This is a genomic window from Pseudomonadales bacterium (assembly GCA_041395945.1).
In the GTDB taxonomy this organism is placed as follows: Bacteria; Pseudomonadota; Gammaproteobacteria; order Pseudomonadales; family Azotimanducaceae; genus SZUA-309.
The window spans coordinates 2014706-2476078 of record JAWKZN010000001.1 but is presented as its reverse complement, the minus strand read 5'-3'; the positions used below and the strand labels follow the sequence as shown (position 1 = coordinate 2476078).

Sequence of the window (461373 nt, the reverse complement as noted above, 5' to 3'; positions counted from 1 at the left end):
CTGCGCCAGCCTATTGACGCCACACCGGCAGATCACTCCTCCTGCAGGCAGTCCCTGAAACGCTCTACCTCGCTTTCGGGCAGCGTTGGGTTGTCCATGATCCAGACGCCTCCGCCGCGGAGCTCGCAGCTGACCCCCATCAGACTCGAGAGCACCGCGTTTCCGGTGATGAACAATCCCCCGTTTGCTGTGTTGATGCGCACCGGCCCGATCGCAAGTTCAATCATGTTCGGATTATCAGTGATGAAAATTCCGCCGCTGTTAACCCAGCCAGTGAATACCTGCTCCAGTAGAGGGAAGCGCGCGGTGGTCATGCCGACATTGCCCTCGACGAACAGAGAATCACCCACATACTCGAGCATCGGGTAGTTTGCGTCGCTCAATCCGGTATTTTCGCTGACGGTGAGGCTGCCATCCACGCGCAGAAGTGCGGGAAAGGAGGGGTTCGCCGAACCGGTGATGCCCGCCAGTGTGAAATTGCCTCCTACTTCCGAAAGGCCGGATGCGCTGATTCCCGACACCGGACCATCGATGGTCAGATGACCACCCACCCTCAGCAGCCCTGCCAGAGAGACGTTCAGCGCGGTCTCGGTCACGGGCCCTTCTTCGTCCTCACGGCAGGACTCCCTGCGTTCGATCGAGAGATTTCCCACGACCGTGCTGATGCCACTCGCATTGAACGCCTGAATCATCGATTGCCGGCAGAGGGTCACGTTATCGCCGAATGTGATGCCGTTGACCCTCGCCGTCGCCGTGCGCTGCGCGAGTGGCTGGCTGCCTTGGTCGGCCCGAGCGGTAGCGGAAATCGAGATACTGCTGCAGCCTTCCACCGACCCGACCGATGTGGAGAACACGCCGGAAGCATCGGTGCGGCCGCTGGAGGCGGCGAGTGCGCCGCATGAGGAGACGAGATCGAGCAGCAGATCCGGGGCCGGAAGGAAGCCACCGCTACCGTCGGGTCTTTCGATCCTGATGTCGATCTGTGCACTACCGGAGATCGACGAAGGGAGTACGAGATCCATCCTCACGCCGGCACAATGCTCCGGTCCAAGCAGTTCGGTACGCACCGCTTCCTGCGCCGGAGTTGGACTGCCACCGGCGTAGACGGTCGAATAGGCGTAGTAGCACAGTATCTGGATATCGGAGACGGTGGCTTCGTTGAAAGTGATCGGATAACCCTCGATTTCCCGGTCTACCGAACTGATCCCACCCGCTCCCGGCGGACCGCTGCGATCGAGATCGAACGTTGCGGTGGGTATCCCTCCGGTACTCCCGTCACCGTTGAGATCGAATCGACTGTAGTCTCGGCTTTCCGGGATGGTCGGCGTGCCGGGATCGTCCAGCCCGTAGGCTTCGTTGAAGCGAAACAGATCCGCTTCGTCGAACGCACCATCACCATTGACGTCGAGCAATGCCTCCCGAACACCGGGCGCGGTTCCGTTCACTACAGCATCGAGGGCGAGTGTGGCCGCGTAGGCATCGATCAGCCGGTCCGCTACCGACGTGCTCCTGATCAGATCGACCGTCTCCAGCACCGGACCCTGTTCTTCGTAGTCCGAAACAGACCAGAGCCAGGCAGCAAGCGCGGCGACCTGCGGCGCGGCAAAGCTGGTTCCGTCGAGCAGTATGCCGCCGAGTCCCGGCACTTCCTCTCCCACGGCGTACAGAGTGGCGGGTTCGTTCGAGAACGCGCTGCGGGTCAGATCCGAGGGCAGTGCGCCGGTCGTCGTGGAACCCACCACCAACAGATTTCTGAATGTCGGAATACGGTTCAGACGCGCCGCAATCTCGGTCCCGAAACCCTCGACCGTCGCATCATCGAGCAGCAGTGAGGGGTGAGCCGTGTGCGTCCACATCCATCGTGCCTGAAGTGAGGTGGGCGAAAAGTACGTATCGAAAGCCGGAAGATCGAGCAGGCCGGCGAGTGCCACGGGCGAGGCTGCACGGGCATCGGAGATTCCCGGATAAATCAGGCCCAGCCCGCCATTACTGGGACGTTCGGCCGCCTCATTGCCGGCCGCCTGCACCAGCAGCATCCGCGCATCCAGCGAATCGCTGGTGATCGCCCTCCACTCGATCGCCGCCCAGATCCGCGATTCGATTTCACGTTGGAGCATCGCCCGCGGCGTTGCATCGAGATTTGCGGACGTGCACACACCATCGAGATTCGGGCCACAGAACTTCAGGCTGTAGCCAACCGACAGGTTGACGATCATCCTTGCAAACGCGAGCTGACCGTTTACCGCCCTGCGCAGGGTGTCGATGACATCGATGTAATCGAGACCGAGCAGGTCCACCAGCACCAGGTCTACGCACTGCGGCAGTGCCGTACCGCCAGTGGGCATCAGATCATCGAATGCGCTGCCAAGTACGGCAGCGACCTGCCAGCCGTGGTCCTCGGGACCCGCGGAGAATCGACCGAATCGTTGCGAATTCGCGAACGGCGCGAGCTGGTTCCCCGTGTTCGGAGGCGCGGACCCGAAAAGGTCGGCGATGAGTACCGTTGCCTCGGATGGAGTGCAATCCGCAGCGGCTGGCAGCAGCGTGCCGTCCGCGCGAAACGCCGCGTTCCATGCGGCCGGGAATCGCGTGGGCAACAGATGTGCCAGCTGATCCGGCGCCTGTACCCCGCCCTGTTCCGTACCGGGAAGGATACTGCCGGCGAACTGCCGGGCAGGCAGTGCGGCCGTGATACCCGGAAGGGTCTCGAGCTCATCCAGCAGCGCAGGCAGCGCGGCACCCCCCGCCATTCGTGGTATGGCGAGACTGACCGAACGCGCCCCGGGCGAGGCACTCGCGATCGCGATCGCGCGCGCAACCCGGGCAGCGGCGTTGAATTCAGCAACGGTTGCTCCCGGATCCAGTACGAGCCGAATGCGCGTGAGTAGCAGGTCGCCGGCCATGTCGGCGGTCGGCACGGCACTCGGCTCAACGTCGGGTAGCGCATGGACAGCAAGCGCCCCGGGGTCACCGGCGAGCAGATCGACCTGAGGCGGACCACCGCTCCCGGCCTGCGGCAAGGACGCATTCGTGCCCCCACCACCGCCGCAGCCGTACAGCACGAGAGGAATCAGTGCAGTGAGCAGCACCTTTCTGGACCAATAACTCGGATGTTCCATTGCATCTTCTCCGCGTGCCACGACGCACTCTCAGGGGCGCAGATTCAGCGCTTCTCTCCTGGCGTCTGGTGCGATTGAGTTTCTGGCGATGATCGAGCACGAACAAGGCAACCGCGGTTATCATTCGATAGTCGGCGTTTATGGTTTTTGGTACTGTTATCCCCCGTGTCTCCTGGGTCTGCGGTGGGGCATATTTGTGGAGATTCATCAGGTCAGATACTTTCTGAGCGTCTGCAGTCTTCGCAGCTTCACGAAGGCAGCCGACGCATGTGGTGTTACCCAGCCGGCGCTGACCGTGGCTATCAGGAAGCTGGAATCGGAACTCGGGGATCCGCTCTTTCACCGGGAAGGCCGCACCATCCACCTGAGCTCACTCGGCGAGCTGATGCAGCCACGGTTCGAGAGCATCATGAGCGAGATGGAATCGGCCCAGGAAACCGCCAAGGGTTATCGGTTGCTGGATCGCGCACCGCTGAAAGTCGGTGTCATGTCCACCATCGGGCCGAACCGTATCGGGAACTGCCTCGCCATGTACCAGCTCCGGTACCCGGGAGTCGATCTCGAAGTACATGTGGGTACGCTGGAACAACTCGACCGCAAACTGCAGGACGATGAACTGGATATCGCAGTTCTTTCATCACCTAAGGGATTCGACGAGAGTTACCGTACGCAGCTGATCTATACGGAACGCTACCTGGTGGTTTTCGCCCCCAATCATCGATTCAAGAATCAGACGACGATCAACCTGGCGGACGTCGCCAACGAACACTACGTCGATCGGCTGGCCTGCGAGCTGCGCGAAGTGGTCATGGGTATATGCGAGCAGCGCGATATCACGCTCTATGCAAACTTCCGCAGCGAGCGCGAGGACTGGATACAAGCCATGGTGGCGGCGGGGATGGGTTTTGCGTTCATGCCGGAATGCTCCATCACCCACCAGGGTGTCCTCAGCCGGCCCCTGGTCGATCCGGAGGTGGCTCGTGAAGTCCGCATGGTTCACATGCCGGGACGGAAGCTGACTCCAGCCGCAAAAGCCTTCATGCGGGAAATCACCGCATTCAACTGGCAGTAGCATCCTCTGTTTTACACTCCGGATCATCCGATGCGTTCAGATCAACAAAACCGCAAGCATTCCAACCCTGGACCGCTAAACTGCTGCCGCCTGATTCAGGTAAACCCGTGCGCAAGCAGAGCTGCCCGCCAAACCAGAACAACTGCCTGACTGTTCCGCATGAACTCAGACGCCAGGTACATAGTTGATCAGGCTGCCCTGGCCTGAGCGCGCCGTGCCTCCCGCGTTTCCAGCAGGCGCCGCAACTGAGCGTGCTTGTCCGAGGTCAGAGGCCAGGTCCAGCACAGGTAGAGGGCCAGGCTGAACAGCACTGTGGGCACGATGGCATAAAGAACACCGAGCCAGAGAAGCTCCTTCGCTCCGTTGCTGGCACCCACCGAAGTGTTGTAGCCGATAACGGCCAGGGCGATCAGCGATGTGCCGCCAATGGAGTGCGCCACCTTGGTCATGAAGCCGTAGATCGAATAATACCCGCCGGTGCGGGCGTCGCCGGACTTGAGCGTATCCACATCGATGACATCGGCAAGCATGGAGCGCGGAAGATAGGCAAAGGAACCGAAGCAGAAGCCTTTAATGGCAAAGAGCACATAGAACGGCCAGACCTGTCCGTAGTCGAGTGTGAAAATGGCCAGGCTCACCGCGCTGACGAGAATGATGGCGCCGGAGAGCGAGCGATGTTTGCCGTAACGTCTGGCCAGCCAGTTCCAGATCGGAATGGCAGCAAGGCCCATGGAGAAGTAGACCAGGTAGAGCATGCCCGCCCGTGGCGCGCCGATGTAGTCCTGCATGAAATACAGCGACAGCGCGTTGCGGAACGCCTCCCCGCCGCCCACCAGAAACTCGATGGTCAGCACGCGCAGAAAAATCTTGTTGCGGTACATGAGGGTCAGCGACTGCAGGAATCCCACCTGCCCCTCTCTTGCCCTTGGCGGCACTTCCGGCACGCGCAGGACCACCAGCACTGTGATCAGCAGCAGCAGCGGTACCGCGAGCCAGGTGTAGGCATTGAGTACCAGAACGGCCGTTGCATCGTCACCGTAGATCATCTCCACCAGCGCCGGCACGGCCGCCGCGCCGATCAATCCCAGCAGCACGAAGATCTCCCTGGCCGACTGGATGCGGGTTCGGGTGTTGTACTCGCCGGACAGCTCCATGCCCCAGGCAGTGTAAGGCACGCCCAGCATGGTGGTTCCGAGGCGCAGGAATATGAACCAGGCACCCAGATAGAGCACCGTGCTGCCCTTGTCGGGGTTGAGCAGGAAGTAGAGCGCCAGCGCCAGGAAGGGCGCGCCGACCAGCACCCAGGCTTTGCGTCTGCCCCAGCGGGTGCGAAACGAATCGGAAGCGTAGCCCATGAGCGGGTCGGTGATGGCATCGAATATCGCGGCAATACTGATCACAGCGCCCACGTAGGCCGTGTCGATGCCTATATAGGTGTCATAAGCACGCGGCAGCCAGATACCCAGCGGGTAGCCCAGCAGGGCCAGCGGAAAACCGAGAGAGCCATAGATCCAGATGCTGCTGCGGCTGACATCACCCTGAGCCAATTCGTCCCCCTTAGCTGTGCGGCAGTATTCCGGGCCGAGACAATCGCCAGGCTGTCTGCGGCAGATGGACCGCCAGCATATATATCATGAAGCGAATGCTGGTAGCGGATTTCGCATCAGAAACGACCCTGAGTCGGCTGAACATCCCTGCTAAAATTCCGATCTGACTTAAGTATCGGGCGGCCTTGATACGGTGTTTAACAGCAAGGGAGTACGTTCCTGATGGATGACGGACCCAAGGAGGACTGGGATCCGAGGGCACCCGCGGTTCTCGACGATGCGATCGCCGCCTACGACAGGATGCGACAGGAATGTCCGGTCGCATACAGCAAGTACCTCGGGTGGTCGCTGTTCCGCCACGCGGATGTGATGCGTGCAGTCGCAGATCATGAAACCTTCAGCAATGTCGTGTCCAGTCACCGCTCGGTACCCAACTCCATGGACCCGCCAGAGCACACGCGGTACCGGCGAATCATCGATGCATACTTCACCGTGCGGCAGATGAGTGAGTTCGAGCCAGTATGCCGCGACATCGCCGACTCCATGGTCGACTCGCTCCTCGCACAAGGCGAATTGGAACTGATGAGCGGTTTCTCCCGACCTTTTGCGCTACGTATACAGTGCGCCTTTATGGGTTGGCCCGATCATTTGCAGGAGCCGCTGAACCTGTGGGTGCGCCGAAATCACCAGGCGACCCTCGCCGGCGATCGCGAGGTCATGAGACAGCTCGCGGACGAGTTCGACGCCTACATCCGCGAGCAACTCGACATGCGTCGGAGGTGTGCAGCACAGGGCCCACCGGACGTGACCGGGCGGCTGCAACGGGAGAAGATAGATGGCCGGGTGCTAAGCGATGAGGAGATCTTCAGCATCGTGCGCAACTGGACCGTCGGCGAACTGGGCACCATCGCCGCGAGTGTAGGTATCCTCGTTCATTACCTGGCCGAACAGCCCTTGTTGCAGCAGGCCTTGCGCCAGCAGCCTGGTGACTTGCCAGAGGCCATTGACGAAATCCTGCGCATTCACGCGCCGCTCGTCTCCAACCGTCGGCAAACGACACGGGACGTGGAAATAGGCGGTCGCAGGATTAAAGCAGGAGAGCGGGTATCTCTGAACTGGGCGGCGGCCAACCGGGACCCGGAAGTATTCGGCAATCCGGACGATTTCCAGCCGCGGCGTAAACGCGAGCAGAACCTGCTCTATGGTGCTGGCCTGCACGTTTGTCCGGGAGCACCTTTGGCGCGGATGGAGTTGCGTCTGCTTATGGACACGCTGTTGCGTAAAACCCGGCGCATCGCACTGGTGCCGCACCAGGCGTGCGAGCGGGCACAGTTTCCAGCCGGAGGATTCTCCAGGCTGCCCGTAGTTGTCTCGTGAACGCCGGCGGGCCGCACAATCTTCCCATCCCCGACGCGCCGGTTCAGTCCGCCGAAGACTTCCGCCAGCGCTTCGCGGTTGTTCGTGCGCGGGTCGATGCAGCGTGCAGCGCCGCAGGCCGGGACCCGATGGAAGTCCGCATCCTGCCGGTGAGCAAGACTGTAGAAGAAGCGCGGATCCGGTTCGCCGTGGAGGCGGGTTGCCGCGAGTTCGGTGAGAACAAAGTGCAGGAGGCCCTCAGGAAGGCGCATGCACTTTCCGAGCTGGAGATCCGCTGGAGTGTGATCGGTCACCTGCAGAGCAACAAGGCAAAGTACGTGGCACGCTTCGCTCATGAGTTCCAGGCCCTCGACAGTCTGGATCTGGCTGAACAGCTCAATCGGCGGCTGCAGACGCAAGGCAGGAAGCTGGACGTGTACGTGCAGGTGAACAGTTCCGGCGAGACGAGTAAGTACGGTCTCGACCCGGACGAGGTTGGGGTATTTCTGCACCGGCTTGCACCCTATTCGTTTCTCCGGGTGCGTGGATTGATGACTCTTGCCGTGTTCTCCCCGGACCCGGAGCGCGTACGCGGTTGTTTCGCCCTGATGCGCAGGCTACGCGAGCGGCTGTGCCAGGAGTCAAGGCTGGCAGAACAGCTGCAGGAACTCTCCATGGGCATGTCCAGTGATTTTGAGATTGCGATCGGCGAAGGCGCGACGGTAGTTCGCATCGGTCAGGCTCTGTTCGGTCCGCGGCCCCTTCCCGACAGCCACTACTGGCCGGCCCGTTCAGGCTGAGTTGCTGTCCACACCGGATGGGAGATGTTGTCCTGTCTGCATGGCGCTGCGGATCTCGCGCAACGACATTCCCTGATTTACGAGTTCACTCACCAGGCGGTGGCGGAGCCTCAAAACATCGCGCGTGCAGCGCCACCAGCTTCGCAGCTTCATGCGTCGGAGGAACAGCTGTCGCAACCTGTCAGTCAGCATCATCTCTTCCCACAGATTCTCTGGCGATGGTTCCAGCTTGCGCATGGATTGGGCAACGACCAGCGCTTCCTCGTAAACCTGCTCTGCGGCAGCGCGATTTTTCAGCTCCCGCTGGTTATCTGCGCAGGCAGTCAGCGCCCGCCTCAATTCGCTGGGAGGTACCTGCCCGGCCTCAAGAAGTGGGCGCAGCAGCTCGACACATTCCCGAAAGTTGGCAGCAGCCGGGCCTGGGCCCTCCTGCTGATAGGTCAGAGTTGCCAGCAGGCTGAGTGAATGAGCCAGCAGCAGTCTGGAGCGGGCTGTGGATGCCAGTGCATCCAGTTCACGCAGTACCGCCACAGCCTCCCTGGCCAGATCACGGGCCTGACCCGTACGCTCTGAGTTCCTCAGCGACACTGCGTACGCCATCAGCAGCACAGCCAGCAGTCGCTGAGTGTCGTACGTGTTTATACGATTGGCCATGAGCCGGGCCTGAGCGAGGCTTTCGGCATAGAACGGGGCGGCTGCTTCCTCACCTGATTGCGGTTCAATGACATGAAGGCCGTAGAGCATGCCGAAGCAGGTTTTGAACATCACCAGATCGGGTGATGCATGATCGGCATCCAGGAGATCCAGCCGACGTTTTGCTTCCTCGAAGAGGCTTCGCGCCGTTTCGAACTGGTCGAGCCCGGCGTACTGACGTCCGACGTCCAGCAGGAAGGCGATGCAGGTTTCCTGCTTCCCTTCGACACCTTCTTCGAGGGCGCTTATCAGCGCGAGGGCTTCTTCGAACTGTTGCGCAGCCTCATCCTGGTCATCGCTGCGCAGCAGTACCTCCCCGAGACGCCTGAGGCTGTTGGCGAGCGCCAGTTGTCGACCGGGGCCGGGCAGTTCATCGAAGAGTGCTCGCTGAATACTGATCGAGGTCTCAAGGAAAGGCTTCGCTGCCAGCGGATCCCCTGCTTCCAGTTGATTTCTCGCCATGTCCATCAGCGAATATGCGAGGTCCGTCCGGTTGCCTGGTGATGCGTCGAGATCATAGAGCGACATTGCAGCGGTCAGTGCTTCGCCCCAGTAGGTCTGCGCCGCCGCCGGACCCTGTGTGGCTTCCATGGCGCTGGCGACGTTGGTCAGCTCAACTCTGAGGTCAGAAAGGTGCGCTGCGGTAGGTTCAGCGGAATGCAGAGCACGGATCTGCTCGAGCATCTGCAGCCGCAGCGCCACGGCATCGGCATCCTGTCCCCAGTGTTGCAGGCATTCGGCAACTGTATCCACCGTCTCGCAGTCGGCTGGATTGAGCTGGAATCGTGCTTCTTGCAGCGCCTCGAGCCAGATCCGTGCGAGTCCGATCGAGCCGCGGAAATCCAGCAGGTCCATACGCAGCTTGACCAGCGTTCCGAGGGCGTCGTATGCCTGCTTGCGGTCTGATGACAGGGGCGAATTGCAGAGCAGATTGAATTGTTCTGTCAGCAGTTCTTCACGGTCCGCGTCCGGCGTATGGGGTAGATCGAGTTCTCTGGCGGCCTGAGCCAGCGCCAGAGTGATCTGCTCGTTGTCGAAGAAATTCCCGGAGTCTTCGAGCGCCGCCTCGAGATAGGCTTTCTGTCGGAACTCACCTGTCTCCCGGGTCAGCGCGATAAAGCCCGGGTTCATTTCGGCGGCGGCCAGCCCGTCGGGAAAGTTCTCAAGCTCCAGCAGCGCGCCGGCTCTGGCGACCAGAGCAGTGGTGAATCGCTGACCCACACCCGCCGCCACAGAAAGGCACCGGCGAACGAGAGGTGCGGCCGCCTGCAGCCGCTGCCTCGACACATCGGCGAAAGACACATCCGCCAGCCGCGATTCCCCGTCTGAATTGAGCGCACGGTCCGTGCGCCGATCGACAAACCAGCGCGGGGACTGCCGCAGCAGGTGGATCATCGCATCGAGGTATTCGGGATTGCCCTCGGCCTTCTGAAGCATGGCTGCACGTTGCGCGCTGGTAAGGCCAGGCAGAGCCGTATCTACAATGGGTCCGAGATCGGCGGATCTGGAGAGCTGAACCCAACGCAGGGTAGGACCGAAGTGCATCTCCAGAGTGCGGCGCAGGTCACCCGGAGGATCGGCGCGCCAGCTGTGCTCCCAGCTGTTGGTTACCAGCAGCAGCGGCCAGGACTCTTTCAGGGCAATACGCAGCAGTGTGTCGAGAAACGCCAGGATGGAGGGGTCACGGCTGGCATGGTGGGCGTCATCAATGAATACGACAGCGGGCACGGGCTGCAGGTCTTGTGGGGGAGCAAGCACAACATGACGAAGGTCTTCGATCAGGGTTTCGATAAGGTCCGCCTGCTGTCTCTGACCTTCAAACAGCGGAGAGACGTTTTTCAGTTTTTCCTGCTGCTGTTCCACCTTCACGTCTCGGTACGTTCGGATCTGTTTGTAGAGAGTTCGAACAAGCCCGAACCCGGGCAAGGCGACATCGGCGATCGTCTGTGCCCCATGAGCCGCTACCTCCATGCCAACGTCTCCGCCGAAATCGATGCCTCCCGAGCGGAGGATTCGGCGGCGTTCTTCTTCTCGCAGTGCACGTTGCAGGGAACCGAGATGTGGACCGAGACTCTGGGCACCAGCAGACAGAGCGCTCACTGGCATCGCATTGCGCTCCTCGTTGCTGGCAAGGCGCAGCCCCCACCAGAGAAATGGCATTGCGGCGGCGTTTGCACCGCACTCCTCCGGGCGGGGATTGACTTCGAGATTTGCACCGGTGACACCCAGTGCCGGTGGCCAGTAGCCGGAATCCGGATCCTCATGCGCCGAAAGCCATCGATAAAACTCGTGAACGAGACGTGTCTTGCCGAAACCCGTGTCTGCAACGACAGCGACAGCCATCGGCGTTCTCGATTTTGCCGTCTGCCACGCCGTAGTCAGGACTCTCAGTTCGTCCTCTCTGCCTACAAACAGGTTTTTCCAATCGGGCAGGAGATCGGAGTCGGTACTCATGCATGTCTCCGGGATCGAATCAGCGGCTGGCGGTTGATCCGTGGTTGGCGTACGGTCTCCGTAGCCGGAAGAAGCAGACCACCGACCTTGAGCGGACCAGAAGAAAGACCGGAACGATCAGCAGAGCCTTTCGCGGTTGCGGAGCTACGCAGCGTGCCGCGGTGGCTGTCGGCCAGATTCAATGGTGCCTGTGATGCAAGCAGGGCGCTGGCGGGGCGGACGCAGCTCGGTGGTTCGTGGCAACGCTTACCCGGTGATGAAGCGCGGGTGATTCGCGAACTCATGGACCTGCAAGCCACCCGATCGGTGCCGGCGATGAATCTGTGCATGCGGAAGAAGCTGCCATTTTATCCCGGCTATCAGCTCTACAAGTTTCTCAGGCTTGGAATCTCGGCGGCAATGCGTAAAGACTACGTGGTCTCCGACACGGCGGAGGTCCATCGGCTCGATTTCGCCAGTCAGACGATTTCCAGGCTGAACGAAACTGTACCTGTTCTGCTCAGGGAGAACACCATCGCCGACTACCTGCACTTCTACTTCGCGTTCAGCCACGGGCGTCACGGAAGATTCTTTCTGGTGGAGTCCGTGGACGACCTGCGGTTTGCCGGGAGTATGGATCCAGCCGCGCGCGTCGATCTGGCATCGCTGATTCGGCCGATGCTGATTTCACGAAGTTCAGCATCCGCAGCAGCAGACTTCATTGGCGAATGTACGTTCTTCTTCAACAACGCGCTGTTCAGATGTGAGATATCCATCACTGGAACAGGCAGCGTGCGCCTGGGTGGCGAAACCGTGTTGCAGTCGGATCTGCGCGCGGAGCCGGTGGATCACGTCACCTGATCCTGTCGCGGGTTTCCTCCAGGGATAAATCTCCATCTGACGAATCGGGCCGGGTCGTCGCCCACTTCTGCAGCAGATCCTGAACCAGGGTGTCGTCGCCGGCGGTGAGTGACTTCAGGAGTTCTGCGCGCGGTCTCACATACAGACGCATCGGCAGTCTTGGACTGGGCGGGTCGGGCTGCAGAGCACCATGGAAGGGATTCGCTTCGTAGAGGCCTGTGAAGAGCGGGTCAGACAGATAATTCGGTCGGCGCGCGATAACGCTTTCATCACCTGCATTGGCGAGAAGCATCTCGTGAAAGTCCATCGCGAGCACCTCGGGCGCATCCCAGAAACCTGTGAGGTCACACATCTCCCTGGCTGCAACCAGATTTTTCGGTCCGAACGCCTGGATGACACTGCAGTTGTTGATCATGGTCTGCCAGTCATCCGGGTACAGGCGCTTGAGCTGGCTCACATCCTGCCAGAAGCTCCAGGTCTGCATACCGTAGCCACGCATCAGGGTGATTGCCTGGCGCAGCTGCGGCAGAGTGCCCAGTTGTGCGGCTTCATCGAGTATGAACAGCGTTGAATGTGGCGGACGGCCACGACGACGGCCGATTGCAATCATCATTACCGTGATCCACAACCGCAACAGGCGTCCGTGGGTTTCGAGCATGTGGGGTGGCATCACAATATAGACTGACAGAGGGTCGCCCTGCGTTATCGCCGCCAGATCGAAACTGGTGGCAGCGGTCGCATGTTGCACCAGTTGACCGCGGAAGAACGCAACTCCTTCCTGAGCAAAAGAGATGATCCCGCCCAGCGTTTCTTCTGCAGGAATACGCAGCATGGAAGCAATCTGCACGGCTTCCGGATGCCGTGACTTCTGCATCGCCTCCAGTACCGATCCAGGATCAGCAAGTGCGCGAGCGACGAGTCTGCGTGCCTCGGCGAAATTCCGGTTTTCAGGTTCGTGGTCATACAGCAGATGCAGAATCAGGCCGAGCAGCAGCTGGTTGCCGCGACTGCGCCAGAACTGGTCATTGGGCAGAACCTGATCGGGCCACAGCGCCCCTGCCAGGGAGGCAACCTCGTCGACGCTTGCAGGCGCGTCGAGATCGATGATGTCCAGTGGATTCAGCGTGTCTGTCTGCGAGCCTGTGATACCCATGGGATCCAGCAGTACCACCTGCTGACCCATATCCCGGCGCCGTTTTGCTGTGACTGCGAAGTTCTCGCCCTTGGGGTCGATGACGATGACGGGTCCCTCATATCGCAACAGGCTCGGGATGATGCAGCCGATTCCCTTGCCTGCTCCCGTTGGCGCGATGGTGATCAGATGGCCTTCGCCCTGGAACAGAATAGGGTCCAGATAGCCTTTGCTCGGAGACAGATCGGGATCACCATAGTTGAAGCCGATGGGCCGTGGCTTGTTCTCGTGCTCCAGCGACCAGCCAACGAGCAGGCCGGGCTCAGCGATTACCTCAGGGAGCCGGGGAGGGATCTGCGCTGCGCTCTGCTCGGACAACTTTTTCACTCTTCGACTCATGAGCAGGATCCCTCCCGGTCTGTCCCTGTCATCACTGAAAAATACGGAAAGGGCCGATCAGCCTTTCGACCTGAACTGCCAGGCGTTCATCAAGGGGGACATCGTCCACCATGGCGACGCTGCCGTCTGCAAGTAAGCTGAACTCGACCGCGAACAGCTGCTGATCGTGAATCAGTGAAGCACTTGCGGTGCAACGCGAGTCGTCGACCTGCTCGATCTGTATGGGATGGAGCCTCGCGGCGACGCTGGCCCTCTGTGTCTCGTCTGCCTCGCTGGTAAACCCGACGTCTGACTCAGATTCGACGATGCGGAAACGGCCGTCGGCTGTTCCGGCAACTCCCGAGAAAAAACGAAGATAGCTGGCACGGTCCTCATTGCCCGCGAAGCGCAGCGACAGTCTCCGATTGAGCGCCGTGATTTCTTCGGCCCGCCAGTTGAGGACAACACACCCTGTGCTGCTGAGCACGAAGCCGAATGACGCACCCTGCGCGGAGGGTCGTCCGGTGAGGTCCACCCATCCTTCCAGCAACAGGCATTCCTCATAAAAGGGCAGGGGCATCCCTCTCAGGCGCCGGACGCAATGGTGAAACGGGATCGGATCCTCCCCGCGCGCCGCCTGTTCCGCAGCGAGCCGGGCGAGCACGCGCAGAGATTCCGCGCGAGTCAGAGTAAGCCAGTTGCCGGCACAAAGCGGCAGGAACGGCCACGGAGAATCACCACTGTCGAGGCAACTGGCGAGCTGATCGACGAGTTCATCACGGGTCATTGCGCCACTATGCCTCAAAAGGCGATGCATGCAACCAGCCCGCTCGCCGGTCAGAAACTGGATCAGCAGCTATTCATCGTCGTCCATCCAATCAATCGTCGCGAGCGGGTCCTGCGTCAGCAGATCCGCGACCTGTTCATAGACCGCGGCATTGTCGTTCAACTGTTCCGACATATGCGGATTCTGTTCGGCTACATTGCGGAAAAAACCCGCCGCATCGCGCAGGAGGTGTACGGCGAGTTCTGCATGGGTGGTTCTGGACATAGAGTGATTACCAGGGCGGGAGGTCGATGCAGTGGGCTGCGCTAGCGGACCTGCGCGGCTCATTGCGGTGGATGTCAGGGTGTCGACTCTGCAATTGTACGCATGCAGAGCATCCTGACGCGGTGCCAGGTCACTAGAAGAACCGCCTGATCAGGCTAAAGAGCGCTGAAAGCACCACGGATACGAGAATCATGGACGTGATCGGAAAGTAGACCCGAAAACCACCCCGCTTGAACTGAATATCGCCTGGCAGGTTGCCAATCCACCCGAAGATGCCCAGTTTCACGAGCAGCCCGATGATCACAACCAGGATACCGACGAGAATGAGCCAGTTGCCGGGTGCTGTGTTCAATCAGTTCTCCAGTTGCAGGATCTCAGATGTCTGATGCTTTGCCTGCAGAATATTCTACACAGCGAGTGCCTGCAGGGAATGCAATAGACCCGGTTGTCGGTGTGGCCGTGGGGCGCAAGTCAGGGGCTGCCGCAAAAGGTCAGCAAGGCGCGCGGTACTCTGGCAGGGCAACGTGTTGAGTGCGGCGGTCACCGCAGCAGCGGCTGAATCTGCGACCAGGGCGTACGCTCGACGATGGCAATCGGCACGCGCTCCCGGACTGGCATTCGCGCCAGGGATTCGGCCGATCGTCCCGCATCCCTGACACTGCCAATGGGCAAGACCAGAATCTGCGGAACGTGCGGTGACAGGTTTCGATCGACGTACGCGGGGTTGTACTGCATCAGCGCGATGGCGCCGGGCTCGCCTTCCGTCGTCAGGTCTTCCTGCAGGTAGGCGTCGACATCCAGGCGCGTGTAGGCCGCCGCATGGCGCTCAGCCGCGCTCAATTTCTCAAGCCTGTGGGCCCACTGGTCGTGCGCCTGCCTGGCGGACGCGAAAGCGGGGTTCATCGACAGGGTGGCGTCGGCACCCTCGCGTAGCTGACGCTCCTGCTCGGCATCATCACGCTCGGCCTTGGCGCGCGCCGCCGCGGCTTTGACTGGATCGGCCTCGCCGGCGCCGGCCTGGTCGATCATCTGTCGGCGGAGTGCCTTCATCTCCGTGCTGTTGTACAGCGCCAGTCCTTCGGAAAAGCCTTCCTGTCCGGACCCCACCTGACTCATCTGCCGCTGTGCCTCGGCCATGAAAGCTTGCAGTGCGCGCTCCTGAGAGACCGGCAGGAACAAAGGCGGCTTGGCCTTGGCGGTGACCAGCAGCCAGCCACCGTGGACGGGAAAGCCGTCGATCGTGCGCTCGGGCTGGCGCAGCCTGAAGAACGGCCCCTGCTCGTCCGTGTACCAGTCCGCCGGCGTCAGCTCATCGCTCGCTCCATGGACGCGCAGCGGAAACAGGTTGACGTACAGATCGAATCCACCCGGCGTGGCGCCCCACGCCCCCGGCTTAAGCCGAAACCCATCGGGGTGGCCGGGATCCGGCTCGACCCAGTCAGCGCTCCACAGCATCATGGATACATTGGCCGTCGGCAGAGGAACGACGGTACTGTCCACGCCGTACGCGAGCCAGGGATAGTACTCGCGCAGGCTCGTCAACGCGGGGCTCTGGCGGAGAAAGCCGCTGATCTGCTCGAACAGCGGCACCCATGCCTCTTTGCCGCGAAGATTTTGTGGCAGCGGGTCGAGCCTGCTGCTCCAGTTGATCCAGGCGCCGTCGCGAGCGTTGGCATCGTCGACTCTGCCCCGGATGAAGGGAAAGACTGCGGAATCCAGATCATGGGGCACGCTCCCGGCGTCCCCGAACGCCGCCTGCGTCGGTACCGGAAACCAGCACTGGTACTGCACGTCGTACTGGACATTGGGCGCCGCGCCGAAGGTTCGGGCCTGCAGACGCTCGCCGCGCTCACACGCCGCCGGACACGGATTGATCTGCGGGTCGGCTTCGGTAACCCATCCGGTCCAGTGGGTACCGCAACTGCGCTGCTCGGCGCCGATCCTGCCCGCCGTCAGCAGGGCGGCTACAGCGAAGCAGAGGAGCATAGTGCACAGCGCCTTCTCCAGCCCGGAGCTCGGCGTGAATCGGGGCGATGCTTCGTCCATCGAAGGGTCCTGCAGGTGCGTACGGGAAGTACGATCGAGCTGTTCAACCGCGACGAAGGGTACGTCCTGGCGGGCAGGGCTGGCAATCCCGCGAAAGGCGCTGGGTGAGACAAGCGAGTCGATCTCGCAGCCTGACGGTGCGCAACGCGATGGAAGATGCCAGATCAGAACGTGCTAAACGAATCTGGGGTTTCTTACTGATATCAGGCTGTGCCAACCTCAGACCTTAGATCAGCCACCTGTGAGGTACTGCACGGCTGCTGCGATCTCCTCGTCTGAGCAATCAGCACAGGCACCGCGCGGAGGCATGTTGTTTATTCCCTGCAGCGTATTTTCGAGCAAAACAGACGGACCCTTACTCAGGCGCTCCCGCCAAGCGTATTCGTCACCTACGACCGGCGCGCCATTGAGTCCTGTACCATGACAGGAAAAGCAGGCCTGATTGAACACCCCTTCACCGGAACGTACCGTTGCAGAGTCTGATCCAGTCCCGGCGATCGCGCCGGTTGACTGAAGGAGCGTGGTGGACAGACACAGCCAGGTGGCGACCCGGAAAGCTCGACCGGGGATCCGGTCCAATGGCTGTGCTAGGGTCCGGGTGTACTGGCTGTGGGGATTGGTCTTGATTCGATTAATGATTCGACTGATGAATGTGCTGATCTGGGGTCTGCCTGTAATCGCCATGAGCGCCGCTGCCACCGAGCTGGACTGGCGATATTACGGGCAGGATGCAGGGGGCAGCAAATACTCACCGGCTGGTCTGATACATCCCGAAAACGTGAGCAATCTGCGGGTTGCCTGGACATGGACCAGCCCGGACGACACTCTGGGACCCCGGATCAACCTGCGACCGGGATTCTTCAAAGCCACGCCGCTCATGGTCCGCGGTGCACTCTATCTGAGTACCAGCTTCAGTCAGGTTGCCGCCGTGGATGCGGCATCCGGAACGACCCTGTGGGTCTACGATCCGAAGGCCTACGAGAAAGGCCGACCGGCTAACAGCGGCTGGCAACACCGGGGTGTGGCGTACTGGGAAGACGCGAAGGGCGACGACAGACGGATCCTGTTCGCCACGGGAACCGGTGACCTGATCGCGCTGCGCGCCGACAGCGGAGAAACCGTTGCCGGGTTTGGCGAAAATGGCCGGGTGGATCTGCAGGCCGGCATCATTCGAAGCGAGGACGACCGCCGACAGATCGGCTACAACGCGCCACCTATGGTGGTTCGCGATACCGTCATTCTGGGCTGCACGGTGATGGACAGGCCCACTACCGTCGACTTCGCCACCTGCCCGATCCGGGGATTCGATGTTCGCACCGGCGCCCTGAAATGGGCTTTCAATACGGTTCCGCAGGAAGACGACCCCGCCCGGGATACCTGGAAGGAAGACTCCTGGAAATACAGTGGGGCTGCCAATGCCTGGGCGACCTTCAGCGCGGATCCGGAACTGGGGTACGTCTACGTACCCACCGGCACGCCACACAATGACTACTACGGCGGCCATCGGCCGGGCGACAACCGCTATGCAGAAAGCCTGCTGTGTCTGGATGCGGCAACCGGCAAGCTGATCTGGCACTTCCAGGCAGTGCACCATGGGCTCTGGGACTATGACTTTCCGGCCGCACCTGCACTGGCGGACATCGAGGTGGACGGCAAGGCGATCCGCGCGGTGGCTCAGGTAAGCAAACAGGGGTTCACCTATGTATTCGACAGGGTCACGGGTGAGCCGGTGTGGCCGATCATCGAGAAGCCCGTGCCGCAATCGACAGTCCCGGGTGAGCAGACCTCGCCAACCCAGCCGTTCCCCAGTAAACCGCCCCCTTTCATTCAGCAGGGCATCACGGAGGACGATCTCATCGACTTCACGCCGGAGCTGAAGGCTGCAGCTCTGGAGATCGCCAGAAAATTCACCCTGGGGCCCATCTTCACACCACCAACGGTCGTGGGCGCCGAGGGTGATCGGGCGGTGATCCAGGTTCCCGGTGCGGCGGGTGGCGCCAACTGGGGCGGCTCTGCCGTGGATCCGACTACCGGATATCTGTACGTACAGGCGGCCAACCTGCCCTCACCGGCAGGCCTCGTGGCTGGAAAGGAAGGTCAGGCTGATTTTCTCGTCCATTTTCCCGCTTTGCCGGTAGGGCCGGAAGGGCTGCCGCTGGTAAAACCTCCCTATGGCACGGTCACCGCAATCGACCTCAACCAGGGCACCATCGCCTGGCAGGTACCCCACGGCAACGGCCCTGTAGATCATCCGGCGATCAGGCACCTGAACCTGGGACCACTCGGGGCTTCGAGTCATTCGTTTCTCTCCAGCGGTGGACCTCTGGTCACCGCCACGCTGCTCTTCATCAATCAGGCTCAGACCCAGATACCTGGATTCACTCTGTCTGCAACAGAGCGTTTTCTGCGCGCATTCGATAAGTCGACCGGTAAGGTCCTGTGGGAAGAGCGGATGACCCTCGCACCGCTGGGCACGCCAATGACATACGTTCACGCAGGCAGACAGTATGTGGTGCTGGCCGCTGGCGGTGCTGGTGAGCCCTCGCAGCTCATCGCCTATTCCCTGGCAGAATGAAGGCGGTTTTATCCTGAAGAAGCCCGGGGTCCTGTAGCCGGACACTCTCAACAGCTTACTGCGCAGGTGGCCTTCGGTAGATCTGATGACGGGAGTTCAGCGCAGCATCCGCCGGGTGAACTGCGGGCTGCCTGCAATTAACTCAGATCAATGAGTCCGGGATTCCCGGTGGGTACTCTCAGCCGGTGTGATGCATCGGGGAGTGCTGATTCCCAGCCACATCCTTTCGCTGGTCGTCCTGATTGTTCTCTGTTCCGGCGGTGACCTGTTGTGGTACCACAAACCCACATTCAGGTTACTGGCATCCACGGCGTGGTAGGCTGGGAGGGCGCCATCAAAAGCCATCCTTGCCGGCAACGGCCGTGTCTGGATCCAGAGCGGCTACGCCAGGCATGACCAGCAACCGGGAGCATCCTTTTGATGTGCAAACTGAGCGGGAGCGACGGTACGTGAAGAGAAAGACCGGCAGGATCATGATGGCTGTGTCCCTGCTCATCCTCGGACTTCAGACAGGGGCAGCAGAGACGAACAGGATCTACAACGCCGAGTCTGTCGAAGCGGGCAGGCGCCTGTACCAGATTCACTGCCCGGCCTGTCACGGCCAGGATGCCCGGGCCCGTATCGATTTCGTATCCGACGCGACGGACCTGACCACGCCAGCGCGCTACCGCAATGGGAGCACACCCGCCGATCTTTTCAGGAGCATTTCCGAGGGTGCCGGCACCGACATGCCACCGTTTCAGTACACGCTGACCAGAGTGGATGACCGCTGGCACCTGATTCATTTCATCATCAGTACCTGGACGCCCGAAGAACGGGCCGTCTTCCTGGGAGACTCCAATGAATGACAATACCAAGAATCCGTCCGAGCTCAATCGCCGCAAGTTCATCAGCAGTGGAACCCTGGGTGTCGCCGCCGCAGCGGCGATGGCCACAAATCCCGTCAGCTCGGCGGCAAGCACGCTGACGCTGGGTGCTGGCACCGCGAGCGCCTTCGACATTGCCTCCATCACCATACCGGCCGACCTGGAGGCCTCGAAAAAGACGGCGCCGGAACCGGGTTCTTTCGAAGCCGGAGGGATGAACGGCGCGCAGATCTTTGCCAGGCTCTGCAAGAGAGAAAATCTGGCCGGTTTGTTCTGCTGCGCCGGGAACTATACGATCATCAACGCCTTGGCGGCTGAAGGTGTTCCCAGCTACGGCGGGCGCACGGAAGGCGCCATGTGCTGTGCGGCAGACGGTTTCTCCAGAGCCACTGGAGAGGTGGTGGCGACCTCGGGCACCGAAGGCCCCGGCTTCACCAACATGATCGTCGGCATCGCGGCCGCTCATTCGGCGCGCACGCCGCTGCTGGTGCTGGCCAGTAACATGCAGATCGCCGGAGAAGATCGCGAGGCCATGATACAGACGGTCTATCAGCAGCCGACGACGGAGGGCATGAAGAAATACGGTAAACGTATCATCACACCCAACCGGATTCACGAGTACGGCGCTCACGCGTTCCGCCACCTGAAGTCCGGCGTGCCGGGACCCGTGCATCTCGATTTCCCTGCGGAAGTAAGTCGCGAGTTCTACAAGGACGCCGCCGATCTGGTGGACTTTCACGACAGCGATACCTATCGAACCGAGTCCCGCGCCTACCCGAATCCGGCAGACGTGAAACGTGCGGTAAACATGATCACCAGGGCCAAGCGACCGCTTCTGATTGCCGGGCAGGGTGTCTTTCAGCGCCAGGGTTGGGAGCCGCTGGCCGAGCTCATGAGCGCGCACGAAATGGGCTATGTAGCCTCCGGTCCCACCCAGGGCCACGTGCCGGACGACCACCGGTTGTCCATGGGCACGGCGAATCAGGCCCTGGCGAGCGTGGATCTGGTGATATTTGTGGGCCAGTACTGCATGCCAAGCCAGATGGACTGGGCACTGCCGCCGGGTGTCGCGACCATTCGCGTGCATCCGGAACAGGACGACATCGGGCGCAACTGGGCTATGGATCTCGGCATCGTCAGCGACGAGGCTTACTTTCTGGAGGCTCTGGCATCTGCGCTGCCGAGGAAGAAACGTCCCGAGTGGGTCAACGAAATCAGCTCTGCCAAAAAGGCGTTCCAGGAGCTCAATGAGACGCACGTCAGGCTTGGCAGGGAGCACAGCGCCAGGACGGGCACCCTGCACCCGACCGTGCTCTGCCACGAGCTTGCGGATTTTCTCTACCACGGCGAAATCGATCCCCGGCAGACGGTGCTGTCCGCCGGTGGTTTTACCATCGGCCGTTTCGCCTCGCGCTGGGTCGAGGCCAATCGTCCGGGTCAGGTCGTGATACCGCTATATCAGTATGGTGCCATCGGCACGGAGATCGCGATGACACTGGGTGCGGGAATCGCGGTGCAGCGCGGTGTCGGCCCACAGGCGGCCTACAAAGGCGCGCCGGTGGTGTGCGTGACCGGAGACGGCGGCGTGCCATACAGTTTCTTCGAGCTGGACACCGCCAATAAGTATGGCGTGCCCATGATCGTCATCATCTACAACAATGACTGCTGGGGGACTTACGGCGTAACGGAACGCACACCGCAGGCGACGCACATGTACCTGTTCCAGAAAGGCCTGCGTTACGATCGTATGGCCGAGGGCCTCGGAGTTCGAGGTGAGTACATCACCACGCCGGAGGAGTTCACCATGGCACTTACCCGCGCCTATGATCATGCCGCCAGGGAAGGCAAGTCGACGGTTCTGAACTGCCAGGGCATCAAGGAATTCGGTAACGGCCGAGCCTATCCGCCCGGTCCGGCCTGGCCGGTGGAGCCCGGCCGTGGCGCGATAACACACTGACAAAGGGAATCATCAGCAGTGACCGAAGCAGGCAGGGCATTCACCGACGGTGTGCGTGCCCGGCTCAATCACTACGCCAGCCGCGGTGCATTTCGTGCTTTCGCTCCGGTGCCGGTCACCGGCTCCGGTCCATGGCGCGGAACCTGGAGCGCCCGCTGGCACCATGACCGGACAGTGGAGTTCGTGGCGGATGGCAGAAAACGGACCATCACCCTCAAGCACATCCTCACTGATGTGCAGAGGCAGAGTCCGCTGGACGGTAACCTGCGGACATTCGTCGCCAATCTGACGGGCAGTAAGACACCTCGCCACCGCCGCCTCGGCGAGTCCCGGAAAGCGGTGAGAGTCACCAACCGCCGTGGTGATGTGAGCATCGCACTGAAGGCGGACGAGGGGATCGACGGCCAGACGCTCACCGACCGCGCCGTCAACCTCGGCCACCAGATCTACACAGTATTTCTGCGTGAAGGAGGCTATGACGCTTATCTGCTGGAGTCCCTCGACCTGGACCTGGATGCCTATCTGTAGGGCGACTGATCCAGCAGTCCAGACTAAAGGCGCAGCACTCTCGCGGCGTTATCATGCATCCATTTCCGTCGCACAGAATCCTTGAGCGGCAGTTGATCACACTCGGCAATCAGCTGCGCAAGCGGCACCATCATCGTTCCCCAACCCGATGCGAAGAGAATCTTGTCCTGGAGGATTCGATTGCCGTAGTAAATCAGTGATTCATAGCCGGCGCCCGGCGCGATCAGCTGCCTGACCCGTCGGCAGGCGATATCTATGTAGAGGTTGCTGTGCCTTGTGGCGATGGCGACCAGTTCTGTCACCCAGGGCCAGCCGGAAAGTCCGGCAACGATGGTCAACTCGGGGAAATCCCGGGCGACCTGATCCAGATGCTTCGGGTGCGCGTAGTCGTGTGCCCGATCTGACAGCAGATGGATGCCTGTCGTGATCCTGACCGGAATATCCAGTTCCACGCACTTTGCGTAGTAAGGATAAAAGGCGGGATCGTTGATATAGCGCTCTTCCCTGTATGAGGACACTTCAAAGCCTCGGCAACCGAGGTCTTTCACACCCGCCTCGAGCGCCTGGACACCATTGTCCCCCTCATCGCCCCAGATCCTGAACCAGGGAATCAGCCGGTCCGGGTATTGTCCTGCAAACGCGGCGACATCCTCATTGGAAGCTCTACGTCCGGCATTGCCTATACAGGCGACCGACACATTGGCCGCATCCAGCATGTGGATCACGTCTTCGTTGGACATGGCTTTTTCCATATCCACCTCACAGAGCTTCAGAGCCAGCCAGGTGAGACCCTTGGTCTTCTTGGCTTCATTGAACTCCTCGAGCGACATGCCGATCTGCGCCGCCCAGCCCGGCGCCATGTTCTGAGCGTAGCCCTCTTTATCGAATCCTCGCCCCTCCTGGATCAGCCGGATCGTGTCCCGTACCGCTTCGACGGTAGGGGTGTCGCATTCAAAGTCGATCACCTGCATCTGTAACTCCTGTCAGTGAATTCGGGTTGTCGGGAAGTATTGCTCACAGGCCCTCACTCTGGAACTTCACAGAGGCAGGCGTCAACCCTGCACCACTGTTGTCGCTTCTGTACTTACTATCCTCTGCCTGATCGCTGCGGTTCACGCTCCACGTGCCCACGCTGATGACGACGTGGCCACCATGGCGGCTATTGTTCTGTCCCTGGCTCACTTCCCGAGTGATGCTGACAAAGAAGCGCTGGCGACTATAAAAGCCGGCACCGGCAGTGCGTCGGTGAAGGCCGTGGCCAGCGCGATTGCCGGGATCAGTCATAAGGTCAGCGACTCGGACAAGGCGAAGCTCCTGGCGATCGCAGGAGATGACAACGAGCCGGCGGATCTGCGGGAGCTGGCGGGCATTGTTGCTGGCATCAATCACATGCCGGGGGACGACGCCAAAGCAGCATTGACCGCATTGACCGGAAAGTAGAACCGCGCGAAGAACACGGCCTCACGGTTCAACATGAGGCGCAACGATACGATATGAATCGATCTGCAGCCTGGTCTGCTGATGATGCGGCAGTGCGCGAGCGAACAGCGCGGCGGTGGCAGCGCAAGCGTGGTGCCGGGTTGTTGGCAGCGTACTGACCCTCAACGTTCGCGAGCGACCATCTCCCAGTAGGCGCGTGCCCGGCTGCGCGCCAAACTCAGGAACGTACCTGCAGGATACTGCTCGTTTTCATCGAAGATTCCCGGTGTCCAGCCCGTGAAGAGCTGCAGTGCCTGCTGCAGGGTATCTACTGCGTAAACGTGAAATTTTCCCGCCGCGCAGACTTCGAGCAGTTCCGGATTCAGCATCAGATCGCCTGCATTGGTGCGGGGAATCACCACCCCCTGGGTGCCAGTGAGCCCGACCTCCCTGCACACCTCGTAAAACCCTTCCACTTTTTCGGAGACGGCACCGATCGGCTGTATGTGGCCCATCTGATCGATCGCGCCTGTCATGGCGAGATCCTGGCGCAGCGGTACATTGGTCAGTGCACTGAGCAGACACACCATCTCCGCACCAGAGGCGGAATCACCGTCTATACCGCCATAGCTCTGTTCGAAGGCGATCGACGCAGAAAATGCCAGTGGATGGTCCGTTTTCAGCAGGTTTCGCAGCAGCCCTCCGAGGATATAGAAGCCCTTGGTGTGAATGGATCCGGAAAGCTCGGCTTCACGCTCGATGTCCACAGCGCCGGCGGTGCCAGGCCCGATGCTCGCGGTGATCCGGGTAGGAAAGCCATAAGTCAGCGGCCCGGCCTGAATCACGGCGAGGCCGTTGATCTGAGCGACCTGTTCCCCCTGTGTCTGGATCCGGATCGTGCCTTCGGTGATGAGCTTGCGGTAGCGGCGCGCTGGCAGATCCGCCCGACGCCGCCCGCGCGCAATTGCCTGGTAGACGTGAGAACGGCTCACCAGGCTTGCACCTTCCTTCACGGCGACGTAGTTCGCCTCACGCGCGATGTCAGCCAGGCGACCAAACCGGGTGGTGAGCCGGTTTTTCTGACCGGCAATGCGGGCGCCGTGTTCGGTCATCGCCATGACCCCCGGGCGGTCAAAGGACAGCAGGTTTTCTTCCTGCGCCAGCCTGGCCAGCACGCCGCCGTAGTAGTGGACACCTGTCTGGTCCCGCGGAATGGTGGTCTCGAAATCGGCCAGCACCTTGAACAGATACGAGAAATCAGGATCGTTCTGATCAAGCAGCTGATAGAGGCCCGAGTTGCCAATCAGAATGACCTTGACCCGCAATGGAATGGCTTCCGGCTTTACCAGAGGTCCGGACCAGAAGTCGCTGAGATCAGATGGTGCGATCTCCAGCTCTCCCGTCTTCAGCGCGCGCATCAGAAATTTCCAGGAACCGGGCTCGTTCAGGACTTCCAGAGCTTCCAGCACCAGATAGCCGCCATCAGCTCGCAGCAGGGCGCCAGCATGGATCATAAGATGGTCCGACCGAAACGAGCCGGTCGCCGACAACTCACGATCGATATTGCCGAGCAGATTCTGCAGTGTCGGGGAGCGTTCGCGGATCACCGGACAGGCAGCATCCGCAGGCCGCGCCAGAATCGGATTCACCAGATAGTTGCGGGTGAATTCCAGATCTTCGCCGAGCATCTGCAATCGATGAGTGACAAGATCATCCACGACATTGCGCAGAAATGTCTGCACCGCCTCTTCCGGAAAATCAGCTTCAATCAGATCGACGTGATACCTGAGAGCCCGACGCGCTTCGGCTTCATAGAGTGATCTGAGCGCATCGCTGTGGTGCTGCTGTACGTCGCGGATTTTCTGGCTCAGATCGTCGAAACGCCGCGCGAATTCGGATATCTTCTTATGTACAGCTTCCGCCTGCTGTGCATCGACAGTGCCCTGTGCAAGCAGTTCTTCGAACCTGTCCATCGGAACCGGCTCGCCGTTTACCAGCGGCACGATCGTCGGCTGCACGATCTGTCCGATCTGTACAGGCACGAGCGCCAGATCATTGGCACGCAGCTCTTCTTCGAACGGTTTACCCAGCTCGACGATGGATTTTTGCGTCGCGTCATCCAGTTCGCCTCGCCGTGCTCTGACGGTGTCCGAACCCAGTGCAGGTGCAAGCTGTGCCTTGACGAATTCAACGAATTTTTCCAGCCGCCTTGCGAGTAGTGTGCCTTTACCGCGGGGCACCGTGAGCAGCCTGGGTCTGTCCGGTTGCTCAAAGTTGTGCACGTAGCAGCGATCTTCGGTAACCGGGCAGGGCGGCCTGATGTCGGTCAGCAGATGCTCCAGAGTCGTCGTCCGGCCGGTGCCGGTCAGTCCACGGACGAATACATTCTGCCCCGGTGCATCGATCTCCAGGCCGAAACTCAATGCTTCAATCGCATCGTCCTGCCCCACGACGCCTTGAACCGGCTCGAGTTCCGCCGTGGTGGTAAAGGTCAGCCAGTCTTCCACACACTGCCAGCGAAGCTCGGATATCGGGATCTGCAGAGCGTCGGCTGCGATGGGCTGCGATTCTTCTTTCATTGCAGAATTTCTCTCCCTGCGATTACCGCGTGAGAACGCAGCATTGATTTGTCATTGTCGGTGTCGAACAGCGTGGGAATGCGCTATTTCAGGCAATGATACGACGCTTTCCGGGCGAACCGAGCTGATTGATGAATCAGATCAGCTAAATCGCTTTTAAACGATTTCATCAATTCCGGCAAACCGCCCAAGATCTCTGCTCGCCTCTCCCAGGAATCATGAGACGTTCAGGAATCAGGACCGCCGACAGCGTTCGAAAATCGTGCAATGATCAGACTGATCAATGGTCTATATCTCGTCGCCGAGAAATCACGGTTCGAATGAAGCAGGGGAGACAGTATATGCCGGGCAGATCTCCGCAGGATAAGCGGATACACATCAACATCTGGTATCTGGTGATGGCCCTGCTGTTCGCACAGCTCATCATTTCCGGCTGGCAGGAGTCCCGTAAAGTCGCAACAGTTCCCTACAGCGAATTTCAGCAGCAGTTGAACGGCGGCAAGCTTCAGTCGGTGAGCGTTTCGAGCACTCACGTTCGCGGCAAGCTCAGGCAAACAGACGACGACGGTCACGAGTACATTGAGGCTGTGCGAATCGAACCGGATCTGGCGCAGGATCTGGCTGCTCAGGATGTCGAATTTTCCGGCGTGATCGAAAATCCATGGATCGCAGCAGTGCTTTCCTGGGTGCTGCCCGCACTGATTTTCATGGGCATCTGGTTTTACTTCATCCGCCGCATGTCCGACCGCCAGGGCCTGGGCGGAAACCTGATGTCGATCGGTAAAAGCAAGGCCAAGGTCTATGTCGAAACGGACATTAAAGTGACCTTCGCAGATGTTGCCGGTGTCGATGAGGCCAGGTCGGAGCTGGAAGAGGTCGTTGCGTTTCTGCGTGAGCCTGCAGGCTATGGTCGGCTCGGTGCCCACGTGCCGAAAGGCATACTGCTGGTGGGTCCGCCAGGCACAGGAAAGACACTGCTGGCTCGCGCGGTGGCCGGAGAAGCCGGGGTGCCCTTCTATTCGATCAACGGATCCGAGTTCGTCGAGATGTTCGTTGGGGTAGGGGCCGCGCGTGTGCGGGATCTGTTCGAGCAGGCCCGGCGCAGTGCGCCGTGCATTATTTTCATCGATGAACTGGATGCTCTGGGCAGAGCTCGCGGTGCCGGCCCCATGCTGGGTGGTCACGATGAGAAGGAACAGACACTGAACCAGTTGCTCAGCGAACTGGACGGATTCGACCCGCGCCAGGGCATCGTCCTGCTGGCGGCGACCAATCGTCCGGAAATTCTTGATCCCGCCCTGCTTCGCGCCGGACGCTTCGACCGTCAGGTGCTGGTCGATCGACCCGACAAGCAAGGCCGTGTCGATATCCTGAAAGTGCACATCCGGAAAATTACCCTGGCTCCCGGGATCGATCTCGACGAAATCGCAGCGCTCACCCCGGGGTTCACCGGCGCCGATCTGGCAAATCTCGTCAATGAAGCGGCCATCCTCGCCACCCGCCGCCGAGCCGAAAACGTCACCATAGAAGACTTCACCCGGGCCATCGAGCGGATTGTTGCCGGCCTCGAGAAGAAGAACCGGCTGCTGAATCCCGATGAGCGCAGGATTGTCGCATACCATGAGACCGGCCACGCTCTGGTACGCCTGGCCCTGCCAGGGGTTGAGACGGTGCACAAGATCTCGATCATTCCGCGAGGAATCGGCGCGCTCGGCTACAACATCCAGCGGCCAACCGAAGATCGTTATCTGATGACCCGGCAGGAGCTGCTGGACAAGATGTCCGTGTTGATGGGCGGACGGGCGGCCGAGGTGCTGGTGTTTGAGCAGCTTTCAACCGGTGCTGCGGATGATCTCAATCAGGCAACCGCCATCGCCCGCTCCATGGTCACCCATTACGGCATGGACACGAAACTCGGTCAGGTCGCTTACGAGTCCCAGCCCCAGCCGTTTGCGCCGCTGCCGCAAGGGTATGGCAACACCACGCGCAGCTACAGTGAACAGACTGCCTCGCAGATCGATGAAGCCGTACGTGCACTGGTCGATCAGGCATTCACCAGGGCGCTGAACATCCTGAGATCCCACCGTCAGCAGCTCGACGAGACCGCCGGGCTGCTGTTGCACAGGGAAACACTCACCGCGGACGAATTGCCTGAGATCGAAGCCTTCGATCAGACCTCAGTGGAACGCGTCACAGTTCAGTGAGTGGGACAGGTCACCCGAACCTGAACGCACTTTGAGTATCTGCCAGCTGTCATCCGGCTGTCGACACGCGGTGGCGTAGACTCGCTGCGCTATTCCGCTGACGGGTTTACCCGCTTCGGGGCTGTGAGTCCGGGCGTGACAGATCGAGACGGACAAACATCAGAAAGCCGCGTCGATTCCGAAGAGGATGTAGTGCTCCTGATCCAGATGGCCGGTGAAATAGCTACCCGATTGATTCTCTTCGCTGAGCATATCCACGTTCACTTCGATCGTTCCCTTCACATTGCGCATGAAGTAGTAGCTGGCTGCGAAAGAGAGGGTGCGCATGTCTATGCCTTCGAAGACAGTGTCGGTGTCCTTCAGATCACCGGCATCGACGTAGTTGAGCAGCGCGGAAAATACCCATTTATCGCTGTGTACATAGTCCACACCGGCGAAGCCACCGGTCCAGTCGTAGTCTGTGCCGGGATCCAGGAAATCCGACCCGCGATTCCACATCCTTCACCTGAACACTCCGAAAGCAGCGCTTTAACAGCTATGAATTCAAAGTCGAAGACCTCCCTCACCAGTGCTGACAGTCCACTGATATCCGGGCTACTCGACATCGGGTGATACCAGCCCTGCGGTGCTCGAAAAACAGGCAGCAGGCTTTCGACCCGGTATCCGGGAAACCCGGGGCAGACCAATTACTTCCAGACATCTTAAAGAGTAGTATCGACAACCCAGTCGTTTGCTTATAGAGGAGGGTAGACACATGAGACTTTTTTCCGCATCCACCACTGTTTCCGCCGCTGTGCTTACCATGCTCTGGCTGATCGGTACGCTTCACGCACCACGTGTCTACGCAGATGACGGCGTGACCACCATGGCGGCTATTGTTCTGTCACTGGCCCACTTCCCGAGTGATGCTGACAAAGCAGTACTCGCGGCAATTGCTCAAGACGAGGGCAGTGCTTCGGTGAAGACCGTAGCCAGTGCGATCGCCGGGATCAGTCACAAGGTCAGCGACGCCGACAGGACAAGGCTCCTGCCGATTGCAGCAGATGAGAACGAACCAGCAGATTTGCGGGAGCTGGCCGGTATTGTCGCGGGCATTAATCATATGCCGGGGGCCGATGCCAGAGCCGCGTTGACTGCATTAGCCGGAAGATAGATCGGCTGAAAGAATGCGGGACTGTTCGCTGCGTACGGAACCATGAAAGGCGGGCTAAACAGCGCGGATCTGATCATTCGTGCGATACCGCTGGCAGACATCAACGATGGATTCGAGCTGATGCAAAGCAGGGAATCAATCCGCGCCCGGGTGGGTTACGGATGACGCTGGAGTACGCCAGTGAACAGCGCTGCCACGGCGGCATGCAGGGGTTCTATCGGCATCAGTCCACTGCATGCGGCCTGCCGATGCGCTTTGGCGTGTATCTGCCGCCACAGGCCAGCAACGGACCGGTGCCGGTACTGTACTGCCTCGCCGGCCTGACCTGCAGCGAGGAAACCTTTGCGATCAAAGCCGGGGCGCAGCGCATTGCCGCCGAGTTGGGCCTGGCGCTGGTCACGCCCGATACCAGCCCGCGTAACACCGGCATCGACGGCGCTGTCGACGACTGGGACTTTGGCGAAGGTGCGGGATTTTATCTAGATGCCACGCAGCAACCGTGGTCGGCGCACTTCCGGATGTACAGCTACATCCGCGATGAATTGCCGGTAGTGATTGCCGAACACTTTGCCATAGACGTGGCGCGCAGCGGCATTTTCGGTCACTCGATGGGAGGTCATGGAGCTTTGACCATTGCACTGCGCAATCCTCAACAGTTCCGCTCGGTGTCCGCGTTCGCACCCATCGTCGCACCGAGCCAGGTGCCGTGGGGCCTGAAGGCCCTGCCTCGTTATCTCGGTGAGGAGCGATCGGAATGGGCCAGTCACGATGCCTGTGCCCTGCTCGAACGCAGTACCCACCCCGGTACCATCCTGATTGATCAGGGTGATTCGGATCAGTTTCTGGCCGAGCAGTTGCGCCCGGAGATATTCGAAGCTGCGTGTGTCGCTGCCGGCCAGTCATTGCTACTGCGTCGGCATCCAGGCTACGACCACAGCTATTGGTTTATTCAGAGCTTCATGGAAGATCACCTGCGTCATCACGCGGCGGCACTCAGCGGCTGACGGGTTTACTGCCTCGGGAGCATGATTCGTTCAACACCGCGGCATCGGGAAGGACGCGCCTGTACACCTGGAAACATCGAATCGTGCGATTGAACGGTATCTGGCCTGCTGGCGCCTGGATCGGGATTTTCGCAGCCGGTTATCTTGCAGACCGCAGGCTGGCGTCAAGGAGCTGTCCCTGGAAAAGCCTGTCCTGGTTTCGGGACGTCGCGTGCTCTGGTAACAGGAGGGTGCATCCAGATGATCCCGGGGGTGCATCACTCAGGGTAAGACCAGCCGAAATGTGAGGAATTGAAATGGAAGGTTTGGGTGCAGGACTGGCGGCTCTCGGCTTCTGGCTCTTCATTGCCGCTGTCGTGATAGCCGGCCTCTGGGATGGAATCCGCAAGCGGGAAGCGCAGCACGAGACACTCCGCCGCCTGATGGAAAGCGGTCAACCGGTCGACCATGCGTTAATCGACAAAATACTTGGCGGAGAAAGGAAGCAAATCGGCCGCGAGTTGAAAATCGGTGCAATGATCACCCTGGCGTGTGCGCCGGGACTTGCGCTGCTCGGCTGGTTCCTCAGCCTGCTGTCCGAGGAGGCACTGATGCCGCTGCTCTGGTGACGGAAGATGCGAGTGGTGTGGCAATGGATCTGGACCGGGCGCTGGCGACTCCGTCCAGCCCGGTCCGTTTGTGTATCGTCCTGTCGTATCACGAAGGCATGACTCACGATGAAATCGCCGAGCTCAGCGGGTTACCACTGGGCACAGTCAAATCCTACATCCGTCGTGGCACGGAGCGTCTGCGTCAGCGCCTGGCGGCCTATGGAGATACACCCGGGGACGGGAAGTAACGTTGAAAGTAGACGATAGAGATCCGGGCATTCAACGTCTCTTCAGCATGGCGGATGAAGCTCTCGCCGGTGAGGCGTTTGTTGCCGATGTGCTGTCGAGGGCTGAGCGCCACCGCCGCCGGGTGATTGCCACCCGTATCGGGGTTGGTCTGGCCTGTGCGCTGGTCGCCCTGCCATTCCAGGACATCATGTTCGAGCTGGCTCAAATACCGTTGATCAGCATCGAAGACGGATGGCGCGCGCAGTTGCTTGCGCCGTTCAACAATGTTGGAGCGCCGTTGTCACTGGCCGTGATCGGCCTCAGGATTCTCTACAGAAAGGTCTTCTCATCGTGACCCGCTGCAGTACGTCGGTCAGGACACTGGCAGTATCAGATCCCGGTACCCCGAAGAGGAGATAACGTCACTTTCCTTCTCAAGCATCAGGGTGAGCGCATTCTGACCGGCATAGGATCCCATGGCGATGCGGTATCGGATAGACGCGCCCCCGGCCTCCAGCCGAGCTGGCAACTGTGGGTATTAGCTCTCGACAACGTGATGGAGCGGCGTGTTGTCGGGCGGTGGCATGCGTAACTACCTGTCCGTGGCGGTAACCTCGAAACCGATGTTCGGGAAGTGGATCATCACCGCTCCGACTTTGGGATCGTTACGTTGTATGACGATCTCATTGGCTGTCCAGCTGACAAGGCTGCCGGCGATGGGATTCCGGCCGTAGTCATTGGCTGCGACGGTGACAGGATCTCCCGCATGCAGATCCCCCGCGATGCGCGGGTCGACCCTGGCGTTCGCGGGTGCTACGGGTTCTGCGTTCATCCCGACGGTGAGTGCCTCTCGAGAGGACATTTCGGTAGGTTTTCCGTGACCGAATTCCGCGATACGCTGCATGTACGCCTGAATCTTTGGCCAGCCTTCCAGCAACGATGCATTGGCGGCGTTTCCGGCGACGAACCACAGACAGTGGTAAAGGCTGAAGTCGGCGATGCCTGGGGTGTCGCCGAACAGAAATTCTGCCGCCAACGAATTTTCCAGGCTCTGCAGTAAGCCTTTGAACTGTGCTTCGGCGGCAGCCGGGTCAACCGAGACGATCGGCGCGCCCGCCGACAGGTCTGCGCGATCTTTCTGGAATGCTTCGATATCGGCGGCGGACATCCGGCTCATCTGCGCCGCAATGGCCTGAGGCCGGAAGTTCAGCGCCACCACCGTGCGGAACAGTTCGGTATCCGCCCACCGCGCGACGCGTTCTGCATTGAAACCCTGCGCGTAGAGCGATTGATCCCCGGCAAGTTCGGCCAGCCGCCGGCAGATGATCTCCGAGTCGCAATATACATTCGCTCCGATCTGCATGATCGGCGTTTTGCGATAGCCGCCGGATAGCGGCATGAGATCCGGTCGCGGCATGATCGGCGGGATGATCACGGAGTGCCATTCGAGTTGGAGATAGCCGAGCAGGGCGCGCACTTTCTCGGAGAAGAGGCTGGGTGGATAGTGGTGCAGTGTCGGGATCATGGTCTACTCGATGGTGAATGTTTCGGTGAAACGAATGTTGTCGGCGGTCAACCCCGCCTGTACGACGTTGATCGCGCCGGCACGGATCATCCACTCGAGGCGGTGATCACGGTATTCGCGCTTGAAGCCGGCTGCCAGGGCCGCCGTCATGACCTCCGGGTCGAGCTCGGCAGCCTGTGCTTCGGCATGGGCAAGTGCAACAGAGGGGGTGTGTATTCACCCGCCGGAGCCATTCGCTCAGCTTTGATTGCGCGTCCGGAGAAATATCGAAGCGGGCCGCGCCGTTGACGAACGGTACGACCGCGATGTCGCCCCAGCCGAAGGTGTCTCCATTGAAGTAAGGCTGGTTGCCGAGCTCCCGGTTCAGCCAGGCGAGCCATGCCGTAACCTGCTCTTCGCCGAAGCGGATGATCGCATCGGCCTGTTCGCCTGCGGCCTGTCGAAAAAACCGCACCTCGGCAAGCCCCCACGTATTGGCTTCGAAGTGCGTATCCATCACGTCTTCTATGGTTCGCACCCGGGCGCGCCCGGCGGGAGTAGCGGGGAGTAATGGTGGATCGGGCCAGCGATCCTCAATGTATTCCAGGATGATGGTGGAATCGTAGAGGGCGAGCTCGCCATCCAGCAGCACCGGCACTTCGCCGCGCGGGTTGGCGCTGTGCAGCCTGGTCTGCGCCTCTTCGGAGGCACCCATCGGCGCCAGCGTCGAGTACGGCACGTTCTTCTCCAGCAGCGCGATCTTTACCTTCTGAGCGTAGGGCGAAAGGGGGTGCTCGACGAGCGTCACCTGTGTCATCCGTGTCTCCTCTCAAGCGGCACATGTCGGCAGCCGGATTCTGGTCTCCCAGGGGGGCCGGCTGCGCCGAGCACGCCGAACCCACCCGCTTTGCTGACCTCGGCCACGACATCGCGGCAATGACTGAACGCAAACAGTGGAAATTCACGCCCGGTGAGGTCGCAGATCTCGGTTCTCATAGTTCAAACACTCCTTCCAATCGCCGGGCACAACAGCCGGGTGTTCTCTGGGCGAGCAGGGCGCGACCGTTCATTGTCGTTGTCATGGTTCCTGCCTCACCGTTGCGGTTGAATGATGACCTTGATCTCTTCGAGTTTGCGCTGCAACAGGTCTACTCCCGGATCTGTGCGGGCAGGTTCTGGTAGTAGGGCACGACTATCTGGTTCTCGTTGTCGAGCTCACCCAGCAGAGCATGCGTAATCGGGTGCACCACTTCGGCCGATATACGGATGTTGATCACCGCAGGGCTGCCCGAGGCCAGAGCGCGTTCGATAGCGGGCCCGATCTCTTCAATCGTCTCGACCAGTTCTCCATGAGTACCGAAACCGGTACCGACGATTTCGTACGCGGTCGGTGCCAGGCGGGTTGCCACGTCGCGGCCGCCGTACACGGCGTGCTGTCCATGAATCGACATCCCCCAGCAGGCATTGTTGAAGATGATCGTGACCACCGGCAGGCCATGACGGACCATGGTGTCCCATTCCTGGATCTGGAAGGCGATGGCGCCATCGCCGGCGATCTGGATCACACGCTTGTCCGGGTGCGCAATCTGCGCACCCATAGCATAGCCCTGGCCGGAGCCGAGATGACCCTGGTAGCCGAGGTTCAGCTGAGTATGGAAACGGGTCTTCCCCAGGGCACCGAGCACCCATAACGGCGCTTCCCCGCCATCAAACACCAGAATTGCATCTTCGGGCAGGGCGCTGGCGATTTCTCTGGCGGCGCTGTGCGGGTGAATGCCATCCGCCTCCATCCCGGTGTCAGGAAAGAGGATGGGACCCATGTCAGGCAGAGAGGTTGCTGCACTGATCCAGTCTGCCCGCTGTGGCCAGTTGCCCGCGACGGCGAGCATATCCAGGGAGGGCCCCAGCGCACCGACCAGGGCCTGGTCCACGGGATAGAGCCTGCCGATCTCGACGGCATCCGGATCGAGCTGGATGACTTTCGCGCCGGGGGGAATCGCACCGCCCGCACGGCCGCCGGTGAACATGCCCTGCCTGGCGCCCGCGAGCACGACAAGATCCGGCGGCGGTTGCAGGAATCCCAGCGACAGGGTATTGCCGCCGCTCAGGTCATGGTCGCGCGGCAGGCCGTAGGGCGCGATGAGGTTGCTGAAGACGGGTACGCCGGTGGCTTCGGCAAAGTTTGCCAGCGATTCCCTGATGTTCTCGGTCAGGGCACCTTCACCGACAATGACCACAGGACGCTCGGCAGCTTCGAGCAGCCTGGCGGCACTGTCAATATGATCAGCGCGCGCCACGGCGGCCGAGCTGACACGGGGCTCCCCGTGGGGTGGCATGGAGGCTTCCTCGACAGGGGTGAAAGCGACGTCGATCGGCATATCGATCACCACGGGGCCGCGTTGGGCCAGTGCATGACGGATACCGAGCGAAACCATGTCAGCGGTGCGTTCGGCTGCGAGTATTTTCCTGGCCCAGCGTGTGACCGGGCCAACCATGGCGATGAGGTCGAGACCGCCCTGCAGTTCCCGCGTTTCGATCTCACGGATGGGGGAGGAACTGGTGATCACCAGCACGGGAACGTCATCTGCTGCAGCGTTGGTGATGCCTGCAAGACCATTGGTCAGTCCCGGTCCCGAGGTGACAAACGCCACACCCAGCCCGGCCGTGGCGCGGGCGTAGCCATCTGCGGCGTTGACCGCGGCGGCCTCATGGCGGCAGTCGATGACCCGGATGTCCTGCTCCGCGCAACCCATCAGGAAGCTGTCCAGGTGTCCACCATGAACGCCGAACACCACCTCCACACCGGCTTCTTTCAGGGTTCGTGCGGCCAGCTGCCCGCCGTTAAGTGCTGCCATTGTGATTCCTCTTTTCTTTGGTGCGGCTATCGGGCAGGCCGGCCAGCGGTGCGATGTTTGCGGTCAGTTCCAGACCGAGCAGACGGCGCATCTCCGGCGCCAGCCCGGCCTTTGTCCGGTCAGACAGCCCGACGTTGAAGTTCCACTGAGGGCGTATAAACGAGCGGCTGTAATATCCGAACAGCAGGGCTCTTTCCTCGTCGCGCGTGCGGTTTTCCCCTGATGTGTGCCAGAGGCGTCCTTCCATGGCGACGATGCTGCCGGCCTTTGCGGTAAACGGGATCATCTTCGCGGCAATGTCGTCTGGCAGTTCAGCGAGTCGTTCAAAGTGGTGGCTGCCCGGCATGAACAGGGTGCCGCCGTTTTCACCACGCACATCGTCCAGGCACCAGATCACGTTCAGGCTCCAGGGTGCATGCCAGGGCTCCGGCAGCACAACGGCCAGGTCGGAGTGAATCACCATGGAACGGCTGCCCGGCCTGGCGATGTTCGCGGTGAAATTCGAGACGATGAAGTCATCGTCCAGCAGGTGGCCGGCGATCTCCAGTGCAAGAGGATGACGGATCAGCTCGATGAATACGGGGTCGAGGTCGAGCAGATTAAAAACCCTGACGTTTCGATCATCCGGGTCCAGGCCTTTGATATGAGTGGGAATACCGCGACGCTCACTTTCCTGCGCTGCTGCAACCAGCCGTGCACGGACATCGGCAGCCTCTGCCCGGTCGAGCACATCCTCGATGACACAGTAGCCCGATTCCGCGAGCTGTTCCCTGTGTTTAGCTGTGAACATTGACGGCTGCCCTTGCTGTTGCCTGAACATTTGAGACTGTTGTATCAGATCAGGGTAAATGATACTTTAGTCTCAAATCAAGAGTAACCTGCTTACCCCGGTCTCCGCAGCAGGATCGTCGTTACGGACAAAGAATCAATTGAGGCTGCCAGGGCCCGACTATCAACGAAACGAGACAGAACCAGGAGAAAAACCATGTCTGTTAACCCTGATTTATTCGATCTGACCATGTCTGAGGAAGCGCGGCCTTTGCTGGACGCGGTAAAAAAACACATCCAGGAGAACGTTGTTCCGATCATGGATGAGTATGCCCGGCTCGGTGCAGAGCGCGAACATGAATGGGAGCATGCGCCCGGTCAGCTGGAACTGCTGGAGGGTGCAAAGCAAAAGGCCAAGAAGTCCGGTCTCTGGAACTTCTTTCTGCCGGACGCTGAAACCGGGGAGGGTTTGAGCAACCTTGACTATGCCTATATCGCCAGCGAATTGGGCAGGTACCCGCTGGCCTCAGAAACGCTCAACTGTTCGGCACCGGACACCGGCAACATGGAGGTGCTTGAGCGAGTGGGGACAGCGGCACAGAAAGAGCAGTGGCTCGAGCCGCTGCTGCGTGGCGAGATTCGGTCCGCCTACGCGATGACAGAACCTGGATATGCTTCATCGGATGCCAAGAACATTTCAACCGAAGCGGTACTCGACGGCGATGAGTGGGTAATCAACGGGGAGAAGTACTTCACTTCAGGTGCTGGAGATCCCCGCTGCAAGGTGATGATTGCCATGGTGAAGACCAGCCCGGATGCACCGCCGCACAAACAGCAGTCGATGATCCTGGTGCCCCTCGACGCACCCGGAGTGAAGATTCTGGGCGCCATGAGAGTGTTTGGCGAAACACAGGCACCGCACGGGCACATGCACGTACGGTTCCGTAACTGCCGTGTACCCAAGGACAATATCCTGCTGGGAGAAGGACGCGGGTTCGAGATTTCTCAGGTACGCCTGGGACCGGGTCGGATCCACCATTGCATGCGTTCCATTGGTGCAGGTGAGCGGGCTCTGGAACTGATGATTCGGCGAGCATCGTCGCGTACAGCGTTTGGTAAACCAATCATCCAGCTTGGCAAGAACATCGAGGTCGTGGCGAAAGCCCGTTACGAAATTGATGCCTGCCGACTGATGGTCCTGCAGGCGGCCAAGGCCATGGATGTACTGGGGAACAAGGAAGCACGGATCTATGTCAGCGCAATCAAAGCCAACGTGCCGAAAAAGATTGGCCACATCATAGATGAAGCGATCCAGATGCATGGTGCCACCGGCGTAACCCAGTGGACGCCGCTCGCGAACATGTGGGTATCCCAGCGGTCCCTGCGGATTGCCGACGGTCCGGACGAGGTCCATCACATGGTGGTTGGTCGCGCCGAGGTACGTAAATACGAGGGGGAAGCGTACCGAGCGCTGGATGACAGACTGGGGAATGAGCACGAAGGGTTTGATCTTGGGCGGTAGCGTTTACGCGGAGGAAGATGGAACAGGGACACGTCAGTGCATCAGCAACCACCTGAGATCGATGGCAGGACAAAACGCCGTGTCGAGAATGGTGCGCGCCTGTTCGATGCAGCGATGGAGTTGTTAGCCACGCGGAGCTACGACGATATCGCGATCGAAGAAATCTGTGCCGCAGCCGGGGTAGGACGGGCGACTTTCTTCCGTATCTACCAGACCAAGGCGGAACTGTTGCTGGAATTCAACCGGCGACTGGCAACCCGTGTCCAGCAGCGACTCGATGTCGCGGAACCGATGGATGTTGAGGCTGCACTCAGGATCGTCGGGGAAGAGATTGCCGAGACCTGGACACAGGCGGCGCCGGGTGCCACAGCACTGGCGGTGGACTTTTCCCAGATGGCCGGCAGTCGCGGGCTTCACGCGGGACACCCGGAACTGCTGCAGATTGTCGTCACCATCGTTGAGAAAAGCCTCGACGGCGGGCAACTGACGTCCACGCTACCTGTTCGCCTCATGGCCTCACTGGCGCTGCTGCAGATTACTGCCCCGGTGTCCTACTGGTTCCGCCATCCGGAACGGGACCTCCATGTGTTGATCAACGAATCCATTGTGCAGTGGTTGCATGGCGTGGTTGCTCACTGATGAAGCACACCCGAGGGAGGTGAGTATGGGGATACTGTCCAGGCTTTTATTTGCCGTGCTGGCAATCCAGTCGTTACCGTCAATGGCTGACGATTACATAGAGGGGAGGGTCGTCTCACCTGAAGGACATGCGGAGGCCGGTGTCTGGGTCATTGCGGAAACCGCGTCGCTGCCCACGGGCTACCGCAAGATCGTTGTCACTGATGACGACGGTCGCTTTGTCGTCCCCGATCTGCCAGCCGGTGACCATCAGGTGTGGGCGCGGGGCTACGGCATCCGGGATTCCGGCAGGGTATCGGCAACGCCCGGTACACCGGTTGAATTGCGCGTCAGCAGGGCGACAGGGACCGATGCAGCGGCGATCTATCCGGCCAGCTACTGGCTGTCCATGGTGAAGCCTCCGGTGGATCACCCGGGCTGGATTAACTACTTCAAGCTGGGTTGCCAGTTGTGCCACCAGGTGGGGTCAGCGTTTACGCGCACACGAACCCGTGAGATGTTCGATCATGGCCTCAGGAAGGCCACCTACATGCATGTGACGGCGGACGGACTGGGCCGCGACCTGCTGCTGGACAGTCTGGAAGACTGGTCGAAGCGGATCATGGCCGGAGAAACACCGCCAATGCCGCCACGACCTGCCGGTGTCGAACGGAACCTGGTGATCACCCAGTGGGAATGGGGCGATGCCTACACCTATGCCCACGATGAGATTGCCACGGACAAGCGCAACCCGATGCTCTACGCGAATGGTCCCATCTATGGTGTCGATCTTGCCAACGACCGCCTGCTGGTCGTTGACCCGGTCAGGCACACGGCGGCAATGCACAAGGTGCCAACCCTGGATGGTTTTTCGACACCCTGGTGTGAACAGACCTACCAGGGAGAGATGCTCGGAACAGGCGATGCCGTCATCCCCATGGGATTCGGCTCCCTGGGTTGCCCGGTTGAACCCGGGATCACCCCTTTCGAGGGCAGGTACGACAACCCGGCCAACCCCCACAACCCGATGCTCGATGATCAGGGCCGTGTCTGGATGACAACGCAGGTGCGAAGGCAGTGGGACGCTGACCTGCCGGCATTCTGCCGGGATGCCCCCGGGATCAAAGGTCGTTACCACCATCGCCAGCTGGGCTACTTCGACACGGCGGACAACAGCATCCAGTTGATCGACACCTGCTACGGGACCCATCACCTGCAGTTCGATGAAAACGGTGTGCTCTGGACCAGCGGTGACTCGTTCGTGATCGGCTGGTTTGATCCGGCGAAGTATGACCCTGCGAAGCCGGGGACCCTCGAGACGGCGCAGGGCTGGGTGGAGACCATCGTTGACAGTGACGGTGATGCGAAACCGGATATGACCCTGGTCGGCTTCAACTACGGCATCATTCCCAATCCCGCTGATGGCAGTATCTGGACAGCTCAGCCAGGCGGCAATCCAGGCGAGGACCTGAATTATCGTGGCAGGCTGATCCGCTATGACCCGGCGACCGGCCGCGTGGAAACCTACACACCACCGGCACCCGGCGCCGGCCCCAGGGGTGTGGATGTAGACGGCAACGGCATCATCTGGGCGTCCATGGGCGGCAGCGGTCACCTCGCCCGGTTCGATCGATCAAAGTGCAAACAATACTGGGGCGCAGGAGATCAGTGCCCGGAGGGCTGGACGCTGTATCGCAGTCCCGGCCCGATGATGAAAACGCCCGATGGCAAAGATACGGAACTGGGAGCGGACTTCCATTACTACCTGTTCGTGGATCGCTTCAACACGCTGGGCCTGGGTGAGAATACCGTTGTCCTGAACGGGACAGGTTCCGATTCCCTGCTGGCGTTTGATCAGCAGGCCGAGGCATTCACGGTGATCAGAATTCCCTTTCCGCTGAACACCTTTACACGCGGCCTGGACGGCAGGATTGACGACGTCGAAGCCGGCTGGAAAGGCCGGGGACTGTGGTTCACCAACGGTGGTGACCCGATCCATCATTCGGAGGTACCGAAATCCTATGTCGGTAAGGTTCAGCTGCGGCCGCACCCATTGGCGCACTAGGCATCGTTGATACTTGATCAGAGGCTCCCGAGGAGAATCCGGTGATGACAGATCGATTTGAAGGCAAGGTCGCCGTCGTGACGGGTGGTGCGTCGGGTATCGGCCTGGCGATAGTCAGTCGACTCGTGGCAGAAGGTGGTCGCGCGGTCGTTGCCGATCTCAACTCCCAGTCCCTGGCTTCAACAGCAGAGGCGCTCGGTGATCGTATTGCAACGATCGCAGTCGATGTGAGAAACGAAGGCCCGGTAGAAGCTATGGTCGCTCTCGCGATGGAAAAGTTCGGTGGCCTCGATCTGGGTTTCAACTGCGCAGGGCTCAGTGTGCCTGGCGAGATCATGGACCTGTCCGAAGAGGACTGGGACACCACCGTGGATATCTGCCTGAAGGGCGTGTTCCTGTCAGTCAAACATGAGGCCAGGGTGATGGCAGAGTCAGGAGGGGGCGCCATCGTGAACATCGCTTCACTGAACAGCCATGTGCCGATGATCGGCGGTGCCGCCTACGCCTGTGCCAAGGCGGGTGTTGAAATGCTGTCACGCAATGCGGCACTGGAACTGGCTGTAAAAAGGATTCGTGTCAACACGGTGTCCCCGGGCCTGACGGATACTCCTCTGACCGCCGCCTTCAGGGAATTCCAGGGCATGGATTCCCTTTTCATGGAAAGGATCCCGATGAACCGCTGGGGTACGCCTGAGGATGTGGCCGCTGCCGCACTGTTCCTGGCAAGCGATGACGCCGGTTACATCTCCGGTTCGAACCTGTTTGTGGATGGCGCCTGGGAGACCACGGGATACCCTAATCTCCGACCTTTTCTTGCTGGATTCGCAGATTCCTGAGGGAAAGACACGTGCTTCAGTTCCGATCCACCGAAAGGTCTGGTGTCCACCAACCCGATTCCCTATGACGGGTACTGCCAGGCAGTCTGCAAGTTATGCCTGAAAATCGTGGCCATCACTGACAGATCTAGACGGACAAACATCAGAAAGCCGCGTCGATTCCGAAGAGGATGTAGTGCTCCTGATCCAGATGGCCGGTGAAATAGCTACCCGATTGATTCTCTTCGCTGAGCATATCCACGTTCACTTCGATCGTTCCCTTCACATTGCGCATGAAGTAGTAGCTGGCTGCGAAAGAGAGGGTGCGCATGTCTATGCCTTCGAAGACAGTGTCGGTGTCCTTCAGATCACCGGCATCGACGTAGTTGAGCAGCGCGGAAAATACCCATTTATCGCTGTGTACATAGTCCACACCGGCGAAGCCACCGGTCCAGTCGTAGTCTGTGCCGGGATCCAGGAAATCCGACCAGCGATTCCACATCACCTGTCCGAACCAGTGCCAGCGGTTGGCCACGGTGCCTGAAAGATCCAGGCCCACGGAGTATTTGTCCGTATCGCGATCGCCGCTGTCCGTACCTGCCGGTCCAGTGGCGTTGCGCTGCTCTCCAACCAGTCCGAAGATACCAACTGATGCCGAGGCGATCTCGGTGCCAATTCTGCCGAACACGGTTTTCTCGGTATCATTGTCGAACATCTTGTCCGATCGCCGGTAACCCGGGCTGTTGATACCGAAATTCTGTTCTATACCATTGCCGTTAGAAAAACCAAGAGAAAGATCCAGCGGCCCTGCGCCACGATCAAACAACACACCCCGGTCGTAGGTTACGCCGGCGAATCGATAGACCATGAAATCCTGGAACGTCATGCGGGTTTCTCTGGGAAACATGAGGTCCGACAACTGGAATTGACCGAGCTGGGCGCGGACCCCGCTGCCGAGGATGTCGTCATAGCTGAACCAGGCATCCTCGACAATGACCTCAAGATTGCCGCCTTTCTCCGCGGCGATTGCGTATACGTAGTAACTGATGTGATCGGACAGCGGAGCGCTTGACAGCAGCTTGACCAGATAGGGTGCCTGGATGTCGACGTCCGAATCCGCCTCGGTTTCCCCGCTGATCGGATCGATGGACTTGCCATCCCGGCCCTGCACGAATGCCTGTGCACGAATCGCCAACGGGATCTGTTTCGGAAGGGCGAGCATCTGGTCGCCTGTTTCAAGTGTGGTATCCCGCCAGTTAGGCAGTCGAAAATTCATGTCCTTGGCGAACTGATCGCCGAATTCGTTCAGCCTGGGAAAGGCGACGTGACAGACATTGCAGCTGATCCCGTACTGTCGTGCGAAGGACGGATGTGCATTCGCCGTCGACGGAAGCCACGCAGCCACCGTGATCAGCATCATGTATCTGATGAACTGCGCGGTGCGATCTGCTTTTCTGTGCATGCCATGCTCCTTCGGTGTGCGAATCCGAGGGATTCAACCTGACAGCTGAGATCCGCTCCATAAGGAATTCCACCGATGATCAGCACCCTCGATCATCTGCAGGCCTGCGCCGGTAAGCCACTCAGCCATGCGACCTACGATTTCAGCGAAGCTCCCCGTATGATGGCCAGGCGAATCAAACGCCAGTTGACAGACAGGACAACAACAGCATGCGCGAAGCCCTGAAATCCCATATCTCCTTTGCCCACACGACTTGGCAGCGGCCGCAGTATTTCGAGTCATCGATTGCAGCCGTGCGTCGCTGGTCCGTCCGCTTCGGATTCCTCGGTTTCGTCTTCTGCTGGTGCGGGTGGGTGGATTCGGCTCAGGCGGATGTTCTCGACCGCTGGTATGCCGGATTGGGCGTGGGCTGGAGCTACGTGGATAACCTGGCGGTGGGCGACGCCACCATGGATCTCGACCGGGGCACCAATCAGCTGTCCTTTGCACTTGGCCGTCGCCTGGGCGATGCCTGGCGGGTGGAGCTGGACTACGCGGAATTCGACCGCTCTCCGGAACTGCTCTACTCATCCTCCGCTGGCATCGAGATCGACACGGACGAGCGGGACGCGGTCGACACGTCGAGTCTGATGCTGAATCTGGTCCGCGACTTCCAGGCAGGACGCGCGTGGCGGCCTTACGTCGGCGTGGGAGCCGGCAGGGGTAAGCTGGATATTCACTACTCCGAGCCGGAGATCAACGGTCTGTTTTTACAGCGCCCGCGCCGGGACATCGTCAACGACGGGGGCAGCGGATTCGCGTGGCAGATCATGGCCGGATTGACAGTTCCTCTGACCCGCCGGCTGGAACTCGCCGCCGACTTCCGTTACTGGCACATGACCGACGTCAATCTCGAGGATGCCTCCGGCGCCGACTTCGATACGGACCACACGATCCAATCCGCCTGGCTGCACCTGCGCTATCACGGCGCGAACGCGGGTGTTTTCGACGCACCTGCACCCCGCCAGCCGATCGAGCGGGGATGGTACCTGACCGGCAATCTGGGTGGCGGCTTCGCTCAGGATGAGGATATCGAGGATCAGACACTGGTGATCGACGCTTTCGATCTGGGCACGACGGTCACGGTCGGCGCCGGCTATCACCTGCATCCGCGCTGGCGCGTCGAGCTGGAAGTCAGCTACTGGGAAAACGACGTGGAGGTCATGGAGTTTGACAAGGACACAGGTGAGGACTCCGCATCCGGCAGCGTCGAAAGCTACAGCCTGATGCTCAATCTCATCCACCAGTTCGCGCCGGGTTCGGCCATACGGCCCTTCATCGGTCTCGGCGGTGGCTGGGCCTGGTCTTCCTACGACATCAGGACCGCCGGGTTCTGCCGGAATTTCGTCTGTGACCCGGTGGAGCAGAGAGCTCGGTTGATCGACGATGACGGCGGGGCCATCGCGGCCCAGGCGATGCTCGGGGTGGACGTCGCGATCAGCGATCGCTTGAGTTTCTCCGCCGCCTACCGTCAGCTCATTACCGGCACCACGGACATGCAGCGGCTGGATGGCATAGATTTCAACTCAGAAAGACGCTACATCACCTCAGTCACCGCCGGCTTTCGCTACAGCCTGGGCCGGTGATGGCCAGGCACAGGAAACTGTCTGGGTGAAGGATCGCTCACTCAGCGGCTTCGGGCAGCCCGCCGAACCACAGAGGCACGAGCAAGGCGCCCGGGTTCGGCCGCGCGACCGTCCGACACTGAGACCTCAGGAAGCATCGCCAGCCGCGCCAGAAACGGTGCCCAATCCGCCGCCTTCAGATAGCCGAGCACACTGACCTTCCTCCTGGCGGTGTCGAGTCGCAGAAATATCACCGCACCGTAGGTGTCCGGATCCATGTAGTCGAGATCCTGCTGGAGCTCGCCCGCCGGACTGTCGAATTGCTCCATGCAGCTGCTGTGGGTCAATAGAATCAGATTCACTCCTGGTACCTTGTTTTCGAACAGATTCGGCCTGATTCCGGATCTGCACTCGCGCAGCCAGTCCCGGACTTCGACACCGGTCCCGAATGCTGCCTCAGCGGTCTGGGTGGCGCGCCTTTCGGGACTGCTGTAGACGATCGCTGCGTCGAGAGACAGGGTACGGAACCCTGCGCCCAGATCCCGGGCTGCGGCCTGTCCGGCTTCGGTAATGCCGCTGTCGCCTTCCACACAGGTACTTGGGGAGCGGTCGCAGCGCTCGGTGTGCCGAATCAGCGCGACGGCCTCTCCGCCGTGCCAGACGGACGCCAGGCTGCTCAGCGTGTCGATATCGGCACGGGACAGATCCTGGTTGCCCGATGCCTGGCCCTGGGGTTGACAGGCGCTGAACAGCAGCAGAAACGCGCTCAACAGCAGAAATCCCAGGCACTGAAGGCTGTGGGAAAGGACAGGCGGAAGCTGGTACAAATATCTCCCCGGTTCCGGCTCATGGAACCTGGGCCGGTCGGGGGAAGTCACATCCGCGGCAATGGCACCCACCGACTCAGGCGAGGGCGGGTTAAACGCTACTTCTGTCAGAGGTGGCTGGAGAAGACGGGACGCCTGCAGATTCACTGGTAAAAACCCCGTTAAAATCTGTCCACCGGTGCACACTGTAGTCATACAGTTTACAGCGACGAATGCAGTTACTGAGAAGCGCCCAGGTAAACGCCTGACTGGGAGCACCGTTCGGTTGGCTGTTAAGGGTTTTCTGCGCTGCACTGACTTCATAGAGCGGTATCCGCACATCGAGATGATGAACCGGATGTTCCATGATGTTGTTCAGGATTCGCCCCAGACCATAAGGGAAGGTGATCAACATCGTGCTAGAGAGACCTTCTCTGCTCGCCTCCCACTCCGCAGTGTTGTCGTACCACGCTATGCCGGGATGGGTGTGCTGAAAGTAGATGACGGCTCCCATCAGCAGCTGCCAGACAAACAGCGGCAGAAGAAAACCACAGCAGACCAGCAGCCACGGTGGCTGGGCGGTCGCCGCAGCCAGCAGCCATAAGCCGATAATCCAGCTCAGCGCAAAGATGCTCACCAGAAGACAATCGCGAAAAAACACAGGCCGTCGCAGCGGCATTTCAGCCTCGTTTGGAAACATCATTTTCCGCCACCAGATCTCAATGCCGTAATAGGCCCAGAAGCCCCACCCGGAGCGATAGAACCGCTCCAGCGCTCTGCGCCACGACGGCATCGCCAGATATTCCGCCATGCTCAGCGGCGTCCAGACAAAATCGCGGGTTTTCAGATTGGTGTAGACATGGTGACTGACATTGTGACCAGCCTCCCAGAGGCTGAATGCTGTTAAAGACGGCAGAAACACTGCTCTGCCGATCCAGCGGTTAAACTTGCGGTTGCTGAAAAATGCCTGATGACAGGCGTCATGTCCGATTATGAACAGCCGGGCAATGGCCAGGCCCATAATCACTGCCGCCAGGACTTTGACGGCGACGCTTGCGCTCAGCACGACAACCGTAAAGCTGCCGGAGAGCAACACCAGGTCAAAGCAGCAGATCAGCGACGCGCGCAGGTCAGAACTGGTGCGAAACGAATTCACGGAGCGGCGTAGCGATACTCTATTCGATGCCAACGTGGGGATCCGGAAAGACGAGGGTGGTCATCTTAACAGGCATTTTTTGCCCTTGGAGCAGGATAGTTGCAGGATCGAATCGTCCGACCACAATTTCATCCGCTGAAACTCCGGTGTTGTTTGCTTTGGGGCGCTATGATCGCCAGGTCGACTCGCGACTGGCCGCTGGTTTTCTGGAAACACTGGATGCGCCTGCCAGAAAACTGATCTGGTTCGAGACCACTGCGCACAACATACCCTTTGAAGAACCGGAACGATTCAACGAGGAAGTCAGGATATTTCTGCAGGCTGCAGGGAGGTGACCCCTGCCTGACTGTCGCGATATGATCCGCTAAAACCTGAGAGGGGTCGCGAAATTGAACTGGCAGCAATACGAGCTCGAACATCAGCAGCGCCTGGAGAATGCCCGGTCCCATGCGGCGAATCTGCCGCTGGAAGATATCGACCTTGCCCACTGGGACCTGATGCGTTTCGACACCATATGGCCCTATTACGAGCGCCTGCGGCAGGAATCCCCGGTCTACTATCATGAGAAAAGCATTGTCGGGCCCTACTGGTCGGTCACCAACTATGACCTGGTGAAGGCAGTGGATACGGATCCTGTCCGATTTTCATCGGAACCCTCCATCGGGTTTTTCACACCCGAGCAGTTCGAGCCGGGGCAGGCCAATGACACATCCAGCTTCATCTCGATGGATGATCCGAAACACGCCGAGCATCGGAAGGCCGTAGCCCCCGTCGCCGGACCGCGCAACCTGGCTGCACTGGCGCCGACCATCCGGGAGCGGGTAAGAGGCATCCTGGACGACCTGCCAGTGGGCGAGACGTTCAACTGGGTTGAACATGTTTCAATTGAGCTGACCACCCAGATGCTCGCAACCCTGTTCGATTTCCCTTTCGAGGAGCGATACAAACTCACCCGCTGGTCGGACATCGCGACATCGCCGCGGAAAGCCGGACTCTGGGACACGCTGGAAGAACGGCAGCGGGAACTCGACGAGTGCCTCGAAACCATGACGAGGCTGAGAAATGAGCGGGTCACCAACCCGGGTGGCCACGACCTCCTCACCATGCTCGCCCACAGCGACAGTACCCGGGACATGTCTCCCCAGCAGTTCCTCGGCACGCTGCTGCTGCTCATCATCGGTGGCAACGACACGACCCGGAACTCGATCTCCGGTGGCGTGCTGGCGATGAACTACTGGCCGGAGGAGTTCCAGAAGATCAAGTCAGATCGGTCGAAGATCTCGAACGCCGTGGCTGAAATCATTCGCTGGCAGACCCCGCTGGCCTTCATGCGCCGCACCACGACAGAAGACGTTGAGATTGGCGGCAAACTGATTCCAAAAGGTGAGCGGGTGCTGATGTGGTACGCCTCAGGCAATCGGGATGAGGCAGTCTTCGAAAATGCCGAGCGTCTGGACGTCGAAAGAAAAAACGCCAGGCAACACCTTTCTTTCGGTTACGGAGTGCATCGCTGCATGGGCAACAGGGTCGCGGAACTGCAGCTCAATATACTCTGGGAAGAAATGCTCGACCGGTACAGCCGGATCGAGGTGGTGGGCGCTCCGATCCGGGCCATCTCCAACTTTGTGCGCGGCTATACCCACTTGCCGGTGAAACTGCACGCCTGACAACTGCCACGCTGGCTGATGTCCACACCACTGGTGGCGCGGGGTGTTCATCGCCCGCACTTCCAGAGCGTCTGCTTCTCCGCATAACCGAATTCCACTAGGATGTAGCCAACTGCAGTCGCCAGAGGCGTACACCATGGCTAAAAACTTTATGGCTTATCCGGAGCTTCGGCACCCGTTCGCCGAAACACCCATCCACTCCGAGAGGCAGGTGACTGTGTTGTATCAGGGCAACACGATCCAGCTTGATGAAGCAGTCGCTGGAGATGAATTGCTGATCAGACCGGAAGATCTCAAACGGGTAAATGGATTCGAGCTGAAGCCGGAAGGAGCCTGTTATCAGGACATGTGCATTCCGATGAACGATCGCCTGCTCACCGAGCTGGACGGTAAGCGATGGTTCAATCTGACCGCCTTCGCCGATCTTCTTGAGCAGCCCTATGTGGCTGACGTGGAAAGCCGGGTCTGGAGTTTTGCAGAGATTCCTGCGAAGCGTGAAAGCATGATGGTCGATGCGATGGCACCGGACTTCGAGGTGGTGGATCGTGAAGGAAAGGTCGTCCGGATGGCCGACTATAAGGGTAAGAAAGCCCTGATCGTGACCTGGTCCTCGTGGTGAGGATGCCAGTTTGACGTGCCCGTGTGGCAGCGTATCTACGAGGAAATCAACGATCCGGATTTTGTCATCATCTGCGTGGCGGAAGACACCGGCGGAGAAGCCGTCGCTGGTCCCATATTTGATGCGGCGAACCCGACCTATGTACAGGTGGTCGACGAAAACCATGTCATCAGCAGCGCCTTCAGCTTTGTGAACGTACCCTCAGCAGCCTGGATAGACGAGGACGGTAGAATCGTTCGAATTGATGAAGGGACCTATGCGAAGAGCTATGAGCTTGGTGATGGCGCTCAGAAGGTCAGCTTCGGCACAGACATCTACGCTCCCGCTGTGAAGGACTGGGCGGCCAGGGGCGCTGCGAGTGAATTCGTGCAGCCACCTTCGAAGGTGACCGGCAGCATTCGCCGGCTGAGCCGTGATCAACAGAAGGCCGATGCAGCATTTCGGCTGGCCAACCTGTTCCGAAGCCACGGTCGCAAAGAGCAGGCGGAACGTTACTGGAATATGGCTCAGGAACTGAATCCGGACAGTATCAATTTCTTCCGACAGAATCTCACCTTGTCTGAAGAAGGATCGGCCGGTGACACCTTCAGGAAACTGCGGGGTGAGTATGTGTCGCAGGGCAGGGATTACTACCGACCGTTGGATCTGGAATAGTCCTTGGCTCCGTCGAGCAGGCGCATGGCAGTCCCTGACACCCTGCACCACTGGACGGCAGAACAGCTGGCCGAGCTGCCAGTAAAAGGCGACTTCCGGCTGCGTGGACTGGAGATGACGCGGCTGGAAACCTTTACCGATGCTGCCTTCGCCTTCGCGGTGACTCTGCTCGTGATTTCAGTGGATGACGTGCCCGGCTCCTATGAGGAATTCATGGAGGCCCTGAAGCAGATTCCTGCTTTCGTCGGCTGCTTTCTGCAGCTCATGCTGTTCTGGTGGGGTCACCACAGCTGGAGCCGGCGCTATGGACTGGAAGACGGGCTCAGTATGGTTGTCAGTCTCACGCTGGTAGCGGCGGTGCTGGTCTACATCTACCCATTGCGAGTCATCTTCGGAGCCTTCTTCGCGAATGCCAGCGGTGGCCTGTTGTCTCCCCCTTTCGATCTCGTCGTCGAGGAAATCGGAGTCCTTTTCGTGGTTTTCGGTGCCGGTTTCAGCGCCCTCGCCGCACTGCTGGCGATTCTGTACCTGATTGCCTACACAAGGCGCGAACCGCTCGGTCTGAACAGGCTGGAGATCTTCCATACACGCAGCGATGTACTGGTCTGGAGCGTCGTCGCGGCAACCGGCCTGGTGTCCATGAGTGCCGCGCTGCTGCTGCCGGATGAACTCAGCGCGGCTGCCGGTTTCGTCTATTGGTCGCTGGCGATCAGCATGCCGGCATTCGGGTTCTGGGTCAGGCGAATGCGCGATCGGATCGAATGAGAGGCTTTCAGGCCTGACAACACGATCGAACAGCGCGATCGATCCGGCCAGAAGACGCGCTTCGTCAAGGCCCGCGTCCCAGGCCAGATAGCAGGTCAGTGCGAAGCGCTACCGACCACCGTCAGCGTCGCCATGGCCATCATGCGCAGATCGGTTCCTGCAGCATGGCACGCAGCATCCAGGCAGTCTTTTCGTGAATGCGCATGCGATCTGAAATCAATGCCGCAGAAGACTCGTCGTCAGCTGCCTGGGTCTTTTTCAGCACCGCGCGACAGGTGCGCACAACCTGCTCGTGAGAAGCCGTAAGAATCTCAGTCATCTCTCGTGCAGAAGGCACGCCATCGACCTCCTCGATACTGCTCAGCTGCGCGAATTGCCTGTAGGTGCCAGGAGCTTCGACACCAAGGGTACGAATTCGCTCGGCAATATCGTCGACGGCTACCGCCAGTTCGGTGTAGTGCTCTTCAAACAGCAGGTGCAACTCCCGGAACCGGGGGCCTGTCACATTCCAGTGAAAATTGTGCGTCTGCAGATACAGTGTGTAGCTGTCTGCCAGCAGGTGTTTGAGACCCTGAGCGATTTCCGCGCGATTTTCAGGGTTGATGCCAATGTTCATAGTTGTCATTGCAGGCCTCCTTGGAACGATTCGAGGTCCAGACTAGCGCGGGCGGACATATAACAAAAATCAAATGATTCTATTATTCCAATAGGCAGTGCCTATTGACCTGCTGCGCACGGGCGGTCGACGTTCACACCTGTGGTCCGATAAAGCTCTACAGCTTCGATCGAGGTCCGTCACCGGGACTGGGAACGGTGTGTCATCATCGTCCGCTGATAACGTCAGGCCAGCCGCTGGCGAAAATACGGGCAGACATGATATCTATCAAGCAACTCACCTATGCGCTCGCAGTAGAGCAGACGCTCCATTTCAAGAAAGCGGCGGAGCTGAGCAATATCAGCCAGTCGGCGCTGAGCACCGCGCTCACAGAACTTGAAAAGCAACTGGGACTGCAGATCTTCGAGCGGGATAATAAAAAGGTTCTGGTCACACCCGTTGGCGCCCAGGTGCTCGAAAAGGCGCGCAACATACTGCTGCAGGTGCAGGAGTTGCAGCATCTGGCGGACAGTCAGAGAGAGCCATTGAGCTTTCCGATGACCGTCGGGGTGATTCCGACGATCTGTCCCTTCCTTCTGCCCAAAGTCCTGCCAATGCTGCAGGAACGGTATCCGCAGGCCCGGTTGAACATCATCGAAGACCAGTCCCAGGAACTTGTCGACCGGGTCAATCGTGGTGAGCTGGATGCGGCGATTCTGGCGCTGCCTTATCCCTGTGATGGTCTGCTGACCATGGAGTTCTGGCAGGAGGACTTCTACTGGGTGGCGCTGCGCGGCGCCGCAAACACACAACGGGACGAGATCGCCAGCAATGAGCTGGACCATCGTGACCTGATGCTGCTGAAGGAGGGACACTGCCTGAAGGAGCACATCCTGGAGGCCTGCACCCTGTCCGAGAAATTCGTCAATACCTCTCTGGGTGCGACCAGTCTGACTACCCTGATCCAGATGGTGCTCGGTAAGCTGGGTACCACCCTGATCCCCCATATGGCGCTGGATCAGCTGATTTCCCAGCACGGTGAACTGGCGGCGGTGCACCTGAAAGAAAAAGGCCCCCATCGGCGGATCGCCTTTGCGGTACGGCCCAACTATACCCGCACATCCAGTATCGACGCCTTGATGGAGCTGTGCCGGCAAGCATTGTCAACTTAAAGTCTTAATTCTGTAAAATCGAACGTAAACTTCTAATTAACCAAATTTACCGATCGAAATTCGCGGCTTATGCTCCGGCCTTACCTGTTATCAAGGAAGCTCAGGAGAGTAATTGCAATGCGAAAGCTATCCCTATCCACACTCGCCGCGGTTGCGGTAAGCATCGCGGCACTGGTGCCTCCGGGTGCATCAGCCGCTGATGTCATGGCCAGGACCAGTCAGTTCTGGTGGCCACAGACTCTCAACCTGGAGCCTCTTCGGGCTCACGATGCCAGGTCCAATCCGTACGGTGAAGATTTCGACTACACCGCAGCGTTCAACAGCATCGATCTGCAAGCGTTGAAGAACGACATTGAGACGACACTGACGAATTCCCAGGACTGGTGGCCCGCAGACTGGGGTCATTACGGCGGACTGATGATCCGGATGGCATGGCACAGTGCGGGCACCTACCGGGTGCATGATGGCCGTGGCGGCGCCGATGGCGGTCAGCAGCGTTTCGAACCGCTCAACAGCTGGCCGGACAATGTCAGCCTCGACAAAGCACGTCGTCTGCTCTGGCCGGTCAAGCAGAAATACGGCCGCAGTATCTCCTGGGCCGATCTCATGATTCTGGCGGGTAATGTGTCCCTGGAATCCATGGGTTTTGAAACCCTCGGCTTCGCGGGTGGCCGGGTCGATGACTGGGAAGCGGACCTCGTTTACTGGGGACCCGAAACGGAGATGCTGGCCAACGACAAACGCTACGATGAAGCGGGCAATCTGGAAAAACCCCTGGCTGCTGTGCAGATGGGCCTGATCTATGTGAATCCTGAGGGTCCGAACGGTAACAGCGACCCGCTCTCTGCAGCAGCGGACATGCGCGAATCCTTTGGTCGCATGGCCATGAATGACGAAGAGATCGTCGCGCTGGTTGCCGGTGGCCACACGCTGGGCAAGGCACACGGCGCGCGACCCGCGGACTGTGTGGGTCCTGCACCGGCTGCAGCAGCTGTGGAGGAGCAGGGCTTCGGCTGGAAAAACAAGTGCGGCACCGGCAAGGGTGCGGATGCGATGACCAGTGGACTCGAAGGGGCCTGGACTTCCACCCCCACCGCCTGGTCCATTCTCTACCTCGACAACCTGTTCAGATTCGAATGGAAACAGGTGAAGAGCCCGGCGGGCGCTACCCAGTGGATTCCGACGGACGAAACAGCATCGACTCTGGTGCCGGATGCGCACGATCCGACGAAGCGGCATGCACCCATCATGTTCACCACAGACATGGCGTTGAAGCTGGATCCGGGTTTTCGAATGATCTCCGAGCGCTTCCTGAAGAATCCGAAAGCATTCGACATGGCATTTGCAAAGGCCTGGTTCAAACTGACCCATCGCGACCTGGGCCCCCGCAGCCGCTACCTGGGCAGCGATGTACCAGCGGACGTTTTCGTCTGGCAGGATCCGGTGCCTGCGGTTGATCACAAGCTGATCAGTGACAAAGGTGCAGACACCCTCAAAAAAGAAATCCTGAAATCAGGATTGACGCTGCCTGAACTGGTGAAGACCGCCTGGGCGTCCGCATCCACCTATCGGGGATCCGATATGCGTGGTGGTGCAAACGGTGCGCGCATCCGCCTGTCACCCCAGGCCAGCTGGGCCGTCAATGATCCTCAGGAGCTGCCCCGGGTACTGAAGACGCTGACCGATATTCAGAATCGCTTCAACAGCTCCGCTGCACGGGGCGAAAGGGTGTCGCTGGCTGATGTGATCGTACTGGGTGGCGTTGCCGCAATCGAACAGGCAGCCAGGGAAGCCGGACACAAAGTCAAAGTGCCTTTCGCACCGGGTCGCACCGATGCAACCCAGGAGATGACGGATGCAGGTTCGTTTGCGGTTCTGGAGCCGACGGCAGATGCGTTCCGGAACTATTTCAGCGCCGACAGCTACGCCCCGCCGGCAGAGATGATGGTGGAAAAGGCGGATCTGTTGACCCTGACGGTGCCGGAGATGACGGTGCTGATCGGTGGTATGCGTGTCCTGAACGCGAATGCCGGCCAGGCGCGTCACGGTGTGCTCACTGAAAAACCCGGCACGTTGAGTAATGATTTCTTCGTGAACCTTCTCGACATGTCCACGGTCTGGGCGAAATCGCCTCAGGCTGAAGGGATCTATGAAGGAAGAGACCGGGTGACTAACGAAGTGAAATGGACTGCGACGACCGTAGACCTCGTGTTTGGATCAAACTCAGAGTTGCGTGCTGTGGCGGAAGCCTACGCGTCTGCAGACGGCGAAGCACAGTTCGTGAAAGATTTCGTCGCAGCCTGGACCAAGGTGATGAATCTCGATCGGTTCGATCTGAACTGATTCGTAATTCCACACGATTAAAGCGGCGATGTCTCCGACATCGCCGTTTTGTTTCCGCCAGGCTGGTTAAATCCGTTCGCTTGTGTTGAAGCGACACCTGGGAGATAAAGCTATTTCGGCCGCATCAGTGGCTGCCAGCAAGGATCTCCAATCGGCATGAAACCTTCCGCACTCATTGTAGACGACGATGACAGACACGCTGCAGATCTCGCTGCGATCCTGGAGCGACATGGATTCCGTGTCGCGCGTTTCAAACATCCAAAGGATCTGCGCAATGCGGATGATGGCGGGGTATACGCAATTGCCTTCATTACTCTGGAGTGCGGAGGCGCGAGCGGCCTCGACCTGCTTGGGGAAACCTGCCTGCAGGAAGCATCAGAGCTGATTCTGATGAATGCGATCGATCAGCCCGCGCTGGTTAACAGGGGCATCGCGCTGGGGGCAACCTATTTTTTCATAAAGCCATTCGATGAAGGGTTCGTGGATACCTTGCTTAAAGACCTGGCCGCGGAAGAACGTCCTGCGGCAGAGCCGGAGACCGTCGATGTGGCTCTGGATCAGTTCGGTCTGCTCCGAGGCAGCTCGAAGCCGATGCGCCGGCTCTACCGAACCATGCGCAAGGTCGCCCCGTCGGATGCCAGTGTGCTTCTGGTAGGTGAAAGTGGAACCGGCAAGGAACTGGTCGCCCGCTCTCTGCACATGATGAGTGGGCGTGCAGATCAGGATTTCGTGGCGATGAACTGTGCAGCGATTCCGAAGGACCTGTTCGAAAGCGAACTGTTCGGTCATGAGAAAGGCAGTTTCAGTGGTGCAGTGCGTCAACATCGAGGTTTTTTCGAACGTGCACATGGCGGTACGCTGTTTCTGGATGAAATCACCGAAATGCCCATCGAGTTGCAGGCAAAACTGCTCAGAGTGCTGGAACTCGGTGAGTTCCGCAGGGTCGGCGCGGAAAATGACACTTCCAGCGATGTACGCATCATTGCTTCAACCAATCGCGTTCCCGAAGAGGCGATTGATCAGGGTCTGCTTCGGGAAGATCTCTATTATCGGGTAGCCCGTTTTCCTCTGTATATGCCGCCGCTCAACCAGCGCGGGTCAGACGTCATTGGCCTGGCGCAGTTTTTTCTCAATGAACTCAATGGCGAATACGAAACAGCAGTCAGTTTCGGGGATTCAGCCATCGAGCAGATCAGGGCCTATCAGTGGCCGGGCAACGTAAGAGAACTGCGCAGCGTCATTGAAAGGGCCTATATCCTCGCCAACGATCAGATCGAACTCGATCACATGAAGGATCTCGATCTGAGCGATGGCCAGGAAGAAGATTTCATCCGGGTCGCCGCAACCGACTCTGTCGAGGATGCGGAACGTAAACTGATTTACGCGGCGCTCGAGGCGCACGATTCGGACAAACGTGCGGCGGCGCGATCCCTGGGAATATCGCTGAAAACTCTCTATAACCGGTTGAACCAGTACTCTGAGGATGAAACATCTTCTGGCGCCGATATCGAGCGGCCTTCCGAGTAGATCTTCGGACTCTTATCGTCCCAGCGCTTTCTGCAGATCCCGCATATGATCCTGGGTCTGGTGCAGTACAGGTGCAAGCGCCTCGGCAACATCGGGCAGGCCGAGCTCGGCTGCCTGGTCCACACGCTTGCGATAACGCCTGAGCTGCGTGGATTCCAGGGCAAGATCATCTTCCAGTGCGCGTTGCGCATCTTTGCTCCGATGCACCGGCGCAACCTCCGTGGTTGGCTCTCCACCAAGGAAGTCGATCTGTTTCGACAGTATGAGCGCATGCTCCAGCTCCTGGTTCAGATGGTCGCCAAGCTCGTTCAGTGTCTGCTGATACTTCGCGCCTTTAATCGTTGCGAGCTGATGCACGTACTGAAGTACCGAACGGTACTCCAGTGACAGATCTTCGTTAAGCAGTTCGATGAGTCGGGTCTTGTCCACGGTAGCTGTTGTATTCATTGTCCAGGTCCTTTTACTGATTGGGTAAGGTATTAATCGTGTAAGGATTTGATTGAGTCAGGGACTGAGTAGTCTGTTCAGCGTCAGATTGAGTTACGATCTGGATCAGAGCGCAGATCCGACCAGCAGCCTCTCCGCCTTTTTCACAGATCTGAGTGTCGCGACTTTGACGCGATCTTCGGTATCCGAAACCAGCTCGCCTTCATAGGCGCTTTCCTGCAGTCCGGTCCGATCCAGTTCCCAGGATTCGAGAATCCGCCGTTTATCTTCCGGTGAGATATCCGGCCTTCGATTTACGAACATAGGATCTTTGAACACGGCTGCCGGATCTTTCATGGCCTGCTCCAGATCGACATCGACAGGATCGAGCATCCTGCCCGCTGCCCCGGGCGTCCTGCGCCGGATCAGAGGCACCTTCAGATCGTCGAGAGAGACTGAGTGATCGGCGGGTTTGACGAAAAGCACATCGCAGGGTGCGTCGGCAAGGACCGGTTCTGCATTGACACTCAATAGCGCTCTTTCCAGGCGACCACGCTCGAGTGCGCCCATGACGATCATGCCCGCACCGTGCTCTTTCGCGACCTGGCAGATGACCTGGGCCGGATTACCCTGGCGGATAATGATGTCTTCCAGTGGATAGTCGAAGTGATCGGCGAAGGACTGCAGCGCGCTGCCATGGCGGGCTGCATGGTCTTCGTGCAGGAACGCCACATCTGCCGGGATGGCAGCGCCGGTCAGGGATGGCAGGGTAGGTGCGTAGGATACGAACTGCTGCCGCAGTGATGCCGGAATTTCGAAGGCGTTCACCACGTCGATCGGAGAGGAGAAGATACCGGCGACCTGCTGCGCGGCTTCATAGACCGCGTAGTCGAGGGTACCCGTCTGCTGATCGTCTCCGATATCCCGGGTTGGGTCGATACAGGCGAGCACACTGTGTGTGCCACCCTCAACGTCTGTTTTTCGGGTGAACAGACAGGGAGTGGGGCAGGTACGAATGAGATCCCAGTCGGTGTTGCTGAATATGCCGGCAACGTAACTGTGGTCATCGGGCTGTTTGATCACGAGGTCGGATCCATCAGCCAATGCCTTTGCCGCGATCGCCTCTGCCGGGGGATAACTCCAGTTGACTTCGCAACTCACAGCATATCCGCGGGCTCTCAGACTTTTTGCGACATCGCATAGTGCGTCGTATCGCTCATCGACCTTCTTCTGACGTTCGTTGTCGATCAGCTCAGGCGCGATAAACATGGAAGGGGTAAGAGAAGCGTCGTAGCACGTGCTGAAGAGTTGAATTTCACAACCGGCGCGGTCAGCAATCTCCCTGGCGCGGACGAGCGCCTCTCCGTGCTGGTCCCCGTCCGCCAGGGCGCCCGGGTTCATGACAACGAGAAGTCTTTCGAGTGGTTTCATTGAGTCTGCTCCTAGTGTTCTGTTTGCTGAGTTGATGTTGCTGGGTTGATGGATATTTCCCTTACAGATACTGAAGCAGGTTGTGTGCCAGGCGTATGCACGGCAGATTCGTGTGTGTGCGCGTACGCAACGAATGTGGAGATCAGGGAAGTCGGTGTAAAGGTTGCAATCTGATTGTCAGAAGCACATCCGAAGCCGCTCTCGCTGGCGAGACGCCCTCGAGGGCGGGCGGGGCAGGGACAGTCGGGGGATGTGCAGGACGAAACGCACATACCTGGAATAGGAGTGCGGGTGGATTCGGAATCCGAACTCAATCAACGCCTGTCTGTTGGATCCACCCGCCATTCCGCGTCGGAGAACTCACCAATGACCCGGATATCGCAGAATTCGGCCTGTTCGCTGATGATCTGTCTGACCCGCCTCTGGGCATTTGCCTCCATGGCATCGCGTGAGGATTTTGATTCCCATGTGGCTATGGCCAGCAGTACCCGGGAGTCATCCAGCTTGCGGTGCAGCCGAGTGCCTCGAGCGCCAGGTGCCTGCTGGATGATCTGACTGGCGCGTATCCAGGCATCAGCGTATTGCTCCGCCGTGTACCCATCGCGGATGTGAACTTCGAAGACAAAGATCATGAGTTCGCCACTCGTACAGGTGGTTTCACAGGTGGATCCCCGATTGGCGCGTCGCCAGGTCGGCCCGGCTCGTCGGGCGGCAGTTTTACCGGAGGTTGTGGCCGTCGATCCGGTGGAACCGGCGGGCGCTCAGGTGTCTCAGGTGGATCTGGCGTTTTTTCTCCCGGCCTCGACGCCAGTTGCATGTATCTCATGTCCTGCCTCTCACTCCCTGCTTTCCATCACTTCGTTCACTTCGTCTCTTTCTCATCCAGAGTGAAGCCGATTTTCACAGTGACCTGCCAGTGATCAATTTCACCCTTCTCCAGATGTCCACGGATGTCGGCGACTTCAAACCATCGCAGACTGTGCAGACTTTCTCCTGTGCGTTTTATTGCCTGCTGCACGGCATCTTCGATGGAGGATCGGGATGAGCCGGTTATTTCGATTGTCTTGTATACGTTGTCCATAGCTGTTTCCTTTGTCGATCAGGTCTGATAGTGCATCATTCGTGCCACTGCGTGTGCCACAACGGGATTCGTACCGCCGTAAGCGAGGCGCCCGTGGCATGTTGTAGATCTTTCACTTATTTACACCCGAAGACGCACTTCTTACCAGCAGACGGGTGCCGCTCACCAGCGCGTCCCCCAAACATCCCCGGAGGAATGCGGCTTTCAGAGCCCTGGTCTGGTTCTTGAATGCTTTCTGGGTAACGTCACAACTTGAGGTACCAAAATGCAGGACAACACCAAAGAAGCACTCGTAAGTAAAATGGAATCCCGCATCGAGCAGTCAAGGCTCGAAATCGACAAGCTGAAGGCGAAAGCCAGGGAAGCCAAGGCGGATGCGCGGTTGAAGTTGAATCATGAAATCGAAGCGCTTGAGAAAAAGAAAATCGAAGTCGAGACAAAAGTGAAGGATCTCAAAGCTGCCAGTGATACGGCGTGGGAAGATCTGAAGGCGGGTGCCGAGAGCGCCTGGAAAGCACTTTCCAGCTCTGTCAGTCAGGCATCTTCCCGGTTCTGATTGCAGAAGCTGCTATAAGCCCGCGAACAATCCATCATTGCATCCTCCTGGTGCTACTCAGCCGGGAAAAAGCAGTTAACTCAAAAAGCAGATAACTCAAAAGGCCAACGCAAAGGAGCACCATGTCGTTCAAACTCAAACCCTTACCTTTCAAGAAAAGCGCGCTTGAACCGCATATCAGTGAACGTACGCTGTCTTATCACTACGACAAACACCATGCCGGTTACGTCAGTAAGCTGAACAATGCTGTGGACGATTCAGCGCTCGCAGGCAAGACCCTCGAAGAGATCATCACCAGCGATCCAGAGCAGTCGGTTTACAATGTTGCCGCTCAAGTCTGGAACCACGACTTCTACTGGCAGTCTCTGAGTCCGGAAAAATCCGGGCCGGATTCTGTGTTGTCCGACCTGATCAAAGAGTGTTTCAGATCCCGGGCCTCGCTCGAAGAGCAGTTCAAAAAAGCCGCGCTGGATGAGTTCGGTTCCGGATGGGCCTGGCTGTATTTTGATCAGGAAACCAGCCGGCTCGCTGTGAGCAGCACCAGTGGCGCCGCCTGTCCGTTAGGGAGCAATCGAGTGCCACTGCTGACGATCGACGTCTGGGAGCACGCCTACTACCTGGACTATCAGAACGACCGGGCCGAATATCTGGAGCACACTCTGATGCATCTGCTGAACTGGGAGCACGCAAACCGACAGCTCGCGCAAGCGCTGGAAACCGTTTGAAGACGCCGCGCAGGTCCAGTGGCACGGAATCTCTGCCGCTCCCGCCGGAGCCGCTTACCGAATCCGGAGCCCCGAGACGGATGGGTGTCGAGCTCGAGTTCGCCGGCCTCGATATCGACACGGCGGCAGATGTCGTTGCTGAGTATTTCGGCGCCAGCATCCAACACGATACCGACTACGAGAAGATAATCGCAGCCGGTGACTCTGGTGAGTGGGTTGTGGAAGTAGACTTCGAACTGCTCAAGGCTTTCGGGCGCAAGGTCCAGGGTGATGATGAGCCGACATTGGGGCTTGAGCTACTCGATGAGATCGCCGAAGACCTGCTCGCGCGCACGAGCCTGCCGCTTGTGCCGCTCGAGGTGGTCAGCCCGCCCATTCCCATGGATCGACTGCAGGAGGTCAACGCACTCATTGGCGCTCTGCGGAAGGCGGGGGCGCTCGGAACCGGGGAGAGCTGGGCCTATGCCTTCGGCATGCACCTCAATCCGGAACTGCCCGGGCTAGATTCCGACACCATCACCCGGTATCTGAAGGCGTTTTTCTGTCTCTACGACTGGCTGGTTGAGCACTCAGACCTGGATCTGACCCGCAGGCTCACCCCCTATATCGACCCGTTTCCTGCAGAGTACGTACGCACTGTGGTGAGCACCGGGTATCGACCCGATATCGATCAGCTGATCGATGACTACCTTGATGCCAACCCGACCCGCAATCGCATACTCGACATGCTGCCGCTGTTCAGCCACCTCGATGCACCCCGTGTGGCAGCCCGCGTGGACGATCCCCGTATCAAGTCCCGGCCCACGCTCCACTACCGTCTGCCGAACTGCGAAATCGACCGCGAGGGGTGGGATCTGGGCGGTGACTGGGCCCGCTGGCTGCAGGTCGAACATCTTGCCGCCGACCCCACGCGGCTGGACAGCCTTTGTCAGCGCTTCAGCAGCCATCTGGACACTGGTGAGAAGCTGTTCTCAGACAATCGCTTTACGATCGATCCGAGTCGCGACCTGACCCGCTTGTGAAGCCGTTGATTGCAGTGTCGGGTCCCCGCCGCGGCGCGGCCGCGCCGCGTCTGCTGGTTGCGCTCACCCTGCGCCTGAGTGGTGCACGAGTTGTACAGGTGGGTCCTGGCCGGGTGGATCTGCCTGCGGGCTCCTACCATGGCGTCGTGGTTACCGGCGGGCACGATGTTGAACCGGTGCTGTATGCCAGGGAATCTGAGGTGCTTCCACGCTATGACCGGGAGCGGGACGAATTCGAGTCCGCCCTCATCGACGAGGCACTTTCGAACGGAATACCTATGCTGGGTATCTGCCGTGGGGCACAGCTTCTCAACGTCCGGCTCGGTGGCGACCTGCATCAGGATCTGCGCAGCCACCGACACCACACATCCCACCGGAGAACCCTGTTGCCTCTGAAAGCGATCAGCATCTGCGAAAGCAGCCAATTGGCTGCTCTGATAGGTGCCACGGACATCCGGGTCAACAGTCTGCATCAGCAGGCAATAGACAGACTGGGTGAGGGTCTGAGTGTTTCCGCGAGGGACAGGGACCAGATCGTGCAGGGCGTGGAGCACAAGGATTTCGATTTTCTGATCGGTACGCAATGGCATCCCGAGTTTCTGGTGTTCAGGCGAGCTGACCGGAACCTGTTTGCCGGGCTTGTCGATGCGGCCAGACGGCGTTGCCAGGCTGAGTCAGAATCCTGAATCAGCGAACTCTTCGGGCGACGACCTGAGCCATTTCTCCAGACTGCGACCTGAGCGACGCTCATCCCCTGCCCCGATAGTGCTGTCAGGACCTGGGTGTCAGTATGCGCAGGATCAGCGGCGCTAATACTGTTGTTGTAATCGCCATGATGACCACGGCTGAAAAAAGATACTCAACGATCACCGGCGGAGGTTCTGGGACGTCGAACAGTCCTGCGCGCAGAGCGATATCTGCGATCACCAGCTCCACCGCACCTCTTGAACTCATTGCGACGCCGACCGACAGGGAATCCCGGCTGTTCATGCCACACATCCGCGCGGCGACACCCGCTCCGATGAGCTTGCTCAGGATCGCGGCAGTGATGAGCACCAGTACAAAACCCGGCACTGCCAGCAACGCGGCGCCGGACAGATGCATGCCGATTCCTGCGAAAAAGACGGGGGCAAAGAAACCGGCGGTGATGCCTTTCACCTGATCTTCCACTGCCCCATGATCCTCCTGCAGCACGCGTCGCCGGCCGAAGAACAGGCCGGCTAGAAAAGCGCCCAGAATGAAATGCACCCCCAGGGCTTCCGCGAGCATCGCGTAAGCCAGGGCGGCAATGAGCAGCATGCTGAATCCGGACTCTTCGATGTGTAACCTCTGCAGCAGACCGCCAAGCCGCGGAAAAACATACTGACCGATAATTACGGCGATGATGAAGAAAGCGATGGTCTGGCCGATGATCGTCAGTATCTCTCCGACGTCTGGTAGCGCGCCTGACGCGAGGATTGCAGTGAGAATCCCGAGCAGTACCAGGCTCAATGCATCGTCGATTACTGCAGCCGAGACGACCGTGCGGCCCATTTCCGTATCCAGCTGATCGAGGTCCATGAGCACCCGTACCGCGACGGGTACTGCGGTGATAGCCAGCGCTACCGCGAGAAAGATCGACTGTGCGAACCAGTATTCGGACTGGGGGATGTACAGCCAGGCGAGACCAACACCGGCAGCCACAGGGATCAGCATGCCGCCGATGGCAATGCTGCTGGCACGGCCGCCAGCTGAAGCCATGTCCTTGGGTCTCAGCTCCATCCCGGCCAGCATCATCAGAAAAAAGATAGCGAGATCGCTGATACCGGTGAAAATCTCGTTCTCACTGAGCCCGGAGAGTATTGGCAGTGAGTCCGCCTGCTGATGGGCGAGTATGCCCAGTCCGACACCGGCGATCAGTTCTCCCACCAGGGGCGCCTGTCCCAGTCGTTCCGCAATTTCTGCGGCGACCCGGCTCAGGGTCAGCAGGATGAGGAGGATGTAGATGAGTTCCATAGATTGCGTCTGAAATCCTGTTGCATGCACAGCGCGGCGGAATGCCGCGGTTATATAGTGAATGCAGGATTCGTGCCTGGATGGGCGGACGTTTTGTGAACCCGCAGAGCGCGGGTATCAGCGCGATGTCAGGCGATGGTGTGAAAAACCCGCTGGACGTCCTCGTCCTGTTCGAGCTTGTCGATCAGTTCCAGTGCTTCGGTCGCCTGTTCCTCAGGTAACACAGTCGGTGTGAGGCACACGTATTCCTGTTCCGCGGAGATCGGCTCGATGCCGCGCTCCTCCAGCGCCCGCTGCAGATTGCCGAATTCCTCGAAAGCGCAACGTATGACGATTTGCGGTTCTCCCTGCTCGCCTGTGCTCTCTCCCATTTCTTCGAGACCGTGGTCGATCAGGTCGAGTTCGAGCTCGTCCTGGTCGATGCCCTCCGGATTGAGTCGGAACACACCCATGTGCCGGAACAGGAACTCCACGCAGCCGGTGGTGCCGAGATTGCCGCCGTATTTACTGAACACAGCACGCACGCTCGCCACGGTGCGGTTGGTATTGTCGGTTGCGGTTTCCACGAGTACGGCTGCGCCATGCGGCGCATAGCCTTCATAGAGGACGATTTCGTAGTCCTTGGCGTCTGCCCCGGAAGCGCGGCGGATGGCGGCTTCCACCTTGTCTTTGGGCATGTTGACCGCGCGCGCATTCTGGATCACCCGCCGCAGCGCCGGATTGCTCTGGGGGTCCGGGCCGCCGGCACGGACTGCTATGGTGATGTCCTTGCCGATCTTGGCGAACTGTTTCGCCATCCGGTTCCAGCGCGCGAACATGGTTGCCTTACGGACTTCGAAGATTCGACCCACGATTGCCTCTTAAGAATTGCTCAGGATCCGCCGCCCGGTGTGTTTCCCCTGGATTCCCACGGGCAGCGCGCGGCGGAAATCTATGCGAGATTGCCCGCTGACGCCAGTACCGGATGGCAAATTCGACTGAATCGACACGCAGACACGGGTGTGCGGGCGCGCGGGGTCACGGCGTCGCCGGGATGACCCGCCGCGCCTGCAGGTCGGCAAGCCAGTGGCAGAAGCTCTCCTCCGTATTGCAGGTCTCGGTGAAGCCTGCCTGCCTGATCTTCACAGTGCTCACGAACACGGGCGCCGGCGCGTGGGTGGCTCCCACGGAAAACGCCATGTCCGCGTAGTGGTGGGATTCGCCGAGAATCTGCTCCAGTGTCAGGGGCTGGAGGTTGTGCTGGCGTACGATATCGTTCCAGAGTGTTGCGCGTGCCTGGATGTAGGCCGCGATGCTGCGTGGCTCGTCGGGGCCCGTTACCATGCCCAGTGTCCGGGCGATCGCGGGCCACATGTCCCGCCACAGGAACACTTCACCGTTGGTCAGGTTGTAGGTTTCACCTGCCGCTGCAGGTTCGCAGGCGGCCCACAAACAGGCGTTGCCCACGAGACGGACATCCACCATCTCCCAGACCCAGTCCGGTCCGCCCGGATAGCTCAACGGCCGGCCTTCCTGCTTGAGCAGGGCGGCGAATACACCGATCACCGGCGGCAGATTCATGACCACACCGTGGTTGGGTCCGACGACGAGCTGTGGACGCAGGATGGTGAAGGCGAATCCGGCTGTCTCAGACTTCGCCCGGATATAGTCCTCGTGCAGCCAGTAGAAATTGTCGTGCTCCACCCGGGGCTGATCTTCGCGCGCAGGCACCCGCATCGGTGCGACCAGCGGCCCATAGGCCTTGGTGCCCTGGAGGATGGTTACCTGTTCGAGCCGGGCGTGCTCGCACAGCGGATCGAGGAGATTGGTGAGCATCCGCCCGTTGGTGACGATCTGCCCGGGATCCTGCCAGCCCTGGATGAGACCAGGCAGTTCGTAGACGGCGGTATAGACAACGTGGGTGACCGCGGCCAGTTGCGGCGCCATCTGCGCACACGACTCGGCATCCTGGAGATCGAGGCTGATGTGCTGGTACCTGCGCGGGCCGATGAGTTCGGGGGAGCGGCGGGAGAGGGCGATGACCTCCCAGCCCGCATCGCAGAATGATATGGCGGCCGCGGTCCCGACCAGTCCGCTGGCACCAACGATCAGGACAGTCCCCTTAGTCATGGCGCTTCCGGCTAGTGACTGGCGGTGCGTGCCAGATCACCTGGCAGATGGAAACCGGCGCGCCAGTAGTGGAAGGCCGCCCAGATATTCACGAAGCCCCAGGTGAAGAGACTGTAGCGCAGGGCGTCCTGCTCGAACGTCGCAACCAGCAGGTCGGAAAGTATGCCGACCGCCGGGGGACCGAACACGAAACCGATGAAGTTGAGGATGAAAAGCAGAACGGCGGCTGCGACGGCGCGCATGCGTACAGGGGCAAGTCCCTGGGTCTGGGCGAAGGTTGTGCCCTGATAGAAGTTACCGAGCATCACCGGGATACAGAGGAGTATCAACGACAGCCACCAGGCATCGACAAGAAATGCCGCGGCACCGAAAGGAACCACCACGATCAGCGCCAGTGCGACGACCCAGAGATACCAGCGGGTGTCTCTTGCACCGAAGCGGTCGGAGAGCCAGCCCCCGGCAACTATGCCCAGCCCACCGGGAATGCCGAGCACCAGTCCCAGCCAGAACCCTGCCTCGGTGAGGCTCATATCGTGGCTGCGGACAAAGAAAGTAGGCGCCCAGGTGATGAGACCATAGCCCACGAAAGCCGTCAGGCCGCCACCCGTCGCCAGGTGCAGAAAAGAACGCCGGTCTGCCAGATGCCGGAATACCTCGATGATCGTGGGATTCTTCTGCACTGCGCTGAGAACTGAGTGGCCATCCGCGTGCCCCCGGGGTGGTTCTTTCACCGTGAGGAAGACAACGACCGACAGCAGCAGACCGGGGATGCCGACGATAAAAAAGGCCGTGCGCCAGCCGAAGGTGTCGGCGATGGCACCACCTGCAAAGAGGCCGAACATGATGCCGATCGGGATACCCAGCGAGTAGACGCCCAGTGCTGTGGCGCGATCTTTTGCGGGATAAAGATCCGCCAGCATTGAGTGTGCCGAAGGACTGCAGCCCGCTTCGCCGATCCCAACACCGATGCGGGCCGCCGCCAGTTGCCAGAAGTTCATGGCGAGCCCCGACAGTGCGGTCATGCCGCTCCAGATGGCGAGAGACAGACCGATCAGGTTGCGGCGATTCCAGCGGTCGGCGATGAGTGCAAGCGGCATCCCCAGAGTGGCGTAGAAGACGGCGAATGCGGTACCAGACAACAGACCCATGCCGAAATCCGAGATGCCGAGGTCTGCTTTGATGGGTTCGATGAGGATCGACAGGATCTGCCGATCGATGAAATTGAAGGTATACACGACGACGAGCACGCCGAGTGTGTAGCGCTTTACGGCATCGCTGATCAGGGGTTGGGTGACTTCAGACAAGCGCTTGCACCTCGATTGGAGAAGGTTCAGTGACAGGCGCTTTGTCGCGCAGATCTGTTATACACGCTCCGCTTGAAGAACGGCAACATGCAATCTGCTCTGACGCTACACGCTGATCGTGGATCTATCTTCCGCGGATCCATCTTCCGTGGATCCTTTCGGCCTGGCTGTACCCCAGCGACGGTCGAACATGATCAGCAGCGGCGGCAGGAACAGCAGATCGAGCAGCAGCGCTGCCAAAATGATGGGTGTGAGCAGCAGCGCGACGTTCTGGAAGTAGAAGGTGTTGGAGAAAACCAGGATGAAAGTACCGACCGCGAGAGAGAGTGTCGTGATGGTGATGGCTGACCCTGCTTTGTCCAGTGAATAGCGCACGGCGCGTTCCGGACTAAGACCCTGTCGAAGTCCGGTGATGTACTTGCTCAGGATATGCACCGAATCGTCCACAACAAGGCCGATACTGATTGAGAAGAGCATCAGCACATACGGACCGATCTCTCCCACCAACAGGCCCCAGAAGCCGAACACGATGGTGGCGGGGAACAGGTTCGGTATGACGCTGAGCAGACCGTAACGCAGGCTCTTCAGCCCGATGATCAGTGTCAGCGTAATCAGCAGGATACTCACCGTGAAGCCTTCCATCAGTTCCCGGGTGATGGCCTGGTTCAGGCGGGCGCCCAGAATGCTGTTGTCACCGTGCAGTACCCGATACTTCGGATCCACGTTGGCGGCAACCCATTGTTCGATCCGGTCGTTGAACGCCACCAGTTGTGCGTTCGACAGATCCGAGGTGCCTACCACCAGACGTATCGCAGAAAAGTCGGTGCTGAAAATCGGTTCCAGACTGGGCTCGATCTCCTGGATGAGCTGATAGCTCACCAGGTAGTCGATGATCTGCAGCTTGTCCTCGGGCAGCCTGTCGAATGTCGGATCGTCGTTATGTTCCGAGAGGTTCATCGAGCGCAGCAGGTCCGTGTAGCTGGCGACAAAGCTGGCTTCCGGCTGGGTTTCCAGCCAGCGGGAGAGTTCGTCAACCTGGCGGAGGAAATCCGGCTCGGTGATGCCGTAGTACGCATCGCTGAAGATGCCGTAGACGAGGCTCTGATCGTTGCCGATCTTTTCCGCCAGAGCGGTCATCACATGATGCAGGTCAGACTCCTCGTCCACGAAGCTCAGCCGGTCGAAGTCCATCCTGTTGAGCGGCAGCATCAGCAGCGTCGCGACGATCAGAACGGTGCATCCCCAGAACAGCGGAGGACCGCGTTTTTCCACCAGTTCGGTGACCTGCTCGATGAAGATGCGGATACCAAGCGGTTTCGGGGTTTTTGCAACCGGCATGAGCAGAATGACAGCCGGCAGCAGGGTGATGCTGAGGATGTAGGCCCAGACCACACCGATGGCGACGATATTGCCGAAGCCGTAGATGCCGGGTGACGTGCAGTAGTTGAGACTCAGAAAACCCATGGCGGTGGTGATTGTCGCCAGGGTGACGGGTTGCAGGTTTATGAGAAGGCTCTCGCGCATGGCGGCAAGTTTCTCGAGCCCCTGGTGCAGACCCTGAGCGTAGATGGACACCAGGTGAATGCCGTGGGCGATGGCGACGACGAAGACCACGAGCGGTCCCAGGTTGGAAATCTGGTTCAAAGGGATGCGCAGCCATCCGTAAGTGCCGACAGTGAGGCCGACGGTCGCAAATGCGACCAGGAACAGGCCGAAGGAGAACGACAGGGATTTCAGGCACATCCACAACAGTGCAATCGCGACACCGATCACCAGCGGCATGAGCAGATGGCTGTCCTTGATCTGCGCCTGATAGCCGTCCCACTCGAAGAGAACACCACCCAGGGTATAGATCTGCACATCGGGAAATTCTTCCCGCAGGCTGTCTCTGAAGGCCAGAATCGATCTGGCGATCTCCAGTCTGACCGCCTGCTCGTCGGTACCCGGGCTGTATTTCAACTGGGCGAGCGCCATGTCTCCGGACGGGGACAGTAGACTCCTGGTCAGGTCCTCGTCAGCCAGTGCAATTGCTCGAATCTCGGCAAGGTCGGCATCGGTGAGCCTGTTCAGCTCGGGGATCAGGAAATCCCGATCGTAACGTTCTGCATCGGTATCGCTCAGGCGTCGATTGATGAGAGAACCCACCGCGATTGCGGAGTCGATCTCGGTGAACCGCTGGTCCAGTGCTTCCATGGCACGCAGTGCCTCGAAGCTGAAGACATCCGGCTCGGCCTCGAACACGAAGAGCACGCTGCTCGTGGCCGGGAAGCTCTCCCTGACCTCATCCACTTCGGCCTTATAGGGATCACCGTCAATCAGGATGGCACTGCTGCTGCTGTCGAGACTCGTGTGCTGGATACCGGCGATCACCGCGGCGCCGAGGAGCAGAGTGAGCAACGCCAGTGCATGACGCCGGTCCAGCAGTTGTTCGATGAGTGCTGACATGAAAGGTGAGTGCCTGCTTGAGTGGACGCACATTGGGGTTTATCCAGACGGCTGGCAGGGTGGCATATTCCGGAGTACGAGTGTAGTGGCCACGCCAGCCCGGAGGGCGAGTGTGCAATGAGCCCGCGGTGGGAACCTGCTCAGTGTCCGGGATTTTCCGGGGCAGGGATGTGCTAGAGTCGAGCGGTTTTTCCGGGGTGAGAGCAACCATGCGTATGAAGGTATCCAATTCAGCAGCCGGCTCCCCGGTCGGAAAAGTGCGCCGGGTGGGGGTTGCCCTGTTTCTGGGCCTGGCGGTGTTTGAAACGGCGATTGCAGATCCGGTCCGGGTGAGTGACTTCTCGCTGCTCGACCACGAGGGAAAGTTTCATCAGCTCAGCTACTACGGCGATCAGAAAGCGGTGGTGCTGGTGGTTCAGGCCAGCGCCAGCCAGTGGCTCAGAGACCGGCTCCCTTCATTGAAGCTCGTCCAGAATGCCTGGCAGTCGCGGGGTGTGCAGTTCTTCATGATCAACCCGACGCCTGACGCCAGCCGGGAAGTTGTGCAGCGTGAAGCCGAGGTGCACGCCTTCGGAATGCCCGTGCTGCTGGACGAAGCTCAGCTGGTGGCAGAGGCTCTGCAACTCGAGCAGGTGGGGGATGTCCTGGTCATCGACCCGCACCGGCTGACGCTCCTTTACCGGGGAACCCTCGGTACAACGACTGCTGCAGATCTCGAAAACATCCTCAGTGCGCAGACATCCGGGCAGCCGGTTGAGACGGTGGTAGAGGTGGCGGCTGACGACGCCACGGCGGCCAGTCTGACCTTCCCGGGCCGGGAACTCGGGCAGATTTCCTATACCCGGGATATCGTGCCGATCCTCGAAAACAACTGCGTGTCCTGTCACCACGACGGCGGTATCGGTCCCTGGTCCATGAACAGCCATGCGATGGTGCGCGGCTTCGGACCCATGATCAAAGAGGTGATAACAACCCGGCGCATGCCGCCAGGACAGATCGACACCCGTGTCGGCCGGCCGATCTCGAATGCTGCAGGTTTGAGTATCGTCGAACAGCAGAAGCTGATTCGCTGGATCGATGCGGGATCCCCGATCGACGGTGAGACGGATCCGCTGACCGCGCTGTCCTTCGACAATCGAAAATTCACTCTGGGTGAACCGGACCTGGTCTACAAAGTACCGGCGCAGCAGCTGCCGGCCTCGGGTACCGTAGATTACCGATACGTACCTGTGCAACTCAACCTGGATCGCGATGTGTGGATCCGGGGCATGGAATTCGTGCCCGGTGACCATAAAGCACTGCATCACGTCATTGCCTATCTGCAGAGCCCTGCGGATCGGCGTAAACGCAGTCAGCAGAGCGTCGCCGCGCGCGGTGAAAGTGTGGGTGGCTTTGCGCCGGGGCGCCAGGCGGACTCCTTTGGAGAAGAAGGCGGGAGACTGATTCCAAAAGGTTCCAGTCTGCTGCTGCAGATGCATTACACGACCTACGGCAAAGCCACGGTCGATGAAACGGAATTCGGCATCTATCTGCACGATGCGCCGCCGCGCTGGGTCATGAATGAGGCGATTGCCGGTCAGCGCCGGTTTCTGGTTCCGCCGTATGCTAAAGAGCACAAACTCGAAGGTGAATTTCAGGTGGAGCGCGACGCCTATCTGCACGCAATGATGCCGCACATGCACTATCGCGGGAAATACATGAACTACAGTGCCATTTACCCGGATGGCAGCGAAGAGCTGCTGATGTCAGTGCCGAAGTACGACTTCAACTGGCAGTTCAACTACCAGCTCGAAGAGCCGGTCCTGCTGCCTGCCGGAACACGACTGGTGGCGCGCGGGGCGATGGACAATTCGGATCGCAATCCGGGCAATCCGGATCCGAGCAGACCGGTGCACTTCGGACTGCAGACCATGCATGAGATGTTCTTCGGGTTTACGACACTGAGATATGTGGAGAAAAAATCCGAAGACCCTGCGCAGGTCGCAATGCCGGCAGCGGAGCGTCAATCCGCCCAGGGTATCGCCTCGAAGTGAAGTCGCGCGGGCTCGGCCGCCGGTCAGGCTTTCTGGCGCAATTTGCCTGGTATGCTCTCGCCTGAAGAAACGGGGGGCTTCGATCATGGGGGGTCAGGATCTGGACGCGGCGGAGGACGCGAAGTCCCCTGCGCCTGAGTCAAAGGCGCCTGAGGCGGATGTGCCGGGGTCGCGCATTCAACAGGTCAGTCCGGAGTACCGCCGCTATGCGATCGGTCTGCTGTTCTTTGTCTACGTGTTCAATTTCATCGACCGGCAGATCGTCACGATTCTGGCGGAGCCGATCAAACAGGACCTGCAGATAGCAGACTGGCAGCTGGGCCTGATGACGGGTACGGCTTTTGCGATCTTTTACTGCACCCTCGGAATACCCATCGCGCGACTGGCGGAGCGGCGCAACCGGCCCTGGATTATCGGACTGTCGCTGGCAGCCTGGAGCGGGTTCACAGCGCTGTGTGGAATTGCGCAGAATTTCTGGCATCTGGTGCTCGCACGGATAGGCGTCGGGGTAGGGGAAGCCGGCTGTACGCCCCCTGCCCATTCTCTGATTGCCGACTACACGCCCAAGGAACAGCGGGCGTCCGCAATGGCGTTTTATTCCATGGGTAATCCAGTGGGTGCTCTGATTGGTGTGGTATCTGGAGGCCTCATCGCGGATGCGTTCGGCTGGCGCACCGCCTTCCTGGTGGTGGGTCTGCCCGGACTGCTCCTCGCGGTTCTGGTGATCCTGACGCTGGTGGAGCCGCGTCTGAAGGCAGCGGCAGCGGTGGCGCGCCAGGCAACACAGACAACCCAGTCTTCCTTCGGCGATGTGTTGCGGGTGCTGCGGGGCAAACGCACGTTCTGGTACATGGCGATCGGTGTCTCCATCGTCGCCTTCATCGGCTACGGCCACGCGCCCTTCGGCGCATCGTTCTTTCTGCGTGTACACGGCGCGGAAATCGAACAGCTTGCTGCCCAGTTCGGTCTGGGTCCCATCGGCTTCGTCGGCCTGGCACTGGGTCTCATACTTGGCATCGCTGCGGGTGTCGGGGTTTTCCTCGGTGGAATCATCGCCGATCGCTACGGTGCACGTGATCTGCGCGCCTATATGGGCATCCCCGGTGTAGCGGTGCTGGCTTCAGTGCCGATTTACACGATGGCGCTGCTGATGCCGAGTTTTCTGCCGATCCTGCCCATTCTCGCCCTCAATTCTGTCCTGGTTTCCCTGTGGCAGGGCCCCGTCTATGCCACAGTGCAGAACATCGCGCCGGTGCACATGCGGGCCACAGCCGCTTCGATCTTTCTCTTCATCGCCAATCTCATCGGCCTGGGCCTCGGACCGCTTGCCGTGGGGCTTGCCAGCGATATCCTGGCGGGACCCTTCGGCCTCGGCTCAGCTGAAGGGGTGCGCTGGGCGCTGATCGGTTCTCAGTTTCTGGCCATCCCCGCCTTCATCTGTTTCTGGCTCGCGCGCCGGACGATTCGCGAAGAGATGGAAGAATAGGATTTTCGTACTATCGCTACCTGCTTAAGTTCCTCGGGAGGGATGCAACATGATGACAGCGGACGAGTACCGGGCGTCTCTGAACGATGGCCGTGAAACTTACTTCGAAGGTCAGCAGATCGATGATGTGGCGGCCGATCCGATCCTCGGTATCACGGTGGATTCTGCCGCCAGGGGTTACGAGAGATTCTATGATCCGGCACCCGGAGCGGTTGGCGCCTTCATGAAAGTACCGCGTTCGAAGGAGGAACTGCGGGAGCAGGTGGAACTTCACGAGACGGTGGATCTGCTCACCCATGTGACCTACGCCTCGATCATGACCCTGCTGACTGCTGCCGATCGAATAGAAGCCTCCCTGCCGGAGAATGCCGCGCGTATTCGAAACTGGGTAGCGGATGCACAGCGCCGGGATGTGCGGATCACCCAGTGCATCACCGACGCCAAAGGTGATCGGAGTCGGCGACCGGGCAACCAGGATGATCCGGACCAGTTTGTGCGCGTTGTGAAACGGCGTAAAGATGGCATCGTCATCCGCGGTGCGAAGCTGCATATCTCTGCCGCCTCGATGGGCCACGAACTGATGACCATTCCGACCAAATCCATGAAGCAGGGCGAGGACCAGTACTCGGTGGCCTGCATGGTCCCGGTAAACGCACCGGGAGTGAAGATCATCAACACCACCTACGCCCCCCGCCATGCGGATGTACGCGACTTTCCGATCTCGAGCAGACATCACACTCCGGAAGGCTTCGTGATCTTCGACGATGTGTTCGTGCCTGCTGAGCGGGTGTTTCTCGACGGCAACCCGGAACTGGCCGGGATCTTCGCCCACTCACTCGGTCTCTGGGAGCGACTCGGTGGTCTTTCCTCGATGGTTACCAAATACGAAGCACTGGTGGGATTTGCGCAACTTATATCCGAGGTCAACGGTCTGGATCGCACGAGTCACATCAAGGAGAAGATAGCCGAGATGCTGATCCATGCGACCCTGATACGGGCAACCCTGGAAGCCGCGATCGAGAATTGCCAGATCACCGCAGACGGCGTCGCTTTTCCGGATGAGCTGTTCACCAATGCCGGTAAATATCATGGCGCCGCTAACTGGTCCCTGATGGTTCGCCATCTGCACGACATTGGCGGCGGGGCGATTCTGACAGCGCCTGCCATGGCGGATCTGGACAACGAGGAGGTCGGTCATCTGGCCCGTAAATACATGTCGACGAGTCAGGCTGTGGACGGCATCTTCCGCACGCGACTCTTTCACGCGATCCGGGACCTTACAGCAGATGCGTATGGCGGCTGGAATGCGGTCACCAATATCCAGGCGGGTGGCGGGCTCTATGCACAGCGGATCGTTTCACGCATGCACTATGACATGGATCGGGCAAAGCGCACGGCGCTGGAGATGGCCCACCTGAACGAGTACATCGGTCAGGTCTGAAACCAGTTTTTTTCCTTTATTGCAGGTCAGGTTCTTCGCGCCAGTGACCCACCGCAATCGACCTTCTACCAGTCTGAGCGAGCTTCACCGTCAATATGTCCAGTCGAACCATAGAACTTACTGAGACGCTCTACGAATACCTGATTCAAACAGGTACCCGGGAATCTGCTGTCGCTCGGGCGCTTCGTGAGGCCACGCGCGATGCGACTCCTGCGCATGGCATGCAGATTTCCCCGGAGCAAGGCGCTTTCATGGCCCTGCTGGTTCGCCTGATCGGCGCTCGTCGCGCGATTGAAGTAGGAACGTTCACCGGCTACAGCGCCCTTGTGGTTGCCGAGGCGCTGCCTGCCGATGGTGTGCTCATCGCGTGCGACGTATCTGACGAATGGACTGCAATCGGAAAACCGTTCTGGAAACAATCCGGCGTCATCGGGAAGATCGATCTGCGTCTGCGACCGGCTGTCGAAACACTGGACGAGCTGATTGCCAGCGGTGAATCAGGCAGTTTTGATTTCGCCTTCATCGATGCGGATAAGAGCAACTATGAAAAATATTACGAACGCTGTCTCGAGCTGTTGCGCATCGGTGGTGTGGTAGCTATCGACAATGTGTTGTGGGGCGGTCGTGTGGTTGATGCCGGTAGCACAGACGACGACACGAGGGCAATTCGTGAGATCAACAAAAAGGTACATCGGGACAGCAGAGTGGACGCCTGCATTCTGCCCATTGGTGACGGGCTGACTCTTGCAGTGAAGCGAAATTAGGCTGCGTCAGATCAGGGCTTGTCGCCAGAAGCGCCCTATGAAGCTCGATGCTGCAGACTGTCCTGCCAGTGATTCAGAGCGCTTTCACCATTTTTATGACTACGCTGTCTGCGCCGTTTTTCGCGACCAGAGTTTCGCGACTGACCTCGCAATAGCCGCGTGCGAGGTAGAGTGGCTCACCCGGGATCGTCGATCCCAGTTCGATCGTCTTGAAACCGGCCGCACGGGCGGCGCTTTCACCGAGGTCGAGGAGCAGGGTGCCGATACCCCGCCGAGTCCAGTCCGGATGGGTATACATGGCGCGTATGCGGGCAGCGTCCCGATCCGGATCGCTCAGACTGTCATCCCGACCGGCGGTCTGATCGCCGCCATAGAGCGTTCTGCGCTTTCCCCATCCGCCGCAACCCACCATGATGGTCTGCCCGTCGCTGATGGTTTCGACGACGAAATAGGTACCGTCGGCAATCAGCGACCGGTCAACACCCATGGATTCCCGGGCGGCGGCGACCTCCTGCGGGGACAGGAACGATGCCATATTGCCTTCGATGGCTGCAGCCATGAGTTCGATGATGGCAGGAATGTCAGCAGCATCGGCTACCCGATGGGATAAAGGAACTGCCTCAGATCGATTCTGCGAACTCATGGCTTTTCCGGCACCGGTAGGGACAGGATAGCGGGCGAAAATCAGACAGCTTTGCGCCGCACGATGACGGGCAGATGCGTATATCCCTTCACGAATGAGGAGAATGTCCGGCTCGGTTCCGCCTGAATCTCGATTTTTTCGAAACGCTTCAATATCTCCTCCCACAGGATGCGCAACTGCAGCTCCGCGAGGCGGTTACCCATGCAGCGATGGATGCCGAATCCGAAAGACAGGTGGGCCCTGGCATTGTGGCGTTCGATATCCAGCACATTGGCATTCTCGAAGACTTCCTCGTCCCGATTGCCCGACACGTACCACATCAGTACCTGGTCACCTTCCCTGATCTGCTTGCCGCCGATTTCGCAGTTGCGATTCGCTGTTCTTCGCATGTAGGCGAGCGGTGTCTGCCAGCGGATCACTTCTGCTCCGAACTGTGGAATCAGGCCGGGGTTGGCGATGAGCTTGTCGTACTGTTCCGGAAATTTGTTCAGCGCATAGACACTGCCGGACATGGTGTTGCGGGTCGTATCATTGCCTCCGACGATCAGCAGCAGCAGGTTGCCGAGATGCTGGGCCGGCGCCATGTCTCTGGTGGCTTCACCATGCACCAGCATGGAGACCAGATCGTCCCCCGGCTTCACCCTGCGCTCCTCCCAGAGCCTTGAGAAGTAACTGAGGCATTCGAGCAGTTCCTCACGCTTCTGTGCCTGGGTCTCCACGACGCCACCGGGTTCCGGAATGGCGAAAACGATATCTGACCAGCGTGTCAGCTTGCGGCGGTCTTCGAAGGGAAAGTCGAACAGCGTGGCCAGCATCATGGTGGTGAGCTCAATCGACACCGTGTCTACCCAGTCGAAAGTCTCTCCTTCCGGCAGAGAGTCCAGCACCATGCAGGTCCGCTCGCGGATGAGGGGTTCCAGTTTTGCGAGGTTCCCTGGCGCGGCGACACCGGCGACCGTCTTCCGCTGCTGATCGTGGCTGGGTGGATCCTGGGAGATGAAGGCACTGCTGCCCTGGAAGAGACTTTGTGGGATCTCCGTTCCGACAGGAAACCCGAGAGTGATGCCCTTCGCCGAGGAGAACGTTTCCCAGTCCGCATCGACGCGCTTGATATCCGCATAACGGGACAGCGACCAGTACCTGCCCGCAGATTCGATCTGATTGAAGTGAACGGGGTCCTCCGCACGCAGGCGTTCAAAGACCTCCTGCCAGCGGTTTTCCTTGAAGAGATGGGCGTTGACCGGATTGATGTCCGCCAGAGGCATATCGTAAGCCCCGGGGGTATTGGCGCCTTTCGCGGCCTGTTCCTGTTCCGGTGTGCGGAAGGCATCTCCGGATCGCACACCCTGCTGTGTTGCGCTCTCACTCATTTCTGACTACCTCTTCAATCTGGGCAGGACCCTGCTGTCAATCGCTGATCCCGGGGCTGTACGTCGTCTCAGACCAGCGGAAGATTCTGGGGACAAAACCTGCACAATTCAAATATCCGCCTGGCCCGGAAGGCCAGGCCGGAAGTTCAGCGCAACAGGCCCCCGATTTGTTCTATCTGATCGCTTGCTTGGCTGTGGCGGCCGGCATTGCCCTGCCCGGCCTGGCTACTCGCGCAATTCCTGCTGCAGGAGTATTCTGCCCGATTGGGATAAAAGCTAATGGGAGAAAAGACAATGAACTTCAAACTCTTAGGCTGTGCGCTGCTCACAGCTGTCTTCGCACTACCGGCGATGGGAGGCGTCCTCACCGGAACCATCAAAACCGAGACCGGTGAGCTGATGGAAGGTGTCCTGGTCAGGGTTACGGACGATGTTCTGGGTGTGTCGGAGTCCGTGTACACCGATTCTCAGGGACAGTACACCCTGGTAACCCAGCTCAGCGGCACCCTGCAACTGCGCGCTCGCAGCCCCTACTTCAAGGATGCCAGGACCACCGTGGAAATCGCACCGACCGGTACCAGCCAGGAAAACCTGGTCATGACAGCGATGACCGATCCGGTCGAGATTTCCGAGAGTCTGCCGGCTGCCTACCATTTCGGCGGTCTGCCTTTCGAATCCGGGGATGACAAAGACTTCAACCGCTATCAGTTTCAGCGGGACTGTCTGTCCTGTCATCAGATGGGTAATCCTTTCACCCGCCAGGTGCGCACGGCGGAGTCCTGGTCGGTGACCATTCAGCGCATGCACCAGATGGTAGGTAATTTCGACGCAGTACTGCGCGATCGCCGCTCGGTAATACTGGCGGAAGGATTTGATGGAAAACCCATCACAGTGCGCCCGGTCTTCCCCCTGGACAAAACACTGGCAAACACCAAAGTCTATGAGTTCATGCTGGAGCGTGCGTTTGTACCCCACGACGCCATCATCCATCCCACCAGCGGACTGATCTACACGGTGGATCAGGGACTCGATCACATGGTGATCACCGATCCTGCAACCGGCCAGTCGGAATACGTGATGCAGGCTGGCGGGAAGGGAAATGAGTACCGCAAGGGGTATACGGCATCAACACAGGAAGTAGTGGGTGAATTCAATCCGGGCTCGCGCCATGGCCCCCACTCCCTCGATCTGGCCATAGACGGCAAATACTATGTGACCAACGCGGGCAGCCGGAGCATCGGTGTGTTCAACCCGCAGACCAATGAATGGGAACCGTCATACGCGATCGATCCAGCGACTGGCGCCAATTATCCCCATACCATCCGGGCGGACAAGAAAGGCTTTGTGTGGTTCACACTGGCGGGATCCGAGCACGTCGCGCGGCTGGACATCAGGACCGGTAAGTTCGATGTGATCTCACTGCCACAGGTGGCCTCCGGCGGGATATCCGGTGGCACTCAACCCTACGGCATCGACATCAATCCGATCGACGACACCATGTGGTACAGCCGCCTGTTCGGCGACAAGATAGGTCATGTGAATCCGGACACTCTGGAAGTTACGGAATTCGATTCCCCGGTACGTGGACCACGGCGTATGCGTTTTGATAAAGACGGCGTCCTGTGGGTGACCGGATATTCAGAAGGAGAGCTTGCTCGAATAGACGTCGCGAAAGGATTCGAAAGCAAAGTTTACGTGATGCCGGAATTTGCCGAGGGTTATCGGCCAGCGCCCTACGCGCTGGGTGTGCACCCGGGAACTCAGGATATCTGGTTGAATGAAAACATGACCGATCGTATTTTCCGTTTTATTCCGGAGGAAGAGCGATTCGTGGTCTATCCTGTCCCGCTAGCCGGCAGCTATTCCCGGGATATGACCTTCAGCGCGGATGGTCAGGTGTGTCTGTCCAATAATCCGATCCCGCCGCCCGCTCTGGAAGGAGGAGTGCTGGAAATTCTCTGCATCGATCCGAATTATGATCCGAAGGTCGAAGCGGGAGTGAAGCTGAGCCAGAACTGAAGCTGAGTTCATGCGTCGGCTCTCAACCCGGGGGCCGACGCGCTGACGGCCGTCGGTCGCCCTAGCGGGCGTTAGTAGAAAGAAACAGCAGCATCAGACGTTCGACCGTCTCTGCGAAGGCCGGCACGAAGAGCAGGCCCAGCACCCAGATCACCGCGACACCAGCGCAGAGTTTCAGATATAGACCATTATTCATTGACGCTTGCTCCTCGGGGTGCCAGTTCGAATATCCAGGTATCGCCATCCGCTACGCTTCGCGCGATCCCGGCAACAGCCTCAGGCGTGGCGCCACCGGCGTACTTCTGTGCAAGCTTGTTCGCGACACCTTCGATTACGGCGGGATCCATCACCCGCACCAGCTCACGTTCATAGCGCACGCCTTTGATGCGCGCGACTGCGAGCGTACTGCCTGCTTCGACATCAAACGCCCAGTCTTTCCAGAGCTTGCCGAGAAACGAGCGCATGTATCCGGAAGGTACGTATACCTTGCCGCCGCTTTCCATGATGAATATCTGCCGCGAACTGTCCGGATCCGTAGTCTGCAGTTCGATGGTGAAAACATCGTCTGTAAAAGACCAGTCCGGTTCCGAGCCACTGTACAGTTCGCCGGAAACCAGCGCTCCGCCCGGAAACAGCACCGAAGGACCGTCCGCGTTCTGGTTCTTAAGCTTCAGGGTGATCAGTGTCAGCCCGAGCAGCAGCACCAGCAGACCCAGGATCTGTAGAATAATTTTCAGCATTCAGCTCCCCTCTCTGCAGGGGATACTACCTCGAATCCCGTGCGAAAGCCCGCTACCGGTCGATCGGGTCGATCGGAGTCGGCCGTGTGACTCCGGCTTCAACGATCTCTGCAGCATCGAGACACAGATCCTCGCGCCACAAGTCGGCATAAATCTGAATGCCGGTGGGGAGCCCCGCGGAGGTTCCGGTGGGCAGGGCCACTGAAGGCAGTCCCAGGACATTGCCCGGTGTGATGAAACGTACGGTATCAATGAGCAGATCCAGACCGGAAGCCGGATCCAGATCCGCATCGGCCGGCCACGGTAACCGGGTCCAGGTAGGGCCTACCACCACCGGATAGTCCGCGAAGAATCCCGACCAGGTGCGCTGCAGCCGTGACCGTTCCGCGTGTATAGCACTGTTAGGGACGTTGCCGGTGTCGAAGCGTTGACACAGCTGCAGCAGAACGGTCTGCAGCGACTGGGTGATCATCGGGGCGATCATCGGCACCATGACCTGGAAGTCAATTGCCAGTACGTTTCCCCAGATTTCGGTGACTCTCTCCAGTTCAGGCGGTGTCGTCTCCTCCACCTCCCAGCCTGCTGCGGCCAGCAATGCACCCGCCTTCCGGATTGCGGCCACGGTTGCCTCGGGAATGCTGCCGCCAGGTATCCGTGTCACCAGCGCGGCCCGGCGCCGGAGTGGCGCCGCTGCGGTGAGCGGAGCATCCACAGAGACCGGATCACGGGTGTCTCTGCCCGCGAGAATCGACAGCCCCAGTCGCAGATCTGCCAGCGAGCGCGCCATGGGTCCTTCCACGAGCATTGCCTGGACGGCCATGCCGCCATCCTGAGGATCGATACAGGTGGCGTGGGGAATGCGTCCCTGGGTCGGCTTCAGGGCGGTAATACCGTTACAGTAGGCCGGATTGCGGAGCGAGCCACCAATGTCGTTGCCCAGACCAAAGGGGGTCATGCCGGTAGCCAGCGCAACCCCGTCACCGCCGCTGGAACCACCGGCAGTGAGCTTCGCATTCCAGGGATTCAGAGTACGGCCGCGCAGGGGATTATCGGTAGACAGACGCAGGCCCATTTCCGGCATGTTGGTGCGCGCAATCGGAATGGCGCCGGCGGCCTTCATCCGGGCAACCACCGGGGCATCGATTGCCGGCATGGCGTCTGCCAGTGCAGGTACGCCATTTGTCGTGGCACTCCCCACGCAGTCGATGTTTTCCTTGATGGTGAAGGGCACGCCGTGCAGAGGATGGGTCTTCCTGCTGCCGGCCGCATCGGCCGCATCGGCTGCATCAGCGGCAGCCAGCGCAGATTCCGCCAGCACCAGCGTGACCGCGTTGACCCTGCCGTTTACTGCCGCGATTCGATCGAGGTGGGCCTGGACCACCTCACGGCTCGATACCTCCCGCTTCCGGATCAGTTCCGACAGTTCACTGGCAGAGTGTTCGTACAGTTTTCGCATCTGAGTTATTCTCGCTGTTCGGCTACTGCCAGAGTTTTGATGAAGCCTTCATGAAGCGCAGCATCATGATCATGCTCAGAACTTCACTGCTGTTCGAAGGGTCGTTCAGAAACGCTTCGTAGTAGAGATACTCGGTCTTGGGTGTTTCGCCGACCGCCAGTATCCGGGCATGGGTTTCGTAGTCGTAGTCGACAAATACCGGCCCCTGCAGGAGCTGCAGCTCGATGGCACCGAACAGGCCGACACCGAAGTCGGAATTCCTGGGCAGGATCTTCGCCTCGCTGGGCCGCAATACCTGTACCTGAAGTGCAGGAGTTGCAATTCTGTGGCCGTACAGACTGGCATCTGAATAAGCCGGCAGGGGTTCGGTGATAACCGCCAGGCGTCGCTGCAGATCCGCTTCTGAGATCTTTGTGGGCATGGCTGCGCCCAGCGAACCGGGCTGCACGTTTGCGAGGATACGGAGATCTCTGGGTTCCGGCATGGCCGCGATACGCTGGCGAATGGCGGATTGCGGATCGGGTCCGCCCAGGGTGGCTGTACCATCACAGACCCGGTTGCCCCGGGTGTCATCCATCCAGACGTCGGTTCTGTCTGGGTCTGCAGCGGCTGGTCGCCTGGCACTGACGCGTACCGGTTCGCCATCTGTGGTGGCGTACTTGAAATAGAGCGACAGGCCACCTCGCGACAGCCAGTCTTCACCGAACACTTCCACCAGCAGGGGAGGGAACTGTTCCATATGCAGGGACCCCGCCACCGTACCACCTCGGAAACCCAGCTTCTGAGCGGTGGTGTCATCGTGGATGCTGCCTGCACCAAGGTGACTTGCGCTGTTGCGGGGAGAGCGCTCCGGTCCGGTGAGTATGCCGGCGGATTCGCTGAATGATCTGGACATTTTGATGCTCCGCGTCCGGTAATTGATCAGTCGGGCAGACCGAGTACCCGTTTGGCTATGATGTTGAGCTGTACCTCCGAAGATCCGCCGGCAATGGTGCCCGCTTTCCGGGCCAGCCAGAATCGTGTTTCAGCAAGTTCTTCCGGGCTGAAACCTTCGCCTTCCCAGCCGACACCCCGGCTGCCCATCAGGGTAAGAATCAGCTCGGTGCGTGTTTTTGTCAGTTCACTGCGTACAAGTTTGAAAATAGACGTAGCGAAGGTCTGTGTACCGCCATCCGCGTTTTCCTCGCGGGCACGCTTCTGAGTCAGCGCGAGCGCGAGCGACTGCAGCTCGTGATCGATTACCGCGCGGCGAAGACCAGGTTCCGCGATCGCTCCGTTTACGAAAGGAGCGTAGAGCCGTGCAACTTCCGGAATGGATCGGGTCTGCGGCTGCACGCCTGAAAGTGAAGAGCGTTCGTGTTGCAGCAGACGCTTGGCGATACTCCAGCCGCGATTGAGCTGACCAACCAGATCGGCTTTCTGAGCCAGCACATCGTCGAAAAAACACTCGCAGAACGGCGAGGCGCCACTGATCAGGCGAATCGGTTTCACAGTGACACCGGGCTGATCCATGGAAAACAGAATGAAGCTGATCCCGTCGTGTTTCGGCGCGTCGAAATCGGTTCGTACCAGGCAGAAGATCCAGTCAGCGAACTGGGCGCCGGAAGTCCAGATTTTCGATCCGTTGATGAGAAAATGGTCACCCTGATCGACAGCCCGGGTCTTCAGACTGGCCAGGTCCGAGCCCGCACCAGGTTCGGAGTAACCCTGGCACCAGCGGATCTCACCACTGGCGATACCCGGCAGATGCCGTGCTTTCTGCTCCGGAGTGCCATGTTCGAGGAGTGTGGGCCCGATCATGCTGGTCCCCATACCAGCCAGTGGAGGCGGCGCGCCGACATCGGCCATGGCGAGTCTGAGCATGTGGGTTTCGTCCGGACTCAAGGCTGCGCCACCGTATTCGCGAGGCCAGGCAGGCACCGTCCAGCCACGTTCAAACATGGCATCGAAGTAGCGCCGAGCATTTGAATCCTCTATGGGTACCTTGCGACCGCCGCCGGAAACCGCTTCCGCGCTGCCGCGCAGAGACTCCGGGCAGTGCTCATACAGCCACGCGGTGGCTTCTTTGCGGAATGTCTTCAGGCTCACCGGGATCCGTCCTCCCCAGGCATGATCGTGAGATCCACTTTGTGAGAGTAAACGCCAAATCCAGCTGGAAATCGAGGGTGCCGGACCCGGCTCAGTCGGGCAACTTCACCTCATCGGCATGGAGACTCTTCCACAACCCGGCCGTCATCAGGGCGACCACCAGCAGTAGAGGTACCGAGACCGCGACCACGGCTGACTGCAGAGGGCGTAAGCCGCCGATCTGGATCAGAGTGATCGGCAGCAGACCGAGCGCGAGAGCCCAGAAAACACGATTCCAGCGCGCAGGATGAGCGTCACGCGGCAGAGCGCGTGTGGTGGAAGAAGCCAGGGTGTAGGAGGCAGAGTCGTAGCTGGTGGTGGCGAAGATCACGCAGATCAGGCTGAATACCGGCAGCACGACTGCGGCAAGGGGCAGCGACGCCATCACCTGAACTACTGCGGACGCAGGACCATTGCTCCGAAGTTCATTGAGTACCGGCAGCCGTTCGCTGAGTTCCAGGTGCACGGCGTAGTTGCCGAGCACGAGGAAGAAGAGACTGGTTCCCAGAGTGCCGTAGCCGAGAGAACCGAGGATCACCTGACGGATCGTGCGGCCACCTGAGATCTTCGTGATGAAGATACCCATGAACGGCCCCAGGGCGAGCCACCAGGCCCAATAGAAAACGGTCCACGACTCCACGAAATCGGAATTCTCGACCGGGTCCGTCCAGGTACTCATCAGTACGAAGTTCTGCAACATGAAACCGAAAGTTGCCGTGCCGTACTCGAGAATAAAAACAGTAGGGCCGGTGATGAGAATGAATGCCAGAAGACAGAACGCAAGCCACACTGCAAGATTACTCAGGCGCTTGATACCGCGGTCCAGGCCGATCCATACACTCACCACGAAGACCAGAGTAACGATGGAGATCACCACAACTTTCAGAGCAAAGGTATCTGCGAAACCGAACATGTGGCCGAGACAGGCGGCAATAAGTGGTACCGCCAGTCCGATCCCCGTGCTGCAGGCACCGACCAGGCCGATCATGTAGGTGATATCGATCAGTCTGCCGGGAAAGCGATGGGCCCACTGACCGATGATGGGTTCGCAGGCAGCGGTCAAGGTCAATGAGGGCACACCACGAACATGGTAAGCGTAAGCCACAGCGACGGCCGGCAGGCAATACAGCGCCCATCCGGTGAATCCCCAGTGAAAAATCGGATAGGCGGTGGCCCATCGCAGTGCTTCGGGTGTCTCCGCGGTAATCCCCATTGGGGGCGTCTGATAGTAGTGGGCCCACTCGATGGTGCCCCAGTACAGCACACTGGTTCCAATGCCGCCGCAGAAGAGCATTGCAGCCCAGCTGAAGGTTGCGAAATCCGGCTCTCCTGTGCCCCCCAGGACGATCTTTCCGAAGCGGGAACAGGACAGGTACAGCAGCAGCCCGATCGCGGCAATGCTGAAGAGGATGTAACCTACGCCGAGTTTCTGAGTGACGAAAGTGAAGGCGTCGTTCAGTACCACCGCTCCTGCATCGGGGTAGAGGCCCAATGGAATACACACCGCGAAAATGGCGATTGCACTGGCAATGAAGATGAACCAGTCGATGTCAGTCGCGGGATCGGTGTCCTGTAGTCGGTGCATGGATTCTGAACTTGGCAGTCAGCGGGGGACCTTACAGCACCTGCCAGTGCTGTGCTAATGAAGCGACGCGATGCGCTCGAAGAGTATGACTATGTGATTGTCGGTGCCGGATCGGCGGGATGCGTCATGGCGAACCGGCTGAGCGCGGATCCTGATACTCGTGTGCTGTTGCTCGAAGCAGGAGGCCGCAACCGCAGTATCTTCATCGATATGCCTGCAGGATTCAGCATCGTGATGAATCGCCCCCGCTTCAACTGGGGCTACAAAGCGCAGGCGGATCCTGGTCTTGATGGGCGAAGCATCGATTGTCCCAGGGGTCGTGGTCTGGGCGGCTCCTCTGCAATCAACGGCATGGTTTATGTGCGGGGCCATCCGCTTGACTTTGAGCGCTGGAACAGTCTGCTCGGCCCCGGGGACCATGACTGGTCCTATGCCGGAGTGCTGCCCTATTTCAAACGCGCGGAACGCTGTCTGGATGCATCCGCTGATCCCGGGTACCGCGGCCATACCGGACCCCTGGCGACAATGAGTGGCGCACTTGCCAATCCTCTGTATGGCATGTTCCTGGAAGCCTGCGTTGAAGCGGGATATTCCCGCAGTGATGACCTCAATGGCTACCGGCAGGAAGGCTTCGGCCGTTTGCCCATGACGGTGGCCGGTGGTGTCCGGCAGAGTGCCGCAAAGGCCTATCTGTGGCCTGTGATGCGGCGTCCGAACCTGCGGGTGGAGACCGGTGCGATGGCGGACCGGGTGGAGATAACTGATCACCAGGCCCGATACCTTGTCTGGTGGAAGAAGGGTCAACGTCGGAAAACGGTGATTCGTCGTGAAATCGTCCTCTGTGCCGGTGCAATCGAATCACCCTGCATTCTGCAGCGTTCCGGAGTGGGTCCGGGTGAGCTGCTGACGCGTCACGGCATCCGGGTGCAGGAGAATCTGCCGGTTGGTGCCAATCTCATGGACCATCTCGAGGTTTACATCCAGCAGGCGTGTCCCGCCTCCCTGTCTCTGAATCGCTCGCTCAACCCGCTGCGGAAATCTCTGATCGGCCTGCGATGGCTGGCCAGTCGCAGCGGTCCCGGTGCGACCAGTCATTTCGAGGCCGGCGGTTTTATCCGCAGTGCGGCAGGGATCGAATGGCCGGATGTGCAGTTTCACTTTCTGCCGGCAGCCATGAATTACGATGGCTCGAAACTCTCGGCGATTCCCGGCTACCAGCTTCATGTCGGCCCCATGCTTCCGGAAAGCAGAGGTCGTGTGGCGATCACTTCAGCTGTCCCCGGGCCGCATCCGAACGTCAGCTTCAATTATCTGAGTGATGCAAGAGACGTAGCGGCCTTTCGACGCTGTATCCACCTGGCGCGTGAAATTCTTTCCCAGGCGAGCTTTGCGCGGTTCGGTGGCAGGGAACTGCAGCCGGGTGCGGAGGTTTCCAGCGTTTCGGAAATCGATGCCTGGATCCGCCGCACTGCCCAGAGCGCTTATCATCCCTGCGGTAGCTGTCGGATGGGAAGCGGCGCAGAGGCAGTGGTCGATCCGCAGGGTCGCATACACAACATTCGCAGCCTGCGCGTGGTTGATGCATCTGTCTTCCCGATGATTACCAACGGTAACCTCAATGCACCTGCCATCATGCTGGCCGAGAAGGTTGCCGCAGAAATCACTGGTGCAACGCTGCGGGCAGAAGTGCAGCCGTACTATCAGGCCCAGAGATGGGAAGTGACGCAGCGGTAGAATACGAACTCTGTAGTCTCTGCGGTCACTTCCCTGGTGCCCGGTCAGCCACGAGGGCCTGACGGTGCGTGTTTCGGCAGACGCGGCAGATTCCCGATCATGCCATCCGGTCGTGCGGCGTTCAGCATCCGCTGATAGGCGGGGCGCGCTTCGGCCCTTTTTTTCCACGCCGCGACGTTGGGAAATTGCGCCTCGTCGACAAGGTTCAGTCCAGTAGCAACATTGAGCGGGAACATCATCATGATGTCGGCGCCGGTGAATTCCGCGCCACCGAACCAGGGATGCCTGCCGAGGTAGTTTTCCGCGTACTGTACTGTGGCTTCCGAATCCACCATGCGTGAACGAACAGTGGGCGGCTCTTTCAGCCATGCCCGGTAGTCGGAAAACAGGCGTGCAGCCAGGCTGCCTTCCGCGTAGTGCATCCATATCAGATGATTCGCATAGTCGGCCGTGTCGACCGGCGGCTGAAGCTGACCCGGTGCATAGCGGTTGAGAATGACCTCTATGATCGCGCCGGATTCGACCAGGATCTGATCACCGATCACCACAGTGGGCGCCATCGGTACATCCGGACTGATCTCCCTGATCCTGGCCATGGAGGCGGCCAGATCGCCGCGTTCGTAGATGAGCTTGTAGGGGAGGTTCAATTCCTCCATCAGCCAGACGATCCGTTCGGAGCGACGGCCCTCGAGGTGGTAAATGGTGATGTCGGGTAAGTCGACAACGGCTTGTGCGGGTGTGGCAGATGCCTGGTCCGGCAGCTGCATCATCCAGGCAAGCGTGACGAGCAGCGGAAGCTTGAGGAAGCCTTTCATAAGTGTTTTCCGAATTGCTGGAAGCCCCGCTTTGCTGCAGGGCAGGAGGCTGCGCGGAGAATCAGCTCATTCTGTGCAGCGCGCAGAGTTTGTTACCCGAAGGATCTCTCAGGTATGCCAGGTAGAGTTTTGCGGCTCCGCCATCCCGTACCCCGGGCGGATCTTCACAGGTCGTGCCACCATTGGCGATGCCTGCCGCGTGCCAGGCGTCTGCCTGTGCCGGGTCCTGCGCAGTGAAACCGATGGTGCTGCCGTTGCCATGGGTGGCCGGCTTGCCGTCGATGGGCGGGGTGATCGCGAAAACACCCGCAGGTGTGCGGTAGAAACAGCGACCTTTCGGATCCATGACCCCCGGTTTGATACCGAGCGCGCCGAGCGTCGCATCGTAGAACTTCCTGGATTTCTCGACGTCATTGGCGCCGACCATGATATGACTGAACATCTGTATTCCTTGGTTTCGGGGTGAGGCAGATTACCTCAATCGAGGGTAAGAGCGGGGACAGATTGCGCATCAGCCCCGAAGCAGGCCTGTACAACGGGCAGGCCCCTGTGGATCACTGGCGTTCCCGGCCCGGTTGTTCTGCAGCGGGGGGTTGAGTAGGCTGCTCGCCGGTACGGAGAAAATCGGAAGGTGCGAAGTGGCTGAGGGTGAAGTGTTGCGCGTTGCGAACTGCAGCGGTTTCTATGGTGACAAACTGTCCGCCGCCCGGGAAATGGTGGAAGGCGGCCCGATCGATGTACTCACCGGCGACTACCTCGCCGAGTTGACCATGGCGATTCTCTACAATCAGAAACAGCAGCGTGGCGGCAGTGCCGGATACGTCGGCACCTTCCTCAAGCAGGTCCGGGAAGTCATCGGACCCTGTATGCAGAAGGGCATCAAGATCGTCTCCAACGCGGGAGGTTTGAACCCCGCGGGCATGGCAGAAGACGTGCAGGCGATCCTGGATGAACTGGGCATCACAGCAACCGTCGCTTATATCGACGGCGACGATCTCGTTGACCGGATACAGGACCTGCAGACCCAGGGCGAAGCTTTTCTGAATATGGATAAGGGTATCCCGCTGAGTGGATCCGGCAACTCAGTCCTCACCGCCAATGCCTATCTCGGTGCCTGGGGAATCAAAGAGGCCCTCGACCAGGGCGCCGACATCGTGATCTGTCCGCGGGTAACGGACGCGGCGGTAGTGATCGGTCCTGCAGCCTGGAAGTTCAACTGGGCCCGGGATGACTTCGATGCCCTGGCTGGTGCGCTTACCGCGGGCCACATTATCGAGTGCGGCTGTCAGGCCTGTGGCGGGAACTATTCCTTCTTCCAGGAAGTACCCAGCTTCCGCAACGTAGGCTATCCCATCGCAGAGATCGAAGCGGATGGCAGCTTCACCATTACCAAGCATCCTGGTACCGGCGGGCTCGTGTCGGTTGGCACGGTAACGGCACAACTGCTGTACGAGATTTCCACTCCCGCCTACCTGAACCCGGATGTGATTGCGCATTTCGACTCGCTGTCCGTTGAGCAGGTTGGAGAGGACCGGGTGCGTGTCAGTGGTGTGCGCGGTTCGAATCCACCGCCGACCCACAAAGTGTGTATCAACACGTCAGACGGCTTCAAAACGGGCATCGAGATCCTGCTTACCGGCCTGGATATTGAAGAGAAGGCAGAGGTATTCATGGATACCTTCTTCCATTCCCTGGGCGGGCGGGAACAGTTCGATAAAGTGGAAACCCAGCTGATCCGTACAGACAACCCGAACGCAGTGCAGAACGAGGAGGCCCAGGCCAGTCTGCGAATACACGTTCATTCAAAGGATCCGAACAAAGTAGGGCGTCTGTTTTCGGCCAGGCACATTGAACTCGCCCTTGCCAACTATCCCGGCTTCAGCGGGCGTGGTGGCACTGCGGGGGGTCCGGTGATCGCCTACTGGCCGGCGCTGGTAGACAGCAGACACATAGTCGAACGGGTGCACGTGGGTGGCAGGGTGGTGGACGTGGTGCCGACCAGTCAGCTGGGTCTTGATGAGATCTATTATCAGCAGACGCCGGTAACTCTGCCTGCGATTCCCAAAGGTGCGCTTAAGAAGATCCCGCTGGGGCGTCTGTACGGTACCCGCTCCGGAGACAAAGGCGGCTGCGCGAATGTCGGCATATGGGGTAAGACCGATACCGCCTACGCGTTTCTGGCGGAATTTCTGACTGTCGAAAAACTGAAAGCGCTGATGCCGGATGTCGCACAATACGAAATAGACCGTTATGAAATGCCGAACCTGAAGGCGCTGAACTTCTACATCCACGGAATACTCGGCGACGGTGTTTCCGCCAACAATCGCCTGGACGGGCAGGCGAAGTCGATGGGCGAGTATCTGCGCTCTCGAATCGTCGATGTGCCTGCTGAGCTGGCTGCGGAAGTGGGGCTATAGGGGGCTTCCGGGCAGGTATCAACGCCTCAGCACCAGCCGACCACCAGCCACAGGGGATCCGCGTGCGGCGGGGAGCGATCGTGGCAGGCGATCTCACTGAAACCGGCTGCCTCCAGGTAGTGGCTGACCAGACGCACGCGATCTTCCGCACTGATACTCTGAAACGCAGCAACAGCCTTGGTCGGAAACAGCCGGTGTGACATTGCGATGCACACTGCACCCGCATCGGAGAGGGTTTCATGGATTGAAGTCATGACCTCGATGGGTCGAATCAGATACTGCACCGATACGGCGATCAGCACGCGGTCGAACTCGCCGGGTGGGTAGGGCAGATCAGGATCCCGGTTCAGATTGTGCACACAGTAGTCATCCAGCCTCGGATTCGCAGCGAGCTCCTGAGCATTCATTCCGAGACCGCTGACTCTGCTGAACTGCTTTTCCGGGGGCAGATGTGAAATCCACGAAGACATCAGATCCAGGACACGCGCACCATCGGGAAGAAACTCCCTGTAGAAACGGGTGAGGGATGTGATCGTCGCCTCATCGATGTGTGTGACGAAGCGTGGCGCTGCGTAGAAATTCTCGTCAGGCGACTCGTCTGCGCGACTGAAGAAGTGCGCAGGGATCCCGGATTCCGAATGTGACCCGGTCACAGGCGATTGGTAACCCGGGATGCTGACTGGTTGGAGCCTGTCATCCCGCTGTGCAGCTCCGATACGATCTCGAAAGATCGCAGGCGCTTCTCATGGTCGAAGATCTGGCTTGCAACAATGAGCTCATCGCAGCCGGTCTGTGTGCAGAAGGCGGTCATTTCCGAGAGTACTTTTTCCGGCGTACCCACCGCAGAGGTGGATGAGTACTGAGACAGCAGCAGCTGATCTTCACTCGTCAATGATTCTTCGAAGTCCCGGACCGGTGGTGGCAGCTGACCCGGTGTACCCCGCCGCAAACGCAACACTGCCTGCAGGGAGGAGCTGCGCAGGAAGCGGGCCTCCTCGTCGGTTTCTGCAGCGCAGACATTGAAGCCCAGCATTACGTAGGGCTTCGTCAGATACTCCGAAGATTTGAAGCTCTCCCGGTAGATTTCGATAGCCTGCATCATGGCGGCGGGTGCGAAGTGGGAGGCGAATGCGTAGGGCAGGCCCAGGGCGGCGGCAAGTTGAGCCCCATACAGACTTGACCCGAGAATCCAGACAGGGACTTCCGATCCCTCGCCGGGTACGGCATGCACCCGCTGGCCCTGCTGGGGCTGGCCGAGAAAGGCCAGCAGTTCCATCACATCCCGCGGGAAGTCGTCGATGTTGCCCTGCAGATTTCTCCGCAGCGCGTGCGCGGTGACCTGATCTGTACCGGGCGCCCGGCCGATGCCGAGATCGATGCGCCCTGGATAGAGGGCCGCCAGGGTACCGAACTGTTCGGCGATGATCAGCGGTGCGTGATTCGGGAGCATGATGCCCCCGGCACCTACCCGGATGGAGGAGGTGCCCTCCGCGACGTAACCGATTGCGACCGCAGTGGCGGAACTGGCGATGCCAGGCATGTTGTGATGCTCGGCCAGCCAGAAGCGTTCGTACCCCCATGCTTCGCAGTGTTTTGCCAGATCGCGGCTGTTCTGCAGTGCGCGGGTGGCTGTGCTGCCCTGGGCGATGGGTGCAAGGTCCAGCACGCTGAACGGTGGCAGTCCGGGTGGAGACTGATGCGTGTCGACACTCATTTAAAGGATGGCCGGGCGGTTACCTCGGCGTGATGGCGGGCGAGGTGCCTGAGATCGAAAAAGTCCTGTCCGACGTTTTTTGCGAAACCCACCAGGATGGCGAGGGTCATGTCCGCGACACAGTAACGTGATCCAATCAGGTACTGATGTTCTGCCAGATGCGAATCAAAAACTCCCGCCGCATCCCGGGCCACTTCTGCTGAGACTTCTCCCCACTCTGGCACACACTTTTCCCGATCTTTGAAAAAACCGGTGATGTTGCGGAAGGCCTGTGCTACCGGTATCAGCAGGTTGAGTTCGACCCTGCGGGACCACATCTCGATCATCGCTTTTTCCCGGGGTGACTCGCCGAAGAGGTTGGGCGACGGGTGCAGGCCTTCGAGATAGAGGCAGATGGCCTGACTCTCCGAGAGATAGCTGCCGTCGTCGAGTTCCAGGACGGGCACACGAGCGAATGGATTTTTCGCACGGTACGCCTCGCTGAGGTTTTCCCCAGAGCGGAGATTGACCTCGGTCTTCGGGATATCGATGCCCTTCTCTTTCATGAAGACGTTGACCCGCTGGCCGTTCGGGGAAGAGCTCTGAGTATGGAGATGCATGGTATCGGTACCGGATTGGCTGTGCGGCCGCCATGATACTATGCCGCGAATTTTTAAGGACGAGGACTGAGCGAGATGAGTCAACTGATAAGCCGTGAGATTCACCTGGTTTCCCGCCCTGACGGGCTGCCAGCGGAAGCGAACTTCAAACTCGTCGAGCGGCCGCTGGCACCAGCAGATTCGGACATTGTGGTGAAGAATCTCCTCATGTCCGTGGATCCGGCGATGCGACCGGCACTGTCCAACGGGCAGACAAAGCTGGATGAAGCCATGCCGGGTGGGGCCATCGGCAGGGTGATCCAGAGTACTTCTCCCGACTATCCGCAGGGCGCCTATGTGCTGCACCGCTCCGGCTTCCGCGAATATCACCTCTCCGACGGCCGAGACCTGAGTGTCATCAGACCGCAGGGGGAAGCTCTCTCCACCCATCTGCACATCCTCGGCGGCACAGGACTGACCGCCTATGGCGGGCTGCTGGTGACCGGTGAGCTGAAAGAAGGGGAGAACGTCTTCGTTTCCGCAGCGGCGGGCGCCGTGGGCTCTGTGGTCTGCCAGATCGCGAAAATCTATGGCTGTCGGGTTGCCGGTAGCTGCGGATCGGATGAGAAGGTCAGGTATCTGCGCAACGAACTCGGTGTCGATCACGCCTTCAACTACAAAACCAGCAGCATCTCCCGGGAGCTGCACATCGGTCTGCCGGATGGTATCGACGTCTATTTCGAAAACGTCGGTGGTGCGCATCTGGATGCGGCCTGTGGTCAGATGCGGCCTCTGGGCCGCATACCCGTGTGCGGGATGATCTCTGCCTACAACAACAAAGGCGCAAGATCCGAAGGTGTCACTACCCTTTCCAACATGATCTACAACCGGGTCACGATGAAGGGATTTGTCGTCTACGAATTCAATCACATGCGCGAACAGTTTCTGGCGGATATGCGCAAGTGGATGAAGGAAGGGCGCATGAAGTATGAAGAAACCATCATGGAAGGTATCCAGAACGCGCCAGCCGCCCTCATCGGTCTGCTGCAGGGACAGAACACCGGAAAAATGCTGGTGAGACTGGCAGAGGATTGAGTAACCCTGTTGTCCGTTCGCAGGACCGGGGTCTCCCCGGTCCTGCCAGCGGGATTCCGATTACCGGCCGAACACCTGCTGCAGCAGCTCGGTCGTGCGCTTTGCGGGATCGGCGCGAATCGCCGCCTCCTCCCGGGCCAGATAGTGGAATATGCCGTCTGTCCCCCTGTCGATCACATAGTCGCTCAGATTGGCGTCAATCGCTGGTGCAAAGGGAATGTCTCTGTAGCGCGCCATGATCGTATCGAAGACCTGCACTGCTCCTGCGTCGGCGAGTGATTCATCCACCACCGGCTTCATCTCTGCAGCGAGCGGTTGCGACATCTTCTCTCGGAAGTACTGAGTTGCGGCATCGGGCGCGCCATCGTAGATGGATTTCACATCGTCCAGGGTCAGGTCGTTGATCGCATTCAGGAACAGAGCTTTGGCTTTTGGGGTTGCGATCTCGGCCGCGCGATTCAACCGCGCTTCCAGATCTGTCAGGCTGCCATCCATGCCGACCGTGGCCAGCAGGTTTCTGATCTGATCGAGCTGAGCCGGCAGCGGGATGTGAATCTCGGGGTCGAGATTGAATCCACCCGACTGGCCCAGCTGGGAAACAACGTTCCCGGTTCCCACCTTCAGCGCCTCCTTCAGACCGTTGGCGATATCTCCGGTAGTCAACGTCTCGACGGCGGGCTGTTTTTCTGAGAGTGCGTTCTTCAGTTTGTCCAGCCAGGAGGCAGCTGCGTGACCGCTGCTGGTGGTGATGGAAAGGGCCAGCACAAACAGTGCACGACCTGCGGCTGATGAAACAGTTGTTATCACGCGATCTCTCCCTGAATAAATTTTCTATTTGAGGAATGCACGTCGGACAGCCTCCATGGCCGCTTCCGTGATCCCGATTTCCCGCAGGTAGCCGAGTGGGCCACCCCATCTTTCCTCCAGCCCGTCGAGGAAGTCGCTCATCGCCTCGTCCGGCACACCTGAGTGATGCAGCATGAGCTGGCGGTCCACACCTTCGGGATAGCCGCTGGTGGCTTCGATGAAATCCGCCTGGCGATGGATGTCCCGATTGGTCAGCGCATAGTCCGCCTCGATCAGTGCACGTTCGACACCCAGCACAGCGAGCAGGAATGCCGTGGACACTCCAGTGCGGTCTTTCCCCGCAGTGCAGTGCAGCAGTACGGGCTGGTTGCGGGCTTCGGCAAAAATTTCGAACATGCGGATCCAGGGTTCCGGACCAAACTCCAGATAGCCCAGATAGCGCTTCCCGGAAATTCCACTGTCCCCTACCAGGCGGCTGAGCTGATCCGAGCCGCCTTCCGGAATCACCGGAAGGTTGTGATAGGCGGCACCCATGCTTTCCAGAGGACCTCGACTCTGGTCGCGGACCTCGTCCGGCCTGCGCAGATCGATCTGGGTGGCAATCCTCATTGCCTTCAGTTTTGCCAGGTCTGCGGCCGTCATCCGGTCCTGGCGGCCTGTGCGGTAGTACCTGCCCCAGGCCACGGTTCTACCGAATGAAGTGGGGTATCCGCCGATGTCCCGGAAGTTGAAGCAGCCTTCGAAAGGGTGATGTCGGTCAGCGTAGTCGGTGATCATTGAGTACCATTTTTTATCGGATGAATTTGTGCCTTGCGTCATGCGACCTGGGGCGTGCGGCGTCGACAGGCCGCGGTGAGCTGCCCTGCTGCAGACCCAATTGAACTATCCAGCCGTGGCTGCGTCGGGTCGGCTGTTCTGTGTTTCCTTCCGCAATGCTGCCAGTTCCGCGGCGAGCGCCCGCCGTCCTGCCTCGGCTTCAGGATCTTCCGGGTAACAGGCGAGTTCAGATGCCGGATCTCCAGCGATACGGGTGCCGATGAGCACGCGCGGCTGGGAGTAGTCGTAGGGTCTGGCCCGATGCAGCAGCGCGCGGTTGTCCCAGATCATGGTGTCGCCGGGTTGCCAGCGATGGCGGTACACGCGCGAGGGTTCCGACACCACGAAATCGACGAGGGATTTGAGCAGCTGCGCGCTCTCGCTGCGGGTGAAACCCGGAATACCGAAGGCGTGTCGGCCGATGAAGAGACTCCTGATGCCGGTTTCCGGGTGAATCTTCACCAGTGGACGCAGGTATGCTTCGCCGTGATAGATGGTGCCCTCTCTCTGTTCCGGAAAATTGCCGATGTCCCTGGCCTGGGAGTACTGGGTGGAGTGATAGGCGCTGAGATGTTCGATCCGCTTCCGGGTGATCTGGTCCAGAGCCGCATAACCCGCTCTCATGTCAGCGAGATCGGTTTCGCCCCCCTTCCCGGGAACGACCACGGCGGAGAGCATCGCGCATTTGCTGCTGATCGGCCAGTAGGTTGAATCGGTGTGCCAGGCTTCGTTGCCCAGATTCGTCTGCATCCGCTGGGATTGCAGCGACAGTATCTCTCCGTAACTACCCTGGGCGTCCCTGACCTGATTCGCCATCTGGTAGGCGCCGAATTCGAGTTCGCCGAAACGCCTGCCGAACTCAACATTCTCCTCATCTGAAAGGAACTGCTCCGGGAAAATCAGAAAGCCGTACTGCAGAAAAGCCTGTTTGATGGCCACGAACTCGGCGTCGCTGAGTTCGGCCAGCCGAACATGGGTGACGACGGCACCGAAGACTTTTTCCGGAATGGGATCAACGCGTATGCTGCTCATGTCTGCTGTGGCCGTGCGCCGGAAGGGTCACCGGATTACAGCAGGTAGCGGTGGGGCAGGTCAAAGGCCGGAAGTGCGCCAGAGTGTCATTGGGAAAATTCGGTTAGTTGCAAGAAAGCTTATGAATATCAGAAAGTTGAGAGAGGCAGAGGCGCTGTTTCTGCACCGCTACCCGGGCGGGTTCGACAGCGAGGAAATGCAGAAAATCGGGAAGAAACACAATGTCGGCAAGCTGGCGGAGTTTGCGTCCGTGGCCCTGGCGAAGAAGAATTTTATTAACCAGCAGGCAGTACTGGATGACATCGTCAAGGTTGTGACCCGATCCTCCATGGTGTCTCTGTTCGAGAAGCCTAAATTTCGCGATTACGTGAATGGCCTCAACAGAGCGGATCGTGCGTATCTGCGGGACGGTTTTCAGAAGCTCCTGCACGGCAGGCAGGCACAGGGGTTTCAGGAGGTTGTGGATGTGCTCGGCGAAGCGAAGCTGGCGAAATGGAGCCTCATGACCATCTGCCTGCTGTATCTGCGGCCGCAGAAGGAAGTCTTTGTAAAACCCACGACAACCAAGAATGTGATTCGGCAGTTCGAGCTGGAAGGGCTGGTCTATCACCCCCGGCCGACCTGGGATTTCTATGCGGCTTACCGGGATGAAATAGCGAAGATGAAAGCCCTGGTCGATCCCTCGCTGTCTCCGAACAACGCGGCGTTTACCGGATTTCTGATGATGTCGACCAGTGCCGGTAGAGACCCGGTAAGGTAACAGCAGCGCCAACTGAGGTTGCTTCGCGGGCTCCGAGTTGCCCGCGAACCAGCGCGACGGGTTGATATCCCGGCATTTCACAAGAATTTCAACCCCGTTGTGGTTCGATTGCGGTGCTGGCTTTAGGGCCATATCTTCTACAAGCGGATATCCGGGGTTGCCATGATTGCTGTGCAGATACTCATTATCCTGCTCGTCGGTGCAGGCCTGACCGTTGCTGGCAGTCAGGGCGGTGCGGTCTACGGAGCACTGCCGGTGTTCGCAATCTGTGCGGTTCTGGCTTTCGCGATCCAGTGGCTTGCTTTCATTCCTGCGGCCATTCTGAAAACCGAACGGTTTTACGATCTCACGGGCAGTCTGACTTACCTGACTGTTGCAGGCGTGGCCTATGCGCTTGGGAACGGTTCCGGCCGGGCGGTTCTGCTCGGTTTCCTGATAGCGATCTGGGCGATCAGGCTGGGGACTTTCCTGGCGTTGCGTGTCCATCGAGACGGATTCGACAGACGTTTTAACAGGATCAAGAACGCTCTGGGGATGTTTTTCATGACCTGGACGCTGCAGGGGCTGTGGGTGCTGTTCACCGTGTCCTGTGCGCTGGCGGCGATGACGTCGGAAACTGTCGAACCGCTTGGTGGCTGGGCGGTTGTCGGCACGCTGGTGTGGCTGGCCGGATTCGGAATCGAAGCCGCGGCAGACGAACAGAAGCGGCAGTTCCGCAAGGATCCGGCAAATCAGGGGCAGTTCATCAGTTCCGGATTGTGGGCCTGGTCCAGACACCCGAACTACTTCGGTGAGATTGCCCTGTGGATCGGCATTGCCTGTATCGCATTTCCGGTGCTGCAGGGATGGCAGCTGCTCACTCTGGCAAGCCCGCTCTTCGTCTACGTGCTGCTGACGCGGATCAGCGGAATCAACATGCTGGAACGGCGGGCAGATAAAGCCTGGGGCGAAGACGCAGGCTATGAGGCGTACAAGGCCCGGACCCCGGTGCTGGTCCCGCGTCCGCCCCTTTAGGGTCGTCAGATGGCCACCCTGCGCAGCCTCCTGTCCCTTGGCTTCATCACCCTAAATCTGACTTTCTGGTGCGTACCTCTGGTGGTTCTGTCACTGAGCAGGATTCTTTGGCCGGCCGGAAAAGGCCACTTTCGATCTGCATTGCGCTGGATCTATCTGACCGCTGTGCGGGCGGACGACTGGTGGTTCGAATCAGTTCTCGGTCATCGACTGGATCTGCCGAAGCCGCAGCTGGTTCCGGAAGCAGCGAGTATCGTGGTTGCCAATCATCGCAGCTGGGTTGACGTGCTGCTCATTCAGAGTCTGATGAGACGCTCCGGATCCATAGTGAATTTTCTCGCCAAGAAGGAACTAGCCTGGATTCCCATTCTCGGACTGATACTCTGGGCCTATGAATTTCCCCTGCTCACCCGCCGGGCATCAGATTCTCAGGACGATGCACAGCGCCGCCTGGATGATATGCGGCGGGTCCAAGATGCCTGCGACCGGGTGAAGGAGTCAACCAGCGCGATTCTGTCGTTTGCGGAAGGCACGAGGTTCACCAGGGACAAGCGGGCGATGCTGCAGAGCCCCTACCGGCACCTGCTGCCTCCCCGGCCAGGCGGATTCGAAGCGCTCTGTCGTGCGCTGGAGCCCCAGGCGGGGTGTGTGGTCGACGTCACAATCGTTCATCCGGAACCCTTTGATTTTTTCAGATTCCTGGGTGGCAGCGTACCGGTGCCGCAATTGCGGATTGAAACTTTCCCCATCGATGAGGTCTGCCGGGCGGGGCCCCGGCGCTGGCTGAACGATCGCTGGCAGCTGAAGGATGAAATGATTGCTGCGGCGCTGCCGAAACCGCAGGCAGGATGACAGCCTGTGCCGCACTTTCACGGTGGGCTCACAGCGGATGATCTACGCTGCCCGTTTGATAAGACTGCGGGTGGCCAATTGAAAGCCTCGAATATCGTAAATCTGGTGTTGTTCAACCTGACCTGGTTTGCCTGTGTGCTGGGTGGTTCGCTCATCGGACTGGTGGGTGTTGCGGCGCTCCTGTGTTTCTCGATCACTCAGGGTACCTGGCGCGCAGACGGTGCCCTTGCTGTATTTCTGATCGTTGTGGGCTGGTCGCTGGACAGTGTCTGGGTCGCCTTTGGCGTGCTCGATTTCGACAGCCGGTTTGCGCCGCTGTGGATCGGACTGCTCTGGGTTGCAGTTGGCTTCTCCATCAATCACAGTCTCGCGTTTTTCCGTGACCAGCCTGTGCTCGGGGCCCTGATTACAGGCCTGTGCGCGCCGTTGTCCTATCTCGGAGGCGAAAAGCTGGGTGCGGTCGTGGTTCCCGAAGTTGCCGCCCTCGGGGTGATCTCGATCAGCTGGGTGGTCCTTTTTTACGGGGTTTATACCTATGCGGGCACTTACGCCAGAGATCCGGCACGCATCACTGATTAAGCGGAGTTCTTCCTGTTGAAGACCGTGGGATTGCGGGCGAAGCTGGTACGGGTATTCGCCCTGCAGGTGATGATCATCAGCCTCGCGACAGTGCTGGGCATCTACGTCACCCAGGGGGTGATCGTAGAAGATCTGCTGACCCGGGCGGCGCTGGAAGCCGAGGCGGAACACTTCTGGAACCGATACTCGGAAGACTCCAGGCAACCACTGCCCGATACGGCGAACATGCGCGGCTACCTGAGCGGACCTGGCGGCGGGGGTGCTGTGCCCCCGGAACTGCTCGATGAGCCGGTAGGATTTGGTCGTATCGATCTCGGCGATCGCCAGCCCATTCTCCACGTCTCAGAACGGGATGGGAGGCGGCTGTACCTGGTCTTCGAACAGAAGCAGGTATCGGATCTGGCGCTGTACTTCGGCTTCATACCCTTAACGATCGTACTGCTGCTGATATACAGCATGCTGTTCGTCGCGTATCGCATGGCGCAGCGGGCCATCTCGCCCATAGTCCGGCTGGCCAACTATCTCGAACGCTTCGACTTCGAAAAGGACCAGAGCCTGGATCTGGATCTGGATCATCTCCGCGACAGCAGAGATACCGAAGTGCAGACGATGATCGACGCGGTGGACCACTTTACTTCCAGGCTGGACCGTTTCATCGAGCGGGAGCGGGTCTTCACCCGGGATGCCGGGCATGAGCTGCGCACACCGGTGGCTGTTCTTAAAGGTTCGCTCGACCTCATGGAGCGGAACACCGAGCGACCGAAGTCAGATCTCGATGCACTGCGGCGGATGCGGCGTACGGTCGAAGACATGGAGTCACTGCTGGAAACTCTTATGCTGCTTGCCAGGGAAGGGCAGCTGAGCGTGCCCGATGTCGATACGGTGGTGAATGAAGTGGTCGCTGCGGAAGTCGAGCAGCTGACGCCTCTGGCACATCGCCATGGCAACACCGTCAGTCTCAGTGAGACTGCCCGGCTGACCGTCCCGGTGCCGGCCAGGATCGTGCAGATGCTGATTGGCAATCTGTTGCGTAATGCCATCAACTACACCCGCAATGGGCGCGTGGATGTCTCCATCGCCGGAGGGGAAGTGGTCGTATCGGACACAGGTGTTGGCATGGCGGCCGAAGAGCTGGAACATGCGTTCGATGCTTTCTATCGTGCAGATTCGGGTCGGGAGGTCGGCAGGGGCCACGGTCTGGGACTGGCCATAGTAAAGCGTCTCGCGCTCCAGTTCGGCTGGACCATCACCGCAGAGAGCGAGCTGGGCAAGGGCACCACGATCAGAGTGCGATTTGTGCCGGATGCCCGGACATCCTGAAAGTTGAACCAGATACCGCGGTAGACAGCGTCGGAAGGCGGAGCGGACAGGGGAAAAAAGTGTCAGCAAGAGAAACGAAAGGAATCAGCCTGCTGCTGGTGGAAGATCATATGGAACTGGCCGAGACGGTGGGCGCCTACCTCGAGTCCAGCGGTTACACGCTCGACTACGCAGCCGATGGTGTCAACGCCATGCATCTTGCGGTGACCCAGAGCTTTGACGCCATCATCCTCGACATCATGCTGCCAGGAATCAACGGTCTGGAAGTGTGCCGCAGGCTGCGTACGGAAGCCCGGCTCACGACACCGATCATCATGCTGACCGCGCGGGACGAACTCGACGACAAGCTTGAAGGCTTCGATGTGGGCGCAGACGATTATCTGGTCAAACCTTTCGCACTCCCCGAGCTGGAAGCCCGGATAGAAGCCCTGGTCCGACGCCACCGGGGACTGGCAGCGGTCTACAGCGTGGGCGAACTGGAAATGAACGTGGAAACCCTGGAGGTAACCCGGGCCGGGGCCAGTGTGCAGCTGTCCAAGACGCTGTTTGGCATTCTCAGGATCCTGATGCGGGAATCGCCCAGGTTTGTGAGCCGGGAGACGATCGAACGGGAGATCTGGGGGGATGATCGACCCGACAGCGATACCCTGCGCAGCCATCTGTACAACCTGCGTCAGGCGGTGGATCAGCCCTTCGACTACCCGATGGTGGAAACGCGATCAGGTCAGGGCTATCGGGTCAACGCGCGGCAGGCCGACACATAGGGGTTGGTGTGCAGCGAGCGGTGCGCGCTGACTGAATACTCGATTCAGCGACGCTGATAGCCACCGTCCACGCCTTTGATGACGACCGCGATCGCATCATGGGCATGCAGACTCTCCTGATGCTCTATGTGGACCTTGTAGTCGGTGAAGGCAGCGTCAGATGCGTCCAGTACTTTCTTCACTTTCCGTGCTGCGTCTTCGCAGAACATCAGATTCTGTCCGTTGCGCAGGGCGAATTCCTGCTCATCCTCGCGTTTCACAGCGGTCTGCACCGGGGTGGCCAGTGCGTCTTCCAGTGTGTCGATGAGGTCGACGATGGGAAAAGTATCCACATCCCCCAGGCGTACCTTCACATTAGCGAGACTGCGCTGGCTGTGGGGGGTAGCAACAATAGCCTGCTGAGTGCCCAGCCATCTGCGGACATCGGAGAAGGACACCGGCTCGCTGGCTGAATTGCCGTTCGGCTCTCTGCTCTGGAAGGCATCATCGAACGCGGCCTGAATGAGCTGGCGCGACAAGGCTGCACTGCAGGGGCAAGTCGAGGAGTAGGTGACTTCCACGCCGAGTTCGAAGCTGTATTGGCCATCCTCCAGAACGGCATCGATGGTGACCGGATAGTTGTTCCAGCCGGAGTTATCGGATTTCAGTGCCGGGCGGCGCAGACAGAGATCGAACTCGAACTCGAGTCGGGCACTGCCACTGATGTCACGATGTGTGCTGAGCATCGAATTCAGCAGCAGTTTGAGGCTGGCCGGCGAGATCGTGTGATGGCGGGCGTATTCGTCCAGCTGCAGGTACAGCCGCGACATATGAATACCCTTGGCGAGGGGGTCGGTAAGGTCCACATAGACTCCGACCGATGCCAGCACCGGATCGTCGCCACCCGCATGCTGCAGGCGGATGGGCTGGTGCACACGGCTCATGCCGACCCAGCTCAGTTCCCCCTGTGGTGCGAGGTGCTGCTCCCTGGCGATATCCGGCATTCGGGCGAGCGCGGTCGACGTTGAACGATTCATGCAGTGTCCTCTTCCTTGCAGATGATCTCTTCAAGCAAGGAAGATAGAGACTGCGCCGTGAAGGTGACGTCAAAACCCGTCCGGCCAGGGCCGCTGTCTTATCAGGACTGCTTCTGCCTGGCGATGGCCTCTTCGATCATCTTCCGCTCCGTGCCATCGAGCCGGGCCTGCAGTCCTCGATCCATTTCATCGAGGATTTTCGCCGCGTATTCGTTTTCCTGAATTTTTGACCAGTAGGCGGCGACCCTGGTTGTCGCGAGTATCGGATTCTCCACATCGAGCCGGGGCACGGTTTTTTCACAGAGAAACAGTGCGGGTACCAGGGTGCAGTCCGCCCGGGTGAGGGAATCGCCGACTGCAAAGTTGCCTGTACCAATGTGCTTTTCCAGCGCACCCATCCCCCGGCGTACCTGTCCCATGAGCAGATCTCTGACGGCATCGATACGCGTCTTCCGACTGATCTGCGGCAGTGCCATGAAGATGTTGTTCATCAGATAGATGTCGGCGATTCGGGATATCAGGCGGACGTCGGCCTTCATTCGCGGCGTTGTTCCGGTCAGGGCGCGGTCCGGATAGAGATCATCCAGATACTCGGAGATGACCTCGGACTCGGGAATGATGCCGTCTTCGACCTCGAGCACGGGGATGCGGCCTATCGGTGAAATCTCGGACAGCTTGCCCATGTAGAAGGCGGCGGGGAGTTCGAATTTGATGTCCTTCAAACCCATCGCGTAGATCTGCATGCGGACCTTGGCGGAGTAGGGGCTCAGATCGCCTGTGTAGAGTTTCATTCCGTCTCCCGGGCTGGTGGTGTGAATTGGCTGGCACTTGTGAAATTCTTCGGTACAGGTTAGCCGGTTTCCTACCCGGGTTACTCTATTATCCGCACTCGAGGTGCCGGTCTGTCAGCGCGGCTGCCCGGGAGTCCCCGCTGCCGGAAAGTTGATGCGGGGAACTCGCGTCCCGGATTTCGGACAAACAGCCATCGTTGATCAGGGTGAGTGGATGCCAGTATGAGCAGTATGTTGAAGATCGGTCTCTGGCTGATCGGAGCCATCGTGGCTGCCGCTGTCGCGCTGGCCGTTGCCGTGGCCTTCCTCTTCGAGCCGGAAGACTATCGCCCTTACATCAAGGAGGCGGTCGAACAGTCCACGCAGCGCAGCTTCGATCTCGGTGGCGAACTGGGGTTGAAACTGTTTCCCTGCTGCAGCGTGTCGGTCGGGGCCGCTACCCTGGGGAATCCCCCCGACTTCCCGGCGGAACATTTTGCCCGGATTGCAGCGGGTGACTTCAGCCTGGAAATCTGGCCGCTGCTGAGTCGGCGGGAAATCCGTATCGGTCAGGTGACGCTGGATGGCCTCGAACTCGCGCTGGTACAGCTGGCAGACGGCCGGGACAACTGGACGTTTACAGACACGGCAGAACAACCCGGCGCCGCGGTACAAAGTGATGCCGCGACCGGGCAGCTGAGCGTCGCCGGGATCCGGATTCGGGATGCGAAGATCAGCTATCAGAATCGCAGCACAGGTGCAGCTTATCGTGCTGCGGACATTGAGCTGGAAACCGGGCCGATTGCTTCCCTGGAGGCGGCTGAACTGGCCGTGGATTTCGAACTGTCTCTGCGTGCCAGCGACGACTCAGATGGCACGACCGCGCACCTGAAACTGGCAAGCGCCCTGTCCCAGTCGGGAGAGCGCATTGTGCTTAAGGGGTTGCAGATGGAGGTGGATGCCAGTGGACCTCAGGTACCCGCCCGTCGCATCGCAGGTCTGCTCAGTGCAGACAGTCTGGAGCTGGCCACCACACCCGGCACGGGGGTCAAAGCCAGCGTCGTCAAAGCAGACATGCTGCTGGAATCACCGCAAGGTCTCACCGGCGATATCCAGATTGCCGCCGGTCTGGGCCTGGTGGAACTGGATCCGGATACGCTGGCTGGACGCCTCTCCGGACTGGCCGCAACCGCGACGGGATTCGACTCTGAAATCGTGCTCAACGCGGCAGGGGAATTCGGCATCCCCGACAGTCAACTGAGCGGCGATGTCGAGATCCGCAAGGTCGGATTGCGCAAGCTCATGAGCGCACTGGGCATCACAGACCGCCACCCGGCAGATGAAAAGGCACTTACCAGTCTCACTGGCTCCCTGCTCTGGAGCGCCGGTAGCGACCACCTGACGCTGGAGGATGTGAGACTGCGCCTGGATGATTCCGAGTTGACCGGTAACGCGGCGATTCAGGGGTTCGAGACACCGGCAACTCGATTCGACCTGGAGCTTGATCGCATCGACGTCGACCGCTACCTGTCAGCACCCGCGGCATCGACCGCTGGCGGCGGCAGTCCGGAACCCACCCTGGTCCCCTTCGACACGCTCAATGGTCTGAATGTGGACGGCCGCCTGCTGATCAGAAAACTCAAGGCCTCAACCCTGGAGCTTGCCGATGTGAAGCTCGGTGTCAGCGAGAAAGGGGGCGGGGTGGCGCTCACTGTGGGCGGCAAAGGCGCCGGCGGCACTTTCCTGCTGGAAGGCAGGGGGGATGTGGCCGCTGCTGAACCCGCGCTCGGCGGTACGCTCGACCTGCAGGCCCTTTCGCCCCGAAAGCTTCTCCAGGCGTTCGACGCGGACACCGCCACGGCAGATCCTGGGGCGCTGAGTGCTCTGTCCGGCACTACGCGCTGGCGTCTTGGCAGCCGCAACCTGTCCCTCGAACAGATGGACTGGCGGCTCGATCAGTCGAACATCACCGGCGCGGTCACTGTCGATGACTTCGACAAGCAGGCACTCCGATTCGATCTGAGCCTGGATCGAATGAATCTGGACAACTATCTCGCGCCGGATACCGCGAGCTCGGCAGACGCTGGTCTGTCGGAGGAAGCCGCTTTCGAGATCCCTGTGGAACTGATCCGCAACCTGCGGCTCGACGGAAAACTGACGGCGGGTCAGATCAGTGTTGCGAAGCTCATTCTGCAGAACCTGTCAGCCCGGGTGCAGGCGGCAGACGGTATATTGCGGCTGGATCCGCTGCAGGCGTCCCTGTATGGGGGCAGCTATCGGGGCACCATCCAAATCGACGCCACCGGGGCGAAAGCGCGCCTGACCCTGGATCAGCAGATCAGCGCGGTGCAGGTGGCAGAGGTGCTGAAAAATCTGTACGACTCGGATCGACTGGCCGGTGCACTGACATTGCAGCTCGCCGGAACGGGCACCGGCAATACCCAGGCGGAACTGCTGAAAGCGCTGACCGGCAACGTCTCCATGAGTCTGAGTGATGGCGTCTATCGGGGTATGGACCTGGTCTACGAAGTGCAACGGGCCCAGTCGCTGCTGCGCCAGACACCGCTACCGGCTGTACCCGAGCAGAAAGTCACTGCCATACGCGCCCTGTCTTTTGCGGGCAGGATGGTGGACGGCGTGCTGGGCACCGACCAGCTCAGCGCGGAAATCCCTTATCTGCGCCTTGCTGGAAAGGGGGGCGTAAACCTGGTGGATCTCGCCCTCGACTACCAGCTCAACGCACAGGTGCAGCGTGGTACCGACACCACAGCCGCAAGCAGTCTGAACGAACTCGTGAACACGACGATCCCGCTGACGATCAAAGGCCCGATGGCAAGCCCGCGGGTGGGTGTAGATCTGAAGAACCTGGTGAGCACGACGGTTCGCGACACCGTGCAGGAACGTGCGCGGGACGCTCTGTTGAAACGGCTGGGTGGGACAAAGGAGACCGCGGAACCCACTACGACGGTTGCAGGGGAGAGCGCGCAACAGGCTACGGCTTCCGATTCTGCGGGCGAGCCGGAAGAGGAACATGACGGGGATCAGGCCGGGACTTCGACACCGGAATCCGGGTCAGCGCCTGCGCCTGCACAACCGGTACCCGCCGAATCCAGACCAGCGTCCACAAAAGACCTGCTCAAGCGGGGTCTCAAAGATCTGCTGAAGCCACCCCCGACTGTACCGGCTCCCGCACCCGACTGAGCACCGGGGTGGGGCGCTGCAACCTGACTGTGCCGGTCAGGATGCAGGGATAAGGGAAGCGAGGCGTTCGAGCTGACGGGTGTATTCGCCCGCAGTGTCGTAACGGATGGCGCGGACAAGCCGCTCCACGCCAGTCAGCCCATACTGATTGAACAGCTCACGACAGCGACCGGAGTCAGCCAGGGGCAATCCCCGCAACAGGTTCAGCTGCGCATTGTCAGTTCGGCCAGTAGATGTACTCGTCACCTTCCACATAGGGTTGTCCGCCATGCTTGTCGATGAGCTGTGGAGACTGGGTGATGCTCGGCCACAGCGGATCAACCTGTTCGGCGTTGTGGGCGGCCAGCAGTGCTTCGAGTTCTGCAACCCGAGCGGGCAGGCGGGTGGCGAGGTTAACCTGTTCGGTCGGGTCTTCGGTGAGATGGAACAGCCACTTCGCATCGGCAGGCAGATCGGAGCGGATGAGCTTCCAGCCCTGGTGCTGCACGGACTGGTGATACCCCTCCCGCCAGAACAGGGTTTCGTGGGGTTCGCCCGGCGCTTCACTGCGCAGATAGGGCAGCAGATCCACACCGTCGAGCTTCGGTCCCACCGGCAGTTCGCCACCACCGGCAGCTGCAAAGGTATGGAAGAGATCGAGGTGATGGACTTTGTGGTTGTACTGCGTACCCGGATGGATGCGCGCCGGCCACTTGGCCATGAAGGGCACATGGGTACCCCCTTCGAAGTGAGTCAGTTTCCAGCCGCGATAGGGCCTGTTCACATCCGGCAGTCCAATGTACCCCGCGCCGCCGTTGTCGCTGGTGAAGACGATCAGTGTGTTTTCAGTCAGTCCATTCTGTTCGAGTGCGTCAACTACCCGTCCGACACCGCGGTCCAGCGCGCGGATCATGCCGGCGTAGACCCGCAGGGTGTGGTCTTCTATGTGGGAAAAAGCATCGTAATCTTCCCGGGTAGCCTGGAGCGGATTGTGGATGCCCCAGTGGGCGAGATAGAGAAAGAAGGGTCGATTGCGATTGTGCTCAATCACCTTCACCGCTTCGTCGGTGTAGTAGTCGGTGAGATAGCCATCGGGTTCGAAAGCTTCGCCCCCGTTGAATGAGGCAGCGTAGTGCGCATTGGCCCAGACCATGCGCTCGATGCCGTTATCTTCCCGTTTGGCGTTCACCACCCCGGGATCATTCTCTGGCAGATACAGCATTCCGTTCATGTACAGGCTGTCGTCAAACCCCTGATCTTCGGGCCGCATGCCGCTGGAACCGCCCAGATGCCACTTGCCGATGTGCGCGGTGTAGTAACCGGCCGCTTTCAGCACCTCCGCGATGGTGACTTCCCCGGGCGGCATACCCAGCTCCGCCATGGGTGGCAGGTCTGCGAGGGCTTCGTGATTGATGAAGGAGGGCAGCACAGGCTGCTCAATGTCCTGCATCCACTGAAAGATGGTGGCGCCGCTTCTGAAGAAGGGGGTGAACTCGAACCCGAAGCGGGTCGAGTAGCGCCCGGTCATGATACTGGCCCGGGAAGGGGCGCAGACTGCATTGGCGGCATAGCCGTTATTGAACGCGACCCCCTGGTGGGCAAGCGCGTCTATGTTCGGCGTCATCACCGTGCCATCCGCGGCGCCGCCATTGTAAAGAGAGATATCGTTGAAGCCCATGTCGTCCGCGAGGATCAGAATGATATTGGGTGGGCGCCCGGCGGCTGGTGCACTGGCGCTGAAGGGGCCCTGTGACCACTCTACCGGCACGTTCGGCGCGACCGGATTGAGCAGTGCGCGCACCTTGGGCGCACCCCATACCAGCAGGTCGATACGGCTCTGCCAGGCAGCGAACAGGACGACTGCAATCACGAGGAATAGGGCGCTGAGCTTCTTCACGAATCCTCCGGAATCCTGCAATGCGCCATCTTAGACCTTGAAATAATGCGGTTCATTACCAGACACGAGTTCGGCGCAACTATCTGAAAGCCGCCTGCAGTCGGCGGATCACATAGGCGCGGGGCGGTGACTGGCCGGTCGTCAGAAACTCGAGGGTGTAGACGTCTGCAAGACTGGCCAGGGCCCGGCGTTTGGCATCCGGGGTACTGCAGATCAGCAGTTCATCGCCAGCGACCACTTCGTAGTCATCCTCAGGCATCACCACCCGGCTTTCACCGCGCCGGAGCATCAGGGGCACACAGTCGAGGCATTGTTCGCGATTGCGCGGATCCCGGAACAGATCCTGCGCCCGGATGGCGCCATGCCGCGCCAGATATTCCGCTACTGCGGGCAGATCCGGGTCACCCATCCGCAGTGTCCACAGGGCAGGGTTTTTCTTACCCACGGTGCGCTGGAGTCTGGGATAGACATGCTCGCTCAGATACTGGGGATGTGTTTCCAGGTGCTCGAGCAGCTCCTGAATCAGGGGCGAGATGAGTCGCAGCAGAATGCGCCTGGCGATCACGAGACTCGGCTGCATGATCAGATCCGCGGAGGCGGCGTTGAAGGCGAGTTCGTTTTCGTGATTGTTCTGTCGCACGATCAGGTGGGCGTGGGGGTTTACGCTGCGCGCGGTGAGCAGGGCGGCGAGATTGTCCGCATCATTGTCTGTGGCTGTCACGATGCCTGCGGCATCGGCGACACCTGCCTCGATGAGGTTGGCCCGGGTCGCCAGTCCTGCGACCCTGTGTTCGACTTCTTCCGCGGTGTCGACGGCCGGATCGACCACCACCACCCGCACCCCCCACTCCCGCAGGGATTTGTACAGCCAGCGTCCCAACCTGCCATAGCCGACCAGCACCCAGGTACCGCGGCGATAAGAAATCATGCGTTCCAGCGTCACACCGTGCACGCCGACCAGCCACTCATCCAGGGTGTGCAGCGGGGGCTGGTGCAGCGCGAAACCCAGCTCCCGGGCAAAGGTCTCGAAGGGGTCCGCGAGAATTACCGATCCGAGGCTGCGCAACTCCTCATCGTGAATGCGGGACTTTGACCGGCAGATCACTTCCGCACGGGGATTGAGCAGGCGGGTCATGACTGCGATCTTGAGGTTGACGTCTTCATCTCCGGTGAGCAGCACCACACCGCGGCAGTTCTCCCGGGAAATACCGGCATCCTGAAGGTTCTTCGGCACACTGGCATCACCTTCGAGTCCCGGCATCGCGACTTCGTAGTCCCGGAGATTGAGTGCTTTGATCCGCTCCGGATCGGTGTCGATGACGACCCCGGTCATCCGGTTGTCGCTCAATCCCCGGGCGAGCAGGCTGCCGGTATCACCGAAACCACAGATGATGATGAAGGGTTCGCTGATCCGGGCCACGGCGCGCGCGAAGCGTGCCTGGGCGAGGGCGAGCACGAAGTGCGGATTCTGCACGAGGCGGATGATGCTGCCGATCGCATAGATCCAGGCAACCACGCTCATGTAGATGCACACCGTCGCCCACAGGCGCTGGCCATCACTGAAGGCGACCGGCAGTTCACCGAAGCCGGTGGTACTCGCGGTATAGGACATGAAATAGACGGCGTGGAAGATGCCCATGGGGGTGCCATCCGCACCGGGGATCATCACCATCACCGCCACACCCAGGCTGTTCACACCCAGCAGTGCCAGCACCGGCGGCCGCATCTGCCGCAGAACGATGGAGGTTACACGGTCGAGATCAGAGCCCTTAGCCATTTGCGGATCACCGACCCGACAGCAGTGTGTCGCTGACCACGATCGTCACCGAAACGATGTTCGCCACCAGCGCACCGGCAGCGAGACTCACTATATTCACCATGGTGCCGGGCAACATGCCTGCGCTGCTGTCGGCAAAAGTCCAGATGAGCGCCGACGCGAAGAGCTGGAGGTCTGCGACGAGGGCGGTGGCGAGCAGCAGAGCGCCGACCTGGGAACGGTCGCCGAGTTTCAGCGCGGTGGCGATCAGATTGACTACCACCGCGGCGAACAGCAGCCAGATGCTGTGGTATTCGGGATTATCGAACTGACCGAGCACGAAGGCGACGTTCAGCGTCAATGCCAGCACGATGAAGAAACCGAAAACCACTTTTTCGAGATTCATCAGACTCCCCCCTGAGTCCCCTTGAGAGACTATACGCCCTGAGGAGCGGAAATCGCACCAGGCGGTTATGCTCCCGGAATATATGATTTCGATGGAGTGCGGGAGATGACGAGGGTGAGGGATGAACTGATCGAAATGCGCGGGCTGCGCTTTCACTATCGGGACTGGCCGGGCAGACGCGCCGACGCACAGGACCTGGTGCTGCTGCATGGCTACACGGGTCATGCACGCAGCTGGGATGCTCTGGCAGAGGCCATGTCTGCCGATTATCGCGTCCTTGCGCTGGATCAGCGCGGCCATGGTGAGAGTGGCTGGGCGCCTCGGGACGCCTATGGAACGCCGGAAATGGTCGAGGACCTCGCTGCTTTCGCTGCAGCGCTGGGGCTTAAGCACTTCGCGCTGCTCGGATTGTCGATGGGGGGTATCGTGTCTTTCGCCTACGCAGGACGGCGACCAGCCGAACTCGCCCGGCTCGTGATCGTCGACATCGCCCCCGAGATCGGGGCACAGGGGCTGAAGAACATTCAGAGCAATGTCTCCCGAAGCGACGTCTTCGATTCGCGGGAAGCTGCCTTCGCAAGAGCGCGTGCGGACAATCCCATTCCACCCGAAGCCCACCATCGTCATCGGGTGGACAACAGTCTGATGCGCACCGATGACGGGCGCTGGACCTACAGATACGACCGGGCGCTGCGGGATCCGACCAATCGGCGGGAAGCAATACCGGTTGATGAGGGGTGGCGACTGGCTGGAAATATCACAGTCCCGACGCTGCTGATTCGGGGAGAGTTGAGCGACATCCTCTCGGTGGAGGTGGCACGGCGATTCATGGAAACCGTGCCGGATTGCCGGCTGATCGAGGTGGCAGGTTCAGGTCATCCTGTGCCGCTGGATAAACCCGATGAGTTCCTCGCAGCGGTGCAGACCTTTCTGTAGTCGTCCGATCAGTCCTCGGCCACCAGCACCAGCGTGCCGGTGGTGGAAAGACTGCCACCGGTGCCGTTGACGATGCAGGTACGCGCGCCGGTCTGTTTGCCCGGGATGCCGTGAATGCCGTCTTCGGCGGTTCCCGACAGCTGGCGATAAGCCTCGATCAGTAATGGCATACCGTACATGCCGCTGTGATTGAAGGACAGCCCGCCGCCATTGGTATTGATGGGAAAGCTTCCGCCGGGTGCGGCTCTGCCGTCTTTCCACAACAGGTGACCTTCACCGGGTGGGGCCAGCCCGAGCATCTCCACGGTGATTGCCGCGGTGATGGTGAAGGAATCATAGATCATCGCCATTTCCATATCGGCGGGCCCCATGCCCGCCATGGTGTAAGCGGCCTCGGCGGAATGGGCGGCAGAGGTGCGGGTAAAGTCACCCATTTCGAGCATGTTGCCGTGGCTCATGCTCTCTCCGGCGCCGGCGATCCACACGGGTCGGGTTTTCAGGCTGGCAGCCACCTTCGGGCTGCAGACGAATACCGCGCCGCCATGATCGGTCACCATGCAGCAGTGCAGGATGGTCAATGGCCAGGCGATGAGCCGCGACTCTTCGACCTGGGCAACGGTAATCGGACCGCCGAAAGGGTGTTTTTCTTTTGAATGCATGGCCGCGCGGGGATTCAGGGTGGCCCAGTCGCGGGTCACCTTCGCGATGTGTGCATAGTCTTCCCGGGTAGTGCCGTAGCGGTGCATGTGTCGCACCATGGCGTGTGCGTAGTTCGAAGGTGCACTGCCCAGCCCGTAGGCCATTGTCATCTCGGCTGCGGGAGACAGTGCACCGGCCCCGGCGCCGTAGTTGCCACTGCCACCACCGCCGATCGCACGACGGGAATGACCATTTTCTCCATGACTGATCAGCGCAACCTCGATGATGCCGGCATGTATGGCCGCCAGGGCATGATGCACGTGCATTTCGAACGAGCAGCCGCCCACGGCGGTTGTGTCGATGTATTTCGGCCGGATGCCCAGGTGTTCACAGAGTTCGGTAGACCATCCGGTGGAAAAAATGCCATCGATCTTCGAGATCGGGATGCCGGTCTGATCGCTCAGATTTTTAATCGCTTCGATGTGCAGCTGCAGCGCGGTGATGGGCGTTTTCAGGAAGCCGATTTCATTGGCTTCGGCAGCGCCGACGATGGCGGCGGCTTTGTAAAGTTGTCCAGGCATCGTCTAGTTCTCCACCACGCGCCAGAAAGGAATGTATGTGTCGTCGTCGGCCTTTTCGAATTCCACTGCGACTTCCGCGCCGATGCGGATCTCTTCGGGCTTCAGGGGATCCACACCGAGCAGCACCGTGAGCATGCGATCCCCTTCCTTGAGATCGATATAGGCGGTCACGTAGGGTGCTTCCTTGACCCAGGGACCGAAGGCCATGTGTTGCACGGCGAAGGTGTGTACATTGCCCCGGCCGCTGGCTTCGAACCATTCGAGATTCATTGAGTGACACATCGGGCAGATGTGACGCGGATACCAGTGCACGCGATTGCAGTCGCGACAGCGCGGCAGCATGAGTCTGCCCTGCTTCGCCCCCTCCCAGAACGGCACGGTATGTGTTCCCCGGTTGGGAATGGGTTTGCTGTAACTCACGGGCCTGCCTCCCTCATATCTTCATTGTTCTGAACGCGTCCGGATCCCGACATTGAACCCCAGAACGCCGACGAGCGACAACCACAGCGCCTGTGGACAACCACAGCGCCTGTGGCCAACCACAGGACCCGGGGGCGGCTGCAGCCTGCCTCCCACCTGCCGGTCGGAAACGCCGTTATCTGGTTGGATCCGGTGCCACCGCCACAAGCGTTTTACCGAAATTGCCGCCTTTGAGCATCGCTGCAAACGCACCGGGTGCCTGATCGAGTCCGTCCCAGATATCTTCCCGGTAGCTGATGAGTCCGTCGCGCAACCAGTCGGCCATCTCTGTGAGAAAGCGCTGCTGGTAGTCGGCGACGTAGTTTCCGACGAACAGACTGCTCGGCCTGACGCCCTGTCGGTCGAAAAAGGGGCGGCCTGTCTCCATCCACACCTCTGCTGCGTTGCGGCCATCGGTGTTGCCGTACTGGGAAATCATGCCGCAGATGGTGATTCTTGCAGCCCGATTGAGCAGCGGCAGCACAGCTTCGTAAACCCTGCCGCCGACGTTCTCGAAGTAGACGTCGATGCCCTCCGGACAGGCGGTTGCGAGCTGCCCGGGAAAGTCCTCTGCCAGATGGGAGACGGCGGCATCGAATTTCAGTTCATCACGAACATAGGCGCACTTTTCTGCCGTGCTCGTGACGCCCACCACCCGGCAGCCTTGCAGTCTGGCGAGCTGGCCGGCCACCTGGCCCACACCGCCGGAGGCCGCGGATACCACCACAGTCTCACCCGGCTTCGGTTCGCATTGCACAAGCAGACCGGCGTAGGCGGTGAGCCCGAGCATGCCGAGTACGCCCACTGCCGTTGAGATCGGTGCGATGGCCGGATCGATCCTGCGCGGAAACATGTAGCCGAAGTGATCGATACCGTCTCCCGTGAGGCCGAAGGTCTGCCAGCCCTGGGTGTTGAAGAGGAAGTCGCCTTCCGCGTAACCGGAGTGGCGACTTCTTACCACCTGGGAGACCGTCCTGCCGTGACAGATATCGCCAGGTTTTTCCGTACCGCTGCGGCGGCGCCCCCACTGGTAAGGATCCAGTGACAGATAGATTGTCCGGCTCAGCAGCTGCCCTGGGCCCGGCTCCGGCGCAGGTTCAGACTGCCATGCGAAGTCTTCCGGCACGGGCCATCCTGCGGTTGGTGTCCGGGCCAGGCGCCAGTGCGGGTTGTCCATCATCTGTCTGCTCCGATCCTGGATCTGTCAGTGTCCGACATGCGCCTGCATACGGACACACGAACGCCTGTACGGGTATTCATGCCGTCAGCTATGCACGCCAGAGAATACCCCGTTCGAACAGGGTGTCGATCGACTCTGCCGGAAAGCCGAGTTCGCCAAGCAGGGCGCGACCATCTGCACCCGCCTCGACAGCAGGTGCGGGAGATGCTGGCACCCCGGGAAGATCGATCATTGGTGCGTGCCGGAAGTAGTCGCCGAGAGACGGGTGCCGCACCTTGGCCATGAGAGTCGATCCCTGCTGGCAGTGGCCGAAGAAAAATTCCGCCAGATTGTGCGCATCGGCCTGCACGCAGCCGATACCGGTGTCGGCACACAGCACCGCCCACTGCTCTGCGCTGCGTGTGCTGAACAGCTCGGTCAGTTCTGCAGCCAGCAGCGCTTGCCCTGCACTGCCGACGGGCGCAAACGGATCTTCGCTGGCTGATCCTGCCCGACCGGTGAGTTCGCAGAACGCGCGCCATTCCCGCTTGTGTTTAAGACCGAGAAACACCCAGCCCTGCAGGCAGGGATACAGCCGGTAGAGGGGATGTGGCCCGCGCAGACCGTCGCCGAGTGGAGGGCGCCGGGGCTTTCCGGGATACACCACCAGGTCGTCGAAATTCGCATAGGCGTTGGCTATGAACATGTCGACGAAGATCTGCTGACCGAAGCCACAGGTGTCCCGCGCGACCAGACCGAGCAGACTGGCGGTGCAGATCACCACGGCGGTATTCGGATCCGGATTGACTTCGTTGGCGCGCATGAGTCTTCGTGCGGCTTCGCGCAGTTCCGGCACAGACAGCAGCCGTTCGATGGTGCCGCCTGCCTGGTATTCCGCACCTCCCATGGCGGCACCGGGGATGGGATGGGTAGACGGACGCCGGGCGCCGGGTCCGGAAGGCCCGTAACCGTTGGCGGAGACATACACCAGGCGCGGATTCAGAACCGCCAGATCCGCATAGCCGATGCCGAGCCTTTCGGGCACACCGGGTCGGTAATTGTGAATCAGGATGTCGGCCCGGGTGGCCAGCTGATGCACGATGTCCCTGCCTTCCGGGGTCTTCAGATCAACACTGATGCTTGCCTTGCCCTGGTTGCAGCGCACGGCACCCAGTCCGCCGAGCATGTTGCGGAATGGATCACCGCCAATGGCTTCGACCTTGATGACCCGGGCGCCGAGATCTGCCAGAAACGAAGCGCCGAGCGGGGCTGCGATGATAGTGGCGAGCTCGAGGACGGTGACACCGGACAGGGGCAGGGTGGTGTGCGCACCGGCGGGTGCCGGGTCTGCTGACGCGCGAGCCCCCGCAGGCCCGCCTGCGGGAGAAGCGGAAGCCACGACAGCGGACCGGCTTTTGGCGGCGGCGGTGATCCGGGCGGGAGTGCGTGTGAGTCGCGCGAGCGGGCCCAGCTGACGCACACCGTCCAGCTCCACTACATGACCGTTCATTGTCATGTCAGGATCGCTGAGCAGTTCTTCCGCCGTCAGATAGGGATGAGCGGCAATGCCTCCGTCTGCGACGAACCGGGACATCCATTCATCCCGGGTGCGGCTCTGCATGACCTCGAGGATTCGATCCCGTACCGCCTCGGTCTGCTCCGGAAGCAGGGCGAGGCAGTCCTCGAGGCCGATACAGCGCAGGAAACTCTCGAACAGATGCGGCAGCAGGTTGCCGAGCTGCAGCCACTTCCCATCCGCGCACTGCACCGGGTGGTAGTTGAGGGTCGGCATCATACGTGCAGGATCCACACGCCCGGTATCCGGACGGAGCTGCAGCGACAGGGACCCTGCCATGTCATAGGGCATCAGCCCCTGCAGCAGGCTGGTACGGAGGTGGCTGCCGCGGCCGTCGCGTCGTCTTCGATACAGGCCCGCCAGCACGGCGGAGGCGGTGTTCTGAGCAGTGGCGTGAGTGGCGACCGGCACAGCCGCGTAATGAGGTCCCGCTCCGGGAATGATGCCGCTCATGGATTGCATCCGTCCTGCGTGGGCGGCGATTACGCCTTCGTAGGGAGGTAGTGCAGAATCGACGCCTGCGGCAGTGATCTCACAGTAGATCAGCCGCGGGTTGATAGCCGCGCAGTACGCGTAGGTGAGTTCGGGAAAACTGCTGGGTCGGGAAATGACGAGAACGTCCGCCTCTGCGATTGCTTGCGTAGGCACGGACGTGTCCGGCTGCCCGCGTGTGGTCGGGAGGTCTGCAGCATCCACCCGGGCTTTCCCACGCAGCCACATGGGGGCAGAAGGCTCCTGGTTCAGATAGTCGTAAACCGGATCGACCTGATGTATCACCCTGGCGCCGAAATCCGCCAGGATCATGGTGGCCAGTCCGCCGGCAGGACCGGAGCTGAGATCCAGAACCTGTACACCATCAAGCGGACAACTATCGTTTGTATTCATCCGACACTGATCCTGACTGGGCGACGCAACTGCTGGTCGGCATGCACTCAATCGTTGGTGATGATCACCTTGCCGACCACCTTGCGGTCCACGATCAGCTGATAGCCTTCCTGAATGCGGCTCATCGGCAGGACATGGGAGATATAGGGGTTGATGCGCTTCGAACCCAGCCAGTCCAGCAAGACTGCATTGTTCTGTGCGCTGCGTTCCGGTGCGTGCTTCTGCAGTCCACCCACCGTGTAGCCGATCACCGAAGCATCCTTCACCAGCAGATGATTGGTCTTTGCGAGTGCCGGTCGACCGCTGGTGAAGCCGACGATCAGAATCCGCCCGAACGGCGCCACACAGCGCATCGACTCGTCGAATACGTCACCGCCGATCGGATCGTAGATCACATCAGCACCCCGGCCACCGGTAAGTTCCTTCACCCGATCCCGAAAGCCGCCGCTGTAGTTGATCACATGGTCGGCACCCATGGCGGTCACGATCTCGAGCTTGTCGTCGGCACTCGCGGTGCCGATCACCTGCGCTCCAAACAGCTTGCCGAGATCCACGGCAGCAAGGCCCACGCCGCCAGCCGAGCCGTGCACGAGCAGCGTCTCGCCCGCCCGCAGATTGGCCCGCTGCAGACCGTCCAGAGCGGTGGCATAGTTATTGCGGAAACTGGCGGCGATTTTCAGATCGGCCCCCGCCGGCAGGCGTGTGACTGCGCGGCTGCTGATATTGATTTCCTCGATGCAACCACCCGGGCAGATCACCTTGTCGCCGACCGAGAGTCCCGTCACACCTTCACCGACGGCGGTGATGGTGCCCGCAGCCTCGCCCCCGACCACGAAGGGCAGCGGTGATTTCACCTGATAATCCCCGGCGATGCGCACCAGATCGCTGAACTGGATGCCGCGACATGCCAGCGCCACCTTGACCTGGCCCTGTGCCGGAGCACCGGGACTGTCGATGTCCACCAGTTCCAGGTCGAGATGGGAACCGAGCCTGGTGCAATGAACCGCTTTCAAAATATCTCCACTTTCTGATCCGGATTGGTGATGGTTACCTCAGCGAAGCTCGCTGCCGCGCGCTGACGGGCAAACAGACTGTTGGCGATGAACCAGACGCCGACGATGCGGGTGGGGCGCTCTACCTTGATCGATGCATCATAGTCCTCGAGAACCTTGCGGGAGTGGGTGAACCAGTCTCCAAGGCCCGCTTCGCCACTCTGCAGTACAAAATGCGTTTCCCGACTGTCCCACCAGGGTAGTGGACAGCCGAAGTGCGTGCCTTCGGCGAGCCGGCTCGACCACATCCAGGTCAGATCCTGGCCGTTGTCGAACTCGAGGGCGATGCTCAGGTAGTCGTGAAAGGCGGCTTCGGTTTCCGGCCCCCGGGCAGGAAGTGCGTCATAGCGCCACTGAAAGCTGAGTACCGTATCCGGCGTCAGCGGGATATCCAGCGGCTTCTTCACGATTTCGACATCGTCGCTGGTCTCGGCGCTGATACCGGGACGGCCGTCGACAGTACCCTCCCCCCACACATTCGACCGGGACAGATAGCTCAGCGGTTCGAATCCCGGCGGCAGTACTTTGCGTGCGGCAATGGCTGAGAGTGCCGCCGCTGCGGCGGTGTCACCGGTCCCGGCCAGAGACTGCAGTCCGGCGGTTGCCGAGTCCTGGAAACGCACGATGTCGATACGGAAATCCACCGGAACGGCGGGTGCAGCGGCGAATCCCTGCGGATAGGTTCCGCGGCTGTCGGGCCAGTACACACCGAGGGGGCGCAAGGTGAGGAAAATCTCGCCATCCGCATCGGCAGTGAAGGTCTCCTGATTGGCGGAAAAATTCCTGGCTTCGGCGTCCGCGCCGATGCGGTACCAGAGCAGATGGCGTGGTTCCAGCTTCAGGCCTTCGGCATCCAGCACCCCGGATCCGAACAGGGTGAGTTCGTCGCCTCTGGCCACCTGGATGCCGGAAGCCAGCCAGCCCGACATGGCGTTGCTGATTTTCAGGCTGGCGCGCGCCTGCACCGGATCAATTGATGGTGAATCGGATGGCGGTGAATCCGTCGGTGGCGCATCTGAGGGCGGTATATCGGCCGTGCAACCCATGAGAAGTATCCCCAACAGTACACAGAATGCGCGGCTGCAACTGAATGCGTCGCCCATAAGTCTCTCTCTTCCGTCCCGGGACGGGGCAGGCAAGTGTAGCAGTCTGTCGAAAAAGAGATGCAGACGGACGCGACCGTTGGCGTGTGCTGCTGTGGGTGCATGGTGCAGAGTCTGCGGTCGAGGCTGTGTCAAGTCCGATCCGCCGTTTCCCATTTCCCGCCACTGCCGTACCCTGGGTTCGGTCCGGTAGAGATCTGTCAGGGGATCAGATGGGAGATGGGGTCAGATTCTGCGCGCTGGTGCTGATAGGTCTGCTGGCCGGCGCCTGCAGCCCCGCAACTGACCAGAGCGAAGACGCTGCGCAGGGACAGTCTGCGCAGGATACGCTGGCCGATACGCCGGAATCTCAACCGCCGAACATCGTGATCCTGTTTGCAGACGACCTCGGCTATGGTGATCTGAGCAGCTACGGCCATCCCTCGATCCAGACACCGAACCTGGACGCCATGGCGGCACAGGGCCAGCGCTGGACCGACTTCTATGTGGCGGATCCGGTCTGCTCGCCCAGTCGCGGTGCGCTGCTGACCGGCCGCCTGCCGGTCCGCACCGGCCTCTATGGGCGTCGCATCAATGTCCTGTTTCCGAACGACACGGTGGGCATTCCCGATCGCGAAGTCACCCTGGCCGAGGCGCTGCGCGAGCGCGGTTACCGTACGGCCATTATCGGCAAGTGGCACCTGGGCGATGCACCGGATACCTATCCGACCCGGCACGGTTTCGACTACTGGTATGGTCTGCCCTATTCGAATGACATGGACTGGGCGGACGGAGTGACCTTCGCAGAGACGCTGCGTCTGAGTGTTGCGGCTGCCAGTGGTGACACGGCAGCGCGGGACGCGCTTGCCGACCGCCAGTCGCAGCGGATGGCCCGGTACTTCTCGCCCCCCGCCGACGGCTGGAACGTACCGCTGATCCGCAGCAGTGTCGGGGTGGCGGGATACGAGGACGAAATTCTCGAACGACCCGCCGACCAGCGCACACTGACGCGGCGTTACACCAGGGAGGCGCAGCGCTTCATCGGCGACGCCGACGAGCGTCCCTTTCTGCTCTATCTGCCCTACAGCATGCCGCACACGCCCCTGTTCCGCAGCGACTCCTTTGTGGGCGTCAGCCGTGGCGGCTACTACGGCGACGTCATCGAAGAACTCGACTGGAGTGCGGGTGAAATCCGGCGGACGCTGGAAGCCGAGGGACTGGCGGAGAACACCCTGGTGGTCTTTACCAGTGACAACGGACCCTGGCTGCTGATGCAGCATCATGGTGGCAGCGCCGGACATCTGTCCAACGGTAAAGGTACGACTTACGAAGGTGGCGTGCGGGTGCCGGCCGTTTTCTGGTGGCCCGGACGACTGCATCCGGGCGTCGTGCGCGATCCGGCTTCGACCCTGGATCTGTTTGCGACAGTCATGAGCCTGACCGGCCCCTCAGATACGCCAGGTGCCGCCGGTGCTGGCACTGCGACCGACAGTCTCGATTTCAGCGGTACCCTGCTGCGCGGAGCAAAGAGCCCGCGCAATGAGCTGCCCTATTACCGCTCCGGAGAGCTGCAGGCATACCGGAAAGGGCCCTGGAAGCTGCGCCTGGTAAGCGAAGGTGCATACTCGATGCCGCCGCAGCGGGTGGTTCACGATACACCGCAACTGTTCCACCTCGGCGAAGACCCCGGCGAACGCTTCGATGTGGCTGCCGCGAATCCCGATGTGGTCGCCGACCTGCTGCAGGCCATCGAGGTGCATCGGGCGGGAATCGTTGAGCAGGCGCCGCTGTTTGACCGGCGCCTGGCGGCGGCGCCGGCTGAAAGTGCCGGTGATTAAGAGTACCGGCGCAGGTGCAAAGTGATTGAGCCGCGGTCGAGCATGCGGGTAGGATTTCGAACAGACAGACAAATACAACGGGGAGAAGTGAACCTATGAATTACCAAGCACCCGCGACCATGAAGGAAGCGGTCGGGCTGATGGCGAAAGCGAGGGGCAAGGCATTTGTGCTCGCCGGTGGCACGGACCTCCTGGTGCGCATGAAGAACGGTCTGGTGGAGCCGGATCTGATCGTCGACATCAAGCGTATCGCCGCAACCCAGGCAATCACGAAGACCGCGACCGGTTTCAGAATAGGCGCCGCAGTGTCCGGCGCTGCAGTCGGCGAGCATGCCGCATTGAAGAAAGCCTGGCCGGGTGTGGTGGAGGCCGCCAACCTTATCGGTTCCGATCAGATCCAGGGCCGCTGCACCATGGTGGGCAATCTCTGCAATGCCTCACCCGCCGCGGACAGTGTGCCTGCGCTGGTGGCAGCCGGTGCGAAGGCCATCGTGGTGGGACCGAAAGGACGCCGCACCGTTGCTGTCGAGCAGATCGTGACAGGTCCCGGCAGGACGTCGCTGAAGAAAGGCGAGATTGTCGAGGCCCTGACCCTGCCGAAGCGTCCGGCAAAATCCTCCGACGCCTACCTGCGCTTCATCCCCCGCACCGAGATGGACATTGCCGTGGTCAGCGCCGGAATTTCTCTGACCCTGGGTCCACGCGGGGTGATCAGTAAGGCCCGGGTCGCACTGGGCGCAGTGGCACCCACTGTGGTTCTGGTACCCGCAGCAGCCAAGGCCATCGTCGGTACCCGCCTCGAACCGGAAGCCCTGGCGAAACTTGCAGCGGCCTGTGAGGCGGCCTGCAGTCCAATCGACGACAAGCGGGGCACCGTGGAATTCAGAACCGAAGTGGCCGGGGTGCTCGCGCGCCGCGCGGCCGAAATCGCCTATAAGCGCGCAGGGGGTAAGTGATGTCTGGAGTTCATGTCACAACGACGGTAAATGGCGATGCCGCCGAGTTCGTCTGTCAGCCGGGAGAAAGCCTTCTCGATGTGCTGCGCAATCGACTGGGTCTTACCGGTGCCAAGGAAGGCTGCGGCACCGGTGACTGTGGTGCCTGCAGTGTCACGGTAGACGGACGTCTGGTCTGTTCCTGTCTGGTGCTCGGCGCGGAAGTCGAAGGGCGCACGGTCACCACCGTGGAGGGACTCGCGGAAGGCAACAGTCTGCATCCGCTGCAGGCCAAGTTCATCGAACACGCCGCGCTGCAGTGCGGTATCTGCACCCCCGGCTTTCTGGTTGCAGCCAAGGCGCTGCTGGATCGCAATCCGGATCCCAGCGAAGAGGAAATCCGCTATGCGCTCGCGGGGAATCTGTGTCGCTGTACCGGCTACGACAAAATCGTCCGGGCGGTGGACGCGGCAGGCAAGGAACTGCGCAGGAAGCGGCGCTGAAAGGGCGCTGGCAGCCCCTGCAGGCACGGTCGCAACGACAGTACAAATTAAGCTAATCGTCAGCGCGAACACGCTGCGAGGAGAATCAAGTGGCACTCGATACAAGTTTCACCAACCAGGAATTCAAGATTGTCGGCACCCGTCCGCCGCGGCCGGACGGGGTCGACAAAGTCACCGGCCGGGCCCGCTATGGCGCGGACACTTTCGCCCCGGGCCAGCTGGTCGGCGCGATCCTGCGCTCACCGCATGCACACGCCACCATCGTGAAAATCGACACATCGAAGGCGGAGAAGCTCAAGGGTGTGAAAGCAGTCCTCACCAGCGCGGATCTGCCGGATCTGACCGGCGGCAACCGCGGCATGCTCGACATTCTCGAAAACTGCATGGCCCGCGGCCGGGCGCTCTATGACGGCCACGCAGTCGCTGCGGTAGCCGCCATCGATGCGGAAACTGCGCGCAAGGCGCTCAAGCTGATCAAGGTGGAATACAAAAAACTGCCTCATGTCACCGATGTGGATGAGGCGATGAAGCCGGGTGCACCCATCGTGCAGCCTCACATTCGAACAACGGGGGTAAACCCGCCGCCGAAGAAGGCCTCGAACGTGGCTCAGCGTTCGGAGTTCGGACATGGGGATGTGGAGGCCGGTTTTTCCCAGGCTGACGTGATCGTCGAGAGGAGCTACAAGACCGAACAGACCCATCAGGGCTACATCGAACCCCACGCCTGTCTCGCCAGTGTCGGCCCGGATGGGCAGGGTGAACTCTGGGTGACCACCCAGGGACATTTCGTGTTCCGCAATGTCTGTGCGTCGCTGCTCGGCATGGACGTGGCCAAGCTGAAGGTCACGTCATCGGAGATCGGTGGCGGTTTCGGCGGAAAGACTCATGTGTGGATGGAGCCGGTGGCCCTGGCCCTCTCCCACAAGGCGAATCGACCGGTGAAACTGGTGATGTCGAGGGAGGATGTGTTCCGCGGCAGTGGCCCCACCAGCTCGACTTCCGTGGATGTGAAAATCGGTGCGAAGAAAGACGGCACCATCACTGGCGCCTCGGCGACCCTGCGTTACCAGGACGGCGCTTTTCCCGGTATCTGGGGCATGCTCGGGGCGATGACGGCCTACGCCTGCTACGACCTGGCCAATGTCAAAACCGTGGCCTTCGATGTGCTCGTCAACCGTCCGAAAGTCACCGCCTATAGAGCCCCGTCGGCGCCCATGGCGGCCTTCGCAGTGGAGAGCGCGATCGATGAGCTGGCTGCCGCCATCGGCATGGATCCGGTGGATTTCCGGATCAAAAACGCCGCCAGGGAAGGGACACGGGCATCCTACGGCCCGACTTACGGACCCATCGGTATCGGTGCGACTCTGGAGGCGGTGAAGAAGCATCCGCACATGAAAGCGAAACTCGGTAAGAACCAGGGCCGTGGCATGGCCTGCGGTTTCTGGTTCAACTTCGGCGGTCAGACCTGTACCGATCTCAATATCGGCGTGGACGGCACCGTGTCGCTTGCGGTCGGCACCATCGATGTGGGCGGTGCGCGTGCGGCGCTGTCGCTGATTGCCGCGGAAGAGCTGGGCATTCCCTACGAGCGGGTGAAATGCAACGTCGCCGATACCGGCTCCCTGGGACACAACGACATGACCGAAGGCAGCCGGGGTACCTTCTCCTCCGGTATGGCCACTATCTTCGCCGCCCGGGACGCCATCCGGGTGCTGCGCGAGCGGGCTGCCCAGACCTGGGAGATCGATGTTGAAGAAGTGGAGTGGAAAGGCGGTAAGGCCGTTGCCCGGGGTGCCCAGCACGGCAATCTGGCACCACTTACACTCGAGGAACTCGCTGCCGCATCCCCCCGCACCGGCGGACCCATCGCCGGCCACAACGAAGTGGTGGCAGATGGCGCCGGGGTGTCCTTCGCCAGCCACATCTGTGATGTGGAAGTCGATCCGGAAACCGGCAAGACCCGGGTCATCCGCTACACGGTGGTGCAGGATGCGGGCAAGGCCATCCATCCGGACTATGTCGAAGGACAGTTTCAGGGCGGTGCCGCCCAGGGGATCGGCTGGGCGTTGAATGAAGAGTATGTGTACGGCAAAGACGGTCGCCTGCAGAATCCTGGATTCCTCGACTACCGGATCCCGGTCTGTTCGGACCTGCCCTTTATCGACACCCAGATTCTGGAGATTCCCAACCCCAAGCACCCCTATGGCATCCGCGGTGTCGGCGAAACCTCGATCGTGCCGCCGCTCGCCGCCATCGGCAACGCGGTGTCGAATGCGGTGGGTGTGCGCATGTACCACGTGCCCATGTCACCGCCGCGGGTTCTCAAGGCGATCAAGGCCCAGAGAACGAAGAAGTCGGGCTGAGTCCGATGCTTGAAGTGAATCTCACCGGTTCGCTTCGCGACGCCGCCGACGGGGCGGCGTCGATCCGGCTCGAAGCCACCACCATCCGGGAACTGCTGCGCAAGCTGGTGGAGCGGTATCCGCGCATGGCTGCGCGGGTGGAGGAGGGTGTGGCCGTGTCGATCAACGGTGACATTTTTCGCGATCATTGGGCGGAGCCGATCCCCGCTGATGCGGAGATTTTTCTGCTGCCGAGGATTCAGGGCGGATAGGGGCTGTTTTCGGGGGGGATTTCTCTCCGAAGGGTCGGTAATTTGATCTGCTTGAGAGGCTGGGGTGGAGCAGGGCTTGCAGCAGACCTACGCTCGGGCCCTCCGGGCTGCCCTCGATTGACGGAGTTGCCTCGCGTGAAGCACGCGAGTCAATCCGTCGCACTCGGCCTCGCTCCACGGCCCGCTGCAACCCCTGCTCCACCCCAGGTTCCCGATCGATCCGAGACCGGCGGTCGGAGGAGCCAGCGCAACAACACCATCCGCGATTCGTGCGTGGCGCAGGATTTACCACCACCGGCGTTCGCGGTTGCCAGCCAGGCACACTGACAGGAAGCTCGGAAAGACCGAACAGGCACGGGAGTGCCCGTCCTCGCCCACGCACTGATCAACCTCTCTCCGAACTCCTTTCAAAGGCTCAAAGGCAAACCCGCGCAGCGACTAATCGCCCGAGAACATCTCCTCGATCTCTTCCCGGTCCAGCCCGCCATCGAAATTGGTGTCCACGAACCACCACTTCCACCAGCCCAGCCGCTTGCGCATCCGCTCCGGCAGTTCACTCTTTGCGAGCTTGCCGTCCATGTCCTTGTCAAGGAAGCCGATGAACTGGGCACTGTTCGAAGACAGATTGCTGTGGGTGGGCTTTGCCGAGCTTTCGTTGTTCCAGCTGTAGCTCACAGAGCCGTACAGCATCTCATCCCATGACTGCAGTCCCCAGGGCACCTCCCGGGCAGGATCCGGGTTGCTGGGGTTTTTTGTCGAGTTGTCATACACCGTGCGGTGCACGATGCGGGTACCTTTCGGCACCACCTTGGGCTCCTCGAAACTGTAGGTGCGCTGCCAGTTGAAATCGTAGTTGGGCACCGACAGGATCAGCTCTTTGCTGCCGTCCGGATACTGCAGTTCGAAGGTCGAACTCCTGCCCCGATAATGGGCATGGGGCACCAGCGAGAAGATGGTGGCGTCGTCTCAGAATTCGAAGTAGGCCACCTCTTCATGGTCGGCAACCTGGGGCGGAATCTTCAGTGCTGGATTCAACACGACCTGCTGGCGCAGGAAATTGGCAGGTGGCTCATCGGCGAAATACAGCGCGACCCGGGTGCTGTCGGTGGTGGCAATGCCGGTCGGGGTGTAGTGCAGCTGAAACTGGTACACACCACCCACCGGCACGAAAACACCGGTGCCTTCCGGCATGTGTGCGGATTCGTTGCCTGGCGCGTAACCCATGATGTAGTTCTGGAAGACACTTTCCCGATCGCCTTTTTCCGGCGCTTTTTCGGCGGAACCCATCAGCACGTGATGCACGACTTTGGAGTTACCGGGGATGATAGTGGCGGCAACGACCCAGACATCATGGTCCAGCGGATTGGCCACGACCGGGAACTGATAGTCGACCACGCCGGAAGCCGGGATGTCGTAGCTGGGAATCTCCAGTACAAGATCGGGTTCGCCGAGCGGCCAGGTGGCCGGAATGGGTCGTTCTGCGAGAAGCGGGTCGTCCCCTTCTCCGCGCGGCGCACCGGCTTCGATCCAGCTGACCAGGGTGCGGGTGTCTTCGTCTGAGAGACGGGCGCTGTTCTGCCAGTAGCCAACCTCGGGATCCGCATGCCAGGGTGGCATGCGCTTGACCCGGATTACTTCCCGGATCATGGGTGCAAAGCCCTGGATCATCCGGTAGTCGGTCATGGCCCAGGGACCGATGCCGCCTTCGATGTGACAGGCCATGCAGTTCTTCTTCAGAATCGGCGCGATGTCGGCGGCGTAGTCAGGCACAGCGTTCAGCGGGGTGTATTCGATGCCGCATCCGGCGCCCGCAGCAGCAGGGATACCGCTGTTCGCGGTGCCCGCAGCCACCACGGCGCTGCCGGACGCCAGCTCGGACACTGCCTGACTCAGTCCAGCATCCCCCAGAGCGCCCTGATAGACGATCTGCCAGTTGCGCGGATCCACAACGACGGCTTCTCCTGCACGGTCAAAGTGCAGTGCCTGGCCGATGATCTGGGCGCTGTCGTGCAGCACCGGGACAGTCAGAGAGTGTTCGCTGGCGTAGGTGCGGATGTCAGCGCGTGAATCCAGTGAGTTGATCATGAACACCCGCACCGAAGGACCGGTCGCGGTGATCCGGGTGACCGCATCCGTGTCCAGGGCGCACCGGTTGCGCTGGGCGATCAGCACTACGGCTGCTGCATCCCGATGGTAGTAGAGCTCCTCAGCCCTGCCCTGGTTATCCAGCAGCACGAAGTTGTCCGCACGGCCGAGGCCGAGCGCGGTGGTGGTCCAGGCGAGGGTAATGGCAAGGACCAGCAGGGCCGGAGATTTTATATGGGTCATTAGTCGGTCTACGGTGGTGGTGTTCGTGGGTCGCGCACTCTACACGATCGTGCGTCGATCCGCTTCTGAGGCTATGTAAACACTTGAATCTGACTGGCAACTCCAGCACTTTGTCCATCGGATTCCTGTCAGTCGGAGACAGCAATGACAATTCCTCTGCCTTTGCGTTTCAAGGGGGTTCCGGGTTCACCCTATACCCGTAAGATGCTGGCGCTGCTGCGATATCGTCACCTGCCCTACGAACTGCTGCTGGGCGATCAGGCCTCAGCATTGGGTATGCCAGAGCCGAAGGTGAGCCTGTTGCCCACTTTCTACTTGCCTGGAGCTTCCGGCAGGCTGGAGGCGGTTGTGGATTCCACCCCGCTGATCCGCCGGTTCGAAGCCGAATTCAAGGCGCGGGCTGCGATCCCGGCCAATCCTGTGCTGAGTTTCCTCAACTATCTGCTCGAAGATTACGCAGACGAGTGGCTGACCAAGGCCATGTTTCACTACCGCTGGTATTACGCGGCCGACATCGAACGGGCCGGAACCATCCTGCCCCTGTGGACCGGCATCTCGGCTTCCCCGGAGCAGATGGCGGCACGCAAGCAGTTCGTCGCCGAGCGGCAGATCTCCCGGCTGTATGTGGTGGGATCCAACGACACCACAGCACCCGTGATCGAAGCCAGCTATCGTCGCTTTCTGGCGGCGTTCGACCGCCTGTTGCAGCGTCAGCCTTTCGTGCTGGGAAGCCGGCCGGCCTCGGCGGATTTTGCCCTCTACGCTCAGCTCACCCAGCTTGCCAAATTCGACCCCACTCCCATGGCCATCTGCCTCGAGGAAGCGCCACGGGTGTTCGCCTGGGTCGATCTGGTGGACGATCTTTCCGGCAATCCCGCCGCTGACACGGACTGGATGGATGCGGCGAGGGTGGGGGAGACACTGGGCGAACTGCTCACCGAGGTGGGCAGGGTCTATGTGCCCGCGCTGCTGGCCAACGCCGCTGCGCTCGAAAAAGGTGAACAGCAGATGTCCACCACCATAGATGGCAGAGCCTGGACCCAGCCGGCCTTCCCTTATCAGGCGAAATGTCTGCACTGGATCCGGCAGGAATTCGCGGCACTGCGCGCGGCGGACGCCGATGTGGTCCGGCAGCTGCTCGAAGGGACCGGCTGCGAGCCGCTGTTGAGTGCCGGGAACTAGATGAATCTCCAGACCCGGGTGCGCTCGACGGCAATGCGGATCATGACGAGCGACCTGCTGCGCAGCGTGCGACGCGGGCTGCCTGCGTTAGGACGTCGTCTCAGTGGCGCCCCACCCCGGGTACACTACTTCCACCAGGTGGACGATCCCTACAGTCACCTGGCCGTGCAGAAACTGGGGGAACTCGAATCCCGTTATCGACTGGCATTCAGTCGCCATCTGGTGCGGGGGCCGGCTGCCGCCTACCAGGGCAGCCCTGACAAATTCGACGCCTGGGCGGTGCGGGATGCCCGGAGTGTCGCCGGCTATTACGGCGTCAGCCTGCCGGAAGGCACCCTGCGGCCCGAGCAGGATTGCGTGTTTGCAGTCTGTGCTCAGCTTGCCGGACTGCTGGATTCGGAGCGCTTTGTGCACCGTGCCCAGGAACTCGGGGAAGCACTGTGGCGCGGCGAAGTGATCGGCACTTCCACTTCGTCCGGTGCTGCCGCAGCAGCCGGACGGACGGCCCGGCAGGTTCTCGATGAGGGCGACGCCCTGCTGAAGCGCCGCGGCCACTATCTCGGCGCCATGTTCTATTTCGAAGGGGAGTGGTACTGGGGCCTGGATCGCCTCTACCACCTGGAGCGGCGCCTGCGCGAATCCGGCTTCGACACCCGACCTGCGGCAGGTCCCTGTGTGCCGCGGCCGACGGGTATCAGTGCCAGTGGTGTAGAAGCCGCGGGAGTGTCGCTGGAATATTTCCCTTCCCTGCGCAGTCCCTACACGGCCATCAGCTACGCGCGCACCATGGACCTGGTGGATCGCAGCGGTGTCACCCTGCGCCTGCGCCCGGTGATGCCGATGATGATGCGGGGTGTGCCGGCACCCCGGGCGAAACAGTTCTACATCATCATGGATACGAAACGGGAAGCGGAAGCGGCCGGAGTACCTTTCGGCAAAGTGGTCGATCCTTTCGGTGATCCGGTACGTCGTGCGTTTTCTCTCTATCCGACCCTGGAACGACTGGGTAAAGGACGCGAGTATCTGGGCAGCTATCTGTCAGCGGCGTTTGCCGAGGGTATCGATATCACCCTGGACGCCGGGCTCGCCCAGGTGGTGGAGCGGATCGGTGTACCCTGGTCGAACTGTGCGGCCGCACTGGGTTCCGCTGAATACATTGCCGTGGTCGAGGAAAATCTGCAGGCACTGAGCAGCGCCGGTCTCTGGGGGGTGCCCAGCTTCCGGGTGTCCGGCGGCGCGCGGGATGGTACCTTTCAGTGCTGGGGGCAGGATCGCCTGTGGCGGGTGGAGACGGAAATCGCACTGCGGTCAGGTCGCACCGAGACACCGGAAACGGCCAGTAATGAAACACCGAATGCCCACTGAAAACCGGAACTGCAAATATCAACACAAGGACCGATGATGATTGGATCAATGAACAGGCTGAATTCCGTCTCGCGCACCATCCTGCTGATGCTGCTTGCGAGCGTCACTGCGATGGTGAGTGCGACTGCCATGGCGGATGCTCATGAAAAGGAATGCAACGCTGCCGAAGTCGGCTACGTGGCGACTTTCAATGTAAAGCCGGGCAGCGAGGCGGCCTTTGAAGCGGCACTGTCGAATCTCGCCCGGACCGTGCGAAAAATGGAGCCGGGAGCGGTGCTCTATGCTCCCTTCAGAGGTGCCGAAGGCCGTTACTACATGATGGAGCGCTATGTGGATGAGGCGGCGCGCAAGGTGCACGGTACTTCCACGGAGGTGCAGGCGCTGTTCCCGGCACTCGGCCCCCACCTCGCCGGTGCGCCCGACGTGCAGCCTGTGAGCGCCATCTGTCCCTAGCCCGGATTGCACCGGCCAGCCTCTGATTCAGGTTCTCAGCGAGCTCGGATAAATCAGAGGCTTCCCGGCTTTTTGCGCGCGTTCACGTCTTCCAGTGCAGTCAGTCGTGCCGCTTCGAATTCATCACCGGGCAGCCACCGGGGCAGCTCCGGGTCGTTGCCAGGGAGCAGACCGAGGACGTTGGCACTTCCGGGTGCGGGAGAGTTCGTTGTCGAAGGCCAGGCTGGAAGTGATGCCCAGGGGCACAGGCTCGAACTCCCGATCCCTTGCAGACTCGACCAGCTCCGAGAGCCGTCTGCCGGAAAGTGCAACCAGTTCTTCGGCGGCGTTTTCCGTAAGCCAGCCTTTGATCGCGATGCGTGGCTCAATTCCGGCGGGCAGCTCGAACTGCGCACCGGACCAGGAAGTCTGTACCACCTGCCAGGGATACGCAGCGGAAGCCGTGGCGTGAATGATGATGGCACCCGCCGCGCCCTGCCGCGCAGCACTTTCGTATTTGTACACCCAGCGCCCGCAGTAGAGACGGGTATTACCCTCGAAAAGATCAGGATCCCAGTCGGGATCGTTGTTGAGCATCAGCAGAATCTTTCCCTGCAGATCCTGATGCTTGAAATCGTTCCAGCCGTATTCGGGTGCTTTGCTGCCGTAGCCCACGAAGACGATTTCGGCATCTTCCACACTGACCCGATCTTCCTGTAGACCGCTGCCGGCGATGTAGCCATCCCACCACGGGAACGACAGCGATTTGCCCTGAAAGTCGAATTGCCAGTGAGCCGGCATACGGGCGTGGATGCCGACCAGATCGAAGGGTTGCTGCCAGCTTCCCTGTGCGGCTCCCGGTTGATAGTCGAGGCGCTGCAGCATCAGTAGTGGCCGAATCAACGGCGTTGGATTGCGCCTGAGGGGATGGAGGTTCGGAGGATCCGCATCCCGTCAGCGACGCGAAAAGTGCGAGCAGCAGGAACGCAAACAAACTTTTTTCCCGTTCATCGGATACCCCCCCCAGCGCTCGAATTTCTTGATTACCGGGAGACTTTACCATCTGGAAATCCTCAGCCGTCTGCTTCACCCTGTTGTCTCGCCCTGTGACCGTCTGGAGAAAGCTGGTGATAGACCGTCTGCCGCGCGCTGTACTGGCGCTTACCCTCGTTTTTGCGGCTGTGCTCAGCCAGGCTCAGACCGGCGGTTTCGATCCGGCGCGATTGACCCGGTTGATCGAGACCGGTATGGCGCAATGGCATGTACCGGGTCTGGCGGTGATGGTGATCGAGGGTGGGGAACTGGTGTACCAGCGCGGTTTCGGCACCACGGCCATTGCCGATGGCAAGCCGGTGGACGTACACACGCTGTTCGCCAACGCTTCCACCACCAAGGCCATGGTCGTGGCCGGCATCCTCATGCTCGCGGACGAAGGCCGGCTGAGCCTCGACGATCCTGCCTCCCGACATCTGCCGGAACTGCACTTCCATCCGCTGATCGAGAACTCGCAGATCACCATTCGCGATCTGCTGGCGCATCGGACCGGGCTGCCTTCCACGGATTTCTGGACTTTTTCCCTGCAGATGCCGCTCGCTGAACAGATTCGACGCCTGCCGCTCGTGGTGCCGGAGGCGGCGCCGCGTACCCGACTCATCTATCAGAACACCATGTATGAACTCGCGGGCCTGATCATTGAGCGCGTGTCCGGAAAACCCTGGGAACGTTTCCTGCGCGAGCGCCTGTGGCGTCCGCTGGGGATGCGGGAAACCTATGGTGCCCGGGCGGATATTCCAGGCCGCAAAGTGCATGTGGTTCCCCATGATTATCTGCGCGGTGAACTGCGGGAACTGCCCTACGATCTGCCGGCACAGATGGCGGACGCGGCAGGTTCGGTGTGGTCTTCGATACACGATATGACGCTCTGGGCGGGGTTTCTGCTGCACGGCGGTGTTAACGACAAGGGCCAGCGACTGATCAGTGAGCAGGGCATGCATGAGATGTTTGAACCGCACCAGCTTGCGACACCGGGCGACTTCTATCCGACCGTTGAACTGACCAGACCGCACTGGCGTACTTACGGGCTCGGATGGTTTCAGCAGGACTTTCAGGGCCGCAGGATCGAGTTCCACACCGGCAGTCTGGATGGGCTGATTGCGATCATGGGTCTGGACCGCGCGGCGGATCGGGCAGTAGTGGTTATGGGTAATCGGGACCACGCTGAGCTGCGTCATGCGATTCTGTGGGAAGTGATGGATGAGTCTGCCCCTGCACAGAGGCGCGACTGGGGCAGCGAGGTCTTCGATCTGTATCAGCGGATCGACGAAGTCGCGGAGGCAAACTGGCAGACCCATGAAGACGCACGTCTGGCAGACACCCGGCCCAGTCTGCCGCTGACCGCCTATGCCGGCAGCTACTCCAACCCGGTCCTTGGCACGTTGCGTGTTGTGTTAACAGAAGTTACAGCAGAAAACCGTGGGGATACCCCTCAGATGCCCCAACTGATTCTGCAGGTAGGTGACCGGAACTATCCGCTTGCGCACTGGCATCTGGATACCTTCCAGGTGACTTACGAGTTCTGGCGGCACGGGGATTTCGCGGGGTTTATGATCGATACGAATGCGGAAGTTTCTGCAGTCGAAGTCTTCGGTGAACGCTTCGCTCGAGAGCGGCCCTAGTCAGCTGTGCATAGACGATGTACGTACGCTAGCGCGCTTCCAGCAGCAACTCCATGATGCCGTCCTTCAGCAGCGTGCCCCGGGATATACCGAAGCTGGTCAGGGACTCGGCGAGTACCGTGCGTGGATGCAGATAGCGCGGCTGCAGTCCGCCCTCCCGGGGCCGGAGTACCAGTTCACTGCGGGTGCGCACACCATAGGAGAGGGCAGGCAACCCGCCCGGATTCGCCGAAACCGAAACGCTGGCTTTGAACGCGCCGAATCCGTGGCCAATGGTGTCGCGATGCAGATAAGGTCGAATTGCGCGGCTGAAAGCGGTGATGGCAATTTCCGGGAGACAATTCAGGAAATCCCACAGCAGGCAGATGTCGAACTGAGTACCAGGCGGGAAACTGCACAACTCGGCGAAGATCGCGTCGTAGTAAGCGTCCGGTTCTTCTTCCGGTGCATTGGCGAGTTCCACGGCATCGTAGAAAGCGGCGAAGTGCAGTCGTGTGGGATAGTCTGCGAAGAATCTGATCGTCTCGGAAACTCCCGCGTTCACATCCAGAATGGTGAACGGCGGCTGGCCTTCGAGCCGCTCGAAGACCGTGGGCAGCAGCAGCGACTGACGCACGTCTGCGGAGCCGGGGAGCGCTGCACGTGCAGCGACACCCCCCGCCTTCGGGACGGAACGTCCGCCTGTCGCCTTCATCCCCCCGGACAGACTCAAACCTTGCGGGTGGCGTCTGCCGTCTTATTCTCCACAGGGGTGGGCTTGCTGGGGGCGGAGGTGGCCCGGTTGGCACCGCTGCCGATCTCGTTGCTGCCGGGATCCATATCGATGCTGCCCTTGAACTTGGCACCGTCTTCGAGGGTCACCCGGGGGCCGACGATATTGCCACGCACCTTGCCGGTCTTGGAGATCACAACCTTCTCGATACCGATGATGTCGCCTTTCACTTCGCCGTCGATGCGCACCACACTGGCGGTGATGTTGGCGTTTACCACGCCGGATTGGCCGACGGTGAGGTCATTGTTCTTCAGTGAGATGGTGCCGTCGACCTTGCCTTCGATGATCAGGCTTTCTTCGCCGGTGATATCGCCCTTGATGCTGATGGTCTTGCCGATCATTGCGACTCCTCTGGTAGTGGGTTCCGGTACCCGGCGCTCGACGGCTGGATTGCCTTGAGCAAAAGGTTCCTGAGCTGGTGGATCGTTATCTTTGCGCTTATCGAACATGGACATGATTCATTCTTCCCGAACTGCGAATGACGTTCGGGATGTTATCGGCTTTACCGGGTTAAGGACACTGCTGCCCGTCAGGGAACACCAGGCGGGTGAGGCCGATTCGCGCAAAGTCGGTGCAAATCCCGTGCAATTGTGTGAAGCGGCCGTATCAGCGGGGTCTCCCGGATTCCGAAGCTGCCGTGTTAGCCTCCGGCAGCCCCTTAAGAAAGAGCACAGGACATGGTAAGCCTCCGGTGAGCGATAACCGGCTGCAGCGCAAAATCGGGCTCGGTGGTGCGGTGTTCACCCTGATCGGTTACATCGTCGGGGCCTCAATTTTCATCCTGCCCGGACAACTCGCCGGACTCGCGGGTCCGGCGGTAGTCCTCGCTTACCTGTTGGCCTCGATTCCTGCGCTGGTCAGCTGTCTGATTGCCGCCCAGGTGGGCGCCATGCTGCCGGTGAGTGCGGCCGACTACGTGTTCTCCAGCGTGGTCCTGCATCCCTTTCTCGGCTTCCTGAAGGTCTGGACCAGCACCATCGCCCTGCTGGTCGGGGTACCGCTGCTCGCCTACGGCTTTGCCGACTACTTTGCCTTCTTCCTGCCCGAGGTGGATCGGATTGTGGTGGCGGTGACCGTGGTCGTGGCTCTGATGGTGATCAACCTGCTGGGCCTGCGCACGAGTGTGCGCACGCAGATGTTCATGGTCGCAGTATTCGTCACCGCGCTGCTGACCTTCGGGATCGGTGGGCTCTTCTATGTGGACTGGTCTCTGCTCACGCCCGTGGTGCCGAACGGCATCGACAGTGTGCTCAGCGCCGCGGTGCCGGCTTTCTACTCCTATTCCGGCTTCGCGGTTATCGTGGTGATCGGCGAAGAGATCCGCAATCCCGGTCGGACGGTGCCCCTGACTCTGGTCATTACCTTCGTCATTGTTGCGACCATTTACACGCTGGTGACGATCGTGCTGCCCGGTCTGGTGCCCTGGGAACAACTCGGCACCATGGTCGCGCCGATGAGTGCTGCTTCCCGGCTTTTTCTGCCGGAGTGGTTTGCCACCTTCATCACCCTGAGCGCACTCCTGGCAGCGGCAACCTCAATCAATGCGCTGATACTCACAACCTCCCGCAGTTTCTTCGCGCTGGCGCGCAACCGTATCTACCCGGCGGCACTCACCCATCTGAGTCGCAGCACCCGGGAGCCGAATCGCGCCATCGTGCTGGTAGTGGCCGTCACGCTGATCGGTATCGCACTGCAGGGGGAAATCATCCAGTATGCGTCTGTTTCCACCATCGGCGCGATGTTCTATGGCATCGTCTGGTCGATTGCACTGATCCGCATGCCGGTGAAGCTGCCCGATCACTATCGTGATGCGGCCTTCAGACTCAGCCTGCCGGTGATCTGGATCGTGGCGGGCATTCAGATCAGTGTGTCTGCACTGTTTCTGTATATCGGTGTGCGCAACAATCCGGAGCCGTCGTTCGTCTATCTGATCCTGGTGCTGATTGGCGCCACCTACTACTTCGCACGTCAACAGCATCTGGCGCGCCGGGGTGTTTCTCTGCATGATCTGCTGCGTCACGAATCCCGACAGACCGCAACCTGACACAGTCCACCAGTCGAGGTCACACAATGGCGAATCCCGACAATCAGCGCATTGCCTATTACAACGGTGCTTATCTCCCGGAAGGGGAGATCCGCATTCCCTTCCGGGATCGTGGCTTTCTGCATGGAGACGGCGTGTTCGATATGACCCGTACCTTCGGTGGTGAGATATTCCGCATCGAAGAACACGTGGATCGGCTCTATCGCTCCCTGCGCTCGCTGCAGATCGAAGTGCCGCTGCAGCGGGATGAAATGGTGGTGATCAGCCGCGAAGTTCTGCGCCGGAATGCACGCTTTCTCGATGCGAGTACCGACTACTGGGTGGCCCAGCGGGTTTCCCGCGGACTGGCGGCGGTGGGCGATGAAGGCTGGGAGCAGGATGGCGCGACCGTCATCGTGGAATGCATACCGCTGCCGCTCGCAAAGCGCGCTACCTGCTACCGGGATGGAATAGACCTGGTGGTCTCACCGGTTCGGCGTACGGCCCCCGACGCTCTCACTCCCCGGGCCAAGACCTTCAACTATCTCAATCTCATCACCGCCAATATGGCGGCGCCTGCGGCTGGCCCGAATACCATGACCGTGGTGCTGGATCACAACGGCAATCTGGCGGAAGGTCTGGGGGCAAACCTTTTTCTGGTGCAGGACGGGGTCTGCCGCACGCCGAAAGAGCAGTATGTGCTGCCTGGCGTCTCCCGGGCCTGTGTCATGGAACTTGCCCGGGACCTCGGGCTGGGCGTGGAAGAGGCCGACCTGGATTTTCACGACGCCTACAATGCGGATGAGATATTTCTGACCTCGACCAGCCTGTGCATCGTCCCGGTGCGCTCATTCTGTGGTGCAACAGTGGGTACCGGCGTGCTGCCCGGCCCGGTCACCGCCCGCATCACCCGTGCATATTCGGATCTGGTGGGCTTTGACTTCGTTGCCCAGTATCTCAGCCACCTGAGCTGAGCGGCACGGATGGACTCAAGCACTTTCTCCCTCAGAGTTCGTGTGGCCCGTGGCTGACTCTGCCGGCGATTCGCTGATCGTCGTGGGCGCGGGTATCGTCGGTGCCTCCACCGCCCTGGCGCTGCAGCGCGACGGACACCGGGTGCTGCTGATCGACCGTGAAGGACCGGCAGCAGGTGCGTCTTTCGGCAATGCAGGCGGGGTGGTGGATGGCTCTGCGGCCCCCACCGCGATGCCGGACATCGTCTTCGATGTGCTACGGATGGTAGGGCGCCCACTGTCACCGCTGACGATCCGACCCTCTTATCTGGCCACCGCGCTGCCCTGGCTGCTGCGTTTCATCCGGGAGAGCAGGCGCGCCCGGGTGCTGCAGAATGCGCTTGATCTCCATGCGTTGAGCCGCTTTGCCGCCTTCGGCTGGCGTTCGCTCACCGACAACACCCCGCAGAGCAGGCTGCTGCGGGATGTGGGCTGGCTGAAAGTCTATGAGACAGAGACAGCATTCAGGCGTACGGCCCACACCCGCTATCTGATGGATAAAGTGGGTGCGGACTACGAAGTGCTGAATCCCGACCAGATCCGGGATCTCGAGCCCGGTCTCGCACCGCTGTTTGCCCGCGCCATCTTCCAGCGTGGCAGCCTCCATGTGCGCAACCCCGGGCAGATGGTCAGGGGTATGGTGGAGCGCTTTGTCAGCAATGGCGGTCGGTTCGAGCGCTTTGATCTGCAGCGGATCGACTGCCAGTGCGGCGCCATTCGACTGCACGGACCCGCTGGGGTACTGCAGGGTGGCAAAGTGGTCATCGCCGCCGGTGCCTGGTCCGGGCAGCTGGCCAGGCAGGTTGGTGACCGGGTGCCGCTGGAATCGGAACGGGGCTATCACCTGATGTTGACCGGGCAGGCCTCGGATCGGCTGAGTCGTCCGGTCATGAACGGGGAACGTTCTTTCGTGCTTTCACCCATGGACATGGGGCTGCGGCTCACCAGTCAGGTTGAATTTGCCGGCCTGGATGCAGAGCCCGATTACCGGCGGGTGCGCAGTCTGGTCGATCAGGCCCGGCGCATGCTGCCCGGCCTGCCGGTGGCCGAGCACTCGGTGTGGATGGGACGTAGACCGTCGCTGCCCGATTCGCTGCCGGTGCTCGGATATTCCCGGTGCACGGACAGAGTCGTGTATGCGTTTGGTCACCAGCACCTGGGCATGACCCTGGGTCCGATCTCGGGTCTGGTGATCGCCGACCTGCTCGCGGGTCGGAAACCCGGCGTGGATCTGCACCCCTATCGGGTGACTCGCTTCTGACACACCGCAGCAGCGCGCCCCGGATCGCCGGAATTCCCGGATCAGCGGCTGCCTGCGGGCCCGGCGGGGATCGGTTAGAGTCGATCACCGGTCAGGGAGAAATCACATGCCGAAATACCAGATCGAAGTAAATGGAGAATCCCGAACGCTCGATGTCGAGGCGGACATGCCTCTGCTGTGGGCATTGCGTGACATCCTCGGACTGGTGGGCACCAAATTCGGCTGCGGTATCGCCCGGTGTGGTGCCTGCACGGTCCATGTCGACGGCCAGCCCGTGCGAGCCTGTGTGACAAGGGTGGCCGATACCGCCGGTCGGTCTGTCCGCACCATCGAGGGCCTGGCCAGTGGCGACCAGCTCCATCCGCTGCAGCGTACGTGGATTGAGCTGGATGTGGCTCAGTGCGGTTACTGCCAGGCTGGTCAGATCATGACGGCTGCCGCGCTGCTGGCCCGGAAGCCGGAACCCACAGACGAGGACATCAACGCAGCCATGGCAGGCAACTACTGCCGCTGCGGCACCTACAATCGAATCCGCTCCGCCATTCACAGCGCAGCCGCATTGCAGAACGCGCAGCTGGTGGACGCCACCCGGGAGATCAAAGCATGAACCATCGAATGCTTTTCGAGGCGGTACGGGATGCGGTGCAAAGAACCGGCGAGGGCAGGGCACGGCTGAGTCGCCGGAGGTTCCTCAAGCTCGCCGGAACGGGTGGCAGCGCCCTGGTTCTGGCTGCCGTCGTTCCGGTGGGCCGTCACAGCGGGCTGCAGGCGCAGGCGATTCAGGATGAGCGCGTGGATCTCGTTGCCTCTGCTGAACTGAACGCCTTCATCTCGGTATCGTCCGACGGCAAAATCACCATCTACTCAGCGAACGCGGAAATGGGGCAGGGCATAAAAACCGCGCTGCCGATGGTGATTGCCGAGGAGATGGGTGCGGCCTGGGAAGATGTCGAGGTGCTGCAGGCGCCTGTGGATGAAGAAACCTACGGGCGTCAGTTTGCGGGTGGCTCCACCACAGTGGCACGCACCTGGGACCAGATGCGCGAGCTCGGTGCCTCGGCGCGGGAGATGTTCATCAGTGCCGGTTCGCTGGTGATGGAAGTCCCCAGAGAAGAGCTGCACACGGAGCAGAGCAGGGTCATTCACGACACCGGCCGCTTCATGACCTTCGGTCAGCTTGCCACGCTGGCAGCAAAACAGGATGTGCCGGATCCCGAGGTGCTCATCTTCAAGGAACGTCAGGACTACACGCTCATCGGGACGTCGGTATCCGGTGTGGACAATCTGGTGATCACGACCGGACTGGCGCTGTTTGGTATCGATGTCCGTGTACCGGACATGCTCTATGCCGCTTACCAGAAGTGTCCCGCCATAGGCGGCAGGGTGCTGAGCGCCAACCTCGAAGTGATCAGGTCAATGCCCGGCGTGGTGGATGCCTTTCTGGTACGTGGAAACGGTGACGTGCGGGAACTCCTGGACGGGGTTGCCATCGTGGGGACCAATACCTGGGCGGTTTTCAACGCGAAGCAGAGGCTCGAGGTACGGTGGGATGAATCGTCCGCATCAAAAGACAGCTGGACGGGAATGGTGAAGAAGGCGGAAGAGCTGCGGGGTACGCGCGGACCGGACATCGTGCTCGATAAAGGCGATGTACAGGCAGTCTACGACAGTGCCGCCAACACAACCCTCGAAGCATTCTACGAGTATCCCTTTGTCGCCCACCTCTGCATGGAGCCGATGAACTGCAGCGCCCACTGGAAGCCGGGCAGTGGTGATGAAAAGGATCGTGTGGAACTGTGGATTCCAACCCAGGGCCCCGGCCGCGCCTATCCGGTCATGAAGTCCATGTTCGGGCTCGAGCAGGATCAGGTCACTGTGCACCAGATGCGCCTCGGCGGCAGCTTCGGACGTCGTGTTTATACCGAGTATGTCTGCGAGGCGACTGAGATTTCCCGGCGCATGAAGGCGCCGGTAAAACTCACCTGGAACCGTGAAGATGACATCCGCCATGACTTCTACCGCGTGGGCGGGTTCCAGTCGGTAAAGGGCTCCGTAGATGGCGAGGGCAGGCTGATCGCGTTCGAAGACCACTACATCGGCATGCAGACCGACGGGGAAGCTGTCTCCGGCTCACGATTTCCGCCCACGGAATTTCCATTGCTCAATGTCAGAAATGCCTTCGCCTCGAAGACCCTGTTCGATATCCGCACCCCCTGTGGTCCCTGGCGGGCACCCGGATCCAATACCACCGCTTTTGTGATTCAGAGCTTTCTCGATGAGCTGGCTCATGCCGGCGGGCGGGATTACCGGGACTTTCTGCTGGAAATCCTCGGTGAGCGGCGCTGGTTCGATGAGGGTAACATCCGCTCCCTGAACACCGGCAGGGCGGCAGACGTGGTTCGACTTGTTACTGAAAAGGCTGGCTGGGGCAGATCCATGCCGGCAGGCAGAGGTCTGGGACTGGCCTTCTACTTCAGTCATGCGGCTCATGTCGCCGAAGTCGCGGAAGTGAGTGTCAGCGCGGATAAGCGGTTGACAGTGCACAGGGTGACGGTCGCCGTGGACGTGGGGCCGATCATTAACATGAGTGGTGCAACCTCCCAGGTGGAAGGTGCCGTGATCGATGGTCTGTCCACCATGCTCGCTCAGAAAATCACCATGGAAGGCGGACGCACCCAGCAGTCCAATTTCCATGACTATCAGGTTCTGCGCATTCCTGAAGCACCGCCCGTGGACATCCACTTCATCCAGAGCGACAACCCACCGACCGGCCTCGGGGAGCCTGCTCTGCCACCCCTGGCTCCGGCGGTTGGCAACGCCATTTTTGCCGCATCGGGTGAGAGGGTTCGGAAGATGCCGCTCTCCGATGCGGGCTACAGGGTCTAGCAGCATGTCCCATCCGATAACTCTGAGTTTCAACCATGTCTGACACCCCCGCCTCGACCATCTCTCCCGCAAACTTCTTCGATCGCTTCGATGACGTTCCCTTTCACCAGTATCTGGGTCTGACACTGGTGGAATGGGGCTCTGACCGTGCTCGGCTGCGCCTCACACTCGGCGACCAGACGCCCACCGGCATCGGCGGCAGTGTGAATGGCGGGGTGATCGCCACGATCATTGATATGGCGGCCATTCCCGCAGTCTTCTCAGGATTGCGGGAAGGCAGCCAGCCGGCAGGTACCGCCGATCTGCAGGTGACCTATCTGCGCCAGGCCCATGGCGCATGGATAGACGCCGAGGCGCAGGTGATCAAACGCGGCAGGCAGTTGTGTGTGGTCGAGGTGAGTGTGAAAAACGACAGTGGCGAACTCTGCGCACGTGGACGGGTGCTCTATGCGCTGCGTGCCGTGTAGCCGCGACTACTGCAGTAGTCGCTTCAGCACCGGTGCAAAACGCTCACCCATGCGGATGTACCCTGCCGGGTTAGGGTGCAGGTCGTCGGGAAGGTCCCGGGCATCCTCTGCGCCGAACAGGCTCAGTCCATCCACATAGTGCAGTTGGTGATCTCCGTCCGAGCGCCGCTGTGCGACGATCCGGCTGAGCAGTTCACGCACCCGCACCAGAGTGAGACAACCCTGTCGCAGCAGGCTGTTGCCTGAAAAGGTGACGAATTTTCCAGACTCATCCGGCAGCGTAGGCCCGGGCTGGTGTTCGGCACTCGGGCAGAAGATGGGTGAAATCAGCAGAATCGGTGTCTTTGCAGCACGCTCCCGGATCGTGTCGAGGAAGCCGTGCACGGCGGGTGTGAATACCCGCTCCCGCATCGAATCCATGTTGATCACATTGATACCGGTTTTGATGCTGATCAGGTCCGCGCCGCTGTCACGGATGGTACGGGCCACGAACTGATCGAGATGGCACTGGCCGCCGAATCCAAGGTTCTGAAGCGAACAGCCGGCTGCCCGCGCGGCAACTGCGGGCCAGATCAGCCCGGGTTGATCTGCTTCCATGCAGTGGCTGATGGAACTGCCGTAGTGCAGCCAGCGCGGCCGGCTGTCGGATTCCGCGGCCCGGATTTTCGCGTCCGCGTCGATGCTCAAGGATCGCAGTTCGATGAACGCGTTGTGGGGCAGCCAGAGCTCGCAGCATTTCCAGTCTGCTGACAGGCCTTCAAACCAGACGGTATCCGGCTCGCCGCGCTGGAGCTGAAAGTCTCCGGGGTTCCGCGGATTGAGCACGATGGTATTGCCCCGATCCGAACCCGTACTGTGCAGTTCGCTATCGATTTCCAGGCTGAAGGGAATCGATCGACGCGCGGCCGGTGGCGTGACCAGATTGGTGGCGTGGAAGCTCAGACCGAGACGCCGGGCGCTGGTAGCGAAGCGCAGACGTACCCCGGAAGGCATGCGTACCATCACGTCCATGGGTTGTGGCAGTTGCGCGCGGGTCCAGTCGGGCAGCCGGCGTGGACTCATGCCCTGGGGTCGCTGGTCGAAGTCGAGCGCGCCGACCACCTCGATTGAGCCGGGCACGAGCGTCCGGATATCCAGTGTGCGTGGTGCGTCTGCTGACATGATCAGTCTTCCGTTCGGGAATCGGGTCGCTGATTTTATTCAGGTTCTCAACAGGCCGGTATCACCGTTCGAGCACCCGCAGCATTTCGGAAACATCGGTGAACTTCACTCGTGGCCGGTCGGCTTTGAGTCCTTTGCTGATTTCGATTTCATCGAGTTTGCGCCAGTTTTCGAAGGTAACCAGTTGCGGCTGTCTGGCCTCGATGAGTTTGGTAATCGCATCCGCGCTGGCAGCGACGGGGTTGAGGCAGCGCCCGGCCAGGGCGTCTTCGACCATACAGTTCACGGTCTCCTTCGCATCTGTCTTGTTGCTGCCGATGACACCGGACGGTCCGCGCTTTATCCATCCCACGGCATAGTAGCCGGGCAGGGGAGTTCCGTCCTCGCCGGTGACCCGGCCGTTGATGTTCGGTATCACACCCGATGACTCGTCGTAAGGCACCCCGGACAGTCTCACGCCGCGATAGCCGACGGAGCGGAACACCAGTTGCACAGGCAGTGTCTCGATTGCGCCAGTTGCCCGGGAGCGTACAGTGCCGTCCGGTCCGAGGACGGATTCGTTTTTCACAATGCGGATACCGGTTACCCGGTTCGTCTCATCGGTGAGAATCTCGGTCGGCGAAACCATGAAACGGATGATGAGCTGTTTCTCTCTGCCGGCCGCCTGCCACTGGGCGATGTTCTGGATGATTTCGGTGTTTCTGGTTGCATTGCGGTCACCAGAGGCTTCGAGCGCTGTGCGGCTCAGCGGATCTAGAACAGCCTCTTCTGGCCGCACTCGGACATCCGTGCCGGAGAGGTCGCCGATTTCTCTGATCTCTGCGGGTGTGAATGCCGCCTGTGCCGGACCGCGGCGGCCCAGTATGTAGACCATCTTCACTCGACTCTGCTTGAGAGCAGTCAGTGCATGGTCGGCGATATCTGTGGTTTTCAGTTCATCGATGGACTTGCAGAGGATGCGGGCAACATCTATGGCCACGTTGCCCAGACCGATGATGGCCACAGCCTCGGCGCTCAGATCGAACTGATGCCGGGCATACTCGGGGTGACCGTTGTACCAGGCCACAAAATCCGTGGCCGGATGGCTGCCGATGGCATCCTCACCGGGAATGCCCAGAGCGCGATCGCTCTGCGCACCGGTGGCAAAAACGACCTGGTGGTAGTGGCGATGCACGTCGTCGAGTGTCAGATGCCGGCCGAATTCGACATTGCCGAAAAAGCGGAACGCACCGTCAACGGCGCTCTTTTCATAGGTGCGGGTGACAGACTTGTCCTTCTGATGATCTGGTGCGACCCCTGCGCGCACGAGCCCGAAAGGCGTGGGCAGTTTCTCGAACATGTCCATCTCGACACCCAGGCCCTGCTGTTTGAGCAGATTACTCACTGTGTAGAAGCCCGCAGGTCCCGAACCGATGATGGCAACCCGGAGCGGGTTGCTGCTGGTGCCAATTGCCGACATGCGTCCGTGTAGTGGTGACTGCCTGAAGGAGTCTACCCCTTGAGGAACTCGGCGATGAAGCTGCCTGCAACACAAATCGTCTGCTGCATCATCCTGGCGGCACCCATGGATTAAGTGAAACAGTCAGCGGCCACCCGGAAGCGATCCTGAAAAACGCGCTCGTGGTGGGCACCGCGAACTACAACGACACGCCTTCCCTGACCCGGGCTTCCCGTGACCTGCGGGTGGTGGAGCGATCCCGGTGGGTCGATGAGCGGACCCTGATCTACAGCTTCGCCTTCTGTTCCGTCATCTATGGTAGATTCATAAAAAACTATTAAATGATCTATAAGATTCATATAAAACTTCTAGTTCTCTCTGGGTGTCTGAGCTGATACGCTCCTGTGTCTATATGGATGTATATAAATCTCTAATAGTTTTTATGTATGTTATATGAATCTAATCAGAGCGGATTTTCCTGGCAGCCGTCCCGACGGAGCCGGCGGCGTAACGGCTGGCAGTCCCGTTCGCGATGGGCAACCCGGTTCGTCTCCGCCGGATGGCCCGACGATACACTGCTCGGGGCTGGATCCGTGACCTGATTCATGGTTTATATATGACTGTTATATAAATTACGGGCTGTATATGCCTAGAGCCTCCAAATCCTATGCTGTGTTGAGTGATGCCGCCCTGGGCAGCCTGATGGCACTGGGGGAGCGCCTCAGAGAGTCCAGGCTGCGTCGGAACTGGACACAGCAGCAGACGGCGGCCAAGGCCGGGCTTTCGGAAAGTTCGGTAAAAAAGGTGGAAAGCGGTTCACCTCGAATCACGGTTGGCGCCTATCTTTCCCTGCTCGATGTGTTCGGCATGGCCACCGCGTTCGATTCGGTAGTGGCCGCGGGGGACGATACCCTCGGTGAAGCTTTGAGTCGCAGCCAGGCGCGTCAGCGCGCGCGCGCACCGGGCCGGCCCCGCGGTGCGGCCGCTGATGATGAGTGGGAGATCTGAATGGCGGAGAAACTTTTCGTCCACGCGGATCTCGGTGACGGCAGCAAGGTGCTCGCCGGTCAACTGCTGGTGGACGATGCGCGCGGACGATTCAAGTATGCCCGCGCCTACCTCGACAACCCTCTCGCCTTCGCCCTCGACCCGATTAATCTTCCGCTGGGCCCGGAAGTGCAGGAAAACCCGCGCACCCGGGAATCTCCCGGTGTGTTCGGTGTACTGATGGATGCAGGCCCGGATGAGTGGGGACGCCGCCAGCTGAGCAAAACCCGGCGGCCACCCCCTGTAACCCCGGTGGAATTTCTGCTCGCCGCGTCCGGGGAAGGGGTGGGTGCCCTGCATTTCACCGCCGAAATCCGGGATTCGCCGAAGCCGACACCCGAGCGCCCGTTCGAAAATCTCGTGCATCTGCAGCGGATCGCCGAGGACATTGAATCCGGGCGGGAAGTGGACCGCAGCCTCGAACCTTATTTCTTCCACGGCAGCGGACTCGGCGGTGCACGCCCGAAAACCCTGATCGAACATGAGGGGCGCAACTGGATTGCGAAATTCGGCCGGCCGTCTGATCTGGTGGACATGTGCCGGGTGGAATGGGCCTCGATGCGAATGGCGAGGGAGGCGGGTATCGAGGTGCCGGATGTCGCACTCACGGAAACGGCACGCGGTACTGTGGTGCTGGTAGAGCGCTTTGATCACACGGAGGGTCAGCAGCATCATCTGGTTTCCGTGGCGAGTCTGATCAACAAATTCGACATCACCCAGTTCGACGAAGCGGCCATGTCCTATCCCGGAATCTATCAGTTGGGTAACCGGCTGGCAGCACAGACCGCAAATCTGGCGGAAGCGGTGTTCCGGCGCATGCTGTTCAACATCGGTATCGGCAACACAGACGACCACCTGCGCAACCACGCTTTCTATAAAAAGGCCTCTGAGGCCCAGTATCGACTCACACCCGGCTACGACATAGTGCCTAACACAGGTCTGCAGGGATCTCACGCCATCGCCCTGGGTGCATTCGGAAATACGCCCAGTCGCGACAATATCGCTGCTGCCGCGCACCGCATGGGTCTCGAGCAGGGCGAAGCACGACGGGTGGCGACGGAGGTGCTGGCGGTGTGTGCCCGCTGGCAGGAATTCATGGAGGAAGGCGCGGTGATGGATTCCGATATCGCCATTCTCGAGCGCTGCTTTGCTTACCAGTCCGTTTTACAGTCTTATCTGGAGAGCAGACCGCGCAGGGTATCCTGATCGATGTCAGCATCAGAGCCTGGCCGGCCGGCTCTCTCAAGGGGAACAGGCATGACAGTTGCAGTAACGACACAGGGACGGGTCACCATCGTCACCCTCAATCGGCCCGAAGTCCGCAACGCGGTGGATCGTCCCACAGCGCAGGCGCTCGCCGAGGCCTTCACCCGCTTCGACGCGGATCCGGATACTGATGTGGCCGTGCTCACCGGTGCAGCCGGTGTGTTCTGCGCAGGTGCGGATCTCAAGTCGGTGGCGGATGGTCGCGGTCCCCGCCTGCGCGAAGACGGCGACGGACCCCTCGGTTGTACCCGCATGCTGCTGCGCAAGCCGGTGATTGCAGCAGTGGAGGGATTTGCTGTGGCCGGTGGCCTGGAGCTCGCACTCTGGTGTGATCTGCGGGTCGCCGCGGAGGATGCGGTATTTGGCGTGTACTGTCGGCGCTGGGGTGTACCGCTGGTCGACGGCGGTACCATCCGTCTTCCCCGGATGATCGGTCACAGCCATGCGCTGGATCTGATTCTCACCGGGCGCGGTGTTTCCGGTGCGGAGGCGCAATCCATGGGACTGGCGAACCGGCTGGTCGCGAAGGGTACGAGTCTGCAGGCGGCGGTGGAGCTTGCCGGTGGCCTGTCCGCGTTCCCCCAGTTGTGTCTGCGCAACGATCGTCAGTCTTCCTACCAGCAGTGGTCGATGGATCTGCCGGACGCCCTCAGGGCAGAGACCCGGCTGGGACTCGAAGTGCTGGCTTCGGGGGAAACCCGGGAAGGAGCCGCACGGTTTGCGGCGGGCAAGGGCCGCCATGGCAATTTTTCGGATATCTGAGCGGGAAGGAGACGATCGATGAGAAACTTCTGTGTTGCGCTGCTGCTGACGTACTGCATGGTGCACGCGTGCATGCTGTACGCGGCAGATTTCGATCTGGTGATCACGGGGGGACGGGTGATGGATCCCGAGACCGATCTGGATGCGATACGCAACGTCGGTATCCGTGATGGACAGATTCTGAGCATCAGCACGAAGCCTCTGACAGGCGCACGCACGATCGACGCATCCGGACTGGTGGTGGCGCCGGGCTTTATCGACCTCCACGCGCACGGCCAGGACGTACGCAGCAATCACTTTCAGGCAGCAGACGGTGTCACCACAGCACTCGAACTCGAGCAGGGTGTGCTGCCGGTAGGCGCCTGGCTGGAATCCCGACGCGGCCGATCGCCCATTCACTATGGTGCTGCCAGCGGACATCTGGCCGGACGTATCAACCTTCTGGGTGGCGTGGAAGTCGGCAATCCCGTGTATCTGGCTGCGGCGGATCGCAGCGCGGCTGAAGGGGGTAACTACGCGGACGCGCATCTGGCAGGCGCACAGCTCGACGCACTGGTTGGATCGATCGAGGCGGGTATCCGTGATGGCGGACTCGGTATCGGCTCCGGCATCACCTACATGCCGGGTGCCAGCCACGAGGAAATCTACGCCCTCTTTAAACTTGCCGCGCGCTATCAGGTGCCGCTGTTTACGCACATCCGCCAGGCCCGTTACATGGGTGGCGATCTGCTGGCACCGCTGCAGGAAGTGCTCGCCGATGCCGCGGCGACCGGAGCCCCACTGCATGTGGTGCACATCAATTCGAGCCTGGATGAGTCTGCTCGGCTCGCGATCGACATGATTCGCGGGATGCGGGCCAACGGTCTGGATATCACAACGGAAACCTATCCCTACACGGCAGGTTCGACCCGCCTGGAAAGTGCGCTCTTCGATGACTATCAGGGCGACTACGGCCAGTTGCAGTGGACGGAGACCGGTGAGCGACTCACCCGGGAAACCTTTGAGGAGTACCGCAAGCAGGGTGGCTGGGTGATCATTCACGGCCGAAACGAGGAGACCAGCCGCTGGCTGGTTGCCCAGCCGGATGTGATGATCGCCAGCGACGGGGTGCCCTACGTGGGTGATTTTTCCCATCCGCGCAGTGCGGGTACCTTCGCCCGGGTGCTGGGCCACTATGTGCGCGATGAAGGTGCGCTGCCGCTGATGCTGGCGCTGCGCAAGATGACACTGGATCCCGCCCAACGGCTCGAGAAATTTGCACCGGCCATGCGACGGAAAGGTCGGGTGCAGGAAGGCATGGATGCGGATCTCACCCTGTTCGCCCCCGCAACCGTGCTCGACCAGGCGACCTACTCGATACCTGCCCGGAATTCCGCCGGCATCCACCATGTACTGGTGAAAGGCGTAGCGGTCGTGACCGACGGTGCCATCGTTGAGAATGTCTTTCCGGGTGAGGCAATCCGATCGGTGTGGCAGTGACAGACTTCATCGTGATCACAGGTGACCGGGATTTGCTGTGAGTGAGATCCTCGAATCCGAGTACGCGGAGCGCAATAAAGTCCCGATTCTCGAGGTGCTGCGCGGCGCCCTGCCAGCTACCGGCAGGGTACTGGAAATCGCCAGCGGCACCGGTGCGCACATCGAATTCTTCGCCCAGTCCCTGCCGCAACTGCACTGGCTGCCCTCGGATCCGGACCCGAAGAGCCGGGCCTCAATTGCGGCGCGGATCACCAGGGCGGGTCTTCCCAATGTGGAGCCTCCCGCAGACATCGATGTGCTCGCCATCTGGCCGGGGATATTCGTCGATGCGGTGATCGTGGCGAATCTGCTGCATATCTCTCCACCCGAGACACTGGCCGCTCTTTGCGAAGGGGCCGCCCACTGCATGCCGCCAGGCGGTGTGCTGCACATCTATGGCCCCTTCAAGCGTTCCGGTGCCCACACCTCGCCGGGCAATACCGCCTTCGATGAATCCCTGCGGGCACGCAATCCGGCCTGGGGAATCCGGGATCTTGAAAGCGTGGTGTCGGTGGCAGCCGGCTGTGGTTTCCGCAATCAGGCTATCGTGAATATGCCGGCGAACAATTTTTCACTCGTTTTCGTGCTGGATGAACCGGCCTGAGCAGTGGACAGAGGCCGACAGGGAGAGAAGTCTGATGGGTGATTCCGGGATGTTGCTGCTTATCGGGGTGGGGCTGGTCGCCGGTGCAGGGATCTGGATCTACAACCGGCTGGTGAAGGATCGCAACCAGGTGCGCAATGCCTGGAGCGATATCGATGTGCAGCTGGTGCGTCGTCACGATCTCATTCCCCAGCTCGTCAACGCGGTCAGGGCCTACGCCGACTATGAGAAAGCCACGCTTACCGCAGTAACAGAACTGCGGGCGCGCAGCGAGGCGGCTGAGCGTCTGCCGGAGAAAGCTGCACTGGAAGACCATCTGGCGGAAGGTCTGCACCGGCTGATCGCTCTCGCGGAAGACTATCCGGACCTGAAAGCCGATCAGAATTTCCGCCAACTGCAGGCGAGTCTGACCGAGACAGAGGACTATCTGCAGTACGCGAGGCGCTTCTACAACGGATCAGTACGGATTCTCAACACCCGCATCGATTCATTTCCGCACCTGATCGTCGCTCGAAGTCTGAACTTCCAGCCCGCGGAATTTTTTGAAGCAGATGCGGCAGCGCAGAATGCGCCCATCGTGAAACTGGGGAAGCTCTGAGGCTCGATACTTAATCAGAGGTTCCCTGGGGTGAAAGCCGCACGTAACCACCGCGCAGTCGGGGTGCATTGGAGCATTTCGAATCCCGGGAGAACTGGAGGAACTGCCATGACGACCCGCTACTTCAGACGTCCGATCGCGATCCTTGCCTGCCTGGCCGGTCTCTGTTCGGGTGGTGCTGGAGCCATCGCCGCTGAGCGCATACTCGACTACCACAGTGAGATCACCGTGGCTGCGGACGGCACCATGGTGGTGGACGAACACATTCGGGTACGCGCGGAAGGTGAGCAGATCCGGCGGGGCATTTATCGCGACTTCCCGACCAGCTACCGGGATGCTTACGGCAATCACTACGAGGTGGATTTTCAGGTGCTCTCGGTGCAGCGCGACGGGCAACCGGAACCCTGGCACAGCGAGTCCCGCAGCAATGGCGTGCGCGTCTATGTCGGCGATGCGAACCACCTGCTCAGCCCCGGCAACTACAGCTACCGCATCCGCTATCACACAGACCGTCAGCTCGGCTTTTTCGAGGATCATGACGAACTCTACTGGAACGTGACGGGCAATGGCTGGGGTTTCCCCATCGATACGGTGAGTGCGGCCGTGCGCCTGCCTGTGACTCTGCCTGCAGATGAGCTGACCATCGAAGGCTATACGGGTCCGTTCGGCAGCCAGGGTCGCGACTACGTCACTGCCCGCGAAAATGGCGAGGCGGTCATCCGGACGACGCGGGGTCTGAGTGGAGGCGAGGGTCTGACCCTGGTGGTGGGCTGGCCGAAGGGTATCGTCGCCGAGCCCGACCTGCTCGATCGGCTGGGCTATCTCCTCAAAGACAACCTCGGTCTGCTGCTCGCCCTCATTACACTGGTGATGTCCGCCGTCTACCTGCTTCGTGAGTGGCGCCACTATGGTCGCGATCCGGAACCCGGGGTGATCTTCGCGCACTATGAACCGCCGGAAGGCTATTCACCCGCTTCCGCGCGCTACATCTCGAAGATGGGCTACGACAGCAAAGCGTTGAGCGCGGCGGTGATCAATCTGGCGGTGAAAGGTTATGTCACCATCATCAAAAGCGGAGGTGATTTCCAGCTCAAACGGGAGCACGAGTCGAGGGCGAACGCGTCATCTGAGCCGCTGGCGCCGGGGGAAGCGGTGCTGTACGACAGGCTGTTCGCCAGTGGCTCACTGCTCGAACTCGACGACAAAAATCACCGCACCATAGGTGCGGCGAAATCCGCCCACGAAAGAGCGCTCAAGCGGGACTATCTGAACCGGTATTTCAAACTCAACACGATGAAGGTGCTGCCGACGCTGCTGTTATCCATCGGTATCGCTGTGATGGTTGGTGTGCTGGGTGACTTTACTCCGCTGGCGGCAGTGGCCTTCCTGCTCACCGCCATACTGCACGGCGTGTTTTTCTGGCTGATGCGAGCACCGACTCCGCGTGGTCGTCTGCTCATGGACAAGCTCGAGGGATTCAAACTCTATCTGGAGGTCGCTGAGAAGGATGATCTGAACCTGCGTCATCCGCCGGATCTGACACCGGCGCTCTTCGAACGCTATCTGCCCTTCGCGATTGCTTTGGGTGTGGAGCAGGCCTGGGCAGAGCAGTTCGCCAGAGTATTTGCGCAACTCGCCCGGGAGCAGGGTCAGGCATACCGGCCGCTGTGGTACCACGGCAGTTTCGATTCTCATCGGCTGAGCAGCTTCACCCGGGACGTGGGCTCCAGTTTCTCCAGCGCGATCTCGTCAGCATCCACCCCACCGGGTTCATCGTCCGGCGGCGGTGGTGGGGGATCTTCCGGCGGCGGCGGCGGTGGTGGAGGCGGGGGTGGCTGGTAACAGCGCCTTACAATCGCGGCCGCTCACTCAGCCGAACAGCTTCTGATAGACGTCTTCGTTGTAGCCCACCAGCAGCGTCTTGCCAACCCGCAGTGTGGGCGCCCGCAGGTTGCCCGTGGGTCCGAGCATGGCGGCTGCAGCGTCATCCACAGAGGTGGCACTGAGCTTGAATTCATCGACCTTTTTTCCCTTTGCCACGATGAGCTTCGATGCACTGCCCAGCAGGGTCCTGGCATCATCCAGCTGCAGCTTCCTGCTGGCGGGAACCGTTTCCTTGATTTTGATCTTGCTTGCCTCCAAAAACTTGGATGCTCGAGTGCAGCTGGTTCAGCCGCCGCGGAAGTAATACCAGTCGACGCTCTTGGCCACGATGGGTGCTCCTGGAAGACAGTGAACGGGCATTCTAGGGTGGGTGTGGCATCGTCTCAACCCGGGATAGCTGCTGGAGCAGACCCATTGCAGCCTGGCCTGCGCGCTCACTCAGCAGCGAACCGGGTCTCACGCGGCCCGGGCAGCGTGGTCGGGAGACTCTCTGCGGACTCTGCCCAGCAGCCGGCGCAGCAGCACGGGCGACAGCTCGAGCAGCCACTCCACCTGCTCGCTTCTCGGCTGGCCGGTGATACACCAGTGGCAGAAGTGTTCACAGTTGTTGTTGAGCAGGTCGTAGGCATTTTCACCAACCCGGGAGCGCGCCCTGTTCACGACCTCCTGAGGCTGGAAGCGGGCCGCCTGCCCGGGTAACTGCGCCAGAGCCTGACCGCAGGTGAAAACTTCCAGGGAGACCTCCTCCACGGGCAGAGGACGCAGGGAGTGGCAGAGGCCGGCGTAATGCACCACCCGGCCGCTGCCGGCATAGATACCGTGGTGGACATAGCGGCGTCGGGGAGTGATCAGATGAGCGCCAGGAGTCAGGCGGCCAGAGTCGCTGGCTGGGAGCAGGCGTTCCTGATAGATATTCCAGGTACTTGTCATGTTGCCATCCGATGCGTTGCGCTTTCATCGGATGGGTGGCGGTGTCAGCGGAAAAGGTTCATTTGTGGAAGATTCTGTAGGATGGCGCGCAGGCCGGGACGTCAAGACGAGGGGACAGGAATATGCAGGCATTCGCAGGCAGATGTGTGATCGTGACCGGCGCAGCCTCCGGATTCGGGACGGCCATTGCCGAACGCTTTGCCCGGGAAGGGGCATCCGTTGTTGCCGCCGATCTGAACCTGCAGGGCGCGCGGGAAGTCGCCGCGCGATTGCCCTCGGCGATCGCCTTCGAAATCGATGTGGCAGACGAAGCCGGCAACAGAGCCATGGCGGCAGCAGCAGTGGAGGCCTTCGGCCGGATCGACGTGGTCTGTGCGAACGCCGGGGTACCCCATCGTGCAAAATCCATGATCAAAATGGAGACCGCCGATTTCGACCGGATGTTTGCGGTCAATGTGCGCAGCATCTTCCTTGCGGCCAAGTACTGTGTGCCACACATGCCGCCGGGCAGCAGCATCGTCAGCACCGCCTCGATCGGCGGCAAGCGACCGCGCCACGGACTCACCCCTTACAACGCCTCCAAAGGAGCGGTAATCACCCTCACCAAGGGCCTGGCAATCGAGCTTGCGCCAAAGATCCGGGTAAACGCGGTGTGCCCGGTCTCGGCACCAACCAATTTCGACCTGCAGGCGATGGGCACCCCTGAACTGAGTCCTGAACTCAATGCGTCGGTGATTGCCGGGATCCCCATGGGGCGGCGCGCGACACCGGAGGATGTGGCGAACGCCATCTACTATCTGGCCTCGGATGAGGCGGCCTTTCTCACCGGGGTCTGTCTCGATGTGGATGGTGGTCGATCGATTTCCTGAGGCTGCTAGTCTCTGTCGAGCGACTGCATGCCTGCAGCCGCGTAGCGTTCTCCTCCAGATACTTCACCCGCTTGCTGCCGGGAATGGGTGCGATACCGTCGCCCTGGGCGAGCAGCCAGGCAAGCGCGAGCTGGCCGGGCGTGCATCCTCTGGCAGTGGCGAGCCGGTTGAAGGCTTCGACGGTTTGCAGATTCCGGGTGAGATTGTCGCCCTGGAAGCGCGGCATGGTGGCGCGCATGTCACCCTTTTCGGAAATCGCGTCGGCGTCCGTGATGGTGCCGGTCAGAATCGCACGGCCCAGAGGGCTGAAAGGTACAAAGCCTACGCCGAGTTCCCGGCAGGCGGGCAGCACGTGTGACTCCGGGTCCCGCGTCCATAGAGAATATTCAGACTGTACGGCGGTTATGGGATGCACCGCGTGGGCGCGTCGCAGGGTTGCCGCGGAGACCTCCGAAAGTCCCAGGTAACGGACCTTGCCGGCCTGCACCAGTCTGGCCATCGCACCCACGGTGTCTTCGATCGGTACGTCGGGATCCAGGCGATGCAGGTAGTAGAGGTCGATTACCTGTGTCTGCAGACGTGAGAGGCTTTCGTCGCAGCGGGCGGCTACCTGATCCGGATGGCCGTTGATACTCCGTCGGCCGTCCTCATGAATCTGAATGCCGAACTTCGTGGCCAGCACCATCTCCTGACGCCGGGCTTTGCACCCTTGGGGCCGGTTTGCAATGATGCGGTCCTGGGTATGCAGGACACTGAGCCGGTGCCACCCACACCCTCCACAATCCGGAATCTGATTCAATCAGCACCCATCCATGCAAGGAAACCCGCAATGACCGATCAAGCGACCTACGTGCCACCGAAAGTCTGGACCTGGGACAAATCCAGTGGTGGCCGGTTCGCCAACATCAATCGGCCGATTGCGGGTCCCACCAGCGACAAGGCACTGCCCCGCGGCAAGCAGCCTCTGCAGCTGTATTCACTGGGTACCCCGAACGGTGTGAAGGTCACCGTGCTGCTCGAAGAGCTGCTGGCGCTGGGTAAGCAGGAAGCCGAATACGACGCCTGGCTGATCAACATCGGTGAAGGCGATCAGTTCGGCAGTGGCTTCGTGGCGGTGAATCCGAACTCGAAAATTCCGGCGCTGCTGGATGTGAGCGAAAACCCACCGGTCCGCGTCTTTGAATCCGGCGCCATTCTCGTTTACCTGGCCGAGAAGTTCGGCGCCTTCCTGCCGACTGAGCCCGCCCAGCGCGCCGAATGCATGTCCTGGCTGTTCTGGCAGATGGGCAGCGCACCTTACCTGGGTGGTGGCTTCGGCCACTTCTATGCCTACGCCCCTGAGAAGTGGGAATACCCGATCAACCGCTACGCGATGGAAGTGAAGCGACAGCTGGATGTATTGAACCGAAATCTCGCAGAGCGGAAATTTCTCTGCGGAGACGACTACACCATAGCCGATATGGCGAACTACCCCTGGTACGGTGCGCTGGTGATCGGCAATATCTACAGCGCTCAGGAATTTCTCGATGTGGCGTCCTACACCCACGTCGTCCGCTGGGCGAAAGAAATCGAGGCGCGTCCCGCCGTCAAGCGTGGCAGCCGGGTAAACAGAACCTGGGGTCCTGAAGAGGAGCGGGTGCCCGAGCGCCACCAGGCAAGCGATATCCGCTGAAGATAGGCGGTCCGGTCCGCATCCGTTGCGGCTCACTTGAAGGCATGGGTGATTGATCTCGCTGTAGTTCTGTTCAGCGGGACCCGTCCTCGGAGCGGATAGCGAGGCTGGGTTGCAGAGGGAGTAGCAGCGGACCTACGCCCGGGCCCTCCTGGCTCCCCTCGATTGGCGGAGTTGCCCCGAAGCGGGTCATTTTTTGTATCGCGACTCGCACCCCCCGCACTCGGCCTCGCTACACGGTCCGCTGCCACCCCCTCTCCACCCCGGCTGCGATATGGATCCAGGACAGGTTGCTGAGACCAAACTAGCACCGGCAGGCCATGCGCGATTCCGTGATCACGCAGGATTCAAATATGCGCGAGCGCACCTGCAAGACGTCTCCGGATGCCGACCAGACGCGCAGCCAGGAATCTCGGAAGGGTGTATCCAGTGTGGGCGAGGATCTGCTACCCCAGGCCGTGTAGCGAGGCCGAGTACGGCTGTTTGACTCGCGGGCTTCCCGCGAGGCAAATAGCTACGCGAGGGCACAGCGGAGCTGCCGAGCGAGGCCTGGGGTAGCAGATCCTCGACCACGCTCTGATCAACCTCTTTCCGAGATGCTTGGCTGAGCAGCCCGGCTGCGCACGGAATCAGGCCTCTCACGTGGCCGTAAGCCTGTCCCCGTCGAAGTGCTCAAAGCTTGCAAAGTCTTCAACCGCTATTCTGCGCAGCCGGGTGAGCTGCTTCACGGGCCTGCCCAGCGGGATCATCGCCGCAAACGCCATCTGTTCCGGCACCCCCAGCAGATCCCGCAGCTCGTATTCCTTGGGTGCTATAAAAGTCGTGGGGACCCCGCCATAGCCCTCGTTGCGCGCTGCCAGCAGGATGTTCCAGACAAAGGGATACACGGAGGCGCCGGAGATCACGCCGACCCGATCGAGATTCTGGTCGAAAGACGCCACCACAGACAGGTCTACGAACACGAACAGCACTACAGGCGCGTGGGTGAGCTTGCGCACAAACTCCGCAGGCACGGGAGTCGCTTCGATCTGCGCAGGAAGGAGGCGAGTAGGGTTGATGGTATTCCAGGGTGCCTCACCTGCACCCGCCTGGGCAAAGTAGCGCTGCATCGCGGGGCGGATCAGCGCGGGCAGGGCATCCTTGGTTTTCTTATCGCGCACCACGATGACCTGCCAGCCCTGGCGATTGCCGCCGCTGGGGGCGAAGCGGGCATTGTCGAGGATCCGGTAGAGGTCTGCATCCGGGACCGGTGCGCCGGTGAAGTCCCGGGCAGCGAAGGTTGTGCGCATGACGTCGTAGAGTTCCATGGAAAGTTCCTGCTGGTACGGACAGATGGACCTGAAACAGCGCGATCTTTGCGCCGTGCTAGAAAGAGGGCCTGGTCAGCCCGGGCAGGCCGTCAATACTTTTCATGTTGGAAGCAAGCTGTCCTTTGCGCATGCCTTCCTCACCGAGCTTTTCAGCATAGTTGTCGTAGTAGTCGCGCATACCACTGAATTCGTAGAGGGGCACATTCCAGCCACAGGAATCGGCAATGCGGAATGCCCTCAGCACAATGATGGAGCGGATACCCGGCAGCGCCGGAAATTTTCCAATGTGCGCATCGAATTCAGCACTGCCGCGCTCGAGCACTTCGCCCCGTCCGTGCAGACGCAGGATCAGCGGGCTGCCTTCGAAGGCGCAGAACATGATCACCAGCCGGCCGTTCTCGCGGATGTGCGAGATGGTCTCCACACCGCTGCCGGTGACATCCAGATAGGCGAGGGTGCGGTCGTCGAGGATCCGCAGCGAGTCCATGCCTTTTGGAGAAATATTGACATGGCCTTCGGCCGCAAGCGGTGAGGTGCCTACGAAGAACATCTTCTGCGCTTCGATGAAGGCCCTCAGATCCGGTGTCAGTGCGTCGTAAAGTTTGCCCATGCGGAAAGTCTCCCTCCATTTTTTCAGCCGTCGTAAAAAAAGTTCTGGTGCAGTCCCAGCAGCCGTCGCTCCCGTTCCGAGGCAATGCGGGCTGCCGCGGCAGCGGAAACATGGTTGACTTCCCGGGTTGGCAGCACCCGCTGGGCGATGTCGCGCCGCGCGTAATGAGCCTGCAGAAAGAATCGTCCGCTGTCACCGGGTCGGGTCGGCAGTCGGCGGTGCCACACGTCTGAGACAAACAGACAGACGTCGCCGGCTGCGGCGGTCAGAGGCCGCACGCCGACACCCTCATAGCGGAGGGTGACGTCGTCCGATCGGTCAGACGGTGGTGGCCGGCCGGATTTGTGACTGCCGGGAATCACCCCGGTTGGCCCGCATTCGATCGGGCAGTCCTGCAGATAGATGTGGGCACCGATGGCGAAGATCGGGTAGGGGATGCGTTCGTCCCAGGGAATGCCTTCCTCCCTGGGAATGTGCGGGCCGGCATCGATGTGCCAGAAGCCACCGCCGTGGGTATTGGCGTCCCGGGGTGGATTGCGCCAGCAGGTGTTGGCGATCACGTGGCAGTCTTCGCCGAGCAGCGGCTCGATCACCGCCAGAATTGCTGAGGTGCCGATGGCCTTCTGGGCCAGCGCGCTGCGGTTGTACATCTGGTAGCGGAAGTCTTCGTCTTCTGCCGGGTCCCGCACGGCGGCGGCCCGGCCGTCGGCGGGACAGGCGGCGTAGACAGCGTTGATTTCCGCGGCCAGGGCAGCAACTTCTGCCGCACTGAATACCCCTGTCAGCTGGGCATACCCCTCCTGCTCGAGCAGCCGCGAGGCCTCAGGCGCCGGGTCCCGGCGGGGCCGCAGGTAGCCCCTCACTCTGGTCAGCATGGTGCGCTTTCCTCATGCAGGTTCGTAGACAGTGATCGGTGCAAAGGTCAGATTGTAGATCGTCGCACACCGCCATCGAACTCGCCGAGCAGATCGAGAAATTTCTGCCCGTACTTTTCCAGTTTGGACTGGCCGATACCGGAGATCTCGAGCAGGTCGGCGGGGCTGGCAGGCCGTACCTGGATCATTTCGATCAGAGTCGCATCGTGGAACACCACGTATGGTGGCACGCCCTGTTCGTCCGCGATTTCCTTGCGCAGGGCGCGCAGGGCGTCCATCAGTTCCTCGTCCTCGATGTTCAGCTCAATGGGTTTTCTACCACCCGAAATGCGTGCGGCACGTCGCGCTCGGGTCGGCTCCGGATCCTCGCGCAAGCGCAGGGTCTCCTCGCCGCGCAGCAGAGCGCGGCTTTCTTCTGTTAGCCGCAGGGCGCCGTAGCGGGCGTGATCCACGCTCAGATAGCCGCGCACCACGAGCTGGCGGAGGATCGAGCGCCACTGCCTGTCTGAGAACTCAGTGCCGATGCCGAAGGTGCTCAGTCTGTCGTGACCGAAACCCAGCACCTTGTCCCGGTTCTGACCGCGCAACACGTCGATCACATGACCGGCGCCGAAGCGCTGGCCGGTGCGGTACACACAGGACAGCGCTTTCCGGGCGGCTTCGGTGCCGTCCCAGGTAGCTGGCGGTCGCAGGCAGATGTCGCAATTGCCACAGGCTGTGGCAGACGCTTCACCGAAATAGCGCAGCAGTTCATGGCGCCGGCAGGTGGTGATCTCACACCAGCCCAGCAGTGCGTCCAGTTTGGCGCGCTCGACCCGCTTGTGGAATTCATCGGACGGAGACTCGGCAACCATGCGCGACAGCCGCACCACATCCTGCAGGCCGTAGATCATCCAGGCTTCGGACGGCTGACCGTCGCGCCCGGCGCGCCCGGTTTCCTGATAATAGGATTCCACGCTCTTCGGCAGATCGATGTGGGCAACGAAGCGCACGTCCGGTTTGTCGATGCCCATGCCGAAGGCGATGGTCGCCACCATGATCACCCCGTCGTCACGCAGAAAACGTTCCTGATTGGCGTGACGGACTTCCCCATCGAGCCCGGCGTGGTAGGGCAGTGCCTGAAAGCCCTGACCATGCAGCCACTCGGCGGTCGCTTCCACACTTTTTCGCGACAGGCAGTAGATGATGCCCGCCTCACCCCGATGCTCGCCGAGAAACTGCAGCAGTTGCCGGCGGGCGTCGGTCTTGGGCTGCACGCTGTAGCAGATGTTGGGCCGATCGAAGCTGTCGACGAACTCGGCCGGGTGGTCGAGCTGCAGCCGGTCGACGATGTCGGCTCGGGTACGCGCATCGGCAGTCGCGGTCAGGGCGACCCTGGGTATACCGGGAAAGGCGCTGCGCAGCTGGTGCAGTTCCAGATAGTCCTGGCGGAAATCATGGCCCCAGGACGACACGCAGTGGGCTTCGTCGATGGCAATCAGGCAAAGGGCGCAGTCGCGCAATGCACCCAGTGTGCTTTCCTGCAGAATTCTTTCCGGAGCCACGTACAGAAGATCGAGCTCGCCACGTTGGGCGCGGTGGATGACTTCGGCCTGTGCAGACGGGGAGAGGGTGGAATTCAGGCACGCGGCCCGCACCCCGAGTTCGGCCAGTGCGCGAACCTGATCGTGCATCAGGGCGATCAGCGGCGAGACGACGATACACAGACCGGGCAGCACCAGGGCGGGAAGCTGGTAACACAGGGATTTCCCGCCGCCGGTCGGCATCAGCACCAGTGCGTCTGTCCCCGAGCAGAGTGTCGAGACGATGTCTGCCTGCTGGCCACGGAATTCGGCATAGCCGAAGACGTCTCTGAGCAGCTCCCGCGCACGTCGCTGGTGCGGAAGCTGTTCCGCCTCGCGGGGCTGGGTTGAAGAATCGATCACCGCGCGCTGCTCTCTTTCAGTCGGCGCTCATTCTTTGCTGACCTTGCGCTTGCTGCCGGTCTTCTTCAGACGCTTCTTGCCCTTGTCTTTGTTCGGTTTCTTATCTTTGTTTTTCTTGTTATTCAGTTTCTTCGGCTTACCGGAGACCGCGGTGGTTGAAGGTGACTTTCCGGTTTTTCCTGATTCGCCGGCTGTCGCTGGTGGTCGGCGGTCCGGTGCCTGATTTTTTCGGGGTTCGTAGCCTGGTGCGGCTGCGGCCGGTGTAGCGGGTGCATCGAGGCGGGAGAGATTGAGCTGCCTGCCGACCACCCAGGCCTTGCGCAGGTCGGCGAAGATATTGCGTGGCATGCCCGTCGGCAATTCCACCACACTGTGTTCGGCGAAAATTTCGATGTGACCGATATGGCTGGCATCGATGCCTGCTTCGTTGGCGATGGCGCCCACGATGTTGCCGGGCTGCACACCATGATCCTGGCCGACTTCGAGCCGGAAGCGCTCCATCGGTTCGTTTTTCTGGCGCGACCTGCGGGGCTTCCTGTCGCTGCGGGGTGGTCGGTCGGGGCGCTCCCCGCGCCCGCGTCCGGACGACGCTGAGAGGTCTCCCCGGGGTTCACGTACCGGTGGTTTTTCCCGGCCGGGCTTCATCAGCAGGGGTCGATCGCCCAGGGCCATCCGGGCCAGCGCCGCCGCAATCTGCAGCGGGGGGACTTCGGTTTCCTGCTGATAGGTCTCGATCACGCTCTGCATGAAGGAGAGATCGCCACCTTCCAGCGCATCGGTGATCTTCTGTTTGAAGTTGGCGACACGGCGTTCGTTCACCGCCTCCGTGCTCGGCAGTTCAAAGCGTTCGATGGTCTGTCGGGTGGCCCGCTCGATGGCTTTGAGCATGCGCTGCTCTCTGGGCGCCACAAAGAGAATGGCATCGCCCTGCCGGCCCGCGCGGCCGGTGCGACCGATACGGTGTATGTAGGCTTCGGTGTCGTAGGGGATGTCGTAGTTGATCACGTGGCTGATGCGGTCGACATCGAGCCCCCGGGCGGCAACATCGGTGGCCACCAGAATGTCGATGCTGCCGCTCTTGAAGCGGTTCACCATCTGTTCGCGATGGTTCTGGGCCATATCACCGTTCAATGCCGCCGCCGAGTAGCCGCGTGCTTCGAGTCTTTCGGCAAGTTCGATGGTGGCGATCTTGGTGCGTACGAACAGCAGGATGGCCTCAAAGGGCTCAACCTCGAGGATGCGGGTAAGGGCATCGAGCTTGTGAACTCCGCTTACCTGCCAGTAACGCTGCCGGATGGTCTCGGCGGTAGCGGTGCGGGCGCGGATGGAGATTTCGTGGGGCTGATTCAGGTGGCGCCGGGCGATACGCTCCACCTCCCGGGGCATGGTGGCAGAGAACAGCACCATCTGACGGTTCTTCGGCGCCTGCTCGAGGATCCACTCGACTTCCTCGATGAAGCCCATACGCAGCATCTCATCGGCTTCATCGAGCACCAGGGTCTGGAGTCCGTCCAGCTTGAGGGTGCCTTTACGCATATGGTCCATCACCCGGCCCGGTGTGCCGACAACCACCTGCACACCGCGCCTGAGCTGACGCAGCTGGGTGTCGTAGCCCTGGCCGCCATAGATGGGCAGTACATGGAAATCCGGAAGGTGGGCCGCATAGCGCTGAAAGGCTTCGGCAACCTGGATGGCGAGTTCCCGGGTCGGGGCAAGGGTCATCACCTGCACCTGGCGGTTGCCGGTATCTATCCGGGCGAGCAGGGGCAGGGCGAAGGCGGCCGTCTTGCCGGTGCCTGTGGGCGCATGGCCGAGCAGGTCAGCGCCGGTGAGCAGGTGAGGGATCGCTTCGGCCTGGATGGGTGTAGGGGTTTCATAGCCCACCGCCTCGAGCGCTTTGAGCAGGGGCCCCGGGAGGTTGAGTTCACGGAAACTGGCGATGGCGGGGGCCGGATCGGACATGGATTTATCCTGGTAGCGGGCCGACGATCTGACCCGATTCTCAGGTACAGGTTGAAGGTGCAGGTCGGCCGGGGTGCGGACCATACAGATCCCCAAGGGCTACCACAATAACAGTATCCCGGCTGATCGCCGATGCGCGCTTCTCCCCTCCACACCGGAGAAGATGGCGCTGCTGGCGCCAGGCGATGATTTCTGCTGTGGCATACTCGCCGGTTTTCGAGCCGAGGCCGGATTTTAAAGGAAGTGCCGATGAACGTAACCGATGCCGTGATGACCCGCCGCTCCATTCGGGCGTTCACCCCGGATCCTGTGGATGACGCGCTGCTCAGGACGCTGCTGGAGAAGTCAGCGCGGGCGCCAAGCGGGGGCAATGTGCAGCCCTGGCGGGTGTTTGTCGTGAACGGCCCCGCCATGCAGCGCTTCCGTGAATTCCAGACCACCCGCACGGCGCCCGAAACCAGCGCCTACCCGATCTATCCCGAAGGGCTCAAGGAGCCCTATCGCAGCTCGCGCTTCAAGGTGGGAGAAGACATGTACGCGCTGCTGGGCATTCCCCGGGAGGATCGGAGTGCCCGGCTCAAGCGTCTCATGGAGAACTACAATTTCTTCGGCGCCCCGGCGGCCATTTTCTGTTTCGTGGATCGGCAGATGGGTCCACCCCAGTGGTCGGATCTGGGTATGTTCCTGCAGACCTTCATGCTGCTGGCCCGGGAAGCCGGACTCGATACCTGCGCCCAGGAAGCCTGGTCGGCGCGTCCGGACACGGTGACCGAATTTGTGCAGGCCCCTGCAGAGCTGACCATTTTCTGTGGCATGGCCATCGGCTACAGAGATCCGGACGCCCCTGTGAACATGCTGGTCTCCGATCGGGAGCCGCTGGACGTCTGGGCAAAATTTGTGCGTTGATGCCATGACGGATGCTGGAAACGAAGGAGGATCGGGCCGATGACGATCGAATCCGAACAGGACGTCCAGTGCCTGCGTCGTGTGGGTGGCGCGGTTTCCCGGGTGCTGCAACGCATGCTGGAGGCGCTCGAGCCCGGCATGACCACCGCCGAGCTGGATAATCTCGGCTCGGAGTGGCTGGCGGAAGAAGGTGTCCGCTCGGCACCCCGGCTCGCCTATGATTTTCCCGGTGCCACCTGCATCAGCATTAACGAGGAAGCCGCCCACGGTATCCCCGGACCCCGGGTGATTCAGCCTGGAGACGTGGTCAATGTGGATGTATCGGCAGAGTTGGAGGGCTATTTTGCAGACACCGGAGGTACCCGGGTGGTGCCGCCGACCTCACCGCTGAAGCTGCGGCTCTGCCACGCCACCGGCCTGGCGCTGCAGGCCGCGGTGAAGGTGGCCCGGGCCGGAGCGAAGATCAACGGCATCGGTTCGGCCGTGGAGCAGGTCGCCCGGCGTCATCGATTCAGGATCATCGAGAATCTCGCCGGGCACGGCGTTGGTCGCTCCCTGCACGAATACCCGGAGAGCATTCTCGCCTTCCACGACGCCCGGGATCGACGGGTACTCAAGGAGGGCATGGTGATCGCCATCGAGCCCTTTCTGTCTACCCGCAGTACCGCGGTACGGGAAGCCGGAGACGGCTGGACGCTCATCGGTGCGCCGGGCAATCTATCCGCCCAGTATGAACACACGGTCATCATCACCCGAGGCGCGCCGATCATTGTGACTGCTGCCTGAGGCAGGCCGCGGGGTGAAGCAGGCAATTGCCAGATAGCGGGATCACTTTATGGATCAGCCAACCTTACCGATAGAAGCCATCGCTGCACTGAAGGCGGGCAGTAAGATCGAAGCCATCAAGATCGTGCGTGAGCAGCAGGCGATCGGCCTCAAAGAGGCGAAAGAGGTGGTGGAAGCCTACATCGAGGCGACGCCCGTGCTGCGCCAGCAGCTGGCGGCAGCCAGTGCCCGGGGGGCGCGTGGCCTGCTGCAGTGGATCGTGCTGCTCGGTGGTGTGGCGGCGATCGCCTGGTACGTCATCATCGATGGCTGAAACGCGCACCCCAACCGGCCGGAGCGGTCACCTGCCGGAAACATCGGGGAAGATGCCGCTGACGGACGTTTCCGTTCGCACACCTGGGGTATCCTCTGGCCATGAAAAATCGAAAACCCGGTGAACCTGACGCGGCGGGGGCGAAGCACCGCAACGACATCTACGCAGCTGATCCACAGGCCGCGGGGGAGGGCACTCCGGCAATCCCGGCAGCGACCGTGGTGCTGCTGCGGGATGCACCCGGGCCCCAGGTACTCATGGTCCACAAGACCTCGAAAATCGCGTTTGGCGGCATGTGGGTATTTCCCGGTGGCAGGATAGATCCCGAGGATCACCCCGCAGACGGCGATCTGGATGTGGCAGCGCGCAATGCGGCCGCCAGGGAGACCCTGGAAGAAGCCGGTATCGAGTCGAGTCCGGAGACGTTCGTCTGTTTTTCCCACTGGACACCGCCACCGAGCACACCGAAGCGCTTCGCCACCTGGTTCTTCGCCGCCGAAGCCGACAGCCACGATGTCACGATTGATGGGGGAGAGATTCAGGCTCACGAATGGTTGAGTCCTGCCCGTGCGCTGGCGCGTCATGCAGCGGGAGAAATCGATCTGGCGCCGCCGACCTGGATCACCCTCTATCAGCTGTCCCTCTACGATTCGACCGCGCGGATCCTGGCGCGCCTGCGGACAGCGGAACGCAAGATCTACGAGACCCGTATCGGGCAGCGCAAGGATGGCGTGCGGGTGGCCATGTGGCACGGCGATGCCGGCTATCCCGACTGGAATGCGGATGTCGAAGGTGCGCGACACCGGCTGGTGATGACACCGGGTGGTTTCGTATTCGAAAACTCGGTGGTCAGCTACTGAGCAGTACCGCGACCGTGCCGCTACTTACTCCCGGAGCACAGATGGTCGCCAACCGTCTGCGCAAGAATCTCAAACGCCTGCGCAACTGGCGACGCCGCAACGGGGTCACCTGTTTTCGTGCCTATGATGCAGACCTGCCCGAGTATTCGGCCGCCGTGGACTGCTATGAACCCGACGCTGACTCCCAATCCCTGTATCTGCACGTTCAGGAGTATCAGGCGCCCGCCAATATTCCGGAAGAAACTACCGAACGTCGCCTCGGTGAGCTGCTGTCTGCGGTCGCAGAAGTGTTCGAAGCAGGCGAGGATCGGATAGCGCTGAAAACCCGCGCCCGGGGTAGGGGGGGCAGCAAGTACGGGCGGCTTGATGCAAAAGAACAGTTCTTTGCCGTGCGTGAAGGCGGCGTGCTGCTCGAAGTGAACCTCTTTGATTATCTGGATACCGGCCTCTTCCTCGATCATCGACCGTTGCGACTGCGCATCGGTCGGGAGTCTGCACACAAGCGCATGCTCAATCTCTTCTGCTACACGGGAGCGGCCAGTGTGCACGCTGCGGCGGGCGGGGCGGTGTCTACCACCAGCGTGGATCTGTCGGCCACCTATCTGGCCTGGGCAGGTCGCAATTTTGCCCGCAACGGACTGGAATCCGGGTCAGGTGCCGGGGTACATGCACGGGTGCAGGCGGATGTGATGTCCTGGCTGATCGAATCGAAGGAGAGCTTCGATCTGATCTTCTGCGATCCGCCGACCTTCTCGAACTCCAAACGCGCGGATGACTTCGACGTGCAGCGCGAACACGTCCGCCTGCTGCAGCTGTGCATGGCCCGCCTGGCCACCGATGGCCTGCTGCTGTTTTCGAACAACTTCCGCCGTTTCGAACTGGATGCAGCGGCCGTGGCCGGCTTTGCGTCCTGTGAAGAAATCAGTGCCCGGACCATAGATCCCGATTTCGAGCGCAACCCCCGCATCCACCGCTGCTGGTCGCTCACCCACTGAGCCAGGGCAGCCTGCACCCCTCGGATCGGACGCTGGAGGCCTGTGGAGACGGACAGGCAGCACCCGGGTCAGGCAGTCCCCGAAATCGCTGCTAGGCTTCAGGAGAGAACTCACAGCCGGGACGGCGATGGAACGCCACGCATTACTGCTTGCAGGAGGGGGTGCCCGGGCGGCCTATCAGGTGGGCTGCCTGCGTTACATCGCCCGGGCGCTGCCCGATTACCGCCCGCAGATCCTCACCGGTGTCTCTGCAGGTGCGATCAATGCGGTGCATCTCGCCAGCTTCCGGGGCTCATTCGAGAATGCCATCGAGAAGCTGCGCGAACTCTGGCTGGGGCTCGATACGGAACGGGTCTATCACACCGAACTGCGTTACCTGCTGGCGCATATCCTCGGCGCCGCGCTGCCGCTGTTCAGCGCGGGTCGTCTTCGTGCAGGCTCCCAGTTCCGCGGCATGGTCAGCACAGAGCCGCTGCAGCAGTTTCTGCGTGAACATCTGAGCCTTGCCGGCGATCGCATTCTCGGAATCCGCGAGAACATCGACGAGGGTCTGCTGGAAGCCCTCGCCATCATGACCACCAACTACGACAGTGGCCGTTCCACCGCCTGGGTGGAGTCCGCCACCGACGACCTCTGGCAGCGTGGTCAGCAGCAGGCAGCCTATGTGGATATGACCCTGCAGCATGTGCTGGCCTCTTCCGCGCTGCCGCTGTTTTTTCCTGCGGTGGAGCTCGGCAACTGCTGGCACGGCGATGGGGGTGTGCGGCTTACTGCGCCGCTGTCACCGGCACTGCATCTGGGTGCCACGCGGATACTCGCGGTATCGCCCCGATCCCGGCCTTTTGCCGGTACCAGCATGAAGGCCGCGATGTCCATCGGCACCTATCCGTCTCCTGCCCAGGTCGCCGGGGTGATGCTCAACGCGGTGTTTCTCGACATGCTCGATTTCGATGCGCTGCAGATGAGCCGGATCAACAGGCTGCTGCACGCGCTGGAACCCGGCCAACGGAATGGTATGCGTCCGGTGGAGGTCATGGTGCTGCGACCGAGCCGGGACATCGGCCGTCTGGCAGCAGACAACGAGTTCAGGCTGCCCAAAGCCTTTCGTTTTTTCGAGCGGGGTGTGTCCGGAGGCGCAGCCCGCAACGCCGATGCCCTGAGCATGGTCAATTTCGAACCGGAGTATCTGGCACTGCTGATGGAACTCGGTGAAGAGGATGCAGCGAAGCGGGGAGAGGAAATAGAGGCTTTTCTGCTCGCCGATGCCTGTGCTGTCCCTGTCTGGTAAGGAAGATTTCCGCTGCGCCGCCGTTTTGCAGGGCTCGAATCCTTAAGCCTCCCTTTTCAGACAAGTTGAAGTTTTCCCTCCCCGGCCCTCTGGTCTGCGGTACAGTCCTCAAGGGGACTACTGTCTGGAAAAAGGGGAACAACTCATGATCACACGCCTGCTCGCAAGCTGTGCACTATTGATTCTGACCGGCTGTGGAGAGGCACCGCCGCCACCTGCAGCACCTGCTGAAAGCACCACAGCCTCCCAGGCGACCGCTGCGCCGATCGCCCAGACCATCCATGGCAAGGTTCGCGGCGCGGTACAGGATGGCGTGAACGTCTTCCTCGGCATCCGCTACGGCGCCGATACCGCAACTACCCGCTTCGCGGCACCTGCGCTGCCCGAACCCTGGAGTGGAGTGGTCGATGCGCTGGAATACGGCAACTCGGCACGGCAGATTCCCACCGGCAGTGGTGGTGGCCTTTTCGACTCCTGGGCGCGGGTTCCCACCCCTGCGCTGGATGAAGACTGCCTGTTCCTCAATGTCTGGAGCCCGGCGCTGCGCGATGGCGGCAAGCGCCCGGTGATGGTGTGGTTCCACGGCGGGGGTTTCTCATCGGGTTCGGGTTCCAGCACCGCCTACGAGGGTACCCGGCTCGCCAACCGGGGTGATGTGGTGGTGGTGACCGTGAATCATCGCCTCAACATGTTTGCCCACCTCTATCTGGCCGGCTATGGCGAGCGATTCGCCGATTCGGGCAACGCGGGCATCCTGGATCTGATCCAGTCACTCGAGTGGGTGCGGGACAACATCGCCGAATTCGGCGGAGATCCGGACAACGTGCTGATCTTCGGTGAGTCCGGCGGCGGTGCGAAAGTCAGCGTGCTGATGGCCATGGACGCGGCGCAAGGGCTGTTTCACCGTGCGGTGATTCAGAGTGGCCCCCGGCTCACCAATCCCGCACCGGATGTCGCCGCGGCGGGTGCCTGGACGCTGGTCGAAGAACTCGGTCTGACCGCAGACACCATCGACGAGATCACCACAATGGCGCCGGAACGCATCGAGGCTGCTGCTGCAGCAGTGGTCGCGGCCGGGGGTAATGCAAGCTGGAACGGCCCTGTCTACGACGGCCGCAATTTCACCCGGGAGCCTTTCGAGCCGGACGCGCCACCCCAGTCTGCGTCTGTGCCGCTGCTGATCGGCACGACCCGGACGGAAATGTCCCTGCTGGCGGGTGCACGCCGTCCCGAGCTGTTTGAACTCACCTGGGACACGCTGCCCGCAGCGATCGGCGCGCTCAAGCCCGGGGTGGATGCGAACGCGATTATCGCGGGATATCGTGCTCTGGATCCGGCGATCGATGCACCGGAACTCTATTTCACAGCGGCAACTGACAACGGTTTTCTGCGTGGTTCTGTCACGCTGGCCGACCGCAAGGCGATGCAGGCCGGTGCCCCCGTGTACGCCTATCTGTTCAACTGGAATACACCCGTGGACGGTGGCAAGTGGCGTTCACCCCATGCGCTGGAGATCGGGTTCGTGTTCGACAACGTGGCCAATTCCGCGTCCATGTCCGGGCTGGGTGACGAGCAGCAGCGGATTGCCGACATGATGAGTGAAGCCTGGATTGCGTTTGCGCGTTCGGGTGATCCGAACAACGCCAATCTGCCGAAGTGGGAACCCTACACGGCCGAACAGCGGGCGACGATGGTGATCGATACCGAGGCGAAGCTCATTGATCATCCCCGGGGGCCGTATCTGTCGCTGCTGGGTGATTGAACTGCGCGAAAAATTCAGACCCGTAAATAAGTGGGGCCGGTACTGTGACCGGCCCCTCCGTATGCCCTGTGAAGGCAGGTCTTACTGAACGCCCTCACGAGCGAAACGGTTAGACATTGATCACCTCCTTTATTATCAGCCTGACACGTGGCGCAATATAGACCCGCAGGCGCCCGGTCTCAACGGCTTTTTTCCCGGGTTCTGTGCAGTGGCGCACGCATCCTCCGGGACCCGCTCTTGAGCGGATGCGGAGCATACATCGCCTCCGCGTTATTCAGGCGGCCGAGGCTGCGCGCGGTGCTGTTGCAGGCTCCTGCGTGTGTACGTCGACAGCGCCGACAGGATTGCTGAAGACCAGTGCGCCATCTTCCAGTGGCGCGCTGCGGATAATTTTCTTTTCGAGCGCGTAGTTCTGGGTATTGCGCCACGGGTCGCGATCACCCTGCTTCGGAAACAGATGCATCATGCGCTGCATGTATCCGGCAGAGAAATCGTCGATCCAGGGCCGTGCCGGCATGTCTGCGTCTTCAGGCCGCAGCCGGGCGGTGACCTGCTGCATGCCGAGCTCCTTCATGCGATTGAGCAACCGGCAGGTGTATTCGGCGATGAGGTCCGCCCGCAGCGTCCAGGAGGCATTGATGTAGCCGAAGGTCTGAATCAGGTTAGGCACGCCGGAGAACATCATTCCTTTGTAGGCCCAGGTGTCCGGGAAGTTGACCCTGGCACCATCCACGCTGAACTTCACTCCGGAAAGCACCGAGAGCTCGAGTCCCGTGGCGGTCACGATGATGTCGGCTTCGATTTCCTCACCCGAGGTCAGCCTCAGCCCCTTCTCGGTGAAAGACTCGATCGTGTCCGTCACGACCTCGGCGTTGCCGGATTGAATCGCCTTATAGAGATCATCGTCAGGGATGAGACACAGACGCTGGTCCCAGGGGTTGTACTTCGGGGTGAAGTGCCTGGCGACATAGTCCTCACCGAGCTGCTTGCGCACCATATCCAGCAGCATCTTTTTGACCTTCTCCGGTCGGGTGCGGGTGCGGTTGTACATGAAGCGGCCGAGGGTCACGTTCTTGAAGCGGGTAATCGCATAGGCGACTTTCTCGGGCAGGAATTTGCGCAGGGAGTTGGCAATTGCATCCTGTGCGGGACGGGAAACCACGTAGGTGGGCGAACGCTGCACCATGGTGACCCTGGCGCCGCGCTCGGCCATTGCCGGTACCAGAGTCATCGCAGTTGCGCCGGAACCGATCACGGCCACGCGCTTGCCGGCGTAATCGAGATCTTCCGGCCAGAATTGCGGATGCACCACGGTGCCTTTGAAGCTGTCCGCGTTCGGAAACTCCGGTGTGAAGCCCTTTTCGTAGTTGTAGTAGCCGCCGCACATGAACAGGAAATTGCAGCTCACGTTCACTGAGGCTCCGGTATCTGCACGTTCGGCCTGCACCACCCAGCGCGCGTCTTCACTCGACCAGGCTGCCGCACGCACCAGATGCCTGAAGCGGATGTTATCCCTGATACGGTGCTCGGACGCTGTCTCGTTCACATACTTCCGGATCGCCGGACCGTCGGCAATCGCCTTGGCTTCCCGCCAGGGTTTGAAGTTGTAACCGAGGGTGTGCATGTCGCTGTCGGAGCGGATGCCGGGATAGCGGAACAGATCCCAGGTACCACCGATGGCTTCACGGCCTTCGAGGATGGTGTAGCTGCGGTCCGGACATTTGTCCTGCAGGTGATAGGCGGCACCTATACCGGACAGTCCCGCACCGACGATGACGACATCAAAATGATCCATAACCTGGCTCCGTACATTCTGCCCCTGACCGGATGCAGGGAATCTCCTTCAGCTATCGACTGATCGGAGCTTCCCGAATAAGCTCGGGGCGTCGAAAAGCAGCAATCTTACCAGAGACTCCCTTAAAGCTATGACACACCCCTACCTTCTGTACGGCGCCGAAATTTCCTACTTCACTGGCAAAGCGCGGGCCTATCTGCGGTTCAAAGGCATACCCTTCGAAGAGCGACCGGCGACCCGGGAAGTGTATAAGGAGATCATTGTGCCCCGGGTGGGCTGGCCGGTGATCCCGGTAGTGGTGACACCGGAAGGCGAGACCCTGCAGGATACGAGTGACATCATCGATGCTCTGGAACAGAGATTTCCGGAATGTCCGGTGTTTCCCGCAAGCCCCGGGCAACGCACGCTCGCTCTGCTCATGGAGGTCTATGGAGACGAGTGGCTGAAGCTGCCGGCCATGCACTACCGCTGGAATCACAATACCGACTGGATCATCCGGGAGTTCGGCCGTCTGTCCCGCCCGGATCTGGATGAGGCTGGACAGCGCGAGGTGGGTGAGCGTTCCTGCCGGCCGTTTCGGGGATCGCTGCCGATTCTGGGTGTGACGGAGCAGACAGCGCCGGCGATCGAGCACAGCTACCGGGGACTCCTCGCGGAGCTCGACGCGCACTTCGCAAAGCACGAATTCCTTTTCGGCTCCCGGCCATCGATCGGGGACTTCAGCCTTTACGGACCGCTGTACGCCCACCAGTTTCGGGATCCGGCCTCCGGAGCGCTGATGCGGGAACTGGCGCCTTCGGTTGTGGGCTGGGTAGAACGGATGACGGCGCCCAATCCGAACTCTGGGGAGTTCCTGGCGGATGACGGAATCCCGCCGACACTGATGCCCGTATTCGAACGCATGATTCGCGAGCAGGCCCCGGTAATCGATTCGACCCTCACTGCTCTGGCAGACTGGATCGACGGGCATCCCGGAGAGAAACCCCCCAGGGCGATCGGCACGCACGCTTTCACCCTGCAGGCCGAAGATGGAACCCCGGTGCGGGGTGAGCGGGGCATATTTCCCTTTGACCAGTGGATGTTTCAACGCCCGCTGGATTGTTTTCAGGCACTGGATGAAACAGATCGTGATGCGGTGCGAAGCCTGCTGGCACAGGCGGGCAGAAGGGATCTGCTGGACAGGAAGCTGAAGCACCGTGTTGCACGACAGAACTTCGAACTGGTTGTTGCTGCGTGACTGTCTGGCTCGATTTCAGCTGCACCTGTGGCTGGTCCGAGTACCTGGGAACGGGCGATAGGGGGTTCTGAGGATGCCCCCCGGGGCTCAGACCGGGATACCTGTCTCAATATGACCTATGTCCCTGAAGTTGAAACGAAAGCTTGAACAAGGTTGCTTTTCCACCCTCCCTCACGTACCGTGCTTGCGCGATCTGCGTTCGGCCTGCCTTAAACACTTCTCGCCCAGCTTGTGGGCAAACGTTCCAAGACACCCGCTACACTAAGATTGTTCGTTTGCCGCACCCGATTTGCGTGCGGAATTTTACTGGAGGCCTATATGGCAACTGGAACTGTTAAGTGGTTTAACGCTACCAAAGGATTTGGATTCATCCAGCCCGAAGACGGTAGCAAAGATGTATTCGTGCACATCAGTGCTGTCGAAAAATCTGGACTGGGAAGTCTCGCAGAAGGTCAGCGCATCAGCTTTGATGTCGTGACTGAAAAGGGCAAGACAGCGGCAGGTAACCTGAAAACCGCATAGCGGCAGGTGATTGTCGAACCGGGGAGACGCAAGTCTCTCCGGTTTCTCAGAATACGAAGCAGCAGCATGGATCTGCTCAATGGGGACGGATGGCTAAGAACAGACACACGTTTGCAAAGAGACAACGAGAAATAGACAAGAAGCGCAAAGCCGACGAAAAGCGGGCCAAGCGACAAGGCCTTGCACCCGAGGAGAGCGTTCAGAGCCCTCCTTCTGAAGACCCCTCAATCCTGCCGAACAATACTGACTGACCGATTATCGGCTCTGAGTTCCACGTCGAGCGTGCCTTCGATGTTCTCGAGCGGTACCCGGTTCCCGTCTGCCTGCACCAGCATCCACTGAGTCTTCGGATCGAGATTGGTCACCCGGACGCGTGTGCGTGTTTCCGCGACTCCCGTATTCTGCGGATGTGCGGCCAGATGCAGGCGCGAACCATCCCAGCGGGCTTCACTGAGTGCGATTCGAGGAAAATCCACGTCCTCTACCGTAGGTTCGTCGAATTTCCTGAGGTTGGGTTCGTTGAACAGCCGCGACCAGGCACCCGGTGTGCAGACCCAGCCGGCCATGCACCGCGCATTCCATTGGCCTCTCGGGTGGGGTTCATCGAGCCCGAAGCCCAGCGTGAACTCTCCTGACTGGCGATCCCAGGTCGGTTCGATGTGGGGTTCGGCTGCCGCCCAGAGTCTGCTCTTGATCTCCTCCCCGGCGAACTCCCCCGCAATCTGCAGCAGCATGGTCGCCCTCGCCGGGTCTTCGAGACCGGTAATCGGGCCGGTGCCTGCCGCGCCACTGACCGCCGCCGCCATCTGCCAGCCGGCCAGCGCGACCGCCGGTTTCTGAGGCGCGAAGTACCAGGCCGGTATCACCACACCCATGGGTCCGTGGCCCACATGTTCATCCACGACCGGGTCGTAGTAGAGGTCCAGTCCTGTGGGTGTGTCGCCTGACCAGGAGACATAGTTGCTGGAAGCGTACTGCCACCATTTCTCGAAGGCCTGGTGGTGATCGCTCCCGTAGAGCTGGTCGTGGAGCCTCAGACCGAGGCCCGCGCCGCTGAGTCAGTAGGGCCAGATTTTGGTGTTTTCACAGTGACAGCCAAGCTGACTGTTGTGCCACTGTCCGGCGAGATAGGCGGCAACTTTCGAGTGGCTCCAGGTGAAAGTGTTTGCTCCATCACGGATCATCCCGAATGGGCGATTCCATTTGTCATCACCCGAGACATAGCGGTGCAGGCTCATGAGCAGCGTGAAGAAACCTTTGAAGAACAGCATGCCGTCTGCAGCGATGGGGTCGGCCTGTATGCCGTAGGGCTCGATGCCGTTTGCCGTCCAGCCCGGCACATCGTAGTTGCCCCAGTGTGCGGGGGGCACCAGGGGCCGATACCGATCCGGATAGCGCGCCCGCGCCGGATCGTGACCGAACTGGGTCATCCAGTCCGACGCCGACCACCAGCTGGTATGCCGGCTCACCAGTTCATCGAGGATGCGGCCGTAAACCTCACGCCAGGCGGGAGTGCGATCGCTCATCAATGCCACCGCGTAACTCGAATCGATGAGATCGAAGCGATGCCAGGAGGTCATGGGTTCGCCGGTGGTGGCATCCCAGTGCGGGTGCGGTTGCCCGTCCTTGTCCCAGTTGTCCGGAGTCGTGGACTTGCGGTGGAGATAGCGCAACCAGCCCAGGGAACGGTCGTCGAGTGCGGGCATGCGGTTTCCTCCAGTGTCTGTGCAGGATCCTAGGGACTCTCTGCAGGAGTATCAATGCCTCCGAGCTTCCCGCAGCCGTTGCTGAAGGGTTTGCCGGGTTGACGCTGCCAGGAGACGGGAGTTACATGCAGAGAAATTCAACAGAGGGTCTCAGATGTTTAACTCGAGGATCTTTCCACTCTGGCTGGTCGTTGTGATCGCCGGTTGTGGTTCTGGCGAAACGGAGGTCACACCGGGTTCAAAGACAGACACATCAGCTCAGCCACTTCCCGTGTCCGCGCCACCAGCAGAGAAAACTGAGGGTGTTGGGGATGAACTGATCCCGGCTGCAGCCATCGTCAACTGCGCGGGATTCACCGGTGCAGATGCCGCGCGGATTCTTGGAGTCCCGGAGGCAGTACTGGTGGATGCCAGCGAGAATTATTCACCCAGTTCCAGCCTGTGTTCTTTCTCACCACCTGAATCCTCCGAAGGCGTTGGCTTTTATCTCACCGCCAGCGGTTCCATCGAGCGGGCGGCGGCAGAAATGGAACAGGGGCGGGGTATGGGTGAGGTTGCCCAGGTTGTCATTGATCGGGCCACGAACACGCAATCCGTTGAGGCGCCGATTCAGGCTGCGCAGTCGCTGGGTGAGGAGGCTTATTTCATGGATGTGAACGGGACGCTGATGATTCGTGTTGCGAATGTGCAGATTCAGGTGCTGCCGATGGAGGATCGTGAGCAGATGAAGGCTGTGGGTCTGCAGGTGGCGCAACGGCTGCAGGATTACTGATCACTGCTACAGGAGCCCGGGACGCGATGAGCGAATCTGTATTCGAAGACCTTCTCTACGAGAAGAAAGACCATGTGGTGACCATCACCATCAACCGACCTGCGGTCTACAACGCGTTCCGGGGGTTGACCTGTGAAGAACTGGTCAGGGCATTCGGCAAGGCCGGCTACGACAGAGACGTGGGTGCCATCGTGCTGACCGGTGCCGGTGACAGAGCATTCTGCACCGGGGGCGATCAGTCTGATCACGACGGTCAGTACGGGGGTGATCGCGGCGTGATCGGCATGCCGATCGACGAGGTACATTCGGTGATCCGCGATGTACCCAAACCCGTGGTTGCCAAGGTACGCGGTTATGCCATCGGTGGTGGCAATGTACTGGCGACCATCTGTGATCTGACCATTGCCGCAGAGACGGCCATCTTCGGTCAGGTGGGACCGAAGATGGGTTCGGTGGATCCCGGCTTCGGTACGGCCTATCTGGCCCGGGTTGTGGGTGAGAAGAAGGCCCGGGAGATCTGGTATCTGTGCAGACGCTACAGCGCGCAGCAGGCGCTCGAGATGGGACTGATCAACCATGTGGTGGCGGATGCCGATCTCGACTCGGAAGTTGCCCAGTGGTGCTCTGAACTGGTGGCTCGCAGTCCTACCGCAATTGCCCTGGCGAAACGCTCCTTCAATGCGGATACGGAAAGCATCCGCGGGATCGGTGGTCTGGGCATGCTGGGCCTGTCCCTCTACTACGAGACCGAAGAGTCGAAGGAGGGGGGTGCTGCGCTGCGGGAAAAACGCGATCCGGATTTCCGCAGCAAGCTCTGCTAGGGCGATTTCCGAACGGATATCCGCTGCAGCGACGGAAAGGGTTACGACCCTTCGACTCAATCCCCGAGACCGAACAGTTCCGTGTTGCCCCCTTTTGCGGCAAGGTTTTCGGTGCGGGTCCGCTCGCTGGCGAAGGCCCGCAGGTAACCGGGCCCTCCAGCCTTGGGCCCGGTACCGGACAGACCCATGCCACCAAATGGATGCACGCCGACTACCGCGCCGATCATGTTGCGGTTCACATAGGTATTGCCGATCCGGGTGTGCGCAAAAATTTCGTCCGCGAAACCATCGATGCGGCTGTGCACGCCGAGGGTGAGTCCGAAGCCGCTGCTGCGGATGTCTTCGAGCACCCTGTCCAGATTGCGGCTCGAGTAGCGGATCACATGAAGAATCGGGCCGAAAACCTCGCCCGGCAGTTCCGTAAGGGTTTCAATCTCGAACACACAGGGTGCGAGATAGCTGCCCCGGGCACAGGACGCGGGCAGTGTGCTTTCCGCCACCCGGGTTGCCGTGTTGCGCAGGTGCGCCACATGGCTGGCGAGATCGGCGCGGGCGTCCTCGTCGATAACCGGTCCGATATCTGTGGAGAGTTCGAGCGGATCGCCAATGACCAGTGTGTCCATCGCACCTTTGAGCATTGTCAGCACGCTGTCGGCGATTTCTTCCTGCAGATAGAGCACCCGCAGCGCTGAGCAACGCTGGCCGGCGCTCTGAAAAGCAGAAGCAATGACATCGTCTACTACCTGCTCCGGCAGTGCTGTGGAGTCCACCAGCATCACGTTCAGTCCACCCGTTTCCGCAATCAGCGGCACAATGGCGCCTGGTCGATCGGCAAGGGCACGCTGGATGATTCTGGCGGTGGCCAGAGAGCCGGTAAAAGCCACCCCGCTGATCCGGGGATCGGCCAGCAGCCGTGCACCGAGACGGGCGCCGTCGCCCGGCAGGAAGTGCACCACAGCAGGTGGAACACCCGCTTCGAGAAACAGGCGCACCATGTCGGCGGCAACCAGGGGTGTCTGCTCCGCAGGTTTGGCGATCGCGCAGTTGCCCGCGGCCAGGGCGGCGGCAATCTGCCCCGTGAAAATTGCCAGCGGGAAATTCCAGGGACTGATGCACACGAAGGTGCCGCGGCCGCACAGCGACAGTTCGCTGCATTCACCCGTCGGCCCGGGCAGGCGAACCGGATCTGAGAAAAGCTCACGCGCCTGGGCGGCGTAATAGCGGCAGAAATCGATCGCCTCTCGCACTTCGGAGAGTGCATCGTGCACAGTGCGGCCAGCTTCGCGGATGATCAGGGTCATGAAAGCCGCAGTGCGGGATTCGAGCAGCCGGGCAGCACGCTCGAGAATCCGGGCGCGCGCAATACCGCCTAGCGCATCCCAGGTCGGCTGACCCCGGCTGGCCCAGTCCAGGGCGGCGTCGACGTCGCTGCTGACTGCTTCTACCAGGGTGCCGACGCTGCGTGCGCGGTCGGCGGGACTGCAGAGTGTTGCCGACGTCCCGGGTTTGCCGGATGTCCCGGACAATTCGGTGCCGTTGACGATCGGTGCGGCGTGCGCCTGCTGGTTGGCGTGATCGGCAAGTGCCCGCATGAGCGCTTCGACAGCGCCAGGATCATCCAGATCGATGCCGGCTGCGTTGTCACGGCCATCGCCTCTGTGCCGATAAAGACGTGGCGGCGCGGGAATCAGCGGATGCCGCAAACCTCGACGTGGATCGATGCGGCTGGTCACATCCCGGGTCAGTTCATCGACGGGCACACCGGCATCCAGAAACCGGTTCACAAATGAGCTGTTCGCGCCGTTTTCCAGGAGCCGTCGCACCAGATAGGGCAGCAGGTCCCGATGCGAGCCGACGGGTGCGTAGACGCGCAATGCATGGGGCCTGGCCGGGTTGTTTGCCTGTTTTCCCGTATCGGGGCTCTGCTCACGGGACTCGAACAGTTTGCGATAGAGCAGCTGACCCATACCGTGGAGACGCTGGAACTCGAAACTACGTCGCGCACCGGCGAGTTCGATGATCGTGCTCACCGTATTGGCATTGTGGGTGGCGAACTGGGGGAAGATGCGATCCTGCTGCAGCAGGCGTGCTGCGCATACCTCGTAGCACAGATCCGTGTTGGCCTTGCGTGTATAGACCGGATAATCCGGGAAGCCCTGTTCCTGGGCGTGCTTGATCTCGGTATCCCAGTAGGCACCCTTGACCAGACGCACCATGATCCGGCGGTCTGCCCGCCCGGTCAGATCGATCAGCCAGTCGACCACACCGGGTGCGCGCTTCAGGTAAGCCTGCAGCACAAATCCCAGACCCTCCCAGCCACGCAGTGCCGGGTCGAGGGCCAGGCGTTCGAACAGATCGAGAGAAGGCTCGAGCCGGGCCGCCTCTTCTGCGTCTATGCTCAGGCCCAGGCCGTGTCGCCGCGCCCGGATCGCGAGCTGTTTGAGTCTGGGCAGCAGTTCGTCCAGAACCCGGGCCCACTGGGCGAACTCATAGCGCGGATGCAGAGCAGACAGTTTGATGGATACACCGTTGGCCAGGATCGGATCCTGCTCCGCTTCGTGTCTGCCGATGCTTTCAATCGCGTCCCGATAGGCGGCGAAGTAACGGTCGGCATCTACCTGGGTGCGTGCTCCTTCGCCGAGCATGTCGAAGGAAAATCTCGTGCCCGGATCATTGAGCTCTCGACCTCGCTCGAGGGCTTCCTCCACGCTGCGCCCGAGCACGTACTGACCGCCGAGGATGCGCATGGCCTGGAGCACCGCAGTACGTACCACGGGCTCGCCCAGACGGCTCACCAGCCGGCGTATCCAGGCGCCGGTATCCGCATAAGTGGCAGGATCCAGAGTGACCAGCCGACCGGTGAGCATCAGACCCCAGACCGAAGCGTTGACGAAGTTCGATCGGGATCGGCCGGCGTGGGCGTCCCAGTCCCCGGAGCGGATCTTCTCGGCGATAAGACGATCTGCGGTGTCATCATCGGGCACCCGCAGCAGGGCTTCGGCAAGACACATCAGCGCGACACCTTCCCGATTCGACAGGCCGAACTCCTGGAGGAAAGCATCGAGAGTGCCGGCATCGTCGCTTGCCTCACGACAGTGTTCGATCAGATCGCGGGAGCGCACCTGGATACGTTGTCTCGCGGCAGGATCGAGCTGCTCACGCGCGGACTGCAGCAGCCGGTTTACGCACTCCGATTCATCTGCGTGTGTGGCGGCGCGGATACGCTGGCGGAGAGAGTTGGAGGGGGTGGATGCAGGCACGCACGTACTCCTTCAGTCAGGTGGCGGCAGCAGTTCCGTAGCGGCGATCAGACGGCCGCGCCGCATGACAGAGTCGATCTGCTGCAGATTGGCGATATCCGTCGTGGGATCTGCGCGCAGTACCAGCAGATCCGCGCGTTTGCCCGGGCTGATCGATCCCAGCTCCGTCTCGCGACCGGCGAGTATTGCGGCGTTGAAGGTAGCCACTGTGATCAGACCCAGGGGGTCGACGCCCGCATTCTGCATGAGCTGCAACTCGTAGTGGAGCGACGCACCATGCAGCATTGCGAAGTTGCCTGCATCGGAGCCTGCCGCCAGCGGCACACCAGCGTCATACAGGATCCGGGTATTGCGGGCGGCCATCGCAATGCCTGTGCGGAAGAACTCTCCGACCTGGGGATCCACCGGTGGCAGTGGCTCGACTGTGTGCCATGCCTGGATGACGGCGGAATCGCCACAGCGTGATTCGATTTCAGTGAACTGCCAGTCTCTGGAATAGGGCTGCACGAAACTGCGTGGCCAGACCGCCAGTGTGGGCACGATGACCGTGCCTTTCGAACGAGCCAGGGACACGAAGGCAGCATCGACTTCGGCATCCAGGGGCAGATGCTGCAGACTGGTTGCGCCGAGCTCGATCAGGGTACGGGCGGCTTCGAGTTGTGTGACATGGGCAGTAACAGGCAGGTTCTGCGCACGTGCCCGGGCGATCACAGGTGCGAGCACTCCCGAGTAGTCGGCTTCGAACGCAGCCAGGGGGCCGCCCATCACGGCAATCTTGATGAGATCCGCACCACGCGCAGTGGCGAGGTTGATTTCGGCGGCTGCCCCGCTTGCATCCTGCAGCGTTCGCAGTGGCGTATCGCCGTCGAAGAGGGGGAACAGCAGTTCGGATGGCACCAGGGCAATCGGGCCGTGCGCTACGATTACTTCGGGTGCGAGTCGCGAACCCGCCGCCTGCTCCCGCACTTCGTACTCGAAAACAGGACCGCCGACGGAAAGCACGGTAGTCACCCCCGCGCACAGGTAGGCTTTCAGTGTGACCGGTACACGTGCCTTCATCCAGGCGACTTCCCGTTCATAGGGCACCAGATGGGTCAGATCAATCTGAGCCGGCTTGGTGTAGGGTCTGCCGGATTCCATGAAGTGCGCGTGGGCATCGATCAGGCCGGGTACGATCCAGCGGTTGTTCAGATCGATTGTTTCCGCACCGTCGGGCAGCTGCACATTGGCAGCGGTCCCCACGGCGGTGATCCTCTCCCCATTGATGACGACGACCGCGTTGCCGATCGGCGCCCCGCCCAGTCCGTCGATCAGAGTTGCGCCGGTCAGCACCAGGGGGTTGGAAATTTTTCCCGGGGAAGCGCCGGGGGGTGGTTCCCCACAAGCGGACAGGGATAATACCCCCGCAAGGAGCGCCAGTAACCGGAGCGACGCTGCTGACAGGCTATTCACCGCGGGCCAGGCTGCTCAGATCGGAGGTTTCAGATCAGGGTGCGAAACTCGACCGCGCTCTCACACCCCAGCGCCCATCGATCTGTTCAATGACATAGAGCGATTCGAAACTGGCGATCAGGCTGTTGTCAGCCCGGAATCGACTGAAGACCACCGCGATGTGGACTTTGCTGGGTGATACCTGGATCGCACGCATCTTGTCCCAGGTGCTGTGATCCCAGCCGCTGCTGGCCGCGAAGGAATCGAGATCCATCGCCGCCACGAACTCTGCTTTGTCTGCATAGACGGTGACCGTGCCGCTGGCCAGTCGCACGTGCGGGAACTGCAGGGTGTCCGCCCAGCGCTCTGCGTCCCGGGCGTTGAAGGCGTCCAGAAAGTCGACCATCACTGCGCGTGCGGCGTTTTCGGGGTCCGCAGGTGTCGCAGCAGAGGTGGTGAGCGCGCAGGTGAGCGCAAGTCCGACGGCGCAGGTTTTTGCCAGCCGGATCAGGTACCGCGGTCTGTTCAAAGTATTCAGCTGCATGGTGATCTCCCGTTGGGATGCGATTCAGGTAGCCCTCTAACGGGCCGGAACGGCGTTAGGTGGCTTCGGCGCCGGAATAGTAGTGTGCGCAGCACAGGATATACACTAAAGAACGGATCGCCAGGGGTGCCGGAGACCGGGTTATGGCGGATCAGCCCGCGCCACTCTTCGCGTAGTCCACGGTCAGCCAGCGGTCGGCACGTATCGTCACCCGCACCGAGTCATCCTCGGAATTCTGGGCCGCATAGGCATCCCCCATCTTGTCGCCGAGATAACGGCGGGCCATGGGTCGTGTGTCGGTGTCGACTTCGGCCGGTGTGATGGCGGTCACCGTGCCTTCTACCGAGACATAGGCGTAAGGCAGTGACTCCTTCTGGGCGACCAGCGTGACTCGAGTACCTTTCCTGAGCAGCCTGCCTTTCTGAGAAGTCCTGCCGGTCAGCAACCAGATGTCCCCGCCCGGGCGGTAGTCGTACCAGACGGGCGCGGAGAGCGGGGCGCTGTTTTCAGCGGGAACAGACAGTACGCCAACATGAAGGTCTGCCAGGAAGGCCTCGCGTTCGGAACGGGTCATACGGGTATCTGCCATCGCGCTCTCCGGTGTGTCTGGGGGGAGACGCATTGCTCCCGGGTGTTAATAAACGGCCGGCAACGATAGCATGGTTCCGCGCCGCTGCATGGGGTAGCGGATGCGTCGAAGGAGTCGGATTTGTTCCGCAAGAAACACACGCTCACCAGTCTGTCGCGCACCTGCGGCTGAGCCGCCAAGGTCAGCTCGGTCGAGCTGCAGGCGCTGCTGGGTTCGCTGCCGAAGGTCGCGGACCCCAATCTCATTGTCGGTTACGACACCTCCGACGATGCGGGCGTGTATCGCCTCACGGATGAGATCGCGATCGTGGTCACGGCGGATTTCATCACGCCGCCCTTCGATGATCCTGAACTGTTCGGTCAGATTGCCGCGGCGAATGCACTGAGTGACGTGTATGCCATGGGTGGGCGTCCGGTTACCTGTCTGAACCTGGTCTGTTTCCCGGCAGATGAGCTCGGGCCGGAAATTCTGGCAGGCATCGTTCGCGGCGCACGACAGAAAATCGATGAAGCCGGCGCCGTGCTGGCCGGTGGCCACACCGTGGAGGATCCGGAGCCGAAATTCGGACTGGCGGTCACCGGAGTGGTGCATCCCCAGCGCTGCTGGCGCAACTCAGGTGTGCGGCCGGGTGATGGCCTGGTGCTCACCAAACCAGTGGGGAGCGGTGTGCTGCTCAATGCAAATCTCAAGGGCTGGGTGAACGCGCAGGATCTCGAGGCCTGCCGGTCGACACTGGTCGCCCTCAACCGCACAGCCGCAGAAGTCGCAGCCCGCTACGAGGTGCATGCGGCAACCGATATCACCGGATTCGGGCTGGCCGGACACAGTCTGGAGATGGCGCGTGGCTCGAAGGTTCGCATCGAACTGCGCTACCGGGACATCCCCTTCATGAGCGGCGCGCGGGCCATGTATGAACGTGGCATGTCCACGGGCTCGAATGTCAGCAACCGCGCGTTGTCGGAGCCGGACATGGATATCCGAGCCTCGCTGCAACCTGCGCAGACGGAACTGCTGTTCGATCCGCAGACCAACGGCGGGCTGCTGCTGGCTGTCGATGCGTCTGTTGTCGAGGCGCTGGTGCGGGATCTGCGCGCAGCCGGAGTGGCGGACGCCGCCTGTATCGGCCACGCCGTTGCCAGCGGCGATGGCACTCATCTGGTGATCGATTGAGGCACCGGCGTTACCTTCGCTGCGGGTGAGGGCGTATAGTTCAGGGCGTATGTGAACTGGAGAGGGGAGACAGTATGAGAATTCTGGTGGGCATGCTGCTGTTGCTTACGGCGGTCGAGTCGTACGCCAAAGCAGTAGTGCTCTATGAAGGTCGGACAGTTGCGGTCGAACAGACCCTGGCGGATCCAACCGACCTGTGGATTCATCCGGAAGACCTGACCGAGGTCAACGGCTTCGAGCTGAAGCCGGAAGGCGCCTGCATCGACGACATCTGTGTGCCGGTGCGTCAGGAAGAAGACAGCGACATATTTGTGACCCGTGGTGGCGAGCGCTGGTTCAACGTCGCCGAACTCGCCGATCGGCTGCAGCAGCCCTACGTAGTGGATCACGATGCCGGAGTCTGGAGCTTCGGTGCCGTCCCGGTGCGGCGCGCGAGCTTCTTCGAGCGCGGAGTGGCGCCGGATTTCGAGCTGCCGGATGTCGAAGGGCGCCTGCATCGGCTCTCCGATTTCAAGGGGCAGAAGATCATGCTGCTGTCCTGGGCAAGCTGGTGAGGATGCCGCTTTGACCTGTCAGGTTGGCAGGCAGTATTCGAAACACTCAAAGACGACAATTTCATCATTATTGCAGCCGCCCAGGACTCCGCAGGTGTGGAAGCCGCCGCACCCTGGTACGAAAAGGCTGGCGCGAAGTACATCACGCTGGTCGACACTCAGCACAGGCTGAGTGCTCTGTACAACCTGGTGAACGTGCCCTCAGCGGTCTGGATCGATGAGGCCGGCAACGTGCGCCGGATCGATGAAGGCACCTATGCCACCATCCACAGGATGGGCGATTTCCAGTTCGGCCGGGAAGACTATGCGCCCATGGTCACCAGCTGGGTGAAGGAAGGGGAAGCCAGTGAATACCTGAAGCCGGTCGGATCGGTGGCTGTGGCGCCACCTTCGGACGAGGAAGCGATCGCAGAAGCCAATTTCAGGCTGGCGGTGTATTTCTTCGGCGCAGGCGATCAGGCACGCGCGGACAAGTACTGGGAGATCGCCCAGTCTCTGAATCCTGCGAGCTGGAATTACGCACGCCAGGACTGGTCGTTTACGCCGGAGGTTGCCGGAGAGAACTGGACGAAGAAGGTCCAGACACTGGAAGGCAAGCCCTACTATCGGCCGATCGAGGGGTTGGACAAGCCTTGAGCTGAAGGGCAGGGTGCCATCTGCATCGTGCCTGTTCAACCTAATTCAGCGAGAAGTCTGGCTCCGGCGGGTGAAATCAGCCAGGCAAGAACGCCGCAATTCACCATAACCGTGACCCAGAAAATTCGCTGAAAAGATGCTTTCCTCGATTTGTGTCTGAACACCTCCATGGCGATCAGCGAGCCCGGCCAACCGCCGAGCAGGTCGACGAAATGCAGGGTGTTTTCTGCGGTACGCCACCTCGACGTGCGTGCTGCGGATTTGTCGTACCAGTACATGATGAAGGCGAGAGTGCCGGTCACGAAATACAATCCAAGCAGTTCGGGAGGCAGCAGATCGGCGGTGACTGCGGTCAGAAGCAGCATCATGAACATGCTGGAGATACCGATTTTACGGAGGACGAGCCCCTGTCCCGGACGTGGTTCCGTGCGCCTGTTCAGGTACTCGACATCGATCGCCTTGGCCCTCCCCTTCGGGTCCCTGGCCAATCGATAGCTGACGGCATCGTTTTCTGCGGGACGCCTGTTCCTGTGGGTGAGTGCGCTGATGTGCAGGAAGACCTGACCGTTGCTGCCTGCGGGCCGGATGAACCCGAAGCCTCGAGCATCGTCCCACTTCTGAATCAGCCCTTTCTGGCGTGTCACGCTTCAAATCTCCGTCTGCACCAGGACATTGGTTGGGCGCGGTTTTATTTAAACCTCCCGCATTTTCAGGTGATTCAGAACCAGTAGTCCGCGACACACTTCCCGTCTCTGGGCAGATCCTCGAAACGCTTCAGGCCGTCGAAATGATCGATCGGGATCTGTGCAACGGGCTCCGGCTCGGTCAGGCGCAGATTCACCGCGATGCGCCGGCGTCCCTGTGGGTCTGCCTGCATTGATCGCCAGTAAGCGACGCAACCGCAGGTGGGGCAGAAATGAAACTCTATCGCCTCGCCGCGGATATAGGCCTGGGTTGGCCCGGAGACGCTGATGCGCTCGCCTTCGTAATCGTAGGCCCAGAGCACGCCGTAACGGCGGCAGAGGGTACAGTTGCATGCGGTAGCGGCTTCCGGGGTTCCCCGGAACTGCCAGTGCAGGGCGCCGCAGTGGCAGGATCCTTCGATCTTTTCAGTCACGGTTTCCCTCCTCCCGTACGGCGACAGACAAAGCTGATCTCAAAGCCAGCGCCTCACGCTTGCCTGATACGTTTTGTACTGCTCACCATGCAGATCGGCAAGATGGGTCTCCTCCAGGCGCACCTGGACCTGGATGAGGATCTCTCCGGCGATGAGCACGGCGAGGGTCGCTGCCGAAGGCGCGACCAGACACACACCGAGCAGCGTGACCCGCATCGAAAGGAAAATCGGATTGCGGGAGACACTGAACAGGCCTTTCTGCACCAGCTCCGTAGGGTTCTCCGAATCGATCCCGATCCGCCAGGACAAACCCATCTGCGCCTGGGCGATAAGCACCCAGACAAGCGAAGCCAGCAGCAGGCACCATCCCAGGATCTCGAGCCCGGGCACCCGAAGATCTGGAATCGGCGCCAGCCAACCGGCCAGATCAGGGTGTGCATTGAGCAGCACAATCAGCCCGCTCGCGGCGATCACAACTTTGAACGCCCGCCCCACGTACCCGTAGGCGTCATCCGCGGATGACAGGGTGAGAGGATTGATGCCCGTCTTCCGGTAGACGAGCAGCGTGCGCCAGACAAAGGCGAGCAGCAGATACAGCAGGAAGTAGATGAGCAGTGTCATGGGCGGCTAGGGCGCGACTGCAGCTGAAACCTCCGTTGAACTGGGAGTATCAGAATCATCGTAATACAATAAAAATATATTGTTAAACAATAAATGTGGAGTTACCTTATCCCTTCCCATCGCCAGCCAGGGAGACCGCAATGACAGAGGCCAATAGCACAAGGATCGTAACCTACAGCCGGGTGCTGCGGGGAGTCTGCGCGATCGGCTTCGCGCTGGTTCCCCTGTTGCTCGGTGGCATGTGGTTTCTGGGCAGCGAGGCGTTTCTACTGTCCGGCGAAGCCGCCTACTACCTGGTCCCGCACGGCGTCGGCTTTGAGGTGGGCCGGCTTACCCCGGCTCTGCGACTGGCTGGTTTCATGATCTCGATGATTCCCGGCGGACTGACCATGTGGGCACTGTGGCATCTGGCAAAACTGTTCGGCTGTTTCTCACGGCTGCAGTTCTTCACCTCCGACAGCGTCAGAAGCTTCCGGGTGTTTGCAACCGCGGTGCTGCTCACCGGTGTAGCGCGACCCCTGGCAGGGGGCCTGATGAGTATGGCGACAACGTTCGGCAACGCGCCCGGTAACCGCTATCTGTCCTTCACCGCGGGGAATTCGGAATTGACGGCCGTGTTCCTGGGGTTCGTGCTGCTGGTTGTTGCGCTGGTGATGGAACAGGGTCAGCGCATCTCCGAAGAAAATCAGGAAATCATTTAGCTCATGCCGATCAGGGTACAGCTCGACATCCTGCTCGCGGAGCGTAAAAAGACCTCGAGGGAGCTGGCTCAGTACGTGGGCATCACCGAGCAGAACATCTCGCTCATCCGCTCCGGTAGGGTCAAGGGTATGCGCTTTTCAACCCTCGAGAAGATCTGTGAGTTTCTGGAATGCCAGCCCGGTGATCTGCTGGTGCACGAGTCTGAAGAGTGAGCCGCGGGCAGCCATTTTGTGATGCCTTGAAGGCCGTTGCGCACGAGTGCGGAGCCGATGCCCCTGCCGTGATAGCGAGGCAACACGGCGACAGAGCCCAGCGCATACCAGTGTTGCGAACCATCCGCTGGCGATGAGCTTGCCGATGGGGTCGCGGTCGTGTTCGCGTTCGGCGCGGATCTGCAGATTCGGTGGCAGGTGTCTGCTCGTACGGGAAGTCCTGGCGCGCTCACCGCGCCTTACTCGTTTTCACTCACCAGATGGACGATGGCTGCGGTGGAACTTTCATGGCGACATTCCTGCCGCCTCTGATGCGCGTTGATCTGGTCATATCCCTGCCCTTGCGCTGTCTCTGCCCTCCACGTACTGGGGAAGATCGTCCGTGATTGAAGTCCAGTTCGCAGCGGAGCCCACGAATATGTGGGCATCCGGTACAACGGGAACGTCGGTGTCAAACACACTCAGTGCGATTTCGATAGTTTCGCTGCTCGCTCGCGGACTGTGGAACAGCAGGCTGGAACCACAGAGTCGGCAGAATGAACGGACCGTACCATTCGGCGCCCGGAACTCCGCGATGGCGTCCGTGCCTTTTGTCCATCGCAAAGACTGGCGCGGAACGCCGACAAAGGTCGCGTATTCCGCGCCATGAAATTTCCGGCACATCCGGCAGTGACAATGGGCGGCGCGCTGGTCGAGCTGATCTGTCTCGAAAGTGACAGCACCGCAGAGGCAGCTTCCTTTGTAGATATCGGACACGGCTTTAGAACTCCGAAGAAGTGGGTGGGTGCAGGCGCGGTGGACGCACTTCAGGAGTTAACTCAGGCGCGTAACCAGGCCATGGGAATGTCTGATTCGAAGCCGCCTCCGACACTGGCGATGCGTTTGTCCATCCTGCCTTCGATGGTGAAGCCCAGGGTCTCGTAGAACCGGATTGCCTTCGCGTTGCTTTCGCGAGCAATGAGTTCAACTCGAAGGACATGCGGATGCGTCTCCTCAACCTTCAGCATGAATGTTTCAAAGAGCCGTCGTCCGAGGCCTTTGCCCTGCGCCGAAGGGTCAACGGCGATCGTAAGATCGGAAAGTACATGTGAAAAGCATTTTGGAACCGGGGCATAGGCGTGTATTTCCGCCTGGAGATCGCCTGGACCTGCTGCTACGAGACAAATACCCCGGTTCATCGAGCTGGTCAGAAACGAGGTCACGTAAGCCTCATCGATCTCATCTGCCAGGCGTGCCAGCCCGCCGGGAACAGAAGCAACACGCTTGTAGAGTTCCAGGATGGCGCGATGGTCGCCCTGGCAGGCATTGCGGAGCTGCATCAGCTCAGCTTTCCCGCCCGGCAGATCGCATATCTTTTTCGTCCTGCTTGAGCCGTGAGAATTCTCGTGCCTTCCAGCGATTTTCCCAGGCCCGTTTGTGCGGTTTACACAGTGCGCAGGCGGTTTTTTTGCGCTTGAGTCGTTTTCGCATTTGATCAGAGCCTCCGTCGTCGCCTTGCAGCCGGGTTGCATTGTAACTCGGAGTTATCCACGAACCCGAGGAAGTATCCGATCCGCAGCATCTGCCCGGCTCTGGTCGCATCATGCCTCCCCATCTCTACACCGTCGCCCACAGAAGCCTCACAGCGGCATCCGGATCCTTCAACACTGTGCACGTTTCATCGAGCACCATCGTTGCCCGCTGTGTGCTGTCGTATTCGGGCCACTCGGGGAGCACCGGAGTATTGGGATCGCCATCCCGGGCGAAGGCAATCCAGGCGGAACTCATTTTCAGCGCCAGTGCCCGGGCTTTTGCGCTGGTGCCTGCCCAGGGCGACTGGTCGACGTTGTCGAAGGCGAAGGGAATTTCCAGTGCATGGTGTGAGCGCAGTTTAGGGTCGGTTTCGGATTCCCAGGTGAAGTAGTACATCCAGGTCGCCGGACCGAGTGCGGCTTTGCGCTGGGCGAGGGTGATGGAATCGAAGCGGTAGGTCCGATCCGAGAGCATCAGCAGCCAGCGCTCGGCGGGAGTGGTGCCCGGATACGCGCTGGCATAGGTCTGCAATACACGGGCGGCGGCACCACCGGCCATGCCCGCTACCCGATCGGCGAGTTCGGCTTCGGTCAGTTTGTCCTCATAGATGGCCGCATCACCGCGGGTGAACAGCGCCAGTTCGTGGCGGTTGCTGCCGATGAGCAGCGGCACTCTGGCGGAGAGCTCGCTTGCGACCGGATCGAAGGCATAGGCGGGCAGGGCGGGCACGCCAACGGTCGGCACGAAGCCGCGCTGCTCGAATCTGCCTCGGGCGCGCGCCTGGGGATCGAATCCTGCTTCCACCCGATCGTGGGCGACGAGCATTTGCTCGACCGGAACTTCCTTCAGGCTGGCGGCCGCGCCCGGTGCGATTTTCAGCTCATCGAGAAAGCTGCGGGCTACCTCGCTTGCCTTGTCCCGCGGCTGCAGATGCAGGCCGGGTCCGCTCTGGATGATGGCGCGGTGAAAGAGCCCTTTCGCTGCGGGCATACCCATCAGGGTGGAGACCTTCCGGCCGCCGCCCGACTCTCCGAAAATCGTGACGTTGTCCGGATTTCCGCCGAAACGGCGGATGTTGCGTCGTACCCAGCGCAGGGCGTGGACGATATCGAGCATGCCCTGGTTGCCTGCGCCGGCGAACTGGCCGCCCGCGATGTCTTCCAGATGCAGGAAGCCGAAGACGTTGAGGCGGTGATTGAGGGTGAGCACCACCACATCGCCGCGTCGGCACAGCGCGCCGCCGTCATACATGGGGCTCGATCCGGAAAGGGTGGAAAATCCGCCGCCGTGCAGCCACACCATCACCGGTCGCTTGCCGCCGTCATCCAGTGCCGGGGTCCAGACGTTGAGCACCAGGCAGTCTTCGCTCGTGGTCAGGTCCTGAGAGAGCGGGCTCTTCGGCTGCGGCGCGGCAGCACCGTAGTCGAAAGTGTCCAGGGGCTCCTTCCAGGGTGCGGGCTCCTGTGCCGGTCCGAACCTGTTGGCGCCTGCCGTGCTGCCACCGTAGGGAATACCCTTGAAGACTCGAATGCCGTTTTCGACAACACCGCGCACGGGTCCGCTGTGCGTGCGCGCCACGGGTGAGTCGCTGGACTGGCTGGCAGCTGCGGCGAAAGCGCTGCCACCCGCCATGGCCGCCAGGCCTATGGTGCTGCCTGCGCTGAAAGCCCTGCGGGTCAGTCGAATACTCATGCTGCGTTCTCCTGGTGTCGGTCACTGCCTGAACAGCCGGTTGCGTACGGCGTACTGATAGACGAGAAAGGCGAAGACGACGAATACCGCGCCGCACACCCACTCGAAAGAATCCCCGAGCAGCTCCCGGTAGCGTTTCGACCAGAACAGTGCGAAGAACGCATGGGCAGTGAAGAGGAAACCGCTCCAGAAGAGGATCTGCTTGGCCCAGATCCGATCCTGGAAGCCGTGCCAGGCGAGATTGCCGGTTACCACCGCAATCACCAGGATTACGCTCGGAATGATGTAGTGCTGACCGATGACAAAGGTCTGCAGCACCGCGATGACGGCCGCCAGGGTGATGAGCGCGAAAATCAGTTCGAAGGCGTACTGCAGCGACAGGCGTTGTTTCATGATTGCGATTTCCTTTGTCTCCACCCGGTGCCGTCAGAGTGCCACGAAGCGCACGGGGGAACCACTGCTCGCAGCTTGAGATGCCTGATACAGGCGGCACCTGCTTCGGTGCGCTACGGGTAGAAGTCCGGCATCTCAGGCAGGTCGCCTTCCGCAAATCGAGCGAGTCGGAATGCGTGCAGAGACGTGTCAGCCGCTCTGCCCTGCAGAAGCTGGCTTACACAGAGCCCCCCGGCGGGCCCCATCGCGAAACCATGGCCGCTGAAGCCCGTGGCGATCACCAGCCCGGGTACGGGTGTGCGGTTGTCGATCACGGGAGCCTGGTCCGGTGTCATGTCGATGTTGCCCGCCCAGATCTTTTCCACTGCCAGGTCCGCGAACCGGGGCAACAGGCGCGCGAAACCTTCGAGATTGGGTGCTGCGGCTTCCAGATCAGGCGGTGGTTCGTTGCTGCGCAGGGCGGCCCAGGGAGAAGCATGGGTGCGTGTGCCGGGAATCAGTCCGAGCAGATCGCGAATCAGCGGGCGTCCCATTGCCAGTTTCAGTTCCCGGCGGAATTGCCAGGCGGTCGCGCCGAACTGACGGATGTCGGTGAGCGCATCCAGGTTGATGTCGAAGGTGGAACGCGCCCCCGAGGCGAGCACAAAGCGACCGGCGGCATCCTGGCGGAAGGCCACCTCCGGCGCCCAGCCCGTTGCCTGGGTGTAGGGTGGGGCAGGGGTGGTACGGATCACCGTGGAGCGGATGGCGTTCTGGGGCAGGGCTATGCCTAAGGGTTTAAGCAGCCTGCGCGACCAGGCGCCTGCGGCCACCAGCACCTGGTCTGCGAGCAGGGAGCCGCGTTCTGTGACAACCCCCTGCACACCGGCGCTGCTGATGAGAATCGAATGAACGGCGCAACCCTGCAGGAGCGTGGCACCGGCAACGACTGCGGCGTCGACGAAGGCCCGGGTCACCCGATGCGGATTCGCCTGTCCATCCGAGGGGATGAACAGTCCGCCCAGCACTCCGCCGCGGATACCCGGAAGTCGGTCGGCGACCTGTGCGGCGCTCAGCAGTTCGACATCGAGACCCGTGTCCGCGGCCGCGCGCTGATAGCCTTCGTAGCCCGCCATGGCTTCCGGGCTGCCCGCAATGTTGAGATTGCCACCCTGGCGCCACTCGAGATCGGCACCCAGGTCCTGTTCGAGGGTTTCCCAGATGCGGCGCGACTGCATTGCCAGGGGGATGAGGTGGGGATAGCGCACCTGCTGATGCACCCATCCCCAGTTGCGGGTGGACTGCTCGAAGCCGATGGCACCTTTGTCGAGGAGGATCACCTTCAGTCCGGCCCGGGCGGCGTACAGCGCGGTCGATGCGCCGACGATGCCGGCACCGACGATGACCACATCGACCCGCTCTCTGGACAGCGGCTGCATCAGCCACCAGCCGGGTTCGAAGTGCCCGGTTTGATCGGCCGGAGCGTTTTCGATTTCAGCGTCGGGTACCCGCCGGGCTGGCAGGTGATGATGATGGCGCGGCGCGGTCGATCTGAGGTGTTCGGCGCTGAGCCGTGTACGGTGTGGGGATTAAAAAAGATCAGGGATCCCGCTGGCGCCTCCATGAGCGCCTGTCTGGATTCATCGAAGCAGTCGGTGCGGGTGAAGAACCCCTGGAGCTGGGTGCCGTCCTCGGTGCCGGGCAGGCAGCCCTTGCGGTGTGAGCCGGGAATCAGGCGCAGGCAGCCATTGTCTGCCGAGGCGTCATCGAAGGTGACCATCACATTGGGCAGCAGATCGACATGGCTGCAGTCGTGAATCCAGTAGGGCGAATCCTGGTGCCAGCGGAAGCCGGATCCCTCCCGCGGGCTTTTGATGTTCAGCTTTGCCGTCCACAGCGCAATGTCTTCCTGTCCGATGATGCCCCGCATGGGCTCGGCGATCCGGGCATCGTCGAGGAGGTGATCGAGACGGGCATCGAGTTCCTGCACCGGCTCGATGACCCGCACCAGTTCGCTGTCCGCGCCGTGTTCGAATTGAATGGTGACGTGACCGGCGTCCACAAAGCGGTTGCCGTCGAGCCGGTAGCTGTGGCCGCCACGGGCCAGTGCGCGCGCTGCACACGCGGCCTGATCCGCTGCCTGGCGCAGCAACTCACACTGGGTGGGCGAGAAAACGCCCGTGCGCAGGAAGAAGCCCTGCCGCGCGTACTGGTCGGCTTCAAGCGGGGTGAGGGCATGAGGTCTGCGCATGCTCTCCTCGCTCAACGCACCCAGACACCGGCGGCCATCACCCGGTCGATGGTGCGCGTATTGCGGATGTCCGCCAGGGGGTCGGCGTCGAGCAGTACCAGGTCGGCCAGCATGCCGGGTTCGATACGTCCCATTTCGGCCTGTCTGCCGAAGAAGCGGGCGGGTTCCATGGTTGCCGCATGCAGTGCTTCCTGGGGGGTGAGTCCGCCGCGCACCAGCAGTTCCAGCTCTTCGTGCAGGCTGTAGCCGGGTATGCCCAGCCCGATGGGTGTGTCGGTACCCGCTGCGATCGGTACTCCGCGTGCTTTCAGTCGGGAGATCAGAAACAGACTCCAGTCGGAGAAGGCTGGATCAACGGTTGCGGCTGCCAGAGCCATCTCGTCCGCGCGCGCCTGCCAGTCCTGCCGGGTATCCTCGGGCAGCTCGGCGAGCGCGGCGGGCCAGTCGGCTGCTTCAAAGGGACGTACCACAGCCACCGTGTTCAGACGCAGAGTTGGCACCTGCAGAGTCTGCTTGAGTGTGTCGAGTACCCCGTCACAACGTGTTTCATCGTAGGCGGCGATCGCCGGGAGCCGCTGAGCGGCGTGCAGGTCACGACGCAGTTCATAACCCCGGCCTTCAGAGAAGCCGCTGATTTCCGTCTGGCGCGCAGCGAGCAGTTCCTGCCAGTTCGCCGCGCAGGCGAGCTCGATATTGCGCAGATGTTCCATTGAATCCACAGCAGGGCCTGCGGTGTCTGCCGTCATCATCAGCGGCACGTGTGCGGCGATCGGCAATCCGAGCAGACTGGCTTCTGCGACCAGAGCATCGAATACGGCGGGATCCACCAGTTCATAGATCTTGATGAAATCGACACCGGCAGCGTTGAGCGCCTGAACCGTCTGACGGGCGGTGTCGACATCCGGCACGCCGGTGCCGAGCGGCGGCTGGCCCGGGTCCGAACCGTCGTACACAACAAAGCGGCCGTCGAGCAGCGGACCGGAGAGGAAAACTCTGGGCGCCGGGGTCTCCCGCACCTGCAGACCGCGACGCAGTGCGGTGATCAGTGCGAGGTCGCCGCCGGTATCGCGCACACTGGTGATGCCGTAGTGCAGAAAGAGATCCGCCATTTCCAGGGTCAGGGCTTCCTCGTAGAGAAAGTGCACGTGCATGTCCCACAGGCCCGGGATCAGAAATTTCCCCGTGGCGTCTATGGCGTCTGTGGCCGACGCCACATTGGCGGACATGGGCGTGATGGAGACGATCCGATCCCCCTGGATGATCACGCGCTGATCCACACGTGGCTCCTTCACCCCGTCGATCAGGGTGACATGTTCGATGGCGATACCGTCGATGGGTGGCAGTGTCACGGTGGTGCAGCCCACCACTACCGTGAGCAGTCCGGCGGTGAGCAGTGCGGCAGTGAGCAGTCCCCGGCGTTGCGCGATTCGATTCATCCGTGGTTCCTCTGCAGTGCAGCTTCCCGGTAGGGAGTCAGATCCCAGCCGGGATATCTTGCGGCGGCCCGGGCCAGTGTGGTTTCCGTCCAGAAGGGATCGCCGGGTGGCTTGACGCCGAAGCAGGCCAGTTGTTCCGGGGTGGCATGATCGAAGATCCGATACCAGGGTTTCAGATGGTGGAAGGGCCAGGCATGGTAACCCACGCTGTCGTCGCCCGCTCTCTTATAGCAGGCCATCACCGCATAACGGCTGCCACCGGGGGCGGTCATGTTGGTGCCGCGGTGATACACGTCGATGGAATAGGGAAAAATACTGCCCGCCGGTGCAGCACTGGAGCGTTCGAAGGGCTGCAGGCGCTTCTGCAGATCGGGATCATTGCTCAGGGTGGCTTCCGGGGGGGCGATCCGCGCGCTGTCGGTGCGGCGCACGTAGTGCATGGCCCCGTGGGCATCGGTGACATCTGAGAAGTAGCAGAGGATGGTGACCGAGTTCAGGCAGGCGTCTTCGGATGGCACCGTGAGGGTGTGATTGGAGAAATCGCAATGGAAGGGCTGATCGTAGTCCGCAGCGCCCGTGAACTTGGCCCACACCTGGCACTGATAGAGGTGCACGTCGGTTGTGTTGAGGGCCGCGCGGGCGAATGCCATCAGGGCGGGATGCACGCCGATCAGATTCAGCGCTGGTGAACAGTCGCATGGCACTGCTTCAAAGGTGGCGAACTGGGCGGCGCTGAAGCGGCCTGTCTCGCCAGCCTTCCTGCGGACCATGGGTGTATCGGCCCCCGCGCCGCGACCGAACACCTGCCGAAAGTCCGCCTGTACTGACCGGACTTCTTCAGGTGTAAAGAAGTTTTCGATCAGCACGCCGCCTTCGCGGCGCCAGGCCTCGACCTGACCGGGAGTGAACCGTTCGCTCATTTCTGTGCTTCCTGCTCTTCGTCCGTTCTCCACAGCCAGCGCAGTGAATCCGCAAACAGCGCGCCACCGTGGCGCAGGCTGTGCCCGCCGGTGCCGAATTCGAAACGATGATCGTAGCCGGCGTAGTTCAGCGCTTCCGCCATCGTCTGGTTCGCCAGCGCCCAGTCGCCGAACAGGGTCCTGGCATCGTTCACCCCGCTCTGCAGACAGACGCGCAGCGTTTTGCGCGGGGTGGTGCGCACCAGGTAGGGATAGTTGTGTCCGCCGAGTATGTTGGTAAAGGAGCCGCAGTGGCTGAGCACCCGCTGGTAGCTGCGGGTATGAAACCAGCCGACGGAAAAGGCACAGATGCCACCACTGCTGATACCGCAGATGGTGCGGCGGGTGGGGTCCTGGGTAATGCGGATGCGATGCTCCCGGGCGACGAAGGGCAGAACTTCTGTTTCGAGAAAGTCACCGTAGTCGGGCGTCAGTGCATCGTATTCGAGGCTGCGCTGACGCATGGCGGCGTTGTAGTCACTCGAGTAGCCCGGCTTCTGTGCATCCGGCGGGCGGCCGGGATTCACAAACACGCCCACGGTCTGCCGGATTTCACCCCTGGCGTGCAGGCTGTCGAGCACCCGGGTTGCGCGTACGGCGCCGTTGAGACTCGAATAGCCGGCACCATCATTGCACACCAGCAGATCTAAAGGATCACGGGGGTCGAGTCGGGCGGGCAGGTAGACGAACAGATCCCGCAGGGTGTCCGCATAAATGCGGGTCTGGTCCCAGTCGCGATAGCGGGTCAGGGTGCCGGCCGGTACCTCCTCATCGGGAAAAGCCTCCGGGCAGGGGTGATAGACGCGGTCGCCGGGGTGATCGAGGGAGGCGCGTATGTCGGCGTTGGAGCGGCCATTGACCTCGGCGGGGGTGGGCTGGTCGAGGCCGAGGCGGGCGTAGGTCTGCAGATCCATGGGCATTCAGAACTTCTCAATCCGGCGCGGGGTGGCGCTTTCAGTATGCCCATCGAATCGGTTCGGGCCAACGTGCCGGTTGAAGCACCGGCATTCGTGCCGGTGTACGGTCCGGCAGAGGACCCGGCACAGGTGCCGGCATACGGCCCGGCAACGTTGAATTCGAGGGATCCGAAACCTATCCTTGCCGGCTTTCTACCACTCGAAAGTGAGCCGCCATGGCAGACGACAGCGTTGATGTGCTCATCATCGGCGCCGGTGCATCGGGCGCGGCGCTGGCCTGGAGTCTCGCCGACACCCGCATGCGCATCCTGTGCCTCGAGCAGGGCGACTGGCCGAATCCTGCCGACTATCCGACCAACGGTCGGGACTGGGAAGCGCGTGCGCTCGACGAATTCAGCTTCAGCCCCAATCGTCGCAGAAATTTTGCCGACTACCCGATCAACGATGATGAATCGCCGATCAAGGTGGCTAACTTCAACGGGGTGGGCGGCGGTACCGTGCTCTACGCCGGGCACTTTCCGCGCTTCCACCCGAGTGATTTCCGGGTGCGGACCCTCGATGGTGTCGCCGACGACTGGCCTATCGACTACACAACACTCGCGCCCTACTACGATCTCAATGACCGGATGATGGGGGTCTCCGGACTCGCCGGAGATCCGGCCTATCCCCCGAAGCAGCCACAGATGCCACCGGTCCCCCTCGGCAAGGCGGGACAGCGGCTGGCGCAAGGCTTCAATACGCTCGGCTGGCACTGGTGGCCGTCGGACAGCACCGTGGCGACCGAGCCCTACGACGGCCGGGATCGCTGCATCAATCTCGGTGCCTGTATCACCGGCTGTACCCAGGGTGCCAAGGCCAGCACCGACATCACCTACTGGCCGCACGCCCTGCGCAGTGGCGTGGAGGTGCGCACCCGCTGCCGGGTTCGGGAAATCACCGTGAACAGCGCCGGTATGGCTGACGGCGTGATCTACTACGACGCCGCCGGTGTGGAGTGCAGACAGGCGGCCGAAGTCGTAGCGCTCGCCTGTAACGGCGTGGGCACACCGCGAATCCTGCTCAACTCCACATCCACCGCCTTCCCCGACGGCCTTGCCAACAGCAGCGGCCTGGTCGGCCGAAATCTGATGTTTCATCCCTATGCCGCCATCCTCGGCGTCTTTGACGAGCCCCTCGATGGCTATAAAGGGCCGACCAACTGTATCTGGAGTCAGGAGTTCTACGAGACCGACCCGGCGCGCGGCTATGTGCGCGGTTTCAGCTACGAGATCAACCGGGGTCGCGCACCGCTCGGTACGGCACTGATGGGCATGCTCAGGGGCCGCATACCCTGGGGTGAGGGGCACCACCGCGCCTACCGGACCATGCACAACCGGGTTACCGGCATGATGGGTATCTGCGAGGATCTTCCGGAGGCACACAATCGGGTGACGCTGGATGCCATTCTGAAGGATCCGAACGGCATCCCGGCGCCGCACATTCACTACGAACTCAGTGACAACAGCCGCCGCATGCTCGACTTTGCGGTGGCACGTGGCACAGAAGTACTCAAGGCTGCAGGTGCCACGGACGTGATGACGGAGATGCCACTGGCTGTAGGCGGCTGGCATCTGATGGGCACCGCGCGCATGGGTCGGGATCCGGCCACATCGGTAGTAAATGAGTGGGGCCGAAGCCACGATGTGAAAAACCTCTTTATCGTGGACGGCAGCCTGTTCGTGACCTCAGCCGGTGTGAATCCGACGCCGACCATTCAGGCACTCGCCCTCTACATCGCCGGGTCGATGAAGCAGCGCCTGGCCAATCTGTTTGCTTGAGGTGTGAGATGAGTGTCCAGGATTCACTGATCGCCGGGGAGAACGTGCTCGATTCCGCACAGCGTGAACTGCTGCGCTGGATCGCCGCCGCCATCATTCCATCCAGCAGCGAGTACGGGGTGCCTGGCGCAGACGATGCGCGGATCTTTGCGGACATCCTCGCTACTGCCCGACCGATGGCAGCAGCGGTCGTTGGCGCGCTGGGGGTGGTGGCGGACATTGTCAGCAAATACGGCGGCGGCAAGCTCCAGTCAATGGACGATGCCGCTGGTACAGAGGTGCTTAAGATCCTTCGCGCTACCCCCGCAGTGTTTGTGCTGGTCAGCCTGGTGCTGCGCTGCTACTACCGGGACGACCGGGTCATGCGGTCACTGGATATGGAACCCAGGGCCCCCTTTCCCGACGGCTTCGAAGTGGAGCAGGGCAACTGGAGTCTGCTCGACCCCGTGCGGCAGCGGGGCCGCCGGTATCGGGACGTACCCTAGGAGACTCTGATTAAGTATCAACGCCTCAGCGTGTCGTACCGGCGTTCTGGCAAGACGCACTTCGCCGGCAATGGTGGTTCCATTGCCAAGAAGTGCAACGCAGTCCAGAGCGCCTGTACGACGCGCCCTCCGGGAGCTTATCGCAGCCGCCCCTGCTGTGTTGCGACCCTCACCAATACAACCAGTATTGCTTTCGGGTCGCGCCTTGCAGGAGCGGCTGCGAGAAGCTCTGAGGCGTTGATACTTAATCAGAGGCTCCCTAGGCTGATTCCGCCATCCATCTGCCGCTGCGGGCCGGCCTGAGGAGCTCAGTAAAGAAACTCGGAAACTGATTGATCAGAGCATGGTCGAGGACCTGCTACCCCAGGCCTCGCTCGGCAGCTCCGCTGTGCCCTCGCGTGGCGTTTTGCCTCGCGCAGGAGCACGAGTCAAAACGCCGTACTCGGCCTCGCTACACGGCCCGGGGTAGCAGGTCCTCGCCCACGCCTGGTAAATCTTTTCAGGCTTCGTGGCTGTGAGGCTGGCCAGCATCCAGAGAAGTCTCACCGCATTTTTCGGATCCATCTTGAAGCTGGGATGGAGAGGGGGTTGCAGCGGACCGTGGAGCGAGGCCGAGAGAGGTGGATTGACCCGCTTCGGGGCAACTCCACCAATCGAGGGGAGCCCGGAGGGCCCGAGTGTAGGTCCGCTGCAACCCCCTCTCCAACACAGCCACGCGATCCGCATCGAAAACAAGCCCGGTGCCTTCAGCCCTGAGTAGGTGATGGACAAGAGGCGGTAGACCCGATGGCACACGGCCTATGACTGGAGTTGCCGTTACCGACCAGCTAACCTGCGCGGCGTCCGCCCTGCTCAGGAATCCCATGGATCACACGGTATTGCTCCTCCTCGCCGGTATCGGCGTCCTGTCGCTGGCTTCTCAGTGGCTGGCGTTTTTGACCAACCTGCCGGCGATTCTGTTTCTGCTGCTTTCCGGCATTCTGATAGGTCCCGGCCTCGGGCTGCTCAACCCGGATGCGCTGTTTGGTGATCTGCTGTTTCCCTTCGTTTCGCTCGCAGTGGCAGTCATTCTTTTCGAAGGCGCCCTGACACTGCGGCGCGAAGAAATCCGGGGTCATGGTTCCGTGGTCACCAACATGGTGCTCGTCGGTTTCTTCGTCACCTGGGTGATCAGCGCGGTGGCCGCACACTTTCTGGTGGGAATGAGCTGGCAGATCTCCATCCTGTTCGGCGCAGTCATGGTGGTGACCGGACCCACGGTAATCGTTCCAATGGTCCGGGCTGTGCGACCGAATCGACGTATCGCCAACATTCTGCGCTGGGAAGGTATTCTCATCGATCCGGTCGGCGCACTGCTGGCGGTGCTGACTTTTAACGTGATCATCGCCACCAGTTTTTCCGATGCGACCGGCGAGGCCGTGCTCGGGTTCGTGCAGGTCATCGTCTCGGGACTGGCGATTGGTGCGGTGTTCGGCTACCTGTGGGGGCTTGCTCTGAGGGCCAGCCGGGTACCGGATTTCCTGAGAAATGTGGCCACTCTGTTGCTGGTGTTTGCCTGTTATGTGCTTGCAGACACCCTGGAATCCGAGTCCGGCCTCCTGGCGGTGACGGTGATGGGCGTATGGCTGGCGAACATGCGGGGCGTGCACCTCGAGGAGATACTCGACTTCAAGGAAAGTCTGAGCATGCTGCTGATCTCGGGGTTGTTCATTCTGCTGGCCGCCCGGCTCGATTTCGCACAGGTGATGAGTCTGGGCTGGGCCAGCCTCGGGGTGCTGTTTGTGATTCAGTTCATCGCCCGGCCGCTGAAAATCCAGCTCTCTGCCCGGGGCTCGGATCTCACCCGGGAAGAGAAGTTCGCCCTCAGCTGGATCGCTCCGCGCGGTATTGTTGCCGCGGCGATCTCTGCCCTGTTTGCCATGCGCCTGGAAGCTGCGGGATTTGAAGGCGCAGAAATGCTGGTGCCGCTCACCTTCGTGATCATTATCGGTACTGTGGTGTTTCAGAGCCTCACAGCCGGGCCGCTGGTGCGAAAGCTTGGTGTGGCAGCGCCGCCTTCGGAAGGCGTTCTGATTGCGGGGAGCGGTCCTGTACCGCGGGCGATTGCGGAGGTGCTGCAGGCCAACGAGGTGCCGGTGCTGATCGCTGACTCAACCTGGGAAGGTGTGCGGGAAGCCCGCATGGCGGGTGTGAAAACCTACTACGGCAACCCGGCTTCTGACCACGCTGAGATGCGTCTCGACCTGACCGGTCTCGGCAAGCTGCTGGCGCTCACCCGGCGAGCGGATCAGAATGATCTGTTGTGCAGCCACTTTGCTTCGGAGTTCGGCCGGGACAGTGTGTACACCCTGCCCCAGACGCTGGAGGTGGACGAACAGCGCTCTGAAAAACATACGGTGGCCTCTGCCCGCAGAGGGCGTCGCGCTTTCGACAAAAACGTCAGTCTGTCGAAGTTCGCCAGCCTGCTCGCCCAGGGTGGGGAAATTCGTGTGACCCGATTGTCCAAGGAGTTCGACTTCTCCGCTTACCTGGAAAAACACCAGGGGCGCATCATTCCGCTGGTGTGCTGGAACGAGCGGGGCAAGGTGCGCATCCTGTCGCCGGACGATGAGTGGGTGCCTGGTGCGGACTGGCACGTGGCCAGTCTGTTCGCACCGGAACAGCAGAACGGGCAGGGCTGAAGTCCACCGAAGCAGCCGGTATCCTTGCCCGCAGCATCTGTATAGTGATCGCCACGACCATCCTTCATGAGGATTCATGGATATCGATTTTCAGGCACTGATTGATCGGCTGATCGGGCTCTCCATGAGTGCGTTCGAACTGATCGCCAATACCACGGTGCTGATTCAGCTGATTCTGATTGCAGCACTGTTCGGGCTGTCGTATCTGATATCGAATCGGGTCGAGCCGCGGCTGATTGAGCTGGCGCGAACCATCAAAGGCAGTCCCGGGATCCTGCGTTTTACCGTAGCCACCCTGCGCCGGCTGGAATGGGCCTTTTTCGTTCTGATGCTTGCCGCTGCGCTGACGGTACTGCGGACCTTCGGCTGGCTCGACAGTGACTATCTCACCTACATGGCGCTGATGCTGTCACTGGCCTGGCTGCTGATCTCCGTGGCATCCCACACCATCCGCAACCGGCTGCTCAGCAGGCTGGTGGCAGTGGCGGGCTGGACCTATGTCGCGCTGACCATCCTCGGCATCACCGAGACCGCAAAAGACTTTCTGGACGCGGCGGGTTTCTCCATCGGTGGGGTGCGACTGTCACTGCTGCTGGTGGTGAAGGCTTTCGTATTCCTCGGCGGCACTCTCTGGGTGGCGATTTCCGCCGGCAATTTTCTCGACAACCGGATTCAGAACAACGAAGAACTCACCCCCAGCCTGCGGGTACTGATCGGCAAGATCCTGAAGATCTCCCTGATCGTGGTGGCGGGCTTCATCGCCATCTCCGGCATCGGCATCGATCTCACCGTATTTACCGTGCTCTCAGGCGCCATTGGTGTCGGTATCGGTTTCGGCCTGCAGAAGGTGGTATCGAACTTCATTTCAGGCCTCATCATTCTTCTCGACCGCTCAATCAAACCGGGCGATACCATCTCCCTCGGTGAAACCTTCGGCTGGATCCGCGAGCTGCGCGCGCGTTTCGTGTCCGTGGTGACCAGAGACGGCCGCGAGTATCTGATTCCAAATGAGGACTTCATCACCCGGGAGGTCATCAACTGGTCGTTTTCCGACGAGTATGTGCGGCTCGATGTGCCCTTTGGAGTGTCATACGACTCCAATCCCCATCAGGTCACCGAGCTGACCATCGCGGCGGCAACCACGGTGTCGAGGGTTGTGCCGAACCCTCAACCGGTCTGCTGGATGACCGGTTTCGGAGATTCGTCTCTCGACTTCGTGCTGCGCTTCTGGATCAGGGATCCGCAGAAAGGGCTGACCAACATCCGCGGTCAGGTGCTGCTGGCGATCTGGGATACCTTCAAGGAAAACGGTGTCAGCATTCCCTATCCCCATCGGGAGGTGATCATGAAGACACCAGTCACGGTGTCAGAGTCCCCTCCCGGGAAGTGACTGTGTGCTGATCTGCGCATGACCTGCTACGGGGTTACGGAACCGGCCGGCGTCCTCACGCTCCTGCGTTTTACCAGGGGCAGCAGCATGGGCACGTCGCGCTGGTAGTGCCGATACTGATCGCCAAACACCGCGATCAGATCCCGCTCCTCCAGACGGATAGCAACCAGTATGTAGCCTGTCGTTGCCAGGGCGAACAGCAGATGCCCGACCGTCATATCCGGCGTTGCCCAGAAGGCGAAGACAAATCCCAGATACAGCGGATGGCGCACCATTCGATAGAGCAGCGGCGTGCTGAAGACCGGCCCGGCCAGAACCCGGCGGGATGCCCGCGCGAAAACCTGCTTGAGGCCGAACAGCTCGAAGTGATTGATCAGGAAGGTGCTGGCGAACACGGTCGCCCACCCGCTCCAGGAAAGCAGACTCAACACCAGCCGACCGGCTTCGTTGTCCACCGTCCAGACGGACATGGGCAGCGCGCGCCACTGCCAGAACAGCAGTACCAGCGCCAGGCTCGACAGAATGACGTAGGTGCTGCGTTCGACCGCCGCGGGCACGTACCGGGTCCACCAGCCTTTGAATGCGGGACGTGCCATGACGCTGTGCTGCACGGCAAACAAGGCCAGCAGGGCGATGTTCATAGTGAGGGCGGTCAGCAGCGGTGCCGATGGGCCCGAGTCGATGGACTTCGGCACCCAGAGATTACCGACGAAACCAATGGCATAAAGGATGGTGCCAAGAAACCCGAGATAGGCGAAGAGGCCGTAAGCGACCGCGGCGACCCCGCCGCGGACGCTCAGCCGGAGTGTGGAAACGGGGCATTCGGACATGTCAGTGACTCCTGAGACGGATAAAGGGGTAAGCTCGGTGTTCACGGTAAGATCCGGGCGTTGAACTGGTCGTGGTAGCAGGCGTGGAAACTGGCGTGGAAAAAGGCGAGGTTCGCGAATCCGCCCCTGAAACCACCGCGCCTGGACTGTCGGTTCGGCTGCTCGGCCGTACTGCCGTCTGCCGCGACGGAATCGAACTCCCGGTACCTGCGTCACGTAAATGCCGGGCACTGCTCGGCTACCTCGCGTTGGCGACGCGTCCTGTGTCTCGCCTGACCCTGTGCGATCTGCTCTGGGATGCGCCTAACGATCCACGCGGTGAGCTGCGCTGGGCACTCAGCAAGCTTCGTGTGCTCCTCGATGAACCCGGGCGGATCCGCCTGATGAGCGGCGCCGCCGGGGTGGAAGTCGATCTCAGCGACAGCCGGGTCGACGCCCTTCAGGTGCGCGACGCCCTGCAGGCTGGCATTGGCGGTATGGATCGTGCACAGCTGCGAAAACTGGCGGATTGTTTTACCGGAGAGTTTCTTGAAGATGCCGAGGTCGATCGTCAGCCCGGGTTTTCGGGCTGGCTGATCGCCCACCGGCGTCGCTTCCGCGCCAGCGAGATTGCCGTGCTCGAAGCACTCGTACGCACCGCCGACCAGACTGCTGCCGAGGTCTTCGATGATCTGGATCGCTGGCTGCTGCTCGCTCCGCTGGATATTGCCGCTCACGCCGCACTGTTCAGGGTCCTGGCGCGCCACGGCCGTATCCATGAGGGTGAGGAGCATCTCGAAGAGGCGGTGAAATCCTTTGAAGCAGAAGGTCTCGACAGCGTCACTCTGCGCAGACTGTGGCTTGCGGCACGGGAGACGGGAGCGGGTGCGGCTTCGAATCCGGCGGCGGTGTCAGCAGTGGCACCGATGGCTGCTGCTGCGCTTTCCCGGCAGCCGAACGGCGACATACAGACCGCGGTCTACGAAGAAACGGCCGTCTTCGGAAAGACGACTGCGGACGCAACATCCGGTCGCGCCTCGATCGCGGTGATGCCATTTACGGATCGATCTCCCGGGGCGGCAAGCGGTGGCCTTGCAGAAGGGCTTGCCCATGATGTGATCACCCGGCTGGCGAAACTGCGGATGATGTTTGTGATCGCCCACGGCAGTGTGTTTGCGCTCAACGCCCGCCGGGTCGGGCCGGAGGAAGCCGGTCGGATGCTCAATGTCGACTATGTGGCGAGCGGCACTCTCGCGCGCAGCGGTGACCGTATGCTGGTATCGAGCGAACTCGTCGAAACGCGCTCTGCGCGGATCATCTGGAATGATACTTTCGAGTACCACATCACGGATGCCCTGATCGCACTCGATGACATAGGCAACAGCCTGGTGGCATCCATAGCCCATGAAATCGAAGTGGCCGAGATCAATCGCGCGGTGCTGCGTGCGCCGGATTCAGTGGATGCCTGGGAGGCCTATCATCGGGCCCTGTGGCACATGTACCGATTCACGGCGAAGGATAACGAAGAGGCTCAGAACCTGCTGCGCAAGGCGACGCAGAGCGACCCGACATTCTCGCGTGCTTACTCGGCGCTTTCGTTTACGCACTTCCAGAACGCCTTCCTGCATCGGATCTCTTCTCGCGCGACAGAGATCGATCTTGCCTACGCCGCGGCAGGCCAAAGCATCATCGCCGATGAGCAGGATCCGTCGTCCCACTGGGCGATGGGTCGCGCCCTGTGGTTACGCGGTCAGCACGAAGATGCGATTGCGGCACTGCAGCGTTCGGTGGAGCTCTGTCCGAATTTCGCCCCTGGCCACTATGCGCTCGGTTTTGTGAACTGTCAGTCCGGCGATCCCGCGGCTGCGATTCATTCGGCGGATTTTTCGCGTGCTTTGAGCCCGTTCGATCCGCTGTTGTTTGCGATGTTCTCGACGCGCGCCCTCGGGCATCTCAGACTTGGGGAGCCGGAAGCTGCTGCCGCATGGGCGCTTAAGGGCAGCGCACGCCCCAACTCACACGCACACACCCAGACGATAGCCGCGCACTGCCTCGCCGTTGCGGGTCGAACCGCCGAAGCGCGCGCGCTGATGCAGCACATTCGCAGGCTGAATCCGCAGTACAGGCTCGATGACTTTCTGACATCGTTTCATTTCGCACCGGACGCTGCCGCCCTTCTGCGGCAGGGAGCGAAAATTCTGGAGTCCTGACTCTGAGCGGTCCTGAAACCCGTCTGCGCTCAGCGATCAATCCGGGTGATCGAAGCACTTGCCACACTCACTTCGTGCAGATCCGGCAGCGACCGGAATGCCTCGTTGATGCGCGCGCTCCAGTTCTCCCGCAGCGACACCAGATAGGCGTGGTTTTCTTCCAGAGGATGATGGACGCCCGCCGACAGGGTGTTCTTGCGGTACACGAGTGCCTCGATCGGTGGTCCCACGGTGGCGTTACTGCGGAGGGTGGAATCCATCGATACCAGCAGACACTTCGCCGTGTCCTTCAATGAGGTGGAATGGGTGATGATCCGATCCAGAATGGGTTTACCGTATTTCACCTCGCCAATCTGCAGGTAGGGCGCCACCGTGCTGGCGCGAACGAAATTACCCTCGGGGTAGATCATGAAAAGCCCCGGTTCCTGGTCCCGGATCTGCCCGCCGAAAATGAAGGTGGCCTCCGGTACGAAACCACCACTGGCGGTGCGGTACTTCTTCTGCTCTTCGATGCTGGCGAGCCCCACGCACTCGGCGGCCTCTTCGATATCGGCGGCACTCGACAGGTTCGGCTGCATGCCGCTTTTGACATGGCGCTCGAGAGACTTTATGACCGCCTGTGTGGTGGCGAGATTGCCGGCCGAGAGCATCATGAAGGTGCGCTCGCCGTCGCCGAAGAAGCGATGCATTTTGCTGTAGGTGCCGAGCTTGTCTACACCGGCATTGGTGCGCGAATCGGATACAAAAGCGAGACCTTCGTCCACGATGGCTGCGACGCAGTAAGTCATAGGCTTGCCCGTACTCCCGGGGATCGGCAACGCCGACCCGACTCTCGATTTAAGTATAGACAGGGCCTGGTGATTTCACCGGCACCCTGCGGCTGCCGGATTTTCAACTCGGAGGGCGTCGCAGGTCCAGTGTAAACGGGAAATCCGGATTACTTTCTTCGGCTGGCAGTTTCTGCGGACCTGGTGTATGTCCGTAAGGCCAGAACCTGGCATAGCGGCGGGCTTCGGCCTCATTGGCGTTGACCGGGAAGGTGTCGTAGTTGCGTCCCGCCGGGTGGCTTACATGGTAGGTGCAGCCGCCCAGGGATCGCTCCGCGTTGCGATCCAGCAGATCGAACACCAGCGGCGTGTGCACGCCGATCATCGGATGCAGTCCCGACGGTGGCTGCCAGGCCTTGTAACGCACACCGGCGACAAACTCGCCGCGCACACCGGTAGGGTGCAGCGGCACCTGGCGACCGTTGCAGGTCAGGAGGTGCCGCTCACGCAGCAGACCGCGCACGATGACCTGTACCCGTTCGATGGATGAATCGACATAACGGGACGTGCCGCTGCCCGACATCTCCTCACCCAGCACATGCCAGGGTTCGAGTGCCGAGCGGACTTCGATTTCCACGCCGTCGACGGTTACGGTGCCGAATACGGGGAAGCGGAACTCGATGAAGGGCGCAAACCAGGAAAGCTCGAAGGGATAGCCCGCGTCGCGCAGGTCTTCCACCACATGCTGCATATCCTGGGTCACGAAATGGGGCAGCATGAAGCGATCGTGCAGTTCGGTACCCCAGCGCACCAGGCGTTTGTGGATTGGTGACTTCCAGAAACGCGCGGTCAGCGCGCGGATCAGCAGCATCTGCAGGAGGCTCATGCGTGGATGGGGGGGCATTTCGAATGCGCGAAATTCGACCAGACCGCGGCGGCCATTAGGGCCGTCCGGGGAATAGAGCTTGTCGATGCAGAATTCAGCCCGATGGGTGTTGCCGGTGAGGTCAATCAGCAGGTGGCGCAGTGCCCGGTCCACCTTCCAGGGACTCGGGTTGTCATCATCGGGCAGCTGGGAAAGGGCGATCTCCAGTTCGTGGAGGTTGTCATCCCGGGCTTCGTCCACCCGTGGTGCCTGGCTGGTGGGGCCGATGAAGGCGCCGGAGAAGAGATAGGACAGGGCCGGGTGGTGCTGCCAGTAGGTGATCAGGCTGCCCAGCAGAGAGGGTCGGCGCAGAAAGGGGCTCTGTTCCGGTGTGCTGCTGCCAAGGGTGACGTGGTTGCCGCCGCCGGTCCCCGTATGACGGCCGTCCAGCATGAACTTCTCTGCGCCCAGACGGGAACTGCGGGCCAGGTCGTAGAGCTTCTCGGTGTTTTCCACCAGCTCCTTCCAGCTGCTGGCCGGGTGGATGTTCACTTCGATCACGCCCGGATCGGGCGTGACCTGCAGCACCTGCAGGCGCGGATCCCGGGGCGGCTCGTAGCCTTCGATCACCACCGGAATGGCCTCTGCTGCAGCAACGGACTCGATGGCGGCGATGAGCTCCAGATAATGTTCGAGGTGGGACATGGGCGGCATGAAGACGTGCGTGCGTCCATTGCGCGCCTGCACGCAGAGGGCGGTATGAATGACCTCCGGTGCTTCAGGATCCGGTCCGGCTGCAGACTTGCCTTTTTTCCCTTTGACTGCGGTGGTGCCGGCAGGCGCATAGCTGTCGGCGAGTGCATCGCGGGGTGCGAAGGTATCGCGCTCGAGTGTGGGCTCCCGCTTTTCCGGTGGCGTCCAGGGCAGCGAATCCAGCGGCAGGCGCAGGCCCATCGGTGAGTCGCCGGGCACCAGAAACATGTGCTCCCGGGTGAAGGTCCAGGTGCTCGTCTGCCAGGCGGGTTCGCTGCCTTCCACGGGATTGTGGCGGATCGGGAGTGCGTAGCCGACGATCTGATTCAGACCGGCTTCGAGTTGTGACCGGAGTCGCCGGCGTTCGAGCGGATCGGCGAGCTTGCTGTCCTGGGGGTTCACATTGCCGGGCAGCTTGCCCTCGCGCCACAGGGTGTAATACAGGTCTTCGAAGCCGGGGGTGGCGCGTTCGGCCGGCAGGCCGAGGGTTGTGGCGAGTGCCTGGACGAAGCGCTGAGCATGCTCGGGTCCGTGGCCGAGATCCTCGCCATCTGCGGCCAGCAGCTTGCGGTCGTTCCACACCGGCCTGCCGTCGTGACGCCAGAAACAGGACATGGCCCAGCGTGGCAGCGGCTCACCCGGATACCATTTGCCCTGGCCGTAGTGCTCGAGCCCGTTTGCTGCAAAGGTCTTTACCAGGCGCTGGAATAATTCTGCGGCCAGGTGCCGTTTGTCATCACCCAGCGCGGCCGTGTTCCATTGGGCGCCATCCATGTCGTCGATGGACACGAAGGTCGGTTCGCCGCCCATGGTGAGCTGGACCTTGCCGAGCGTCAGTTCCTCGTCCACCTTGCCGCCGAGCTGGTCGATGCTCTCCCACTGGCTGTCCGTAAAGGGACGTGTCACCCGGGGATCTTCGTGGATGCGGGTCACTTTGTTGTGAAAGTAAAACTTGGTCTCGGCCGGCTCCGAATAGCCGGTCACCGGCGCCGCACTCTGCGGATCCGGCGTGCAGCACAGGGGAATGTGTCCCTCACCGGCGAGCAGTCCTGAGGTGGCGTCCAGGCCGATCCAGCCCGCGCCCGGGATGAATACTTCGGCCCAGGCGTGCAGGTCGGTGAAGTCGACTTCGGTCCCTGAAGGGCCGTCGAGCGCTTTCTGGTCGGCGGCGAGCTGCACCAGATAACCGGAAACGAAACGGGCTGCGAAGCCAAGGTGGCGCATTACCTGCACCAGCAGCCAGGCCGAGTCCCGGCAGGAGCCTCTGGCCAGATCCAGGGTCTGTTCGCAGGTCTGCACCCCGGGTTCCATACGGATCACATAGCCGACTTCCTTTGCGATTCGGGCATTCATGCCGGTGAGAAAGGAAACCGTTTCCGTTTCCCGCCGATCGATGGCATTCACCCATTCGGTGAGTCTGGGTCCGCTTTCTTCGATGCTGAAATAGGGCGCGAGGTCCCGTGCGAGCTGTCTGTCGTAGGCAAAGGGGAAGGTGCGTGCGTCTTCTTCGATGAAAAAATCAAAGGGATTGATCACCGTCATCTCGGCTACCAGATCGACCTCGAAGCTGAAGTGATCGGTTTTCTCCGGGAACACGTAGCGAGCCACCCAGTTGCCGAAGGGGTCCTGCTGCCAGTTGATGAAGTGTTCCGCGGGCTCGACCTTGAGTGAGTAGGAAAGCACCGGCGTGCGGCAATGGGGTGCGGGACGCAGCCGGATCAGATGGGGCGAAAGATTGATCGGGCGATCGTAGCGGTATTCTGTTCGATGGTTGAGGCCGACTCGAATGGTCATAGGTGGCAATGCCTGTTGAGGCGCTCCTTCTAGTGAAACGCCGCTATTGTTTCTGGGACTGATCCGTCACAACGCCGCCGTCTGTGGCAGTCGTGGTGCTCAAAGGTTCCGACGCTGCCAGCCCGGAGGTGGGTGCAGGTCCCGGTTCGCGGTCGTGCCGGAACCAGGTCTGGTCGATGGCGGTATGTATGGCGGCCAGTTCGACCTGAAAATCATCGATGTGCTTGTGCAGGGCAGAGCTGGCAAGCTCACGGATGCTCACGCTGTCTATTTTTCTCTTCATGTTGGCCAGCGCCGTCTGCGCGGCCTGGGGGTTTGGCAGGGCGTCTACCGACTCTTTCACTTCGCCGAGACAGTAAGCCAGGGAACGGGGGAAGAGTTCGTCGTTCATCAGAAAATGCAGTACCCGCACCGGAACGATGCGGCTGCGTACGCTCTGACGATAAGCCTGATATGCACTCAGACTGCGCAGCACGTTCACCCACAAAATGGTCTCGTGTTCAATGAGCTGTGCGGAATCGCCATCCACCAGTAGCTCACCGGCAACGTCGATGATCCGGGTGGTCATGTCCGCCCGTTCCAGGTTCCGGCCCAGTTTCAGAAAACTGAATCCTTCGCCGTGGGACATGGTGCCGGCAAACAGGCCGTTGAGCTGCTGGCAGTGCTCGATCACCTCCTGCAGCACGGTGAAGCGCAGACGGCGGATAGCAGCCCGGGTCAGTTTACGATCGGCATTCAGATAGAGCTCGTTGGCGGACCTGAATCCTTCGGTGGGCACGATGTCCCGCAGGGTGCGCAGGTTTTCTCTGGCGCCTGCCAGAGAAGACAGGATGCAGCCGGGATTTTCCCTGTCCACGGTCATGAACCGCACCACGCTGGTTTCCAGCGGCCAGCGCCGCTTGGAGTCGAACAGTTCTTCGGCACCGGAAATGCGCACGAGGTGGCGCATCGTCACACCGGCCTCCGGCGGCAGGTCCAGCAGCAGCTGGGTGTAAACATTGAGCAGACGCGCCGTGTTTTCGACCCGTTCGAGATAGCGGCCGGTCCAGTAAAAGCGCTGAGCTACAGAAGACAGCATGTCAGTCGTTTGCCTCCACGATCCAGGTGTCCTTGCTGCCGCCGCCTTGTGAGGAATTCACCACGAGCGAACCTTTGCGCAATGCCACCCGGGTCAATCCCCCTTCGGTGACTGCCTGTTTAGCTCCCTGCAGGACGAAGGGGCGCAGATCGACGTGTCGTGGTTCAACTGCGTTGCCGCACAGTGTGGGTACCGTAGACAGAGCGAGTGTGGGCTGGCCGATATAATTTCGCGGATCCGCCTTCAGCAGTCCGCGGAACTTTTCGATCTCAGACTTGCTCGACGCGGGGCCGACCAGCATGCCGTAGCCGCCGGATTCGTTGGCCGGTTTCACCACCATCTCGGGCAGGTTCTCGAGGATGTGCGAGAGATGCTTGGGGTCGCTGGCGCGGAAGGTCGGCACGTTCGGCAGTATGGGGTCTTCGTCCAGAAAGTAGCGGATCACTTCGGGGACGTAGCTGTAGACGACCTTGTCATCAGCGACACCGGCACCCGGCGCATTGGCCAGGCCCACGTTCCCCTTCGCCCAGGCCCGGAACAGGCCCGGAGTGCCCAGCACGGAATCCCTGTTGAAGACCTCGGGATCCAGGAAGGCGTCGTTGACCCGCCGGTAGATGGTGTCTACCCGGGTGAGTCCGTCGATGGTCTTCATGTATACGCAGTCGTCGTCGCCCACGACCAGGTCGTTGCCGTCGAGGAGTTCCGCGCCCATGCGCTGGGCGAGAAAGGAGTGCTCGAAGTAGGCCGAGTTGAAGATCCCCGGGGTCATCACCACGATTTCCGGCTGATCCAGCGGGCGCGGTGAAAGCGAGGTAAGCATGTCGAACAAATTGTGAGTGTAGTCGTCTACCGGGCGGATACGGGTGCGGGAAAACAGCTCGGGAAACACTCTCTTGATGACGCTGCGGTTTTCCAGCATGTAGGAGACGCCGGAAGGCACGCGCAGGTTGTCCTCGAGTACGTAAACCGTGCCGTCCCTGTCCCGAACCAGGTCAGTTCCGCAGATGTGTGCCCACACACCGTGTGGCGGGTTTACACCGCGGCAGACTTCCAGATAATCCTTCGACGACAGAATCAGGTCCGCCGGGACGATGCCGTCCCTGATCGCACGCTGGTCGTGGTAGATGTCGTCGATGAAAAGGTTCAGGGCGGTGAGCCGCTGCTTCAGTCCAGCCTCTATCACGTCCCATTCGGAGCCTGGAATGACCCGGGGAATGATGTCGAGTGGCCAGGCACGGTCGATGTTCTGACCTTCCGAGTAGACGGTGAAGGTGATGCCCATCTCCATGATGGCGCGCTCTGCAGCCGCCTGGCGGGAGGTAAGCTGCCGGTCGCTGAGAGAGCCCAGGTAGCGCACGATTCTGGCGGACTCTGACCGCGGGGTGCCCGCAGATGCCATCAGCTCGTCCCAGAATGTGCCTGGGTCGTAGGTCTCCCAGTTGATTTTCATTGGATTTCCGTTGCTTTGCCCCGAACATTGACCGCATCAGCGACTGATAAGTCACGCAGGGGGATATGATTGCACGATTTCCGTTCTCCTGCCGCGCCGGACTCCCGGAGGCTCCCTCTCGCGGAGAGAGAGCGGAGTGAATTTCCGGACTGTGACCGCGGTCGGAGTCGCGCCGTGGATACTTGATCGGAGTCCCCTTAGAGTACCCGGACTTCCAAGAGATCTGGATTGACATGACCTGCTGGCTGATGAAATCGGAACCGGGCACCTTCAGTATCGATGATCTGGCCGCCGCCCCGAAGCAGACGACGTCCTGGGACGGGGTGCGCAACTACCAGGCGCGCAACTTCCTGCGCGAGATGAAGATCGGCGACGAGGTGTTGTTTTACCACTCGAGCTGCAGGGAAGTCGGGATTGTCGGCCTGGCGAGCGTGGTCCGGGAGGCCCACCCGGATGTCACCGCGTTTGATCCGGAAAGTGACCATTTCGACGCGAAAAGCCGGCAGGAAGACCCAACCTGGTTTGTCGTGGATGTGCGCTTCGAACGTAAGTTCGATCGGGTGCTCAGCCTGCAGGCGCTCAAGGACAACCCGAAGCTTGCCGACTTCGCCCTGACCCGGCGTGGGAACCGGCTCTCGGTGATGCCGGTCAGCGCCGCCCACAGACGTGAAATCCTTCGGATGATCGGCTGACCGGACCGCCGGTCTGCGGGTGCGGGCCCGTCAGCCGCTGAAGGGTTCGAAACTCACGCTTTTCACCAGGGCATAAACAGGCATACCGGGTGTCAGGGCGAGGGCTTCCACCGCCGCCAGCGTCAGGCGGGCGCGGATATGCACCCCGTTCACGTCGACATTCACTTCCGCCGAACCACTGCCGGGCTCCTCGGTGAGACTCACCAGCACGCCGGGAAGTACGTTGCGGATGCTGATGTGCTCGGGCTGCCGGGTGGCGATCGCGACGTCGCGCGCGCGGATGCGCAGGCGCAGAGGTTCTCCGGGGTGTATGCGCTCGAGCAGCGGCAGGGTGAGCACAATGCCGCAGGCGTCCACTTCGGTGATGTGCAGGCGGGTATCGTGGGCCCTGATTCGACCCTCCACCAGCACGCCGGCTTCGAAGCGCCCCATCACCGGTTCCAGATCCAGGCGTTCGAGGATGGCAGCCGTCGAGCCCCGCGCTCGGACCCGGCCTTCTGCAATGACCAGCACCTGATGTGCGAGATGGGCGACCTCGTCGATGTCGTGGCTGACATAGAGGGTGGGGATACCGAAACGTTTCGGCAGGTCGTCGAGATAAGGGAGGATTTCAGCCTTGCGCTTGCGGTCCAGGGCGGCCAGCGGTTCGTCGAGCAGCAGCAGCCCGGGTGCTGTGAGGAGCGTGCGGGCGAGCGCGACCCGCTGGCGCTCTCCGCCGGAAAGGGCGGTCACCCGGCGCGGCAGCAGGGTAATCAGATCGAGTGCGCTGACCACGTGGTCGAAGGAGAAGGCATCGAGTTCGCGCCGGCGGCGCCGCTGGGCATAGTGCAGATTGGCGCGCACATCGAGATGGGGAAACAGACGCGCATCCTGAAACAGCAGGCCGACCGGGCGTTTGTGGGCGGGCAGATGGAGACCGGTGGCGGCGTCGAACCAGACCTGTGAACCGTAAGCGATGGCGCCGCGCTCCGGCCGGTCGAACCCGGCAATGGTCCGCAGCAGGGTACTCTTGCCGCCCCCGCTGGGGCCGAATACGGCGGTTACCCCATCGAGGTGGATGTGCTCATCGATCTCCAGCGTAAAGGCGCCGCGCCGCAGTGTTACAGCCAGACGCAGCAGAGCGCCGGAAGCTTCAGCGGACATCGGCCGTGCTCCGACGATTCAGGGTGTAGATCAGCACCAGTGCAAGGAAGGAGAACACCACCAGCCCCAGCGACAGAATGTGTGCGTCCGGATAGCGCAGGGTTTCCACGTGTTCATAGATGGCAATAGAGATCACTTTTGTCTCGCCGGGAATGTTGCCGCCGACCATCAGAACCACACCGAATTCACCGATCGTGTGGGTAAAGGTCAGCACCATGGCGGTGAGGAATCCCCGGGCCGCCATCGGACAGACGACGCTGAAAAAGGCGTCCAGGGGTGTAGCACCCAGGCTGGCGGCGGCCTCGATGGGTCCTCTGCCGATACTCTCAAAAGTCGTGGCGAGCGGCTGCACCATGAATGGCAGAGAGTAGAGCACTGAGGCGACGACCAGGCCCAGGAAGGAAAAGGTCAGGGTAGTGCCGGTGATGTCCATCCAGAATCCTCCGATCGGCGAAGCGGGAGAAAGCAGGATGAGGAGGTAGAAGCCGAGCACGGTAGGGGGCAGCACCAGGGGCAGCGCGGTCACCGCCTCTACCACCGGTCGCAGCCGGGAGCGGGTGCGGGCCAGCCACCAGGCCAGTGGTGTGCCGGTCACGAGCAGAATGAGCGTGGTGAGCGCGGCGAGATGCAGACTCAGCCACAGGGGAGTCAGGTCCGGCAGGGTCATCGGGTCACGCTGAGGCGTTGATGCTTGATCAGAGGCTCCTTAGGTGTCATATCCAAACCGATCCATCAGAGTTCGCGCGGCGGGAGATTTCAGATACTCGATGAATTCCACAGCCGCGTCGTTGTGCTTCGCCCGCAGCAGCAGGACGCCCTGCTGTTGAATGGGACTGTGCAGGTCCGCGGGCACCAGCCAGTAACTGCCCTGACGGGTTCGCCCGGGCGCGCGGATCAGCGACAGCGCCACAAAGCCGAGTTCGGCGTTGCCGGTTGCAACCATGGCGTAGGCCTGAGCCACGTTCTCGCCCATCACCAGCCGCCCGCGGTAACGGTCAGCCAGATCAAGGGACTCGAGGGTCGCCAGCGCCGCAAGACCGTAAGGTGCGAGCTCCGGGTTGGCAATTGCCAGTTTTCCGGACGCGGTTCTGAGCGTGGCCACCGGATCTGTGGCGATCCGCTGCGGATCCGGGCTCCACAGGCACAGGCGGCCGCGTGCGTAGATCCAGAGGCTTTCCGCCACAGCCTGGCCTTTCTGCACGAGCAGACCGGGGTGCAGGTCGTCCGCGGCGAGCAGAATATCAAAGGGCGCACCATGAACGATCTGGGCGTAAAGCTTACCGGTCGCGCCGCTGACCAGAGTCAGCCGGTGCGGCCGGTCCTGTTCGAAGTTCCGGCGCAGCGCTTCCGCGGCATCGCTGAAATTTGCCGCCACCGCGACCATTGCAGTGTCAGCGTGGCTGGTGCCTGCCAGAGCAATCAGCAGCCCGGCGACAAAACCCGGTAACCCCTGAAAACGGCGAATCTTCCGGTCAGCTCGACGGTGACCGGGACACTCTGTGCGGCGGGTCAATACCTTTCGCAGGATCCATATTCCCGGGGCGCGCCGATCTATATACTCCGCGCCCATCCGAATCCTGGGGTGTGCTGGTATGGGTCTCGAATGGAATCTGCCGATGCTGGTTTCAGGTGTCATTCTTACCGCGACCTTTCTCGGTATTTTCACCGAACGCTTCCACAATCTCGACCGTACACGATTTGCGATGGCGGGAGCAGGGGCGATGATTGTTGCCGGACAGCTGCTTGGCTTCTACGGCCCCGACCAGGCACTGCATGCGATCGACTGGAACGTGGTGTTTCTGCTGGGCTGCATGATGACAATTGTGTCCATCATGCTGCCTACCGGCGGTTTCGATGCACTGGCCTATCGGCTCGCACGCTGGAGTAAGGGTCGACTCTACTTGTTGCTGGTCTTCCTCGGTAGCGCGGTCACCCTGTTGTCGCTGATCCTCGACAACGTCACCACGGTGGTCATCTTCGCGCCGCTGATCATCCTCATCACCCAGGCGCTGAAAGTCAGTCCGATACCCTATCTGCTGGCCGCTGCCCTGCTCTCAGACACCGGTGGTGTGGCGACGCTGGTTGGCGATCCGCCCAACCTCATGATCGGCTCTGCGGCGGACATCGATTTCAATACGTTCTTCCTGCACATGGGCGGGGTGGTTCTGCTGTGCTGGCTGTCGATCCTCCTGCTGCTGCGATTCAGCTTCCGCAGGGACCTGACTGGTGTGGGTGCCGCTGTCGATTTTCCGGAGAAGTATCATGTGGCCGATCCGAAAACCTGGCGGTCCGCGCTGATCGCGCTGGGTGTGACGTCGATACTGTTTCTCGTGCATGAGCCTCTGGGCTGGGAACCCTGGGTGGCCGCGGCGGTGGGGCTGACCCTCCTGGTCTTTCTGGCACCCGGTGTCACACTGGATGCTGCTTACGAGCGTGTCGAAATCGCGCTTCTGACTTTCTTCATTTCCCTGTTTGTACTCATTGGCGGCGTGGAGCAGAGCCAGTTTCTGCAGTATGTCGGTCAGTTCATTGAGCCCATCGTACAGAAGGATCTGCTGACTTCGACGATCGCCCTGTTGTGGGTGGCAGCCATTCTCTCTGCGTTGATCGACAACATCCCGTTTACTGCGGCGATGATACCGATCATCCAGAGTATTGAAGCGCAGGGAATCAATACCACGCCCCTGTGGTGGGCGCTTGCGGTCGGTGTGGGCATGGGTGGCAACGGCACCCATGTGGGCTCTACCGCCAATGTGTTCATCGTGACTGTGTCCGAGCGGCTGGCGAGAGAACGGGGAGATCCTTCACTCGCCATCACCCCCGGGCTGTGGTTCCGTAAAGGTACCCCCGCGATGCTGCTGACACTGGTGGTGGCCAGCCTCGTGTTCGTCCTGTTCTTTGATTTTTTCAGTGCGCCGCTGCATGGCTGATTATGAGGATCGTCACGGGTGACCGGTCTTAGCATCACACCCGTGAGGACTGTCTTCAGGAGATTGCGATGAACAGTCGAAGGATCTGGGGATCACTGATCCTGATCTATGGCCTGTTTTTTTTCTGGTATACATCCTTCGGGGGTCCACTCACCCCGGCCGAGATCGACGAGTATATCGGTCGCCTGGAAACCAGAGGAGCCGCTCCCGAGGAGCTTATGCGTCTCCGTGAATTTCTGGAATCGGATACCGGTGATGACTTCGTGATGATGAATGTGATTCAGCTCAAGGACACTCCGGTCGCGGTACCGGGCATCAGTCCCGGCGAGAGTTCCGCCGAGGTGCTCGAGCGTTACATGGCCTACATGTGGCCGGCGCTCCTCTCCCGCGCCTGCCATCCGGTGATCATGGGTCAGGCTGCTGCACAGGCCCTGGATGTATGGGGCATCGACGGGCATGGACGCTGGAGTCAGGCAGCCTTCATGCGCTACCGCAGCCGCCGGGATCTGCTCGAGATTGCCGGTAACCCGGATTTCCAGGACCCGCATGAGTTCAAGATCGCCGCTATGGCACGAACCATCGCCTTCCCCGCGGATCCCTGGTTTCATGCGGGCGATCCCAGATTGCTGCTCGCTCTGCTGTTGACTCTGCTCGGTCTGCTGCTCGATCGGTTGGTCGGACGCGCGCCACGCGGCCGATCGGGCGCATAATCCACCGCGCCAGAAATTTCCGGGAATGATGCAGTGTCGATACAGCTGACGACCAATGAAGTCCGTGTGCTCGGGTGCCTGATGGAAAAATCCGTGATCACTCCGGACCAGTACCCGCTGACCCTGAACGCGCTCACCAATGCCTGCAATCAGAAGTCGTCCCGGGAGCCGGTGATGTCGCTGGAACCGGGCACCGTGAAGGCGACGATCCGCTCGCTGCAGGACAAGCACCTGGTGCGGGTGGAGGAGAACTTTCGTACCCAGGTGGAGAAATACACCCAGCGTCTCTGCAATACCCCCTTCAGTGACTATCAGTTTGATCCGCCCCAGTTTGCCATCGTCTGTGTACTCCTCCTGCGCGGCCCACGCACCCCGGGAGAACTTCGCGCCAACAGCGGTCGTCTGCACACCTTTTCTGATAACAACGCAGTGCTGGCGGCCCTGGAAGAACTCGCGCAGCGGGAAGGGGGGCCGGTCGTGGCAGAACTGCCCGTCCAGCCCGGACGACGGGATGCCCAGTGGATTCAGCTGTTTTCCGGAGCAGTGCCCGCCATCGCCCGACCTGCCGCTGCAACTCGGGTACAAACCCGCGAGGCGCCACCGCCGACTGCGGAATCCGCAGCCCGGGTGACCGAACTGGAAGCGCGGATCGAAAAGCTTGAAGCGGAAATCACCCGACTGCGCGGGCTGTTGGAGAATGACACTTAGGCCCTGGACCGGCCAACCGATTACGCATGCGGGTAGTCGACTACTAGGTGCTGGCTGTTGCGAGGAATTCTTCCACCAGTCGAACCGAGCGCTCGAGTCGGGTGAGCAGAAACAGGTGCCCGCAGTCGAAGATCTCAAGCCGGGCATCGGGAATGAGAAACGCCATGATCCGGGCGTTGATCAGCGGAATGATCGGATCGTCTGCGCCTGCCATGATCAGAGTCGGAACTTTCAGGCGATGCAGTCTGTGCAGGCTCGACCAGCCCCAGAGTGCGGACGTCTGCTGGAAGTAGCCGAGCAGGCTGGGAGGTACCATGCGCCTGGCGTGTTCGCGCGCGATCGTATTACTCCGATCGCGGAAATCACCACCGTAGATCGAGCCCACGATCTGCTCGAAGTAAGCACTCGACAGGTAGCGCAGCGGTGTCGCCATCCGCAGCAGAGTGAGCGGACCGGGTGGCACCATGATCTGGCCCGGCGAGGTGGCTGCAAGAATCAGCCGATCCAGGCGATGGGGGAACTGCAGTGCGAACTGCTGAGCCAGCACGCCGCCCCAGGAGATGCCCATCACGGAACAGCGCTCGATATCCAGATCTTCCAGTACTCCAGCGGCCGTCGCCGCATAGTGGCGCAGGCGTCGCGGCAGCATCGGTGTGCTCGATCCGCCGACGCCGGGAACATCGAAGGTCAGGATGTGGTGGCTGTCGAGCGCTTTCAAAAACGGGGTGAGTACCTCGATGGCAGAACCTACCCCGTTGAAGATCAGCAGCGTGCCCGTGTGCCGGGCATGACGATTGCGTTCGGCCACGCGCAAACGGTGGCCGTCGATGTCCAGATACTGGAAGTGCAGAGGCATCCTAGCAGACTGAGTCGGGATGTTTGTTGCAGTCCACTAGTCTGGAATCCCCAGGATCAACCGGCTGATCCCTGTGCTCATTCGAAAACGTAAGTCCCGGGTGCGTCGCAGAGGGCTGCATGAACGGCGCTGCCGGGGGTGGTGTTGGCGGGCAGTTCGCCGTTGCCGCGTGCTCTGAGCCACTCCGACCAGCAGGTCCACCAGGACACATTGTGTTGGGTTGCGCCCATCTTCCATTCGTCCGGATTGCCCGGTGTGTTGTCATTCGTCCAGTATACGGCCTTCGGGTTGCCGGGAGGATTCAGCACACTCTGGATGTGTCCGGCGGAACTCAGCAGAAACTCAACTTTGCCACCGAACAGTGGCACAGATCGGTAGCAGGCCTTCCAGGGTGTGATGTGGTCCGTGGTGCCGCCGGTGATGAAGACATCGAAGCCTGTCTGTTTCAGATCGATGGGTGTACCGCCAACTACCACGCTCCCCGGCCGCGCCAGAGACTTGCCGTCGAAGAGGTCGAGAAAGTCAGCGTGCAGCTGGGCGGGGAGCCGTGTGCAGTCATTGTTCCAGTAAAGTACATCGAATGTGGGCGGGTCTTCGCCATGCAGATAGTTGGAGACCACATAATTCCAGATCAGATCGTTAGGGCGCATCCAGTTGAACACCTTGGCCGTGTCATAACCATCCAGCACACCGAGTCGCGCAGAGCGTTTGCGCGCTGCGTCGATGGTGGCCGGCGTGGTGAAGATACTCATCACCGAGTCCGCATCACCGAAGCGCAGTACGTTCACCATCAGCGTCAGGGAATGAGCCGGCTGCCAGCCGCGCGCAGCGAAGTGCCCGAGGGCCAGCGACAGGGTGATGCCACCGGCGCAGGCGCCGACGGCATTCACATCTTCCTGGCCGGTGATTTCCAGGGTGGCGCGCAGGGCTTCTTCGATGGCTGCGACGTAGGCATCGAGACCCATATGGCGCAGTTCTGCCTGGGGATTGCGCCAGGAAATCACGAATACCTGCAGTCCCTGGCCAACGAGATAGCGCACCATGCTCTTTTCCGGGCTCAGATCGTAGAGGTAATACTTGTTGATCTGGGGCGGGACGATAAAGACAGGACGCGCACAGACCAGTGCGGTTGTCGGCTGGTACTGAATGAGCTCTATCAGGTCATTGCGGAAAACGACCGAACCGGGCGTGTTGGCGAGGTTGCCGCCGACGGTGAATGCAGTCTTGTCCACCTGGGACGGCATCTGATGATTGTTCAGCATGTCGCCGATGAAATTCCGCAGCCCGTTGACCAGACTGCGACCACCCGTTTGCCGCGCCTTGCGCAGTGCGGATGGATTGCTGAAGAGGAAATTGGTGGGGGCCAGAGCGTCTGCGATCAGATTCACGATGAAACGGGCCCGGTCGCGGTCCACGCCCTCGAATTCATTGCCGTCCACCCACTCGTTGAGGCTCGCCCGCCAGGCCAGCCAGCTCTTCTTGCTGAAACCGAAGATCGGATTCTCCCGGAACGCTTTGTCGATGAAACGGCGATCTTTCGGGTCCGCGTCCAGCTCGGAGGTGCCGGTCAGGATACGCAGCAGTTCCTGGTTGTAGCGCGCCATCTGTTCGACGACGAGGTTGGGCTGCAGCAGCGCCTGGCGCAGTACCACCCGACCTGCGGCGAGCAGATCGGCGAAGCGCAGTCCGATGACCGGGTTCAGTGTTACGGGATCGTCGAAGTCTTCCGGGTTCAGGGTGGGATTGATCTTCGATCCGGATGTGTCTGCTTCCGACATGCGCGCTGCTCTCCTCCTGCGGGGTTGCCATTATGACACTACCGTCAACGCAGGACAGGTGACACTTCCGGTTGCGTCAGGAGCGGACGTGGCGGGTGCTGTCGAGGGTCAGGTGTGTGAGCAGGGCGCGCAGTTTTCCGGCCTGCACGGGCTTGTGGAGCAGCGCATAACCAGCTGCCTGGGCTTCGCGGATGCGCTCCGGTGCGGTGTCGCCAGTGATGACCACACCCGGTACCCGATGACCGATTTGAGCCTCTATTGCGCGGATGGCCTCGGCACCGGTCAGACTCTCACGCAGACGGTAGTCTGCCACGATTACATCCGGGATTGCGTCGGTCTGAGCGATCGCAGCCAGCGCGCCGGCAAGGTCCTCGGCGAGGAGTACCCGGCAATCCCAGCTTGAGAGCAGAGTGCGCATGGCTTCGCGAATGGCCGCTTCGTCTTCGATGACCAGGATCAGCCGTCCACCGAGGAGGTGCTGGCGATAGTTTTCCGTCGTGACTGATGCAGTTGGAGTTTCAGTGCCTGCCATATGCTGAGCTGTCGGCAGTGTGAAACTGAACGTGGATCCACTACCAGGGTTTGAATCAACCTGGACTTCTGTCTGCAGGAGCTCAGCCAGACGCCGGACGATCGCCAGGCCCAGGCCGAGCCCCTGTTCCCGGTCGCGCTCAGGATTGTGCAACTGAACGAACTCTTCGAAGATCTCCCGCTGCTGATCCGCGGGTATGCCGATACCGGAATCCGTGACTCGAATGCATACTGCTTGACCCCGGATTTCCGCGTTCAAGCGGATGAAACCACCCGGCGTATAGCGGATGGCATTGGAGAGCAGATTGCGCAGCATCCTTTCCACCAGGGCAGGATCCGAGTGCACCCTGGCGTCGCGACCATCCCAGTTCAGGGTCAGGCCTTTGGCGGAGGCCAGAGGGGCATGCTCCGCGATGAGCGGTTCGAACAATCTGCCCAGTTCAAAGTCCCGGGAATGGATGGTGATGACACCGGCGTCGAGTCGTGACACATCGAGCAGGCTCTGAAAGAGGCTCGACAGCGCGCCCAGTGAACGATTGATGTTCGCAAGCAACGATTCGTTGTCATTGCCGCGGGATTTTTCAGTCAGTACCGAGACAAACAGCTCCAGGGCGTGGAGCGGCTGCCGGAGGTCATGGCTGGCGGCGGCGAGGAACTTCGATTTGGCCAGGTTCGCCTGCTCGGCTGCTTCTTTCTGCAGCTTGAGCTGCTCGATCAGTTCCCGATTGGCGAACTGCAGTTCGATCGAACCGCGCGCGCTGCGGTGAGCCAGATGCAGTGTCGCGAACAGAATGGCAAGGAACAGCAGGAGGAGGATGGCGAGTGCGTGGGAGGCGGGTTCGCCTGCCAGTGCCATGCGCAGGGCGGCGAGGCCGACGGCGGGTACGGCGAAAGCGTAGAGGGCCGCCGGCCAGTAAGCCATGGCCATGATGGATCCTGCCGCCAGCCCGACGATGAGGGTGTACACAAGTACCTGTACGGAGATGCTGTCCGCGACGAAAAACAGAAATGCCGCGCTGCCCCACAGACAGCCGTCGATCGCATTGGCGACGAACAGCAGGTGAACGTGGGTACGGGACCGGGATTCCGATCGAGGCAGCCGCAGATGATGGCGGGACAGAAGATAGCGGCCGAGGTTGGACAGCAGCACCGCCGCCAGCCACAGCACGAGGGTCTGGTGATCCACGCTGGACCAGAGCATGACGGCAAGTACCGCCGGGATGGCGGCGACCAGGGGCAGTGCCATGCGCAGGGCGCGAAAAAGCTCCTCCACGGATCGGCAGAACAGATCGGCGGAGACTGGTGCCGAACCGGGAAGGTGATGGACTGTCATTGCGATCTCAGGCGCTGGCGTCAGGCAGGCTGGAAGTCATCAGGTGACCGGTAGTCGAGGAGCCGCAATTCAGAAGTCGAGCTCGCGCTCCAGGTCGTCCTGTTCCTGCTGAAAGCGTTCCCGTCGGTTCTCCTCCGCGGCTTTGTTCTCAGCCTCACCATGCTCCAACACCTCTGCTGCGAGATCCTCGAGACCGGCGATCTGATAATACTCGGACGCGGACTCGTAGTGCGCGCGAGCGTTTGCAGAATCTCCGAGTTTTTTCGCCCTGGCCTGTACCCGGGCCAGATGTGAGGCCGAATCCGCAAAGCGGTAATAGTCCTGGGCCAGTTCAAGACGATGGGGCGCATCGAGGGCGGCGAGACTGTCGCCCCGGTCGATGGCCCTCCGGGTCACCGCTGCCGTGCGTTCGCTGCGGGCCAGCTGCATCCAGGCCCTGGCACGCTCCAGCAGGGGGAGGGTGCCATCCGTGGCGCCCACTGGTCGAGCGGAGAAGGCGGTCTGCTCTTCATCCAGCAGTCGGTCGCCCTGGGTCTGGGCATTGGCTCGCAGTTCTTGCAGATAGCCGTCGACGACCTGCATTCGGGCAGCGTGCTCGGAGTCGGTGCCGTACTGGCTGAGCAGCGTGGATATGCCGGCTCCGGAGAATTCCGCTTCGACTCCGCTCTGTAGTTTGAAATCCGCGGGCTTTGCGCGGGCGCTCGCCATTCGAAGGCGACCGATTTCCGAAACCAGCTGGAACTGGCTGACATAGCGCTCGTACATGGCCTGGCGGATGTCGTAGAGCGCAGCGATGGCCGTATCGAAATTTCCGTTTGCTTCGGCGCGCGTGGCGACCGTGCGCGCTAACCGGATATAGGATTGATAGAACGTATCGGCTGACGGGCCCTGCCGGAAACAGGCACCTTCGTTGTTTTTGAGGATGCCGAACGCTTTCTCGGGATCACCCGCCTGCTCGGCAGCGATGGCACGGACATAGGCCTGCCTGGCGCCGTTTGCGGCTTCCCAGTTGGGGCACATCTCCCCCCCCGGATAGACCTCGATATCCGCGGCAGCGAGTGCAGAGACAGCCCACAGGATTGCGACGGTGTGCAGGATCATCGAAGACTCCAGACAATACGGATTTTTAGTTTTTCAGCAGATCCAGCGCGCTCTTCAGTCCGAAACGCTTCTTTTTTACCGGTTCTTCGGGGGCATCGTTGTCGCCTTCGTCGTTGTTGTCGCCGACGTCGTCTTCATCCTCGTCTCCGAGCGCGGCACCCAGCAGCATGCCCATACCACCCATCTTCGAGTAGCCGGCGGGCAGTTCGAACAGCGTCGGGTCCTGTGTACCCACGACAAGATCGCTGAGTTCGAGTTTTATGCGCGCCTTGCTGTCTTTTTCCACGGCCAGCGCATCCATCTTTATCAGAATGCCGTCGTCGGTGCGCCAGAAGAAACCGCCGAGTTTTTCGCCATTGGGATGACGCATCACCATTTTACTCCTGGTCGTGGCGACACCATTGATGGTTTCGCTGCCGACGTTGTCGGCCTGCTCGATCACGTAGTCGGCGAGATCGTCTCCGTCGTCCTGCTTCGGATCATCGAGAGACATCTCTACGTACATTTTCGTATCCGGAAACAGGTTCCACATCAGATTTCTGTCCCTGCGGATGATCATCACGACGCTGGCGCCGTCCATGATGAATTCCCGTCGCTCCCGATCGCGCGCCCAGGCTGCGGGGCCCTGCATGACGCCCTCCTGGGTCTCGAAGGAGAGATAGCCGCCGTATTCCACCTCGGGTGCCTGCATGGCCTGACTGGCGGCGCTGAGGAGCAGCGCGAAGGCCGACAAAATCACTCTCATTGGCAAACTCCGGATTGCATATCACACCTATGCTAGGTCTGACCCGGACCGCTGCCCATCAACCGAAAGTCTTAGTCCTCCTGTCCCATCGAGCTGTGCGCGGGACAGGGGCAACATGCCACATGGAGTTCCTCAGGGAGTAGTGCATTTGGACGGTCTGGACTCCGGTCCCGATTTCAGATCGAAGGCGCCTGACCGATCAGCGGGGGCGGTGTGGTGGCCAGGTCTGCTGGGCGCGCTGTTCGCGCTGGCGGGCGTGGCTGTATCTGCACAGGAAGCTGCGGCTCCGTTGACCTGGCTCGAGCTGCCGGCCACCTGGCTGCGCGGACAGGAAGCGGACGGCGTGGTTTCTGCAGTGCCCGGAGATCTCCTTGCCGGTACGTCCTTTCTGCTGCTGGTGGACCCGCCCCGGGAACTGCCGGGTGATCTCAATTCTGATTTAGCCGGTGCGATCGCCGATCTGGGTCCCTGGCGCGCCGTTGGACCGGAAAGCGTGCGGGAAACGTCGCAGGGCTGGGACTTCAGCCTCAGTGCGGGTGTGGCCACCCTCAATGGGGTGGATTACACGGCCCTGATTGCGCTCGCCCGACGGAACGAACGACGCGTGCGGTTCTGGGCCTTTGCGGACAGTGATGCAACCTACAACCGCCATCAGGCAGTGGTCATGGATGCCATCGCGAGCGTGCCGCGCCTGGATGCACAACACTCCGCGCGCGCTCCAGCGACAGCGACCTCCGAGCCGCTGTCGAACGCCCGGACCATAGATTCCGGTACCCGCGTTTTCCTCGGACTCGACCGAGGCTTGAGCGCCGGTGCTGGCGGAAACGCCATCGTCGATGCCGAGGAAGTCGATGTGCTGTTTGCCGATGGCACCTACCGCCGGCGACTGCCCGTGCGCGGGCTGGTTGCGGATATGAACTGGGATCGCAGCCAGCAGCCGGCAATGTGGGGGACCTGGCGCGCGCGGGACGACGAATTGATCTTTACCCGGGGTGACTATCGACAGGTGGTGCAACGGCATTCCGAGGGTTTTACCGATGACCGCGGCAGGTATCACAGACCGGTGGCGATGCCCGCTCCCCTGCGGCTCGATGGCAGCTACGCCCGTCTGGACTACCGGGATGCAGCGGCTCCCCGACTGATTCTTCACAGAGAGGGTCGCTACGAAGACCGCGGCGACTTCCTGCGCATGGTCGGTGCTGCCTGGCATCTGGTGGTACCCGATGGTGAGGCCATGCGCTCCCGCTGGAGTGACGCTGAAGCCCGGCGCGCCTTAGGTGGTGGTGCCGGAGTCTATCGATTCGAACTGTTCACCCTGGCCCTCGATGGCGATGATGGCAGACGCTGGCGCATTAACGCTCTGGTACCCCCCGGTCAGCACCCGGAGCAACCGCAGCAGCTGATCGTGAACGGACGGGTGCTGGCACGTGACTGATGCGCTCTGTCGACGGCTCGGGCAACTGCTGCTGTCGCTGCTGTGCACTTCCGCGCTCGGCGCGGAATACGGTGACTGGCACTACGAAGTGCCGCCCGGCTGGCGGGAAACCCTGCGTGGGACGGATCGGCTCGTCTACGAACCCGAACCCGGTTATCCGACCGCGGGTGCGGTGTTGACTCTCGAGCCGGGGCTCCCGCTGGCGGGATCCCCTGCGCAGGCGCTGGAAGCCCGCTGGCGTGAACTCATTGGTACCAGTCAGGTCGCGCGCATGATGGCCGACGAGCCGATGGAGTGGAATGAAGCGCTCCAGGGTCGGCGTCGCAGTGGCTATCTGGCCGGTCCGGAGGGTGAGGTGTTTGTTGCCCTCGACGCCTATCCCGTGGGGGAGCGGATGTACTTCGTCACCGCGCTCGGGAAGGATGAGATGGGTGAGATGCTGGTGAGTACCGCGGTCTTCACCCTCGGGCTGTCGATGGCGATTTCAGCAACCGCAGCGGATGGTGCGGCGGATCCCGGCGGGTCGCTGCCTCCGGATCCGGTGCCCGTGCAGGAAAGCCTGGTGGAGCAGATGGTGGCCCGGGCGCCTGCCGGCAGGCTCACCACCACTGCCGATTTCGATGAAATCGAGATGCCCGGCGCGCTGGCCGCCTTCCTGCAGCAGAACCGGCCCATCGTTGGCAGTGTGGATGCACGCACGACGACGGCGGCTGATGCACTGGCCGTTGCGCGGAGCCTGGTCGATGAGGTGATGTCGACCGCTCATCGGCAGCGGCTTGCCGGGCATCCTCCCTATGCGGATCGGACAGTGCTGATCAATGACTCGGCTGTGCTGCTGGTGCAGGGGCTGGTTGCGGAGTCTCTTGCGCGTCTGCTGCTGGCCGCGGAGCGCTGGCCGGAAGATCCTACGGTGCGCTTCAACCTGGCCAGCACGCTCGGCAACCTGGGCTATGCCAATGAATCTCTGGCGTTACTCGATGGACTGCAATCTGCGGGTCATTTCCCCGCCCAGGCTTTCGGCATCGGTGGCGCAGCCTTTCTCGACTATGCCAGGGCAGCATCGCTCATGGTTCTGGGTGACACTGTCGCGGCGGAGCGGTTGCTGGCGGGGGTATTCGCCGAGCACCCGGGATTCGGCGAGGCTGCCCTGGCGCTTGCCCTGGCCGAGAGCGCAAACGGCAAGGATGCACAGCGTGCCTTCGTTGCCGGTTACTTCCGGCGCCCGTCTGCCGCCACGATTGCGACACCGGCGTCCGGACAGGGTACAGGCGAATCCGGCGGCGCGGCTGCGCCGGGTAATGCGAACCCGGTTGCTGCAGCCCCCGAGTCAGGCAGGGTGGAAAATCAGCTTCTGCAACTCGACGCGGTGCATTTCGTGGATGTGGCCAAGGGCGAGCGCGGCGTTCTCCCGGCAATCCACCAGCCTGAGGGCATATCCAGCCAGATCGACTACCGCAGGACGGTGCTTGCCATGTGGCCGGGCGAGCAGGCCAGGCTGGTTGCGCTGACCCGGGTGCGCAATCGACTCGCCAGGGCCTGGCCGAAGGGAGATCTGACCGCGCAACAGCTGCGTCGCTACCGGGAGATCAGCAACCGGTGGTCCGAAAGTGGTGCGCCAGTGGAGGAGATCGCGCAACTGCTGCGGCTGCGTAATAAGGCTGTGAAGAGTGCGACCGAGACGGACGATCTGATCGAGAAATATTACGAGCGTCAGTTTCTCGAAATCTCCCGCAGATTCGTGAAGGACGACGCCAAGTTCTGTGCAGCACTCATCAATCTGGTGGATGAGGTGAGTGCCCGGCAACGCAAGGATGTGCAACTCGTCGATTTCCGGGAGCGTCGCCTGCACGCCGCCTGGCATCAGTACGCGACCGCTCTGGGCAGTCTGGTCACCGACCCGGGCTTCCGTGCCTATCTGAACGCGGAACTGCAGCTGGCCAATATGACCTGGTACAACAGTCTGCTCACCAACATGCTCGAAAGCACACATTATGCGGAAGCGGTCGTGGATTGTGCGCGGCCGCCTCCCTCGGACGCAGCCATCCAGCCGGGTGGTGACAGTGCTCAAGTCGCCCGCTGCGATGACGCCGACAGCCAGAGCGGTGTGTCTACGACAGTCGGTGCGGTGTCAGTGAGCGTTGGCTGCGATGGCATACAGGTGGTGTTGAATGCCGACCTCGGGCCGCTTGAACTGACTGCCGATGTGCAACTGGATGAGTCGGGAAAGCTGAAGAGTGTCACCAGCAGTGGTGAAGTGGATGTGGGTGTGGTGAAAGTCTCGGGAGGCAGCTCGACGGACAGCACCGGCACTGTGACACAGCGAACGGCCGGTGGTGGTGTCGATCTTGGCGTGGTGGCGGTCAGTGGTGAACGGACCGAGGATGGTCAGGGTAACTTCCGCAAGGCCAGCGGTGGTGTTTCCGGCGGCGTCGGTCCGGTGAAGCTCTCCGCCAGAGGCAGCGCCAACTCGAAAGGGGATGTGAGTCTCTATGCCGGATCGAAACTTGGGGGCAGTGGTTCCGGTGCGGGTGCCACGGTAGCGGCCGAGGTGAGCGGCGGGGTCACCCTCTCGGGCAACGTGTCGCGCGGCAGTGTCGACAGTGTCGCCTTTCAATCAGGCGCCAGTGCGTCGCTGTCTGCGGGTGGTGCCTCCGTCACGGCGCAGACATCGAGTACGTTTGTGGTGGTAACAGCGCCCACTCTGCAGCGCGGGTCGCAGTGACCGACCTGGCCGGTCAGTCCGCCGACTGCAGCAGTCCCAGACGCCCCGCCTTGACCATCGCCTGGGCCCGGCTGCTCACATCGAGCGTGCGGAAGATGGCACCCAGGTGCGCTTTCACGGTCGCCACCGAGAGATTCAGGTCCCGGGCGATTTCCTTGTTGTTGCTGCCGCCTACCATGAGTTTGAGCACGTCCATCTGGCGGGGTGTCAGCTGGTTGTGCTGTACGGCCGGCTCCTGCAGCGCGTGCAGAAGGGTGAGTGGAACATAGACCCCGCCACCCAGTACCAGCTGGATCGCATGGCGCATCAGATTTGCGGTTTCGCTTTTCGGAATGTAGCCCGACACCCCGGCCTGCAGGACCTGCTGCATTTCCTCCGGGTCTTCGACCGCGGAGATTACCAGGATCGGGATCCCCGGCGCCCGGCTGATCAGCTCACGCACGGATTGCATACCCTGCATGCCCGGCATACGCAGATCGAGCAGCAGCAGGCCGATGTCCGGATTGCTCTGTGCCTGCACCAGCGTCTCGGGAAAATCCCAGGTTTCAATGAGCTGTGCTGCCGCATCGAGACTGCTGAGGAGATGGGCGAGTCCGTCCCGGTACAACGCGTGGTCGTCGGCGATCAGGTACTTCAATGGTGTTGCAGATCTCCTCAGGTGAAGCAACGGCAGACTTAAGACGGGTCTTAAGCCTGCAGACGAATATACAAACCCGCTTGCTGCCAGACAATGCTGCGAAGTGGTTACGGAGCACGTACATGTCCCGATGGGTATCGATCCTCTGCCTGGTGACAGCGTGTCTTCTGCTCAGCCGGGCGTCGGCTGAGGAAGCCGCCCCGGAGCGTTCGACCGAGGGCCTGTCTCAGGATCAGTCGGAGCTCAAAGCCGAGACAGGGGACGACGACATCGATGACCTGATCGTGGAGCGCGTCCTGCCTCGAAGGCGCGTCGGGGAATCGATTCAATCAATCGAAGGGACCCCTCAGCGGCCGATTTCGGATGCAGCACCCGATCCCGGGGTGGGCCCGGAGCCTGCTGCGCGCTTCAAGCCCGGCAAAGAAATGAAGTACGGTGGCGGCGCTCTGACAGGAACCCCGACCAGAGGGGTCAACTGCGGAACCTTCTGGACCGGCTGGGTCAATACCCAGGAGCCGGACGTGAATCCCTGTCCAGCAGGCTGCAGCCGGGGTGAACGCCTGCAGCAGCGTGCGTACAAGCAGGAAGGTGAGACCCTCTATGATGTGCAGTATCAGTGTCTGGGTGTCGCAGGCTCGACCGGCACAGTACCCGACCAGCAGTCAATCGGCAGGGCTGCTGTCGACGCGGTGGTGGTGGGTTCCCTGACGCCAGCCGCGGGGCCCTGGGGCACGAAAGTCACCTTGAGCGTGCCTGGAGTGACTGCAGAAAGCTACGTCCGGGTCGAGTGGTATCCGGATGATGATGCCGGCCAGATGCTCGCCGGCATGCTCAGCGCCACCGTGCGGCGTCGCACCCCACCGGACCAGCTGGAAATCGAAATGCCCTTCGGAGCCGGTGGTGCCGAGGGTGCGGTGGTCCGGGTTTTTACCTTTCCTGCAGCCGGTGCCGAACCCGCCTTCGTCGGCCGTTTCACCATCGGTGCGGCACCGGCCAGGCTGAATGCCCCCTCCCGGTTCAGTCCAGCTGTCGGGACGCCGGTGCCTCCGGGAGCGCCGACCCCTGCCGGTACACCCTCTGCAGCGGATACCCCGGCCACTTCTTCAGCCAGTCCGTCCGGTGTGCGACCAGTCGGCACGGTGACGGCGCAGACCCTGGGTCAACCCGCAGTGCCGGCGGTAACAGCGCCCGCGGGACCGCCAGGCGGCGTGCCACCAGCGGCGGCGGTACGTGGGGCGGACAATGTCGAGCCGCTGCAGGTGCGAATTTCGGCCGCGGTACCTGCACTGATTGCAGTCAGTGCTACCCCCCACTCCGTCGAGGTCCGCTGGCGGCCGGTACCTGGTGCGGACACCTATCAGATACACGCGACTGAGGCGGGTGCGAATCAGCCGTCTGTCGGACCGCTCGTCGCAGCAGAAGCAGGGGCGGCGGAAATGTCCGGCAGTCTTTCCGGACTCACCCCCGGCTTCGGCTACAGTGTCTGGGTGCGGGCCAACTATCCGGACGGGCAGTTCGCTCCCAGTGAAATCCGCGAGGTCACGCTTGCCGATCCAGTGAATCCCGACAATCTGCAGGCAGTGCGGGAAGGTGAGCGGGGGGTGCGTCTGACCTGGAATCCGGTGCCCGGTGTGGCCGGCTATCGGGTGGAAGGACCGAACGTCCCCGCAGGGCAGGTCCAGACCGCATTTCTCGTAGTGCCCGATCTCGGTGACGGCGACCACCGGTGGCGGGTGATGAGCGTTTATGGCCGTGGCGTCTACAACGACGTCACCGCACGCAGCGTGGGGCTGCTGATCGAGTCCCGGGCAGCCATGGTGGAGCGGGCCTTCAATGCCGGTCAGGCCAGCTATCCGAATGCGGGTCCTGATCCCGCACGCTGGAAGCGCCTGGCACTGGAATCTGACCTTGCCTATGAGCGGCTCGTTGCATCCTTCGCCTCTATCTGGGTAGTCACCCAGGCGTATCAGTATCTGCTTGAACGGGATCCCGGCTACGCGGAGGTGCGCACGGCTATCGAACAACTCGATGGCGGGCGATCCTGGCGCGAGGTCTGGCGCACCGTTGCCCAGTCAAATGAGCGGGATCAGAAATTCGGTCACTGGGCGCCGGCGCCGCTGATTGATCTGGGTCAGGCTCGGGTTACCTTCGGGCAGTCTGGCCTGAACAATGGCCAGGCCTGTTTCGGGGGCTTAGGTGATGGCTGCGATTCGCCGGAGGTGGGCGAGCCCGAGTGGGATACCGGCTTCGCGCTACCGGATGGCACCCGGATGGGTTTCGTCACGGTGAACGTTGCGGTGGGGAGTATCCTCCACGACAACGCCTGCCTGCAGAACCGCAATGGGCTGCACTGTGACAATCAGGCCTGGCACTGGGTAGCCGAACATCTGCCGTCTCCGCTCGTGGCCAATGCCATCTCCCCGGCCGCGATTGAGTGGAACAAGGCGTCGTGGAATGTCTTCGATGGTCGCAAATGGCGGACACGCTTCGGACCCTATCCTATTGATAAAAACCTGCGCCGCGCCGACTGGTATGACGATCTGCGCGATGCGCCAGCGAGAACGGCCTATATGGCGCCCGTTTACGCGACCTTCACCATCCCGGTGCAGAATCAGCGCTATGCGGGCAGGGAAACCCGCAGGACTCTGGGCATTCGTGCGCCGGCGGGTACTTCCCTGGATTCGAAGGACGCGGAATTCTGCAGCGGTGGCGCTTTCTCCCGGACAGAGTCATTCATCGGCAAAGCGGACTGGGGCTATTGCCGTTAACCAGGCCTGGATCACCCGTCCTTCGCCGCGCAGATCGACGTAGCACAACCAGTGTTCAGTCCAGGTGCCAGTCCAGCTCGAATCCGCCGTGTCCGTCTTCTCCCAGCATCGCAGCGAGGCAGGGCAGCGCCGTCTCAAGTACGGGCGGTAAGGTGTAGGGCGGATTGATGATGAACATGCCGCTGCCCCACATGCCGGGGCCGGGCTGGCGTGTCCACAGTTCTGCGTGCAGCCAGGTGTTCATGTTGAGCCGACGCAACCGCTGCGGCAGTCGGCCCGCCGCGGCGGTCTCGAGCAGGGGATACCAGATCGCATAGGTACCGGTCGGAAAACGTTGCAGTGCGTCTTCGAGTGTCGTGATCACTGTTAGGTAGTCGGCTTTCACTTCGTAGGAGGGGTCGATGAGCACCAGTGCCCGACGCGGCTGCGGCGGCAGATGGCCGCGCAGACTCTGCAGACCGTCGGTCTGAGCGATGACGGCGCCGTCCTTGCCGAGGCTTTTCTCCAGCACCGCACAATCCGCCGGGTGCATCTCGTGGAGCCAGAGTTGGTCCTGGACTCTGAGGAGCCGCTGCGCGAACCAGGGAGACCCGGGGTAGCGGATTAATTTGCCATCCGGGTTCAGTTCACTGACCAGCTGCCGGTAGTGCTCAATGACTTCCGGCAGATCGGAGCGTTCCCATAAGCGACCGATACCACCGCGGTACTCACCTTTACGGGCTGCGAATCCGCTGGCGAGGGCATAGACCCCCGCCCCTGCATGGGTGTCGATGTACCAGCAGGCTTTTTCCTTCCGGGTCAGATACTCCAGCAGTTGCACGAGGATCAGGTGCTTGAGCACATCGGCCGGACTGCCGGCATGGAACGCGTGGCGGTAGCTGAGCATTCTGGCTCCGGGGCCTGATGGGTCGGTGCAGGATACCCTGTCATCCGGTGGAAAGGCTGAGCGCCGGTTGACGCGTCCTCCGGCCTCGTATATCCGTGTCGGATGCAATCGGAATGGAGAACCCATCGTGCAATCGACAATCCTGCAGAGCAGGCGCCAACTATTGGCGGTGTGTGTACTGCCGGTCCTCGCGCTTCTCGGGCCAGCCCCCATCCAGGCGGCCCGGTCCGTCAACGACACACCGACCACAGCGCAGGCGGGCGACGGCGCATTCATCTCCTGGGTTGAACACCGTATAGACGACGAAGGCGTGAACGGTGGCATCGCCATCCGCGGCGGCGATGGACTGGAGATGGCAGACATCGACCGGGACGGCTACCCGGACATCGTTTCGGTACACGAGGATTCCCACCACCTGCGCATTGCCTTCGGTTCTGCGGATCCTGATCGCTGGCAGCACATCACCGTGGCCCGGGGTTCGATAGTCGGCGCCATCGAAGATGTCGCGGTGGGTGATCTCAATGGCGATGGCTGGCTGGATCTGGTGGCAGCCTGCGAAGAAGCCCATCTCGCCTATTTTCAGAATCCCGGTGCAGCGGCCCGCACCGCGGACTGGCCGTGGCTCATTCCCGAGGCCGCCACCGGCAGGGGCTCCTGGCTGCAGGTGGCGGTCGCGGATCTCACCGGTGATGGCGCGGTCGAAGTCATCGCAGCCAACAAGGGATTTGCGGATGTGGTGCGTCTGCCCGAAGGCCAGCGGGTCGACAACCCGACATCGATGTTCCGGATTACAGGAGATCCTCTCAACGGCGCAGCCTGGCAGGAGCAGGTTCTGATGCGCGACGGTATCCCCAATCAGGCGATCGTCGTGGATGCCGACGGTGACGGGCGTGCGGACGTGCTCGCCGCCAGCCGGCTGGATAACCGCATGATGCTGCTGCTGAACCGGGGTATTGACCGGGAGGGTCGTGTGCAGATTGACCGCCAGCCGCTCGCGCTCAAGGCGGGTTTTCCGGTTGCCGCGGGCTGGCGTGGTGCTGCCAATGCCTTCAATGCGGAGTTTGCCGATCTGAACAGGGACACACGCCTGGACCTGCTGGTGAATGTCCTCGAGTTCGATGGCGCCGACCCGATGTGGCAACACACCGGTCTCGCCTGGCTTGAACAGCCGGAGGATCTGCAGGCGCCCTGGATCGTTCACCGCATCGGCACCCTGCTGCCGGATTGGGTGATCGGTATCGGCGTGGGTGACATCGATGGTGACGGGGATCTGGATGCCATCGCCGGCGGTTATTCCGGGCTCAACGTATTGCAGGGCGGTTATTCCGGCGCCTCCCGGGATGAGGATGATGCTTCGGTCACCGCCGCATCCTCGGTAGCGCGTATCGCCTGGTTCCAGAATCCCGGCGATCCTGCCGCCGAGTGGATGAGGCATGACATCTCCCGACGGGTTCGCGGCATGTACGATGCCTTCCTGGTTCGGGACATGGACGGTGATGGCGATGCGGATCTCGTCGCCACCCGCGGCAACAGTGGCGAATTCGACGGCGTGTTCTGGCTCGAGCAGCGGCGCAGTGTGGAGCCACCGCCGGCTTTCGCCGCTGCGCGCACGCAGGACAGCCGCGCACTGCCGCTGCCCCCCGTCGACTGGCGCGACCGTTACGACGCCGATGTGGAATACGTCGCGCCCAACAAAGCGGCACAGAAGGCCGCGCTGGAGGAGTGACGCTCGCGGTTCATCCGGTAACAGGAGAAGGGGGTCGGTTGCGGCATCGACCTCAGATCTGATAACCGTCGCCGTCCACCGCAAAATCCTCGAGAAACGTCTTATCGTCCACCACTCTGAGCGCCACGATGTCGCTCTTGGAGACGATGACGATGGAGGGATCCACCCGCACACAGGTTCCTGCATAGGTGCCGCCGGCCGTGAAGGTGCACAGCTGCACCCAGTTGTCTTCGATGTGCGGCAGCGGGAACAGTTCCTGATACATGAGGTTGCGGCTGTCGAAATTGCCATCCGTTTCCAGCATGAGGCTGTCGTTGGCATCGAACAGAGCGATGTTGGCGCCGCAGCGGCCGACGATGGGCTTGCGCACATAGCCGTTTGCACGGATCTCATCGGTCAGTTCATAGCTCGATTTGAGCAGGTAGGGCTGATCGTCGAACAGTTGCGAGAGGATGGGCAGTATGGCCTTGTTGCTGGGAATGAGTGTCCAGAGGGGCTCGAACACCATCACTTCGGGTCGCAGCAGTACGTCCACCAGTCGTGGCGCCTGGCTGCGCTTTTTGCCGGGCTCGTAGGAATTGAGCCGCTCTTCGTCGTCCTCGCATTCCTCGCGGATCTGATCCAGCGCGGTCTCCCAGGCCCAGGTCTTCCACACCCACCTGATGGCGACGCCGTCCGCGTCGACGATGTTGCCCGCTTCGGTCCAGCGCAACCCGCTCACACCGAGCTGCAGTTTGCTGGTGATGCCGGCCGCGGTCATGGCTTCCTGCATGAACAGAGCATGGAAGGTCTCTTCCATGTCGTCGTCGATCATGATGTGGAGCACATCGTCCACTTCGCTGTCCTTCCAGGCCTCCGCCAGATCGGCCAGCAGCCGGGCCCCGGGATCCCGGCCGACATCGCAGCCGAAGTGCTCGGCCCACTTCCCCTGCACCTTGCCGGTATCCATGTGACAGGAGGCGGAATCGCAGTTGTATTCGTAGACCTTCATGCCTTTGTCGGTGAGTGCGAAGTCGAAGCGGCCGGTGATGGTCTGATTGCGCCGGTTGGCCCAGGACTGGCGGATCTTCGGCCACAGTACCCGGGGAATGTTGAACTTCTCCAGGGCTGAGTCATCGTGCAGGGCGAACTCGGTGGCGTGCAGGAACATCGCATGCAGTTCATTGGTCGCCCGGCGCAGCTCGGCCAGGGTCGATTCGGAGATCACATAGTAGAGATGCTGGTTTTCGTCACGGGCGGCGAGGCGGTGTCCACCCATCATTGCCACGTAGGCCGCTTCGTCCGGGTTGGCGATATTCAGCCAGGATTCCCGGGTCTGACCGGTATCCGGCACGCGACGCGCGTGAATCTGGAACAGGCGAGGATCCGGCCTCTCCAGGGGTTCGGACTCGCTGGCGTCGTCGGTCTGGATCACCCAGCCGAGAATGGAGGCATCACCGAAGGAACAGCGCACCCAGTAGCCGCCGTCTTCAGTGATGCGCGCATCGATCTCCCGGGAGTAATTCTGACCCTCAGGCCACATCCGGTGTCCGACATTCTGTTCCGCGAGCCGGATGCGATCCGCATACACCTCGGTGACGATGGCCACGTGGCCGGTGCGTTCGAATTCGCCGCCTTCGCTCCAGATCATCATGCTGCCGGGTACGGGATGGCGGCGCGAACCATTGGGGAAGGCGTGCAGCGGCAGCACTCGATCGTTGCGGACATCGCGGATGCTGCGCAGGCGGAAGATCTCGTAGGCCATGGCCACGTCGTCGAAGATCCAGCCGTTGTTCAGATACATCCAGCGGCGGGCGAATTCCACACACTGCCACTTGTAGCCCATGTAGATGCCGTCGAGGTAGTTGCGGTAAGCGCTGCGGGAGGGCAGCAGGCGATCGTCGGCGGTGTCGTAGTCAGACGAATACACCTCGACACCGCCAGGGGCGATACCGAGTAGGGTTCCGAAAGGGGCGGGGCCTGCCTTCTGCTCTGGGGTCATGGTGGTCCTGATCTGTCCGTGTCGTGCATCCGGGATTGGCTGTAAGTGTTGACGCAGTGTAGCCGTCGATACTCGACGACTTTTCTACATCAACCTGCGGTCTCAGACCATGCCGGCATCCGGTTAGTCACCTCGAGCCTGATCAGACTGCTCTTCCTTCAGCCGCATGGGCGAGGCCAGATCCGGATACTTGCCATGGGCATCTTTATAGAAGTCCCGGATCTGATCCATATCGGCGCTCACATTTCCGGTCAGGTGCAGCGCCCGGCCGAATCCCCCAACCCGGGTTCTGTAGTTCAGATGGCCGAGTACGACAGGCACCCCCGCGGCCATGGCAATCCGATAGAAGCCGGACTTCCAGTGCGGCACATAACCTCGGGTGCCTTCGACCGGAACGGTCAGAATCAGCTTTTCCGATTCCGCGAAGCGTTGGGTCAGTCGTGCGACCAGATCGGTACTGGTGGAACGATCCACCGGGATACCACCGAAACGGCGGAAGATGGTGCCGAAAGGCGGGATGAACATGGCGTCTTTTGCGAACCATGAGATGCGCACACCGCAGCGCACGGCAATGGCCATGACCCAGACAAAATCCCAGTTGGAAGTATGGGGAGCAGCTACCAGTACATAGCGGGGCAGATCCGGTGGCTGACCGGAAATCTTCCAGCCGCCGAGCCAGAGCAGAAACCGTGCGACGGACTTGATGATGCAGGACCCCGGATGAAATCGTGGTGCAGTATACGGCACGCACTGCACAAACAGCCGATTGAGCCCTTGACATATCCCCGTCTGCGCCGCAATCTCCGCGCCGCGTGTCGAACGCGCAACCCGGGATAAACCCCGCGGTCACCTCGATACCCCTCTACTAACAAATCACAGCCTTCCTATTTTGCGCGTGGGTGGCCAGCTTCACGCGTCCGTGCTGCTCGTTGCAGACGGCGTTTTATTATCAGGAAGAAAACTTGAATCAGGACAATTTTGCCCCCCTGGGTCTCAGCGGGAAATTCTGCCGTGCAGTGGCGGAAGTCGGTTACGAAACCCCCACCCCCATCCAGGCCCTCTGTATCCCTTATCTGCTCGAAGGTCGCGATCTGCTCGGTATTGCCCAGACTGGTACCGGGAAGACGGCCGCCTTTGCATTACCGATTCTGCAGCGCCTCGACGAGGCCCGGCTGCCGGCCCGTTCGCGGAAACCGCGCGCGCTGATTCTGGCGCCAACCCGGGAACTCGCCTTGCAGATATCCGGGGAATTCGAACAGTTCGGTCGACACGCCAGACTGCGTCATGCCTGCATCTTCGGTGGTGTCGGTGCCCAGCCGCAGATCAAGGCCCTCAATCAGGGCGTGGACATCCTGGTGGCAACACCGGGTCGACTGCTCGATCTGGCATCCCAGCGTTTTCTGGATCTTTCGGAAGTCGAAGTTCTGGTGCTGGATGAAGCGGACCGCCTGCTCGACATGGGCTTCATTCGCGATGTGCGAAGGATCGTCAACCAGACACCGAAATCACGGCAGTCGCTGCTGTTCTCCGCCACTATGCCCAGGGAAGTGTCCCAGCTTGCCGAGGAGATTCTGAAAAATCCGCAGCGGGTGGATGTATCGCCGAAGGAAGTGACGGTCAAACAGATCGATCAGCGGGTGGTGATGGTCGACAACGGCCGCAAGCTGCGTGTGCTCGAACGGCTGCTGCGGGACGATGAGGTATCACGGGCCATCGTCTTCACCCGCACCAAGCATGGCGCCAACAAGGTGGCCAGACAGCTCGGGAATGTCGGCATCGGCGCCGAAGCCATCCATGGCAACAAGTCCCAGGGTGCCAGGCAGCGGGCCTTGAAAAGTTTCAAAGATGGCGAAGCCTGGGTACTGGTGGCCACGGACATCGCCGCACGCGGTATCGACATCGACGCAGTTTCCCACGTCTTCAACTACGAACTGCCCCATGAGCCGGAAAGCTATGTGCATCGCATCGGTCGTACCGGTCGTGCTGGCGCAGCCGGGGTAGCCTGGTCGCTCGTGGATCCGACCGAACGCCCCCGCCTCAAGGCGGTGGAGCGGCTGATCAAGCTTTCGCCCAGGCACGTCCAGGTGGACCTGCCACCTTCCGAGCGGGACGCCGTGGAAGTGGATGCACCGGGGTCCGGGAACAATGGTTACCGGCGCAGCAACACGGGGACAGGGCGCACGGACACCGCGCGTTCTGACGGAAGCCGCCGTGCGAATGCGGGCAGAAACACCGCCGGTGCAAATACAGCCGGCCCGGCCCGCGAGGGTGCAGGTGTTGCCGCGGGCGAAGGTTCACCGCGTCGCCGCTCGCGGCGCAGAAATCGCCGTCCGGCCGCCTGAGCGCGAATGGACAGAGATCATCACGAATCGGAATAGCGGGATCAGCAAGACAATACTTGCCCTGCTGAGAAGAAGAAACCGGGGAGGAGGATCGACGCACCCACTCGGTGAAGAGTGAGTGCGCTCGGCCAATTCAGCCGTAGAGGATTATCTCCGAAAGGCGCCGCTTGGTGCAGGCGCCTGTCGTGAAGAGTCTTCTACCAGCGACCGCCACCGCCGCCGCCGTCACGGCCGCCGTCACGACCACCACGACCGCCACCGCCGCCATCACGACGGGGCTGCTGCTCGTTGGCTTCGTTGACACGAAGTGCACGGGACTCGATCTGATGTCCGTTCAGTTCCGCAATGGCCTTCTGGCCATCTTCGCGGGACATCTCAACGAAGCCGAAACCCCGGGAACGCCCGGTGTCACGGTCGGTGATGACGCGGGCGGAGGTGACAGCACCCACACCGCTGAACAGTTGCTCGAGATCGGCGTCCGTGGTGCTCCACGGCAGATTGCCTACATATAGTTTCATTCAGTCAAACTCCGCACTCATATGAGTCAGTCGTTGTGCGAATCCCACCTTAGAATCCATTCGCACAGGTTTTTGCCCCGTCGGCACCATGCCTGGGGGATCTTGAGAAACGATTGCCGACGACTGATTAGAGAATGAAACTCAGATAGAAGTTCGGGGCAGGGGTCTCCAGAGGCTGGCGAGTATAAAGCACTATTTCCGTGCAGGCGAGCGCTTGTTTCAGGGGTGACATCACGGATTCTGCGGGCTCCAGAGGCGTTTTCCGGTACCCGGCGGTCAGCGCATCTGCGCGAAACAGGTCCGCAGTTCCTTCACGAACAGCTCCGGCTGTTCGAAGGCTGCGAAGTGACCGCCCCGATCGAGCTCATTCCAGTAGACGATGTTGGTATAGCGCTGCTCGGCCCAGCTGCGCGGGGTTGCCACGATTTCCTTCGGAAATATGCTGCAGCCGGTCTGCAGGGTCACGGTCCTTGCGGCATCACCGCTGAAAGCTTTGTTGAAGCTTTCCCAGTAGAGACGGGCGGAGGAGGCGCCGCTGGCGGTGAGCCAGTAGAACATCACGTTATCCAGCAGCTCCTCCCGGGTGAGGACGTTTTCCGGGTGACCCTGACAATCGGTCCATTCCAGGAATTTCTCGATGATCCAGGTCGCCTGGCCGATGGGCGAATCCACCAGCCCGTAACCGAGGGTCTGGGGTCTGGTGGCCTGCTGTTTGGAGTAGCCCGCACCCCACTCCTGGTAGTACTGGCCTCCCGCCAGAGCCAGCCTGTCCCGCTCTGTGGGATTGGCGAGGGCTTCCGGGGTGGGCCGGGCGCTCGGCATGTTCACGTGGATGCCGCGACAGTTGCCGAGATTCTGCAGGCCGATGGCGGTGGTCACCGCCGAACCCCAGTCTCCGCCCTGGGCGAGATAACTTTCATAGCCCAGTCGCAGCATGAGCTGGTCCCAGACCGCCGCGATTTTTTCCACACCCCAGCCTGTGGTGGTGGGCTTGCCGGAAAAACCGTAGCCCGGCAGCGAGGGGCAGACAACGTGGAAAGCGTCTTCTGCAGAGCCGCCATGGGCAACCGGGTCCGTCAGCGGACCGATCACCTTGTGGAACTCGACCACCGATCCCGGCCAGCCGTGGGTGATCAGCACCGGCACGGCATTCGGGTGTGGACTGCGGACATGGATGAAGTGAATGTCGAGCCCTTCGATGGCAGTGATGAACTGGGGAAATCGGTTGAAGTAGGTCTCCCGACTGCGCCAGTCGTAGTCATTGAGCCAGTAGTCGCGGATCTCCCGGGCATAGGCCAGCGGCACACCCTGGCTCCAGTCATCCGGCGTTTCCGCATCCGGCCAGCGGGTGTGCTGCAGGCGCCGGTGCAGGTCGTCGATTTCGGCGGCGGCAATGTTGATCTTGAATTCGCGGATGTCGGTCATCGTCTTGTTCCTCGGATCTTGATTTTCGGTTCCCTGCCCTCGAAGATCTAACCTTCTTTTTTTTTGTCCCCGCGCCCCCGCGCCCCCGCGCGCCGACCGGAGAAGCTCAGGCTTCGAAATACCAGTCGAAGTCCACCGGCGGAATCTGGGCAAGATAAGTGTTGTATTCCGCACGCTTGAGCACCGAATAGAGGTGCATGAACTGGGGGTCGAAGTATTTCGGCAGGATTTCCGCGGCCGACCAGACATCGATGGCGGTATCCCAGCCGGCGGGCAGGTAGTCGTGCTGCTGTTGCCGGTAGGTGTTGCCGGTGGCGGCAGGTGGCAGTTCCGCCTTAGTGTCGAGTCCGTGCAGCGCGCCCGCAAGCACCGCGGCGGCAACCATATAGGGATTGGTATCGGTGGAGGCAACCCGGTGTTCGAAACGGGCATCGCCGTCGTTGGGTATGCGGATGGCAACGGAGCGATTGTCACGACCCCAGGAGGCGGTGACCGGCGCGTAGGCGTTGGGCAGAAAGCGTCGATAGGAGTTGCCATGGGGGGCATTGGCCAGCATGGCTTCGGCGAGGGTGTCGAGCACACCGCCGATGGCGTTGGCGAGCAGCGGATTTGGCCCGTCGTCGTCCTTGAAGATTCCGGCGCCTTTTTCATCCACGAGACTCACATGCAGATGCAGCCCGTTGCCGGAAAGATCGGCAAAGGGCTTGGCCATGAAGGTGGTGAGCAGGCCGTGTGCGGGAGCCAGGTTACGCAGGGTGCGTTTCACCAGGCTGACATCGCGGCACAGCCGGGAGATGTCCCGGTGATGATGCAGGGTGATTTCGTACTGGCCGGGTGCTGCTTCGGAGGATACTGCTTCGGCTTCGATGCCCAGCGACTGCAGGGCCACCTCGGCGGCGTCAAAAAAGGGTGCGCTGTCGTCCAGCTCCTTCAGGCCGTAAACCTGGGAAGTGAGCTGCTGGCGGCCGGAGATGGCGCCCCGTGGGAAGGATCGGTCCTGGTCGAGCAGATAGAACTCGAGTTCGATGCCCGCATCGACCTGCAGTCCTTTTTTCTGAAACCGCTCCAGCATGATCTCGAGCTGGGTCATCGGGTCAGCAAAGGCGCTTTCACCCTGGGGGTTGAGCATGTCGAGCTGGGCCAGCGCCAGGGTGGGATCCCAGGGTGAAATGGCCAGGCTGTCGGCCAGCGGCCGGCAGGCATAGTCCATGTCGCCGGTGTCGAGTCCGAGCCCGGTTTCTTCCACTGTATTGCCGGTGATGTCACTGGCGAAGATGGACAGCGGCAGTCTCACACCGCTCGATGCCGCGCTGATGAGCTGCCTTGCGCTGATGCGTTTGCCTCTGAAGAAGCCGTTGAGGTCGATGATATAAACGTCCACCCGCTTGATTTCGGGATGGACCTCAAGGAATGATGCTGCGGCTTCGGGGGTTAAATACATGGGAGGCGATTGTATGCGAGGTGGGCTGGAAAGGGCAGGTATCGGAGCAATCGCGCTGGTCTGGATGATCGCCGGTTGCAGTGGCAGAGAAGCGGTCGATCAGATATTGAGTGGCGGGGTGATTTACACCATGAACGCCGCGACACCGCGTGCCGAAGCCATGGCCATACGCGACGGACGCATCGTTGCCCTGGGTTCAGACGATGACATTCTTGCTCGATTCAGTGGTCCGCAACGCGATCTCGGCGGCGCCATGGTGCTGCCCGGATTCCACGACGCTCACGTGCATCCGATTGGTGCAGGTATCGATCTGCTGCGCTGCGACCTCAGCGGCAGCAATACGGTGGAGGAAACTCTCGCCACCATCACCGAATGCGATCGGCGCGATCCGGGCGACCACTGGCTGCTCGGTGCGGGCTGGAGCCTGGGACTGTTCGCTGACGCGAACCCGCACAAGTCCCTGCTGGATGAAATTGCGCCGCATCGACCGATTCTGCTGCAGGGCGCTGATGGCCATTCTTCCTGGGCGAACAGCCGGGCCCTGGCCGAGGCGGGTGTGGAGACAGAAACCGTGAGTCCTCCGCTCGGTATCATCGAGCGAAATGCGGCCGGTGAACCCAGTGGTACGCTCCGTGAGACAGCCCAGCAGCTGGTGTGGGATGTGGCGCCGGAGCCATCTGATTCGGATCGGGAAGCAGCCCTGCTGCGGGCGGTGCAGGTGCTCAACAGTGTCGGGGTCACGTCAGCAATCGGCGCGGCTGTGGATACCCGGGGGCTGGCGCTGTATCGGCGCCTCGCCGATGCGGGACGGCTGAACCTGCGTTTCGTTGCCTCCATGGGCGGCTATGAAATGGCCGCAGTCGATAATGCCGATCCCGCGACCCGGGGCACGGGGTCGAGAGTGCGCAACGATGCGGTGAAAATATTTGCAGACGGGGTGCTCGAAGGGGAAACCGCTGCATTGCTCGAACCCTACCTCGGTGCCCGGGGTGGTCATACCGGGGCGCTGAATGTGCCGGTGGATGAACTGAATGAAAAAGTGATCGCGCTGGATGGGCGCGGTATCCAGGTGCATGTGCACGCCATTGGTGACCGGGCGGTGCGGGTAGCACTCGACGCCTTCGAAGCAGCGCACGCCGCAAACGGCACGACGGACAACCGGCATCACATCGCCCACCTGCAGCTGGTGCATCCGGATGACTATCCGAGATTTGCAGCACTCGGGGTGGCTGCAGACTTTCAGGCGGTGTGGGCCTACCCGGACGAATACATCACCGACATCAATACCGATCAGGTGGGAGAAGCGCGGGTGCAGCTGATGTACCCCATCGGTTCTCTGGAGCGTGCGGGTGCACGGATCGTCGCCGGCAGTGACTGGAATGTGTCCACACCCAGCCCGCTGCTGGCCACTGAAGTAGCAGTGACCCGCAGCGATCCGCGGGGGATCAGACCCGGGGTACTGAATGCCAGCGAAGCCGTCAGCCTGGACACCATGTTGCGGGCATACACGGTCAATGGCGCCTGGCTGATGCATCAGGAGCGGGACACCGGTCAGCTCAATCCCGGTATGTATGCTGACCTGGTTGTGCTCGAGCGGGACCTCTATCAGGTGCAGCCAGCAGAGATCGGCGAAGTGAAGGTGCTGGCCACCTTCCTCGAAGGCGTAGTGGTCTACGAGGCTGCCGCACAGTAGTCGCGCGCTTCAGAGTCTGTCCAGCAACGAGTACCAGCTCATACCGGCGACCAGTCCCGGCCAGCGCAGCCAGCGGCCGCCCGGAAAACGGGGTACCGGCACCCGGCTCATGAGCTCGAAGCGCTCGCTTTTGCCGGTCAATGCCTCCGCCAGCAGTTGACCGGCCAGATGACACATCGCTACACCCTGGCCTGAGAATCCCTGTGCGAAGACACAGGTTGGGGTGAGATGGCCGACATGGGGCATGCGATTGAAGGTAATGGCCAGTGTGCCGCCCCAGGTATGGTCCAGCCGGGCCTCTGCCAGTTGCGGATAGACGGCCACCAGTCGGGGTCTGACTCTGGCAGCTATGTCTTTTGGCAGATGCCGGGAATAGTTTTCGCCACCACCGAACAGCAGCCGGTTATCCCGGGTGAAACGGAAGTAATTCACCACGAAGCGGCTGTCAGCTACTGCCACACGGCGCGGACACAGATCTGCAATCGTCTGTTCCGAAAGTGATTCGGTGGTCACGATGAAATTGTTGATCGGCATGATGTAGGCGGCGAGCCCGGGCACCAGATTGCCAAGGTAGCCGTTGGTCGCGATGATCAGGCGGTCCGCGCGTACTTCACCCAGCGCGGTGCGGATGTGGTGTCTTTCCGCCCGATGTTCGATCGATTCGGCGCGTGAGTGCTCGAAAAGATCTGCACCAGCTCCGTGCGCCGCGCGCGCCATGCCGAGGGCCAGTTTGAGTGGATGCAGATGGCCGTTGTTCCAGTCCACGTAACCGCCGTGGTAGGCGTGGCTGCCAATGAGTGCGGCAAGGCCGTCCCTGTCCAGCTTCTCGATGCCCGGTTCCTGGTAGTTCCGGCTGAGCTTGTCCGCCAGTTCATGATAGTCATCAACATGGCGGGCGCGGTGTGCGGCGATGACGATACCCGGGGTGTAGTCGCAGTCGATGCTGTGGGTGTCGATGAGCGACTTCACCAGATCCCGTGCTTCGTTACCCAGCGCCCAGAGACGCCTGGCCGTGTCGTGATCGAACTGCCCTTCCAGCCAGTCCACGTCCTGGCGTTGACCGCCGTAGAGCTGGCCGCCATTGCGCCCGGAAGCGCCACTGCCAATCGCGCCGGCTTCAAGGAGCACCACGCGAAGGCCCCGGTTCGCCAGATGCAGAGCGCTGGACAGTCCGGTGTACCCGCCTCCGATGATGCACACATCAGTATCCATGGACCGGTCAAGGGCGGCGTACTGCGGTCGTGAAACCGTGGCTTCGTAATAGGAGTTGTTCTGCTCTGGCGCGGCCATTGGGGAAGCTTAGCGGATTCTGTAGACTAGCCGCACTTCCACAGCACCTGAGGCTTTATGAGTATCGAGCCCGCAACCTGGCTCAAAGAAAACCGAATTGATGAAGTGGAGCTGCTGATACCGGACATTGCCGGTGTTGCCTGTGGCAAGTTCATGCCGGCGAGTAAATTTCTCGATCTCGATCACCGACTCCCCGAATCCATATTCATTCAAGCCATCACCGGTGACTATGTCGACGATGTGTTCGAACTCGACCGGGACATGGTGCTGCAGCCGGATATGGCAACGATGCGCCGGGTGCCCTGGACGGACGAACCGACCTGCTGTGTCATCGCCGACTGCTACCGTCACGATGGCACCCCGATCGACATTTCTCCCCGGCAGGTTCTTAAAAACGTGCTGGCCCTTTATACGCAGCGCGGCTTGCGCCCTGTGGTCGCGCCAGAGGTCGAATTCTATCTGGTGAAGAAGAACATCGACCCGGACTATCCGCTGGAACCACCCATCGGCCGTTCCGGTCGCCCCGAAGTAGCCGGTAAGCCCTATTCAATTGATGCGGTGAACGAATTTGATCCGATCATTGAAGACATCTACGACTACTGCGAAGCAATGGATATCGATGCGGACTCCCTGTCTCACGAAGCCGGTGCCGGGCAGCTGGAAATTAATTTCAATCACGGCGATCCGCTGTCTCTCGCCGACCAGGTGTTTCTGTTCAAACGGGTGGTGCGGGAAGCGGCGCTGAAACACGGCATCTATGCGACTTTCATGGCAAAACCCATGGCCAAGGAGCCGGGCAGTGCGCTGCATCTGCATCAGAGTGTGATCGATATCGCGACAGGTAAGAACATCTTCTCCGATGAGCGTGGCGAAGACACCGCCGCGTTCTCGGCTTTCATTGGTGGACTGCAGCGCTATCTGCCGGAAGCGTTGCCGATGTTCGGACCCTATGTGAACTCCTACCGACGCTTTACCCGGTTTCTCATGGCGCCGATCAACGTCCACTGGGGTCGCGACAACCGCACCGTGGGCCTGCGAGTGCCGATATCCGATGCGAAGAACCGGCGCATAGAGAATCGGGTAGCGGGATCGGATACCAACCCCTACCTCGCGATCGCCAGTTCGCTCGCCTGCGGTTATCTGGGACTGACCGAAAACCTGAAGCGGGGTGAGATGGTCGAGGGGTCCGCCTACGATCTGCCGCCCTCGTTTACCCGGGATCCGGATCACGCACTGGATCTGTTTGTGAACTCCAAGGCGCTGACCCGCATCCTCGGTGAGGACTTCGTGAATGTGTATGCCGGGATCAAGCGGATAGAAGCTGAAACCTTTTTCCAGGTGATCAGTCCCTGGGAGCGTGAGTATCTGTTGCTGAACGTATGAAAACGATCAAGAAGCGAAGCCTCGACGCCTGGCAGGCAGCGGATGCTGCTCACTACCTGCATCCCTTCACCGATCATGGTGCTCTGCGGCAGAAAGGGTCGCGAATCATCACTCGCGGTGAAGGGATCTACATCTATGACATCACCGGCCACAAGATACTCGACGGCATGTCGGGTCTGTGGTGTGTGAATCTGGGCTATGGTCGCCAGGAGCTGATCGATGCGGCAACACAGCAGATGCAGGAGTTGCCTTTCTACAACAGTTTTTTCCAGTGTGCGCATCCGCCAGCCATACGGCTGGCCGAGCTGATAGCTGAGATCAGTCCCGCGCACATGAATCAGGTGTTCTTTACCGGCTCCGGATCGGAGGCCAATGACACCGTGCTGCGCATGGTGCGCTACTACTGGGCACTGCAGGGTCAGGCCGAGCGTCAGATTGTGATCAGCCGGGAAAACGCCTATCACGGCAGCACCATGGCCGGGGCGAGCCTGGGCGGCATGTCGGCCATCCAGTCCCAGGGCGGACTGCCGATTCCTGGAATCGAACACATCTGCCAGCCCTACCATTTTGAATACCAGGGCAACAAGTCGGCGGACGAATTCGGACTGGAGTGTGCCAGAGCGCTGAAGGAGCGCATCGAGACTCTCGGCCCGGAGAAGGTCGCCGCCTTCATAGGTGAACCGATTCAGGGTGCGGGGGGTGTAATCATCCCGCCGGCCTCTTACTGGCCGGCGATACAGAAGGTCTGTGATGAATACGGCATCCTGCTGGTGGCGGATGAAGTGATTACCGGTTTTGGCCGTACGGGTCACTGGTTCGCATCCGACTACTACGGCATCAAGCCTGACCTAATGCCAATCGCCAAGGGTATGACCTCGGGCTATCTGCCCATGGGCGGGGTGGTAGTTGCGGATCGGGTGGCCGAAGTCCTGCAGCGCGGTGGTGAGTTCTACCATGGCTTCACCTACTCGGGTCATCCGACCTGCGCGGCGGTTGCGATCAGAAATATCGAGATCATGCGGGATGAAAAGATTGTCGACCATGTCCGGGATGTCGCGGCCCCCCATCTTGCGAAAATTTTCCGGAAACTGGGTGAGCATCCGATTGTTGGTGAAGCGAGGAGCCTTGGTCTTCTGGGTGCCCTCGAGCTGGTCTCTGACAAAAAGACCCGAAAACGGTTCGAACCAAAGGGTCGGATCGGCGAACTCTGCCGGGATCTTGCCGTGGATAACGGTGTGGTGATGCGTCATGTCGGCGAATCCCTGATCGTCGCACCCCCGCTGATATCCACCGTCGCCCAGATCGATGAACTGGCCGAACGTGCCTGGAAGACACTGGACGACGCCGCTCGACTGATCGGCACGCTCTAGCCCGAAAATCTCACCGATGTAATGGAAATAGGCCTCTGTCTGGTGCATAAAGTGAGTGCTGGCAAGCACTTATCACACACCAAAACGAGAGGCCTATGGCGACAGAGTGTAATCCCGAGCAACTGAAATTTCACGCACTGGATCGCCGTCAGGTGATCGGTCGATTCGATGGTGGCCGGATCACGTCCGACGGTGGCGGACTGCTGCTGCGAGAGGTGGATCAGCGGCTGGGCATGCTCAGTCGACTCGCCGGCTGCTTCACCGATTACCGTAATCCGAACAGTATCGAACACAGTGTCCACGCGCTGGTGGCGCAACGCGTCTACGGTCTGGGGCTGGGTTATGCAGATCTCAACGATCACGATGGGCTGCGCTCGGACAGCGTGCTGGCGCTGTTGGTTGGTAAACGGGATCTCACGGGTGAAGACCGCGAGCGAGACCGTGACAGAGGGTATCCGCTGGCCGGATCGAGCACGCTGAATCGACTGGAGTTGACCACACCGGCCTCGGCGGCCAGTGATCGCTACAAGAAGATCGCTGCGGATCCGCAGGCGCTTGACCGGTTGCTGGTGGACCTGTTCATTGAGGCCCACGATGTGCCACCGCGGGAGATCTGGCTGGATCTGGATGCAACCGATGATCCGCTGCACGGCCATCAGGAAGGCCGCTTCTTCCACGGTTACTACCGCTGTTACTGTTATCTGCCGCTGTACATCTTCTGTGGCGAGCACCTGTTGTGTGCGCGGCTGCGGCCATCGAACGCAGACGGTGCGGCCGGGAGTGTGGAAGAGCTTGAGCGGATCGTTGGCCAGATCCGGGCGCACTGGCCGAAGACGCGCATCGTGATCCGTGGCGACTCGGGGTTCTGTCGGGATGCGATCATGCGCTGGTGCGAGGAAAATCGTGTCCGCTATGTGCTGGGCCTGGCCCGCAATAAGCGGCTGCATCGAGCGTTGGGCCGGGAGATGGCGGAGGCCCAGGTGGAGTACGAGCAAACCGGCAAAGCGGCCCGGCGGTTCCGTGACTTCCGCTATCGGACCCGCAAGTCCTGGTCGTGCGAGCGGCGCGTTATCGGCAAAGCCGAGTACCTGCCGGGTAAAGCCAACCCACGGTTCGTGGTGACCAACTTACCTGTCAGCCGTGCCGGTGCCAGGCGGCTTTACGAAAAACTCTACTGTGTGCGCGGCGAAATGGAGAACCGCATCAAGGAGCAGCAACTGGGGCTCTTTGCCGACCGCACCAGCACGGCGACGCTGCGCGCCAATCAGCTACGGCTGTACTTCTCCTCGTTCGCTTACGTGTTGATGCACGGGCTGCGTCGTCTTGGCCTCATGGGCACACAACACGCCAGAGCCCAGTGCACGACCATCCGCCTGAAGCTGTTGAAGATCGGTGCACGGATCCGTATCTCGGTACGCAAGGTCTGGTTGTCGTTCTCCGAGGCTTATCCCTACGCCAGTGACTTTGCACAGATCCTCGCCAACCTACGCCGCCATCCAGCCTGGGCACCACCCGGATAAAGTTCGAATACTGGTCAGGAATGTTCAACCGGCAGTCGCCGGAGGAGGCGTTCGCCTCAATCGCACAAAACACCCCCGCTGAAGAGAAAACAACACGGCAATCGGCCAATACGCTGCAGCCTGCCCAACCAATCGTTACCATCGCCGATCAGCAGCTGACTCGCAGCTCAAAATATCCCGTAAACTGCCTCAACTACCCAATCGGTGAGCGATGCGGGCTAGCCCGCGCCGAACTGCCTGGGTACCGGCCGGGACTTGTTTTCGGATTGATTTGCGAGGCTGGGGTGGCGAGGGGGGTTGCAGCGGACCTACGCTCGGGCCCTCCGGGCTGCCCTCGATTGGCAGAGTTGCCTCGCGTGCGGCACGCGAGTCAATCTGCCGCACTCGGCCTCGCTCCACGGTCCGCTGCAACCCCCCTCGCCACCCCAGCCTCGAGATGGATTCGAGACAGAGCAGCGCGATCTCCCCCGGCTGCAGGCCGCACGCAGTGCCACGAAGCTCGGAAGGATTCATCCAGCGTGGTCGAGGCACTGGGTAGCAGGTCCTCGACCACGCTCTGATCAACCTCATTCCGAACTTTGTGGCTGAGCGTCCGGTGCTGGTGAGCTCAGAGAATCGGCGACAGCAGCCTGGCGCCGCGAGCGGCGGCGCGAAACCACCAGCGACGGCCTTCCAGTGCCGCCGCGTCGATCTGGTGGGACCTCGCGAAATCATCTTCCAGCATCGTGCCGGTACGGGCGGCGAAGCCTTTGTCCGCGACAAGCACCAGAATCTCGAAATTCAGACGGAATGACCGATTGTCGAGATTGGCTGTGCCAATCGCGGCGAAGTCATCGTCTGCCAGCAGGACCTTCTGGTGCAGAAAACCCTCGTGATAGCGGTAGAGCTTCACCCCCTGGCGGACCAGTTCCGGCACGTAGGCATAACCGGCAAGCTGCACCAGCCGACTGTCGGCGCGTTGCGGCAACAGTATGCGCACATCCACACCCCGCAGCGCTGCAAGCTGCAGGGCGTCGATGATGGAACTGTTCGGAACGAAGTAGGGACTGACGATCCACAGGCGGTGGCGGGCGGCGTGAATGGCCTGCAGAAAAAACAGACCGCAGGTATCTCTCGAATCCGCCGGGCCCCCGGGAAGCACCAGCACCCGCTGATTGGACTGGCTGGCCGGCTGAGGCTCCCAGTGCACTGTGGGCAGTTCACCCGAGGCCCAGAACCAGTCCTCGAGGAAGGGAATCTGAGCGGCGATTGCAGCAGGTCCGCGGACCCGCACGTGGGTGTCGCGCCAGGGTGAGAGCGCGGGGTAGCGACCGAGGTAGTCGTCTCCGACATTGAAGCCGCCGATGAACAGTTCCTTCCCGTCCACCACAACAAGCTTGCGATGATTGCGGAAATTGATCTGCAGGTGTTTCACAGCCCAGCGCGTTCCGGCGAAGGCGTGCACCTGGGCTCCCGCGGCAATAAGGGCGTCTGTGTACCGGCGGGGCAGACTGCTGCTGCCGATGGCGTCGAAGAGTAGATAGACGCGCACCCCGCGTGTGAGCGCTGCTTCGAGATGTCTGCGCAGCTCCTGGCCGGTATCGTCATCCCGGATGATGTAGAACTGCACGAGCACATAGTCTTCGGCGCGCGAGATACCGGCGAACAGCGCCTTGAACATCGCTTCGCCGTCGATCAGCAGTTCTGCTTCGTTGCCTGAACTGAAGGGCAGCTGCGCCATCCGCTCGTAGACAGCGAAGCGTGCAGGGTCTTCCGGAAACTCGGCCCGGAAGCGTTGCCCCTGGCGCCGCGACTCTGCACCGGTAACATGCTCGACTGCCGCGTTGCCGGCCCGGTGCGCGTCGACATAGCCTACGAAGCGGTGGCGGCCGAAGGCGGCATAAAAAGGCAGGGCAACAACGGGAATAGCCAGCAGCGCGATCAGCCAGGCAACGGAACCCTGTGCGGTGCGTGCGTTCATCACCGCATGAATAGCGGCTAACGCGGCCAGTACCTGCAGGATCAGATAGCCGATGAGCAGTGCAAAATCCAGGTGCTGTGCCAGAAAAGCCATCATCGGGACGAGTTTACGGCACGCAACGCCAAGTGCGGTGCGCGATCATCGGGTTGTCGAATCAGTGCAGCAGCGATGAGCAGCACGACGATGACGCCTCCGCAGAGCCACTCGGCACCGTGGAAGCTGCCGCTCATATCGAAGCCGAGACTGAAGAGAAAGGGCCCGATCGCGCTGGCCATAACGGTCAATGCGGTGTTCAGGCCGCTGATTTCTCCCAGATGCAGGGTGCCGAACAGGCGCACGTACGCGAGATTGGAGATCACCCCCCAGAGTCCGCCTCCGGCACCGAAGCCGAACACCAGCAGGGCGTAACCCCAGGCGGTGTCGAGATTGAGCAGTCCCGTGGTGCCGAGCAGAAACGCGCTCAGCATGACCAGCAGAAAGGGCTTGAGCCGCGACCGATCAGCCAGCCAGCTTGCGAGCAGATTGACGGTGGTCGAAACGATGGCGGATGGCAGAAAGTAGCCAAAGGCTTCCCCGCGGTCGCGGCCGGCTTCTGCGAAGATTGCCACGATGTGAAAGGTCACCGCGGTTCCGAACAGGGCATGAATGGACAGCCCGGCGCTGTAGATCCAGAAGCTCGGGCTCAGTCGCGCCTGGTGCAGGGTTTTCGAGCTTTCCGCAGTAGCGGGCGCGGACGCCCGCACGGCGTCGCTCACACCGTCGGCATTCAAGCCGACACTGGCGGGAGAATCCCGCAGGAAGAACAGCGCCAGTGAGGCAAAGCCGAAGATCAGCACCGCGGCCATGAGCCAGAGGGCGCCGCGCCAGCCGAAATCATCGATCATCAGTGCCAGCAGCAGCGGGGCGATGGAAAATCCCAGTGAGACGAACACACCGCGGGCACCCGAGACGATGCCGCGGCGCCGCTCGAACCACACCAGCAGAACGTTTCGAGAGGCGCTGGTGAGTACACCCTGTCCTGCGAAGCGGACACCGAAGTAGCCGATCAGCATGGCGGGCAGGGTCACCGCTGCGAGGGGCAGTCCCAGCACCGCGGCCAGGGCAGTACCGATGTGGTCGACCAGGCTGATGAACACGACCAGCAGGCCCAGCAGCAGTGCAGAACCGGCCACCATGATCCGCGCGCCGAGCCGGTCATAGAGTCTGCCGGCTCGTGTCAGGAACAGGGCGCTGGTGACCGTGCCGCCGAGGTAGGCGAAGGACAGTTCCGTGCGGCTGAGATCGAAAGCGTCGATGAAGGGGTCGGTGAACACCGCCATCCCCATGGTCTGCCCCGGCACACTCATGAGAAATCCCAGCGTCGAGAACAGCCAGATCACCCAGCCATAAAAGAAGGGCGTGCGGCGGGGATTGAAAGGCCAGTCGCCGGGAATCCGGCGCCGGGTCGTCGGCTGGTTCAGGCGCTCGCGCTCGGCCGCCCGCCGACCTCCGCACGCCAGCGCGCGAGATTCAGCAGCGCCGGATCCGGCGGCAGCCCGACCAGTTTCTCGGCGAAATCGATCAGACACATGGCGGTGATGTCCGCCACGCTGTAGCGCTCCCCCGCCATCATCGCGCGTTCTGCCAGTTCACCATCCAGACGCTGATAGTAGGCGTTCACCCTGGCGTCGCTCTGTTCCTTGGCCTGGGGAATCTGTTTGAACCGGCCCGCCGCCATTCTGGCCACCACGGGACCGTTTACCCAGGAAGTGCTGATGCTGTGTCCGAGACCCAGCTCCAGCCGTCGATGGTGCATGTCGATCAGGCCGATTTCTTCCGGCGTGGTTCCGAACAGCGGCGGCTCCGGGTGCAGGGCCTCGAGGTATCTGCAGATGGAGACGGACTCCGAGATACAGGTGCCGTCGTCCAGTTCCAGCACCGGAATCTGTCCATTGGCGTTTTTCCGGAGGAACTCGGGTGTTTTATGCTCGCCCTTCATCATGTCCACCGGCACGCGCTCGATGTCGATCTGTTTTTCAGCGAGAAACACCCGTACCCGGCGCGGGTTGGGAGCCTGGACGTTGTCGTAGAGCTTCATTGGTGGAGCCGTTGTCCTGAATGCGCGGACACTCTACACCAGTGGCGATCCGGTGGTCAGCCTGGCGGGATACCAGCCATCATCGGGTTGTCCGATTTCCGGCGCACCACCCGGCACCTGCCGGGGTGGCGGTCTGCGCAATGCGGAAATCGTGATGATGAGGAACAACAGCCCACCGATGGCGGCGAGCAGTCCACCGGCACCCATGAGTCCCATGCCGAAGGTCTGCTGAAAGCCATCGAGCGCCTGCTCGGCACCCGCCACCTTACGCTGCACGCCATAACCACCGGAGATGGCCAGCCCGGTGATATGCATGAGCTGACCGCCTGCCAGCAGATAAGGCTGCCAGGCGAGCATTCGGATATGGCGAATGGGATGACCCAGATTCGGCAGCAGATGGTAGACCACACCCATGAACGCCAGAGTCACACCGACGATCGAACCATGGTAGTGGGCGGGAATCATTGTGTTCGAGCCTTTGATCATGAAACCAAGCAGCCCACCTGCCGCGAAGAGCGTCAGCGAGCAGAGCAGCACAGCGCGCAGAGGTTGTCTCGAAGGGTGTATCGGCTGGCGATTGAAGATGCCTGTCAGGATTACCAGACACAGGGGTGCCGCCGCCAGACCGCCGGTCCGCATGAGTTCTGTGAACGCGCGGATCGACTCGCCTGAGTCCACGGGCAGGCGATAGATCCAGGGCACGGTGAGCAGAGGCAGGGCGGTCAGAGCGAACAGCACCCTGCCCGAACGCGGTCCCAGCCACAGGCGGCTGCCGCCCGCCCGGGCCAGGATGACCCATGCCACCAGGGCCAGCAGCGTGTTGGTGAACTGCTGCACGTGACCACCGCCCCAGAACAGATATTCGTAGAATGCTTCCCCGCTCAGGCTGTCGGGAAGCTGCGACCAGGACCAGCCGATGCAGGCGACGGCGAGCAGGGCAGAACCTGCGGCGAGGGCCAGGGCGAATCTGATCATGTCCGTAAAGGATGGATTGCCTTCGCCGGGGCCTGTGCCTGACGGAGCCGCCCGGAACAGCCTCATCTGCAGGAGATAGGAAACCGCCTGCAGCACCAGGCCGAAGGCGAGTATGGCCAGCCCGGTGAGAAACCAGCCGTGCTGCAGTACAGGGACATAGTTGTTCATGAGCGGTCGGTCCGCGCCGATAAAAGGTGCTGCGGTGATCATTGCCATGGCGGTGACTGCCAGCCACAGTGCCATCCGGCCCAGGATCGTCTGGCGATGGCTGAAGACCGTCCAGACCATGCCTGCGCAGGCCATGAACCAGACCAGAACCGAGAGGTCCACGTGCACAACCAGTGCCACGTGGAAAAAGTCCTGCCCAGGGAAGAAGTCCTGGAGAAAAGGCGTGCGGGAGAAGGCCAGCAGCAGCGACAGCACACCAGCGGCCAGCAGGGAGAATACGCCCAGCCAGATCCAGCCAATGGTGCGTTGCCGGGTGAGATCGTCCAGCTGTGAATGGGCCCTGTTCATAGGATTGCCTTCATCCTTCCTCAGCGAGCAGCAGCCGCACACTGTCTATCATCCGAGGCACCGTGATCCCTTCACCAAAGGTGGCCCGTACACGGCCGCGGGTATCCAGCAGATAGATGTGGCTGCTGTGAGAGATACTGTAGTCGAGCTCCGACTCCAGGGTCTGTTTTTCGTAAAAAACCTTGTAAGCGGCACTGGCCTGGGCGATTTCCGCTTCGGTTCCGGTAAGTCCGAGAAAGTCGGCGCCGAAAAAGTTCATATAAGGCTGCAGGCGATCCAGTGTGTCCCGTTGCGGGTCCAGGGTGACGAACAGCGGCTGTATCGGAACGTCGGGATCCGGCAGGGATTGCAGCACGTCACGCATACGGGCGAGGGCCGCAGGGCAGACGTCGGGACAACTCGTGTAGCCGAAATTGAGCAGTACCAGATTGCCCTCCAGGTCCGACAGGCGGGTGACGCCACCGCCAGTGTTGCGAAGGGCAAAATCACCACCGAGTGTGTAGAGCACCGGCAGTTCACCGGCAGAGGCAAGCCGGGTGCTCTGCCAGAGTGCTGCGCTGATGAGCAGACCAGCGGCGAGCAACCAGGCGCTACCGCGGGTCATCGCGAAGCACTCCTCTGTGATGCCGGCACCCCCAGCAGGTACAGCCGCAGCATCACCAGCAGCAGCAGGGAGGCGAGGAAACTGTGCGCGAGAATGGCGATCAGAGGCAGTCCGGAGAACACGGCTGTCAGTCCGAGCAGCAGTTGTGCGGTCAGAATACCCAGCAGCAGCACTCCCCAGAAGAATTGCGGACCCTGCTGCCGTGCCGCGGTGATTCCGAGTGCACCCAGCAGAAGCGTGGCGACCACGGCGAACAGACGGTGTGCGAGGTGAATGTACTGCTGTGCCTGGGTCAGAATCACACGGCCTCCTTCATCGACACCGAGTTCGCGCAGATACCAGAAGCTGCCTGCGATACCCGCAGGCGCGCCGCCCTGACACTGCCACCAGCCGCTGCAGGCTGTTCCAGCGAAATTGGCACTGACCCAGCTGCCGAGAGCGATCTGCACGCTCAACGCAGCCAGTGCGACACGGACCAGTGTCGAAGAGAGCGGCACGGGTGGTGCGGCCGCCGGCTGGCCGGTGATCAGCCACAGTATCCAGGTGAGGGCCAGCAGCACCATGCCGCCGATCAGGTTTGCAGAGGCGACCGCGGGCAACGTCTTCAGGTAGCTGGCCGGTCCGATGACTGACAGAAAGAGCACGACGGCGATGAGCAGGTAGGGAAGCAGTGCGGCACTCCCTGCGGTCGGCAGACGACTGCGGGCATGAAAGGTGACAACCAGTACCAGCACAACAAGCGCGGTCGCGATTGCACGATGGGCCCGCTTGGCGGATTGAGCCGGCGTCAACGCCTGCTCGATCGCTGTCTCCGCGGACGCTGCTGCAGTGGGGACGCCAATCACGCCATAACAGGCTGGCCAGGGATCGCAATCCAGTCCGGCTTCGTGATGTCGGATATAGCTGCTGAGCAGATTGATCGACAGGATGGCTGCGAGCAGGAACACAGTACATAGACGAAAAAACCGGTCCTGAATCATCGTCCGATTGTCCTCGGGTCGATTTATGACTGTATCTAGGTAATTTCCGCAGCGCGGATCAGGGTCGCTGAATGCTCTGCTATTCTTGTGCTCCGCACCTGGAGAGCCCCTGCGATGTCCGAAGTCCTCCTGTTCACCATCGTTGCCGTGGGCCTTTACTTTACCACTGACTGGGTGATCAGACTGATCGAATCACACCGGGGTGAACCGCTGGCAAACCGCAGTGTGGTTTTCTTCGGAATCATCATGGTGCTGGCGGTGATAAGTTTCGAAGTCATACAGCGACTGTTGCAGGGCGGAAGTCTGTACTGATCAGGATACCGCCGGCGGTAGATCGGGAACCGGCCCGGTGAACGAGCAACTTTACAGCATCTCGAAGTGATTGTTCTGCTCGTCGAAATCGATCACCAGTACCTGCGCGGGCGCCAGCAATACCTCCCGTGAAGTCTCATACTGGAAGCCTTCCGCATTCACGTCATCTTTGAGACGCACGCTGAGCTGCATGGATCCGGCGGGCACACTCAGACGCCTGTACACGGACGCGCGACCGTCGCCATGAAGTCCTCGCGGTGGGAGCACTTCCGAGTAAACGGACTCACCGTCAAGGTCCAGTTCAAGAATCAGGGGTGAACGCTCCCTTTCGCAGATCTGCGGGGCACGCATGTTGGCCGGCAGGTTCGCCATCTCTTCCGGCGTTCGGTCCCGGCACTCGGTGATCAGCTTTCCGGCATGGCGCAGGCTGAGTTTGATGGTCGCCATGTCCTCTGGAAGGTGACGGTAAGCAGGGGCGGTTGAACATACCCCGAGCAGAACGGCGAACGCACCGTAGACGACTGCCTGGCCGCTGTATCGAAGCCACAGGGTCATGTCAGATCCCTTTCCGCAGGTTCAGCCGGGATCGCTGTTGGATCTGCGTCTGCAGGCGGTGCCGGGTCCGCAGCATCGTCTTCTGCAGTACTTGTGGCCCCCGCTATGCTCGACACCGCGCTTTGCCGGTCTGCGCGATAGGCGTCGAGTTCAGCACGGAAGCGGGCACCATCCCGGGGCCCGGCCCAGCTGATTCTGACCTTGTCCTTCCCGGCCTTGGTTCGCAGATGCGGCATGCGTTTCCCGTCGAAGCGCTGCTCGGTCCATTCACTCCCCAGCCGGTAATAGCAGTTCTGCGGATGGCAGCCGGTAATCATGACACCGGCAACCTCCGGTTTGCGCGCGATGAAGTCGGCAAACGATGGCGGCAGCATGCCGATACAGGGCAGGCTCAGTGCCTGCAGGTGATGGTCTGTCAGGTTGTCCACGGGTAAGCCGTGATCGCAGCCGAAGACGACAATGTTGGTTTGTGAAGGATCCAGCGCGGCGAGACGCTCCTCCGCCTCCTTCCGCAGTCGGTCGAGCGGATAGTCGGGGATCTCGATACCGGAAATCAGTTCCTCCACGTTGCGGAAAGGTGTTGCGGACGGGCAGGAACCTTCGCATATACCGCAGGCTGTGCACAGATCCGGATCCACCAGAGCCTGCCTGAGATTTGGTTTGTAGCTGTGCGGAATCATGGTGATGGCTTCGTAGGGGCAGTCCTGGTAGCACCAGCTGCAGCCGTTGCAGTTGTCCGGATTCACGACTGCCGGAACGGTCGTTATCTGAATGGCGGTCGCCTGAGTTTGCCGGCGCCGCGGCATCCAGGGCAGCAGTGCGAGCACACCGGTAACGCTGCCGAGGAGCAGCCATAGCGGACCCGCACCGATGCTGTCGAGCAGCGGATAGACGTTGAGGTAGAACCAGTCGAAATCCACCAGAGCAACCGTGGTGGACAGATCGGCCGGTCCCATGCTGACAGCGGGCTTTACGATGGAAAGCACGATCAGCATCGCCAGCACGCCGATCATCAGCGCACGGGGAGGATTGGAGCGGGCCTGCTTGATGCGCTTGATGTGGATGAACATACCCAGCAGCAGGAACAGTGGCAGCGCGATGTGCAGGAAGACCAGCAGCGAGAAAAATCGATCACTCAGCGTCTTATCGGACAGGAAGTTGCGGGACAGCGCATCACCGAAGATGGGCAGCCAGTCGATCCATTCGGTGGTGGCGATGGCAATGTACTGCGCGAGCCGGTCCCAGACCAGCCAGTAGCCACCGATGCCGGCTGCAAACATGAGCCATATCAGCGGTACGCCACTGAACCAGGAGAACCAGCGCACGCCGTGAAAGCGACCGAGCACGAATTCACGCAACAGGTGCAGGGTTACCACCACGACCATGGCATCCGATGCGTAGCGATGCAGGCTGCGCATGACACCGCCAATGTACCACTGTTCGTGGGTCAGACGATCGATGGATTCGAAGGCGCCGTTGATGCTGGTGTTGAAAAAAATGAAAAGATAGAGGCCCGATACGGTCACGATCCAGAAAAAATAGAAGGACAGCGCGCCGAGCTGATAAAACGGATTCAGCCGTTCTGTGAAAATTGCATCGAAGCCGGATTCGAGCCGGTGCAGCATCCCTTCCATGATCAGTTACTTTGTCCCTGTACGGTGCAACGGCCTGCTCTCAGATACGAGCGGATGGGCGTTCTGCAGCGTGCTTATTGTGAGCGTGGAGACGGCGCCACTCGCGTATGAGCAGGTAAACGAAGAAACCACCCATGACCAGACCGATGAGCAAACCGGCGAAAATCGAGTAGTCGAACTTGTAGCTGTCTGAAGCAGGGTCGTACACGGTGCAGAACAGCCGGATCCGGCTGCCCAGCTGGTCAAGGAGAGAGTCGTTGGGACTTCCGCCGAACACCAGCACCTTCAGGGGCTCGATCAGATGCGGTACTTCGAACTGAATCCCGTACACCTGGCGAAATACCACGCCGTCCCTGTCGAGAATCGTGCTCTGGATGAGATGATCGAAACCGTGTGGTGTGGGGTAGTAGAGGAAACCCAGATCCTCAGCGAGGACTTCAAGGTTCTGCGCATCGGTTGACAGGAAATCCCAGTCCGGGATCTCGACGTGCTGTTGGCGGGCAAAGATCTTCATGGCGTCCGGGGTGTCATTCGGTGTATCGAAACCCAGAGTAATCACGGAAAAACTGTCGGTACCGAGTACACTTCGAGCCTGCTGTACGACCTTGGCCAGGTGCTTGGTGGTGGCCGGGCAGATATGGAAACAGCTGGTGTAGATCAGGCTGATCACCAGCGGTTTGCCCGCGTAATCGGACAACCGGCGTACCTGTCCATCGCTGTCGTAAAAAGTGCTGTCACGGACCTGCCTGCCGATGGCGGCCTGGCTGGTAGCCAGTGCCTGATCCCGCTCGAACTGTGCCGTTTCAGCAGCGGCGGACTGGGCATTGGCCCAGCTGCCAGGCACCAGGAGCAGTGCGGTCAGCAGCATACTCAGCAGTGAGTATTGACCGCAGATCAGCGGCGGCCGCATTGTTCCCGACATCAGCCCGCCACCAGCACGTCGAGCATGGCCCCGGTCATCAGCAGGGTCAGTTGCAGCAGAGAGGCAAAGAACACCTGCATGGCACCTCGAGGCGAGGGGGGGTGTTCCAGTGTCAGGCGCCATGCGCTGAATATGAACAGCGCACCACCGGCCGCTGCCCCGGCGAGATAGATGTATCCCATGCCGAAGAAAACAGGCAACAGGGAAACGCCCGTCAGTAGAATCGTGTTGATCAGAATGACCCGGGCAGTGGTAGCAGTGCCTTTGACCACTGGCAGCATCGGGACTCCGGCGGCCGCGTAGTCATCACGCAGTGCGATCGCCAGGGCCCAGAAATGTGGTGGAGTCCAGAGGAACAGCACCACCGCCAGCAGTACCGGGGCTGCCCCCGGGATCGGATCCGCCGCCGCCGCACCTGCCAGTACGGCGAAGCTCCCGGAGGCTCCGCCGATCACAATGTTCAGCGGTGTACGCTGCTTCAGCCACAGTGTGTAGACCACGCCGTAGAAGAAGGCACCGAGAAACAGATGCAGGGCGACAGCCGGATTGAAGAGCCATGCGCTCATCGCCATGGAAGTCACAAGCAGCATGCCTATTGACCACAACCAGCCGCGGCCGTGCCCGACCGAACCGGTGACGAAGGGGCGGGTGCGGGTGCGGACCATGCGAGCGTCCAGATCCCGCTCCATGAACTGATTGAAGGCACCCGCGGCTCCGGAAGCAGCGAGCACCACCAGGGCCAGCAGGCAGAGCTGCAGGGGGTCGAGCCTGATTCCCGGAGTTACCGCATAGCCGGCCAGCGCGGTGAGCGCCATGAATACGCCGATGCGCAGTTTGAAGATGTCGACAAACTGCGCGATGGCACCGGGTGTCCTGTCGATATCACCCGGGTATCCGATGGCACCGCTCGAGCTGGCTTCGATTTCGCTCAACTCAAGCCCCAGGTTTCGGACAGATACTTCCAGTTGATGAAGTAGTAGAGCACGAATGCGGTAAAGAATACGGCTACCAGCACCAGAGTACCGGGGATGGAGGAACCGGCGACTCCGATACCTTCATAGGCAGCGTCGCTCGGCGTCGGAGCCAGCATCTGCTCCTTCATCTTTTCGTTCTCACCCAGCCGCTTGCCGAACAGCAGCGAACCGACCACGATGAGAATGAACAGCGCACCACCGGCGCAGGCGAGCACCACCGACATACCGTTCAGACTCATCATCGTCAGTGCTGCTGCCGAAAACTCGTAGCCGCCATCCGGTGTGCCGGAAAAGAGGATGTCCCAGTGCCGGCGCGGCACGCCGAGGGTGCCGGCACCCATCAGGAACAGCGCCACACCCGTCATACCCAGCATGAAGATGTAGGGCTGCCAGCTGGCCAGTTTTTTCCAGATCAGTTCGCGCCGGAAGAGGATCGGCACCAGCCAGTAGGTGATCGCCATGAATGCCAGTGTGGTGCCGACCACCACGGTGCCGTGGAAATGGCCGGGCACATAGACGGTGTTGTGAATGATCAGATTCACCTGCTCCGCGCCCATCACCACCCCGGTGATACCGCCGAGGATGCCGAAGCCAACCAGGGACATGAACATTCCGGAGAAGGTCGGATTGCTCCAGGGGGCTTTACGCAGCCACTCGAAGAGTCCCGCGTTGAGGCCTTTGGCACGCTGAGCAGCTTCGATCGATCCGGGCACCGTCAGCCCGTGCACCATGCTGGCCATCACCGCGAGGTACATGGCGTAGCTGGTGTTGAAGATCTTCCATTCGGAACTCAGTCCCGGGTCCACCAGCAGGTGGTGGGCGCTGGCGATCTGCAGTACCGCGATATAGAGCAGGAAGGCGAAGCGGCTGACTTTTTCGGACAGCGGTTTGGCGCCGAACACGACCGCTGCGATCAGATACCAGACCGATACATGAGCCGCCACGTTGATCTGCTGACTCGAGTGTCCGAAGGCCCACCAGATCAGCCGGTAGACGCCCGGGTCGATGTGGCTGACCATGCCGAGATTCCACAGCAGGGTGGGAATCAGGATCACCGCACCGGAAGCAATTGTGAATATGGCGATGATGCAGGCGGTGAGGGCACCGAATGTGACCAGAGGTATCGATCCTTCGTAAGTCCGGGCGTTCCGGGCGATCACCAGTGTGCCGAGGAAAATGAAACAGTTGATCAGCGCACCGACGGCGAACAGGATCAGACCGACATAGAAGGAGGTGTCTGCCGGCATCGGCACGTAGGACGTCATCATCACACTGGAGGTGCCTTTAACCAGCACCGCGTAGTTGTTGATGAGTGCACCCGCAATCATCATGCCCCAGGCTGCCCAGCCGAGTTTCGGCGTGGCGATACGGCAGCCGAGCAGAACGGATGAGCAGAAATGCAGCACGGCCATCTCGAAAAAGATCATCCAGTAGATCAGCACGTTGAGGCCGTGGGCGGTGAGCACCTGGTAGAAATCGTCGGCAGCCAGCAGATGCACCTCTGGCCACCGGGTCAGGCCGACCAGCAGGCCCATGAAACCACCGACCAGCAGAAACACGACCGCCGCAACGGCGTTGGCCTTGATCAGTCCTTCCGCAGGCCGATGGAACTTCAGCCCGGTGCTCGGGCAGATCCGGAATGCTTCACTGTTGTTCACTGCTGCCGCCCTCCACGACGTATATCTTGCCGAGCATGTTGTGATGTCCTATGCCACAGTATTCGTTACAGACGATGGTGTACTCACCCGTCTTGTTGGGTGTGAGTGTCATCACCATATCGTACCCGGGCAGTATCTGGGTGTTGATATTGGCTGGCTGCAGCGAAAAACCGTGCTGCCAGTCGGTGGAGCTGACGTGCAGTCGATAGCTCTGACCGTTCTCCAGCTCGAAAGCCGGCCACCAGTCCCAGAGTCGGGCGATCAGATAGATGTCTGCACCGACCGGCGGTTTAACGACGGGTTTGTTGAACTGACCCTCGGTACGCACGGTGTATTCCTCAACCATCGCCTGGGTCTTCTCGATGAATGCGGCTGCGGTGGTTTTATAGGCTTCGTCGGACAGGTTCTGTTTTCCGTATATGTGCCAGAAAGGCATCATGAGAGTCATTATGATGCCCCATATCACCACAATCGATATCCAGATCAGTTCGCTGCGTTCGATGGGCTCGTTCCACCAGATCTTTCTGGTAGGAGGTAATATGCTCGACATTCATTATCCCCTTATTGTTCGATCAATCCTCAAGGGCCGCCATTGCAGCCTCTCGACAGACAGTGCTTCCAGATGGGCGCGATTCACACGCCGGATGTTAGTCGGAGATCGGCAGTGATATCAGTTCCATGATTCCCCAGACTATATAGGTCAGTGTTGGAATCGTGATGCCGATAAAGAGCAGAAGAAAAGGGTTGTCGATGAGTTGCTGCATGAAAGGCACGCCGCCAGCGTCCTTGTTTTCGTCTTGCCGATCTGCCATTGCTTTGCTCCAGGAGGATTTCCAGATTGCGAGGACTGTTACCCCTCGCCCGTCCATATATTAGCGAAACCGGCGGCAGTCTATCAGCGGAACTGTCGGCCATGCCAATCATGGGGTGAACGTGCGTCAGGTACTGCTCAGCCTGCCTTCTTTCCAGATGGGAATTGTTCTCGTTTTCGCAGTGGCCGGTTATAGGGAGATTCACTTAGGACCGGTGCAACGGGTGCGGTGAAAGTGAAGTCGGAGCCGCGAAACAGGGATGAATAAAGTGGATGCGCGGTCCGGAACCCCGGGGTGTTGGGACGATGGCTGATCTGCGATATCGTGTCCGTTACTTATCCACCCACATTGATCCGGAGGTTTCTACAATGGGCTTCGCCATTTCGAACATGCAGTTGACCAGCGATGCCTTTCACGCCGGTGGACGAATTCCTGAACGCTATACCGGTGAGGGGGATGATGTCTCGCCCGCGCTCAGTTGGAATGATGCGCCAGATGGAACAAAGGCATTCGCTCTGGTCTGTCATGATCCGGATGCACCGCTGCTTGCTGACGGGCATTACGGATTCGTGCATTGGGTTCTCTACGATATCCCGGGTTCGGTCACGGAGATTCCCGAAGGGTGTGAGGATTACAGCCAGGGGCGAAACGATTTCGGACAGGCGGGTTATGGCGGTCCGATGCCGCCACCCGGACACGGGCCACACAACTATTATTTCTGGCTGCTGGCCCTCGATGAGGCGGTGGAACTGCCCGGGCGCCTGGGCATGTGGGAGCTGCTGGAGAAAATCGAAGCCAATGTCATAGGCATGAACCGCCTGGTCGGGACCTACGAGCGGGAGTGATCGGCGAGCGGAACCGCACAGAGTGACCCAGGCGACGCTGACGATCCGGGACGCGCAGACTGCCGATGTTGAGGATCTTCTGCGGATCGAACAGCGTGCCTTCAGCGGCGATCTGCTGACAAGACGCGCTCTGCGATATCTGATCAGCAGGGCGCATGGCATCGGTCTGGTCTGCACGGTCGGTGACCAGCCGGTCGGCTATGCCATCGTACTGCTGCGCAGGGGAAGCCGCTCGGGGCGAATCTATTCGCTGGCGGTGGATCCCGACTGGCGGGGTCGCCAGATCGGCAGACTCCTGCTTGAAGCCATCGAGACCCGTTTAGCAGCAAAGGGCATTTCCCGGGTGCAGCTGGAAGTGCGGGCAGACAATGAGCCTGCGCTGCGCCGCTATCATGGACTGGGTTATGAAGTGTATGCCAGCGAACCCGGCTACTACGAAGACGGTGAAGGTGCTCTTAAGATGCGCAAAGAACTGGCAGAGGTGCCCTAGTGCGACACATCATCATCGTCGAGAAAGCGGAAGACAGAACCTGGGCTGAGTCCGCGGGAATTGCGGTGACTGCCCGGGAATACGTGGTCCAGGCAGACCTCTATGGTGGCAGTCGTGCCCGGGTGGTGAATCTGTCAGACGACTACGGTTACATGGACATGGGCTACTACTGCTCCCTGCTCGCCGAGGCGCGGAGGCAGAAAGTGGTGCCCATGGTGGAGACCATCCTCGATCTGTCCCGCAAAACGCTGTATGGACTGCAGCTGCCGGAGCTGAACGAAGCACTGCGCCAGGAGATCGGCAAGCTGCCCCAGTCACCGCGGGCGGCATTCACCCTGACGATCTGTTTCGGCCAGCCCACCGAGTCATACTTCAAGGCCTTTGCGCGCCAGGTGTTCGATCGCTTCCGTTGCCCCCTGCTGAAGGTTCAGGTCGGTATGGAAGACGGCTGGCAGATCCGCTCGGTTGAACCGATTGCCCCCTCCGATCTTTCACCTGCTGAGTTCGAGCTGTTTCTCGGCGCGCTGGAGGGCTACACGCGCAGTGACTGGCGACGGCCCAGGTCGGCGCCCCAGGCGCGTTATTCCCTCGCCATCCTGCAGAATCCCCGGGAAACACTGCCGCCCTCGGATGAAGGGGCCTTGAAAAAATTCATTACCATCGGTGCCGGTCTCGGCATCGAGGTGGAACTGATCGAGCGCAAGGACTTCCTGCGCCTGGCCGAATACGATGCGCTCTTTATTCGTGAGACCACCAGCATCGACAATCACACTTTCCGTTTTGCCAGGAAGGCCATGCACGAAGGCATGCCCGTAATTGACGATCCCGTGTCCATCCTCCGGTGTACCAACAAGGTCTATCTGGCCGAGCTGCTGCAGGCCAACAAGCTTCCCGCGCCGAAAACGCTCATTGTCGATCGCAGTAACCTGCTGCGTGTCGAAGAAGAGCTCGGTTATCCGGCTGTGCTGAAAATTCCGGACGGGTCCTTCTCCCGTGGTGTGGTGAAGGTGGAGGATCGGGAGGCGCTGGTAGAGCAGTCGCGCAAGCTGTTCAAGCGCTCGGAGCTCATCCTCGCCCAGGAGTTCATGTACACCACGTTCGACTGGCGGGTGGGTGTGCTCGGGGGTAAACCACTGTTCGTCTCCAAGTACGAGATGTCACGCAAGCACTGGCAGATCGTCAATCATCGGGAAGATGGCAAGGTGATCGAAGGGGGCTTCAGCACCATGGCGGTAGAGGATGCACCTGCTGAGGTGGTCGAGACCGCTCTGAATGCCGCACGCCTGATGGGAGACAGCCTCTATGGAGTGGATCTCAAACAGAATGACAAAGGAGTGTTTGTCATAGAGATCAACGACAACCCGAGCCTCGAACGCCACGTCGAAGATCTGGTGCTCAAAGATGATCTCTACCGCACCATACTTCAGGATTTTGTACGGCGCATTGAATCGCGCTGAAACCCGGGTGCGGGTTCCCTGTCTCCCCGGGTGCCGGCGGGTGGCAATCACCCGGGTCACATGGCATTGTCGCGGCGGTGAGGGGCAGGCCGGCTGGGGATCGCGGTTGCCGCGCTCACTTCGTTTCAATCGATCTGCGGGAGCCACCTGAATTGCAAACCGATCCATGGTCCATCGAGAAAGCCATTGAAACCTATCGGGTGGATGTGTGGGGGGATCCTTTTTTCGGAATCAGCGAAGAGGGGCATGTGCTGGTGCGTCCCCATGGCGACGGCGGCGTGCCGATCGATCTGACCAGAGTCGTGGCCGCGCTGGAAAAACAGCATGTTCCCCTGCCGCTGCTCATCAGATTTCAGGACATACTGCGCGCCCGGGTCCGCCAGATCGCCGGGGCATTCGCGGGGGCGATAGAAAGTGCCGGTTACCAGGGCCAGTACTGTCCCGTTTATCCCATCAAGGTCAATCAGCTCCATGAGGTGGTGGAGGAAGTACTCGATGAAGGCCGCAAAGTGGGCCTGGGACTCGAGTGCGGCTCGAAGGCTGAGCTGGTCGCCGCGCTCCCGCACATCACGGACAGCGAGCGGCTGCTGGTCTGCAACGGGGTGAAAGACGCGATGATGCTGTCCCTCATCCTCGATGCCCAGCGTCTCGGTCAGCACACCGTGCCGGTAATGGAGAAGTTCACTGAATTTCAGGAGCTGCTGCGTATCGCTGACGAAAAAGGCGTAGTACCGCGTCATGGCGTGCGAATCCGCCTCTCAACCAGAGGCTCCGGTCGCTGGGGAGACTCGACGGGCACCCGGGCCAAATTCGGCCTGACCATTCCGGAAGTGATGCATCTCGCCACGGAACTGGAGCGGCGCGGTCTGCAGGACGCTCTGGAACTCGTCCATATCCACGCCGGCAGCCAGATCGCCGATGTGCAGGTACTCAAGCAGACGGTCAAGGAGATCGCGCAGATCTATGCCGCCCTGCGCAAACGCGGTCTCAACGTCCGCTATCTGGATGTGGGTGGCGGGCTCGGCGTGACCTACGATGCGAGCATTTCCCAGGACGAAGAACGCATCAACTATGGTCTCCAGGAGTATGCGAATGCCGTGGTCTTCGGTGTGCAGGACGTCTGCCGGCAGCAGTCTGTACCCGAACCGAATCTGGTAACCGAAAGCGGGCGGGCGCTTACCGCTCACCACTCGGTGCTCATCGTCCCCGTGCTCGGTGCGGTCCGGCGCGACAGGCTGCAGGGAGAGTTGAGCCCGGCGGTTCTGGAGCAGCCCCATGTCCGGGATCTGGCCGCCATTCATGCCGGCATCGGCCAGGATGCGCGCATTGGTGCACTGCTCGAAGCCTTCCATGACAGCAAGGCAATCCGTCAGGATCTGCAGACCCTGTTCACCCTGGGTTACCTCGATATCGAGTGTCTCTCGGCGAGCGAGGAACTGTACTGGACCATCGCCCGCGAAGTGCTGACGGGTTTGAAGAATCTGGAACTGCATCCACCGCCGGTTGAACTCATCGAACTGGAAGAGGGGCTCACAGATCAGTATCTGTGTAATTTTTCCGTGTTTCAGTCGATGCTCGACCACTGGGCCATCGGTCAGGTCTTCCCGATCATGCCTATCGATCGACTGGACGTAGCTCCGACCCGCCGGGCACGGCTGGTCGATCTCACCTGCGACTCGGATGGCAAGGTCAGTCATTACGTCTCCTCCCATCCGGACAAGAGTTTTCTGCCATTGCCGGAGGTCGAAGCGGAAGGCACTTTCTACCTGGGTCTTTTTCTGATGGGTGCTTATCAGGACATCATGGGTGATGCGCACAACCTGTTCGGACGCGTGGCGGAGGCACACGTCTACGCGGATGCGGAGGAAGAAGACAATTTCTGGATAGAGAAGGTGATCGGCGCCATACCCGTTCAGGACATGCTGGCCCAGGTTCAGTATTTCCCCAACGATCTCGATCGCAGAATGTCGGAATTCGTGCGTGCCAAGATAGAAGCCGGCGTGGTCCGGCCTTCACAGGGTGTGGAGATCCTCGAGCGCTACCGGGCGGTGTTTCCCCGCACTACGTACTGCGAACCCAATCCACCAGCGGCGGGCTGAGTTTTCACGCAGGGGATTGCCGGACCACAGGGATCCGGCGTGTGCTCAGTGCTTGACCTTGTGAGCCTTCATGTTGGAGACATAGCGCACGACTTCGTCGTAGGCGCGCACCAGATCCATCAGAGTGCGGGCGGGCCTGGGTTTGCGCCGCAGTCCGCTGTCCTCCCGGGACCATTGCGACACCACACTCGGCCGGGCGAGGTCATGCATGATCCGGAACAGCTCGGCCAGCACATCCAGCTTTGCGCGGAGCAGGCCGTCCTGCAGCGCTTTTTCATAGGTCTTGTCTGAGGGCCGCTTGTAGCGGGCCACAGCCAACCTGGCGTGGTCGGCGGCCCGGTCGATGACAATGGCTCTGATTTCCTTTTTGTAGCGGCTGATGGCTTCGGCCTTGGCGCTCGACAGCTGGATGAAACCGGACATCGGGTCGGATCCTCCTCGTGGGATGGTTTAAAAGAGTGTGGCGTGACGCCGGCCGCAGAAAAATTCAGCGGCATGAATCTGGCGGCATAAAGTAAGCCGCCTAAAATAAGCAAAAAGAGCGCCTAATACCACATCCAGTCACAGATGCCGGTGCCTGCCTCCCGAAGTCCGGATGCTCGGGCAGTCAGTCCGCCAGTCGAAAGGCCAGCAGCAGGTTTCCCGGAAGCTGACCGAAGAGACTGTAGCCGGACTGCACGTAGAGCATGTTTCCCGCGAGCTGTACCCCTGCCACATCCATGCTGCCGCCGTGGGCCTCCACGCCATTCACGGCGGGGAAGGATCGTGCGGTATCGAAAACCCAGGCGATGGTGCCGGTTCCGGCAGCAAAGGCCCGGAGCTTTCCGTCCAGAGCAGGGGCGAACACCAGATCGTTCACCGCAGTAGCGGCGGCAGACAGTCCGAAGTAAAAGCTGCATTGCGGATAGAGATCGGAGCGGCTGAAATAGTCCCTCAGACTGGTCTCGCAGCCGCGCTCGACACGCTGCTCCCAGAGCAGCTCCCCGTCCTCTATTGCGAGTGCGTAAAGTCCCGGTTTCGGGAAATAGCGGGGGATGGGGAACACCGGATCGGAGACCGGCGCGAAGAGACGACCGTCGGCGGCTGCCATTCCCCAGTGGACGCCGCCGAGAGCCGACCCCGCACCGACCCGCCGGTGCCAGATCTGCGCACCTTCGCGATCCGGATCCAGTGCATAGACATCGCCGGATTTCTGGCCTACCAGGAGCAGATCATTTCCCGCAGGGGTGCTGGTCAGTATGACCGAGGCGCCGATGTCAAAATCCGGACCGGCACGGGTCGGACAGTTGGGCCCGGTGGGGAATTCGCTGCAGCTGTCGTTGTAGGCGTCACCGGCCAGTGCCTGGAAGTGCCAGACGATCCCGCCATTTGCGATATCCAGGGCCAGCACGCTGTCACTGAGCCGGGTGGCCGGTGCGGAGGCATTCTGACCGGTGCCCACATAAATCACCCCGCGCTGCGCGTCCACGGTCGGGGTACTCCACACAGGGACTCCGGAAGGGCCGTAGCGCAGCGTGCCGTGAGCGGTTTTCCCGCGTGGGGTGGCCTCGGGAGTCGTATGTGTAGACCACAGGCGTGTGCCGTCTTTCGCAGCGAGGCTCAGCACCGCGCCGTGGGTGCGGCAGCATTCGTAGTCCGGGTTTCTGGCGAGGGCGACCTCATAAAGTGAGACGGGCACGATGAGTCGGCCCTCGTGAGCCACGATGGCTCCGGTCAGGAGGCTGTGTTCACCGACCCGGGCATCAACACGCCAGAGCAGACGGCCCGTGGCCGGATCCAGAGCGTTCACGTGGGCGTCCGCGTCGCCGAAGAACAATGCCCGCGCACTGCCACCGGAACCGATGAGCGCAAGGGTGAGTGCCGTTCGCAGTCCGACGGGCGCCCGGTAATGCCACTTGATGCACCCGGTAAAGCGATCCAGTGCGAACACATGCCCGCTCACCGCGGCGATGAACAGGGTATCGCTGGTGATTACCGGCTGGGAGCGTGCATCCGCACTCTGGGGCAGACCGAAGGCCCAGGCAACTTCGAGACGGGCGACGTTACCGCTGTGAATCCGGCTGACTGTATCCGCGATCCGGCCACTGTTGCGGGAGTCGAAACCCCAGCGGCTGATGCGTCCATCGAGGTCGATGTCGGTATTGCGGCACAGGGCGGCAGCGGGCGGTTCGTAGTCCTGCGCGTCGCTGCCGAGAAATCCAGCCAGGCGGATTTTTTCTTCAGTACTCAGGCTCTCCGCTTCGCCCTTCATCCTGCCGTTGGTCAGGGCGAACATGAGTGCAGCAGGATTCTGTTTGCTCATCGCCTGGATAGAGGGCGCTCTGCTGGTGCCCGGATTCAGATGGCAGGATGCACAGTGCAGATCGAAAAGCGCCTGACCATCCAGGGGTGTTGTCTGCTCTGTTGTCACTGCCGTGCCGGTGTTTCGGGTTACATCCGCGCCGCCTTCGACCTGGGCATCCGGACTGCAGCCTGCATTCATCAGGAGAAAACCTGTAAGCGCGAATACTGCCAGGGAGCGGGGAGGGGAAGCTGGCTTGATGGCACCTGCGCCGGAATCCGCCGATGCGCGCGGATCGGCCGGAATGCGGCAGATCATCAGAGGAAGTCCGTTTTGCGTGCCTGCAGGAAGTAGGTGCCGGCCAGCAGGGCGACGATCACTGCAGCCTGTATCGCCAGCACGCTGACTACGGTCGAATTCCAGACCGCTTCGTCGCTACCGATATAAGCTCGAATGCCCTGCAGTTCGGCAAGGATCCAGATATAGATCTGAGTACCGATGTTGGCTGCCACGGTGGCCACGATGGTGGGTCCCAGCGCTTCGAAGATGAGTCCCGTGGCGAGGATGATCGTGTAGGCGAGCAGAATTCCGAGCAGAATGATGACCAGCAGAGGGCGCGTGCCATCGGGAAGACCTTCATCCCCGAGGAAGACCACGAAACTGGCAGCCGAGAGCGTGAGCCAGACGATGCCGAAGCAGATCATGTTGGCTATCAGTTTGGCGGACGTGTACTCCCTGACACTGATCGGCAGACTCATGATGAAGGCGAGCACCTGCTCACGGCGTTCTTCCACGGTGGACAGCATGGCGGCATGCACACCGGCACCGGCCATACAGGTGACGAACAGGATAAAGCTTGCGGTTCCCAGGGCTGAGCCACCGAAGATGGCGACCAGCACGGATGCCATGCCGCCGAGCCACCAGCAGAAGGTTGGGATCCGGAGGATCTGCAGATCCTTGAGCACAAGTTGTTTCACGATCGAATTACTCATGCAGCCTCCTTCTTCTGCATACCATGCATCGGCACGTTCGTGAGAAAGATTTCTTCCAGCGTCAGCCGATCCACCCGGCTGACGGTTGCCCCTGCCTGGCTCAAGGCCTCGCAGAAGCCGTCCCGGAAGGCACTGACCGTCAGCGTGGCGATGTGACCGTTGCGCTGAATGCTTTCGATTCCGGGAATCACCGGCAGGGAATACCCATCGGGTACTTCGAGCCGGATGCGACGCCAGCGCTCCAGCAGCGTTTCCTTGTCTTCCGAAAACAGTATCTGACCGGCATCGATGAAGGTGATCTGATCTGAAATCTGCTCCACATCCAGCGTGTTGTGTGAGGAAAACAGAATCGAACGATCTGCATCAGCGAGCACCGCCGACATTTCATCGAGTATCTGGTGACGCGCCTGGGGATCGAGACCCGTGGTCGGCTCGTCGAAGACCAGCAGTCGGGGTTTACGCGCCAGTGCCATGAGGATGCTGGCTTTGACCCGCTGACCGTGGGACAGACCCTTGATCCTCTGGCTCGCGATCAGACCGAATCGGGAAAGCAGAACGTCTGCATAGGCAGCATCCCAGTTCGGGTAAATCGAGGCGAGAAATCGCAGATGGAAGTCGATGGTCTGGCCGGGGTGCAGTCTCATGTCTTCGGAGACGAAGCCGATGTCCCACTTCGCCGCAATCTGTGCCGCCGGCATGGAATGCCCGAGCACAGAGACTGTGCCACGGTCCTGGTGCACGAGCCCCATGATGATGCGCAGAGTGGTTGATTTACCCGCGCCATTGGGTCCCACGAAACCCATCACCGATCCGGTCGGAACCAGGAGGTCGATCGAATCCAGCGTGAAGTGCGGGTATTTTTTAAAGACACCACGGCATTCGATCGCGTTTTCCATTACAGCTGCTCCTTCGTTCGTTCGACTCGCTCACACAACAATTCGAGAAGTTCCTGCGCAGGTACACCGGCGCTCCGTGCCAGCGCCGCCGCCTGCTCCAGCACCTTGAGAAGTTCCTGCCTCTGCACCGCCCGCTGATCGACACGCTCGCTGATCCAGGAACCCTTGCCCTGCCGGGTCACGATGAAGCCTTCCCGCTCGAGTTCGAGGTAGGCGCGCTTCACGGTGATCACGCTGACACTCAGTGCCACAGCCAGCTCCCGGATCGACGGCAGCCGGGTGCCGGCTGGCCAGTCGGCCACCGCCACCCGCTGGCGGATCTGCTCCATGATCTGCAGATACATGGGGCGGCCGTCGGCCTGGGAAAGGATGAAATCCGTGTGTTCCGTGGTCAGAACGCCCGCCTTAGTGGTGGTGTCATTAGACGCATGCACAGTATACACAGTATATACACATGCACAACGACAGATCCGGCTTTTATTTTTACGGGCGGGCAGTTCCGGGGTTCAGACGCCGAGGTGAGCGGCGATGTTCTTCACCTGTTCTTCCCAGCCCTGGGTATTCATGCGGATGGCTTCGGCTCTGCGGGCATCGTCCGGCAGTGCGCTGAAACCGGATTCGGACACCGTGAGATGACAACCGGTAGCAGTTTCTTTTAATACGAAGTCCACCCGGGTGTGGGGTGTGCTGTCGGGCTCTGCATCGGGATCGTCCGAGTAAGGACACCAGGTGAAGGCGAACCTGTGCTCCGGTTCCAGCACTGCCACCTGCGCCCACCACTTCATATGTTCATAGCCCGGGTAGGTGATGGTGCCCCTGGTCACTCTGCCGACAGCGAAGGGCCCGTCCAGACGGGCGCGGAACCAGGTACCGAATTCTTCATGGTCTGTCAGTGCACGCCATACGCGCGACACCGGGGCGTTGAGCTCGACAGATTTTTCGATGCGATCCTGCATGGTTGAGATGGGGCACCCTCGCGGGCTTCGCGGAAGTCTCAGGATGCAGCAGGCAGAAGTTTCAGGCAACTGGTGCACTGAGGCTGCCTTGCGCACGGCTGGCCTCGTCCGGGCGCGCAAGTTGCTCCTCGAGTCGGATCTCTGGACAATCCGGGCTTTGGGCTTGCGAGCATCCGGTCCTGGCATCGGTTGCACCCTCCAGCTGAGGAGAAACTCTTGTCGCTCCGGATCGCCATGGTTGTCGATCCATGGTCTCTGCCGTTCAACGGGACCGTGGTATCCACCCGTCGCTTCATCTTCGCTCTCGCAGCCTCCGGATTCAGGATACGGGTACTGGCGATCGATGCGGACCCGGCAGTCGACAGTGCCGCCTTTCAGAGGCTGTCGATTCCCGGGTTTAATCGCATCATCAACACCATGCGGGCACCACTGGCGCGACCGGAGCGGTCGAAGCTGCGAGCAGCGTTGCAGGATTGCGATGTGGTGCATGTGCAGTTCCCTTTTTTTCTCGGCCATGCGGCCATTGGTGAAGCGAAACGCATGGGAATACCTGTGGTGTGTTCTTTTCATGTGCAGCCGGAAAACATCCTGCTGAATCTGGGTGTCACCAGCCGGTTCATGCGGAACCTGCTCTACCGGTTTTTTACAGCGCGTTTTTTCAACCGGGCCGACAGCGTGGTCGTTCCTTCGGAGTTCGGTGCCAGGATGCTGCGGGAACACGGGGTCGAGTCACCCGTTCATGTGATCTCCAACGGAGTCCCGGCAGAGTTTTTCGATGTGCCGGAAACAGCGGGTGAGGACGACCGCTTCCGGGTACTTTCCATTGGCCGGCTCGCCCCGGAGAAACAGCATGAAGTTCTGCTGCGGGCGGTTGCGCAGAGCAGATTCTCGGATCGGATAGAGCTGACGCTTGCCGGTGCCGGGCCCCGTGAGGAGCGTCTGAGGCGTCTGGCGGCAGCGCTGGGCATCGAGGTTCGAATCGGCTTCTTCGAGGAGGCAGACCTGCTCAGACTGCTCGGTTCTGCGGATCTGGTTGTGCACACGAGCACCATTGAACTCGAAGGCATGTCTGTCACCGAAGCCATGGCCGCGGGCAAGGTGGTCGTGGTATCGGATGCGCCGGACAGCGCCTGTGCGGATCTGGTGGTTGAACCGCGCGAGAGATTTCGAGTTGGTGATGTGGAAGATCTCAGTGAGCGGATTGACTACTGGCTGTCCCATCCCCGGGAAAAGCTCGAGCAGGGCACCGCCAACCGGCGCGCGGCGAAACAGCTTTCCCACCCGCAATCTGTGAAAAAGCTGGCTGATATCTACCGTGCACTCTGTGGAGTCAGTGAAAGCGTCCACATCGAGCGGCAACAGCACAGGGGTGTGTAGCAGCGTTGGAAGGCCACCTCGAAACGCGCATCGGTAACCTGCTCGCCCGCTGGGTGGCGTTGTGTGCACGCAATGCGCTGACCACCCTGAGCGTCGTCGCCGTTCTCACCGGTTCCGCTGCGGCGCTGGCGTGGCAGTTCCTGTCCATCGATTCGGATATGAGCAAGCTGATCCGACCGGCTGCGACGCTGGGCTGGTATGCGGACAACGAGGCCTTCAAGACAGCGTTTCCGGAGCAGCAGGGCACAGCGGTGGTCGTGGTGTCAGGACGGAACGTGTCTGCCGTCGATGCCAGCGCGCGACGGATCTTCGATCTGCTGCGTGACCAGCCTGCGTTCGAGTTCGTATACGCACCAGCCCTGGATGATTTTTTTCGAGTACAGCGCCTCTACTACCTGGATCTGGGGGATCTCGAAGACTGGCTGGAAGGTGTGCGCTACGACTACGGCGTGATGCTGCGGCTCGCCGAAGGGGCGGACCTGGTCAACGCAGCATTCACCCTGGCGGATCAGGTTGCCGCGACGCCCGGTTTGCCACTGCAGCATCCCCTGGCGTCGATTGCCCGCAGTTTTCAGTCCTCGCCGCCGGTCCTTGAATTCGAAGCCTACCCGCATCTGGATCCGGTGCCGGAGGAAGGCGCCGATTATCATCTGGTCATCGTGCTGAAAGGCACGCAGCACCTGGACAGAAGTCAGCCGGACGCGCAGCTCATCGCGCAGTTGCGGGAACTGCTGGCGAGGGAGCCGGCCGAGTCGGGTGTGCAGGTCCGGCTTACTGGAGAAGTCGTGCTGGCGGATGAGGAGATCGGTGCGGCGCTGGAAGGCATCGGGCTGGCGGGTACCCTGTCGCTGTTTCTGCTGGCACTGATTCTGGGCGTGGGTGTGCGTTCCCTGCGTACGATTCTGGTCATATTCCTGGTGCTGCTGGTCGGCGTAGTGCTCACCCTCGGCTTCGCGGTACTGGCGGTTGGCAGCTTCAATACCCTGGCACTGATCTTTGTGGTGATGTTTTTCGGTCTGGGTGTGGACTTCGCCGTGCACTACGCTCTGCGTTGCCGGGAGTTCGGTCACACCCCCGATGCAGTGGAGACGGCTGCCCGGGACATCAGTCCGGCCCTGCTGCTGTGTGCGCTCACGACCTCCGTCGCCTTTCTGTCTTTCGTACCCACCGATTATCGGGGTCTGGGAGAACTCGGCATCATCTCTGCCGGGGGCATGTTCATTGCATTCAGCCTGACCCTGACGCTGATACCCGCACTCTATGCTGTGTTCGGCACTCCCCGGACTTCAGGATCTTCCAGCGGACTGCCTGCGCCGGTCCTGGGTGCGCGGCCCGGGCTGATCCTCCTGATCACCCTGTGCCTGTCGCTGGTGGCGCTGTGGTTTGCCCGGGATCTGCGCTTCGACTACAGCGTGCTGGCGATGCGCGATGCGTCTACTGAGGCGATGAGCACTCTACTGGAACTGCAGCGCGACGGTGTCGCCACCGACTACTCGATCATGGTCATGGCGCCGGGTGCTGCAGCAGTGGGTGCCCTGAAAGCCCGGCTGGAGCAGATCCCCGAGGTGGGCACGGTGCAGACACCCGCAGACCTCGTGCCGGTGCAACAGGCGGAAAAGGCCGAAAGGCTTGCTGCTCTGGCGGCCCTGCTCGACACCATCGAACCGGTGCAGGCCGGTGACACGAGTCCGGACGCGCTCGCCGGTCTGGATGAAGCGGTGGCTTATCTCAGCGAAGTGGAGGACAGGGTGCGTCCGGCAGAGTTGCCGAACTACCGGGCGTTCATCGCCGGGCTGCGCGCGCTGCGCGGTGATCTGGAAGCATATCGGCGACTGTCGGAAGCCTTAGGCGTTCAGTTAGCCTCCGAATTGAAGATGCTGAGGCGCATGGCGTGTGCACCGGTTTTCGGGCTGGAAGATCTGCCAGAGGATCTGCTCGCCCGGCTCATTACCCCGGATGGGCGCCATCTGCTCAGCGTGCAGCCGCAACTGCCGCTGATCAGTCGGGAGCAGACCACCGCCTTCATTGAAGCGGTATCCGCAGTGGCGCCGAATATCGCGGGGAGGGCGGTGGTCGAGTGGGGTGTCGGCGGGGTAGCCGTGGAATCTTTCCTCGAGGCGGTCGTGCTGTCTGTGGTGCTGATTTTCGGTTTGCTGGTGGTCTATTTCAGAGCCCTCTGGCAACCCCTGCTGGTGTTTGTACCGCTGGGACTGGCTGCGCTGTTTTCCTTTGCCATCATGCAGGTGACCGGATTGAACCTGAACATGGCCAACATCCTGGTGGTGCCGCTGATCTTCGGCCTGGGTGTGGATGCGGGCATCCATGTGGTGCATCGCTATCAGGTGTCGGGGAGCATTCAGGCACTGTTTGAATCCAGCACCGCCCGGGCGGTACTGATCAGTGCACTGACCACCATCGGCACCTTCTTTTCTCTCTCCTTCAGTCCGCACAAGGGAGCAGCCTCAATCGGCCTGCTGCTGTTTGTTGCGATCTCGCTGATGCTGCTGGCGACCTTTGTGGTACTGCCGGCCCTGCTCAAGGTCATCAGGCTGCGCTGAAACGCTGACCGGCCTGGCCGCCCTGCAGGGGAATGTCCTCCAGCCGGCAGCGGCGTCGACTGCTGTTGCCGCAGGACCGGGGTGCGGAAACTTGCCAGTGCGTTCGGCCTGGTGAGTGGGATCTGCCTTTCATGTGTCGTTCATGTCTTCCTTAACGAGTGGCGGTTCTGCCGTTGATCGGCTGGTGCGGCATACCCGGCGGCTGGATGCGGGGCTGCAGGTCTGCGGGATCGGCCACCCGCTGCGCCGGAAGATCACAGCAAGGCTGCTGGCAGCGAAGGCGCCTCGGCTCCGCTCGGGAATGGCCGCTCTGTTCGCCGAGTTTCTGGGAGAACCTGCCGCCGATGCGCTGACGCTGGCCGCTGACTGGCTCTACTACCGGTCGATTGCCCGGGCCGGGTGGCTCGGAGAGTCTGCCCGGGCGGATTCCCGACCGGGTCAGCGGCAGGCGCGGGTGCTGGACGAAGCGGCGCTGGGTGCTTTTCTGTCCGGTTCCATGGGCACCTCGCGGGGCATCCTGATGGCGTCGATTCATATGGGCGACTACCTCCGGGGGCTCGCGGCGCTGGGGCAGTGTCTGCAGGGGCGGCGGGTGGTCATCCTCCGCAGGCGGCAAGCCAGTCCCGGGGAAGGTGCGGCTTTCGCGGCCTTCTCCCGGGCGGGTATCCGTTTCGACGTTCTGCGTCACGATCGCACGACCGCGTTCAGTGCGCTGCGGGCGCTGAAACGTGGTGCGGTGGTGGTAGTGCTCTATGACCTGACCCGGCGCTGGGGGCGCACTGCGCCCGTACGGTTGTTCGGCCGCGAGGTGCAGATGGTTTGCGGGCCCGCGGAGCTGGCGATGAAAGCGGGTGCAGACATGCTGCCCGTTGTTACCGGTTTCGATGAGGGGGGATGTCTGGAGATCAGGGCTGGCAGAGTGCTGGCGGGCACAGCAGGCAAGGGTCGGGACATCATCCTTCAGCAGCTGGCGGATTTTGCGGAACAGGCCATTCGCACCCGTCCGGCCCAGTGGCATCACTGGCCTCTGCTGCCTGAAATGCTGGCTCGGTTTCCGTCGGGCGATGCGTGCATCGATCCGCGCGCGGATGCAGGCAGCGATGCGCGGGAGCAGGCCGTTGTCTGAAAGTCTGTTCCGGGTCGAAGTCTACGCGGGCCGCCAGGACCAGGGCCTGGGTGACGCCTGGATTGGTCCGGGCAGTGCGCCCCTGCTGCTTTCACTGCTGCTGTTCAGCACTACGGCACTCGCCCTGATTTATCTCTGCACCGCAACTCACGCACGCAGCGTCAGTGCGTACGGTTTTCTGTTTGCCGAGCAGGCCACCGCCAGAGTCCGATTCGATGCCGGCAGCGGTGTGGTGGTTGCCCTGCATGTCACCCCGGGCAGTCGGGTCGCCCCGGGAGATCCTCTGCTGACGGTTGAGAATCTGGTCGCGCTGGACGGTGCCGGGCGGGATGGTGCTTCCCGCGTGCGCACGCTGACACAGCGTTTGAACGATGGCTTCGCGGCGCGCCTGGCCCATCTCGAAACCCAGCAGCGGGGCGTTGAGGATCAGCATGTACTGAGCCGGAACCGGCTCAGTCTGGAGCTGAAACAGCTGGACTCAGAACTGGGTCGTCTGCAGGTCGCGCGTGAGCTGCGCTCGCAGCGCCTGCGGCTCGCCCAGGAAAAGAGTGGCTCCCTCGAGAGGCTGCACGCGCGCAGAGTGATCTCCGATCTGGACTGGATGGACCACCAGTCCCTGGTGCTGGGATTGCAGGAAGAGCTGCTTGCGCTGGAAGGTCAGATCGCGACTGTACAGGTGCAGCGGACCTCCGGTGGGCTGCGGCTGGCGGAAGCAGACGCACTGCACGATGAGGCGCAATCTCAGCTGGCCGCACGGCGGGCGGAGCTGCAGCTGGAGCACGACACCGCCAGAGTAGGCGGTCAGCGGGTACTGCTGGCACCCAAAGCCGGCTCGGTGGAGGCGCTCGAAGCGCATCCGGGCATGGTGGTACAGGGTGGGATGGCTCTTCTCGACATCGTCTCTTCCGCCACTGAACTGCGGGCCAGGCTGCTTGTGCCCGACCGGGCGGCGGGCTTTGTCGAGCCCGGGCAGAGGCTGCATCTGCGCTTCGACGCCTTTCCCCATCAGCACTTCGGGACCCAGCCTGCCCGCCTTGTCGGACTGAACCGCACCGTCACCGAAGCCGGTGAAACCATCGGCGCATACCGGGTCGAAGAGGCCGTCTATATTGGCGAAGCCCGGCTCACCCGACAGGAAGTCGCATCGGCCCGGGGCAGCGGTCAGCTGCGCGCGGGCATGCGTTTCGTTGCGGAGCTGGAGCTCGAAACGCGCACGCTGATGCAATGGCTTCTGGAACCGCTGCTGGATCCTCTACTGACAGCGGAGCGCGGCTGAGCCATGGACCTGCGCCGCCCCAACCGGCTGCCTGTGATTCTGCAGTCCGAAGCTTCCGAGTGCGGTCTCGCCTGCATTGCCATGATTGCCGGATTCCATGGTCGGTCCTACTCCCTGCCTGAGCTGCGACAGCAGTACGCGATCTCTTTGCGCGGTGCCGGTCTCAAACTGCTGCTGAAAATTGCGGCCGGTGTGGGGCTGGCCGGGCGTCCGCTGCGCATCGATCTCCACGAACTGAAGCGGCTGCAGTGCCCCGCACTGCTGCACTGGGATCTCGACCACTATGTGGTGCTGCGCCGGATAGATCGGCGCGGGCGGGCCATCGTGCACAATCCCGCGCTCGGCGTACGCCGCTATGGTGCCGGAGAACTGTCGAGGCACTTCAGCGGCATCGCTGTGGAGCTTTCTCCCCGGGCCGGATTCAAGCCCCGTGTGCCGACTCCGGGCCTGAGCCTGAGATCCCTGACAGGCGGGCTGAGAAATCTGTGGCCGGCACTGCTGCAGATTCTGCTCCTGTCGGGGCTCATTCAGTGCTTTGCGCTCGCAGCGCCTTTTTATCTGCAGCTCGTGGTTGACGATGTCCTGGTCAAGCACAACCTGCACCTGCTCTGGGTGCTGGCTGCGGGATTCGGGCTGCTGCTGCTGATTCGGGTGGCCACCCGAAGTCTGCGCGACTGGATCGGTCAGCACGCGGCGGTGAGCCTCGGAATCGGCATGGCGGCTTCGCTGTTTCAGCACCTGCTGCGACTGCCGAGTGGCTATTTTGCCCATCGGCGTTCGGGCGATGTCGCATCGCGTTTCGAATCGGTGAAACCCGTACAGGCGTTCCTCACCGGTGGCGCAATCAGTGCCGGAGTCGATGGTGTGCTGGCGGTCACCACCCTGGTCATGATGCTGCTGTATTCGCCGTTGCTGAGTCTGATCGTGCTGGTGAGCTTTGCCGTCTATCTGCTGCTCAGGATGGCAACCTTTACCGGGTTGAAAGTACGCAGCCAAGAAGCCATCGGTGCCGGTGCGCTGGCGGACTCCCAGTTTCTCGAAACCCTGCATGCCATTCCCAGCATCAGGGCGGCGGGTCGGGAAGCCGAGGTTGGAGGCATCTGGCTCAATCGTCTGGCAGCTGCGCGAAGTGCGGATCTCAAAGTGGCAAGACTGCAGATCGGTTTCGATGCGGGTCATGGGCTGATCACCGGTCTGGAGAATGTTCTGGTGGTTTTTGCCGGGGCTCACGCGGTGCTCGAGGGAGAACTGACGATCGGAATGCTTTATGCATTTGTGGCCTTCAAGAACCATTTCGGTGCCGCACTCACTGCACTGATCGATGAATCCCTGCGCTATCGCATGCTCACCGTACACCTCGAACGGATAGCCGACATCACTCAGACGCCTGCGGAGCAGGGACTGCTGGCAGAGAGTGGCTTCAGTGTGCGTCGGCAGGGTGCTGTGGATTTGAGCGGTCTCTGGTATCGCTATGGCGAAGGTGAGCCGTACGTGTTGCAGGACTTCAATATGACGGTGCCGGAAGGTGAATGGCTCTGCCTGCAGGGTCCCTCGGGTTGTGGAAAGTCCACCGTGCTTAAACTCGCCGCCGGACTGCTCAACCCGGAGCAGGGCGAGGTGCGGATCGCGGGTCAGCTTTTCACCGGCGCCGGAATCCGGCAGATCCGGGAAGGGATCGCCACGATTACCGAAGCCGACGTGCTGCTGTCCGGCTCGATCATCCAGAACGTTACCTTCTTCGATCTGCAGCCGGATCTGGCTGCCGTGGAGAGCGTCTGCCAACTTGCTGAGATTCACGCGGACATACTTGCCATGCCGATGGGCTACGAAACCCGCCTCGGCCAGCTCGGCTCTGTGCTGTCGGCGGGCCAGCAGCAGCGATTGCTGCTGGCTCGAGCCCTCTATCGAAGGCCCTGGCTGCTCCTGCTGGATGAGGCGACCGCCCATCTGGATGGCCGGACGGAACGACGTGTGCTGGACAACCTGCGGGAGATGTCCCTGACCTGTCTGTTCACCAGCCACGCAGCCGGGCTGCCGAGCGAACTGGGGGTTGAGGTACGGCAGATGGGCTGACAGCCGGCCAGGGAGCTTGGAAAGAGGTTCTTCCAGGCTTTGTGGCCCCCTCACCACCCCAGCCTGGCGGCTGGTTCCGAATACAGGCAACGTCGAGCGCGTGCCTCAAGCCGTGAAGCGGCAGCGGCTGCTAGTATGTTGCGCTGGATCACTGCATAAGGGAGCCGCCATGTCGCTGCTGGAACTGTCAACTCGAATCATCGATGAGGGCCTGACAACCGAAGAGGTCGGACCGGTAAATCGGATCAATTTCCAGCTCTCTGAAGTGGCGGACAATGTCGCGGTGGTGGAGGCCTTCTCCCATTGCGTGCTGTTCGACACCGATGATGGTCTGGTTGCCTTCGATACCAGTGGACCTCAGGGTGGTACCCGGGTGGTGGATGCCATTCGTGGCTGGCGGGACAGGCGGTTCAATACGCTCGTCTATACTCACGGCCACCTCGATCACGTCGGTGGTTGCGGGGCCTTCATGGCTGATGCGCAGAACCGGAACCATCCGCGCCCCCGGGTGGCAGGACACGAAAACGTGCCACGCCGATTCGACCGCTATGAACTTACCAACGGTTATAACCTGGCAATCAACGAGCGCCAGTTCGGACAGTTTTCCCGGCGGGGCTATGGCCTCAGTGATGGCGACAGATTTCTGCCGGAGGCGGCTTCGAGACCTGATCTGACCTACCGTGACCATCTGACTCTGAACATCGGCGGGCTCGATTTCGAACTCAAGCATGCGAAGGGCGAGACTGATGACCACACCTGGACATGGATACCCGAGCACCGCGCCATCTGCTCGGGTGATTTTTTCATCTGGTGCTTTCCCAATGCAGGCAATCCGCAGAAGGTGCAGCGTTATCCTGCGGAGTGGGCGGCAGCCATGCGGGCGATGGCCGAACAGGGTGCGGAGCTGCTGCTGCCTGCCCACGGTCTGCCGATCAGTGGCCGCGAAAGAATCCACCGGGTGCTGACGGATGTGGCAGACGCGCTGGAATATCTGGTGAAGGAAACAGTGACACTCATGAACGAAGGCGCCCGTCTGGATGACATCGTACACGCGGTAAAAATCGACTCTGCGGTACTGGAAAAACCCTACCTGAGACCCATATACGATGAGCCGGAATTTATCGTGCGTAATCTGTGGCGGCTGTATGGTGGCTGGTACGACGGTAACCCGGCCCATCTGAAACCCGCACCTGATGCAGCGCTGGCAAAGGAACTCGCCGGGCTCGCGGGTGGTGCGCAGAAACTCGCTGAACGGGGACAGGCCATCGCCGCGAGTGATCCGAGGCTGGCCTGTCATCTGGTGGAAATGGCAGCCATGGCGGCACCGGATAACAGGGCCGTTCACGCCATCCGCGCCGAGGTCTATCAGCAGCGTCGGGGGGTGGAATCCTCGCTGATGGCGAAGGGCATCTTCGGGGCGGCGGCGAATGAATCCCGTGTGAAGTCGGAAGCAGCGCCTTGATCTGTCATTGCCGCCTGTGGCGGTCTGCAGGGAGCGATTGAGCCATGCGCTACGGGGTCGCGCTGGGCGGTGGTGGCGCAAAGGGACTCGCCCATATTCCGATGCTGGAAGTGCTGGAAAAGGCGGGTATCCGGCCCAGCGCGGTCGCCGGTACCAGCATCGGTGCGATCATCGGCGCGCTCTATGCTTCAGGTATGTCTCCCGGGGCGATGCGTGAAGCGGTGGACGAACTGACCCGTGTGCCTCGAACCTTACGTGATCTCATCAGAGCAGGTCAGAACGGCCAGCTCTTCGACTGGCTCGATTTCATCGATCTGGACATTGCCCGTGGCAGCCTGCTGAACATCGAGAAGTTTCTGTCGGATTTCGAAAAAGTGGCTGGTGTGAGCCGGTTCGAGGATCTGAAAATTCCGTTGAAGGTGGTTGCGACGGACTTCTGGAAACGTGAGGAGGTGATTTTTGCAAGCGGCGAGCTGGGCCCCGCCATTGCTGCGAGCTTCGCCCTGCCAGGTATATTCAAGCCGATGGTTGAAAATGGCCGGGTGCTCATTGATGGTGGCCTGGTGAATCCGGTGCCCTATGACACGCTGCAGGAGGAGTGCGATGTGGTCATCGCGATCGATGTTATCGGGCATCGCAGGCCGGGGGAGGACCTGTTGCCTTCGTATACCGAGAGTCTCTTCAACTCTTTTCAGATCGCCCAGAAAGCGGTGCTGAAATCGAAGTTCAGGATACGGCCCCCTGACATCTACGTGGACGTGGCGATTGAAGGGATCAAAGTGCTCGAATTCCACCGGGTCCAGGAAATCTATGAGCAGACAGCCTCTGCCTGTAGAGAGCTCGAGGAAAAACTCGCTGCGATCGGCCGATAAGCCGCACATCCATCGACTCCCCCGACTCGTGCTGGTGGCGGCTTATACAGAAGGACTGACGAAACAAAAAGAAGGCAGCGTCTCTCAGCTCTTGTCGAGACCGTAGGTGATGCGGTGCAGTACACCGCTCACCCGGGTAGGTGAGCCGTCGAGATTGCGAGGCTTGTATTTGAACCGCACCACAGCCTCGAGAGCGGAACGATCGAATACCCCCCGAGGTACCGACTCGACGATTTCCGGATCAATGACCCGGCCCAGTTCGTCTACCGTAAAGCGCAGCACAACAAAGCCCTCGATACCGCGTCGCTGCGCAGAATGCGGATAGTCGGGTCGGACCTTGAAGATCGGCAGGTAGTCTCCGCTGGCGACGAGGATGCCTCCGATCGTCGGTGGTGGTGCGCTGGAAGGCGGTGGATTGCCGATCTCCACGCCGCCCGTCGCCCCGGTTTCAGTGGGTCTGATGAGAACGACAGGTGGCGGATCGACCGGCAACGGTGGCTGAATCGGCTTTTTGTCAATTATCGGCGGAGGCTCCGGGATCCGCACAATCTCGGTGATGACTGTCACCGGCTTCATATCGGGCACTGCTCCGCGCATTCGAATGAGATCGTGCATGAGAATCAGCAGAGCCGCGGTGGTCAGCGCTGCCAGAAGCATGGCGCCAGAAATTCTGGGCAAAGAGGGGTTGAGGGTGTGCATGGCTGCCTCCCGGAGTTGATTGCGGGTTGAGTAAGAGAAACTGCTGAGCAGTTGTTTAGGGTGGGCCGGTCCCCGCCTCCAGTTCCGGGGCTGTCCAGGGTTGGGGTTGCAGGCTGACTGCCAGCATCTGGCTGTCAGATCCGGAACGGATGAGCGCGACTACGCGCATGTCGTCAGTCTTCCGTAGCGCGGGTTCTGTGAGATTCACCGTCCACAATCCTGTAGTCAGGGTCAGGGCACCAATACAGGACCAGAACAGACCGCGGGAATCCACCTGCTCATCACGTAAGCCGTTGAATCTCCGGAAGCGACGCAGGAGATCCGATCCGCCCGCGGAGACCGCACTGGGAGAACGGGCAGTGGCTGCGACTACGTACAGGGTTTCGAGATAGGCGGGAGTGTTGCAGACAATGCCTGTTGCAAGGTCGTCGCAACTTTCCTCGATCGCCGCTTCGAAGTGGCCCGGAAGCCTCCGCAGCCAGGGTAGCCACCAGAAAAAGTCACTCACCAGTCTTGTCTGATTCAGCCAGAGATCGTCCCGCCTGCGGATGTGTACGATTTCATGTGCGAGCACACTGCGCAGGGACTGCTCCGGCCAGTGCACCCACTCAGGAGGAAGGATGATGGTTGCTCTGCCGAGACTGGTTGAGCAGGGCGGCAGACCGCTCCTGATTTCAATGGATCGTCTGCAACCGATAGCGTGGCTGAGGGCCGAGGTCAGCTCGGTGAGGTGTTCCGATCGCTGCAGCGGGAGTCGGGAAATACCCAGGCGATCGTGAAAGATGCGCGCCAGTCGCAGAATCACGAGGATGATCCCCGGGCCGATTGTGAGGAAGACGGCTGTTGCAGGGAGCGTGCGGTCCGGCATCCACTGGCCGGCCCCGGTGATACCGATCGACCAGCTCGCAGACAGCAGCTTGAGTAGCACGGGAGCACAACAGAAGATCATTATGAGCTGGATGATCAGCCATCTGCGCGTTGCGGGGTTGCTGCTGAATGCCCTGGTGCAGATGAGCACGAGCGCGCCGCTGAGAAAGGCGAGCAGGATTATTTCACGGGTTGTCGGCATGCTTACCTCTTCCGCGCTTTCAGTGCATTCAGCTCGGCTTCGATCCGGGCAATGTCTGCGGGTGACAGTTTTTCTCCCTGCTGTCCCAGCAGACCCATGACTGCAGCTCCCGTTGAGCCGGCATAGAAAGTGTCGAGCAGGCGGCGCAGCGCATTTGCCGATGCCTGACTCTTTTTCAGTACCGGGTGGTACAGGTAGCGGGGCCCATCCTGTGCAAAATCGATGTGACCCTTGTCGAGCAGCTTTCTGAGCAGGGCGCGCACGGTGGAGTAACTCGGGGAGTCCGGCAGATCCGCGAGGATCTCTGCTGCTGTTGCCCGTTCGCGTGCATACAGAACGTCCATGATCTGCCGTTCCCGGCGGGTGAGATTGATGTGTTCGTTCGAAGCCATAGCCCTTTTTCGTTTACCAGCGCCTGTTCCGGACGGTGTGCTACTTTTGTAGCATCGTGCTAAAAAAGTAGCAGACGCTACGCTACAAAAGCAAGCGGCAGTCTGAGTGGGGTGAGACTGTTTGGTTCTATGAATGATCCGGGTGAGAACCGGAAACCCTGCCGGCCAGCAGGCGCGAGAGGCGTGTCACGGCGGGGAAGCCAGGCCTGTGGGGTTCGTCGGTCCGGTTGAGGGCGTAGCTGCCGCGGCAGATTCAGCTGCCGCGGTGGAGCCGGCGCTGGATCGTCAGTCCCACTCCCAGTTGAAGCGTACGCCGAAGAAGCGCGGTCGCAAGGGTCCGAAGAAATGTGACGGGACCACACCGCCGTTGTTGTTCAGACCATCCCAGGTGTTTTCGTCGAAAAGATTTTCCACATAGGCTTCGATACGCCAGTTCTGAGGTGCCTCGTAGCCGACTCGGACTGTCGCCTCGGCGAAGGAATCGATCCTGGTTTCGCTGAGATCTTCCCAGCCACCGCCACGCTCCGATTCCCAGAAAATTTCAAAGGCGCCGGTAATGGCTCCGCCGCGGCTGATCGGATAGCTGCCGTCGAGGGTCAGGGCCCCGGTCCATTCCGGCGCCCAGAACAGGGAGCTGTTCTCACAGCCCAGCGGATCCGAAAGCCCGCAGATGTCTTCCAGCCCTTTCGCTTCAGAGTCGAGGTAAGACAGCGCGAGGTAGATGTCGAAGTAGGGGCCCAGGGCGGCGGAGATACTGCCTTCCACACCCCAGCTGTCGACCTTGCCGACATTCTTCACAGTGGACGCGCCGCCATCAAACACCACGACCTGCAGATCTTCGTACTGGTAGTAGAAAGCAGTCAGACTGACCGAGGCTGCGCGATCCAGCAGGGAACCGTTGTAGCCGACCTCCCAGGCATCCGCTGTCTCCGGGTCGAAGGCGTTAGGCCGGAACCCGTCTGCCTGACTGGCATCCGTGAAACCGCCGCCGACTCCCACACCGTCTGCGTCTTCGAGCGCGAAACTGCCGAAGCCGCCGGACTTGAATCCTTCTGTGTAGCTGCCCCAGAAGGTGGCATTGTCTGTGGGGCGGAACCTCGCCACCACCCGGGTCTGCACATCGTCCCAGCTTTTGGTGTCGCTGACGTAGCCGGCGGTGCTGAACCCATAGGCCCAGTAGGGCCCCAGGTCGCTTTCGGGTGTGGGCACGTTGAGGCTGAAGTCTTTTTTGTCGTCGGTGTAACGCACGCCGACACCGACATCGAACTGGTCGGTGAAGGCGTAGTTCAGATCGACATAGGTGCTCCAGCCCGTATAGGTGCCTTTGATGCGACTGGTCTCGGAGAGATGGCCGTCTGCGGCAGAGGTAAAGGGTGAGCCATAGTAAGCGTAGAGATCCTGGCAGCCGGTGAACGTCATGCCGTTGTAGGCATAGCCGTAGTACTGACAGAAAGCGTCCTCGCTGCCGCGGAAGGCGAACATGGTGTCGATCTTTTCCCGGTAGTAGGACACACCGCCATACCAGCTCAGTGCGCTGTCGGTGTCCGAAGTGAGGCGCAGCTCCTGCTGGAAGTAGTCACCTTCCTGATCCTGCTGGTAGTTGCTCAGTGACAGCGGTGTGCCGTCGTAATCCTCGCTGTAGTAGTAGTCGTGATCCTTGTAGCCGGTGATCGAGGTGAAGGTTGCGAAATCGAAGTCGTATTCGATGCGTGCTTCCAGATTGGTGATTTCGGCGTCGTCGGCCTCTCCCCAGGTGAGGTCGGAGTCGGCGTCGTAGCTGCCGCCGCTCAGAGAGATGGGCCCGAGCGCGGCTTCCAGGGTGTCCCAGGTGTCGCCTTCATCGATAGCCCGATATACGGAGCCGGACTGCTCACGGTCCTCGTATTCGACCGTGGTATCAATGCTCAGGCGCTCCGTGTGAAATGCGGTGGACCAGCGCAGCGCCAGTTTCTCGTGTTCGATGAGGTCCTTGCCGCCGGAGGCGTTTTTCACGTAGCCGTCTTCGGTAGAGAAGTAACCGGCGAGTCGGGTGGCAAGCTGATCGGTGATCGGAATGTTGAGCGCGCCCTGGCCCACGCCCCGGCTGTTCTCACCCAGGTCCAGGTTGACGTAACCGCCGGTCTCTCCGACCCGGGCACGACGCGTGTGCAGGCTGAAGGCGCCGCCGATGGAATTGCGGCCGAACAGAAAGCCCTGGGGACCGCGCAGTACTTCGGAGCGCTCCATGTCGTAGAGACTGGTGACTGCGGAGCCATTGCGGCCTTCGTAAAGCTCGTTCTTGAAGAAGGCTGCGGAAGGGTCGCCACCGACACCGAAGTCCTGGGTGCGGATGCCGCGGATGCTGATCGCATCGATGAAGCTGTCCTTGCTGTTGCCTGACACGCCGGGCGAGTAGGACACCAGGTCTTTCACATCGTCGAGATTGCGCTTCTGGGTGAAATCACCGGTCAGCACGGTGATGGCGAGTGGCACATCCTTCACAGACTCGGAGCGTTTGGTCGCGGTGACCACTACCTCCTCGATCACATCCTGCCCGAACACCGGCGCCGTGGCGCCACCTGCCATCATCGAGGCAACGACCGCACGTGTCAGCGGTGACAGTAGAAAGGGATTCCGGGCTCGGGATTTGAGTGGCCGCCCCATGAAGCTGCTCCTGTGAAGTGTGCCGGGATTCTAACCAGTGAATGTGTCGCGCATCCACTCTTCATTCCAGCTGTCTTCGCCGGCCTCAGCCCGGGCCAATTCCCGCCGCGTCGAGTATCGCCCGCATCGGTGCCAGGTGCGTCTCATAGCGCCGCCAGCGGCCGACCGAACGGGTATGTGCCGGTTCCCGCACCTGGACCGCACTGGCAGTGGATACGGCGGTGGCCTGCTCGTGAAAATTCAGACAGGCCGCCTCCCAGGGGAGCCCGAGGAAATCGATGATGCGCCTGGCGTTGGGTTCCAGGTCCGCCACCGTGTCTTCGTAGGACACATCGAGAAATCGGTCACCGAATCGTTCACGCCAGGTTGCCATCAGGCGGTGGTAGCGGACATGGTGCCGGGCCATCTCCTCCTGATCGTAAGAGTGCAGATAGGCGTCGGCAAAGAGCTGTTTGAAACCTGCAAAACAGGCATCCATGGGGTCCCGGGTCAGATGCAGGATGCGGGCCTGGGGCAATGCCTTGAGGATCAGCGGCAGACACAGATAGTTCTGGGGCAGCTTGTCCACGAATCTCGAAGTCGTACCCCGTACTTTCCGTGTGGTGTCGAGGTAGGTCTGGCCCAGGCGTCGTGGCGGAATTCCGGATGCCGCCTCGAAGAGCCCGGCGGTGAAGCGCCGGGGATCGCGATGGTCGCTGAGTCTGCGGATGGCAAGGCTGAACTGCTGCAGTTCACCGGCAGCGTGCACCTCGCTGTGACTGGAAATGATCCTTTCTATCAGAGTGGTGCCGGTGCGGGGCTGGCCCAGAATGAAGATCGGGGAAGCATCCGGATGTCCCGCTGGCGCCTGGTTGAGCCACTCGGTTGTGAAGGTGGCCTCCAGATACTCGAACATCTCGACTTCAGTCGCCTCGTCGTACTCGACGGTCTGACGGCGGGCTGCGGCGCCGGCTGCAAATGCCTGGAAGGCCGGATCCCACTGCTGCAGGTCTTCCCGCTCTTTTCCCGAGGCGTAGTGAAGAAAAGCGGCAGATCGCGGGTGGATGTCCTTGCGCGAGAGCAGGGTGGCCATCTCCTCGAGATGTTTTTCGTCCCTGGCTCTACGTGCACCCGCCAGCGACCAGTGGGCCTGGGGATTGTCCGGCTGGATGGTCAGAATCTCCTGCAGGATGCGGATCGCGGCAGTCGTGTCGCCGTGATAGATGAAGTTGTTGGCCAGATTGATGAGGAACGGCGGATGGCCGGGCCGAGCCGCGACTGCGGATTCGTACCAGCGTCGCGCCTGATCGTATTCGCCCAGCAGTGAATACACGGTGCCGAGCAGGTCCTGTACCAGCGGATCCCGCACCGGCCGCGCGGTTGCCGCCTGCAGAGCTGCGTCTGCTCGATTGACCTGACCTTCACCCATGAACAGACGGGCGAGCTGAGCCCAGGCTGCGCTGTGCCCGGGGTCGAGTTTCGTTACCGAGCCGAAGGCCTGGAAAGCCGTCTTGCGGTCCTTTGCCTCCAGCGCGACGAGCCCCACCAGGAAATGTCCGGGCACCAGGTCGGGCTTCAGGGCCAGTACCTGTTTGCAGCACTCCGACGCTTCGATGATGCGACCCGCCATCAGATGTTCATAGCCTTCGCGGAGGCGGGCCTGCAGGGTTGATTGCAACTGGGCGGAGGGATCAGGCACTTGATGCAGGCTGTCGGGCTGATGAGGCGGGCTACACTAGCAAACCCCAATCATCATGGCATTATCCTTCCACCAGGGCCCAGACGAGCGACAGGCAATACCTTGAGTTCACCGAGTACCGGCATGCGGCCGCACTGATGTCCGCCAGCGTCGAAGTTCATCCATGGACCGCGTGGCACGAGCGCCTGAAGTTCACCGTTTATGCGCTGCTGGCATTCAACACCCTGCTGTTCTTTCTCGATGAATGGGAAGCCAGTGAATATCTGTTTTCCGGTGAAGTGCCGCTTGCGGAAGTCATCGTCACTTTCGCGGCAAGCATCGACACGCTGGCCTGGGTACTGCTGCTGGCGATGTTCGAACTCGAGACCTATCAGATACCCGACGACAGACTGACACCGCCTGTGTTTCATACCCTGCGGCTGATGCGCGGGCTCTGCTATTTCTTCGTCGTCTATGCGTTTTACGGCTATCTCAGCAAGGCCATCGGATTGTCGGCATATGATCTTGAGGCATTGCCGGATCTGTGTGCCGGGATTCCGGATGGGATGGCCGTACTCCTGGATCTGGATGAGTTCGAGACGCTGACCACAGGAAACTGTGCAGAGCTGGTGGCGAGCGGCGATCTGCGCGTGGCCGCCTCCGGACTGGTGGTTGCCGAGCCGGATACATGGAGAGCCACCGTTCGGCTGGCCTGGACCGATGTGATCAACTCCGGTACCTGGATACTGGTGGTCGCACTGCTGGAACTGGATGTGCGTCTGCAGTTCGAGCATCGCCTCATCGGCTACTGGCGGTCTTTCAGCCGCTGGTCTAAGTACGTTCTCTATCCGACACTGCTGGGCGCCGCGCTCTACTGGGGTCTGGTCGGTGTATTCCTCGACTTCTGGGACGCCTTTCTATGGCTGGTCGCCTTTGTGTTCATCGAACTCAACGTCTTTCAGTGGCGGGATGAACGGGAAAGCGCTGAACACAGCGAGTCTGAAGCCGGATCTTTCTAAGCGCGTCCGTTTCGGGAAGAGCATGGAAATGCCAGTCAACCCGGCGGGTGCTACGCTCCCGCCTCAGGTTCTCCCGGCCGGAGCGAAACGATGCGCCGCGTGATATCCAGAATACCCATTGGTGACAAAGCCTTTCAGGTATACGACAAAGGCCAGAAGGAAACCCCCATTGTCTTTCTGCATGGCAATTCGGGTTGCTGGCAGAACTGGCAGCCGCAGATTGATCATTTTCAGAAAGACCACCGTGTGATTGCTTTTGATCACCTGGGGTTCGGCGCTTCGTCCGCCATGCCTGAAGCGTACTCCATGATGCAGCAGGCCGAGGATACGAGAGCGCTGCTGAAACACCTGGGCGTTGACCGTTACCACCTGGTTGGACTGTCGATGGGAGGTGCCGCAGCGCAGATCCTTGGACAGCTGGACGGGTCTGTTTTAAGTCTTGTTCTGGCAGGCATATTTCGCTATGACAGGCTTCATCCGACAGTCATTAAACGCTATGAAGAAATAGCTGCCCGGGCGATCGAAGCAGAACTGCCGGGCCGGGACGAAATGGCGGGGATGTTGTTTGGATCCAGGTTTATCGCTGATTCTCCTGCGCAGGTGGATCAGATTCTTGCTGACATGCTCAAAACCGATCTGGCAGCAGCGAGTGTCCTTGCGACACCCCGGTCGATTGGCGAAATAGGAAAGTTGCCCGTTTCCGGAATTAAGGTGCCCTGTTTAGTCGTGGCCGGTGATGAAGACTTCATGGCACCGATGGCTGCGTCCCAAGATCTGCACGACGCACTGCCTGATTCCAGATGGTGCCTGATCAAAGATGCTGGTCACCTGATGAACATCGAGCAACCGGATGCCTTCAATGCCGCCCTGGAACGGTTCTACGGAGAAATATCCACTCAGGCATAAATCTCCGGAGTCCACCTCGGCTGCGGCATTGCTCATATGAAGGCGATTGGCTTCGATATGCCGCTTCCCTAGCGTCCCAGGTCGAAGCCGTCGTGCTCGCGGCCGAGCTTGTCATCCAGCATGCGATACGCTTCGCCTTCGTACTTGCGAACTTCTGCGCGGCCCACGACCATGTGATGGACTTCGTCTGGACCGTCAGCAATCCGTAGCGATCGCTGCGACACGTACATACGCGCAAGCGGTGTCCACTGGGTGACACCGGTGGCACCATGCATCTGGATTGCGTCATCTATGATCTGGCAGATCTTGGCCGGTACGTTCGCCTTGATGGCGCTGACGTACACCCGCGCCTCCTTGTTGCCGAGCACATCCATGGCCTTTGCCGCCTGCAGCACCATCAACCGGCAGGCATCGATTTCGTAGCGGGCTTTGGCGACCACTTCAATGTTCTTGCCGAGTTGAATGATGGGCTTGCCAAACGCGGTACGCGCCGAGGCGCGCCGAATCATCAGTTCCAGGGCGCGCTCGCCGGCACCGATGGAACGCATGCAGTGGTGGATCCGTCCCGGTCCCAGGCGCACCTGAGAAATCTCGAAGCCACGCCCTTCGCCTAAGAGGATGTTGTCTTTCGGCACACGACAGTCCCGGAATCGTACGTGCATGTGTCCATGGGGCGCCTGGGTTTCGCCGAAAACTCTCATGGCCCCCAGAATCTTCACGCCCGGTGCGTCAGTGGGTACCAGGATCTGCGACTGCTGCCGGTGCGGCGGCGCATTCGGGCTTGTCTTCACCATAGTAATCATGACCTTGCACCGGGGATCTCCGGCGCCGGAGGTGAAATATTTTTCCCCGTTGATCACCCACTCGTCGCCGTCCAGCACCGCTTCGGTGGAGATGTTCTTCGCATCTGAAGACGGGAATCCGGGCTCGGTCATCGCGTAGGCCGAACGGATCTCACCGCGCAGCAGTGGCTCTAACCATTGCTCTTTCTGTGCCGGTGTTCCGACCCGCTCGAGCACCTCCATGTTACCGGTGTCCGGTGCGGAACAGTTGAGCGTTTCCGAGGCAAGCGGATACTTGCCCAACTCGCTTGCGATGTAGGCGTAATCAAGATTGCTCAAACCCTCTCCGGTATCGGCATCGGGCAGAAAGAAGTTCCACAGGCCCGACTCCTTGGCTTTTTGCTTGGCACCCTCGAGCAGTTCCAACTGCCCAGGTGCCAATGCCCATTCGTGCTCGCGTTCTTCGCCCAGCCGCTCGTACTCCTCCATGATCGGTATGACGTTGTCGCGAATGTGCTTTTTTACCGCATCCAGCAGAGGCAGCGCCTCTTCGGACATGGTCAGATCGAATAGATCAGGATTAACAGCCATGGGTTTCCTCCTCAGGATTCTGGTCGATGGACTTGCGGAGATTGGCATGTACCGCAGCCAGGCACGCCAGGACCGTTTCGGCGTGCTCGATAGGTGCCTCCGCGGCGCACTTATCAAACACCCGATCGACCCGATCGGCGAGCTGACCGGCGTCGGCTCGACGAAGCGCGGTCCGGTAATCCTGCCGGCCGGGATGAGGATAGTCCTTTTAATGGAACTATTCAGAAGCTCGTCTGATTATCGAACCGTCGACTGAAGGGTGCTGGAGACCAACGCCGACATTCCGATCGAAATTCGCAGGGAGCCGTTCCCGGCAGATGGCTGTCCGGGTGATGTGGTGACATGGACGCTGGCGCTGGGGGGCCAGACCGGCGGCGTTCACTGAGAAACCTTCTCTGTCGAGTGTGAAGGTTTTTGGTTGGGCCTCCCTGCGCTGCAGGCGCTGTTGCCGTGTTTTACCGGGCAGGCTGGATGAGGCCTGAAGACCTGAGAAACTCTGTGAACGGCCCGGCCAGGCGCCGCGAACCGAGTGAGTTGAAGTGGTCCTTGTCCCGGTACAGGAAGCTGTGACCATCGTCCGGGTAACAGTATCCGTTGTTTGGCGGGCAGACCGAATCGAAGATGAAAAAAACACTGACATTGGCATTCTCCTGCTCCAGAGATTCCAGCTGCCGTTCGACCTCCCGGATGGAGGGCACGATGTTTTTCAATTCCAGTCTGCAGCTTGTGCGCTCCTCAAGGCTGCACTGACGGACGTCGTCGAATGGAAAAATCGGTGGCGGCCCGGTAACTACCAGGCTTACGCCGCGCTGGGCCAGACCATCGGCGAGTGCCGAGACCTGAGACAGCCATGGCCCCAGGTCCTCGGGAGTGTAGGGCGGCGTGCGAGCGAGATACAGCCGAGCGACGATCACGATGTCTCCCGGCTGAATCAGCGGGTAGATGCTGCTGAATACCTGCTGGCGCGGTGCGAACACATTGTCACCGTCGAACGGGAAGGGATAACCGGGCGTTTCGACGAGGTGCACACCGATGCCGATCCTGTCGCGAAGCTCGTAGAGCATGCCCTGCAGGTGACCGGAGTGGCTGTCTCCCATCACCCAGAGGGTAGGCATGCCGGAATCCGGTTCAGGCGGCATGGTGCAGAGCTCAATTGTGTCCTGTGCAAATTTCCGGCTGCCGCCATCGAGCGCGCAGGTCAGATTGTGCACTCGGCCGCTGGGTTCGAGTGGCAGGTATGCCGGTGGGTGAAGCTGGACTTCGGCCTGGTTCCCGGATGTGCTCATGAAGAACATCGTCAGTATGAGCGCAGCGCCCACGAACAGATTGCCGGCGATGCCTGCCCCGATATCACCGCCCCGGTGTCCGGTCCACTTGCGGTAACGCAGTGGCCGTTCCACCGCGTGAAACGATGCCACCGCGACGATTACAGTGGCAACCACGTACAGCGCAGAAGATCGCCACGCCGATGACAGCACGATGGGGGCGAGCGCGATGATGGGCCAGTGCCACAGATAAAGGGAATAGGAGATTCTGCCTGCGTAGACCACCGGAGGCAGCGTCAGCACCCGGCCGGCAGGCGACTGCTGATCTGATGCGAGCAGCAATCCGGTGAGAACCACCACCGCTATGGTTGCCGGCATGGCGTACGCCTCCGGAACGATAAAACAGCCGAACAGGGCAATCAGTACCAGCGGTGAGATGCGCCTGAGAATCGCTTTGAGGCGTGTTGATTGCAGGCGGCGTGAAGCCAGCAGAACGACAGCCCCGAGGCCCAGTTCCCAGATTCGCGTGGGCATCATGAAGAAAGCCAGGGGCTGATAATCCCTGTACAGCAGGACGAACAGTGACACCGAGAATGTGCCTCCACAGATCGTCGCTACCGCGAGGGGCTTGTAGGATTTGCGGCTGGTGCGGAAGAAGAACAGCCAGGCAAACGTGGGGAAAACCAGGTAAAACTGTTCTTCGACGCCGAGTGACCAGGTATGGGTGAAGGCGTTGAACACCGATGAAGGCGAAAAGTAATCGAGCTCGAAGAAATAAAGTGCCACGTTGGCTGATCCGAACAGCGCGGCGAGCCCGGTTTCCACCGAATGGCGTGGAAAGGGGTCCACGGCCAGCACGACGGACCCTGTAATCGCGACGCACAGGGCGAGAGCCGGCAGCAGGCGCCGAACGCGCTTGGCCAGGAAGCCGAGATAAAGCTGCCCGAATTCCGTTCGCCGCTGCCCGAGAATGGACCCCGTGACGACGAAACCGGAGATCGCGAAGAAGACATCGACGCCCAGGAATCCGCTTGGTAGAAACTTCTCCGGAAGGTGAGCGGCAATGACTGCGAGTACCGCTATCGCGCGCAGACCATCGATATCGTGACGATATGAGAGCGCGTTGGACAATGGACGGGCACGCTTCAGGTTACGGGAAGTCGCGCAGTGTAATCACCAGCTGTCTTGTGGAACAGGCGCAGGGAGCCGGTGATGCGCATAACTGTCTGCATTGTTGTTCTAAGACAAATTTCGCTGGATTGGGACATCCAACACCGCAAAGTGAGTTCTGCTGCGACCTGGTGGCCGTCACCGCTATGAACCGGGACGATCGCCGCCATGCGTCGGGTCGTGGTCCTGATGCCCTGCGCGGCGCCGGGACCAGGCGTTGCGGCTGAGCCGGGATTTTGCGTCAAATGATTTGACGCAAAATATGAAAGGAGCGTACCATGACCAGCCATCACGCCGGAGGGGAGAGGCAACGTGGTCGAATCCGCACAGCAACTGCTGGCACCCTACTATTTCCAGATCAAGTTCGTGCACCTGCTGTTCGTGACCGTCTGGTTCATGAGTACGTCGGTTGCCTACCGTTTCTACCTGCTGCCGATCTTCCGGTGGTGGATGAATGCCCCTGAGGATCTGGATGCGATCAGGTTGCGTAACTGGGCCATGGAGCGCTTCGACGACGGCGCCATACTCGAGCACATCGCGTTTCCCATGCTCTTGATCACCGGACTCATGCTCATGCTCGTCGGCGGATGGACACCGGCGGCCGGCTGGTTCGCCATGAAGCTGGTGATGGTCGTGCTGGTGTTCATCCCCGTGGAAATCATGGACTACCACCTGGCGCACTTCGGGGGTAACAAGGAGAAGATCCGGGCGTCCGGGACCGCCGCGGAATACGAGGCTGCCATTCACACACACTGGTGGTTTCTGATCGTCTCGTCACCCATCGTGATCGTGACCATCCCGTACGTTCTTTATCTCGCGATCGTCAAACCCTTCTGAAGGAGGCCGGTAATGAGCGATGACTTTCTGCCCCCCGCCGATGCCGAAGCAGCGCGACCGTTCAAAGTCAGCGACGCAAAGATCAACCTCACCTCGGCTCTGCTCGGCGGCTCGGTACTGTTTGTGATCTATCCGGCTTACGCGCTGCTGCGCTACTGGTGGGGTTACGATGCGGCATTTTCCTGGTCTTCCACGGCTATCGCGCTGGTCTGCGCGGTGCTGTTCGGTCTGAACGTCCGACGCCGGGTCCGATCCCTGGCGAGACCTGCTCTGAGCTTCGACAATCAATCCCGGGTTCCCTAGTATTGAGCGGCGGCTCAGTCAACGGGGGACAGTTTGAACACAAAGATCACCAGAGAGATCCTGCTCGACATCCATCGCAGAATGGTCCGTATCCGCCACTTCGAGGAGCGGGCCGGAAAACTCATGGAAGACGGCAAGATCCCCGGTGCACTGCACCTCTATGTCGGCCAGGAAGCCGTAGCGGCAGGCGTCATGACCCACCTGTCCAGCGAAGACTGGATCACCAGCACCCACAGAGGCCATGGCCACGTCATCGCCAAGGGCGGGGAGTTCGATCCGATGTTCGCCGAGCTCTATGGCCGTGCGACCGGCTACTGCAAGGGCAAAGGCGGCAGTATGCACATCTCCAACATGGATCTGGGCATTCTCGGTGCCAACGGTATCGTCGGCGCTGGTCCACCGATTGCGGTCGGTGCCGCCTTCTCCAACAAGTTCCGGAAAACCGATCGGGTCTCGGTAACTTTTTTCGGAGATGGGGCCAGTAACGAAGGCAGCTTCCACGAAGCGGCAAACATGGCGGCGCTGTATCGCCTGCCGGTGATCTTCGTCTGCGAGAACAATGGCTATGGAGAATTCACCGCACAGGCCAATCATCAGGCAGTGGTCGATGTCGCCGATCGCGCCAGCGGCTACGGCATGCCCGGTGTGGTTGTTGACGGAATGGACGCCATCGCGGTGTACGAAGCCGCGGGCATGGCGATCAAACGCGCACGCGAAGGCGGCGGCCCGACTCTGCTCGAGTGTAAGACCTACCGCTACTACGATCATGTCGGTGTGCGCGGCATGGGCCTGAAATACCGCAGCGATGAAGAGGTGGAGGAGTGGAAGCAGCGTGACCCGATCGAACTGCTCGAATCGCGGCTGGCCAGGCAGAATATTCTTTCAGCGGATCAGGCCCGGACGGTACACGCCGAAGTGGCGGCCCGGATTGACGCCGCTGTGACCTTCGCTGAGTCGAGTCCGTACCCCGATGCCAGCGCGTTACTCGAAGACGTTTACGCACAGCACTCACCGGTCACCTGAGCTGCAGTCTTACTGGCTGTATAAACCATGAGAAGTTTGAGGAATCCATGATGGCGCAGGCCCAGGCCAAGACCAGAGAACTCCCTTATGTCGCCGCGATTACTGAGGGGGTACGCGAGGTGCTGAGAGAGCAGGACAACGCCTTTGTCGCCGGCGAGGATGTCGCCGGTGCAGGCAGTGTGTTCGGCTACTACAAAGGGCTGCTGGAAGAGTTCGGTCCGGAGCGGATCTACGACACTCCGATTTCTGAAAAGGCCATCGTCGGTCTGGGTGTAGGTGCCGCCGCTACCGGTTGCCGGCCCATTATCGACCTGATGTTCATGGATTTTATTGGCGAATGCATGGACGAAGTCGCCAATCAACTCGCCAAGATGCGCTATATGTTTGGCGGCCGCGCTAACCTCCCGGTGACCATGCTGACCATGTCGGGAGCGGGTATGAGCATGGCCGCACAGCATTCTCAGTCGCTCGAAGCATGGCTGGTCCATCTGCCAGGACTGAAAGTGGTCATGCCGACCACATCCTACGACGCCAAAGGTCTGATCATCGCTGCTGCCCGCGACGATAACCCGGTGATCGTGGTGCTGAACAAGATGTCCCTCGGCCTGATGGGTGCAGTTCCGGAAGGTGCCTACGAAGTTCCCATCGGGGTGGCCAGTGTGGTTCGGGAAGGCAGCAATCTGACCATCATTGCCCTGGGCCGTATGGTTCATGAGGCGTTGAAAGCGGCCGAGACGCTCAAGGAAATCGGTATCGACGCCGAGATCATCGATCCACGCTCACTGCAGCCTTTCGATACGGCAACCGTGGTGAATTCTGTTGAGAAGACTCACCGGGCGCTGGTCGTGCACGAAGCCGTGCGCTTCGGTGGTTTTGGCGGTGAGATCGCAGCACAGATCCAGGAACTGGCATTCGACTATCTTGATGCGCCTGTGGCGCGCGTCGGTGCGCCTTTTTCACCGGTACCCTTCAGTCCGGCACTGGAAAAACTCTATATCCCCAATGCTGAACAGATCGTTGTCGAAGTCAAAAAGATGCTGGGTGTTTGACTGTCGCAGGCTGATCGCAGATGCCTACCTCCTTACTTCCGACGATCGGCATAGTTGCGAATCCCGCATCCGGCAAAGACATCCGTCGCCTCATCGCGCGGGCGTCGGTATTCGACAATCAGGAAAAGCAGGCCATCGTGCGTCGACTGCTGGCCGGTGCCCTCGCCCAGCAGCGGGGCATCACCTGTCGCATCGCCTATCTGAACGATGCCCACGGCATCGTGGCTGGCGCGCTCGAAGCATATGCGTGGGACACAAGGCTGTGCACGGCGATAGACCACATTTCCGAGGCGGTCGCCGTAACCCGCAGCGGCAAGGCGGATGACACCATTCGCGCAGCCAGAGCGCTGGCACAACTGCCGGCGGATATCGTTCTGACCCTCGGTGGCGACGGGACCAATCGTGCCTTTGCTCTGGGCTGGCAGAATGCGCCCATGATCCCGATCTCCACCGGTACCAACAACGTATTTCCGGGATTGATCGAAGCGACGATTGCCGGTGCAGCCGCCGGTCTGATCGCATCCGGCGCAGTCACCCTGGCGGAGGTGGCACAGATGCAGAAGATCATCCGCATCGAAATCGAGGGAGAACGCCCCGACCTTGCCCTGATCGATGCGGTGCTGGTGGACGAGCGTTTCATCGGCGCCCGTGCTCTGCTCGCACCGGAGCAGCTGCGACTGGCCCTGCTGACCCGGGCCGATCCCGCAGCTGTGGGTATCACCTCGATCGGCGGGCTGATTCACCCTGTCTCCGGGCAGGATGATCATGGTCTGCTGCTGCGCTTCGGAGATGGTCTGAGCGTGCATGCTCCGATCGCACCCGGTTACTATCGGCGTCTGTCGGTTGCACAGCACAGTACCGTAAATTTTTCCACACCCATCGAGATCCAGGGGCCCGGAGTGCTGGCCTTCGACGGCGAACGGGAGCGGGTACTCGAACCCGGCCAGCGGGCCACTTTCACCATCGAGCGCAACGGTCCGCAACTGGTCGACATTCAGGCCACGATGAACCTGGCCGCGCGGCGCGGTCTGTTTGTCCGGAAAGGGAGTTAGTTGTGCCCGCGGAAATTTTTCTGGTCAAGGTAGGCATGAGCATGACGGAGGGCGTCGTCGAGGAATGGTATGTCCCGGATGGCGGCTCCGTGCGCAAAGGCGAGCTTCTCTATCGTCTTGAAACTGAGAAGGTGAATCTGGATGTGGACGCCGAATACTCCGGCATCGTCAAACACCTGGTTGCCGAAGGCGTGACTATGGCCCCCGGTGATGTGATCGGCTATCTCTACGCAGAGGATGAAGCGATTCCCGAGCGCCTGCCGGATGTCGGTTCGGCCACCGCCCATCAGGCGCGACCTGCGCCAGCGGTTGAATCAGCCGCGTCTGCGGGGCCGGAAGGTTCGACACCGTCGCAGCTGCCCGGCGGACGCGTGAGAGTGTCGCCAGTCGCCCGTCGCCTTGCGCGGGAAGGCCGCATCGACCTGACCACGCTGACCGGCTCGGGACCGGCCGGCCGCATCGTGGAAGCCGATGTCCTGGCCGCGCACTCTGCCCGGCAGGAATCCGCCCGACCGGAAACGGACGATTCGCGTCGACGCTCCTCACCCATGGCCCGCAAACTGGCCCGCGAGCTCGGTGTGGATATGAGTCTGGTTGCTGGCACGGGTCCGGGTGGACGCATTACCAGACAGGATGTGGAACAGCAGCAGGCCGCGATTTCGACGCACGGCGCGGAGCACGCCACGGCACAGGCAGACATCCCGGTTCCCCTCACCAGCATGCGCAGGACGATCGCCCGACGCATGCACGACAGCCTGCAGTCGATGGCACAGCTCACCATGGACATGGATGTGGTGATGGACGATGCGATCAAGCTGCGCGCGCAACTCATTGATGAGTGGGCCGACGACAGTATTCGTCCGACCTACACCGATCTGGTAATCCGCGCTGCAGCAAAGGCGCTGGAGAAACATCAGCTCATGAACGCCAGCTTTGGCACGGCAGAGATCATCCTCCACGGCGCCATCAATGTGGGTATGGCAGTCGCACTCGATGACGGGCTCATCGTGCCGGTCATTCGCAGCGCAAACGGCCTGAGTATGCGGGCGCTGGTGCAGGAGTGTGCGAGGCTGGCTGCAGCTGCTCGAGAAGGCAATCTGCGCGTCGAGGAGCTGCAGAACGGGACATTCACCGTGACCGCCCTGGGCATGTACGACGTGGACTCCTTCACACCCATCATCAACGCGCCTCAGGCGGGCATCCTCGGCGTGAACCGCATTCGCGATGATATCGCCTGGGATGGCAACCGGCCCGTCCGGCAGCAAAGAATGAAGCTGTCGCTGACGTGGGATCATCGGGTCCTGGACGGAGCACCCGCAGCCCGCTTTCTCGCCTCGGTCAGAGACTTTCTGGAATCGCCCTATCGCCTCCTGGTCTGATCTTCGCCCGCCAGACGCTCATCAGCTTCTGTGCTGCGTGAGTACCGGTTTGCCATATACAGGCTACTTTTCGAGGGCGAAAACCTGTATGGACGCGCCGCTGCCTTCGATGGGGGCGGGACGATCCCACCCGTTCACGGCGGTGACCCGGTTGTAATAGTTCTTCCAGTCCCGGTGGTGATTATTCGACTGCCCGATCACCAGAGCGATGTATTGCTTGTTCCTGACTGCATAGGACACGATGCTGCTGCTGGGGTCGTCCGTCAGCGGGTGTTTCCAGACCACTTCACCGGAGGCACTGTCAAAGGCTTTCAGTGAAGGGTCGAGGTCACCGGCGAATACCAGTCCGCCCGCTGTTGCAAGCGTTGAACTGATGATTGGTGTCACCTGGCGGTGCAGCCACCGGGTTTCGCCCTTTTCCATATCGATGGCGTGCAGCCTGCCGATCCTGCCCTTGCTGCCGGGCCAGGTTCCGATGTTTACGGCAACCCCGGTACCCAGCAGGGGAAAACCGGTCCCATCGGCCGAAAAGCAGGCTTCAATGAAGGGCTGATACAGCAGTTTGCGACTCGGATCAAAGGCGGTGGGCGTCCAGCTGCGTGCTCCAAAGGCGGCAGGACAGATCAGATAAGGCTCTTCGCGTCCCGGTTCGGTATCCGGATTGTTGATTTTCATTCCGGTTACCGGGTCGATGGCGCTGATGGTGGTATGGATGCCCATTGCCACCGAAAACAGGTACTCGCCGGTCGCTGCATCCAGTGCGTCCAGTAATGCCCCCTTGCTTACGGTGGCGATGACGCGCCGTTTTCTGCCCTCGATGGTCAGGTCCATGATCTGGCGCTCAAAGGCCCAGTCGAGATCCCAGTGATCCAGGATGTGATGGGAATAACTCCAGCGCAGTGCACCGGTTTTCGCATCGAGCGCGACGGTGCCGTTAGTGTATTTCGCCTCACGAGTCTGGGAGGGATCATCCGAGGGCTTGTAAAAGGGCTGCACGTTGTAGGTAGGAGCGATGCCGAAATACACCAGGCCGAGGTCGGGCTCATAACTCGCTGCGCTCCAGACCGAACCACCCGAGCGTTGTTCAGCAGGCAGTCCATTCCAGCTGTTACCACCCGGTGTGCCCGGTTGCGCGATGGTACGAAAACGCCAGGACTCTTCGCCGCTATCCATATCGAGGGCAAAAATAAATCCGCCCGTGGGAACCACGCTGGATACCACGCCCATGATCACCTTGCCGGCGGCTACTGTCGGTGCGGCGCGCAAATCATAGCGGGATATGGAACTTGGAATGCCTTCGATCTCGGATTCGGTGGTACTGATTTGCGATGCGATTTTCGCTGCCCAGACCTTTTCACCGGTTTTCATATCGAGAGCGAGCATGTGCATGTCGGAAGTGGGAACAAACACTTTGTCGCCCCCCAGTGCGATACCCATCCTGCGGCTCGAGGCAATACCCACCGGTTCGTGCCGATAGCGCCACAGCAGACTGCCGCTGGTGGCGTCCAGCGCCATAACGGTATCCGGGAAGGTATAGAGGAACATGACGCCGTCGTGAACCAGGGGGGTGGGGTTGTTGGTTCCAGCGGCGAGCCTGAGGTCCCAGTCGGGGGCCAGGCGATGGATGGTTTTCCTGTTGATGTCCTGCAGCGGACTGAAACCGGCTTTATCGTTGCTGCGTCCAAAGCTCAACCAGTCTCCCGGCGGTGGATTGGCGAGCCGCTCTTCGGTCACGGGGGACAGGGCGGCGAGCAGCGGGTGTTTTGCATCCCCGGCAACGCTATGGGTATCGACCGAATTTTTTGCGGCGGGCAGGCTCATCGAAGCCAGAGCCTTCATGTCCGCAGGCAACGGGGTGTCGCCGGATGCGAAACCGTGCGTCTTCAGAAGATAAGCGGTGATGTTGACGTAGTCCTCGTCTCCCATACGGGTTCCCGGAGGCATTCGCTTGATGGCGGCAAAAAGATCGGACAGCGGTCGACCAGCCCAGCGGGTATTGAAGCTGTCGTCCACCAGCACCGGTATGACCCCCGCACCCCCGCCGGGCTGATGGCAGGGCAGGCAGGCCTGTTGGTAAACCGCATCACCTGCTTCTGCCTGGTGCCCGGTAAATGAAACCGAACCGGCAGTGGCGAAGGGACTCGTTGACAGGGTCAGGGCCATGAGGGTTGCAACGATTATCCCGGTATATTTCTTCTTCATCTCATGGCCTTTCTGCATTCGGGTCCTGGGGTCTTCCTGGAAGCCGCAGACGACCGGTTCGAGCCCTCCCGGCGCAGCCGGGGAGAGCTGAGACCAGATACCCTCATAAAAGCTCACACCAGATCACCGCCCGCGGCAGACGCCGTGGTGCCGTATTTTTCATAGGCCCTGATCAGATTGCGTCCAATACGCCAGCGGTGTACTTCGTCGGGCCCATCGCCGAGACGCTGCATGCGGATCGACGTATACCAGCGCGCAAGCGGCGTATCCTGGCTGTAGCCCAGTGCCCCGTGCAGTTGTATGGCGGTATCCACCACCTGGTGAACCATGTTGGCGAGATACACCTTGGCAATCGAGTTCTCCTGGCGCAGGTCGAAACCCTTCTCTGCCTTGTAGGCGATGTGCAGAAGTGTCAGGCGCGCCAGATACAACTGGCTCGCACAGTCCGCAAGCATCCACTGCACACCCTGTCGATCAGCGAGGCGTTTGCCGAACGTCTCACGCTCGATGACGTGCTTCGTCGCCATATCCAGTGCGCGCTGCGCAATGGAGATATTGTGCATTCCGTGTCGCAGCCGCCCGTAGGCGAGGCGATGCTGACCCATGTCGAAACCCTTGCCCCGACCTCCGAGCAGGCTCTCCCTGGGCACCACCAGATTCCTGATCTCGACTTCAGCGTGCGTGTGCCCGAGCGCTTCTTCGATTTCCGATGCCGGTGTCATGACCGGAATATTCCGCAGGATCCTGTATCCGGGGTCCGGCAGTTCGACGAGAAAGGCACTGTACTGCTCATGACGCGGGGCGTCAGGATCCGTTCGCGCGACTACGAGCGCCAGATCCGCAACACTTGCCGAAGAGGAAAACCATTTTTCGCCATTGAGAATCCAGTTGTCCCCCTCGAGCACTGCACTGGTGCGCAGGCCTGTGGCGTCGGCTCCGGCGGCGCGCTCCGTCATCGAGAAACAGATGCGTTTACTGCCTTCGATCAATGGTTGCAGATAACGTTCGCGCTGGGATTCGGTGGCGTGATGGAGAATCGTCATCATCGAAGCGTCATCGGGAGCCTGGCAGTTGAGCGCCAGCGCACCCAGTAAGCTTTCGTGGAGTTCCATCTGAACCAGTGCGTTGGCCAGCGGCCCCAATCCCATGCCGCCATACTCTTTCGGTATGAAAGGGCACCAGAGACCGTTCGCGCGGGCCTTTACACGCAGCGCTTTGACGACTTCCATGGGTTCGCGGTGCTCCAGCTCAGCTTCGGCCGGAATACATTCCTCGTGCACGAACTGCCGCACCTGCTCGCGCACGGCGCGGGCTTCGGGAGGAATCTCAAAATCAATCATGCTCGACCCCCTGTTTGAATAAATCAGTTCGACGACTCAGCCGGGATGGCGAGCGCCTGCTTGAGCCCACTGTACCGCGGCTGGTCGATCGCGACCTGATTGACCACCGTATTGCGCAGGTGGTACGTCAGTCTCTCATCATTCAACTGCTGCGAGCCGTCGCGCAGCGACTGGACCAGACGACCGCGTAAGCCCGGCAGATCGGCTTCGCCGTCGCTGCCGTAGAAACTGCGGAGGCTCGCGAGTTCCCGACGCCTGTGTTCAGAATGCAGGGACAATTCGCGCAGCACGATATCGAGTGCATTGGCCGATACCCGGGCCAGGAAACTGGTCCGGCCCTCGGTTTCCGCCATCACCTGCGTGCGCAGGAAATCGCTGACGGCCGCCACCAGCTCATCAGCGCCCGGCATATCCAGGTTGGGCTCACCGGGTCCCGGGCCAATCAGATCCACCGGGCCGGGAATGATCATATTGACGCAATCGATCAGTGCCTCCGAAGACCGCCGGCCAATGCTGGCGCGTTCCACAGAGCCATCGGGACCATCGCGAAACAGCGCCACCATGTCGAGGCAGGTTACCGCCCACCAGAAAGATCCGAACACCTGCCAGAAACGGACCTGTTCCACGTCTACTTTTCTGCCGGAGACCTCTTCGTAGCCGCGCAGGAGATCCTCATAGCTGCCGAAACCACCCACCGGGAGCTCACCTCCGTAGCGCCAGGAGTTAGTGCAGATCCATCCCAGATCACGCAGGGGGTCGCCAATGTGTGCGCCCTCCCAGTCGAGCACAGCTACCACGCGTTCAGGCGTAATCATGAAATTACCGGTGCGGAAATCGTTGTGCACCAGCACCAGATCCTCTGTCTCGACCAGATGTTCGCTAAGCCATCGTGCGGTGTAGTCGATCATCGGCTGGGGGGTGTTCAGAGCGATGTAGCGGTTCCAGGTCTGCCTGATGAACTGGCCTGCCGGTATGCGGGTCAGGTAGTTCTCGAGTCCGCTGGCAGGGATATCGATGCTGTGGATGCGGGCGAGGATTCGGCCGATCTCACAGGCGAGCCGTGGTCTGATGGCAGCGTATTCCGGTCCGCGGACGATGCGCGCGCCCAGAGCTTCGCCGTCGATCCACTCCATGATGAACCCGGCGCCCAGTCCGTCCTCCTCGGCGAGCACATAGTAGACTTCCGGTGCTGGTACCCCCGCAGCGCGGGCGCTGCGCATCAGCTGCGCCTCACCGGCAAGCCCCGGTCGATCGGCTTCAGACGATTCGTCAAAGCCGCCTCCCGGAGCCCGCCGCAGTGCCAGCGCTCGCCGGCCATCAGCACAGTCTATTTCAAGGCGATATGTTTCCTGACTCGCGCCACCGGACAGCCGATCGGCTGCAAGCAGTGATCTGCAGAAGGGGAGCTGTGCGACCAGGATCTCTTCCAGTCGTCTGGTGAATGCCGTCTCATCCAAACTGGCCACTATGACCCGTCCATTGCCGCAACCCAGTCTTCCGGATTCAGCTTCCTCATTCGCTCCTGCGTGGCTGGATCAGCGAGGATTGCAAGGACCTCTGCGTCGTTGTTGATCCGGCCGGTATAGGTGTCCGGTGTCTGGCATGCCAGCAGTACTGCGGCCTCGACGTAACTGTCCGGCGGCGGCAGCTTCGCAGCTGACGCCTGACTCTCTTCCCGGGGTAACTGGGCAAAGCGGAACCCGGGCGTTTCGATGGCACTGACGGGCTTCAGCGCATTCACTGCAATGCCTCTGTTGCGAAGCTCAGCGGCAAGCCCTTCCGTCATAGCCTCCAGCGCCCGCTTGGTTCCCCCATACGGCGAGCCACCCAGTGTGGCGGCGGATGAAATGTTGATGATGTTGCCGTGTTTCTGCTGCAGCATCGTCGGTAACACGGCGCGGATGCAGCGCAATGGACCGTTCACGTTGATGTTATACATCAGGTTCCAGTGTTTCTCCTGAATATCAGAGTGTTCACCGGGGGGTTGAATTGCCGCATTGTTCATCAGGATATCGATACGGCCCCATTCGCCCAGCACACTTTCGACCATTGCCTGGACCGACGCCGGATCTGCAACATTGCAGACTACGGCAAGGGCTTCTCCACCGGACCGGCGTATCAGGTCCGCGGTGTGGTGGATGGTGCCGGGTAATCGCTGGTCCTTCTCCTCCTCAGTGCGGGCCACCACGGCAACGCGCGCGCCTTCCTGGGCAAAACCAGCTGCGCAGTACTGCCCCAGTCCCCGGCTGGCACCCGTTATGATCGCGACCTGTCCCTTCAGTCGATCTGACATGGCATTGTCTCCTCAGGTGGTAAGCCAGCCGAACTGCTGGGGCTTGCGGCCTGCCCGCGGGCTGATGCGAACGTTGACCAGCGCGGGGCCGTCAAACGCCAGGGCTGAGTCCAGCGCTCCGCGCAGGTCCTGTGGATCTTCCACGTAGAATCCGCGCCCGCCGAAGGCCTCCATGATGCGTTCGTAGTGCGCACCCGGAGTGAGGGCGAACGGCGGAATGGGGCCGTTGGCTGGCAGTTCCGCAACTCCGCCAGCGATGCCGCCGTTGTTCAGCACGATGAGTTTGATCGGCAGTTTGTAGCGGCAAACGGTTTCCAGTTCCATGCCCGAAAAGCCGAACGCGCTGTCACCCTGTACGGCTACGATCGGTCGATCCGGGTGTACCACCGCGGCGGCAATGGTGAATCCCAGACCAATACCCATGGTGCCGTAGGTGCCGGCGTCCAGGCGGTTGCGGGCAGCACGGTTGGACATCTGGGTGCGGCCGATGTCCATGGTGTGGGCACCCTCACCGATGATGATGGCGTTTTCGGGCAGCCAGTCCTCGATATCGCGATAGGCGCGGTAGTAATTCATCGGCACTGACTCATCGTCCACCATCGGCGCGACTGCGGCCTGATTCTCTTCGGCCCTGGCTTTCAGTAAGCCGCGCCAGGGCGCATCCGCCGGATAGAACCACTGACGGTCTGCAAGTGCCGCATTGAGCTGCTGTGTAACCGCCCTGCCGTCACCGAGCAGTGCAATCTCGGCAGGCACGTTGGTGCCGATCTCCTCCGCGGAAATATCCAGCTGCACTATCCGCACGCCCGGCGCGAAACGCGGCGGCAGGCCGAAATGCATGATCCAGTTCAGGCGCGCGCCCATCAGGAAGACCAGATCGGCTTCCCGCAGCGCCGTGCTGCGCGCCGCACCCACCGACAGCGGATCGTCGTCGGGCAGAATGCCTTTGCCCATGGGCGAGGCGAGGAACGGCAGCTGGGTGCGCTGGATGAATTCGCGCACCTCCTGTTCGGCCCGTGACCAGGCCATACCCTTGCCCACCACCACGAGGGGCCGCTGGGCGGATTCCAGCGCCGCCAGCGCTGCTTCAATGTCGTCGGGTTGCGCCTGGGAGCGCGGCGCTGCGCCGATTGTCGCGGCTGCGACTACGTTGTCTTCGTCAATCTCGCCGCTGATCACATTGTCGGGCATGTCGAGATAGACCGGACCAGGCCGGCCGTAAAGTGAGGTGCGAACAGCCTGCTCCACGTAGTAGGGGATGCGCGCCACGCTGTCGACCCCCTGGGCGTATTTGCAGTAAGGCGCGGCGAGTTCCACCTGGCGCTCTTCCTGAAATGCCCCCATGCCGTTCTGATAGGTGGGCGAAGCCCCGCCGATGAGTATCATGGGCCAGCAGTTGTGCCGGGCGTTGGCGAGACCGGCAAAGGCATGGATCACGCCGGGTCCGGATACCACCAGACAGGCCTGCGGACGACCGGTCAGATAGCCCGCGGCCTGCGCTGCATAGCTGGCTGACTGCTCATTACGCATCCCGATGTAGGTGATGCCCTCTTTCTGTGCGGCCACGGCAATCCCGAATACCGGAAAGCCCACGATGCCGAACATGTAGTCAACGCCCTGTTGCCTGAGGCATCTCGCGATGATGGTAGCGCCGTCGATGGTAGCCATGATCCCTCCCGCTGGAACGCGAACCGGTGCTCTCCGGTATCCGAGTATACAAAGGATCGAAAGCAGTATGTCGTGCTCCGCCGTGATGTGATCGTCGTCCGTATGGGCCGGGCATTTGCGGGTCGAGATTTCGACAGCAGGTTGTGACGGCTGCTGATGAAGGCCGTTCCAGTCGGGTGAATCTGCTGGCCGCAGGCTCCAGATTAGGTAGTAATACCGATACTCGAAGCGGCTCTACGCAGCCACAGTTGAGCAGTTGGTGTAGGAATGGTGCTGCATGCAGATGTGCCTGCAGTTCCGCCGCCCTGGTCACACTGCACAGAAGGACCGAGCATCGATGAAAGGACTGGATCTCTCTGCCTGCGCGACACTGATCCTTGTACTGGCATGCACCGGGTGCGCGACTTCACCGGAAGTGCAGGAGCGCACGCGGGCAACCGAGGAAGAAATCGAATCCATTCTCAGCCAGCCCCTCGAGGCCGCGGAGTACGGTGAAACAAAACGATGTCTCGCCGGGAACGAGTATCGGAACTTCCGGGTGCTCGACGACCAGCGCATTCTGTTCGAAGGTCGAGGCGGGAAGTTCTGGCTCAACACGCTGCGCACACGTTGTCCCGACCTCCGATTCGCAACGGCACTTCGGGTGAAGTCGATGTACAGCTACGGTCGTATCTGTGACATGGACACTTTCCAGCCCACCGACTGGTTCGACTGGCCCTGGTACAGACGCTGGCCATGGGACTGGAGGAATCGCCCGGGTACGGGCATGACCTGCAGTCTCGGTAAGTTTCAGCCGGTTACCGGGGCCCAGGTGGAGTCCATCGAGGCGGCTCTGCGACGCTGACGGCCGGCTCAGACTTCAGTCCGTCCGGCGGCGCCCCCGACGTCTTCCGCGTTTGTCGTCACCTTCGTAGTACTGATTTGAAACCCAGTTGTCGATGCCGCGGCGATCTTCCTGGCGGCGATCGTCCCATTTCAGGTATCTGCACTCGCACTGATCGTAGCGACTGCAGCCCTGGAGTGGCAGAAGGGGTGAGTTACTCACCAGAAACCTCTGTCCGGCGATGCTGGCTGCCGCCGCACAGCACTCCGAGGACCCTGCATCAATGGATACTGCAGCGTATGGGTTTCTGATTTTCGGTTGAGCCATCGACGTTCCCTGTATTTGATGATCGGTTCGTTCACCACCCCGGTAAACGCGCTTGCAGTGCTGCTTTCATACATTCATGAAAAGACACGACAGGTGGTGCACTATGGCTGTCCCGACCTGGGTCACACCTGTATTCGAGTGTTGGCAGTTTAGGTAGTGGTCCCGTTCGGTGGTATTTCCGGAATGTAATCTCCGGAGTGGCTGGAACAGTGTTTTGATAGGAGTCAACGAATGAAAATTCTGAAAATTGTCGGGATTCTGTTTGGGATTTACGTCGGTATCGTGGTGATTTTCGAGTCGCTGCTGGGCTATTTCCAGCCGGCAGGCGACACGACGATCCTCATTGCAATCCTGGATGAAGACGGCAATCGCAGGGAGCGGGTGCTGTCCCGGCTGGACAGCGAGGAAAAACTCTACGTGGCCGCCAATCACTGGCCCCGTGCATGGTTCAACGAAGTGCTGGTACGTCCTGAGGTGCAGGTGACAGTGGGTGGGGAAACCGGTGACTATCTTGCCGTGCCTGTTTCACCAGAAGAGCACGATCGGCTGAACAGCGAACATCCACTGGGTCCGGTAATCAGGGTGCTCACCGGCTTCCCCCCTAGATACTTTGTCCGTCTGGATCCGCGCTGAGCCTAATCTGCCGGTACACCAAACAGATCGTAGTCGTCGGATTCCTCGATCCGGACAGACACGATGTTGCCCGGTTCGAGGTCTTGAGCATCGGCGATGTGCACATTGCCATCGATGTCCGGTGCGTCGCCCTTGGTGCGTCCGGTTGCATTCACGCCGTCGGCCTCGTCAATGATCACATCCAGTGACCGGCCCACGAGCCGTTCCAGTCGCTTGGCACTGATCCCGGCCTGCAGTTCCATGAAACGCTCGAAGCGCTCCTGCTGCAGGGCAGGGGGTACCGGGTCCGGCAGCGTGTTGGCTGCGGCACCGTCCACAGGGGAGTAGGTGAAGCAGCCGACCCGGTCGAGTTCGGCTGCTTCGAGAAAATTCAGCAGTTCTTCGAATTCCGCCTCGGTCTCGCCCGGAAAACCCACGATAAAGGTGCTGCGCAGGGTGAGATCCGGACACTGCTCGCGCCAGTTGCGGATCCGCATCAGCACCTTCTCGCTGGCTGCGGGTCGACGCATCAGTTTGAGAATTCGCGGACTGGCGTGCTGGAAGGGAATGTCCAGATACGGCAGTACCAGCCCATCCGCCATGAGCGGGATGACCTCATCCACATGGGGGTAGGGGTACACGTAGTGCAGCCGCACCCAGGCACCCAGTGAGCCGAGGGCGCGGGCCAGTTCCACCATGTTGGCCTTCACCGGGCGGCCGCCCCAGAAACCGGTGCGGTATCTGACATCGACCCCATAGGCGCTGGTGTCCTGGGAGATCACCAGCAGTTCCTTAACACCGGCGCTGGTCAGACGCTCCGCCTCTTCGAGCACACTGCCGACATCTCTGCTGACCAGTTTGCCGCGCATGCTCGGAATGATGCAGAAACTGCAGCTGTGATTGCAGCCTTCGGAAATTTTCAGGTAAGCGAAGTGTCGCGGGGTGAGCTTGACCCCCTGGGCGGGCACCAGGTCGATATAGGGATTGTGTGTGGGTTTGGGCACGTACTGGTGTACGGCGCCCATCACTTCCTCATAGGCCTGTGGGCCGGTCACAGCCAGTACCTGGGGGTGTGCCTTCTCGATGGTTTCTCTGCGCGCGCCCAGGCAGCCGGTCACGATCACTTTGCCGTTCTCAGCGAGGGCTTCGCCGATGGCGTCCAGGGATTCCTCCACGGCGCTGTCAATGAAGCCGCAGGTGTTCACAACCACCAGATCGGCGGAAGTGTAGTTGCCGACGATCTCATAGCCCTCGATACGCATCTGGGTAAGGATCCGCTCGGAATCAACGAGCGCTTTCGGGCAGCCGAGGCTGACGAAGCCGATTTTTGACAAGGTAAGGGTGCTCGGTGGGCTGGCCCGCGCAGTGTACCGCGACTGCGCCTGTCGCGCTCGCCGGAGCGCCAGCGCGCGGGCTCACCGGCGAACGCGCAGCCCGGTCCCGCCGATGGGCGCCTGCTGCGCCTGCAGCAACGGGACAGGGTGAGTCGGTTACTATGGAGGCCTGCGCATACGGCCCGATGGATCCGCATGGGCGCGCCTTCGGCAATCCGGGAGTGAGATTGAAAAAGCTGCCGTTCTTCTACGGCTGGGTGATCGTCGCTGTGTCAGCGATGCTGGGCTTTCTGGGCACCGGCTTCTACTCCTATTCCCGGGGGGTGTTTCTGCCTTCTCTGGCCGAGGATCTGGCCGGAGGCAGCCGCTTCGCCATTGCCATGGGCTTTTCGGTGGCGGGTGTGACCGGGGCGCTGATTTCCCCCTACCTGGGCGCACTGCTTGACCGCTTCTCTCCGAAGCGGGTGGTTCTCATCGGCATCCTGGTGGTGGCGGCGTCCTACTTTCTCCTCGCCCTTACCGACGCCCTCTGGCAGTACTACCTCATCGTCGGGGTGGGCATGGGTGTGGGCATGTCCTGCATGGGCGGGCTGGCCTGGCACCGCACGGTGATCAGCTGGTTCGACCACTGGCGCGGACGGGCGATTGCCTTCGCGGTGCTGGGTGCGTCCCTCGCCGGGGTGATGATGCCGCCCCTGGTTACCGCACTGGTCGAATCCGTCGGCTGGCGGGGCGGATTCACGGTGTTCGCTGCGGTCACGGCGGTGACCCTGCTGCCGCTGGTCTACTTCCTGATGGTGGATCGACCCCAGGATATCGGCGAAGTACGGGACGGTCGCCGCTATGTGGACAGCCATCCGGAAAAGATGGTGGTGGTTGCGGAAGACAGTCGCGTCTGGCACTGGAAAGAGATGCTGAAGACTCCGGCGATGTGGGCGATCGCCCTGATTTTCGGATCGATGGGCTGTGTCTATTCGGCCACCATGCTGCATCTGTTCGGCCATCTGATGGACATCGGTATCAGCGCTCAGAGCGCAGCCCTGATCCTTTCCGCCACCGCGCTTTTTTCGGCCATGGGCAAGCCGGTGGTCGGCTGGATGTCCGACTATCTCGGCGCCCGTATCACGATCTGGCTGGCACTGATCTGTCAGGGGCTGTCGCTGATTCTGTTTGCCTATGCGGATGATTTCATCCTCTCGATCGGTGCGGCCTGCCTGTACGGTTTCGGTTATTCGGGTATGTCGCCGCTGCGCACCTTTGCGGTCTCCGCGGCGATGGGCAGCGTGTCCTTCGGTGCTGCAATCGGTGTACTGAGGGTGGTGGAGTTGCCGCTGGTGATCTCCGCATCACCGCTGGCCGGGTTCATTTACGACGCAACCGGCAGTTACCGGATCGCCTTCCTGATTCTGGCGGGCCTCATGCTGTTCGCCTGCCTGGGCCCGTTCTTCATCAGGGCGGGGGGTGCGAAGGAGCGCGAACGGCTCAAAGCTGCGGCGGCGGGCCCGGGTGCTTGACGACACGGCCGCAACGTCTAATGCTCTGGGTCGGGGCAATCCTGGAGGGGGAGTTCAATGCCGTACATCACCGATCGAATCGTTCACGATGCTGACGCACACGTTTTTGAGGCGCCGGGCTGGCTGGAACCCTGGGTAGACGAAACACTGCGCCATTCGCTCCGTGAATTCACCCGGGTGGACGAAGGCGCTCAACGGCTGGTCGCGAAAGCGCGCGCCGGCTACGAAGATCCTGAGTTTCTGGCTCGAAATGAAGCTGAGATCACTTTGCGCAAGGGATTCACGGCGCTGGGTGCCTTTATAAAGGAAGAACGTCCGGCCGCCATCGATCATCTGGGTGTTGCCAGTCAACTCGTCTTCACCACCGGTGGTCTGCGGCCTCTGGCAATGGGTGAGCGCGGTGAGGATCCGGATATCGCCTACGGCGTGGCCACCGCGCATAACCGGGCCATGATGGACTTCTGCAGCGTGGATGCACGCCTGCTGCCGGTACTCTATGTGCCCATCCTCGACATCGAGCGTGCAGTCTCCGCCGCCAGAGAGGCCATCGATATGGGCGCCGCCGCCCTGATGCTGCCCTCGGCCTGTCCACGAGATCACTCCCCCAGCCACATCGGTTTCGAACCGCTGTGGGCCATGGTGGAAGCGGCGGGCATACCCGTCGTCTACCATGTCGGCGGCGGTACCGCGTTGAACCCCGTCTACAAGGTCAACGGTCTGCCGCCGGTGAAGGACTTCATCGGCGGGGACGACAACTTCACATCGGTTTCCTATATGGCGATTCCGGAAGCGCCGATGCAGACCCTGGCCACCCTGATCTTCGATGGCGTGCTCGAGCGCTACCCGCGCCTGAAATTCGGGGTCATTGAGATGGGTGCCTCCTGGTTACCCGGCTGGATGCGATCGATGGATTCCTGTGCCGTGGCGTTCACTAAAAATGAGACCCGACTTCAGGCGCTGGAGCTGACGCCTTCCGAGTATGTGCGCCGGCAGGTTCGGGTCACGCCCTATCCCCATGAACCGGCGGGCTGGATCATCCGCAACAGCGGCCCCGAGGTCTGTCTTTTCAGCTCGGACTATCCCCATGTGGAGGGTGGCAGAAATCCGCTGAAACGCTTCGAAGCGAGTCTGGATGCCGAGCAGTGCTCCGAAGCGGAACGTGATGCCTTCTACCGCTTCAATTACGAAGATCTGATGGGCTCGGCGATGCAGCGCCTGGCCGGTCGGGCGGTGCGCTGATGCAGAAAGTAAAGTTGAATGTGGTACTGCTCGGCGGCGGCTCCTGGGGTACCGCGGTTGCTGCTCTGGTCGCGCGCAATGCGCCGGTGACCCTCTGGGCACGCAGCGCGGCGACGGTAAAAGAGATTAACGACAGTCACAGCAACGAACGTTTTCTTCCGGGCACCACCCTGCCTAAGGAACTGCGCGCAACCACCGACATCGAAGAAGCGGTGAGCAGTGCAGATGTGGTGGTGATGGGCATACCGTCCCAGAATTTCCGTGGTGTTCTGCAACAGGTAGCCGGACACATCCGGCCCTGGGTGCCGGTGGTGAGTCTCACCAAAGGTCTTGAAGCAGGTACCGGCAATCGGATGACTGAAGTCGTGAAGGAAGTTCTGCCAGGCCATCCGGTGGGTGTGCTCACCGGCCCGAACCTGGCTCGGGAGATCATGGAGGGGCGGGCGGCGGCCAGTGTCATCGCCATGGAAGACGAGATCATCGTGGCTGCCCTGCAGGGTGTCTTTCAGAGCGGCCTGTTTCGCGTATACACCAACGATGATGTGATCGGCTGTGAACTCGGCGGCGTGCTGAAGAACATCATCGCCATCGCAGTTGGCATGGGAGATGGCCAGGGCGCCGGAGACAACACCCGGTCTGCCCTGATCACCCGGGGTCTGGCTGAAGTCACGCGGCTCGGTGTTGCTCTGGGCGGGCAGGCGGACACTTTTGCGGGCCTTGCCGGAATGGGCGACATGATTGCCACCTGTGTCAGCCCGCAGAGCCGCAACCGGCACGTGGGCCTGGAACTCGCCAAGGGTCACAGCATCGAGGAGGTGATTGCTTCAATGGTGATGGTGGCGGAAGGCGTGAAGACAGCGCCTGCGGTGATCGCGCTGGCCCGGAAACACGGGATCTCGATGCCGATCGCGGAAGAAGTGCACCGGGTACTCACCGGGGAGTCGACCGCGAAACGGGCCTTCCGGGGCCTGCTGCGGGTCGCCGCCGGGGCCGAATCCGATCCGGGTTGATTGTGGCCCGGCCCAAAGACAACGGAAACTAAGGAAACGCAACCGTGAGCGATGCCCCCTATCTCCTGATCACTGCGGACACCCATGCCGGTGGCAGTCACGCCCAGTACCGGGAGTATCTGGATCCCCAGTACCGGGAAGCCTTTGACGAGTGGCGCGGCGGCTACCGGAATCCTTCGGAAGAGCATTACGGCAGCAGGAAGCTGCGTAACTGGGATCTGGAAATCCGCACCCGGGAGCAGAACAGCCAGGGTGTAGTCGGAGAAGTGGTGTTTCCCAACACCGTGCCGCCCTTTTTCCGGAAAAGCATAGTCACTGCGCAACCACCCCGACCCGATCATTTCGAAAAGGCCCTAGCCGGGATCAGGGCCCACAATCGCTGGCTGAAGGATTTCTGTGCCGAAGACCCGGATCGTCGTGCTGGGATCGGTCTGATTCTGCCAAACGATCTCGATGAAGCGATCCGGGACATCGAGTTCATCGCCGAGGCCGGCCTGCGGGGCGGCGTGCTGCTGCCACTGATCCCGCCGGACTGCACCTGGCTCAAGCCTCTCTTCGATCCCGCCTGGGACAGGGTGCTGGCGGCGATCCAGGATCACGATCTGGTCATCAACCAGCACTCCGGCCAGGGATCTCCGGACTATGGCCAGGGAGCGGTACCCGAAGCCCTGTGGATCTCCGAGGTCACCTTCTATTGCCAGGCCGGCTTCCGCCACCTGCTGATGAGCGGCGCCTACGAAAAGTTTCCGCGCCTGAAATACATCATCACCGAATCCGGCTGTGCCTGGGCGGGTCCGCTGCTGAAGCAGCTCGACCGGATTCATATGGGCTTCAAGGCCGGCGCCATCGGCGAGATGAATTACGAAGGCATGGAGTGGGTGCTCAAGGATCTGCCCAGCGAATACGCGGCGCGTAACTGCTGGTATGGGGCCAGCTTTCCGAGCAACGAGGAACTCGCGGGCATCGAGTCGGTGGGTGAGGATCGGGTGTTGTGGGGGAACGACTACCCGCACTATGAAGGCACCTTCCCCTACAACCTCGAATCCCTGCGCCTCACCTTCGCGGGCATGTCAGAGGCGCGCCGGCGCAGGATTCTGGGGTTGAATGCCGCCGCACTCTATAACTTCGATGTGGAAAAACTGCTGCCGCTGGCCCGGGAGTTCGGCCCCACCGCGGATCAGATCGACGAACCGCTGCCGCGGGATGCCATTCCCCGGGACTCGTCCTGCTATCTGTTCCAGAACGCGCTCTACGGTCTTTAGCCGTGCGCAACCAGCAGACAGGTAAAGGTCGTTAGTTCCATGGGTATACCGGCAGGAATCGGGGTGGTCGACACCATGATCGGCTTCCCCGCCGATGATTTCAAAATGTACGACTTCATCCGCAAACAGTTGAAGGACGGCTCGGACGCTCTCGACTTTCCGGTTGAGTACATGTTCAAGAACGTCCCGAAAGAACTCTACGGCACCGCGGATCCTGTCGCGGTCACGCTGCACGAGATGGACCGTTTCGGTATAGAAATCGGCATGATCGGGGTCGGTGGTGATGTCAGCCGGAAAGCGCTGAAGGATCATCCGGACCGCTTCATCGCTCAGGGTTCGGTGGATCCGAACCGGGGTATGGAAGGAATCCGGGACATGGTGCGTCAACACGAAGAGTTCGGCGTGCGTTCTTTCGGTGCATTCAACGCCGGCTACAACCCGCAGGTGGGCATTGCCGATGCGCTGATGTATCCGATATACGCCAAGTGTGTGGAGCTGGATGTGCCGATCTTCTCCTGCGCCGGGGTTCCCGGCCCCCGCTTTCCGATGTGGCCCCAGGAAGTGAGGCTGATCGATCAGGTGATGTACGACTTTCCGGAGCTGGTGTTCGTCACGCGTCACGGCTGTGAACCCTGGGAAGATCTCGCGGTGAAGCTGATGCTGAAGTGGCCTAACCTCTACTACTCCACTTCCGCTTTCGCGCCGAAATACTATCCCGAGGCCATCGTGAAATACGCTAACAGTCGTGGCGCGGATCGCATTCTCTACGGCGGCTACTTTCCGATGGGACTCTCACTGGAACGCATCATGGGCGACATGCCCCGGGTGCCATTCAAGGACAGTGTGTGGCCGAAATTTCTGCGGGAGAACGCCCGCAAGGTGCTGAAACTCGACACCTGATGACAATCGATTCTGCAGGAGACCGGCACGTGACGACGATCACCCTCTACCACAACCCTGGCTGCAGCAAGTCCAGAGGCGCCAGGGAAATCCTTGAGCGTGCAGGCGTCCAGTTCGAGGTGGTGGAGTATCTTTCCCGGCCGCTGTCACGGACCCGGCTGCTGCAGCTGATCGAACTGCTGGGATTGCCACCCGCCGAGCTGGTCCGTAAGGATGCGAAATTTGACGCGCTCGGCTTGAAAGCTGAGCACTATCTGGAGGCGGAAGCGGTGGCCGATCTGCTGGTGCGGTATCCCCAACTGATGCAGCGACCGATCGCCGTACGGGGTAACCGGGCCGTGCTGGCCCGGCCGTCGGAGCGGATCGCAGAGATTCTGCATGAGGAGAGAACATGACCGGAGTACTGAGCGTGCTGCTTTTCGCGGCAGCGGGTGCGGCGGGCGCGCAGAACGCCGGAACCGCAGACGCGGCAGCATTCGTCGGGGATTCGGCTGGCGCGGCAGCCCTGCACTGCACCTCCCTGGTCGAACGACCCGATCTGTCTCTGCAGCGCGCGGAACTGCGCACCACCGCGGCCGGCACCGCCTTCTGCCACGTGCGCGGCAACGGACCCAGAGCCATCGCCTTTCACGTGGAACTGCCCCTTGCGGAAAACTGGAATGGCAGACTCGTCTATCTCGGTGATGGTGGTGCAGACGGAGATCTCGACACGGCACCCTTTCTGCTGGACGCAGGCTATGCCTATGTGAATTCCAACATGGGGCACGATGACGGCGTGGAAGGTCGTGCGTTCGGATTTAACGATCCGGACTCCGAAGTTGATTTCGCCTGGCGGGCGCAGCATCTGTCTCTGGCAGCCGCGAAGCGGCTGACGTCCGGTTACTATGGTCGAGCGCAGGACTACACCTATCACTTCGGCTGCTCGACCGGCGGGCGTCAGGGCCTGCTGGCGGCCCAGATTCTGCCGGATGACTATGACGGCATCATGGCGGGTGCACCGGGACATCTGTGGTTTTCCCGCATGGGGCACAGGGTTGCCGTGCTGCAGACGCTTTTTGCCAATAATTTTGCGGGGAATCCGGTTTTCGATTCCGACGGCGACGGTGTTCCGGAAAATCTGCAGATGATTGCCCGGCTGGAGGGGCTGGCCCTGGCACGCTGCGATGCGGCGGACGGCATTGCGGACGGACTCATCGAACCTCCGTTGTGCGAGTTCGATCCCCGACCGGCACTCACGACGTTCGCCTGTCCGGAAGGGGAGCGCGCGGCGGACTGTTTCACTCCGGAGCAGATCGAAGCGGTGGTACAGCTGTATGTCGGCAGCCGCAACAGCAATGGTCTGATCGTCTATCCCGGTGCGCCGATTGGATCGGAGGCTGCCTGGGCTGACGTGTTTCTGCCCCATGCGGGCAATGACAGGGTGCCTTATGCCCTGGTCTCGGCGGCTTATGTGATGGGTTATCAGTTCTATGCCAGGGATCCCGGCCGGATGCCGCCGGATCTGGCCAATACCACCCGGGTGCTGCGCAGAGATGGACTGATGCCCGAATGGGGATGGTGGGAATTCGATCTCGATGATCTGGCGACCGCCGTGCGTGCGCCGACCTTCGATCTCATGCAGGGCGATGATCCGGATCTGAGTGCATTTCTGCTGGGACGCGGCGGCAGGCTGCTGATGTTCCATGGCTGGGCGGATGCAGTGATCCCGCCGGAACCCACCATCGACTATTTCAATGCGGTGACTGTCGACACGTTCGCGGGTTCCGCCGAACGCGCGGCCGAGCGCATGCGCCTGTATATGGTTCCGGGAATGGGACATTGTGCCGGTGGCCCGGGTCCGCAACCGGAATATCTGACCTGGCTGACTGCACTGGTACAGTGGGTGGAGCAGGGGGAGGTTCCCGGCCCGATCATCGGCCGCAGTCGACCGGTCGAGGGACAGGACGCAGCGGTCATCGAGCGGCCGCTGTGCCCCTACCCGCAGCGCGCCGTCTATACAGGTATACCAGGCGCGCAGAACGATCCGAGCAGCTGGGTTGCCGCCAATTTCGCCTGCCAGTGAACGCCCAACTTCGGTGGACACCCGCTTCAGCGGACACCCGCTTCAGCGGACACCCGCTTCAGCGGACACCCGCTTCAGCGGACACCCGCCGGCGTGGTATCAAGTTAAAGGAGCCTGCTCATGACGACTGTGTTGATTACCGGTGCCAATAGGGGCATCGGTCTGGAAATGACCCGGGAGTACGCCGCCCGGGGAGATCGGGTGCTGGCCTGTTGCCGGGACAGCAGGGCGGCCCGCGACCTTGCGGCGATTGCAGCCGGGTCGGACGTGCGCGTATGTGAAGTGCAGGTCAGCGATGGTGCGTCGGTGGCGCGGCTGGCGGCGAGTCTTGATGGTGAAGTGATCGACCTGCTGATCAACAATGCTGGAACTATCGGTCCGGAACAGGCCGATCAGACGGCCACCCGGATGGATTTCGAAGGCTGGAGGGAAGCCTTCGAGGTAAACACCATGGCGCCGGTGCGGGTCATGCAGGCGCTGCTGCCGAACCTCAAAGCTTCGGGCAAGGGCAGGGTGGCGACCATCACCTCCCAGCTGGGTTCACTGGCCCTCGATATGCCGATGGGCTATGCCTACTGCTCGTCGAAGGCGGCGCTGAACAAGTTCATGAAACTCGCGGCTCAGGATCTGCGCACTGAGGGTATCGCGGTCTGTGTGATTCATCCCGGCTGGGTCAGGACCGACATGGGTGGCCCCAATGCCCAGCTCACCCCCCGGGAGAGCGCGACGGGGATTGTTGATGTGCTCGATCGATTTTCCCTGGCGAATACGGGCAGCTTCTGGAAGTGGGACGGAGAGCCACACCCCTGGTGATTGCCAATGAATCCTGATGCACCCGCGCCGGGCCTGAAGTCCCGGCACAACCAGGCGGCGGCTTTAGTCGCTCAGATGACGCTGGACGAAAAGGCCGCCTTCTGCTCCGGTCGCAGCTTCTGGTTCCTCGAATCCCTCGAGCGTCTCAATCTGCCTGCCGTCATGGTGACCGACGGTCCCCATGGCCTGCGAAAGCAGGAGCGCTCGGTGGATCATGTTGGACTCAATGTCAGTGTTCCGGCCACCTGCTTTCCCACCGCCTCTGCCCTGGCGAGTTCCTGGGATGTGGAGCTTCTGCACGAGATCGGTGTGGCACTCGGTGAGCAGTGTGTGGCGGAAAGGGTTGCCGTGCTCCTTGGCCCGGGCATGAACATCAAACGCCATCCGCTGTGCGGCCGAAACTTCGAGTACTTCTCCGAAGATCCGCTGCTCACCGGCAGGCTCGCTGCAGCCATGGTGCAGGGCGTGCAGTCCCAGGGCGTCGGCACGAGCATCAAACACTACGCGGTGAACAATCAGGAATCGAGCCGGATGTTCGTGGACGCGATCGTAGACGAACGCACCCTGCGCGAAATCTACCTCAGAGGCTTCGAGATCGCGGTGCGTGAAGCCCAGCCCTGGACAGTGATGTGTGCCTATAACCGGGTCAATGGCACCTATTGCGGGGAACACGACTGGCTGCTCAACCAGGTGCTCAGGCAGTCCTGGGGGTTCGAAGGCCTGGTGGTGTCGGACTGGGGGGCTGTGAACGATCGGGTGGCGGGCGTGCGGACGGGGCTCGATCTGGAGATGCCTGCCAGTGGTGGTGCCAATGACAGCAGGGTGGCCCAGGCGGTGCGCGATGGCGTACTGAAGGAAAGCGCCCTCGATGTCTGCGTCACCCGCAATGTCAGTCTCACCCTGCTCGGCGCGGAACTCGAGCAGCGGGATCCTGCGGTGGACCACGCGGCGCATCACCGGCTGGCGCGTCGGGCGGCGGGTGAGTGCGTAGTGCTGCTGAAGAACAGTGATGGGCTGCTGCCTGTCGAACCCGCAGGAAAGATTGCGGTGTTGGGTGCTTTTGCCGAACACCCCCGCTATCAGGGTGCGGGCAGCTCCCAGGTGCAGCCGACCCGGCTCGACAATGCCCTGGAAGAGATTCGCGCTCTGGTAGGCGAGCGGGGTGAGGTGCGCTATGCGCCGGGTTACGAGCCGAAAAAGAGCGGGGACGACGCGGCACTGATCCGTGAAGCTGCGGATGCCGCCCGGGGTGCGGATGTGGCCCTCGTCTTTGCCGGTCTGCCGGGCATCTATGAGTCGGAGGGTTTCGATCGCGCCCATCTGAATCTGCCCGGGCAGCACAACCGGCTCATCGAGGCGGTCTGCGCGGCCAACCCGAATACGGTGGTAGTGCTGTCTAACGGTGCCCCGGTGGCCATGCCCTGGGTCAACGCGCCGAAGGCCATTGTCGAGGGCTATCTCGGCGGCCAGGCCGGCGGTGGCGCCATCGCCGATGTGGTATTCGGTGTGGTCAATCCGAGCGGCAAGCTGGCAGAAACCTTTCCGCTGGCCTGTGCAGACGTACCGGCAGATGCCTGGTTTCCCGGCCAGGATCGCCAGGTGCAGTACCGGGAAGGTCTGTATGTGGGGTATCGCTACTTTAATTCTTTTGATGTGCCGGTGCTTTTTCCTTTCGGCCATGGCTTGAGTTACACCCGCTTTGATTATGCGGCGCTGGCCCTGTCGTCGAGCCGGGTGCAGGCCGATGACGGGCTGGCGGTGAGCGTCACGATCAGCAACCAGGGCACGTGCGCCGGGGCCGAGATCGTGCAGCTCTATGTCAGCGATCCGCAGAGCGCGGCATATCGACCAGAGCAGGAGCTGCGTGACTTTGTGAAAGTCCGACTCGAACCCGGCGAAGTGAAGACACTGAAGTTCCGCCTCGATCACCGCGCCTTTGCCGTCTTCGATCCGGGCTCCGGTGACTGGGTGGTCGAATCCGGAGAACTGGAAATACGCGTGGGCGCTTCGAGTCGGGACATCCGGCTTGCCGCCGGTGTCAGGGTGGAATCCGCTCAGACACCTTCAGCACGTCTCACCAGGGTGGGCGGTCCGACATTCGAATCCGGAAAACTGACGGTGTCGGACGCGGCGTTTGCCGGAATGCTCGGCAGGCCGCTGCCGGCACCCGAAAACGTCAGACCCTTTCATATGAATTCTTCAGTGAGCGAGTTGTCGACCACCTGGATCGGTCGCAGGATCCGGAGCCGGATCATCGAGGGTTTCCAGAAAAGCATGGGCGGTGGGTCCAGCGATGAGACCCTGGCAAAGATGTTCGAAGCCATGGCCAATGAGATGCCGTTGCGCGCACTGCCGCTGTTCAGTGGCGGCAAGGTCAGCGTCACTTCGGTGGAGCTGCTGCTGGCGATGCTCAATGGCCGCTGGCTGTCCGCGTTCGGAAAATGGCGGCAGGTTCAGCGGGAGAAGGCTGCGGGGGTGCGATGAAACTGGAAGGGCGGATTGCGCTGGTTACCGGTGCGGGACGCGGTGTGGGTGCCGCCACGGCGCGGATGCTTGCCGGAGAGGGTGCCTGGCTGGTGGTCAACGATCTCGATGCAGATGCCGCGCAGGAGACGGTGCAGGCGATCGCAAGCACAGGGGGCAGAGCCACTGCCTGCGTGGGCAGCGTGACCGATGCGGGATTTCCGGAGCATCTGATCCGGACATCGCTGGCGTATTTCGGCGGAATCGACATCATCGTGAACAACGCGGGTTACATCTGGAACAGCGCGATCCACAACCACAGTGACGAGCAGTGGCAGGCGATGCTCGATATGCATGTGACAGCACCCTTCCGGATACTGCGTGCCTTCGCGCCCTGGTTACGGGAACAGTCAGGCAGGGAAGTCGCGGCCGACGGTGTTGCCCGCTGTCGGAAGGTCGTGAACGTCTCATCGGTTTCCGGCACCACCGGTGCTGCGACCCAGGCCGGTTACTCCGCCGGAAAGGCGGCGGTAATCGGGTTGACCAGAACACTCGCCAAGGAGTGGGGGCGCTTCAATGTCTGCGTGAACTGCGTCGCCTTCGGCCACATCGATACCCGTCTCACCCAGACTTACACAGGCCCGGCACCAACCATCGCGGTGGGCGGTCGGGACTACCGTGTCGGTCTCACCCAGGCCCAGATCGAAGCGGTGCAGCGCAGCACGTCCCTGCAGCGCACGGGCACACCTGAGGATGCGGCAGGCGCCATCACCCTGTTCTGTCTCCCACAGTCGGACTTCATCACCGGGGAGGTACTGACCTGTTCCGGTGGCGCGGGGATGTGAGGGCATGACGATCCTTTACTTCGATGAGAATTACCCATAAAACACCTGCCCGGTTCCCGTGCCATCCCAGATCAGAGGGCGCCCGTCATGCGACTCGAAGCTGCCCCGGAGCTCCAGACTTTCGATGCAATCGGCCGGGGCCTTGAACTCGACGGTTACTGTGTGCTCGAAAATGCCCTGCCTGAAGGGCTGTGCGCTGCACTGCTCCAGCGGGCGCGGAAGACAGTTGCGGATTTCCGTCCTGCCCGGGTTGGTCGGGATCTGAGGCGCCGCCGGCGGCCGGCGATCCGATCGGACAGGATCCGCTGGCTGAGCCCCGATGATCCGGTGGAAGCCAGGTGGCTGGGCTGGATGCAGGATCTGCGTCTCCACCTGAACCGGCATCAGTTTCTGGGTCTGTTCCATTTCGAAAGTCATTTCGCCTGTTATCCGCCGGGTGCCCGCTATCTTCGCCACCGCGACAGCTTCAAAGGCGCGGCGAACCGGGTGCTCAGTTGTGTGGTCTATCTCAACGAAGACTGGACGCCCGAGCAGGGTGGAGAACTTGTGATCTATGCGGAGGACGATCGCACACTCGTACAGGTGCTGCCGTGTTTTGCAACCCTGGTGGTATTTCTGAGTGAGGATTTTCCTCATGAGGTGCTGCCGGCGAAACGCGAGCGATTCAGCGTCACCGGCTGGTTCCGGGTAAACGATCTGCTGCCGTCGGGAATCGAATGAAACGGCTGCCGGCATGAGTGGCGACGACGGTCGTGACGACGAACTCATCACTTCGAGCCTCGGTCGATTGTTCCGGCTGGGCAGCGTGGCCACACGGGTGGGTGTTTCGCTGGCCGCACAACAGGCCCGGGGTTTCTTCCTGTCCGATCCGATTGCCCAGGCACGAAAAACGGAAAAGCTCGTGCTCAATGCCATCCGTGTCACCGAGGCGCTCGGCGAACTCAAGGGCGCAGCGATGAAGGTCGGTCAGATGCTCAGTGTCCATGAGGGTCTGCTGCCGCGCGAGATTCTCTTGGTGCTTCGGAGTCTGCAGAAAGAGGCTCCCAGGGTGTCTTTTCAGGTGATGCAGAGAACGCTCGCCATGGAACTGCCGGACTACGATCTGCTGTTCGAGCACCTCGATCCCGAGGCCATAGCCGCTGCTTCCATCGGCCAGGTCTATCGCGGGCACCTGCGGGACGGGCGGGAGGTTGCGGTCAAGGTCCAGTATCCGGACATGGATCGTATCGTGCGCTCGGACCTGACCAACCTGAAGAAACTGTTCGGCGCACTGGTCGCGATGGTGGCGGATCTGGATTTCGATCCGATTTGGGAAGAGGTCCGGGATCGACTGCTCGAAGAACTGGATTATCACAAGGAAGCGGACAATCTGCGGCGGATGCGCCTGCTGCACGAGCCGGTGGCTGAGATTCTGATTCCGGGCGTGATCGAGGAGGCGAGTTCAAGGCGGGTGCTGACCATGGAGTACCTGCCAGGCATGGATGCGGATGCGGCCTGTTCCGATGTCCAGTCGCAGGAAAAGCGTAATCAATGGGCACGCACTCTGCTGGAATTCACCTTGAGAGGCCTGATCGAACACCGCTTTCTGCATGCGGATCCGAATCTGGCCAACTTCGGATTTCTCGACGATGGCCGGGTGATCGTGTATGACCATGGCTGCATGAAATCCCTGGAACCTGAGCTGGCCGGGGGCTACCGGGGCATGCTCCGGGCCCTGATCGACGATGACCGGGGTGCGTTACAACAGCGACTGCTGGAGATGGGCGTGTACGACAGGCGCAGACACACACCGGTCTCCCGGGCGCTGCTCGACCCCATAGCGGACATCGCCTGCGAGATGGTGGGTCCCGGCGTCTACCGCTTCTGCGAAGATACACCGATCTACGACCGGCTCTTCGAACTCAAGACCCATCATTTCGAAGAGATCGCCGACCTCAATGTGCCGGCCGATCTGGTGTTTCTCAATCGCACCCTATCCGGCCTGTTCGGTAATCTGTGTCGACTGCGCGCAGAGGATGACTGGCGTACTCTGGCAGGCCGCTATGCTGACATGCCCTGTCAGGAGCAGTTGGTTAGACTCTCCGGGAATCCATCACAGGGAGAGACTCCATGAGTGAATCAGGCCGGTGTCTGTGTGGCGCGGTGACTTTCACCGCGGAGGGCGTCGAGAAAGATCTGCACAGTTGCCACTGTTCCATGTGTCGCCGCTGGTCGGGTGGCTCTCTGCTGGCGGCAGAAGTGGCGAAGGTGGCATTCCAGGGGGCCGAAAACATTGCGCGATTCGATTCCTCCGAATGGGCGGAGCGTGGCTTCTGCAGCCGCTGCGGCAGCAGTATTTTCTATCACCTCAAAGCCCAGGACCGCTACATCCTGTGCATGGGCGTGTTCGACGACCAGTCTCAATTCCGCCTGGTGGGTGAAATCTTCGTGGATGAAAAGCCACCGGGATACGCATTCCAGGGCGATCATCCGCGTCAGACCGGGGCTGAGTTCTTCGCTTCGATGTCGGCAGAGTAGGCGGGCTCTGAATCCTTCCCGCCGGCATTTCCCGGGCAGCCGACGTTGTCGAGGCAGAGGGAGTCTGTGAAGCTGCTCGCCTGCCCGATCTGTCAGCAGCCACTGATCCTGCAGGCGCGCACGCTGGCTTGCGGTGCGAATCACTGTTTCGATCTGTCCCGGCATGGCTATGTGAATCTGCTGCCGGTGCAGAATCGCCGATCGAAGGCACCGGGAGACAATCAGGACATGGTGCGGGCACGCTCCCGGTTTCTCGATGCCGGCCACTACCAGCCGCTGTCACTCGCGCTGAGTACGGTGATCGGTTCGCGGGATAGGCGGGGCAGCCTGGTCGACCTCGGCTGCGGTGAGGGCTACTTCACTGCCGCAATTGCATCCTGTGCACGGGAAACCTATGGCGTCGACGTCTCGAAGATGGCCATCGGGGCTGCCAGCCGCCGACCCGAACCGGTCTGCTGGGTGGTTGCCAGCTCGACCCGCCTGCCGCTTGTCGATGCCGCGTTTGATATCGCGACCGCCATCATGGCGCCGATCGGTTCCGATGTGGGTGACAAACTCAAGCCTGGCGGGGCGCTGATACGGGTATCCGCGGGGCCGGATCATCTGCGGGAGTTCAAAACACGCGTCTACGCGGATATCCGTCCACACCGGCGGATGAGTACGCGACTGGCTGGTTTTCAGCACCTCGAAGCGGTGGATATCCGGTTTTCGATGTGTCTGAACCGGCAGGCCCGCAGTGATCTGCTCGGGATGACGCCGATGGCCTATCGGACCGCCAGAGCACGGATTGCCCGGGAACCTGAGATCGATGAACTGAGCGTATCAGGACAGTTCCTGATCGATCTGTTCGAGAAAGTATCCTGAGCGTCCTCCAGTGCCTGCAGGTATCCGTGGCTGGTGCAACTGACGATCAGGTTCTCGCTACCAGGTAACCGCGGGCCGACTCAGTAAAGGCATCGTCTTCCAGCAGTCGGGTGAGCCGGTCGGCACAGTAAGCGATTTTGATGTTGTGCTCGTCTTCACCGACGATGGCCAGCCAGTCGCCCTTTGTCATCTCAATCCGTGCAGCTGTGCGTGCAGGGCGGGGTGCGAAGGGTGGCGCACCGATCGCGCCGTAACCGGCCAGCAGGCCGAGTGTGAACAGCGCCTCCGCGCTGGCCCCGGCGAAGGGGTGGAGCACACGGAAGGCATAGCTGCCGGTCACCAGATGCAGTGCGAAAAAGTCATGGGTTGCTGCGAACACATCCAGCGCTGTGCGCGTCAGGCGGTCAATGCAGTCCGGTATCAGCGAGGCCGCAAAGGCGCGATTTTCAGCAACCTGCTGCAGGCCTGCGTCGAAAGTGGGCGCATCGCGTACGGCGACTTCCGCCATGGTGTAAAACAGCTCGGAGGCTGCAGCCGCGCTTACGGTCATGGTGGCAGCCCGGGCTTCCAGCGACGCATCCGCGCCGCAGTAACGCAGGTAGGCAAGTCCGGCGGCCATCTCTTCCCGTATACCGAACTCCCAGCCATAGGCCAGGCGGATGAGCGGGTGATAGGCGTCGCGCGCCCAGCCGGAGATGAAGCGGGGCAGTTCTTCACTGAGCACCGTGGCGGCATCTTCCCGGGAAAACCTGTGCAGATACTCAGCCAGCCAGTGACGGTATTCGGCGGGAGCGGTGTCTATGGAACGCAGGCGTACCCGGTACCGGTCGAGATAGCGGAGAACCTGTGCATCTCCGGCGCCGAGACCCAGCAGGGCGAGGGCCGCCATCGGTCCGTGATCGCTGAAGTCGAGATCACCGTAGTGAATGCTGTAGCGCCCATGATGGCGACCGATCTCGTCAAGTGCGGTAGTCATTGCGCTCACTGTGTCGTGTCGAGAGGAATTGCACGAACGCCCGGTCATGGCCCTGCGGGTCATGGAAGTATCGGTGCATGTGATCAGGTGTCAATGCCTCAGAGTTATTCCCGACCCTCCACGCAGGGCGCAATGGGGCGGGTGTCGTTGCGTGTAGCAGATCACATTGGTGTGATGGCCCGCCGCCCAGGCAGGCCTGCCCGGGTAGTCACATTCCCGGTTCCGTGACCTGGGTCACCGTTGTGTGGAAACCTCCCCCCTAGCATGCCGCTGTGATCCTGAATTTGCGTCACGAGCTGATCGTGGTGATCTATCGTGCCGGGAGGAATCCATGAAAATCCATCTGAGTGCCCTGATACTGGGGCTGGTCCTGCTGAGTGGCTGCGCAGGCAACAGGGTCAGTGAGCAGGTCTGCAGCACCCGGGACTGGGAGACCCTGGGCCATCGTGACGGTGCCAACGGTCTGCGCAGCAGCACCCTGCTGTCGCACCAGGAAGTTTGCGCAGAACATGGCGTGGTATCCGATCGATCGGCCTACATGGCAGGCTGGAGTGAAGGCAATCTCGATTACTGTCGAGCGGAGAATGGCTTCGCCGTGGGTCAGGAAGGTTATGCCTATCGAAACGTCTGCCCTTCATCTCTCGAGGCGGATTTCCTGACCCAGTACCGCAAAGGGCGTGAGCTCTATGTGGCCCGCACCGAAGTCGAAGATCTCGAGCATCGCATCGATGCAAGCGAGTACCGGCTCAGTCAGGTCAAATCCCAGATTCTCGCGAGTGCCTCTGCACAGTTCGATCCGACACTGACCCCCCAGGGTCGAGTCGATCTGCTGTCTGACACCCAGCGCCTGAACGACGAGCGCATGCTGATCGAAACAGCACTCCCCGGTCTGCGTCGGGATCTGGATGACAAGCGGCGGCGCCTGGATCTGCTGAGCAGAACCATCGCCGCAAATTGAACTGGCGCCTGCTGAGTATCAGCGCGCCTTCAGGTTGATCTGGATTTCCCGGTCATCCGGCGTGTGCACTTCCACCACGAAGGTGTCGTCAGCCGGTCGGCTGTAGGTCAGGCCCTTCAGACCTGAAGCTTCGGTTGCACGGAAGCTGACGCTCTGCTCGCCGATGGCCGACAGCACCATCTTCTGCGCGCGCTCGCTGCGGGGTGTCATACCCGGATCCCACTGCTGCAGATACAGGGTCAGGGTTTCTCCGGTCTGCTCGATCACGATCAGTTCGACCATGCCGGTCGAGCCGTCGCGGGTCATTCGCACCAGCGCACCAATGCTGCCGTTGCCGGGAGCGACCCAGTTCTCCTCCAGCACACCATCACCAATCGGGCCTGACCAGCTGCCCGTCATCCATGCCAGTTCGTCGATGCTGGCTGTGACGGTCCGGGTATCTGCGGCAGTACCTTCGGCCGCCTGCGCACCGGCGCAGAGCAGCAGACTCAGGAACAGAGATAGTGATAGTGTTCGAGACATAACAGACCCCGGGCAGATGAAGTGCAGCCAGCATAACCGATGGCTGGACGGGGTTCGACTCAGGGAGACAACGGCGCGGGATCAGCGCGGTGCTGAAAGCCTGGCGGCCTCCCTGTCAAGAACTACAGAGCAGGTTGCTGACATATGCAGGCGTGTTTTTACGGCAGTGTGAACCGCTGGGAGTGTGACGAAAACGATCACCTCAACGTTCGGTTTTTTGCCCACAAGATGAACCAGGCACTCCAGGTGTTTCTGCATGGTCACGGCTGGGAGATTGCCAGCGACATGACTCACCTGGGGCAGGTGATACGGGCGCAGCACATCCGCTTTCTGAAGGAGGCGCGCATAGCGACACCACTGAGGGTGGATTGCGGGCTCGTCGGCGGTGCCGCGGAAGATCTTCACGTGCTCTGTCTGATGAAAAACAACGCCGATGAGAGTGTGCTGGCAGCGTTCACCACCGAAGTCCACGTCGGCGCCTGGTTCGGTCGGCCGGATCTTGAGTGTTCGCCGGTGACTGACGCCACGGGGCCCAGAGGCATCGATCCGCTGGACCTTTTTCCCCGGCCCGGCTCTCTGGATCAGGCGCGTGCCGCGGGTTTTCGAAGCATGGGCAGGGGTGTGATCGAGGACGTGGAATGTGACAGTTCCGGACTGCTGCTGCCCCACGTCTATATTGGTCGGATCTCAGACGGCATGCCGAATCTCTGGGCACTGACCAGCACGATAGAAAGCGCTGACAGTCGTCGCACGGGTGAAATGGGGGGGGCGGCACTCGAGTATCGCCTGAATATTCTCGACCCTTTGCGACAGGGTGAAATCTTCCACCATGTTTCCGGCATCCGATCCTTAGGCGGTAAGACACAGCACATGGTGCACATGCTGTTCAGCGAATCCCGCGGCCGCCTGTCGGCGAGTGCCGAGGCAATAGGGGTTGTGATGGACCTCACCACGCGCAAGGCGATGCCGATTTCCGAGCAGCGACGGGAAAGGCTCACACCCATGCTGCTGCGCCGCGCGGGACCTGCTGCTGACACGGAAGGCTGAGCGGACCTGGAGGTCCGGTTGACCAGAGGGATCAGCCGGGCGGTTTCACCCGATCCGGATAGCCTGACCAGGTCCAGGCATAGGTGGTGCGGCTCACCCCGAGCATGATCGAACCGGTCGCTGCCGGATGTACAAACAGACCATTCGGGTCCTCGTCGCTGCCGGTCCAGGCTTTGGGCGCAAGTTTCTTCAAACGCTCGCGGATGGGGGCGAGATCGGCTGCTTCTCCGTAGCCCATATACAGAGAGGGTCCGAATTTGGTGTAAAAGCGCCCCATCGTTTTCTCTCGATCGTAAGGGTCGATGGTCTCGATCCGGTGCAGCCGTTTGCTGTCGAACAGAGTCAGCGATCCACGGTAGCCGTAGGTCTCGGATTCGATTGGCACGAAGTTCGAAGGTTTCAGGCCGAAAATCTGCGCGATGTCCGCGGCCGCCTGCTCCGCATTGTCGGTGAGATGGGTGCACTCGTAGAGTGTCTCCAGCAGGCCCACCCGTTCGTGAGGCCGGTGTGGAGAGAGGACCACCCGCAATCCGTGTATGCCCAGACTCACATCGTCGAAGTAGTGTTCTTCGCCGCCGAGGAAGACCCCTTCAATGTTCTGGTCCTGGAGGTGAATGATCAGATCGTTCAGGTGCTTGCTGGCAAGCCCCACCGCAAAAGGGCCAGCTCCTGCGCGGGCATGATCAGCGATCGGCCCCTCACCCAGAGGTTGGTGAATTTCGAGTTCCGACTCCCCGATCCGCACGACGACACGCTGGCTGTTCAACGCAGGTACTTTGTTCTCCCGTTCTATCTGGGCATCAAACAACGCACACCAGCGCTCGGCCACGGTTCTGGCATCTGCAACCGCGATGAGTAGCCGATCGACCCGATCGAGCATGAATTTCTCCATAGGGATACGTCAGGGCGTTATTCTAATCGCATCGAAGCATAATCGGGGAGAGTGAAAATGCTGACTATCGATCAGGTCGCACCAGCCTTTGTGGAGATGGCACACGGCATAGTCTGGTGCACGGCGGCCAGTGTGGACGAGAAAGGCCGGCCACGGTCACGCGTTCTGCACCCCTACTGGGAGTGGGATGGCAGGGAACTGGTTGGCTGGATCGCCACAGGCCCCACACCGACCAAGCGCGCGCACATCTCTGCTCATCCGTTTCTTTCCTGCAACTACTGGGCGCCAACCCAGGATACCTGTGTGGCCGAATGTGCGGCCGCATGGGCCTTCGATGATGCGACCAGAGAGCGGGTCTGGAATGGTTTTCTGCGGGCGCCGGCACCGGTGGGGTACGATCCGAAGATGATCCCGGGTTGGGATTCGCCGCTTTCCGAAAATTTTGCGGCTTTGAAGCTGGCGCCCTGGCGACTGCGGGTGATGCCGGGTTCCGTGCTGATGACCGGGCAGGGTGATGTCCTGGCCTGGACGTCGGCTGAAAATGCGTAGTATTGATACGCAAAAACCGATCTACTAGAGTCCGTCCCCGGTTCAGGGGCGGGGCCGGTTCAGTGGAGAAGCCGGTTCAGTGCAGCACGGAATCGCGTATCAGCGCCGTCCTGAGTTCAGTCAGGTATTTGTTCAGCCAGGTGTGAGTTCAGCCAGGCTATTGAGGGAGACACAGATGAGTGAAGCCATTCAGAGTCCGACGTTTGCATCCAAAGGTCAGGTCGGCACGGATCCGTACAGCATCCCGCTGGAGAGGATCGACGTCTCCGATTCGGAGCTTTTCGAGGCCAATGAGCAGGCCCGCTATTTCGAGCGCCTGCGCAGGGAAGATCCGGTGCACTACTGCGCGGAAAGTGACTTCGGCCCCTTCTGGTCGGTGACAAAATTCGAAGACATCAAGTCGGTGGATACCAACAACGAGGTCTACTCCTCAGTACCCACCATCGTAATCGGCGATCCACCGGCAGACTTCACCCTGCCCATGTTCATCGCCATGGATCCGCCGCGTCATGATGTGCAGCGCAAGGGTGTAACCGGTGCGGTCAGTCCGCGTAATCTCTCACTGCTTGAACCGACGATCCGTCAGCGGGTGGGCGACATTCTCGAGTCGCTGCCAGTCGGGGAATCGTTCAACTGGGTGGATAAAGTCTCCATCGAGCTCACCACCCAGATGCTGGCCACCCTGTTCGATTTTCCATTCGAAGATCGCCGGCTGCTCACCCACTGGTCCGATTGCGCAACTGCGTCTCCCGTGCAGACAGGCGGCACCAGCATGACCCAGGATGAGATACAGGCCGAACTGATGAAGTGCCTGGAGTACTTCAACCAGCTGTGGCAGGAACGCAAAGCCAATCCCGGCAACGACTTCGTGTCGATGATGACTCAGAGTGAAGCCTTCCAGGACATGGACCCCATGGAGTATCTGGGTAACCTGGTGCTGCTGATCGTTGGCGGCAACGACACCACCCGCAACTCCATCTCCGGCGGCGTCTATGCACTCAATCAGCATCCGGATGAATATGCCAGGCTTAAGCAGGACCATTCCCTCATCCCCAACATGATCTCCGAAGTCATCCGCTGGCAGACGCCACTGATGCACATGCGGCGCACCGCGCTGTCTGACGCCACCCTCGGCGGCAAGCAGATCAAAGCCGGTGACCGGGTGGTGATGTGGTACCTGTCCGGCAATCGGGATGAAGACGTATTCGAAGACGGTGAGCGTTTCATCATCGACCGTCCCAATGCGCGGCAGCATGTGTCATTCGGTTACGGGCTGCACCGCTGCATGGGCAACCGGCTCGCCGAGATGCAGTTGCGCATTCTCTGGGAAGAAATCCTGCAGCGCTTTTCCCATGTCGAAGTGGTCGGTGAACCGGTGCGCGCGCGCTCTAACTTCGTGCGCGGCTATCTCGACCTGCCCGTGAAGCTGCACGTCGCCTGAGCCCGATGCTGGCGCGCCGTCCGGGTCTCCAGTGAATCGTCCGATCAAGATGAAGGAACTGGAGACCCGCACAGGTGTGGGCCGCGAAGCTATCCGCTTCTATATTCGCGAAGGCATACTGCCCGAGCCCCACAAACCGAAACCAAACGTAGCCCACTACACCGAGGAGCACGTCCGTCGTCTGCTGGCGATCCGTCATCTGCAGGAAGAACGGGACATGCCGCTTGCGCGGATCCGCGCTGTGCTAGCGAGTGCCGAGCTGGAGCCGGTGATGGCCGCCCGCTCCCTGCACGGTATCGAACGACTCCTGCCGGCCCTGATGGAAGGAGTGCGGCCGGCACCGGACCAGCGGGCGGTGGACGTGCTGGCGCGTGAAGGGCTGACGACGGAAGAATTTGAGCGTGCGCTGTGCGCCGGGGTCATCTCTGCAACGGTGCGGAACGGTGAGCGCTGGTTGAGCTATCGGGATTGCGCGATTCTGCAGCGCTGGGGTGCTCTGCGACAGGCTGGATTCAGCCGCGAGCGCGGCTATGACCTGTCTCTGCTCGAGCGCTACCATGGCGTTGCACGGACACTGGCTTCTCAGGAGGTCGATCAGTTTTTCGATGCCTTCAGCGGCGATGTCGGCACTCAGCAGGCGGCGGAAATCGCTGCGCGGGGTATCACCCTTGTGAACGAGATGTTTTCCCTGCTGCACATCAGGGCACTGCTTGCAGCACTCGAAGCGCGGCTCGAGGTTCGCTCAGCGACTCCTTGATGACGCCGCTGCCCGGAAAGCCAGGCGTTCACTGGATGAGTTGCCCTTCAAGAACCGGCCAGACCTTCCCCCCGACAGACAGCTCCGCACCGATGTCCAGATAGATGCGCGAAGGCCGGTCGATTTCGAATCCCTGCTCGACGATTCTGCCGCCGGTGAAGCCTCGAGCGCGCAGGTAGTGTGCGAATGCCGCGTTAGCTGAACCCGTGGCTGGATCTTCCCGCAACAAACTGCCGTCGAAAAACTGCATCCTTGCCGCGAAATCCACTCCCGGCGAATAGCCGCCCCGGCAGAATGCGAATGGGAAACCCGCAACACCGAGACTGCGCTGAACGTCGAGATCCACTTTCACCCGCTTGAGTGCTGCCAGTGAGCGTACGCCGATCATGGGGAATACCGGACCGCAGTCGAGTACCTGGGTATCGAAGTCCGGGTCCAGGTCGGCTGTTGCAAGGCCGAGGAGCGCGGCAGCCTCTGTGACTTCGATGGCGGGGCCTTCCCGCACCGGTGGCGGCGTCAGCCAGGCGATACCCTTGTGGAAGCGGACGGGTACCGCGCCAGCGACAAGATTCAGAGTAATCGGGGCAGCACCCCGGGTAAGGACCCAGGCGGTGCCCAGGGTGGGGTGACCGGCAAAGGGTAGCTCCTCGCCTGGTGTGAAAATTCGAACGGCTGCGCGACCCTCGCTGCGGGCGGTCACGAAGGTCGTCTCGGAAAAGTTCATCTCCCGGGCAATGGTCTGCATCCGGGAAGTGCTCAAGCCGGCGGCATCTTCCACCACGGCGAGCTGATTTCCCTGGTAAACCGCCTCTGCAAAAACATCCACGATGCTCAGTTTCATCAGTTTCTCCTGCTGGTGATCAGAGCCAGACGGCCACGGCCGCGTAAAGTGTCAGCAACACCATCATCCCGCTGAACGGTCGCTGCCAGCGGGGGTCGTTCAATCTGGACCGGATGGCAGATCCCAGAACGGCCCAGCTGGTAATGCAGGGCAGGTTCACCGCACAGATCACCGCGCAGAAGATGGCCAGGGCGATCCAGTCATTGCCAATGCCCGGCAGAAACGCGCTGGCACCGGTCACGCCCATCAGCCAGGCCTTCGGATTCGCGAACTGGAAAACGACAGCGGCGGAAAAGGACATGGGCTGCCCTCCAGCACCACCGCTGCCGGAGCTGAAATTACCGCGCAGCATCCAGGCGAGGTAGAGCAGATAACCGGATCCCACCACTTTCAATGCAGTGGCGGCGGCTGGATTTCCGGTGATCAGTGCACCGACGCCCAGACCGCAGATCAGCACCAGCAGCGCGAACCCCACGCAGACGCCGACCATGTGCGGCAGCGTCCGCCGGAATCCGAAGCCCACTCCCGAAGCGGCCAGCATGAGGTTGTTCGGCCCGGGGGTGATCGATGCGACAAAGGTGAAGGCGGCGAGCGCCAGCAGGGCATCCATGTTGGTAACTCTCCCATGACGATGCGCATCCTAGTGCGGCTTGACGCAATCAGTACAGATTCAGTTAACTCGAAATTGGACCAGTACAGATTCCGGGAGAACCGCTTTGATGAACAAGCCGCTGCGCTACCAGCAGGTTGCCCACCTCATCGAGTCGCAGATCCGCACCGGCACTCTGCGCGCTGGCATGCGCGCGCCTTCGTTACGATCCCTGGCGGGCACTGCGGGTGTCAGCGTGAGCACGGTGAGCCAGGCCTATCAGCAGCTCGAACAGCGCGGGCTGCTCATGGCCAGACCGCGGTCGGGCTACTTTGTGGCGACACCCCTGCCGGCGACGGCAGCAGTGCCGCAGAGCGTGGTCGTGCGTGGCAGGAAGGCCAGAAGTGTCACCGGGGAAGCCATGGATGCCCTGCTCGAGTCGATGCACCGATCAGATGTGCTGGCACTGGGCAGCGCGGCGACGCGCTTTTCAGGCCGACTCAATGCGGTACTCAATCGCCTGACCCGGCAGATCCTGCGTGAAGAACCCCAGCTGCCGAACCGGCTCAGTCCGCCCCAGGGAGAGGAGAGGCTGCGACTGGCGGTGGCGCATCGCCTCAGCCGTTATGGATCACCTGTGGACCCGGACAGCGTGGTGGTGACTGCCGGCACCATGGAGGCGATTGCGCTGTCTCTTGGTGTCCTGTGCAGGGAGGGGGATACGGTGCTGGTGGAGTCGCCCACCTACTTCGGAGTGCTTCAGGTGATCGAGTATCTGCACCTGAAAGTACTGGAAGTGCCGAATCGACCCGGCGCAGGAATAGATATTCCTGCGGTTACCGACCTGCTGGCTGCGCAAACCATTCAGGCTGCAATTCTGATGCCGAATTTCAACAACCCCACCGGAGCACTCACCAGTGAACCGGACAAGGTGCGGCTGGTCGATCTGTTTGCGCAGGCAGGCGTGCCGGTCATCGAAGATGACATTTATGGCGATCTGCATCTTGGCGAAGATCGGCCCAGACCGCTGGCCAGCCTCAGAGCGCGTGAATCCGGCAGCGCCGGCATTGTCACCTGCGGTTCGGTTTCAAAGACGATTGCCATGGGGTATCGGATCGGCTGGGCAGTCTCCGCTGAGCTGTCCCCGGACATAGCGCGGGCGAAATTCTGCACGTCACTGGCCTGTCCGGCGCTGCTGCAGCGGGTACTTGCACGGTTCCTGGAAACCGGTGGCTACGACCGCTACCTGCGTCAGTTGCGCGAACAACTGATTGTGGATCGGGACCGCTATCGCGATGCCATCATCCGCCACTTTCCGGAAGGTACCCGTGTGTCCAATCCGGAAGGCGGGGTGGTGCTGTGGGTGCAGCTTCCGGAGACGGTGGACAGCATGGATCTGTTCCGGCACGCCCTCGCGGAGAAAATCGGCATTGCCCCGGGGCTGATCTTTTCCGCCAAAGGCGATTACCGAAACTATGTCCGTCTGACAATGGGTGCAGGCTGGGACGGGCACATCGAGGACGCGCTGCACCGGCTCGGAAAACTTCTGGTGTCCCGTAAGCCGGAACGATGACTCCCGTATGCAGAGATGTGCCCGGGAGCGTTGCTGGCCTGCGACTTCGGCGGCAGATCCTCAGGCGGATCAGGCTTCCCGATACTGTCTCGGCACCTTCAGATTGCTCACCAGCCCGAGTTTCTCCAGCAGTTTGAGCAGCAGCCAGGTGAGGTCGAGCTGCCCGGCTTCGAGTCCATGCCGTGCTGACGAGGGATACATATGGTGATTGTTGTGCCAGCCCTCCCCATAAGCGAGAACGCCGATATACGGATTGTTGGTGCTGGCATCACCAGTCTCGTGCGGCCGCTTGCCCCAGGTATGACACACTGAGTTGACTGAGAAGGTGATGTGCCAGGTGATAACGGTACTCACGAACAGACCCCACACCAGCATCTGCGCACCGGAAGTGCCCCAGCCCGGGAACCAGGCATTGAGGGTCGCGCCTAAGGCGTAGAGCGCCAGACCCTGACCGACGATCAGTGGTACGTAATAGCGCTGCAGCCATTTCAGTTCAGGAAACTTGTGGAGATCGCGGGTATTGGCGCCTTTTTCCTGGAACGCGCCGGCGCTCATCATCCAGCCCATGTGAGACTGCCAGAATCCTTTGGTCACCGGGGAATGGATGTCCAGCTCGGTATCCGTATCACGGTGGTGTGAACGGTGGTGGGCCACCCACCACAATGGTCCACCCTGAATCGCGAGGCTGCCTGCCAGTGCCATGATGAACTGCATGAATCGTGAGGTCTGAAAGGAACGGTGTGCGAGCAGACGGTGATACCCTGCGGTGATACCCAGGCCTCGAAACACGTACAGCAGGGCTGTGACGACAAGGGCCGCGACGCTGACACCGGTGCTGAATACCGCCAGGCAGCCGAGATGGAATCCCACCATCACAAGCGCCACCACATAAACGGCGAGCGGTTTTTTTTCCGATTGCCTTCCTTCCTGTTTCGTACCGATCTCGTTCAATGCATTCCCCCAAGGCATGATCGCGCTTCAATGGATCCCATCAGGCAGCCGCGTAATCGGGCCATGGGACGGCGGCGGTAGAACTGTTTCGTGGTAATTATACGCCGTGATTGCTGTGGGTGGGGAGCGTGTCCATCAGGTTCAGCAGTCGCCGATGCGCTTCCCGGTGGTTTTCGAATTGATCTTCAGTTCTCTGCCGGCAAGTTCTGTCGAAACGGTGCTCGCCAGTGAGTAGCCGTCAGCGGAGTAGATGCCCTGCGAATCCAGCTGCATGGCACCCATGGGTGTGATGCAACGGATGCTGATCCGTGCCTGGCCACTGGCCAGTTCGAAATTGACGGCTTCGCATTCCTGTCCTTCAGGAAGGGCTGCGAGCGTTTTCGACAGATCCTTCTCCAGGTTCTCCGACGACAGGCAGGTGGTCGTGGTGTAGGTGGTCGCCGGTAACGGCAGCTCGCTCGAGATCATCTCGGTGGAAATTTCGTAGAGTCCCGGGGTCAGGTCGTCGGCCGCCCAGAGCGGTACCAATGGCAGCGTGAGGAAGACGAGGGCAAAGCGCTTCATCGAATGACTCTGGAGAGGATGGCAGCGGGGCATGCTATGGAGACTCTCATCAGGAATCAACGTCTCCCTGGGAAACCACTGCGCGAGTATCGACGCCGTCTCGAAGCTGGCCGGACTGCGGGTACATCAGGCTGTAATCCCGCCATCGATAACCAGTTCGGTGCCGGTCATATAGGAAGATTCGTCACTTGCGAGGAACAGCACACCATTGGCGATGTCCTGCGCTTTCCCCGGCAGACCCATGGGAACCCCGAGTTCGGCCATGGCATCCACATCGACCGCATTCGCGCCTTCGCTGAAATACTCGGGATTGACCTTGGTCCAGATGGGTGTGTCGATCACGCCCGGATGCACAGAGTTCACCCTGACCGGCCAGCGCTGACCCGCACATTCCAGCGCCACGGCTTTGGTCAGCAGCCGCACACCACCCTTGGTTGCGCAATAGGCGGCCAGATTCGGGGAACCTTTCAGTCCCGCCACGGAAGACATGTTGATGATCGAGCCGCCACCGGAGTCGCGGATCAGAGGGATGCAGTGTTTCATGCCCAGGAACACACCATCGAGGTTGATGGCCTGCTGGCGGCGCCACTCGGCAAGACTCATCTCAAGGATGCTGCCGCCGACGCCGATGCCGGCGTTGTTGACCAGGATATGAAGGCAGTCCTGTTCCTCGCGTATCCAGGCAAGCAGCGTCTGCCAGCCGGCTTCGTCAGACACATCCTGACGCAGGAAGTGGGCTTCGCCGTCGGCGGCGTGAATGTGTGTCACGGTCTGTCTGCCGCCGGTCTCGTCGATATCCGTGGCGATTACGACTGCGCCTTCCGCAGCCAGTCGTTCGGCGCAGGCGCGCCCGATACCTGACCCGGCGCCGGTAACCAGCGCGACTTTTCCTGCTACCCGTCCTGTCATGGTGTCCTCTCATGCCTGAATCATTGTCTGCGGGCTATCCTAACCGACCCTTTACCCCTGCAGGGAGACCGATTCGGCGTCGGAGGGGCTGACCGGGGGACTGGCTGGAGGGAATTTGGCGAAATCCCCACCCGATAGGCATACTTCGCCCTCGATATTTTCTGGGGTTTTTAAGAAATGGCACTTAAAGGTACGGTTCATTACGAAGTGCGCGGTGATATTGCGCTCATGACGGTCGACAACCCGCCGGTGAATCCGCTGTCCAGCGGCGTGCGGCAGGGTCTCCACGATGGTGTGACCAGGGCGCTGGCAGACCAGGCGGTCAAGGCGATCGTGCTGACGGGTGCTGGACGCGCCTTCATAGCGGGTGCGGACATCTCCGAATTCGGTGCCGCGGCCACTGCCGGTCCCGGTCTGCACGAATGCCTTGCGCTGATGGAGAGCAGCAGCAAGCCCATTATCGCCGCAATCAACGGCACAGCCTTTGGCGGCGGTCTGGAAGTTGCCCTGTGCTGCGACTACCGCGTGGCCGCACCTGCTGCACCTGTAGGCCTGCCCGAAGTGAAGCTCGGTCTGCTGCCCGGCGCCGGTGGCACCCAGCGCCTGCCGCGACTGATCGGCGCGGAGAAGGCACTTGGTTTCATCATATCCGGTGATCCGATTCCCGCACCCGAGGCAAAAAAGCTGGGCATCGTGGACGAAGTGATTGACGGGGACATAGTCGCAGGCGGGATTGCCTTCGCTGAGAAGATCGTTGCTGCCGGAGGCAAGACCCGCAAGATCCGCAATGAGTCAGAGAAGGTGAAAGCGGATCGGGAAAACACCCAGATCTTCGCCGATGCCAGAGCAAACGCGGCGCGCCGTCTGCGTGGCCGGTTCGCGCCGGAAATGATCATTCAGTGTGTGGAAGCTGCAGTGAACCTGGGGGATTTCGATGCGGGCATGAAGGTCGAGCAGGAAAACTTCCGCAAGTGCCTCGAACATCCCCAGCGCGCAGCGCTCATCCATCTGTTCTTCAGCGAGCGCGAAGTCGCCAAGATCCCCGATGTGCCGAAAGACACGCCGGTGCGCAAGATCGGACAGGCGGCAGTCATCGGCTGCGGCACCATGGGTGGTGGTATCGCGATGTGTTTCGCCAACGCGGGCATTCCTGTGAAGGTTCTGGAAATGAACGGAGAAGCGCTGGACAAAGGCCTCGGGGTGATCCGGCGCAACTACGACATTCAGGCCAAGCGTGGCCGCATGAGTGAAGCCGATGTGGACAAGCGCATGGGACTGCTCTCCGGCACCACCAGCTACGCGGATCTGAAAGACGCGGATGTGATCGTGGAAGCCGTCTACGAAAACCTCGATGTGAAGATCAAGGTCTTCAAGGAACTCGATGCCATCGCCAAACCCGGTTGCATCCTGGCGAGCAACACCTCGGGACTGGATGTGGACAAGATGGCCGAAGCCACCAGCCGCCCGGCAGATCTGATCGGCATGCACTTCTTCTCACCCGCCAACATCATGCGCCTGCTCGAGGTGGTGCGTGGAAAGAAGACCAGCAGGGAAGTGATCGCCACGGTCATGCAGCTCGGCCGCAAGCTGGGCAAAATCGCCGTACTGTCCGGCAACGCGCCCGGGTTTATCGGTAATCGTATGCTCGGACGCTATTCCGGTCAGGCGGGCGAGATCATCCTCCAGGGTGCGACACCCTATCAGGTCGACTCGGTGATGAATGCTTTCGGCATGCCCATGGGTCCCTATCAGATGAATGATCTGGTGGGCCTGGACCTGGGCTGGCGGGCACGCAAGCTCGCGGGTGTGAAGCCCGAGGACGTGCCGATCACCGCCCGGGTGGCAGACAAGCTCTGCAATCTGGAGCGCTTCGGACAGAAGACTTCGCGCGGTTTCTATATCTACCCGGAAGGCAGTCGAGTGGGGCAGCCGGATCCGGAGGTCGTGAAGATCGTTGAAGAGACTTCGAAGGAGCTCGGCATCGAGCGACGCAAAATCGATGATGAAGAGGTGCTCAAGCGCTGCCTGTACGCGCTGGTGAACGAAGGGGCGAAAATTCTCGAAGAGGGGATCGCACTGCGTCCCTGCGACATCGACATCGTCTACATCAACGGCTACGGTTTCCCCGAAGTCACTGGTGGTCCGATGTTCTGGGCCGATCAGCAGGGGCTCGACAAGGTCCTCGCCGACATCAGATCATTCCAGAAGATCTATGGGGGAGCCACCTGGGAGCCAGCACCGCTGCTGGAGAAACTGGTGGCCGGGGGTAAGGGGTTCGCCAGCCTGCAGGGTTGAATCGATCAGGCGGAAGGCAGCCAGCTCAGGGGCAGGTTGTCTTCCACCAGCGCTTCGATGCTGAAGGCGTTGATGTCGTGCTCCAGACCGACTTCCAGCGCAAGTTCTGACACATCGTTGGTGCGCGCGAAAACCATTGTGTTGGGGAACTGGCGCTTGATCCACAGAGCGGTGCGCAGGTTGTCCTCGGTGCTGCCGGTACCGAGGATTACCGTGGGCTTGTTGCGCGACAGATCCACCGATTCTCGCAAGGAACGCCAGACTTCAGGGTGCGAGATGTCGCCCTGAAGGATGACGCGGGGATACTTGCCACCCATACGCTGCTGCTCCTCGGCCACCTGCACCCGGCGGTTGGCGTCGATGTCGATGAGCACCACCTTTTCCAGTTCCTGCTCCGCCTGGGCTTCCAGCTCTTCCATCACGGTCTGACCGAAACGCCCGAAGCCGGCGATCACCACCACATCTCTGGCCCGGGTGGTCTGGAAGTGGGTCAGCAGTGAGCTGTCCACCAGACTCTTCGCCGCCAGATGATACGCATTGAAGGTCGTGCAGTGCTGGGCCACCCGGGTGTCCTGCATGGAGCGCATGAAGCGCAGATTGTGGCTGTGCAGCACGATGCGGGATTGCAGATCCGGAAACTGGTGGAGGACCTTGCTCGCTGCCTCATAGGCCTGGAAGTCGTCGTCACCTAAGAAGATGATCTGGCTGGCTCTGCCGATCTGCAGTTCGCGCTGGAGAAATTCGTGGCTGATGTCGCCGGCCACCAGCGTGACATTGAAGCTCTGCTGCAGTTCCTGGGCCCGCAGGGCTGAGGTGGCGCTGCCCGGAGAATCGTCCACCACCACGACTGTGACCCGGCGCCTGTGTCGACGCAGTACGCGCAGATAGCTGACGGTGAGACTGCCCGCACCGACGATAACCACATGATTGCGAAGGCGTCGCAGCTGCCAGCGATGAGGTGCCATCGCCCGCAACAGGGCATCGATGACAGCGGAAGCCATCAGCAGCGGCGCGCCGAAGTAGGCGATCCAGAGCAGGGCGCGTCCGATGAGTGTGCCACCGACCGGTGTGCCGATGTCGAGTCCGCCGACCACAAACAGTCCCAGACTGTAGTAAGCCTTCGCCAGCCAGCTTTCCCCGGTCACATCCGGACGTTCACTGAGGGCGACGCCGGACAGCAGCGCGCCAAAGGCACACAGAAACAGCAGGGCGGCCGCCGGCCAGCGCCAGCTGAAGCGATAGTGGCTCAGATCTATACCGGGACGCGCGCTGGTATCCGTGTTGCGACTGCGGGATGGGTTCTGTGGGCGGGGCGATTTCACGGGTTGCAAGCCTCGGATGCCGGCGTGTGACTGTCAACCGGGGTGAACGGTCAGATTGTCCGGAGACGGCACCCCGCAGACAGCGTCCGGGAAGGTGGGGTCCAACCGGTCCGCATGGCGTGGCGAGCAGATGCGGTTGCACAAGGACCCGGCTTCAGCCATCTTTCACCGCGATTCAACGGAGTCAGGAACCATGGACAATTCCATCATCAGCGACGGTATCAGCCGCTATCCGGAAATTGTCGCCATCGCTGTTCTGGTGCTCGGGGTCACCGGTGGCCGGCTCGCCGGCAGTGCCATCGGGTGGGTGCTCGATACTCTCGGTCGACGGATGGCGCGGCATACCACCAGTTCCACCGTCGCAATCTCGCCGGCCTTCATCCGCTTCAGCCGCGCACTGGTGTTCTGGATCGTGGTGGTTTTCTCGGTGACTCTGGCGTTGCGTCTGCTCGGGGTCGGTGAGCTCAGTGTTGCCCTTGATGCGGTGATGGCCTTCATTCCGAAACTGCTGGTGGGGACTGCCATCATCGGAGCCGGTCATCTGCTCGGGCTGCTGTCCCGTAATCTCATGATCCGCATGAATCCCGTTGCTGCTCCAGGCGCGCTGGCGCCAAGACTGGCCCATGGCGCGATCTTCGTGGTTGCCATGGTCATGGGCCTTCAGCACATGGGAGTGGACATCACCTTCCTCACCCAGCTGGTGCTGGTGCTGGTCGCCTTCGTTACCGGCGGCATGGCGCTGGCTTTCGCGCTCGGTGCGCGTCAGCACGTGGCGAATCTGGTCGCCAGGTCCGAGCTGGACCGCTTCTCAGTCGGAGAGCGGATTCGAATAGGAGAGGATGAAGGAACCATCCTGGACATCCACCGCACGGGAATAGAACTCGCCACGCTGGAGGGAATTGCCTCCATTCCGGCGGCCCGATTTGCCACAGATCGGGTGTTGCGCCTTGCGGATGATCGTGACGATGAGTGAAGTCGATCCACTGCTCCTGGACTTCGCAGAAACCGATCCGGCGGCGTTTGCGCGGGTCATTGCGCAGAGTGATACGGCTGCGGTGGACGAACTGCTCTCGGCACTGCCGTCTGCCCAGGGTGCGGCGGTTGCCTGTCGCATGCCGGCGGGCCGTATTTCCACGCTGCTTGGCACGGATGCGTCGCGATCCAGAGGCTGGCTGGAGGCGGCGTCCTTCGAAGACGCGGTCGCGCTGCTCTCCCAGGTGCCCAAACTGCAGCGTCTTGAGCTGGTCAACGGCATGCAGCAGCGACAGCGCAAGCGCCGGCTGCTGCAGTATCTGAACTATCCGGCGCACAGCGTCGGCGCGCTGGTCGACGAACCCCTTGTGTTGCTCACGGAAGAAACTCCGATAAAGGATGTGCTTCCCGAGCTGCGTGGTGCAAGCGAAGGCGAAGAACAGCCGGCCATTGTCATCGACAGCCTCGGCCGCTATCACGGCGTGCTGGATCTCTGGCATCTGGCGCTCACTGAGCGACCGGAAGGCACCGTGAAGGACTTTCTGGTTTCACTGCCTTCCCTGCGCGCCGAATTGCCGATCAAAGATGCTGTCAGCCTGCCCGAGTGGGCTTCGCGAGGGTGGATGCCGGTGGTGGACCATGAAGACCATGTGGTGGGCTGGGTTTCCCGGTCCAGGCTTTTTGCCCGGGCCGAAGAAGGTGAGGCCAGCATGCATGCCGCGCGGGAGTCACTGCTCGACGTGGTATCCCAGATGATCCGCGTGATGAGCGACCTGCTGGGTCGTCTGCTGGCACCGCGAGGTTCACGATGACCGACACCGCCATGCTGACGACCACCCTGCGGGAAACTTACCTGCGCGAGCAGCCGGCTGCTGCCGCAGAATCCTTGCAGGTGCTGCCGGATCGACTGCTGTCCAGCACGCTGGAGAATCTCAGTCCGGCGGCGCTGCTCGGACCGCTGAACATGCTGTCTACCGGCCGTGCACTCACGGTGTTCCGCAATCTCAGCCCGGCCCAGCGCGGTGGTGTGCTGGAGCTGGCGCCACCCAGACTCGCCCTGCTGCTGCTCGGTGGGCTGGATGAAGAAGAACACGAAGCCCAGCTCGCAGCACTGCCTGCCGCCATTCGTGAAGATCTTGAACGCCTGGCGTCTTTTGGCGAAAACACGGCCGGGCGGCTGATGGACCGGCCCTTCGACGACATCCGCTCTGGTATGACCGTATCCCAGGCACTCGAAAGAATCCGCACGTCAAACGTGCGCAAGGCGCGCTCCGTTTATGTGGTAGACGACGAGAACAGACTGGTCGGCAAGGTCAACATGCAGGATCTGGCCCTCGCGCGACCGGAACAGCGGCTGCGTGAGCTCTCGAGCGAGCTGCAGGGCAGTGTACCCGCTTCGGCCGGGCGGGAAGAGATCGTCGAGCTGCTGGACCGGTACCGGGTGGACTCGCTGCCGGTGGTGGACGTGGAAGGGCGACTGATGGGTGTGGTGCGATATCAGCGCCTGTTCGAAGCCATCGAGAGTGTTGCCATGGCCGATCTGCAGAAGATGGTGGGTGCGAGTGCAGACGAACGGGTTCTGTCGAGTGCCATGTTCTCGGTGAAGCGCCGATTGCCCTGGCTGCACATCAACCTGCTCACCGCCTTTCTTGCGGCAGCCGTGGTTGGTCTCTTCGAGAATCTGATCGCCCAGTTCACAGCACTCGCGGTGCTGCTGCCCGTGGTTGCGGGACAGTCCGGCAATGCCGGATCCCAGGCACTGGCGGTCACCATCCGCGGGCTGGCCTTGAAGGAGATCGGCACCCGGGAGTGGCGCAGGGTACTCAGCAAGGAAGTCCAGGTCGGCATTGTGGATGGCATTGTGCTGGCGCTGACCTGTGGGCTGGGGGTGTTTGTCTGGAGTCAGTCTTTCGGGCTTGCGGTGGTCATCGGTGTGGCCATGGTGCTGTCGATGGTCGCAGCCGGTATCTCCGGTGCACTCGTACCCATCGTGCTCACCCGGGTTGGTCAGGATCCTGCAACCGCATCCTCGATCATTCTCACCACAGTCACCGACGTGGCCGGATTTTTTTCGTTCCTTGGCACGGCGACGCTGCTGTCGTTTATGCTCTGACCCGCACGGCAGGAGGACTCATATGGCAAAAACGACCGCAACTACACGATTTACGGCAATGTCCTTCGTCTGGCGGGCTCTGGCCGCGCTGGTGCTGGTGCTGCTGACTTTCAATCCGAGCGGTTATTCCTTCTATCACTGGCTGTGGGAGTCCTTCAGCGGTGAAGGTCTCGGCCCCGTGCACTACTTTCTGCTTGCGGTGATGGTGGCCGGCTGGTCGATTCTGCTGGTGGCAACCTGGAATGCCCTGGACACCTTCGGCATGGTGCTGGTGGCCGTGCTGCTCGGTACGCTGGTCTGGCTGCTGGTGGATGTAGGCGTGGTGTCGGCGGATTCCACCGGAGCCATCACCTGGATCGCGCTGGTGTGTATTGCCCTGCTGCTTGCGGTGGGTCTGTCCTGGTCTCACATCTGGCGACGGATGACGGGGCAGTACACGGTGGACGAATCCAACGATTGAGTCGTCTTCGTTACCGGGTGCAGGCATCAGCCAGGGATCTCGGAAGAGGTTGATCAGAGCGTGGTCGAGGACGGGCTGCCCCGGGCCTCGCTCGGCGGCTCCGCCGTGCCCTCGCGTAGCGATTTGCCTCGCGGGAAGCCCGCGAGTCAAAAAGCCGTACTCGGCCTCGCTACACGGCCCGGAGTCGCCCATCCTCGCCCACGCCTGGTAAATCTCTCCGAGATTCGTGGCAGAGCGTCTGGTGGGAGACTGTCTGTTGGTGCCTGAGTGTCCGGATAGCAGGGGGCAAATCTCACGCTTGAGTACGCGGATCTGTGAATTCTGCATTTCGCCGGAATGGTGTGTAGTGCTTCACCAGCAGCCTGGTCTCGGTGGTCTGTCTCGGATTCATATCGAAGCTGTGGGGGAGAGGGGGTGTGCCGGACCGTGGAGCGAGGCCGAGAGCGGGGGATTGACTCGTGTTCCTGCGCGAGGCAACTCCACCAATCGAGGGGAGCCCGGAGGGCCCGAGCGTAGGTCCGGCACACCCCCCTCTCCACCACAGCCCCGCTATCCAATACCAAAACAGACCCCACCGAGCCCCGACCGGATGGGGTCACCCACCCTCAATCCGCGACGGCGGCAGGGATCGCTGCGGTCAGGCTCACCTGCGGGTGCACGCCCGGTGCGATCAGCGCGTTCAGCACCTCGAATCTGAGGGTCAGTGCGTCCTCGGTGCGTGGCGTGCGGATGCGAAGTTCAGTTTCGCTGTGCGGGGCGACCTCGACTACATCGTGGTCCGAGGTAAAGGTGAGCCCGGACAGATTGCGCAGCTGGAAACGGGCGTCGGAATGGTTGGCGAGGGTGACTTCGAGTATGTCCCTTCCTTCGACGAAACCCTGACTGGCGATGCTCAGGCAGGCTTCCAGCAGGGGCAGCAGTTCGGCCGTTCTGCCGACCAGCAGATTCTCGAACCAGACAACGGTGTGTCCGGCCATCAGCGCATCGCGAATACCATCCGCTGATCGATCGCTGGTAAACACCAGGTTCACCGGGCGGTGGCCGCCCTTGTGGGGTTCGTAGTCCCAGTCGATCAGATTGTGTACGTCGGACACGCCGATCAGAGTCAGGTCGTGGTCCAGCGCGATCTGAAACGACTCTGCGCTGTAGGTATCGCCGTTGGCGATCTCGATGCCGTGCAGCCTGCCTGCAGCGGCGTTGGCTCTGTGAAACTCGGTCATCTCGGTTCTGGCGGTGGAAAAATCACTCCAGGAATGGTTCCAGAACACGAAGGCGCCCTGGGACTTTGCTTCATCCAGGGCGGCCTGCGCCGGCCATTCGCCCGCGCTGCGGAAGTACTGCACCGGGTCGAAGGGTTCGGTTGGAATGCCGGGTCTGTGGAGGCGGTTGGCGTCCTTCACGAATACCGCATTCATGTGACCGTAAGGTGCGGATCGGGTGATCTCGGTGCCGGGAATCACGATCAGTACCGAGTCTGCCGGGAGACTGGCGCTGGCGATCTCGTAGGAGCGGTTGCGATCCGGATGGGGAATATCCTCGAGGTGGGGCTGCCACTCGAGGTGCTCTGTGATGGCTATGGCGTCCAGGCCATCTTTCAGGGCTTCCTCGATGCGGATACCCGGCCAGACGTGACCGTCCGAAAAAGCGCTGTGGGTGTGCAGATCGACGACGAGGGTCTGGCGGGTCGCGGTGTCCGGAAACTGTATCGCTCGATCACCCGTAGACTGCACCCCGACGGTGCCATGGGCGCACGCCTGACTGGTGGTGATTGCACCTGTGAGCAGAAGGGTCGAAATGACCAGTCGCTGCATCGAGCCCATGAGAGTCTCCCTGGATATTCCCCGTGTCCGTACGCATAGACCACACCAGACCGCGCTGCGTCAACTGATACAGCCTTCAACCAGCTGCGCAGGCGGCGGCGCGCCTGCGCAGTGCGCCGGCGATGCCGATACCGCTGATGGCGAGCCAGCAGATTTCGATGATGAACGATGACAGATTGAATGCCTGGGTCAGCGAGACCAGGATGAGCAGCGCACCGGCGCCGTTGAGGATCGAGTAGCTGAGGCTTGTACTGCGCATGCGTTCGAGCTGCAGCAGCAGGTAGGTACCGATGATCAGAACCACTCCCAGGTTGCCGATCAGGTCGTGCCATTCATAGTTCATCGAGTATGCTCTGGGTTGAGTGATTGTCGCCTCATTATAGGAGATGAGTGATGAGCCGTATGTCCGGAGCACTCCCTGATCGCAATGAGATTCCCACCTGTCATGGCGGACTGGCAGATCTCAACGAAGAATACGACTACGCCATCGACTCGATCGAAGGGGAACTTCCTCGCGATCTGCGCGGGACCTTTCTGCGCAATGGCCCCGGACGTCAGACCATCGGCGGCACGCCATTCGGTCACTGGTTTGACGGGGATGGCATGCTTGCAGCTTTCAGTTTCGGAGAGCAGGGTGTGCGCTTCCGCAACCGCTATGTCCGCACACCGAAATATGTCGAAGAGACCGCGGCCGGCAGGATCCTTTACCGGGGTTTCGGAACCCAGATTCCTGGAGGATTGCTGAAAAACCTGCTCCGGGCGCCTGCGAATCCGGCCAATACCCATGTGATCTATCACGCCGGACACCTGCTTGCGCTTAACGAAGGCGGACGGCCCTGGGAAGTGGCGGCAGACACTCTGGAGACACTGGGGGAGTTTGATTACGACGGCGCACTTCAGGGAAAAACCTTCAGCGCCCATGGCAAGATCGATCCGGGCAGTGGTGACTACATCAATTTCGGCACCGGGATAAAGATGCGGGGACTGCGGCCGCCGCAACCCTGTCTGAACCTGTATCGCATCGATCCGGCAGGGCGGATGGCGACGACCAACCAGCTGCTGCTCGATACCTTTCCTTTCTGTCACGATTTTGCGCTCTCCGCGCGGCACGGCGTTTTCTTCATAAACTCCATTGTCATCGGCGACATGACCGGCTTTCTGCTGGGCAGACACAGTCTGTCAGACGGCATCCGTTTCGATTCCGGGCAATCGATGCGTGTGCTGGTGGTGGATCTGGAGACCCTGCAGCTGGTGCGGGAAATTGAGACAGATCCGGGTGCAATCATCCATTTTGGAAATGCATTCGAAGAGGGCGATGAGCTGGTGGTGGATGCGATGCATACAGCGGACTTCGATGCGAATACCACTCTGACCAATGTATTCAGCCCGGATGCCCACTTCGGAGGGGGCGAGTACCGGCGTTACCGGATCAATCTGAAAACGGGTGGGCTGGTTTTCGAACGCCGCAGCGAAAACGAATCTGAATTTCCGACATTCAACCCGGCTTTTTCCGGCCGCTCATCAGCCGCTGGTTACTCGGCCTGTTCGATACCCAATGGCGCGGACAGTTTCTTCAACGCGATCCAGAGGGTAGATGACTCGGGAACCAGACTGGTCACCCTCCCGCCGGGCTGTTACGGATCGGAGCCGGTGTTTGCTGCTGCAACCGGCGCCACCCGGGAAGACGATGGCTACCTGCTCGAGGTCGTGTATGACGGCTACCGTAATCTGAGCGAATTACAGATTTACCGTGCCGATGCGATCGATGAACGGGTCTGCACCCTGACCCTGCGACATCATCTGCCTCATCAGTTCCACGGCTACTTCACGAGTCAGATTCCGGCAGCGTAAGGTGCGCCTCCCAGTGCATTTCGGGAACGGGCTCACCGCGCAGAAAGGCGGACATCATCGCATTGACTTCGACAGGGGCATCCTGCTGGACCCAGTGTGAGATCCGTGGCAGGTAACGGATGGTGAGGTCCCGCACGAATTCTTCGGTGCCGTATGTCGTCTCTCTGGTCAGCGCCATGTCGTCTTCACCCCAGACCATCAGGGTCGGTGTCTCGATCTGCGGATAGCCAAGTGCTCTCTGCCGCTTCGCGCCACCACCCCGCACCAGCGCGCGGTAGTAGTTGATCATCGCCTTCAGTGCGCCGGGTTGTGCTGCGTTGTCGCTGTAGATCCGCACCAGGGCATCGGGAAACAGCTCCGGATTCGCGCTGCTGCGGCGGATCATTGCACCGATTCCGCTGGCTCCTTTGCGTCCGAGCAGCCACTCAGGCAGCGCGGGAATCTGAAAGAAGAAGATGTACCAGGATTTCTTAAGCTGCTCCCAGCCGTTGTCGAAGGTCTTCAGTGCGGGACCGGGATGGGGGACATTGCAGATGATCAGCTTGTCGAGTGGTCGCAGTTTCCGCATGGCGAAATACCAGGCGATCACCGCCCCCCAGTCATGCGCGATGAGCACCGTTTCGCGGGCGCCGGATGCGTCAATCAGTCCGGCCACATCCGCCATCAGACATTCGATGCTGTAGGCGGCCATGCCTTCGGGCCGGGAAGTCTTGCCATAGCCTCTGAGATTGGGTGCCCAGGCCCGGTAGCCGAGGTCGGCGAGCATGGGCAGCTGATGGCGCCAGGAGATGCTGTGTTCCGGAAATCCGTGCAGACACAACGCAAGCCGCTCCCCTTCTCCGCAGACGTCCACTTCGAAGGCCAGTCCGTTCGCTTCGACAGTTTCGGTGCGGATGCGCGAATCCTTGAGTGGTGTGTTCGTATCGATCATCGGTAATCCTCTACTGATAAAGCAGGGCGCTGCGTTTGCTGCCCGGGAGATGATCGCGATCTGGAGTGGATGCGTCTACCCTCACCACGAAGTCAGGGATTTCCGTCTCCTTGCACCCATGCACCGGAAATATTGCAGGGTCCGTAATGAAAGAACGATACTCGGGGACAAAGGGGGGGTGGCGATGATCACGGATGGGTTTCTCTCTGCTGACGACATTCGCCGGAATGTCATCAGTCTCTGCGACGATCTGCGCGACCGTGATCTGACCGCAGAGTTCGACAGCGAGCGCCGGCTGCCTGGCGACATCGTCGAACGCCTGCGCAGCGCCGGCGTGTTCCGCATGAACATGCCCCGCATCTGGGGTGGCCCGGAAATGACATCGCCGGAGCAGGTGGAAATCGTTGAAATGCTCTCTGCGGCAGATGCATCCGTTGGCTGGTGTGCCTTTATCTGGTGCGACTCCGGCATCTACTCCGGTTATCTCGAAGATGCCGTGGCCCGCGCGCTTTATCCCCGCCTCGACATGGCCCAGTCCGGCTGGGTGTATCCAGCCGGCCGTGCCGACCGGGTCGAGGGCGGTTACCGGGTCAATGCCCGCTGGATCTTCGGTTCCGGCTGCAACCATTGCGACATGCTGGCGGGGGGCTGCACGGTGTATGAGGGCGATGTGCCGAAGCACAATGATCGGGGCCGACCGGAGTGGCGCATCATGCTGGCACCCCGGGACAGTTACCGTATCGAGGATACCTGGTACACCACCGGCCTGCGGGGTACCGGCAGTCACGACTATGTCGCCGAAGATCTCTTCATCCCCGATGCCCACAGCTTCAGTTTCTTCGAGCCCGCGCACCGGGAAGGTCCGCTCTGGCGCAGACCGGATACGCTGCTGCGCAAGATGAGCGGTGTACCGCTGGGCGTGGCCCGGAATGCCATTGATCGTGCGGTCTCCCTGCTCGAAGGAAAAACGGATCGCGTCACCCGTCAGCCCTACCGTGAGCTGCGGGAAGTACAGCAGGCAGTGGCCCGGGCCGAGGCGCAACTGGGTGCAGCCCGTGCCTATGTGTACGGGTCACTGGAAACTCAGTGGCAGTGCCTCGAACAGAACCGGCCGCTCACTGTGAAGGAGCGTGCGGACACCTTCCTGGCGCGCCAGCATGCCTTCCAGACCGGTCGCGCCGTGGTACAGCTCATTTACGACACCATCGGCGGGGCGTCCGTGTATGCCGACAATCCCTTTGATCGGCCGCTGCGGGATATGATCACCGCCTGTCAGCATGTGGTGGCGCAGGAGAAAACCCTGGCCAGTGTCGGCAGTCTGCTGCTTGGTGCAGACGAAGACCGTGGGATGCTCTAACCGTCAACCGTCAACCGTCAACCGTCAACCGTCAACCGTCAACCGTCACCGATTCACGGATCCGGACTCGTGCAAGCGGTTGGATTGTCGCAAGCAGGATGGTGGCAGGGGTGTACTGAGACCTCGCGCAGCCCCTCCGGGAGGCTCTGGCGCGCGCGCTGACTACGTTGCACCTCTTGGCAAGGTAACCAACATTGCCTTCGAGGTGCGTCTTGCCAGCCCGCGCGCCAGAACCTCTGAGCTTTCGAGACTTTTTCAACAGGCCGCTAACCTCGTGAGGAACACGAGTCAATCCGCTGCCGCAGTGCTGCGCTCCACGGTATCAGTACACCCCTGCCACCCTCCTGCCGCCACAGCCTGCCGGTGCTCGAGGTCAATCCTCCTTCGGTATCTCTCCCGACCCAGCCTGAAGTCATACCTTTCTACCGGTGTCTTCCATCGCATGAGCGCGCGGATGCTGAGTGTTTCTAGCTCACCGATTACCGACTGGCAGCAGACCGATAGAAGTAAAAAATACACATTCGAATGCGGACTTGGAAGAGCGCTACGGATGCGGGGGTGGGCGGGGGTATGGCGGACCGTGTAGCGACGCCAACGATGCCGAACAGACCCGCCTCGGGGCTGGTCGGCTGAGGCGGGCAGCGCGGAGCGCCGGAGCGAGGTCCGCCATACCCCCGCCCACCACCGCAACTGGATCACCACTCTTCCCAACTCCTCCCTCTCAGCAGTTGGATCTCCAGTCCCGATCAGGATCTCTCAGACAAGCAGTCAAGGCTTCTCCCCATAATCCTGCCAGGGCGCATCCCGCTCCCTGATCACCTCCCGGAAGCCTTTTTCCTTGAAGGACTCGGCCCAGCGGTAGGCCTCTTCGGTATGGCGTGTCATGCCGTCGAAGAAGGTGCCCAGCAGCTGGGTGGTGCGCAATCCCATATTCTCGAAGGCCTGATTGATGAGCAGTTTGTTCAGCGCGAGCTGGTTCGCGGGGATGTTACGGAACAGGCGGGCTTCGTTTTCAATCAGTTCCGCCAGGTCCTGCGGTTCAGCCACCTGCGAGACCAGGCCGATCCGATAGGCGGTCTCGGCATTGATGGCGCGACCGGTGAGCAGAAACTGTTTCGCGTGTTCGAGACCCAGCCGGTAGACCCACAACATGGTGGTGGGTGTGCCATAGACTCTGCTGGGCGCATACCCTATGTGGGCGTCGCTCGCCATGTACAGGAGATCGCAGCACAGAATCAGATCTGTTGCACCGCCGATCGCCCAGCCTCTGATTTCACCAAGCACGGGCTTCGGACACTCCCAGATACTCATGAAGCGGCGCACGTTGTTGCCCATGAACTGTGCGTCGCGCACCGGGTCCCAGGCGCCGGGTCGATGATCGATGGGCGGTGCGCCATAGGGCGTATCCCAGTCGCGCCGATTGGCGGTGAGATCGTAGCCCGCAGTGAGCGTGTCCCCGACCCCGCGCAACACGATGGCGGCTACCTCGGGTGACCGGCTGGCCCGATCGATGCCATCGGCGATGCCCTGGATCACCGAATTGGTGAGGGTGTTTTTCTTGTGCGGACGATTGATGGCGATGATGGCGATGCCGTCCCGTTCTTCGTAGAGGGTCTCGGGTTGGCTGTCGTGGGATTTCGAATCGGTCATGGTGCCGGCTCCTGTCGTGTCGATCTGGTGCAACGCCCGGTGCGATTTGTATCTCAATCTGAGCGACGAGATTACACTGCCGTATCCTCCCACGAGACCTGCAGTGGCTCGACCTGCCCCCAAAGCCGGCCCCGGATTCACTGAAGGGTCGATGTCCGCCCACGTACTGCGTCTGTCGGGATTCATGGTGATGGGCTTTCTCGCCATGACGCTGGCCCAGCTGGTGGAGGCTTTTTATCTGGGCATGGTGGGTGGGGATGAGCTGGCCGCCGTTGCCTTCACCTTTCCCCTGGTCATGGCCTTCAATGCGATGACCCGGGGCATCGGTATCGGAACCGGCGCGGTGCTGGCACGGGTGATGGGCAGCGGGGACCGGGATCGCGCAGCGCGGCTCACTTCTCACGGACTGCTGCTGACCCTGGCCTTCACCCTGTTCTGCTCCACCCTGCTGATGTGGCAGGGCGGCAATCTGTTCGCACTGCTCGGTGCCCGGGGCCACATCCTGGAACTTGCCGTGGCCTACATGGTGATCTGGGTGATTGGATTTCCGGGCTTCGGCCTGTCCATGGTCGGGGCGGGACTGATGCGCTCCATCGGGGATCCGGCGTTCCCGGGCTATGTGATGACGGCGGGTTCCCTGCTCCAGGTGCTGGTGGCACCACCGCTGATTTTCGGCTGGTGGGGGATCCCAGCACTGGGAATTGAAGGGGCGGCCTGGGCCTTCGTCATCGCCCGCAGTGGTTCGCTGCTGATGACCCTCTGGTGGTTTCTGCTTAAGGAACGGATGTTGCGCTGGCAGTTAACCGGTCTGCTGCAGTCAACGCGCGACATCCTCCATGTGGGGATTCCGGCCAGCGCGACCAATCTGATTCAGCCACTGTCGGCGGCGATCACCACCCGGATCCTCGCCGGCCTCGGTGCTTCGGTCGTTGCCGGGTTCGGGGTTGCCTCCCGTATCGATGCGGTGGTGACCATGGTGGTCATCGGTATCTCGGCGAGTGCGGCGCCGCTGGTCGGCCAGAACTGGGGTGCCGGCCTCTACGACCGGGTCGATGAAGCGCTGCGCCTGGGGTATCGATACTGTCTGATCTGGGGGGTGATTGCGGCCACAATCATGTGGCTGGGGGGCAGTTTCTTCGTGGGACTGATCAGTGAGGATCCGGAGATCCTCAGCACGGCGCTCGCCTACCTCTATGTTGTGCCGATCAGCATCGGTTTCTTCGGAATGCTCAACGTCGCCAATGCGTCATTCAACGCCTTGAGTAAACCGCTGCCGCCGCTGCTGCTGTCGCTGTTCCGACTGCTGCTGGTTTATATCCCGCTGGCTCTCCTGGCAGCCCGCTACTACGGGGCGGTGGGTGTATTTGCCGCCACCGCCGTGGTCAATGTTCTGTTCGGAGTACTCGCATGGCGATGGAACCGCTTTGTGATCACAGCGATGCGTCCGCACGCTTCCTCTACCTGACGCGAATGCCGAGGGCTGAGGCGGCAGCTGGCACCGGGAAATCTTTCATTGCTCCCGGCGGCCAGGCTGATAGTCTGCGCCGGGTCCTGATCGGAGAAGCCTGAGCGTGGGTCTTTTTGAGCGTTATCTGTCGGTATGGGTCGGTCTGTGCATTGCCTGCGGAGTACTGCTCGGCAATCTGATGCCGGGTGCATTTCAGGTCATCGCAGGGCTGGAATACGCACACGTCAACCTCCCGGTGGCAGTGCTGATCTGGATCATGATCTATCCGATGATGGTGCAGATCGACTTCTCCGCGATTCGGGACGTGGGGAAAAAACCGAAAGGCCTGGTGCTCACTCTGGTCGTCAACTGGCTGATCAAACCCTTCACCATGGCGGCGCTGGGCTGGCTGTTTTTCAAGGTGATCTTCGCGGAGTGGGTCGATCCCCAGTCGGCGACAGAGTATATCGCCGGGATGATCCTGCTGGGCGTGGCGCCCTGCACCGCGATGGTTTTCGTCTGGAGCCAGCTCACCAGGGGTGACCCGAACTACACACTCGTCCAGGTATCCGTCAACGACATCATCATGGTGTTTGCGTTCGCACCCCTCGCGGCACTGCTCTTAGGCGTGAGCGATATCGCCGTCCCCTGGGAGACGCTGCTGCTCTCGGTGGTTCTCTACGTGGTCCTCCCCCTGCTCGCCGGGGCCTTTACCCGCAACCGTCTGGAAACCGACCACGAATCGGGTCGGGTCGAGGTGCTGGTACAGCGGCTGAAACCCTGGTCGATCGTGGGTCTGCTCGCGACCGTGGTGCTGCTGTTTGGATTTCAGGCCGGGAAGATCATCTCTCAGCCGCAGACGATCCTGCTCATCGCGATTCCGCTGCTGCTCCAGACCTACGGTATCTTTGCCATCGCTTATGGCGCGGCACGGGCGATGAGGCTGCCGCACAACATCGCGGCACCCGCCTGCCTGATCGGCACTTCCAATTTCTTTGAGCTGGCCGTCGCCGTTGCGATATCGCTTTTCGGACTGAATTCGGGTGCCGCACTGGCTACTGTCGTGGGCGTGCTGGTCGAGGTTCCGGTGATGCTCTCCCTGGTTGCGGTCGTGAACCGGACCGGCTACTGGTTTGATGACAACCCGACCTGAATCTGTCGATCAGCGAGCCAGCGGATCCGGCCGCATCTGCATGTGCACCACCAGCGGTCGCGAACCTTTACCGCCTTCCTTCAACCAGGGAGTGCGATCACCGCTCGGTACCCAGAGTCCTCGGCCCTTCCAGCCGGCATCCGGATCATCGATCCGTCCTTCGAAGCCTTTGGCATAGAAACCCAGCGGGTAGGGCACGCGCAGGGTGACAAACTCGCCCTTCACAAGCGCGTGCACGCCATCGATCAGATTCCCTGTCGCGATCGGTACGTCGGCGCCGAGGCCAAGGGTGTTGTGCTGGTCAACCCAGGTGTAATAACTGGACTCCACGCTGTACTCGGGGAGGTCTTTGAAGCCGGGTCCGGGCAGATTGTAGAAGCGCCAGCCTTCCGGACAATGGGCGCCGGTTGCGGTTGGACCGTTGAGCGGTCCTTTGCAGGCGGTGCGATCGAAGGCGCCAAGATGTCCGCTGCCCAGCGATACCCACACGACGCCATTGCGATCGATGTCGGCGCCACGGACTCCGAAGCCAGGTAATGGCACCTCATAGAGCTCAGAAAGTGTAGTGCGAGGCGGGTCATCGCCGGGCACCATGCGCACGATCGAACCGGGGTAGCCGAAAGCGTTGGAGCCCCAGACCGAGCCATCGACCGGGTTTGGCATCACCGCATAGAAGCCCTTGTCCACGCGCATGTCCCGGGTCGGGTCCATGGGCTCACCCGGTTCGGTCCAGGCATCGACCCGCCCGTTGCCGTTGGTATCGAGCACCACGGGTGCCCAGGTCTGGGCAGCGGCGGCGTCACCGGTGGCGAGGAATTTCCGGGTGTCGAGCCAGCCCACCACACTGCGATCACCGCTGGTCCAGAGGGTGTTGTTCTCATCCTCGGCGAACTGCAGGTGATGGGTGCCGAAACAGGTATCGATGAACTGATAGTCGCCGTTGGACGGATCATAGACGGCGAGCTGACGACCGTTACGCTCGGTCGGGAAGTGACGGGCGGCGGGATGATCCGATCCCGCCCGACAGAAGTCCGGCGCCTGCGCTCCGCGGATACGGGCGGTGAGCCACACGCGGCCATCCTGGTCGAGCATGGGATTGTGCACATTGGCCCGGCTGTCCCAGATGGGTTCCGCACCCCAGTACGCGGAGTGGCCGACTACCGGATCGTCCCGGGTGGTGGGTGTATCCGGATCCCTCACCGGCAGGTGAAAACTGGTGGCGCGGTTGGCAACCGGATCGAGGATGGGCATGGCGTCGGTGCTGAGCTCCGGCGCGCCATAGAGACGTCCATAGCCATTGACGGTCGGCTGACGACGATCGGTTCCGGAGAGATCGTGCATGTAGTGGCTCGGCTCGGACCAGTCCCGCACGGTGACGACCAGATTGCGCTCGAGACCGCGGGGTCGAGGCGGCGCCTCGGCGGGGACCTCACCGGCTGCGATGCGGTCTGTCCAGTCCGCCAGATAGCGGATGGGCAGTCCGTTGAGGGTGCCCGCCGCCAGCCGGAGCATGTTATTGCCAGCCTGGCCCGCTGAAATTCTCCGGGTCCAGGCGGCTTCGCTGTCGGACATGTCGGCGAAGGCGGGTGGCAGGGTGCGGGTCGCCGCATTGCCCATCTGATGGCAGCCCACACAACCCATATTTTTCATCCAGGTCAGGTAGTACTCGAGCCCGCCCGGGAGATCGGCGACTTCCGCGTGACCGGGCAGGCTCATCATCGCGTACCAGTACGCGGCCGGGTAAACGCGTGCGGCCTGTGCCGGGCTGGTCGCAGCGGTCACGGTCAACTGATGGGTCTGACCGACCCGGGTGTCGACAGGCGTGGAGTCGGTTAATCCATAACCCCGCACCCACAGCCGGTAGCCGGCCTCAGGCAGAGCCGGAATCAGGAAGCGTCCATCGTCCGCGGTGACCACGATGCGGATAAAGCGGGTATCGAAGTCGTCGGTTTCAGCGATGACCCAGACACCGGCCTCGGGTCCGCCAGGTCCGGACACCTGACCCTCGATGATGCCGGTTGCGTCGGGGACGTCTGCAGCCTGGGCTGTCCGGGGGACCCGGGCGCTGTCCGCCAGCTGTGCCGGTTCGGGATCCAGACCACAGCCGGCAGTTACCGCCAGTGCCAGGCAGGCTGGGAGAAGGCCGATCCGCCGCAAAATCTGTGTTCTGATCACGATTTCCATCCCGGCTGTTGCTGCATAGTGACGGTCCGGATTGTTGCATGAAGCCCGGAACCGGACACCTGCCCTGGCTGCGCCCGATGGGTCGGTGGCCGGCTGACCTGGAGGAGGAGCCAATGAAGACAGTCGCCGGAACGCTGTCCCCTGCGGTGCGCCCATCCCATGGAAAACCGCGGGGTCGGGGGCTCTGTCTGATCCTGGCATTGACGTTGAGCGGTTTCACCCTGGGTCATGAGCCGCGACCCGTACACGGGTGTGTGGCACCCCAGCGACCGCCGGATGACCAGAATGATGCGCGCTGGGAGAGCTATCTGCGTGCCGTGGATGGCTTCCGGGCCTGTATCAATGAATTCGCGGAAGTGAACCGCCAGGCATCGAGAAGCCACAACGAGGCTGCCAACGACGCGGTTGCGGCCTGGAATGGCTTTGTGAAGGACCAGCTCAACGTGCCGGAGGACTTCCCCTGGCCGCCGGAATGAGGCAGGTCTGTGTGAACCGCGGTCTGTGAAACCGTCGCTTGCGAAAGTTTCTGTGTCAGGCAGCTTCGCGTAACGCGTCCACCACCTGAGCTTCCGAGGCCGGCGCCGCGGACGCCGTCTGTGCCGGGTCATCGAACGGCGCCTGCCGGGTGCGCAGCGCGGTACCGAGCCGCAACAGGCCGAGTGCGTCTGCGAAGCTCAGCTGGGCGGCGACCATGAAGCTGAGATAAGGGCCGAATACCGGTATGCGCTCGATCTGCTGGATCTGCTCTTCGATAGGGGATGCCGTCACCTGAGCGTTCATTCGCCAGAACTCCTGATTCTTTAGATTTACCTGTCCCGTCGTAATCGGTCCGTTGGATGACCAGATTTTTGGGGGGCAAATTATGCCAGCCGTACCCTGGAATGGGAAGTCGCAAAGCCCGCCTGCTGCCAGCTGGTCGACAGGACCAGGCGCAGCGGATAGCCTTTCAGGCCCGAATTTCCAACCACCCACAACGGAGATCACGAAAAATGATCGGATACGTCACCATCGGCACCAAAGACATGGCGAAAGCCACGGCCTTCTACGACGCGCTGCTGGCCGAACTCGGTGCCAAACAGCTCATGGGCATGGATCGCATCAAGTTCTACGGCACCGCCCCGGGCAGCCCCATGCTGGCCATCTGCCTGCCCTATGACGAAAAACCTCAGAACCCCGGTAACGGCAACATGGTCGCCATCCCCGGCGGTTCGCGACCGAATGTGGATAAGCTCTATGCCAAAGCGATCTCGCTGGGTGCCACAGACGAAGGTGAGCCCGGCGAGCGCATGCCGGTGTTTTACGGTGCCTATGTGCGGGATCCCGATGGCAACAAGCTGTGCTTCTATGACATGAAGACCGGCTGATCGAGTTCCGGGCCCTGGCAAGCGCGTTCCCTGAACGCGCTTGCTTCTCCCTCAGCGCACCGGCCTCTCCGGCAGAGCCCTGCGGCTTGATTCACATCCGCCACCGGTCGATGATCGGCGCACCGCCGAATTGAGGAGAGCAACATGGCCGAGCGCGTCGTGATCGTGGACTCTGTGCGAACCGGGCTGGCCAAGGCTCACCGGGGGACCTTTAATCTCACCCGCTCGGATGATCTGGTGGCGCACTGCATGGATGCGCTGCTGGATCGGACACCGAAGCTCGACCCGGCTGAAATCGATGATGTGATTCTGGGATGTGGCCGGCAGGTGGGAGAGCAGTCGGCCAATGTCGCCCGTCACGCAGTGGTCCTGTCCCGGCTGCCGATCAGTGTCGCCGCCACCACGATTTCCCGGGCCTGTTCGTCCGGACTCAACTCAATCGCCTTTGCGGCCAATCAGATTGCCAGCGGCTGTGCGGATGTCATCCTTGCCGGCGGTGTCGAATCCATCACCGGACTCGATCGGGGAAAAGCGGCGGAGTTTGACGAAAACCCCCGTCTGCTCAAGGAAAAACCTGACATCTTCATGGCCATGGGCAACACTGCAGAAGTGGTGGCGCGGCGCTACCAGGTATCCCGGGAGATGCAGGATCAGTATGCACTGCAGAGCCAGCAGCGCTATGCGGATGCGGTGAACCGGGGCGTGATCGGCGAAGAGATCGTGCCGATGACAGTGCCCTGGCGCAAAGTCATCGACCGGGATTCCGGGGAAAGCGCCGTGGTGGAAGGCACGGTGGACCGCGATGAATGCAATCGACCCGCCACCACACTCGACGATCTCGCCCGGCTCAAGCCTGCCTTCGAAGAAGACGGTACGGTGACGGCCGGCAATGCGTCCCAGCTGTCCGACGGTGCTTCCATGGCGCTGGTGATGAGTGAGCGCAGAGCGGAGCAACTGGGTCTCGAACCGCTCGGCTATTTCAGAGGCTTTGCGGTTGCCGGGTGCGAGCCGGATGAGATGGGTATCGGTCCGGTGTTCGCGATTCCGCGGCTGCTGGAGCGCCTCGGCCTGGCACTCGACGACGTCGATCTGGTGGAGTTGAACGAAGCCTTCGCATCCCAGGTGCTTTACTGCCGTGATCGCCTCGGCATCGACAAAGACATCTACAACGTCAATGGCGGTTCTATCGCCATCGGCCATCCCTTCGGTATGACAGGTGCCCGCCTCACCGGTGCGCTGCTGCGCGAACTGCGGCGCCGGGGCGGCAAGCTGGGCCTGGTGTCCATGTGCATCGGCAAGGGCATGGGAGCCGCCGGACTCTTCGAAGCCTGTTGAAGGCACTGGATCCGACATTCCGCGCGCTCGACGACGCCCTGGTAGGTGCAGTATCCGGCATTCACCTGCTGCGGCATCTGTCCTGGCCGGTGGAGATTCAACAGGCCTTTCTGAGTGACTGGCGGCGCGGCAGGAAATCTCTGCCGGTGGTCGAATACGCCCGACTGGATCTCACCGACACCCGGCGCGAGCTGGACCGGATCGTCGTCGCCTGTACCGGTCTGTCGCACCCGCTCGGCGAATACCTGAGTGATACGGCGGCATCCTATGGCCAGATCTGTCAGCTCATGGAGCAGGCGGGTACCGCGGCGGCGGGGGATATCTCAGTGGCCGTCTACGGGCGACCGGGCAGTCTCCTGCCGGGCAGTCAGCAGACCAATCTCGAAGCAGCCACCTATTTCCTCGATGTGGGGCGGGAGTACTTCCTGGCCTCGAGACTTTCGGAGCCGAGTGCGGTGCTGCCCTCCGAAGAGGTGGCCCGACAACTGCGCGCCCGCATCGGCGCGGTGATCACGGATGATGTGATTCAGGTGCTGATCGACCCGCACCTGGCCTCCAAAGCCGCCGCGGGGGCAACCCGGATCCGTTTGCGGGCCGGTACAGGTTTCGCTGAAGACGATCTCGAGCAGCTGCTCCAGCACGAGGCGTTCATTCACAGTCTCACGGCCCTCAACGGTCGCCGTCAGCCGAATCTGCGCAGCCTCTCACTCGGCGCTCCGCGCACCACTCCGGCACAGGAGGGTCTGGCTACTTTTGCTGAACTGGTGACCGGGGCCATCGACATCGCGCGGATGGAGCGGATAGCGCTGCGGGTCAATGCGATTCATCTGGCCCGTTCGGGTGCCAGTTTTCTCGAACTGTTCGAGTTCTTTCTGAATGCGGGTCAGCCCGAGGTCGAAAGCTTTCACTCCACCATGCGGGTATTCCGGGGTGTACCTCCATCCGGTGGCAGCGCGTTTACGAAGGATGTGGTGTATCTGACAGGCATGCTCGAGGTGCACACTTTTTTCCGCTGGGCACTGGAGAATCAGCAGCTGGAAACCTGCAGGCTGCTGTTTGCCGGCAGGATGATGCTCAAGGATGTGTTCCGCCTGGGCCCCGCCTTTGCGGACGGCATCCTGGCAGCGCCCCGTTATCTGCCGCCCTGGATGACACGCACCAACGGCCTCACTGCCTATCTGGCGTTTTCCGTGTTTGCGAATCACATCGCGGTTGCGGATGTGCATTCTGATGCTTTCAATATCTGAACTTTTACCAGACTGAAACGGATGGATCGATTAATGGCAGCGAAGGTGAACATGAATTTAAACAGTCTCTTTTCTGTAAAGGGCAAGGTTGTGCTGGTGACCGGTGGTTCCCGTGGCATCGGCGAAATGATTGCTGCGGGCTACCTCGCCAATGGTGCGAAGGTCTACATCTCTTCGCGCAAGGCGGACGCATGTGCTGCCACCGCCGCGCGACTCATGGCGGATTTCGGAGGTGAGTGTGTGTCGCTGCCCGCGAACCTGGCTGAGATGACGGGTATTGAGGCGCTTTCAGCTGAGATCGGGAAGCGCGAAGAACGCCTCGATATCCTGGTCAACAACGCCGGTGTGTCCTGGGGTGCGCCGCTGGGCGAATTCCCCGAGCTCGGCTGGGACAAGGTGATGGACACCAATGTGAAAGGTGTCTTCTTCCTCACCCAGCGGCTGCTGCCGTTGCTCGAGAAGGGCGCAACCCGGGAAGATCCGTCACGGGTGATCAATATCGGTTCGATCGACGGGATTGTGACCCCGATCTTCGAGAATTTTTCCTACGGACCCTCAAAAGCGGCCGTGCATCACCTCACCCGGGTGCTGGCCGCCCATCTGGTCAAGCGCAACGTGATCGTCAACGCCATTGCGCCCGGGCCGTTCCCGACCTGGATGCTCAGTACGGGTGTGGGCGGACGCGGTGATGTGGAGAACACGGACTGGGATGCTGTGGGTCGCGGTAATCCGCGCGGACGGGTTGGTACGCCGGAAGACATCGCGGGTCTTGCGCTTTTTCTCAGTTCCCGCGCGGGTGCGTTCACTGTCGGTGAAGTGATCACCTGCGATGGCGGTTCCGCGATCTCCTGATCCGCGCATGCCGGGGATGGTGTCTGAATCTCAGGGCTTCCAGAGACCCTGGGATTCCACCCGCAAAGCGCGGTTGAATTTGCTCGATGCATTCTCCCAGGCGATGGCTGCAGTCAGTTCCACGATCGCCGCAACGTCGAAGTGTTCACTCAGTTCGGCAAACAGCGCGTCATCCACGTCCTGATCGGAATAGGTAATTGCGTCGGCATAGCGCAGTGCGACCTTTTCCCGGGTGTCGAACAGATCGGACTGCGCATGGTAGTCGAGCGCGAGGATTTTTTCGGTACTCACCCCTGCTGCGCTGCTCACGGCAGCGTTGATGTCCTGTCAGAAGGCGCAACCATTGATGCTCGCCACACGCCGATTGACGAGGGCCAGCAGGGCGGTGCCGATCAGCCCGTCCTTATCGATAGCGTTCCACATGCCGCGGACCGCCTTGAACAGATCGGGTCGATGGGCGTACAGCAGATGATTCTTCAGCGGAGCGCCCCAGGTTTCGGTCTGGGCGGCCAGTACCCGGGCGATGTAGCCGCCGGCCTGTTCGGGCTGAATATCTGGAATTCTGCTCATAGTGTGCTCCCTGAAAGCGATGCCGACAGCTGGCGGGACCCGGGCGTCGCATCTGAGGCTCCCGGGTGGATGGCATTTAGTCTATCCTCAGCGATCCGGTGGGGAAGCCGGGCGCGCGGAAAAAACATCTGTACGCGGAAAAAAGCGTCCGCGTGCAGAAAAATATCGGGAGGAATGCTATGGCAGCACCCCTGCAGGACATTACCGTCGTTGAAATCGACAATTACATGGCCGCACCGAGCACCGGCGCGATTCTCGCCGACCTGGGGGCACGGGTGATCAAGATCGAACCGCTCGGCGGCGATCCGATGCGTGGAATTGGTCGCCCCGCCAAGGTCACAGGCAAACAGAGCCGGCTGAAAGGCTACGATTTCGGCTTCGATGTGGACAATCGCGGCAAACAATCGATCAGTATCGCCCTTGATACCGAAGAAGGTGCGCGGATCGTGCATCGCCTTGTTGCAGATGCCCAGGTGTTTCTGTGCAACCTGCTGCCCCACCGACAGCAGCGCTTCGGGCTCGATCCGGAGGCTCTGATGAAGGTCAACCCGACCATCGTACATGCGACCCTCACCGGTTACGGGACCAATGGTCCCGATGCGCTGCGCCCCGGCTACGATGTCACTGCCTTTTTCGGCCGCTCCGGTCTGTACGACGCAATGCGCGACGGTGATGCGGGAGAAGTACCCATGGCACGCCCCGCACAGGGCGATCACACCGCCGGGCTGGCGTTACTCGGGGGCATTCTGGCAGCACTGCGGCTGGCAGAGAAAACAGGTGAGGGCCAGGTGGTGGAAACGTCCCTCTACGAGTCGGCTATCTGGACCCAGGCCAGCGACTTCGGTGTAACCGCAGTGGATCGCGCTCCGGTCCGGCGCCGCGCGCGCCACGAGATGCTGACCCCTGCCGCCAATCGCTATCCCTGTGGAGATGGCAAGTGGATCGTGCTCAACACCCTCGGTGGCGACAGCTTCGCAAAGCTCTGCGAAGCTCTGGATCGCCCCGAGTGGTTGAAAGACGAGCGATTCCTCGACGGCAGCAGCCGCTACCGCCACATGGCGGAACTGGTGACTGCCATAGACGACATCCTGGGCAGCCGGAGTCGGGACCAATGGGGTGAAATATTCGATAAGGCGGGGCTCGTGTGGGGACCGGTGCTGACCCTCGATGAGGTCTCCAGGGATGCCCAGGCAGAGGCCATCGGCATGTTCCCGGAAATCGAACACCCGGATCTGGGTCGCTACCGCACGGTGCGGATCCCGATGCGTTTTCGGGGAGCGGATGTCGGACCAAGAGGGCCGGCCCCGGAGCTTGGCGAACACACGGTCGAAATTCTCCATGCGGCGGGCTACGACGCCTGCGAATTGGACCGTCTGGTGGCGGACGGTGTGATAGGCGGCGCGGCTCAGAAGCGCTGATCCGACCTTCAGGGCGCAACCTTCAGGGCGCGACCTGGGAGGTATCAGAAAACTGGCGCTGGTGGGCCTCTTCCAGATGCCCCGGATGCCGCGGGGATTCGGCTGTATGGGCGGCCGGTTTTATCCAGATCTGTGTTGCGGTACTATCCACGGTTGACTTTTCACCGGGGAGCGATCTGCATGATCCGATTCACTTCATTTCTGTTGACCGTTCTGTTTGCCGTCAGCGCCCACGGATTGAAAACCTCGGAGCGGGTCGAAAACTTCCGGCTGCTCGATCAGAACGGCGATTCACATCAGCTCTACTACTACAACGATGCCACGGCGGTGGTGTTCATGGTCCAGGGCAATGGCTGCCCGATCGTGCGCAACGCCCTGCCGCGCTTCAAGGAACTGCGTGACGAGTACGCCGCGAAAGGCGTTCGGTTCTTCATGATCAACTCGAACCTGCAGGACAACCGGGCGACCATCGAGGCAGAGGCAAAAGAATTCGGTATTGATGTGCCGATCCTCATCGACGACACCCAGATCATCGGTGAATCTCTGGGTCTGGTGCGCACGGGCGAAGTGTTTGTACTGGATCCGAAGACCTGGTCGGTCACCTACACGGGTGCCCTCGATGATCGCCTGACCTACGAGAACCAGAAGCAGGCGGCGACCGAGAATTATCTCGAAGACGCGATCGACGACATGCTGGCCGGCAACAAAGTTCAGCTCGCCAGCACTGACCCCTTAGGTTGCCTGATCAACTTTCCTGAGCAGCAGAAGCGCGCTCAGCATGCATCGATCTCATATGCCAACGACATCGCGCCCATGCTCGAAGACAACTGTGTGGCCTGCCACCGGACGGGTGGAATCGGCCCCTGGGCGATGACGGACTACAACATGGTGCGCGGTTTTTCTCTGATGATCCGGGAAGTGGTGCGGACCAGGCGGATGCCGCCCTGGCATGCGGATCCGGCGGTCGGCCATTTCAGCAACGACCGGTCGCTCACACCCGAACAGACCCAGACCCTGGTGCACTGGATAGAGGCGGGCGCGCCGCGCGGTGAAGGTCCTGATCCCCTGGCCGAAATCGACCACGACTGGCCGACCTGGGCGTCCCAGGAGCCGGAACTCGGCGATCCTGATTATGTGATCGACATTCCCGCGGCAGAGGTCCCGGCCACCGGCGTGGTGGACTATCAGTACCACTTCGTGAAAAACACCATCGGCAAGGATGTCTGGGTCAAGGCTGCAGAAATACTGCCGGGCGATCGCGGCGTGCTGCACCACGTGATCACCTCTTTCGGCCAGATGGAAACGGAAGGCCCCCGCAAGGGCCGGCTGAAGCGGGAAGGCCAGGGTGGGCTGCGCGGTTACGTACCCGGCATGGTCGCCCAGTCGTTCCCGGAAAACACCGGCGTCTTCCTGCCGGCGGATTCCACCATCGAATTCCAGATGCACTACACCACCAACGGCAAAGCGGCGGTGGACGAATCGAAGCTCGGCATCTGGGTTTATGACGAGCCACCGAAGGACGAAGTGTTCTCGATGATTCTGCTCAACGGCAAGATCCGTATTCCGGCACACAGTAAGAACCACAAGGAAATGGCCGAGCGGGTGCTGCCGAAGGCGTCGCTCGTCTACAACCTGCTGCCCCACGCGCACTTCCGCGGTAAGGCTTCGGAATTCAGTGTGGTGTATCCCGACGGCACGGAAGAGGTGCTGCTGAAGGTGCCGAATTACGACTTCAACTGGCAGACCACCTATGAGCTCGCTGAGCCCAAGTATCTGCCTGCCGGCACCAGGCTGGTGCACACCACCTGGTGGGACAACTCGGCTCAGAATCCGGCCAACCCGGATCCGAATGTGGAGGTCACCTGGGGTGAGCAGTCCTGGGAAGAGATGCTGTTCGGTGCTGTCCTGATGCGCTTCTTAAGCGATGAAGAGGTCGCCGAATACGAAGCCCGCAGGAAGCCGACGGTCGCCAGCACCGACTGATATCCGGCTGACTGCAGCCACTGCCGATCGGGCTGGCGCGACGCCGGCCCGATCTGTTTCTGAATTCTGCAATTCTTAAGTTGGGTCGGAAATTCAGTCCGGCAGACCCAGCACCCGCTTGGCGATGATGTTGAGCTGCACTTCGTTGGTGCCGCCGTAGATGGTCACCGCGCGATCCCGCAGCCAGCCCCGGGTTGCTTCGAGTTCCGCATCGCTGAAACCTGCACCTTCCCAGCCGAGCCCCTGTGTACCACGCAACCTGGATTTGAGCTCAGAACCGGCGCGGGCAAGGCTCGAGCCCACATACTTGAAAATCGATGTAGCAGGTCCAGGCGCACCGCCGGAACGATGCTCTTCACCGACCCGCCTTGCGGTGAGCTGCAATGATTGTTCCTGCATCAGGTGTCTGAGCACCTCGTCCCGGGCAACCGGATCGCTGATGCGGCCGTCCTCGACGCCTGCATAGTCCAGCGCCAGCTGGGCCAGCGGATTGATCTGGGGCCTGGCTTTGCCATCACCCGAGTCCCCCGGCCCGGAACGCTCGTATTGCAGCAGGCGTTTGGCTACCGTCCAGCCTTTGTTGAGTTCGCCGATCAGGTCGGCTTTCTGGGCGATAGCATTGTCGAAGAAAGTCTCGCAGAAGGGCGACGAGCCGGAAATGAGTCTGATCGGTTTGATTGTCACACCGGGCTGCTTCATTTCCAGCAGCACGAAGCTGATACCTTCGTGTTTCGGCGCATCCGGGTCGGTGCGCACCAGGCAGAACATCCAGTCGGCATGATCCGCCCCCGAGGTCCAGATCTTCTGACCGTTGATCACAAAATGGTCACCATCGAGCACTGCGCGGGTTCGCAGGCTGGCCAGATCCGAGCCCGAGCCAGGCTCGGAATAGCCCTGACACCAGCGCACTTCGCCGCTGGTGATGCGCGGCAGGTGGCGCTGCTTCTGTTCTTCTGTGCCGAATTCGAGCAGGGTGGGGCCGATCATTGCGAGCCCCATGCCTACCGCCGGTGGCAGAGCGCGTATTGCGGCCATTTCCTGCGTCAGTATCCGGGCTTCTTCCCTGTTCAGTCCGCCGCCGCCGTACTGAGTCGGCCAGGTGGGTGCTGTCCAGCCGCGCTCGGCTGCCCGATTCAGCCAGAGCCTGGCATCGGGAGTGTCATAGATCTCGAAGGCATCTTCGAAGTGCACGGTACGCCCGCGCATGCTCTGTGGACAGTTGTCGGCCAGCCAGGCCCGGGTTTCGGTTCGAAAAGCTTCCAGACTCATTTCGTTTCCTGTGATTGAGATCCAGTGGATGAATGCTGACTCGTTACGAGTCGATTGAATTGGATGTGGGGTTTCGTTGTGGCGCGCGCGAAGACTACTTTTTCTGCCAGCCACCGTTCAGCAGAATCCAGTCGCCACTGCGGGTACGCTCGATGGTCTTCTTGCCTGCGAGTGCCTGAACCTGCTCCATGGTCAGATTGTTCTCCGCGGCTATTCGCCTGTATTCCTCTCGACGCTTGTCATTGATGTCTTTGACCAGCGCGGCGACGTCCGCGGCGGCGTTTTCCACCACGAGGCCGAGATAACCGTCTGCGCGTTCGCCGATGACCCCGTCCCGTTTGGACTGCTCCAGGTCAGCCGCGAGGGCGAGCCCGCCGCCGAACAGCGTCAGAAGAAGACAGATTCGGATGATGTGTTTCATGATTAAAAGAGCTCGCTGTCTTTACTGAACAGATCGTCGAGTTCCCGATCGACCTTCACCAGGATTTCATGCTTGATGTTTACATTGAGGTTGATGGTGATCGGCTCATCGGTCGCCACTTTGACTGTGGGAGTGCAGGCGGCTGCAGCCAGCAGCAGGCAGACGGCGGCACAAATCCTGAGGTCAGGCCGATAGCCGGAAGTTTTGGTTTCCACGAATTCGTGACCCGCAGCAGCACAGTTGGATCCGAAACATACATCGCCCCTGACGGATGGGCAATCGCCGGGTGAAAGGCGGCAAAGCAGAGGTATTCAGCGGATGACCCGATTCTGGATGGAGTCCGTGAAGGAGTCGGAAAGCCGCAGGGATTCGAGCAGGGTGGGGATGTTTTCCGAGATATTCAGGTTGTAGTGGATGGGCCGACCCTTTTCCACACCCGGATTATGCCCCTCGAGCCGCAGACTCAGGTTCAGATCCCCACTTTCTGCATAGTCCACACCTGCGCTCAAGGTGGTGAAGCGGAAATCCTGGAGGGCGCGCAGGGCCAGATCCAGTCCGGGCCGGGCGATGGCATTGGCCAGACTGGGCGCCAGATGAATGGTGCCGCCAGGTGCCCGGGCGTCGATCCGGCCGCCGGTCACGCTGACCTCACCGCCCCGGATGCGTACCGGCAGCTGGCCGTCCAGACGGCCATCTCCGGAGATATCCTCACCTTCGAGTGCGAGCACGGCGGTCAGATCCAGGTCGGTCAGGGTCAGACTGATGTCCGCTGCCGCGTTCTCGATCCGGTATTCGAAGGGCGCTGCCAGCGCCTGCCCGCCGAGCAGACGGGCCTGGAACCGCTCGACAAGCAGGCGTTCCAGACTCCCGCTGAACGTGGCTTCAATCCCGGTCACCGGGAAGCCCACATCCAGGGAGCCGATCCCGAGGGTAGATTCGCCCAGCCGTACACCGTCCGGTGTCAGCGCGACCTTCAGCACAGCGGAAGTGTTGTTGCCGACGTAGTCAGCGTAGTGGAGGGTGGATGTATGAATCAGGAAGCTGGCTGAGCCGGTCAGCGCTTTATCCAGCACCAGGTCCAGGCTCATATCCATCCTGCCCTGGTGCAGATCATAGTCCGTCGCCCAGGCGGGCAGCAGAGTGGCGATCAGCGGTTCACTCCAGCTGAGGCTGTGCGCGCTGCGGATTGTGGTGACGGCCCCGTCCAGCGTGTAAGCAAGATGAAGAGGCAGCCGCTGTACCGGACCGCTTGTCAGTAACAGTTCCGCCGCCAGCGTGCTGCTGTTCAGTCTGTAGGTGCCGGTCAGTCCGAGGGGCAGGGGCTCCTCCTCCAGTCGGAGTGTGCCATTGAAGGAAACATCGCCGCGATGAGATGGCAGGTTCCCGTCGGGTGCGCTCAGGTCTGCCTGCAGAATCCCTTCGGCCACCTGAGGTGACAGCAGGTTGATCCCGGCCCGCAGTCGGGCAGCGGGGATGTCACCGAGGGGAAGCTCGAAGCGCTGCAACTGCGCCTGCAGAATCAGATCACCGCTGCGTACGTCGATCTGCGCGCCCGCAGCGAGGTCCACCCGGCTGGGATTCGCAGTGAGTTGCAGCCCCGCCGGCACCCGCAGCCGCAACTGTGTGTCCGGCAGATTCGCGCTGATATCGGCGCCAAGCAGCGCAACGAGTTCGCCATTGCCGTAACGGGCGTCGGCTGCGAGCGAGTCGATGAGCAGGCTGCGATCCCTGCTGTGCCAGGTCAGTGTCAGCGGTCCCTGTGCCTGCAGGCTGGACCAGTCCGGCTGGCGGGCGCCATCGAGATCGAGCCGGCCGGCGACTGTGCCCTGCAGCCGACCCTGTCCCGGCGGCAATCCGGCAAGGCTCGATAATCGATCCAGCGCGAACCCCTGCAGCCGGTAACTTGCGGTGATCTCTATCACACCAGCGCGCTCGATTGCCTGGGCGGTCACCCAGGGGTCGCTGCCTGCTTCGAGGAGTGCAAGATCGAGCTGGACTTCATCGCCATCTGCCGGTGTCTGCAGGACCAGCTCGAAATGCAGTGGACCGGAAGCCAGCGGTGTGCGCGCAGTAGCGGAGACAGACAGCCGCGCCTGGGCGAACTCCAGTCGGCCTTCACCCTGCAGGTCGAGGTGCGGGGCGGTGAGTTCGATGCGGCCGACCCGGGCGCGCTCCAGCGGCAGTGCGGAGAGGGCGAAGGGCAGCCGCGGAATGCTGAATGAACCCGCAGCGGAACCTGCGGGGGGCGCCTCAGCCTGAATCTGCAACGCTTCGAGATCCAGAGACTGCAGCCGACCCTGCAGCAGTTCCCGCCAGCGGTAACTGAGTTCGGCGTTCCGCACGCGGAACTGCGCTCCACCCACCATGGCGTCGACTTCGGGGACTTTGAGGCCACGCCAGCCAGGTCGTTCCGCAACGATGCGCAGTCCATCCAGCGCCAGTTCCCGGGCGAGGTGCGGTTCCAGTGCGCTGACAATGGCAGGAAAAGCGAGCCAGGCGCCCGCCAGCAGAGCGGCGGGAATCACGAGCAGCGGGAGGATAAACTTTTTCACTCGGTTTCCAGACTAGCCGTCCCTCATCATAGGCATCATCCCGGGGGGATTTCGATGTTCGACTCCGAAGACCTGCAGATCAGGGTGGCAGAACCGGCACATGCTTATGCCCTGCTGGAGGTGTCGGCTGGAGCGGATTCGTGTAGCGTTCCGCCTTTGTCCAACCCGCGCTTATCTGCATCTGTCTATGAATATCAAGGAGAAAACCATGTCGAAAGGACTGCAATTACGTTCGCTGCTGAAAGCCGATGGCACCCTGGAGCTTTCGCTGGACCAGGTTGAGGTTCCTGCGCCGCGCAGTCAGGAGGTGGTCGTACGGGTTGAAGCCACACCGATCAACCCCTCGGATCTCGGGCTGCTGCTGGGCGGAGCGGATCTGAGCACCGCCAAGGCTTCGAAGTCGGTGCTGGGCCCGGTCATTACTGCCAAGGTCCCGCCGGCGATGATGCGGGCGATGGCAGCCCGGGTGGATCAGTCGTTGCCAGTAGGCAATGAGGGCGCAGGTGTTGTCATTGAAGCAGGCGACTCCCCGGAAGCCCAGGCCCTGCTCGGGAAAACCGTGGCTGTGCTCGGTGGCGCCATGTATGCGCAGTTCCGGGTCATGAAGGCGGTGGAGTGTCTGGTGCTGCACGAAGGCACGACTCCGGCGGAAGGCGCCTCCTGTTTTGTGAATCCGCTGACCGCCCTCGGGATGGTGGAAACCATGCGCAGTGAAGGGCACACCGCTCTTGCCCACACGGCTGCTGCTTCGAACCTCGGTCAGATGCTGCAGAAGGTCTGCCTGAAGGATGGTGTGCAGCTGGTGAACATCGTCCGCAAGCCTGAGCAGGCAGCCCTGTTGCGGGACATCGGTGCGACCCACGTCTGCGATTCGAGTCAGCCGGATTTCCTGGAGCAGCTTGCGGACGCTTTCACAGAGACCGGCGCCACCATCGGCTTTGATGCGGTCGGCGGCGGGAAGGGTGCCAGTCAGATTCTCACCGCGATGGAGATCGCCGCAGGTAGAAATGCCAAGGAATTCAGCCGGTATGGCTCTGCGGTGCACAAACAGGTGTATATCTACGGCGGATTGGATCGCGGCCCGACGGAACTGACCCGGGGCTATGGCATGGCCTGGGGCCTTGGCGGCTGGCTGCTCACCCCCTTTCTGCAGAAAATCGGCAGGGAGGCGGCCAACCGCCTGCGTCAGCGCGTCGCAGATGAAGTGAAGACCACTTTCGCGAGTCACTATGTCAAAGAGATCTCCCTGGCTGAAGCGCTGAGCCTTAAGGAAATTTCCGCCTACGGCAGAATGGCCACCGGGGAGAAGTATCTGATCAATCCGAACAAGGGGATCTGATCGAACACACGGGCTGAATGGCTGAGGGTGCCCCGGATGATGCCCGGGGTACCTGCATAACCGCGGAGCGCCCGCCGTCTGCTTTGCCATACGATTGAAAACCGTGCTTCCCGGACTCTAAAAACCCTACCCCGCTCACTTCAGGATAAAAACATGCTGCATGCATTCCTTCACAGAAAGGTCGCGCTTCCGGTTCTGGTGATCGGTATTTCGCTGACCGGTGTGCAGCATGCGGCGGCGGGTGTGGATGCGGGTAGTGTTTCACTGCGGTCTGAAAAATCTGCTGACACAACGGATACCATAACGGTATTCCAGCAGGCCGATCTCGTACGCACCGGCTATACGCGTCTCGGACCCGCGCTCGCTGCCTTGCTGCCGGCGCTGTCGCTGCGCCAGGCCGCGACGCTCAACGGTGAAGATCATGTTCCGCTCGCCTCGCTGCGAGGCTTTGCCCCGGATCAGATGGTGGTGCTCGTAAACGGCAAGCGACGGCATGCCGCGGCGATGTTCCATACCGAAGACGCACCCGGTCAGGGCTCGCCAGGTGTGGATCTGGATGCGGTACCGTTGAGTGCCCTGTCAAGAGTCGAGGTGGCGCTGGGTGCCGTCGGTGGCCGTTTCGGCGGAGATGCACTCGGTGGGGTGATCAATCTCGTGCTCGATGACAGTGCCTCTGGCGGGCATCTGCGCGCCCAGTACGGACAGCGGCGTACGACCATGGATGGCGTGCCCAAGCTCAACCAGACCACCGTCGACAACGGCTCCGGTTCGATTTCCCATGTCACTGGCGGTTCTCGAGTGATCGATGACGGTGACGGAGACAGCCTGAATCTCTCGGGCAGCTGGGGATTCGATCTCACTGAGCGGGGTTTCATGCGGGTGAGTGCCGGATACTGGGCGGATGACAGCAGCAATCGTTCCGGATTTGACGAACGGCAGCAGTATCCCCTGCAGGCGAATGGCGATTTCGATATTCGCGAAAGCACCGTGAGCCGGCTGACGACCTCTTACGGCCAGCCAGACAGGGACGAACTCAACATACAGTTCAACGCCGGTGTGCATCTCAATGATGAAGTCGAGCTGTACGGATTCACCGCGCTTTCGACCCGCAATTCAAAAAGCGCGGCGGGGTATTATCGGCCACTTGATGCGGAAGCCCTGCCGGAACTCTATCCGAATGGCCTGCTGCCACTGATCAAAACCGACATTGACGATCGCAGTTTCACAGTCGGTGCCCGGGGCAACGCCTGGGACTGGAACTGGGACTTCAGCTATGGGGTGATGAACAGTGAAATCGACTGGAAGGTCCGGGATTCGCTCAATCCCACCTACGGCGCTCTGAGTCCACTGACATTCAACACGGGTAACACCGAATCTGACCTGGAGGCGTTCAATTTCGATTTCGGCCGGAATCTGCTTCTCTTCGAGCGCGCGGCCAGAGTAAACGTCGGCATCGAGTACCGGCTGGACAAGTACGAAGTTGAGCGCGGGGAGGGCGCCAGTTATCTGGACGCCGGCGCGGCCGATCCTGCGCGGCTGCCACTGCCAGCGGGATCCGTTGGCTACGCAGGTTTCCCGGAAGAGGTGGGGGTCGATCGCTATGGCACCGGAATCTACGCCGATCTGCGCATGAACCTCAGCGAACGGTTGTCCGCCTACGGGGCGGCTCGGGTCGACGATTTCGACGGCTTCGACACAATGGCAAACGGCCAGCTGTCCCTCGCTTATCAGATCGACCCCGCGTGGCAGGTGCGACTGGGGATCAGCGGCGGAGACCGGGTGCCCGGCATCGCACAGCAGAGCTACGCACGCAGTACAACTACCCTGACCACGGGTGGTCCCGTCGAGTCTGGTGTCTATCTTCCGGACAGTACCGTGGCCGCAGCTTTTGGTGTCGACGGACTCGAGGCGGAGTCAACATTCAGCGTCAGCGCCGGGGTCGAGTATGCGCCGGGAGGTGCTTTCAGTTTCCGGATCGACGTCTACCAGACACAGGTGGATGACCGGGTAGTCCTTGCGGATGCGCAGGCCTTTGGCTCTCCGGCCGGTACGGCCCGCTTTGTGCTCAATGGCGCGGATGTGCAACATCGAGGTGTCGATGCGCAAGGTGCCTGGTCGACGACGCTGGGTTCAGGCGAACTGGACCTGACTCTGGGTATCAGCGTCACAGACATCGAAGCAGACAGCACTGGCGCCAGCGACGCGCTGTTCGGCGCCACCGCCCTGGACCAGCTTGCCACCGCCTGGCCGGAATCCAGGATCATCCTCAGTGGCAACTGGCGCAGGGGGCGTTTCGATCTGAACACCCGTGTGACCGGTTACGGGTCGACCGAGGATCAGACCACGAATGGCGGACAGGGGCAGAAAATCGATGCTGCCTGGATCCTGGATGCGGATGTTCTGTATCAGGCCACGCCGGTGGTGGCTTTCAGTATCGGAGTGAACAATCTGCTGGACAGCTATCCCGATACCCTGCCCCGGGAGGCGGGCGCGCCGGATGCCAACCACTTATACCCCTATTCGAACTTCTCCCCGTATGGATTCGAAGGCCGACTGCTCTATGCGAGAGTGCTTGCGCGCTTCGAATAACCCGTCCTGACCTTCGGACCCGCGCACCGTCCTGGTGCGCGCGCTGGTGTGCGCGCAGATGCCTGGCAATCCTGACTCATTGAGAATGTATAGTTTTCTGTCGGATAGCGGCCGACAGCATCCTGGCTCAGCCCTGAGCCGATTTGTTTCAGTTTGTTGCCGGACGTTGTTGCCGGACGATCAGATTGCCGACCCGAGCGGGTGGCGTACAGCGACGGAATACCCTGGGAAGCCCGTTATCCGGGCGACTCAATGGGATGATGGAAACATGATGAACACATAATGAAAAAAAAAGAGGCAAACTGTTTCTCAATAGTTACAATGCGCCGGTCGAAATTCGGCCGCCAGGCCGTTTTCAAAAAATGTATAGCCTGACCTTTAGGGGGTTTTCATGCTGAAAAAATCGATCTGTTATCCGGCATCCCTTTGCCTGCTGCTGTCGTCCCTGAGCTTCACCGCTCAGGTGGCGGTCGCCCAGGAAGAGGTGATGATCGAGGAGATCGTCGTAACCGGTTCGCGCATCGCCCGTGATTCACTGACGGCGCCGACACCGCTCCAGGTTCTGTCCCGCGAGGATCTCGAACTTGGTGCAGAGACCAACATTGCCGATTTCCTCAACCAGCTGCCTGCCCTCGGCACGCCGCTGTTCAATCGGACCAACTCCAACTTCGATATCAACAACTCCGGCGTGGTGAACGTCGATCTGCGTGACCTGGGTGTTGCCCGCACGCTGACCCTCGTGAACGGCCGTCGTTTTGTGGCCGGGGTTCCGGGCACCTCCGCTGTCGACATGAACGCGATTCCCGCGGGCATGATCGAGCGGGTCGAGGTGATCACAGGTGGCGCGTCCGCCGTCTACGGCTCTGACGCGGTTGCCGGTGTGATCAACCTGATCCTGCGCGATGATTTCGAAGGCGTGGAATTCACCAGCCGCTACGAAACCACGGATGAGAGCGACGGTGAAGAGACCGATATCGGGCTGATGATCGGCGGTAACTTCGCTGATGGCCGCGGTAACGCAACTCTCTTCATGGGCTACACCGATCAGAATGCGGTGTATTCACGGAATCGCAGCCGCACCAAGATTGACGCTGTTTCCCCCATCGCCATAGGTATCACCGATGATGCGGACGCCGATCGCGGTGGTGCGGTATTCGGTCAGGTCTTCCCCTTCTACTCGAGCTTCCCGCTGCAGGGCCGCTTCGATACGAATGGCACTGGTGGCAGTGGTGACGACTGGACCTACCTGCCCGATGGCACCCTGGTCGACAGCTTCACCACCAACGGTAACTCGACCCGGGGTCCGGATGGTTTCAACCGCATGCAGTACCGCACCATCGCCATTCCCACCGAGCGCTATCTGTTCTCGACGACGGCGCACTTCGACTTCAACGATAATCTGCGCCTGTTCTTTGAAGGCACCTATTCGGATGCCACCACGGATTCCGAGCTGGAGCCGTTCCCCATGGCGTCCGACGACCTCTTCCAGACCTCCGCTTCCGGCGGTATTCCGCTGATGGTTGAGGACAGCAACGGCATGATGATCCAGAACCAGATCATTCCCCAGGCCATCTACGATGATGCGCTGGCCAATGGTGTGGATGGTGTTTTCTTCACCCGTCGCCTTGCCGAGTTCGGCAATCGCGGCAGCGCCAACGACCGGCAGACCTTTCGCTTCGCCACCGGTTTTGAAGGCACGATTGAGCAGACCGGCTGGGACTGGGATCTGAGCTACGTGTATGGTCGTTCGACCCAGTCTCAGATCAGCGGCGGCCAGGAAGACGTCACTGCCTTCCGCAACGCCCTGCTCGTCGAGCCGGATCCGGACAATGCGGGTCAGCTGCGTTGCATCGATGCTGAAGCCCGGGCAGGCGGCTGCGCACCGGCAAACGTCTTCGGCTTCAACTCGCTGAGCCAGGAAGCGGTCGACTACATCACCGCCGATCAGTCGCGCAATTCGAAGATCGAGCAGTATGTGGTGTCCGGCAACCTGACCGGCGACCTCTTCGAACTGCCTGCCGGTGCGGTGCAGTTCGCGGTGGGCGCGGAGTATCGTGAAGAGAAATCCGAAGCGATCAACGATGCGCTGACCGTTCGTGGTCTCAACTCATCGAATGCCTCACCGAGCATTTCGGGCAGCTTCGACGTGACCGAAGGTTATGCTGAATTGAATGTGCCGTTGCTTGCCGACAACATCGTCGATTACTTCGGTATCGGCGGCGCAGTGCGCTTCTCCGACTACTCGACGGTCGGCAGCACCACGGCCTGGGAAGGTCGCTTCGAACTGGCTCCGATCGAGCAGGTGCTGGTGCGGGGATCGATCTCCCGTGCAGTACGCGCACCGAACATCGATGAGCTGTTCGACCCGGGCACCCAGACCTTCGCACAGGTCAATGACCCCTGCGCAGGCGTGACCGCAACCACCTCAGGTACGATCGCGGACAACTGCCGTTCGATCCCTGCGATCGCAACCCGTATCGCCAACACCGGCTCTTTCACCCTGACCCAGCCTGAACTGCAGGGCACCACCGGCTTCCTCGGTGGCAACCCGGATCTGACCGAAGAGAAATCCGATTCCTGGACCTTCGGTGCGGTCTGGACCCCGGACTTCCTGCCGGAAGGGCTGAATGTGTCCACCACCGTCGACTGGTGGGATATCGAGATTGACGATGCGATCTTCACAGTCACCCAGAACAACGTGCTCGATCTGTGCTACGCGGATCCGGGTTTCCCGAACAATCCGCTGTGCGCCAACATCGTTCGCTATGCTTCCGGCACCCCTCAGCAGGGCGCGCTGGATGAAGTGAACTCGGGTACCGCCAACGTGGGTACGATCGACGCCGCGGGTCTGGATGTGGAGATCAATCTCGACTTCGAACCCCAGGCTTTCGATATCGGCATGCCCGGCGTCTTCTCGATCGGATTCATCTACACCTACCTCGACCAGTACGAGATTGTGAACCTGCCGGGTACCGATCCGGACAACGAGCGCGGTGAAGTCGGCAACCCCAAGCATCGCTGGAACACCAATTTCCGTTATCAGTTGGACAACCTGATGCTGCAGTGGCAGGTCCGCTACATCGGTAAAGGCCGGATCGAAGATACCGACCTCAACGATCAGGACTGTTCCGATCTGGATCTCGACTGCACCACGGGTTCTGTCGTGTACTCCGATATCTCGGGTCGCTACACGATTCCGCAACAGGTCTACGGCACACAGATTGAAGTCTTTGGTGGCGTAGAGAATCTGTTCGATGCGAAAGCACCGCTGATTTCTGCCGGTCTGTCGGACAGCGACACCGGTACCGAAACGATGGCAGGCATGTACGATGCCATCGGCCGTGCGTTCTACCTCGGACTGCGCGCGAACTTCTGATTTTGGTTCGCTCGTTCTGATGAAGGGCCGGTGGGTGCAAGACCCACCGGCTTTTTTTTTGGTGTTTTAGATGTCAGATACCTGCAGAGTGCAATACCCGGGATTCAAATGTGCGATTGCGGCTTTACTCTGCCTCGCCGTGTTCCCTGCCGGTGCGGAAGTGCCGGATGTGCTGTTGCGGTGTCAGGCGATGGCGGAGGCCCAGTCACGACTGGCCTGCTATGACAGCGCGATGGACCGACTGACTGCGACCCCGTCGGCACCCGCTCAAGCGACGCCGACCCAATCAGCGACCGTTAATCAGCCCACAAGCGCGTCGACACCGACCCCGTCGACACCGACCCCGTCGGCACCGACCCCGTCGGCACCGACCGGGCCGACAACGTCTCTCACACCAACTGAAATGTTCGGCCGGGAAGAATCTGCCTCACGGGATCTCGTCAAGGAAGTCATCGGTTCAACCCAGCTCGACTTCATCGAAGCCGAAGTTGCAGTGGTGCAGCGCACCGCATATGGCGAGTTGATCATCGAACTCGACAACGGCCAGCTGTGGCGCCAGATCGACAGCCGGTCGCTGCGTCTGAAGCCTGGTGAGCGGGTGCGGATCTCCGCTGCGAGTATCGGATCTTTTCTTCTCGAGAAGGTCTCCGGGAGTACCAGCATCCGGGTGCGGCGCCAGAAGTAACGGCCTCCGTCTCCGCATCCCCTATCTTCAAGGCACCCTGATCACCGACCCCGAAACCGGCTGCAGGGGTGGCAGGCGCCGGGACATCAGGGTGGTCGGTAATCCGAAAATCGCAGCTGAAATTGATTCGGATTGTCTTTCCTTCCTTTAACATATTGACAAATAAAGCTTTTTTCTCTTTTCAATACTGAAGAAAAAGTGAAATTATCCTGCAGGAAGTGTTGCATTTTGTTTCAAGGCGATTAGGATGCCGGCCACGGGCCCTGGCCCTGACCAAATAACCTTATAACGGAAAGGATCAATTTATGGCTAAGAAACCTGGTTTCTCGTCGATGCTGATCACCTCCCTGAGTGCGCTGCTGGGTATCGGCTTTGCCGGCTCCCTCAGCGCCCAGGAAGGTGCGGTCATCGAGGAGGTTGTGGTAACCGGATCGCGTATCGCGCGCACCGGTTTTGAAGCCGCTTCCCCGGTCGATGTGGTCACCTCGGAAGAGATGGCTCAGACCGGCGTGATCAGTGTCGATGAATACCTTAAGCGTCTCCCGGCATTTTCGGGCTGGCAGGCAGGTGCAAACATCAATAACGGCGGTGACGGCGGCAAGTTCGTGGATCTTCGCGGTCTCGGCTTCAAGCGTACGCTGGTACTGATCAACGGCCGCAGAACGACTGGCAGTTTCATTGGCAGCTCATCCGATATCGGCGCAGTGGATATGAACACCATTCCGATGCCGATGATCGATCGGGTGGAAGTGCTCAAGGATGGTGCGTCGTCCGTGTACGGTTCCGATGCGCTGGCGGGTGTGGTGAACATCATTACCAAGGACCGCTTCGAAGGCATCGAACTGTCGGCAGACGGCAGCTGGGGTACCGAGGAGTGGGACGCCGACACCAAGAGCATCAATGCTCTGCTGGGAGTCTCCAACGATCGTGGTGGTGCTCAGTTGAGCCTGACCTACGCCAAGCAGGATGAGCTGCTGCAGGGCGATCGCAGCTGGGCGGAAGACGCGCTCTGGCCGACGCTGCAGCCGAACGGCAGTTTCGTGGCCAGTGGCCTCGGATCCGGGAACAGTCGCCGTATTCGCAGCCGTGAATTCGATCAGGCGAGTCTGGATTCTCTTGCGGCACAGGGCGTCGGAAGCCAGTTCATCATCGATGCATCCACCGGCCAGATTCGCGAGTTCACCGGGTCAGATACGTACAACTATGCACCGATCAACGCGCTGATCACACCGCATGAACGCTGGCAGATTGCCGCTCAGGGTGACTATGAGATCGCGTCCTCCAGCTCTGGTTCGGTAAGCATGTTCAGTGAGATGTCCTATACCCGCCGAACATCCCACCAGCGCCTGGCCCCGGATGCATCATTTTCTGTTGATCCCGATTTTGCAGGCACCGGCATGTGGAACTCGGTTGTACCCGCGTCCAACCCTTTCAATCCCTTTGGTGACACGCCCAGCAATCCGTGGGGTATCAGTGGACAGCCGGTCGAGACGAACCGGCGGTTCGAGGAATCCGGTGGCCGACTGTTCAGCCAGACCAACGACTCCTATCGGATGCTGGTTGGTCTGCGTGGTGATTTCAACGAAACCATCAACTGGGAACTGGCCTACGTTTTCTCCGAAGGTGAAAGCGTCAGCGAGACCAACTTCTACCATCGTTTCGACAAGTGGGCGACTATCGTGGATCCCACACTCTGCAGCGCAGATCCTTCATGTGTTGCGGCAACCGGTCCCCAGAATGCGCTGAACCCTTTCGGACCTTTCGGCACGATCAGCGCGGCTGAGATCGACTATCTGATGGCGAACTCGCTGAAAGATCAGTACAAGAACCGTCTCGAGAACATCCTGCTCAACGTCAATGGTGAATTCGGTGACCTCCAGGGCGGTGCCATCGGCTGGGCGGCTGGCTATGAATATCGCGAAGAGAAGGCCTCTTTCAGTCCCGATGAATTCATCGGCGGTGGCTTGACCACGGGCGGAGCAGCGGATCCGCTGGATGGCAAGTACTCGGTCGACGAAATCTATGGTGAACTGCTGTTCCCACTGCTGGCGGATCAGCCCTTTGCCAAGGCGCTGGATCTTGAAGCCTCGGTTCGTTACTCCGACTACGACACCGTGGGTGATACGACCAACTACAAACTGGGTGTGAACTGGGCGATCAACGAAGCGTTCCGGGTCCGCACGACCTACTCCACAGGATTCCGCGCACCCAATGTGGTGGAGCTTGTGGCAGGCCAGTCGACGACCTTCCCGATCGTCGAATTCCCCTGCGAGTTCTACGACACCCGTAGTGATGCAACGCCCAACATTCAGGCTAACTGTGCTGCCAACGGGGTTGATCCCGGTCCGGCATCTGAACTCGGATTCCAGGTTCAGTCCGCCTACACTCTCAACCCACAGGCGGACATGGAACCGGAAGAGTCCACGTCCTACACCTTCGGTGTGGTCTGGACGCCTGAGTTTGTAGAGGGCATCCGCGCAAGTGTCGACTACTGGAATATTGAGATCGATGAGTATATCGATGCACCAGACTACAATGGTCTGCTCCGCAACTGTCTGAATGCCGCTGATCAGTCCACGTCGATTGCCTGTAGTTTCTTCATCACCGGTACGGGTATCGATGATGCGTTCCCGGCCGATGCAGAAGCTGAATTCGGCAACCTCGGTAAGGTCGAAACTTCCGGTGTCGACTTCGCGATCGATTATTCCCGTCCGGTGGACTGGGGCATGATCAATCTGCTTGAAGTCTCATTCATGGGCACCTACCTGGACAAGTACAAGGAAACCTTCCCGGGATCCGGCACGATCGATCTGGTCGGCACGGCTGGTGATGATGATGGTTTCGGCGTCTATCCCGAGTGGCGCTGGAATTCCAGCGTGCGGCTGAGCGCGGAAGCCTGGTCGTTGGACTGGCGCATGCGCTGGTTCGACGAGTCCAAGGACCTGCTGCGCCCGTCTGACATCACCGATGATGCCAAGGCAGAGAGCATTCTCTATCACGACCTGATTGCCAACTACACCTGGAATCAGTTCACTGGCAGTATCGGCATTGAAAACCTTACTGACGAGGAGCCACCGCGCTTCCACAGTGCGTTCAATGCCAACACCGCACCTGGTGTCTATGACGTCGTCGGACGTCAGCTCTGGGTCCGTGCGAAGGTGGCGTTCTAGCATCGATTCCCGGTCCTGCAAGGGTCGGGTCACTCGACGCAAAGCCGGTGGGGTAACCCACCGGCTTTTTTTCTGGAGAATTTCCATGCGCAGAGCATTTTCGGGTACCAGACACTTCGGCGTGATGGTGGCCGTGGCGACGGTCTTTACTGGCACTCTACAGGCACAAGGCACACCACAGGCAGGGCAGGATCCGGTGGCGGAAGTGCTCGCCTGTGGTTCACAAGCCGATGATCTGACTCGGCTGGCCTGTTACGACAGGCTGCATGACGCTTATCTGAAGCAGACTTCACTGAAACCATCGTCGCCTGATCGACCGGTGCCGGATCCAGCCGCCGGTGACCCGGACCGGAATCGGCAAGAAGCCGATTTCGGTGTCGAACATCATCAGTCCAATAAAAGTACCAGTGAGATCACCAGTGCGGTGGTGCGGATCGAACGCAATGCCCTGGGTGGCCTGGTGCTGACCCTCGAGAACGACCAGGTCTGGCAGCAGTCGGACAGATCCCGGATCCAGGTCGAGGTCGGGGATCGGGTGACCATCAGCCGGGGTGCCCTGAGCGCCTTTCATCTCCGGGTAAATGACGGTCAGAAACGGGCACGCTTCAACCGGGCCCGCTGAGCAATACGGGGACGAAAAGCGCCCGTCGTCTCACCATGAGGGTCTACCAGGTCCGACTTCCACCCCGAAGAAAGATCATTCGGGCCAGCAGGATAGCCACGACACCTTACGGAAGTGTAAGCTTGCGCAGGTTCAACTCTTGAAAGGGAACTGCGGCACATTATCCCGCGGTGAGGACGATTAGAACGGGCGACGCAACCTATAATGCCGCAGCCCGGATGATTCCAGATACGGATGTATGGACTCTGCAGCACGTCTGATCGGTGTGGCTTGTGTGTCTCTGGTCATTGGCTTCCTGGTCAACGACGCCCGCAAGTACACGGCAAACGAAGCATTCGCAGCCACGCTGGTGGCGGCGGGCGAGCCCGTTTCCGAACAGCTGACCACACCGGATGTCGCAGTGGATTCGAGCGGGCCTGCCGCCGCGAGTGGGTCCGCAGCCGAAGTGGTGGCCGGGGTGGAAACCGAAGTGGTGGCTGCTCCGGAAGCTGCAGTGGAGGCCGTGCCTGTGCCTGTACTGACGCCCAGGGTGTCTTATCGGGTAAAGCCGTCCGGAACGGACCAGCCTGCGGATGAACTCCGCACAACCTCCCACGAGGTCGAACTGACGCTGCTGCAGCTGCGCAGGTCCCACGCTGCAGACTTCGAAGATCTTCCGGATCCGACCGACGATGGCGCACCCCTCGGAGAGAGCGGGCCGATGCCTGAACTCGAATATGTAGCTTCGCTGCGCCAGGACGGCACTTCCATCGATCAGGGTTTCGGCGATCTGGAGCCGGGCACCCTGTCGAGAATGACCTGGTGGGCGGGTGAGTCACTCTATGGTGCGTCCATTCCCACCCCGGTGCTCGTCGCCCAGGGGGCCGAACCGGGGCCGACGCTCTGTGTAACCGCTGCCGTGCATGGCGATGAACTCAATGGTATTGAGACCGTGCGTCAGCTCATGTACTCGGTAGACCCTGCAAAACTGAGCGGAAGGTTGATCGGCGTGCCGATCGTGAACCTGCAGGGATTTGAGCGGCACTCCCGCTATCTGCCCGATCGACGCGACCTGAACCGATTCTTCCCGGGCAACCCCCGAGGCAGTGCGGCATCGAGAATCGCCTACAGTTTTTTCGAGAAGGTACTGCGCCACTGCAACGCACTGGTGGACCTGCATACCGGCTCATTCCATCGCACCAACCTGCCCCAGTTGCGCGCCAACCTGGAAGTTGAAGGTGTGGTGAATCTCACCAAGGGATTCGGTTCCACGGTGATACTGCACAGCCGGGCTGGTTCGGGCACCTTACGGGGTGCTGCGGTGATTGCCGGGATCCCCACCGTGACCCTCGAAGCGGGAGAACCCCTGCGGGTGGATGCTGCTGCCGTGGAGCACTCCGTGAAGGCCCTGTTCGGTCTGCTCGACAACATGGGTATGTACGGCAGGCGCAGCTTCTGGGGCAATCCCGAACCGACATACTATCGATCACTGTGGGTGCGTTCCGACAACGGTGGCATTCTGCTGAGTCAGGTAAAACTTGGCCGCCGGGTGAAAGCCGGGGATCAGCTCGGCACGGTTACGGATCCCATCACCAACGCCGAGCAGGTCATTCGCTCGCCCAGTTCCGGACGCGTCATCGGCATGGCGCTCAATCAGTTCGTGATGCCGGGATACGCCGCTTACCATATCGGTGTCGAAGCCCCGACGCTGGAGGGGCTGCCCAGTGAACCGGACAACGGTCACACCGAGATGGACCATCCGGTAGCAGCCTATGAAGATCTCACAGACAGCCGGGACGACTCTGAAGAATAACCCTGCTGCTGTTGCCGGGTTTCGATTCCGTCTTCTGCTGCTGCTGATCGCGCCTCTTGCCGCTGCCGTCGGCTGCACCGGGGAACGGATCCGCCCACCGTCTGATCCAGCCTGTTCGCCGATGGTACCGGTCGTTGCAGAGACAGTATCCTCTGGCGCCCGGCGGAACACCTTTGTCTACCAGTGCGACGACCGCGGTGAATCATTGAGCGTGGTCACCCGTGTGGGCCCTGGTGAACTCGCCTTCTGGCTCCCGGCTGAGTGGGGCGGCGGTTATTTCGTGCTCGGCCAGGTTCGTGCGGCCAGCGGCAGCCGTTACGAAGGGGATGACCTGATGGTCTGGGTCAAGGGTGATGAGGCCATGATCGAAGTTGCAGGTGAGCTTCACACTAGTTGTCGCCTCGATGTGCACCAGTCGATCTGGGCGCACGCCCGGTTGTCCGGCGTGCTGTTTCGCGGCGTCGGCAACGAGCCGGGCTGGTCCATCGAGATCCGGGAGCGGCGGATGGATCTCGAACTCGACTATGGCGATCGGCTGCTGTCGATCGAGATGGATCCAGTGCCTGCATTGAGCCCATCAGTGACTGGTGGTCCACGGGTAATTCGTGGTCGAAGTGGGGATGAGACCGTCGTTGTGGAGATCACGGACAGAGCCTGTAACGACGCCATGAGTGGCGAGCCTTTTGCAGCTACCGTCGTTACACACATCGGAGCACGCATTCTGCACGGCTGTGGGCGCTGGCTGAGCCGGGCTGAACCCCACCCCTGACCCCGTCTTTCTGTTGAGCCTGAATTTCCTCGCGAAATCGAGCCGGATTCCTGTTGCGGGCAGGACATCGGGGAATCCCACGATGCTGGTTCACCAGCTGCTGGTGTAGAAGTTGGCTTTCCATGTCCCTCTGGTGCGCCTGGTCCGAATGGAAATCGAACTCACCCACGAAGCTCTGTTACGCAAGGTCGATCCAGCGACGCTGTCCTTTACCAGCACGGCCGATCTGACTCCCACGGCAGAGCCGCTGGCGCAGTTGCGGGCCCGCGATGCTGTGGAGTTCGGGGTGGGCATACGGTTTCCCGGCTACAATCTTTACGCACTGGGCGCGCCTGCAACGGACAAGCGGGCGCTGGTGACCCATCGTCTCGAAGCACTGGCGGCGCGCGGTGAAACCCCCGATGACTGGTGCTACCTGCAGAACTTCGAGGATCCGGCGCGACCTCACAGTGTGCGTCTGCCGGCAGGTCTCGGTCGACTGTTCCGTCAGCAGATGCAGGAGTTCGTTGCCGGTATCCGCACGGTGGTCCCCGCCGCTCTGACTTCGGATGAATTCCATCAGCAGGTTCAGGAGCTCAGCAGTGGACTTCAGGAGCGCCAGTCCAGAGATGCCGCAGCGCTTGAAGCAGAGGCCAAGTCTGCAGGTCTGACGATGCTGCCCACCCCGAACGGGTTTGTCTTCGCGCCGGTGCGCGATGGCAAAGTCATGGATCAGGAAGCCTTCATCGCACTCGATGATGAAGAGCGGCAGAAGATTCAGGCTGCGATCGACAAAATGACCAATCGCCTGCTCGAACGACTGCGTGATTATCCCCAGTTCCGCCAGCGACTGGTGGAGGATCAGCGCCAGCTGGTGCGCAGGACGGCGGAGCAGGTGGTTGTGCGATTGCTGGCCCGGATGCGCGGTCGTTATCAGGCCTACGAGCGGATCAGCCAGTATCTGAACGCAGTGCAGGAGGAGGTGCTCGACAACGTCGACAGACTGCTGCACACCGGCAATCACGGTTCCGGTATGCCATTCATGCCGGGAATGGATCTGGACCGTTTTCTGGAACGGTTCAACATCAATCTGCTCGTGGATGCAGGTGCCGGCTCCGGGTCCGACAGGGGTGCCGTGCCCGCAGGTGGCGACAGGGAGAGCGAAAACCCGGGTGTGCCCGTGCTCTATGAAAGTAACCCCAGTCTCGAAAACCTTGTGGGTAAACTGGAACACCGAATCGAGTTCGGCACACCGGTCACCGATTTCAATCTGATTCGACCAGGCGCGCTGCACCGCGCCAATGGCGGCTATCTGCTGCTCGATGCGGAGCGGCTGGTACAGAAGCCGTTTGCCTGGGAGGCGCTCAAACGGGCCCTTTTTGATGGCTGTGTGCGGATCGAGTCGGTCAGTCAGCTGCTCAACATGACTTACTCGGTTTCTCTCGAGCCGGAACCGATCCCGCTTGATGTGAAGGTCGTGCTTCTTGGGTCGAGGCGTCTGTATCATCTGTTGAGATATTACGATCCGGACTTCGATGAACTCTTCAAGATCGTGGCGGACTTCGACGACGATGTGGACTGGACACCGGACAATGTCGATGCCTACGCGAATCTGATTGCCGGGACCATCCGGGAAGCCGGGCTCAAACATCTGACTGTCGCTGCCGTGGCGCGGGTACTCGAGCACAGCAGTCGACTGGTTGAGGATCGGGAACGGTTGTCGACCCATGTCACTGATATTCGTGATCTGCTCCGGGAAGCCGATTTCATCGCCACCCAGGCGGGTGCTGAACAGATCGACCGGCAGCACGTGGCCCAGGCCATCGAGAAAAGGATTTTTCGACTCGACCGGTTTCGCGAACTGGTGCGGGAGAACGTGGCCCGGGGCCTGATCGTAGTTGATACCAGTGGTGCCAGAGTCGGGCAGATCAATGGTCTGTCGGTGATGGATATCGGCCAGATGAGGTTTGGCCAGCCCATGCGCATCACCGCCACTGCCCGTCTCGGCAGAGGTGAGCTCATCGATATCGAGCGGGAATCTCAGCTCGGTGGTCGAATTCACTCCAAAGCGGTGATGATCGTGTCTTCCTTTGTGGGCTCACGCTATGCCAAGGACAACCCGTTGTCACTGCACGGCACTCTGGTGTTTGAGCAGTCCTATGGCGGCGTGGAAGGTGACAGCGCTTCGATTGCCGAAGTCTGTGCCTTTCTCTCGGCGATCATCGAGCGGCCGATACTGCAGAATCTTGCCGTTACCGGGTCGATGGACCAGTACGGCACAGTGCAGGCGATCGGTGGTGTAAACGAGAAAATCGAAGGCTTTTATGACGTCTGCCTTGCGGAGGCGCTTACCGGGGATCAGGGTGTGATCATACCCGCCACGAACCGGGATCACCTGATGCTTCGCGAAGATGTTGTGGAGGCGGTTCGCAATGGCCGCTTCCACATCTACACGGTGGAAACCGTGGACGATGCGCTCGCCCTGCTGTTTGCGCAGTCACCCGGCAGCCGGGCGGACGTCGCTGCAATCGATGCGCAGGTAAAGGCGCAGTTGCAGTCCTGGCATGAAGTCTGGAGACATTCCGCTCGGGAGGTGGCCGAGCCTGCCCGGTCCGTACCGCCCCCCGTGCCTGAGGAGCAGCCCGGTGAGTGAGAGATTGACCCGCATACTGATCAGCTTCGATTGCGACTCCATCGCCCCGGATGTGCTGGAGATGCTTGCCGTGCTGGGTGACGGGCAGAACATGGAGCTCACCGGCCTGTTTGTCGAAGACGAAGACCTCCTGCGGGCAGCCCGTCTGCCCGGGTTGCGTGAGGTGTCTCTGACTGGCGAAGTGCGCAATCTGAGCGTCGATCAGATCAGTCGACAGGTGTCGCAACAGGCAACCCAGGCAAAAGCGCGATTCGAAGCGTCGGTACGGAAACTGAACTACACCGGAAATTTCCGGATCGTCAGAGGGCATGCGCTCGAACCGGTCGCAGCAGCGGCACGAGGCTCGGATCTGGTGGTCATCACTCGATCTCTGCGTTCGTCGGGACTGCGCGCGCGGCTCGGCCTGGCCTTTGAGACGATCGTGTCAGAACACTCCAATGTACTGTTCGTCAACGAACCCTGGGCATCGGGTTCCTCTGTGATCGCGCTGTGCGAATCGCCCGAGGGTGGCTGTGCACGTGCGCTGGCGACTGCGAGACGCTTTGCCGAGCGGGAGGATCTGGATCTTGTCATTGCGCTGCCAGCGGGAACCGGCGCAGAACCTCAGGTGAATTCCCGGGAGCGGGTTGTCAGGCTCAGTGACTGGGGAGAAACGGGGATTGTCGCGCTCTGTGAACGGGAAGACGCCCGACTGCTGGTACTGTCACCCTCAAAACAGCTCGACTGGCGGAATCTTCTGGTCAGGCTGATGGACCGGCTGTCCTGTTCTCTGCTGCGGCTGGAGGATTGAGTCGCTCAGGAGGCCGGTTTTGTAAGCCGCTCCGGATCGAGGAGTTCTTCCAGGCGTTCTCGGGAGAGTTCCGTCATTTCTTCAGCCACATCGATCACGTCGCGTCCTTGTGCATAGGCGCGCCTGGCGATGGCAGCAGCCTCAGCGTAGCCGATGATGGGATTGAGGGCGGTTACGAGAATCGGATTACGGCCGAGGGCCTCTGCGATTCTGTCTTCGCGCACCTGAAATCCTGCAATCGCCCGGTCGGCCAGCAGGCGACTGGCATTGCCGAGCAGCGCCATGCCCTCGAGCAGGTTGGAGGCGATCAGCGGCAGCATGACATTGAGCTGAAAGTTGCCCGACTGGCCGGCCACCGTGATCGCGGTGTCGTAGCCGATGATCTGGGCGCAGACCATCGCCACCGCTTCTGGAATGACCGGATTCACCTTCCCCGGCATGATACTGCTGCCTGGCTGCAGAGCGGGCAGTTCGATTTCCGCGAGACCGGCCAGGGGGCCGCTGTTCATCCAGCGCAGGTCGTTGGATATCTTCATCAGGGTTACAGCCAGTGCCTTCAGTTCACCGGACAGGGCCACGGCAGTGTCGGGGCTGGACAGTGCTGCGAAGTTGTTGCGGCAGGGTGTGCAGGGCAGGCCGGTCAGTTCGCGTAACCGGGCGCTCGCCGTCCGGGCAAATTCCACATGTGCATTTACCCCTGTGCCGACGGCCGTTGCACCGAGCGGGAGCTGCAGCAGAGCGGGAACCAGGTTGTCGATTCTGCCTGCGGCGGCGCTGAGCGCCGCTGACCAGCCGGACAGCTCCTGGCCGTAAGTCAGCGGCATGGCGTCCATCAGGTGAGTACGTCCCGTTTTCACCCTGGCGCTCAACTCGATCGCCCGGCGGTCGATCACGGCGATCAGATGGTTGACTGCTGGCAGCAGCTCCTCGCGCAGTCGCCGGGCGGCGCTCAAATGGATAGCGGCAGGGATGACATCGTTGCTGCTCTGGCCGAGATTCACCTGATCATTGGGATGCACCGCAGAGCCGGTGATCCTGCCTGCAAGCGTTGCCAGCACTTCGTTCATGTTCATATTGGTGCTGGTCCCCGAGCCGGTCTGATAGACGTCCACGGGAAACTGTTCGAGGTGGGCGCCATTTGCCACTTCAAGTGCGGCCTCGCTGATCGCTCTCGATACTGCGGGATCGAGCAGTCCCAGGGTCGCGTTGGCGCCGGCTGCTGCGGCTTTGATCTGGGCCAGTGCCTGCAGGAAGGCGGCAGGCATAGGTCGATGGCTGAGCGGGAAGTTGTCTATCGCACGCTGAGTCTGGGCACCGTAGAGCGCATCATCCGGCACTTCCACGGTACCGAGGCTGTCGGTCAGGACCTTCACGTTACTCTCCTTCTCCAGCGCGCGTTCGCGTGTCGGAGTGAAGATGTTCCGGCCTGGCTCGGGAAAAGACAACAGCACTGGCCCGAATGCGTTCCCGATTGTTAAATTGCGTCTCTTACGTTCATCCAGACGCTGGTGACTCTCCATGAAGATTCCGGAACTCTGCAACCGGCCGGCGCTGGAACAGCAGCGCCTGGTCGCCCGGGGACAGATCAGTTGTGTCGAGCTGCTGGAAGAGCATCTGGCGTGGATAGCAGCGGTCAATCCCAGGGTGAACGCCATCTGCACCCTGGTGCCGGAACCGGCACGGGAAGCAGCCCGTGCGGCAGATGCCCGGCTCGCCTCGGGTGAAGCCCCCCGCCCGCTGGAAGGTCTGCCCATCGCCATCAAGGACCTGGTTGAAACGGCCGGTATCCGCACCACCTTCGGCTCGCCCCTGTTCAGAGATCATGTCCCAGCGGTGGATGTCCTGCATGTGCAGCGTCTCAAGGCCGCCGGTGCGGTGGTGATCGGCAAAACCAACACACCCGAGTGGGGTGCCGGTTCCCAGACCTTCAATACGCTGTTCGGTGCTACCGCCACACCCTACGATCTCGCCTGCACCGCAGGGGGATCCAGTGGTGGTGCTGCGGCAGCGCTCGCCGCCCGGATGCTGCCCATCGCCGATGGCAGTGATCTCGGCGGCTCTCTGCGCAACCCGGCATCATTCTGCAATGTGGTGGGATTGCGTCCGACGCCGGGTCGGGTGCCAAACGTACCCGAACGCACTGCATGGAACCCGCTCTCCGTGCTGGGTCCCATGGCGCGCACTGTCGCAGACGCGGCTCTACTGCTGTCGGTGATGGCAGGTGCTGACCCCCGGGCACCCCTTTCCCTTGGGGATGATCCGCGCACCTTCGCCAGAGACCTCGAGCGTGATGCTGCCGGTATGCGAATCGCCTGGACGGCGGATCTGGGATTCCTGCCGGTGTCCGCAGAAGTGCGTACGGTCACTGCCACTGCACCTGAGGTGTTCGCCGGTCTCGGCTGCGAGGTGTCGGCAGCGGCACCCGATCTTCAGGATGCCCCGGAGGTATTTCAGACATTGCGCGCCTGCCTGTTCGCGGCGCGTTTCGGTGAGATCTACCGGGCGCATCCGGAAATGTTCAAGGACACGGTGCAGTGGAATGTCGAACGCGGCCTGGCGCTGAGTGGCGAGGCGGTCGGCAGGGCGGAACTGGCCCATACCCGGATATTTCTGCGCATGCTGAAATTTTTCGAGCGCCATGACTTTCTGATACTGCCCAGTACCCAGGTTGCACCCTTCGACAAACAGATCGAATGGATTCGGGAAATCGAGGGTGTGCAGTTCGACAATTATCTCCAATGGATGGAGATCTGCTCACTGATCACACTCACAGGCTGTCCGGCGATTTCTGTGCCCTGTGGATTTACCCCGCGCGGACTGCCGGTCGGTCTGCAGATCGTAGGCCGACCGGGAGCGGATTTCGAGCTGCTGCAGATCGCGCAGGCATTCGAAACGGCAACGGATCACGCAGTGGCGCTTCCCGAACTGGAATGACCGGTGCGAAGTGATCGGTATCTGGCGTCCGCCGTTGCGAGGCTGGTGATGACAGTTCTGTGCTGAGTGATCCGTGCGCAAACGCCTGGGGCTATACTCGGGTCCGGTTGGGGCTGGTTGAATGGGAGTGAGAGCATCATGTTGGGAAAACTGACCGCACTGGGTATGGCGCTCATCGTCGCTGGCGGGCTGGAAGCTGAGATCCGCCCGGATGTGGTTTATGGCCACAAAGACGGTATGGCGCTGGTTTACGACGTGTTTCTGCCGGAGCAGTCGAATGGCGCCGGGGTGATCTACATGGTCAGCGGCGGCTGGTTTTCGGTCTGGCAGAATCCTGCCGAGCGGGTGAAGGGTTTCAAGCCGCTGCTGGACGAAGGCTTTGCGGTGTTTGCAGTGACCCATGGCAGTGCACCCCGTTTCAAGGTCCCGGAGGCGGTATCCGACGTGCGGGCAGCGGTGCGTCATATCCGCGGTCATGCGGGCGATTACAAAGTAGAGGCGAATCGCCTGGGTGTCTGGGGTGGCAGTGCGGGCGGGCATCTGTCGCTGATGCTCGGGCTGGATGCTGAAGATGAGCCCACGGGCGCGGGCGGCGATGGCGGCCTGCGGACGCTCGGAGCCCGCTATGTGATGGCGGCAGATGCGAATGCGCAGCTTGCTGCGGTAGTCGCCTACTATCCGCCGGTGGATCTGCGACCGCGGGTGGGCCCGAGCGAGCGCTTCCCGGCGCTGGATTTCCCCAAAGGCATGGCCGCGGCCATCTCGCCCATCCTGTTCGTAAGCGAAGATGATCCGCCGACACTGCTGATCCACGGTGATGCCGATGATCTGGTGCCGCTCGAGGACAGTCGGATGCTCGAAGCCGAGCTGTCGAAGGTCGGAGTGACCCATGAACTGATCGTAATCCAGGGTGGCGATCATGGCTTCCGCAAACCTGCCCATCGTGCCCGGGCGAACGCGGCGATGGTGGCCTGGTTCAAGCGCTATCTCGTGCAGGAGCAGATGGCGGACTGAACGAAGTCCGATCACCGCCCGGCGTCAGTGCCCTGAGCGGTCACGGTCGGTCCGGACACGGCCAGCTTGTCCAGGCCCGGCTCGGCAACGGGTGGGGCGACATCTGCCGGGATCGGACACAGATCGAAAGGTACCTCGGCGCCGGACAGATAACCCTGCAGCGCGATCAGACAGGCCTCAAAGGGTTTCAGTTTCGCCGGTGCGCTGCCGATGTGGGCGAGTGCCGAATCGCCGCAGCCGATGCCAAGGCAGGCCCTGCCAGCCTGCCGCCTCGGCACGCCGGGCGAAGTCTGCAGAGCCCCTGGGCGATGTGACGCCGAGGGCCCAGAGCTGCATATGTGTATTCATCGTGCGCAGGTTTTCCTGCGAAAGTTCGGGCTGATCATCCCTGGCGGGACTGCTGTGCATGGTGGCACTGTTTGCGGCTTCGACAGTGACCGACATAGACTGCCCGACATCAGCGACGGATGTGAGTGAATTGTCATGGCGGGCAAACCAACAACCATTGCGCAGGTGCGCACACTGGGTGACCTCCTCAGTTTCCATGCCCGGGAGCGCGGTGACCGGGAAGTCTTCCTCTACGAAGGGCGGCGCACGACTTACGCCCAGTTCGATCGGCATGCGACCCAGGTCGCCAACGGCTTGAACGCGCTGGGTGTGGCCAATGGCGCCAGGGTCGGTTTCCTCGGTAAAAATTCCGACCTCTTCTATGAACTGGTGTTCGGCTGTGCGCGTGCGGGTGCTGTATCGGTCGGCGTCAACTGGCGGCTGGCACCGCCCGAAGTTGCCTACATCCTCAATGACTGCGCTGCGGAAGTGGTGTTTGTGGGTCCCGAGTTCTACGGACTGGTTGAGCAGATCGAGGCGCTGGTACCTTCGCTGCGTCGTGTCGTCACCATGGCCCCCGGACACAGCCGCTGGGAAGATTTCTGCGCATGGCGCGATGGTCAGAGTACCGGGCAGCTTGCGGTGAGCGTTAAGCCCGACGATGTGGCCATCCAGATGTACACCAGTGGTACCACCGGTCATCCGAAAGGCGTGCAGCTGATGCACAAGTGTTTCTTCGACCTGCAGTCCCTGCCGCCAGCAGATGACATGGAGTGGAATCACTGGACGCCGGATGATGTGAGCCTGGTGGCCATGCCGAGTTTTCACATCGGCGGTGTGGGATATGGCGTATGGGGCCTGTATGGCGGAGCGCGCCTGGTGATCGTGCCCGAATTCGATCCTGCCGAGGCCCTGGAAATCATCGAGCGGGAAGGGGTGACCAAAACCTTCATGGTCCCTGCGGCGATTCGCATGTGTGTGCAGCATCCCCGTGCGGCGGACACGGATTTTTCGAAGCTTGCCCATGTGATGTATGGCGCCTCACCCATCCCGCTGGATCTGTTGAGAGAAGCTCTGGCCACCTTTCAGTGCGGCTTCGTGCAGCTCTACGGCATGACGGAAACCACCGGTGCTGCTACTTATCTGCCGCCGCAGGATCATGATGTGAACGGCAATGATCGGATGCGCTCGGCGGGCAAGCCTTACCCGGGGGTGAAGATCAAGATTGTCGATGAGCAGAACAGGGAACTGGCGCCGCGGCAGGTGGGTGAGATCTGCATCTATTCGCCGGTGAACATGCTCGGTTACTGGAACCTGCCGGAAGAAACCGGGAAAACGCTGATTGACGGTTATGTATACACCGGAGATGCCGGTTATCTCGATGAGAATGGCTATGTGTATGTTCACGATCGGGTGAAAGACATGATCGTGAGCGGTGGTGAGAACATCTATCCGGCGGAAGTCGAGAGCGCCATCTTCGGACTGCCCGGCATCGCGGATGTTGCCGTGATCGGCGTGCCGGATGAGCGCTGGGGCGAAGCAGTAAAAGCCGTTGTGGTCCTGAAACCCGGCGCCCGGGTCTCGGCGGATGACATCATCGGTCATGCGCGCTCGCGCATTGCCGGTTACAAGTGCCCGAAAACAGTGGATTTCATTGACGAGCTGCCGCGCAACCCTTCCGGGAAAATCCTCAAACGCGAACTACGCAAACCCTATTGGGAAGGACGCGATCGACAGGTCAACTGAGCTTCAGTCGCTCGCCATGAGTGCAGCGGAACAGCTCACCATCAATGCTCTCAGCCACGAAGGGCGCGGCATCGCGCGGGTGGCAGGGAAAGTGGCTTTCGTCGCCGGTGCGTTGCCTGGTGAACGAATCGAGGCACGCTGCACGGTACGTCACAAGCGCTTCGATGAGTATCAGCTCATCCGGGTGCTGACACCTTCTCCGCAGAGGGTTGTTCCAGAGTGCCCGCTGGTGGGTCGTTGCGGCGGCTGTGATCTTCAGCACCTCGCCGGTGGAACTCAGCGGATGCACAAGCAGCAGACGGTGCTCGATCTGCTGCAGCGCCACGCGCACCTGGTCCCGGAACGGTTGGAAACATCCGTCTCCGGAGAGGATTACGGCTACCGGCGCAGAGCCCGGCTGGCCGTGCAGGTTTCGGGATCCGGGCAACCGGGCCGTTGCGTCGGCTTCCGCGCAGCAGGCAGCAACCAGGTCGTCGCAGTGGATGACTGTGTGGTCCTGGCACCGGAACTCGCCCGCCTGCCTGGAGCGCTGCAGACGGCAATCGATGGCATGCTCAGACCTGGCGCCATCGGACACGCAGAGCTCATGCTGTCCGAGTCCAGCCTGGATGGCCGGAGCGCGGTGATTTATCTGCGTTGTGTCGAAATACTGGAATCTGGTGATCGCGAGCATCTGAAAGCTTTTGCGCAAGGCGAGGCGGCCACCCTGGCGATCCGGGAAGGGGAGGCGGACATACGCTATCTGTATTCCGCACAGCCGGAAGGACCCGGCTATCTGCTGCCGGAATTTTCGCTGCGGATCGGATTCGAACCGGGCGACTTCCTGCAGGGCAATGCACAGGTAAATCGATTGCTCGTCAACCGGGTCATCGAGTGGCTTGATCCCCTGCCACGGGAGCGGCTCCTGGACGCTTTCAGCGGACTGGGTAATTTCAGCCTGCCCCTTGCCCGGCAGGGATTCGACGTACTCGGCATCGAAGGTGATGCGGCACTGGTGAAGCGTGCCGCGAGGAATGCACAGGCAAACCGGCTGGAAAACGTACGCTTTCTGACCGGCGATCTGTTCGAGATGAGCCGCCCGCTGCCGAAGCAGCCGCTGGTTGCGGCGTTACTCGACCCGCCCAGACAGGGGGCCGACACGCTCATCGCCGAACTGGCCAGGCGCCGCGTTTCTCCCATCGTCTATGTGTCCTGCCAGCCGGCCACCCTCGCGCGGGATGCGGCCCGGCTTGCGCAGGCTGGCTATCGCCTGAAGCGCCTGGCGCTGGTAGACATGTTTCCCCAGACAGGGCACATCGAGACGCTTGCTTATTTTGCGCGCTGAGGGTGCCTGTGGAAGACGATGGTGCCTGGGTGGAGCAATGGCGGCTAACGCATGCGCCTGGAAGAAGGGGTTTCTTGCTCGGGTTTGCATGTAACGTTAACGTTGGTTGAATTGAATGATCAACGACGGGGACAGAATGGATTACGAACAGATTCTCTATCGGGTTGATGACGGGGTTGCGCTGGTCACGTTGAACCGGCCGGAAAAACTCAATGCCATGACAGCGCTGATGGGTGCCGAAATGGGCGACGCGATGGCCGAGGCCGATGCCGATGACAGCGTGCGGGCCGTCGTCATCACTGGCGCGGGCCGCGGTTTCTGCGCCGGTGCCGATCTCGGTGGTGGCGATCAGTTTGCCGGTGGCTGGGGCGGTGTGGAGCGCGAGTACCGCCACATGATGCCGATGGAGGTACGCAAGCCGGTCATCGCGGCGATCAATGGCCCGGCAGTAGGCGCAGGGCTGACCTGGCCGCTCCAGGCCGATATCCGCTATGTGGCGGAAAATGCCAAGCTTGCGTTTGCCTTCGTGCGCCGGGGGGTGTTACCCGAACTTGCCTCCCATGTGATTCTGCCGCGCCTGGCGGGTCTGGCCAAAGCATCCGAACTGCTGCTGTCCGGTCGCACCATTCTCGGTACCGAGGCCGTCGAATATGGTGTTGCGACAAGAGCGTTTCCCGCGGATCAGGTGCTTGCCGAGGCGCTCAAGCTGGCGCGTGACATTGCGGACAATGCCGCCCCGGTGCCCGTGGCCATAGCCAAGCGGCTGATCTGGGAAGGCATCGGTGTGGATATCGCCGAGTGGCGCAGGCGGGAGGGCAAGCTGTTCCGCTACACCACGCAACACCCTGATTCGAAGGAAGGCACGGTGGCGTTCTTTGAGCGCCGGAAGCCCAACTGGTCCGGATCGGTGAACGAGCAGTTTCCCGACTGGCCGGAGTAGCGACTCTGCAACCGATCCCGTCCTGCCGCGGCATGAGCCGGGCTGCGGCTGTGAGCCGTTGTCCGGCCGGTCGTCAGCGCTGTACCAGCTGAGCGTGTATCCGGGCCAGCCACTCCGGTGAAGTTTTCCCGTCCGCACAATCGCAGGTGAGCAGCCCGTCGACCGCGCCTACGATGGATCCGTCGGACCGGGTGCCGTCTGGAATCGATTGAAAGACGCGGTGAGCGCATCTTTCACCTTTTCCCAGTTCTGGCCGATCAGGTCATCCACTTCTCGGGCCTCGCACGCAGTCATGAGGGCGCGCCCGGCGGGTTCGTCCAGCGTTACCTCGGTCCTGCCACCATTGGGATAAAGCAGGGTCACCTGCAGTTCGGCGCTGCCGTCGTGGGCGGCTGCAACTCGAACACGCACGATGTTTGCGCTATTCATCAGGACGGGACCTTCAGGATCCGACTCAGGTTCGGGAAGATTTCAGCGTTTCGAGGAGCATGACGTCGCCTGGCAGCATCGGTTTTTTCCTGAGTGATCGGCGGCCGGCCAGTATACCCCCGGCGGGGGCATCCTGAATTCGAGGGCTCGAAATCGAGGTATCAATACCGAGTTCTCAACGTCGGGGTCTCGAAAGCTGTGTCTCGAAATCGAGAAGTCGATTCCTGGACTCCCAGGTAGGCTCGAGGCTGTGGTAGCGTCATCGGTGAGGAATACGGGGAAACTGCTATGACCTACGAAACAATTCTCGAGGAGCGCCGGGACGGCGTTGCGCTGATCACGCTCAATCGCCCGGAACGGCTCAATGCCTGGACCTACCAGATGGGGGCGGAACTCAGTGAGGCGGTTATCCAGGCCAACGCCGATGAGGACGTGCTGGCCATTGTGGTGACCGGTGCAGGCAGGGGATTCTGTGCCGGTGCCGACATCGAGGCGGTCTTCAAAGCCCAGGCGGATGGCCTGGGCTCGGGTCCTGGATCCGAGCGCGCAGCGGGGACCAGTCCGCGGGACTGGGTTGGACTGGTGCGGGAATCCAAACCCATGGTTGCAGCCATCAATGGTGCCGCGATTGGTGTGGGTCTGACCCAGCTTCTGCCCATGGACTATCTGGTTGCCGCCAGCGGCGCGAAGCTGTCGGTGCGCTTCGTGAAGATGGGCCTGGTGCCGGAACTGGCGAGTTCTCACTTTCTTGCCATGAGGATGGGCTTCGGCCATGCCGGTGAGCTCATGCTTTCCGGTCGCACCCTGATTGCCGAGGAGGCCCTGGAGCTGGGGCTGGTGGACAGGGTGGTGGCGCCGGATGCATTGCTCGAAACAGCCCTGTCGGTCGCGCGCGGCATGGGCGAAAACCCCCAGGCGTCGCTGCGCATGATCAAGCAGCTGCTGACGGTGAATGCCAGTGAAGTGGATCTGGCGGCGGTGCAGAAACGGGAGCTGGAGGCGCTGGGTGTGTGCTACAGATCCCCGGAACACCGGGAAGCGATTGACGCCTTCCTGGAGAAACGGCCGGCAGATTTCAAGGCGGCGAGGCAGCGGACATGAGCTTCACGGAACTCACCTACGACTGCACGGACCACATCGGTGTGATTACCCTGAACCGTCCGGAAGCCATGAACGCACTCACCTATACCCTCTACATGGAACTGGAAGATGCGGTGCGTCAATCTGAGGCCAGGGTTCTGGTGATCACCGGCGCGGGGCGCGCTTTCTGTTCAGGCGATGATGTGAAGCAGATCCTCGGCGGTGGTGGTAAGCCGCCTGAGGAAAGTCTGGAGCGGGGTCGGCGAACCAGTGGGCTCACTCCCGCGGCAGACGCACTGCTGCATACCGACATTCCCGTGATTGCGGCGGTCAACGGCGCGGCTGTTGGCTGGGGTATGGAGCTTGCTCTGATGGCCGATATACGGGTGGCGAGCGAGGCTGCCCGCTTCGGCGAACTGTTCGTGGTGCGCGGTCTGTGCAGTGACGCACCCGGACTCGGCAGGCTGGCTCAACTGGTGGGCAGAGAGCGGGCGGCGGAGCTGCTGTTCACCGGAGAAGTCATCGATGCGCAACTGGCCCGGGAGATCGGCCTGGTGTCCCGGGTTACTTCCCGGGAAGAGCTGATGCCCCAGGCCATGGCGCTCGCGGCAAAAATAGCCGCAAACCCACCGCTGGCGGTTCGTGCGCTGAAAGCCGGATTGCGTCGCACCCTGGACCCGGACTGGCGGGATGTGGGTGCCTGGGCCATCAAGCAGATCCAGGCATTGCGTCAGACGGAAGACTCGAAGGAGAGTGTCCGGGCGTTTCTGGAGAAACGCCCACCGAAATTCAGCGGTCACTGAACCCGGTGGTCACGGGCGTCAACAGCGGCCGTCCTTGAGGGCATCGAGCTCAGCGCGCAGTTCGGCGATACAGGCTTTGAGCGACTCGATTTCCTGACGTGATCCAGCGCCGGTGCCGCAGATACGGTCATATTCTGCTTCCAGGCGCCGGGTGCTGTCCCGCTCCTCTGCAATGTAGCGGCCGAGTAATGCACCGGTCGCGGGGTCGATGGTGGTGTCGTTGAAGAATCCGGCAAAGGGATCCCGCTGCTTGCCCTGTGCATCCCGCTTCCGGCCATTGTCGTTTTCGCGGAGCCGGGCGATTTTCTCGGCGTCGCTGGCACCGGAGCGGACACAGGCCAGCAGTCCGTTGAAGTCCTTGAAGAACTGATAGGCGGTATCTTCATTTACCGCATGCCCGAGCTCGCACATGCGCTTGGTGAATGCCCAGGCATGCTCGCCTTCGCGGATGGCTACGAAGCGCAGGGCTGCCTTGAGTCGTTCATCAGAGGTGGTATCCGCCCAGGCGCCGAGCAGCTGTTCGCTCTTGCCCTCATTCACGGCGATGGCGTTCAGCAGGGGCAGATAGGTGGGTGCTTCCATGGTGATCGTCTCCCTGATCCGGTTATTGCGGACGCATTCCGTGATGAAATGTGCAGTCCATGTTAGCCCAATGGCCCGGGGGCGTCAGTGCGCCCGGCCTGGGGCGGACGCGTCCGGCTGGTGACGGATCGGGTACACTTCGATCTCCTTTGAGATCTGCCATGGCGATGACTTTTTATCTCGGCCCTTACCGTTTCGGCTTCAGTCACGACCTGATACGCAACGAGGGTAAAGCCTACCTCGAACGCTGGGTTGTCTGGTTTGGCGGATCCCTGCGAATACACCGGTTTCTTGCCAGCGATGCCGATCGGGCCATGCACGACCATCCCTGGTGGTTCCTTTCTCTGCCGCTGCACGGTTATCTCGAGTTTACGCCGGAGCACGGCGCAGGCAGGCAGGTGCGCGCCTGGCGTCTGCACTGGCGGGCTTCCCGTCTGCGTCATCGGGTCACCCTCCTGCGTGTGCCGACCTGGACCCTTGTGCTTACCGGCTCACCAACCCGGGAATGGGGTTTCTGGGAAAGAGAAGCCTTCACCCATCACGACGACTGGCTCGACCGCGATCATGGCGCAGGCTGAAGAGGAGTAATCAGTTGATGCAGGACGAGGATCTTCTGTTTGCCGGCCTCAAAGTGCTCGATGTCGGCACCTGGATTGCAGGACCCGTGGCGGCGACCATCCTCGCGGACTTCGGCGCCGAGGTGATCAAGGTTGAAATGCCGGGTGTCGGCGACGCCTACCGGATGCTGTCGGGATTGGCGGCAACGCCGGATGCGGAAGCCAATTACATGTGGCAGATGGATGCCCGCAACAAACGCTCCCTGACTCTCAATCTGAAGCGGCCTGAGGGCATGAAGATCCTGCATCAGCTGGTGCAGGATTGTGATGTCTACATCACCAACCAGCCGCTGCCGATGCGCCGGACCCTGAAGCTCAACTATGAAGATCTGAGCGGGCTCAACGAAAAGCTGATCTATGCTTCGCTCACCGCATACGGTGAGGAAGGCCCGGATCGGGATCGTGAAGGCTTCGATCTGGTGGCTTACTGGGCACGCGCCGGCCTGATGGATCTGGTTCGCACGGGTGACGTTCCACCGGCCCAGTCGCTACCGGGCATGGGAGATCATCCCAGTGCGGTTTCCCTGTATGCGTCTATTGTTACCGCGCTGCTGCGTCGCGAGCGCACCGGTCGAGGCTGTGAGGTGCACACATCGCTGCTGGCGAATGGACTCTGGGCAGCCTCCTGTATCGCCCAGGCTGGATTCGCCGGTGGCAGCTTCGAACGCTATCGCGAGACGAAGTCGCAACCGATGTTTGCCCGCCAGCTTTACGAGACCGCAGACAACCGCTGGCTGCAGTTCACAATGATCCGCACACCGGCAGAGTTCGAGCAGCTCCTGCATGCTGTGGGACTGGCAGGACTGCTCGAAGACGATCGCTTCGCGACGCCCGAAGGCCGCGCGGATCATGCCGGTCTGCTGGTGCAGCTGTTTTCCGATCTGCTGCGGGATCGGACCTCGGATGAATGGCTCACCCTGTTTGCCCGGGAGGGGGTGAACGCGAGCCGCATGGGCGTGATCGAAGAGCTCATGGTGGACCCACAGGTGCTGCAGAATGACTATGTGGTGCCGCCGGTGGATCACGAGATGAAGATGCCCTATGTGGTCAATCACCCGCTGCACCTGGAAGGTGTTGCCCGGGTCGGACCGAAACGTGCTCCGGAACTCGGGGAGCATTCGGATGAGATTCTGCGCAAGCTCGGTTACACCGAGTTGCAGATCGGAGCATTGCGGGAATCGGGGGTGATATGAAGTACCTGTCTGCTGCCTGCGGGGATAAGAAATTTTCGACATTTTGCTGCGGGTATCACCGTGTCCAGGAGGCGCTGCTTGTGCTGAGCCTGCTGGCACTGACCGCCTGCGGCGGTGGTGGTGGCAACGGTCCGGCTCTACGGGGCGTCGCGGTGGTGCCGTCACCGCCGGCTGTTGCCAGCCCGCACTCCCAGTGCACGATGACGGCAGCCAAGAGCGAAGTGCTGTCCCTGTTCCGCGAGTACTACCTTTTCAATGACGACATCAATTATCCCGGGCAGCGCGCGAAATATGACAGCATCGAAACCAGTCTCGGATCCTATCCGGACGTGGATGCGCTGCTCGATGCACTGCGCTACCAGTCCGGTCTGTTCGACCGCGGCTTCACTGGCTACGCCACCCGGGAAGAAGTCGAACAGTTCTACAGCGCGGGTGAATTTGTCGGCTTCGGTTTCAGTATGGGTGTGGACGCAACGGGCGCCTGGCGCCTGCTCGACGTGTACTCTGCAAGCCCCGCCGCCGATGCCCAGTGGCGGCGCGGTGACACCATTCTCGCGGTGGACGGCACTGCAACCAGCGCTCTGAATCCGAACGACCCGGCGAATTTCGGACCCGCCACGGTGGGGCTGTCGCGACAGTTCCGCATCCGCGCTCTGGGGGGTGGCGAATCGGTTGTCACGCTGACGAAGCGGACAGTCGCTCTGGATCCGGTTCCCGCGGATCGGGTCCGGGTATTCGACGTCGGCGGGCGCCAGGTGGGGTATCTGTTTTTCCGCACCTTCATCGAAGATTCTGATCCGGCACTGCGCGCGGCCGTTCGCGAGCTTGTCGGTGCTGGCGTTCAGGATCTGGTGATCGATGTGCGTTACAACGGCGGCGGCCTGGTGAGTACCGCCGAAGTGCTTGGCGGTCTGCTGGTCGGGCCGGCGCGGGCGGGGCAGCTTTACTACGAATACCAGCACAACCCGTCCCTGGCGGCCAGCTATGACGAGCCCCGGTTCTTCCCGCTGGAAGCCGAAGGTTTTGCTGGTCTGGAAAACATTTTTTATCTGACCGATTCCGGAACGGCTTCTGCCAGCGAGCTGACCCTGAGTGGCGTCCTGCCCTATGTGCCCACGGTCAGCGTGGGTGCACGCACTTTCGGTAAACCGGTCGGGCAGTGGGGGCTGCGCTACTGCAACGATTCCATGGTGCTGTTCCTGGTGACCTTCCGCACGGTGAATTCCGCCGGTGACAGCGATTACTTCGCGGGCATCCCGGCGGATTGCGCAGCACCCGACGACTGGAATCACCCGCTCGGAGATCCGGCGGAAGGTCGTCTTGCCGCGGCGCTGGACTACATCGCCAGCAACGGCAGTCTGTGTACGACCGCGGCTGTCTCGACTTCGGCGAGTCGCAGCGGAGGTGCAATTTCGAGGACGCCACCCCCGGAACAGGGGGCAACCCTGGCAGAACGACTGCTGCGCAGTTACTGACTGACGCGCGGTGCCTGGCAGCGACTGAAGGTGGCGGCGGTCCGGACCGGCTTTATCCTGCGGGGATTGACCCCGGAATTTGTGCCGATCCGACCGATCGGCTAGCCTGTCGCGTTTCCCTCTGGAGGATTGGCCATGCGTGAGTCACCCAAACTGGTGACCGGGTTCCTCGGTCTCGTGCTGGTAACTGTCACCTTCGCTGCTGCTGCGCGTCCGCTGCCGGAAACGAAGCCTGAACGGGTGGGTCTGTCCAGCGAGCGGCTGGAGCGGCTGTCTGCGCATATGGCTGATGCTGTGGCAGACGGCACGATGGTCGGCGGACTGGCGATGATCGCCCGCAACGGCAGGATTGCCTACGTGCAGTCCTGGGGAGACAGAGATCGGGAGGCTGGACTGCCCATGACGCGGGACACCATTTTCCGCATCTATTCCATGTCAAAACCGATCACCGCAGTGGCACTGATGATGCTCTATGAAGAAGGTCGCTTCTTCCTCAACGATCCGGTTGCCAAATACATCCCGGAGCTGGCAAATCTGCAGGTCGCCGTTTCCACGGCGGACGGCGATATCCGCATGACGTCGAACGGTACCCAGAGTAAGACTATCGGCGAGGGAGACGCCACCAAGGTGGGGCTGGTGCGCAAACCCCGCCGCCAGCCCACCATTCGTGATCTGCTCACCCACACCGCTGGCTTCACCTATGGTGTTTTTGGCAACACGGAAGTGGACAGGCAGTACCGCGACGCCGGCATTCTCAGTAACCCCAATCTCCAGGACTTTGTCGAGAAACTTGGCGCAATTCCCCTGCAGTACGAGCCGGGTACCCGCTGGCACTACAGCGTTGCCGTCGATGTGCAGGGCAGGCTGGTCGAAGTGATCTCCGGAATGCGTTTCGGTGAGTTTCTCCAGCAGCGCCTGTTTACCCCGCTCGGCATGACCGATACCAGTTTTGTGGTTCCCGCGGAAAAGCTTGGTCGCCTGGCTCAGCTGTACAGTCCGGCAGGCACGGCCTCAGGCACCGACGCCTGGCTCAAGCCGAGCACGTCTACCGAACTGGTGGTGGCGGATCCCCGTGCCAGTGAAGGCTTCATGGAAGGAGCCACCTTCGAAGGCGGTGGTGGTGGTCTGGTTTCTACAGCTGACGACTATCTTCGCTTCAATCAGATGATGCTCAACGGCGGCGAGCTGGACGGTGTGCGATTACTTTCGCCGAAAACGGTAGAGCTCATGACGAAGGATCACCTCGGACCGATCGCGATGGGCTTCGGTCGCTCCGGCGTTGGCTTCGGTCTCGGCTATGCGGTCGCCCTGAATCAGGGTGAGATCGGGGAGCTGGGTTCTGAAGGGGAATACAACTGGGGTGGTGCAGCCGGCACCAGCTTCTGGATTGATCCCGAGGAAAAGCTGACCGCCGTATTCATGGTGCAGAGCCTGCCCCACCGGACCCGCCTCGGGGCGGAGTTCAAGGTGCTCACTTACCAGGCGATAGTCGACTGAGGGAGCGACACTCGTGAGCGCGGTAATCTGTCGGCAGGTGCTGGCAGCAGGGCTGTTCGTCTGGGCGGTCGGTGTCCAGGCCGAACTGTCGAGTACTGCGGATCGTCTGTACCAGCTGGTCGATGCGCGCCTGGCGCTGATGGAAGCGGTGGCATCACACAAGTGGCAGGCCGGAGATCCCATCGAAGATCCCGCCAGGGAGGCCCGGGTGGTCCACGCCGGCGTTGCCGACGGCCTTCGCCAGGGATTCGTGCCGGCGACCAGCGCTGCACTGTTCGAAGCGCAGATCGCGGCCGCCAAATCGATTCAATCCTACTGGTTCGCGCGCTGGCAGTCGGGTGAGCGGCCGCGGCCGGCGGACGACCTCGCGACCATCATCCGTCCTGAACTGCTGCGTCTGGGAGAACAGATCATGGTTGCGGCCGCGCAGCCGGGCATCACCCATTCCCGGGAGCTGTTTGACGCTCAGGTTCGCAGCGAAGGTCTGAGCGAAAGGGATCGTGCCAGCCTGTTTGAGGCCCTCGCCTCCCTGCGACGTTTTGCCAGCCGTCTCGAGCAGGTTCTCGAAACCGGCGAACTACGGGTGGGCACAACGGGCGACTACGCGCCGTTCTCACTGAAGGAAGCGACAGGCGTCGACTACCGGGGCATCGATATGGACCTGGCCGCCGATCTCGCTGCCGCTCTGGGAGTGCGGATGCGAATTGTACCGACCAGCTGGCCGACCCTGAGCGGCGACCTGCAATCCGGTGCCTTCGACATTGCCATGAGCGGTGTTTCCCGGACCCTGGACCGCGCAAAGGTAGGATACCTTTCCATTGCCTACTTCACAGACGGCAAATCGCCCATCGTCCGTTGCGCAGATGTCGAGCGCTTTGATTCCCTTGAGAAGATCGATCAGCAGGGTGTCCGGGTGATCGTGAACCCGGGTGGTACCAATCAGGCCTACGTGGATGAACACATAAGGCATGCGGACGTCCGCCTGCATGATGACAATCGGACCATTTTTGACGGGATCGCCCGGGGTGAGGCGGACGTCATGATCACCGATCGGATCGAGGTAGAGTTGCGTTCACACCTGAATCCGGAACTCTGCCCGGCGCTGACAGGCACCCTCACACATCAGGAGAAGGGCTATTTCCTGCCGAAGGACATTGAGCTGAAAACTTTCGTGGACACCTGGCTGCAGATGCGCCTGCAGGACGGCACGGTTGCCGCGGCGTTCGACCGGCACATGCCATGAAAGCGCCGGCGACGCTGCCCATGGGTATCGACTGGATCGACTCCTTTGCCCATGCAGTCATTTACGGCTTCAGGTAGTCGCTTCCTGACCGCCGAACAGCTCTCGATTGGCCTGCCGGAGAAACAGCAGGCCGATCGCGGCGTTGAAGAGCAGGAAAAAGTTGTGCTGCACAAAGCCGAACACGGCCATCTCGGCGACGTGCTCGGGAAACAGGGTCGGCCACATCGTGACCGCAAAAGCCCGGAAAGGTCCGGGAATCAGCGTGCCGAAAAAGATCACCGGTAGAAAGCCGATCATGTCCTGCAGGGGAATATCCACGCCGAACAGACTCGCTGCGCTGGAATAGACCCACACCGCGGCGAGCAGGGCGGGAGAGCGGATCAACATGATGATCAGATAGTTCGAATGGCGCGCTTCCCGGAACGCTTTCAGCAGTGGCCGCTGGCGCAGACCTACCTGGGCAAAACGATCCGATCGGAAAAACCACACGAAGGTCAGCCAGAAAACAGCAGCCCCGAGTGCGATGTACGGAATCACGTGGAAAATTTCCGGAATGATCGCCCAGGAGATGGCCACGCCGATCAGGGCCCAGGACAGCAGATAAAAGAATTCGCAGAACATGATGAAGAGCATGCTCGATCCCACCTCCCAGCCGGGCACGCCCTCACGCCGGTTCAGGTAGACGGCCATGGCCCCCTTGCCGACCTGTTCGTTGAGAATCGAGATGATGTAGGTGCTCGCCCGTACCGGCAGCAGCTGGCGATACGGAATTCTGGCGTTGAACCAGCCGATCACCCGCCACAGCACTGCGGTGTCGATGAACAGATACAGCACGGAATACGGAATCATGATGCCGAGCCAGGCGAGCCAGTTGACCGAGGCGAAGATGTTGGCGAGGTAGGAGATCACCGTCTCGCCCTCGGGCGTCTGGCCGCTGATCCGGTTGTAGAGATAGGCGAAGCAGACAATGGTGATCAGCCAGGGCAGGGCGCGCTGCCACAGGGGCGCCGGTCGCCGGGCTTGGGCTTCGCCGGGTGTTGGATCGGCTGACGACATGTTTCTCTCCCTCAGAATCAGATTCTTGTGGCTCATGGATCATGAGCAGGGTCCGCGCATCCGAGCGCCCAGACCCCGGAAGCATACTGGTCAGGCTTGCATTAGAATAGGCGGCTTCGTGAACCTCGGGTGAGAACAAGATCGTGAGATATTTCCAGCGTCTGTTGATGTGGCCACTGGCCGTGCTGTTGAGTTGTGCTGTGTTCAGTGTCGTGCATGCGGCCGGGGCTGCGAAAAAGCTGGCGCAGCCGGTGAGCGGCAGGAGTATCGAGTGGGTCACGCTCGGCAGTGACCTTGCGCACACCCGTTATTCCCCCGCAGATCAGATCAACGCTGAAAACTTTGAGGAACTCGAAGAAGCCTGGGTCTGGGATGGTGCCAGCTTCAATGCCCAGAGCGGCCGCTCCACACCTTCCTATATCGATGGCGTGCTGTACACCGTGGCTGGCCCCCGTCGACACGTGGTCGCACTGGATCCTGCCAGCGGTGAACTGCTGTGGTCCTATCGGGAACCCAACACCTACCGCTGGGAGTATTCCATGCGGCAGGACTACGGCAAGGGCGTGGCCTACGGGAAGATCGACGGCCGCGGGGTGATCTATATCGTCTCACCCGCCTTCTTCCTCACTGCACTGGATGCCAAGACCGGAAGGCCCCTGGAAGGGTTCGGTAAGAAAGTCCCTGTCGACGGATTCCCGGATACCGGTGTGGTGGACATGCTCGCCGATCTCGGTCATCCCTATGACCCCTACCGTGGCGTCGATCTGAAGAAGGGCTATATCACCTCCTCGTCACCGCCGATCGTGGTGGGTGATGTGATCATTGTGGGTAACTCCGCCGAACAGGGCTACAACCAGTCCCGGATCGAGAATATCCCCGGCGACATCCTCGCTTATGATGCGCGTACCGGGAAATTTCTGTGGAAATTCAACGTATTGCCCGGGCCTGGTGAGTTTGGACATGAAACCTGGGAGAACGATGCCTGGAAGTGGACTGGTGACATTTCTTCCTGGGCGCCGCTTTCGGCGGACGCGCAACGGGGCATTGTCTACATCCCCACCAACGGCGCGACCCTCGATTTCTACGGCGGCTTTCGGCCCGGGGATAATCTGTTCAGCACCAGTCTCATCGCGCTGGATGTGAAGACCGGGAAGCGGGTCTGGCACTACCAGCTCGTGCATCACGACATCTGGAACTACGACACACCGACCGCCCCGGTACTGCTCGATGTGAAGATCAAAGGCAAGACCGTGCCGATCGTGGCCCAGGCCACCAAGCAGTCCTTTGTCTACACCTTCAACCGGGTAACCGGAGAGCCGATCTGGCCGATCGAAGAACGTCCGGTGCCGGTTTCGAAAATCCCGGGTGAGAAGCTCGCCAAGACTCAGCCCTTCCCGACCCGGCCCGCACCCTTCGATATCCAGGGTCTCACGGAAGACGATCTCATCGATTTCACGCCGGAGTTGCGTCAGCGCGCGCTGGATGCGCTTGCCGAATTTGAAATCGGCCCGCTGTTCAATCCGCCGCTGCACCGCGACAACGATAAGGGCAAAACGGCCGCACTCTGGTGTCCGGGTGACATCGGTGGGGTGAACATTGATGCGCCCGTGGCCGCGGATCCGGAAACGGGCATTCTCTATGTGCCGTCCCGCACCCATTGCAGCTCGCGGATCATAGCCCCGGGTGTGGAACGGGATGCCACCATTGCACTACCCACCGGTGAGACCATTGCCGACTACGCGGTGCTGCGTGCCACCGGCATTCAGGGGCCGGACGGACTGTCGATTTTCAAACCACCGTATTCACGGCTGACCGCGATCGACATGAACACCGGCGAACATCTGTGGATGATCCCCACCGGTGAGACCCCGGAAATCGTGCTCGAACATCCGGACCTGCAGGGCATGGACATCCCCAATACCGGGGTGATGATGCCTGCACCTGTGGTAGTGACCAAAACCCTGGTGCTGTATTCATCACTGTCCAGCGACGGTACACCGGCCCTGTTTGCGGTCGACAAGGCCAGCGGGGAACAGGTGGGCAAGGTGGAGGTCGAAGAGCCAACACGCTACGGCAACATGACCTATATGCACAACGGCAAACAGTATGTGGTGCTGCAGACCGGTGCCAGGCTGACCGTGCTGGCTCTGCCGGACTGACAGACGACGGGTAACGAGACGATGAATGCACATGCCATTTCCGCAGCGCTGCTGTGGGCTGCGCTGTTCGCGCCTGTCGCAGCAGCGCAGGAGGCCACGCCAGCCACCCTGGGGGAGGTACGCTCTACCCGGGATGGCGTTTATACCAAAGCCCAGGCAAAAGCCGGTGAGGCGCTTTACAAGCAGCACTGTCTGGTCTGCCACGACAAGAACTACTTCAAGCCGGTACTCAACCGCTGGAGCGGACAGCGGGCCGGGGTGTTCTTCGATGTGATGAGCGGATCCATGCCGGAGTCGAATCCCGGCGGCCTGCTGCCGAAGGAATATGTGGACATTCTGGCCTACATTTTTTCACGCAGCAGGTATCCGGCGGGTGAGGAACGGCTTTCCCATGCCCATGGCGCGCTGGCGAATCTCCTCATCGAGGATTCCTGAAGCAGGCAGAATTGAAACCGGCGGATTCGACCCCATTGCTGCAAAGTGACGGTGCGCCGCCTGCCGCTCTGGCTGAACAGTCAGCGGTCGGGTGCCGCGGGTGGCGTTTCCTGTCGCGGTACCGAGAGCAGTAAGTTCAGAGGAATTCCAGAGATGAAACGTGTCGCGCTTTTCCTGGCCACCAACCTGGCAGTGATCCTGCTGGCGAGCATGACGTTCCGCCTGCTCGGATTCGACAGCTTCCTCACCCAGAACGGTGTGGATCTCAACCTGCCCGCGCTGCTCGTGTTCTGCGCTCTGCTCGGCTTCGGCGGCTCCTTTGTCTCGCTGCTGCTCTCGAAGAAGATGGCCAAGTGGTCTACGGGAGCCAGGGTGATCGAACAACCCCGCACCGAGAGCGAGCGCTGGCTGGTGCAGACCGTCGCCCGGCAGGCCCAGCAGGCGGGTATCTCGATGCCGGAAGTGGCGATCTTCCCCTCCCCGGAACCCAATGCTTTCGCTACCGGTGCCAACCGCAACAAGGCGCTGGTGGCGGTGAGCGTCGGGCTGCTGGAACAGATGAATGCGGATGAAGTCGAGGCTGTGCTGGGCCATGAGATCGGTCACGTGGCCAACGGCGACATGGTTACCATGACCCTGATTCAGGGGGTGGTGAACACGTTTGTGCTCTTCCTCGCCCGGGTGATCGGGTTCGTGGTGGACCGTGTGGTGCTGAAAAACGAACGGGGACTCGGTATCGGCTACTGGGTTTCGACCATCGTCGCGGAGATCGTGCTGGGACTGCTCGCAAGTGCGATTGTCATGTGGTTCTCGCGCTATCGGGAGTTCCGTGCGGACGAGGCGGGCGCCAGGCTGGCCGGACGCCAGAAGATGATCGCCGCACTGGAGCGGCTCAAGCGCCATCAGGAGATCCCCAGCGCCATGCCCGAAACACTTCTGGCCTTCGGAATCTCCAGCGGCCGGCGTCAGGGTCTGAAGGCGCTGTTCGCCTCCCATCCACCGCTGGACGATCGCATCGCCGCACTGCGTAACAGCGGCCGATGACAACGCTGACAACACAGGCACACGACTCGCGTCGTCTGCTCGCCCTGTGGCTGCTGCTGTGTTGCACCACGGTGTTTGCGATGGTGGTCCTCGGCGGGGTGACGCGTCTCACGGGATCCGGCCTGTCCATGGTCGAGTGGGAGCCGATCATCGGCGTCCTGCCGCCGCTCTCGGAAGCCCAGTGGGAAGAGGCCTTCGCCCAGTATCGGGAGTATCCCGAATATCGACTCAAGAATGCGGGAATGGACCTGCAGGGATTTCAGTCTATCTTCTGGCTCGAGTACTGGCACCGGGTGCTGGGCAGGCTGATCGGTGTGATCTTCGCGGTGCCCTTCGTGATTTTTCTGCTGCGCGGGATGATCGATCGACCGCTCATTCCCAAGCTGGCCGGACTGTTTGTGCTGGGTGGCCTGCAGGGGCTGATGGGCTGGTATATGGTCAAGAGCGGACTGGTCGACGATCCCCATGTCAGCCAGTACCGGCTCACCGCACACCTGCTGCTGGCCTTTCTGATTTTTGCAGGCATGTTCTGGGTTGCGCTGGATCTGCTGCGGGGCGGCCCGGCTGAGCAGCACTCACGGCACTCTGGTACCGGCACCGTGCTGTGGCTGACTGGTTTCGTACTGCTGACGATCGCATCCGGTGGTTTCGTCGCCGGCCTCAAGGCGGGCTTCACCTTCAACACCTTCCCGCTCATGAACGGTCAGTGGATACCGGATGGCATCGCGCTGCTCGAGCCCGGCTGGCGCAATCTGTTCGAAAACATCACCACGGTGCAGTTCAATCACAGAGTGCTGGCTGTATCTCTGGGTCTGGCGCTCATCGGATACTCCGTCAAGCTGTTGCGCGGGCATCCGCTAACCCAGGTCCGCACGGCTGTCTGGCTGCTGCTGATCGCTGTGGTCGTCCAGCTGACACTCGGAATCTCAACGCTGCTGCTGGTGGTGCCGATACCACTGGCTGCCGCACACCAGGGTGGTGCGGTCCTGCTGTTTGCGGCGATTCTGAATCTGGCGCATCAGCTGCGGAGAGTCTGATCCGCGCACTGGCAGATCCCGGGCGAGGGGTTTGGCTGTGAGGCTGGAAACCCGGGCACAGGACATCCACTGTCCGTACTGCGGCGAACGCTTCGAGATCGTGATCGACCTCAGCGCGCTGGATCAGGAATACATCGAAGACTGCTACGTGTGCTGTCGGCCGATGGTCGTGAGCGTCTTCGAAGATGCCGGAGGTGAGGCGGTGGTGCAGGTGCGGGGGGAGAATGACGCCTGACGGTAGCCGGGCTGGAGTCCGCACTCGCTAGGACGGAATTGGGGCGAGTGGTGTTCCACATGCGGGGGTCGGCCGGGGTATGGCGGACCTCGCTCCGTCGCTCCGCGATTCCCTCCTCAACCGACCAGCCCCGAAGCGGGGCTGTTCGGCATCGTCGGCGTCGCTACACGGTCCGCCATACCCCGGCCCACCCCCGCATCCGTAACGCTCTTCCAAGTCCGGCTTAAGCGGTGTGGTCTTTCGTTTCGGGCACCACGCACACAGTCAGCCAATCGCGAGGTCTCAGTATTCCCCTGCCTCCCCCCTGCTTCCAACAATCCAACCGGCTGCACGAGTTCGGATCTGAAAGTCGCAGCCACTCGCGTGCCAGCAGCGCTATTCCGGAAGTCGCGTCAGCGGCACGAACTGTACGGGAAGAATCTCTTTCGTGGTGATGCCCGCGGCCGTTTTGTCGATCAGGGTGAGATTCTGACCGGCGTGGTGAGGACCGATCGGCATCACCATGCGGCCGCCGGTTTTCAGTTGTTCGAGCAGTCGCGGCGGAATCTCATCGCCTACTGCGGTGACGATGATGCGATCGAAGGGTGCGGCCTCCGCCCAGCCGTGCCAGCCATCGCCTGCCCGCACGCTGACATTGTCGTAGCCGAGGGATGCGAGTCGATCGCCGGCCTGTGCGGCGAGCTCCGGCACGATTTCGATGCTGTACACCTCGCTCACCAGCAGCGACAACACGGCTGCCTGATAGCCGGAGCCGGTACCGATCTCCAGCACCCTGTGTTGCGGCTGCAGTTCCAGAAGGTCTGTCATCAGTGCCACGATGAAAGGCTGGGAAATGGTCTGCCGGTAGCCGATCGGGAGTGGTCTATTTTCCCAGGCGTAGAGTTCCGAATCCGCTGGCACGAACCGATGCCGGGGTACCCGGCGCATGGCGTCCATGACGCGTTCATCGAGAGTGTCGCGACCGGTGTAGTGGCGAGTTTCCCTGGTATCGCGGCGGATTTCGGTCATCAGTGCATCTATGCGCGCAGTCATGTCCGGTTCACCTGCAGCCTGCAGATTGCTGGCGATCAGGGTCGACTCTAGCAGGCAGCAGAATGTCGCCACAATGAGGAAGCGGTGTCGCATGCTGATGGTTCCTCCTGGGGAGGCTTAATCAGAGGCTCCCTTGCGATCTTCGATGGGTGCAAAGTCGTAAGCATGTGCCCCCACCGTGGCTTCCAGCAACAGGCCGCCCCGGAGCTGGGTGAAGAGCGCGATCTCCGTGTCGAAGGAAGGGGTCGAGGCAATCCCGAGGGTAGCCAGGGCCAGATTGGCCTGACCGGCGAACTCCGAGGGCACACTGAGGAAGCGTGTATAGGCTTCCTGTGTCCGGAAAAAGAGTATCTGCCGGTAGACCTGGCCACCGAGCTGGGCGCCCACGCTGAGCTGCCACATGCGGGTATGCGCAATGACCGTACCGGCTTTGTCGAACACCAGACCGCGACCATAGGCACCGCCGAAGGCGGATCCGGCCCGTGCGCTGGAGGGATACAGGGCGATGACTTCGGCTTCAGCGAAGAAAGCGGCCAGACGCTCGTCTCTGCGCATCTCCGCGAGGGCTTCGCGCACGCCGGCCACCCGCTGTGCGGAGAGATCGGACCTCTCTATGGGTTTGAGGCTGCACGCCGGGATACTGAGCGTAATCAGCGCCACCAGCAGCACTCTCAGCAGGCGATCGAGCAACTGTGTTGATCGGGTGCCTGTGGCTGTGTGTATCAGCGTTTGCATTCGATGTGTCCTGTCACGATCTCAGATCCACCGTCGGTGTTACCGAGCATGTCCGACCCGCCGAAAATGCCGGAGCGATGCACCAGCGACAGACCGATGTAGCAGTCCCTTGGCGCGCGTTTGCCGAAGAGATTCTGCAGCGGAAAGTCGACCTGGGCTTCGAGATAGTTCAGCCAGTGACTGACTTCATCACCATGTCTGATCTGCTTGATGCGCTCTGCATAGGGTATTCGCTCGGCATAGGAGATGCCGAATCCGAATCCATAGCGGAACAGTTCCCTGTCTGACCAGGGTGCATAACCACTGCCCATTGCCATCACATAGGCGACGTATTCGAAGAAGTCTTTCTGATATCCGTCCTGAAAATGACGGTTGACAGAGATCCTGCCCCAGAGATCCGCGCGGCGGCCGTCGTTGAACAGCTTGCCGATGGTAAAGCCCGCCATGCTCGAATCCAGATCCTTGTATCGGCGCAGATCGCCGGTGTGGGTTTTTGCAAAGGTGGCCTCTCCGGTGTAGCCGGCATTGATCCGATAGCTCCAGGTACCCTTCTCTCCGGGTTTGGGCAACGCATTGCCCAGGGTGTAACTGCCGCCCACGAAGCTGGCGAAGAGGTTGTCACGATCGGTGAGGGGACTGTCCTGCACGGTCTCGTCGAGCGCCGTATAGGAAACGTTGGCAAACAACTGCAGATTTCTGCTGAGCTGATAGGACGTGTTGAGTCCTGCGCGCCAGAACAGGGCGCTGTCCGGTCTGTAGGCGGGACGATCGACACGGGCCTCGGAATCACTGACACCGAAATAGTAGTCAGTGAGATCGCGGCTCTGATACACCAGGCTTGCGCTTGGCGTGAAGGTCCAGCGACCATATTCGAGCGGCAGCAGGTAGGTGAGGTCGAGTTCCTCACCATTGTGTCTTGCCAGCAGATCGGAAACGGCGGTGAAGGCGACTGTACCCCAGGGCTGCTCCAGTGTGAGTGCCACTCCACCGTCCAGTGACTGCTTCCGGTCACTCATGCCTGCGTAGAATTCGCTGGCTTCGACTTCGAGCCGGTCGAGTCGATAGCGTGCGATCAGGTCCACTCGGACAGGCCGATCCGGGAGCATATGGATACCCGCTTCGGTCCCGTGGGCAAACAGCCGTTTGCCTTCGTAAAGGTAGAGGGGGACGAGGTCGCTCGAGTTATTGCCGTAGATACTGCCGATGTCATCGACATCCACGTAGGGGCTGTCACCCCAGCGCCAGGCGAATCCGACGGCAACCGAGCCGGGCTCGGATGATTCGAACGGAATGCGGGTGATCGGCGGTTGTGCCTGGACGCTCTCCATGCCACCGGCGAGCAGTGCCAGGTACAAACACCCTGTGCTGAATCGATTTTTCTGCGAAAGAGGCACTTCAGTCCTTCCAGCTATTCACGGAGCGTCCTTGTCATCCTTGCGGCACCGGCCACTGGCCGTTGCCTTCAATCAGGCGCGCGCATGATACCCATTGCTGCCGGTGACTGCAGCCAGGACTCGAGCAGATCGGCGATCCGCGCGTGACCGAGCGGGCTCAGGTGTCCTATGGAACCGTTCGGTCGGTGCACGTAATGAGTCGCCACGACCTCCTCACGGGTTGCGCCACGCAGAAAAGCTTCACCGAGATCGATCACTGGCAGTTCGAGTGCGGCGTAGATCGCCCGCAGGCGGGACTCGATATCCGCCTCCAGCGGATCGGGTGCCAGAAAAGCTTCGGCACGGGGTATATGCAGGATCACCAGCCGCTGATCCGGGTGCAGCGAATTCTGCAATGCGCTGAGCAGATAAGAGACCACCTGGTCCATCGAACGCAGATAAGTTTGCCTGTCGGTTTCCCCGACGCGGAGTTTCGCGAGTGCGTTCTTTGCCAGTTCGGTCAACCACCAGCGCCCCTCGAGCGCCGCGCCGATGCGTTGCAGTTCATCGGCAGGTGACGGTACGGGCTGATTGGTGAGTGTGACACTGCTGCCTTCCACCGCGAATCTGGGTTTGGCGAAGGTGGAGAAGCTCATACTGCTGCGTTCGTAGTCCGACGTGTAGATTCCGAACACGACCACATCCGGCTGGTAACGCGCACCGAAATGCTGGTACTTGAGGTAGGCCTGATCGATTCCGAAGCCGGGCACGCCCATATTGAGCACCTCAGCCGACGGCAAACGGGCCGCGAGCAGGGCGGGGAAATTTTCATCAGGTTCGACTTCATTTCCCCACACAAAGGAATCTCCTATACAGAGGATTCTCAGTTTGTGTGGAGCAGGTACCTCCGAGATCGTGGAATCTCCGGCGAATCGCCTGCCATCATTCTGGAAATCCCAGCCGAGCAGGGGATCGAAGGTGGCAAAGTCGATGTCTCCTGAATCCCGATACTTCTCCCAGAACTGCACTTCGTTACGCCATTGATTACGTACCGGCAGGGTATCGAAGCTGCTGTAGATCTGGCTGGGTTCCAGGGTCAATCGAAGCACGCCCTCCATGCACAGCAGACCAGCAATCCCGGACAGCAGCATCAGCAGTAGATTTTTCAAAGCGCGTCGTCCCGTCCAGCTGGCATCAGGATGTCTCGATTTCGGATCGTCGGCTGTACGGGTGAGCGGTCAGGGCTTCTTCCAGTACCTGTCTTTCAACAGGCGCTTGTACAGCTTGCCCGTGGGCAGCCTCGGCAGTTCGTGCTCGAAGTCCACGCTGCGCGGCACCTTGTAGGCGGCCAGATGCCGGCGGGTGAAGGCGCGCAGCTCTTCAGCCAGGGCGGCGTCGGCACACACGCCGTCGACCGTCTGCACTACAGCCTTCACTTCCTCTCCAAAGTCGGGATTCGGGACACCGAACACTGCAACGTCTGCCACCGCTTCGTGGAGAATGATCACGTCTTCGATTTCCCTGGGGTAGATGTTCACACCCCCTGAGATGATCAGATAGGCTTTGCGGTCAGTGAGATACAGGTAACCTTCGTCGTCCACGTAACCCACGTCACCCAGTGCGGTCCAGTTATCGTGAAACGGGTGTGCGGATTCCGCCGTTTTCTCCGGTGCATTGTGATACACGAAGGGTCTGGCTGGTTGTTCGAAGTAGACGAGACCTTCGGCACCTGCCGGTAGTTCGTTGCCTGCTTCATCACAGATGTGCAGCACACCGCTGCGCGCCCTGCCTACCGAACCCGGGTGCGCGAGCCACTCCTGCGGACCGATGACCGTGGAGCCATTGCGTTCGGTGCCTGCGTAGTACTCCCAGAGAATAGGGCCCCACCAGTCCATCATCTGCTTCTTCACCTCCACCGGGCAGGGTGCGGCGGCATGGATGGCGCAACGATGACTCGACAGATCGAATGCACCCCTTCGTTCCGGTTCCAGCTTCAACATCCGCACGAACATGGTGGGTACCCACTGACTGTGGGTGACTCGATAGCGTTCGATGTAAGCCAGGGCCAGATCCGGATCGAAGCGCTCCATCATCACCACGGTTCCTCCCATGGCCAGTGTGCGCATGCAGTAACCGAAAGGTGCTGCGTGGTAGAGCGGAGCCGGCGAGAGATAAATGCTGTGCTCGTCGAAGCCGAACGGACTGGTGCGATCGAGACCGGGTATGCCCTCCGAAACCGGCAGACCGGTCAGTGGGCGTTTGATCCCCTTGGGGCGGCCGGTCGTACCTGAGCTGTACAGCATCGAATCACCCATCGGCTCCTCATCGAGCGGCAGGGTGGACTGGGCAGTCCGAAGGCTGTCGTAATTCTCCCATCCCTGGACGTCGCCGTCTGCAATCAGGCGGGTCGGGCAGTCAGGGATCAGTTCCAGCAGTTCATCGACGATCGGCAGACCGGCTGCGACGATGAGCGCGCGCGCGCCGGAATCCTCGACGATATAAGCGGCCTCCTCGGCCGTGAGATAGCGGTTGATGCAGGTAAGATAGAGGCCCGATCGAAACGCACCCCAGGCGATCTCAAAGAAAGGCAGGCGGTTGTCCATGAGCAGGGCCACATGATCGCCCGTGTTCAGCCCGCGCGCCCTGAGCAGACGCGCCACCTGATTGGACCGTTCATCGAGCACCTTCCAGGTGAGAGCGGCGCCAGTGTCCGCATTGATCACCGCCGGGCGATCGCCCTGCACCCTGGCCCAGTGTCCTGGATACATGTTCTGTTCTCCTTGTCTCAGATTCGCCACTGACCGCCTTCGGCGATACAGGCCCGATAGGCGGGCAGGCAGTACCAGAACAGCAGTGCGGCTGCCGGATAAAACAGCGCATTGGCGGTTGCGATCGAATAGTGCAGCAGCCCATCGTCCTGGTACAGAAAATCGGTGAACGCAGCGAGCACGCTGGTACCCAGTGCCATCCCGAGGATGTTGGTCACAAAGATATACACCGCAGTGATCTGACCGCGCATCTGATTGGGTGTGATGACGACGAAGGAGACCGCCAGCACCCCCATATAGGAGGCGCCGAGCAGTACGGCGGGCCACAACACCAGCAATGTGACCTGCGCATCGCCACTCAAGGGAGCATAGACGGCCGGTATGAGGGTCAGCAGTGCGGTGATGGCGATCGTGCGGACATAGGCATCGCTGTAGCCGTGCCCCTCGAGGCGCCTGGCAAACCAGGCGCCGAGCATGATGCCGAGACTGCCGGCACTGAGAATGATGGTGCCGTATGCAGCACCGGCTTCGCTTTTCGAGAAGCCGTAATTGCGCACCAGGAATTCCGGATACCAGGCCGCGTTGCCGTAACCGGCCATCGCCATCAGTGACGAACCGAAAAACAGGGAAAGAAATACCCGCCTGCGCTGCCACATGAAGGCCGCGATCGTGCGCAGCGGAAGCTGCGGATCCTCAGTCGTAGTGCCTGTGACCAGACCTTTCCGGCTCGGTTCCCGCATCGTCAGCATCAGCAGACTCAGCAGCAGTCCGGGAGCGCCGACGCAGATCAGTGTTGCCTGCCAGGGTTTCAGCAGACCGAACAGCGGTACCTGCAGGCCGCCCAGTGCGTCGAAGTAGTCGTACAGTACGCCACCAACCACCAGCGCCAGGCCGGCGCCAACCTGTACCCCGAGCTTGTAGAACGACATGGCGTAGCCGACCTGTGCTGGCCGGAAACTGTCGAGAATGAGCGAATAGGCGGGCGGTGCCAGTCCTGCCTCACCGGCACCGACGCCCATGCGGGCGATGAACAGCTCGGTGTAGCTGCGGGTGACCCCGCAGTACATGGTCATCAGGCTCCAGAAGCAGACGGAGACCGATACGATCAGTTTGCGGGAGTAGCGATCGGCGAGCCGGCCGATGGGCAGTCCGGCCACCGTGTACAGCAGCGCGAAAGCGGCGCCCTGCAGCAGGCTGTACTGGAAGTCCGATATGCCGAATTCTGCCCGGATCGGTCCGACCAGGAGTGCGAGGATCTGACGATCGATAAACGAGAAGATGTAGGCGACGAAGAGCAGGCCGAGGGCATAATTGGCGGCCGACAGGGTGGGATAGGCATCCACGTCAGCCGGCTGGTGCACGGATTGTGCGCTCTGATGGTCAGGCAACTTCTGAATCCCTACGCTTCTGATTCGCCGGATACCTGGGACACAATACTGGCCCTGCCACTCCTGATTCGGGCAGTATGCGGGGAACGGCGTTGGCGAGTCCATGTGCAGGCAGGGTACGCGCCTGCTGCTGCCAGAGGTCAATTCGCAGGAGAATGGGGAACACGCTGATGAGCAATCGTACCGGTCCTCTGGCGGACGTCACCATTGTCGACTGCACCATGGCCCTGGCGGGCCCCTTCGGCACTGCCATTCTTGCGGATCTCGGCGCCGATGTGATCAAGGTGGAACCGCCCGCCGGTGACGGCTCCCGGAGTGTGCCACCGCTGCCACCTGACTATGCGAACTCCAGTTCGGAAAGCGCCGGCGGTGTGGATTTCGGCGGTTACTTTGCGAGCATCAATCGCAACAAGCGCAGCATCGTTCTGGATCTCAAGGACCCGGCCGATCGGGAGACGCTGCTGCAGTTGTGTGAAAGCGCTGACGCGATTGTTGAGAACATGCGCGTCGGTGTGATGGACAGACTCGGTATCGGCTACGACGTCGTCCGTGCGCGTAACCCTGCCATCGTCTATGGCTGTATCCGCGGGTTCGGTGACCCGCGCACCGGTGTCAGCCCCTACGCCGACTGGCCCGCCTACGACATCGTTGCCCAGAGCATGGGTGGACTGGCGCAGATCACCGGACCGGAAGGCAGTCAGGGTTTTCCAAGTGGTGTGAGTGTGGGCGACATCTATCCGGGGACGCTGCTGGCCCTGGGTGTGATCGCCGCGATCCACCATGCCCGGCGGACCGGTGAAGGCCAGTTCATGGATGTGGGCATGTACGATGCGATGGTGTTTCTCAGTGAAACTGTGATAGCCAACTACGGCTACGAACAGAAGTCCCTGGGCCCGCGCGGCCAGCATCATCCCAATCTGTGCCCCTTCGGTATCTTCCCCACCAGCGATGGTGCAGTTTCGATCGCAGCCCCCGGCCCCGGTCACTGGCAGGCGCTGTGTGTCGCGATGGCGAGGGAAGATCTGGTGGACGATGAACGGACCCGCAACACCTACCTGCGACGCCGTAATCAGGCATTCGTAGAGACTGTCATTGCAGACTGGACTTCCGCGCGCACCAAGGCTCAGGTCATGGCTGCCATTGGCGGCAAGGTACCCTGCGGGCCGGTCAACACCGCCGAAGATCTGTTCGCGGATCCCCATCTCAAGGCCCGGGGTATGATCACCGAGTTCGATCTCCCCGGAGACAACCCCCGGGTTGCCATTGCCGGCAGTCCGATAAAATACACGCACACACCCGCCGGCTTCTACCGGCGGGCACCGCTGCTGAACGAACATGAGCAGGAGATTCGTGACGCCTTGCAGAGCGGTGGTGTGAAAAGCTCAGGTGTAAAAATGCCGGAAGCGAAAAAGCCGGACGCTGAAAAATAGCGCGGATCGGGCACGCAACTGCAGCATCGATGCAGGTCAGACACAACAGGGAACAGGAACGCATGAAGATTGGATTGAACGGCACCGGGCTCGTACAGCAGGCGGATGTGGAAAAGGTCTGTGAACAGGTCGAGCAGGCAGCGCGACAGGGTTTCGCCAGCTACTGGCTTGCCGAGCATCCGACCGGTGGTTTCGACGCACTGACTGTACTCGCGAGTGTGGGGCAGCGGGTTCCCGGGATCGAGCTCGGCACGGCCATAGTGCCCACCTTTCCCCGCCATCCGATGGTACTGGCCGGCCAGACACTCACCATCGCCGGTATTCTTGGCCCGCGCCTGACCCTCGGCATCGGCCTCTCCCACGAGCCGATGATGGCGCAGCTGGGTATCGGTTTCGACAAACCCATCCGCCACCTGCGCGAGTATCTGAGCATCCTGATGCCCCTGCTGCATGAAGGCGAGGTGGCCTACTCGGGCAAAACACTGAGTTGTCAGGCGAAGCTGTTTCAGAAACCCCGGGTCGCGGTGCCGGTGGTGGTCGCTGCCCTCGGGCCTCAGGCACTCGCGGTTACCGGCCGCCACGCGGATGGCACCACACTGGCCTGGGTGGGGCCGAAGACCGTGGCGGAACACATCCGTCCGCGCCTGAGTGATGCGGCCGAGGCTGCCGGTCGTCGCGCACCGAGGATCATTGCCACGCTGCCGGTGTGTGTCACCGACGATCCGGCGCAGATTCGTGCGGCGATCGGCAAGGGACTGCGCATGTACGGCGAGCTGCCTTCCTACCGGGCAATGTTCGATCGGGAAGGGGTGGATGGTCCGGCGGATGTGGCTATCGTTGGGAGCGTGGCGGAGGTTCAGGACGGCGTAGCGCGTATGGCTCAGGCAGGGGTCACGGATTTCGCTGTATCCGAGTTCGGCCTGTCCCGGGCTGATTACGAACGCACCAGGGAAACCCTGGTCGGACTGCTCCCGCAGGCATAAGGAAACTCATGGCCCATTGGCAGGAGCAGGAAAGCGCGGATACTCAGATCAGCGAAGTTGCACCGAACGTGCTGCGCATGCAGCTGCCTATCCGCATGCCCGGTCTGGGTCATGTCAACATGTACGCCCTGCTCGATAAGAACGGCGCAGCGGTGATCGACCCGGGACTGCCGGGACCGTTCACCTGGCAGGCCATCCAGGACCGGCTGCAGCAGGCGGGGTTGAAGCCGAAAGACATTCACACGGTGCTCATTACCCACTCCCATCCGGATCACTTCGGCGGGGCTCAGCGCTTCGTGAAGGAACATGGTGCCTCGGTCATTGCGCATCGCAGCTTCCGCTTCGGTCTCGCAAAGTCGGCGCTCGAAAACCAGCCGGAAGTCTCCGTGGAAGATCTGGACGCCCAGCGCCACAGCGAGGAGGGTGGGGAGGAGGACGGGTCACCCTCACCCGATCATGCACCCGGCGCCGCTGGACCGGGACAGGATCACGACGGCCACGGCCACAGTCACGGCGCACAGTCAGCGATGGGCTGGTGGGGCGGTCCGACCCCCTGGGGCGGCGCCCGGCCGCGACCGCCGCTCACCCGGCGCCTGCTCTGGCGGGCGATGTCCGTTCTGGGTCGGGGCATGCCCGTGCCGAAAGTCACCCATCCGGTGGAGCAGGGCGATGTGATCACCCTGGCCGGCAGGGAAATGTTCGTGCTGCATACGCCCGGTCACACTCCGGACCATTTCTGTCTGCACGATCCCGAAGGGGGCGTTTTTTTTGCCGGCGATCACGTGCTGCCGACGATCACCCCGCACATTTCGGGTATCTCCACGTCGGCCGATCCGCTGCTGTCGTTCTTCTACTCACTGGACCGTGTCGGCGAATTGCCGGGTATCCGCCAGGTGCTGCCCGCCCACGGCCACCCGTTCAGCGACCTGCGCGAGCGCACCGAAGCAATCAAGCGTCACCACTTCGAGCGGCTCGAAAGGATCCACGAGATCTCGCGGAATTTCGGCCGACCCGCCACGGTGGAGGAATATTCACAGCATCTGTTCCGTCCGCGCAGCTGGGGATCGATGGCCCAGAGCGAGACCTACGCGCATCTCGAGCACCTGCGCCATGCCGGGCAGGCAGACGCCCACCGGGATAAACGCGGTGTGCTGTACTATGTCACCGGATGAATAACTCTGGAGAAAAAGGATGGCGTTCAAAGGCATCGATCATGTCGTGGTGCGTGTTAAAGATCTCGACAGTGCGATCGAGGGATATTCGAAACTTCTGGGTATGCAACCGGAGCGGCAGCATTCAGAGGCGCTGAAAGCCGACCAGGCTTTCTACCACTTCGGAAACCAGACCTTTCTCGAGCTGATTTCGCCGACCGATGACAGCTCCCCGATAACAGGCTCTCTGAACAAGCTCGGTGAAGGCATCCACACGGTCGCTTTCGCGGTGGACGATCAGAAAGCCACGGTCGCCGATCTCGACGCGAAGGGTATTCGAACCATTGGTGGTGCGTTTGTGCATCCCGCGGCGGCCAACGGGGTGCTGGTGCAGCTCTCGCAGAAGGCCTGAAGTCCTCAGCGGGTCGGCTGCAGTATCAGACGGCTGCCTCCCAGGGGTGCACCAGAATTTTCGAGTGTGCCTCGGGATTGCCCAGATCCTCGAAAGCCTGAGCCACCCCTGCGAGCCCGACGTGACCCGTGACGATGGGGTGCGCGAGGATTTCTCCTGCTGCGATTCCATGCAGGGTCTGGGCGAATTCTTCCGGGGTGTATCCCAGCACGAAGTGCAGCTCCAGCTGTTTGTTGATGGCCACAAAGGGCTCTATGCGATCGGGCTCCATACACACGCCCACCACCACGATCCGGGCGCCTGTGGGTGATCCCTCCATCAGGGTCTGCAGAATGCCCGGGACACCGACGCATTCAAACAGCACCGGTCTTCTGGCGCTGGTACCCATCATCTCCGCCATCATCTGCTGTGCAGCGGTACGTGGGACACCGAGATCCTCCCACTTCGCGTAGGGTGATTCCTGTGCCGGGTCCACCAGTACATCGGCGCCCAGTGTTTCTGCCAGGCGCCGTCTGGCCGGTGAAAAGTCTGCGGCCACCACCGGACCCAGCCCCCGGGACTTCAGTGCTGCGATGACCGCAAGACCGATAGGGCCGCAGCCGATCACCATGAAGACGTCATCTTTGCCGGGCTGGGCTTTGTTGACCGCATGAAGGCCCACAGCGAAAGGCTCGGTCAGTGCGGCCTGCTCTGTAGGCAGACCATTCGGAACCGGCAGCATGAGGCCTTCCTGCAGCAGCAGGTACTCGCCATAGCCGCCGTAGAAACTGTTTGAGTAACCGATAGCGCCGGTGGCGGCAGGCCCAAGGATCATCGGCACTGAACAGACCCTTGTGCCGACGGCAAGTGATCGGGTGGTGTCGGGACCGTAATCGACGATTTCAGCGCAGAATTCGTGGCCGAAGACGATGTCGCCGCCGGGATCCATGGTCATGGGCCCGGCTTCACCGAAGTTGGACTTCACGGTGGCTTCGACCATGCGGTCCATGTGCTTGAGGGCATGGAGATCGGATCCGCAGATGCCGCAGGCCAGTGACTTCACCAGGACCTGCCCGGATCCGGGTAGAGGGTCGGGAACCGTATCGAGTACCAGTTGGCGATTGCGGGTAACGACGGCTTTCATGGAGGATCCTCCTGCTGAGTATTCCGAACCTGCATGCTGTGTGCTCGGAGTTGAAAACTCAAGTGAAGGAGCGGCGGAATCGGGGGGGGGGGCCGCCCCGGCCAGGCTGTCCTCTGGTAGTCTGACGGCCGGAGAAGGAGTAGTGAGCCGACATGGTAGATATTGAAGAACTGAAGTCCCGTTTCCTGAATCTCGAATTCGACACCAAGGAGTTCGTGCTGGATCGGGATCGGGTGGTCACGGTGGCAAAGGTTTCCGGCGAGCGGCTGGCCCAGTTCATCGACCCTGACCACGAAGATTTCCAGGCCACCCCGGCCTTCATCGCCAGTCTTGCTGCAGGTCGCCACCTGCCGATCGAGTTTCCGAGCCTGGGAGGAATTCCGATGGATGGCGGCAAAGCGGTCACCTGTCTGAAACCGGTGCGGATTGGCGCGCCACTGACCGGACGCACCCACCTGCACGACATATACGATAAGTCCGGGCGCAGTGGACGCATGATTTTCCTCGTTTCGCGCATGGAGATCTTCGATGCCACCGGGGAGCAGGTGGCCATCAGTGACTCCCGTATGGTGATCCGGGAGAAAGCCCAATGAGCGTACGCAGCATTGCCGATGTGGAATTCGGTGCTGAACTCACACCCTTCGAACCGGATACCTCACTGGCGGCGACCAGCAGCTTCGCCGCTGCCGTCGGCTGGGGCGGTGGTGGTCGCTTCAGCGATCACGACAAAGCCCGCAAAGAGGGCCTGCCCGGCGCTCTGGTGCCGGGCATCATGGCCATGGGCTTTCTGACCAGCATGATCCATCGCTGGTCTGAGGTTGCACGGGTGGAATACATCGATACAGTGTTCCGCGCACCGCTCCTCGCGGACGAAGCCTGCACAATCGATGCGGTGGTCACCGATGTCGACGAAGAGGCGGGTCTGGTGCAGCTCGATCTCACGGTGAAGAACACCGCGGGGGAGACCAGGGTATTCGGTACCGCGAACGTGCGGCTGCCACTGGTGTGAAATTCAGCAGGCCTGAAAATTAAGGAGACGACATTGAGCAGTTACGAAACCCTGCTGATTGAGAAGGAAGGGGCGGTGGACTGGTTGACCCTGAATCGACCGGAATCGCTGAACGCAATATCGCTGCAGATGGTGACCGAGCTGCGTGATTACTTCGGCAGACTCCAGGAAGATGACAGCGTGCGCATTGTTGTCATGCGGGGCGCCGGACGCGCATTCTGCGCAGGACTCGACATCAAGGAGTCCGGCAGCCGTGCACCCGCAGACAATCCGTATGGGGCGGGTATGGGATTTCAGGGTTACCTGGCGGAGGTCTACATCCGCATGCGGCGCTGCCCGCAGCCCATCATCTCACTGGTGCAGGGCGCGGCCTGTGGTGGCGGATTTTCTTTTGTGCTCGCTTCAGATATCCGCATTGCCGGTGAGAGCGCGAGGATGAATGCCGCCTTCATCCGACTGGGTCTTTCTGCCTGCGACATGGGGTCAAGTTACTTTCTGCCCAGACTGGTTGGCACCTCGATCGCTTCCGAGCTGATGTTGACGGGTCGTTTCATTCACGCCCCGCGTGCGCTGGCGACCGGCCTTGTGTCTGAAGTCGTTCCGGATGCGCAGCTGGCGGATGCGGCACGCCCCTATCTCAAGGAGATGCTGACCACCTCCCCCATGGGGCTGCGCCTGACCAAGGAGGGGCTCAATCTCGCCATCGATGCACCCGGCCTGGAGGCGGCGATGGCGATTGAGAACCGCAATCAGCTGATGTGCTCGCGTACCGAGGACGTGAAGGAAGGTATGAAGGCCTTTCTGGAAAAGCGCGATCCGGTCTATACGGGCCGCTGACCGACAGGTGACCGCCCGGATTCCGGAGGAATCTCCGATAACCCATTCAAGTGCACGGATAACTCAAAGGAAATCAGACAGTGGACAACTATAAAGCCTTGCTGGAGGCCTATACGAAGATCGTTGCGAGTGTGGATGATCTCAATCGGCCGGGTGTGGCCAGCACACCGAAACGCGCGGCGGTGGCGATGCAGTTCCTCACCCGGGGGTACGAGCAGAGTCTCGAAGAGGTGGTCAACAACGCACTGTTCCCCACAGACAACCGGGAAATGATCATCGTGCAGAACATCGAGCTCTACTCGCTGTGCGAGCACCATCTGCTGCCCTTCATCGGTCGCGCCCATGTCGGTTACATACCGGACGGCAAGGTGCTGGGCCTTTCCAAAGTCGCGCGCATTGTCGACATGTTCGCCCGGCGCCTGCAGATCCAGGAGCAGCTCACTTTCCAGATCGCGGATGCGGTGCGCAAGGTGACGGGAGCCCAGGATGTGGGGGTGATCATCGAAGCCCAGCACCTGTGCATGATGATGCGCGGAGTGGAAAAGCAGAACTCCCAGATGAAGTCCTCTGCGATGCTCGGCGCCTTTCAGGAGAATCCTTCGACCCGGGCGGAGTTCCTTACGCTGCTGCAGCGCTGATACTCGCTGGGGCTGTTTTCGGAACGGATTTCGAGGCCGCGAGGGGGTGTGGCGGACCTACGCTCGGGCCCTCCGGGCTTCCCTCGATTGGCGGAGTTGCCTCGCGCAAAGCCGCGAGTCAATCCGCCTCACTCGGCCTCGCTCCACGGTCCGCCACACCCCCCTCGCCACCCCGGCTTCGAGATGGATCCGAGACAGCTCAGCGAGATCTGCTCGATTGCTCGCAAGATCCAGCCAAGAAACTCGGAAAGATTTGCCTGGCGTGGACGCGGATGGGCTATCGTGCCCGCTCCCGAAACCCCAGCGCGGCGAAAGCAGCCAGCACATAGAGCCCCAGAAAGATCATGAAGGCCGGATCGTAGCTGCCGGTGGTATCGAATATCCAGCCGGCCAGTGGCACACCGATGATCTGCAGCGGGAACATCGCCGGTCGCAGCCGACCCATCGCCTTGCCGAAGCGGTTGCGGCCGAACATCTGGCCCACCAGCGCACCCTGGAGGGGGACTACCCCACCCATGCCGTAGCCGAACAGCGCAGCGCCGAGGGTGAACAGCCACATTTTGTCGGTCTGGAACATCAGCAGCTGGCCGCTGATCTGGCAGGCGATGGTGAACCAGACTGCGTGACGGGCGCGCCAGTAGTCGGAGAGCCAGCCGAAGGACAGCTTGCCGAAGATGCCGAGTCCGGCGCACACCGACATCACCATAGAGGCCGCCTGCAGCGAAGTACCCGAGTCGGTGATACGCGGCACCATGTGGGTGAGGGTCGCGCTCTGGCAGCAGAACAGCAGTCCCACCACGGTCACCAGCACCCAGAAGTTCCGCTCTTTGAGGATCGGGTTTGTGGAACTTTCGGCGGCGGCGATGTGTGCGAAATCCTTGCCGCTCACTTCCGTGAGCTGGCCGTCAGGCAGCAGATCCACATCCTCAGGTCTGGAGATCACCAGCTTCAGCACCAGAGGCAGCACGATGAGCCCGGTGAAGGCGGCGTAGAGCATGAATCCTTCGCGCCACCCGTAGTTGTCGATGAGTGCGGCGCTGATGAAGGGCATGACCACTCCGGACGCGGAGATTCCCGTGGCGGCGATGCCCAGCGCCATACCCCGTTTGCGCACGAACCAGTTCGCCACCAGCTTTGCGGTTGCCAGGCCGCCCATCGCGCTTGCGCCAAAGCCGATGAACAGGCCGATCGCCAGATAGAATTCCAGCGGCGAACGCACGAAACTCAGCGCGATGAAGCCCATGGTCATGAAGCCCGCACCCAGCGCGATGATGCGTTTCAGCGGATAGCGATCCAGCGCATTGCCGAGCAGCGGAGCGGCGAGCGCGCCGACGGTGGCGGTTATCGTCAGTCCGAGTGAGACACCGAGGCGTGAGCCACCGAACTCTTCTGCGATGGCCTTGAAAAACACGCCGTAGGAGTAAAAAAAGAAGCCGACGGCGACGAAGTCGACAAAGAAGGCAACGGCGACCATGCGCCAGCCGAGAAAGCGGACGCGGGGATTCGAGGAAATCACTCCCTGGGGAGATGCGGGTTGCCGAAGATGGCCCGCATGGTGTCCGCAGTGCTGGTCGGGTGGCTGGCATCGGAGAAGTCGTTGATCTTCTCCCAGGCTGCCTGGACATCGTCCGGCGAGAAGCCGGTGGGTGGAAAATAGGCGCCCTGACTGCGCTCCCAGCGCACGCGCCCGATCCAGCCTGCACCGACTTCGAACAGTCCGCCGGTGGCATCACAGCTGTCGTGACACAGCCAGGCGACCAGGGGGCTGACCACCTCGGGGCGCAGCAGCGCCATGGCCTTCTCGTCCATCACCGTGCCCATCAGCCTCGAAGCGGCGATGGGGGCGATGGTGTTTGACGCGATGCCTTTCGAGCGGCCTTCGATGGCCAGGGTCTGGGAGAGCCCGTGCAGAGCCAGTTTGCAGGCGCTGTAATTTGCCTGTCCGAAATTACCGTAGATGCCTGCAGCCGAGGTCGTCATTACGAAGCGGCCACTGCCCTGCTCGCGCATGTGGGGAAATGCCGCGCGACTGACCTTGTAGGCGCCTTTCAGATGTACGTTGTAAACCAGGTCCCAGTCCTCGTCCGTCATCTTGTGAAAGGATTTGTCGCGCAGAATGCCGGCGTTGTTGACCACGATGTCGATGCGGCCGAAGGTGTCCAGCGCGCATTGCACGATCCGATCACCCTCGGTCACTGAATCTCCGTTGGCGACAGCCTCGCCACCAGCGGAGGTGATCTGCTCGACTACCGAGTCCGCAACGCTCGAATCGCGGCCTTCACCGGATCCGGAACCGCCGAGATCGTTGACCACCACCCGCGCCCCGAGGGAGCCGAGCAGGAGCGCGTGGGAACGGCCGAGCCCATTGCCGGCGCCGGTGATGACGGCGACCTTGTCTGAAAAATCGAGGGCCATGCCGTGCTCCTGGTGGTCGATATTTGGTCTGAGGCTGCCTGGCAGCCTGTTGTATAAGTCTCGTTTGCTCAGCGCGCCCTCCGGGAGGCTCTGGCGCGCGCGCTGACTACGTTGCACCTCTCGGCAAGGTCACCAACATTGCCTTCGAGGTGCGTCTTGCCAGCCCGCGCGCCAGAGCCTCTGAGCTTTCGAGACTTATCCAACAGGCTGCTAGTATGTGCAGCCAGAGAGGGAGTCACAACCCGCATGGCGGAACAACAGAAGGCGGACGACCAGGCGCACGGCGCACGCTCCCTCATCTGGCGCAGCGCCCCGTTCCGGGCTTATCTGGGATCCACCGCTTTTTCCGGTATGGCCTTTGCCATGCAGTATCTGCTGATCAGCTGGCTGCTCATCGGCGTGCTGCTGCTGCCGGCCGATCAGGTGGGTGTGCTCCAGGCGCTTATGGGCGCACCAGGCATTTTCATCATGCTCTGGGGTGGTGCGAGCGCGGATCGAACAGATCCCCGCGGGCTGCTCATCCGGGTCTATGCCCTGGCGCCCCTGCTGCCACTGCTGCTGCTCGTCGTGGACGGGGCGGGCCACCTCAACGTCTGGACCGTCGCGGTCTGGGGTCTCGGCATGAGCGTGGTGAGTTCATTTTCCGCACCCGCCCAGCAGGCGATTCTCAATCGGGTTTCCGGTGCCGCCGTGCAGCAGGGAGTCTCTGCTGCCACCGCGGTAGGATTCCTGGTACAGATAACCGGTCTCGCAGTGGCCGGGCAGATGGAGACGGTCGGACTCGGCACGGTGCTGATCGTGCAGGCCGCCTGTCTGGCGATCGGCGCTCTGGCGGTGCGACGCATTGCCGCGGTGGCGACACCACCTAATCCCAACCCCACTTCGGCTCTGCGCACCATCACTGCGGGCCTGAAGGCGACCCTGGTGCACAAGGTCATCTTTCACCTGCTCACCATCAATTTCATCTCCTCCATCTTCAATGCCGGCGCCTTCATGACCGTGTTTCCCTACATCATTGCGCGGGTCTACCAGGGCGACGCGATTCTCCTGGCGATCATGATGGCGGTGTTTTATGCAGGGGCAACCTTTGCCAACATCCTGATGTTCCGCTTCATGCCCTTTGCCCGTCCGGGTCGACTCTTTCTGATCATGCAGCTGTCGCGCATCGTTGTGCTCTATCTGCTCTGGATAGAGCCCGGCTGGTGGCTGCTGATCCTCGCCACCCTCGGCTGGGGAGTGAACATGGGCTACACCACCACCCTGGCACGCACCATCGTTCAGGAATCCGCAGCACCGGAGTATCGCGGACGGATTCTGTCGGTATTCACCCTGGGTATGATGGGCAGCGCGCCTATCGGCGCCATCGCCCTGGGTGTGGTGATCGAGATATTCGGCACCCTGAATGCGCTGCTGCCCGCGATGGTGGTTTCGCTGCTGCTGTTCTGCTACGGCGCCTTCACGCCAGTATGGGGTTACCGGTCGCCGGCACAAAGCTCGAGTCCCGGAGGCTGAGGTGCAGATTGCACAGCGCTGGTACGAAAGAAAGACGCTTGCGGACGGCCTGACCCTGCTCCTGGAACCCCACGTGCATCCCTTCCTGCGCTGCAATATCTGGCATCTGCGCGGCAGAGACCGGGACCTCCTCATCGATACCGGGCTGGGTGTGAGTTCGCTGCGCGCAGAGATCCATGATCTGATCGACAAACCGCTGACCGCCCTGGCCACCCACATCCACTATGACCATGTCGGCTGCCTGCACGAGTTCGATGAGCGTCTCATGCATCGCATCGAGAGCGACCGGATGGCCGATTATCGGGAATTCGCGACCCTCTCCGGCGCCGACTTCCCACCCGCCGAGCGCGCGCTTTTCGAACAGGCTGCCCCCATCGGGGAATGGCTGATTGATGCGCTGCCGGATGCGGAATTCGACCCGGCCGCCTATACAGTGGCTCCGACCACCGTCACCCGCGCCCTGGACGCGGGTGAGATCCTGGATCTGGGTGACCGACACTTCGAAGTGCTGCATCTGCCGGGTCATTCCCCCGGCAGCATGGGCCTGTGGGAAGCGGCCAGCGGCACCCTGTTCTCAGGCGATGCGATCTATGACGGGGTACTGCTGGACGAACTGCCGGACAGTCACATCGCTGACTACATCCAGACGATGAAGCGACTGCGGGAACTGCCCGTTGTCGCCGTACACGGCGGACACGAGCCCAGTTTCGGGCGCGCCCGCCTGATCGAGCTGGTGGACGACTATCTGGCCCTGCGGGATGGCTGAAGCCGTGACAGGCCCGGTTCACATCCGGATAATGGCGCGCTTTGCGAGCGGATCCCCTCCGGAACCGGTGCCGATCACCCAGGATCAGCGCCGCGTGCCAGGGATTTCGACGATCAACCGGTAGTTCCAATGTTCAGAAATCTGCGTCTTTACCGGGTTCACGGCGACTGGCCGGAATCCGAGGAAGCCCTTTCCGGCCGCCTGCTCGAAGTCCCTTTCAAACCCTGTGGTGCCTACACCGAGCGCAGCGCTGGATTCGAAGCCCCGGTGGCCGGTAATCCGGAGAACCTGGCCCGGCGTGTAGCGGGTGCAGATCTTTTCCGTCTGCGCGCCCAGACCCGCCTGCTGCCGAATGCGGCGGTCAACGAAGCCCTCGAGGATCGGGTGGAAGCCTTTGTGTCCCGATCCGGCCGGGAACCCGGACGTCGGGAGAAGCGCGACCTGAAGGATGAGGTCATCGCCGAGCTCATGCCCAGGGCGCTGCTCAAATCCGATCGGATCTGGGGACTGTATCTGCGTTCGGAAGGCCTGCTGGGCATCGACACATCCTCAGAGACCTACGCCGAGCGCTTTCTCGACAAACTTCGCTCGGCCTTCGGCAGTCTCGAGGTCATGCCGCTGGGATTCAAAGAGTCTGTCGGCCGTCTGATGAATCCGGTGTTTCTCGGCAAAGGACCGTCTTCCTTCGTGGTCGGACGTGAGTGCCGCATGAAGGATCCTTCGGTGGGCACCACCTCGGTGAGCTGGATGGACGTGGATCTGGGTGATCCGAGTGTGCAGAAACACGTGCGCGATGGTTTCAAACTCGACCGGCTTGGCATGACGTTTGATGAAGTGGTGAGCTTCGTGCTCGATGAAACACCCATGCTGCGCAAGATCAAGTTTGTCGGCATGGCAGCAACGGAAGAAGGCATCGAGCTCGACGAAGATCCGATTGCGCGGCTGGATGCTGAATTCGTGCTGCTCACCGGCATGCTGCAGCGGCTGATGCAGGCGATGAAGAAGCAGCTGGGTGGTTATGCGTGAGTAGCGCAGGAGACAGGACGACGCCGGGTGACAGACGCACCCGGAACCTGATGTTCGTCATTGCCGGACTGCTGGTCATCCTGGGTGTGCTGCTCGTCTGGCTGATGACGGTACCGGAACCGGCCTACGTGTCCGGTGTCGCGCATCCCGAACAGTCGGGAATGAGTGTGGGCGGAGAACGCGGCGAACGCCTCGGCAATGCCGGCCCCCTGCTGTTCTGGCTGCAGAGCTGCATTCTGCTGCTGATACATGCACTCATTGCCCTGGGTGTCGCACCGAGGCATCGAACCCCATCCTTCTGGGGCCTGCTCGCTGCCATTGCCGCGGTCTCACTCGCCGTCTGGTGGAGCATGTACGAAAGCTACATGGACTATCTGCACACCGGTGTTGCGCCTGCGGTATTCGGCTTTCCTCTGCCTACCTCACTTGCCCTGTTCGGTGTGCCCTGCGGCGGCGCTCTGCTGTGTGTGTTCTATGTCTGGGGGTTCCGGCGCTTCATCTACTCCGAGGCGGATGAGGCGGCCTACGAAAAGCTGCGGGCGGAAACGGGTCAACCCCGGATCCCGGAACACTGATGGAGGCATTTCGTACCGAAATCACCATCGGCTTCGTTGCCGTGTACATGCTCTTCTGTGTGGTGGTGGGTGTCTGGGCCATGCGTCGCACCCACAACAGCAGCGATTTCTTTGTGGCCGGCCGCCACCTCGGACCGCTGGTGGTGGCACTGGCTGTTTTTTCGAGCACGCTTTCCGGGTTCGGCTTTGTCGGCGGACCGGGCCTCGTCTATTCGAGTGGCTTGAGTTCGCTGTGGATGGTGATCGTCGCCGGTTTCGGCTACGCCCTGGCATTCTTCCTCGTCGCGAAACGGATCCGCATGATCGCTGGAGTGCGTAACGCGCTCTCTCTGCCGGACATCGTTGCCGCCCGCTACAACAGCGAGTGGGCGCGCGGACTCACTGCGGTCACCATTCTGCTCGGTGTGATGGGGTATCTGGCCACCCAGATTCTGGCGATGGCGCTGGTTCTGCAGTCGGTGCTCAGTGCGACCGAGATCTTCGCCGGGATCTCTCTGGTGACCTGTGTGGCGCTGTCGCTGGGTGTACTGATTTTCTACAGCGTAACCGGTGGGATCATTGCCTCGGTGTACACCGACGTACTGCAGGGCACCATCATGGCCGTAGCCGGTGTGCTGATCCTGGCTGCTGCGGCCAGCGTCTATGAGGGCGGCCTGCCCGAAGCAGTCGGAGTCATCGCCGCGGACGACGGTGAAGCCGCGATGCCTTTTGGCACCCTGGGACTGGTCACCGCGATCGGCTGGGGGTTCGTCTTCGGTCTCGGGCTGGCCGGTCAGCCTCATCTGGTGACCAAGATGATGATGAACCGGAAAATCTCCGACAACCGGGTGGTTTTTCCGGTGAGTCTGCTGGGCTACGGACTGGCCGCACTGCTGTGGTTTGCCATCGGCATCATCATGCGGGCGACGGTACTCGATGGCAGTACACCACCGCTGCTGGCGCCGGATGAAGCCGCCCCGGTATTCCTGGCCACGTTCGCCCACCCGCTCCTGGCCGGTATTGTGTTTGCGGCATTGTTTGCCGCGATCATGTCCACCTCGGATGCCTTCCTCAACATCGGCACAGCGGCGGTCATTCACGACATTCCCAATGCCATTCGCGGTCGCAGCATTGAAAACGAACTGTTCTGGGCACGGATCGTGACCGTGTTGATCACCCTGGTGGCTGCCGCATTCGCGCTGTATTCCTACTATGGCAACGACCGTCTGGTGGCCCTGCTGGGTGCTTTCGGCTGGGGAACCTTTGCTGCAGCGCTGGTGCCAGTGGTGGTGTTCGGACTCAACTGGAAACGCGCCACAGCCAGAGCCGCCATCGCCGCCATTGTGGCGAGCCTCCTCATCAATTTCGGGGTGGAGATTTTCTCGCTGCACCTTCCCTTCGGCATCAGCGGGCCCTTCCTCGCGATGACCACGTCGATGCTGCTGTTTGTGCTGATTTCACTGGTTGATACCAGGCCGAAGCTGGCGCCGGACATAGAGAGAATTCTCGATCTGTGAGAACTCAGTAGCGGATGATGTCGTTGCTGTGCGCCGGCAGATCGAAGGTCATGCCGTCTTCGGTCAGAATTACACCGGCTGGCAGATCCCGGGTGAATACCTTCTCGAGGAGAAAATTCATCGGTGGTGGCACCAGGTGATAGAGGGCCAGCTGCTGCACGCCCGTTGCCTTCAGTAACCGTTCCATGTCCGATGTGGGTGCATGGTAGTCGGGAATGTCGTGAAAGATCTTTGACACTCGATTACCGGCAGTGGCCTCTTCCAGCGAGGCGATGATGGGAACCGACAGGGCATCCTGAAGCAGCAGATCTGCATCGGTGGCGGCTTCGATGAGGCTGTCGTTGACCAGGGTGTCACCGCTGATGACCACCGAACGCCCGCGATAGTCGAAGCGATAGAGGAGGGCCGGTTCGACCGGAAAGTGGTCAGCGCTGTAGGCGGTGATTACCAGATCGTCTTCTTCAGTCACCAGGCCCGGTGCCACGATCCGGGATTGCATGAGGGCGAGTTCCGGGGGCAGCAGTTCAGCGCCGTGATGGGCCACCCGGTAACCGGTGTCCAGGGCATAGGCGGCGTTGAAGCCCTCGACAACCTGGCTTACCCCGACGGGACCGTAAACGGTCAGCGGGTCCGGTCGGCCGGCCACCCAGGAATTCAGATTGAAATCGGGCAGGCTGGCGATGTGGTCCGAGTGGAAATGGGTGAGCAGTACACCACGCAGTTGCGACAGGTCGATCCGCGCCAGGCTCAACGTGCGGGCGGACCCCGCACCCGCATCCACCAGATAGAGTCTGTTGCCTGCCCTGACCGCGACACAGGCCTGGGCCCGGTCGGGTGCCGGAAGCGGCGAGGAGGTGCCGCACATGAATACACGCAGGCCGTCGAAATCGGGGCCCGGTACGGTGGCAATCCCTGCGGCCATGAGTCTTTTGAGCAGAAGATCCTGCACCGCGGGCACATTCACCAGTGCGGCACCGAGGAGAATCAGAATGCCGAATGGAATCAAAAGGTACTTCAGCAGTCCAACCATCGCGTGAATTCCGATCGACGGGGTGAGGGCGAACGATACCCTAGTGGCCTGTAACAGGCATTTCCGGAGTTCCCGCAGCCCGCGCTGCGATTCGGAAATGCCTGTTGCAGGCTGCAGGATCCACTCGAGTTCTAACTGTCGACCGGAGGAGGTAAGATGCGCCCAGTTTTCAAGGAGGACACGATGTCCCTACGGATTACATTGACAGCCCTGCTCATGGTGCTTGCCGGCACCGTCCATGCAGATAAATTCACCGATGCTGCGGATCTGTTCCGCAATGCCGGGGCCAGTGCACCCTTCTTCGACGATGCATACGGGTATGCGATATTCCCGACCGTAGGCAAGGCGGGATTCATCATCGGCGGTGGCCGGGGTACCGGTCGGGTGTACGTGGCAGGAGACCCGGTGGGTGAGACCACGCTTACTCAGCTCACCGTTGGACTCCAGGCGGGTGCGCAGGCGCACAGCCAGATCATTTTCTTTCAGGATGACCGGGCCTTCAGAGAGTTCGCCCAGGGGAACTTCGAGTTCGGTGGTCAGGTGAACGCCACCATAGTCACTGCCAGCGCCCAGGCGACCGCGGCCACCACGGGTGCGGGTGCCGGTGCCAGCGGAGGACGCAAGGATGCGGAAGTTAAAGGCGGCTACTACAAGGGCATGGCCGTATTCATCATCGCGACCGGTGGGCTGATGTTCGAAGCGAGTGTGGGTGGACAGAAATTCAGCTACCGGCCAATCGACCACAGTCTTTCGACTCAGTAGGGAGCTCATCCGCTGCCGGTTTCCGGTAGCGGTGTACAAAGCGCGCGGTGTTCCCGCGCACTTCGGCCTGGAAGACCGGTATGTCGAGGGGATCCCGGGGGTTGCTGAGCAGTTGCGAGGCGCCTTCGAAGCGGAATCCCAGGCGCTGCATCTCGGTGCAGACAAATACCGGGTCCACCCTGTGTAGAACCTGTGCCGCCGCCGGGCCGGTACCGGCCCGGGCGACATGATCGACGATTCCGAATATGCCACCGGGTTTCAGCAGCCGGTAGAGTGTTTTCAGCGCCGGATCCGGTGCGATGCGCCAGCCATGATTGGCATAGTAGAAGTCGTGGAACACCTTCACGAGCAACACCAGGTCGAGACTCGACCCGGGAATCAGCAGCTGGTCCAGGTCCTGCACCAGAGGCTCGACGTTCGGCAGTCGTCCAGCCGCCAGACGCTGCTGCATCCGCGCCAGGGACCTGGCTGAACCCAGGCTGTTGTGAAGGTAGACGTGGCCATCGCGCCCGACGATGCCGGCCATCACCTCGCTGTAGTAGCCGTCTCCGGCAAAGACATCCAGTGCCCGCATACCGGGTTCGAGTCCGATGAAGTCCAATACCGCAAAGGGTTGACTGCTTCTGTCGCGCTCGAGGTCCGCCGCGCTGCGTGCCGGGGATGCCTCTGTCCCCGCGGTTGCGCCGAGCAGCAGGACGGCGGCAACGACAATCAGCGGTCTCATGATGGGTGACCGGAGGATTGCTAGAGCCTGGCGATGACCGCATCCGCAAACGCATCGGTACCCAGTTCGCCGCCGAGGTCCCGGGTTCGGGCGCCGTCCAGCAGGGCCTGGTCGTAGGCTTTCTTGATACGGGCGGCGGCCCTGGAGAATTCGGGTTGCTCATCCACCTCTGCCAGGTAGTTGAGCATCATCACCGCAGACATCAGCAGGGCCAGGGGATTCGCAACTCCTTTGCCGGCGATATCCGGCGCTGAGCCATGCACGGCTTCGAAGATGGCTGCGTGATCACCGAAGTTCGCACCCGGCACCACACCGAGCCCGCCGACCAGTCCGGCGCACAGGTCACTCACCACATCTCCGTAGAGGTTTTCCAGCAGCAGGATGTCGAACTGGCCGGGATTCTGCACAAGGCGCATGGAGCCTGCATCGATGATGGCCGTTTCGTACTCGATGTTCGGATACTCGTGTTTGTGCACCTGATCCGCACAGCGCAGAAACAGACCATCGGTCATTTTCATGATGTTGGCTTTGTGGAATACGGTGATTTTTTTACGCTGGCGCTGAGTGGCGAAGCGGAAGGCCCAGTGTGCGATGCGCAGACAGCCTGCTTCGGTTGCGACCTTCATGCTCATCACCACACCGGGGGTGATCTCGTTTTCCACACCGCTGTACAGGCCTTCGGTATTTTCCCGGATGATGATGATGTCCACGCCGTCGAAGCGGGTTTCCACGCCGGGCAGATTCCGCACGGGCCGCACGGCTGCGTAGAGTTCAAAACGTTTGCGCAACTGCACGTTCACCGAAGCGAACCCATCGCCGACCGGGGTCGTGCAGGGGCCCTTCAACGCCACCGAATGATGTTCGATCGCTTCGATGGTGCTTTCAGGCAGGACGTCTGTGCCTTCCTCCAGGGCAGCCAGTCCGGCGTTTCTTCGGACCCAGTCGATGGAAACTCCGGCTGCGTCGAGAACCTTGAGGACCGCATCGGTAATCTCGGGTCCTATTCCGTCGCCCGGTATCAGCACGACCTTGCGTTTTGGCATGAACTCTTTCCGCTGGAATGGCAAAGTGCAAGACTACCACGCAGGAGGTTGCGTATGAGCCGGGACATGAAGTGGCGGGAGCCGGAAGCAGGCTTTGAGTATGAGCCTGACGAGGTGCTGGTGACACCCGAATATCAGCACGAGAAGCTCCGCGCGTGCGGAATCTCTCCAGAGATTTTCGGCGGCTGCGTGGATCCTTCCTTCTATATCGGTCTTGGCATCCATGCCGGTATCCGCAGTGGTATCAGCGCAGAAGGCAACGTCAACATGCTGCAGTCGCTGGTTCAGTACCGACCGGTTGCGCTGGGTGAATCGCTCAGGGTATGCGGGGTGATTACCGCCGTCACGCCGGTACCCCGAGGCTGGACGATCGATACCGATGTCTGGTTCGAAGACGCCCAGGGTGGGCGAGTCATCGGCGCCCGGCGCCGCTCCCTCAAACCGGATCCGTCAAAGACGGGGACTTCCGGCGCAGGTGACCGCCCGCAACCGGTGATTGAGGCGGAAACGAAACTGCAGACCCTGGCCCGGCATCGGCTCACACCAGAGCAGGTGGTGGCTTACAGTTCCGAAGGCAACAGCATTCATTACGATATGGCGGCCGCCAACCGCGCCGGCTTCCGTGCGCCACTGATCGGCGGCGGGATGGGCGTGCATTATCTGATGGCCGCTCTCTGGTCTCAGGACGTACCCGGTCTGCTGGATCTGGATATCTTTTTCCGACGCCCGATTTTCTGGGATGAGACCTTCGAGGTAGCGATCAGCGCGGAGCAGGACGCGATCTGTCTGCGCCAGGCGGACAGTGGCAAGGTGCTCACCGAGGCACGGATCAATGCCCGGAGTAGCGCAGAGGCTGCCTAATCCTCCATCGCTCCGTAGAGGATGTTCTTCAGCTGACCGCGGAAGTTGAAGGTGGCCGAAGGCATGAGCTGAGTCATGAACACCGCCGCAAGGTCTTCCTCCGGGTCCACCCAGAAAATGGTCGAAGCAGCACCTCCCCAGTAGTAGTCGCCTTCACCGATCCCGCCCGCCGCAACAGCATCCAGGGTCATGGCGAACCCCAGACCGAAGCCCACGCCTTCGTAGGCGGTTTCCGAGAAGGCACCGATGGCCAGGTCTGACAGCTCACCCTCGCCGGGCAGGTGATTACGGGTCATCAGATCCAGGGTGCGGGAGCCGATGATGCGCTGGCCGTCCAGTTCGCCCTGACCACGCAGCATCTCGCAGAATCTCAGGTAGTCGGCCGTCGTACCGGTGAGTCCGCCGCCGCCGGAAAGGAAGCTCGGCGCCTGGGCGTAGCTGGACTGCAGAGGATCGTCGATCAGTTCCAGGCTCTTATCCGGGCGTCGCTGATAGTTGGCAGCGAAGCGCCGGGTTTTTGCAGCATCGATGTGGAAGGCGGTATCCCGCATGCCGAGTGGTTCAAACAGGTGTTCTGCGAAGTAGCGATCCAGTGTCTGCCCGGACAGCACTTCGACCAGTCGACCGCAGACGTCGGTTGCGTAGGAGTACATCCAGCGTGTCCCCGGTTCGAAAAACAGCGGCAGCCGGGCGAGCTTGTTGGTGAAGGTCTCGAGGGTTTCCCCGTCGTCCCGGCGTACGCCCGCTTTGCGGTACAACCTGTCGACCGGATGTCTTGTCGCACCATACGACAGTCCTGCTGTATGGCTGAGTACGTGGCGGAATGTCACCGGCCGGGTGGCCGGCTGCAACTCCATTTCCTCGCCCTCTCCCGACACATAAACCTGCTGATCCCGCCAGCCCGGCAAAACCCGATGAATCGGATCGTTCAGCTGAAACATGCCCCGTTCGTAGAGCTGCATGAGTGCGATCGAGGTAATGGGTTTCGTCATCGAGTAGATCCGGAAGATGGTGTCATCTGCCATGGGCAGCGCCCGCTCCCGATCCCGCAGTCCGAAATTCCGCCAGTAGGCGAGTTCACCATGTCGCGCCACCGCCACCTGGGCACCGACGATCCGCCCGGTGTCGATGTAGTTGCGCTCCAAATGCTCGGTAATCCGCTCCAGCCGCGACGCCGAAAACCCCGCTGCTTCCGCCCTTACTTCCCGCATGATTCTCGCCCTCGCAATGAGCCGCCGAGCCTATCAACCTGAATGAACACTGTCACGAACCGCCAACCAGAACCGAAGATCCAGCAGGCCGGTGGTGGACAGGGGTGTGCTCGGACCGTGTAGCGCAGCGCCGCGGCAGCGGATTGACCCGCTTCGGGGCAAGTCCGCAGAGCGGCGGCACCCGGGACGGGCTGCGCGAGGTCCGAGCACACCCCTGTCCACCACCGGCATCGATGATCTCCCGTGGGTTGGGTGGTGGGTCATGGAGTTTCAGTTCGGGTTAGTTATTGACTAGAGTAGTGATCGGGGAGGAGTTGAGCTTGAAACCGACATTTACGCTGGATGGAATTCGGGTACTCGATCTGGGGTCGAGGGTGTCGACGGCGTGGTGCAGCCGGTTGCTGGCGGATTTCGGGGCGGAGGTGGTGTGCGTCGAAGATGAGGACGGGCATCCGCTGCGGAGTCATCCGCCGTTCGACAGGGCGGGCGCGAGTATCGCGGCGCGGTATTTTCTGGCGAACAAGGCCAGTGTACCGGCGACCGCTCCAGCCAAGGCGATCGATGCACTGGTGGGTAGTGCGCACATCGTGGTGACCAATGCACTGCCGGGCGATGCGCTGGATGCGGCTGCGATCCTTGCGCTGAATCCGCGGGCGCTGGTGTGTGCGATCACCGCGCATGGGCAGGATGGCGAACGGTCGCGGCTGCCCGGTAATGATCTCACTGCGAATGCGCGCTCGGGGTGGGCGTCGGTGAACGGGCTCAAAGACCGTTCGCCGCTCAAGGCCAGTGGCTATCAGGCGTCCTGCCAGGCGGGCATGCTGGCCTTCGGGAGTGTGCTCTGCGCACTCACAGAACAGCTTGCGAATGATGCTCCCGGGCAGATCATCGATGTGGCTGAACTCGAAGTCCTGGTTTCGACCGCTGCACCCGCACCGCTGCGCTATCAGTATTCAGGATTTATCTGGCCCCGCAAGGAAGCCCGGGATGTCAACGATGGACCGGTGCCGGTCGCAGACGGCTTCTTCGCGTTGACGATCTCCCGTCCGGTGTTCTGGATCAAGGCGATGCGCATTCTGGGGCTGCCGGATCTGGCCGATGACAAGGAACTGCAGCAGGCCGGACTGCGGCCGAAGCTGAAAGAGCGATTCGCGGACAGACTCTCTGCGGCACTGTCAGGGTGGAAACGCATGGCGCTGTTCGAGGCGCTGGGAGCTGAGCGGGTGATTGCCGGTCCGGTTCTGCGTATGGATGAACTGGGCAGCAATCCCCAGTTTCTGGCCAGGTCTTTTTTCCGGGAAGCTCCTTCAGGGTTGCGCTATCCCGGACCCTTCGCCCGCATGGGACGCAGCGCCTGGCACGTCGAAAGGGAAGCGGTCCCGGCGGGCGGTTGTGCACCCCGCTTTGAAACCGACGATGTGATCGGCACCCGACCGGTTCGGCACGGAGCAGACAGCGGCGCAACAGGCGGCGGTCCCCTGAGTGGATTCCGGGGCCTGGTGCTGACCCAGGCCTGGGCGGGCACCTATGCCACCGAACTGCTGGCGCTGCTCGGGGCAGAAGTCATACAGCTCGAAGTGCGGGGGCGACTCGACAGCTGGCGTGGCACCTATCAGAACCCGATTCCAAAGCGACTGCAGGAAGCCCCGAACGCGAAACATGCCTGGAACCTGAGTCCACTCTACAACTCGGTCAACCTCAACAAAGAGTGCATCACCCTGGATCTGAGTACACACAGAGGGGTTGAAATCTTCCGCGGACTGGTTGCGCATGTGGATTTCGTTGCGGAGAATTTTTCCCCCCGGGTGATGGGTAACCTGGGGCTCGACTACGACTCGCTTGCGCAGATCCGGCCCGATCTGGTGATGGCGAGCCTGTCGGCCTATGGGGCGACAGGGCCCTGGTCCAGGGTGCCGGGAATCGGCGGTACCATCGAGCCTTCTTCCGGCATGTCCGCGCTGCTCGGCTATCCGGACGGCGATCCGCTCAATTCCGGACAGATGTACCCGGACCCGGTGGCCGGTCTTTGCGGTTTCGCTGCCATCGCGCTGGCACTGCTGCATCGGGACCGCACTGGAGAGGGGCAGTACATCGATCTTTCGATGCAGGAGGCGAATTTTACCTTCATCGGCGATGCCTGGCTTGAATATGCCCTGAACGGATCGGTGCGCGGCCCTCAGGGAAACCGTCATCCGCTGCATGCTCCCCAGGGGATATACCCTGCGCAGGGTGAAGATCAGTGGATCGCCATTGCGGTAGAGTCGGATACCCAGTGGGACGAACTCTGTGATCTGCTTGCGCTCGAAGGCTTCCGCTCCTGTCTGGCAGGCGAAAGAAAGATCCGGGAGGCCGAGCTGGAGCAGGCCATTGCAGCGGTGACGCGGGGGTTCGATAAACGGGTGCTGACTACCGAACTGCTCAATCGGGGAATCCCCGCAGCGCCGGTGCTGGATGCGCAGGAAGTGGCAGAAGACGTGCTGCTCCGGGCGCGCGGACACATGGTGCGGGTTGAACACGAGGAAGCAGGCAGTCACTGGCAATCGGGTGTACCCGTGCACTACTCCCGGACACCGGGTGTGGTACGTTCCGCGGCTCCGCTGCAGGGGCAGCACTCCTTCCGGGTGTTCGAGCGTCTGCTGGGCATGTCCGCGCAGGAGTACGAATCCCTGGTGGCCGCGGAGATCAGCGGCAGCGGACCGACCGCCGCCACCAGTGTTGAAAATCAGGCGTGAGCAGACAGCGGTAACATATCGCGCAGGGAAGGTAGACGAGTATGACAAGTGCAACATCACAAGCCAGCAATCCTGATGAGCGAATGGGCGAGATCGGCTTCTACACGCTGGCAGGGGCACCGAAATCGCCGCGGGATCTGATTGACGAGGTGCGGGAGGGTGAGCGGCTCGGGGTGGGCTCGGTATTCATCTCCGAGCGCTTCAATGTCAAGGAGGCTGCGACCCTGTCGGGCGCTGCGGGGGCTGTGTCTGAAGAAATCGGCATCGCCACCGCGGCCACCAATCACAATACCCGTCACCCGATGGTGACTGCCGCCTATGCCATGACCATGCACCGGCTTACCGCTGGCCGTTTCTCCCTCGGACTCGGACGCGGAATCGGCCCGGTCTTCGATGCCTACGGACTGCCGCGCATCACGACAGCCCAGATCGAAGACTTCGTGGCACTCATGCGGCGTATCTGGCGGGGTGAAACCGTGGTAGGCCACGACGGTCCGGCCGGGCGCTTTCCTTACCTGTCGTTGGGTCCGGAATATCACGAGCATATACCGATGACCTTCACCGCCTTCGGTCCGAATTCACTCGCCCTCGGTGGTCGCGCCTTCGACGCGGTGGTGCTGCATACCTTTTTCACCGATGAGACCACCGCCCGCTGTGTGCAGGCCGTGCGCCGGGCAGCGGAGGCCGCAGGTCGGGATCCCCGGTCCGTGCGTGTGTGGTCCTGTTTCGCCACCATAGGCGACCATCTGCCGTCTCCGCTGCGGCTGAAAAAGCTGGTCGGACGGATGGCAACCTACCTGCAGGCCTATGGTGATCTGATGGTTGAAACGAACCGCTGGGATCCAGCCGTGCTGGCGCGATTCCGGGCGGATGATTTCGTGCGTACCTTCCGGGGCGCCATCGACGGCCTCGCGACCACCGAACAGCTCGAACACGTGGCCACCCTGATTCCCGAAGGGTGGCTTGAAGCCGCGGCCACCGGCGATGCGGCGGCCTGTGTCAGAAAAATTCAGGCACAGTTCGATCTGGGCTGCGACGGCGTGATTCTGCATGGGGCCACACCTGGGGAACTCGCGCCCATCCTGTCCGAGTACCGGCTGCGCCGGGAAGCGGGTCGGTTCGAACGACTGCCCGCCAATCCAGGGGGAGCATTGCTCTGATGTCGGTGATTCCAACTGCTGACAGCATTGATGCGGATTTTCTCACTCGGGTGTTGCGGAGCGAAGGCTTCCCTGACGTTACGGTGGACATCACCGGTGTAACGCAGATCGGCACCGGCCAGATCGGTAAGTGTGTCCGCTATACACTGGATGTCCACCAGGATCCTCACGCACCGCAAACGCTGGTTGGCAAATTCCCCTCGGATGACCCCTTAAGCCGGGCTACCGGTGTCCAGCTGCGCAACTACATCAAGGAAGTGGCTTTCTATCGTGAGCTGAAACCCCGTCTGAGCATCCCGACACCCCGCTGCTTCTACGCGGACATCCAGGGCGAAGGCCCCGAGTTCGCGCTCCTGCTCGAGGATCTTGCCCCGGCGCAGCAGGGTGATCAGCTCAAAGGCTGTTCTCCAGCCGTCGCGCGTGCAGCGGTGCTGGGGCTCGTGGGTCTGCATGCTCCGAGCTGGTGTGATGCGTCGCTGCGCGGCATCGACTGGCTGGGTGAGCCGGATGAGGCGGGCAGGGAGATGCTGCTCGCCCTCTACCGTGCGCAGCTTCCCGGGTTCCTCGAGCGCTACGGTGCGCGATTGAGTGCGGATGAAGCCGCCCTGATTGCAGCGGTGGGCGATTCACCGAATGTGCTGGGGCGACCGCTGTGCGAGCCATTCTCACTGGTTCACATCGATTACCGGCTGGACAATCTGCTGATCGATGCGTCTACCGAGCCCGCGACGGTCTATACCGTTGACTGGCAGAGCGTCACTCTGGGCAATCCCATGACAGACGTTGCCTACTTCCTGGGCGCCGGGCTGCTGCCGGAAGTACGGCAACCCGTGGAGCAGCGCCTGGTTCATGACTACCATGCGGCACTCGCTGCAGCCGGTGTGTCCGATTACGGGTGGGACGACTGCTGGCGTGATTATCGGCGCGCCGCCTTTGCCGGATTTCCGGTCACGGTGGTTGCATCGATGCTCGTCCAGCGTACCGCTCGCGGAGACGAGATGTTCACTGCCATGGCCCGGCGCCATGCACGTCATGCGCTCGATCTGCAAGCCGACGAGTTTCTCTAGAGCGGATTCGATTTCAAGTTGCTCTCTAAGGATGGATTCATGCCTTCGCGGATATCTGCTTCGACGCTGCTCCTGACGACGATTTTTCTGCTGACTGCCTGTGGTTCGGAAACCGGCTCCGGACAGGCCCAGCCGGCTGCCCATACACCTGCTGCAGATCTGCTGCTGCACAACGGTCGTGTTTACACTTTTGCCTGGGCGGATCCGGACAGAGAAGGCCGCCCGGCTGCGGATGCACCGGTCGCTGCAGACGGCTGGGTGCCGGACGCCGAAGCGGTGGCCATCCGGGCAGGTCGCATCATGGCGGCAGGCAGCATGGAATCCCTCGGTACTCTGCAGGGCGCTGAGACTCTGGTCGTGAATCTCCAGGGCGCCACCGTCATCCCCGGTCTGGTGGAAAGTCACGGGCACTTTCATGAGCTGGGGGAGCAGGCCGAGCGGGTCGATGTGAGCACAGCGACCACTACCGCGGAGATGGCCGCACTGGTCGCTGCCCGGATTCCCGAAACGGCACCCGGTGAATGGATTTTTGGCGGTGGCTGGGATGAAGGCGCCTGGGCGGATGCCTTACCCACCCGTGCCGAGCTGGACGCTGCAGTCCCCGATCACCCCGTGCTGCTGAAAGGCAGACGCGGCTTCGGCGTCCTCGTCAACGCTGCGGCACTGGATATCGCCGGAGTCAGCGCAGAAATGCCTTCTCCTTCCGGCGGCGAGATTGTGAAGGACGAAGCCGGAGATCCCACCGGGGTATTTCTGAACCGTGCCCAGGCACTGATCAACGATGTGATTCCGGAACCCACCCTTGCGCAGAAAGAGCGGCGTCTGCTGGCCGGGCTCAATGCGATGGCCCGGGCCGGTTACGTGGACGTGCACCATGCCGGTGTCTATGGCGACTACATGCCGGCGTATGAGTCCCTCGCCAGCGCCGGGGCACTGCCGGTCCGGGTCGAGATCATGCTCGCCGCCCGTCCTGAGAACATGGCGCTGATGGAGAAATGGATCGCTCTGGGCCCCACCGCCGATCCGGAGGACTTTCTCCAGGTCCGGGCGGTGAAGGCCTACTACGATGGTTCTCTCGGTTCCCGGGGCGCCCAGCTGATCGAAGATTATTCTGACCAGCCCGGCCACCGCGGCGTGGCAGGGGAAGCTTACGGATTTCCCGAAGAGGTGGTGACCCGGGCCATGGCGGCTGGTTTTCAGGTCGGCGTGCATGCGATCGGTGATGCGGGCAACAGGGCCGTGCTCGACTTCTATGAGCGGGTGTTCGAGCAGCATCCCCGGGCGCGCGATCTGCGGCATCGGGTCGAACATGCCCAGATCATTCACCCGAACGACTTTGCGCGCTTCGGCGAACTGAATCTGGTGGCATCCATGGAGCCAGGTCACGCGGTGGAAGACAGCCCCTGGGCCGAAGCCCGTGTCGGCCCCCAGCGCATCCGCGGCGGCTATGCCTGGCGCACCCTGCGGCGGAACGGTGCCGGCCTCATATTCAACTCGGACCTCAGTGGTACGGACTACGACATCTTCTACGGACTGCACTCTGCGGTCACCCGCAAAACCCGGGACGGGGAGCCGCCGGCAGGCTGGTATCCGGAGGAAGCGGTGACTATGGAAGAAGCACTGCGTGCCTACACGGTCTGGCCGGCGCGTGCTTCGGGCCGCGAGTCGCTGACCGGCACAATCGTTCCCGGCAAATGGGCGGATATCACTGTGCTGTCGATCGATCCCTTCGCGGTTGCAGGCGCGGATCCGGCCGGGCTGCTGAACGGCGCGGTGCTGATGACGGTTGTTGATGGGCGGGTTGTCTACAACGCACTCGATGGGGAATCGAAGGGCGGTGTTTCGGAATAGGCCGTTGAGTGCGTGGGTGCGGGGGGTGTGCGTGCGGGGCTCGCTTGGCGGCTCCGCCGTACCCTCGGTTGATGGATTGCCTCGCGGGGAACGCGAGTCAATCCATCGCCCTCGGCCGCGCTACACGCCCCGCACGCACACCCCCCGCATCCTCGCCTGAACGGTCTTCCGAGACGCCGTTCGATCCCCGTCGGGCTGGGGTTCAGCATCGGCTTACACGACACCGTCGGATCCGTTTAAGGGTGGCCGGGTACCATCGATTTCGAATACCGTCGGATACTCGCGAGAACATCGAGAGTCGGGGGTGGCAGAGGGGATTGCGGATCGTGTAGCGACGCGGAGGGCGGCCGATTGACCCGCCTCGGGGCAAGCGGCCAACCGACGGCAGCCCGGAGGGCCGGAGCGAGATCTGTAATCCCCTCTGCCACCCCCGACCCTGGAAATCCTCTCCGAATATCCAGCCAGTGCTTAGAAATCAAAGATGTGCCAGACCCAACCCGAACGTTATTCTGAACCCCCGTCACAGGAGCGCACCCATGAAACTTGGAGTCTTTGCCACCTTCATGTCCCCCCACGCCACCCCGGCTATGATCGTCGACTTCGCGCAGCGCATCGAAGCGGTCGGTGTTGAATCGCTCTGGATGGGCGAGCACGTGGTGCTCTTCGACAAGATGGAGTTTCCTTATCCGGGCTCGAAAGATGGTCGCATACCCGTGCCCCGGGGAGGTGGCATGCTCGACACTGTTTCCACCTTCGGCTTTCTGGCCGGCGCCACAAAGACGCTGCGGCTGGGAACCGGCATCACGCTGGTACCACAGCGCAATCCGATCTATACCGCGAAGGAATTCGCCACACTCGACTGGCTCAGCGGCGGCCGGATGGATTTCGGAATCGGCGTGGGCTGGTGTAAGGAGGAAGTGCTTGCCTGCGGCTACGGCTGGGAAGACCGGGGTGAGCGCTGTGACGAGTTCCTGAAAACCATGATCGCGCTGTGGACCGAGCCGGTAGCCTCATTCAAAGGTAAGCATGTGCAGCTTGAAGCCTGCCGCATGGATCCGAAACCGGTACAGAAGCCCCATCTGCCGATCCTCGTGGGTGGACACGGAGCACGCTCCCTGCGTCGCGCGGCAGAGTTCGGCAGTGGCTGGTATGGCTTCGCCCTTACTCCGGATCAGACACGAGCCGCATTGCAGGGATTGGATAAAGCACTGAAAGCCGCTGGCCGTTCGCGGCGCGGGTTCGAGATCGTGATCACCCCGCAACAGGCTACAGCGGAGACGATCAGCGCCTATGCCGACCTCGGTGTCGACCGTCTGGTGGTGCAGCTGGGCTCCCAGAAGCCGGAGGCCATTGAACGGCGGTTGCCGGAACTCGAGTCATTGGTGAAACAGGCCGCACAGTGAGGTTGCTGATTTGAACAGGAGGTCGTTTTTATCTACTGCGGGCTGCGCCGGACTGATGGCGCCGTTCGCTGGTGCCGTTGTCGCTGAACCAGTGCGCTATCCCCATCCGGATCTGAAAACCCTGGATTCGAGCTTCAAAGGCTTTCTGGGTAACACGCCGATCCGGCGTCTGTACACCAGCCCGGAGATGTACTGGGCGGAAGGCCCTGCCTGGAACAGCGCTGGGAAATACCTGGTGTGGAGTGACATACCGGCCAACGTTCAGTACCGCTGGCTCGCCGAGGACGGTCATGTATCGGTGTTCCGCGGTGATTCGAACTACAGCAACGGCAACACCTTCGATCGCGAAGGGCGACAGATTTCCTTCGAACACCTGACCCGGCGTGTGGTTCGATACGAGGTGGATGGCAGTGTGACCGTGCTTGCGGAAAGTTTCGATGGCAAGTCGCTCAATGGTCCGAACGACGGCATCGTGCATCCCAATGGTGACTTGTGGTTTTCGGATCCGGGCTATGGCGCTCTGGGTGAGTACGAAGGAACAGATGCGCCGGGAGACTCGCCACAGCCCTTTCAGAAGGAAGCCGTCTACAGGCTCGATCTGAAGACCCGCAAGCTCCACAAGGTGAGCGATGAAATCTTCAAGCCCAACGGTGTGTGCTTTTCACCTGACTACACCAGGCTCTATGTAGCTGACACCGGCGCATCACACTATGGTGCCGCTGCTCCACCATTGATCAAATCGTGGGACGTTGTCGATGAGTCCAGGCTTGTCAATGGTCGGGTGTTTGCGTCGATGGCAATGGATCTCGACGGGAAAACGGTTGCGGGATTCGCGGACGGTATACGCTGCGACCGGGATGGCAACATCTGGTCCAGTGCTGGCTGGGTGGGTGCCGGCTACGACGGCGTCCATGTCTTCAACCCGGAAGGTCAGCGGGTCGGGCAGATTCTACTCCCTGAGCTCTGTGCCAATCTCTGTTTCGGTGGTGTGAAGCATAACCGACTTTTCATGACCGCCAGTCAGAGTCTGTATGCGGTTTACACGGGTACCCGGGGGGCGCACTTCTGTTAGGGAAACTGTGAGCGTTGATCCTTGATCACCGGTTTCCGGGTGGGTGATTTGCCTTCAATGCTTCAGAGGGCTCCCGCCTTATCCAGCGTACCGCGCCAGAATGCCAGCATGTCTTCCCGGAACAGGTCCGCTTCCCCAGGCGAGTTGCTGCCGATCTTCGCCCCCGTTTTTCCGTAGCCTGCCTTCAGGGCATAGACCATGAGATCCCTATCCACCAGATCGGGATCCGGATCGGAACCTAAGGGGTGAATGAAGGCCCCGTCGTTGGCGAGAAATGCGATTGGCGCGCCGGGAGATACTCTGGCCTCAGCCACATCGGCTACCGCAGTACCGCGATCGAAACTGTGCTGAGCGCCCCCCACCAGGCGCATGGTCGCGGCACCGCCTGCAATGCGGATCGCGTGCACGTGCGCCTGGGCCTGCATGGCAGAGCACCACTGGTCGGCATCACCCATGAGTACATGCACCCGCGTACCACCGACGCCGGCATCGAGGAACTGGTGGCCGCACCAGGGGTAGGCGGCCAGCACAGCGCAGAGTCCCCTGCCAGCGCCAGTCACCGCATCAGCGAAGCGCCGATTCGCTGCGGTCAACACCGCAGAACCCCCGCGACTGTGACCCTGGGCGCCGATTCGCCGCGCATCGATCTCAGGCATTGCGGCGAGATGCTGCCAGGCGGCGAGCACATCGTAGGCGGAAGCAGCGAAAGAAAACTGGGTCTGATCGGCCACGGTGGAAGTCACGCTGCGCTCACCGAAACTGTCGAGCACGAAAGCTGAGATTCCGGCGTTCAGCAGACTCTCCGCGTGGGCCAGATGGCTGTCAGCCACCCCGAGACTTCCGGGTGCGATGATGACAAGCGGTCCAGGCACCTTGCGCGAGGATCCGCTGGCGATGAACAGTTTGCCGTCGACGGACAGTCCCGGCATCGACGATGGCTCGCAGATCACCTGGTGATAGTTGCGAGGCGATGCAGAAGGGATTTCGATGTTGCGACCGGAGACACCATTGCTGAAACGGATGTCTCTGTCTCTGAAGCGCTGATCCGGCGCATCGGCTGTCATGTGTGTTCTCCCTTGGTGTCGGGTTCTGTGGAGGCGGTGGACGGTGGTGCAACACAGTATCCCGTGTTTCACTGGGGCGCTACTGCGCAGAGACTTGGAGGAGCACAGGATGCAGCTTGGTGCCTTTTCAGTGAGTTTGAGTGTGAAGAATCTGTCCGTTTCGAGGACCTTCTACGAAAAACTGGGATTCCAGCAGATTAGTGGCAACCCGGACGATAACTGGTCGATCATGAGAAACGGCGATCACGTGATCGGTCTGTTTCAGGGCATGTTCGAGCACAACGTACTGACCTTCAATCCCGGCTGGAATCAGCAGGGGGCTGAACTCGCGCAGTTCACGGACATCCGTGACATTCAGCGTGAGCTGAAGAAGCGGGGGATTGTACTGGCAGGAGAGACGGACGAATCGACCACCGGGCCGGGCAGCTGCATGATCATGGATCCGGATGGAAATCCGATACTCATCGATCAGCATCGCTGAGCGGTCATGGCGGCGCCAGGGCGAAACTGGCGGTCGACCCTTCTTCTGTTGAATCGCGATAGCGACGGGGCTCTATTTCGACGCAGCGTGTTTCACCTGGGCGGCCTGGGCGCGCCTGAATCCCTCTCGAGTCTTCAATCGCTGCAGATAGTCGAAGGTCGGTGGCTTGTAGTCTTCCGCTATGCCGAGATTCTCACCGAGCAGCAGGGCATAGCCGCAGGCGATGTCCGCAATCGTGAATCTGTTGCCACTTAAGAACTCCTGCTCGGCGACCCGGGCATTGAGCATACGCAGACGCGCCAGATACCACTTGCGATAGTCGGCGCCAACCTGGGCCTTGGTCTCGTCGGGCTCCAGGCGCGTGTAACGCAGGAAAATCGTCTGGGGGAAGGTCAGCGTGGCATCGCTGTGGTAAAGCCAGTTCAGGTAGTCGCCATATTCCGGGTCGCCGGGTCGGAATCCGAATTCATGCTTGTCGTACTTTTCCACCAGGTAGTGGCAGATGCCGGTGGACTCTGTCATGTGGGTATCCCCGTCGGTAAAGTAGGGCACGGTACCCAGCACATTGAGATCGAGATAACCCTCTCTCAGAAAACGCGGCGGAAACGGCATCACTTCGAGCTCGTAGTCGAGCTGCATTTCTTCCAGCGCCCACAGGGGCCTCAAGGATCGGGCGTCGTGACAGTGCCAGAGCTTCATGGGATTGGGTCCTCGTTCCGATTGGCTGGATGGTACCGCCAAAGGGCAGCGGATTGTGGCTGCAGCGCAGAAGATTTTGAGTTGGCCGTCGTGAGTGAGTAGGCTACGGCATCGACTGGCACCGAGGTTGGCTCAGCGTGGCTGATGACGCTCGGATTACCGGCAACCGCTGCCGGAAAGCGATTATTCAGACGGAGATGATTGCATGAAGGAACTCGAAGAGTTTCGCGCCGAGGTATCGGCCTGGCTGCAGGAAAACCGACCTGCGCAGCCGGATTTCCTGCTGCCGGAAACCTTCATGGAAGTGGGAACCGATGCCCAGTTCCACTTTCTGAGGGACTGGCAGCAGAAGGTATACGAAGCCGGCTACCTGGGGATGAGCTGGCCGAAGGCGTATGGCGGCGGTGGACACCCGCAGGTCATGCAGGACATCGCCACGGCGGAGATGGCACGGCTGAAAGTTCCGTTCATGACCAACACCATCGGCTTGAACTGGGCGGGTCCGCTGATCCTGGCTATCGGCACCGAGGCAGAAAAGCAGAAATACATCCGCGGCATCCTCAGCGCCGAAGACATCTGGTGTCAGGGATTCTCGGAGCCGGATAACGGCTCTGACCTGGCGGCGGCCCAGACCAAAGCGGTGCGTGACGGTGACGAATACGTGCTCAACGGCAGCAAGATCTGGACCAGTCTCGGTACCTATGCCAAGTACATGATTCTGCTCGCCCGCACCAATCCGGATGCGGAAAGCCGCTATGCGGGCCTGAGTTACTTCCTGACGCCCATGCAGGTGCCGGGCGTGGAAGTCCGGCCGATACGCAAGCTCACCGGTGAATTCGGCTTTACCCAGACTTTTTTCATCGATGCCCGGATTCCCGCATCCTGCCTGATGGGCAAAGAAGGTGAAGGCTGGCAGATCGCCATGAAGACACTGACCTTCGAGCGCGGCGCCGCTGGTGGTCAGGCAGGTGGCCTGTCGATGAATGCGGTGAGTGTCGGTGATGTGGTGGAACTCGCCCGCACGGTAAAGCGGGACGGGCGTCCGGCCATTGAAGACCCCCTCGTGCGCGATCAGCTGGTACGTTTTCTCATCGAAGAGCAGGGCGATCGCCTCTGCGGTGCACGAGCACAGATTCCCGCTCTGGTGGGCGAACGTCCGGCTTCCATTGCCATGTCGGGCAAGCTGCGTAGTAGCGAACACAAACGCCGCCTGTTCCAGTTCGCGATTTCCTTACAGGGGGCTAACGCGGCGAGATGGGTCGGGGATCCGGAAGCACAGGACCGCGGACTCTGGCAACGTTCCTATTTCAATGCCTTCTCTGCCACCATCGGCGGTGGTACCAGTCAGGTGCAGGCAAACATCGTGGGCGAGCGTGTGCTCGGCCTGCCGAAGGATTGATTCTATGACGGCGATACTCAGGAACACGCTTACCTTCAGCGAAGAGCAGGGCATGCTGCTCGATACAGCGGCGGAATTCTTCCGCCAGAAATCTCCCATTGCGGAAGTCCGCAGGCAGCTGCTCACCGAGGAGGGCTTCGATGCGGCCGTCTGGCGGGAGATGGCCGCGCTGGGCTGGACGGGTCTGGCTGTTCCGGAAGCCCATGGCGGCAGTGGCTTCGGGCTCGCAGCGGCAGTGGTCCTGGCCGAACCCATGGGGCGGTATCTGTCGGCGACGCCACTGCTGTCCACTCAACTGTTTGTGCAGGGCGTACTCGCGGGTACCGAGGAGGTTCGTGACCGGTTTCTCGGACGAATCGCGGCCGGCGCCGCAGCCACCGTTGCGCTCCTCGAGGCAGACGGCAACTGGGATCTGTCCAGTGCACGCGCAGCCTTCACGGTATCAGGTGGAGATGTTCGTCTCAGCGGCAGGAAAACCTTTGTCAGTGATGCCGCTGTTGCAGAACTGCTGCTGATATCGGGTCGATGTGAAGATGCGCCTGCTCTGGTTGTGGTTGAAGCATCCGAACTTCCGCAGGGCGCACTGCGGCGCGAAACCATCCTCGATGAAACCCGCCGCAGTTATCAGGTGGTGCTTGACGGTATCTCTGTACCTTCCAGCCGCCTCATTGCCGGAGCCTCGGCCCGGACAGCGCTTGCTGCCATCCGTGATGCGGCCCTGCTGCTCTTCTCCGCCGAAGCGGCGGGTGGCATTGCAGGTACACTCGATCTGATCGTGGACTATCTGAATACCCGCACGGCCTTCGGCCGCAAGATCGGCAGCTTCCAGGCGCTGAAACATCCGAGCGTGGACATCCTCATCGGGCTGGAGCGTTCCCGGTCACACGTCTACCACGCCGCATCACTCATCGCTGCCGGGGAAGAGCCTGAAGCCGCGCTGCGCATGGCCAAGGCTGAAGCCAGTGAGTCTTTCGCTTTCGCCGGCGACCGGGCGGTGCAGTTTCATGGGGGTTTCGGTTTCACCTACGAGTGTGACGCGCAACTGTTTCTGCGTCGCGCGCTGTGGCTGCAGTACGCGTTCGGTGACGCGGCCCATCATCGGAAACATCTCGCGCAACTGCTGCTCGGCTGAGTACAGATTACAGATTCACCCACTCGATCCTGACAGGAACCTGATATGTCCGACTTTCCGCTGCCCTATGTGTCCAACGATCTCAAAGGCCAGGTGGCCCTGGTAACCGGAACCACATCCGGTCTCGGTCGCCGTTTCGCCCAGGTGCTCGCATCCTGTGGTGCGCGTGTAGTCCTCACAGGCCGCAGAACAGACCGGCTCGATGCGCTGGCTAAGGAAATCCGCGATGCGGGCGGTGAGTGTCTGCCGCTGGCCCTCGATATGACCCAGCGCGAAAGCATCCGCAACGTGGTAGATGAAACGGAGAAGCAGTTCGGCACCATCACTATCCTGGTGAACAACGCCGGCATCCCGGATGCTCAGCATGCGGTGAAGATGTCCGATGAGCTGGTGGATGCGGTGTTCGATACCAATCTCCGGGGTCCCTGGGTGCTGTCCTGTGAGGTTGCGAAGCGCCTGATCGCGAAGAAGCAGCCGGGCCGGATCGTGAACATTTCCTCCATCGGCGGCTTCAACTATTCGGGTAACGGCGCGGCCCTGTATTCGGTGACAAAGTCCGCCGTGGTGCGTATGACCGAAGCCCTGGCGGTGGAATGGTCACGCTTCCACATCAATGTGAATGCCATAGCCCCCGGTGCGTTCTCCTCTGAGATGATGGATGGCATGCTCGAGCGCATGGGAGATTTCTCCCAGGCGTTTCCCCGTAAGCGGATCTGTGCACCGGCGCAGATGGACAGCACGCTGCTCTATCTGGTGTCACCCGCCTCGGAATGTGTTACCGGCACCTGTATCAAAATTGACGATGGCCAGGGCTCCAGATAGACGCGTCTACAGCACTGACCGTGGACGACTCTGCCCGGGTTGTCTGCGCGCCTTGGCTGACTGTGTCTGCCGGGACCGTTCCCGGCCCCGGGATGGGGGCGATGGCATCGTCCGGCTCGAACGCCAGACCAGGGGCCGCAAGGGCGCCGGAGTCACCCTGGTACGCGGGCTGCCATTGGGCGACGCGGATCTGAAAAAGCTGGCACGTAGGCTGAAGGCCCATTGCGGTGTGGGGGGCACGCTGAAAGACGGGTTGATCGAACTGCAGGGAGACCAGCGGGAACGGCTGCGGCCGCTGCTCGAAAAGGAAGGCTATGTGGTCCGGATCTCCGGTGGTTGATCACAGATTTCTGCCGCAGCGCCCCATGCGAAGTGTCGGCTATCGCTGTAGACTCGCTGGCTTCGGCAACAGGACGTAACCCAGGAAACCAAACCAGGAAACAAACAATGATGAATTTTCGACTGTCCTCGGCGCTGCGTGGCTTCTGCGTGAAGTACCTGATCACCAGCCTGCTGTTGTCGCTGACCTTTTCCACGGCTCAGGGCGCGGTGATTGGCACCCAGGATGCTCTGCAGATCGAGCGGGGTGCAGCGGCGCTGGAACGGGTGCAGGCAATACTGACCCGGGAGGATGCCAGAGCGGCCCTGGAGCGATTCGGTGTGGACCCGGCGCTGGCCCTCGCACGGGTGGAAATGCTGACTCCAGCGGAGGCTGCACAACTCGCTGATGGCCTCGAAGCGCTGCCTGCTGGATCGATCGGGGTAATCGAAGTGCTTGGAATTACGGCACTGGTGCTGCTCATCCTCGAACTGGTCGGTGTCACCGATATCTTCAAGAGCTTCTGAGTCCGTCTCAGTCGTATTGAAGACTTGGACGCGCGGAGCCGGCGGTGCGCCCGTGGAGGGCTCACAGCCGGCGCGGCACGCCGTCCTGCGGCGCTTCCTGCCGGTCCTGCGGCGCTTCCTGCCGGTCCTGCGGCGCCTCCTGCCGGTCCTGCTCCTCTGCACGGCGAGCTGCGCGGGTCTTCAACCCGGGCGGCCCCTTACCGACCACCCGGTCGAGATACTGACCGTTCCCTTTCATCCCCAGACCACCGATCAGTGCGGCCCCGCGGCACTCACCAGTGTCCTGCAGTTCAGCGGTGTGGAGGTGACCTTCGAGCAGATTCGTGAGCGGGTCTACGTGCCCGATCGCCAGGGCAGTCTGCAACTCGAACTTCTGGCAGCAAGCCGCGGCGAAGATCGGCTGCCGGTGCGAGTACCGACGACGGCCCTCGAGATCATCACGCTGCTGGAGAGTGGCCGTCCCGTGCTGGTGATGCAGAATCTCGGGGTCGCCTTCCTCCCCCTGTGGCATTTCGCCGTTGTCGTGGGCTATCTGCCGGAATCTGATCGATTTGTTCTGCGTTCCGGCACCGATTCGCGTCGGCTCATGTCGCGCCGGGCTTTTGAGGCGAGCTGGAGTCGGGCGGAGCGCTGGGGTATTGCGCTGTTTGCGGCGAATGAACCGGTCCAGGGGGTGGATCTGCTGGCCTATCTTGATGAGGCGGCGGCGCTGGAGAGTCTCGGTAAACACACGCTGGCGCAGCAGGCCTTTCTGCGTGCGACCGAAACGTGGCCCCGCGCAGCTCTCCCACAGATCGGGCTGGGTAACAGCTATTACGGTGGCGGTCAGCTTGAAAGCGCGAGGCTCGCCTACACACAAGCCCTGGCGCTGGATCCAGGCAGCCTCATTGCACGCAACAACCTGGCCCACGTTCTCGGAGAAAGTGGCTGTCCTGGGCGGGCGCTGGCCCTGCTGGATGCGGCACCCGGTACAGGTACCGGGGTAGTTCCGGAGCAACGACTGGCTGAGACACGATCCGAGATTGAGTCAGCACTCGCTGAATCCGGTGATCGTTGTCATCTCCCCGTTGAGTAGACGTGGGTTGTCCGAAGTTGGCGCCAGTCCTTGGCAGAAATCCCGGGGCGAACCTGCGCAAGACCGGCTTCCAGCCTGGAGACTGAGGGCGTGCAGCAGAACAGAGACTCAGGAGCAGGGGCGAGACAGCATGCGGCATATGCACTGCAGCATCTGGTGAGCCGGGCATTGATCCTCATCGTCCTGGCTGTTGTTTCGGGCATGGTGCCCGGCCAGGTCAGCCCGGCACCCACCGACACAGCGTCGGGTCGTGAGCCGGATGTTGTGCTCGAAGGTGTGCTGCAGCACGCCGATCACCAGACCTATCGGGAACTCGCCTTCGAACTGCCCCCGGATATCAGCGGGTTGCGGGTGGTCTTTTCCCATGATCGCAGTGCAGGCACGGTGATCGACCTTGGACTGCGCGATCCTGAGCGATTCAGAGGCTGGAGCGGGGGAAACAAGCAGACCTTTACGGTGGCGGAAAATCAGGCGACACTCTCCTATCTGTCCGGCCCCCTGCCGGCCGGTATCTGGCACCTGCTGCTGGGCATTCCCAACATCCGTGTCGGTGTCTCGACCCCCTATCGTGCAGAGATATTCTTTGCCACAGGTGCTGGGGATAGAGAGGAATCCGCTGGCGCATATGAGTCTGCTGCCGCCCCGGAAGAAGCTGCCGCGATCATCGAGGGGGCACGCTGGTATCGGGGCGACTTCCACGCCCACAGCGGCCACAGTGATGGCGTCTGTGCAGGTCCTGCAGATACACGCGGGCCCTGCCCGATAGCCCGCACTCTGGAAGCTGCAGCAACCCGGGGTCTCGACTTCGTCTCGCTCACCGAGCACAACACCCGATCACACACACAGGAACTTGCCGCTCTGCAGACAGGCAGTCAGCGGATGCTGGTGATGTCCGGTGTGGAACTCACGACCTTTTCCGGACATGCCAATCTGCTCGGTGACTCAGGGCCGTTCGATTTCCCCGCCGCCGCCCGGAACCTCAATCGAACCTTTGCCGACTGGCGGGCAGCGCGGGGGCTGGTATCTGTCAACCACCCGGGCCTGCCTTCGGACGAACGCTGCCTGGGGTGTGGCTGGACGGCGAGTATCGACGTCCGCCTGATCGATGCGGTTGAAATCGTCAACGGCGGAGTGCTGCGGGCCACCGCGAGCGCGGGCGAACCTGCGCGCGCCGACGTCAGGTTCTGGGAAAGCCTTCTGAACGCGGGCCACCGGGTGACCGGTATCGGTGGCAGCGACAATCACGATGCGCTGCTGGCGGGCAGCGAGCCTTCGGCGATCGGTCGGCCCACCACGGTGGTGTTTGCGCGCTCGCTGTCTGCACAGGACGTGTTCGACGGGGTACGCGACGGACGGGTGTTCATCGATGTGGAAGGAACCCGGGATCGGCTGATCGATCTGACGGCCGTGGTGACTGCATCCGTCGATGGCAGTCGGCGTGTTCGGGCGGAGATGGGTGACAGTCTGTGTGTGGAAAAAGGCGCAGCGATTGATCTGAGGGTCCGGGCGATCACGGCAACTGACGATGAGGTCCTGATCATTCAGGATGGAGAAGTGCTCGGGTCCGTGGCGCTGACGGAGTCTGTCGATGGCGCTACCGCACGGTACCGGATCCACCATGGCGAGCGGGACGGCTGGGTGCGGGTCGAGTCCCGCTCCAGTACGGGCGCAGCCCGCCTGCTCTCCAATCCGATTTATCTGCGCTGTGATCGCGCATATTCTCCGGAGACATGAAGCAGACACCTTACGACGCGATCATCGCCAGTCTGTACCCCGGCGCTGAACTCCAGACATTGATGCCGCTGACCGGTGGTGTATCCGCCGACGTCCATCGGATGGATCTGCGCCTGGCCGACGGCAGCGCGTTGAGCCTGGTGCTGCGTGCACATGGCGCATCCCACTCGGGACATTCTGCCGAGCTGGAGTATCAGCTCCTGCAGACGCTGCATCGGGGTGGTCTGGCGGTCCCGGAGACGCTGCATTTTGACGCGAGCGGTGGAGTGTTTGCGGATCCGTTCCTGATCATGGCGTTCAGCGAAGGCAGTAGCGCCGTGCCCGCCGGGGAAGAAGACGCGCACATCGATACCATGGCGGACGTACTCGCCCGGATCCACGGGTTCCCCACCGCCGGCCTGCCGGCACTGCCGGCACGCAATGACCCGCTGCCTGAGGTGTTCGACTACCTGCCCGCAGGTGCCGAATGGGCCGCGCTCGGCGCACACCTGCGCACGCTCTCGGATACGGCCTGCCAGGGATCACCGAAACTGCTGCACGGTGATTTCTGGCCCGGCAATCTGCTCTGGCAGCAGGGCGCGGTGACCGCCATCCTCGATTGGGAAGATGCGGCGCTGGGGGATCCTCTGTCGGATGTGGCCTGTTGCCGGGTCGAGCTGCGTTACCGGTTCGGCAAAGCGCGCATGCAGCGTTTCACACAGGCCTACGCCAGACACCGGCCGGTGGACGCCCGGCGGCTGGCGCTCTGGCAGGTCTATGTGGCCGCTGCTGCACAACACTTCATGGGTCAATGGGGCCTCGAGGCAGCACGGGAAGCACATATGCGACACGAGGCGCTGGCGAGTATCCGGGAGGCGGGTGCGGTGCTGATGGGACGCACACTTCGGTAGGGACATTCACAGTTCCCTTCTCAGCCGCTGAGGGTGCAGGATAGGACGCAGCGAACTACGGAAATGAAAAGGAATGCCCCTATGGAGCTGTTGCTTGCGAATGTGCACGAACATGTCGGCCGGGAAGTGGC

Annotated in this window: 408 protein-coding genes and 2 pseudogenes (2 of these 410 only partly in view); 224 read left to right on the top strand and 186 right to left on the bottom strand. The window is 61.1% G+C overall.

Annotation, left to right across the window (positions count from 1 at the left end; translation table 11 throughout):
• Nucleotides 1-17, top strand: partial view of a glutathione S-transferase family protein gene (locus R3E82_11440; protein ID MEZ5551496.1) — the final stretch only. Its footprint begins 676 nt before the window's first position; the window shows 17 of its 693 coding nt (coding positions 677-693); its start codon lies off the left edge, out of view; it ends in the stop codon at nt 15-17.
• 15 nt (nt 18-32) lie between these two features.
• Here R3E82_11440 and R3E82_11435 read toward each other — a convergent pair whose 3' ends face one another.
• Nucleotides 33-3119, bottom strand: a complete 3087-nt coding sequence (locus tag R3E82_11435) for a hypothetical protein (GenBank protein ID MEZ5551495.1) — start codon at nt 3117-3119, stop codon at nt 33-35.
• Nucleotides 3120-3207: 88 nt separating this feature from the next.
• Between R3E82_11435 and R3E82_11430 the strand changes: the two genes are divergently transcribed.
• A complete protein-coding gene (locus R3E82_11430; protein MEZ5551494.1) occupies nt 3208-4191 on the top strand; it encodes a LysR family transcriptional regulator in 984 nt (327 codons plus the stop codon).
• Between the two features lie 188 nt (nt 4192-4379).
• Here the strand turns inward: R3E82_11430 and R3E82_11425 are convergent, their stop codons facing one another.
• Nucleotides 4380-5738 carry an MFS transporter gene (locus tag R3E82_11425; GenBank protein MEZ5551493.1) on the bottom strand — a complete coding sequence of 453 codons (1359 nt, stop codon included), beginning with the start codon at nt 5736-5738 and terminating at the stop codon, nt 4380-4382.
• Nucleotides 5739-5960: 222 nt separating this feature from the next.
• On the opposite strand from R3E82_11425, the gene R3E82_11420 reads away from it, so the two are divergent.
• A complete protein-coding gene (locus R3E82_11420; GenBank protein MEZ5551492.1) occupies nt 5961-7115 on the top strand; it encodes a cytochrome P450 in 1155 nt (384 codons plus the stop codon).
• Nucleotides 7112-7894, top strand: coding sequence for a YggS family pyridoxal phosphate-dependent enzyme (locus R3E82_11415; GenBank protein ID MEZ5551491.1), 783 nt, complete (start codon nt 7112-7114; stop codon nt 7892-7894). Before R3E82_11420 ends, R3E82_11415 begins: the two co-directional genes overlap by 4 nt.
• Here the strand turns inward: R3E82_11415 and R3E82_11410 are convergent.
• Nucleotides 7886-11041, bottom strand: a complete 3156-nt coding sequence (locus R3E82_11410) for a tetratricopeptide repeat protein (protein ID MEZ5551490.1) — start codon at nt 11039-11041, stop codon at nt 7886-7888. The genes R3E82_11415 and R3E82_11410 overlap by 9 nt on opposite strands.
• A gap of 153 nt (nt 11042-11194) precedes the next feature.
• Between R3E82_11410 and R3E82_11405 the strand changes: the two genes are divergently transcribed.
• Complete coding sequence (locus R3E82_11405) at nt 11195-11881, top strand: hypothetical protein (protein MEZ5551489.1); 687 nt, start codon at nt 11195-11197, stop codon at nt 11879-11881.
• Here the strand turns inward: R3E82_11405 and R3E82_11400 are convergent.
• From R3E82_11400 to R3E82_11380, 5 genes are all read right to left on the bottom strand, one after another.
• Nucleotides 11874-13400: a type IV secretory system conjugative DNA transfer family protein gene (locus R3E82_11400; GenBank protein MEZ5551488.1), complete on the bottom strand. Its 1527-nt coding sequence runs from the start codon at nt 13398-13400 to the stop codon at nt 11874-11876. The two genes, R3E82_11405 and R3E82_11400, sit on opposite strands and share 8 nt — an antisense overlap.
• 43 nt (nt 13401-13443) lie before the next feature.
• Complete coding sequence (locus R3E82_11395) at nt 13444-14178, bottom strand: hypothetical protein (GenBank protein MEZ5551487.1); 735 nt, start codon at nt 14176-14178, stop codon at nt 13444-13446.
• A gap of 69 nt (nt 14179-14247) precedes the next feature.
• A complete protein-coding gene (locus R3E82_11390; GenBank protein MEZ5551486.1) occupies nt 14248-14442 on the bottom strand; it encodes a hypothetical protein in 195 nt (64 codons plus the stop codon).
• A 133-nt stretch (nt 14443-14575) separates the two neighbouring features.
• Nucleotides 14576-14794 carry a DUF2905 domain-containing protein gene (locus tag R3E82_11385; protein MEZ5551485.1) on the bottom strand — a complete coding sequence of 73 codons (219 nt, stop codon included), beginning with the start codon at nt 14792-14794 and terminating at the stop codon, nt 14576-14578.
• 188 nt (nt 14795-14982) lie between these two features.
• The gene (locus tag R3E82_11380; GenBank protein ID MEZ5551484.1) at nt 14983-16488 is read right to left on the bottom strand and encodes a hypothetical protein; all 1506 of its coding nucleotides are present in this window, start codon (nt 16486-16488) and stop codon (nt 14983-14985) included.
• Nucleotides 16489-17134: 646 nt separating this feature from the next.
• On the opposite strand from R3E82_11380, the gene R3E82_11375 reads away from it, so the two are divergent.
• The 4 genes from R3E82_11375 (at nt 17135) to R3E82_11360 (ending at nt 22414) form a co-directional block, all read left to right on the top strand.
• Nucleotides 17135-19063, top strand: a complete 1929-nt coding sequence (locus R3E82_11375; GenBank protein MEZ5551483.1) for a pyrroloquinoline quinone-dependent dehydrogenase — start codon at nt 17135-17137, stop codon at nt 19061-19063.
• Nucleotides 19064-19512: 449 nt separating this feature from the next.
• On the top strand, nt 19513-19911 hold the full coding sequence (locus tag R3E82_11370; GenBank protein MEZ5551482.1) for a cytochrome c: 399 nt from the start codon (nt 19513-19515) through the stop codon (nt 19909-19911).
• Entirely contained in the window at nt 19904-21886 is a 1983-nt protein-coding gene (locus tag R3E82_11365) for a thiamine pyrophosphate-binding protein (protein ID MEZ5551481.1), read from the top strand. The genes R3E82_11370 and R3E82_11365 overlap by 8 nt, the downstream gene beginning before the upstream one ends.
• Nucleotides 21887-21904: 18 nt before the next feature.
• Nucleotides 21905-22414, top strand: coding sequence for a hypothetical protein (locus tag R3E82_11360; GenBank protein ID MEZ5551480.1), 510 nt, complete (start codon nt 21905-21907; stop codon nt 22412-22414).
• A gap of 23 nt (nt 22415-22437) precedes the next feature.
• Here the strand turns inward: R3E82_11360 and R3E82_11355 are convergent, their stop codons facing one another.
• Nucleotides 22438-23385 (bottom strand): amidohydrolase family protein, encoded by a 948-nt coding sequence (locus R3E82_11355; GenBank protein MEZ5551479.1) that lies wholly within the window; start codon nt 23383-23385, stop codon nt 22438-22440.
• Nucleotides 23386-23557: 172 nt separating this feature from the next.
• Between R3E82_11355 and R3E82_11350 the strand changes: the two genes are divergently transcribed.
• Nucleotides 23558-23854: a hypothetical protein gene (locus R3E82_11350; protein MEZ5551478.1), complete on the top strand. Its 297-nt coding sequence runs from the start codon at nt 23558-23560 to the stop codon at nt 23852-23854.
• 161 nt (nt 23855-24015) lie between these two features.
• Here the strand turns inward: R3E82_11350 and R3E82_11345 are convergent, their stop codons facing one another.
• On the bottom strand, nt 24016-26412 hold the full coding sequence (locus R3E82_11345) for an ATP-binding protein (protein MEZ5551477.1): 2397 nt from the start codon (nt 26410-26412) through the stop codon (nt 24016-24018).
• 341 nt (nt 26413-26753) lie between these two features.
• Between R3E82_11345 and ftsH the strand changes: the two genes are divergently transcribed.
• Nucleotides 26754-28616 (top strand): ATP-dependent zinc metalloprotease FtsH, encoded by a 1863-nt coding sequence (ftsH, locus tag R3E82_11340; protein ID MEZ5551476.1) that lies wholly within the window; start codon nt 26754-26756, stop codon nt 28614-28616.
• 159 nt (nt 28617-28775) lie between these two features.
• Here the strand turns inward: ftsH and R3E82_11335 are convergent, their stop codons facing one another.
• Nucleotides 28776-29114 carry a hypothetical protein gene (locus tag R3E82_11335; GenBank protein ID MEZ5551475.1) on the bottom strand — a complete coding sequence of 113 codons (339 nt, stop codon included), beginning with the start codon at nt 29112-29114 and terminating at the stop codon, nt 28776-28778.
• 256 nt (nt 29115-29370) lie between these two features.
• Between R3E82_11335 and R3E82_11330 the strand changes: the two genes are divergently transcribed.
• From R3E82_11330 to R3E82_11305, 6 genes are all read left to right on the top strand, one after another.
• The gene (locus R3E82_11330; protein ID MEZ5551474.1) at nt 29371-29769 is read left to right on the top strand and encodes a hypothetical protein; all 399 of its coding nucleotides are present in this window, start codon (nt 29371-29373) and stop codon (nt 29767-29769) included.
• Between the two features lie 42 nt (nt 29770-29811).
• The gene (locus R3E82_11325; GenBank protein MEZ5551473.1) at nt 29812-29934 is read left to right on the top strand and encodes a hypothetical protein; all 123 of its coding nucleotides are present in this window, start codon (nt 29812-29814) and stop codon (nt 29932-29934) included.
• Nucleotides 29931-30773 (top strand): S-formylglutathione hydrolase, encoded by an 843-nt coding sequence (gene fghA / locus R3E82_11320; protein MEZ5551472.1) that lies wholly within the window; start codon nt 29931-29933, stop codon nt 30771-30773. Before R3E82_11325 ends, fghA begins: the two co-directional genes overlap by 4 nt.
• A 296-nt stretch (nt 30774-31069) precedes the next feature.
• Nucleotides 31070-31381 (top strand): hypothetical protein, encoded by a 312-nt coding sequence (locus R3E82_11315; protein MEZ5551471.1) that lies wholly within the window; start codon nt 31070-31072, stop codon nt 31379-31381.
• On the top strand, nt 31378-31611 hold the full coding sequence (locus R3E82_11310) for a sigma factor-like helix-turn-helix DNA-binding protein (protein MEZ5551470.1): 234 nt from the start codon (nt 31378-31380) through the stop codon (nt 31609-31611). Before R3E82_11315 ends, R3E82_11310 begins: the two co-directional genes overlap by 4 nt.
• A gap of 2 nt (nt 31612-31613) precedes the next feature.
• Nucleotides 31614-31946: a hypothetical protein gene (locus tag R3E82_11305; protein MEZ5551469.1), complete on the top strand. Its 333-nt coding sequence runs from the start codon at nt 31614-31616 to the stop codon at nt 31944-31946.
• 237 nt (nt 31947-32183) lie between these two features.
• On the opposite strand, the gene R3E82_11300 is transcribed toward R3E82_11305, so the two are convergent.
• From R3E82_11300 to R3E82_11280, 5 genes are all read right to left on the bottom strand, one after another.
• Nucleotides 32184-33116 (bottom strand): glutathione S-transferase family protein, encoded by a 933-nt coding sequence (locus R3E82_11300; protein ID MEZ5551468.1) that lies wholly within the window; start codon nt 33114-33116, stop codon nt 32184-32186.
• Between the two features lie 3 nt (nt 33117-33119).
• Nucleotides 33120-33266 carry a hypothetical protein gene (locus R3E82_11295; protein MEZ5551467.1) on the bottom strand — a complete coding sequence of 49 codons (147 nt, stop codon included), beginning with the start codon at nt 33264-33266 and terminating at the stop codon, nt 33120-33122.
• A complete protein-coding gene (locus R3E82_11290) occupies nt 33223-33912 on the bottom strand; it encodes a glutathione S-transferase family protein (GenBank protein ID MEZ5551466.1) in 690 nt (229 codons plus the stop codon). The genes R3E82_11295 and R3E82_11290 overlap by 44 nt, the downstream gene beginning before the upstream one ends.
• Nucleotides 33913-34243: 331 nt before the next feature.
• Nucleotides 34244-35950 (bottom strand): thiamine pyrophosphate-binding protein, encoded by a 1707-nt coding sequence (locus tag R3E82_11285; GenBank protein MEZ5551465.1) that lies wholly within the window; start codon nt 35948-35950, stop codon nt 34244-34246.
• On the bottom strand, nt 35937-36740 hold the full coding sequence (locus R3E82_11280) for a phytanoyl-CoA dioxygenase family protein (protein MEZ5551464.1): 804 nt from the start codon (nt 36738-36740) through the stop codon (nt 35937-35939). Before R3E82_11280 ends, R3E82_11285 begins: the two co-directional genes overlap by 14 nt.
• Nucleotides 36741-36935: 195 nt before the next feature.
• Between R3E82_11280 and R3E82_11275 the strand changes: the two genes are divergently transcribed.
• From R3E82_11275 to R3E82_11260, 4 genes are all read left to right on the top strand, one after another.
• The gene (locus R3E82_11275) at nt 36936-38240 is read left to right on the top strand and encodes an acyl-CoA dehydrogenase family protein (GenBank protein MEZ5551463.1); all 1305 of its coding nucleotides are present in this window, start codon (nt 36936-36938) and stop codon (nt 38238-38240) included.
• Nucleotides 38241-38276: 36 nt separating this feature from the next.
• Nucleotides 38277-38879: a TetR/AcrR family transcriptional regulator gene (locus tag R3E82_11270; GenBank protein ID MEZ5551462.1), complete on the top strand. Its 603-nt coding sequence runs from the start codon at nt 38277-38279 to the stop codon at nt 38877-38879.
• An 82-nt stretch (nt 38880-38961) separates the two neighbouring features.
• On the top strand, nt 38962-40923 hold the full coding sequence (locus R3E82_11265; protein MEZ5551461.1) for a carboxypeptidase regulatory-like domain-containing protein: 1962 nt from the start codon (nt 38962-38964) through the stop codon (nt 40921-40923).
• Nucleotides 40924-40967: 44 nt separating this feature from the next.
• Nucleotides 40968-41759, top strand: a complete 792-nt coding sequence (locus tag R3E82_11260; protein ID MEZ5551460.1) for an SDR family NAD(P)-dependent oxidoreductase — start codon at nt 40968-40970, stop codon at nt 41757-41759.
• Between the two features lie 142 nt (nt 41760-41901).
• On the opposite strand, the gene R3E82_11255 is transcribed toward R3E82_11260, so the two are convergent.
• A complete protein-coding gene (locus R3E82_11255; GenBank protein ID MEZ5551459.1) occupies nt 41902-43200 on the bottom strand; it encodes a hypothetical protein in 1299 nt (432 codons plus the stop codon).
• Between the two features lie 209 nt (nt 43201-43409).
• On the opposite strand from R3E82_11255, the gene R3E82_11250 reads away from it, so the two are divergent.
• Nucleotides 43410-44825 (top strand): porin family protein, encoded by a 1416-nt coding sequence (locus R3E82_11250; GenBank protein MEZ5551458.1) that lies wholly within the window; start codon nt 43410-43412, stop codon nt 44823-44825.
• A 41-nt stretch (nt 44826-44866) separates the two neighbouring features.
• Here the strand turns inward: R3E82_11250 and R3E82_11245 are convergent, their stop codons facing one another.
• Nucleotides 44867-45574: a histidine phosphatase family protein gene (locus tag R3E82_11245; GenBank protein ID MEZ5551457.1), complete on the bottom strand. Its 708-nt coding sequence runs from the start codon at nt 45572-45574 to the stop codon at nt 44867-44869.
• A gap of 148 nt (nt 45575-45722) precedes the next feature.
• Complete coding sequence (locus R3E82_11240) at nt 45723-46799, bottom strand: fatty acid desaturase (GenBank protein ID MEZ5551456.1); 1077 nt, start codon at nt 46797-46799, stop codon at nt 45723-45725.
• 113 nt (nt 46800-46912) lie between these two features.
• On the opposite strand from R3E82_11240, the gene R3E82_11235 reads away from it, so the two are divergent.
• From R3E82_11235 to R3E82_11220, 4 genes are all read left to right on the top strand, one after another.
• Nucleotides 46913-47101 (top strand): hypothetical protein, encoded by a 189-nt coding sequence (locus R3E82_11235; protein ID MEZ5551455.1) that lies wholly within the window; start codon nt 46913-46915, stop codon nt 47099-47101.
• A 54-nt stretch (nt 47102-47155) separates the two neighbouring features.
• On the top strand, nt 47156-48433 hold the full coding sequence (locus R3E82_11230; protein MEZ5551454.1) for a cytochrome P450: 1278 nt from the start codon (nt 47156-47158) through the stop codon (nt 48431-48433).
• 136 nt (nt 48434-48569) lie between these two features.
• Nucleotides 48570-49706 carry a redoxin family protein gene (locus tag R3E82_11225; protein ID MEZ5551453.1) on the top strand — a complete coding sequence of 379 codons (1137 nt, stop codon included), beginning with the start codon at nt 48570-48572 and terminating at the stop codon, nt 49704-49706.
• A 24-nt stretch (nt 49707-49730) separates the two neighbouring features.
• On the top strand, nt 49731-50471 hold the full coding sequence (locus tag R3E82_11220) for a TMEM175 family protein (protein MEZ5551452.1): 741 nt from the start codon (nt 49731-49733) through the stop codon (nt 50469-50471).
• Between the two features lie 139 nt (nt 50472-50610).
• Here R3E82_11220 and R3E82_11215 read toward each other — a convergent pair whose 3' ends face one another.
• Nucleotides 50611-51096: a Dps family protein gene (locus tag R3E82_11215; protein ID MEZ5551451.1), complete on the bottom strand. Its 486-nt coding sequence runs from the start codon at nt 51094-51096 to the stop codon at nt 50611-50613.
• A 248-nt stretch (nt 51097-51344) separates the two neighbouring features.
• Between R3E82_11215 and R3E82_11210 the strand changes: the two genes are divergently transcribed.
• The 3 genes from R3E82_11210 (at nt 51345) to R3E82_11200 (ending at nt 56108) form a co-directional block, all read left to right on the top strand.
• Complete coding sequence (locus tag R3E82_11210) at nt 51345-52238, top strand: LysR substrate-binding domain-containing protein (protein ID MEZ5551450.1); 894 nt, start codon at nt 51345-51347, stop codon at nt 52236-52238.
• Nucleotides 52239-52442: 204 nt separating this feature from the next.
• Nucleotides 52443-54581, top strand: coding sequence for a catalase/peroxidase HPI (katG, locus tag R3E82_11205; protein ID MEZ5551449.1), 2139 nt, complete (start codon nt 52443-52445; stop codon nt 54579-54581).
• 156 nt (nt 54582-54737) lie between these two features.
• The gene (locus tag R3E82_11200; protein MEZ5551448.1) at nt 54738-56108 is read left to right on the top strand and encodes a sigma-54 dependent transcriptional regulator; all 1371 of its coding nucleotides are present in this window, start codon (nt 54738-54740) and stop codon (nt 56106-56108) included.
• A 12-nt stretch (nt 56109-56120) separates the two neighbouring features.
• On the opposite strand, the gene R3E82_11195 is transcribed toward R3E82_11200, so the two are convergent.
• From R3E82_11195 to R3E82_11180, 4 genes are all read right to left on the bottom strand, one after another.
• Nucleotides 56121-56555, bottom strand: coding sequence for a ferritin-like domain-containing protein (locus R3E82_11195; protein MEZ5551447.1), 435 nt, complete (start codon nt 56553-56555; stop codon nt 56121-56123).
• Between the two features lie 105 nt (nt 56556-56660).
• Nucleotides 56661-57965, bottom strand: a complete 1305-nt coding sequence (locus R3E82_11190) for a universal stress protein (GenBank protein ID MEZ5551446.1) — start codon at nt 57963-57965, stop codon at nt 56661-56663.
• Nucleotides 57966-58279: 314 nt separating this feature from the next.
• Nucleotides 58280-58597, bottom strand: a complete 318-nt coding sequence (locus tag R3E82_11185; protein ID MEZ5551445.1) for an antibiotic biosynthesis monooxygenase — start codon at nt 58595-58597, stop codon at nt 58280-58282.
• Nucleotides 58598-58827: 230 nt separating this feature from the next.
• Entirely contained in the window at nt 58828-59046 is a 219-nt protein-coding gene (locus tag R3E82_11180; GenBank protein ID MEZ5551444.1) for a dodecin family protein, read from the bottom strand.
• Between the two features lie 265 nt (nt 59047-59311).
• Here R3E82_11180 and R3E82_11175 point away from each other — a divergent pair, with 265 nt between their 5' ends.
• From R3E82_11175 to R3E82_11160, 4 genes are all read left to right on the top strand, one after another.
• The gene (locus tag R3E82_11175) at nt 59312-59602 is read left to right on the top strand and encodes a hypothetical protein (protein ID MEZ5551443.1); all 291 of its coding nucleotides are present in this window, start codon (nt 59312-59314) and stop codon (nt 59600-59602) included.
• A gap of 122 nt (nt 59603-59724) precedes the next feature.
• Nucleotides 59725-60327 carry a superoxide dismutase gene (locus tag R3E82_11170; GenBank protein MEZ5551442.1) on the top strand — a complete coding sequence of 201 codons (603 nt, stop codon included), beginning with the start codon at nt 59725-59727 and terminating at the stop codon, nt 60325-60327.
• An 80-nt stretch (nt 60328-60407) separates the two neighbouring features.
• Nucleotides 60408-61349, top strand: coding sequence for an amidoligase family protein (locus R3E82_11165; protein ID MEZ5551441.1), 942 nt, complete (start codon nt 60408-60410; stop codon nt 61347-61349).
• A 14-nt stretch (nt 61350-61363) separates the two neighbouring features.
• Complete coding sequence (locus R3E82_11160) at nt 61364-62035, top strand: gamma-glutamyl-gamma-aminobutyrate hydrolase family protein (GenBank protein ID MEZ5551440.1); 672 nt, start codon at nt 61364-61366, stop codon at nt 62033-62035.
• 85 nt (nt 62036-62120) lie between these two features.
• Here R3E82_11160 and R3E82_11155 read toward each other — a convergent pair whose 3' ends face one another.
• The 5 genes from R3E82_11155 to R3E82_11135 all read right to left on the bottom strand — a co-directional run bounded on the left by R3E82_11155 (nt 62121) and on the right by R3E82_11135 (nt 69202).
• Entirely contained in the window at nt 62121-63344 is a 1224-nt protein-coding gene (locus R3E82_11155; GenBank protein MEZ5551439.1) for a cation:proton antiporter, read from the bottom strand.
• A gap of 128 nt (nt 63345-63472) precedes the next feature.
• Nucleotides 63473-64195, bottom strand: a complete 723-nt coding sequence (locus tag R3E82_11150; GenBank protein ID MEZ5551438.1) for a YebC/PmpR family DNA-binding transcriptional regulator — start codon at nt 64193-64195, stop codon at nt 63473-63475.
• 166 nt (nt 64196-64361) lie between these two features.
• Nucleotides 64362-65453: an NAD-dependent epimerase/dehydratase family protein gene (locus R3E82_11145; protein MEZ5551437.1), complete on the bottom strand. Its 1092-nt coding sequence runs from the start codon at nt 65451-65453 to the stop codon at nt 64362-64364.
• A gap of 11 nt (nt 65454-65464) precedes the next feature.
• A complete protein-coding gene (locus tag R3E82_11140; protein ID MEZ5551436.1) occupies nt 65465-66757 on the bottom strand; it encodes an MFS transporter in 1293 nt (430 codons plus the stop codon).
• A 105-nt stretch (nt 66758-66862) separates the two neighbouring features.
• Nucleotides 66863-69202 carry an MMPL family transporter gene (locus R3E82_11135; protein MEZ5551435.1) on the bottom strand — a complete coding sequence of 780 codons (2340 nt, stop codon included), beginning with the start codon at nt 69200-69202 and terminating at the stop codon, nt 66863-66865.
• A gap of 209 nt (nt 69203-69411) precedes the next feature.
• Between R3E82_11135 and R3E82_11130 the strand changes: the two genes are divergently transcribed.
• The 4 genes from R3E82_11130 to R3E82_11115 all read left to right on the top strand — a co-directional run bounded on the left by R3E82_11130 (nt 69412) and on the right by R3E82_11115 (nt 74926).
• Nucleotides 69412-71235 (top strand): redoxin domain-containing protein, encoded by a 1824-nt coding sequence (locus R3E82_11130; GenBank protein MEZ5551434.1) that lies wholly within the window; start codon nt 69412-69414, stop codon nt 71233-71235.
• Between the two features lie 85 nt (nt 71236-71320).
• A complete protein-coding gene (locus tag R3E82_11125) occupies nt 71321-72721 on the top strand; it encodes an MFS transporter (protein MEZ5551433.1) in 1401 nt (466 codons plus the stop codon).
• Between the two features lie 49 nt (nt 72722-72770).
• Nucleotides 72771-74162 (top strand): 4-hydroxyphenylacetate 3-hydroxylase N-terminal domain-containing protein, encoded by a 1392-nt coding sequence (locus tag R3E82_11120; GenBank protein ID MEZ5551432.1) that lies wholly within the window; start codon nt 72771-72773, stop codon nt 74160-74162.
• Between the two features lie 95 nt (nt 74163-74257).
• Nucleotides 74258-74926, top strand: a complete 669-nt coding sequence (locus R3E82_11115) for a class I SAM-dependent methyltransferase (GenBank protein MEZ5551431.1) — start codon at nt 74258-74260, stop codon at nt 74924-74926.
• 73 nt (nt 74927-74999) lie between these two features.
• Here the strand turns inward: R3E82_11115 and R3E82_11110 are convergent, their stop codons facing one another.
• Nucleotides 75000-75569 carry a GNAT family N-acetyltransferase gene (locus R3E82_11110; protein MEZ5551430.1) on the bottom strand — a complete coding sequence of 190 codons (570 nt, stop codon included), beginning with the start codon at nt 75567-75569 and terminating at the stop codon, nt 75000-75002.
• 41 nt (nt 75570-75610) lie between these two features.
• The gene (locus R3E82_11105) at nt 75611-76939 is read right to left on the bottom strand and encodes a cytochrome P450 (protein ID MEZ5551429.1); all 1329 of its coding nucleotides are present in this window, start codon (nt 76937-76939) and stop codon (nt 75611-75613) included.
• Between the two features lie 294 nt (nt 76940-77233).
• On the opposite strand from R3E82_11105, the gene R3E82_11100 reads away from it, so the two are divergent.
• Nucleotides 77234-78958 (top strand): carboxypeptidase regulatory-like domain-containing protein, encoded by a 1725-nt coding sequence (locus R3E82_11100; GenBank protein MEZ5551428.1) that lies wholly within the window; start codon nt 77234-77236, stop codon nt 78956-78958.
• 61 nt (nt 78959-79019) lie between these two features.
• Here the strand turns inward: R3E82_11100 and R3E82_11095 are convergent, their stop codons facing one another.
• The 6 genes from R3E82_11095 to R3E82_11070 form a co-directional block, all read right to left on the bottom strand.
• On the bottom strand, nt 79020-79154 hold the full coding sequence (locus R3E82_11095) for a hypothetical protein (GenBank protein MEZ5551427.1): 135 nt from the start codon (nt 79152-79154) through the stop codon (nt 79020-79022).
• Nucleotides 79147-79698, bottom strand: coding sequence for a hypothetical protein (locus R3E82_11090; GenBank protein ID MEZ5551426.1), 552 nt, complete (start codon nt 79696-79698; stop codon nt 79147-79149). The genes R3E82_11095 and R3E82_11090 overlap by 8 nt, the downstream gene beginning before the upstream one ends.
• 52 nt (nt 79699-79750) lie before the next feature.
• Nucleotides 79751-81154 carry an amidase gene (locus R3E82_11085; protein ID MEZ5551425.1) on the bottom strand — a complete coding sequence of 468 codons (1404 nt, stop codon included), beginning with the start codon at nt 81152-81154 and terminating at the stop codon, nt 79751-79753.
• A 22-nt stretch (nt 81155-81176) separates the two neighbouring features.
• Nucleotides 81177-82049, bottom strand: a complete 873-nt coding sequence (locus R3E82_11080) for a hypothetical protein (GenBank protein MEZ5551424.1) — start codon at nt 82047-82049, stop codon at nt 81177-81179.
• A gap of 26 nt (nt 82050-82075) precedes the next feature.
• On the bottom strand, nt 82076-83242 hold the full coding sequence (locus R3E82_11075; GenBank protein MEZ5551423.1) for an acyl-CoA dehydrogenase family protein: 1167 nt from the start codon (nt 83240-83242) through the stop codon (nt 82076-82078).
• A 91-nt stretch (nt 83243-83333) separates the two neighbouring features.
• Nucleotides 83334-84866, bottom strand: coding sequence for a BCCT family transporter (locus R3E82_11070; GenBank protein MEZ5551422.1), 1533 nt, complete (start codon nt 84864-84866; stop codon nt 83334-83336).
• A gap of 57 nt (nt 84867-84923) precedes the next feature.
• Between R3E82_11070 and R3E82_11065 the strand changes: the two genes are divergently transcribed.
• Nucleotides 84924-86600: a choline dehydrogenase gene (locus tag R3E82_11065; GenBank protein MEZ5551421.1), complete on the top strand. Its 1677-nt coding sequence runs from the start codon at nt 84924-84926 to the stop codon at nt 86598-86600.
• A gap of 44 nt (nt 86601-86644) precedes the next feature.
• Here the strand turns inward: R3E82_11065 and R3E82_11060 are convergent, their stop codons facing one another.
• Together R3E82_11060 and R3E82_11055 are read right to left on the bottom strand one after the other, a co-directional pair.
• Nucleotides 86645-87415 (bottom strand): glutathione binding-like protein, encoded by a 771-nt coding sequence (locus tag R3E82_11060; GenBank protein MEZ5551420.1) that lies wholly within the window; start codon nt 87413-87415, stop codon nt 86645-86647.
• Between the two features lie 61 nt (nt 87416-87476).
• Nucleotides 87477-87857, bottom strand: a complete 381-nt coding sequence (locus R3E82_11055) for a VOC family protein (GenBank protein ID MEZ5551419.1) — start codon at nt 87855-87857, stop codon at nt 87477-87479.
• 196 nt (nt 87858-88053) lie between these two features.
• On the opposite strand from R3E82_11055, the gene R3E82_11050 reads away from it, so the two are divergent.
• The gene (locus R3E82_11050; GenBank protein MEZ5551418.1) at nt 88054-89832 is read left to right on the top strand and encodes an acyclic terpene utilization AtuA family protein; all 1779 of its coding nucleotides are present in this window, start codon (nt 88054-88056) and stop codon (nt 89830-89832) included.
• A 26-nt stretch (nt 89833-89858) separates the two neighbouring features.
• Here R3E82_11050 and R3E82_11045 read toward each other — a convergent pair whose 3' ends face one another.
• The 3 genes from R3E82_11045 to R3E82_11035 are packed head-to-tail and all read right to left on the bottom strand — an operon-like array spanning nt 89859 to nt 92145.
• Entirely contained in the window at nt 89859-90485 is a 627-nt protein-coding gene (locus R3E82_11045; GenBank protein ID MEZ5551417.1) for a hypothetical protein, read from the bottom strand.
• The gene (locus R3E82_11040) at nt 90482-91546 is read right to left on the bottom strand and encodes an LLM class flavin-dependent oxidoreductase (protein ID MEZ5551416.1); all 1065 of its coding nucleotides are present in this window, start codon (nt 91544-91546) and stop codon (nt 90482-90484) included. The genes R3E82_11045 and R3E82_11040 overlap by 4 nt, the downstream gene beginning before the upstream one ends.
• A complete protein-coding gene (locus tag R3E82_11035; GenBank protein ID MEZ5551415.1) occupies nt 91543-92145 on the bottom strand; it encodes a glutathione S-transferase family protein in 603 nt (200 codons plus the stop codon). The genes R3E82_11040 and R3E82_11035 overlap by 4 nt, the downstream gene beginning before the upstream one ends.
• A gap of 75 nt (nt 92146-92220) precedes the next feature.
• On the opposite strand from R3E82_11035, the gene R3E82_11030 reads away from it, so the two are divergent.
• The gene (locus tag R3E82_11030) at nt 92221-93219 is read left to right on the top strand and encodes an NADP-dependent oxidoreductase (GenBank protein ID MEZ5551414.1); all 999 of its coding nucleotides are present in this window, start codon (nt 92221-92223) and stop codon (nt 93217-93219) included.
• 60 nt (nt 93220-93279) lie between these two features.
• On the opposite strand, the gene R3E82_11025 is transcribed toward R3E82_11030, so the two are convergent.
• From R3E82_11025 to R3E82_11015, 3 genes are all read right to left on the bottom strand, one after another.
• Complete coding sequence (locus tag R3E82_11025; protein MEZ5551413.1) at nt 93280-94026, bottom strand: DUF4197 domain-containing protein; 747 nt, start codon at nt 94024-94026, stop codon at nt 93280-93282.
• A gap of 24 nt (nt 94027-94050) precedes the next feature.
• Nucleotides 94051-94803 carry a tyrosine-protein phosphatase gene (locus R3E82_11020; protein MEZ5551412.1) on the bottom strand — a complete coding sequence of 251 codons (753 nt, stop codon included), beginning with the start codon at nt 94801-94803 and terminating at the stop codon, nt 94051-94053.
• Nucleotides 94804-94908: 105 nt separating this feature from the next.
• Entirely contained in the window at nt 94909-95874 is a 966-nt protein-coding gene (locus tag R3E82_11015; GenBank protein MEZ5551411.1) for a TauD/TfdA family dioxygenase, read from the bottom strand.
• Between the two features lie 121 nt (nt 95875-95995).
• Here R3E82_11015 and R3E82_11010 point away from each other — a divergent pair, with 121 nt between their 5' ends.
• The 6 genes from R3E82_11010 to R3E82_10985 all read left to right on the top strand — a co-directional run bounded on the left by R3E82_11010 (nt 95996) and on the right by R3E82_10985 (nt 101163).
• Nucleotides 95996-96634, top strand: coding sequence for a hypothetical protein (locus R3E82_11010; protein MEZ5551410.1), 639 nt, complete (start codon nt 95996-95998; stop codon nt 96632-96634).
• 162 nt (nt 96635-96796) lie between these two features.
• Complete coding sequence (locus tag R3E82_11005; protein ID MEZ5551409.1) at nt 96797-97648, top strand: DUF1295 domain-containing protein; 852 nt, start codon at nt 96797-96799, stop codon at nt 97646-97648.
• 9 nt (nt 97649-97657) lie between these two features.
• On the top strand, nt 97658-98500 hold the full coding sequence (locus tag R3E82_11000) for a 1-acyl-sn-glycerol-3-phosphate acyltransferase (GenBank protein MEZ5551408.1): 843 nt from the start codon (nt 97658-97660) through the stop codon (nt 98498-98500).
• 78 nt (nt 98501-98578) lie between these two features.
• Nucleotides 98579-99079 (top strand): DUF2878 domain-containing protein, encoded by a 501-nt coding sequence (locus R3E82_10995; GenBank protein ID MEZ5551407.1) that lies wholly within the window; start codon nt 98579-98581, stop codon nt 99077-99079.
• Nucleotides 99080-99103: 24 nt separating this feature from the next.
• Nucleotides 99104-100399, top strand: a complete 1296-nt coding sequence (locus R3E82_10990; GenBank protein MEZ5551406.1) for a HAMP domain-containing sensor histidine kinase — start codon at nt 99104-99106, stop codon at nt 100397-100399.
• An 83-nt stretch (nt 100400-100482) separates the two neighbouring features.
• Nucleotides 100483-101163 (top strand): response regulator transcription factor, encoded by a 681-nt coding sequence (locus R3E82_10985; GenBank protein MEZ5551405.1) that lies wholly within the window; start codon nt 100483-100485, stop codon nt 101161-101163.
• 44 nt (nt 101164-101207) lie between these two features.
• On the opposite strand, the gene folE2 is transcribed toward R3E82_10985, so the two are convergent.
• Both folE2 and R3E82_10975 read right to left on the bottom strand, forming a co-directional pair.
• A complete protein-coding gene (gene folE2, locus R3E82_10980) occupies nt 101208-102146 on the bottom strand; it encodes a GTP cyclohydrolase FolE2 (GenBank protein MEZ5551404.1) in 939 nt (312 codons plus the stop codon).
• A 134-nt stretch (nt 102147-102280) separates the two neighbouring features.
• Nucleotides 102281-102970: a glutathione S-transferase family protein gene (locus tag R3E82_10975; GenBank protein MEZ5551403.1), complete on the bottom strand. Its 690-nt coding sequence runs from the start codon at nt 102968-102970 to the stop codon at nt 102281-102283.
• Nucleotides 102971-103192: 222 nt separating this feature from the next.
• On the opposite strand from R3E82_10975, the gene R3E82_10970 reads away from it, so the two are divergent.
• On the top strand, nt 103193-106150 hold the full coding sequence (locus R3E82_10970; GenBank protein MEZ5551402.1) for an AsmA family protein: 2958 nt from the start codon (nt 103193-103195) through the stop codon (nt 106148-106150).
• Nucleotides 106151-106186: 36 nt separating this feature from the next.
• Here R3E82_10970 and R3E82_10965 read toward each other — a convergent pair whose 3' ends face one another.
• The 4 genes from R3E82_10965 to R3E82_10950 all read right to left on the bottom strand — a co-directional run bounded on the left by R3E82_10965 (nt 106187) and on the right by R3E82_10950 (nt 110188).
• Nucleotides 106187-106348, bottom strand: a complete 162-nt coding sequence (locus tag R3E82_10965; GenBank protein ID MEZ5551401.1) for a hypothetical protein — start codon at nt 106346-106348, stop codon at nt 106187-106189.
• Nucleotides 106349-106367: 19 nt separating this feature from the next.
• On the bottom strand, nt 106368-108026 hold the full coding sequence (locus R3E82_10960) for a sulfatase-like hydrolase/transferase (protein ID MEZ5551400.1): 1659 nt from the start codon (nt 108024-108026) through the stop codon (nt 106368-106370).
• A gap of 79 nt (nt 108027-108105) precedes the next feature.
• Complete coding sequence (locus R3E82_10955; protein MEZ5551399.1) at nt 108106-109803, bottom strand: NAD-binding protein; 1698 nt, start codon at nt 109801-109803, stop codon at nt 108106-108108.
• A 7-nt stretch (nt 109804-109810) separates the two neighbouring features.
• A complete protein-coding gene (locus R3E82_10950; GenBank protein ID MEZ5551398.1) occupies nt 109811-110188 on the bottom strand; it encodes a DUF6394 family protein in 378 nt (125 codons plus the stop codon).
• Nucleotides 110189-110293: 105 nt separating this feature from the next.
• Here R3E82_10950 and R3E82_10945 point away from each other — a divergent pair, with 105 nt between their 5' ends.
• Nucleotides 110294-111124, top strand: coding sequence for an alpha/beta hydrolase (locus tag R3E82_10945; protein ID MEZ5551397.1), 831 nt, complete (start codon nt 110294-110296; stop codon nt 111122-111124).
• 8 nt (nt 111125-111132) lie between these two features.
• Here R3E82_10945 and R3E82_10940 read toward each other — a convergent pair whose 3' ends face one another.
• The 6 genes from R3E82_10940 to R3E82_10915 form a co-directional block, all read right to left on the bottom strand.
• Nucleotides 111133-112344, bottom strand: a complete 1212-nt coding sequence (locus tag R3E82_10940; GenBank protein MEZ5551396.1) for a hypothetical protein — start codon at nt 112342-112344, stop codon at nt 111133-111135.
• A gap of 3 nt (nt 112345-112347) precedes the next feature.
• Nucleotides 112348-112764 (bottom strand): Zn-ribbon domain-containing OB-fold protein, encoded by a 417-nt coding sequence (locus tag R3E82_10935; protein MEZ5551395.1) that lies wholly within the window; start codon nt 112762-112764, stop codon nt 112348-112350.
• Between the two features lie 175 nt (nt 112765-112939).
• The gene (locus R3E82_10930) at nt 112940-113983 is read right to left on the bottom strand and encodes an NADP-dependent oxidoreductase (protein MEZ5551394.1); all 1044 of its coding nucleotides are present in this window, start codon (nt 113981-113983) and stop codon (nt 112940-112942) included.
• 88 nt (nt 113984-114071) lie between these two features.
• The gene (locus R3E82_10925; protein ID MEZ5551393.1) at nt 114072-116423 is read right to left on the bottom strand and encodes a CoA transferase; all 2352 of its coding nucleotides are present in this window, start codon (nt 116421-116423) and stop codon (nt 114072-114074) included.
• A gap of 47 nt (nt 116424-116470) precedes the next feature.
• Nucleotides 116471-117436, bottom strand: coding sequence for an NADPH:quinone oxidoreductase family protein (locus tag R3E82_10920; protein ID MEZ5551392.1), 966 nt, complete (start codon nt 117434-117436; stop codon nt 116471-116473).
• A complete protein-coding gene (locus tag R3E82_10915; GenBank protein ID MEZ5551391.1) occupies nt 117433-118521 on the bottom strand; it encodes a DUF3047 domain-containing protein in 1089 nt (362 codons plus the stop codon). Before R3E82_10915 ends, R3E82_10920 begins: the two co-directional genes overlap by 4 nt.
• 269 nt (nt 118522-118790) lie before the next feature.
• Between R3E82_10915 and R3E82_10910 the strand changes: the two genes are divergently transcribed.
• The 5 genes from R3E82_10910 to R3E82_10890 all read left to right on the top strand — a co-directional run bounded on the left by R3E82_10910 (nt 118791) and on the right by R3E82_10890 (nt 124447).
• Nucleotides 118791-120395 carry a sulfatase gene (locus R3E82_10910; GenBank protein MEZ5551390.1) on the top strand — a complete coding sequence of 535 codons (1605 nt, stop codon included), beginning with the start codon at nt 118791-118793 and terminating at the stop codon, nt 120393-120395.
• A gap of 95 nt (nt 120396-120490) precedes the next feature.
• The gene (locus tag R3E82_10905) at nt 120491-121351 is read left to right on the top strand and encodes a xanthine dehydrogenase family protein subunit M (protein ID MEZ5551389.1); all 861 of its coding nucleotides are present in this window, start codon (nt 120491-120493) and stop codon (nt 121349-121351) included.
• On the top strand, nt 121351-121833 hold the full coding sequence (locus R3E82_10900; protein MEZ5551388.1) for a (2Fe-2S)-binding protein: 483 nt from the start codon (nt 121351-121353) through the stop codon (nt 121831-121833). The genes R3E82_10905 and R3E82_10900 overlap by 1 nt, the downstream gene beginning before the upstream one ends.
• 89 nt (nt 121834-121922) lie before the next feature.
• Complete coding sequence (locus tag R3E82_10895) at nt 121923-124196, top strand: xanthine dehydrogenase family protein molybdopterin-binding subunit (protein MEZ5551387.1); 2274 nt, start codon at nt 121923-121925, stop codon at nt 124194-124196.
• A gap of 5 nt (nt 124197-124201) precedes the next feature.
• The gene (locus R3E82_10890) at nt 124202-124447 is read left to right on the top strand and encodes a MoaD/ThiS family protein (GenBank protein MEZ5551386.1); all 246 of its coding nucleotides are present in this window, start codon (nt 124202-124204) and stop codon (nt 124445-124447) included.
• 438 nt (nt 124448-124885) lie between these two features.
• On the opposite strand, the gene R3E82_10885 is transcribed toward R3E82_10890, so the two are convergent.
• Both R3E82_10885 and R3E82_10880 read right to left on the bottom strand, forming a co-directional pair.
• A complete protein-coding gene (locus R3E82_10885; protein MEZ5551385.1) occupies nt 124886-125389 on the bottom strand; it encodes a hypothetical protein in 504 nt (167 codons plus the stop codon).
• Between the two features lie 24 nt (nt 125390-125413).
• Nucleotides 125414-126775, bottom strand: coding sequence for a hypothetical protein (locus R3E82_10880; GenBank protein MEZ5551384.1), 1362 nt, complete (start codon nt 126773-126775; stop codon nt 125414-125416).
• A 144-nt stretch (nt 126776-126919) separates the two neighbouring features.
• On the opposite strand from R3E82_10880, the gene R3E82_10875 reads away from it, so the two are divergent.
• From R3E82_10875 to R3E82_10865, 3 genes are read left to right on the top strand one after another with little or no spacing between them, the layout of a single operon-like run.
• Nucleotides 126920-127957 carry a glutathione S-transferase C-terminal domain-containing protein gene (locus R3E82_10875; protein MEZ5551383.1) on the top strand — a complete coding sequence of 346 codons (1038 nt, stop codon included), beginning with the start codon at nt 126920-126922 and terminating at the stop codon, nt 127955-127957.
• A complete protein-coding gene (locus tag R3E82_10870; protein ID MEZ5551382.1) occupies nt 127958-129322 on the top strand; it encodes a DsbA family protein in 1365 nt (454 codons plus the stop codon).
• Between the two features lie 48 nt (nt 129323-129370).
• Nucleotides 129371-129775 carry a putative quinol monooxygenase gene (locus tag R3E82_10865; protein MEZ5551381.1) on the top strand — a complete coding sequence of 135 codons (405 nt, stop codon included), beginning with the start codon at nt 129371-129373 and terminating at the stop codon, nt 129773-129775.
• Nucleotides 129776-129898: 123 nt separating this feature from the next.
• Here R3E82_10865 and R3E82_10860 read toward each other — a convergent pair whose 3' ends face one another.
• Entirely contained in the window at nt 129899-130657 is a 759-nt protein-coding gene (locus R3E82_10860) for a PA domain-containing protein (GenBank protein MEZ5551380.1), read from the bottom strand.
• Nucleotides 130658-130881: 224 nt separating this feature from the next.
• Here R3E82_10860 and R3E82_10855 point away from each other — a divergent pair, with 224 nt between their 5' ends.
• Nucleotides 130882-132429: a serine hydrolase gene (locus tag R3E82_10855; GenBank protein MEZ5551379.1), complete on the top strand. Its 1548-nt coding sequence runs from the start codon at nt 130882-130884 to the stop codon at nt 132427-132429.
• A gap of 28 nt (nt 132430-132457) precedes the next feature.
• On the opposite strand, the gene R3E82_10850 is transcribed toward R3E82_10855, so the two are convergent.
• Together R3E82_10850 and R3E82_10845 are read right to left on the bottom strand one after the other, a co-directional pair.
• A complete protein-coding gene (locus R3E82_10850) occupies nt 132458-133123 on the bottom strand; it encodes a hypothetical protein (GenBank protein MEZ5551378.1) in 666 nt (221 codons plus the stop codon).
• Between the two features lie 14 nt (nt 133124-133137).
• Nucleotides 133138-133656 carry a polymer-forming cytoskeletal protein gene (locus R3E82_10845; GenBank protein MEZ5551377.1) on the bottom strand — a complete coding sequence of 173 codons (519 nt, stop codon included), beginning with the start codon at nt 133654-133656 and terminating at the stop codon, nt 133138-133140.
• A gap of 236 nt (nt 133657-133892) precedes the next feature.
• Between R3E82_10845 and R3E82_10840 the strand changes: the two genes are divergently transcribed.
• The 6 genes from R3E82_10840 (at nt 133893) to R3E82_10815 (ending at nt 140851) form a co-directional block, all read left to right on the top strand.
• Entirely contained in the window at nt 133893-135245 is a 1353-nt protein-coding gene (locus R3E82_10840) for an APC family permease (GenBank protein ID MEZ5551376.1), read from the top strand.
• 26 nt (nt 135246-135271) lie between these two features.
• Nucleotides 135272-136198, top strand: a complete 927-nt coding sequence (locus R3E82_10835) for an aminotransferase class IV (protein MEZ5551375.1) — start codon at nt 135272-135274, stop codon at nt 136196-136198.
• A gap of 49 nt (nt 136199-136247) precedes the next feature.
• Complete coding sequence (locus R3E82_10830; protein MEZ5551374.1) at nt 136248-137498, top strand: FAD-binding oxidoreductase; 1251 nt, start codon at nt 136248-136250, stop codon at nt 137496-137498.
• Between the two features lie 106 nt (nt 137499-137604).
• Nucleotides 137605-138105 (top strand): (2Fe-2S)-binding protein, encoded by a 501-nt coding sequence (locus R3E82_10825; protein MEZ5551373.1) that lies wholly within the window; start codon nt 137605-137607, stop codon nt 138103-138105.
• On the top strand, nt 138102-140384 hold the full coding sequence (locus tag R3E82_10820) for a molybdopterin cofactor-binding domain-containing protein (protein ID MEZ5551372.1): 2283 nt from the start codon (nt 138102-138104) through the stop codon (nt 140382-140384). Before R3E82_10825 ends, R3E82_10820 begins: the two co-directional genes overlap by 4 nt.
• A gap of 35 nt (nt 140385-140419) precedes the next feature.
• Nucleotides 140420-140851, top strand: a complete 432-nt coding sequence (locus tag R3E82_10815) for a PaaI family thioesterase (GenBank protein ID MEZ5551371.1) — start codon at nt 140420-140422, stop codon at nt 140849-140851.
• Nucleotides 140852-140857: 6 nt separating this feature from the next.
• On the opposite strand, the gene R3E82_10810 is transcribed toward R3E82_10815, so the two are convergent.
• Together R3E82_10810 and R3E82_10805 are read right to left on the bottom strand one after the other, a co-directional pair.
• Complete coding sequence (locus tag R3E82_10810; protein ID MEZ5551370.1) at nt 140858-142012, bottom strand: SGNH/GDSL hydrolase family protein; 1155 nt, start codon at nt 142010-142012, stop codon at nt 140858-140860.
• Between the two features lie 61 nt (nt 142013-142073).
• Complete coding sequence (locus R3E82_10805; protein ID MEZ5551369.1) at nt 142074-143471, bottom strand: FAD-dependent oxidoreductase; 1398 nt, start codon at nt 143469-143471, stop codon at nt 142074-142076.
• 161 nt (nt 143472-143632) lie between these two features.
• On the opposite strand from R3E82_10805, the gene R3E82_10800 reads away from it, so the two are divergent.
• The 8 genes from R3E82_10800 (at nt 143633) to R3E82_10765 (ending at nt 151087) form a co-directional block, all read left to right on the top strand.
• Nucleotides 143633-143791, top strand: coding sequence for a hypothetical protein (locus R3E82_10800; GenBank protein MEZ5551368.1), 159 nt, complete (start codon nt 143633-143635; stop codon nt 143789-143791).
• Between the two features lie 304 nt (nt 143792-144095).
• Complete coding sequence (locus R3E82_10795; GenBank protein ID MEZ5551367.1) at nt 144096-144458, top strand: helix-turn-helix transcriptional regulator; 363 nt, start codon at nt 144096-144098, stop codon at nt 144456-144458.
• Complete coding sequence (locus tag R3E82_10790; protein MEZ5551366.1) at nt 144459-145703, top strand: type II toxin-antitoxin system HipA family toxin; 1245 nt, start codon at nt 144459-144461, stop codon at nt 145701-145703.
• Nucleotides 145704-145754: 51 nt separating this feature from the next.
• The gene (locus tag R3E82_10785; GenBank protein ID MEZ5551365.1) at nt 145755-146525 is read left to right on the top strand and encodes a crotonase/enoyl-CoA hydratase family protein; all 771 of its coding nucleotides are present in this window, start codon (nt 145755-145757) and stop codon (nt 146523-146525) included.
• A gap of 18 nt (nt 146526-146543) precedes the next feature.
• A complete protein-coding gene (locus R3E82_10780) occupies nt 146544-148004 on the top strand; it encodes an amidohydrolase family protein (GenBank protein MEZ5551364.1) in 1461 nt (486 codons plus the stop codon).
• Nucleotides 148005-148041: 37 nt separating this feature from the next.
• The gene (locus tag R3E82_10775; GenBank protein MEZ5551363.1) at nt 148042-148647 is read left to right on the top strand and encodes a DUF938 domain-containing protein; all 606 of its coding nucleotides are present in this window, start codon (nt 148042-148044) and stop codon (nt 148645-148647) included.
• Nucleotides 148648-148681: 34 nt separating this feature from the next.
• Nucleotides 148682-149245, top strand: coding sequence for a LemA family protein (locus tag R3E82_10770; protein MEZ5551362.1), 564 nt, complete (start codon nt 148682-148684; stop codon nt 149243-149245).
• A 108-nt stretch (nt 149246-149353) separates the two neighbouring features.
• Nucleotides 149354-151087, top strand: coding sequence for a DUF2207 domain-containing protein (locus tag R3E82_10765; protein MEZ5551361.1), 1734 nt, complete (start codon nt 149354-149356; stop codon nt 151085-151087).
• A 27-nt stretch (nt 151088-151114) separates the two neighbouring features.
• Here R3E82_10765 and R3E82_10760 read toward each other — a convergent pair.
• Nucleotides 151115-151402: pseudogene (locus tag R3E82_10760) on the bottom strand (hypothetical protein).
• Nucleotides 151403-151585: 183 nt separating this feature from the next.
• A complete protein-coding gene (locus R3E82_10755; protein ID MEZ5551360.1) occupies nt 151586-152059 on the bottom strand; it encodes a lecithin retinol acyltransferase family protein in 474 nt (157 codons plus the stop codon).
• 122 nt (nt 152060-152181) lie between these two features.
• Between R3E82_10755 and R3E82_10750 the strand changes: the two genes are divergently transcribed.
• Entirely contained in the window at nt 152182-152928 is a 747-nt protein-coding gene (locus R3E82_10750) for a glucose 1-dehydrogenase (protein MEZ5551359.1), read from the top strand.
• On the opposite strand, the gene R3E82_10745 is transcribed toward R3E82_10750, so the two are convergent.
• Entirely contained in the window at nt 152882-153727 is an 846-nt protein-coding gene (locus R3E82_10745; GenBank protein ID MEZ5551358.1) for an aldo/keto reductase, read from the bottom strand. The genes R3E82_10750 and R3E82_10745 overlap by 47 nt on opposite strands.
• Nucleotides 153728-153757: 30 nt before the next feature.
• On the opposite strand from R3E82_10745, the gene yghU reads away from it, so the two are divergent.
• On the top strand, nt 153758-154600 hold the full coding sequence (gene yghU, locus R3E82_10740) for a glutathione-dependent disulfide-bond oxidoreductase (GenBank protein MEZ5551357.1): 843 nt from the start codon (nt 153758-153760) through the stop codon (nt 154598-154600).
• Nucleotides 154601-155238: 638 nt separating this feature from the next.
• Here yghU and R3E82_10735 read toward each other — a convergent pair.
• From R3E82_10735 to R3E82_10715, 5 genes are read right to left on the bottom strand one after another with little or no spacing between them, the layout of a single operon-like run.
• Nucleotides 155239-155907: a nitroreductase family protein gene (locus R3E82_10735; GenBank protein MEZ5551356.1), complete on the bottom strand. Its 669-nt coding sequence runs from the start codon at nt 155905-155907 to the stop codon at nt 155239-155241.
• Nucleotides 155908-155965: 58 nt separating this feature from the next.
• Nucleotides 155966-156520 carry a pyridoxamine 5'-phosphate oxidase family protein gene (locus R3E82_10730; GenBank protein MEZ5551355.1) on the bottom strand — a complete coding sequence of 185 codons (555 nt, stop codon included), beginning with the start codon at nt 156518-156520 and terminating at the stop codon, nt 155966-155968.
• Nucleotides 156521-156543: 23 nt separating this feature from the next.
• A complete protein-coding gene (locus R3E82_10725) occupies nt 156544-157395 on the bottom strand; it encodes a phytanoyl-CoA dioxygenase family protein (protein MEZ5551354.1) in 852 nt (283 codons plus the stop codon).
• 47 nt (nt 157396-157442) lie between these two features.
• On the bottom strand, nt 157443-159320 hold the full coding sequence (gene recQ / locus R3E82_10720; GenBank protein MEZ5551353.1) for a DNA helicase RecQ: 1878 nt from the start codon (nt 159318-159320) through the stop codon (nt 157443-157445).
• 27 nt (nt 159321-159347) lie between these two features.
• Nucleotides 159348-161282: a DEAD/DEAH box helicase gene (locus R3E82_10715; GenBank protein MEZ5551352.1), complete on the bottom strand. Its 1935-nt coding sequence runs from the start codon at nt 161280-161282 to the stop codon at nt 159348-159350.
• Between the two features lie 249 nt (nt 161283-161531).
• Here R3E82_10715 and R3E82_10710 point away from each other — a divergent pair, with 249 nt between their 5' ends.
• The 7 genes from R3E82_10710 to R3E82_10680 all read left to right on the top strand — a co-directional run bounded on the left by R3E82_10710 (nt 161532) and on the right by R3E82_10680 (nt 168192).
• Complete coding sequence (locus R3E82_10710; protein MEZ5551351.1) at nt 161532-162188, top strand: nitroreductase; 657 nt, start codon at nt 161532-161534, stop codon at nt 162186-162188.
• A gap of 39 nt (nt 162189-162227) precedes the next feature.
• The gene (gene map / locus R3E82_10705; GenBank protein MEZ5551350.1) at nt 162228-162974 is read left to right on the top strand and encodes a type I methionyl aminopeptidase; all 747 of its coding nucleotides are present in this window, start codon (nt 162228-162230) and stop codon (nt 162972-162974) included.
• Nucleotides 162975-163023: 49 nt separating this feature from the next.
• Nucleotides 163024-163287, top strand: coding sequence for a ribosomal protein L7/L12 (locus R3E82_10700; GenBank protein ID MEZ5551349.1), 264 nt, complete (start codon nt 163024-163026; stop codon nt 163285-163287).
• 101 nt (nt 163288-163388) lie between these two features.
• Complete coding sequence (locus R3E82_10695; protein ID MEZ5551348.1) at nt 163389-164147, top strand: NUDIX hydrolase; 759 nt, start codon at nt 163389-163391, stop codon at nt 164145-164147.
• Complete coding sequence (rlmKL, locus tag R3E82_10690) at nt 164033-165142, top strand: bifunctional 23S rRNA (guanine(2069)-N(7))-methyltransferase RlmK/23S rRNA (guanine(2445)-N(2))-methyltransferase RlmL (GenBank protein MEZ5551347.1); 1110 nt, start codon at nt 164033-164035, stop codon at nt 165140-165142. The genes R3E82_10695 and rlmKL overlap by 115 nt, the downstream gene beginning before the upstream one ends.
• Before the next feature lie 127 nt (nt 165143-165269).
• Nucleotides 165270-166430, top strand: a complete 1161-nt coding sequence (locus R3E82_10685) for a patatin-like phospholipase family protein (protein ID MEZ5551346.1) — start codon at nt 165270-165272, stop codon at nt 166428-166430.
• A 145-nt stretch (nt 166431-166575) separates the two neighbouring features.
• Nucleotides 166576-168192, top strand: coding sequence for a carboxylesterase family protein (locus tag R3E82_10680; GenBank protein ID MEZ5551345.1), 1617 nt, complete (start codon nt 166576-166578; stop codon nt 168190-168192).
• Nucleotides 168193-168466: 274 nt separating this feature from the next.
• On the opposite strand, the gene R3E82_10675 is transcribed toward R3E82_10680, so the two are convergent.
• Nucleotides 168467-169987 (bottom strand): NAD(P)/FAD-dependent oxidoreductase, encoded by a 1521-nt coding sequence (locus R3E82_10675; protein MEZ5551344.1) that lies wholly within the window; start codon nt 169985-169987, stop codon nt 168467-168469.
• 130 nt (nt 169988-170117) lie between these two features.
• On the opposite strand from R3E82_10675, the gene R3E82_10670 reads away from it, so the two are divergent.
• Complete coding sequence (locus R3E82_10670; GenBank protein MEZ5551343.1) at nt 170118-171224, top strand: glutathione S-transferase; 1107 nt, start codon at nt 170118-170120, stop codon at nt 171222-171224.
• Nucleotides 171225-171542: 318 nt separating this feature from the next.
• Nucleotides 171543-171746 carry a cold-shock protein gene (locus R3E82_10665; protein MEZ5551342.1) on the top strand — a complete coding sequence of 68 codons (204 nt, stop codon included), beginning with the start codon at nt 171543-171545 and terminating at the stop codon, nt 171744-171746.
• Nucleotides 171747-171970: 224 nt separating this feature from the next.
• Here R3E82_10665 and R3E82_10660 read toward each other — a convergent pair whose 3' ends face one another.
• Both R3E82_10660 and R3E82_10655 read right to left on the bottom strand, forming a co-directional pair.
• Nucleotides 171971-172648, bottom strand: coding sequence for a hypothetical protein (locus R3E82_10660; GenBank protein MEZ5551341.1), 678 nt, complete (start codon nt 172646-172648; stop codon nt 171971-171973).
• 156 nt (nt 172649-172804) lie between these two features.
• On the bottom strand, nt 172805-173452 hold the full coding sequence (locus R3E82_10655) for a hypothetical protein (protein MEZ5551340.1): 648 nt from the start codon (nt 173450-173452) through the stop codon (nt 172805-172807).
• A 271-nt stretch (nt 173453-173723) separates the two neighbouring features.
• On the opposite strand from R3E82_10655, the gene R3E82_10650 reads away from it, so the two are divergent.
• Both R3E82_10650 and R3E82_10645 read left to right on the top strand, forming a co-directional pair.
• A complete protein-coding gene (locus R3E82_10650; protein MEZ5551339.1) occupies nt 173724-174224 on the top strand; it encodes a hypothetical protein in 501 nt (166 codons plus the stop codon).
• A 26-nt stretch (nt 174225-174250) separates the two neighbouring features.
• Complete coding sequence (locus R3E82_10645; protein MEZ5551338.1) at nt 174251-175045, top strand: enoyl-CoA hydratase-related protein; 795 nt, start codon at nt 174251-174253, stop codon at nt 175043-175045.
• A 56-nt stretch (nt 175046-175101) separates the two neighbouring features.
• On the opposite strand, the gene putA is transcribed toward R3E82_10645, so the two are convergent.
• The 4 genes from putA to R3E82_10625 form a co-directional block, all read right to left on the bottom strand.
• Entirely contained in the window at nt 175102-178305 is a 3204-nt protein-coding gene (gene putA, locus R3E82_10640) for a bifunctional proline dehydrogenase/L-glutamate gamma-semialdehyde dehydrogenase PutA (protein MEZ5551337.1), read from the bottom strand.
• A gap of 12 nt (nt 178306-178317) precedes the next feature.
• The gene (locus R3E82_10635; GenBank protein ID MEZ5551336.1) at nt 178318-179637 is read right to left on the bottom strand and encodes an amidohydrolase family protein; all 1320 of its coding nucleotides are present in this window, start codon (nt 179635-179637) and stop codon (nt 178318-178320) included.
• Between the two features lie 154 nt (nt 179638-179791).
• A complete protein-coding gene (locus tag R3E82_10630) occupies nt 179792-180280 on the bottom strand; it encodes a hypothetical protein (protein MEZ5551335.1) in 489 nt (162 codons plus the stop codon).
• A gap of 151 nt (nt 180281-180431) precedes the next feature.
• Nucleotides 180432-180869: a pyridoxamine 5'-phosphate oxidase family protein gene (locus R3E82_10625; GenBank protein MEZ5551334.1), complete on the bottom strand. Its 438-nt coding sequence runs from the start codon at nt 180867-180869 to the stop codon at nt 180432-180434.
• Between the two features lie 183 nt (nt 180870-181052).
• On the opposite strand from R3E82_10625, the pseudogene selD reads away from it, so the two are divergent.
• A pseudogene (gene selD / locus R3E82_10620) lies at nt 181053-182039 on the top strand (selenide, water dikinase SelD).
• A 74-nt stretch (nt 182040-182113) separates the two neighbouring features.
• The gene (locus R3E82_10615) at nt 182114-183229 is read left to right on the top strand and encodes a TlpA disulfide reductase family protein (GenBank protein MEZ5551333.1); all 1116 of its coding nucleotides are present in this window, start codon (nt 182114-182116) and stop codon (nt 183227-183229) included.
• Nucleotides 183230-183264: 35 nt separating this feature from the next.
• Here R3E82_10615 and R3E82_10610 read toward each other — a convergent pair whose 3' ends face one another.
• The 3 genes from R3E82_10610 to R3E82_10600 all read right to left on the bottom strand — a co-directional run bounded on the left by R3E82_10610 (nt 183265) and on the right by R3E82_10600 (nt 184967).
• Nucleotides 183265-183873 (bottom strand): cold shock and DUF1294 domain-containing protein, encoded by a 609-nt coding sequence (locus tag R3E82_10610; GenBank protein MEZ5551332.1) that lies wholly within the window; start codon nt 183871-183873, stop codon nt 183265-183267.
• A gap of 74 nt (nt 183874-183947) precedes the next feature.
• A complete protein-coding gene (locus tag R3E82_10605) occupies nt 183948-184346 on the bottom strand; it encodes a GFA family protein (protein MEZ5551331.1) in 399 nt (132 codons plus the stop codon).
• Between the two features lie 39 nt (nt 184347-184385).
• On the bottom strand, nt 184386-184967 hold the full coding sequence (locus R3E82_10600; GenBank protein MEZ5551330.1) for an isoprenylcysteine carboxylmethyltransferase family protein: 582 nt from the start codon (nt 184965-184967) through the stop codon (nt 184386-184388).
• Nucleotides 184968-185107: 140 nt separating this feature from the next.
• Here R3E82_10600 and R3E82_10595 point away from each other — a divergent pair, with 140 nt between their 5' ends.
• Nucleotides 185108-185668 carry a DUF2975 domain-containing protein gene (locus tag R3E82_10595; GenBank protein MEZ5551329.1) on the top strand — a complete coding sequence of 187 codons (561 nt, stop codon included), beginning with the start codon at nt 185108-185110 and terminating at the stop codon, nt 185666-185668.
• A 3-nt stretch (nt 185669-185671) separates the two neighbouring features.
• The gene (locus R3E82_10590; GenBank protein ID MEZ5551328.1) at nt 185672-185881 is read left to right on the top strand and encodes a helix-turn-helix transcriptional regulator; all 210 of its coding nucleotides are present in this window, start codon (nt 185672-185674) and stop codon (nt 185879-185881) included.
• A 327-nt stretch (nt 185882-186208) separates the two neighbouring features.
• Here R3E82_10590 and R3E82_10585 read toward each other — a convergent pair whose 3' ends face one another.
• The 9 genes from R3E82_10585 to R3E82_10545 form a co-directional block, all read right to left on the bottom strand.
• A complete protein-coding gene (locus R3E82_10585) occupies nt 186209-186637 on the bottom strand; it encodes a GFA family protein (protein ID MEZ5551327.1) in 429 nt (142 codons plus the stop codon).
• 62 nt (nt 186638-186699) lie between these two features.
• Entirely contained in the window at nt 186700-187200 is a 501-nt protein-coding gene (locus R3E82_10580; GenBank protein ID MEZ5551326.1) for an N-acetyltransferase, read from the bottom strand.
• A gap of 277 nt (nt 187201-187477) precedes the next feature.
• Complete coding sequence (locus R3E82_10575) at nt 187478-189085, bottom strand: carboxylesterase/lipase family protein (protein ID MEZ5551325.1); 1608 nt, start codon at nt 189083-189085, stop codon at nt 187478-187480.
• 21 nt (nt 189086-189106) lie between these two features.
• The gene (locus R3E82_10570; GenBank protein ID MEZ5551324.1) at nt 189107-189478 is read right to left on the bottom strand and encodes a hypothetical protein; all 372 of its coding nucleotides are present in this window, start codon (nt 189476-189478) and stop codon (nt 189107-189109) included.
• Between the two features lie 113 nt (nt 189479-189591).
• A complete protein-coding gene (locus R3E82_10565; protein MEZ5551323.1) occupies nt 189592-190896 on the bottom strand; it encodes an FAD-binding oxidoreductase in 1305 nt (434 codons plus the stop codon).
• Nucleotides 190896-191708: a phytanoyl-CoA dioxygenase family protein gene (locus R3E82_10560; protein ID MEZ5551322.1), complete on the bottom strand. Its 813-nt coding sequence runs from the start codon at nt 191706-191708 to the stop codon at nt 190896-190898. The genes R3E82_10565 and R3E82_10560 overlap by 1 nt, the downstream gene beginning before the upstream one ends.
• Nucleotides 191709-191719: 11 nt before the next feature.
• Nucleotides 191720-193144 (bottom strand): amidohydrolase family protein, encoded by a 1425-nt coding sequence (locus tag R3E82_10555; protein ID MEZ5551321.1) that lies wholly within the window; start codon nt 193142-193144, stop codon nt 191720-191722.
• Nucleotides 193141-194064: a phytanoyl-CoA dioxygenase family protein gene (locus tag R3E82_10550; protein ID MEZ5551320.1), complete on the bottom strand. Its 924-nt coding sequence runs from the start codon at nt 194062-194064 to the stop codon at nt 193141-193143. The genes R3E82_10555 and R3E82_10550 overlap by 4 nt, the downstream gene beginning before the upstream one ends.
• Nucleotides 194061-195023 carry an alpha/beta hydrolase-fold protein gene (locus R3E82_10545; protein ID MEZ5551319.1) on the bottom strand — a complete coding sequence of 321 codons (963 nt, stop codon included), beginning with the start codon at nt 195021-195023 and terminating at the stop codon, nt 194061-194063. Before R3E82_10545 ends, R3E82_10550 begins: the two co-directional genes overlap by 4 nt.
• 212 nt (nt 195024-195235) lie before the next feature.
• Between R3E82_10545 and R3E82_10540 the strand changes: the two genes are divergently transcribed.
• The 4 genes from R3E82_10540 to R3E82_10525 all read left to right on the top strand — a co-directional run bounded on the left by R3E82_10540 (nt 195236) and on the right by R3E82_10525 (nt 201393).
• Nucleotides 195236-196837, top strand: coding sequence for a GMC family oxidoreductase (locus R3E82_10540; protein ID MEZ5551318.1), 1602 nt, complete (start codon nt 195236-195238; stop codon nt 196835-196837).
• An 8-nt stretch (nt 196838-196845) separates the two neighbouring features.
• Nucleotides 196846-197322, top strand: a complete 477-nt coding sequence (locus R3E82_10535; GenBank protein MEZ5551317.1) for a hypothetical protein — start codon at nt 196846-196848, stop codon at nt 197320-197322.
• Between the two features lie 863 nt (nt 197323-198185).
• A complete protein-coding gene (locus R3E82_10530; protein ID MEZ5551316.1) occupies nt 198186-200003 on the top strand; it encodes a sodium:proton antiporter in 1818 nt (605 codons plus the stop codon).
• Nucleotides 200004-200079: 76 nt separating this feature from the next.
• A complete protein-coding gene (locus R3E82_10525) occupies nt 200080-201393 on the top strand; it encodes a mechanosensitive ion channel (protein ID MEZ5551315.1) in 1314 nt (437 codons plus the stop codon).
• A 26-nt stretch (nt 201394-201419) separates the two neighbouring features.
• Here the strand turns inward: R3E82_10525 and R3E82_10520 are convergent, their stop codons facing one another.
• The gene (locus tag R3E82_10520; protein ID MEZ5551314.1) at nt 201420-202223 is read right to left on the bottom strand and encodes an isoprenylcysteine carboxylmethyltransferase family protein; all 804 of its coding nucleotides are present in this window, start codon (nt 202221-202223) and stop codon (nt 201420-201422) included.
• A 95-nt stretch (nt 202224-202318) separates the two neighbouring features.
• Here R3E82_10520 and R3E82_10515 point away from each other — a divergent pair, with 95 nt between their 5' ends.
• Nucleotides 202319-204412: a tetratricopeptide repeat protein gene (locus R3E82_10515; GenBank protein MEZ5551313.1), complete on the top strand. Its 2094-nt coding sequence runs from the start codon at nt 202319-202321 to the stop codon at nt 204410-204412.
• A 29-nt stretch (nt 204413-204441) separates the two neighbouring features.
• On the opposite strand, the gene R3E82_10510 is transcribed toward R3E82_10515, so the two are convergent.
• The 4 genes from R3E82_10510 to R3E82_10495 form a co-directional block, all read right to left on the bottom strand.
• Nucleotides 204442-205200 carry a peptidase gene (locus R3E82_10510; protein MEZ5551312.1) on the bottom strand — a complete coding sequence of 253 codons (759 nt, stop codon included), beginning with the start codon at nt 205198-205200 and terminating at the stop codon, nt 204442-204444.
• Nucleotides 205201-205303: 103 nt separating this feature from the next.
• Nucleotides 205304-208591, bottom strand: a complete 3288-nt coding sequence (locus R3E82_10505; protein ID MEZ5551311.1) for a transglutaminase family protein — start codon at nt 208589-208591, stop codon at nt 205304-205306.
• 43 nt (nt 208592-208634) lie between these two features.
• Nucleotides 208635-209669: an alpha-E domain-containing protein gene (locus tag R3E82_10500; protein MEZ5551310.1), complete on the bottom strand. Its 1035-nt coding sequence runs from the start codon at nt 209667-209669 to the stop codon at nt 208635-208637.
• Nucleotide 209670: 1 nt separating this feature from the next.
• On the bottom strand, nt 209671-211119 hold the full coding sequence (locus R3E82_10495; protein MEZ5551309.1) for a circularly permuted type 2 ATP-grasp protein: 1449 nt from the start codon (nt 211117-211119) through the stop codon (nt 209671-209673).
• 233 nt (nt 211120-211352) lie between these two features.
• On the opposite strand from R3E82_10495, the gene R3E82_10490 reads away from it, so the two are divergent.
• A complete protein-coding gene (locus R3E82_10490; protein ID MEZ5551308.1) occupies nt 211353-211811 on the top strand; it encodes an EVE domain-containing protein in 459 nt (152 codons plus the stop codon).
• Nucleotides 211812-211841: 30 nt separating this feature from the next.
• Here R3E82_10490 and modC read toward each other — a convergent pair whose 3' ends face one another.
• The 3 genes from modC to modA are packed head-to-tail and all read right to left on the bottom strand — an operon-like array spanning nt 211842 to nt 214467.
• Nucleotides 211842-212954 carry a molybdenum ABC transporter ATP-binding protein gene (gene modC / locus R3E82_10485; GenBank protein MEZ5551307.1) on the bottom strand — a complete coding sequence of 371 codons (1113 nt, stop codon included), beginning with the start codon at nt 212952-212954 and terminating at the stop codon, nt 211842-211844.
• The gene (modB, locus tag R3E82_10480; GenBank protein MEZ5551306.1) at nt 212944-213621 is read right to left on the bottom strand and encodes a molybdate ABC transporter permease subunit; all 678 of its coding nucleotides are present in this window, start codon (nt 213619-213621) and stop codon (nt 212944-212946) included. Before modB ends, modC begins: the two co-directional genes overlap by 11 nt.
• 39 nt (nt 213622-213660) lie before the next feature.
• The gene (modA, locus tag R3E82_10475; GenBank protein MEZ5551305.1) at nt 213661-214467 is read right to left on the bottom strand and encodes a molybdate ABC transporter substrate-binding protein; all 807 of its coding nucleotides are present in this window, start codon (nt 214465-214467) and stop codon (nt 213661-213663) included.
• Nucleotides 214468-214546: 79 nt separating this feature from the next.
• On the opposite strand from modA, the gene R3E82_10470 reads away from it, so the two are divergent.
• The 3 genes from R3E82_10470 (at nt 214547) to R3E82_10460 (ending at nt 217302) form a co-directional block, all read left to right on the top strand.
• The gene (locus R3E82_10470) at nt 214547-215884 is read left to right on the top strand and encodes an SLC13 family permease (protein MEZ5551304.1); all 1338 of its coding nucleotides are present in this window, start codon (nt 214547-214549) and stop codon (nt 215882-215884) included.
• 68 nt (nt 215885-215952) lie between these two features.
• Nucleotides 215953-216594: a hypothetical protein gene (locus tag R3E82_10465; protein ID MEZ5551303.1), complete on the top strand. Its 642-nt coding sequence runs from the start codon at nt 215953-215955 to the stop codon at nt 216592-216594.
• Nucleotides 216595-216627: 33 nt separating this feature from the next.
• The gene (locus tag R3E82_10460) at nt 216628-217302 is read left to right on the top strand and encodes a DUF480 domain-containing protein (GenBank protein ID MEZ5551302.1); all 675 of its coding nucleotides are present in this window, start codon (nt 216628-216630) and stop codon (nt 217300-217302) included.
• Nucleotides 217303-217345: 43 nt separating this feature from the next.
• Here the strand turns inward: R3E82_10460 and phaZ are convergent, their stop codons facing one another.
• From phaZ to R3E82_10435, 5 genes are all read right to left on the bottom strand, one after another.
• On the bottom strand, nt 217346-218158 hold the full coding sequence (phaZ, locus tag R3E82_10455; protein MEZ5551301.1) for a poly(3-hydroxyalkanoate) depolymerase: 813 nt from the start codon (nt 218156-218158) through the stop codon (nt 217346-217348).
• 77 nt (nt 218159-218235) lie between these two features.
• Nucleotides 218236-219936 carry an alpha/beta fold hydrolase gene (locus R3E82_10450; protein ID MEZ5551300.1) on the bottom strand — a complete coding sequence of 567 codons (1701 nt, stop codon included), beginning with the start codon at nt 219934-219936 and terminating at the stop codon, nt 218236-218238.
• Nucleotides 219937-220012: 76 nt separating this feature from the next.
• On the bottom strand, nt 220013-221800 hold the full coding sequence (locus R3E82_10445; GenBank protein MEZ5551299.1) for a hybrid sensor histidine kinase/response regulator: 1788 nt from the start codon (nt 221798-221800) through the stop codon (nt 220013-220015).
• 69 nt (nt 221801-221869) lie between these two features.
• Nucleotides 221870-222901, bottom strand: coding sequence for a hypothetical protein (locus R3E82_10440; protein MEZ5551298.1), 1032 nt, complete (start codon nt 222899-222901; stop codon nt 221870-221872).
• Nucleotides 222902-222926: 25 nt separating this feature from the next.
• On the bottom strand, nt 222927-223646 hold the full coding sequence (locus tag R3E82_10435; GenBank protein MEZ5551297.1) for a hypothetical protein: 720 nt from the start codon (nt 223644-223646) through the stop codon (nt 222927-222929).
• A gap of 148 nt (nt 223647-223794) precedes the next feature.
• Here R3E82_10435 and R3E82_10430 point away from each other — a divergent pair, with 148 nt between their 5' ends.
• Both R3E82_10430 and R3E82_10425 read left to right on the top strand, forming a co-directional pair.
• A complete protein-coding gene (locus R3E82_10430; protein MEZ5551296.1) occupies nt 223795-225081 on the top strand; it encodes a hypothetical protein in 1287 nt (428 codons plus the stop codon).
• Nucleotides 225074-227803 (top strand): hypothetical protein, encoded by a 2730-nt coding sequence (locus R3E82_10425; protein MEZ5551295.1) that lies wholly within the window; start codon nt 225074-225076, stop codon nt 227801-227803. Before R3E82_10430 ends, R3E82_10425 begins: the two co-directional genes overlap by 8 nt.
• Nucleotides 227804-227816: 13 nt before the next feature.
• On the opposite strand, the gene R3E82_10420 is transcribed toward R3E82_10425, so the two are convergent.
• Nucleotides 227817-228440: a response regulator transcription factor gene (locus R3E82_10420; GenBank protein ID MEZ5551294.1), complete on the bottom strand. Its 624-nt coding sequence runs from the start codon at nt 228438-228440 to the stop codon at nt 227817-227819.
• A gap of 122 nt (nt 228441-228562) precedes the next feature.
• Between R3E82_10420 and R3E82_10415 the strand changes: the two genes are divergently transcribed.
• Nucleotides 228563-231208, top strand: coding sequence for a hypothetical protein (locus R3E82_10415; protein ID MEZ5551293.1), 2646 nt, complete (start codon nt 228563-228565; stop codon nt 231206-231208).
• A gap of 55 nt (nt 231209-231263) precedes the next feature.
• On the opposite strand, the gene rlmJ is transcribed toward R3E82_10415, so the two are convergent.
• Nucleotides 231264-232094 carry a 23S rRNA (adenine(2030)-N(6))-methyltransferase RlmJ gene (gene rlmJ / locus R3E82_10410; protein MEZ5551292.1) on the bottom strand — a complete coding sequence of 277 codons (831 nt, stop codon included), beginning with the start codon at nt 232092-232094 and terminating at the stop codon, nt 231264-231266.
• Between the two features lie 127 nt (nt 232095-232221).
• Here rlmJ and R3E82_10405 point away from each other — a divergent pair, with 127 nt between their 5' ends.
• Nucleotides 232222-233820 carry a VCBS repeat-containing protein gene (locus R3E82_10405; protein ID MEZ5551291.1) on the top strand — a complete coding sequence of 533 codons (1599 nt, stop codon included), beginning with the start codon at nt 232222-232224 and terminating at the stop codon, nt 233818-233820.
• A 52-nt stretch (nt 233821-233872) separates the two neighbouring features.
• Here the strand turns inward: R3E82_10405 and gss are convergent, their stop codons facing one another.
• Nucleotides 233873-235801 carry a bifunctional glutathionylspermidine amidase/synthase gene (gene gss / locus R3E82_10400; GenBank protein ID MEZ5551290.1) on the bottom strand — a complete coding sequence of 643 codons (1929 nt, stop codon included), beginning with the start codon at nt 235799-235801 and terminating at the stop codon, nt 233873-233875.
• A 123-nt stretch (nt 235802-235924) separates the two neighbouring features.
• Complete coding sequence (locus R3E82_10395; GenBank protein MEZ5551289.1) at nt 235925-236548, bottom strand: 1-acyl-sn-glycerol-3-phosphate acyltransferase; 624 nt, start codon at nt 236546-236548, stop codon at nt 235925-235927.
• 215 nt (nt 236549-236763) lie between these two features.
• Between R3E82_10395 and R3E82_10390 the strand changes: the two genes are divergently transcribed.
• On the top strand, nt 236764-238143 hold the full coding sequence (locus tag R3E82_10390; GenBank protein ID MEZ5551288.1) for a DEAD/DEAH box helicase: 1380 nt from the start codon (nt 236764-236766) through the stop codon (nt 238141-238143).
• Between the two features lie 197 nt (nt 238144-238340).
• On the opposite strand, the gene R3E82_10385 is transcribed toward R3E82_10390, so the two are convergent.
• From R3E82_10385 to R3E82_10375, 3 genes are all read right to left on the bottom strand, one after another.
• A complete protein-coding gene (locus R3E82_10385) occupies nt 238341-238661 on the bottom strand; it encodes an RNA-binding protein (protein MEZ5551287.1) in 321 nt (106 codons plus the stop codon).
• Between the two features lie 276 nt (nt 238662-238937).
• The gene (locus R3E82_10380) at nt 238938-240086 is read right to left on the bottom strand and encodes an epoxide hydrolase (protein ID MEZ5551286.1); all 1149 of its coding nucleotides are present in this window, start codon (nt 240084-240086) and stop codon (nt 238938-238940) included.
• A gap of 106 nt (nt 240087-240192) precedes the next feature.
• Nucleotides 240193-241527, bottom strand: coding sequence for a glutamine synthetase family protein (locus R3E82_10375; GenBank protein ID MEZ5551285.1), 1335 nt, complete (start codon nt 241525-241527; stop codon nt 240193-240195).
• 13 nt (nt 241528-241540) lie between these two features.
• On the opposite strand from R3E82_10375, the gene R3E82_10370 reads away from it, so the two are divergent.
• Nucleotides 241541-243220, top strand: a complete 1680-nt coding sequence (locus R3E82_10370) for an amidohydrolase (GenBank protein ID MEZ5551284.1) — start codon at nt 241541-241543, stop codon at nt 243218-243220.
• A gap of 9 nt (nt 243221-243229) precedes the next feature.
• Here the strand turns inward: R3E82_10370 and R3E82_10365 are convergent, their stop codons facing one another.
• Nucleotides 243230-244510, bottom strand: a complete 1281-nt coding sequence (locus R3E82_10365; protein MEZ5551283.1) for an FAD-binding oxidoreductase — start codon at nt 244508-244510, stop codon at nt 243230-243232.
• Between the two features lie 57 nt (nt 244511-244567).
• On the opposite strand from R3E82_10365, the gene R3E82_10360 reads away from it, so the two are divergent.
• From R3E82_10360 to R3E82_10350, 3 genes are all read left to right on the top strand, one after another.
• Nucleotides 244568-245893, top strand: a complete 1326-nt coding sequence (locus tag R3E82_10360) for a glutamine synthetase family protein (GenBank protein ID MEZ5551282.1) — start codon at nt 244568-244570, stop codon at nt 245891-245893.
• Nucleotides 245890-247263 carry an aspartate aminotransferase family protein gene (locus R3E82_10355; protein ID MEZ5551281.1) on the top strand — a complete coding sequence of 458 codons (1374 nt, stop codon included), beginning with the start codon at nt 245890-245892 and terminating at the stop codon, nt 247261-247263. Before R3E82_10360 ends, R3E82_10355 begins: the two co-directional genes overlap by 4 nt.
• A 95-nt stretch (nt 247264-247358) precedes the next feature.
• A complete protein-coding gene (locus tag R3E82_10350) occupies nt 247359-248783 on the top strand; it encodes an IS1380 family transposase (GenBank protein MEZ5551280.1) in 1425 nt (474 codons plus the stop codon).
• Nucleotides 248784-249390: 607 nt separating this feature from the next.
• On the opposite strand, the gene cls is transcribed toward R3E82_10350, so the two are convergent.
• Genes cls through R3E82_10320 form a run of 6 tightly spaced genes read right to left on the bottom strand, consistent with a single transcriptional unit; the run spans nt 249391 to nt 255895 of the window.
• A complete protein-coding gene (cls, locus tag R3E82_10345; protein ID MEZ5551279.1) occupies nt 249391-250839 on the bottom strand; it encodes a cardiolipin synthase in 1449 nt (482 codons plus the stop codon).
• Nucleotides 250836-252311, bottom strand: a complete 1476-nt coding sequence (locus R3E82_10340) for an MFS transporter (GenBank protein ID MEZ5551278.1) — start codon at nt 252309-252311, stop codon at nt 250836-250838. The genes cls and R3E82_10340 overlap by 4 nt, the downstream gene beginning before the upstream one ends.
• A complete protein-coding gene (locus R3E82_10335) occupies nt 252200-252820 on the bottom strand; it encodes a glutathione S-transferase family protein (protein MEZ5551277.1) in 621 nt (206 codons plus the stop codon). The genes R3E82_10340 and R3E82_10335 overlap by 112 nt, the downstream gene beginning before the upstream one ends.
• Nucleotides 252821-252853: 33 nt before the next feature.
• Nucleotides 252854-254311, bottom strand: a complete 1458-nt coding sequence (locus tag R3E82_10330) for a cbb3-type cytochrome c oxidase subunit I (GenBank protein MEZ5551276.1) — start codon at nt 254309-254311, stop codon at nt 252854-252856.
• Nucleotides 254312-254321: 10 nt separating this feature from the next.
• Nucleotides 254322-254915, bottom strand: coding sequence for an SCO family protein (locus tag R3E82_10325; protein ID MEZ5551275.1), 594 nt, complete (start codon nt 254913-254915; stop codon nt 254322-254324).
• A complete protein-coding gene (locus tag R3E82_10320) occupies nt 254912-255895 on the bottom strand; it encodes a COX15/CtaA family protein (GenBank protein ID MEZ5551274.1) in 984 nt (327 codons plus the stop codon). The genes R3E82_10325 and R3E82_10320 overlap by 4 nt, the downstream gene beginning before the upstream one ends.
• Nucleotides 255896-256009: 114 nt before the next feature.
• On the opposite strand from R3E82_10320, the gene R3E82_10315 reads away from it, so the two are divergent.
• On the top strand, nt 256010-256207 hold the full coding sequence (locus tag R3E82_10315; GenBank protein ID MEZ5551273.1) for a hypothetical protein: 198 nt from the start codon (nt 256010-256012) through the stop codon (nt 256205-256207).
• 51 nt (nt 256208-256258) lie between these two features.
• Here the strand turns inward: R3E82_10315 and R3E82_10310 are convergent, their stop codons facing one another.
• The 7 genes from R3E82_10310 to R3E82_10280 all read right to left on the bottom strand — a co-directional run bounded on the left by R3E82_10310 (nt 256259) and on the right by R3E82_10280 (nt 262762).
• Nucleotides 256259-256762 (bottom strand): hypothetical protein, encoded by a 504-nt coding sequence (locus R3E82_10310; protein MEZ5551272.1) that lies wholly within the window; start codon nt 256760-256762, stop codon nt 256259-256261.
• Nucleotides 256759-258396, bottom strand: coding sequence for a cytochrome b N-terminal domain-containing protein (locus tag R3E82_10305; protein ID MEZ5551271.1), 1638 nt, complete (start codon nt 258394-258396; stop codon nt 256759-256761). Before R3E82_10305 ends, R3E82_10310 begins: the two co-directional genes overlap by 4 nt.
• A gap of 40 nt (nt 258397-258436) precedes the next feature.
• Nucleotides 258437-259318 carry an SCO family protein gene (locus R3E82_10300; GenBank protein ID MEZ5551270.1) on the bottom strand — a complete coding sequence of 294 codons (882 nt, stop codon included), beginning with the start codon at nt 259316-259318 and terminating at the stop codon, nt 258437-258439.
• Nucleotides 259318-260250 (bottom strand): heme o synthase, encoded by a 933-nt coding sequence (gene cyoE, locus R3E82_10295; protein ID MEZ5551269.1) that lies wholly within the window; start codon nt 260248-260250, stop codon nt 259318-259320. The genes R3E82_10300 and cyoE overlap by 1 nt, the downstream gene beginning before the upstream one ends.
• Entirely contained in the window at nt 260247-261950 is a 1704-nt protein-coding gene (locus tag R3E82_10290) for a cbb3-type cytochrome c oxidase subunit I (protein MEZ5551268.1), read from the bottom strand. The genes cyoE and R3E82_10290 overlap by 4 nt, the downstream gene beginning before the upstream one ends.
• Nucleotides 261937-262500, bottom strand: coding sequence for a hypothetical protein (locus tag R3E82_10285; protein MEZ5551267.1), 564 nt, complete (start codon nt 262498-262500; stop codon nt 261937-261939). The genes R3E82_10290 and R3E82_10285 overlap by 14 nt, the downstream gene beginning before the upstream one ends.
• A gap of 97 nt (nt 262501-262597) precedes the next feature.
• Nucleotides 262598-262762 carry a hypothetical protein gene (locus R3E82_10280; protein MEZ5551266.1) on the bottom strand — a complete coding sequence of 55 codons (165 nt, stop codon included), beginning with the start codon at nt 262760-262762 and terminating at the stop codon, nt 262598-262600.
• A gap of 305 nt (nt 262763-263067) precedes the next feature.
• Between R3E82_10280 and R3E82_10275 the strand changes: the two genes are divergently transcribed.
• The 4 genes from R3E82_10275 to speA all read left to right on the top strand — a co-directional run bounded on the left by R3E82_10275 (nt 263068) and on the right by speA (nt 267653).
• Nucleotides 263068-263607 (top strand): YbhB/YbcL family Raf kinase inhibitor-like protein, encoded by a 540-nt coding sequence (locus R3E82_10275; GenBank protein ID MEZ5551265.1) that lies wholly within the window; start codon nt 263068-263070, stop codon nt 263605-263607.
• A gap of 22 nt (nt 263608-263629) precedes the next feature.
• On the top strand, nt 263630-264097 hold the full coding sequence (locus tag R3E82_10270) for an N-acetyltransferase (GenBank protein MEZ5551264.1): 468 nt from the start codon (nt 263630-263632) through the stop codon (nt 264095-264097).
• Nucleotides 264098-264105: 8 nt separating this feature from the next.
• Entirely contained in the window at nt 264106-265554 is a 1449-nt protein-coding gene (locus R3E82_10265; protein MEZ5551263.1) for a RimK family protein, read from the top strand.
• Between the two features lie 152 nt (nt 265555-265706).
• Nucleotides 265707-267653, top strand: a complete 1947-nt coding sequence (gene speA, locus R3E82_10260) for a biosynthetic arginine decarboxylase (protein ID MEZ5551262.1) — start codon at nt 265707-265709, stop codon at nt 267651-267653.
• Nucleotides 267654-267698: 45 nt separating this feature from the next.
• Here speA and R3E82_10255 read toward each other — a convergent pair whose 3' ends face one another.
• From R3E82_10255 to R3E82_10230, 6 genes are all read right to left on the bottom strand, one after another.
• Entirely contained in the window at nt 267699-268076 is a 378-nt protein-coding gene (locus R3E82_10255) for a hypothetical protein (protein MEZ5551261.1), read from the bottom strand.
• A 184-nt stretch (nt 268077-268260) separates the two neighbouring features.
• Nucleotides 268261-270135: a PQQ-binding-like beta-propeller repeat protein gene (locus R3E82_10250; GenBank protein ID MEZ5551260.1), complete on the bottom strand. Its 1875-nt coding sequence runs from the start codon at nt 270133-270135 to the stop codon at nt 268261-268263.
• 116 nt (nt 270136-270251) lie between these two features.
• Nucleotides 270252-270926: an ABC-2 transporter permease gene (locus tag R3E82_10245; GenBank protein MEZ5551259.1), complete on the bottom strand. Its 675-nt coding sequence runs from the start codon at nt 270924-270926 to the stop codon at nt 270252-270254.
• Complete coding sequence (locus R3E82_10240) at nt 270923-271822, bottom strand: ABC transporter ATP-binding protein (protein MEZ5551258.1); 900 nt, start codon at nt 271820-271822, stop codon at nt 270923-270925. The genes R3E82_10245 and R3E82_10240 overlap by 4 nt, the downstream gene beginning before the upstream one ends.
• Nucleotides 271822-272256 carry a GntR family transcriptional regulator gene (locus R3E82_10235; protein ID MEZ5551257.1) on the bottom strand — a complete coding sequence of 145 codons (435 nt, stop codon included), beginning with the start codon at nt 272254-272256 and terminating at the stop codon, nt 271822-271824. Before R3E82_10235 ends, R3E82_10240 begins: the two co-directional genes overlap by 1 nt.
• Nucleotides 272257-272328: 72 nt before the next feature.
• The gene (locus tag R3E82_10230; protein MEZ5551256.1) at nt 272329-272778 is read right to left on the bottom strand and encodes an SRPBCC family protein; all 450 of its coding nucleotides are present in this window, start codon (nt 272776-272778) and stop codon (nt 272329-272331) included.
• Between the two features lie 216 nt (nt 272779-272994).
• Here R3E82_10230 and R3E82_10225 point away from each other — a divergent pair, with 216 nt between their 5' ends.
• The 7 genes from R3E82_10225 to R3E82_10195 all read left to right on the top strand — a co-directional run bounded on the left by R3E82_10225 (nt 272995) and on the right by R3E82_10195 (nt 283522).
• Nucleotides 272995-274155, top strand: coding sequence for a glycosyltransferase (locus tag R3E82_10225; GenBank protein MEZ5551255.1), 1161 nt, complete (start codon nt 272995-272997; stop codon nt 274153-274155).
• A 5-nt stretch (nt 274156-274160) separates the two neighbouring features.
• Nucleotides 274161-276713, top strand: coding sequence for an MMPL family transporter (locus R3E82_10220; protein ID MEZ5551254.1), 2553 nt, complete (start codon nt 274161-274163; stop codon nt 276711-276713).
• Nucleotides 276714-276855: 142 nt separating this feature from the next.
• A complete protein-coding gene (locus tag R3E82_10215; protein ID MEZ5551253.1) occupies nt 276856-277839 on the top strand; it encodes a hypothetical protein in 984 nt (327 codons plus the stop codon).
• Nucleotides 277832-279115 (top strand): HlyD family efflux transporter periplasmic adaptor subunit, encoded by a 1284-nt coding sequence (locus tag R3E82_10210; protein MEZ5551252.1) that lies wholly within the window; start codon nt 277832-277834, stop codon nt 279113-279115. Before R3E82_10215 ends, R3E82_10210 begins: the two co-directional genes overlap by 8 nt.
• Before the next feature lie 3 nt (nt 279116-279118).
• Nucleotides 279119-281188 carry a peptidase domain-containing ABC transporter gene (locus R3E82_10205; protein ID MEZ5551251.1) on the top strand — a complete coding sequence of 690 codons (2070 nt, stop codon included), beginning with the start codon at nt 279119-279121 and terminating at the stop codon, nt 281186-281188.
• Nucleotides 281189-281357: 169 nt separating this feature from the next.
• Nucleotides 281358-282650 carry an alkyl sulfatase dimerization domain-containing protein gene (locus tag R3E82_10200; GenBank protein ID MEZ5551250.1) on the top strand — a complete coding sequence of 431 codons (1293 nt, stop codon included), beginning with the start codon at nt 281358-281360 and terminating at the stop codon, nt 282648-282650.
• A gap of 44 nt (nt 282651-282694) precedes the next feature.
• Nucleotides 282695-283522 (top strand): patatin-like phospholipase family protein, encoded by an 828-nt coding sequence (locus tag R3E82_10195; protein ID MEZ5551249.1) that lies wholly within the window; start codon nt 282695-282697, stop codon nt 283520-283522.
• Nucleotides 283523-283606: 84 nt separating this feature from the next.
• On the opposite strand, the gene R3E82_10190 is transcribed toward R3E82_10195, so the two are convergent.
• From R3E82_10190 to R3E82_10170, 5 genes are all read right to left on the bottom strand, one after another.
• Nucleotides 283607-284221 carry an energy transducer TonB gene (locus R3E82_10190; GenBank protein ID MEZ5551248.1) on the bottom strand — a complete coding sequence of 205 codons (615 nt, stop codon included), beginning with the start codon at nt 284219-284221 and terminating at the stop codon, nt 283607-283609.
• Between the two features lie 55 nt (nt 284222-284276).
• Complete coding sequence (locus R3E82_10185; protein MEZ5551247.1) at nt 284277-285290, bottom strand: M56 family metallopeptidase; 1014 nt, start codon at nt 285288-285290, stop codon at nt 284277-284279.
• A 2-nt stretch (nt 285291-285292) separates the two neighbouring features.
• A complete protein-coding gene (locus R3E82_10180; GenBank protein MEZ5551246.1) occupies nt 285293-285682 on the bottom strand; it encodes a BlaI/MecI/CopY family transcriptional regulator in 390 nt (129 codons plus the stop codon).
• 285 nt (nt 285683-285967) lie between these two features.
• On the bottom strand, nt 285968-288325 hold the full coding sequence (locus R3E82_10175) for a TonB-dependent receptor (protein ID MEZ5551245.1): 2358 nt from the start codon (nt 288323-288325) through the stop codon (nt 285968-285970).
• Nucleotides 288326-288410: 85 nt separating this feature from the next.
• A complete protein-coding gene (locus R3E82_10170; GenBank protein MEZ5551244.1) occupies nt 288411-290003 on the bottom strand; it encodes a sulfotransferase in 1593 nt (530 codons plus the stop codon).
• A gap of 137 nt (nt 290004-290140) precedes the next feature.
• On the opposite strand from R3E82_10170, the gene R3E82_10165 reads away from it, so the two are divergent.
• Both R3E82_10165 and R3E82_10160 read left to right on the top strand, forming a co-directional pair.
• Nucleotides 290141-291001 carry a hypothetical protein gene (locus R3E82_10165; GenBank protein ID MEZ5551243.1) on the top strand — a complete coding sequence of 287 codons (861 nt, stop codon included), beginning with the start codon at nt 290141-290143 and terminating at the stop codon, nt 290999-291001.
• Between the two features lie 90 nt (nt 291002-291091).
• Nucleotides 291092-291907: an alpha/beta fold hydrolase gene (locus R3E82_10160; GenBank protein ID MEZ5551242.1), complete on the top strand. Its 816-nt coding sequence runs from the start codon at nt 291092-291094 to the stop codon at nt 291905-291907.
• Nucleotides 291908-291975: 68 nt separating this feature from the next.
• Here R3E82_10160 and R3E82_10155 read toward each other — a convergent pair whose 3' ends face one another.
• On the bottom strand, nt 291976-293280 hold the full coding sequence (locus tag R3E82_10155; GenBank protein MEZ5551241.1) for an acyl-CoA dehydrogenase family protein: 1305 nt from the start codon (nt 293278-293280) through the stop codon (nt 291976-291978).
• Here R3E82_10155 and R3E82_10150 point away from each other — a divergent pair.
• Complete coding sequence (locus R3E82_10150) at nt 293279-293536, top strand: hypothetical protein (GenBank protein ID MEZ5551240.1); 258 nt, start codon at nt 293279-293281, stop codon at nt 293534-293536. The genes R3E82_10155 and R3E82_10150 overlap by 2 nt on opposite strands.
• A 199-nt stretch (nt 293537-293735) precedes the next feature.
• On the opposite strand, the gene R3E82_10145 is transcribed toward R3E82_10150, so the two are convergent.
• Nucleotides 293736-295676, bottom strand: coding sequence for an acyltransferase family protein (locus tag R3E82_10145; protein ID MEZ5551239.1), 1941 nt, complete (start codon nt 295674-295676; stop codon nt 293736-293738).
• Nucleotides 295677-296027: 351 nt separating this feature from the next.
• Here R3E82_10145 and R3E82_10140 point away from each other — a divergent pair, with 351 nt between their 5' ends.
• The 6 genes from R3E82_10140 to R3E82_10115 are packed head-to-tail and all read left to right on the top strand — an operon-like array spanning nt 296028 to nt 301358.
• Complete coding sequence (locus R3E82_10140) at nt 296028-296552, top strand: hypothetical protein (protein MEZ5551238.1); 525 nt, start codon at nt 296028-296030, stop codon at nt 296550-296552.
• Between the two features lie 12 nt (nt 296553-296564).
• On the top strand, nt 296565-296855 hold the full coding sequence (locus R3E82_10135; protein ID MEZ5551237.1) for a hypothetical protein: 291 nt from the start codon (nt 296565-296567) through the stop codon (nt 296853-296855).
• Between the two features lie 33 nt (nt 296856-296888).
• The gene (locus tag R3E82_10130; GenBank protein MEZ5551236.1) at nt 296889-297878 is read left to right on the top strand and encodes a thiamine pyrophosphate-dependent dehydrogenase E1 component subunit alpha; all 990 of its coding nucleotides are present in this window, start codon (nt 296889-296891) and stop codon (nt 297876-297878) included.
• A gap of 47 nt (nt 297879-297925) precedes the next feature.
• The gene (locus R3E82_10125; GenBank protein MEZ5551235.1) at nt 297926-298927 is read left to right on the top strand and encodes an alpha-ketoacid dehydrogenase subunit beta; all 1002 of its coding nucleotides are present in this window, start codon (nt 297926-297928) and stop codon (nt 298925-298927) included.
• A 20-nt stretch (nt 298928-298947) separates the two neighbouring features.
• Nucleotides 298948-299979 (top strand): NAD(+)/NADH kinase, encoded by a 1032-nt coding sequence (locus R3E82_10120; protein MEZ5551234.1) that lies wholly within the window; start codon nt 298948-298950, stop codon nt 299977-299979.
• Between the two features lie 2 nt (nt 299980-299981).
• Nucleotides 299982-301358 (top strand): 2-oxo acid dehydrogenase subunit E2, encoded by a 1377-nt coding sequence (locus tag R3E82_10115; GenBank protein ID MEZ5551233.1) that lies wholly within the window; start codon nt 299982-299984, stop codon nt 301356-301358.
• Nucleotides 301359-301421: 63 nt separating this feature from the next.
• Here the strand turns inward: R3E82_10115 and R3E82_10110 are convergent, their stop codons facing one another.
• From R3E82_10110 to oxc, 5 genes are read right to left on the bottom strand one after another with little or no spacing between them, the layout of a single operon-like run.
• On the bottom strand, nt 301422-303677 hold the full coding sequence (locus R3E82_10110; GenBank protein MEZ5551232.1) for a PQQ-binding-like beta-propeller repeat protein: 2256 nt from the start codon (nt 303675-303677) through the stop codon (nt 301422-301424).
• Nucleotides 303674-304900, bottom strand: coding sequence for an acyl-CoA dehydrogenase family protein (locus R3E82_10105; GenBank protein ID MEZ5551231.1), 1227 nt, complete (start codon nt 304898-304900; stop codon nt 303674-303676). Before R3E82_10105 ends, R3E82_10110 begins: the two co-directional genes overlap by 4 nt.
• Before the next feature lie 23 nt (nt 304901-304923).
• A complete protein-coding gene (locus R3E82_10100; GenBank protein MEZ5551230.1) occupies nt 304924-306366 on the bottom strand; it encodes a phosphotransferase family protein in 1443 nt (480 codons plus the stop codon).
• Nucleotides 306366-307193: an SDR family oxidoreductase gene (locus R3E82_10095; protein ID MEZ5551229.1), complete on the bottom strand. Its 828-nt coding sequence runs from the start codon at nt 307191-307193 to the stop codon at nt 306366-306368. The genes R3E82_10100 and R3E82_10095 overlap by 1 nt, the downstream gene beginning before the upstream one ends.
• Nucleotides 307194-307205: 12 nt before the next feature.
• Nucleotides 307206-308861, bottom strand: a complete 1656-nt coding sequence (oxc, locus tag R3E82_10090) for an oxalyl-CoA decarboxylase (GenBank protein ID MEZ5551228.1) — start codon at nt 308859-308861, stop codon at nt 307206-307208.
• 337 nt (nt 308862-309198) lie between these two features.
• Between oxc and R3E82_10085 the strand changes: the two genes are divergently transcribed.
• A complete protein-coding gene (locus tag R3E82_10085; protein MEZ5551227.1) occupies nt 309199-309705 on the top strand; it encodes a DUF6491 family protein in 507 nt (168 codons plus the stop codon).
• Nucleotides 309706-309720: 15 nt separating this feature from the next.
• Here R3E82_10085 and R3E82_10080 read toward each other — a convergent pair whose 3' ends face one another.
• Nucleotides 309721-310011: a hypothetical protein gene (locus R3E82_10080; GenBank protein MEZ5551226.1), complete on the bottom strand. Its 291-nt coding sequence runs from the start codon at nt 310009-310011 to the stop codon at nt 309721-309723.
• A gap of 231 nt (nt 310012-310242) precedes the next feature.
• On the opposite strand from R3E82_10080, the gene R3E82_10075 reads away from it, so the two are divergent.
• On the top strand, nt 310243-310644 hold the full coding sequence (locus R3E82_10075; GenBank protein MEZ5551225.1) for a nitroreductase/quinone reductase family protein: 402 nt from the start codon (nt 310243-310245) through the stop codon (nt 310642-310644).
• A gap of 2 nt (nt 310645-310646) precedes the next feature.
• On the opposite strand, the gene rimO is transcribed toward R3E82_10075, so the two are convergent.
• On the bottom strand, nt 310647-311957 hold the full coding sequence (gene rimO, locus R3E82_10070; GenBank protein MEZ5551224.1) for a 30S ribosomal protein S12 methylthiotransferase RimO: 1311 nt from the start codon (nt 311955-311957) through the stop codon (nt 310647-310649).
• 161 nt (nt 311958-312118) lie between these two features.
• Between rimO and R3E82_10065 the strand changes: the two genes are divergently transcribed.
• The 14 genes from R3E82_10065 to R3E82_10000 all read left to right on the top strand — a co-directional run bounded on the left by R3E82_10065 (nt 312119) and on the right by R3E82_10000 (nt 327446).
• Nucleotides 312119-313471 carry an MFS transporter gene (locus R3E82_10065; GenBank protein ID MEZ5551223.1) on the top strand — a complete coding sequence of 451 codons (1353 nt, stop codon included), beginning with the start codon at nt 312119-312121 and terminating at the stop codon, nt 313469-313471.
• A gap of 57 nt (nt 313472-313528) precedes the next feature.
• Entirely contained in the window at nt 313529-314710 is a 1182-nt protein-coding gene (locus R3E82_10060; protein ID MEZ5551222.1) for an amidohydrolase family protein, read from the top strand.
• Nucleotides 314710-315720, top strand: a complete 1011-nt coding sequence (locus R3E82_10055) for an NAD(P)H-dependent glycerol-3-phosphate dehydrogenase (protein MEZ5551221.1) — start codon at nt 314710-314712, stop codon at nt 315718-315720. Before R3E82_10060 ends, R3E82_10055 begins: the two co-directional genes overlap by 1 nt.
• A 44-nt stretch (nt 315721-315764) precedes the next feature.
• The gene (locus R3E82_10050) at nt 315765-316982 is read left to right on the top strand and encodes an amidohydrolase family protein (GenBank protein MEZ5551220.1); all 1218 of its coding nucleotides are present in this window, start codon (nt 315765-315767) and stop codon (nt 316980-316982) included.
• A gap of 39 nt (nt 316983-317021) precedes the next feature.
• Entirely contained in the window at nt 317022-317882 is an 861-nt protein-coding gene (locus R3E82_10045) for an amidohydrolase family protein (GenBank protein MEZ5551219.1), read from the top strand.
• A gap of 29 nt (nt 317883-317911) precedes the next feature.
• Nucleotides 317912-318277, top strand: coding sequence for an ArsC/Spx/MgsR family protein (locus tag R3E82_10040; protein MEZ5551218.1), 366 nt, complete (start codon nt 317912-317914; stop codon nt 318275-318277).
• Nucleotides 318274-319944 (top strand): tannase/feruloyl esterase family alpha/beta hydrolase, encoded by a 1671-nt coding sequence (locus R3E82_10035; protein MEZ5551217.1) that lies wholly within the window; start codon nt 318274-318276, stop codon nt 319942-319944. The genes R3E82_10040 and R3E82_10035 overlap by 4 nt, the downstream gene beginning before the upstream one ends.
• 120 nt (nt 319945-320064) lie before the next feature.
• Nucleotides 320065-320757: an SDR family oxidoreductase gene (locus R3E82_10030; GenBank protein MEZ5551216.1), complete on the top strand. Its 693-nt coding sequence runs from the start codon at nt 320065-320067 to the stop codon at nt 320755-320757.
• A 6-nt stretch (nt 320758-320763) separates the two neighbouring features.
• The gene (locus R3E82_10025; protein ID MEZ5551215.1) at nt 320764-323241 is read left to right on the top strand and encodes a glycoside hydrolase family 3 C-terminal domain-containing protein; all 2478 of its coding nucleotides are present in this window, start codon (nt 320764-320766) and stop codon (nt 323239-323241) included.
• Complete coding sequence (locus R3E82_10020) at nt 323238-324065, top strand: SDR family oxidoreductase (GenBank protein ID MEZ5551214.1); 828 nt, start codon at nt 323238-323240, stop codon at nt 324063-324065. The genes R3E82_10025 and R3E82_10020 overlap by 4 nt, the downstream gene beginning before the upstream one ends.
• An 87-nt stretch (nt 324066-324152) precedes the next feature.
• Entirely contained in the window at nt 324153-324785 is a 633-nt protein-coding gene (locus R3E82_10015; protein MEZ5551213.1) for a 2OG-Fe(II) oxygenase, read from the top strand.
• 13 nt (nt 324786-324798) lie between these two features.
• On the top strand, nt 324799-326178 hold the full coding sequence (locus R3E82_10010; protein ID MEZ5551212.1) for an AarF/ABC1/UbiB kinase family protein: 1380 nt from the start codon (nt 324799-324801) through the stop codon (nt 326176-326178).
• On the top strand, nt 326175-326582 hold the full coding sequence (locus tag R3E82_10005; GenBank protein MEZ5551211.1) for a GFA family protein: 408 nt from the start codon (nt 326175-326177) through the stop codon (nt 326580-326582). Before R3E82_10010 ends, R3E82_10005 begins: the two co-directional genes overlap by 4 nt.
• A 66-nt stretch (nt 326583-326648) precedes the next feature.
• A complete protein-coding gene (locus R3E82_10000) occupies nt 326649-327446 on the top strand; it encodes a methyltransferase domain-containing protein (protein MEZ5551210.1) in 798 nt (265 codons plus the stop codon).
• 46 nt (nt 327447-327492) lie between these two features.
• On the opposite strand, the gene R3E82_09995 is transcribed toward R3E82_10000, so the two are convergent.
• Entirely contained in the window at nt 327493-328422 is a 930-nt protein-coding gene (locus R3E82_09995) for a questin oxidase family protein (GenBank protein MEZ5551209.1), read from the bottom strand.
• A gap of 331 nt (nt 328423-328753) precedes the next feature.
• On the opposite strand from R3E82_09995, the gene R3E82_09990 reads away from it, so the two are divergent.
• Nucleotides 328754-329380, top strand: coding sequence for a DUF2799 domain-containing protein (locus tag R3E82_09990; GenBank protein ID MEZ5551208.1), 627 nt, complete (start codon nt 328754-328756; stop codon nt 329378-329380).
• Nucleotides 329381-329398: 18 nt separating this feature from the next.
• On the opposite strand, the gene R3E82_09985 is transcribed toward R3E82_09990, so the two are convergent.
• A complete protein-coding gene (locus R3E82_09985; protein ID MEZ5551207.1) occupies nt 329399-329902 on the bottom strand; it encodes a DUF6265 family protein in 504 nt (167 codons plus the stop codon).
• 144 nt (nt 329903-330046) lie between these two features.
• Between R3E82_09985 and R3E82_09980 the strand changes: the two genes are divergently transcribed.
• Nucleotides 330047-330949: a thioesterase family protein gene (locus R3E82_09980; protein MEZ5551206.1), complete on the top strand. Its 903-nt coding sequence runs from the start codon at nt 330047-330049 to the stop codon at nt 330947-330949.
• Nucleotides 330950-330980: 31 nt separating this feature from the next.
• Here the strand turns inward: R3E82_09980 and R3E82_09975 are convergent, their stop codons facing one another.
• Entirely contained in the window at nt 330981-331829 is an 849-nt protein-coding gene (locus R3E82_09975) for a hypothetical protein (protein ID MEZ5551205.1), read from the bottom strand.
• A gap of 69 nt (nt 331830-331898) precedes the next feature.
• On the opposite strand from R3E82_09975, the gene R3E82_09970 reads away from it, so the two are divergent.
• The 3 genes from R3E82_09970 to R3E82_09960 all read left to right on the top strand — a co-directional run bounded on the left by R3E82_09970 (nt 331899) and on the right by R3E82_09960 (nt 334588).
• On the top strand, nt 331899-332390 hold the full coding sequence (locus tag R3E82_09970; GenBank protein MEZ5551204.1) for a hypothetical protein: 492 nt from the start codon (nt 331899-331901) through the stop codon (nt 332388-332390).
• Nucleotides 332391-332565: 175 nt separating this feature from the next.
• Nucleotides 332566-333831 carry a cytochrome P450 gene (locus tag R3E82_09965; GenBank protein ID MEZ5551203.1) on the top strand — a complete coding sequence of 422 codons (1266 nt, stop codon included), beginning with the start codon at nt 332566-332568 and terminating at the stop codon, nt 333829-333831.
• A 31-nt stretch (nt 333832-333862) separates the two neighbouring features.
• Nucleotides 333863-334588, top strand: a complete 726-nt coding sequence (locus tag R3E82_09960) for a MerR family transcriptional regulator (GenBank protein MEZ5551202.1) — start codon at nt 333863-333865, stop codon at nt 334586-334588.
• Between the two features lie 28 nt (nt 334589-334616).
• On the opposite strand, the gene R3E82_09955 is transcribed toward R3E82_09960, so the two are convergent.
• Nucleotides 334617-335429: a PhzF family phenazine biosynthesis protein gene (locus R3E82_09955; protein ID MEZ5551201.1), complete on the bottom strand. Its 813-nt coding sequence runs from the start codon at nt 335427-335429 to the stop codon at nt 334617-334619.
• Between the two features lie 19 nt (nt 335430-335448).
• Nucleotides 335449-336039 carry a LysE family translocator gene (locus R3E82_09950; GenBank protein ID MEZ5551200.1) on the bottom strand — a complete coding sequence of 197 codons (591 nt, stop codon included), beginning with the start codon at nt 336037-336039 and terminating at the stop codon, nt 335449-335451.
• Nucleotides 336040-336148: 109 nt separating this feature from the next.
• Here R3E82_09950 and R3E82_09945 point away from each other — a divergent pair, with 109 nt between their 5' ends.
• Nucleotides 336149-337591, top strand: a complete 1443-nt coding sequence (locus tag R3E82_09945) for a PLP-dependent aminotransferase family protein (GenBank protein MEZ5551199.1) — start codon at nt 336149-336151, stop codon at nt 337589-337591.
• A 69-nt stretch (nt 337592-337660) separates the two neighbouring features.
• On the opposite strand, the gene R3E82_09940 is transcribed toward R3E82_09945, so the two are convergent.
• The 3 genes from R3E82_09940 to R3E82_09930 form a co-directional block, all read right to left on the bottom strand.
• On the bottom strand, nt 337661-338542 hold the full coding sequence (locus tag R3E82_09940) for a fatty acid desaturase (protein ID MEZ5551198.1): 882 nt from the start codon (nt 338540-338542) through the stop codon (nt 337661-337663).
• 141 nt (nt 338543-338683) lie between these two features.
• Nucleotides 338684-339106, bottom strand: coding sequence for a DUF3617 family protein (locus tag R3E82_09935; protein ID MEZ5551197.1), 423 nt, complete (start codon nt 339104-339106; stop codon nt 338684-338686).
• Between the two features lie 126 nt (nt 339107-339232).
• Nucleotides 339233-340015 carry a glucose 1-dehydrogenase gene (locus R3E82_09930; GenBank protein ID MEZ5551196.1) on the bottom strand — a complete coding sequence of 261 codons (783 nt, stop codon included), beginning with the start codon at nt 340013-340015 and terminating at the stop codon, nt 339233-339235.
• 177 nt (nt 340016-340192) lie between these two features.
• On the opposite strand from R3E82_09930, the gene R3E82_09925 reads away from it, so the two are divergent.
• Nucleotides 340193-342310: a 3-hydroxyacyl-CoA dehydrogenase NAD-binding domain-containing protein gene (locus tag R3E82_09925; protein MEZ5551195.1), complete on the top strand. Its 2118-nt coding sequence runs from the start codon at nt 340193-340195 to the stop codon at nt 342308-342310.
• 5 nt (nt 342311-342315) lie between these two features.
• Here R3E82_09925 and R3E82_09920 read toward each other — a convergent pair whose 3' ends face one another.
• The gene (locus R3E82_09920; GenBank protein MEZ5551194.1) at nt 342316-343632 is read right to left on the bottom strand and encodes an NAD-binding protein; all 1317 of its coding nucleotides are present in this window, start codon (nt 343630-343632) and stop codon (nt 342316-342318) included.
• A gap of 193 nt (nt 343633-343825) precedes the next feature.
• Here R3E82_09920 and R3E82_09915 point away from each other — a divergent pair, with 193 nt between their 5' ends.
• The 4 genes from R3E82_09915 to R3E82_09900 are packed head-to-tail and all read left to right on the top strand — an operon-like array spanning nt 343826 to nt 347177.
• Nucleotides 343826-344605 (top strand): hypothetical protein, encoded by a 780-nt coding sequence (locus R3E82_09915; protein ID MEZ5551193.1) that lies wholly within the window; start codon nt 343826-343828, stop codon nt 344603-344605.
• Nucleotides 344598-345416, top strand: coding sequence for a hypothetical protein (locus R3E82_09910; GenBank protein MEZ5551192.1), 819 nt, complete (start codon nt 344598-344600; stop codon nt 345414-345416). The genes R3E82_09915 and R3E82_09910 overlap by 8 nt, the downstream gene beginning before the upstream one ends.
• Nucleotides 345413-346717 carry a magnesium transporter gene (gene mgtE, locus R3E82_09905; protein MEZ5551191.1) on the top strand — a complete coding sequence of 435 codons (1305 nt, stop codon included), beginning with the start codon at nt 345413-345415 and terminating at the stop codon, nt 346715-346717. The genes R3E82_09910 and mgtE overlap by 4 nt, the downstream gene beginning before the upstream one ends.
• A gap of 22 nt (nt 346718-346739) precedes the next feature.
• On the top strand, nt 346740-347177 hold the full coding sequence (locus R3E82_09900; protein ID MEZ5551190.1) for a DUF6524 family protein: 438 nt from the start codon (nt 346740-346742) through the stop codon (nt 347175-347177).
• Nucleotides 347178-347782: 605 nt separating this feature from the next.
• On the opposite strand, the gene R3E82_09895 is transcribed toward R3E82_09900, so the two are convergent.
• The gene (locus R3E82_09895) at nt 347783-348997 is read right to left on the bottom strand and encodes an Sb-PDE family phosphodiesterase (GenBank protein ID MEZ5551189.1); all 1215 of its coding nucleotides are present in this window, start codon (nt 348995-348997) and stop codon (nt 347783-347785) included.
• A gap of 76 nt (nt 348998-349073) precedes the next feature.
• Nucleotides 349074-349340 carry a hypothetical protein gene (locus R3E82_09890; protein ID MEZ5551188.1) on the bottom strand — a complete coding sequence of 89 codons (267 nt, stop codon included), beginning with the start codon at nt 349338-349340 and terminating at the stop codon, nt 349074-349076.
• Between the two features lie 50 nt (nt 349341-349390).
• On the opposite strand from R3E82_09890, the gene R3E82_09885 reads away from it, so the two are divergent.
• Entirely contained in the window at nt 349391-350848 is a 1458-nt protein-coding gene (locus tag R3E82_09885) for a carotenoid oxygenase family protein (GenBank protein ID MEZ5551187.1), read from the top strand.
• On the opposite strand, the gene R3E82_09880 is transcribed toward R3E82_09885, so the two are convergent.
• Complete coding sequence (locus R3E82_09880; GenBank protein ID MEZ5551186.1) at nt 350823-351779, bottom strand: alpha/beta hydrolase; 957 nt, start codon at nt 351777-351779, stop codon at nt 350823-350825. The genes R3E82_09885 and R3E82_09880 overlap by 26 nt on opposite strands.
• Between R3E82_09880 and R3E82_09875 the strand changes: the two genes are divergently transcribed.
• On the top strand, nt 351742-353136 hold the full coding sequence (locus tag R3E82_09875) for a hypothetical protein (protein MEZ5551185.1): 1395 nt from the start codon (nt 351742-351744) through the stop codon (nt 353134-353136). The genes R3E82_09880 and R3E82_09875 overlap by 38 nt on opposite strands.
• A gap of 768 nt (nt 353137-353904) precedes the next feature.
• Here the strand turns inward: R3E82_09875 and R3E82_09870 are convergent.
• Entirely contained in the window at nt 353905-354786 is an 882-nt protein-coding gene (locus tag R3E82_09870; GenBank protein ID MEZ5551184.1) for a crotonase/enoyl-CoA hydratase family protein, read from the bottom strand.
• A gap of 151 nt (nt 354787-354937) precedes the next feature.
• Between R3E82_09870 and R3E82_09865 the strand changes: the two genes are divergently transcribed.
• Together R3E82_09865 and arsB are read left to right on the top strand one after the other, a co-directional pair.
• Nucleotides 354938-356251: an MATE family efflux transporter gene (locus R3E82_09865; protein MEZ5551183.1), complete on the top strand. Its 1314-nt coding sequence runs from the start codon at nt 354938-354940 to the stop codon at nt 356249-356251.
• Between the two features lie 106 nt (nt 356252-356357).
• Complete coding sequence (gene arsB / locus R3E82_09860; protein ID MEZ5551182.1) at nt 356358-357386, top strand: ACR3 family arsenite efflux transporter; 1029 nt, start codon at nt 356358-356360, stop codon at nt 357384-357386.
• Nucleotides 357387-357395: 9 nt separating this feature from the next.
• Here arsB and R3E82_09855 read toward each other — a convergent pair whose 3' ends face one another.
• Nucleotides 357396-359561 (bottom strand): carboxypeptidase-like regulatory domain-containing protein, encoded by a 2166-nt coding sequence (locus R3E82_09855; GenBank protein ID MEZ5551181.1) that lies wholly within the window; start codon nt 359559-359561, stop codon nt 357396-357398.
• Between the two features lie 122 nt (nt 359562-359683).
• On the opposite strand from R3E82_09855, the gene R3E82_09850 reads away from it, so the two are divergent.
• Nucleotides 359684-360046 carry a hypothetical protein gene (locus R3E82_09850; GenBank protein ID MEZ5551180.1) on the top strand — a complete coding sequence of 121 codons (363 nt, stop codon included), beginning with the start codon at nt 359684-359686 and terminating at the stop codon, nt 360044-360046.
• 55 nt (nt 360047-360101) lie between these two features.
• Here R3E82_09850 and R3E82_09845 read toward each other — a convergent pair whose 3' ends face one another.
• Entirely contained in the window at nt 360102-360350 is a 249-nt protein-coding gene (locus R3E82_09845) for a hypothetical protein (GenBank protein MEZ5551179.1), read from the bottom strand.
• A gap of 209 nt (nt 360351-360559) precedes the next feature.
• Between R3E82_09845 and R3E82_09840 the strand changes: the two genes are divergently transcribed.
• The 4 genes from R3E82_09840 (at nt 360560) to R3E82_09825 (ending at nt 364368) form a co-directional block, all read left to right on the top strand.
• Nucleotides 360560-360934 (top strand): VOC family protein, encoded by a 375-nt coding sequence (locus R3E82_09840; protein ID MEZ5551178.1) that lies wholly within the window; start codon nt 360560-360562, stop codon nt 360932-360934.
• A 144-nt stretch (nt 360935-361078) separates the two neighbouring features.
• A complete protein-coding gene (locus R3E82_09835; GenBank protein MEZ5551177.1) occupies nt 361079-362269 on the top strand; it encodes a thiolase family protein in 1191 nt (396 codons plus the stop codon).
• On the top strand, nt 362266-363516 hold the full coding sequence (locus tag R3E82_09830) for a flavohemoglobin expression-modulating QEGLA motif protein (GenBank protein ID MEZ5551176.1): 1251 nt from the start codon (nt 362266-362268) through the stop codon (nt 363514-363516). The genes R3E82_09835 and R3E82_09830 overlap by 4 nt, the downstream gene beginning before the upstream one ends.
• Before the next feature lie 51 nt (nt 363517-363567).
• Complete coding sequence (locus tag R3E82_09825; protein MEZ5551175.1) at nt 363568-364368, top strand: SDR family oxidoreductase; 801 nt, start codon at nt 363568-363570, stop codon at nt 364366-364368.
• A 30-nt stretch (nt 364369-364398) separates the two neighbouring features.
• Here the strand turns inward: R3E82_09825 and R3E82_09820 are convergent, their stop codons facing one another.
• Together R3E82_09820 and R3E82_09815 are read right to left on the bottom strand one after the other, a co-directional pair.
• The gene (locus R3E82_09820) at nt 364399-364677 is read right to left on the bottom strand and encodes a hypothetical protein (GenBank protein MEZ5551174.1); all 279 of its coding nucleotides are present in this window, start codon (nt 364675-364677) and stop codon (nt 364399-364401) included.
• Between the two features lie 18 nt (nt 364678-364695).
• The gene (locus tag R3E82_09815) at nt 364696-364938 is read right to left on the bottom strand and encodes a hypothetical protein (protein ID MEZ5551173.1); all 243 of its coding nucleotides are present in this window, start codon (nt 364936-364938) and stop codon (nt 364696-364698) included.
• Nucleotides 364939-365117: 179 nt separating this feature from the next.
• Here R3E82_09815 and R3E82_09810 point away from each other — a divergent pair, with 179 nt between their 5' ends.
• Both R3E82_09810 and R3E82_09805 read left to right on the top strand, forming a co-directional pair.
• Nucleotides 365118-366356, top strand: coding sequence for a CoA transferase (locus R3E82_09810; protein MEZ5551172.1), 1239 nt, complete (start codon nt 365118-365120; stop codon nt 366354-366356).
• A 180-nt stretch (nt 366357-366536) separates the two neighbouring features.
• Nucleotides 366537-368339, top strand: a complete 1803-nt coding sequence (locus tag R3E82_09805; GenBank protein ID MEZ5551171.1) for a redoxin family protein — start codon at nt 366537-366539, stop codon at nt 368337-368339.
• A 93-nt stretch (nt 368340-368432) separates the two neighbouring features.
• Here R3E82_09805 and R3E82_09800 read toward each other — a convergent pair whose 3' ends face one another.
• From R3E82_09800 to R3E82_09785, 4 genes are all read right to left on the bottom strand, one after another.
• Nucleotides 368433-369608: an acyl-CoA dehydrogenase family protein gene (locus R3E82_09800; protein ID MEZ5551170.1), complete on the bottom strand. Its 1176-nt coding sequence runs from the start codon at nt 369606-369608 to the stop codon at nt 368433-368435.
• Between the two features lie 94 nt (nt 369609-369702).
• Nucleotides 369703-370029, bottom strand: coding sequence for a YdbL family protein (locus tag R3E82_09795; protein ID MEZ5551169.1), 327 nt, complete (start codon nt 370027-370029; stop codon nt 369703-369705).
• 2 nt (nt 370030-370031) lie between these two features.
• Entirely contained in the window at nt 370032-370205 is a 174-nt protein-coding gene (locus tag R3E82_09790; protein ID MEZ5551168.1) for a YnbE family lipoprotein, read from the bottom strand.
• Between the two features lie 135 nt (nt 370206-370340).
• Nucleotides 370341-372581, bottom strand: coding sequence for a YdbH domain-containing protein (locus R3E82_09785; protein MEZ5551167.1), 2241 nt, complete (start codon nt 372579-372581; stop codon nt 370341-370343).
• Between the two features lie 208 nt (nt 372582-372789).
• Here R3E82_09785 and R3E82_09780 point away from each other — a divergent pair, with 208 nt between their 5' ends.
• The 10 genes from R3E82_09780 to R3E82_09735 all read left to right on the top strand — a co-directional run bounded on the left by R3E82_09780 (nt 372790) and on the right by R3E82_09735 (nt 390345).
• Entirely contained in the window at nt 372790-373920 is a 1131-nt protein-coding gene (locus R3E82_09780; GenBank protein MEZ5551166.1) for a zinc-binding dehydrogenase, read from the top strand.
• Nucleotides 373921-374073: 153 nt separating this feature from the next.
• Nucleotides 374074-376509, top strand: coding sequence for a TonB-dependent receptor (locus R3E82_09775; GenBank protein MEZ5551165.1), 2436 nt, complete (start codon nt 374074-374076; stop codon nt 376507-376509).
• Between the two features lie 391 nt (nt 376510-376900).
• Nucleotides 376901-379885: a TonB-dependent receptor gene (locus R3E82_09770; GenBank protein ID MEZ5551164.1), complete on the top strand. Its 2985-nt coding sequence runs from the start codon at nt 376901-376903 to the stop codon at nt 379883-379885.
• Nucleotides 379886-379955: 70 nt separating this feature from the next.
• The gene (locus R3E82_09765; GenBank protein MEZ5551163.1) at nt 379956-380570 is read left to right on the top strand and encodes a hypothetical protein; all 615 of its coding nucleotides are present in this window, start codon (nt 379956-379958) and stop codon (nt 380568-380570) included.
• A gap of 305 nt (nt 380571-380875) precedes the next feature.
• Nucleotides 380876-383740 (top strand): TonB-dependent receptor, encoded by a 2865-nt coding sequence (locus R3E82_09760; GenBank protein ID MEZ5551162.1) that lies wholly within the window; start codon nt 380876-380878, stop codon nt 383738-383740.
• Between the two features lie 85 nt (nt 383741-383825).
• Nucleotides 383826-384362, top strand: coding sequence for a hypothetical protein (locus tag R3E82_09755; protein ID MEZ5551161.1), 537 nt, complete (start codon nt 383826-383828; stop codon nt 384360-384362).
• A gap of 238 nt (nt 384363-384600) precedes the next feature.
• Nucleotides 384601-386154, top strand: coding sequence for a succinylglutamate desuccinylase/aspartoacylase family protein (locus R3E82_09750; protein ID MEZ5551160.1), 1554 nt, complete (start codon nt 384601-384603; stop codon nt 386152-386154).
• The gene (locus R3E82_09745; protein MEZ5551159.1) at nt 386114-386923 is read left to right on the top strand and encodes an MliC family protein; all 810 of its coding nucleotides are present in this window, start codon (nt 386114-386116) and stop codon (nt 386921-386923) included. Before R3E82_09750 ends, R3E82_09745 begins: the two co-directional genes overlap by 41 nt.
• Before the next feature lie 112 nt (nt 386924-387035).
• Nucleotides 387036-389555, top strand: a complete 2520-nt coding sequence (locus tag R3E82_09740; protein ID MEZ5551158.1) for an AAA family ATPase — start codon at nt 387036-387038, stop codon at nt 389553-389555.
• On the top strand, nt 389548-390345 hold the full coding sequence (locus R3E82_09735; GenBank protein MEZ5551157.1) for a hypothetical protein: 798 nt from the start codon (nt 389548-389550) through the stop codon (nt 390343-390345). Before R3E82_09740 ends, R3E82_09735 begins: the two co-directional genes overlap by 8 nt.
• A 5-nt stretch (nt 390346-390350) precedes the next feature.
• On the opposite strand, the gene R3E82_09730 is transcribed toward R3E82_09735, so the two are convergent.
• The gene (locus R3E82_09730) at nt 390351-391736 is read right to left on the bottom strand and encodes a class II fumarate hydratase (GenBank protein MEZ5551156.1); all 1386 of its coding nucleotides are present in this window, start codon (nt 391734-391736) and stop codon (nt 390351-390353) included.
• 127 nt (nt 391737-391863) lie between these two features.
• On the opposite strand from R3E82_09730, the gene R3E82_09725 reads away from it, so the two are divergent.
• Both R3E82_09725 and R3E82_09720 read left to right on the top strand, forming a co-directional pair.
• Nucleotides 391864-393279: an amidase gene (locus R3E82_09725; protein MEZ5551155.1), complete on the top strand. Its 1416-nt coding sequence runs from the start codon at nt 391864-391866 to the stop codon at nt 393277-393279.
• 138 nt (nt 393280-393417) lie between these two features.
• A complete protein-coding gene (locus tag R3E82_09720) occupies nt 393418-394293 on the top strand; it encodes an alpha/beta hydrolase (GenBank protein ID MEZ5551154.1) in 876 nt (291 codons plus the stop codon).
• 11 nt (nt 394294-394304) lie between these two features.
• Here R3E82_09720 and R3E82_09715 read toward each other — a convergent pair whose 3' ends face one another.
• Nucleotides 394305-394571 (bottom strand): hypothetical protein, encoded by a 267-nt coding sequence (locus tag R3E82_09715; GenBank protein MEZ5551153.1) that lies wholly within the window; start codon nt 394569-394571, stop codon nt 394305-394307.
• A 205-nt stretch (nt 394572-394776) separates the two neighbouring features.
• On the opposite strand from R3E82_09715, the gene R3E82_09710 reads away from it, so the two are divergent.
• The 3 genes from R3E82_09710 (at nt 394777) to R3E82_09700 (ending at nt 398630) form a co-directional block, all read left to right on the top strand.
• The gene (locus R3E82_09710) at nt 394777-396366 is read left to right on the top strand and encodes a fatty acid--CoA ligase (protein MEZ5551152.1); all 1590 of its coding nucleotides are present in this window, start codon (nt 394777-394779) and stop codon (nt 396364-396366) included.
• Between the two features lie 16 nt (nt 396367-396382).
• Nucleotides 396383-397690 (top strand): methyltransferase domain-containing protein, encoded by a 1308-nt coding sequence (locus R3E82_09705; GenBank protein MEZ5551151.1) that lies wholly within the window; start codon nt 396383-396385, stop codon nt 397688-397690.
• 136 nt (nt 397691-397826) lie between these two features.
• Nucleotides 397827-398630, top strand: coding sequence for an enoyl-CoA hydratase-related protein (locus tag R3E82_09700; protein MEZ5551150.1), 804 nt, complete (start codon nt 397827-397829; stop codon nt 398628-398630).
• Between the two features lie 168 nt (nt 398631-398798).
• On the opposite strand, the gene R3E82_09695 is transcribed toward R3E82_09700, so the two are convergent.
• Complete coding sequence (locus R3E82_09695; GenBank protein ID MEZ5551149.1) at nt 398799-399059, bottom strand: hypothetical protein; 261 nt, start codon at nt 399057-399059, stop codon at nt 398799-398801.
• A gap of 288 nt (nt 399060-399347) precedes the next feature.
• Between R3E82_09695 and R3E82_09690 the strand changes: the two genes are divergently transcribed.
• Entirely contained in the window at nt 399348-400160 is an 813-nt protein-coding gene (locus R3E82_09690; protein ID MEZ5551148.1) for an enoyl-CoA hydratase-related protein, read from the top strand.
• Nucleotides 400157-400942 (top strand): enoyl-CoA hydratase-related protein, encoded by a 786-nt coding sequence (locus R3E82_09685; protein ID MEZ5551147.1) that lies wholly within the window; start codon nt 400157-400159, stop codon nt 400940-400942. Before R3E82_09690 ends, R3E82_09685 begins: the two co-directional genes overlap by 4 nt.
• Before the next feature lie 18 nt (nt 400943-400960).
• Here the strand turns inward: R3E82_09685 and R3E82_09680 are convergent, their stop codons facing one another.
• Nucleotides 400961-401524, bottom strand: a complete 564-nt coding sequence (locus R3E82_09680; protein ID MEZ5551146.1) for a hypothetical protein — start codon at nt 401522-401524, stop codon at nt 400961-400963.
• A 161-nt stretch (nt 401525-401685) separates the two neighbouring features.
• On the opposite strand from R3E82_09680, the gene R3E82_09675 reads away from it, so the two are divergent.
• The 5 genes from R3E82_09675 to R3E82_09655 all read left to right on the top strand — a co-directional run bounded on the left by R3E82_09675 (nt 401686) and on the right by R3E82_09655 (nt 407549).
• Complete coding sequence (locus R3E82_09675) at nt 401686-402102, top strand: hypothetical protein (protein MEZ5551145.1); 417 nt, start codon at nt 401686-401688, stop codon at nt 402100-402102.
• 17 nt (nt 402103-402119) lie between these two features.
• The gene (locus R3E82_09670) at nt 402120-403334 is read left to right on the top strand and encodes a CoA transferase (GenBank protein MEZ5551144.1); all 1215 of its coding nucleotides are present in this window, start codon (nt 402120-402122) and stop codon (nt 403332-403334) included.
• Nucleotides 403335-403414: 80 nt separating this feature from the next.
• A complete protein-coding gene (locus R3E82_09665; protein ID MEZ5551143.1) occupies nt 403415-404809 on the top strand; it encodes a S41 family peptidase in 1395 nt (464 codons plus the stop codon).
• 135 nt (nt 404810-404944) lie between these two features.
• The gene (locus R3E82_09660) at nt 404945-406306 is read left to right on the top strand and encodes a serine hydrolase domain-containing protein (GenBank protein ID MEZ5551142.1); all 1362 of its coding nucleotides are present in this window, start codon (nt 404945-404947) and stop codon (nt 406304-406306) included.
• A gap of 13 nt (nt 406307-406319) precedes the next feature.
• Nucleotides 406320-407549, top strand: coding sequence for a transporter substrate-binding domain-containing protein (locus R3E82_09655; GenBank protein ID MEZ5551141.1), 1230 nt, complete (start codon nt 406320-406322; stop codon nt 407547-407549).
• A 69-nt stretch (nt 407550-407618) separates the two neighbouring features.
• Here the strand turns inward: R3E82_09655 and R3E82_09650 are convergent, their stop codons facing one another.
• Entirely contained in the window at nt 407619-408605 is a 987-nt protein-coding gene (locus R3E82_09650) for a hypothetical protein (GenBank protein MEZ5551140.1), read from the bottom strand.
• 143 nt (nt 408606-408748) lie between these two features.
• Between R3E82_09650 and R3E82_09645 the strand changes: the two genes are divergently transcribed.
• From R3E82_09645 to R3E82_09625, 5 genes are all read left to right on the top strand, one after another.
• Nucleotides 408749-410764: a PQQ-binding-like beta-propeller repeat protein gene (locus tag R3E82_09645; GenBank protein MEZ5551139.1), complete on the top strand. Its 2016-nt coding sequence runs from the start codon at nt 408749-408751 to the stop codon at nt 410762-410764.
• A gap of 21 nt (nt 410765-410785) precedes the next feature.
• Nucleotides 410786-411199 carry a cytochrome c gene (locus tag R3E82_09640; GenBank protein ID MEZ5551138.1) on the top strand — a complete coding sequence of 138 codons (414 nt, stop codon included), beginning with the start codon at nt 410786-410788 and terminating at the stop codon, nt 411197-411199.
• Between the two features lie 153 nt (nt 411200-411352).
• Nucleotides 411353-412243 (top strand): protease HtpX, encoded by an 891-nt coding sequence (gene htpX / locus R3E82_09635; protein MEZ5551137.1) that lies wholly within the window; start codon nt 411353-411355, stop codon nt 412241-412243.
• Nucleotides 412240-413280: a COX15/CtaA family protein gene (locus tag R3E82_09630; protein MEZ5551136.1), complete on the top strand. Its 1041-nt coding sequence runs from the start codon at nt 412240-412242 to the stop codon at nt 413278-413280. Before htpX ends, R3E82_09630 begins: the two co-directional genes overlap by 4 nt.
• A 31-nt stretch (nt 413281-413311) precedes the next feature.
• Nucleotides 413312-413515, top strand: coding sequence for a CPXCG motif-containing cysteine-rich protein (locus R3E82_09625; GenBank protein ID MEZ5551135.1), 204 nt, complete (start codon nt 413312-413314; stop codon nt 413513-413515).
• Nucleotides 413516-413890: 375 nt separating this feature from the next.
• Here the strand turns inward: R3E82_09625 and R3E82_09620 are convergent, their stop codons facing one another.
• From R3E82_09620 to R3E82_09595, 6 genes are all read right to left on the bottom strand, one after another.
• Nucleotides 413891-414640 (bottom strand): protein-L-isoaspartate(D-aspartate) O-methyltransferase, encoded by a 750-nt coding sequence (locus R3E82_09620; protein ID MEZ5551134.1) that lies wholly within the window; start codon nt 414638-414640, stop codon nt 413891-413893.
• A gap of 24 nt (nt 414641-414664) precedes the next feature.
• On the bottom strand, nt 414665-415282 hold the full coding sequence (locus tag R3E82_09615; GenBank protein ID MEZ5551133.1) for a hypothetical protein: 618 nt from the start codon (nt 415280-415282) through the stop codon (nt 414665-414667).
• On the bottom strand, nt 415270-416637 hold the full coding sequence (locus tag R3E82_09610; protein ID MEZ5551132.1) for a MipA/OmpV family protein: 1368 nt from the start codon (nt 416635-416637) through the stop codon (nt 415270-415272). The genes R3E82_09615 and R3E82_09610 overlap by 13 nt, the downstream gene beginning before the upstream one ends.
• Before the next feature lie 107 nt (nt 416638-416744).
• The gene (locus R3E82_09605; GenBank protein MEZ5551131.1) at nt 416745-417824 is read right to left on the bottom strand and encodes an SGNH/GDSL hydrolase family protein; all 1080 of its coding nucleotides are present in this window, start codon (nt 417822-417824) and stop codon (nt 416745-416747) included.
• Nucleotides 417825-417893: 69 nt separating this feature from the next.
• Nucleotides 417894-419423: an acyl-CoA synthetase gene (locus R3E82_09600; protein ID MEZ5551130.1), complete on the bottom strand. Its 1530-nt coding sequence runs from the start codon at nt 419421-419423 to the stop codon at nt 417894-417896.
• Between the two features lie 17 nt (nt 419424-419440).
• A complete protein-coding gene (locus R3E82_09595) occupies nt 419441-420811 on the bottom strand; it encodes an MFS transporter (protein ID MEZ5551129.1) in 1371 nt (456 codons plus the stop codon).
• Between the two features lie 170 nt (nt 420812-420981).
• On the opposite strand from R3E82_09595, the gene R3E82_09590 reads away from it, so the two are divergent.
• The 4 genes from R3E82_09590 to R3E82_09575 all read left to right on the top strand — a co-directional run bounded on the left by R3E82_09590 (nt 420982) and on the right by R3E82_09575 (nt 424787).
• Nucleotides 420982-422241 (top strand): CoA transferase, encoded by a 1260-nt coding sequence (locus tag R3E82_09590; protein ID MEZ5551128.1) that lies wholly within the window; start codon nt 420982-420984, stop codon nt 422239-422241.
• Nucleotides 422242-422303: 62 nt separating this feature from the next.
• The gene (locus R3E82_09585) at nt 422304-423224 is read left to right on the top strand and encodes a TIGR03564 family F420-dependent LLM class oxidoreductase (GenBank protein ID MEZ5551127.1); all 921 of its coding nucleotides are present in this window, start codon (nt 422304-422306) and stop codon (nt 423222-423224) included.
• A gap of 8 nt (nt 423225-423232) precedes the next feature.
• Nucleotides 423233-424396 carry an MBL fold metallo-hydrolase gene (locus tag R3E82_09580; GenBank protein MEZ5551126.1) on the top strand — a complete coding sequence of 388 codons (1164 nt, stop codon included), beginning with the start codon at nt 423233-423235 and terminating at the stop codon, nt 424394-424396.
• A 19-nt stretch (nt 424397-424415) separates the two neighbouring features.
• Entirely contained in the window at nt 424416-424787 is a 372-nt protein-coding gene (locus R3E82_09575; protein MEZ5551125.1) for a VOC family protein, read from the top strand.
• Between the two features lie 25 nt (nt 424788-424812).
• On the opposite strand, the gene R3E82_09570 is transcribed toward R3E82_09575, so the two are convergent.
• Nucleotides 424813-425910, bottom strand: a complete 1098-nt coding sequence (locus R3E82_09570) for a zinc-binding dehydrogenase (protein MEZ5551124.1) — start codon at nt 425908-425910, stop codon at nt 424813-424815.
• A 152-nt stretch (nt 425911-426062) separates the two neighbouring features.
• Between R3E82_09570 and R3E82_09565 the strand changes: the two genes are divergently transcribed.
• The 4 genes from R3E82_09565 to folE all read left to right on the top strand — a co-directional run bounded on the left by R3E82_09565 (nt 426063) and on the right by folE (nt 428394).
• Complete coding sequence (locus R3E82_09565) at nt 426063-426503, top strand: MaoC family dehydratase N-terminal domain-containing protein (protein ID MEZ5551123.1); 441 nt, start codon at nt 426063-426065, stop codon at nt 426501-426503.
• On the top strand, nt 426500-426919 hold the full coding sequence (locus R3E82_09560; protein MEZ5551122.1) for a hypothetical protein: 420 nt from the start codon (nt 426500-426502) through the stop codon (nt 426917-426919). Before R3E82_09565 ends, R3E82_09560 begins: the two co-directional genes overlap by 4 nt.
• A 33-nt stretch (nt 426920-426952) precedes the next feature.
• On the top strand, nt 426953-427756 hold the full coding sequence (locus R3E82_09555; GenBank protein ID MEZ5551121.1) for an enoyl-CoA hydratase-related protein: 804 nt from the start codon (nt 426953-426955) through the stop codon (nt 427754-427756).
• Between the two features lie 80 nt (nt 427757-427836).
• On the top strand, nt 427837-428394 hold the full coding sequence (folE, locus tag R3E82_09550) for a GTP cyclohydrolase I FolE (GenBank protein MEZ5551120.1): 558 nt from the start codon (nt 427837-427839) through the stop codon (nt 428392-428394).
• A 277-nt stretch (nt 428395-428671) separates the two neighbouring features.
• Here folE and R3E82_09545 read toward each other — a convergent pair whose 3' ends face one another.
• Nucleotides 428672-429910 (bottom strand): MFS transporter, encoded by a 1239-nt coding sequence (locus R3E82_09545; GenBank protein ID MEZ5551119.1) that lies wholly within the window; start codon nt 429908-429910, stop codon nt 428672-428674.
• The gene (locus tag R3E82_09540) at nt 429907-430809 is read right to left on the bottom strand and encodes an SDR family oxidoreductase (protein MEZ5551118.1); all 903 of its coding nucleotides are present in this window, start codon (nt 430807-430809) and stop codon (nt 429907-429909) included. Before R3E82_09540 ends, R3E82_09545 begins: the two co-directional genes overlap by 4 nt.
• Nucleotides 430810-431055: 246 nt before the next feature.
• Between R3E82_09540 and R3E82_09535 the strand changes: the two genes are divergently transcribed.
• From R3E82_09535 to R3E82_09515, 5 genes are all read left to right on the top strand, one after another.
• Complete coding sequence (locus tag R3E82_09535) at nt 431056-432321, top strand: MFS transporter (protein ID MEZ5551117.1); 1266 nt, start codon at nt 431056-431058, stop codon at nt 432319-432321.
• Nucleotide 432322: 1 nt separating this feature from the next.
• On the top strand, nt 432323-433087 hold the full coding sequence (locus R3E82_09530) for an MBL fold metallo-hydrolase (protein ID MEZ5551116.1): 765 nt from the start codon (nt 432323-432325) through the stop codon (nt 433085-433087).
• Between the two features lie 129 nt (nt 433088-433216).
• The gene (gene rdgC, locus R3E82_09525) at nt 433217-434113 is read left to right on the top strand and encodes a recombination-associated protein RdgC (GenBank protein MEZ5551115.1); all 897 of its coding nucleotides are present in this window, start codon (nt 433217-433219) and stop codon (nt 434111-434113) included.
• Nucleotides 434110-434688: a hypothetical protein gene (locus tag R3E82_09520; protein ID MEZ5551114.1), complete on the top strand. Its 579-nt coding sequence runs from the start codon at nt 434110-434112 to the stop codon at nt 434686-434688. The genes rdgC and R3E82_09520 overlap by 4 nt, the downstream gene beginning before the upstream one ends.
• Nucleotides 434688-436184 carry a hypothetical protein gene (locus R3E82_09515; protein MEZ5551113.1) on the top strand — a complete coding sequence of 499 codons (1497 nt, stop codon included), beginning with the start codon at nt 434688-434690 and terminating at the stop codon, nt 436182-436184. Before R3E82_09520 ends, R3E82_09515 begins: the two co-directional genes overlap by 1 nt.
• 4 nt (nt 436185-436188) lie before the next feature.
• Here R3E82_09515 and R3E82_09510 read toward each other — a convergent pair whose 3' ends face one another.
• The gene (locus tag R3E82_09510) at nt 436189-437214 is read right to left on the bottom strand and encodes an MBL fold metallo-hydrolase (GenBank protein MEZ5551112.1); all 1026 of its coding nucleotides are present in this window, start codon (nt 437212-437214) and stop codon (nt 436189-436191) included.
• A gap of 183 nt (nt 437215-437397) precedes the next feature.
• On the opposite strand from R3E82_09510, the gene R3E82_09505 reads away from it, so the two are divergent.
• Nucleotides 437398-437976, top strand: coding sequence for a YSC84-related protein (locus tag R3E82_09505; protein MEZ5551111.1), 579 nt, complete (start codon nt 437398-437400; stop codon nt 437974-437976).
• Here R3E82_09505 and R3E82_09500 read toward each other — a convergent pair.
• Together R3E82_09500 and R3E82_09495 are read right to left on the bottom strand one after the other, a co-directional pair.
• Nucleotides 437936-438700, bottom strand: a complete 765-nt coding sequence (locus R3E82_09500; protein MEZ5551110.1) for a methyltransferase domain-containing protein — start codon at nt 438698-438700, stop codon at nt 437936-437938. The genes R3E82_09505 and R3E82_09500 overlap by 41 nt on opposite strands.
• 20 nt (nt 438701-438720) lie before the next feature.
• Nucleotides 438721-439743, bottom strand: a complete 1023-nt coding sequence (locus tag R3E82_09495) for an isocitrate/isopropylmalate family dehydrogenase (GenBank protein MEZ5551109.1) — start codon at nt 439741-439743, stop codon at nt 438721-438723.
• A gap of 54 nt (nt 439744-439797) precedes the next feature.
• Here R3E82_09495 and R3E82_09490 point away from each other — a divergent pair, with 54 nt between their 5' ends.
• Nucleotides 439798-440604: a hypothetical protein gene (locus R3E82_09490; protein MEZ5551108.1), complete on the top strand. Its 807-nt coding sequence runs from the start codon at nt 439798-439800 to the stop codon at nt 440602-440604.
• Here the strand turns inward: R3E82_09490 and R3E82_09485 are convergent.
• Entirely contained in the window at nt 440601-441815 is a 1215-nt protein-coding gene (locus R3E82_09485) for a serine hydrolase domain-containing protein (GenBank protein ID MEZ5551107.1), read from the bottom strand. The two genes, R3E82_09490 and R3E82_09485, sit on opposite strands and share 4 nt — an antisense overlap.
• 320 nt (nt 441816-442135) lie before the next feature.
• Between R3E82_09485 and R3E82_09480 the strand changes: the two genes are divergently transcribed.
• The 6 genes from R3E82_09480 to R3E82_09455 all read left to right on the top strand — a co-directional run bounded on the left by R3E82_09480 (nt 442136) and on the right by R3E82_09455 (nt 451100).
• Nucleotides 442136-444547 carry a CoA transferase gene (locus R3E82_09480; GenBank protein ID MEZ5551106.1) on the top strand — a complete coding sequence of 804 codons (2412 nt, stop codon included), beginning with the start codon at nt 442136-442138 and terminating at the stop codon, nt 444545-444547.
• A 41-nt stretch (nt 444548-444588) separates the two neighbouring features.
• Nucleotides 444589-445707 carry a TIGR03857 family LLM class F420-dependent oxidoreductase gene (locus R3E82_09475; GenBank protein MEZ5551105.1) on the top strand — a complete coding sequence of 373 codons (1119 nt, stop codon included), beginning with the start codon at nt 444589-444591 and terminating at the stop codon, nt 445705-445707.
• The gene (locus R3E82_09470) at nt 445707-446774 is read left to right on the top strand and encodes a phosphotransferase (GenBank protein ID MEZ5551104.1); all 1068 of its coding nucleotides are present in this window, start codon (nt 445707-445709) and stop codon (nt 446772-446774) included. Before R3E82_09475 ends, R3E82_09470 begins: the two co-directional genes overlap by 1 nt.
• Before the next feature lie 39 nt (nt 446775-446813).
• Entirely contained in the window at nt 446814-448625 is a 1812-nt protein-coding gene (locus R3E82_09465; GenBank protein MEZ5551103.1) for an amidohydrolase, read from the top strand.
• 536 nt (nt 448626-449161) lie between these two features.
• Nucleotides 449162-450028 (top strand): LLM class F420-dependent oxidoreductase, encoded by an 867-nt coding sequence (locus tag R3E82_09460; protein ID MEZ5551102.1) that lies wholly within the window; start codon nt 449162-449164, stop codon nt 450026-450028.
• A 55-nt stretch (nt 450029-450083) separates the two neighbouring features.
• Nucleotides 450084-451100 (top strand): SMP-30/gluconolactonase/LRE family protein, encoded by a 1017-nt coding sequence (locus R3E82_09455; GenBank protein MEZ5551101.1) that lies wholly within the window; start codon nt 450084-450086, stop codon nt 451098-451100.
• Nucleotides 451101-451162: 62 nt separating this feature from the next.
• On the opposite strand, the gene R3E82_09450 is transcribed toward R3E82_09455, so the two are convergent.
• Nucleotides 451163-452164, bottom strand: coding sequence for a prolyl oligopeptidase family serine peptidase (locus R3E82_09450; GenBank protein ID MEZ5551100.1), 1002 nt, complete (start codon nt 452162-452164; stop codon nt 451163-451165).
• A gap of 109 nt (nt 452165-452273) precedes the next feature.
• On the opposite strand from R3E82_09450, the gene R3E82_09445 reads away from it, so the two are divergent.
• Entirely contained in the window at nt 452274-452645 is a 372-nt protein-coding gene (locus R3E82_09445; protein MEZ5551099.1) for a VOC family protein, read from the top strand.
• A 72-nt stretch (nt 452646-452717) separates the two neighbouring features.
• Here the strand turns inward: R3E82_09445 and R3E82_09440 are convergent, their stop codons facing one another.
• Entirely contained in the window at nt 452718-453344 is a 627-nt protein-coding gene (locus R3E82_09440) for a glutathione S-transferase family protein (GenBank protein ID MEZ5551098.1), read from the bottom strand.
• A gap of 205 nt (nt 453345-453549) precedes the next feature.
• Between R3E82_09440 and R3E82_09435 the strand changes: the two genes are divergently transcribed.
• From R3E82_09435 to R3E82_09395, 9 genes are all read left to right on the top strand, one after another.
• Nucleotides 453550-454743 carry an acyl-CoA dehydrogenase family protein gene (locus R3E82_09435; GenBank protein ID MEZ5551097.1) on the top strand — a complete coding sequence of 398 codons (1194 nt, stop codon included), beginning with the start codon at nt 453550-453552 and terminating at the stop codon, nt 454741-454743.
• Nucleotides 454744-454747: 4 nt separating this feature from the next.
• On the top strand, nt 454748-455875 hold the full coding sequence (locus R3E82_09430; protein MEZ5551096.1) for an acyl-CoA dehydrogenase family protein: 1128 nt from the start codon (nt 454748-454750) through the stop codon (nt 455873-455875).
• Nucleotides 455876-455920: 45 nt separating this feature from the next.
• Nucleotides 455921-456697, top strand: coding sequence for an SDR family NAD(P)-dependent oxidoreductase (locus R3E82_09425; GenBank protein ID MEZ5551095.1), 777 nt, complete (start codon nt 455921-455923; stop codon nt 456695-456697).
• Nucleotides 456698-456749: 52 nt separating this feature from the next.
• Nucleotides 456750-457037 carry a stress response translation initiation inhibitor YciH gene (locus tag R3E82_09420; protein MEZ5551094.1) on the top strand — a complete coding sequence of 96 codons (288 nt, stop codon included), beginning with the start codon at nt 456750-456752 and terminating at the stop codon, nt 457035-457037.
• Nucleotides 457038-457144: 107 nt separating this feature from the next.
• Nucleotides 457145-457543, top strand: coding sequence for a PA2779 family protein (locus tag R3E82_09415; GenBank protein MEZ5551093.1), 399 nt, complete (start codon nt 457145-457147; stop codon nt 457541-457543).
• Nucleotides 457544-457595: 52 nt separating this feature from the next.
• Entirely contained in the window at nt 457596-458618 is a 1023-nt protein-coding gene (locus R3E82_09410; protein MEZ5551092.1) for a PA2778 family cysteine peptidase, read from the top strand.
• A gap of 90 nt (nt 458619-458708) precedes the next feature.
• Complete coding sequence (locus R3E82_09405) at nt 458709-460352, top strand: CehA/McbA family metallohydrolase (GenBank protein ID MEZ5551091.1); 1644 nt, start codon at nt 458709-458711, stop codon at nt 460350-460352.
• Complete coding sequence (locus R3E82_09400; protein ID MEZ5551090.1) at nt 460349-461242, top strand: phosphotransferase; 894 nt, start codon at nt 460349-460351, stop codon at nt 461240-461242. Before R3E82_09405 ends, R3E82_09400 begins: the two co-directional genes overlap by 4 nt.
• 81 nt (nt 461243-461323) lie before the next feature.
• Nucleotides 461324-461373: the 5' portion of a MaoC/PaaZ C-terminal domain-containing protein gene (locus R3E82_09395; protein ID MEZ5551089.1), read on the top strand. It continues 427 nt past the right edge of the window; 50 of the gene's 477 nt are visible here — the first part of the coding sequence; it begins with the start codon at nt 461324-461326; its stop codon lies off the right edge, out of view.

Bases quoted from the DNA above. Each gene is read 5' to 3' on its own strand.
- R3E82_11435 (MEZ5551495.1), bottom strand. From the start codon at position 3,119: ATGGAACATCCGAGTTATTGGTCCAGAAAGGTGCTGCTCACTGCACTG.
- R3E82_11430 (MEZ5551494.1), top strand. From the start codon at position 3,208: ATGATCGAGCACGAACAAGGCAACCGCGGTTATCATTCGATAGTCGGC.
- R3E82_11420 (MEZ5551492.1), top strand. From the start codon at position 5,961: ATGGATGACGGACCCAAGGAGGACTGGGATCCGAGGGCACCCGCGGTT.
- R3E82_11410 (MEZ5551490.1), bottom strand. From the start codon at position 11,041: ATGAGTACCGACTCCGATCTCCTGCCCGATTGGAAAAACCTGTTTGTA.
- R3E82_11395 (MEZ5551487.1), bottom strand. From the start codon at position 14,178: ATGACCCGTGATGAACTCGTCGATCAGCTCGCCAGTTGCCTCGACAGT.
- R3E82_11390 (MEZ5551486.1), bottom strand. From the start codon at position 14,442: ATGTCCAGAACCACCCATGCAGAACTCGCCGTACACCTCCTGCGCGAT.
- R3E82_11380 (MEZ5551484.1), bottom strand. From the start codon at position 16,488: ATGGACGAAGCATCGCCCCGATTCACGCCGAGCTCCGGGCTGGAGAAG.
- R3E82_11375 (MEZ5551483.1), top strand. From the start codon at position 17,135: ATGAATGTGCTGATCTGGGGTCTGCCTGTAATCGCCATGAGCGCCGCT.
- R3E82_11365 (MEZ5551481.1), top strand. From the start codon at position 19,904: ATGAATGACAATACCAAGAATCCGTCCGAGCTCAATCGCCGCAAGTTC.
- R3E82_11355 (MEZ5551479.1), bottom strand. From the start codon at position 23,385: ATGCAGGTGATCGACTTTGAATGCGACACCCCTACCGTCGAAGCGGTA.
- R3E82_11345 (MEZ5551477.1), bottom strand. From the start codon at position 26,412: ATGAAAGAAGAATCGCAGCCCATCGCAGCCGACGCTCTGCAGATCCCG.
- ftsH (MEZ5551476.1), top strand. From the start codon at position 26,754: ATGCCGGGCAGATCTCCGCAGGATAAGCGGATACACATCAACATCTGG.
- R3E82_11335 (MEZ5551475.1), bottom strand. From the start codon at position 29,114: ATGTGGAATCGCGGGTCGGATTTCCTGGATCCCGGCACAGACTACGAC.
- R3E82_11330 (MEZ5551474.1), top strand. From the start codon at position 29,371: ATGAGACTTTTTTCCGCATCCACCACTGTTTCCGCCGCTGTGCTTACC.
- R3E82_11325 (MEZ5551473.1), top strand. From the start codon at position 29,812: ATGAAAGGCGGGCTAAACAGCGCGGATCTGATCATTCGTGCGATACCG.
- fghA (MEZ5551472.1), top strand. From the start codon at position 29,931: ATGACGCTGGAGTACGCCAGTGAACAGCGCTGCCACGGCGGCATGCAG.
- R3E82_11315 (MEZ5551471.1), top strand. From the start codon at position 31,070: ATGGAAGGTTTGGGTGCAGGACTGGCGGCTCTCGGCTTCTGGCTCTTC.
- R3E82_11300 (MEZ5551468.1), bottom strand. From the start codon at position 33,116: ATGATCCCGACACTGCACCACTATCCACCCAGCCTCTTCTCCGAGAAA.
- R3E82_11295 (MEZ5551467.1), bottom strand. From the start codon at position 33,266: ATGACGGCGGCCCTGGCAGCCGGCTTCAAGCGCGAATACCGTGATCAC.
- R3E82_11290 (MEZ5551466.1), bottom strand. From the start codon at position 33,912: ATGACACAGGTGACGCTCGTCGAGCACCCCCTTTCGCCCTACGCTCAG.
- R3E82_11285 (MEZ5551465.1), bottom strand. From the start codon at position 35,950: ATGGCAGCACTTAACGGCGGGCAGCTGGCCGCACGAACCCTGAAAGAA.
- R3E82_11280 (MEZ5551464.1), bottom strand. From the start codon at position 36,740: ATGTTCACAGCTAAACACAGGGAACAGCTCGCGGAATCGGGCTACTGT.
- R3E82_11275 (MEZ5551463.1), top strand. From the start codon at position 36,936: ATGTCTGTTAACCCTGATTTATTCGATCTGACCATGTCTGAGGAAGCG.
- R3E82_11265 (MEZ5551461.1), top strand. From the start codon at position 38,962: ATGGCTGACGATTACATAGAGGGGAGGGTCGTCTCACCTGAAGGACAT.
- R3E82_11260 (MEZ5551460.1), top strand. From the start codon at position 40,968: ATGACAGATCGATTTGAAGGCAAGGTCGCCGTCGTGACGGGTGGTGCG.
- R3E82_11255 (MEZ5551459.1), bottom strand. From the start codon at position 43,200: ATGCACAGAAAAGCAGATCGCACCGCGCAGTTCATCAGATACATGATG.
- R3E82_11250 (MEZ5551458.1), top strand. From the start codon at position 43,410: ATGCGCGAAGCCCTGAAATCCCATATCTCCTTTGCCCACACGACTTGG.
- R3E82_11220 (MEZ5551452.1), top strand. From the start codon at position 49,731: ATGGCAGTCCCTGACACCCTGCACCACTGGACGGCAGAACAGCTGGCC.
- R3E82_11215 (MEZ5551451.1), bottom strand. From the start codon at position 51,096: ATGACAACTATGAACATTGGCATCAACCCTGAAAATCGCGCGGAAATC.
- R3E82_11210 (MEZ5551450.1), top strand. From the start codon at position 51,345: ATGATATCTATCAAGCAACTCACCTATGCGCTCGCAGTAGAGCAGACG.
- katG (MEZ5551449.1), top strand. From the start codon at position 52,443: ATGGCCAGGACCAGTCAGTTCTGGTGGCCACAGACTCTCAACCTGGAG.
- R3E82_11200 (MEZ5551448.1), top strand. From the start codon at position 54,738: ATGAAACCTTCCGCACTCATTGTAGACGACGATGACAGACACGCTGCA.
- R3E82_11195 (MEZ5551447.1), bottom strand. From the start codon at position 56,555: ATGAATACAACAGCTACCGTGGACAAGACCCGACTCATCGAACTGCTT.
- R3E82_11190 (MEZ5551446.1), bottom strand. From the start codon at position 57,965: ATGAAACCACTCGAAAGACTTCTCGTTGTCATGAACCCGGGCGCCCTG.
- R3E82_11185 (MEZ5551445.1), bottom strand. From the start codon at position 58,597: ATGATCTTTGTCTTCGAAGTTCACATCCGCGATGGGTACACGGCGGAG.
- R3E82_11180 (MEZ5551444.1), bottom strand. From the start codon at position 59,046: ATGGACAACGTATACAAGACAATCGAAATAACCGGCTCATCCCGATCC.
- R3E82_11175 (MEZ5551443.1), top strand. From the start codon at position 59,312: ATGCAGGACAACACCAAAGAAGCACTCGTAAGTAAAATGGAATCCCGC.
- R3E82_11170 (MEZ5551442.1), top strand. From the start codon at position 59,725: ATGTCGTTCAAACTCAAACCCTTACCTTTCAAGAAAAGCGCGCTTGAA.
- R3E82_11165 (MEZ5551441.1), top strand. From the start codon at position 60,408: ATGGGTGTCGAGCTCGAGTTCGCCGGCCTCGATATCGACACGGCGGCA.
- R3E82_11155 (MEZ5551439.1), bottom strand. From the start codon at position 63,344: ATGGAACTCATCTACATCCTCCTCATCCTGCTGACCCTGAGCCGGGTC.
- R3E82_11145 (MEZ5551437.1), bottom strand. From the start codon at position 65,453: ATGACTAAGGGGACTGTCCTGATCGTTGGTGCCAGCGGACTGGTCGGG.
- R3E82_11135 (MEZ5551435.1), bottom strand. From the start codon at position 69,202: ATGTCAGCACTCATCGAACAACTGCTGGACCGGCGTCATGCACTGGCG.
- R3E82_11130 (MEZ5551434.1), top strand. From the start codon at position 69,412: ATGCGTATGAAGGTATCCAATTCAGCAGCCGGCTCCCCGGTCGGAAAA.
- R3E82_11125 (MEZ5551433.1), top strand. From the start codon at position 71,321: ATGGGGGGTCAGGATCTGGACGCGGCGGAGGACGCGAAGTCCCCTGCG.
- R3E82_11120 (MEZ5551432.1), top strand. From the start codon at position 72,771: ATGATGACAGCGGACGAGTACCGGGCGTCTCTGAACGATGGCCGTGAA.
- R3E82_11115 (MEZ5551431.1), top strand. From the start codon at position 74,258: ATGTCCAGTCGAACCATAGAACTTACTGAGACGCTCTACGAATACCTG.
- R3E82_11110 (MEZ5551430.1), bottom strand. From the start codon at position 75,569: ATGAGTTCGCAGAATCGATCTGAGGCAGTTCCTTTATCCCATCGGGTA.
- R3E82_11105 (MEZ5551429.1), bottom strand. From the start codon at position 76,939: ATGAGTGAGAGCGCAACACAGCAGGGTGTGCGATCCGGAGATGCCTTC.
- R3E82_11100 (MEZ5551428.1), top strand. From the start codon at position 77,234: ATGAACTTCAAACTCTTAGGCTGTGCGCTGCTCACAGCTGTCTTCGCA.
- R3E82_11095 (MEZ5551427.1), bottom strand. From the start codon at position 79,154: ATGAATAATGGTCTATATCTGAAACTCTGCGCTGGTGTCGCGGTGATC.
- R3E82_11090 (MEZ5551426.1), bottom strand. From the start codon at position 79,698: ATGCTGAAAATTATTCTACAGATCCTGGGTCTGCTGGTGCTGCTGCTC.
- R3E82_11085 (MEZ5551425.1), bottom strand. From the start codon at position 81,154: ATGCGAAAACTGTACGAACACTCTGCCAGTGAACTGTCGGAACTGATC.
- R3E82_11080 (MEZ5551424.1), bottom strand. From the start codon at position 82,049: ATGTCCAGATCATTCAGCGAATCCGCCGGCATACTCACCGGACCGGAG.
- R3E82_11070 (MEZ5551422.1), bottom strand. From the start codon at position 84,866: ATGCACCGACTACAGGACACCGATCCCGCGACTGACATCGACTGGTTC.
- R3E82_11065 (MEZ5551421.1), top strand. From the start codon at position 84,924: ATGAAGCGACGCGATGCGCTCGAAGAGTATGACTATGTGATTGTCGGT.
- R3E82_11060 (MEZ5551420.1), bottom strand. From the start codon at position 87,415: ATGAAAGGCTTCCTCAAGCTTCCGCTGCTCGTCACGCTTGCCTGGATG.
- R3E82_11055 (MEZ5551419.1), bottom strand. From the start codon at position 87,857: ATGTTCAGTCATATCATGGTCGGCGCCAATGACGTCGAGAAATCCAGG.
- R3E82_11040 (MEZ5551416.1), bottom strand. From the start codon at position 91,546: ATGAGTGTCGACACGCATCAGTCTCCACCCGGACTGCCACCGTTCAGC.
- R3E82_11035 (MEZ5551415.1), bottom strand. From the start codon at position 92,145: ATGCATCTCCATACTCAGAGCTCTTCCCCGAACGGCCAGCGGGTCAAC.
- R3E82_11030 (MEZ5551414.1), top strand. From the start codon at position 92,221: ATGAGTCAACTGATAAGCCGTGAGATTCACCTGGTTTCCCGCCCTGAC.
- R3E82_11020 (MEZ5551412.1), bottom strand. From the start codon at position 94,803: ATGATCACCGACTACGCTGACCGACATCACCCTTTCGAAGGCTGCTTC.
- R3E82_11015 (MEZ5551411.1), bottom strand. From the start codon at position 95,874: ATGAGCAGCATACGCGTTGATCCCATTCCGGAAAAAGTCTTCGGTGCC.
- R3E82_11010 (MEZ5551410.1), top strand. From the start codon at position 95,996: ATGAATATCAGAAAGTTGAGAGAGGCAGAGGCGCTGTTTCTGCACCGC.
- R3E82_11005 (MEZ5551409.1), top strand. From the start codon at position 96,797: ATGATTGCTGTGCAGATACTCATTATCCTGCTCGTCGGTGCAGGCCTG.
- R3E82_11000 (MEZ5551408.1), top strand. From the start codon at position 97,658: ATGGCCACCCTGCGCAGCCTCCTGTCCCTTGGCTTCATCACCCTAAAT.
- folE2 (MEZ5551404.1), bottom strand. From the start codon at position 102,146: ATGCCGGATATCGCCAGGGAGCAGCACCTCGCACCACAGGGGGAACTG.
- R3E82_10975 (MEZ5551403.1), bottom strand. From the start codon at position 102,970: ATGAAACTCTACACAGGCGATCTGAGCCCCTACTCCGCCAAGGTCCGC.
- R3E82_10970 (MEZ5551402.1), top strand. From the start codon at position 103,193: ATGAGCAGTATGTTGAAGATCGGTCTCTGGCTGATCGGAGCCATCGTG.
- R3E82_10955 (MEZ5551399.1), bottom strand. From the start codon at position 109,803: ATGGCTAAGGGCTCTGATCTCGACCGTGTAACCTCCATCGTTCTGCGG.
- R3E82_10950 (MEZ5551398.1), bottom strand. From the start codon at position 110,188: ATGAATCTCGAAAAAGTGGTTTTCGGTTTCTTCATCGTGCTGGCATTG.
- R3E82_10945 (MEZ5551397.1), top strand. From the start codon at position 110,294: ATGACGAGGGTGAGGGATGAACTGATCGAAATGCGCGGGCTGCGCTTT.
- R3E82_10940 (MEZ5551396.1), bottom strand. From the start codon at position 112,344: ATGCCTGGACAACTTTACAAAGCCGCCGCCATCGTCGGCGCTGCCGAA.
- R3E82_10930 (MEZ5551394.1), bottom strand. From the start codon at position 113,983: ATGATGGACAACCCGCACTGGCGCCTGGCCCGGACACCAACCGCAGGA.
- R3E82_10925 (MEZ5551393.1), bottom strand. From the start codon at position 116,423: ATGAATACAAACGATAGTTGTCCGCTTGATGGTGTACAGGTTCTGGAT.
- R3E82_10915 (MEZ5551391.1), bottom strand. From the start codon at position 118,521: ATGGGTTGCACGGCCGATATACCGCCCTCAGATGCGCCACCGACGGAT.
- R3E82_10910 (MEZ5551390.1), top strand. From the start codon at position 118,791: ATGGGAGATGGGGTCAGATTCTGCGCGCTGGTGCTGATAGGTCTGCTG.
- R3E82_10905 (MEZ5551389.1), top strand. From the start codon at position 120,491: ATGAATTACCAAGCACCCGCGACCATGAAGGAAGCGGTCGGGCTGATG.
- R3E82_10900 (MEZ5551388.1), top strand. From the start codon at position 121,351: ATGTCTGGAGTTCATGTCACAACGACGGTAAATGGCGATGCCGCCGAG.
- R3E82_10890 (MEZ5551386.1), top strand. From the start codon at position 124,202: ATGCTTGAAGTGAATCTCACCGGTTCGCTTCGCGACGCCGCCGACGGG.
- R3E82_10880 (MEZ5551384.1), bottom strand. From the start codon at position 126,775: ATGACCCATATAAAATCTCCGGCCCTGCTGGTCCTTGCCATTACCCTC.
- R3E82_10875 (MEZ5551383.1), top strand. From the start codon at position 126,920: ATGACAATTCCTCTGCCTTTGCGTTTCAAGGGGGTTCCGGGTTCACCC.
- R3E82_10870 (MEZ5551382.1), top strand. From the start codon at position 127,958: ATGAATCTCCAGACCCGGGTGCGCTCGACGGCAATGCGGATCATGACG.
- R3E82_10865 (MEZ5551381.1), top strand. From the start codon at position 129,371: ATGAACAGGCTGAATTCCGTCTCGCGCACCATCCTGCTGATGCTGCTT.
- R3E82_10850 (MEZ5551378.1), bottom strand. From the start codon at position 133,123: ATGAAGGCGACAGGCGGACGTTCCGTCCCGAAGGCGGGGGGTGTCGCT.
- R3E82_10845 (MEZ5551377.1), bottom strand. From the start codon at position 133,656: ATGTCCATGTTCGATAAGCGCAAAGATAACGATCCACCAGCTCAGGAA.
- R3E82_10835 (MEZ5551375.1), top strand. From the start codon at position 135,272: ATGGCGAATCCCGACAATCAGCGCATTGCCTATTACAACGGTGCTTAT.
- R3E82_10825 (MEZ5551373.1), top strand. From the start codon at position 137,605: ATGCCGAAATACCAGATCGAAGTAAATGGAGAATCCCGAACGCTCGAT.
- R3E82_10820 (MEZ5551372.1), top strand. From the start codon at position 138,102: ATGAACCATCGAATGCTTTTCGAGGCGGTACGGGATGCGGTGCAAAGA.
- R3E82_10815 (MEZ5551371.1), top strand. From the start codon at position 140,420: ATGTCTGACACCCCCGCCTCGACCATCTCTCCCGCAAACTTCTTCGAT.
- R3E82_10810 (MEZ5551370.1), bottom strand. From the start codon at position 142,012: ATGTCAGCAGACGCACCACGCACACTGGATATCCGGACGCTCGTGCCC.
- R3E82_10805 (MEZ5551369.1), bottom strand. From the start codon at position 143,471: ATGTCGGCAATTGGCACCAGCAGCAACCCGCTCCGGGTTGCCATCATC.
- R3E82_10795 (MEZ5551367.1), top strand. From the start codon at position 144,096: ATGCCTAGAGCCTCCAAATCCTATGCTGTGTTGAGTGATGCCGCCCTG.
- R3E82_10790 (MEZ5551366.1), top strand. From the start codon at position 144,459: ATGGCGGAGAAACTTTTCGTCCACGCGGATCTCGGTGACGGCAGCAAG.
- R3E82_10785 (MEZ5551365.1), top strand. From the start codon at position 145,755: ATGACAGTTGCAGTAACGACACAGGGACGGGTCACCATCGTCACCCTC.
- R3E82_10780 (MEZ5551364.1), top strand. From the start codon at position 146,544: ATGAGAAACTTCTGTGTTGCGCTGCTGCTGACGTACTGCATGGTGCAC.
- R3E82_10770 (MEZ5551362.1), top strand. From the start codon at position 148,682: ATGGGTGATTCCGGGATGTTGCTGCTTATCGGGGTGGGGCTGGTCGCC.
- R3E82_10765 (MEZ5551361.1), top strand. From the start codon at position 149,354: ATGACGACCCGCTACTTCAGACGTCCGATCGCGATCCTTGCCTGCCTG.
- R3E82_10755 (MEZ5551360.1), bottom strand. From the start codon at position 152,059: ATGACAAGTACCTGGAATATCTATCAGGAACGCCTGCTCCCAGCCAGC.
- R3E82_10750 (MEZ5551359.1), top strand. From the start codon at position 152,182: ATGCAGGCATTCGCAGGCAGATGTGTGATCGTGACCGGCGCAGCCTCC.
- yghU (MEZ5551357.1), top strand. From the start codon at position 153,758: ATGACCGATCAAGCGACCTACGTGCCACCGAAAGTCTGGACCTGGGAC.
- R3E82_10735 (MEZ5551356.1), bottom strand. From the start codon at position 155,907: ATGGAACTCTACGACGTCATGCGCACAACCTTCGCTGCCCGGGACTTC.
- R3E82_10730 (MEZ5551355.1), bottom strand. From the start codon at position 156,520: ATGGGCAAACTTTACGACGCACTGACACCGGATCTGAGGGCCTTCATC.
- R3E82_10725 (MEZ5551354.1), bottom strand. From the start codon at position 157,395: ATGCTGACCAGAGTGAGGGGCTACCTGCGGCCCCGCCGGGACCCGGCG.
- R3E82_10715 (MEZ5551352.1), bottom strand. From the start codon at position 161,282: ATGTCCGATCCGGCCCCCGCCATCGCCAGTTTCCGTGAACTCAACCTC.
- R3E82_10710 (MEZ5551351.1), top strand. From the start codon at position 161,532: ATGAACGTAACCGATGCCGTGATGACCCGCCGCTCCATTCGGGCGTTC.
- map (MEZ5551350.1), top strand. From the start codon at position 162,228: ATGACGATCGAATCCGAACAGGACGTCCAGTGCCTGCGTCGTGTGGGT.
- R3E82_10700 (MEZ5551349.1), top strand. From the start codon at position 163,024: ATGGATCAGCCAACCTTACCGATAGAAGCCATCGCTGCACTGAAGGCG.
- R3E82_10695 (MEZ5551348.1), top strand. From the start codon at position 163,389: ATGAAAAATCGAAAACCCGGTGAACCTGACGCGGCGGGGGCGAAGCAC.
- R3E82_10685 (MEZ5551346.1), top strand. From the start codon at position 165,270: ATGGAACGCCACGCATTACTGCTTGCAGGAGGGGGTGCCCGGGCGGCC.
- R3E82_10680 (MEZ5551345.1), top strand. From the start codon at position 166,576: ATGATCACACGCCTGCTCGCAAGCTGTGCACTATTGATTCTGACCGGC.
- R3E82_10675 (MEZ5551344.1), bottom strand. From the start codon at position 169,987: ATGGATCATTTTGATGTCGTCATCGTCGGTGCGGGACTGTCCGGTATA.
- R3E82_10670 (MEZ5551343.1), top strand. From the start codon at position 170,118: ATGACACACCCCTACCTTCTGTACGGCGCCGAAATTTCCTACTTCACT.
- R3E82_10665 (MEZ5551342.1), top strand. From the start codon at position 171,543: ATGGCAACTGGAACTGTTAAGTGGTTTAACGCTACCAAAGGATTTGGA.
- R3E82_10655 (MEZ5551340.1), bottom strand. From the start codon at position 173,452: ATGCCCGCACTCGACGACCGTTCCCTGGGCTGGTTGCGCTATCTCCAC.
- R3E82_10645 (MEZ5551338.1), top strand. From the start codon at position 174,251: ATGAGCGAATCTGTATTCGAAGACCTTCTCTACGAGAAGAAAGACCAT.
- R3E82_10630 (MEZ5551335.1), bottom strand. From the start codon at position 180,280: ATGCAGCTGAATACTTTGAACAGACCGCGGTACCTGATCCGGCTGGCA.
- R3E82_10625 (MEZ5551334.1), bottom strand. From the start codon at position 180,869: ATGGCAGATACCCGTATGACCCGTTCCGAACGCGAGGCCTTCCTGGCA.
- R3E82_10600 (MEZ5551330.1), bottom strand. From the start codon at position 184,967: ATGACACTGCTCATCTACTTCCTGCTGTATCTGCTGCTCGCCTTTGTC.
- R3E82_10595 (MEZ5551329.1), top strand. From the start codon at position 185,108: ATGACAGAGGCCAATAGCACAAGGATCGTAACCTACAGCCGGGTGCTG.
- R3E82_10590 (MEZ5551328.1), top strand. From the start codon at position 185,672: ATGCCGATCAGGGTACAGCTCGACATCCTGCTCGCGGAGCGTAAAAAG.
- R3E82_10580 (MEZ5551326.1), bottom strand. From the start codon at position 187,200: ATGCAGCTCCGCAATGCCTGCCAGGGCGACCATCGCGCCATCCTGGAA.
- R3E82_10575 (MEZ5551325.1), bottom strand. From the start codon at position 189,085: ATGAGTATTCGACTGACCCGCAGGGCTTTCAGCGCAGGCAGCACCATA.
- R3E82_10570 (MEZ5551324.1), bottom strand. From the start codon at position 189,478: ATGAAACAACGCCTGTCGCTGCAGTACGCCTTCGAACTGATTTTCGCG.
- R3E82_10565 (MEZ5551323.1), bottom strand. From the start codon at position 190,896: ATGCAGCCGCTGTCCAGAGAGCGGGTCGATGTGGTCATCGTCGGTGCC.
- R3E82_10560 (MEZ5551322.1), bottom strand. From the start codon at position 191,708: ATGCGCAGACCTCATGCCCTCACCCCGCTTGAAGCCGACCAGTACGCG.
- R3E82_10555 (MEZ5551321.1), bottom strand. From the start codon at position 193,144: ATGAATCGAATCGCGCAACGCCGGGGACTGCTCACTGCCGCACTGCTC.
- R3E82_10550 (MEZ5551320.1), bottom strand. From the start codon at position 194,064: ATGAGCGAACGGTTCACTCCCGGTCAGGTCGAGGCCTGGCGCCGCGAA.
- R3E82_10545 (MEZ5551319.1), bottom strand. From the start codon at position 195,023: ATGCCCATGGATCTGCAGACCTACGCCCGCCTCGGCCTCGACCAGCCC.
- R3E82_10540 (MEZ5551318.1), top strand. From the start codon at position 195,236: ATGGCAGACGACAGCGTTGATGTGCTCATCATCGGCGCCGGTGCATCG.
- R3E82_10535 (MEZ5551317.1), top strand. From the start codon at position 196,846: ATGAGTGTCCAGGATTCACTGATCGCCGGGGAGAACGTGCTCGATTCC.
- R3E82_10530 (MEZ5551316.1), top strand. From the start codon at position 198,186: ATGGATCACACGGTATTGCTCCTCCTCGCCGGTATCGGCGTCCTGTCG.
- R3E82_10525 (MEZ5551315.1), top strand. From the start codon at position 200,080: ATGGATATCGATTTTCAGGCACTGATTGATCGGCTGATCGGGCTCTCC.
- R3E82_10520 (MEZ5551314.1), bottom strand. From the start codon at position 202,223: ATGTCCGAATGCCCCGTTTCCACACTCCGGCTGAGCGTCCGCGGCGGG.
- R3E82_10510 (MEZ5551312.1), bottom strand. From the start codon at position 205,200: ATGACTTACTGCGTCGCAGCCATCGTGGACGAAGGTCTCGCTTTTGTA.
- R3E82_10505 (MEZ5551311.1), bottom strand. From the start codon at position 208,591: ATGACCATTCGAGTCGGCCTCAACCATCGAACAGAATACCGCTACGAT.
- R3E82_10500 (MEZ5551310.1), bottom strand. From the start codon at position 209,669: ATGCTGTCTTCTGTAGCTCAGCGCTTTTACTGGACCGGCCGCTATCTC.
- R3E82_10495 (MEZ5551309.1), bottom strand. From the start codon at position 211,119: ATGAAAATCAACTGGGAGACCTACGACCCAGGCACATTCTGGGACGAG.
- R3E82_10490 (MEZ5551308.1), top strand. From the start codon at position 211,353: ATGACCTGCTGGCTGATGAAATCGGAACCGGGCACCTTCAGTATCGAT.
- modC (MEZ5551307.1), bottom strand. From the start codon at position 212,954: ATGTCCGCTGAAGCTTCCGGCGCTCTGCTGCGTCTGGCTGTAACACTG.
- modB (MEZ5551306.1), bottom strand. From the start codon at position 213,621: ATGACCCTGCCGGACCTGACTCCCCTGTGGCTGAGTCTGCATCTCGCC.
- R3E82_10470 (MEZ5551304.1), top strand. From the start codon at position 214,547: ATGGGTCTCGAATGGAATCTGCCGATGCTGGTTTCAGGTGTCATTCTT.
- R3E82_10465 (MEZ5551303.1), top strand. From the start codon at position 215,953: ATGAACAGTCGAAGGATCTGGGGATCACTGATCCTGATCTATGGCCTG.
- phaZ (MEZ5551301.1), bottom strand. From the start codon at position 218,158: ATGCCTCTGCACTTCCAGTATCTGGACATCGACGGCCACCGTTTGCGC.
- R3E82_10450 (MEZ5551300.1), bottom strand. From the start codon at position 219,936: ATGTCGGAAGCAGACACATCCGGATCGAAGATCAATCCCACCCTGAAC.
- R3E82_10445 (MEZ5551299.1), bottom strand. From the start codon at position 221,800: ATGACAGTCCATCACCTTCCCGGTTCGGCACCAGTCTCCGCCGATCTG.
- R3E82_10440 (MEZ5551298.1), bottom strand. From the start codon at position 222,901: ATGATCCTGCACACCGTCGCAATCCTGTGGGCTGTCTCTGCACTCGCT.
- R3E82_10435 (MEZ5551297.1), bottom strand. From the start codon at position 223,646: ATGAGAGTGATTTTGTCGGCCTTCGCGCTGCTCCTCAGCGCCGCCAGT.
- R3E82_10415 (MEZ5551293.1), top strand. From the start codon at position 228,563: ATGTCCCGATGGGTATCGATCCTCTGCCTGGTGACAGCGTGTCTTCTG.
- rlmJ (MEZ5551292.1), bottom strand. From the start codon at position 232,094: ATGCTCAGCTACCGCCACGCGTTCCATGCCGGCAGTCCGGCCGATGTG.
- gss (MEZ5551290.1), bottom strand. From the start codon at position 235,801: ATGACCCCAGAGCAGAAGGCAGGCCCCGCCCCTTTCGGAACCCTACTC.
- R3E82_10385 (MEZ5551287.1), bottom strand. From the start codon at position 238,661: ATGAAACTATATGTAGGCAATCTGCCGTGGAGCACCACGGACGCCGAT.
- R3E82_10380 (MEZ5551286.1), bottom strand. From the start codon at position 240,086: ATGACCGACATCCGCGAATTCAAGATCAACATTGCCGCCGCCGAAATC.
- R3E82_10375 (MEZ5551285.1), bottom strand. From the start codon at position 241,527: ATGTATTTAACCCCCGAAGCCGCAGCATCATTCCTTGAGGTCCATCCC.
- R3E82_10370 (MEZ5551284.1), top strand. From the start codon at position 241,541: ATGCGAGGTGGGCTGGAAAGGGCAGGTATCGGAGCAATCGCGCTGGTC.
- R3E82_10365 (MEZ5551283.1), bottom strand. From the start codon at position 244,510: ATGGCCGCGCCAGAGCAGAACAACTCCTATTACGAAGCCACGGTTTCA.
- R3E82_10360 (MEZ5551282.1), top strand. From the start codon at position 244,568: ATGAGTATCGAGCCCGCAACCTGGCTCAAAGAAAACCGAATTGATGAA.
- R3E82_10355 (MEZ5551281.1), top strand. From the start codon at position 245,890: ATGAAAACGATCAAGAAGCGAAGCCTCGACGCCTGGCAGGCAGCGGAT.
- R3E82_10350 (MEZ5551280.1), top strand. From the start codon at position 247,359: ATGGCGACAGAGTGTAATCCCGAGCAACTGAAATTTCACGCACTGGAT.
- cls (MEZ5551279.1), bottom strand. From the start codon at position 250,839: ATGATGGCTTTTCTGGCACAGCACCTGGATTTTGCACTGCTCATCGGC.
- R3E82_10335 (MEZ5551277.1), bottom strand. From the start codon at position 252,820: ATGAAGCTCTACGACAACGTCCAGGCTCCCAACCCGCGCCGGGTACGG.
- R3E82_10330 (MEZ5551276.1), bottom strand. From the start codon at position 254,311: ATGAACAGGGCCCATTCACAGCTGGACGATCTCACCCGGCAACGCACC.
- R3E82_10325 (MEZ5551275.1), bottom strand. From the start codon at position 254,915: ATGACCCGCGGTAGCGCCTGGTTGCTCGCCGCTGGTCTGCTCATCAGC.
- R3E82_10320 (MEZ5551274.1), bottom strand. From the start codon at position 255,895: ATGATTCAGGACCGGTTTTTTCGTCTATGTACTGTGTTCCTGCTCGCA.
- R3E82_10315 (MEZ5551273.1), top strand. From the start codon at position 256,010: ATGTCCGAAGTCCTCCTGTTCACCATCGTTGCCGTGGGCCTTTACTTT.
- R3E82_10310 (MEZ5551272.1), bottom strand. From the start codon at position 256,762: ATGACCCTGTGGCTTCGATACAGCGGCCAGGCAGTCGTCTACGGTGCG.
- R3E82_10305 (MEZ5551271.1), bottom strand. From the start codon at position 258,396: ATGGAAGGGATGCTGCACCGGCTCGAATCCGGCTTCGATGCAATTTTC.
- R3E82_10300 (MEZ5551270.1), bottom strand. From the start codon at position 259,318: ATGTCGGGAACAATGCGGCCGCCGCTGATCTGCGGTCAATACTCACTG.
- R3E82_10285 (MEZ5551267.1), bottom strand. From the start codon at position 262,500: ATGTCGAGCATATTACCTCCTACCAGAAAGATCTGGTGGAACGAGCCC.
- R3E82_10280 (MEZ5551266.1), bottom strand. From the start codon at position 262,762: ATGGCAGATCGGCAAGACGAAAACAAGGACGCTGGCGGCGTGCCTTTC.
- R3E82_10275 (MEZ5551265.1), top strand. From the start codon at position 263,068: ATGGCTGATCTGCGATATCGTGTCCGTTACTTATCCACCCACATTGAT.
- R3E82_10255 (MEZ5551261.1), bottom strand. From the start codon at position 268,076: ATGTCCGGTTTCATCCAGCTGTCGAGCGCCAAGGCCGAAGCCATCAGC.
- R3E82_10250 (MEZ5551260.1), bottom strand. From the start codon at position 270,135: ATGAATGCAGGCTGCAGTCCGGATGCCCAGGTCGAAGGCGGCGCGGAT.
- R3E82_10245 (MEZ5551259.1), bottom strand. From the start codon at position 270,926: ATGAGTAATTCGATCGTGAAACAACTTGTGCTCAAGGATCTGCAGATC.
- R3E82_10240 (MEZ5551258.1), bottom strand. From the start codon at position 271,822: ATGGAAAACGCGATCGAATGCCGTGGTGTCTTTAAAAAATACCCGCAC.
- R3E82_10230 (MEZ5551256.1), bottom strand. From the start codon at position 272,778: ATGCAGGATCGCATCGAAAAATCTGTCGAGCTCAACGCCCCGGTGTCG.
- R3E82_10215 (MEZ5551253.1), top strand. From the start codon at position 276,856: ATGTCTTCCTTAACGAGTGGCGGTTCTGCCGTTGATCGGCTGGTGCGG.
- R3E82_10205 (MEZ5551251.1), top strand. From the start codon at position 279,119: ATGGACCTGCGCCGCCCCAACCGGCTGCCTGTGATTCTGCAGTCCGAA.
- R3E82_10200 (MEZ5551250.1), top strand. From the start codon at position 281,358: ATGTCGCTGCTGGAACTGTCAACTCGAATCATCGATGAGGGCCTGACA.
- R3E82_10195 (MEZ5551249.1), top strand. From the start codon at position 282,695: ATGCGCTACGGGGTCGCGCTGGGCGGTGGTGGCGCAAAGGGACTCGCC.
- R3E82_10190 (MEZ5551248.1), bottom strand. From the start codon at position 284,221: ATGCACACCCTCAACCCCTCTTTGCCCAGAATTTCTGGCGCCATGCTT.
- R3E82_10185 (MEZ5551247.1), bottom strand. From the start codon at position 285,290: ATGCCGACAACCCGTGAAATAATCCTGCTCGCCTTTCTCAGCGGCGCG.
- R3E82_10180 (MEZ5551246.1), bottom strand. From the start codon at position 285,682: ATGGCTTCGAACGAACACATCAATCTCACCCGCCGGGAACGGCAGATC.
- R3E82_10175 (MEZ5551245.1), bottom strand. From the start codon at position 288,325: ATGGGGCGGCCACTCAAATCCCGAGCCCGGAATCCCTTTCTACTGTCA.
- R3E82_10165 (MEZ5551243.1), top strand. From the start codon at position 290,141: ATGTCCGCCAGCGTCGAAGTTCATCCATGGACCGCGTGGCACGAGCGC.
- R3E82_10160 (MEZ5551242.1), top strand. From the start codon at position 291,092: ATGCGCCGCGTGATATCCAGAATACCCATTGGTGACAAAGCCTTTCAG.
- R3E82_10150 (MEZ5551240.1), top strand. From the start codon at position 293,279: ATGGGTTTCCTCCTCAGGATTCTGGTCGATGGACTTGCGGAGATTGGC.
- R3E82_10155 (MEZ5551241.1), bottom strand. From the start codon at position 293,280: ATGGCTGTTAATCCTGATCTATTCGATCTGACCATGTCCGAAGAGGCG.
- R3E82_10135 (MEZ5551237.1), top strand. From the start codon at position 296,565: ATGAGCGATGACTTTCTGCCCCCCGCCGATGCCGAAGCAGCGCGACCG.
- R3E82_10125 (MEZ5551235.1), top strand. From the start codon at position 297,926: ATGATGGCGCAGGCCCAGGCCAAGACCAGAGAACTCCCTTATGTCGCC.
- R3E82_10120 (MEZ5551234.1), top strand. From the start codon at position 298,948: ATGCCTACCTCCTTACTTCCGACGATCGGCATAGTTGCGAATCCCGCA.
- R3E82_10105 (MEZ5551231.1), bottom strand. From the start codon at position 304,900: ATGATTGATTTTGAGATTCCTCCCGAAGCCCGCGCCGTGCGCGAGCAG.
- R3E82_10095 (MEZ5551229.1), bottom strand. From the start codon at position 307,193: ATGTCAGATCGACTGAAGGGACAGGTCGCGATCATAACGGGTGCCAGC.
- oxc (MEZ5551228.1), bottom strand. From the start codon at position 308,861: ATGGCTACCATCGACGGCGCTACCATCATCGCGAGATGCCTCAGGCAA.
- R3E82_10085 (MEZ5551227.1), top strand. From the start codon at position 309,199: ATGAAAGGACTGGATCTCTCTGCCTGCGCGACACTGATCCTTGTACTG.
- R3E82_10080 (MEZ5551226.1), bottom strand. From the start codon at position 310,011: ATGGCTCAACCGAAAATCAGAAACCCATACGCTGCAGTATCCATTGAT.
- R3E82_10075 (MEZ5551225.1), top strand. From the start codon at position 310,243: ATGAAAATTCTGAAAATTGTCGGGATTCTGTTTGGGATTTACGTCGGT.
- R3E82_10065 (MEZ5551223.1), top strand. From the start codon at position 312,119: ATGGAGGCCTGCGCATACGGCCCGATGGATCCGCATGGGCGCGCCTTC.
- R3E82_10060 (MEZ5551222.1), top strand. From the start codon at position 313,529: ATGCCGTACATCACCGATCGAATCGTTCACGATGCTGACGCACACGTT.
- R3E82_10055 (MEZ5551221.1), top strand. From the start codon at position 314,710: ATGCAGAAAGTAAAGTTGAATGTGGTACTGCTCGGCGGCGGCTCCTGG.
- R3E82_10045 (MEZ5551219.1), top strand. From the start codon at position 317,022: ATGGGTATACCGGCAGGAATCGGGGTGGTCGACACCATGATCGGCTTC.
- R3E82_10035 (MEZ5551217.1), top strand. From the start codon at position 318,274: ATGACCGGAGTACTGAGCGTGCTGCTTTTCGCGGCAGCGGGTGCGGCG.
- R3E82_10030 (MEZ5551216.1), top strand. From the start codon at position 320,065: ATGACGACTGTGTTGATTACCGGTGCCAATAGGGGCATCGGTCTGGAA.
- R3E82_10025 (MEZ5551215.1), top strand. From the start codon at position 320,764: ATGAATCCTGATGCACCCGCGCCGGGCCTGAAGTCCCGGCACAACCAG.
- R3E82_10020 (MEZ5551214.1), top strand. From the start codon at position 323,238: ATGAAACTGGAAGGGCGGATTGCGCTGGTTACCGGTGCGGGACGCGGT.
- R3E82_10015 (MEZ5551213.1), top strand. From the start codon at position 324,153: ATGCGACTCGAAGCTGCCCCGGAGCTCCAGACTTTCGATGCAATCGGC.
- R3E82_10010 (MEZ5551212.1), top strand. From the start codon at position 324,799: ATGAGTGGCGACGACGGTCGTGACGACGAACTCATCACTTCGAGCCTC.
- R3E82_10005 (MEZ5551211.1), top strand. From the start codon at position 326,175: ATGAGTGAATCAGGCCGGTGTCTGTGTGGCGCGGTGACTTTCACCGCG.
- R3E82_09995 (MEZ5551209.1), bottom strand. From the start codon at position 328,422: ATGACTACCGCACTTGACGAGATCGGTCGCCATCATGGGCGCTACAGC.
- R3E82_09990 (MEZ5551208.1), top strand. From the start codon at position 328,754: ATGAAAATCCATCTGAGTGCCCTGATACTGGGGCTGGTCCTGCTGAGT.
- R3E82_09985 (MEZ5551207.1), bottom strand. From the start codon at position 329,902: ATGTCTCGAACACTATCACTATCTCTGTTCCTGAGTCTGCTGCTCTGC.
- R3E82_09980 (MEZ5551206.1), top strand. From the start codon at position 330,047: ATGCAGGCGTGTTTTTACGGCAGTGTGAACCGCTGGGAGTGTGACGAA.
- R3E82_09975 (MEZ5551205.1), bottom strand. From the start codon at position 331,829: ATGCTCGATCGGGTCGATCGGCTACTCATCGCGGTTGCAGATGCCAGA.
- R3E82_09970 (MEZ5551204.1), top strand. From the start codon at position 331,899: ATGCTGACTATCGATCAGGTCGCACCAGCCTTTGTGGAGATGGCACAC.
- R3E82_09965 (MEZ5551203.1), top strand. From the start codon at position 332,566: ATGAGTGAAGCCATTCAGAGTCCGACGTTTGCATCCAAAGGTCAGGTC.
- R3E82_09955 (MEZ5551201.1), bottom strand. From the start codon at position 335,429: ATGAAACTGAGCATCGTGGATGTTTTTGCAGAGGCGGTTTACCAGGGA.
- R3E82_09950 (MEZ5551200.1), bottom strand. From the start codon at position 336,039: ATGGATGCCCTGCTGGCGCTCGCCGCCTTCACCTTTGTCGCATCGATC.
- R3E82_09945 (MEZ5551199.1), top strand. From the start codon at position 336,149: ATGAACAAGCCGCTGCGCTACCAGCAGGTTGCCCACCTCATCGAGTCG.
- R3E82_09935 (MEZ5551197.1), bottom strand. From the start codon at position 339,106: ATGAAGCGCTTTGCCCTCGTCTTCCTCACGCTGCCATTGGTACCGCTC.
- R3E82_09930 (MEZ5551196.1), bottom strand. From the start codon at position 340,015: ATGACAGGACGGGTAGCAGGAAAAGTCGCGCTGGTTACCGGCGCCGGG.
- R3E82_09925 (MEZ5551195.1), top strand. From the start codon at position 340,193: ATGGCACTTAAAGGTACGGTTCATTACGAAGTGCGCGGTGATATTGCG.
- R3E82_09915 (MEZ5551193.1), top strand. From the start codon at position 343,826: ATGGACAATTCCATCATCAGCGACGGTATCAGCCGCTATCCGGAAATT.
- R3E82_09910 (MEZ5551192.1), top strand. From the start codon at position 344,598: ATGAGTGAAGTCGATCCACTGCTCCTGGACTTCGCAGAAACCGATCCG.
- mgtE (MEZ5551191.1), top strand. From the start codon at position 345,413: ATGACCGACACCGCCATGCTGACGACCACCCTGCGGGAAACTTACCTG.
- R3E82_09900 (MEZ5551190.1), top strand. From the start codon at position 346,740: ATGGCAAAAACGACCGCAACTACACGATTTACGGCAATGTCCTTCGTC.
- R3E82_09895 (MEZ5551189.1), bottom strand. From the start codon at position 348,997: ATGGGCTCGATGCAGCGACTGGTCATTTCGACCCTTCTGCTCACAGGT.
- R3E82_09890 (MEZ5551188.1), bottom strand. From the start codon at position 349,340: ATGAACTATGAATGGCACGACCTGATCGGCAACCTGGGAGTGGTTCTG.
- R3E82_09885 (MEZ5551187.1), top strand. From the start codon at position 349,391: ATGAGCCGTATGTCCGGAGCACTCCCTGATCGCAATGAGATTCCCACC.
- R3E82_09875 (MEZ5551185.1), top strand. From the start codon at position 351,742: ATGCGCGAATCCTTGAGTGGTGTGTTCGTATCGATCATCGGTAATCCT.
- R3E82_09880 (MEZ5551186.1), bottom strand. From the start codon at position 351,779: ATGATCGATACGAACACACCACTCAAGGATTCGCGCATCCGCACCGAA.
- R3E82_09870 (MEZ5551184.1), bottom strand. From the start codon at position 354,786: ATGACCGATTCGAAATCCCACGACAGCCAACCCGAGACCCTCTACGAA.
- R3E82_09865 (MEZ5551183.1), top strand. From the start codon at position 354,938: ATGTCCGCCCACGTACTGCGTCTGTCGGGATTCATGGTGATGGGCTTT.
- R3E82_09850 (MEZ5551180.1), top strand. From the start codon at position 359,684: ATGAAGACAGTCGCCGGAACGCTGTCCCCTGCGGTGCGCCCATCCCAT.
- R3E82_09845 (MEZ5551179.1), bottom strand. From the start codon at position 360,350: ATGAACGCTCAGGTGACGGCATCCCCTATCGAAGAGCAGATCCAGCAG.
- R3E82_09840 (MEZ5551178.1), top strand. From the start codon at position 360,560: ATGATCGGATACGTCACCATCGGCACCAAAGACATGGCGAAAGCCACG.
- R3E82_09835 (MEZ5551177.1), top strand. From the start codon at position 361,079: ATGGCCGAGCGCGTCGTGATCGTGGACTCTGTGCGAACCGGGCTGGCC.
- R3E82_09825 (MEZ5551175.1), top strand. From the start codon at position 363,568: ATGAATTTAAACAGTCTCTTTTCTGTAAAGGGCAAGGTTGTGCTGGTG.
- R3E82_09815 (MEZ5551173.1), bottom strand. From the start codon at position 364,938: ATGAGCAGAATTCCAGATATTCAGCCCGAACAGGCCGGCGGCTACATC.
- R3E82_09810 (MEZ5551172.1), top strand. From the start codon at position 365,118: ATGGCAGCACCCCTGCAGGACATTACCGTCGTTGAAATCGACAATTAC.
- R3E82_09805 (MEZ5551171.1), top strand. From the start codon at position 366,537: ATGATCCGATTCACTTCATTTCTGTTGACCGTTCTGTTTGCCGTCAGC.
- R3E82_09800 (MEZ5551170.1), bottom strand. From the start codon at position 369,608: ATGAGTCTGGAAGCTTTTCGAACCGAAACCCGGGCCTGGCTGGCCGAC.
- R3E82_09795 (MEZ5551169.1), bottom strand. From the start codon at position 370,029: ATGAAACACATCATCCGAATCTGTCTTCTTCTGACGCTGTTCGGCGGC.
- R3E82_09780 (MEZ5551166.1), top strand. From the start codon at position 372,790: ATGTCGAAAGGACTGCAATTACGTTCGCTGCTGAAAGCCGATGGCACC.
- R3E82_09775 (MEZ5551165.1), top strand. From the start codon at position 374,074: ATGCTGCATGCATTCCTTCACAGAAAGGTCGCGCTTCCGGTTCTGGTG.
- R3E82_09770 (MEZ5551164.1), top strand. From the start codon at position 376,901: ATGCTGAAAAAATCGATCTGTTATCCGGCATCCCTTTGCCTGCTGCTG.
- R3E82_09765 (MEZ5551163.1), top strand. From the start codon at position 379,956: ATGTCAGATACCTGCAGAGTGCAATACCCGGGATTCAAATGTGCGATT.
- R3E82_09760 (MEZ5551162.1), top strand. From the start codon at position 380,876: ATGGCTAAGAAACCTGGTTTCTCGTCGATGCTGATCACCTCCCTGAGT.
- R3E82_09755 (MEZ5551161.1), top strand. From the start codon at position 383,826: ATGCGCAGAGCATTTTCGGGTACCAGACACTTCGGCGTGATGGTGGCC.
- R3E82_09750 (MEZ5551160.1), top strand. From the start codon at position 384,601: ATGGACTCTGCAGCACGTCTGATCGGTGTGGCTTGTGTGTCTCTGGTC.
- R3E82_09745 (MEZ5551159.1), top strand. From the start codon at position 386,114: ATGAAGATCTCACAGACAGCCGGGACGACTCTGAAGAATAACCCTGCT.
- R3E82_09725 (MEZ5551155.1), top strand. From the start codon at position 391,864: ATGAAGATTCCGGAACTCTGCAACCGGCCGGCGCTGGAACAGCAGCGC.
- R3E82_09720 (MEZ5551154.1), top strand. From the start codon at position 393,418: ATGTTGGGAAAACTGACCGCACTGGGTATGGCGCTCATCGTCGCTGGC.
- R3E82_09710 (MEZ5551152.1), top strand. From the start codon at position 394,777: ATGGCGGGCAAACCAACAACCATTGCGCAGGTGCGCACACTGGGTGAC.
- R3E82_09705 (MEZ5551151.1), top strand. From the start codon at position 396,383: ATGAGTGCAGCGGAACAGCTCACCATCAATGCTCTCAGCCACGAAGGG.
- R3E82_09700 (MEZ5551150.1), top strand. From the start codon at position 397,827: ATGGATTACGAACAGATTCTCTATCGGGTTGATGACGGGGTTGCGCTG.
- R3E82_09695 (MEZ5551149.1), bottom strand. From the start codon at position 399,059: ATGAATAGCGCAAACATCGTGCGTGTTCGAGTTGCAGCCGCCCACGAC.
- R3E82_09690 (MEZ5551148.1), top strand. From the start codon at position 399,348: ATGACCTACGAAACAATTCTCGAGGAGCGCCGGGACGGCGTTGCGCTG.
- R3E82_09685 (MEZ5551147.1), top strand. From the start codon at position 400,157: ATGAGCTTCACGGAACTCACCTACGACTGCACGGACCACATCGGTGTG.
- R3E82_09680 (MEZ5551146.1), bottom strand. From the start codon at position 401,524: ATGGAAGCACCCACCTATCTGCCCCTGCTGAACGCCATCGCCGTGAAT.
- R3E82_09675 (MEZ5551145.1), top strand. From the start codon at position 401,686: ATGGCGATGACTTTTTATCTCGGCCCTTACCGTTTCGGCTTCAGTCAC.
- R3E82_09670 (MEZ5551144.1), top strand. From the start codon at position 402,120: ATGCAGGACGAGGATCTTCTGTTTGCCGGCCTCAAAGTGCTCGATGTC.
- R3E82_09660 (MEZ5551142.1), top strand. From the start codon at position 404,945: ATGCGTGAGTCACCCAAACTGGTGACCGGGTTCCTCGGTCTCGTGCTG.
- R3E82_09650 (MEZ5551140.1), bottom strand. From the start codon at position 408,605: ATGTCGTCAGCCGATCCAACACCCGGCGAAGCCCAAGCCCGGCGACCG.
- R3E82_09640 (MEZ5551138.1), top strand. From the start codon at position 410,786: ATGAATGCACATGCCATTTCCGCAGCGCTGCTGTGGGCTGCGCTGTTC.
- htpX (MEZ5551137.1), top strand. From the start codon at position 411,353: ATGAAACGTGTCGCGCTTTTCCTGGCCACCAACCTGGCAGTGATCCTG.
- R3E82_09630 (MEZ5551136.1), top strand. From the start codon at position 412,240: ATGACAACGCTGACAACACAGGCACACGACTCGCGTCGTCTGCTCGCC.
- R3E82_09620 (MEZ5551134.1), bottom strand. From the start codon at position 414,640: ATGCGACACCGCTTCCTCATTGTGGCGACATTCTGCTGCCTGCTAGAG.
- R3E82_09615 (MEZ5551133.1), bottom strand. From the start codon at position 415,282: ATGCAAACGCTGATACACACAGCCACAGGCACCCGATCAACACAGTTG.
- R3E82_09600 (MEZ5551130.1), bottom strand. From the start codon at position 419,423: ATGTATCCAGGACACTGGGCCAGGGTGCAGGGCGATCGCCCGGCGGTG.
- R3E82_09590 (MEZ5551128.1), top strand. From the start codon at position 420,982: ATGAGCAATCGTACCGGTCCTCTGGCGGACGTCACCATTGTCGACTGC.
- R3E82_09585 (MEZ5551127.1), top strand. From the start codon at position 422,304: ATGAAGATTGGATTGAACGGCACCGGGCTCGTACAGCAGGCGGATGTG.
- R3E82_09580 (MEZ5551126.1), top strand. From the start codon at position 423,233: ATGGCCCATTGGCAGGAGCAGGAAAGCGCGGATACTCAGATCAGCGAA.
- R3E82_09575 (MEZ5551125.1), top strand. From the start codon at position 424,416: ATGGCGTTCAAAGGCATCGATCATGTCGTGGTGCGTGTTAAAGATCTC.
- R3E82_09570 (MEZ5551124.1), bottom strand. From the start codon at position 425,910: ATGAAAGCCGTCGTTACCCGCAATCGCCAACTGGTACTCGATACGGTT.
- R3E82_09565 (MEZ5551123.1), top strand. From the start codon at position 426,063: ATGGTAGATATTGAAGAACTGAAGTCCCGTTTCCTGAATCTCGAATTC.
- R3E82_09560 (MEZ5551122.1), top strand. From the start codon at position 426,500: ATGAGCGTACGCAGCATTGCCGATGTGGAATTCGGTGCTGAACTCACA.
- R3E82_09540 (MEZ5551118.1), bottom strand. From the start codon at position 430,809: ATGGCCCTCGATTTTTCAGACAAGGTCGCCGTCATCACCGGCGCCGGC.
- R3E82_09535 (MEZ5551117.1), top strand. From the start codon at position 431,056: ATGGCGGAACAACAGAAGGCGGACGACCAGGCGCACGGCGCACGCTCC.
- rdgC (MEZ5551115.1), top strand. From the start codon at position 433,217: ATGTTCAGAAATCTGCGTCTTTACCGGGTTCACGGCGACTGGCCGGAA.
- R3E82_09515 (MEZ5551113.1), top strand. From the start codon at position 434,688: ATGGAGGCATTTCGTACCGAAATCACCATCGGCTTCGTTGCCGTGTAC.
- R3E82_09510 (MEZ5551112.1), bottom strand. From the start codon at position 437,214: ATGGTTGGACTGCTGAAGTACCTTTTGATTCCATTCGGCATTCTGATT.
- R3E82_09505 (MEZ5551111.1), top strand. From the start codon at position 437,398: ATGTCCCTACGGATTACATTGACAGCCCTGCTCATGGTGCTTGCCGGC.
- R3E82_09500 (MEZ5551110.1), bottom strand. From the start codon at position 438,700: ATGAGACCGCTGATTGTCGTTGCCGCCGTCCTGCTGCTCGGCGCAACC.
- R3E82_09495 (MEZ5551109.1), bottom strand. From the start codon at position 439,743: ATGCCAAAACGCAAGGTCGTGCTGATACCGGGCGACGGAATAGGACCC.
- R3E82_09490 (MEZ5551108.1), top strand. From the start codon at position 439,798: ATGAGCCGGGACATGAAGTGGCGGGAGCCGGAAGCAGGCTTTGAGTAT.
- R3E82_09485 (MEZ5551107.1), bottom strand. From the start codon at position 441,815: ATGCGGGAAGTAAGGGCGGAAGCAGCGGGGTTTTCGGCGTCGCGGCTG.
- R3E82_09475 (MEZ5551105.1), top strand. From the start codon at position 444,589: ATGACAAGTGCAACATCACAAGCCAGCAATCCTGATGAGCGAATGGGC.
- R3E82_09470 (MEZ5551104.1), top strand. From the start codon at position 445,707: ATGTCGGTGATTCCAACTGCTGACAGCATTGATGCGGATTTTCTCACT.
- R3E82_09465 (MEZ5551103.1), top strand. From the start codon at position 446,814: ATGCCTTCGCGGATATCTGCTTCGACGCTGCTCCTGACGACGATTTTT.
- R3E82_09460 (MEZ5551102.1), top strand. From the start codon at position 449,162: ATGAAACTTGGAGTCTTTGCCACCTTCATGTCCCCCCACGCCACCCCG.
- R3E82_09455 (MEZ5551101.1), top strand. From the start codon at position 450,084: ATGGCGCCGTTCGCTGGTGCCGTTGTCGCTGAACCAGTGCGCTATCCC.
- R3E82_09450 (MEZ5551100.1), bottom strand. From the start codon at position 452,164: ATGACAGCCGATGCGCCGGATCAGCGCTTCAGAGACAGAGACATCCGT.
- R3E82_09445 (MEZ5551099.1), top strand. From the start codon at position 452,274: ATGCAGCTTGGTGCCTTTTCAGTGAGTTTGAGTGTGAAGAATCTGTCC.
- R3E82_09440 (MEZ5551098.1), bottom strand. From the start codon at position 453,344: ATGAAGCTCTGGCACTGTCACGACGCCCGATCCTTGAGGCCCCTGTGG.
- R3E82_09435 (MEZ5551097.1), top strand. From the start codon at position 453,550: ATGAAGGAACTCGAAGAGTTTCGCGCCGAGGTATCGGCCTGGCTGCAG.
- R3E82_09430 (MEZ5551096.1), top strand. From the start codon at position 454,748: ATGACGGCGATACTCAGGAACACGCTTACCTTCAGCGAAGAGCAGGGC.
- R3E82_09425 (MEZ5551095.1), top strand. From the start codon at position 455,921: ATGTCCGACTTTCCGCTGCCCTATGTGTCCAACGATCTCAAAGGCCAG.
- R3E82_09415 (MEZ5551093.1), top strand. From the start codon at position 457,145: ATGATGAATTTTCGACTGTCCTCGGCGCTGCGTGGCTTCTGCGTGAAG.
- R3E82_09400 (MEZ5551090.1), top strand. From the start codon at position 460,349: ATGAAGCAGACACCTTACGACGCGATCATCGCCAGTCTGTACCCCGGC.